The 461373-nt window shown below is 64.6% G+C and carries 429 protein-coding genes, 7 tRNA genes, 3 pseudogenes and 2 riboswitches (2 of these 441 cut by a window edge); of the genes and pseudogenes, 144 read left to right on the forward strand and 295 right to left on the reverse strand.

Going from position 1 to position 461373, the window contains the following annotated elements; all coding sequences use genetic code 11:
- Both AC56PL_RS16310 and AC56PL_RS16315 read left to right on the forward strand, forming a co-directional pair.
- On the forward strand, nt 1-595 hold the 3' portion of the coding sequence (locus AC56PL_RS16310; RefSeq protein WP_497154512.1) for a helix-turn-helix domain-containing protein. The gene continues 368 nt to the left of window position 1, outside the view; only the last 595 of its 963 coding nucleotides appear in the window; its start codon lies beyond the left edge, outside the window; it ends in the stop codon at nt 593-595.
- 14 nt (nt 596-609) lie between these two features.
- Nucleotides 610-1518: an AraC family transcriptional regulator gene (locus AC56PL_RS16315; RefSeq protein WP_497154513.1), complete on the forward strand. Its 909-nt coding sequence runs from the start codon at nt 610-612 to the stop codon at nt 1516-1518.
- Nucleotides 1519-1660: 142 nt separating this feature from the next.
- On the opposite strand, the gene AC56PL_RS16320 is transcribed toward AC56PL_RS16315, so the two are convergent.
- From AC56PL_RS16320 to AC56PL_RS16335, 4 genes and pseudogenes are all read right to left on the reverse strand, one after another.
- Nucleotides 1661-2533 carry an MFS transporter gene (locus AC56PL_RS16320; RefSeq protein ID WP_497154514.1) on the reverse strand — a complete coding sequence of 291 codons (873 nt, stop codon included), beginning with the start codon at nt 2531-2533 and terminating at the stop codon, nt 1661-1663.
- 54 nt (nt 2534-2587) lie between these two features.
- Nucleotides 2588-3121, reverse strand: coding sequence for an MFS transporter (locus tag AC56PL_RS16325; protein WP_497154515.1), 534 nt, complete (start codon nt 3119-3121; stop codon nt 2588-2590).
- Between the two features lie 58 nt (nt 3122-3179).
- Nucleotides 3180-3842: a class I SAM-dependent methyltransferase gene (locus tag AC56PL_RS16330; protein ID WP_497154516.1), complete on the reverse strand. Its 663-nt coding sequence runs from the start codon at nt 3840-3842 to the stop codon at nt 3180-3182.
- Nucleotides 3843-3938: 96 nt separating this feature from the next.
- Nucleotides 3939-4124: pseudogene (locus AC56PL_RS16335) on the reverse strand (FAD-dependent oxidoreductase); the annotation flags it as partial.
- 94 nt (nt 4125-4218) lie between these two features.
- On the opposite strand from AC56PL_RS16335, the gene AC56PL_RS16340 reads away from it, so the two are divergent.
- The gene (locus AC56PL_RS16340) at nt 4219-4812 is read left to right on the forward strand and encodes a helix-turn-helix domain-containing protein (RefSeq protein WP_495516408.1); all 594 of its coding nucleotides are present in this window, start codon (nt 4219-4221) and stop codon (nt 4810-4812) included.
- A gap of 61 nt (nt 4813-4873) precedes the next feature.
- Nucleotides 4874-5905 carry an oxygenase MpaB family protein gene (locus AC56PL_RS16345; protein ID WP_497154517.1) on the forward strand — a complete coding sequence of 344 codons (1032 nt, stop codon included), beginning with the start codon at nt 4874-4876 and terminating at the stop codon, nt 5903-5905.
- 27 nt (nt 5906-5932) lie between these two features.
- Here the strand turns inward: AC56PL_RS16345 and AC56PL_RS16350 are convergent, their stop codons facing one another.
- The 3 genes from AC56PL_RS16350 to AC56PL_RS16360 all read right to left on the reverse strand — a co-directional run bounded on the left by AC56PL_RS16350 (nt 5933) and on the right by AC56PL_RS16360 (nt 9647).
- Complete coding sequence (locus AC56PL_RS16350) at nt 5933-7144, reverse strand: alpha/beta hydrolase family protein (RefSeq protein ID WP_497154518.1); 1212 nt, start codon at nt 7142-7144, stop codon at nt 5933-5935.
- Entirely contained in the window at nt 7141-8232 is a 1092-nt protein-coding gene (locus AC56PL_RS16355) for a homogentisate 1,2-dioxygenase (RefSeq protein WP_495516411.1), read from the reverse strand. Before AC56PL_RS16355 ends, AC56PL_RS16350 begins: the two co-directional genes overlap by 4 nt.
- A 62-nt stretch (nt 8233-8294) precedes the next feature.
- On the reverse strand, nt 8295-9647 hold the full coding sequence (locus tag AC56PL_RS16360) for an FAD-dependent oxidoreductase (RefSeq protein ID WP_495516412.1): 1353 nt from the start codon (nt 9645-9647) through the stop codon (nt 8295-8297).
- A gap of 256 nt (nt 9648-9903) precedes the next feature.
- On the opposite strand from AC56PL_RS16360, the gene AC56PL_RS16365 reads away from it, so the two are divergent.
- The 4 genes from AC56PL_RS16365 to AC56PL_RS16380 all read left to right on the forward strand — a co-directional run bounded on the left by AC56PL_RS16365 (nt 9904) and on the right by AC56PL_RS16380 (nt 13272).
- Entirely contained in the window at nt 9904-10413 is a 510-nt protein-coding gene (locus tag AC56PL_RS16365; RefSeq protein ID WP_497154519.1) for a hypothetical protein, read from the forward strand.
- Between the two features lie 185 nt (nt 10414-10598).
- On the forward strand, nt 10599-11207 hold the full coding sequence (locus AC56PL_RS16370) for a DUF6611 family protein (RefSeq protein ID WP_497154520.1): 609 nt from the start codon (nt 10599-10601) through the stop codon (nt 11205-11207).
- Nucleotides 11208-11236: 29 nt separating this feature from the next.
- Nucleotides 11237-12265 (forward strand): magnesium/cobalt transporter CorA, encoded by a 1029-nt coding sequence (gene corA, locus AC56PL_RS16375; RefSeq protein ID WP_497154521.1) that lies wholly within the window; start codon nt 11237-11239, stop codon nt 12263-12265.
- Nucleotides 12266-12435: 170 nt separating this feature from the next.
- The gene (locus AC56PL_RS16380; RefSeq protein WP_495516416.1) at nt 12436-13272 is read left to right on the forward strand and encodes an alpha/beta fold hydrolase; all 837 of its coding nucleotides are present in this window, start codon (nt 12436-12438) and stop codon (nt 13270-13272) included.
- 13 nt (nt 13273-13285) lie between these two features.
- Here the strand turns inward: AC56PL_RS16380 and malQ are convergent, their stop codons facing one another.
- The 7 genes from malQ to AC56PL_RS16415 all read right to left on the reverse strand — a co-directional run bounded on the left by malQ (nt 13286) and on the right by AC56PL_RS16415 (nt 21880).
- Nucleotides 13286-15412, reverse strand: a complete 2127-nt coding sequence (gene malQ, locus AC56PL_RS16385; protein WP_497154833.1) for a 4-alpha-glucanotransferase — start codon at nt 15410-15412, stop codon at nt 13286-13288.
- 37 nt (nt 15413-15449) lie between these two features.
- Nucleotides 15450-15851, reverse strand: a complete 402-nt coding sequence (locus tag AC56PL_RS16390) for a VOC family protein (RefSeq protein WP_497154522.1) — start codon at nt 15849-15851, stop codon at nt 15450-15452.
- A gap of 438 nt (nt 15852-16289) precedes the next feature.
- Nucleotides 16290-18407 carry a molybdopterin cofactor-binding domain-containing protein gene (locus AC56PL_RS16395; protein WP_495516418.1) on the reverse strand — a complete coding sequence of 706 codons (2118 nt, stop codon included), beginning with the start codon at nt 18405-18407 and terminating at the stop codon, nt 16290-16292.
- Entirely contained in the window at nt 18404-19402 is a 999-nt protein-coding gene (locus AC56PL_RS16400; RefSeq protein WP_495516419.1) for an FAD binding domain-containing protein, read from the reverse strand. The genes AC56PL_RS16395 and AC56PL_RS16400 overlap by 4 nt, the downstream gene beginning before the upstream one ends.
- On the reverse strand, nt 19399-19974 hold the full coding sequence (locus AC56PL_RS16405) for a 2Fe-2S iron-sulfur cluster-binding protein (protein ID WP_495516420.1): 576 nt from the start codon (nt 19972-19974) through the stop codon (nt 19399-19401). The genes AC56PL_RS16400 and AC56PL_RS16405 overlap by 4 nt, the downstream gene beginning before the upstream one ends.
- A gap of 54 nt (nt 19975-20028) precedes the next feature.
- On the reverse strand, nt 20029-21411 hold the full coding sequence (locus tag AC56PL_RS16410) for a phosphatase PAP2 family protein (protein ID WP_495516421.1): 1383 nt from the start codon (nt 21409-21411) through the stop codon (nt 20029-20031).
- Nucleotides 21412-21460: 49 nt separating this feature from the next.
- Nucleotides 21461-21880 (reverse strand): hotdog fold thioesterase, encoded by a 420-nt coding sequence (locus AC56PL_RS16415; protein ID WP_495516899.1) that lies wholly within the window; start codon nt 21878-21880, stop codon nt 21461-21463.
- 189 nt (nt 21881-22069) lie between these two features.
- Between AC56PL_RS16415 and AC56PL_RS16420 the strand changes: the two genes are divergently transcribed.
- On the forward strand, nt 22070-22696 hold the full coding sequence (locus AC56PL_RS16420; protein WP_495516422.1) for an LmrA/YxaF family transcription factor: 627 nt from the start codon (nt 22070-22072) through the stop codon (nt 22694-22696).
- Here AC56PL_RS16420 and AC56PL_RS16425 read toward each other — a convergent pair.
- From AC56PL_RS16425 to AC56PL_RS16445, 5 genes are all read right to left on the reverse strand, one after another.
- The gene (locus tag AC56PL_RS16425; RefSeq protein WP_495516423.1) at nt 22669-23433 is read right to left on the reverse strand and encodes an adenylate/guanylate cyclase domain-containing protein; all 765 of its coding nucleotides are present in this window, start codon (nt 23431-23433) and stop codon (nt 22669-22671) included. The genes AC56PL_RS16420 and AC56PL_RS16425 overlap by 28 nt on opposite strands.
- 43 nt (nt 23434-23476) lie before the next feature.
- On the reverse strand, nt 23477-24715 hold the full coding sequence (locus AC56PL_RS16430) for a fatty acid desaturase (protein ID WP_495516424.1): 1239 nt from the start codon (nt 24713-24715) through the stop codon (nt 23477-23479).
- Between the two features lie 45 nt (nt 24716-24760).
- Entirely contained in the window at nt 24761-25870 is a 1110-nt protein-coding gene (locus AC56PL_RS16435; protein ID WP_497154523.1) for a ferredoxin reductase, read from the reverse strand.
- Nucleotides 25871-25996: 126 nt separating this feature from the next.
- Nucleotides 25997-27115 carry a DUF475 domain-containing protein gene (locus tag AC56PL_RS16440; RefSeq protein ID WP_495516426.1) on the reverse strand — a complete coding sequence of 373 codons (1119 nt, stop codon included), beginning with the start codon at nt 27113-27115 and terminating at the stop codon, nt 25997-25999.
- 113 nt (nt 27116-27228) lie between these two features.
- Complete coding sequence (locus tag AC56PL_RS16445; RefSeq protein ID WP_495516427.1) at nt 27229-27804, reverse strand: TerD family protein; 576 nt, start codon at nt 27802-27804, stop codon at nt 27229-27231.
- A gap of 239 nt (nt 27805-28043) precedes the next feature.
- Between AC56PL_RS16445 and AC56PL_RS16450 the strand changes: the two genes are divergently transcribed.
- From AC56PL_RS16450 to AC56PL_RS16480, 7 genes are read left to right on the forward strand one after another with little or no spacing between them, the layout of a single operon-like run.
- On the forward strand, nt 28044-29249 hold the full coding sequence (locus AC56PL_RS16450) for a hypothetical protein (RefSeq protein ID WP_497154524.1): 1206 nt from the start codon (nt 28044-28046) through the stop codon (nt 29247-29249).
- The gene (locus AC56PL_RS16455; protein WP_497154525.1) at nt 29249-30508 is read left to right on the forward strand and encodes an HpcH/HpaI aldolase/citrate lyase family protein; all 1260 of its coding nucleotides are present in this window, start codon (nt 29249-29251) and stop codon (nt 30506-30508) included. Before AC56PL_RS16450 ends, AC56PL_RS16455 begins: the two co-directional genes overlap by 1 nt.
- Nucleotides 30505-31800 (forward strand): phosphoribosyltransferase family protein, encoded by a 1296-nt coding sequence (locus AC56PL_RS16460; RefSeq protein WP_497154526.1) that lies wholly within the window; start codon nt 30505-30507, stop codon nt 31798-31800. Before AC56PL_RS16455 ends, AC56PL_RS16460 begins: the two co-directional genes overlap by 4 nt.
- A complete protein-coding gene (locus tag AC56PL_RS16465) occupies nt 31797-32930 on the forward strand; it encodes a cysteine protease StiP family protein (RefSeq protein WP_497154527.1) in 1134 nt (377 codons plus the stop codon). The genes AC56PL_RS16460 and AC56PL_RS16465 overlap by 4 nt, the downstream gene beginning before the upstream one ends.
- Nucleotides 32927-33877, forward strand: coding sequence for an HAD family hydrolase (locus AC56PL_RS16470; RefSeq protein WP_497154528.1), 951 nt, complete (start codon nt 32927-32929; stop codon nt 33875-33877). Before AC56PL_RS16465 ends, AC56PL_RS16470 begins: the two co-directional genes overlap by 4 nt.
- Nucleotides 33877-35193, forward strand: coding sequence for a TerD family protein (locus tag AC56PL_RS16475; protein WP_497154529.1), 1317 nt, complete (start codon nt 33877-33879; stop codon nt 35191-35193). The genes AC56PL_RS16470 and AC56PL_RS16475 overlap by 1 nt, the downstream gene beginning before the upstream one ends.
- A 38-nt stretch (nt 35194-35231) precedes the next feature.
- Complete coding sequence (locus tag AC56PL_RS16480) at nt 35232-36902, forward strand: TerD family protein (protein WP_497154530.1); 1671 nt, start codon at nt 35232-35234, stop codon at nt 36900-36902.
- 22 nt (nt 36903-36924) lie between these two features.
- On the opposite strand, the gene AC56PL_RS16485 is transcribed toward AC56PL_RS16480, so the two are convergent.
- A complete protein-coding gene (locus tag AC56PL_RS16485; RefSeq protein WP_497154531.1) occupies nt 36925-37275 on the reverse strand; it encodes a hypothetical protein in 351 nt (116 codons plus the stop codon).
- Nucleotides 37276-37421: 146 nt separating this feature from the next.
- Between AC56PL_RS16485 and AC56PL_RS16490 the strand changes: the two genes are divergently transcribed.
- Nucleotides 37422-37766, forward strand: a complete 345-nt coding sequence (locus tag AC56PL_RS16490) for an RNA polymerase-binding protein RbpA (protein ID WP_482139465.1) — start codon at nt 37422-37424, stop codon at nt 37764-37766.
- A gap of 100 nt (nt 37767-37866) precedes the next feature.
- On the opposite strand, the gene AC56PL_RS16495 is transcribed toward AC56PL_RS16490, so the two are convergent.
- The 5 genes from AC56PL_RS16495 to cobN all read right to left on the reverse strand — a co-directional run bounded on the left by AC56PL_RS16495 (nt 37867) and on the right by cobN (nt 46192).
- On the reverse strand, nt 37867-38658 hold the full coding sequence (locus tag AC56PL_RS16495; RefSeq protein WP_497154532.1) for a polyprenol monophosphomannose synthase: 792 nt from the start codon (nt 38656-38658) through the stop codon (nt 37867-37869).
- A complete protein-coding gene (gene lnt, locus AC56PL_RS16500; RefSeq protein WP_497154533.1) occupies nt 38642-40279 on the reverse strand; it encodes an apolipoprotein N-acyltransferase in 1638 nt (545 codons plus the stop codon). Before lnt ends, AC56PL_RS16495 begins: the two co-directional genes overlap by 17 nt.
- A complete protein-coding gene (locus AC56PL_RS16505) occupies nt 40276-41883 on the reverse strand; it encodes an amidohydrolase (RefSeq protein ID WP_497154534.1) in 1608 nt (535 codons plus the stop codon). Before AC56PL_RS16505 ends, lnt begins: the two co-directional genes overlap by 4 nt.
- A 66-nt stretch (nt 41884-41949) precedes the next feature.
- Nucleotides 41950-42492, reverse strand: a complete 543-nt coding sequence (locus tag AC56PL_RS16510) for an FxsA family protein (protein ID WP_497154535.1) — start codon at nt 42490-42492, stop codon at nt 41950-41952.
- Between the two features lie 100 nt (nt 42493-42592).
- Nucleotides 42593-46192 (reverse strand): cobaltochelatase subunit CobN, encoded by a 3600-nt coding sequence (cobN, locus tag AC56PL_RS16515; protein ID WP_497154536.1) that lies wholly within the window; start codon nt 46190-46192, stop codon nt 42593-42595.
- A gap of 52 nt (nt 46193-46244) precedes the next feature.
- A riboswitch (adenosylcobalamin (AdoCbl) riboswitch) is annotated at nt 46245-46320 on the reverse strand.
- A gap of 114 nt (nt 46321-46434) precedes the next feature.
- Between cobN and cobG the strand changes: the two genes are divergently transcribed.
- The 3 genes from cobG to AC56PL_RS16530 are packed head-to-tail and all read left to right on the forward strand — an operon-like array spanning nt 46435 to nt 49715.
- Nucleotides 46435-47562, forward strand: a complete 1128-nt coding sequence (gene cobG, locus AC56PL_RS16520; RefSeq protein ID WP_497154537.1) for a precorrin-3B synthase — start codon at nt 46435-46437, stop codon at nt 47560-47562.
- A 24-nt stretch (nt 47563-47586) separates the two neighbouring features.
- The gene (locus tag AC56PL_RS16525) at nt 47587-48210 is read left to right on the forward strand and encodes a precorrin-8X methylmutase (RefSeq protein WP_495516900.1); all 624 of its coding nucleotides are present in this window, start codon (nt 47587-47589) and stop codon (nt 48208-48210) included.
- Nucleotides 48207-49715, forward strand: coding sequence for a precorrin-2 C(20)-methyltransferase (locus tag AC56PL_RS16530; protein WP_495516442.1), 1509 nt, complete (start codon nt 48207-48209; stop codon nt 49713-49715). The genes AC56PL_RS16525 and AC56PL_RS16530 overlap by 4 nt, the downstream gene beginning before the upstream one ends.
- Here the strand turns inward: AC56PL_RS16530 and AC56PL_RS16535 are convergent.
- The 4 genes from AC56PL_RS16535 to dprE2 are packed head-to-tail and all read right to left on the reverse strand — an operon-like array spanning nt 49700 to nt 53185.
- Nucleotides 49700-50458 carry a cobalt-precorrin-6A reductase gene (locus AC56PL_RS16535; RefSeq protein WP_495516443.1) on the reverse strand — a complete coding sequence of 253 codons (759 nt, stop codon included), beginning with the start codon at nt 50456-50458 and terminating at the stop codon, nt 49700-49702. The two genes, AC56PL_RS16530 and AC56PL_RS16535, sit on opposite strands and share 16 nt — an antisense overlap.
- Nucleotides 50455-51222 (reverse strand): precorrin-4 C(11)-methyltransferase, encoded by a 768-nt coding sequence (gene cobM / locus AC56PL_RS16540; RefSeq protein ID WP_497154538.1) that lies wholly within the window; start codon nt 51220-51222, stop codon nt 50455-50457. The genes AC56PL_RS16535 and cobM overlap by 4 nt, the downstream gene beginning before the upstream one ends.
- Nucleotides 51219-52430 carry a precorrin-6y C5,15-methyltransferase (decarboxylating) subunit CbiE gene (gene cbiE, locus AC56PL_RS16545; RefSeq protein WP_497154539.1) on the reverse strand — a complete coding sequence of 404 codons (1212 nt, stop codon included), beginning with the start codon at nt 52428-52430 and terminating at the stop codon, nt 51219-51221. Before cbiE ends, cobM begins: the two co-directional genes overlap by 4 nt.
- The gene (gene dprE2, locus AC56PL_RS16550; RefSeq protein ID WP_495516446.1) at nt 52427-53185 is read right to left on the reverse strand and encodes a decaprenylphospho-beta-D-erythro-pentofuranosid-2-ulose 2-reductase; all 759 of its coding nucleotides are present in this window, start codon (nt 53183-53185) and stop codon (nt 52427-52429) included. The genes cbiE and dprE2 overlap by 4 nt, the downstream gene beginning before the upstream one ends.
- 60 nt (nt 53186-53245) lie before the next feature.
- On the opposite strand from dprE2, the gene AC56PL_RS16555 reads away from it, so the two are divergent.
- Nucleotides 53246-53653, forward strand: a complete 408-nt coding sequence (locus AC56PL_RS16555; protein WP_495516448.1) for a TIGR03618 family F420-dependent PPOX class oxidoreductase — start codon at nt 53246-53248, stop codon at nt 53651-53653.
- A gap of 8 nt (nt 53654-53661) precedes the next feature.
- Here AC56PL_RS16555 and AC56PL_RS16560 read toward each other — a convergent pair whose 3' ends face one another.
- A complete protein-coding gene (locus AC56PL_RS16560) occupies nt 53662-55221 on the reverse strand; it encodes an HNH endonuclease signature motif containing protein (protein ID WP_497154540.1) in 1560 nt (519 codons plus the stop codon).
- Nucleotides 55222-55323: 102 nt separating this feature from the next.
- Nucleotides 55324-56442, reverse strand: a complete 1119-nt coding sequence (locus tag AC56PL_RS16565) for a M24 family metallopeptidase (RefSeq protein ID WP_495516450.1) — start codon at nt 56440-56442, stop codon at nt 55324-55326.
- Between the two features lie 192 nt (nt 56443-56634).
- Here AC56PL_RS16565 and AC56PL_RS16570 point away from each other — a divergent pair, with 192 nt between their 5' ends.
- On the forward strand, nt 56635-57660 hold the full coding sequence (locus AC56PL_RS16570) for an alpha/beta fold hydrolase (protein ID WP_495516451.1): 1026 nt from the start codon (nt 56635-56637) through the stop codon (nt 57658-57660).
- A gap of 59 nt (nt 57661-57719) precedes the next feature.
- Nucleotides 57720-58652: a 5'-3' exonuclease H3TH domain-containing protein gene (locus AC56PL_RS16575; protein ID WP_495516901.1), complete on the forward strand. Its 933-nt coding sequence runs from the start codon at nt 57720-57722 to the stop codon at nt 58650-58652.
- Between the two features lie 24 nt (nt 58653-58676).
- Here the strand turns inward: AC56PL_RS16575 and AC56PL_RS16580 are convergent, their stop codons facing one another.
- The 11 genes from AC56PL_RS16580 to dop form a co-directional block, all read right to left on the reverse strand.
- Complete coding sequence (locus AC56PL_RS16580) at nt 58677-59447, reverse strand: DUF4333 domain-containing protein (RefSeq protein WP_495516452.1); 771 nt, start codon at nt 59445-59447, stop codon at nt 58677-58679.
- A gap of 117 nt (nt 59448-59564) precedes the next feature.
- The gene (locus tag AC56PL_RS16585) at nt 59565-62357 is read right to left on the reverse strand and encodes a DEAD/DEAH box helicase (protein WP_497154541.1); all 2793 of its coding nucleotides are present in this window, start codon (nt 62355-62357) and stop codon (nt 59565-59567) included.
- Nucleotides 62344-63315 (reverse strand): twin-arginine translocase subunit TatC, encoded by a 972-nt coding sequence (tatC, locus tag AC56PL_RS16590; RefSeq protein WP_497154542.1) that lies wholly within the window; start codon nt 63313-63315, stop codon nt 62344-62346. Before tatC ends, AC56PL_RS16585 begins: the two co-directional genes overlap by 14 nt.
- An 81-nt stretch (nt 63316-63396) precedes the next feature.
- Nucleotides 63397-63657: a Sec-independent protein translocase subunit TatA gene (tatA, locus tag AC56PL_RS16595; protein ID WP_482139445.1), complete on the reverse strand. Its 261-nt coding sequence runs from the start codon at nt 63655-63657 to the stop codon at nt 63397-63399.
- 112 nt (nt 63658-63769) lie between these two features.
- The gene (locus AC56PL_RS16600) at nt 63770-64741 is read right to left on the reverse strand and encodes a WYL domain-containing protein (RefSeq protein WP_495516455.1); all 972 of its coding nucleotides are present in this window, start codon (nt 64739-64741) and stop codon (nt 63770-63772) included.
- Nucleotides 64738-65733, reverse strand: a complete 996-nt coding sequence (locus tag AC56PL_RS16605; RefSeq protein WP_497154543.1) for a helix-turn-helix transcriptional regulator — start codon at nt 65731-65733, stop codon at nt 64738-64740. The genes AC56PL_RS16600 and AC56PL_RS16605 overlap by 4 nt, the downstream gene beginning before the upstream one ends.
- 24 nt (nt 65734-65757) lie before the next feature.
- The gene (gene pafA / locus AC56PL_RS16610) at nt 65758-67116 is read right to left on the reverse strand and encodes a Pup--protein ligase (RefSeq protein WP_495516457.1); all 1359 of its coding nucleotides are present in this window, start codon (nt 67114-67116) and stop codon (nt 65758-65760) included.
- A 39-nt stretch (nt 67117-67155) separates the two neighbouring features.
- The gene (prcA, locus tag AC56PL_RS16615) at nt 67156-67902 is read right to left on the reverse strand and encodes a proteasome subunit alpha (protein ID WP_497154544.1); all 747 of its coding nucleotides are present in this window, start codon (nt 67900-67902) and stop codon (nt 67156-67158) included.
- Nucleotides 67899-68759 (reverse strand): proteasome subunit beta, encoded by an 861-nt coding sequence (gene prcB, locus AC56PL_RS16620; protein ID WP_497154545.1) that lies wholly within the window; start codon nt 68757-68759, stop codon nt 67899-67901. The genes prcA and prcB overlap by 4 nt, the downstream gene beginning before the upstream one ends.
- On the reverse strand, nt 68756-68947 hold the full coding sequence (locus AC56PL_RS16625; protein ID WP_331885465.1) for a ubiquitin-like protein Pup: 192 nt from the start codon (nt 68945-68947) through the stop codon (nt 68756-68758). The genes prcB and AC56PL_RS16625 overlap by 4 nt, the downstream gene beginning before the upstream one ends.
- Before the next feature lie 124 nt (nt 68948-69071).
- On the reverse strand, nt 69072-70571 hold the full coding sequence (dop, locus tag AC56PL_RS16630; RefSeq protein ID WP_495516460.1) for a depupylase/deamidase Dop: 1500 nt from the start codon (nt 70569-70571) through the stop codon (nt 69072-69074).
- 68 nt (nt 70572-70639) lie between these two features.
- On the opposite strand from dop, the gene glgP reads away from it, so the two are divergent.
- Nucleotides 70640-73222, forward strand: coding sequence for an alpha-glucan family phosphorylase (gene glgP, locus AC56PL_RS16635; RefSeq protein WP_497154546.1), 2583 nt, complete (start codon nt 70640-70642; stop codon nt 73220-73222).
- Nucleotides 73223-73302: 80 nt separating this feature from the next.
- On the opposite strand, the gene arc is transcribed toward glgP, so the two are convergent.
- Nucleotides 73303-75087, reverse strand: a complete 1785-nt coding sequence (gene arc / locus AC56PL_RS16640; RefSeq protein ID WP_495516462.1) for a proteasome ATPase — start codon at nt 75085-75087, stop codon at nt 73303-73305.
- A gap of 166 nt (nt 75088-75253) precedes the next feature.
- Complete coding sequence (locus tag AC56PL_RS16645) at nt 75254-76108, reverse strand: methyltransferase domain-containing protein (RefSeq protein ID WP_495516463.1); 855 nt, start codon at nt 76106-76108, stop codon at nt 75254-75256.
- Between the two features lie 258 nt (nt 76109-76366).
- On the opposite strand from AC56PL_RS16645, the gene AC56PL_RS16650 reads away from it, so the two are divergent.
- Together AC56PL_RS16650 and AC56PL_RS16655 are read left to right on the forward strand one after the other, a co-directional pair.
- On the forward strand, nt 76367-77212 hold the full coding sequence (locus AC56PL_RS16650; RefSeq protein ID WP_495516902.1) for a PD-(D/E)XK nuclease family protein: 846 nt from the start codon (nt 76367-76369) through the stop codon (nt 77210-77212).
- Between the two features lie 14 nt (nt 77213-77226).
- Nucleotides 77227-78078 carry an acyl-CoA thioesterase domain-containing protein gene (locus tag AC56PL_RS16655; RefSeq protein WP_495516464.1) on the forward strand — a complete coding sequence of 284 codons (852 nt, stop codon included), beginning with the start codon at nt 77227-77229 and terminating at the stop codon, nt 78076-78078.
- A 21-nt stretch (nt 78079-78099) separates the two neighbouring features.
- On the opposite strand, the gene hisG is transcribed toward AC56PL_RS16655, so the two are convergent.
- The 3 genes from hisG to AC56PL_RS16670 all read right to left on the reverse strand — a co-directional run bounded on the left by hisG (nt 78100) and on the right by AC56PL_RS16670 (nt 80007).
- Nucleotides 78100-78945, reverse strand: coding sequence for an ATP phosphoribosyltransferase (hisG, locus tag AC56PL_RS16660; protein ID WP_495516465.1), 846 nt, complete (start codon nt 78943-78945; stop codon nt 78100-78102).
- 68 nt (nt 78946-79013) lie between these two features.
- Nucleotides 79014-79295, reverse strand: coding sequence for a phosphoribosyl-ATP diphosphatase (locus tag AC56PL_RS16665; RefSeq protein WP_495516466.1), 282 nt, complete (start codon nt 79293-79295; stop codon nt 79014-79016).
- Complete coding sequence (locus AC56PL_RS16670; protein WP_497154547.1) at nt 79261-80007, reverse strand: HAD family hydrolase; 747 nt, start codon at nt 80005-80007, stop codon at nt 79261-79263. Before AC56PL_RS16670 ends, AC56PL_RS16665 begins: the two co-directional genes overlap by 35 nt.
- Nucleotides 80008-80436: 429 nt before the next feature.
- Between AC56PL_RS16670 and helR the strand changes: the two genes are divergently transcribed.
- Nucleotides 80437-82602 (forward strand): RNA polymerase recycling motor ATPase HelR, encoded by a 2166-nt coding sequence (helR, locus tag AC56PL_RS16675; RefSeq protein ID WP_497154548.1) that lies wholly within the window; start codon nt 80437-80439, stop codon nt 82600-82602.
- 3 nt (nt 82603-82605) lie between these two features.
- Here the strand turns inward: helR and AC56PL_RS16680 are convergent, their stop codons facing one another.
- From AC56PL_RS16680 to metH, 4 genes are all read right to left on the reverse strand, one after another.
- A complete protein-coding gene (locus tag AC56PL_RS16680; protein ID WP_497154549.1) occupies nt 82606-84435 on the reverse strand; it encodes an HNH endonuclease signature motif containing protein in 1830 nt (609 codons plus the stop codon).
- A 58-nt stretch (nt 84436-84493) separates the two neighbouring features.
- Entirely contained in the window at nt 84494-85348 is an 855-nt protein-coding gene (locus AC56PL_RS16685; protein WP_497154550.1) for a hypothetical protein, read from the reverse strand.
- A gap of 59 nt (nt 85349-85407) precedes the next feature.
- On the reverse strand, nt 85408-86640 hold the full coding sequence (locus AC56PL_RS16690) for an acyl-CoA dehydrogenase family protein (RefSeq protein ID WP_497154551.1): 1233 nt from the start codon (nt 86638-86640) through the stop codon (nt 85408-85410).
- A gap of 67 nt (nt 86641-86707) precedes the next feature.
- Nucleotides 86708-90286: a methionine synthase gene (metH, locus tag AC56PL_RS16695; RefSeq protein WP_497154552.1), complete on the reverse strand. Its 3579-nt coding sequence runs from the start codon at nt 90284-90286 to the stop codon at nt 86708-86710.
- Between the two features lie 51 nt (nt 90287-90337).
- Between metH and AC56PL_RS16700 the strand changes: the two genes are divergently transcribed.
- The 4 genes from AC56PL_RS16700 (at nt 90338) to AC56PL_RS16715 (ending at nt 94572) form a co-directional block, all read left to right on the forward strand.
- Nucleotides 90338-91219, forward strand: coding sequence for a PAC2 family protein (locus tag AC56PL_RS16700; protein WP_495516473.1), 882 nt, complete (start codon nt 90338-90340; stop codon nt 91217-91219).
- A gap of 115 nt (nt 91220-91334) precedes the next feature.
- Nucleotides 91335-91682: a molybdopterin oxidoreductase gene (locus AC56PL_RS16705; RefSeq protein ID WP_495516474.1), complete on the forward strand. Its 348-nt coding sequence runs from the start codon at nt 91335-91337 to the stop codon at nt 91680-91682.
- Nucleotides 91682-94174, forward strand: coding sequence for a nitrite reductase large subunit NirB (gene nirB / locus AC56PL_RS16710; protein ID WP_497154553.1), 2493 nt, complete (start codon nt 91682-91684; stop codon nt 94172-94174). Before AC56PL_RS16705 ends, nirB begins: the two co-directional genes overlap by 1 nt.
- Nucleotides 94175-94248: 74 nt before the next feature.
- Nucleotides 94249-94572: a Rieske (2Fe-2S) protein gene (locus AC56PL_RS16715; RefSeq protein ID WP_497154834.1), complete on the forward strand. Its 324-nt coding sequence runs from the start codon at nt 94249-94251 to the stop codon at nt 94570-94572.
- A 16-nt stretch (nt 94573-94588) separates the two neighbouring features.
- Here AC56PL_RS16715 and AC56PL_RS16720 read toward each other — a convergent pair whose 3' ends face one another.
- From AC56PL_RS16720 to AC56PL_RS16745, 6 genes are all read right to left on the reverse strand, one after another.
- Complete coding sequence (locus AC56PL_RS16720; protein WP_482139422.1) at nt 94589-94897, reverse strand: hypothetical protein; 309 nt, start codon at nt 94895-94897, stop codon at nt 94589-94591.
- A gap of 11 nt (nt 94898-94908) precedes the next feature.
- Nucleotides 94909-96159 (reverse strand): cysteine--1-D-myo-inosityl 2-amino-2-deoxy-alpha-D-glucopyranoside ligase, encoded by a 1251-nt coding sequence (mshC, locus tag AC56PL_RS16725; RefSeq protein ID WP_497154554.1) that lies wholly within the window; start codon nt 96157-96159, stop codon nt 94909-94911.
- A gap of 57 nt (nt 96160-96216) precedes the next feature.
- Nucleotides 96217-97056 carry an SCO1664 family protein gene (locus AC56PL_RS16730; protein WP_495516477.1) on the reverse strand — a complete coding sequence of 280 codons (840 nt, stop codon included), beginning with the start codon at nt 97054-97056 and terminating at the stop codon, nt 96217-96219.
- Entirely contained in the window at nt 97053-97727 is a 675-nt protein-coding gene (locus AC56PL_RS16735; RefSeq protein WP_495516478.1) for a DUF3090 family protein, read from the reverse strand. The genes AC56PL_RS16730 and AC56PL_RS16735 overlap by 4 nt, the downstream gene beginning before the upstream one ends.
- 97 nt (nt 97728-97824) lie before the next feature.
- Nucleotides 97825-98532 (reverse strand): MSMEG_4193 family putative phosphomutase, encoded by a 708-nt coding sequence (locus AC56PL_RS16740; RefSeq protein WP_495516479.1) that lies wholly within the window; start codon nt 98530-98532, stop codon nt 97825-97827.
- Nucleotides 98533-98612: 80 nt separating this feature from the next.
- Nucleotides 98613-99455, reverse strand: coding sequence for an undecaprenyl-diphosphate phosphatase (locus AC56PL_RS16745; RefSeq protein WP_497154555.1), 843 nt, complete (start codon nt 99453-99455; stop codon nt 98613-98615).
- A gap of 98 nt (nt 99456-99553) precedes the next feature.
- Here AC56PL_RS16745 and AC56PL_RS16750 point away from each other — a divergent pair, with 98 nt between their 5' ends.
- From AC56PL_RS16750 to AC56PL_RS16760, 3 genes are read left to right on the forward strand one after another with little or no spacing between them, the layout of a single operon-like run.
- Nucleotides 99554-100576 (forward strand): YncE family protein, encoded by a 1023-nt coding sequence (locus tag AC56PL_RS16750; RefSeq protein WP_497154556.1) that lies wholly within the window; start codon nt 99554-99556, stop codon nt 100574-100576.
- Nucleotides 100577-100632: 56 nt separating this feature from the next.
- A complete protein-coding gene (locus AC56PL_RS16755) occupies nt 100633-100848 on the forward strand; it encodes a DUF5703 family protein (RefSeq protein WP_495516481.1) in 216 nt (71 codons plus the stop codon).
- 20 nt (nt 100849-100868) lie between these two features.
- Nucleotides 100869-101951, forward strand: coding sequence for a quinone-dependent dihydroorotate dehydrogenase (locus AC56PL_RS16760; RefSeq protein WP_497154835.1), 1083 nt, complete (start codon nt 100869-100871; stop codon nt 101949-101951).
- 91 nt (nt 101952-102042) lie between these two features.
- On the opposite strand, the gene AC56PL_RS16765 is transcribed toward AC56PL_RS16760, so the two are convergent.
- The 3 genes from AC56PL_RS16765 to AC56PL_RS16775 all read right to left on the reverse strand — a co-directional run bounded on the left by AC56PL_RS16765 (nt 102043) and on the right by AC56PL_RS16775 (nt 104935).
- A complete protein-coding gene (locus AC56PL_RS16765; protein ID WP_495516482.1) occupies nt 102043-102573 on the reverse strand; it encodes a YbhB/YbcL family Raf kinase inhibitor-like protein in 531 nt (176 codons plus the stop codon).
- A 109-nt stretch (nt 102574-102682) separates the two neighbouring features.
- Complete coding sequence (locus AC56PL_RS16770) at nt 102683-104020, reverse strand: M20/M25/M40 family metallo-hydrolase (RefSeq protein ID WP_495516483.1); 1338 nt, start codon at nt 104018-104020, stop codon at nt 102683-102685.
- 90 nt (nt 104021-104110) lie between these two features.
- Nucleotides 104111-104935, reverse strand: coding sequence for an MBL fold metallo-hydrolase (locus AC56PL_RS16775; protein WP_495516484.1), 825 nt, complete (start codon nt 104933-104935; stop codon nt 104111-104113).
- Nucleotides 104936-105055: 120 nt separating this feature from the next.
- On the opposite strand from AC56PL_RS16775, the gene AC56PL_RS16780 reads away from it, so the two are divergent.
- The 5 genes from AC56PL_RS16780 (at nt 105056) to AC56PL_RS16800 (ending at nt 109506) form a co-directional block, all read left to right on the forward strand.
- Nucleotides 105056-105141, forward strand: a tRNA-Leu gene (locus AC56PL_RS16780).
- Between the two features lie 171 nt (nt 105142-105312).
- Nucleotides 105313-106710 carry an SDR family NAD(P)-dependent oxidoreductase gene (locus AC56PL_RS16785; RefSeq protein ID WP_495516906.1) on the forward strand — a complete coding sequence of 466 codons (1398 nt, stop codon included), beginning with the start codon at nt 105313-105315 and terminating at the stop codon, nt 106708-106710.
- Nucleotides 106711-106720: 10 nt separating this feature from the next.
- Nucleotides 106721-107197, forward strand: a complete 477-nt coding sequence (locus AC56PL_RS16790) for a mycothiol transferase (protein ID WP_497154557.1) — start codon at nt 106721-106723, stop codon at nt 107195-107197.
- Nucleotides 107198-107288: 91 nt separating this feature from the next.
- On the forward strand, nt 107289-108926 hold the full coding sequence (locus AC56PL_RS16795) for a LuxR C-terminal-related transcriptional regulator (protein ID WP_497154558.1): 1638 nt from the start codon (nt 107289-107291) through the stop codon (nt 108924-108926).
- Nucleotides 108927-109137: 211 nt separating this feature from the next.
- Nucleotides 109138-109506: a hypothetical protein gene (locus tag AC56PL_RS16800; protein ID WP_495516487.1), complete on the forward strand. Its 369-nt coding sequence runs from the start codon at nt 109138-109140 to the stop codon at nt 109504-109506.
- A gap of 15 nt (nt 109507-109521) precedes the next feature.
- On the opposite strand, the gene AC56PL_RS16805 is transcribed toward AC56PL_RS16800, so the two are convergent.
- Nucleotides 109522-110508 (reverse strand): oxygenase MpaB family protein, encoded by a 987-nt coding sequence (locus tag AC56PL_RS16805; protein ID WP_497154559.1) that lies wholly within the window; start codon nt 110506-110508, stop codon nt 109522-109524.
- Nucleotides 110509-110663: 155 nt separating this feature from the next.
- Between AC56PL_RS16805 and AC56PL_RS16810 the strand changes: the two genes are divergently transcribed.
- The 3 genes from AC56PL_RS16810 to AC56PL_RS16820 all read left to right on the forward strand — a co-directional run bounded on the left by AC56PL_RS16810 (nt 110664) and on the right by AC56PL_RS16820 (nt 112529).
- Nucleotides 110664-110828, forward strand: a complete 165-nt coding sequence (locus AC56PL_RS16810; protein ID WP_482139407.1) for a hypothetical protein — start codon at nt 110664-110666, stop codon at nt 110826-110828.
- A gap of 223 nt (nt 110829-111051) precedes the next feature.
- Nucleotides 111052-112092, forward strand: a complete 1041-nt coding sequence (locus AC56PL_RS16815) for a nucleoside hydrolase (RefSeq protein WP_497154836.1) — start codon at nt 111052-111054, stop codon at nt 112090-112092.
- A gap of 8 nt (nt 112093-112100) precedes the next feature.
- Nucleotides 112101-112529 (forward strand): hypothetical protein, encoded by a 429-nt coding sequence (locus AC56PL_RS16820; protein ID WP_497154560.1) that lies wholly within the window; start codon nt 112101-112103, stop codon nt 112527-112529.
- Here the strand turns inward: AC56PL_RS16820 and meaB are convergent.
- The 3 genes from meaB to AC56PL_RS16835 are packed head-to-tail and all read right to left on the reverse strand — an operon-like array spanning nt 112526 to nt 117676.
- Nucleotides 112526-113512, reverse strand: coding sequence for a methylmalonyl Co-A mutase-associated GTPase MeaB (meaB, locus tag AC56PL_RS16825; RefSeq protein ID WP_495516491.1), 987 nt, complete (start codon nt 113510-113512; stop codon nt 112526-112528). The genes AC56PL_RS16820 and meaB overlap by 4 nt on opposite strands.
- A gap of 28 nt (nt 113513-113540) precedes the next feature.
- Complete coding sequence (gene scpA, locus AC56PL_RS16830) at nt 113541-115793, reverse strand: methylmalonyl-CoA mutase (protein WP_497154561.1); 2253 nt, start codon at nt 115791-115793, stop codon at nt 113541-113543.
- Nucleotides 115793-117676, reverse strand: coding sequence for a methylmalonyl-CoA mutase family protein (locus tag AC56PL_RS16835; protein ID WP_497154562.1), 1884 nt, complete (start codon nt 117674-117676; stop codon nt 115793-115795). The genes scpA and AC56PL_RS16835 overlap by 1 nt, the downstream gene beginning before the upstream one ends.
- A gap of 166 nt (nt 117677-117842) precedes the next feature.
- Here AC56PL_RS16835 and AC56PL_RS16840 point away from each other — a divergent pair, with 166 nt between their 5' ends.
- The 3 genes from AC56PL_RS16840 to AC56PL_RS16850 all read left to right on the forward strand — a co-directional run bounded on the left by AC56PL_RS16840 (nt 117843) and on the right by AC56PL_RS16850 (nt 119821).
- Nucleotides 117843-118583 carry a VTT domain-containing protein gene (locus AC56PL_RS16840; RefSeq protein ID WP_495516494.1) on the forward strand — a complete coding sequence of 247 codons (741 nt, stop codon included), beginning with the start codon at nt 117843-117845 and terminating at the stop codon, nt 118581-118583.
- A gap of 99 nt (nt 118584-118682) precedes the next feature.
- Nucleotides 118683-119264 carry a hypothetical protein gene (locus AC56PL_RS16845; protein WP_495516495.1) on the forward strand — a complete coding sequence of 194 codons (582 nt, stop codon included), beginning with the start codon at nt 118683-118685 and terminating at the stop codon, nt 119262-119264.
- The gene (locus AC56PL_RS16850; protein WP_497154563.1) at nt 119261-119821 is read left to right on the forward strand and encodes a hypothetical protein; all 561 of its coding nucleotides are present in this window, start codon (nt 119261-119263) and stop codon (nt 119819-119821) included. Before AC56PL_RS16845 ends, AC56PL_RS16850 begins: the two co-directional genes overlap by 4 nt.
- Before the next feature lie 32 nt (nt 119822-119853).
- Here AC56PL_RS16850 and AC56PL_RS16855 read toward each other — a convergent pair whose 3' ends face one another.
- From AC56PL_RS16855 to AC56PL_RS16865, 3 genes are read right to left on the reverse strand one after another with little or no spacing between them, the layout of a single operon-like run.
- Nucleotides 119854-121062, reverse strand: a complete 1209-nt coding sequence (locus AC56PL_RS16855) for an SPFH domain-containing protein (RefSeq protein ID WP_495516497.1) — start codon at nt 121060-121062, stop codon at nt 119854-119856.
- On the reverse strand, nt 121059-121487 hold the full coding sequence (locus AC56PL_RS16860) for an NfeD family protein (RefSeq protein WP_495516498.1): 429 nt from the start codon (nt 121485-121487) through the stop codon (nt 121059-121061). The genes AC56PL_RS16855 and AC56PL_RS16860 overlap by 4 nt, the downstream gene beginning before the upstream one ends.
- Before the next feature lie 40 nt (nt 121488-121527).
- Nucleotides 121528-122367 (reverse strand): DUF3097 domain-containing protein, encoded by an 840-nt coding sequence (locus AC56PL_RS16865; RefSeq protein ID WP_497154564.1) that lies wholly within the window; start codon nt 122365-122367, stop codon nt 121528-121530.
- A gap of 98 nt (nt 122368-122465) precedes the next feature.
- Between AC56PL_RS16865 and AC56PL_RS16870 the strand changes: the two genes are divergently transcribed.
- Nucleotides 122466-123293: an Rv1486c family protein gene (locus AC56PL_RS16870; RefSeq protein ID WP_495516500.1), complete on the forward strand. Its 828-nt coding sequence runs from the start codon at nt 122466-122468 to the stop codon at nt 123291-123293.
- Between the two features lie 22 nt (nt 123294-123315).
- Here the strand turns inward: AC56PL_RS16870 and AC56PL_RS16875 are convergent, their stop codons facing one another.
- From AC56PL_RS16875 to AC56PL_RS16910, 8 genes are all read right to left on the reverse strand, one after another.
- Nucleotides 123316-124362, reverse strand: coding sequence for a ferrochelatase (locus AC56PL_RS16875; RefSeq protein WP_497154565.1), 1047 nt, complete (start codon nt 124360-124362; stop codon nt 123316-123318).
- Entirely contained in the window at nt 124362-125192 is an 831-nt protein-coding gene (inhA, locus tag AC56PL_RS16880; RefSeq protein ID WP_495516502.1) for an NADH-dependent enoyl-ACP reductase InhA, read from the reverse strand. Before inhA ends, AC56PL_RS16875 begins: the two co-directional genes overlap by 1 nt.
- 75 nt (nt 125193-125267) lie before the next feature.
- A complete protein-coding gene (gene fabG1 / locus AC56PL_RS16885; protein WP_495516503.1) occupies nt 125268-125993 on the reverse strand; it encodes a 3-oxoacyl-ACP reductase FabG1 in 726 nt (241 codons plus the stop codon).
- Between the two features lie 48 nt (nt 125994-126041).
- On the reverse strand, nt 126042-127022 hold the full coding sequence (locus AC56PL_RS16890) for a VWA domain-containing protein (protein WP_495516504.1): 981 nt from the start codon (nt 127020-127022) through the stop codon (nt 126042-126044).
- Nucleotides 127019-127960, reverse strand: coding sequence for a DUF58 domain-containing protein (locus AC56PL_RS16895; RefSeq protein WP_497154566.1), 942 nt, complete (start codon nt 127958-127960; stop codon nt 127019-127021). Before AC56PL_RS16895 ends, AC56PL_RS16890 begins: the two co-directional genes overlap by 4 nt.
- Nucleotides 127950-129095, reverse strand: a complete 1146-nt coding sequence (locus AC56PL_RS16900) for an AAA family ATPase (protein ID WP_495516908.1) — start codon at nt 129093-129095, stop codon at nt 127950-127952. The genes AC56PL_RS16895 and AC56PL_RS16900 overlap by 11 nt, the downstream gene beginning before the upstream one ends.
- A 164-nt stretch (nt 129096-129259) precedes the next feature.
- Nucleotides 129260-130666, reverse strand: a complete 1407-nt coding sequence (locus tag AC56PL_RS16905) for an NlpC/P60 family protein (RefSeq protein WP_495516506.1) — start codon at nt 130664-130666, stop codon at nt 129260-129262.
- A gap of 358 nt (nt 130667-131024) precedes the next feature.
- Nucleotides 131025-131582, reverse strand: coding sequence for an Rv1476 family membrane protein (locus tag AC56PL_RS16910; RefSeq protein WP_495516507.1), 558 nt, complete (start codon nt 131580-131582; stop codon nt 131025-131027).
- A 307-nt stretch (nt 131583-131889) separates the two neighbouring features.
- On the opposite strand from AC56PL_RS16910, the gene AC56PL_RS16915 reads away from it, so the two are divergent.
- From AC56PL_RS16915 to AC56PL_RS16935, 5 genes are all read left to right on the forward strand, one after another.
- Nucleotides 131890-134688 (forward strand): aconitate hydratase AcnA, encoded by a 2799-nt coding sequence (locus AC56PL_RS16915; RefSeq protein WP_495516508.1) that lies wholly within the window; start codon nt 131890-131892, stop codon nt 134686-134688.
- A 14-nt stretch (nt 134689-134702) separates the two neighbouring features.
- Nucleotides 134703-135269: a TetR family transcriptional regulator gene (locus AC56PL_RS16920; protein WP_495516509.1), complete on the forward strand. Its 567-nt coding sequence runs from the start codon at nt 134703-134705 to the stop codon at nt 135267-135269.
- A gap of 118 nt (nt 135270-135387) precedes the next feature.
- Entirely contained in the window at nt 135388-136914 is a 1527-nt protein-coding gene (locus AC56PL_RS16925; RefSeq protein ID WP_495516510.1) for an AMP-binding protein, read from the forward strand.
- 123 nt (nt 136915-137037) lie between these two features.
- Nucleotides 137038-138654: a GMC oxidoreductase gene (locus tag AC56PL_RS16930; protein WP_497154567.1), complete on the forward strand. Its 1617-nt coding sequence runs from the start codon at nt 137038-137040 to the stop codon at nt 138652-138654.
- 106 nt (nt 138655-138760) lie between these two features.
- Complete coding sequence (locus AC56PL_RS16935) at nt 138761-140392, forward strand: GMC oxidoreductase (protein ID WP_497154568.1); 1632 nt, start codon at nt 138761-138763, stop codon at nt 140390-140392.
- A 70-nt stretch (nt 140393-140462) separates the two neighbouring features.
- Here the strand turns inward: AC56PL_RS16935 and AC56PL_RS16940 are convergent, their stop codons facing one another.
- On the reverse strand, nt 140463-142094 hold the full coding sequence (locus AC56PL_RS16940; RefSeq protein WP_495516513.1) for an ATP-binding cassette domain-containing protein: 1632 nt from the start codon (nt 142092-142094) through the stop codon (nt 140463-140465).
- A 37-nt stretch (nt 142095-142131) separates the two neighbouring features.
- On the opposite strand from AC56PL_RS16940, the gene AC56PL_RS16945 reads away from it, so the two are divergent.
- The gene (locus AC56PL_RS16945; protein WP_497154569.1) at nt 142132-143274 is read left to right on the forward strand and encodes a lycopene cyclase family protein; all 1143 of its coding nucleotides are present in this window, start codon (nt 142132-142134) and stop codon (nt 143272-143274) included.
- Here the strand turns inward: AC56PL_RS16945 and amaP are convergent.
- From amaP to AC56PL_RS16970, 5 genes are read right to left on the reverse strand one after another with little or no spacing between them, the layout of a single operon-like run.
- The gene (gene amaP, locus AC56PL_RS16950) at nt 143268-143828 is read right to left on the reverse strand and encodes an alkaline shock response membrane anchor protein AmaP (RefSeq protein WP_497154570.1); all 561 of its coding nucleotides are present in this window, start codon (nt 143826-143828) and stop codon (nt 143268-143270) included. The genes AC56PL_RS16945 and amaP overlap by 7 nt on opposite strands.
- Entirely contained in the window at nt 143825-144850 is a 1026-nt protein-coding gene (locus AC56PL_RS16955; RefSeq protein WP_497154571.1) for a hypothetical protein, read from the reverse strand. The genes amaP and AC56PL_RS16955 overlap by 4 nt, the downstream gene beginning before the upstream one ends.
- On the reverse strand, nt 144843-145022 hold the full coding sequence (locus AC56PL_RS16960) for a DUF2273 domain-containing protein (protein WP_482139378.1): 180 nt from the start codon (nt 145020-145022) through the stop codon (nt 144843-144845). Before AC56PL_RS16960 ends, AC56PL_RS16955 begins: the two co-directional genes overlap by 8 nt.
- Entirely contained in the window at nt 145019-145387 is a 369-nt protein-coding gene (locus AC56PL_RS16965) for an Asp23/Gls24 family envelope stress response protein (protein WP_497154572.1), read from the reverse strand. Before AC56PL_RS16965 ends, AC56PL_RS16960 begins: the two co-directional genes overlap by 4 nt.
- Nucleotides 145384-145845 (reverse strand): Asp23/Gls24 family envelope stress response protein, encoded by a 462-nt coding sequence (locus AC56PL_RS16970; RefSeq protein ID WP_497154573.1) that lies wholly within the window; start codon nt 145843-145845, stop codon nt 145384-145386. The genes AC56PL_RS16965 and AC56PL_RS16970 overlap by 4 nt, the downstream gene beginning before the upstream one ends.
- Before the next feature lie 144 nt (nt 145846-145989).
- Here AC56PL_RS16970 and AC56PL_RS16975 point away from each other — a divergent pair, with 144 nt between their 5' ends.
- Both AC56PL_RS16975 and AC56PL_RS16980 read left to right on the forward strand, forming a co-directional pair.
- Complete coding sequence (locus tag AC56PL_RS16975) at nt 145990-146601, forward strand: RNA polymerase sigma factor (protein ID WP_497154574.1); 612 nt, start codon at nt 145990-145992, stop codon at nt 146599-146601.
- The gene (locus AC56PL_RS16980; protein WP_497154575.1) at nt 146598-147050 is read left to right on the forward strand and encodes a hypothetical protein; all 453 of its coding nucleotides are present in this window, start codon (nt 146598-146600) and stop codon (nt 147048-147050) included. The genes AC56PL_RS16975 and AC56PL_RS16980 overlap by 4 nt, the downstream gene beginning before the upstream one ends.
- A 9-nt stretch (nt 147051-147059) precedes the next feature.
- On the opposite strand, the gene AC56PL_RS16985 is transcribed toward AC56PL_RS16980, so the two are convergent.
- Genes AC56PL_RS16985 through AC56PL_RS17015 form a run of 7 tightly spaced genes read right to left on the reverse strand, consistent with a single transcriptional unit; the run spans nt 147060 to nt 153526 of the window.
- Nucleotides 147060-147458 carry an iron-sulfur cluster assembly protein gene (locus AC56PL_RS16985; RefSeq protein WP_495516522.1) on the reverse strand — a complete coding sequence of 133 codons (399 nt, stop codon included), beginning with the start codon at nt 147456-147458 and terminating at the stop codon, nt 147060-147062.
- The gene (gene sufU / locus AC56PL_RS16990; RefSeq protein WP_495516523.1) at nt 147455-147925 is read right to left on the reverse strand and encodes a Fe-S cluster assembly sulfur transfer protein SufU; all 471 of its coding nucleotides are present in this window, start codon (nt 147923-147925) and stop codon (nt 147455-147457) included. Before sufU ends, AC56PL_RS16985 begins: the two co-directional genes overlap by 4 nt.
- The gene (locus AC56PL_RS16995) at nt 147925-149247 is read right to left on the reverse strand and encodes a SufS family cysteine desulfurase (RefSeq protein ID WP_497154576.1); all 1323 of its coding nucleotides are present in this window, start codon (nt 149245-149247) and stop codon (nt 147925-147927) included. Before AC56PL_RS16995 ends, sufU begins: the two co-directional genes overlap by 1 nt.
- 44 nt (nt 149248-149291) lie before the next feature.
- Nucleotides 149292-150062 carry a Fe-S cluster assembly ATPase SufC gene (sufC, locus tag AC56PL_RS17000; protein WP_495516525.1) on the reverse strand — a complete coding sequence of 257 codons (771 nt, stop codon included), beginning with the start codon at nt 150060-150062 and terminating at the stop codon, nt 149292-149294.
- 52 nt (nt 150063-150114) lie between these two features.
- Nucleotides 150115-151305 (reverse strand): Fe-S cluster assembly protein SufD, encoded by a 1191-nt coding sequence (gene sufD, locus AC56PL_RS17005; RefSeq protein WP_495516526.1) that lies wholly within the window; start codon nt 151303-151305, stop codon nt 150115-150117.
- The gene (gene sufB, locus AC56PL_RS17010; protein ID WP_495516527.1) at nt 151302-152753 is read right to left on the reverse strand and encodes a Fe-S cluster assembly protein SufB; all 1452 of its coding nucleotides are present in this window, start codon (nt 152751-152753) and stop codon (nt 151302-151304) included. Before sufB ends, sufD begins: the two co-directional genes overlap by 4 nt.
- On the reverse strand, nt 152750-153526 hold the full coding sequence (locus AC56PL_RS17015) for a helix-turn-helix transcriptional regulator (RefSeq protein ID WP_497154577.1): 777 nt from the start codon (nt 153524-153526) through the stop codon (nt 152750-152752). The genes sufB and AC56PL_RS17015 overlap by 4 nt, the downstream gene beginning before the upstream one ends.
- A gap of 280 nt (nt 153527-153806) precedes the next feature.
- Between AC56PL_RS17015 and mptB the strand changes: the two genes are divergently transcribed.
- The 4 genes from mptB (at nt 153807) to AC56PL_RS17035 (ending at nt 158445) form a co-directional block, all read left to right on the forward strand.
- Entirely contained in the window at nt 153807-155591 is a 1785-nt protein-coding gene (gene mptB, locus AC56PL_RS17020) for a polyprenol phosphomannose-dependent alpha 1,6 mannosyltransferase MptB (protein WP_495516909.1), read from the forward strand.
- Between the two features lie 69 nt (nt 155592-155660).
- A complete protein-coding gene (locus AC56PL_RS17025; RefSeq protein ID WP_495516529.1) occupies nt 155661-156626 on the forward strand; it encodes an ATP-binding cassette domain-containing protein in 966 nt (321 codons plus the stop codon).
- Complete coding sequence (locus AC56PL_RS17030) at nt 156623-157417, forward strand: ABC transporter permease (protein ID WP_495516530.1); 795 nt, start codon at nt 156623-156625, stop codon at nt 157415-157417. Before AC56PL_RS17025 ends, AC56PL_RS17030 begins: the two co-directional genes overlap by 4 nt.
- Nucleotides 157418-157449: 32 nt before the next feature.
- Nucleotides 157450-158445: a COX15/CtaA family protein gene (locus AC56PL_RS17035; RefSeq protein WP_497154837.1), complete on the forward strand. Its 996-nt coding sequence runs from the start codon at nt 157450-157452 to the stop codon at nt 158443-158445.
- A gap of 26 nt (nt 158446-158471) precedes the next feature.
- On the opposite strand, the gene AC56PL_RS17040 is transcribed toward AC56PL_RS17035, so the two are convergent.
- Nucleotides 158472-158765 carry a hypothetical protein gene (locus tag AC56PL_RS17040; RefSeq protein WP_495516531.1) on the reverse strand — a complete coding sequence of 98 codons (294 nt, stop codon included), beginning with the start codon at nt 158763-158765 and terminating at the stop codon, nt 158472-158474.
- A gap of 87 nt (nt 158766-158852) precedes the next feature.
- Between AC56PL_RS17040 and AC56PL_RS17045 the strand changes: the two genes are divergently transcribed.
- The gene (locus tag AC56PL_RS17045) at nt 158853-159830 is read left to right on the forward strand and encodes a quinone oxidoreductase family protein (protein WP_497154838.1); all 978 of its coding nucleotides are present in this window, start codon (nt 158853-158855) and stop codon (nt 159828-159830) included.
- Here the strand turns inward: AC56PL_RS17045 and AC56PL_RS17050 are convergent.
- The gene (locus AC56PL_RS17050) at nt 159817-161007 is read right to left on the reverse strand and encodes an Rv0361 family membrane protein (protein WP_497154578.1); all 1191 of its coding nucleotides are present in this window, start codon (nt 161005-161007) and stop codon (nt 159817-159819) included. The two genes, AC56PL_RS17045 and AC56PL_RS17050, sit on opposite strands and share 14 nt — an antisense overlap.
- A gap of 112 nt (nt 161008-161119) precedes the next feature.
- Entirely contained in the window at nt 161120-162097 is a 978-nt protein-coding gene (locus AC56PL_RS17055) for a heme o synthase (protein ID WP_497154579.1), read from the reverse strand.
- A gap of 272 nt (nt 162098-162369) precedes the next feature.
- Here AC56PL_RS17055 and tkt point away from each other — a divergent pair, with 272 nt between their 5' ends.
- Genes tkt through pgl form a run of 5 tightly spaced genes read left to right on the forward strand, consistent with a single transcriptional unit; the run spans nt 162370 to nt 168915 of the window.
- A complete protein-coding gene (gene tkt, locus AC56PL_RS17060) occupies nt 162370-164457 on the forward strand; it encodes a transketolase (protein WP_495516534.1) in 2088 nt (695 codons plus the stop codon).
- Nucleotides 164458-164510: 53 nt separating this feature from the next.
- Nucleotides 164511-165635: a transaldolase gene (gene tal, locus AC56PL_RS17065; RefSeq protein WP_495516535.1), complete on the forward strand. Its 1125-nt coding sequence runs from the start codon at nt 164511-164513 to the stop codon at nt 165633-165635.
- Nucleotides 165636-165641: 6 nt separating this feature from the next.
- Nucleotides 165642-167183: a glucose-6-phosphate dehydrogenase gene (zwf, locus tag AC56PL_RS17070; protein WP_497154580.1), complete on the forward strand. Its 1542-nt coding sequence runs from the start codon at nt 165642-165644 to the stop codon at nt 167181-167183.
- A 27-nt stretch (nt 167184-167210) separates the two neighbouring features.
- Nucleotides 167211-168134 (forward strand): glucose-6-phosphate dehydrogenase assembly protein OpcA, encoded by a 924-nt coding sequence (locus AC56PL_RS17075; protein ID WP_495516537.1) that lies wholly within the window; start codon nt 167211-167213, stop codon nt 168132-168134.
- Between the two features lie 34 nt (nt 168135-168168).
- Nucleotides 168169-168915 (forward strand): 6-phosphogluconolactonase, encoded by a 747-nt coding sequence (gene pgl, locus AC56PL_RS17080; protein ID WP_495516538.1) that lies wholly within the window; start codon nt 168169-168171, stop codon nt 168913-168915.
- 19 nt (nt 168916-168934) lie between these two features.
- Here the strand turns inward: pgl and AC56PL_RS17085 are convergent, their stop codons facing one another.
- Nucleotides 168935-171388 carry a LuxR C-terminal-related transcriptional regulator gene (locus AC56PL_RS17085; protein WP_497154581.1) on the reverse strand — a complete coding sequence of 818 codons (2454 nt, stop codon included), beginning with the start codon at nt 171386-171388 and terminating at the stop codon, nt 168935-168937.
- 371 nt (nt 171389-171759) lie between these two features.
- Between AC56PL_RS17085 and AC56PL_RS17090 the strand changes: the two genes are divergently transcribed.
- On the forward strand, nt 171760-172212 hold the full coding sequence (locus AC56PL_RS17090) for a DUF7144 family membrane protein (RefSeq protein ID WP_495516540.1): 453 nt from the start codon (nt 171760-171762) through the stop codon (nt 172210-172212).
- A gap of 27 nt (nt 172213-172239) precedes the next feature.
- Here the strand turns inward: AC56PL_RS17090 and ppc are convergent, their stop codons facing one another.
- From ppc to mihF, 23 genes are all read right to left on the reverse strand, one after another.
- Nucleotides 172240-175080 carry a phosphoenolpyruvate carboxylase gene (gene ppc, locus AC56PL_RS17095; RefSeq protein WP_495516541.1) on the reverse strand — a complete coding sequence of 947 codons (2841 nt, stop codon included), beginning with the start codon at nt 175078-175080 and terminating at the stop codon, nt 172240-172242.
- Between the two features lie 28 nt (nt 175081-175108).
- Complete coding sequence (gene secG / locus AC56PL_RS17100; RefSeq protein WP_482139353.1) at nt 175109-175342, reverse strand: preprotein translocase subunit SecG; 234 nt, start codon at nt 175340-175342, stop codon at nt 175109-175111.
- Between the two features lie 206 nt (nt 175343-175548).
- Complete coding sequence (tpiA, locus tag AC56PL_RS17105; RefSeq protein ID WP_495516542.1) at nt 175549-176337, reverse strand: triose-phosphate isomerase; 789 nt, start codon at nt 176335-176337, stop codon at nt 175549-175551.
- Between the two features lies 1 nt (nt 176338).
- Nucleotides 176339-177550, reverse strand: a complete 1212-nt coding sequence (locus AC56PL_RS17110; protein WP_497154839.1) for a phosphoglycerate kinase — start codon at nt 177548-177550, stop codon at nt 176339-176341.
- Nucleotides 177551-177649: 99 nt separating this feature from the next.
- Nucleotides 177650-178669, reverse strand: coding sequence for a type I glyceraldehyde-3-phosphate dehydrogenase (gene gap, locus AC56PL_RS17115; RefSeq protein ID WP_482139351.1), 1020 nt, complete (start codon nt 178667-178669; stop codon nt 177650-177652).
- A gap of 166 nt (nt 178670-178835) precedes the next feature.
- Nucleotides 178836-179813, reverse strand: a complete 978-nt coding sequence (gene whiA, locus AC56PL_RS17120) for a DNA-binding protein WhiA (RefSeq protein WP_495516913.1) — start codon at nt 179811-179813, stop codon at nt 178836-178838.
- On the reverse strand, nt 179810-180850 hold the full coding sequence (locus AC56PL_RS17125; protein WP_497154582.1) for a gluconeogenesis factor YvcK family protein: 1041 nt from the start codon (nt 180848-180850) through the stop codon (nt 179810-179812). Before AC56PL_RS17125 ends, whiA begins: the two co-directional genes overlap by 4 nt.
- Complete coding sequence (gene rapZ, locus AC56PL_RS17130) at nt 180847-181761, reverse strand: RNase adapter RapZ (RefSeq protein WP_495516544.1); 915 nt, start codon at nt 181759-181761, stop codon at nt 180847-180849. The genes AC56PL_RS17125 and rapZ overlap by 4 nt, the downstream gene beginning before the upstream one ends.
- Nucleotides 181758-183782 (reverse strand): excinuclease ABC subunit UvrC, encoded by a 2025-nt coding sequence (gene uvrC, locus AC56PL_RS17135; protein ID WP_497154583.1) that lies wholly within the window; start codon nt 183780-183782, stop codon nt 181758-181760. Before uvrC ends, rapZ begins: the two co-directional genes overlap by 4 nt.
- A gap of 46 nt (nt 183783-183828) precedes the next feature.
- Entirely contained in the window at nt 183829-184341 is a 513-nt protein-coding gene (locus tag AC56PL_RS17140) for a PH domain-containing protein (protein ID WP_495516546.1), read from the reverse strand.
- Nucleotides 184341-184835: a 6,7-dimethyl-8-ribityllumazine synthase gene (gene ribH / locus AC56PL_RS17145; protein WP_495516547.1), complete on the reverse strand. Its 495-nt coding sequence runs from the start codon at nt 184833-184835 to the stop codon at nt 184341-184343. Before ribH ends, AC56PL_RS17140 begins: the two co-directional genes overlap by 1 nt.
- Nucleotides 184832-186163 (reverse strand): bifunctional 3,4-dihydroxy-2-butanone-4-phosphate synthase/GTP cyclohydrolase II, encoded by a 1332-nt coding sequence (locus AC56PL_RS17150; RefSeq protein WP_495516548.1) that lies wholly within the window; start codon nt 186161-186163, stop codon nt 184832-184834. Before AC56PL_RS17150 ends, ribH begins: the two co-directional genes overlap by 4 nt.
- The gene (locus AC56PL_RS17155; RefSeq protein WP_495516549.1) at nt 186163-186762 is read right to left on the reverse strand and encodes a riboflavin synthase; all 600 of its coding nucleotides are present in this window, start codon (nt 186760-186762) and stop codon (nt 186163-186165) included. Before AC56PL_RS17155 ends, AC56PL_RS17150 begins: the two co-directional genes overlap by 1 nt.
- Nucleotides 186763-186830: 68 nt before the next feature.
- Nucleotides 186831-186990: riboswitch (FMN riboswitch) on the reverse strand.
- 75 nt (nt 186991-187065) lie between these two features.
- Nucleotides 187066-188073, reverse strand: a complete 1008-nt coding sequence (gene ribD / locus AC56PL_RS17160; RefSeq protein WP_497154584.1) for a bifunctional diaminohydroxyphosphoribosylaminopyrimidine deaminase/5-amino-6-(5-phosphoribosylamino)uracil reductase RibD — start codon at nt 188071-188073, stop codon at nt 187066-187068.
- Complete coding sequence (rpe, locus tag AC56PL_RS17165) at nt 188070-188729, reverse strand: ribulose-phosphate 3-epimerase (RefSeq protein ID WP_495516914.1); 660 nt, start codon at nt 188727-188729, stop codon at nt 188070-188072. Before rpe ends, ribD begins: the two co-directional genes overlap by 4 nt.
- A 116-nt stretch (nt 188730-188845) precedes the next feature.
- On the reverse strand, nt 188846-190243 hold the full coding sequence (locus tag AC56PL_RS17170) for an RsmB/NOP family class I SAM-dependent RNA methyltransferase (protein ID WP_497154585.1): 1398 nt from the start codon (nt 190241-190243) through the stop codon (nt 188846-188848).
- Complete coding sequence (fmt, locus tag AC56PL_RS17175) at nt 190240-191172, reverse strand: methionyl-tRNA formyltransferase (RefSeq protein WP_497154586.1); 933 nt, start codon at nt 191170-191172, stop codon at nt 190240-190242. Before fmt ends, AC56PL_RS17170 begins: the two co-directional genes overlap by 4 nt.
- A 76-nt stretch (nt 191173-191248) precedes the next feature.
- The gene (locus AC56PL_RS17180; protein ID WP_495516915.1) at nt 191249-193222 is read right to left on the reverse strand and encodes a primosomal protein N' family DNA-binding protein; all 1974 of its coding nucleotides are present in this window, start codon (nt 193220-193222) and stop codon (nt 191249-191251) included.
- Between the two features lie 77 nt (nt 193223-193299).
- Complete coding sequence (gene metK, locus AC56PL_RS17185; RefSeq protein ID WP_495516553.1) at nt 193300-194508, reverse strand: methionine adenosyltransferase; 1209 nt, start codon at nt 194506-194508, stop codon at nt 193300-193302.
- 69 nt (nt 194509-194577) lie between these two features.
- The gene (gene coaBC / locus AC56PL_RS17190; protein ID WP_495516554.1) at nt 194578-195870 is read right to left on the reverse strand and encodes a bifunctional phosphopantothenoylcysteine decarboxylase/phosphopantothenate--cysteine ligase CoaBC; all 1293 of its coding nucleotides are present in this window, start codon (nt 195868-195870) and stop codon (nt 194578-194580) included.
- A gap of 105 nt (nt 195871-195975) precedes the next feature.
- Nucleotides 195976-196278 (reverse strand): DNA-directed RNA polymerase subunit omega, encoded by a 303-nt coding sequence (gene rpoZ, locus AC56PL_RS17195; protein WP_020108885.1) that lies wholly within the window; start codon nt 196276-196278, stop codon nt 195976-195978.
- Nucleotides 196279-196285: 7 nt separating this feature from the next.
- Nucleotides 196286-196843: a guanylate kinase gene (gene gmk, locus AC56PL_RS17200; protein ID WP_495516916.1), complete on the reverse strand. Its 558-nt coding sequence runs from the start codon at nt 196841-196843 to the stop codon at nt 196286-196288.
- 45 nt (nt 196844-196888) lie between these two features.
- The gene (mihF, locus tag AC56PL_RS17205) at nt 196889-197206 is read right to left on the reverse strand and encodes an integration host factor, actinobacterial type (RefSeq protein ID WP_023959453.1); all 318 of its coding nucleotides are present in this window, start codon (nt 197204-197206) and stop codon (nt 196889-196891) included.
- 413 nt (nt 197207-197619) lie between these two features.
- Between mihF and AC56PL_RS17210 the strand changes: the two genes are divergently transcribed.
- Nucleotides 197620-198819 carry an alpha/beta hydrolase gene (locus AC56PL_RS17210; RefSeq protein ID WP_497154587.1) on the forward strand — a complete coding sequence of 400 codons (1200 nt, stop codon included), beginning with the start codon at nt 197620-197622 and terminating at the stop codon, nt 198817-198819.
- Here the strand turns inward: AC56PL_RS17210 and pyrF are convergent.
- The 10 genes from pyrF to AC56PL_RS17260 all read right to left on the reverse strand — a co-directional run bounded on the left by pyrF (nt 198744) and on the right by AC56PL_RS17260 (nt 209731).
- Entirely contained in the window at nt 198744-199565 is an 822-nt protein-coding gene (gene pyrF / locus AC56PL_RS17215; protein ID WP_497154588.1) for an orotidine-5'-phosphate decarboxylase, read from the reverse strand. The genes AC56PL_RS17210 and pyrF overlap by 76 nt on opposite strands.
- On the reverse strand, nt 199566-202901 hold the full coding sequence (gene carB, locus AC56PL_RS17220) for a carbamoyl-phosphate synthase large subunit (protein ID WP_497154589.1): 3336 nt from the start codon (nt 202899-202901) through the stop codon (nt 199566-199568). It lies immediately after the preceding gene.
- Complete coding sequence (gene carA / locus AC56PL_RS17225) at nt 202901-204061, reverse strand: glutamine-hydrolyzing carbamoyl-phosphate synthase small subunit (protein ID WP_497154590.1); 1161 nt, start codon at nt 204059-204061, stop codon at nt 202901-202903. Before carA ends, carB begins: the two co-directional genes overlap by 1 nt.
- Nucleotides 204058-204558, reverse strand: coding sequence for a PH-like domain-containing protein (locus AC56PL_RS17230; RefSeq protein WP_495516559.1), 501 nt, complete (start codon nt 204556-204558; stop codon nt 204058-204060). The genes carA and AC56PL_RS17230 overlap by 4 nt, the downstream gene beginning before the upstream one ends.
- Nucleotides 204555-205856, reverse strand: coding sequence for a dihydroorotase (locus tag AC56PL_RS17235; protein ID WP_497154591.1), 1302 nt, complete (start codon nt 205854-205856; stop codon nt 204555-204557). Before AC56PL_RS17235 ends, AC56PL_RS17230 begins: the two co-directional genes overlap by 4 nt.
- Nucleotides 205853-206797 (reverse strand): aspartate carbamoyltransferase catalytic subunit, encoded by a 945-nt coding sequence (locus tag AC56PL_RS17240; RefSeq protein ID WP_497154592.1) that lies wholly within the window; start codon nt 206795-206797, stop codon nt 205853-205855. The genes AC56PL_RS17235 and AC56PL_RS17240 overlap by 4 nt, the downstream gene beginning before the upstream one ends.
- Complete coding sequence (gene pyrR / locus AC56PL_RS17245) at nt 206794-207381, reverse strand: bifunctional pyr operon transcriptional regulator/uracil phosphoribosyltransferase PyrR (RefSeq protein ID WP_497154840.1); 588 nt, start codon at nt 207379-207381, stop codon at nt 206794-206796. The genes AC56PL_RS17240 and pyrR overlap by 4 nt, the downstream gene beginning before the upstream one ends.
- A 122-nt stretch (nt 207382-207503) precedes the next feature.
- Nucleotides 207504-207974, reverse strand: a complete 471-nt coding sequence (gene nusB, locus AC56PL_RS17250) for a transcription antitermination factor NusB (protein ID WP_497154593.1) — start codon at nt 207972-207974, stop codon at nt 207504-207506.
- 5 nt (nt 207975-207979) lie between these two features.
- Entirely contained in the window at nt 207980-208543 is a 564-nt protein-coding gene (gene efp / locus AC56PL_RS17255; RefSeq protein ID WP_495516563.1) for an elongation factor P, read from the reverse strand.
- Between the two features lie 72 nt (nt 208544-208615).
- Entirely contained in the window at nt 208616-209731 is a 1116-nt protein-coding gene (locus AC56PL_RS17260) for a M24 family metallopeptidase (RefSeq protein WP_495516564.1), read from the reverse strand.
- A 117-nt stretch (nt 209732-209848) separates the two neighbouring features.
- Here AC56PL_RS17260 and AC56PL_RS17265 point away from each other — a divergent pair, with 117 nt between their 5' ends.
- A complete protein-coding gene (locus tag AC56PL_RS17265) occupies nt 209849-210316 on the forward strand; it encodes a B-4DMT family transporter (RefSeq protein ID WP_495516565.1) in 468 nt (155 codons plus the stop codon).
- A gap of 82 nt (nt 210317-210398) precedes the next feature.
- Here AC56PL_RS17265 and aroB read toward each other — a convergent pair whose 3' ends face one another.
- From aroB to AC56PL_RS17335, 14 genes and pseudogenes are all read right to left on the reverse strand, one after another.
- Nucleotides 210399-211514 (reverse strand): 3-dehydroquinate synthase, encoded by a 1116-nt coding sequence (gene aroB / locus AC56PL_RS17270; RefSeq protein WP_495516566.1) that lies wholly within the window; start codon nt 211512-211514, stop codon nt 210399-210401.
- Nucleotides 211511-212035, reverse strand: coding sequence for a shikimate kinase (locus AC56PL_RS17275; RefSeq protein WP_497154594.1), 525 nt, complete (start codon nt 212033-212035; stop codon nt 211511-211513). The genes aroB and AC56PL_RS17275 overlap by 4 nt, the downstream gene beginning before the upstream one ends.
- The gene (gene aroC, locus AC56PL_RS17280; RefSeq protein WP_497154841.1) at nt 212032-213240 is read right to left on the reverse strand and encodes a chorismate synthase; all 1209 of its coding nucleotides are present in this window, start codon (nt 213238-213240) and stop codon (nt 212032-212034) included. The genes AC56PL_RS17275 and aroC overlap by 4 nt, the downstream gene beginning before the upstream one ends.
- Before the next feature lie 71 nt (nt 213241-213311).
- Complete coding sequence (locus tag AC56PL_RS17285) at nt 213312-213713, reverse strand: prepilin peptidase (RefSeq protein WP_497154595.1); 402 nt, start codon at nt 213711-213713, stop codon at nt 213312-213314.
- Nucleotides 213714-213812: 99 nt separating this feature from the next.
- Nucleotides 213813-214634: a shikimate dehydrogenase gene (locus tag AC56PL_RS17290; RefSeq protein ID WP_497154596.1), complete on the reverse strand. Its 822-nt coding sequence runs from the start codon at nt 214632-214634 to the stop codon at nt 213813-213815.
- Nucleotides 214634-216307 carry an endolytic transglycosylase MltG gene (mltG, locus tag AC56PL_RS17295; RefSeq protein ID WP_497154597.1) on the reverse strand — a complete coding sequence of 558 codons (1674 nt, stop codon included), beginning with the start codon at nt 216305-216307 and terminating at the stop codon, nt 214634-214636. The genes AC56PL_RS17290 and mltG overlap by 1 nt, the downstream gene beginning before the upstream one ends.
- Complete coding sequence (gene ruvX, locus AC56PL_RS17300) at nt 216304-216756, reverse strand: Holliday junction resolvase RuvX (RefSeq protein WP_495516571.1); 453 nt, start codon at nt 216754-216756, stop codon at nt 216304-216306. Before ruvX ends, mltG begins: the two co-directional genes overlap by 4 nt.
- Complete coding sequence (gene alaS / locus AC56PL_RS17305; protein ID WP_495516572.1) at nt 216753-219416, reverse strand: alanine--tRNA ligase; 2664 nt, start codon at nt 219414-219416, stop codon at nt 216753-216755. Before alaS ends, ruvX begins: the two co-directional genes overlap by 4 nt.
- Nucleotides 219417-219584: 168 nt before the next feature.
- The gene (locus AC56PL_RS17310) at nt 219585-220964 is read right to left on the reverse strand and encodes an AAA family ATPase (protein WP_495516573.1); all 1380 of its coding nucleotides are present in this window, start codon (nt 220962-220964) and stop codon (nt 219585-219587) included.
- Between the two features lie 13 nt (nt 220965-220977).
- Nucleotides 220978-222126, reverse strand: a complete 1149-nt coding sequence (locus AC56PL_RS17315; RefSeq protein ID WP_497154598.1) for a phosphotransferase family protein — start codon at nt 222124-222126, stop codon at nt 220978-220980.
- Nucleotides 222127-222181: 55 nt separating this feature from the next.
- On the reverse strand, nt 222182-223114 hold the full coding sequence (locus AC56PL_RS17320; RefSeq protein ID WP_497154599.1) for a transglutaminase family protein: 933 nt from the start codon (nt 223112-223114) through the stop codon (nt 222182-222184).
- Nucleotides 223111-225747, reverse strand: a complete 2637-nt coding sequence (locus AC56PL_RS17325; RefSeq protein ID WP_497154842.1) for a circularly permuted type 2 ATP-grasp protein — start codon at nt 225745-225747, stop codon at nt 223111-223113. Before AC56PL_RS17325 ends, AC56PL_RS17320 begins: the two co-directional genes overlap by 4 nt.
- Before the next feature lie 77 nt (nt 225748-225824).
- Complete coding sequence (locus AC56PL_RS17330; RefSeq protein ID WP_497154600.1) at nt 225825-229487, reverse strand: transglutaminase family protein; 3663 nt, start codon at nt 229485-229487, stop codon at nt 225825-225827.
- 79 nt (nt 229488-229566) lie between these two features.
- A pseudogene (locus AC56PL_RS17335) lies at nt 229567-230752 on the reverse strand (globin domain-containing protein).
- Between AC56PL_RS17335 and AC56PL_RS17340 the strand changes: the two are divergent.
- Nucleotides 230676-230921 (forward strand): hypothetical protein, encoded by a 246-nt coding sequence (locus AC56PL_RS17340; protein ID WP_497154853.1) that lies wholly within the window; start codon nt 230676-230678, stop codon nt 230919-230921. The pseudogene AC56PL_RS17335 and the gene AC56PL_RS17340 overlap by 77 nt on opposite strands.
- 126 nt (nt 230922-231047) lie before the next feature.
- Nucleotides 231048-232331: a saccharopine dehydrogenase family protein gene (locus tag AC56PL_RS17345; RefSeq protein WP_497154601.1), complete on the forward strand. Its 1284-nt coding sequence runs from the start codon at nt 231048-231050 to the stop codon at nt 232329-232331.
- A 165-nt stretch (nt 232332-232496) separates the two neighbouring features.
- On the opposite strand, the gene AC56PL_RS17350 is transcribed toward AC56PL_RS17345, so the two are convergent.
- Entirely contained in the window at nt 232497-232724 is a 228-nt protein-coding gene (locus AC56PL_RS17350; RefSeq protein WP_497154602.1) for a hypothetical protein, read from the reverse strand.
- 377 nt (nt 232725-233101) lie between these two features.
- Between AC56PL_RS17350 and AC56PL_RS17355 the strand changes: the two genes are divergently transcribed.
- Nucleotides 233102-234388 (forward strand): HNH endonuclease signature motif containing protein, encoded by a 1287-nt coding sequence (locus AC56PL_RS17355; protein WP_497154603.1) that lies wholly within the window; start codon nt 233102-233104, stop codon nt 234386-234388.
- Between the two features lie 154 nt (nt 234389-234542).
- Here the strand turns inward: AC56PL_RS17355 and aspS are convergent, their stop codons facing one another.
- Nucleotides 234543-236366: an aspartate--tRNA ligase gene (gene aspS / locus AC56PL_RS17360; protein WP_497154604.1), complete on the reverse strand. Its 1824-nt coding sequence runs from the start codon at nt 236364-236366 to the stop codon at nt 234543-234545.
- Between the two features lie 95 nt (nt 236367-236461).
- Here aspS and ypfJ point away from each other — a divergent pair, with 95 nt between their 5' ends.
- Nucleotides 236462-237325, forward strand: coding sequence for a KPN_02809 family neutral zinc metallopeptidase (gene ypfJ / locus AC56PL_RS17365; protein WP_495516580.1), 864 nt, complete (start codon nt 236462-236464; stop codon nt 237323-237325).
- On the forward strand, nt 237322-238953 hold the full coding sequence (locus AC56PL_RS17370; RefSeq protein WP_497154605.1) for a DUF885 domain-containing protein: 1632 nt from the start codon (nt 237322-237324) through the stop codon (nt 238951-238953). The genes ypfJ and AC56PL_RS17370 overlap by 4 nt, the downstream gene beginning before the upstream one ends.
- 92 nt (nt 238954-239045) lie before the next feature.
- Here AC56PL_RS17370 and AC56PL_RS17375 read toward each other — a convergent pair whose 3' ends face one another.
- Genes AC56PL_RS17375 through AC56PL_RS17385 form a run of 3 tightly spaced genes read right to left on the reverse strand, consistent with a single transcriptional unit; the run spans nt 239046 to nt 241212 of the window.
- Nucleotides 239046-239222 (reverse strand): hypothetical protein, encoded by a 177-nt coding sequence (locus AC56PL_RS17375; RefSeq protein WP_497154606.1) that lies wholly within the window; start codon nt 239220-239222, stop codon nt 239046-239048.
- A 5-nt stretch (nt 239223-239227) separates the two neighbouring features.
- Nucleotides 239228-240499 carry a histidine--tRNA ligase gene (gene hisS / locus AC56PL_RS17380; RefSeq protein ID WP_495516583.1) on the reverse strand — a complete coding sequence of 424 codons (1272 nt, stop codon included), beginning with the start codon at nt 240497-240499 and terminating at the stop codon, nt 239228-239230.
- Nucleotides 240496-241212: an MBL fold metallo-hydrolase gene (locus AC56PL_RS17385; protein ID WP_495516584.1), complete on the reverse strand. Its 717-nt coding sequence runs from the start codon at nt 241210-241212 to the stop codon at nt 240496-240498. Before AC56PL_RS17385 ends, hisS begins: the two co-directional genes overlap by 4 nt.
- A 342-nt stretch (nt 241213-241554) precedes the next feature.
- Here AC56PL_RS17385 and AC56PL_RS17390 point away from each other — a divergent pair, with 342 nt between their 5' ends.
- A complete protein-coding gene (locus tag AC56PL_RS17390; RefSeq protein WP_495516585.1) occupies nt 241555-242463 on the forward strand; it encodes a peptidylprolyl isomerase in 909 nt (302 codons plus the stop codon).
- Between the two features lie 107 nt (nt 242464-242570).
- On the opposite strand, the gene AC56PL_RS17395 is transcribed toward AC56PL_RS17390, so the two are convergent.
- From AC56PL_RS17395 to AC56PL_RS17515, 25 genes and pseudogenes are all read right to left on the reverse strand, one after another.
- Complete coding sequence (locus AC56PL_RS17395) at nt 242571-244901, reverse strand: RelA/SpoT family protein (RefSeq protein WP_495516586.1); 2331 nt, start codon at nt 244899-244901, stop codon at nt 242571-242573.
- A 56-nt stretch (nt 244902-244957) separates the two neighbouring features.
- The gene (locus AC56PL_RS17400; RefSeq protein WP_495516587.1) at nt 244958-245518 is read right to left on the reverse strand and encodes an adenine phosphoribosyltransferase; all 561 of its coding nucleotides are present in this window, start codon (nt 245516-245518) and stop codon (nt 244958-244960) included.
- A gap of 25 nt (nt 245519-245543) precedes the next feature.
- Nucleotides 245544-247247, reverse strand: a complete 1704-nt coding sequence (locus AC56PL_RS17405; RefSeq protein ID WP_497154607.1) for an ABC transporter substrate-binding protein — start codon at nt 247245-247247, stop codon at nt 245544-245546.
- A gap of 11 nt (nt 247248-247258) precedes the next feature.
- A complete protein-coding gene (gene secF, locus AC56PL_RS17410) occupies nt 247259-248461 on the reverse strand; it encodes a protein translocase subunit SecF (RefSeq protein ID WP_495516589.1) in 1203 nt (400 codons plus the stop codon).
- A complete protein-coding gene (secD, locus tag AC56PL_RS17415) occupies nt 248454-250016 on the reverse strand; it encodes a protein translocase subunit SecD (protein ID WP_495516590.1) in 1563 nt (520 codons plus the stop codon). Before secD ends, secF begins: the two co-directional genes overlap by 8 nt.
- A gap of 130 nt (nt 250017-250146) precedes the next feature.
- On the reverse strand, nt 250147-250563 hold the full coding sequence (gene yajC, locus AC56PL_RS17420) for a preprotein translocase subunit YajC (protein WP_495516591.1): 417 nt from the start codon (nt 250561-250563) through the stop codon (nt 250147-250149).
- Nucleotides 250564-250676: 113 nt separating this feature from the next.
- Nucleotides 250677-251870, reverse strand: a complete 1194-nt coding sequence (gene ruvB / locus AC56PL_RS17425; RefSeq protein WP_497154608.1) for a Holliday junction branch migration DNA helicase RuvB — start codon at nt 251868-251870, stop codon at nt 250677-250679.
- A gap of 13 nt (nt 251871-251883) precedes the next feature.
- On the reverse strand, nt 251884-252480 hold the full coding sequence (gene ruvA / locus AC56PL_RS17430) for a Holliday junction branch migration protein RuvA (protein WP_495516593.1): 597 nt from the start codon (nt 252478-252480) through the stop codon (nt 251884-251886).
- Nucleotides 252477-253046, reverse strand: coding sequence for a crossover junction endodeoxyribonuclease RuvC (gene ruvC, locus AC56PL_RS17435; RefSeq protein ID WP_482139297.1), 570 nt, complete (start codon nt 253044-253046; stop codon nt 252477-252479). The genes ruvA and ruvC overlap by 4 nt, the downstream gene beginning before the upstream one ends.
- A gap of 94 nt (nt 253047-253140) precedes the next feature.
- Nucleotides 253141-253899 (reverse strand): YebC/PmpR family DNA-binding transcriptional regulator, encoded by a 759-nt coding sequence (locus AC56PL_RS17440; RefSeq protein ID WP_495516594.1) that lies wholly within the window; start codon nt 253897-253899, stop codon nt 253141-253143.
- 69 nt (nt 253900-253968) lie between these two features.
- Nucleotides 253969-254577: a pyridoxal 5'-phosphate synthase glutaminase subunit PdxT gene (gene pdxT / locus AC56PL_RS17445; protein ID WP_495516595.1), complete on the reverse strand. Its 609-nt coding sequence runs from the start codon at nt 254575-254577 to the stop codon at nt 253969-253971.
- Nucleotides 254574-255425, reverse strand: a complete 852-nt coding sequence (locus AC56PL_RS17450) for an acyl-CoA thioesterase domain-containing protein (RefSeq protein ID WP_495516596.1) — start codon at nt 255423-255425, stop codon at nt 254574-254576. The genes pdxT and AC56PL_RS17450 overlap by 4 nt, the downstream gene beginning before the upstream one ends.
- A gap of 78 nt (nt 255426-255503) precedes the next feature.
- Nucleotides 255504-255959 carry a response regulator transcription factor gene (locus AC56PL_RS17455; RefSeq protein WP_497154609.1) on the reverse strand — a complete coding sequence of 152 codons (456 nt, stop codon included), beginning with the start codon at nt 255957-255959 and terminating at the stop codon, nt 255504-255506.
- Nucleotides 255960-256146: 187 nt separating this feature from the next.
- Nucleotides 256147-256875, reverse strand: a complete 729-nt coding sequence (locus AC56PL_RS17460) for an FHA domain-containing protein (protein WP_497154610.1) — start codon at nt 256873-256875, stop codon at nt 256147-256149.
- An 8-nt stretch (nt 256876-256883) separates the two neighbouring features.
- Nucleotides 256884-257690 (reverse strand): protein phosphatase 2C domain-containing protein, encoded by an 807-nt coding sequence (locus tag AC56PL_RS17465; protein ID WP_495516921.1) that lies wholly within the window; start codon nt 257688-257690, stop codon nt 256884-256886.
- Nucleotides 257691-257962: 272 nt separating this feature from the next.
- Nucleotides 257963-258889: a pyridoxal 5'-phosphate synthase lyase subunit PdxS gene (gene pdxS, locus AC56PL_RS17470; RefSeq protein WP_495516599.1), complete on the reverse strand. Its 927-nt coding sequence runs from the start codon at nt 258887-258889 to the stop codon at nt 257963-257965.
- A 147-nt stretch (nt 258890-259036) separates the two neighbouring features.
- A pseudogene (locus AC56PL_RS17475) lies at nt 259037-259531 on the reverse strand (LemA family protein); the annotation flags it as partial.
- Nucleotides 259528-260652, reverse strand: coding sequence for a glycosyltransferase (locus AC56PL_RS17480; RefSeq protein WP_495516600.1), 1125 nt, complete (start codon nt 260650-260652; stop codon nt 259528-259530). The gene AC56PL_RS17480 and the pseudogene AC56PL_RS17475, both read right to left, overlap by 4 nt.
- Nucleotides 260649-261569 carry a phosphatidylinositol mannoside acyltransferase gene (locus tag AC56PL_RS17485; protein WP_495516601.1) on the reverse strand — a complete coding sequence of 307 codons (921 nt, stop codon included), beginning with the start codon at nt 261567-261569 and terminating at the stop codon, nt 260649-260651. The genes AC56PL_RS17480 and AC56PL_RS17485 overlap by 4 nt, the downstream gene beginning before the upstream one ends.
- Nucleotides 261566-262228, reverse strand: coding sequence for a phosphatidylinositol phosphate synthase (gene pgsA / locus AC56PL_RS17490; RefSeq protein ID WP_495516602.1), 663 nt, complete (start codon nt 262226-262228; stop codon nt 261566-261568). Before pgsA (AC56PL_RS17490) ends, AC56PL_RS17485 begins: the two co-directional genes overlap by 4 nt.
- 50 nt (nt 262229-262278) lie before the next feature.
- Complete coding sequence (locus tag AC56PL_RS17495) at nt 262279-262842, reverse strand: ATP adenylyltransferase (RefSeq protein WP_495516603.1); 564 nt, start codon at nt 262840-262842, stop codon at nt 262279-262281.
- Entirely contained in the window at nt 262839-264908 is a 2070-nt protein-coding gene (gene thrS / locus AC56PL_RS17500; RefSeq protein WP_497154611.1) for a threonine--tRNA ligase, read from the reverse strand. The genes AC56PL_RS17495 and thrS overlap by 4 nt, the downstream gene beginning before the upstream one ends.
- Nucleotides 264909-265033: 125 nt before the next feature.
- Nucleotides 265034-265474 carry a TIGR02611 family protein gene (locus AC56PL_RS17505; protein ID WP_497154612.1) on the reverse strand — a complete coding sequence of 147 codons (441 nt, stop codon included), beginning with the start codon at nt 265472-265474 and terminating at the stop codon, nt 265034-265036.
- 33 nt (nt 265475-265507) lie between these two features.
- On the reverse strand, nt 265508-266785 hold the full coding sequence (locus AC56PL_RS17510) for an acyl-CoA dehydrogenase family protein (RefSeq protein ID WP_495516606.1): 1278 nt from the start codon (nt 266783-266785) through the stop codon (nt 265508-265510).
- A complete protein-coding gene (locus AC56PL_RS17515; RefSeq protein WP_497154613.1) occupies nt 266782-267921 on the reverse strand; it encodes an acyl-CoA dehydrogenase family protein in 1140 nt (379 codons plus the stop codon). The genes AC56PL_RS17510 and AC56PL_RS17515 overlap by 4 nt, the downstream gene beginning before the upstream one ends.
- A 154-nt stretch (nt 267922-268075) precedes the next feature.
- Here AC56PL_RS17515 and AC56PL_RS17520 point away from each other — a divergent pair, with 154 nt between their 5' ends.
- Both AC56PL_RS17520 and AC56PL_RS17525 read left to right on the forward strand, forming a co-directional pair.
- The gene (locus tag AC56PL_RS17520) at nt 268076-268702 is read left to right on the forward strand and encodes a DUF2461 domain-containing protein (protein ID WP_497154614.1); all 627 of its coding nucleotides are present in this window, start codon (nt 268076-268078) and stop codon (nt 268700-268702) included.
- Between the two features lie 76 nt (nt 268703-268778).
- Nucleotides 268779-270284, forward strand: coding sequence for a cellulase family glycosylhydrolase (locus AC56PL_RS17525; protein WP_497154615.1), 1506 nt, complete (start codon nt 268779-268781; stop codon nt 270282-270284).
- 5 nt (nt 270285-270289) lie between these two features.
- Here the strand turns inward: AC56PL_RS17525 and AC56PL_RS17530 are convergent.
- Nucleotides 270290-270361: transfer RNA gene (locus AC56PL_RS17530), tRNA-Val, on the reverse strand.
- 239 nt (nt 270362-270600) lie between these two features.
- On the opposite strand from AC56PL_RS17530, the gene AC56PL_RS17535 reads away from it, so the two are divergent.
- The 10 genes from AC56PL_RS17535 to AC56PL_RS17580 all read left to right on the forward strand — a co-directional run bounded on the left by AC56PL_RS17535 (nt 270601) and on the right by AC56PL_RS17580 (nt 274771).
- A tRNA-Gly gene (locus AC56PL_RS17535) sits at nt 270601-270673 on the forward strand.
- A gap of 20 nt (nt 270674-270693) precedes the next feature.
- A tRNA-Cys gene (locus tag AC56PL_RS17540) sits at nt 270694-270767 on the forward strand.
- A gap of 33 nt (nt 270768-270800) precedes the next feature.
- Nucleotides 270801-270875, forward strand: a tRNA-Val gene (locus AC56PL_RS17545).
- 43 nt (nt 270876-270918) lie between these two features.
- Nucleotides 270919-270993 (forward strand) — tRNA-Gly (locus AC56PL_RS17550).
- A gap of 25 nt (nt 270994-271018) precedes the next feature.
- Nucleotides 271019-271093, forward strand: a tRNA-Val gene (locus AC56PL_RS17555).
- 78 nt (nt 271094-271171) lie between these two features.
- Entirely contained in the window at nt 271172-271369 is a 198-nt protein-coding gene (locus AC56PL_RS17560) for a hypothetical protein (protein ID WP_495516610.1), read from the forward strand.
- A gap of 126 nt (nt 271370-271495) precedes the next feature.
- Nucleotides 271496-272089 carry a TetR family transcriptional regulator gene (locus AC56PL_RS17565; protein ID WP_495516611.1) on the forward strand — a complete coding sequence of 198 codons (594 nt, stop codon included), beginning with the start codon at nt 271496-271498 and terminating at the stop codon, nt 272087-272089.
- The gene (locus AC56PL_RS17570; protein WP_497154616.1) at nt 272086-273390 is read left to right on the forward strand and encodes a glycosyltransferase; all 1305 of its coding nucleotides are present in this window, start codon (nt 272086-272088) and stop codon (nt 273388-273390) included. Before AC56PL_RS17565 ends, AC56PL_RS17570 begins: the two co-directional genes overlap by 4 nt.
- A 74-nt stretch (nt 273391-273464) precedes the next feature.
- Nucleotides 273465-274199: an SDR family oxidoreductase gene (locus tag AC56PL_RS17575; protein WP_497154617.1), complete on the forward strand. Its 735-nt coding sequence runs from the start codon at nt 273465-273467 to the stop codon at nt 274197-274199.
- 8 nt (nt 274200-274207) lie between these two features.
- Nucleotides 274208-274771, forward strand: coding sequence for a GNAT family N-acetyltransferase (locus AC56PL_RS17580; protein ID WP_495516614.1), 564 nt, complete (start codon nt 274208-274210; stop codon nt 274769-274771).
- Nucleotides 274772-274783: 12 nt separating this feature from the next.
- Here AC56PL_RS17580 and AC56PL_RS17585 read toward each other — a convergent pair whose 3' ends face one another.
- Together AC56PL_RS17585 and zapE are read right to left on the reverse strand one after the other, a co-directional pair.
- Entirely contained in the window at nt 274784-275353 is a 570-nt protein-coding gene (locus AC56PL_RS17585) for a YdeI/OmpD-associated family protein (protein ID WP_495516615.1), read from the reverse strand.
- 50 nt (nt 275354-275403) lie between these two features.
- The gene (zapE, locus tag AC56PL_RS17590; RefSeq protein ID WP_497154618.1) at nt 275404-276417 is read right to left on the reverse strand and encodes a cell division protein ZapE; all 1014 of its coding nucleotides are present in this window, start codon (nt 276415-276417) and stop codon (nt 275404-275406) included.
- Nucleotides 276418-276451: 34 nt separating this feature from the next.
- Here zapE and AC56PL_RS17595 point away from each other — a divergent pair, with 34 nt between their 5' ends.
- Genes AC56PL_RS17595 through AC56PL_RS17605 form a run of 3 tightly spaced genes read left to right on the forward strand, consistent with a single transcriptional unit; the run spans nt 276452 to nt 280144 of the window.
- Nucleotides 276452-277237: a dihydrofolate reductase family protein gene (locus AC56PL_RS17595; protein ID WP_497154619.1), complete on the forward strand. Its 786-nt coding sequence runs from the start codon at nt 276452-276454 to the stop codon at nt 277235-277237.
- 26 nt (nt 277238-277263) lie between these two features.
- A complete protein-coding gene (locus AC56PL_RS17600; protein WP_497154620.1) occupies nt 277264-278841 on the forward strand; it encodes an alpha/beta hydrolase in 1578 nt (525 codons plus the stop codon).
- 55 nt (nt 278842-278896) lie between these two features.
- Nucleotides 278897-280144, forward strand: coding sequence for a glycosyltransferase 87 family protein (locus AC56PL_RS17605; RefSeq protein WP_495516922.1), 1248 nt, complete (start codon nt 278897-278899; stop codon nt 280142-280144).
- A 130-nt stretch (nt 280145-280274) separates the two neighbouring features.
- Here the strand turns inward: AC56PL_RS17605 and hemQ are convergent, their stop codons facing one another.
- The 3 genes from hemQ to hemE all read right to left on the reverse strand — a co-directional run bounded on the left by hemQ (nt 280275) and on the right by hemE (nt 283444).
- Nucleotides 280275-280970, reverse strand: coding sequence for a hydrogen peroxide-dependent heme synthase (hemQ, locus tag AC56PL_RS17610; RefSeq protein WP_482139272.1), 696 nt, complete (start codon nt 280968-280970; stop codon nt 280275-280277).
- Nucleotides 280971-281033: 63 nt separating this feature from the next.
- Nucleotides 281034-282398 carry a protoporphyrinogen oxidase gene (gene hemG / locus AC56PL_RS17615; RefSeq protein ID WP_497154621.1) on the reverse strand — a complete coding sequence of 455 codons (1365 nt, stop codon included), beginning with the start codon at nt 282396-282398 and terminating at the stop codon, nt 281034-281036.
- Nucleotides 282395-283444 carry a uroporphyrinogen decarboxylase gene (gene hemE / locus AC56PL_RS17620; protein WP_497154622.1) on the reverse strand — a complete coding sequence of 350 codons (1050 nt, stop codon included), beginning with the start codon at nt 283442-283444 and terminating at the stop codon, nt 282395-282397. The genes hemG and hemE overlap by 4 nt, the downstream gene beginning before the upstream one ends.
- Before the next feature lie 74 nt (nt 283445-283518).
- Here hemE and AC56PL_RS17625 point away from each other — a divergent pair, with 74 nt between their 5' ends.
- Together AC56PL_RS17625 and AC56PL_RS17630 are read left to right on the forward strand one after the other, a co-directional pair.
- Nucleotides 283519-284112 carry a DUF3000 family protein gene (locus AC56PL_RS17625; RefSeq protein WP_495516621.1) on the forward strand — a complete coding sequence of 198 codons (594 nt, stop codon included), beginning with the start codon at nt 283519-283521 and terminating at the stop codon, nt 284110-284112.
- Nucleotides 284109-285377, forward strand: a complete 1269-nt coding sequence (locus AC56PL_RS17630; RefSeq protein WP_497154623.1) for an HRDC domain-containing protein — start codon at nt 284109-284111, stop codon at nt 285375-285377. Before AC56PL_RS17625 ends, AC56PL_RS17630 begins: the two co-directional genes overlap by 4 nt.
- Nucleotides 285378-285449: 72 nt before the next feature.
- On the opposite strand, the gene dxs is transcribed toward AC56PL_RS17630, so the two are convergent.
- The 3 genes from dxs to AC56PL_RS17645 form a co-directional block, all read right to left on the reverse strand.
- Nucleotides 285450-287375 (reverse strand): 1-deoxy-D-xylulose-5-phosphate synthase, encoded by a 1926-nt coding sequence (dxs, locus tag AC56PL_RS17635; protein ID WP_495516623.1) that lies wholly within the window; start codon nt 287373-287375, stop codon nt 285450-285452.
- Nucleotides 287376-287500: 125 nt separating this feature from the next.
- Nucleotides 287501-288940: a class I SAM-dependent RNA methyltransferase gene (locus AC56PL_RS17640; protein WP_497154624.1), complete on the reverse strand. Its 1440-nt coding sequence runs from the start codon at nt 288938-288940 to the stop codon at nt 287501-287503.
- Nucleotides 288940-290973, reverse strand: a complete 2034-nt coding sequence (locus AC56PL_RS17645) for an APC family permease (protein ID WP_497154625.1) — start codon at nt 290971-290973, stop codon at nt 288940-288942. Before AC56PL_RS17645 ends, AC56PL_RS17640 begins: the two co-directional genes overlap by 1 nt.
- A 95-nt stretch (nt 290974-291068) precedes the next feature.
- On the opposite strand from AC56PL_RS17645, the gene AC56PL_RS17650 reads away from it, so the two are divergent.
- Entirely contained in the window at nt 291069-291737 is a 669-nt protein-coding gene (locus tag AC56PL_RS17650; protein ID WP_495516626.1) for an NAD-binding protein, read from the forward strand.
- Between the two features lie 34 nt (nt 291738-291771).
- Nucleotides 291772-292446, forward strand: a complete 675-nt coding sequence (locus AC56PL_RS17655) for an NAD-binding protein (protein WP_495516627.1) — start codon at nt 291772-291774, stop codon at nt 292444-292446.
- Here the strand turns inward: AC56PL_RS17655 and AC56PL_RS17660 are convergent.
- Both AC56PL_RS17660 and AC56PL_RS17665 read right to left on the reverse strand, forming a co-directional pair.
- Complete coding sequence (locus AC56PL_RS17660) at nt 292418-293137, reverse strand: DUF3159 domain-containing protein (protein WP_495516628.1); 720 nt, start codon at nt 293135-293137, stop codon at nt 292418-292420. The two genes, AC56PL_RS17655 and AC56PL_RS17660, sit on opposite strands and share 29 nt — an antisense overlap.
- Nucleotides 293127-293498, reverse strand: a complete 372-nt coding sequence (locus tag AC56PL_RS17665) for an OB-fold nucleic acid binding domain-containing protein (RefSeq protein WP_495516629.1) — start codon at nt 293496-293498, stop codon at nt 293127-293129. Before AC56PL_RS17665 ends, AC56PL_RS17660 begins: the two co-directional genes overlap by 11 nt.
- A gap of 131 nt (nt 293499-293629) precedes the next feature.
- Between AC56PL_RS17665 and AC56PL_RS17670 the strand changes: the two genes are divergently transcribed.
- Entirely contained in the window at nt 293630-294349 is a 720-nt protein-coding gene (locus AC56PL_RS17670) for an alpha/beta hydrolase (RefSeq protein ID WP_497154626.1), read from the forward strand.
- 13 nt (nt 294350-294362) lie between these two features.
- On the opposite strand, the gene AC56PL_RS17675 is transcribed toward AC56PL_RS17670, so the two are convergent.
- Nucleotides 294363-295205: a DUF3710 domain-containing protein gene (locus tag AC56PL_RS17675; protein WP_495516631.1), complete on the reverse strand. Its 843-nt coding sequence runs from the start codon at nt 295203-295205 to the stop codon at nt 294363-294365.
- Between the two features lie 3 nt (nt 295206-295208).
- Nucleotides 295209-295664, reverse strand: coding sequence for a dUTP diphosphatase (gene dut / locus AC56PL_RS17680; RefSeq protein WP_495516923.1), 456 nt, complete (start codon nt 295662-295664; stop codon nt 295209-295211).
- A gap of 49 nt (nt 295665-295713) precedes the next feature.
- Between dut and AC56PL_RS17685 the strand changes: the two genes are divergently transcribed.
- Nucleotides 295714-296298: a DUF3093 domain-containing protein gene (locus AC56PL_RS17685; RefSeq protein WP_497154627.1), complete on the forward strand. Its 585-nt coding sequence runs from the start codon at nt 295714-295716 to the stop codon at nt 296296-296298.
- A gap of 140 nt (nt 296299-296438) precedes the next feature.
- Here the strand turns inward: AC56PL_RS17685 and AC56PL_RS17690 are convergent, their stop codons facing one another.
- Entirely contained in the window at nt 296439-296738 is a 300-nt protein-coding gene (locus tag AC56PL_RS17690) for a DUF4193 domain-containing protein (protein ID WP_482139258.1), read from the reverse strand.
- Nucleotides 296739-297106: 368 nt separating this feature from the next.
- Between AC56PL_RS17690 and cei the strand changes: the two genes are divergently transcribed.
- Nucleotides 297107-297787 (forward strand): envelope integrity protein Cei, encoded by a 681-nt coding sequence (gene cei, locus AC56PL_RS17695; protein WP_495516633.1) that lies wholly within the window; start codon nt 297107-297109, stop codon nt 297785-297787.
- Here the strand turns inward: cei and AC56PL_RS17700 are convergent.
- Nucleotides 297769-298644, reverse strand: a complete 876-nt coding sequence (locus AC56PL_RS17700; protein ID WP_497154628.1) for an inositol monophosphatase family protein — start codon at nt 298642-298644, stop codon at nt 297769-297771. The two genes, cei and AC56PL_RS17700, sit on opposite strands and share 19 nt — an antisense overlap.
- A 170-nt stretch (nt 298645-298814) precedes the next feature.
- Here AC56PL_RS17700 and ppgK point away from each other — a divergent pair, with 170 nt between their 5' ends.
- Nucleotides 298815-299609 carry a polyphosphate--glucose phosphotransferase gene (gene ppgK, locus AC56PL_RS17705; protein ID WP_495516635.1) on the forward strand — a complete coding sequence of 265 codons (795 nt, stop codon included), beginning with the start codon at nt 298815-298817 and terminating at the stop codon, nt 299607-299609.
- A gap of 141 nt (nt 299610-299750) precedes the next feature.
- Nucleotides 299751-301133, forward strand: coding sequence for an RNA polymerase sigma factor (locus AC56PL_RS17710; RefSeq protein WP_495516636.1), 1383 nt, complete (start codon nt 299751-299753; stop codon nt 301131-301133).
- A 68-nt stretch (nt 301134-301201) separates the two neighbouring features.
- Here the strand turns inward: AC56PL_RS17710 and AC56PL_RS17715 are convergent, their stop codons facing one another.
- Nucleotides 301202-302077: an alpha/beta fold hydrolase gene (locus AC56PL_RS17715; RefSeq protein WP_497154629.1), complete on the reverse strand. Its 876-nt coding sequence runs from the start codon at nt 302075-302077 to the stop codon at nt 301202-301204.
- 406 nt (nt 302078-302483) lie between these two features.
- Entirely contained in the window at nt 302484-303020 is a 537-nt protein-coding gene (locus AC56PL_RS17720) for a hypothetical protein (RefSeq protein WP_495516638.1), read from the reverse strand.
- Nucleotides 303021-303144: 124 nt separating this feature from the next.
- Between AC56PL_RS17720 and AC56PL_RS17725 the strand changes: the two genes are divergently transcribed.
- On the forward strand, nt 303145-304332 hold the full coding sequence (locus AC56PL_RS17725) for a sensor histidine kinase (RefSeq protein WP_497154630.1): 1188 nt from the start codon (nt 303145-303147) through the stop codon (nt 304330-304332).
- Nucleotides 304329-304991, forward strand: a complete 663-nt coding sequence (locus tag AC56PL_RS17730) for a response regulator (RefSeq protein WP_497154631.1) — start codon at nt 304329-304331, stop codon at nt 304989-304991. Before AC56PL_RS17725 ends, AC56PL_RS17730 begins: the two co-directional genes overlap by 4 nt.
- Here AC56PL_RS17730 and AC56PL_RS17735 read toward each other — a convergent pair.
- Complete coding sequence (locus tag AC56PL_RS17735; RefSeq protein WP_495516641.1) at nt 304988-305341, reverse strand: DUF952 domain-containing protein; 354 nt, start codon at nt 305339-305341, stop codon at nt 304988-304990. The two genes, AC56PL_RS17730 and AC56PL_RS17735, sit on opposite strands and share 4 nt — an antisense overlap.
- 17 nt (nt 305342-305358) lie before the next feature.
- Nucleotides 305359-306396, reverse strand: a complete 1038-nt coding sequence (locus AC56PL_RS17740) for an EamA family transporter (RefSeq protein ID WP_497154632.1) — start codon at nt 306394-306396, stop codon at nt 305359-305361.
- A gap of 226 nt (nt 306397-306622) precedes the next feature.
- Between AC56PL_RS17740 and AC56PL_RS17745 the strand changes: the two genes are divergently transcribed.
- The gene (locus AC56PL_RS17745) at nt 306623-306826 is read left to right on the forward strand and encodes a DUF7455 domain-containing protein (protein ID WP_482139250.1); all 204 of its coding nucleotides are present in this window, start codon (nt 306623-306625) and stop codon (nt 306824-306826) included.
- A 109-nt stretch (nt 306827-306935) separates the two neighbouring features.
- On the opposite strand, the gene AC56PL_RS17750 is transcribed toward AC56PL_RS17745, so the two are convergent.
- Nucleotides 306936-308678 (reverse strand): DEAD/DEAH box helicase, encoded by a 1743-nt coding sequence (locus AC56PL_RS17750; RefSeq protein ID WP_497154633.1) that lies wholly within the window; start codon nt 308676-308678, stop codon nt 306936-306938.
- A 203-nt stretch (nt 308679-308881) separates the two neighbouring features.
- Here AC56PL_RS17750 and AC56PL_RS17755 point away from each other — a divergent pair, with 203 nt between their 5' ends.
- Nucleotides 308882-310009 carry a YihY/virulence factor BrkB family protein gene (locus tag AC56PL_RS17755; protein WP_497154634.1) on the forward strand — a complete coding sequence of 376 codons (1128 nt, stop codon included), beginning with the start codon at nt 308882-308884 and terminating at the stop codon, nt 310007-310009.
- A gap of 23 nt (nt 310010-310032) precedes the next feature.
- Here AC56PL_RS17755 and AC56PL_RS17760 read toward each other — a convergent pair whose 3' ends face one another.
- Nucleotides 310033-310269 carry a DUF3039 domain-containing protein gene (locus AC56PL_RS17760; protein WP_495516645.1) on the reverse strand — a complete coding sequence of 79 codons (237 nt, stop codon included), beginning with the start codon at nt 310267-310269 and terminating at the stop codon, nt 310033-310035.
- 56 nt (nt 310270-310325) lie between these two features.
- On the opposite strand from AC56PL_RS17760, the gene AC56PL_RS17765 reads away from it, so the two are divergent.
- The 3 genes from AC56PL_RS17765 (at nt 310326) to AC56PL_RS17775 (ending at nt 313330) form a co-directional block, all read left to right on the forward strand.
- Nucleotides 310326-310700 carry a DUF3099 domain-containing protein gene (locus tag AC56PL_RS17765; RefSeq protein WP_495516646.1) on the forward strand — a complete coding sequence of 125 codons (375 nt, stop codon included), beginning with the start codon at nt 310326-310328 and terminating at the stop codon, nt 310698-310700.
- Nucleotides 310697-312235: a DUF7782 domain-containing protein gene (locus tag AC56PL_RS17770; protein ID WP_497154635.1), complete on the forward strand. Its 1539-nt coding sequence runs from the start codon at nt 310697-310699 to the stop codon at nt 312233-312235. The genes AC56PL_RS17765 and AC56PL_RS17770 overlap by 4 nt, the downstream gene beginning before the upstream one ends.
- A gap of 123 nt (nt 312236-312358) precedes the next feature.
- A complete protein-coding gene (locus tag AC56PL_RS17775) occupies nt 312359-313330 on the forward strand; it encodes an RNA polymerase sigma factor SigB (RefSeq protein ID WP_495516648.1) in 972 nt (323 codons plus the stop codon).
- A gap of 96 nt (nt 313331-313426) precedes the next feature.
- Here the strand turns inward: AC56PL_RS17775 and AC56PL_RS17780 are convergent, their stop codons facing one another.
- Complete coding sequence (locus tag AC56PL_RS17780) at nt 313427-316135, reverse strand: bifunctional acetate--CoA ligase family protein/GNAT family N-acetyltransferase (protein ID WP_497154636.1); 2709 nt, start codon at nt 316133-316135, stop codon at nt 313427-313429.
- The gene (locus AC56PL_RS17785) at nt 316128-317408 is read right to left on the reverse strand and encodes an acetoin utilization protein AcuC (protein WP_495516650.1); all 1281 of its coding nucleotides are present in this window, start codon (nt 317406-317408) and stop codon (nt 316128-316130) included. Before AC56PL_RS17785 ends, AC56PL_RS17780 begins: the two co-directional genes overlap by 8 nt.
- A 120-nt stretch (nt 317409-317528) precedes the next feature.
- On the opposite strand from AC56PL_RS17785, the gene AC56PL_RS17790 reads away from it, so the two are divergent.
- Nucleotides 317529-318212, forward strand: a complete 684-nt coding sequence (locus AC56PL_RS17790) for an iron-dependent transcriptional repressor DtxR (RefSeq protein ID WP_495516651.1) — start codon at nt 317529-317531, stop codon at nt 318210-318212.
- Nucleotides 318213-318224: 12 nt separating this feature from the next.
- A complete protein-coding gene (gene galE, locus AC56PL_RS17795; RefSeq protein WP_497154637.1) occupies nt 318225-319205 on the forward strand; it encodes a UDP-glucose 4-epimerase GalE in 981 nt (326 codons plus the stop codon).
- Here galE and AC56PL_RS17800 read toward each other — a convergent pair whose 3' ends face one another.
- Nucleotides 319206-320477 carry a DUF4192 domain-containing protein gene (locus AC56PL_RS17800; protein ID WP_497154638.1) on the reverse strand — a complete coding sequence of 424 codons (1272 nt, stop codon included), beginning with the start codon at nt 320475-320477 and terminating at the stop codon, nt 319206-319208. It lies immediately after the preceding gene.
- A gap of 95 nt (nt 320478-320572) precedes the next feature.
- Nucleotides 320573-321295, reverse strand: coding sequence for a DUF5642 family protein (locus AC56PL_RS17805; RefSeq protein ID WP_497154639.1), 723 nt, complete (start codon nt 321293-321295; stop codon nt 320573-320575).
- A 92-nt stretch (nt 321296-321387) separates the two neighbouring features.
- On the opposite strand from AC56PL_RS17805, the gene AC56PL_RS17810 reads away from it, so the two are divergent.
- Genes AC56PL_RS17810 through AC56PL_RS17820 form a run of 3 tightly spaced genes read left to right on the forward strand, consistent with a single transcriptional unit; the run spans nt 321388 to nt 324231 of the window.
- A complete protein-coding gene (locus tag AC56PL_RS17810) occupies nt 321388-322527 on the forward strand; it encodes an SPFH domain-containing protein (protein ID WP_495516655.1) in 1140 nt (379 codons plus the stop codon).
- 4 nt (nt 322528-322531) lie between these two features.
- Complete coding sequence (locus tag AC56PL_RS17815) at nt 322532-323758, forward strand: TFIIB-type zinc ribbon-containing protein (RefSeq protein ID WP_497154640.1); 1227 nt, start codon at nt 322532-322534, stop codon at nt 323756-323758.
- On the forward strand, nt 323755-324231 hold the full coding sequence (locus AC56PL_RS17820) for a hypothetical protein (protein ID WP_497154641.1): 477 nt from the start codon (nt 323755-323757) through the stop codon (nt 324229-324231). The genes AC56PL_RS17815 and AC56PL_RS17820 overlap by 4 nt, the downstream gene beginning before the upstream one ends.
- Here the strand turns inward: AC56PL_RS17820 and AC56PL_RS17825 are convergent.
- Both AC56PL_RS17825 and AC56PL_RS17830 read right to left on the reverse strand, forming a co-directional pair.
- Complete coding sequence (locus AC56PL_RS17825) at nt 324228-324857, reverse strand: MBL fold metallo-hydrolase (protein ID WP_497154642.1); 630 nt, start codon at nt 324855-324857, stop codon at nt 324228-324230. The genes AC56PL_RS17820 and AC56PL_RS17825 overlap by 4 nt on opposite strands.
- Nucleotides 324854-325942 carry an S-(hydroxymethyl)mycothiol dehydrogenase gene (locus AC56PL_RS17830; RefSeq protein WP_495516659.1) on the reverse strand — a complete coding sequence of 363 codons (1089 nt, stop codon included), beginning with the start codon at nt 325940-325942 and terminating at the stop codon, nt 324854-324856. Before AC56PL_RS17830 ends, AC56PL_RS17825 begins: the two co-directional genes overlap by 4 nt.
- 298 nt (nt 325943-326240) lie before the next feature.
- Here AC56PL_RS17830 and AC56PL_RS17835 point away from each other — a divergent pair, with 298 nt between their 5' ends.
- The 4 genes from AC56PL_RS17835 to AC56PL_RS17850 are packed head-to-tail and all read left to right on the forward strand — an operon-like array spanning nt 326241 to nt 330880.
- Nucleotides 326241-327224, forward strand: a complete 984-nt coding sequence (locus AC56PL_RS17835; RefSeq protein ID WP_495516660.1) for a PAC2 family protein — start codon at nt 326241-326243, stop codon at nt 327222-327224.
- The gene (locus AC56PL_RS17840; protein ID WP_495516661.1) at nt 327221-329731 is read left to right on the forward strand and encodes a DUF3516 domain-containing protein; all 2511 of its coding nucleotides are present in this window, start codon (nt 327221-327223) and stop codon (nt 329729-329731) included. Before AC56PL_RS17835 ends, AC56PL_RS17840 begins: the two co-directional genes overlap by 4 nt.
- Before the next feature lie 58 nt (nt 329732-329789).
- Complete coding sequence (locus AC56PL_RS17845) at nt 329790-330434, forward strand: DJ-1/PfpI family protein (protein WP_497154643.1); 645 nt, start codon at nt 329790-329792, stop codon at nt 330432-330434.
- Nucleotides 330431-330880: a MarR family winged helix-turn-helix transcriptional regulator gene (locus AC56PL_RS17850; protein ID WP_497154644.1), complete on the forward strand. Its 450-nt coding sequence runs from the start codon at nt 330431-330433 to the stop codon at nt 330878-330880. Before AC56PL_RS17845 ends, AC56PL_RS17850 begins: the two co-directional genes overlap by 4 nt.
- Nucleotides 330881-330887: 7 nt before the next feature.
- On the opposite strand, the gene AC56PL_RS17855 is transcribed toward AC56PL_RS17850, so the two are convergent.
- Nucleotides 330888-331826, reverse strand: coding sequence for a LysR substrate-binding domain-containing protein (locus AC56PL_RS17855; protein WP_495516664.1), 939 nt, complete (start codon nt 331824-331826; stop codon nt 330888-330890).
- A gap of 96 nt (nt 331827-331922) precedes the next feature.
- On the opposite strand from AC56PL_RS17855, the gene AC56PL_RS17860 reads away from it, so the two are divergent.
- Nucleotides 331923-332510, forward strand: a complete 588-nt coding sequence (locus tag AC56PL_RS17860; RefSeq protein WP_482139226.1) for a peroxiredoxin — start codon at nt 331923-331925, stop codon at nt 332508-332510.
- A gap of 26 nt (nt 332511-332536) precedes the next feature.
- A complete protein-coding gene (locus tag AC56PL_RS17865) occupies nt 332537-333067 on the forward strand; it encodes an alkyl hydroperoxide reductase (RefSeq protein ID WP_482139225.1) in 531 nt (176 codons plus the stop codon).
- A gap of 87 nt (nt 333068-333154) precedes the next feature.
- Here AC56PL_RS17865 and AC56PL_RS17870 read toward each other — a convergent pair whose 3' ends face one another.
- On the reverse strand, nt 333155-334393 hold the full coding sequence (locus AC56PL_RS17870; protein ID WP_495516665.1) for an aminotransferase class III-fold pyridoxal phosphate-dependent enzyme: 1239 nt from the start codon (nt 334391-334393) through the stop codon (nt 333155-333157).
- 67 nt (nt 334394-334460) lie between these two features.
- On the opposite strand from AC56PL_RS17870, the gene hrpA reads away from it, so the two are divergent.
- The gene (gene hrpA / locus AC56PL_RS17875) at nt 334461-338348 is read left to right on the forward strand and encodes an ATP-dependent RNA helicase HrpA (protein WP_497154645.1); all 3888 of its coding nucleotides are present in this window, start codon (nt 334461-334463) and stop codon (nt 338346-338348) included.
- Between the two features lie 5 nt (nt 338349-338353).
- Here the strand turns inward: hrpA and nrdR are convergent, their stop codons facing one another.
- Nucleotides 338354-338803, reverse strand: coding sequence for a transcriptional regulator NrdR (gene nrdR, locus AC56PL_RS17880; protein WP_495516667.1), 450 nt, complete (start codon nt 338801-338803; stop codon nt 338354-338356).
- 90 nt (nt 338804-338893) lie between these two features.
- Entirely contained in the window at nt 338894-339400 is a 507-nt protein-coding gene (locus tag AC56PL_RS17885; RefSeq protein WP_495516668.1) for a LysM peptidoglycan-binding domain-containing protein, read from the reverse strand.
- Nucleotides 339401-339591: 191 nt separating this feature from the next.
- Here AC56PL_RS17885 and lexA point away from each other — a divergent pair, with 191 nt between their 5' ends.
- Nucleotides 339592-340311, forward strand: coding sequence for a transcriptional repressor LexA (lexA, locus tag AC56PL_RS17890; protein WP_495516669.1), 720 nt, complete (start codon nt 339592-339594; stop codon nt 340309-340311).
- A 102-nt stretch (nt 340312-340413) separates the two neighbouring features.
- On the opposite strand, the gene AC56PL_RS17895 is transcribed toward lexA, so the two are convergent.
- From AC56PL_RS17895 to AC56PL_RS17915, 5 genes are all read right to left on the reverse strand, one after another.
- Nucleotides 340414-341556 (reverse strand): acyl-CoA dehydrogenase family protein, encoded by a 1143-nt coding sequence (locus tag AC56PL_RS17895; RefSeq protein WP_495516670.1) that lies wholly within the window; start codon nt 341554-341556, stop codon nt 340414-340416.
- A gap of 92 nt (nt 341557-341648) precedes the next feature.
- On the reverse strand, nt 341649-343223 hold the full coding sequence (gene hflX / locus AC56PL_RS17900; RefSeq protein ID WP_497154646.1) for a GTPase HflX: 1575 nt from the start codon (nt 343221-343223) through the stop codon (nt 341649-341651).
- A 45-nt stretch (nt 343224-343268) separates the two neighbouring features.
- Nucleotides 343269-344159: a diaminopimelate epimerase gene (gene dapF / locus AC56PL_RS17905; RefSeq protein ID WP_495516672.1), complete on the reverse strand. Its 891-nt coding sequence runs from the start codon at nt 344157-344159 to the stop codon at nt 343269-343271.
- A 37-nt stretch (nt 344160-344196) separates the two neighbouring features.
- The gene (miaA, locus tag AC56PL_RS17910) at nt 344197-345099 is read right to left on the reverse strand and encodes a tRNA (adenosine(37)-N6)-dimethylallyltransferase MiaA (RefSeq protein ID WP_497154647.1); all 903 of its coding nucleotides are present in this window, start codon (nt 345097-345099) and stop codon (nt 344197-344199) included.
- Complete coding sequence (locus tag AC56PL_RS17915) at nt 345093-345839, reverse strand: class III extradiol ring-cleavage dioxygenase family protein (protein ID WP_497154648.1); 747 nt, start codon at nt 345837-345839, stop codon at nt 345093-345095. Before AC56PL_RS17915 ends, miaA begins: the two co-directional genes overlap by 7 nt.
- A 194-nt stretch (nt 345840-346033) precedes the next feature.
- Here AC56PL_RS17915 and AC56PL_RS17920 point away from each other — a divergent pair, with 194 nt between their 5' ends.
- Nucleotides 346034-347407: a DUF349 domain-containing protein gene (locus AC56PL_RS17920; protein ID WP_495516675.1), complete on the forward strand. Its 1374-nt coding sequence runs from the start codon at nt 346034-346036 to the stop codon at nt 347405-347407.
- 70 nt (nt 347408-347477) lie between these two features.
- Here AC56PL_RS17920 and AC56PL_RS17925 read toward each other — a convergent pair whose 3' ends face one another.
- Together AC56PL_RS17925 and miaB are read right to left on the reverse strand one after the other, a co-directional pair.
- The gene (locus tag AC56PL_RS17925; protein ID WP_495516676.1) at nt 347478-348086 is read right to left on the reverse strand and encodes an Rv2732c family membrane protein; all 609 of its coding nucleotides are present in this window, start codon (nt 348084-348086) and stop codon (nt 347478-347480) included.
- Nucleotides 348086-349657: a tRNA (N6-isopentenyl adenosine(37)-C2)-methylthiotransferase MiaB gene (miaB, locus tag AC56PL_RS17930; protein WP_497154649.1), complete on the reverse strand. Its 1572-nt coding sequence runs from the start codon at nt 349655-349657 to the stop codon at nt 348086-348088. The genes AC56PL_RS17925 and miaB overlap by 1 nt, the downstream gene beginning before the upstream one ends.
- A gap of 203 nt (nt 349658-349860) precedes the next feature.
- On the opposite strand from miaB, the gene AC56PL_RS17935 reads away from it, so the two are divergent.
- Genes AC56PL_RS17935 through AC56PL_RS17950 form a run of 4 tightly spaced genes read left to right on the forward strand, consistent with a single transcriptional unit; the run spans nt 349861 to nt 353181 of the window.
- Nucleotides 349861-350589 (forward strand): ATP-binding cassette domain-containing protein, encoded by a 729-nt coding sequence (locus tag AC56PL_RS17935; protein WP_495516924.1) that lies wholly within the window; start codon nt 349861-349863, stop codon nt 350587-350589.
- Nucleotides 350589-351632 carry a glutamate ABC transporter substrate-binding protein gene (locus tag AC56PL_RS17940; RefSeq protein ID WP_497154650.1) on the forward strand — a complete coding sequence of 348 codons (1044 nt, stop codon included), beginning with the start codon at nt 350589-350591 and terminating at the stop codon, nt 351630-351632. Before AC56PL_RS17935 ends, AC56PL_RS17940 begins: the two co-directional genes overlap by 1 nt.
- Nucleotides 351629-352312 (forward strand): amino acid ABC transporter permease, encoded by a 684-nt coding sequence (locus tag AC56PL_RS17945; RefSeq protein WP_482139206.1) that lies wholly within the window; start codon nt 351629-351631, stop codon nt 352310-352312. The genes AC56PL_RS17940 and AC56PL_RS17945 overlap by 4 nt, the downstream gene beginning before the upstream one ends.
- The gene (locus AC56PL_RS17950) at nt 352309-353181 is read left to right on the forward strand and encodes an ABC transporter permease subunit (protein WP_495516679.1); all 873 of its coding nucleotides are present in this window, start codon (nt 352309-352311) and stop codon (nt 353179-353181) included. Before AC56PL_RS17945 ends, AC56PL_RS17950 begins: the two co-directional genes overlap by 4 nt.
- On the opposite strand, the gene AC56PL_RS17955 is transcribed toward AC56PL_RS17950, so the two are convergent.
- The 9 genes from AC56PL_RS17955 to pgsA (AC56PL_RS17995) form a co-directional block, all read right to left on the reverse strand.
- Nucleotides 353165-353824, reverse strand: a complete 660-nt coding sequence (locus AC56PL_RS17955) for a regulatory protein RecX (RefSeq protein WP_497154651.1) — start codon at nt 353822-353824, stop codon at nt 353165-353167. The two genes, AC56PL_RS17950 and AC56PL_RS17955, sit on opposite strands and share 17 nt — an antisense overlap.
- Nucleotides 353825-353838: 14 nt before the next feature.
- Nucleotides 353839-354882: a recombinase RecA gene (gene recA, locus AC56PL_RS17960; protein WP_495516681.1), complete on the reverse strand. Its 1044-nt coding sequence runs from the start codon at nt 354880-354882 to the stop codon at nt 353839-353841.
- Between the two features lie 256 nt (nt 354883-355138).
- Nucleotides 355139-355333: a DUF3046 domain-containing protein gene (locus AC56PL_RS17965; RefSeq protein ID WP_495516682.1), complete on the reverse strand. Its 195-nt coding sequence runs from the start codon at nt 355331-355333 to the stop codon at nt 355139-355141.
- A 10-nt stretch (nt 355334-355343) separates the two neighbouring features.
- Nucleotides 355344-356519: a glycosyltransferase gene (locus AC56PL_RS17970; protein ID WP_497154652.1), complete on the reverse strand. Its 1176-nt coding sequence runs from the start codon at nt 356517-356519 to the stop codon at nt 355344-355346.
- A 29-nt stretch (nt 356520-356548) separates the two neighbouring features.
- Nucleotides 356549-356722 carry a hypothetical protein gene (locus tag AC56PL_RS17975; protein ID WP_495516684.1) on the reverse strand — a complete coding sequence of 58 codons (174 nt, stop codon included), beginning with the start codon at nt 356720-356722 and terminating at the stop codon, nt 356549-356551.
- Between the two features lie 115 nt (nt 356723-356837).
- Nucleotides 356838-357647: a phage shock protein PspA gene (gene pspA / locus AC56PL_RS17980; protein WP_495516685.1), complete on the reverse strand. Its 810-nt coding sequence runs from the start codon at nt 357645-357647 to the stop codon at nt 356838-356840.
- Between the two features lie 84 nt (nt 357648-357731).
- Nucleotides 357732-358061: a helix-turn-helix domain-containing protein gene (locus AC56PL_RS17985; RefSeq protein WP_495516686.1), complete on the reverse strand. Its 330-nt coding sequence runs from the start codon at nt 358059-358061 to the stop codon at nt 357732-357734.
- 138 nt (nt 358062-358199) lie between these two features.
- Complete coding sequence (locus AC56PL_RS17990) at nt 358200-358715, reverse strand: nicotinamide-nucleotide amidohydrolase family protein (RefSeq protein ID WP_495516687.1); 516 nt, start codon at nt 358713-358715, stop codon at nt 358200-358202.
- Entirely contained in the window at nt 358712-359395 is a 684-nt protein-coding gene (pgsA, locus tag AC56PL_RS17995; protein WP_495516688.1) for a CDP-diacylglycerol--glycerol-3-phosphate 3-phosphatidyltransferase, read from the reverse strand. The genes AC56PL_RS17990 and pgsA (AC56PL_RS17995) overlap by 4 nt, the downstream gene beginning before the upstream one ends.
- Before the next feature lie 110 nt (nt 359396-359505).
- On the opposite strand from pgsA (AC56PL_RS17995), the gene AC56PL_RS18000 reads away from it, so the two are divergent.
- Together AC56PL_RS18000 and AC56PL_RS18005 are read left to right on the forward strand one after the other, a co-directional pair.
- The gene (locus AC56PL_RS18000) at nt 359506-360054 is read left to right on the forward strand and encodes an amino-acid N-acetyltransferase (RefSeq protein ID WP_495516689.1); all 549 of its coding nucleotides are present in this window, start codon (nt 359506-359508) and stop codon (nt 360052-360054) included.
- Between the two features lie 48 nt (nt 360055-360102).
- A complete protein-coding gene (locus tag AC56PL_RS18005; RefSeq protein WP_495516690.1) occupies nt 360103-360387 on the forward strand; it encodes a YciI family protein in 285 nt (94 codons plus the stop codon).
- On the opposite strand, the gene AC56PL_RS18010 is transcribed toward AC56PL_RS18005, so the two are convergent.
- The 13 genes from AC56PL_RS18010 to AC56PL_RS18070 all read right to left on the reverse strand — a co-directional run bounded on the left by AC56PL_RS18010 (nt 360384) and on the right by AC56PL_RS18070 (nt 373821).
- Nucleotides 360384-361397 carry a TerC/Alx family metal homeostasis membrane protein gene (locus AC56PL_RS18010; protein WP_495516691.1) on the reverse strand — a complete coding sequence of 338 codons (1014 nt, stop codon included), beginning with the start codon at nt 361395-361397 and terminating at the stop codon, nt 360384-360386. The genes AC56PL_RS18005 and AC56PL_RS18010 overlap by 4 nt on opposite strands.
- A gap of 100 nt (nt 361398-361497) precedes the next feature.
- A complete protein-coding gene (locus tag AC56PL_RS18015; RefSeq protein WP_495516692.1) occupies nt 361498-364317 on the reverse strand; it encodes a DNA translocase FtsK 4TM domain-containing protein in 2820 nt (939 codons plus the stop codon).
- 84 nt (nt 364318-364401) lie between these two features.
- Nucleotides 364402-365022: a TIGR03085 family metal-binding protein gene (locus AC56PL_RS18020; protein WP_495516693.1), complete on the reverse strand. Its 621-nt coding sequence runs from the start codon at nt 365020-365022 to the stop codon at nt 364402-364404.
- A 44-nt stretch (nt 365023-365066) separates the two neighbouring features.
- Nucleotides 365067-367004 (reverse strand): RNase J family beta-CASP ribonuclease, encoded by a 1938-nt coding sequence (locus tag AC56PL_RS18025; RefSeq protein WP_495516694.1) that lies wholly within the window; start codon nt 367002-367004, stop codon nt 365067-365069.
- Entirely contained in the window at nt 367001-367906 is a 906-nt protein-coding gene (gene dapA / locus AC56PL_RS18030; protein ID WP_495516695.1) for a 4-hydroxy-tetrahydrodipicolinate synthase, read from the reverse strand. The genes AC56PL_RS18025 and dapA overlap by 4 nt, the downstream gene beginning before the upstream one ends.
- Nucleotides 367907-367974: 68 nt before the next feature.
- Complete coding sequence (thyX, locus tag AC56PL_RS18035; protein ID WP_495516696.1) at nt 367975-368727, reverse strand: FAD-dependent thymidylate synthase; 753 nt, start codon at nt 368725-368727, stop codon at nt 367975-367977.
- A 131-nt stretch (nt 368728-368858) separates the two neighbouring features.
- Nucleotides 368859-370094, reverse strand: a complete 1236-nt coding sequence (locus AC56PL_RS18040) for a winged helix-turn-helix domain-containing protein (protein ID WP_497154653.1) — start codon at nt 370092-370094, stop codon at nt 368859-368861.
- Between the two features lie 2 nt (nt 370095-370096).
- A complete protein-coding gene (locus AC56PL_RS18045; protein ID WP_497154654.1) occupies nt 370097-370597 on the reverse strand; it encodes a dihydrofolate reductase in 501 nt (166 codons plus the stop codon).
- 5 nt (nt 370598-370602) lie between these two features.
- Entirely contained in the window at nt 370603-371403 is an 801-nt protein-coding gene (locus AC56PL_RS18050) for a thymidylate synthase (protein ID WP_497154843.1), read from the reverse strand.
- Between the two features lie 162 nt (nt 371404-371565).
- On the reverse strand, nt 371566-372018 hold the full coding sequence (locus AC56PL_RS18055) for a flavodoxin family protein (protein ID WP_495516699.1): 453 nt from the start codon (nt 372016-372018) through the stop codon (nt 371566-371568).
- Nucleotides 372019-372033: 15 nt separating this feature from the next.
- Nucleotides 372034-372507 carry a hypothetical protein gene (locus AC56PL_RS18060; RefSeq protein WP_495516700.1) on the reverse strand — a complete coding sequence of 158 codons (474 nt, stop codon included), beginning with the start codon at nt 372505-372507 and terminating at the stop codon, nt 372034-372036.
- Nucleotides 372508-372521: 14 nt separating this feature from the next.
- A complete protein-coding gene (gene dapB / locus AC56PL_RS18065; RefSeq protein ID WP_497154655.1) occupies nt 372522-373274 on the reverse strand; it encodes a 4-hydroxy-tetrahydrodipicolinate reductase in 753 nt (250 codons plus the stop codon).
- 58 nt (nt 373275-373332) lie between these two features.
- On the reverse strand, nt 373333-373821 hold the full coding sequence (locus AC56PL_RS18070; RefSeq protein WP_495516702.1) for an AsnC family transcriptional regulator: 489 nt from the start codon (nt 373819-373821) through the stop codon (nt 373333-373335).
- 132 nt (nt 373822-373953) lie between these two features.
- Between AC56PL_RS18070 and ald the strand changes: the two genes are divergently transcribed.
- Nucleotides 373954-375066: an alanine dehydrogenase gene (gene ald, locus AC56PL_RS18075; RefSeq protein ID WP_495516703.1), complete on the forward strand. Its 1113-nt coding sequence runs from the start codon at nt 373954-373956 to the stop codon at nt 375064-375066.
- Here ald and AC56PL_RS18080 read toward each other — a convergent pair.
- From AC56PL_RS18080 to AC56PL_RS18100, 5 genes are all read right to left on the reverse strand, one after another.
- A complete protein-coding gene (locus AC56PL_RS18080; protein ID WP_495516704.1) occupies nt 375049-376917 on the reverse strand; it encodes a putative nucleotidyltransferase substrate binding domain-containing protein in 1869 nt (622 codons plus the stop codon). The two genes, ald and AC56PL_RS18080, sit on opposite strands and share 18 nt — an antisense overlap.
- Before the next feature lie 43 nt (nt 376918-376960).
- Entirely contained in the window at nt 376961-378259 is a 1299-nt protein-coding gene (locus AC56PL_RS18085; RefSeq protein ID WP_495516705.1) for an insulinase family protein, read from the reverse strand.
- Between the two features lie 35 nt (nt 378260-378294).
- Complete coding sequence (locus AC56PL_RS18090) at nt 378295-380568, reverse strand: polyribonucleotide nucleotidyltransferase (RefSeq protein WP_495516706.1); 2274 nt, start codon at nt 380566-380568, stop codon at nt 378295-378297.
- 353 nt (nt 380569-380921) lie between these two features.
- Nucleotides 380922-381191, reverse strand: a complete 270-nt coding sequence (gene rpsO / locus AC56PL_RS18095) for a 30S ribosomal protein S15 (RefSeq protein WP_482139146.1) — start codon at nt 381189-381191, stop codon at nt 380922-380924.
- A gap of 172 nt (nt 381192-381363) precedes the next feature.
- Nucleotides 381364-382320, reverse strand: coding sequence for a bifunctional riboflavin kinase/FAD synthetase (locus AC56PL_RS18100; RefSeq protein ID WP_495516707.1), 957 nt, complete (start codon nt 382318-382320; stop codon nt 381364-381366).
- 163 nt (nt 382321-382483) lie between these two features.
- Here AC56PL_RS18100 and AC56PL_RS18105 point away from each other — a divergent pair, with 163 nt between their 5' ends.
- Nucleotides 382484-383182: a metal-dependent transcriptional regulator gene (locus AC56PL_RS18105; protein ID WP_482139884.1), complete on the forward strand. Its 699-nt coding sequence runs from the start codon at nt 382484-382486 to the stop codon at nt 383180-383182.
- Here AC56PL_RS18105 and AC56PL_RS18110 read toward each other — a convergent pair.
- From AC56PL_RS18110 to rimP, 14 genes are all read right to left on the reverse strand, one after another.
- Nucleotides 383179-383700 carry a P-loop NTPase family protein gene (locus tag AC56PL_RS18110; protein ID WP_495516708.1) on the reverse strand — a complete coding sequence of 174 codons (522 nt, stop codon included), beginning with the start codon at nt 383698-383700 and terminating at the stop codon, nt 383179-383181. The genes AC56PL_RS18105 and AC56PL_RS18110 overlap by 4 nt on opposite strands.
- Before the next feature lie 29 nt (nt 383701-383729).
- Nucleotides 383730-384668 carry a tRNA pseudouridine(55) synthase TruB gene (truB, locus tag AC56PL_RS18115; protein WP_495516709.1) on the reverse strand — a complete coding sequence of 313 codons (939 nt, stop codon included), beginning with the start codon at nt 384666-384668 and terminating at the stop codon, nt 383730-383732.
- Nucleotides 384665-385321 carry a 4'-phosphopantetheinyl transferase superfamily protein gene (locus tag AC56PL_RS18120; protein ID WP_495516710.1) on the reverse strand — a complete coding sequence of 219 codons (657 nt, stop codon included), beginning with the start codon at nt 385319-385321 and terminating at the stop codon, nt 384665-384667. The genes truB and AC56PL_RS18120 overlap by 4 nt, the downstream gene beginning before the upstream one ends.
- Nucleotides 385318-386310: a metallophosphoesterase gene (locus AC56PL_RS18125; protein WP_495516711.1), complete on the reverse strand. Its 993-nt coding sequence runs from the start codon at nt 386308-386310 to the stop codon at nt 385318-385320. Before AC56PL_RS18125 ends, AC56PL_RS18120 begins: the two co-directional genes overlap by 4 nt.
- Before the next feature lie 58 nt (nt 386311-386368).
- Nucleotides 386369-387544 carry a phospholipase effector Tle1 domain-containing protein gene (locus AC56PL_RS18130; RefSeq protein ID WP_495516712.1) on the reverse strand — a complete coding sequence of 392 codons (1176 nt, stop codon included), beginning with the start codon at nt 387542-387544 and terminating at the stop codon, nt 386369-386371.
- 26 nt (nt 387545-387570) lie between these two features.
- Complete coding sequence (locus tag AC56PL_RS18135) at nt 387571-390168, reverse strand: LuxR C-terminal-related transcriptional regulator (protein WP_497154656.1); 2598 nt, start codon at nt 390166-390168, stop codon at nt 387571-387573.
- A 36-nt stretch (nt 390169-390204) separates the two neighbouring features.
- Entirely contained in the window at nt 390205-391587 is a 1383-nt protein-coding gene (locus AC56PL_RS18140; RefSeq protein WP_497154657.1) for an MATE family efflux transporter, read from the reverse strand.
- Complete coding sequence (locus AC56PL_RS18145) at nt 391584-392558, reverse strand: DHH family phosphoesterase (RefSeq protein WP_497154658.1); 975 nt, start codon at nt 392556-392558, stop codon at nt 391584-391586. Before AC56PL_RS18145 ends, AC56PL_RS18140 begins: the two co-directional genes overlap by 4 nt.
- Complete coding sequence (rbfA, locus tag AC56PL_RS18150; protein WP_495516716.1) at nt 392555-393040, reverse strand: 30S ribosome-binding factor RbfA; 486 nt, start codon at nt 393038-393040, stop codon at nt 392555-392557. The genes AC56PL_RS18145 and rbfA overlap by 4 nt, the downstream gene beginning before the upstream one ends.
- A 98-nt stretch (nt 393041-393138) precedes the next feature.
- On the reverse strand, nt 393139-393429 hold the full coding sequence (locus tag AC56PL_RS18155; protein ID WP_482139128.1) for a DUF503 domain-containing protein: 291 nt from the start codon (nt 393427-393429) through the stop codon (nt 393139-393141).
- 18 nt (nt 393430-393447) lie between these two features.
- The gene (gene infB, locus AC56PL_RS18160; RefSeq protein ID WP_497154659.1) at nt 393448-396429 is read right to left on the reverse strand and encodes a translation initiation factor IF-2; all 2982 of its coding nucleotides are present in this window, start codon (nt 396427-396429) and stop codon (nt 393448-393450) included.
- Nucleotides 396430-396509: 80 nt separating this feature from the next.
- Nucleotides 396510-397007, reverse strand: coding sequence for a YlxR family protein (locus AC56PL_RS18165; RefSeq protein ID WP_497154660.1), 498 nt, complete (start codon nt 397005-397007; stop codon nt 396510-396512).
- Nucleotides 396935-397960, reverse strand: a complete 1026-nt coding sequence (gene nusA, locus AC56PL_RS18170; protein WP_482139122.1) for a transcription termination factor NusA — start codon at nt 397958-397960, stop codon at nt 396935-396937. The genes AC56PL_RS18165 and nusA overlap by 73 nt, the downstream gene beginning before the upstream one ends.
- Complete coding sequence (gene rimP / locus AC56PL_RS18175; protein ID WP_497154661.1) at nt 397957-398541, reverse strand: ribosome maturation factor RimP; 585 nt, start codon at nt 398539-398541, stop codon at nt 397957-397959. Before rimP ends, nusA begins: the two co-directional genes overlap by 4 nt.
- A 179-nt stretch (nt 398542-398720) precedes the next feature.
- Between rimP and AC56PL_RS18180 the strand changes: the two genes are divergently transcribed.
- Nucleotides 398721-399251 carry a hypothetical protein gene (locus AC56PL_RS18180; protein WP_495516721.1) on the forward strand — a complete coding sequence of 177 codons (531 nt, stop codon included), beginning with the start codon at nt 398721-398723 and terminating at the stop codon, nt 399249-399251.
- Complete coding sequence (locus AC56PL_RS18185; protein WP_495516722.1) at nt 399248-399685, forward strand: DUF4439 domain-containing protein; 438 nt, start codon at nt 399248-399250, stop codon at nt 399683-399685. Before AC56PL_RS18180 ends, AC56PL_RS18185 begins: the two co-directional genes overlap by 4 nt.
- 51 nt (nt 399686-399736) lie before the next feature.
- Here AC56PL_RS18185 and AC56PL_RS18190 read toward each other — a convergent pair whose 3' ends face one another.
- Complete coding sequence (locus tag AC56PL_RS18190) at nt 399737-401476, reverse strand: proline--tRNA ligase (RefSeq protein ID WP_497154662.1); 1740 nt, start codon at nt 401474-401476, stop codon at nt 399737-399739.
- Between the two features lie 119 nt (nt 401477-401595).
- Between AC56PL_RS18190 and yaaA the strand changes: the two genes are divergently transcribed.
- Nucleotides 401596-402339, forward strand: a complete 744-nt coding sequence (yaaA, locus tag AC56PL_RS18195; protein ID WP_495516724.1) for a peroxide stress protein YaaA — start codon at nt 401596-401598, stop codon at nt 402337-402339.
- Between the two features lie 17 nt (nt 402340-402356).
- On the opposite strand, the gene AC56PL_RS18200 is transcribed toward yaaA, so the two are convergent.
- From AC56PL_RS18200 to AC56PL_RS18215, 4 genes are all read right to left on the reverse strand, one after another.
- Nucleotides 402357-403862 (reverse strand): MFS transporter, encoded by a 1506-nt coding sequence (locus AC56PL_RS18200; RefSeq protein ID WP_495516725.1) that lies wholly within the window; start codon nt 403860-403862, stop codon nt 402357-402359.
- A gap of 74 nt (nt 403863-403936) precedes the next feature.
- Nucleotides 403937-405175: a uroporphyrinogen-III C-methyltransferase gene (gene cobA, locus AC56PL_RS18205; protein WP_497154663.1), complete on the reverse strand. Its 1239-nt coding sequence runs from the start codon at nt 405173-405175 to the stop codon at nt 403937-403939.
- A gap of 57 nt (nt 405176-405232) precedes the next feature.
- A complete protein-coding gene (locus tag AC56PL_RS18210) occupies nt 405233-405481 on the reverse strand; it encodes a hypothetical protein (protein ID WP_495516727.1) in 249 nt (82 codons plus the stop codon).
- Nucleotides 405478-406437 (reverse strand): acyl-ACP desaturase, encoded by a 960-nt coding sequence (locus tag AC56PL_RS18215; RefSeq protein ID WP_497154664.1) that lies wholly within the window; start codon nt 406435-406437, stop codon nt 405478-405480. Before AC56PL_RS18215 ends, AC56PL_RS18210 begins: the two co-directional genes overlap by 4 nt.
- A gap of 100 nt (nt 406438-406537) precedes the next feature.
- On the opposite strand from AC56PL_RS18215, the gene AC56PL_RS18220 reads away from it, so the two are divergent.
- The gene (locus AC56PL_RS18220; RefSeq protein WP_495516729.1) at nt 406538-407200 is read left to right on the forward strand and encodes a response regulator; all 663 of its coding nucleotides are present in this window, start codon (nt 406538-406540) and stop codon (nt 407198-407200) included.
- 5 nt (nt 407201-407205) lie between these two features.
- Here the strand turns inward: AC56PL_RS18220 and AC56PL_RS18225 are convergent, their stop codons facing one another.
- Genes AC56PL_RS18225 through mqo form a run of 6 tightly spaced genes read right to left on the reverse strand, consistent with a single transcriptional unit; the run spans nt 407206 to nt 414765 of the window.
- Entirely contained in the window at nt 407206-408825 is a 1620-nt protein-coding gene (locus tag AC56PL_RS18225; protein ID WP_497154665.1) for a GAF domain-containing sensor histidine kinase, read from the reverse strand.
- Between the two features lie 13 nt (nt 408826-408838).
- Nucleotides 408839-410254, reverse strand: a complete 1416-nt coding sequence (locus AC56PL_RS18230; protein WP_497154666.1) for a cobyrinic acid a,c-diamide synthase CobB — start codon at nt 410252-410254, stop codon at nt 408839-408841.
- Nucleotides 410248-410862 carry a cob(I)yrinic acid a,c-diamide adenosyltransferase gene (gene cobO, locus AC56PL_RS18235; protein ID WP_497154667.1) on the reverse strand — a complete coding sequence of 205 codons (615 nt, stop codon included), beginning with the start codon at nt 410860-410862 and terminating at the stop codon, nt 410248-410250. The genes AC56PL_RS18230 and cobO overlap by 7 nt, the downstream gene beginning before the upstream one ends.
- 47 nt (nt 410863-410909) lie before the next feature.
- Nucleotides 410910-412799, reverse strand: coding sequence for a VWA domain-containing protein (locus AC56PL_RS18240; RefSeq protein ID WP_497154668.1), 1890 nt, complete (start codon nt 412797-412799; stop codon nt 410910-410912).
- 13 nt (nt 412800-412812) lie between these two features.
- Nucleotides 412813-413268 carry a GNAT family N-acetyltransferase gene (locus tag AC56PL_RS18245; protein WP_495516734.1) on the reverse strand — a complete coding sequence of 152 codons (456 nt, stop codon included), beginning with the start codon at nt 413266-413268 and terminating at the stop codon, nt 412813-412815.
- A 12-nt stretch (nt 413269-413280) separates the two neighbouring features.
- Complete coding sequence (gene mqo / locus AC56PL_RS18250) at nt 413281-414765, reverse strand: malate dehydrogenase (quinone) (RefSeq protein ID WP_497154844.1); 1485 nt, start codon at nt 414763-414765, stop codon at nt 413281-413283.
- Nucleotides 414766-414972: 207 nt separating this feature from the next.
- Here mqo and AC56PL_RS18255 point away from each other — a divergent pair, with 207 nt between their 5' ends.
- The 3 genes from AC56PL_RS18255 to AC56PL_RS18265 are packed head-to-tail and all read left to right on the forward strand — an operon-like array spanning nt 414973 to nt 419242.
- Nucleotides 414973-415989, forward strand: coding sequence for an alpha/beta hydrolase (locus tag AC56PL_RS18255; RefSeq protein ID WP_497154669.1), 1017 nt, complete (start codon nt 414973-414975; stop codon nt 415987-415989).
- Nucleotides 415982-417394, forward strand: a complete 1413-nt coding sequence (locus AC56PL_RS18260) for a mycothione reductase (protein WP_495516736.1) — start codon at nt 415982-415984, stop codon at nt 417392-417394. The genes AC56PL_RS18255 and AC56PL_RS18260 overlap by 8 nt, the downstream gene beginning before the upstream one ends.
- A gap of 54 nt (nt 417395-417448) precedes the next feature.
- Nucleotides 417449-419242: an HNH endonuclease signature motif containing protein gene (locus AC56PL_RS18265; protein WP_497154670.1), complete on the forward strand. Its 1794-nt coding sequence runs from the start codon at nt 417449-417451 to the stop codon at nt 419240-419242.
- Between the two features lie 4 nt (nt 419243-419246).
- Here the strand turns inward: AC56PL_RS18265 and AC56PL_RS18270 are convergent, their stop codons facing one another.
- The 3 genes from AC56PL_RS18270 to map all read right to left on the reverse strand — a co-directional run bounded on the left by AC56PL_RS18270 (nt 419247) and on the right by map (nt 422550).
- Complete coding sequence (locus AC56PL_RS18270) at nt 419247-420068, reverse strand: alpha/beta fold hydrolase (RefSeq protein WP_495516738.1); 822 nt, start codon at nt 420066-420068, stop codon at nt 419247-419249.
- A gap of 78 nt (nt 420069-420146) precedes the next feature.
- Nucleotides 420147-421664 carry a cobyric acid synthase gene (locus AC56PL_RS18275; RefSeq protein ID WP_497154845.1) on the reverse strand — a complete coding sequence of 506 codons (1518 nt, stop codon included), beginning with the start codon at nt 421662-421664 and terminating at the stop codon, nt 420147-420149.
- 22 nt (nt 421665-421686) lie between these two features.
- Complete coding sequence (gene map, locus AC56PL_RS18280; RefSeq protein ID WP_497154671.1) at nt 421687-422550, reverse strand: type I methionyl aminopeptidase; 864 nt, start codon at nt 422548-422550, stop codon at nt 421687-421689.
- 95 nt (nt 422551-422645) lie between these two features.
- On the opposite strand from map, the gene AC56PL_RS18285 reads away from it, so the two are divergent.
- From AC56PL_RS18285 to AC56PL_RS18295, 3 genes are all read left to right on the forward strand, one after another.
- Nucleotides 422646-423698, forward strand: coding sequence for an ABC transporter substrate-binding protein (locus AC56PL_RS18285; protein ID WP_495516740.1), 1053 nt, complete (start codon nt 422646-422648; stop codon nt 423696-423698).
- A gap of 80 nt (nt 423699-423778) precedes the next feature.
- Nucleotides 423779-424777 carry a FecCD family ABC transporter permease gene (locus AC56PL_RS18290; RefSeq protein ID WP_497154846.1) on the forward strand — a complete coding sequence of 333 codons (999 nt, stop codon included), beginning with the start codon at nt 423779-423781 and terminating at the stop codon, nt 424775-424777.
- A complete protein-coding gene (locus tag AC56PL_RS18295) occupies nt 424774-425595 on the forward strand; it encodes a heme ABC transporter ATP-binding protein (RefSeq protein WP_497154672.1) in 822 nt (273 codons plus the stop codon). The genes AC56PL_RS18290 and AC56PL_RS18295 overlap by 4 nt, the downstream gene beginning before the upstream one ends.
- A 139-nt stretch (nt 425596-425734) precedes the next feature.
- Here the strand turns inward: AC56PL_RS18295 and AC56PL_RS18300 are convergent, their stop codons facing one another.
- The 6 genes from AC56PL_RS18300 to AC56PL_RS18325 all read right to left on the reverse strand — a co-directional run bounded on the left by AC56PL_RS18300 (nt 425735) and on the right by AC56PL_RS18325 (nt 433112).
- Nucleotides 425735-427552, reverse strand: a complete 1818-nt coding sequence (locus AC56PL_RS18300; protein WP_497154847.1) for a penicillin-binding transpeptidase domain-containing protein — start codon at nt 427550-427552, stop codon at nt 425735-425737.
- Between the two features lie 61 nt (nt 427553-427613).
- Nucleotides 427614-428450, reverse strand: a complete 837-nt coding sequence (locus tag AC56PL_RS18305) for a GNAT family N-acetyltransferase (RefSeq protein ID WP_497154673.1) — start codon at nt 428448-428450, stop codon at nt 427614-427616.
- A gap of 156 nt (nt 428451-428606) precedes the next feature.
- Complete coding sequence (gene ispG / locus AC56PL_RS18310) at nt 428607-429770, reverse strand: flavodoxin-dependent (E)-4-hydroxy-3-methylbut-2-enyl-diphosphate synthase (protein WP_495516744.1); 1164 nt, start codon at nt 429768-429770, stop codon at nt 428607-428609.
- 40 nt (nt 429771-429810) lie between these two features.
- Nucleotides 429811-431016 carry a site-2 protease family protein gene (locus AC56PL_RS18315; protein ID WP_495516745.1) on the reverse strand — a complete coding sequence of 402 codons (1206 nt, stop codon included), beginning with the start codon at nt 431014-431016 and terminating at the stop codon, nt 429811-429813.
- A gap of 26 nt (nt 431017-431042) precedes the next feature.
- Nucleotides 431043-432209 (reverse strand): 1-deoxy-D-xylulose-5-phosphate reductoisomerase, encoded by a 1167-nt coding sequence (gene dxr / locus AC56PL_RS18320; RefSeq protein ID WP_497154674.1) that lies wholly within the window; start codon nt 432207-432209, stop codon nt 431043-431045.
- Between the two features lie 33 nt (nt 432210-432242).
- A complete protein-coding gene (locus AC56PL_RS18325) occupies nt 432243-433112 on the reverse strand; it encodes a sigma-70 family RNA polymerase sigma factor (protein WP_497154675.1) in 870 nt (289 codons plus the stop codon).
- A gap of 131 nt (nt 433113-433243) precedes the next feature.
- On the opposite strand from AC56PL_RS18325, the gene AC56PL_RS18330 reads away from it, so the two are divergent.
- On the forward strand, nt 433244-433603 hold the full coding sequence (locus AC56PL_RS18330) for a DoxX family protein (protein WP_495516748.1): 360 nt from the start codon (nt 433244-433246) through the stop codon (nt 433601-433603).
- A 31-nt stretch (nt 433604-433634) separates the two neighbouring features.
- Here the strand turns inward: AC56PL_RS18330 and puuE are convergent, their stop codons facing one another.
- On the reverse strand, nt 433635-434576 hold the full coding sequence (puuE, locus tag AC56PL_RS18335) for an allantoinase PuuE (protein ID WP_497154676.1): 942 nt from the start codon (nt 434574-434576) through the stop codon (nt 433635-433637).
- Nucleotides 434577-434728: 152 nt separating this feature from the next.
- Between puuE and AC56PL_RS18340 the strand changes: the two genes are divergently transcribed.
- Both AC56PL_RS18340 and AC56PL_RS18345 read left to right on the forward strand, forming a co-directional pair.
- Nucleotides 434729-434983 (forward strand): DUF2631 domain-containing protein, encoded by a 255-nt coding sequence (locus AC56PL_RS18340; protein ID WP_495516750.1) that lies wholly within the window; start codon nt 434729-434731, stop codon nt 434981-434983.
- Between the two features lie 46 nt (nt 434984-435029).
- Nucleotides 435030-437942, forward strand: a complete 2913-nt coding sequence (locus AC56PL_RS18345) for an AfsR/SARP family transcriptional regulator (RefSeq protein WP_497154677.1) — start codon at nt 435030-435032, stop codon at nt 437940-437942.
- Here AC56PL_RS18345 and AC56PL_RS18350 read toward each other — a convergent pair.
- A complete protein-coding gene (locus AC56PL_RS18350; RefSeq protein ID WP_497154678.1) occupies nt 437871-438956 on the reverse strand; it encodes a class I SAM-dependent methyltransferase in 1086 nt (361 codons plus the stop codon). The genes AC56PL_RS18345 and AC56PL_RS18350 overlap by 72 nt on opposite strands.
- Before the next feature lie 109 nt (nt 438957-439065).
- Nucleotides 439066-440175, reverse strand: coding sequence for a dual-specificity RNA methyltransferase RlmN (gene rlmN, locus AC56PL_RS18355; RefSeq protein WP_495516753.1), 1110 nt, complete (start codon nt 440173-440175; stop codon nt 439066-439068).
- 85 nt (nt 440176-440260) lie between these two features.
- Here rlmN and AC56PL_RS18360 point away from each other — a divergent pair, with 85 nt between their 5' ends.
- A complete protein-coding gene (locus tag AC56PL_RS18360; RefSeq protein ID WP_495516754.1) occupies nt 440261-440653 on the forward strand; it encodes a lipopolysaccharide assembly protein LapA domain-containing protein in 393 nt (130 codons plus the stop codon).
- 40 nt (nt 440654-440693) lie between these two features.
- Here AC56PL_RS18360 and AC56PL_RS18365 read toward each other — a convergent pair whose 3' ends face one another.
- The 5 genes from AC56PL_RS18365 to rpsB form a co-directional block, all read right to left on the reverse strand.
- Entirely contained in the window at nt 440694-441662 is a 969-nt protein-coding gene (locus tag AC56PL_RS18365; protein ID WP_495516755.1) for a phosphatidate cytidylyltransferase, read from the reverse strand.
- Nucleotides 441619-442176 (reverse strand): ribosome recycling factor, encoded by a 558-nt coding sequence (gene frr, locus AC56PL_RS18370; RefSeq protein ID WP_497154679.1) that lies wholly within the window; start codon nt 442174-442176, stop codon nt 441619-441621. Before frr ends, AC56PL_RS18365 begins: the two co-directional genes overlap by 44 nt.
- Before the next feature lie 48 nt (nt 442177-442224).
- Nucleotides 442225-442956: a UMP kinase gene (gene pyrH, locus AC56PL_RS18375; RefSeq protein ID WP_495516757.1), complete on the reverse strand. Its 732-nt coding sequence runs from the start codon at nt 442954-442956 to the stop codon at nt 442225-442227.
- A gap of 165 nt (nt 442957-443121) precedes the next feature.
- The gene (gene tsf, locus AC56PL_RS18380; RefSeq protein WP_495516758.1) at nt 443122-443946 is read right to left on the reverse strand and encodes a translation elongation factor Ts; all 825 of its coding nucleotides are present in this window, start codon (nt 443944-443946) and stop codon (nt 443122-443124) included.
- 57 nt (nt 443947-444003) lie between these two features.
- Entirely contained in the window at nt 444004-444861 is an 858-nt protein-coding gene (gene rpsB / locus AC56PL_RS18385; protein ID WP_495516759.1) for a 30S ribosomal protein S2, read from the reverse strand.
- Nucleotides 444862-445194: 333 nt separating this feature from the next.
- Here rpsB and AC56PL_RS18390 point away from each other — a divergent pair, with 333 nt between their 5' ends.
- On the forward strand, nt 445195-445749 hold the full coding sequence (locus AC56PL_RS18390) for a peptidoglycan DD-metalloendopeptidase family protein (protein WP_495516760.1): 555 nt from the start codon (nt 445195-445197) through the stop codon (nt 445747-445749).
- Nucleotides 445750-445755: 6 nt separating this feature from the next.
- Here AC56PL_RS18390 and AC56PL_RS18395 read toward each other — a convergent pair whose 3' ends face one another.
- Nucleotides 445756-446655: a tyrosine recombinase XerC gene (locus AC56PL_RS18395; RefSeq protein ID WP_497154680.1), complete on the reverse strand. Its 900-nt coding sequence runs from the start codon at nt 446653-446655 to the stop codon at nt 445756-445758.
- A 131-nt stretch (nt 446656-446786) separates the two neighbouring features.
- Nucleotides 446787-447623 carry a siderophore-interacting protein gene (locus AC56PL_RS18400; RefSeq protein WP_497154681.1) on the reverse strand — a complete coding sequence of 279 codons (837 nt, stop codon included), beginning with the start codon at nt 447621-447623 and terminating at the stop codon, nt 446787-446789.
- 135 nt (nt 447624-447758) lie between these two features.
- Here AC56PL_RS18400 and AC56PL_RS18405 point away from each other — a divergent pair, with 135 nt between their 5' ends.
- A complete protein-coding gene (locus AC56PL_RS18405; protein WP_497154682.1) occupies nt 447759-448598 on the forward strand; it encodes an SDR family oxidoreductase in 840 nt (279 codons plus the stop codon).
- A 10-nt stretch (nt 448599-448608) separates the two neighbouring features.
- Here the strand turns inward: AC56PL_RS18405 and dprA are convergent, their stop codons facing one another.
- From dprA to AC56PL_RS18420, 3 genes are read right to left on the reverse strand one after another with little or no spacing between them, the layout of a single operon-like run.
- Nucleotides 448609-449751 carry a DNA-processing protein DprA gene (gene dprA / locus AC56PL_RS18410; RefSeq protein WP_497154683.1) on the reverse strand — a complete coding sequence of 381 codons (1143 nt, stop codon included), beginning with the start codon at nt 449749-449751 and terminating at the stop codon, nt 448609-448611.
- A 9-nt stretch (nt 449752-449760) separates the two neighbouring features.
- Entirely contained in the window at nt 449761-451317 is a 1557-nt protein-coding gene (locus tag AC56PL_RS18415) for a YifB family Mg chelatase-like AAA ATPase (RefSeq protein WP_497154684.1), read from the reverse strand.
- Between the two features lies 1 nt (nt 451318).
- Nucleotides 451319-451714, reverse strand: coding sequence for a YraN family protein (locus tag AC56PL_RS18420; RefSeq protein WP_495516766.1), 396 nt, complete (start codon nt 451712-451714; stop codon nt 451319-451321).
- A gap of 292 nt (nt 451715-452006) precedes the next feature.
- On the opposite strand from AC56PL_RS18420, the gene AC56PL_RS18425 reads away from it, so the two are divergent.
- Nucleotides 452007-452621, forward strand: coding sequence for a Type 1 glutamine amidotransferase-like domain-containing protein (locus AC56PL_RS18425; protein WP_497154685.1), 615 nt, complete (start codon nt 452007-452009; stop codon nt 452619-452621).
- Nucleotides 452622-452676: 55 nt separating this feature from the next.
- Here the strand turns inward: AC56PL_RS18425 and AC56PL_RS18430 are convergent, their stop codons facing one another.
- The 14 genes from AC56PL_RS18430 to AC56PL_RS18495 form a co-directional block, all read right to left on the reverse strand.
- Nucleotides 452677-453000, reverse strand: coding sequence for a DUF2469 domain-containing protein (locus AC56PL_RS18430; RefSeq protein ID WP_020107290.1), 324 nt, complete (start codon nt 452998-453000; stop codon nt 452677-452679).
- A 72-nt stretch (nt 453001-453072) separates the two neighbouring features.
- On the reverse strand, nt 453073-453738 hold the full coding sequence (locus tag AC56PL_RS18435) for a ribonuclease HII (RefSeq protein ID WP_497154686.1): 666 nt from the start codon (nt 453736-453738) through the stop codon (nt 453073-453075).
- A gap of 2 nt (nt 453739-453740) precedes the next feature.
- Nucleotides 453741-454607: a signal peptidase I gene (gene lepB, locus AC56PL_RS18440; protein ID WP_495516769.1), complete on the reverse strand. Its 867-nt coding sequence runs from the start codon at nt 454605-454607 to the stop codon at nt 453741-453743.
- A gap of 17 nt (nt 454608-454624) precedes the next feature.
- Nucleotides 454625-454966 (reverse strand): 50S ribosomal protein L19, encoded by a 342-nt coding sequence (gene rplS, locus AC56PL_RS18445; protein WP_495516770.1) that lies wholly within the window; start codon nt 454964-454966, stop codon nt 454625-454627.
- Between the two features lie 95 nt (nt 454967-455061).
- Complete coding sequence (locus tag AC56PL_RS18450; protein ID WP_497154687.1) at nt 455062-455982, reverse strand: hypothetical protein; 921 nt, start codon at nt 455980-455982, stop codon at nt 455062-455064.
- Nucleotides 455983-455991: 9 nt separating this feature from the next.
- Complete coding sequence (locus AC56PL_RS18455; protein WP_497154688.1) at nt 455992-456426, reverse strand: hypothetical protein; 435 nt, start codon at nt 456424-456426, stop codon at nt 455992-455994.
- Complete coding sequence (locus tag AC56PL_RS18460; RefSeq protein WP_497154689.1) at nt 456423-457421, reverse strand: WXG100 family type VII secretion target; 999 nt, start codon at nt 457419-457421, stop codon at nt 456423-456425. Before AC56PL_RS18460 ends, AC56PL_RS18455 begins: the two co-directional genes overlap by 4 nt.
- Complete coding sequence (locus AC56PL_RS18465) at nt 457415-457744, reverse strand: hypothetical protein (protein ID WP_497154690.1); 330 nt, start codon at nt 457742-457744, stop codon at nt 457415-457417. The genes AC56PL_RS18460 and AC56PL_RS18465 overlap by 7 nt, the downstream gene beginning before the upstream one ends.
- A complete protein-coding gene (locus AC56PL_RS18470) occupies nt 457744-458091 on the reverse strand; it encodes a YbaB/EbfC family nucleoid-associated protein (protein ID WP_497154691.1) in 348 nt (115 codons plus the stop codon). Before AC56PL_RS18470 ends, AC56PL_RS18465 begins: the two co-directional genes overlap by 1 nt.
- Nucleotides 458092-458149: 58 nt before the next feature.
- On the reverse strand, nt 458150-458911 hold the full coding sequence (gene trmD / locus AC56PL_RS18475; protein ID WP_497154692.1) for a tRNA (guanosine(37)-N1)-methyltransferase TrmD: 762 nt from the start codon (nt 458909-458911) through the stop codon (nt 458150-458152).
- On the reverse strand, nt 458908-459432 hold the full coding sequence (rimM, locus tag AC56PL_RS18480; RefSeq protein WP_495516777.1) for a ribosome maturation factor RimM: 525 nt from the start codon (nt 459430-459432) through the stop codon (nt 458908-458910). Before rimM ends, trmD begins: the two co-directional genes overlap by 4 nt.
- Before the next feature lie 14 nt (nt 459433-459446).
- Nucleotides 459447-459689: an RNA-binding protein gene (locus tag AC56PL_RS18485; RefSeq protein ID WP_482139001.1), complete on the reverse strand. Its 243-nt coding sequence runs from the start codon at nt 459687-459689 to the stop codon at nt 459447-459449.
- Nucleotides 459686-460141, reverse strand: a complete 456-nt coding sequence (gene rpsP / locus AC56PL_RS18490) for a 30S ribosomal protein S16 (RefSeq protein ID WP_495516778.1) — start codon at nt 460139-460141, stop codon at nt 459686-459688. Before rpsP ends, AC56PL_RS18485 begins: the two co-directional genes overlap by 4 nt.
- Nucleotides 460142-460297: 156 nt before the next feature.
- A complete protein-coding gene (locus tag AC56PL_RS18495; RefSeq protein WP_495516929.1) occupies nt 460298-461257 on the reverse strand; it encodes an FAD-dependent oxidoreductase in 960 nt (319 codons plus the stop codon).
- A gap of 90 nt (nt 461258-461347) precedes the next feature.
- Here AC56PL_RS18495 and AC56PL_RS18500 point away from each other — a divergent pair, with 90 nt between their 5' ends.
- Nucleotides 461348-461373: the beginning of a helix-turn-helix domain-containing protein gene (locus tag AC56PL_RS18500; RefSeq protein ID WP_497154693.1), read on the forward strand. The gene runs 547 nt beyond the window's last position; only the first 26 of its 573 coding nucleotides appear in the window; the start codon lies at nt 461348-461350; the stop codon falls past the right edge of the window.

Consider the following 461373-nt stretch of genomic DNA (forward strand, 5'->3'; position numbering starts at 1 on the left):
ATCGCAGGCCCTGTACGTGCCCGTCGATCAACTCGGACTCCCGCGCGAGGTGACTGTGGCGGCTGCCTCCCGCCTACCCGCCAGCCCGCTGTACGCAATGGTCGGCTCGCATATCGCCGAACTGTCCGCGACTGGTGATGCGCTCACGGCCACCCCTGCAGCACCGGATATCGACGAGTCCATGATCGAACTGACCCGCGCAATGCTTGCCTCGGCCTACAACGCGGACTATGCACGCGGAATGATGGCCGAGGTGCTGTTGCCCCGCATTCGTGGGTATATTCGGCAGCACCTTTCGGAAGCATCGTTGTCGCCGGACCGGATCGCGCGGGCCCACGACATCTCCACCCGAAAACTGTTCCGGCTCTGCGAAGATGCCGACTTCAGCCTCGAGCAGTGGATCATCACCAGCCGCCTCGAAGGCAGCCACGGCGAACTCGCGCGCCCGGAAACCCAAGACGTCCCGATCGCCACCATTGCTCGGCGCTGGGGCTTCACCAACCCTTCCTACTTCACGCGACGCTTCCGGGAGATGTACGGGCTCACTCCACGCGCATGGCGGGACATCGCCACCTACGAGAACACCACCCGATGACACACTCGGGCGAGGTGGCGAATCCGGTTCGCATCGGTCTCGCTCCGCACCTGGTGGTGTCGGAAACTCATCACGGTCGTGGGAGCAGATCCGTCAACTGTTGGGGCCTGGGCGACGGGCTCTGGCTGATGAACCTCCGCTATCACGGATTGGCGGTGTCCTGCCCCCGCAGCAAACGCAGTGATCCAGATACGCGCGTACTCACCATCGCCGTTCTGGAGCCGGGTGACTGGACTCTGGTCAGAGACGGAATGCGCACCGGGCAGCAGCCCGGACATCCGACACTCGTGGCACTGGATCAGTCGAGCACCTTCGACTTCCGCGGCCACGGGCATGGGTCCGCGATCGCCGTCCACATCACCCACGCCCGTCTGACGCTTTCCATCGAGACCGTGCGCCGCGGTCTCGACAATCTTCATCCCGGCCTCCCCGTGTACTCCCTCGCACTGGACCATCTACAACGACTCGGAAATCTCGCGGACGTCAATTCGGACCTGCTTGCGACGTTGAACACGTCCACGGTCGGCGTTATCCGGTCACTGCTGATCAGCGCGGCCGACACCGCCCGACCCGTCAGCGCTGCCGACGACCTGATCACCAGAATCGAGCGGCATATCGAAACCCATCTCGGTCGCCCGGATCTCGGTGCCGACACCATCGCCACCGCCCACAACATTTCCGTGCGCCAGCTCTACAAGACCTGGCCACAGAAGCACGGCACCCTGGCCGGTTACATCGCCTCGCGGCGCCTCGTGCAAGCGCGGTCTTCACTGCTCACTCACCAGCACCTGAGCATCGCTGCAATCGCCCAGAAGCACGGATTCACCCACGCGACCCATTTCACCCAACTGTTCAGAACGACGTACGGCGTTACACCTTCCGGGTGGCGGCGGGGCAACCAGCCATTATCCAGACGACGCTGATCCGTCGTCGCACCTGCCGGGGGTTGCGGTAGTACTGCCGAGAATTGGCGGATGTGGCCCAGCACCAGGGTGTCGCCCGTTAGACGTGGTCGGGCAGATACAGCCGCTTGACGGCTGTCAGCTACCCGGTCGCGAAATATAGCTAGGATCGCTGCCTGTCTGTGCGGAGCATCGCAACAATGACCACCAGTGCTCCCGCGAACAGTGCCGTACCCACGGTGAAAGCGACCGTGTAGCCGGTGAAGGTGCCATCGAGTAGTGCCTGCTCGGGTGGCACGTCGGCACTGGCGTTCACGTGGCGGCTCAACGCTGCTGCGTAGAGGGTATTGAGCAGTGCAACACCTAGTGTGCCGCCGATCTGCTGGCTGGTATTGAGCATTGCGCTCGCCACACCTGCGTCGTGAGGTTCGATACCGGAGAGAGCCACTGTGGACATCGGCACGAACACGAGCCCGAGCCCTATGCCCATCATCAACTCTGATGGCAGCACCGAACCGAGATACGTCGACGAACTGTCGAGAGTGATCATCCAGGCCAACCCTACTGTCGCGGTGGCCATTCCGAAGGTCATAAGTGGTTTGGGGCCGAAGCGAGGCAAGAGCGAGGACGCGAGTGAGGCAGTGCTGATGATTCCCACGCTGAACGGCAGGAACGCAAGGCCGGCCATCAATGGCTCGTATCCGAGGTTCACCTGTAGGTAGTAAGTGATAAACAACAACATTCCGAACATACCGGCACCGAGAAGGAATGCGGCCAAGTACGCGGCGCCGCGGTTGCGGTCAGTCACTACTCTGAGTGGGAGTAGCGGATGTGTGGTGCGTGCTTCTACGAGTACGAAGGCGATCAACAGAACGATGCCGACAGCCAAGGGGATGAGTGTCTGAGTAGCGAGCCAGCCGACGCCGTCCTTACCTGCTTCGGTGAAGCCATAGACAAGTGCAACCAGTCCGACGGTGACCAGGATTGCGCCGGGAATGTCGAACCGTCGGGGTCCGTCAGCGCGGTCCTCGCGCACAGTGGGTACTGCGAACGCTGCTGCGACGATGGCGATCGGGATGTTGACGAACAGTCACCATCGCCAGTTGGCGTACTCGGTCAGAATGCCGCCGAGGAGGAGGCCTACGGCTCCGCCGCCTCCGGCAACGGCGCCGTAGACGGCGAAAGCTTTGGCGCGTTCACGTGTTTCGACGAATATCACCGAAATCAGGGCTAGCGCCGCGGGTGTGACGATGGCTGCAAAGACTCCTTGTAGCGCTCGTGCGCCGAAGAGCACAGGTGCGTTCATCGCCACGCCGCCGAGCGCTGAGGCTGCGGCGAATCCGAGGAGGCCGATGATGAACATGCGTTTGCGGCCGAGCAGGTCGGCCACTCGCCCTCCGAGCAGGAGGAGGCCGCCGAAGGCGAGGGTGTAGGCCGTGATGACCCAGTGCCGCTCGGCGTCGGCGATCGACAGTGCTGATTGCGCATGTGGGAGGGCGATATTCATGATCGATGCGTCGAGCACGACCATCAGTGTCGAGGTCGCAATGACGATCAACGCGATCCAGCGCCGCGGATCTACCGCAGCCGACGTGGTGTCCGGCGCGGCGATATTAGAGCTCATCGAGAATGTGTCCGTCCTGTGTTTGCGTGAACTGATTCCGGTACGTGAGTTGTGAGTTCTAGCGGTCGACGCGGCGGAGCGCGATGACGTTGTCAGTCACGGTGGCCGTCTGCCCGTTAGGTCCTGATGCGGTTCGCTGTGCTGCTTCGACGCGTATCGGCTGCCAGTGATCGTCGACGAGGTCAAGTTTGACCAGGGTGTCTTGTGCTGTCGGGAACCGAGTGTCAGCGTCTTGGTTCCAGGACCAGGGGGCGGTCGAGGCATGATCGACGATCAGAAGCACACCCTGCAGTGCGACGGTCGCTGCTGCTCTACGGAGGACTCGTTCTCTGGGGATGCCAATCGGAGTGTGGAAATACTGTGCGGACACCAGATCGAAGGATCCTTCCGGAAAAGACTGTGAAACATCGCATTTCTCGAAGGTCACGTTTGCCGTAAGGCCACGTTCGCCAGCTTGGGTGCGGGCGCGTTCGAGCACAGTGGCGGAGACGTCGATGGCCGTGACCGTCCATCCTCTGCCTGCGAGCCAGAGTGCGTCCCCTCCTTCGCCGCAGCCGATATCCAATACCGATGCCGGAGTCAGGTCGGCGGCGATATCGGAGAGGATGGCATTGGGTAGACCCGTCCAAGGTCGAATGTTCCTCTGGTAGTGCGGTTCCCAAAACGACTCGGACGCATTGGCGGGGTGTGGGACGTTAGAACTTTCTTTATGGTTGGTCACTGTCATCCTTCAGTTCGGTGAAAATCCGTGTCGCCGTTCGCCGAGTACTCGTTCGCACACTTCCGCTTCCGCTGCGGCGGAGAACGCATCAGGTGCTGCGGGGGCAGTCGCCCCGTCCCGAGTCGGCGAATTGTGCACTCCCTCGGCGGGCGCATTGCGGGGGCGTCCGGCATCGACAACGATCACCGAGCGGCGTGAACGCGCCAGTGTCACCGCTGCGCTCAGCCCGGCGGCACCGCCACCGATCACTGCAACATCCCAGGTACCGGATCGATTGTTCATGTCTTGTCCGTTCATTGTGAGTACCCCCACGATGAATATGAACTGCCCGAACATTCGGTGACAAGTTCCCTTGCTGATCTGTCAAGATGTAGCCATGAACTCCGATATGAGCACTTACCTGGAGCAGACCATCAGCGCAGTCGGGCCCCGGCTACGTGTCCTTCGCAAGCTGCGCGAGACCACTCTCTCCGACCTCTCCGCAGCCACCGGGATTTCCGAGAGCACGCTGTCTCGGCTGGAGTCGGGACAGCGTCACCCGACCCTCGAGCAACTACTCGCTCTGGCGAGGACGTACCGAATGCAGGTCGACGAAGTGATCGGTGGACCGTTGACGGGGGATCCGCGGGTTCATCTGCAGCCGGTGACCCGGTACGGGATGACATGGCTACCGCTCACCCGCCGCGCCGGAGGAGTGCAGGCACACAAGCTCATTATTCCGGCGGCACGGTTCGGTGACACGCCGACACCTTCCTCGCACGAAGGGTACGAATGGCTGTACATACTCAACGGGCGGGTCCGACTCGTTCTCGGAGACCAAGATCTAGTCCTCACCCCCGGCGAAGCAGCCGAATTCGATACCCATGTCCCGCACTGGTTTTCTACCGCAGATGACGCATCTGCTGAGCTGATCATTCTCTTCGGCCAGCAAGGTGAGCGCGCGCATCTTCGTGCCCGGTCAGAGCAATGACGACATGGCGGCGGGCAGTGCGCATTGACACGCCAGTGAGACAAATCTACACTTTCGTCTCATGACAGACTTGCCGACCGCTCCCGTGGACGAGGGCGGGAATGAGGCAACCAGCGCTGAGGCGCCAGTTGCGCGAGCTGACGACTACGCACCTCTCGGCCCCGACTCGTTGACCTGGCAGATCTGGGGCACCTGGACGGGCATGTTCACCGGACTGTGGGCCGGATCGATGCAGAACATGCATCCCAAGTTGGGCGCCGCGGTCTGGGAACACTCCGACTTCTTCGGTGAACGCTGGCAGCGGTTGATGCGATCTCTCTACCCGATCAGCGGAGTTGTGTTCGACGGCGGCACGCAGACCGGCCGTGAGGTTCGCGACTATCACCGAGACATCAAGGGCCACATGGAAGATGGCGGCCGCTACCACGCACTCGATCCCGATGTCTTCTATTGGGCCCACGCCACCTTCTGGTACGGCAACATCCGGTTGTGCGAGCGCTTCGGGCCGTGGCTGACGGAAGACCAGAAGCGGCAGCTCTTTGAGGAGTCGAAGGCGTGGTACGCAATGTACGGCGTCTCGATGCGCCCGGTTCCCGACACGTACGAAGATTTTCTGGCGTACTGGGACCACATGTGCCGCAACGAACTCCGTGATCATCCCGCGGTTCGCACGGTGCTCGACATCGGACAGTTGCCGCCTCCCCCGTTTCTCCGGTTCATTCCGACCGGGTTCTGGGAGCGATTCATCGCTCCGGGGAATCAGCGGTTCTTCATGTGGATGACCACCGGTTTCTATGACGAACCGATCCGCGAGATGTTGGGCCTCGAGTGGTCCGCCCGGGACGAGAAGCTGTTCACGCTCTACGGCAAGGGCGTGAATCTGGTGATGCACCGACTGCTTCCCCAGCGGATGCGGCGCCATCCGCGCCCACGTGATGCCTGGGATCGGGTCAATGGGCGGGTGGCGAAAGACGCCCCCCTGGTGGAGACACCGGAACGCAACCTGCCATCAGGTGCAGAACGCGACAACCCCATGCACTACTGCCCTGTCCACGCTGCCCGGCGCGCAACCTATCCACTGCGCATCGACTGATTGCCCGGACTGCGCCCAGGCCCGGCCTCACCCCGCATGTCCGGATTGTGTTGCGACGGTACGTGAGTCCGTCAGGTGGTCTGCCCACCCGTGCTCGCTCAGCCACGTCGTGATCCGTCCGACAGCGTCTGCCAGGTGGGCCTTCATGTTCGGGCCCGAGTAGTAGTGCGTCGCTCCCTGGACTTCATAGATTTGGGCGTCGGTGTTCACGAACGCTTCGTGGATGCGCCGGGTGTGGCTGGGCGTGCAGGCATCGTCTGCGGTGTTCCCGATGACCAGGACCGGCACTGTCACCGATGGTGCGCAGGCCACCGCATCGGCGTTGGCATCGTCCAGGCTCCACTGCGACAGCCAGCTCCGCAATGTGCAAAACCGCGCCAGTCCAACAGGACTCATGTTCACAACCTCGGGATCACCGAGGTAGCAGACCCCCGGTTCGCGATCATTCGGGTCGACGGTCGGATCAAGCCAGCGGGGATCGGCCATCGTGCCGTGGACAACAAACGAAAACTCGTCCACCTCACGCCCAGCCTCCCGCAGTTGAGCCAGCTTGGCCTTGACCCACTGGGTGATTCGACGATTCCGAGCCTCCTGCGCCGCTCGATAGCGGGTCAAGAATTCTGGACTGTACGGCGGCTGATTCGGATTCGACGGGTTGTAGAGGTCGAGTTCGGGATCTCGGACCGACGGATCATGCTCGTCCAGTATGGACGCGTCGATCCACTCGGTGAGGGTCTGGTGGCGGGAAACATGGGCGGCAAGCAACATCAGACCATCTGCCGGCGGCATCGCCAGCGTCGTGAGGTCCGGTCCGTCCCCCGACGGTGATGCGGTGACGGTGGGATGTTCGGCCTGGGCCTGATAGAACGTCGAGAGCGATCCGCCGCCACTCCACCCGGCGAGCACGATATTCCGATAGCCGAGGACGTCTTTGGCGTGCCGCACACATGCAGCCAGGTCTTCGGTGACCTTCTCCATCAACAAGGCCGTATCGTTCCCGCGGTACCGGCTGTTGCAATAGATCACATGATGACCCGCACGGGCGAGAGCATTGATCATGGGCAGGTAGGCCCCGCCGCCGATCGGGTGCATGAACACCAGAACGGTGTCGGCGTCGGAGTCGCCCCGGAGTAGATGTCCCTCCAAAGCGACGTTCTCGCCGGTTCCCCCGTAAATATCCCGCGCGAGCGAGGTTTCGGGAAAGACGACCAGGAACGGGGTGCGGCGGTAGGTGCTCATGGTTGTTCCTCGCTGGTTCGGCTGAGGTCGGCGTTGACGGTGAGCGGACGATGTACGTCGATGGACATGACAGACCAGTTGACCCGGTCGTATTCGTCGGACTTTCGGCGTGCCCGCGCCCGGGCCGCCTCGGGTGGTCCGTGGTGGATACCTTGGGGCGCATGCGAAATGAGCCCGGGAGGCATGGGGATCCCGAACAGATCACCGCTGTGGAACAGTGCCACCTCATCGTAATCGGCGTTGCGGTGATACCACGGAAGCCGTTCGGTACCAGGACGTGATTCAGCAGGACGCGGCAGGAAGTTCAGGACCGCAACGCCTTCCGACTGCAGAAATATCTGGGCGGTCGCCGGCAGATGCACGCTCTCCGACAGGATCGGGTTGTAGTGGCGAATGTTGAACTTGAAGGGGAAGTAGTCGCCCTTCCAGCCTTCGACGTCGCACGGGTTGTGGTCGTACTCGAGCTCTCCGGTGGCGTCTTGCCGCACCAAACGGACCCGCCAGGTGGGTCCACCATCGGTCAGCACCTCGGGATCGGGCACGAAGGCCATCGTCGGATCGAACGGATGGTGCCGCCCCAGGACGCCGGGGGCAGGAACCCGGAACTCTTCCACCGATTCCACGATGAGTATTGCGTGTTCGCCAGGGTCGGGGACTTGCCGGTAGGTCACTGCCTTGGGCAGCAGCACCCAGTCACCCGGTTCATAGGGAATCCGGCCGAACTCGGTCTGGAAGACGCCGGTGCCGCGGTGCACGAACATCAACTCGTCGCCGCCCACATTGCGTGTGAAGAAGGGCATGGTGGCGCTGCGCCGACTCAGCAGGAAGCGGACATCCGCATTGGAGAACAGCAGCAGCGGTGCACCTTCGGCGTCGACGAGGTCGGTGGGTTCGAGATCGTCGACCATGAGATCTGTTGGTGCGATCGTTCCCGTCGCCCGATATCGAGTGGGGTCATTGCGGCGATAGAGCTGAGCCTGCCGGCCTACGAAGCCGTATCGCCCGAGTTCGTCGTCTTTGAGACCGTCGAGGTCCCGGTGGACGTGATCGGGGGTTGTTCCCTTGCGGAACTGGACAAACGACTCCATCTGCCGAACTCCTTTGCAGTTGCGGTGAATCGCCCCATCGGACGAGGCCGCGATGAGATCGATCAGGCCGGCTGGTTCGCGTATTCCAAGATGACCTCGACCGCCCGCGCCGCACTCTGACAGGCGCCTTCCATGGTGGTCGTCCAGTCGGTACGGGTCCAGTCCCCTGCCAGTGCCAATCCGTGCACCGCGGTCCGCTGGTCGGGTCGGATACCGGAGGTGCCGGGGCGCTGCGCGAACGTGGATTTCGGCATGCGCACCACGTGGCTGTGGATCACCTCCGCATCGGCGGCTTCGGGGTAGTACCGACGCAGCGTCTCCATCTGGATATCGGTGATCTCGGCATTGGTCTTTTGAGTGAGGTCGTATGCTGCCGAGACCGTCGTGGAATAGAAATGGTTGCGTACCGGGTCGCGCCCGTGCATCTGCTGGCGATCCCAGACCTGCTCGAGAACGCCCTCTCCGCCGTACAGGATCTCACCCCAATCGGTCATCCCGATCGGACGGTCGAGGTACAGGTTGACACTCACGATCGGCACCGGTGTCAGGTGTTCGATGGCCGCGTAAATCTGCTCGTGACCTGGTACTTGATCGAGTAGGCCCTTCACGTTCCACACCGGAACTGCGCAGATGACGGCGTCGGCTGCGATCCGCTCGCCGTCATTGAGGAATACACCGGCAACCGTGTCGTCGACCACGTCAACCGACGCGACCACCGCCCGGTTCCGCACTTCGACACCGTGATTGGCGAAGGCCTTGTGAGCGCCGTCGATGAACAGGGTGTCGAGATCGACGGTCGGGTAGCCGATCGAGATCGGCGTTTTGGTCTGGCGGGCCTGCCGGATCCCGGTGACGAGCAGATCGGCCGGCACCTTCGCCGAAGAGATGTCGGGTTTGTCTCCGGTCAGCCCGATCACGATCCCGTCCCACAGGGCATCACGTGCCGACTGCGGCATCCCGATCCGCCGGAACCATTCGTCGGCCGTGATGTCGTCGAGCCACGCGGGCTGGCGTAGTGCCTGGCGGATCAGGGTGACCTGCGCGCGTGCAGTCCGCAGCCGGTCCAAACCGGTGACGCCCGGAAGATCACCGATCGCCGTCCGCAACCCGGCGACGCCACCGAATGCCGAACGCCGCGTCTCACCGCCGGGCATCCTGACCGTCATATGTCCGGGGAAGCAGACGTTCTCGCGCGTGCCCACGCTGTCGAGGTATCGCATGAGATGGACATACCCGCTTGCGAAGACATGCTGCCCGTTGTCAGGGACGTCGTCGACGACTTCCAAGGGCATGGCGATCGTCCGACCACCGAGCGACCCTCGCCGTTCCAGCAGCGTCACCCGATGGCCGGCCTCCGAAAGCCATACCGCCGACGCCAATCCGGCCAATCCCCCACCAATGACCACGCAATGCATGCACAGAGGGTAACCGTCAACATTGACCGAAAGGTGCGATTCAAACAGTCCGATGCTCGCGGCGTCGAAAACGCGAGTGCGGCAAGCGAGGTCGCGCGGAGTCTTCATGTGCGCGTTTAAATAGCGTCAAATTTCGGTGATGGCCCGTGACGGCCCTAAAGGTGCGGCGTAATCGTTGGGCATGACCGATTTTTCTCAGGTTCGCCGCCATGGTTGATTCAGCACTCCTCGCTCTCTCCGGAATACCCGCACTGCGATGATCATTCATCCCGACCGCAGCGCCATCAGCGCGTTGAGTTCTGGGCCGATCGCTTACTTCGGTCGTGACGACAGCCTCAAGCGTGCTTCGCAAGACTTCACACCGACCTGTCGGACGCACCCGGCCACGCGCCAAGACCACGGCATACCCGGTGTCGTTGTTGTCGATGTGGAACTCGTTGCAGCGTCAAGAGTTGTCTTCGGCATCGATTGGCCGCGCCGCGGCTCGGGGTCGATCGAGCGCGCGGTGGTCAACACCGTCATGCAATGGACACTTGACTTCGGTGTGGAACGTGTCCTCATCGCCAGTCTCAAACACGACACCATCAGTCCTGATCGCCCATTTCATCAGTGGGTCAGTTCCCTATCCAAGGGCATCTGGTATGACCATGCGCTCAATGGCATGCCGGCTCCCTCAATTGCGTCAATACTGCTGCCCGCCACCATCAAACCAAGCAGTGCTGCCGAATTGATCAATGACTGGAGGAGTGGCCCGCGTGCGGACTGAACGATTCGCCGGCGCGCCCCGGGCAGTCCGGCAATCGCTCGAATCTACTTGGCTAGAACCGAACTCACCGAAGACGGGCCCGATCAGGTGACTGCGTGTGAATCACGTCAAGATCAACAAGTTGAGCGTCAAAAGTACGTCAGGATCGCAGCTGAGCTGCCTCGAGCAGGAGTACAGATGTGACTATGAGTGAAGATTCACGGGGAACAAACGGGCACGACGGATCCTGCGTCGGCCATCCGTCGCCGCTGGACGTTCTGGGACGGGCGCAGCGTTCCGGTACCGACCGGTGGTCCCGGTTGTGGGAGGGTTCGCAACTGTGGGGGTCGTGCGAGCACAGTTATCTGCGTTACGGGATGTGGCGCGTGCGGATCACCATGTATCCCCCGGGCGCATCAACTGCTGATCGCCGTCGTATCCGGGTCTGGCGGGGGTGGTCGATGTGGAGCATCTCGGCGGGGTTGCTGGGAACTGTCGTGTTGCAGTCGTGCGGGGTTCCGGCTGTTATCGCACTCGTCATGTCCATTGTGGTCGCGATACTGCTCGGGCTCGCATGCATGCAATATGTGGGGTCGCTGCGACATCAGGTCAAGACAGTTGCGGTGTTGACGATGTCAGGGTGCACAGATCAAACGGTTCTCGGTCGGCGCGACAAATTGGTTGCCATGGCGGACATCATGCTCGTCGCAGATCGCGCGCTGAAGGGCGGCATCATCGATCCCGTTGAGCACGAACTTGTTTGGCAGCGCATATACGACGAGATCGGCTCGTTGCAGGGCGCTCCGGTGAAGTGACTGCCGGTGAGCCCGGCAGACGGACGAATATGGGTTTGGGTGTGGCGATCATCGACAACGCCGTCTACGTCGACGGCAAAAGAACTGCAAACCCCGAGAGCCTCGACATCACCTATGACGTGATGCAGGAACGTCACGGGATGTCCTGGATTGGCTTGTACAGACCGGACCGTTCCGAAATCGACTTGGTGGCAGAAGCATTCGATCTGCATCACCTGGCTGTCGACGATGCGGTCGCCGCGCATCAACGACCAAAACTCGAAGGGTATGGCGATCAGCTGTTCGTGGTGCTTCGGCCGGCGCGATACGTCGGTCGTGCGAAGCGGGTCGAGTTCGGTGAGGTCCACGTCTTCATCGGCCCGGACTTCGTGGTCACTGTCCGCCACGCCGAGTCGCCGGATCTCGCCAGGGTGCGGCTGCGACTCGAATCGACGCCGGAGTTGTTGTGCCTGGGCACCGAAGCTGTCCTCTACGCGATCATCGATCAGGTTGTCGATGAATACCAGCCGGTTGTCGCCGACCTACAGGCCGACATCGACGAGATCGAAGACCAACTGTTCACCGGCCAACCCGAGGTCGCCCGCCGGATTTATGACCTGTCACGAGAGGTGCTGGAATTCCAGCGGGCGACCGTTCCTTTGGTGACCATGATCGAAGCGCTCCGCGAAGGCTCGGAGAAATCCGACGTCGATATCGAACTGCGCCGCAGGCTTCGTGATGTTCTCGACCACACACTGCGCATCACGGACCGTGCCGAAGCCTTCCGCGCCACTCTGCAGAACGCCCTGTCGGTCCACGCCAGCCTCGTGACACAGCAACAGAACGAAGAGATTCGCGCGATGACGCAGGTCAGTATCGAGCAGAACGAGCAGGTGAAGCGCATCTCGTCATGGGGTGCGATCCTGTTCGCACCAACCCTCATCGCCGGGATCTACGGCATGAACTTCGAAGCCATGCCCGAGTTGGCCTGGGCCGGCGGCTATCCCATGGCCGTGGTGTTGATGGTGGCGGCGTCGGTGGCCTTGTACGTGGTCTTCCGCCGACAGAAGTGGCTGTGACGTGCAGGGGTGCTTTGTTGCCGAAACGATGAATCAGGCGCTCTCAGAACAGAACTGTGCACGGTTCGGTCGGTTGACAGCCGGGACTGGCCAGTACCTTCCTCACAGATCGGGCACATCGGCCGACTCGACGCCGCGCGCGGCGGTTGTTTCGAGAAAGGACCCTCTCCATGACCAGTTCTGCAGCAACCCCGGACACGATCGTGTTGATCCACGGACTCTGGATGACCCCACGTAGTTGGGAAGGCTGGGTGACGCATTACCAGGACCAGGGCTACAAAGTGCTGACGCCGGGATACCCCGGGTTCGAGATCGAGGTCGAGGCGCTTCGCGAAAACCCCGATGTCATCGCCAACCTCACCGTTCCCGAAACAGTGGATCACCTCGCCGCGGTGATCGAGTCGGTCGCCACACCACCGATACTCATCGGTCATTCGTTCGGTGGAACGCTCACCCAGCTACTGGTGGCCCGTGGTCTGGGATCCGCAGCGGTGGTGGTGGACTCCGCACCCACCGAAGGTGTCCGAGTCAATCCGCCATCGCAGATCAAGTCGCTGTTTCCCATCCTGAAGAACCCGGCCAACCGACACAAGGCGGTCGGTTTCACCCCGGAAGAGTTTCACTACGCTTTCACCAACACGCTGTCTGCCGAGGAGTCCGCGAAGGTGTACGACCGCTATCACATTGCCGCACCGGGTAATTGGGTGTGGGCGTACGGTTTGATCGCCAACTTCAAACCAGGACACCAGGAAACGTGGGTCGACTACAGCAACGACAACCGCGCGCCGCTGCTGTTCATCGCGGGCGGAGCCGACCACATCATGCCCGCGTCGGTGAACAAATCGAACGCAAAGCACTATCACAAGTCGTCGGCACTGACAGACTTCTACGAGTTCGAAGGTCGATCACATTGGACGTGTGCCGAGCCCGGATGGGAAGCGGTTGCCGACTATGCGCTCGAATGGGCCCTCAAGAATGCCGCTGCTCCCCCGGTGGCCACCACGTAGAGCCGCCGGCGGGCTAACGGTCGAGCGCACGTACCAACCGGACAAAGCGCTTGTTGTCGGCCAGATCTTCGACCAGGACCGGGTTTCCGTCACCATCGGCCAGCGGGATCGACCAGTTGGGATATTGGCTCTCGTCGGTACCCGGCTGATTCTGGATCCGGCGTTCGCCCACCGCGTCGACGAGTGCCACTCCGAGGAGTATGGACGGACTGCGCGCGATCAACGCGTGCAGTCCGTCCACCACGGCATCTGCGTCGGCGTCGTCGCTGATCAGTCCTCGATCACGGGCCATCTCGATGATGGCGTCCCGATCGCGGGCATCGAGCGCACGTTCGGTCGCCTCGTCCTGTTCGAGGAGTCCGAGTTCTGCGCGCAGGCGAATATGTTCTCCCGCCAGGTATCCCGCTGTCGGCGGCAGGTCATGGGTATTGACCGAGGTCAGACACAACCGGCGATATGACTCTGGCGGGATCGGCGCAAGGTCGCCGTGTTCGAACCACAGAATCGATGTCCCCAAAATGCCACGCGCGCTGAGGTAATCCTGCACAAACGGCTCGAACACCCCGAGGTCTTCACCGATGACCACCGCACCCGCGCGTTGCGCTTCGAGTACCAATATCCCGATCAGCGCCTCATGATCGAAACGCACATAGGTGCCTGCGGCCGGTGATGCACCTGCCGGGATCCACCAGAGCCGAAACAGCCCGAGGATGTGATCGATCCGTAAGCCTCCGGCGCGACGCAGCACAGTCCGGAGCATGTCCCGATACGGGAGGTAGCCTTGTTCGGCCAGACGCCAGGGATGCCAGGGAGGCTGATTCCACAGTTGCCCTTGCTGATTGAAGGCATCTGGTGGCGCGCCCACCGACACGCCGGTGGCCAGCGCATCGCCAAGGGTCCACGCGTCCGCACCGCCCTGCTGCACCCCGACCGCCAGATCGTGAATGATGCCGATCTCCATACCGGCATCGAGCGCAACCTGTTGTGCAGTTGCCAATTGCTCGTCGCAGATCCATTGCAACCAGCTGTAGAACGCAATTCGATCGGCGAACTTGAGCCGAAGATGCGCCACACCTTCGGGATCGCGCAGTGATTTTCGCCATTTCGGGCTGGCCGCACCGTATTTCTCGATCAGCGCACACCACGTCGCGAACTCGAGCAGACCCTGGCCTTCCTCGGCGAGATACTGCTCGAGTTGCCCACGGCGACGTGGGCTCAGAGGCACCCGGAAGACGGATTCGAGGACCCGTAATTTGGCCCGGTAGACGGAGTTGCGGCGGATCCGGTGGGGATCTGTGTTCAGCTTTGCGAATTTTGCGGCATAGGACCGCATCTCGTGGTGTGCGTCATCGGATAGTTGCGAGGCCTCCGGGATGTCCTCGACACGAATGTAGACGGGATTGACAAAGCGCCTGGTGGTCGGAAGATATGGAGACCTTTCCATCGGCGGCCTCGGCTCGGCGGCGTGCAATGGATTGACGAGGACGTAGTCGGCGCCGTGGACCGATCCGGCGATATGCGCGATGTCGGCGAGATCGGACAGGTCGCCGATCCCCCAGGATCGACGGGACCGCACCGAATACAGTTGCGCTGCAAGACCCCACCGTCGGTCATGTGAAAGCCTGTCTGCGGTTGTCAACCGCTGCGGAGTGACAGCGAGCGTGCACTGCGCGACCGGAAACTCGTCCGAGTCGTGTACGACGCCGACTGCAGCATGCAGCGTGTGCCAACCGGTGGGCAGCCCGGACGGGATGGCGAACGTGGCCTGGCCGACGAGCTGTCCGTCGATCTCTCTGGGGTCGACCCAGATGTTGAGTTGAGGGACGTCAACCCGGTCTCCGTCCTCGGTCTGTATCCACACCCGCACAGCCTCACCGTGTGGGACGTGGACCGCGATGGTGGCGTCGGAACCTGCGGTCACCACCATCGCCGGTGGCAATGTGCGTCGCCAGGGACCGAGCTCGAGATCGATCAGCGCCTGATCGATCTCGTCCACCGACCCTGCAGGGATGCCGAGCGCTCCGAGGATGTGTTGCAAGGTCTCGGTGGAGACGTCGCGGTGTGTCTTGTCCCAACCCTCATAGGACGTCGCGACGCCGCAGCGTTCGGCCAGATCTCTCAGTTGCTCGACGTAGCCCACGATCTTGATGCTGCCAGGTTCTGCCAGGCCGCGCTGATCAAGCAACCGGCGGTTGGTCGGGTGTTCGCAGATCTTTGCGCAACGGGTGGTCCGCAGGTACCTGCACCACGATGATGGTCGTGCCGTCGGGGTCGGCGATGTGCATCTCGATCAGGCCCCAGGGTTCGGACCGGGCTTCGCGCACGATCTGAACGCCGCGCCCCGCCAACTCGGCTTGGGTGGCGGCCAGATCACGCACCTGCAGCCACAGCACGGTCGTACTGGGTGCCGCGCCCTCCGAAAGATGGGCGGCGACCTCGATGAGGGTGCCGCCCGCGAAGAACACGGTGCCGCCCGGGTACTCCCGAGAGATCGCAAGTCCCAGCTGATCTCGATAAAACGCCAGCGTGGTGTCGGGGTCGGCCGGGCGCAGGATGATTCGGCCACTGAGAACGTCCATGTGTCTTGTCTACCGGACGAAACGAAACTCCCCGCGCAGGGACCACAATGGCGCGCGGAGCGAGATCCGGAACCGTCTTCGAATCCGCCTGACACGCGTCGGGACGGCATCGTCGGCGGGTGCGCGGGTAAGTGGTATTGATGGAGGTGGAGTGCATGCGATGCAGAGTCTCGTCCCTGCGCTCCGGTCGAAACCGGAAGGCACGAAAGTGCCGCTTGATGCATAGGAGTTCGACTGTGGGACAACCGATACCAGCCCCTGAACCGCCCCGGCCCGAGCCCGGACCCGGTACCGAACCTCCGACTCCGATCCCCGATCCGGAGCCACCGCTACCCACGCCCGATCCGGTCCCCAGTCCGCCCGGACCCGACCCCGCGACCCCGATGCCGGGACCGAAGGTCATCTAGAGCCGGGTCAACGTGTGAGACGGACCTGTGCTCACCCACGCAGTGACGGGTCGATGAGCGGTTGGAGTTTGTCGGCCCGCACTGGGAGGTCCCTGATGCGAACGCCCGTCGCATGGAAGACTGCGTTGACGATGGCAGCTGATGAACCCACATTTCCGATCTCGCCGATCCCCTTGCTGCCCATCGGATTGAGTTCGTCGTCCTCCTCGTCGATCCACACCGCCTCGATGTCGCGGACATCGGCGTGCGAAGGCACGTGATAATCGGCCATGTTCTCGTTCCCGAACCCGCCGTAAACGGTGTCGGGTATGCCCTCTTCCATCAATGCCATGCCCAGTCCGAAGGTCATCCCTCCGATCAGCTGGGAGCGGGCCAGTTGCGGGTTCAGGACCCGGCCGACAGCAAACACGCCGAGCATCTTCTCGACAGCGACCTCTCCGGTGTCGACGTCCACCGACACGCGCGCGAAGTGAGCGCCGAAAGCTTCCCTCGGCAGTGTCTTCCGAGCCTCGACGTCATCGCTGGTGTCCGCGACGACCTCCAGCGACTCACGCGGTACGCCAACCTGGTGCACGCGATATCGCAACTCACTACAGGCCTTGTGGACGGCAGAACCCCACGACGATGTTCCCGATGAACCCCCTGCGCCCGGTGCGGTCGGTAGTGCACTGTCGCCGAGGTGCAGACGAACCCGGGCATAGGGCACCTCGAGTGCGTCGGCCGCAATCTGCGTGAGCACGGTACGGGCACCGGTTCCGATATCCGAAGCGGCCACAGAAACGTCGAATGAGCCGTCCGGCCGAGCGCATGCGCGAGCGCTACTCGGCGAGGTGAGTGCGGGATAGGAAGCGAGGGCGACTCCGGTGCCGATGAGCTTTCGACCGATCTGAGTTGCCGCCGGTAGAGGGTTTCGTCCGGCCCACCCGAACCGCTCTGCCCCGACCCTCAGCGCACGTACGACATTGCGTGAGCTGAACGGAACCCCGGTTGCAGGGTCCGCCTCCGGTTCGTTCTCGATCCTCAACTCGATCGGGTCGACGCCGAGTTCGTAGGCGAGCTCGTCCATTGCGCATTCCAGCGCATGAATGCCGGGGCACTCCCCTGGTGCCCGCATCCATCGCGGGGTGGACACATCGAGCGCCGCCACCCGATGGCTCGTTCGACCGTGCTCGGACCCATAGATGTGCCGGGTTCCTTCGGCGGTCTGTTCGACGAACTCCATGATCCGGGAAGTCTGCTGAACGGTGTCGTGACACACCGCCGTGAGGCGACCGTCGGTATCAGAGGCCAACGCCACCCGGGAGAATGTCGGTGTCCGGTACCCAACGAACCTGAATGTTGCCGACCGCGGTAGCACAATACGAACGGGCCGCTGCACATGACGTGCGGACATCGCGGCCAGGACTGCGTTGGGCCTCGTGCTTCCCTTACCACCGAAGCCGCCGCCGACGTGCTCCGCGATCACCCGGACGTTCTCGGGGTCGATGTCGAACACCGTTGCCAGATCCGCCGCGACACCGGACGGCGCCTGCGTCGAATCCCAGACCGTCAGTCTCGTGGCATCGCCGGTCTGTTGCCACCACGCGATGCTGGCATGCGGTTCCATCGGGTTGTTGTGCATCGCAGGTGTTGAGTACCACCGGTCGACAACATGTTCCGCGGTGGTCAGCGCGGAATCCGGATCGCCGCGAACCGAATCGGCAGGAAAGCCGCCGTTGGCCCCGTCCGGCTCATAGAGATCCGGGTGGTCGGCGCGCAGGATGTTGTCGAACTCGGTGGCCTCCTCATAATCGATCGCCAACGCGTCGGCAGCAGCCTGCGCGGACTCGGCCGACGTAGCGATCACCGCGGCAACGATCTGACCGCGATAGTGGACGTCCGCGGACTGCAGGACGTGCAGTTCGGCATCGTCGATGCTGTGCAGTCGCGGTGCGTTCTGGTGCCACAGCACTGCGATGACTCCCGGGTGTCGCAGCGCCGTGTCCACATCGACGGAGAGCACCCGTCCGAGCCTGATCCGCGCACCGACGTGACAACAGTGTGCGACTGCGATGCCGTCCGGGCTCGGACGGTCAGCGGTGTACTGAGCGAGACCGCGCACCTTGTCGGCACCGTCGACCCGATCGTGTCCGACTCCCAGTGCCGTCATCGCGATACTTCCTCGGTAGGTGTCAGGTCGACAAGTACTTGCGCCGCCAGTGCTGTGAGCATCGGGACCTTGAACGCGTTGTCCGCCAAGGGTTCTGCTGCCCCGAGCTCGATCCCCATCGCGGTCACGTATTCAGAGCGGACTGCCGGCCTGCCGATCAGGGCGCGTTCGGCAGTGCGGGCACGCCATGGCTTGTGGGCGACGCCGCCGAAGGCGATCCGTGCCGTCACCACATGGCCGTCCGCCACCTCGAGGACGGCAGCCACGGAGACAAGCGCGAAGGCAAAGGAAGCACGGTCCCGAACCTTCCGGTACGTCGAATTGCGCGCCGCAGGCAACGGCGGTACCCGCACCGACACCACCAGCTCATCGCGACCCAGAGTGTTGTCCGATTCAGGATGTTCACCGGGTAACCGATAGAAGTCGTCGAAGGCGATCTCCCGCCGGCCTGCCGGACCGATCACGTCGAGCTGTGGGTCGAGTACCGCCATCGCGACCGCCATGTCGGATGGATGAGTTGCCACGCAATTCGGGGAGGCACCGAGTATGGCCATCTCGCGGTTGATACCCGAAAGGGCGGAACAGCCTGATCCCGGTTCGCGCTTGTTGCACGCTTTGCCCGTATCCATGAAGTAGGCACATCGTGTGCGCTGAAAGAGATTTCCCGCAGTGGTGGCCATGTTTCGGAGCTGTCCCGACGCGCCGTCGAGGAGGGCTCTGGACAGTACCGGATAGTGCTCGCGCACAATCGGATTCGCGGCCAGCTCACTGTTCCGCGACGTGGCGCCGATGTGGAGGTACCCCTCATCATCGAGTTCGATGGTGTCGAGGGGTAGCGCTGTCACGTCGATGAGAGTCGCGGGTGCGCTCACGCCCAACTTCATCAGATCGACCAGATTGGTACCACCGGCGATCAGTTGCGCATCAGGATCGGCGCCGAGTTGGTCCACGGCCGAATCCAAGCTCGAGGGAGCGACGTACTCGAAGGTCTTCACGACACTGCCCCCGGCTCGTGGACCTCACCGGCGACCCCGCGGACGGCGGCCAAAATATTTACATAAGCGCCGCAGCGACAGATGTTGCCACTCAATCGTTCTCGTATCTCGTCGTCCTCGAGCGCGAGGTCCTTGGCCGTGAGGTCTTCGGTGGCAGCACTCGGCCATCCGTTCTTGACCTCGTCCAGCATCCCCACAGCCGAACAGATCTGTCCCGGCGTGCAGTAACCGCATTGGAGCGCGTCACGATCGACGAAGGCCCGTTGCAGGTCTTCACCGGTGGACGTATGGGCGATGCCTTCGATCGTGGTGATCTGGCGGCCCTGTGCGGCGACGGCGAATACCAGGCAACTGACCACCCGCCGATCGTCGAGCAAGACGGTGCACGCACCGCACTGCCCGCGATCACAACCCTTTTTGGTGCCGGGTGCTCCGGCACGATCCCGCAAGGCATCGAGCAAGGTGGTCCGTGGGTCGCAATCGATGGGAACGTCGGTGCCGTTGATCGACAGGGTGATGCGAACGTCAGCCCCCTCGGCTCGAACGAAGTCTGGTGGGGGTTGATCATCCATGCGTTCGACGTACCCGCGGCGGACGCGGCGCAAACCAACACCGCATCGGCCCGATCAGCGATAGACGGTGAGGGCGCGAGGTTCGAGATTCATCACGATGTGGTCCACGGGATCCTCGACCTCACCGTCGTGTGCGACGAGGATAGGGCCCGACCGGGAACGGACTTCGATTCGATCAGACTGCACCGAACGCAGCACCCGGCTCCGCTCGACGGTGCCGAAGAGGGATGCGATTACGGCGATGGTGCGGCCGAAGCGCTTGTCGGCGCGGAGATACTGCAGGTCCAGAACCCCGTCGGCGAGATCGGAACGGGTCCCCGGGTTCAGGCCACGTGGCCAGTAGAGACCGTTGCCGACAAAGACGGCCCAGACCGGATGTTCTTCGCCGTTGATGTCGAGCCGGATCGGCTTTGTGCCCTTCAGGGCGCGGTACAGCGAGTAGGCCGCGGCCGGCCACTTGCCGATCTTGTGCTCCAGGCGTTCTCTGAGTCGAACCATGCCGGGGTAGCCGCCCAAACCGGCCGTGTTGAGGAAAAGCGTCCCGTTGACCCGCCCGACGTCGACTGTCCCGGCCGATCCGGTGGTCACGGCCGCGGCGGTTTCGGCGTAGGTTTCCAGGTCCAGTGTGCGAGCGAAGTGGTTGAGTGTCCCGGCCGGGAAGACTGCCAGGGGAAGATCGCGGTCGATCGCCAGCTGGGCAACCGTGGCAACGGTGCCATCTCCCCCGGCCACGGCCAGCGCCCGGGCATCGGACGGGACCTGTTCGGACAGTGGGGTCTCGGGATCCCACTGAACGATATGAGCCGATGGGAGAACCTCGAGGATGCGTTCCTTCGCGCCTTCGGAACTGCCGGCTTTGGAGTTGATCACAACGGTCAGACCTTCTCCGCCGGGTAGTGCCGGCGCCACACCCGGAGCGGTCCGGGCCGGGCCCGCCGGTGCCGCGGGCCACAGGTGGTGTCCGGCCAGAGCCACTCCGGCCCCGACTGCTGCGCCCGCGAGGACGTCGCTGCGGTAGTGGACACCGAGATGGACCCGCGAGTAGGCAACAGCCGTGGCCAGCGGCGCCAAGACGATCAGAGTGCGCGGGCGCTCCAGAGCCGCGCCCACGGCAAAGGCCGCCGCAGAAGCGCTGTGTCCACTCGGGAACGACGAGGTCCAGGGCATCTTGCGAAGTGCAGGCGGGAGCAGCGGATCAACCGGTGGGCGGCCGCGGCCGAACAGCGGCTTGAGCACCGCATTGGACAGCAGACTCGCTCCGGCTAGCGACCCGACCCCACGCAAACCCGCACGCCGATAACGTTTTCCGCTGCAGGCAAGGACGCCCGCAACGGCGAACCACAGTTTGCCGTGATTGGCCGACAACGTCAGATAACGCAAGGCCGGCTCGACCACGCCCGGTTCGTGCCCGACAGTAGATCTGCTGCTTTTTCTCACCTGTGCAGTCTAGGTAGAGCGGTCGGACCCGGGCGGCAACACTGCCCGATCAGCTGTGGATGATGCAGGTGGTAGTGCCGTGGGCAATCAGCTTCCCTGCTTCGTCGTAGATTTGGCCTTCTGCGGTGGCAGTGCGCCGCCCGGTGTGGATCACCTTGCCGTGCCCGATGATTCGGCGTCCATCGGTCGGCACCGAGCGAATGTAGTTGACCTTGAGTTCCAGGGTTCCGTAGCCGACACCAGGCGCCAGCGTGGTGTGCACGGCGCACGCCATCACCGAGTCGAGCAGGGTGGCACAAATGCCTCCGTGCAGTGACCCGATCGGATTGGTCATATCCGGCCGGGCCCGCAGACTGAACTGCACCACACCCTCTTCCAGGCTGTCGATCTCCATGCCCATCAGTTGCGAGATGTTCGGTGGTTGCTGCGGAAGCGAAGTCAGGAAGCGAAGGACCTCGAGGCCGTTCATCTCCTCGATGCGCGGCGCTGCTGCGTCGGGAGATACAGAACCTGAAGATGCAGTGTCTGACGGTGCGGCCTGGGCAGTCATGGGCGATCCCTCCTGGTAGATTATGGACCAGTCGATCCATACATTGCGATCCTAACACCGCAGTGGACCGATCGGTCTATCCACTATGGCGAGAGGGAACGAGGCGCCGTGACGGGCTATCCGATGCAGCAATTCGATGGCACGGCCGGGCCGCGAGAGCGCTTGGTCGGCACGGCGATAGATCTCGTTCGACGCCGAGGTGTTTTCGCAACGAGTGTCGCGGACCTACTCAAACGCAGCGGTTCTGCCCGAAACTCCATCTACCAGCACTTTCCCGACGGGAAATCGGAGCTCATCGCCGATGCCACCACTGCTGCCGGCGAGCAGATAACGGCGTTCATCGCCGACCTGACAGCCACCCGGACCCCGATCGATGCCATCGACGGTTTGATCAAGTGGTGGAAGAGGGAATTGGTCCGCTCGGAGTTCGCGCTGGGGTGTCCGGTGGTGGCTGCCGCCATGGCAGCGCCGGACGAACCCCTGGTTGCGGCCACTGCCAACGTCGCGTTCGACCGGTGGCGAGATCTCGTGGCGCAGGCAGCGGTGGCTGACGGTGTCATCGAGACCGCCGCCCAGGATTTCGGTCTCTTTGTGGTGAACGCGATCGAGGGTTCGATCGTGCAATGTCGCAGCCAAGGAGACGTCAGATCACTGGACGTGGCGGCCGAGCAGTTGAAGGCGCTCTACCTGTCGCTTCCAAAGGAAGATCAACCTTCGTCGGCCACATCGTCGTAACGCGGTACAACTGCGTACACGATGAGATCTTTGGGCGTGCCCTTGGCGCGAAAGCGTCTGCGCCGCTTGATGTATTTGCTGTCATCGGTGGCCGCCAACGTTGCTTCGGTCGCCAAGACCTCACCGGCTGAGGCGGCGTCGGCCACCCGGGCCGCGATATTGACGTCGACACCGAGGAAATCATCGCCGACGGCACGCGGCTCGCCCGTGTGTAGGCCCGCACGGAGCGCGGGCCGATAGCCGTCGAGCGTGATTGCGCTGACCGCGAGTCCGGCTTCGTGTGCGGCCTCGATGGCATCGGTTCCGTCACGGAACACCGCCATCAGGCCATCGCCCAGGTACTTCGTCACGGTCCCACCACGCCGGGTGATGATCTCCTCACTGGCGCGATTGACCTCGCCGAGTAGTGACAGGACGGCGTCGTCACCCGCGCCGAGAGCCCACGTGGAAAATCCCACCAGGTCGGTGAACAAGATCGTCACCGGGCCACCTGCGGGAGTGGAACTGCCGCGCCGTGCGACGAGTGCCTGCCACGATTCGACGGCAGCCAAACCGAGCTCGCGTAAGGCACTGGGTGCTTCACCCCTCGCCTGGGCGATCAGACCGGCGACCCGGTCAGAACTGCGCATCCGGTCCGATTTCACCTCGGCCCCGGCACCCGGGGTTCTGATCCGGACAGCACGCGCGACCCGCACCACGGTCGCGTTGCTGTCGGACCGGGCCAGGAACTCCCCCACCTGGCGGGCCCCGTCTCGCGTCTGCGCAAAACGACCGGCGATGTCAGGCCACCTTCACTTTCGAATCGCGTAGTTCACGCAGGGCGGTGCGTAGTCCTCGACGGCGTCCGGTTTCCGGATCTGGACCGAAGCTCGTGTGCATCCCCTCGCGGACGTTGAAGCGAAGTTCCGAAGCGGTCTCGGGGGCATCGTCGACGGTTGCCGAGAGCATCGCATTGGGAAGCGCCAACTTCGCGATGGTGCGGAAGGTCTGCAGATACTGATGTGCCAGTGATCCCGTGGTGTACGGCAGGTCGTATTTGTCGCACAGTTCGCGGACGCGGACACCGATTTCTTCGTAGCGGTTGCTGGGCAGATCCGGAAAGAGATGATGCTCGATCTGATGACTGAGATTGCCGGTCATGAACCGCATCAGCCGTCCGGCGCGAATATTGGCCGACCCCAACATCTGTCGCAGGTACCAGCGGGCCTGGTCTTCACTTTCGTATTCGGCTTTGGTGAACTTCTCGGCGCCGTCGGGAAAGTGCCCGCAGAAGATGACCGCGTACGTCCAGTAGTTCCGAATGAAGTTCGCCGTGAGATTCGCCGTGAGCGTGTGTTTCCAGTTGGGGCCGGACAACGCCGGGAAGATCACGTAATCCTTGGCGGCCTGCTTACCGACCTTGCGGCCGATGATCTTGAGGTCTTTGACGACGTCACGCATGCTTTTCTCACCCTTGCGGACCTTTTCGGCCTCGACATGGTGCAGCGCCACCCCGTACTCGAAGAAGGTTCCGAGAAGGAAGTTGTAGACCGGGTTCCCGAGATTCCACCACTCCCAACGTTGGTCACGGGTGACCCGCAGGATCCCGTAGCCCACGTCGTCGTCGAGGCCGACGATGTTGGTGTATTTGTGGTGGATGAAGTTGTGGGAGTGCTTCCACTGAACGCTCGGGCACGTGGTGTCCCATTCCCATGACGAGGAATGGATTTCGGGATCGTTCATCCAGTCCCATTGCCCGTGCATGACGTTGTGCCCGAGTTCCATGTTTTCGATGATCTTGGCAACGCCGAGCATCGCCGCACCGGCGATCCATGCCGGCCTCTTGTGGCTTGCGAACAGCACCGCACGACCACCGGCAGCCAGACCCCGTTGCAACGCAATGGTTCGGCGGATGTACCGGGCGTCCGACTCCCCACGGGATTCTTCGATGTCCCGGCGTATCGCGTCGAACTCCCTTCCGAGAGCCTCCACATCGGCCTCGGACAGGTGTGCGTATCGATCGATATCGGTGATCGCCATTGCAATTACCCCCTGTGTTACTTGTCGGTTCGCACGTGTGCCGGCTCAGAGATCCAGCGTGCATTCACCAGAGACGGTGCTGATACATGTCTGGATTCGGTCCCCTTCTCTACGTTCGTCCCCGGAACGCAGGTCGCGTACGTATCCGCCTTCCAGTGGGACCACGCACGATTGGCAGATCCCCATCCGGCAGCCGAACGGCATCTGGATACCGAGTTCTTCGCCGGCCTCCAGAAGCGTTGTCGCCCCATCGATCTGTGCTTCTTTGTTGGACTTCGTGAAGGTGACGGTGCCACCTTCACCACCCTTGTCGGTGCGTGCGATGGCGAAGCGCTCAATGTGTAACCGGTCTCGTAGCCCGCCACGTTCCCACACCTGTTCTGCGGCGTCGAGCATCTCCACCGGACCGCAGGCCCAACATTCACGTTCCTGCCAATCAGGGACGACGGACGACAGGTCGTTGAGATCGAGCTTGCCGTGTTCGCGGGTCAGACGCATTTCCAGCTCGTACCCCTCGGAGGTGTTCTCCAATCCGATGAGCTCGTCGTGGAAGATGACACTTTCGCGGTCCGGGGCGGAGTGGATGTGCACCACGTCGGGCATCTGCCCTCGGCCGTCGAGTGCCCGGAGCATTGCCATCACCGGTGTCACGCCGGACCCGGCAGTGAGGAAGAGAATTTTGTCGGGTACCGGATTCGGTAGCGAGAAGTCGCCTTTGGGTGCGGCGAGCCGGATGACGGTGCCCGGCACCGCGCCATCTACGAGGTGGCTGGAGAGAAAACCGTCCGGGTTGGCCTTCACCGTCACCGAGATGACTTTTCCATCGCCTGCAATGGATGTCAGCGAGTACGAGCGCCAGTGCCATCGGCCATCTATCTGAAGACCGATCCCCACATATTGTCCGGGACGGTAATTATGACGAAATCCCCAACCGGTCTTGATGTCGACGGTGGCGGTGTCGTCGGTTTCCTTGCGGACATCGACGATCTTTCCCCGCATTTCGCGTGCCGACCACAGCGGGTTGAGCAGATGCAGGTAGTCGTCCGGCAGTAGTGGCGTCGTTGCTCTGGCCACCAGACCACGGGCGACATTGACCTGCGGACGCGTGGTCTGAACCTGCGCGGCCGGACGCTTGCTCCATTTAACTATGCCCACTGCCCACACTCCCCTCGCTCAGGATGGAATCGATGGCGGTTTGTATCGCCGTCGCTGTGCGCGATTTCGAGTGTACATGTGTACACCGGGTGGGCGGAGCCGATCAGCGTCCGGCCGTGTCAGGAACTAGCTGGTCGTGGCGACATCCTTTTCGGACGAATCGGAGTCCGCCTTGTCGGCCTCGTCGCGGCGGTTGGCGTAGATACTCGACAACGCTGCTGCGCCGATGAACGCCACTCCGACCAGACCGGTGATGATCTCGTTGATGTGCCACTTGATCGAGAAGAACAGGATCGCAGCGAGTGCGCCGATTGCCCAATGGGCACCGTGCTCGAGGTACCGGTACTCGGACAAGGTGCCGGCACGGACCAGGTACACGGTGATGGAGCGGACGAACATTGCTCCGATGAACCCAAGGCCCAGAGCGATGATGATCGGGTCTGCGGTGATCGCGAACGCGCCGATGACGCCATCGAAGGAGAACGACGCGTCGAGGACCTCGAGGTAGAGGAAGAGGAAAAAGCCCGCTTTACCGGTCGCCTTCGCCAGGTCGGAGGGTCCACCCGACTTCTCGGCCTGTTCGTGTTCGGCTGTCAGTTCCTCGGTGTGGAACAACTGGCCGAGACCGTTGACGGCGATGTAGGTGATGATGCCGAGGACGCCCGCGACCATGACCGTCGAGCGCTGGTCGTCGGCGGCGAGGAACTCCGCGATCAGCACGAGGCTGCCGCCTGCGATGACAACGGCGAGCTGATCGAGCTTGCCGATGGTGGCCAGTGGCTTCTCGAGCCACGTCAGCCACTTGATCTCGTTGTCCTCGAGGATGAAATTGAGGAAGAGCATGAACAGGAACATGCCGCCGAACGCAGCGATCTGCGGATGTGCTGCGGTGAGAATCTCTTCATACGATTCCTGACCGGAGCCTTCTTCGGGCACATTCATGGCCAGGTCGAATGCTTCGACCGGATTCAGTCCGGCCGTGACCCACACGATGAGCAGCGGGAACAGCAGACGCATGCCGAAGACGGCGATGAGGATGCCGATGGTGAGGAAGATCTTCTGCCAGAACTCACTCATCTTCTCCAGCACGGTCGCATTGATGACCGCGTTGTCGAATGACAGTGATACCTCGAGGATGCCGAGGATCAAGCAGAGCGCGAGCGCGGTCCACCCCCCGTAGAGGAATGCAACGCCCAACGAGACGATCGTGATTAGGATCGAGATCCCGAATGTGCGGATGACCACCCGTGCTCCTTAATTGTTGCTCTTACGTATCAACAGCACTATCGCGGAGCCCCGGAAGGTTCCGCGATAGTGCTGAATCATACGACTTCAGTTATTCGACTTCGATGGTCGAACTAGACATTGACGCCGTAGTCGCGGGCGATGCCTGCGAGTCCGGAGGCGTAGCCCTGGCCGATGGCGCGGAACTTCCACTCTGCACCGTTGCGGTACAGCTCTCCGAACACCATGGCGGTTTCGGTGGACGCATCCTCGGACAGGTCGTAGCGGGCGAGTTCGGTGCCGTTGGAGCGGTCGGTCACGCGGATGTATGCGTTACGGATCTGTCCGAACGACTGCGCGCGCGAATCAGCGTCGTAGATCGAGACGGGGAAGACCACCGATTCGATGTTCGGCGGCACAGCCGCCAGATCGACGTTGATGACCTCATCGTCGCCTTCACCCTCACCGGTGGTGTTGTCGCCGGTGTGCTCGATCGAGCCGTCCGGCGACCGCAGGTTGTTGAAGAAGATGAAGTGCTGATCGGAGACGACCTTCTTGTCAGCTCCGGTAGCGATGGCGCTGGCATCAAGGTCGAAGTCTGTGCCGGTGGTGGAACGGATGTCCCAGCCGAGTCCGACCGCCACTGCGGTCAGGTTCGGAGCCTCTTTGGTCAAAGAGACGTTGCCACCCTTGCTCAAGCTGACGCCCATGTCAGTACCTTCCTGAGGTTGATTCATACGTTGAGTAGGCCGATTCCGCGCCAAACGCTGGCATGGAGCCGAGCCTTGTCGTCAACCGTACGTGAATATGGACATCGTTGGCGCCGTCCACTCCGATACCTCCACATTTTTGCGCGATCTATGCACGGTTCGAATGACAGGTGCCGCATTACCGGTGATCGCCGACCGCCACGGGCGGCGATTGTCGCCGCTCCCAGTAGGATGCGCGTGTGGCCGGGCGCTGGTTTCGACGAGATAGCCGTGACGTCGGTGGCGGGTCCACCGACGTCCTCACCCGTGCCCGCAATGACATGGTCACCGGCTTCCTGGAACTCGATCAGCGGCTGTCCATATTGGCCGATGGCGTCGACGCCGCTGCTGCGCTGGGTCTGTCGCCTGACCTGATTCGATCGTTCGCCCCGATCCGGGATCAGTGCTACGAGACCATCAATCAATATCTGGCGCTCAGTGATCCCGATGCGACGGCTTCACTTGCCGACTACCAGAAGACGTCGGAGCAGATCACGAAGTCCATACAGCGCCTGGACCGGTTCTATGAGCAGAACTCGACACAGATCGAACACGCCCGGACGGCATACGGCGCGATTCCCGACGAGGCCGCCCGGGTTCGCCAAGAATCCGACCGTATGGCGGAGAAGCTCAGCGATCTCACGGCCAATCAATTGGGTTACGCTTCTGTCAAAAGCGCTGTGGCCCAGTATGATCACGCTCTGCACCGGCTCGAGTCCGCGCAACTCCAGGTGTCCCAGGGTGGTGATCGTGCCGAATTGCAGGCCAGTACCGCCGCGATGAGCGCTGCGATCGAGAAGTTGCAGCAGGCGATTGCGGAAGCCCCGAGCAAGGACGGCCAGGCGCGTGCCGCGCTGGCATCGGTGCGGACGCGCCTGGCTGCAGTCCGCAATCGCAGCTCGCGCATGCCGGAGGCCTACTCGGCGCTTCTCCGCGAGTTCAGTGCGGCGTGTTCGGCAGACCTCATCGGGTACGACCAGCGGAGCGCCGTGGACCTGGAGCGCGCAGAGGCCGAAATCGACACCGCAGCAAGTGAAATAGCGTCCGATCCGGAGGCGTCGTTGGCCGCGATCACGCGTGCCCGAGCGGTACTCGCGGAGGCGGAGGAGCTGGTGGATGGGGTCACCGACCGATTGAATGAACTTCGGGTGGTCCGGGCGGACCCACCGGCGGCCGCAGGTAGAGTTCGGTTCCAGATACGTGATGCACAACTGCTTGCAGTGAACCTGGGATTGGTCAAGCAATGGGGTTCGGTACTCGACGCGCAAGTGCTGCGCGTGGATCGTGCGGTTGCCGCATTGACCGGGCGGCACCCCGACTACTGGGGATATCTGGTCGACCTGCGAGCCATCTCTGACTTCGTCACCGGAGTCGTGAACAAAATGAAGGATGAGGCACGGCGCTGATGATCGAAGAGTCCATTCCCGGCGGCGACGTGGGCCGCAGCGGGCAAGTGGATGAACAAAAACCGAACACTGGACAAACGGCGTATGGCGCCAACCGAATCCAACATTTCGCCGCCTTGGACGATGTCGAACGCGAACGTTTGTTCCACCGGTTCCCGGAGACGATCGAGGCCGACGCCGGGCCAGAGTTGCTCAGTGTCGCGATCGGCGCGACCCTCTACATTCCGGCGATTCGCGATCGCCTGGCCGAGTTGATTCTCCGGCAAGGTCGCAATGGGTCCACATCGATGGTCATCGACCTCGAGGATGCGGTCGCCGATCACAGGGTTCACGCCGCAATGACAAACCTGGTTGCTGCACTCGATGATCTGGCCGACCACTCGGCGACTGTGCCGTTGCTGTTTGTCCGGGTCCGCAATGCCGAACAGATCGACGAACTTCTCGGACGCCTGGGTCGTGGAATCGAGGCGCTCGCCGGATTTGTCCTACCGAAGTTCACTGCGGTGACCGGTGAGGACTACCTGAACCGGATCGACGGCGCTATCGCCGGTGCGGGCCGGATGCTCTATGCGATGCCGATTATCGAGTCGACGGCGGTGTTGCATCTGGAAACCAGGATGTCTGCGCTGAGCAATATTCGGGACCTGCTCGCCAAGCACCGGGACAAGGTCCTCGCCGTTCGGATCGGCGGAACCGATATGTGTGGCGCCCTCGGAATCCGACGCGATCCCGATCTCACCATTTACGACGTGCAACCGGTGGCCGAGGTCATCGGAGCAATCGTCAATGTTCTCGGACGAGCGGACGGCTCCGGGTACACCATCACCGGGCCGGTGTGGGAGTACTACAACACCCATGAGCGAATGTTCCGGCCCTTGTTGCGGCACACGCCCTTCGAACAGATCGATGCCGTGAGGTTCCGCACGCATCTGGTCAGCCGCGACCTCGACGGACTACTTCGGGAGTTGGTACTCGACCATGCGAACGGACTTCAGGGCAAGACCGTCATCCATCCCTCTCACGTCAACGTGGTGCATGCGATGAGTGCGGTGTCGCACGAGGAGTATGTCGATGCCGTGGCCGTCCTCGGTGTCGACGACTCCGGCGGCGTGGAACCCTCGATCTATCGGAACAAGATGAACGAACGTCGCCCTCACCGCGCCTGGGCAGAAAAGACACTCGTCCGCGCACAGGCGTTCGGGGTTCTGCAGCCGGAAATCGGTGTTGTGGACCTGCTCGCGTCGGTGGTGGAGCCGTGAGCGATACCGACAGCCGCCAGGTCACCACGCCGCCCGTGCCGTACGCGACATCGGAGTTCGGTCTGCGGGCCGAACACGTCAGCGGACATCGCGGCCGGCGGGTTGACGATCTGGTGCAACCCGGACTGCGCCGCAATCCCAAACGTGCCCACCTCTGGGTGTCGACGGTGTTGGGCAAACACATCCCGGTGGCTCCGGCGGTGATCTTTGCCGCCGCCGGAGAACTCGGCGACCTGGCCACCTCGGCGTTGCGCGAACGCGACATGAACGACGCGCTCGTCTTCGGATTTGCCGAAACGGCAACCGGTTTGGGACACGCGGTCGCTCAGCGGATGGGCGCGGGGCACTACCTCCAGTCGACGCGGCGTCACGAATCGCAGGTACCGGTGATCGCGCGATTCGAAGAAGGCCATTCACACGCGACCGACCACCTGGTGGTCCCGACCGATCCGCAGAGCCTGCACACCGACCTTCCGGTGGTACTCGTCGACGACGAGATATCCACCGGGGCCACGGCACTCGACGCCATCCGGTCGATGCAGGAGATCCATCATCGGGCGTTGTACATCGTGGCTTCGCTGGTCGACATGCGAACCGACCGCGATGTGGCCCGGTGTCGGGAACGGGCCGGTGAGATGGGCATCGACATCGACTTCATCAGCCTCGCGCAGGGTGTCACAGACATTCCCGAGGACCTACCCGCGCAGGTTGTCGCGCTCGCACCCGGACCGCTGCACCAATCCGGGAACCCGGGACGGTTCGAGCGGTTGGAAGTGTCCTGGCCGCCGCACATCCCCGATGGCGGCCGCTACGGATTCGACCACAGCGATTGGGCCGAATTCGATCAGGCGGTGACCGTGATCGTCGCCCAGGTGGCAGCCGTTTTGGATCCGGCGCGTCCGGTGATCGTGATCGGACATGAGGAGTTCATGTATCTGCCTCAGCGGATCGCCGGTGAGCTGTCGTCGGTTGTCGAGGCACCCGTCCTGAGTCAGACCACGACCCGGTCCCCCGCTCACGTCATCGATCACCGCGGGTACCCATTGCGTCGCGGCTATCGCTTTGACTCACCCGAGCCCGACGTGGCCGCGGATCGCTTCCTGTACAACGCAACCCGAGAACATCCGGGTTCCCAACTCGTCGTGGTGCTCGATGCCCCCGCGGACACCGCAGCACTGACCGCACCGAACGGCCTGGTCGAAACGCTGCGGGCCGGCGGCGACGATGTCCTCGCCGTGATCGTTCCCGGCACCGACCACCGGGCTCTGCGGGCGAAGCGGGGGCAACAGTGAGCGTGCAGCCAGAGGCCGGCTTCGGTGTCCCACTGGTCGGTCCGGACTTCGGTAGCTATGCCCCCGACGAGGTGCGGTGGCTCCTCAAGGATCTGTCGCAGGTGGCTCTCGAAGCCGACGTCGCCTCCCGCGAACAACGGATACAGGCCGGACTCGCCCACTACGCGGAGACGCTGCCGGTCGAGTTCCAGCCCGACGCCGCCTACCAGGAACTCTTTCACCGGGTCCTCGAAGAAAGTGCCCATCGCCTGGCGGTTGCGGTGGGAGCGGTGACCGATCTGGTGCTGGCCGAGCGCGGCACCGACGTGGTGCTGGCCTCGCTCGCCCGCGCAGGCACGCCCGTCGGTGTCCTGATGCGCCGATGGGCTCGCCATCACCACGGTGTGGACCTGCCGCACTATGCGGTATCGATAGTCCGGGATCGTGGGATCGACGCAAACGCGATGAGATACCTGGCAGCACACCATGATCCACAGAAAGTGGTGTTCGTCGATGGTTGGACCGGCAAAGGTGCGATCACCCGCGAACTCGCGGCCGCGCTGGACGAACTCGCGCAGGCAGGCGGTCCCCGATTCAATCCGGACCTGGCGGTCCTCGCCGATCCCGGCGCATGTGTTCGCACATACGGCACGCGCGACGACTTCCTCATCGCATCGGCCTGCCTCAATTCGACTGTGTCTGGTCTTGTTTCGCGGACTGTCCTGAACAGCGAGCTCATCGGCCCGCATGATTTCCACGGCGCGAAGTTCTACTCGGAACTGATCGATCAGGACGTCTCGGGCGTCTTGCTGGATGCTGTAAGTGCTCAATTCGATTCCGCCACAGCCGAGGCGGCCTCACGGTACGCGGAAATCGTGTCGTCGGATCGGTCCCCGACCTGGTCGGGCTGGCGCTCCGTCGAGGCCATTCGTGAGCAGTATGGGATCTCGTCGGTGAACTTCGTGAAACCCGGTGTCGGTGAAACCACTCGGGTTCTGCTCCGTCGGGTGCCGTGGCGTGTTCTGGTCCAAAACGCCGAAGATCCGGCGCACGAGCACATCCGGGCACTTGCCGACGCGCGATCGGTGCCCGTGGAGGTGGTCCCGGAGTTGGCATACAGCGCTGTGGGCCTGGTGAAAGAGGTCTTGTGAGCGGTCGTACCCGGGTATCACCCACCTCACCGGCGTTGGTGGCGTTGGACATGGACCGGACGCTGATCTATTCGGAGAATGCGATCACACAGGGCGCCCCGGATGCCTCGCGTGCGGCGGCGATGTTGGCTTCGGCGCGTTGTGTGGAGCTCTACCAGGGCAGACCGCAGTCGTACATGTCGCAGACCTCGATCGGGTTACTCCTCGAACTCGACCGGATCGCACAGGTGGTGCCGACGACAACCCGGACCATCGAACAATTCCGGCGGATTGAATTGCCCATGGGCACAACCGCGTTCGCGATCACGAGTAACGGTGGAAACATTCTGGTCAACGGCCGGCCGGATGAAGATTGGTCCGCGCACGTCGCCGGGTTGCTCGGCCGGCTCGGTGCCGGGGTCGACGACGTCTATCGGCGACTGAACGACGATGCCCAGGACACCCCGTGGCTACGCACGCTGCGAATTGCCGATGGGCTCTTCTGCTACGCGGTCGTCGAACTCGAGCTGCTGCCACCGGATGTGGTGCCGGCGTGGGCGAGTTGGGCCGCGGAGGTCGGCTGGAATGTCTCGCGGCAGGGCCGAAAGGTGTACGTCATGCCCAATCCGGTCACCAAACACATCGCCGTAGAAGAGGTTCGCAGACGGATGTCGGTGTGGCCTCATCTGAGCCTGGCGGCCGGTGACGGCGTGTTGGATCAACCGATACTGGTCGGGGCCGACGCCGCGATCCGGCCTCGGCACGGTGAGCTGGAAGAACTCGGGTGGCAACACCCGAACGTCGCGATCACCGCAGAACGAGGCCTGGCTGCTTCGGAGGAGATGCTGAACTGGCTGTTGGGACGGGCAGGCACAATGGTGGGAGCCGTTAAACCGGACATGCCGTCCAGCGCGCCGACAGGTGTGGACGGAGCCATCAATTCAATACCCAACGAAGGGCACAGGTGATGACAACAACACTGGTCAAGGGGCAGAACGGTCCGCTCAACGCGTCGACGGTGGAGATCACCGTCGATCTTGCGGCGGCAGGTGACCTCTCGGCGTTGCTCGTCACCGACAGCGGCAAGGTCCGCACGGACGCCGATTTTGTGTTCTTCAACCAGCCCTCGGGTCCAGGCGTCACGCTGCAGACCGGTTCCGGCATCGGCACCCTGTCGATCGCTCTGGGCGCGATCCCCGCCGATATCGCCCAGGTCCGCGCGGTGATCACGCTCGAGAACGGAACCTTTGGGGCGATCGCTCCCCCGGTCGCGCGTGTCCTGTCCGGCGGACAACCGCTGTACGAGTACCGCATCGAGGGTCTGGCCAGCGAGTCGATCGTGATCGCGCTCGAGGTTTACCGTCGCGGTGGTGACTGGAAGGTTCGCGCCGTCGGCCAGGGCTATGCCGGCGGTTTCGCGGCGCTGGTCACCGATCATGGGGTTTCGGTGGACGATGCACCCGCCCCGGCTCCTTCTGCCCCGACCCCTTCTGCCCCGACCCCTTCTGCGCCGCCACCTCCCGCCCCGACCCCTCCGGCAGCAGCCGCACCAGCGCCCAGCTATTCACGCCCACAGGCTGCGGCACCCAGCTACCCGTCGCAGCCCGCCGCACCGGCAGCGGCGGCATACACACCCCCTCAGCAGCAACCGCCGGCACCGGCCGGCCGACCCGAAGTCAGCCTGCGGAAGGGCCATCCGGTCAGTTTGACCAAGGGCCAACGGGTTTCGCTGAACAAAGACGGCGGAGTCGCGCTCACCAACATTCAGATGGGTCTCGGTTGGGATCCCGTTGTGGTGAAGAAACGGTTCGGTAACCGCAGCGCAGACATCGACCTGGACGCGTCGGTCGTCATGTTCGCCGACACGCAGGCTGCTGACGTTGTCTATTACGGCCAGCTGACGTCGAAAGATGGTTCGATCCGCCACCTCGGTGACAACCTCACCGGAGCAGGCGAAGGTGATGACGAAGTGGTCACCGTTGATTTGACCCGCGTCCCGATGCATGTCAACGCGCTCATCTTCATCGTCACGTCCTACCAGGGTCAGACCTTCGAACAGGTGGACAACGCCTTCTGCCGCCTGGTCGATCAGACCACCAACTCCGAGCTGGCCCGATACACCCTTGCCGGCGGAATGCCTTTCACCGGCGTGGTCATGGCCAAGGTGTTCCGCGAAGGCGGGGTCTGGAAGCTTCAGGCGATCGGCGAGGGAATCACCGCCCGGCATGCCGGCGAGGCCCTGCCGCAGCTGCAGCGATTCTTGTCGAACGATTTCATGAAATAGACCCCGATGTGTGCGGGTCCGAGAGGAACTTTCGTCAGATGAATGAGCTGGTCGCCGGTCAGAACGCTCCGGCCGGTGAACATGCGCTGAGGTTTTCGGTCGCGGCGACGGGGTTCGAGGTCGACGTCGTCGGCCTCGTCGTCGACGACCGTCTCCATGTGCTCGGCTCCGATGACGTCGTCTTCTACAACCAGCCGGCGACCGGCGGTGTCAGGCTGATCGACGGCCGGTTGTCGATTGATCTCGACGCCGTGCGTCCGGGTGCCCGAGTGCTGTGCGCGGTGGGCTTGGATGACATGCCTGCCGAGCTCGCGATGACCGGGCTACGCGCGGAACTGACCGGCCGTGCGCAGTCGCCGGGCTTTGCGCTCACGTTGCGCCCGACACTCGGCGAAACCGCGATGTTGTGTTTCGAGCTGTATCAGCGGGCCGGTCAGTGGAAAGTGCGTGCGCTCGGTCAGGGCTACGACGGTGGTCTGGCCCAACTGATGTCGAGCCACGGCGTCGACGTCGACGTCGACGTCGACGTCGACGATGCCGACTCCACGGCCGATGCCACTTCGGTGCCGGAAATCCCTGCCGCCCAGCCTGACTCGACAGCCGCGTCGGACGACCTTGCGCCGGACATGGTGCGGCTCGGGTCCGACCATGGCGCCGCCATCGCCCGCGCCAACGTCATCTTCGAAGACGCTGCTCGCTCGGCGGCGGGTTTTGTTCAGTCCGAAGGGTTTGCGATCGAACGTCTCGATCGGGAACTCGCCGATGCGTTGGCCGATTCGTCGCAGCGCAACTCCCCCGCGACTGCCCGTCTACGGGACGCCGCGCAGAAACGATGCGATGAGTTGGTTGCGGCCGCGCAGGAGCGGTTCGATTCCGATTCCCGGGTTCTGATGGCTGAACTCGCCGCCATCGACCCCCAGTTGCCGCCTGCGATGGCGTCGTGGCAGTCATCTGCGTGGTCACGGACGGACGGGCATACGGGCGGTGGGTTGCGGCTGGGCGAACTCACTGCGCCAGAGCGAGGTGAACTCCAACTCCCGTTCTGTATTCCGACACCGATCCCGCGGCCCCTCTGGGTGCTCGAGAACGGTCAATCTGTGGTGTCGGTGGTGACGTCACTGACTCTGCGGCTGGTGACCGCCGCAAGAATGCTCACCTCGGCGTCCCATGACGGCGTCACCATCGACGTTCTCGACCTCACCGGGAAGCTCGCGGCGCTGACCGAGTTGCTCGCACCGGTGATGTTGGCGCCGCCGATCACCACGCCGGACGCGGTGGCCCCGCGCCTGGACGTGCTCGAGTCGGCCATCGATCTGAACATGATGGCCCTGCAGGCCGGGACCGATGTGGGCAGCGGTCACAACGAGTTCGGCGTTCGGGTGGTGATCATCGCGGATCTGCCGTTCGGCTGGGAACCGGCGGATCTGGCCCGACTCCTGCGCATCGTCGATCGGGGAACCCGTCTGGGTTGGGCGTTCGTTTTCGCCGGGTCACTCGACGAACACGACGGCGATCCACTGGTGGCCGCGATTGCCGACACCACCCTGGTGCTCCCGGTGACCGACGACGCGCGTGCGCACGACCCGTGGGTCGGCCTGGAGTGGACGCTCGAGGCCGAAGCGCTCGATCCGCAATCGGAGGTCGCCCACCAGATCGTCGCGGGTCTTCGCAGCCGTCAGTCGCGGTCGAACACCGGACCCCCGGGCTGACCGGACGAACCCGGGCGCGCTGCTACCGCCAGCGTTCGGCTTCTTTGGCCAGTGCGACCAGTTCAGCACCGAGCTCCGTCAACTCGTCCCGGCCGGCATCCTCGGCGACGGCGGTCGCGATGTCTTCGGCGGCACACCGCAGTCGGAAGAGACGTTCGATCAGATCCTCGGCCTCTCCGGAGCTAAGAACCACCGAATCCGCAGGGATGGAACTTCCTGCGACCAAGTTTCGTTGCTCATATGCGCGTTGACGACAGGATTGCTTGCAGTACTTGCGTCGGCGGCCGACCTCGGACTCGACGATCTCGCGTCCGCACCACGCGCAATTGTTGCGTGCAGTGCCGCGTCGAGACGCTGTGGCCTGGGGTTCCATAACCAGTGAGGTTACTCCGCACGGACGTCGGCACCGGTGGCCGCCACCCACCAAAACTCCGTCCGCGACGCGATCGCGGAGGATTTAGCAGGACATCCGCACAAACGCGTAAGATGGATAGGTAATCCAACGAAGGGATAGTAGTTATGGCAGATCGAGTTCTACGCGGCAGCCGCCTCGGAGCGGTGAGCTACGAGACCGATCGCGATCATGACCTCGCGCCGCGGCGCATGGTGAAGTACCGCACCGACAACGGCGAGATCTTCGATATTCCGTTTTCCGACGAAGCCGAGGTCCCGTCGACTTGGCCGTGCAAGAACGGTATGGAAGGCACGATTCTCGAAGGTACGGTCACCGAAGAGAAGAAGGTCAAGCCGCCGCGCACCCACTGGGACATGCTTCTCGAGCGTCGTAGCGAAGAAGAGCTCGAGGTGCTCCTGACCGAGCGTCTCGACCTCCTCAAGGCACGCCGTCGGGGCACCAGCAGCTAGAGGTCTGACAGATCGGCTCCACGCAAACGAGCCACCTATACGAAGTCGATCCACATGTTTGTGGATCGTCTTCGTATAGGTGGCTCGTTTGTTGTTGGTGCTACTTCTTACGCAGCTTGTCGAGGCGATGGGTCAGGCCCCAACGCGGCACCTTGAATGCGGCTTCGCGGACGATGCTGCCGCTCATCTTCGACTCCCCCAGCTCACGTTCGGTGAACGTGATGGGCACCTCGGCCACATCGAAACCGGCTCGCACCGTGCGCCAGCCGAGGTCGACCTGGAAGCAGTAGCCGTGCGATTCGATGGCACCCAGATCCAGTGTCTCGAGTACGTGACGACGGTATGCGCGGTAGCCGCCGGTGATGTCTTTGATCGTCACACCGAGCGCGATCCGCGAATAGATGTTGCCGCCGCGGGACAGGATCTCCCGGCGTCGCGGCCAGTTCACGACGGTGCCGCCTGGGACATAGCGTGAGCCGATGACCAGATCGGCGCCCGCGTTGACCCGGTCGAGCAGACGATGCAGTTCCTCGGGAGCGTGACTGCCATCGGCGTCCATCTCGACCAGGACCGCGTAGTCGCGGGCCAGACCCCATTTGAAGCCGTCGATATAAGCGGCACCCAGACCGTTCTTCACGGTGCGGTGCATGACATGGATTCGTCCGTCACCGTCGGCTGCCACCAGTTCGTCGGCGAGATCGCCGGTACCGTCCGGGCTGCTGTCATCCACGATGAGAACGTGCACCGCCGGCTGGGCCGCCTGGACCCGCTTGACGATCAGCGGCAGATTCTCGATCTCGTTGAAGGTCGGAATGATCACCAGGGTTCCCGCCCCGTCCGCCCCTACGACCGGACCGGTTGTGCGTGAGTTGTCCTCAGGCCCCGTCACCATGCTCCTCCTTTGACCATCCCCGTAACCTAATGCCTTGTACCACCAGGACCAAAAAACCGCAGACCGTCAAGAGTACGGCCAGACGCTCGGGCCACGGTCCGATCTTGGTGGCCACCGTCTGATCGGTGTGCAGTGGAATCGACTCGACCAACGCCGCCGGCTCGAAGAATCCGCTGCGTGCGGTGGTGTGCCCGTCGGGCGCAATGATGGCGCTGACGCCGCTCGTGGCCGCGACAACCACCGCGCGTCCGTGTTCGACCGCCCGCAGCTGTGACATTGCCAGTTGTTGATAGGTCATCTGTGTGCGCCCGAAGGTGGCGTTGTTGGTCGGTACCGACAGGAACTCCGCACCCGACTGGACGGCTTTGCGTGCCGACCGGTCGAAGGCGATTTCCCAGCACGTCGATACACCCACCCGCACGGATTCACCGCTGTTGATCTCGACATCGACAACGCCAGGGCCGGTGCCCGGTTTGAAGTTGCCCGCAGACTCGGCGTACGACGAGAAATGCGTGAAAAAGCTTCGCCAGGGCAGATATTCGCCAAAGGGCTGGATGATCTGCTTGTCGTAACGGCCTTCGATCTCACGGCCGTCAGATGCCTGGCGCCCATCCCACACCAGCACGGTGTTCGTGGGCCTGCCATCGGGATTTCGGACCAGTGTTCCGACGAGGATCGGGGCATCGACCGCGATGGATGCCATCGTGATCAGTTCGGCGGCGTCCTCGTTGGTCGTGGGGTCGATGTCGGATGCGTTCTCCGGCCAGATCACGATGTCCGGCTGCGGTTGTTCACCGGCCCGCACCGCGGCGGCCAGGGCCATGGTTTCGCGCACGTGGTTGTCGAGCACGGCGCGGCGCTGCTCATTGAAATCAAGGCCAAGACGCGGCACATTGCCCTGAATGGCGGCGACGGTGATCTGGTTGTCGGAACTGTTGCGCGAATCAACGGAGGGCCACAGGAACGCCGCCACGATCGGCGTGACCAGAGTCATGATCAGCGCCGGAACCAGCCGATTCCACTGCCGCGGCGCGGTGGCGGCCCACGTCAACAAAGCCGCCAGGCCGGCACCACTCAGTGCCACGGAGAAGGACACCAGCGGCGCCCCGCCCAGCGAGGCCAGGGACACCATCGGACCGCCGAGCTGCCCGAATGCGGCACGGCCCCAAGGAAAACCGCCGAAAGGAAATGACGAGCGGGCCCACTCGACGGTGACCCATGCCAACGCGAACCACAGCGGCCAGGCCGGCAGCCGGAGCAGGCGGACGGCAAGGACCCCGAACAATCCGGTGTACAGCGACATCACCACTGCCAGCGCCACCCATGGCAACGGGCCGACGTAGACGCCGATCCACGGCAGCAGCGGGAGGAAGAAGCCCAGCCCGTACGCGAAGCCGTGCAAGAAGCCGTCGCGGAATCGGGTGACGTCCTTGAGCGACAAAGCCAACACCATCAGTGAGGCAATGCCCAGAAACCAGAGATTGCGAGGCGGGAAGGCCGCCCACATCAACAGACCGCCGATCGCGGCGGCAACCGTCCGTAGGACCAACGGCGTGCGGACAAAAGTGCCGATGCGGGCCGAGAGCGCCGACCCGCGGGATTCCACCGTGCCAGAGGTCACCGGGCGGCCCTGTCGTAGATCGCTCGTCCGGCGCGCACGGTGCGCACACAGTCCGGGAGTTTGCGCCCGGGCCGCAGGTCGGGCAGCGCCGGCACGCGTGATCGTGGATCGGTGGACCATCTCGCCACCTGGGGGTCGGCCGAACCCGCGACGACCAGATCCTCGACCTCCCACACCGCGTAGTCGGCAGGCGCGCCCGGAACCAGCGTCCCGGCAACACCGTCACGGTGACCGCCGGCCCGCCAGGCGCCGCGGGTCGAGGCGGCGAAGGCGGCACGGGCAGAGATCGCACTGGTGGGGTTGTTGTGATTGGAGGCGGCCGCGATGGCAGCCCACGGGCGCATCGATGTCACCGGTGCATCCGAGCTGAAGGACAGGCCCACACCCGCTTTGGCGAGTTGCGCGAAATTGTTGAGCGATCGGCCACGTTCGGCACCGAGACGCTGTTCGTAGAGCTGGCCGGAGCCACCCCACAGGGCATCGAACAGCGGTTGCATGCTGGCGATCATGCCGCCCGCAGCCAGGATGGTCGCTTGGTCCGAGGTGATCATCTCGGCGTGTTCGATGCGGTGGCCCAGCCGCGCCAGCGCCGGACCGCCGAACTCGGCGGCGACATCGGCAACGGCCTGTACGAGCACATCCATCGCCGCGTCCCCGATGACGTGGAATCCCGACTGGATGCCGGCCTCGGTGCAGGCACGCAGATGGGTGGTCACGGTCTGCGCGTCGAGATAGCCGACGCCACACGTGTCGGCGTCGACGTAGGGCTCGCGAAGGAGCGCGGTGTGTGAGCCGATCGCGCCGTCGATGAACAGGTCGCCGCCGAGCGCGTGGGCGCGGGTCGACTCGAGCAGAGCCCTTGCTTCTGCGGTATCGGATACCGCAGCGCCCCAGTAGCGGCGGATCTCGACATCATGTGTGAGTTCGGCCAGCGAGAGGAAGTCGTCGAGTCCGCTGATGTCGGGGCCACCGTTTTCGTGGACGGCGACGATCCCGTTCGCGGCGGCATCGTCGAGCGCCGCCTGCTGGGCGCGATTGCGTCCGGCGGTACTCAGCAGCGCGCGGGCCGCGCGGCGCACCCGATGGTGGGCGTCAGCGGTCAGCGGACCCTGCGGGTCGTACCCGAAGGCGCCGATCAGCCCGTCGGCGCGGATACGCAAAGCAGTTGATGCGACTGCGGAATGTTCGTCGATCCGGGCCAGATAGACCGGGCGATCTCCGACGACGGCATCGATGTCCGCTGTCGAGGGATGTCCGTCCGGCCAGGTCGACTCGTCCCAGCCCAACCCCCAGATGAGGTCGGTGTCGGTGTGTTCGGCGTTGTACCGGCGCAACCTCGCGAGGCAGTCTTCGCGGCTGACCGCATCGCTGAGGTCGAGTCCGCGCAGCGCCAGCCCCGTCGACGTGAGGTGAACATGAGAATCGACAAACGCGGGTGCCACAAGCGCCCCGCCGAGGTCGACGACTTCAGCCTTGGGATGCAGTACACGTCCGACCGGATCGGAACCGACCCAGACGACAACACCGTCTTCGATCGCAATAGCAGTTGCATCGGGGGCCACCGGCGAATAAATGTGCCCGCCGATCAGCAGTTGACTCTCCACGACCGTCCAGTCTGCCTGCCGGACGGTGGCGGGCTGTTGTCAGGGCTACCGACGGGGGTACACGGGTCAGAGGTCGGGGTGCGACTTGGGCAGTTGACGATGGCTCGGGTCATAGTCGGCAGGGCCATAGGTGGTGTCGACAACCTGTCCGTCGACAACGGTGACACCGGCCATCCCGCGGCCATATCGCGCATAGCCCTCCATCGCGCCGACGACCTTGCGGGTACCGACAGCGATGACCAGTGGGCGAAGGAGCATTCGAACAGGCTTGAGCAGCAAGAGGATACCGATGACGGTGGTGACCAGACCGGGCACGACCATCGCGATCGTCGCGCCGGCCAGCAGTGCGGTGTCAGCGACCGGCGCTGCCGATCCGGCGGGACCGGCAGGCGTCCCCGCAGCAGCGTTCTGTCCGGCGGCGCGGAGATTGGCCAGTACTTTGGCACCTTGGCGGCGGAGCAACCAGAAGCCCAGGACCATCGTGGCGATCACCAGCAACACCGCCCACGCGAAACCGATCGCAAAACAAAGCCCCACGAAGGCGGCTATTTCTATCGCCACGTAGGCGAGAAAGAGTGCGAGCTTCATCAGATCAACCATCCCGATCATCGGCAGTGCGTACACAGGGTCAACGATCAGGCCGCCCGATTTTCTCCCGATCCCCCGAATTCGATCGCACCAGGCGCGATGGCTTCGAGCTCGGGCCGTCTCAGGTTCCCTCGATGTCGCCTTCGGTCTCGAGGAACACCCGCCGGAGTTCATCGAGCATCTGCGGTGGAGGTGCCGACCACATTTCCCGCTGCGCCGCCTCCAGGAGACGTTCGGCGATGCCGTGCAGCGCCCAGGGGTTGGACTTGTTCATGAACTCCTGGTTGGCCGCGTCCAGGACGTACGCCTCGGTCAGTTGCTCGTACATCCAGTCGGCCATCACATTGGTGGTGGCGTCGTAGCCGAAGAGGTAGTCGACCGTGGCTGCCATCTCGAATGCGCCCTTGTAGCCATGGCGCTGCATCGCGGCGATCCAACGTGGGTTGACCACGCGGGCCCGGAAGACGCGGGTGGTCTCTTCCGACAGGGTGCGCGTGCGAACGTTGTCCGGGCTGGTGCTGTCGCCGATATAGGCCTCGGGATCTTTGCCGGTCAATGCCCGGACCGTGGCGACCATGCCACCGTGATATTGGAAGTAGTCGTCGGAATCGGCGATGTCGTGTTCGCGGGTGTCGGTGTTCTTGGCGGCGACGGCAATGCGCCGGTAGGCCGATCGCATGTCGTCGACCGCGGCGACGCCTTGACGTCCGCGGCCGTACGCGTAACCGCCCCATGCGGTGTACACCTCGGCCAGATCGGCATCGCTGCGCCAGTCCTTGGAATCGATCAGCTGGAGCAGGCCGGCTCCGTAGGTTCCGGGCTTCGACCCGAAAATACGACTGGTGGCGCGGTCGACGTCGCCGTGGTCGGCGATGTCGGAACGCGCATGGGCGGCAACGTAGTTCGACTCGTCGGGTTCGTCGAGGCCGGCGACCATGCGAACGGCATCGTCGAGGATCGTGATCACATGCGGGAAGGCGTCCCGGAAGAATCCGGAGATGCGCACCGTGACATCGATACGGGGACGGCCGAGTTCGGCGAGGCTGATCAGGTCGAGTTTTGTCACCCGGCGAGACGCCTCATCCCAGATCGGCATCACCCCGAGGAGTGCGAGAACCTCGGCGATGTCGTCGCCGGACGTGCGCATCGCGCTGGTCCCCCACACCGACAAGCCCACGGATTTCGGATACTCGCCGTGGTCCGAGAGATAGCGGGCCAGAAGGGAATCCGCCATGGCCCGGCCGGTCTCCCAGGCAAGTTTCGACGGTACGGCCTTCGGGTCGACCGAATAGAAATTGCGTCCGGTCGGCAATACGTTGATCAGTCCACGCAATGGTGATCCGCTCGGCCCGGCGGGGATGAACCCACCGCCCAGCGCGTGGAGGATCCGCGGGACCTCCTGATCGGTCTGGCGGAGCCGAGGGATGATCTCGGAGCCTGCGAACTCGAGGATCCTGCGAACATCTTCCGGATGACCTTCGGCGACCGTGGCGATGGTGGCGGCATCCCAGTCGCCCTTGGCGCAACCCACCACCAATTCCCGGGCAATGGATTCGATGCTGTCGGTAGCGGTACGCCCGGCGGTTCCGTCTTCGGTGAGCCCCAGCGCTTCTCGTAGGCCGGGCAGGCTCTGCGTACCACCCCAGAGTTGCCTGGCCCGCAGCATCGCCAGCACCAGATCGACCTCGACATCACCTGCAGGCGGTTGGCCGAGGATGTGGAGTCCGTCGCGGATCTGAACGTCTTTGATCTCGCAGAGCCAGCCGTCGACGTGCAGCAGCATGTCGTCGAAGACATCTTCTTCGGGTCGCTCGGACAACCCGAGGTCGTGGTCCATTTTCGCAGCCTGCAGAAGCGTCCAGATCTGCTGGCGGATCGCCGGAAGTTTGTTCGGGTCGAGCGCGGAGATGTTGGCGTGCTCGTCGAGCAGCTGCTCCAAACGCGAGATGTCGCCGTAACTCTCGGCCCTTGCCATCGGCGGGATCAGGTGATCGACCAGCGTGGCGTGCGCTCGCCGTTTCGCCTGGGTGCCTTCACCGGGATCGTTGACCAGGAACGGATAAATCATCGGCAGGTCGCCGATGGCGGCATCGGTGCCGCACGAGGCCGACATACCCAACGTCTTGCCCGGCAGCCACTCGAGGTTGCCGTGCTTGCCGACATGGACGACGGCATCGGCGGCAAAGTGATCTTGTGACGACAACCAGCGATAACAGGCCAGATAGTGATGACTCGGCGGCAGATCCGGGTCGTGATAGATCGCGACCGGGTTCTCACCGAAGCCTCGTGGCGGTTGGACCATCAGCACGATGTTCCCGAATTGCATTGCCGCGATCACGATATCGCCGTCCGGATTGACCGAGCGGTCGACGAACAATTCGCCGGGGGCCGGTCCCCAGTGTTGGATCATCGACGCCCGGAGATCGTCGGGCAGTGTGCCGAACCAGTCGCGGTAGTCCGCCGCTGACAGCCGGATCGGGTTGGCGGCCAGGGCTTCTTCGGTGAGCCAGTCGGGGTCTTGTCCACCGGCGGCGATCAGAGTGTGGATCAGCGTGTCCGAATCATTCTCGGCCAGACCGGGAACCGAGCCCTCACCGGATTCTGGTCCGATGTCGTATCCGGAGTCGCGCATGGCATCGAGCAATCGGAGCAGGCTCTGTGGGGTGTCGAGCCCCACTGCGTTCCCGATCCGAGCATGTTTGGTCGGGTACGCCGACAACATCACGGCAATCCGGCGATCAGCCGGTGCGATGTGCCGAAGTCGACCGTGGCGCACAGCGATTCCGGCGACTCGCGCACACCGTTCGGAATCCGGGCGGTACCAGGGCAGACCGTCGTCGCCGATCTCCTTGAACGAGAACGGAACCGTGATGATCCGTCCATCGAACTCGGGTACCGCGACCTGCGTGGCGACGTCCAACGGTGACATCCCGTCGTCGTTCGCCGCCCATCCGGCACGGGACGATGTCAGGCACAGACCCTGCAGGATCGGGATGTCCAGGCGGGCAAGTTGTTCGATGTTCCAGTTCTCGTCATCGCCACCGGCCGACGCGGTGGCAGGCGTCGTTCCCCCGGCGGCGAGCACCGTGACCACCAGCGCATCGGCAACCGAAAGCTGCTCGAGCAGGTCGTCGGGCGCGGTCCGCAGCGACGCACAGTAAATCGGCAGTGCCCGGCCGCCCTTGTCCTCGATCGCATCGCAGAGGGCGTTGATGTAGGCGGTGTTGCCTGCCAGATGTTGGGCTCGGTAGTACAGAACCGCGATGGTCGGTCCGGCCGTCTCGACCTGGGGTTTACGGTCCAGGATCCCCCACTGCGCGGTGGTCGCCGGAGCGCTGAAACCGTGGCCGGTGAGCAGCACGGTGTCGGACAAGAACGCGTGGAGGTTCGCGAGATTGTCAGGTCCGCCCTGGGCCAGGTAGTTGTGGGCGTCGGCGGCCACGCCTGGAGTAACCGTCGACATCGACATCAGGTCGGGGTCGGGAAGCTGTTCACCGGAGAGCACCACGGTCGGCAATCCCGCGGCGATCACCGCGTCCAGACCCTGTTCCCACATCCGGCGGCCACCGAGAATCCGCACAACCACCAGGTCAGCGCCGTCCAGGAGGGCGGGTAGGTCTTCGTCGACGAGAAGGCGTGACGGGTTCGCGAGGCGGTAGTCGGCACCGCTGGCCTTGGCCGCCAGCAGGTCCGTGTCCGAGGTGGACAGAAGCAAGATCACGAGGACCTCCTTGCCGGGAATGCGCGCCCGGCGGTTGGGGTGTAGCAGCGGAGCAACAAGGGTCTGACTTGGGGTTTCCCCCATACAGTGGCGCGACCGTGCCGGACTCTCACCGGCTTCCTCGTTGCGGAATTGCCTCAGCATATAAGACCGGCAATTCCAGGTGATCCGAAGGCGATGAGTCGGACAACCGGCCGCCACTGAGCGGCGAGAAGTTGATCGGCGCCAGTACCGTTGAACCCATGAGTCGACCGTCCGATCGTTGCCCAGGTGTGTTCTCGGCCCACCCGGCGGCAGATGGCCATCTGGCCCGGATCCGGTTACCAGGCGGTCTGATCACCCCGATCCAGATGCAATCCCTGGTCGGTGTGGCGGATGAATTCGGCGACGGTCATCTCGAAGTGACCTCGCGCGGCAACGTCCAGCTGCGTGGGATCACCGACGTGGACGGTGCAGGCGAACGCATACTCGACGCCGGACTGATCCCGTCTCCGAGTCACGAACGGGTGCGCAACCTGCAGCTTTCGGCATTGACGGGGCGGCGCGGAGGTCTGATCGACGCACGCCTGGTCCTGGACGATTTCGACATCCGACTGCAGTCCGACCCGGTGCTGGCGAATCTCCCGGCCAGGATCCTGTTCGGCGTCGACGATGGTCGTGGCGACATCCTTACCCAGCGTCCCGATATCGGTGTGCTGGCGTTCAGTGATCGAGCGTTTGACGTGGTCGTCGGCGGAAAGCCGACCGGACGTCAGGTCTCGGCGGGTGATGCCCCAGCCCTCATGATCGACCTGGCGCATGCGTTTCTGGCTGACCGGACCGACGAATGGCGCGTGCAAGATGTTGCCGATCTGACGACCATCGACAACATCTTGGCGACATTGCAGGCAACTGGTGAATATCCGAGGTCAGAGTCCATTTCGGAACCGCGGGTGGGTTGGTTGGCGCAGGATCACGACGACTTGGTGGCACTCGGTTCCGTGGTCGCGCACGGACGGATCCCAGCGCGGGTCGGAGAGTTCCTGGCTGCCATCGAACGTGACATCTACCTGACACCGCGAAAAGAGATCCTGATCGTCGACCTGTCAGAAGGCATGGCCGACACCGTACTTCGCGTGATGGCACCGATGGGCCTGATATTCGACGAGAGTTCGCCTTGGACCAAGGTCACCGACTGCACCGGATCACCCGGCTGCGACAAGTCGCATGCCGATGTCCGAGCGGATCTGGAACTGCACCTGACCTCAGACGACGCTGACATCGACGACCGTCAGCACTGGGTCGGCTGCGAACGTGGGTGCGGTTCGCCTCAGGAGAACCATCTTCGGGTCGAGGCCACGGCGACGGGGTACAAGCGTCGCCGAGTCTGATCGGCATCTATGGTGACGAGCACTATGTACACCTACATTCGAGACGGCGCCGAGATCTACCGGCAGTCATTCGCGACAATTCGTGCCGAATCCGACCTCACCATGTTCGATGACGACCTGTCACAGGTGGTTGTCCGGATGATCCATGCCTGCGGACAGGTCGACCTGACCGCCGATGTGCGAGCCAGTGCCGGTCTGGTGACCGCGGCCCGCACGGCGCTGGAAGCCGGTGCGCCGATCCTCTGCGATGCGAACATGGTCGCGTCCGGCGTGACCCGCAAGCGGTTGCCGGCAGACAACGATGTGCGCTGTCTGCTGGGCGACAGCCGACTCCCAGATCTGGCTGCGGAACTGGAGACCACAAGAACCGCTGCTGCGGTGGATCTTTGGCGTCCCATGCTCGAGGGTTCCGTGGTTGCAATCGGCAACGCACCGACCGCGCTCTTTGCGCTCCTCGAGTTGATCGATGCCGGCGGACCGCGGCCTGCTGCGGTGATCGGCGCACCGGTTGGATTCATCGGCGCTGCGGAATCCTGTGCAGCGCTTGCCGATCGAAGTGATCTCGAGTACTTGACGGTACTCGGCCGTCGCGGCGGGTCGGCGATCACCGCCGCCGCTCTCAACGCCCTTGCCTCGAAGGTGGAATGACAATGACCGGCAGTGGAAAATTATGGGGCGTGGGATTGGGCCCCGGAGACAGCGAACTGGTCACCGTGAAGGCCGCCCGCGTCATCGGTGAGGTAGATGTGATCGCGTATCACTGTGCCCGCCACGGTCGTTCGATCGCTCGGTCGGTGGCTGAGCCGTACCTTCGGGAAGGTCAGCTGGAGGAACGGCTGATGTATCCGGTCACCACCGAGACCACCGATCACCCCGGTGGCTATCGCGGCGCGCTCGACGACTTCTATGCCGATGCCGCGGAGGTCCTCGCAGTGCATCTGCGTGCGGGACGTTCGGTGGCGTTGTTGGCCGAGGGCGACCCGCTTTTCTACAGCTCGTACATGCATATGCACAAGCGGTTGACCGATCGCTTCGACACCGAGATCATCCCGGGTGTCACATCTGTGAGCGCGTCGGCAGCTGCCACCGGCATGCCTTTGGTCGAAGCCGAGGAGACCCTGACCGTCCTGCCGGGCACGCTCCCCAGGGCCGAGCTCGTCCGTCGACTGCGCGACAGCGATGCGGTGGCAATCATGAAACTCGGCCGAACCTTTCCAGAAGTCGTTGCAGCGCTGCGTGAATCCGGTGTCGTCGATAGGGCATGGTATGTCGAACGCGCCTCGACGGGTGCGCAGAAGGTCATGCCCGTCGGCGATGTGGATGCCGCGACTGTGCCCTATTTCTCGATGGTCGTCATCCCCGGCGCGCTCAACAACGCGCAACCGTCTGCACCTGTTGCCGGTGCGGTTGGCGAGGTTGTTGTCGTCGGGTTGGGACCCGGCGCCGATCGGTGGACCACCCCGGAAGTGCGTGCGGAGCTGGCGCAGGCCACCGATTTGGTGGGCTACAAGACCTATCTAGACCGGGTGACTCCCCGACCCGGACAACGTATGCATGCCAGCGACAACCGAGTGGAGTCCGAACGCGCGTGCATGGCACTGGATCTGGCAAAGAACGGTGCCCGGGTGGTCGTCGTGTCGTCGGGTGATCCCGGGGTTTTTGCGATGGCGGCAGCGGTTGTCGAAGAAGCGGCGGACCCGCAATGGCGCGAGGTTCCCGTGCGGGTGGTGCCCGGGGTGACCGCGGCCAACGCTGTTGCCAGTCTCGCCGGTGCACCACTCGGACATGACTATGCGGTGATCTCGTTGTCGGACCGCCTCAAAAGCTGGGATGTGATCACGGCTCGGGTCCGCGCTGCACTGGCTGCAGATCTGGTGCTCGCGATCTACAACCCCGGATCGGTCAGCAGGAATTGGCAGGTCGCGGAACTGAAGGACATCGTTCTGGAGTTCAAGGACCCGTCAACGCCGATCATCCTGGGACGTGACGTGGGTGGCCCTGAGCAGTCGGTGGTGATCACCACGGTCGGAGAGTTCGATCCGACCGTGGTCGACATGCGGACGCTGTTGATCATCGGCTCGTCGACCACAACAGTGGTGGACCGCGTCGGAGGCCCGGTGGCGTTCACCAATCGCCGCTACGAGAGCAACTGACGAACCCAGGCTGCGGCGGCGGACGTCGTTTCGACGGTTGCGCCGCCGGGTGGGGTCGGTCGTCGAACCATGACGACCGGCAGTGAGAGTTGCCGCGCAGCTTCGAGTTTCGCCTGAACGAGTGGTCCACCACTGTTCTTCGTGACGACCACGTCGATGCGATGTTCGCGCATCAGGGCAAGTTCGCCGTCGACGGTGTACGGACCGCGGCTACGGATGATCCGATGCTGCGCGGGTACCGCTCGCTCGGGTGGGTCGACGAGACGGATCAGAAACCAGGCCTCATCGATCTCGGCAAATGCGTCCATGTCTTGGCGGCCGGTGGTGAGGAAGACTCGGGGACTTCCCTTTTCGTCAGCCAGCTTCGCCACAGTCCTGGCGGCTCCGGCGATGTCAGGGACGTCGATCCAGCGATCCCCCGGTTGCGCCTGCCATTCTGGGCGTCGCAAGGTCAACATCGGTACGTCGAGTTCTGTTGTTGCGGCACCGGCGTTGGCCGATATCTGGCGGGCAAACGGATGGGTCGCATCGACCACTACCGCGCAGTTGTTGTCGCGCAACCACGTTGCCAGCCCGTCGACGCCGCCGAACCCGCCGATCCGGACGTCACCGACCGGTAGCGCCGGATTCTTGACCCTGCCGGCCAGCGAGGTGACAACCCGCACTCCCTCGCCGACGAGTTCCTTGGCCAGAGCGCGGGCTTCTGCGGTGCCGCCGAGGACGAGGACTGTGCCCTCGCTCATGACGAATGCGGGTCGGTACGCAGCTTGGTCATCCGGGCGGACGAGTAGAGATAGCTGTCCGGGAACTCTGCCGCGGCCAGGACGCGTCCGACAAAGATGACCGCGGTGCGCCGGATATCGTTCAGTTCCAGCTGGTTCGGGAGCTCTGCCAACGTGCACCGAACAATCTGCTGGTTGTCGCGGCTGGCAAAGGCGACCACTGCAGTGGGACAGTGACTTCCGTAGTGCGGAGTGAGCGCGTCGACTATCTGTTGAGCACGATGCGCGGCCAGGTGGATGGCCATCGTGACACCCGTGCGGGCGAGTTCTTCGAGTTGTTCGCCTGCGGGCATGTCGGTCGATAGGGTCGACACGCGGGTGATCAGCAGCGACTGGCCGACGCCGGGCACCGTGAGTTCTTGGCCCAATGCTGCGGCGGCTGCGGTAAAGGCCGGAACGCCCGGGACGATCTCGTAGGAGATTCCCTGCGGCCGAATCAGTCTGATCTGTTCCGCGACCGCCGAATACAAACCGGGATCACCGGAATGCAATCGGGCCACGTCATGTCCGGCGCGGGTCGCGGTCACGATGTGCTCGATGATCTCCGGCAGCGGCATCTTTGCTGTATTGATCAAAGTGGCCCCGGGTGGACAATGTTCTAACATCTCCGCGGGGACCAGCGAACCGGCGTAGAGACAGGTGCTGCACTGCGAGAGCAGCTTTGCGCCCCGAAGGGTGATCAGGTCGGCGGCGCCGGGTCCGGCCCCGATGAAGTACACCGTCATGAGTTGGTCCTCGGTTTGTCGGCGATCCACTGCGTCACTGGGAGCGTTGGACGCCAGGTTGTCATTGATCCGAGCGGTTCGGCGTGATCGATCTGGAATCGACGGAGGCTACCACCCACGGCGGCATGCCATTTGACCAAAACGGCCTCGGATTCGAGTGTGACGGCGTTGGCAACGATCCGACCGCCGTCCAGCAGTGCATCCCAGCACTCCTCCACCATCCCCGGGACCGTCACTCCTCCCCCGATGAAGATCGCATCGGGATCAGGTGCGTGGGTCAATTGCTCGGGCGCTGCGCCGAGGACCGTCAAGCCTGCGCTCACCCCGAGCTCGGCTGCGTTGTGCACGATGCGTCCGCGGCGTACCTCGTTGGATTCGAAAGCGATTGCGGTACAGGTTCGCTCGGTGCGCAGCCATTCGATGGCGATACTGCCTGCGCCCGCGCCGACGTCCCAGAGCAATTGGCGGGCGGCGGGCCGCAGGGCGGTGACGGTCAGCGCGCGCACTGCCTGTTTGGTGAGTTGCCCGTCGTTGCTGAAGTCGGTGTCAGGCAGACCTGCCTGGCTGCTGACGGCCGGACCGAGACAGTCGACGGCGATGATGTTGAGCTGATCGCCGGCAGGCTCGGCCCACGTTCGCGCAATACCGGTGACCTGACGTTCCTTGTCAGAGCCGAGCTGTTCGAGGACGGTGAGTTGCGACCATCCGAACCCGTGGGCTGTGAGCAATTCTGCGACGGCCGCCGGAGTGGTGTTGTCGCGGCTGAGGATCAGCAGCCGAACGCTGTCGGAGACTCCCGAGAGGATCGAATCGAGGGGGCGATCGACAACACTGCGGATGCGCGTCGTGGCAAGGTCCCAGCCGAGACGGGCGGAGGCCAGGCTGACGCTCGAGACCGCGGACAGGATGCGCACGTGTTGCACGCCCACCTGTTTCACGATCGATGCTCCGACGCCGTGGAACATCGGGTCACCCGAGGCGAGGATATGAATGGTGTGCGGGTGCGTGTCGGCCAGAAGTCGCTGGAGGTGCTTCGACATCGGGCTGTCCCACCGGTGGAGGGTCGCCTCGAGTGGCGCCAACAGATCCAGCTGGCGCGCAGAACCGTAGATCTCGGTGGCAGAGCGCAATTCGCGCTGCGAGTTTCCGGACAGGCCGTCCCAGCCGTCCGCGCCGATGCCGACGACCACAAACTTCAGATCACTCATCGCGGCATCCGTCGCCAGATCGCCTGGGGCAGGAGCTTCATCACAAAGAAGACAGGACGGAGCTTTCCGGGGACCCAGACCACATGCTTACCTCGGTGCAGCGCTTTGACCACTGCATCGGCAACCTGCGGCGCGGTGCTCGACATCGGAGCGGGTTTGGTCCCGGAGGCCATCAGATCTTTTGTCATGCTGCCGATGACAAATCCGGAGCGGACGAGTAATAGGTGTACGCCACTGCCGTGCAATGCATCTGACAATCCACTGGCAAAGCCGTCGAGCCCGGCTTTGGTTGAGCCGTAGACGTAGTTGGCACGCCGGACCCGAACGCCGGCCACAGATGAGAAGACGACGATGTTGCCGCGTTTCGCGGCCCGCATTGCGACGGCCAACGGGGTCAGCACGCTGATCTGGGCGAGGTAGTCGGTGTGCGCGATCTGTAGTGCGTGGGCGCTGTCGACCTCTGCTCTCGCCTGATCGCCGAGGATGCCAAAGGCAACGATCGCATCGTCGATGGGCCCGTGTTCAGCAACTATCTGGCGGATCAACCCTTCATGCGCTGAGGTGTCGTTTGCGTCGAACTCAACCGTATGAACTGCCGCCGCATTCTCGGATTCCAGTCGTTCGCGCTGATCATCGAGGTCAGTCGACCTCCGAGCCGCCAAGATCACGGTCGCCCCTGCTGCGATCCGGGCTGCCACCTCCAGCCCGATCTCACTGCGGCCACCGAACAGCACAACCACTCGCCCATTACTCACCGGGCCAGTATCCCAAACGACTTTGGGAGGAGCGACGGTCCCGTTGGCTAAGGTCGGCTTGTGCCCAAAACAGCAGACGACCTCACCCCCGCAGCACTGGACTTCCTCACCGAACGCCACCTCGGGAGCCTGACCACCGTCCGTGCATCGGGGACTCCTCATGTTGTTGCTGTGGGATTCACCTACGACGCCGAGACAAAAATCGCACGCGTGATCACCTTCGAAGGCAGCCAGAAGGTGAAAAATGTCGACCGGGCTGGATACGCCGCCGTGTTCCAGGTGAACGGTCCGCAGTGGTTGACGCTGGAAGGCAAGGCATCGGTCCATCGTGACCCAGACGCTGTCGCCGAAGGTGTCCGCCGCTATGCCGCGCGCTACAAAGAACCCAAAGTGAACCCACGCCGCGTGGTCATACAGATCAACGTCGAACGCGTACTTGGTTCGCAATCGCTGATGGTCACCGCCTAAAAAAGGCGCTACGCATCCTGGTCAGGACTATCCGGTTCGGGATCGGGTTGGACCTCGGGTTCGCCGCCGGTCGGTTCCGCCAGCTTTTCGGCCAACACCGCCTGGCGGTCGGCGAGGACTTTTTGCCAGGCCGCTGCGAAGGTTTCGTTGACGTGCTGGGCGCGATTGACCCGCGGTGTGCGTTCCGGATCAACAGACGCCGGCGGTATCCAGCCGACTCGACCCGTGTCGGGGCCTTCGGTGATCATGATTGTCTGCCACTGATGTGGACCATCACCGATGAGTTTGTGATGCGACGGACAGGCTGATCCCATCATGTTGATGTCGGTCAGACCACCGTTGATCCATGCAAGCAGGTGATGGGCCTCGACCCAGGTCGCCGGATTGGTGCAGCCTGGATGCGAACAACCCCGATCCCGGACGAACAACGCGAGCCGCTGGCCTTTCTGCGCGGTCCGTTTGGTCCGGGCCAGATACAACACCTCCGCGGAGTGGTCAGCGAACACGGCCAAATATTTGTCGGACCGCGCTGCCAGGTGCAGGGCCTCTTTGACCGGAATATCCACTCCCGACGCCGTTCTGGCGATCCCCGCACAGTCGTCGAGCTGCTCCTTGGTCATCGTGATGATCAACTGCGCCGGCAACCCCCGATGCGACTTGCCGAGCAGGTTGCATTCCAGAATCGTTGTCAGGATCGCCTTGAGCGCGTCGTGATGTTGTTGGCCCTTCGAGCGGGTATCACGTTCGGCGGCAGCCTTGACCAGTTCAGCATCCTGTTTCGGATCATCGGAGGCCCCGGTCGGCGAGTTGGGGTCGGCCGGGTTGTTCATCCCCGGCGCCGCCCACACATCCATCACCGTCTTGAACAACGCCAACGTTTCCGGATCCAGGGTGCCCGAGATCTTGGCCATCAGGTCTACCCCTTGATCACCCAGACTCACACTGCGTTTACGCGCCCGATCCGAATCATCGGTCAGCCGGCCATCGGGATCAACCCGGGCCAACACCGCACGACCCGATGCCGCCAACTGCGTCGGGTCTTGGCCGACAGCTTCTTCGGTCATCCAGTGATCGACCACGTCATACACCGCCGGATCAGCCGCGGACGGAATGTGTTTGCGCACGTCCAGCATCACATCCATATGCGCGGCCCCGATCAGCCCGTGAGCCCAGGCCTGTTCGGCGGCAGGGCATTTCGGCGCCAACTCCTCACCCTGCATCGTGTGGAATCGGCCGACCGCCTCCAACCCGCGGATCCGGGAGGAAGTTTGGCCTTTGGTCAGCCGCAACTCGCTGCGGGTGAACCCGAACAACGACGAATACCCGGCTTCGGTAAACGATGACCGATCCGAAACCCGCAACAGGAGACCCAACCCGATGAACTCAAGCTTACGAACTATCCGCTCATGCACCCGCACAAGCTCATTGACTTCCGCCCCAGACATATCGGAATCAGCGCAGTCCGCGATATCGGCAACCAGCAACTCCAACTCGAGGTACTTACGCACCAACACCGGAACCGAAGAAGAATCAACCCCAACTCCATCAGATGGATCGTCAGTCATCATGCCCCCCAGCACATCTGATCGAACGCTTTCAATCAGTCTACCTCGGAGGACACCAAAAGTCGAACGTTTATTCGAATCAATGTGATAGGTTGAGAACCTATTTCAGACCGACTTCAGTTCGTGCGGTTGGGAATTGAATGCTTCGCAGCCATCATCGGTGACGACAACGATATCTTCGATGCGCGCACCCCAACTGCCGGAGAAGTAGATGCCGGGTTCGATGCTGAATGCCATGCCCGGGCGCAGTGGAATACCATTGCCTGCAACGATATATGGCTCTTCGTGGACGGACAGCCCGATGCCGTGGCCGGTGCGGTGAACAAATTTGTCAGCCAGTCCGGCGGCTGCGAGCACGTCCCGGGCCGCGGCATCGACCTGCTCGGCGGTGACGCCGGGGCGGACGGCGGCCACAGCGGCTCGCTGAGCTTGTTGTAGCCACTCATACTGCCGTGCGATCGCATCGGAAGGCGTTCCGACACAGTAGGTTCGGGTGCAATCGGAGTTGTATCCCGGCGCGACGGGTCCGCCGATGTCGACGACCACCATGTCGCCGTCCTCGATCACCCGATCTGAGACCTCGTGATGGGGATCGGCGCCGTTGGGACCGGATCCGACGATGATGAACTCGGCCCGGGTGTGCCCTTCGGCAAGGATGGCGGCATCGATGTCGGCCGCGACTTCACGTTCGGTGCGGCCGGCTTTCAGCCATTCCCCCACTCGGGCGTGCACTCGGTCGATCGCGGCACCTGCGCGGCGCAGTGCTTCAATCTCGGCGTCATCCTTGATCATTCGCAGTTCACGCAGCACGGCAGTGGCAAGTTCCGGTGCGCCGCCCCAATGCCCTGCCAACGGGACGGTGTGCAGCGCAGGGGTTGCGTCGGAGACCGCGTAACGACCGCCGGCTCCCCCGGCGGCTCCAACCGCCAGTGCGTACGCATCCTGCCCGTCGACCCAATCGTGAACGCTCAGTCCGAGCTCACCGACGGCCGATTCCCGTAGCGCCGCCAACTCCAGTCGTGGCACAACCACTTCGGGAGCGCGCTCCGGACTGATCACCAGGGCGGTGAGCCGTTCGAATGTCGTCGCTCGTGAGCCCGTCAGATATCGCAGGTCGGGTCCGGGAGTGATGAAGAGCGCCGACAGACCGGCTTTCGCCGTCAACTCCTGCGCCCGATCCAGACGTGACTTGTACACCGCTGCCGAGAATCGCTGATCCGCCATGGATTCAAGGCTATCGGTCGCCGAGTTCTTGGTGTTGGCGGCGCCCTGACCTTCGTCACAAACCATCGGAAGTGTGTCCCACTCCGATCACAACATGCGATGAGTGATCTTTAACCGGGCGGAAACCCCGTCTTGCGCGGAGAATAGGGGCAACGAAAGATATTTAGTTCTGAGGAAAACCAGGAGGTCACCGTGGACCGTGAAGGCGTACGACGTCGATTACGGGCTGTTCCGACCGATGATTCTCAGGTCCAGTTCGCAAATCTGCACGGATACAAGCGTGCCTACCGGATGGCCGGATCGGGCCCGGCGCTGCTTTTGCTGCACGGAATCGGCGACAACTCCCTGGCCTGGGAACCGGTGTTCACCCAGCTCAGCGAAAAGTACACGGTCATCGCACCGGACTTTCTCGGACACGGATTTTCCGATCGTCCGCGCGCCGACTACTCCGTGCCCGCTTTTGCCAACGGAATGCGGGATCTGCTGGCCTACCTTGACGTCGAACGCGTGACGATCGTCGGCCATTCGCTCGGCGGTGGTGTGGCCGGGCAGTTCGCCTACCAGTTCCCCGAGATGGTCGAACGGTTGGTTCTGGTCGGTACCGGCGGCGTCACCAAAGACGTCAATCCGGTCCTGCGCGCGCTGTCACTACCGTTTTCCGAGTACGCGCTGGCCGCTGTCTCACTCCCAGGAGTGTTTTCTACGTTCGCAGCGGCTTCACGCACGTTGCGTGATCATCTGCCCGTTGCACTGTTCCGGGACAACAACGAGATCGTTCGGGTGCTCGAACGGATGCCGGAGAAGGGGTCGGCCGAGGTCTTCGCCCGAACTCTGCGATCAGCCGTCGATTGGCGTGGCCAAGTGGTGACCATGCTCGATCGCTGTTATCTGAGCGCAGGTATCCCGGCGCTGATCGTATGGGGTTCGGACGATCAGGTCATCCCGGTGCAGCACGCCCACATGCTCCACAGCGCAATGCCCGGCTCGCAGTTGGTCATCTTCGACAAGGCCGGTCACTTCCCGTTCCGGGACGATCCAGACCGATTCGTCGACTTGCTGCTGTCCTTCGTGGCGTCGACCGTACCTGCGAATATCAGCCGTGCAGACGTGAAAATCGCTTTGCGACAAGGCCCCTCGAGTCAACCACTCACCGGCGACGCCGAGTCCCAACTGGCCGTACTCGATGTCCTGGGTTCGGACGAACGCAGCGCCACCTGACCGCAGTGCTCTGATGGACTGCGCCGATCTGGCATGGTTTAGGCATGACTGCTCCAGTGATGTTGCTCGACGGTGCCAGCCTCTGGTTCCGGGCCTTTCATGCCCTGCCCGAGAAGATGACCGCACCCGACGGGCGTCCGGTCAACGCGGTCCGCGGATTCGTCGACATGATCGCGTCACTTGTCACCCGGGAGCACCCGCAGCGCCTGATCGTGTGTCTGGACCTCGACTGGCGTCCGGCTTTCCGCACCGACCTCATCCCGTCGTATAAAGCGCATCGCGTGGCCGAAGGCGCCACCGACGGCTCGGAAGAGGTTCCCGACACGCTGACACCCCAGGTCGACATGATCATGAAGATCCTGGCCGCCGCCGGAATTGCGACTGCGGGCGCGGAGGGCTGCGAGGCCGACGACGTCATCGGGACCCTCGCGGACTCCGAGGCGGTGGATCCGGTGGTGGTGGTCAGCGGCGATCGTGACCTACTGCAGGTTGTTTCCGACGATCCAGTTCCGGTGCGCGTGCTGTACGTGGGCCGCGGCCTGGCCAAGGCGGAGATGTTCGGGCCACAAGAACTGGCCGAGAAGTACGACGTACCAACATCGAATCCGGGTTCCGCCTACGCCGAGATGGCAATTCTGCGGGGCGATCCGTCCGATGGGCTGCCGGGCGTCACCGGTATCGGTGAGAAGACCGCGTCAAAACTGCTGCACGAGTTCGGAAACCTGGACGAACTCGAACGCGTGGCATCAACCACGACGGACAAGCGGATTTCACCGCGCCAACGTAAATCACTCGCGGAAGGCGCGGACTACCTGCGTGCGGCTCGCACCGTTGTATTCGTGAAGACCGACGCCGAGATCATCGGCGACAGTGACGGTCGTCTGCCCTCCGAGCCCGCTGACCCGGCAGCGCTGGCCGACCTGATCGAAGAACTCGGTGTGGGCTCGTCGATCGGCCGACTGGGCAAGGCGCTCGGTTGGCAGGTGGGCTGAACCGCCCACCCGCCGACCAACTGCCTACTGTGTGGTCGGCTGACCGACCTCGTACTTGCCTTCGTCGTCAAGGAAGGTGATCTTGACCTGCTGGTTCGCGCCGGCAACGGTCGCAGTGCAGGTGAAGCTGTTGCCCTTCTTGATTTCCTGATCTTCGGGACACTGGACGTTCTCGACGTCTTTGGCCTGGTAGTCGTTCTCCAGGACCGACGCCACGCCCTTCTGGGCGGCGTCTTGACTGAGCACCTTCGTCACTGCAAAGCCCGGAAGCCAGAATGCCGTGACCGCCAGGACGACGACGATGACCCCGACCACTGCGGCGCCGATGATCAGCGGCAGCTTCTTCGAGTTCTTCGGCGGCGTCATCCCCGCGAACTGGTCGCCACCGGACTGACCGTACTGTCCTGGCTGGCCATACTGACCTGGTTGACCGTATTGATCGGGCTGACCGGGTTGGCCGTACTGTCCCGGCTGACCGTACTGTCCCGGTTGGCCCTGCGGCGCACCATATTGCGGCTGCTGGCCGTACTGTCCTGGCTGGCCATATTGTCCCGGTTGGCCATACTGCTCCGGCTGCCCGTACTGACCGGGCTGCTGCGGAGGCTGCTGGCCCCAACCCTGTTGTGGCGGTTGGCCCTGCGGCGGCTGCCCGCCGGTCGGGTAACCATAGGTCTGTTGGTTCCACGGGTCAGGATTCTGACCCGGCTGCCCTTGTCCTGGCTGCCCTTGTCCTGGTTGCCACTGCCCGGGTGCCGAACCGCCACCCTGGTTGTTCGGGTCGTTGGGCCCGCTCATGTATTTCCCCTCCACATGTCCGCGTCGCGCGATCGCAAGTCCAGGACTTCCGAACCCCGAACATACCGCACAACCCATGGCCATTCAGGCAGGCGCTCGGCGAGAACTCGCGGGCGCTCAGCCGAGTTCGACAGCCACAACTCCGCGCCGGATCGCCGTGATCGCCGCTGCCGCCGACTGGGCCAGTTTCGAGCGATCTGTTCCGCCGAGGCCCGCTGCGACCCGCATCTGTTCGAGGAGGTCGATGACCTGCCGGCTCCAACGAACGAAGTCTCCGGCCGGCAGTGATGTGCCCTGCTCGCCTGCCGCCGCGAGCACCTCGGTCAGTCCGCGGCCCGTCGCCCACAGGTGAATGGCCGTGGCGAAACCGGCATCTGGTTCGCGTGTGGGTTCGACCATGTGGCTCATCTCGATACGTGCCAGGTCTTTCCATGCGGCATGCGTGCGGCTCAAGGCTTCTCGGACCGTGGAAACGCCGGTCACCAGATCCGCTCCGCCGTACGAATCGCGGCGGGACTGGTACACCACCGACGAGGCAACAGCCGCGAGTTCGGCTGCACCCAGGTGGTCCCACAGACCGGTGCGGATGCACTCACAGATGAGCAGGTCGCTCTCGCTGTAGACCCGGCTCAAGATCTCACCGGCAGGCGTGACGGTCATGTCGCCGTTCGACTTGTGTTCGACCTGTTCGAGGTAGCCGAGTTCGGTGAGCACTGCGACGACCCGATTGAAGTTGACGGCCAGCGTGGACGTGCGGGCCGATACCGATTCCTCGAGCGCCGCGATCTCCCGCGACACCCGGTTTCGGCGTTCTGCGAGGCGGAACAATTCGTCGTGCGCGGGGATCTGATGTGCCGGGTGCTCACGCAACTCGGTGCGCAGACGATTGAGGTCCGGGTCATCGGCAGCGCGGGTGCGCTTGGTCTGTTTGCCGCGGGGCATGTCGATGCCCGTGGAGCGCAGTGCCGAGGCGAGGTCGCGGCGCCCGCGGCCGGTACGACGATCGACCTGCTTGGCCAGACGCATATGACCGAGCACCTGTGGTGGATTGAGGAAATCACGCGGACCAACCCGGCCGGCCCAGGCATCCTCACAGAGCACCAACGGTTTTGGGTCACGCATGTCGGTCGCGGGTTCAAGAACCACGGCCAGACCACGATGGCGACCACCGGCAAGGCCGATGACCTGCCCGCGCTTGAGGGCGGCCAGATCTTCAACAGTGCTCTGCTGCACAGCCATTCGGTTCTCGAACTTCAGCGAGCGTTCTCGAGCCCGGATCTCTTCACGCAGGCGGGTGTATCCGAGGAAGCCGTCGATCCCGGCGTCGAGGCCGCGGCCCTCGGCCCGCGCTTCCAGTTCCACCTCGATCTTGCGAAGCTGGCGGCGTGCGGTATCGATCTGCCGGGCTTGTCCGACCACCGACCGGTCGGCTTGGAACTGCGCAAACGAGCGGTCCAGCAGATTGCGTGAACCGGCCAGTCCCAGACGACCGATGAGATTGACAGCCATGTTGTATTCCGGCGCAAAGGAACTGCGCAGCGGGAACGTGCGGGCACCGGCGAGGCCTGCCACCCGGGTGGGGTCGAGATCTTCGGTCCAGACAACGACGGCATGGCCTTCGACGTCGATCCCGCGACGACCGGCCCGGCCCGTCAACTGGGTGTACTCCCCTGGCGTCAGATCGTTGTGCGATTCACCGTTGTACTTGATCAACCGTTCCAGCACCACGGAACGGGCCGGCATGTTGATACCCAAAGCCAGTGTCTCGGTGGCGAATACGACCTTGACCAAACCGTTGACGAACAGCTCTTCCACCGCGTGCCGGAAAGCGGGTAGCAGTCCGGCGTGGTGCGCCGCGAATCCCCGGGTCAAGCCCTCGCGCCAGCTGTGGACACCGAGCACGTCCTGGTCCGAAGCGGTCAACTCGGCGACGTACTTGTCGACGATCAGATTCACCTGCTCGACCTGATCCTGCTCGAGCAGTCGCAGGCCAGAACGCAGACACTGGCTCAACGCGCCTTCACAGCCGGCTCGCGAGAAGATGAAGCTGATCGCGGGAAGCAGGCCATCGCGATCGAGTCGTGCGACGAGTTCTGGTCGTGGCACCGGACGTACACCGCTCCGACGATGATCACTGCGCTGGCCACGTCCCCGTGGACCGCGGGCGGAGAAATCGTCATCTCGCCGCGAGGCAAGTTCGCGTTGCCGGATGTAACGGGTCAGCTCCGGATTGACCGCGGGCTTCTTGTTCGGCGCCTTGGGGTCACGATGGTCGAACAGATCGAACAATCGATTGCCCACCAGCATGTGCTGATTGAGCGGGATCGGACGATGTTCGTCGACGATCACGGTGGTGTCGCCGCGCACCGTCTGAATCCAGGATCCGAACTCCTCGGCGTTGCTGACCGTCGCCGACAGGCTCACCACCCGCACCGAGGGTTCGAGATGCAGGATGACCTCTTCCCAGACCGCTCCGCGGAACCGGTCGGCAAGAAAGTGGACCTCGTCCATCACCACATGCGACAGGTTCTGCAGCGCAGGCGAGTTCGCGTAGATCATGTTGCGCAGCACTTCGGTGGTCATGACCACGACCGGTGCGTGGGAGTTGATCGACGAATCGCCGGTCAGCAAACCGATGGACTCGGCCCCGTGCGCGCGAACCAGATCGGCGAACTTCTGGTTGCTCAGTGCCTTGATGGGCGTGGTGTAGAAACACTTCGAGCCACCGGCGAGCGCCAGATGCACGGCGAACTCACCGACGATGGTCTTGCCGGCACCGGTCGGTGCGCAGACGAGAACGCCGTGGCCGTCTTCCAGGGCGACGCAGGCGTCACGTTGGAACGGATCGAGCGCAAATGCCTGGCGCCCGGCGAACTTCTCGAGTTCGGTCCGCGTATCAGAGAGTGTCATCGTAGAGATCGGCTCCACTGCCTCGGGACGTCGCCGACACCGGTTCTGGTGGTTGCACCGGATCAGGAACATGCCCGACCGGGCCTGCCGAACCGATCGGAGCGGCTTCGTCGTCGCTCACGTTGCCCCATTCGTGGGCCTCACGCTTCGCTTTGCGGTAATCGTGCAGATGAGCGACCTGGATCGCGATCTCCAGCAAGATAGTCAGCGCCCCGGCCAGTGCCAGCATGGTGAACGGATCCGAGCCGGGGGTGAACAGAGCAGCGAAAACGAACATGCCGAAGATCAGGCCCCGGCGCCACGACTTCAACCGCGCGTAGGTCAACACCCCGACCATGTTCAGCGCGACGATCAGCAGCGGCAGCTCGAAGCTCACCCCGAAGATGATCAGCAGATGGATGAGGAAGCTGAAGTACTGGTCACCGGCGAGTGCCGTGATCTGTACGTTGTCGCCGATGGTCAACAAGACCTCGAAGGCCTTGGCCATCACCAGGTAAGCGAGCACTGTTCCGGCCAGGAACAACGCGGCGGCGAAGGCGACGAAGGTGACCGCATACTTGCGTTCCTTCTCGACCATGCCGGGCGTGATGAACTGCCACAGTTGGTAGAACCAGATGGGACAAGCCATGACGATGCCGGCGGTCATGGCCACCTTGAGGCGGAGCATGAACTGGTCGAACGGGCCTGTTGCCAGGAGTCGACAGGTGTCGTCGCCGGTGAGATTGGCCCGTGAGGACGCAGGCAGGTCGCAGTAGGGCTGGCGCAGCAGGTCGCCGAGCGACGAGAGGCCCAGGAAGCCGTGCGAGTACCAGACAAATCCGAGGATTGTGGTGAGAGCGATCGCAAGGACGGAGATCAGCAGTCGGTTTCGCAGCTCACGGAGGTGGTCGACCAACGACATGGTGCCGTCGGGATTCACCTTGCGCTTACGGCGCCGAGGGTCAATAGGTATGCGCACGTGGTCGACTACTCAGGGGTCGGTTGTAGGCGGGTCACCGAGATATCAGTGACCCACCCACCAAAACGGCGAGGACGAAGATCAGGCAGAACGACGTTCGGATTCGGATGAATTCGTCGGTGTTCCGTCAAGACCCGAAGTGATCTGCGGCCGCGACTCGGGAGTCTGCGCCGATGCGGGCTTGTCGGAGTTGTTCTCGTTCTGCATCTCCTTGACCTCACTCTTGAAGATGCGCATCGAACGACCCAGACCGCGCGCGGCGTCCGGCAGCTTCTTCGATCCGAAAAGGATCAAGAACACGACCACCACAAGAATGATGTGCCATGGCTGTAATGCATTCATTGTGCAGTTACCTCTCCCATTGAGTTCCTCCGCAATGCTACCGGACTTGGACCAACCCTAACGGGTTGAACAGCGGGCTCACAGCTACCTCCCAGCTCGCCTGCGGTGAGCGTCAGCCGTACATGGCGAGCGTGGCGGCTGCTCTCGAGCGGACCTCGTCGGCCACCTCGGGGTTGCGGACCCTGATCTTGCCGCCGAAGCCGAGGATGAACCGGGTCAGCCAGTCGGCCGACCCGTACCTCATGGTGGCAACCACCGGCCCCTGCGAGCCGGCCAGACCTTCGGGGTCCAGGGGCTCGATCAGGTAATAGTCGAGAACCCAGACCACATCCTGATCGATCTCGATGACTGCCTCGGGTAGATCGGAGTCGCTGTCGAACAGGGCCAGCGCGCTGCCATTGATGGAGGGCGGCGGCGAACTCGGCTCATCGAGCACCGTGGCCGCTTCGATCCGGTCGAAGCGGAACAACCGAATGCCTTCGCTGCTGCGGCACCAGCCTTCGAGATACCCACGGCCTTGGATCGCCTGGATGCGGATCGGATCGACCACCCGGTCCCCGACGACGTCCCGCGTCGCCGAGTAATAGCGCAGCCGTACCGCGCGGTGGCCGCGAACGGCCTCCCGCACCGCGGTCACTGCGTCGGAGTCACCGGTGGTGGACAGGTCGGTCGGCGTCTCGGTGACCGCCTCACCGAGGCGCGATCCCATCGCGTTCTCGATCTTCGCGATGGCCCGTCGAGCTGCGGCGGGGTCCACGACCCCGGACGCATCGATCAACGAGCGCAGCGCCACCAGTAGTGGTGCGGCCTCCGAACCGGTCAGTTTCAACGGCCGATCGATGCCGGCGGAGAACGTCACCGCAACGCCGTCCTCGACGCTGCCCGGTGTGAACGACAAATCGATCAGGTCGCCCGGCGTGTATCCCGGTAGGCCACACATCCACAGCTGCTGGAGATCCTCGAGGACCTGCTTGGGGGTGGTTCCCAGGTCGACCGCGGCCTTTGCCGCGTTGACGCCGGGATGGGCCAGGAAGTACGGAACCATGGCCAGCATGCGGTTGAGTCGATCGGTACCAGCACTCATCGGGCCGCCTCGCTGAGGAACTTGAGTTCGTCGATCACGTTGTCACGCAATTCCGGCGGATCGAGCACAAACGCATCGGTCCCGGCGCCGAGCACCTGGCGGGTGAGTCCATCGGTCGACCTCATCGCGATACTCAGGATGCTGCCTGCGCGACCATCGTGTTCCCCCGGCTGAGCCGACGTCGCTATGCGGCGCAAACCGGCGGCCCGGTGCTCGGCGACCCACACCCGGGCGGTGACGGCAGGTCCGGATCGGTCGACGGCATCCGCGACGACCTGTCGAAGATCGATGTTGCTCGGACGGGTCAGTTCACCGGCCTTGCCGAAGGGGGTCACCGAAAGGATGCGGGTGAGCCGATAGGTACGGGTCTGTCCACGGTCGCGATCATGTCCGACGAGATACCACCGCCCGAGATGGGTGACCACGCCCCACGGTTCGACGGTCCGTGTCACATGCGGTGACGTCGGGCCGGGCCGGTGCTCGAAGCGGACCGGCCTGTTCTCGTCGAGCGCGGACAGCAATGCACCGAGGACCGCGGGCGATCCGATGCCTTGCGGGGCACTCGAATGAAGTGCCGTGGAGTTCTCGTCAAACGCTGACCCCGGATCCATCTCGACGCCTGCCGCCCGCAACTTCATCAGCGCGCTGTGACTTGACGCCGCAAGCTCCGGCGATTCCCACAGCGCTGCGGCAAGGGCCACCGCGGCGGCTTCGTCGGGATCGAGCGAGATGTCGGGAAGCTCGTACTCGGACCGGTTGATCCGGTACCCATCGACGGCCGAGAACCCCGAGGACCGACCTGTTTCCACCGGAATGCCGAGGTCGCGGAGCTCGTTCTTGTCGCGCTCGAACATCCGGTTGAAGGCCTCATCGGACTTCGAATCCTGATATCCGATCACGCTACTGCGGATTTGGTCGGCGGAAAGATACTGACTGGTGGACAGCAAGCAGATCACCAGGTTCATCAGCCGTTCAACCTTGTTGGTCGCCACCGGACCAGACTAGGACACTGGCTTTCACATAGAGGCGATCAGGCGTTCGACGCGCTCATCGACGTTGCGGAACGGATCCTTGCAGAGCACTGTGCGTTGGGCCTGGTCGTTCAGCTTGAGGTGCACCCAGTCGACGGTGAAGTCGCGGCCCGCCTTCTGCGCGGCGGCGATGAAGTCTCCGCGGAGCTTGGCCCGAGTCGTCTGGGGCGGCGTGTCCACCGCTGCCTGGATCGCTTCGTCCGTGGTGACCCGTGCGGCCAGCCCCTTACGCTGCAGCAGGTCGAACACACCACGACCACGCTTGATGTCGTGATACGCGAGATCGAGTTGCGAGATCTTGGGATCGGACAGGTCCATCGAGTACCGGTCCTGGTAGCGCTGGAACAACTTGCGCTTGATCACCCAGTCGACTTCCGTGTCGACCTTCGCGAAATCCTGCTGTTCGACGGCGTCGAGCATCCGACCCCAGAGATCGACCACCTGTGTCATCTGCTGATTCGGCTCACGGGTCTTCAGGTGCTCGACCGCGCGGGAGTGGTATTCGCGCTGGATGTCGAGCGCGCTGGCCGTGCGTCCACCGGCAAGCCGGACCGGACGACTGCCGGTCAGATCGTGCGAGACCTCGCGGATGGCCCGGATCGGGTTGTCGAGGGCCAGGTCACGGAACGCGACTCCGGCCTCGATCATCTCCAGCACCAGGGCAGCCGATCCGACCTTGAGCATCGTGCTGGTCTCGGCCATGTTCGAATCGCCAACGATCACATGCAGGCGCCGGTACTTCTCCGCGTCGGCGTGGGGTTCGTCGCGAGTGTTGATGATCGGGCGACTTCGAGTGGTCGCCGACGACACACCTTCCCAGATGTGCTCGGCCCGCTGGGACAGACAGAACGTGGCGGCCTTCGGTGTCTGCAGCACCTTGCCGGCACCACAGATCAATTGCCGGGTGACGAGGAACGGGAGCAGGACGTCGGAGATTCGTGAGAACTCCCCCGCCCGGACCACCAGATAGTTCTCGTGGCAGCCATACGAATTGCCTGCCGAGTCGGTGTTGTTCTTGAACAGATAGATGTCGCCGCCGATACCCTCGTCGGCCAGTCGCCGCTCGGCATCGATCAACAGATCTTCGAGGACCAGCTCACCGGCCCGGTCGTGCTCGATCAGCTGTTGCAGGTTGTCACATTCGGCAGTGGCGTACTCGGGGTGCGAACCCACGTCGAGGTACAGACGCGCCCCGTTCTGCAAGAACACATTGGACGACCGTCCCCACGACACCACCCGGCGGAACAAATACCGCGCAACCTCGTCGGGACTGAGCCGCCGATGTCCGTGAAAAGTACACGTGACACCGAACTCGGTTTCGATACCCATGATTCGTCGCTGCACGTTTACAACCCTACTGCCGTGGGACCAGAGAAAACTGTTTCAGTTGTCGGTTTCGCGGGCCGGAAGGAGGTCGACCAGGGTCGATCCCGTCAGACGCCGGAACGCGCGGCGCGGGCGACCGTGGTCGAGGATGGCCACTTCGAGGTCGCTCGGCTGCAGTGTGCGGGGTTCGGGCGTCGAGGTACTGCTCGACGACGATCCGTTGGTTGCCGGTGGTGTTTCCAGGGCCGTTATCGCCGACGCCAACGCCGACTTCAGATCTGCCTCGGAATCGTACGAATCCTTCATCGATGCCGTGATCGACTCGGTGGCACCGCCCATGACGAGAAAGCGGGTCTCATCGACGATCGACCCGTCGTAGGTGATCCGGTACAGCTGCGACGGCCCGGGCTTGCCCGGACGACTGACCTCGGCCACACACAACTCGACCTCATAGGGCTTCGGTTGTTCGGTGAACACCGCACCGAGCGTGCTGGCGTACGCGTTGGCCAGCGACAATCCGCTGACGTCGGCGCGGTCGTAGTTGTAGCCACGCATGTCGGCGTGCTGGATACCGGCCTTGCGGAGGCTTTCGAACTCGTTGTACTTGCCGACCGCCGCAAATCCGATGCGGTCATAAATTTCACTGACCTTGCGCAACGTGTTCGACGGGTTCTCCGCCACGAACAGAACGCCGTCGGCGTAGGTCAGTGCGACGACGCTGCGACCGCGGGCAATGCCCTTGCGGGCCAACTCCGAACGATCGCGCATGATCTGTTCGGCACTGGCGTAATACGGGAAGGTCATGCGTCACCGCCCTTCTTCATGTCGCGGTTGGTGGCCTCATCGTCGGTTCCGCGGTAATCCGCCGAACGCCGGCTGATCACGCCGCGGGCCGATTGCTCGATCGTGGGCGCGGAAACCTCCGCGGCACCATCGGCTGTGACGGTCACGGCAGTCGGATAGAGACCACGGACCATGTCGGGGCCACCGGTGGCAGAGTCGTCGTCGGCAGCGTCGTACAGGGACTCGATGGCGACCGACAATGCCTCGTCAGCGGTGAGATCGCTGCGGTAGAGCTTCTTGATGGCCGACTTGGCGAACACCGAACCCGAGCCGATGGCCTGGTAGCCACCATGCTCCTCGTGGCGGTCGCCAGCGACGTCGAACGAGAAGATCCGGCCAGGACGCTGCGGATCGATACCGTCGGGGTCGAAACCGACGAGCAGCGGAATCGCCGCCAGACCGGCCATCGCGGCCTGGAGATTCGACCGGACCATCGACGCGAGTCGATTCACCTTGCCGTCGAGGGTGAGGGAAACGCCCTCGATCTTCTCGTAGTGCTCGAGTTCGACGGCGAACAGGCGGATCATCTCGATGGCCACGCCCGCCGTACCGGCGATGCCGGCAGCCGAATACTCATCGGTGATGAACACCTTGCGCATGTCGCGGCTGGCGATCAGATTGCCGGATGTGGCACGGCGATCACCCGCCAGGACGACGCCGCCGGGATAGGCCACGGCGACGATGGTGGTGCCGTGTGGGATGTTTGCAGCCATATCCGGAGAAACCCTGTTCCTGGGCAACAGATCTGGTGCGTTGTTACGCAGATAGTCGGAAAAAGAGGAGATGTCCTGGCCGAGGGACCGGATCCGATCGGTCACTGGCCGCCCTTCTGTACATAGGCGCGGACGAAGTCCTCTGCGTTCTCTTCCAACACGTCATCGATCTCGTCGAGCAGATCATCGGTGTCGTCGGCCAGCTTCTCGCGGCGTTCCTGACCTGCACCCGAATCTGCACCGGCGCCGTCGTCGTCATTACCGCCCGTGCGCTTGGTTTGTTCCTGCGCCATCGCTGCCTCCTTCAGACCACGGCCCCGCGGGGACCGTACGTTCTATCACCCTACCGGGCGAAAGTGATCTGGCCACGGATATGCACGTGTGGAGGCGGCGATTTCGCTGCCGGCCGAGTCGTTCCTAGGTGGTGAGCTGGTTGACCAATTCGGCTGCGGAGTCGACCGAATCGAGCAGTTCACCAACGTGCGCCCGGCTACCACGTAGTGGTTCGAGCGTGGGAATCCGCACCAGCGACTCCCCACCGAGATCAAAGATGACCGAATCCCAACTCGCGGCTGCGATGTCGGCCCCGAAGCGACGCAGACACTCACCCCGGAAATAAGCACGCGTGTTCTCGGGCGGACTACCGATCGCGTCCATCACCTGTTGCTCGGTGGTCAGCCGCTTCATCGATCCCCGGGCGACCAGACGGTTGTAGAGACCCTTGTCCAGGCGCACATCCGAGTACTGCAGGTCGACGAGGTGTAACCGCGGCGCAGACCAGGACAGGTTCTCGCGCTGACGGAAGCCCTCGAGCAGTCGGAGTTTGGCGGGCCAATCGAGCAGGTCCGCACACTCCATCGGGTCACGCTCGAGTTTGTCCAGCACGTCGGCCCAGGTGTCGATGACGTCCTTGGCGCGGGCGTCGTCGCTGTGATGCGCGTCGTGGAACGCACTGACGCGCTCGTGGTAAATCCGTTGGAGCGCAAGGGCGGTCATCTCGCGGCCGTCGGAAAGGGCAACGGTCGCCTGCAGGGTCGGGTCGTGGCTGATGACGTGCACGGCGTGAACGGGCCTGGCCAGTTCGAGATCACGCAGTTCGATACCGGCCTCGATGAGGTCGAGCACGAGCGAGGTCGTGCCGACCTTCAGGTAGGTCGCGGTCTCGGCGAGGTTGGCGTCACCGATGATCACGTGCAACCGGCGGTACCGCTCAGGATCGGCATGCGGCTCGTCGCGGGTGTTGATGATGCCGCGCTTGAGGGTGGTTTCCAGGCCGACCTCGACCTCGATGTAGTCGGCACGCTGGCTCAGCTGGAAGCCCGATTCGTCGCCGGACTGCCCGATGCCGACTCGTCCTGAGCCGGTGAAGACCTGCCGGGAGGCGAAAAATGGGGTGAGTCCGGTGATCACCGCGTTGAACGGGGTCGACCGGGCCATCAGGTAGTTCTCGTGCGTCCCGTACGACGCGCCCTTGCCGTCGATGTTGTTCTTGTACAACTGCAGCTTCGGGGCACCGGGCACGCTGGCCACATGCCGGGCGGCGGCCTCCATGACCCGTTCGCCTGCCTTGTCCCAGATGACCGCGTCGAGCGGATCTGTCACCTCGGGCGCCGAATACTCGGGATGGGCGTGATCAACGTAGAGGCGGGCACCGTTGGTCAGGATCATGTTGGCGGCGCCGACCTCGTCGGCATCGATGATCGGGGCCGGTCCGGACCCGCGTCCGAGGTCGAATCCGCGGGCGTCGCGTAGTGGTGATTCGGGCTCGTAGTCCCATCGGGTGCGCTTTGCGCGTGGGACTCCGGCCGCGGCCGCGTACGCGAGCACGGCCTGCGTCGAGGTCATGATCGGGTTGGCACCTGGATCGTTCGGAGCCGAGATTCCATATTCGACTTCGGTTCCGATTATGCGCTGCATGAGGTTGAGCGTAGCGGTGCGTTATCTTCCGGTCGCGGACGAGCGTACGGATGGGTAGGGTTTGCGCAGTGAAAGCACTGCGCCGCTTCACCGTCCGCGCTCACCTGCCACCGTCCCTTCTGCCCCTGGCGAAACTGTCGACCAATCTCCGTTGGTCGTGGCATCCGGCCACCCAGGAACTCTTTTCCTCCATGGATCCTGACCTGTGGTCCGCAGTTCGAGATCCGCTGCGACTTCTCGGCGACATCGGGCCGGACCGGTTGACCGAACTGGCCGACGACAGCGACTTCCTCGCCCGACTGGGTGCGCTCTCGGCCGACCTCGACGAGTACCTGGCTGAGCCGCGATGGTTCCAGGAGCAGGTCGCCTCTGGAAACCGTTTCCCGACCGGTATCGCCTACTTCTCGATGGAGTTCGGCGTGTCGGAGGTCCTGCCGATCTACTCCGGCGGGTTGGGGATCCTGGCCGGCGACCACCTCAAGGCGGCGTCGGATCTCGGGCTGCCGTTGATCGGTGTCGGGTTGCTCTATCGATCCGGCTACTTCCGGCAGTCGCTGACCGCCGACGGCTGGCAGACCGAGCGGTACCCGAACCTCGATCCACAGGGTCTGCCGGTCCGCACCGTCAATGACCAGGACGGCAACCCGGTGACGATTCGTGTGCCGATGCCCGACAACCGTGTCTTACGGGCTCGTCTGTGGATTGCCGACGTCGGCCGAATCCCGTTGCTGTTGCTCGACTCCGACATACCCGACAACGACACGGACCTTCGTGCTGTGACCGACCGACTGTACGGCGGCGACCAGGAGCACCGGATCAAACAGGAGATCCTGGCCGGTGTGGGAGGCGTGCGCGCCGTTCGCGAATACACGCGGATCCAGGGACGGGCCGACCCCGACGTCTTCCACATGAACGAGGGTCACGCCGGATTCATGGGCGCCGAGCGCATTCGGGAACTGGTATCGCCCAGCGGAGCGGGCCTCGACTTCGATTCGGCGCTCTCCGCGGTGCGGGCATCGACTGTCTTCACCACCCACACCCCGGTGCCTGCCGGAATCGACCGTTTTCCCGTCGACATGGTTCGCCGGTATTTCGGGGACGATCACGGGCAGTCCACGCTCCTACCCGGTCTGGAGCTGTCGCGGATCCTGGAGCTGGGCAGTGAAAGTGACCCGGGTGTCTTCAACATGGCTCACATGGGCTTGCGCCTGGGGCAACGGACCAACGGTGTCTCGAAACTCCACGGCGCGGTCAGCCGGGAGATGTTCGGGGCCTTGTGGCCGGGGTTCGATGCCTCGCAGGTGCCGATCGGTTCGGTCACCAATGGTGTGCACGCCCCGACCTGGTGCTCACCTCGGTGGACCGAACTCGCCGCCGACGGTGGCGAAGGTGTGCCCGACGAGTCCGCGACACTCGCCGCGATGAAGAACGTGGCGTCGACCGAACTCTGGGCAACCCGCAACACCCTGCGGACCGAACTGGTCGCCGAAGTCCGGCGACGCCTGCGTCGTTCCGGACTCGAACGGGGCTATTCTGCCGCCGAATTGGGTTGGACTGCAGGTGTTTTCTCGTCGCGAGTGTTGACCATCGGGTTCGCCAGGCGGGCCGCGACCTACAAGCGGCTGACCCTGATGCTGCGTGACACCGACCGGCTCAAAGCACTCCTGCTCGACAAAGATCGTCCGGTACAGCTGGTCGTGGCAGGTAAGGCTCACCCCGCCGACGACGGCGGCAAGGCATTGATCCAGCAGATCGTCCGCTTCGCCGACGCCAACGACGTCCGGCACCGGATCGTGTTCCTGCCCGACTACGACATGGCGATGGCGCGGTATCTGTACGGCGGATGCGATGTGTGGCTGAACAATCCGCTGCGGCCGATGGAAGCATGCGGGACGTCGGGCATGAAATCCGCGCTCAACGGCGGCCTCAACCTGTCGATCATGGACGGCTGGTGGGACGAGATGTCCGACCACGCCAACGGCTGGGCGATACCCACTGCGGACGGGGTGACCGACGACGAACGCCGCGACGACCTCGAAGCCGCTGCGCTGTACGAGTTGCTGGAGAACGTGGTGGTTCCGAAGTTCTATGACGCCGGCACCGACGGTGTTCCGGCTCGCTGGGTCGAGATGGTGCGGCACACGCTGCACACACTCGGGCCGCAGGTGCTGGCGTCGCGAATGGTCCGCGACTACACCGAGAAGTTGTACGCGCCTGCAGCCCTTTCGGGACACGCCACCACGGCGAACAATTTCGAGGGCGCCAAGGATCTGGCCGCGTTCCGGGCCCAGGTCGATCGGTCCTGGCCGTCGGTGAAGATCCTCGACGTGGACAGCGCAGGTCTCGACGACACACCTCTGCTCGGTTCGACGATGACGTTGACCGCCCACGTGGATCTGGCCGGCCTGCGCGCCGACCAGGTGGTGGTCCAGGCCGTCATCGGGCGCGTCGACGAGGCCGAGAACCTGACACAGGTGGCCACGCCCACGATGTCCCTCGTCACCGAGCATGCCGAACCCGGTGGCGAAGCGATCTTCGAGGTGTCGGTTCAACTACCGATGACCGGTCCCGTCGGCTACACGGTTCGGGTGATGCCGTATCACCGACTGCTCACCGGCACCAACGAACTCGGGGTCGTCAAGGTCGCCTGACAATCAGCAGCCGAACAAAGAAACGCTCCGCGTCACCTGACGCGGAGCGTTTCCTTTGTTCGAGGTCCTGGTATCCCCTTTTACAGGTACTGGCCGGTGTTGGTCTCGGTGTCGATGGCCCGGCTGGCGCCGGAGCTCTTGCCGGTGACCAACGTGCGGATGTAGACGATCCGCTCACCCTTCTTGCCGGAGATACGAGCCCAGTCGTCCGGATTGGTGGTGTTCGGCAGATCTTCGTTCTCGGCGAATTCGTCGAGGATCGAATCGAAGAGATGCTGAATCCGCAGACCCGACTGACCGGTCTCCAACTGAGACTTGATCGCGTACTTCTTGGAGCGGTCCACCACGTTCTGGATCATGGCGCCGGAGTTGAAGTCCTTGAAGTACATGATCTCTTTGTCGCCATTGGCGTAGGTGACCTCGAGGAAACGGTTGTCGTCGCTCTCGTCGTACATCCGCTCGACCACGCGCTCGATCATCGCCTTGACGCAGGCATTGCGATCACCGCCGAACTCGTTGATGTCGTCCGGGTGCACCGGCAGCGTCGGGACGAGGTACTTGGAGAAGATGTCCATCGCAGACTCCGCGTCGGGACGCTCGATCTTGATCTTGACGTCGAGGCGGCCCGGTCGCAGGATCGCCGGATCGATCATGTCCTCGCGGTTGGAGGCACCGATCACGATCACGTTCTCGAGGCCTTCGACGCCGTCGATCTCACTGAGCAGCTGCGGCACCACGGTGGTCTCCACATCCGAGGACACACCCGACCCACGGGTCCGGAAGATCGAGTCCATCTCGTCGAAGAACACGATCACCGGGGTACCTTCCGACGCCTTCTCACGAGCACGTTGGAAGATCAGGCGGATATGGCGTTCGGTTTCGCCGACGAACTTGTTGAGGAGTTCGGGGCCCTTGATGTTGAGGAAGTACGATTTCGCCTCGCGAGAATCCTCACCGCGGACCTCCGCGATCTTCTTGGCCAGCGAGTTGGCGACCGCCTTCGCGATCAGCGTCTTACCGCAACCGGGAGGGCCGTACAGAAGAACGCCCTTCGGCGGCCGCAGATCGTACTCGCGGAAGAGATCTTTGTGCAGGAACGGCAACTCGACGGCGTCGCGGATCTGTTCGATCTGCCTGCCGAGTCCACCGATGTCCTCGTAACCGACGTCGGGTACTTCTTCGAGGACCAGATCCTCGACCTCGGCTTTGGGAACCCGCTCGAAGGCGAAGCCGGCCTTGGTGTCGATCAGGAGCGAATCACCGGGGCGCAGCTTGCGGTTGCCCTCTTCTTCGGCCAGCACACTCGCGCTGAGCGGCTCGGCCAGCCAGACGACCCGTTCTTCATCGGCATGACCGACCACGAGCGCGCGCTGTCCGTCCTCGAGAACCTCACGCAGGGTGCTGATCTCGCCGATGGAATCGAATGCACCGGCTTCGACGATGGTCAGAGCCTCGTTGAGGCGCACGCTCTGACCGCGTTTGAGCGTTTCGACATCGATGTTCGGCGAGCAGGTGAGGCGCATCTTGCGTCCGGAGGTGAAAACGTCGACCGTCGAGTCCTCGAAAATACCCAGCAGAACCCCGTAACCGCTCGGTGGCTGACCGAGACGGTCGACCTCTTCACGCAGCGCGATCAGCTGTTGACGCGCTTCTTTGAGCGTGTCGAGAAGCTTGGCGTTGCGCGTGGTCAGCGTTTCGACGCGGGCTTGCAGGTCGCTGTCGCTCGCTGCGCGTCCGAAAGGGCTCGGATCAGAACGTGGCACGCTCGGTGGCCGGGGTGAGGCCGAACCCCACTCTCCTTCGGGCGTGACGTCCGCGTTCAGACCGCCGCCCCCCAGGGGCTCGTTGCTGCCTGATTCCGTCATTTCTGACTCCTCTCCGGCGAGTCGACTCGGCGTCACCATCACTCGGCGAACGTACGGTCGATCCTGTTACCCGAGGCTACCGGCGAAACGTCCGGCGTGCCCCGTCCCTCGCGGACCGTGATGTTGTCGATGTGTTAATTGTGTGTCGCCGCAAGGTTTTCCGACTTTACTCGGATTGCTCCGGGATCGGTTGGTTCTTACTCGGACGCCGATGCGGGCGGGGCGCGACAGTCCCTTCGGCAAGACGGCGAGCAGTCACAAGAAATGCAGTGTGACCTTGCATTTTGTGACTCGGCCGGACGGCAAGACCGACTACGTGCCAATCACGGACCAGCGATTCCCAGGCCCGTGGTTCGGTCCAGCAGGTCTGTTCACGGAGGGCTTCGACGACACGCGAGAGCTGGGTGGTGGTTGCCACATAAACAGCCAGGACCCCGCCTGGTTTCAATGCCCGTTTGACGGTGTCGAGCGTTTCCCATGGCGCGAGCATGTCCAGAACCACCCGGTCGACGTCGGCGGTGCCCGGGTAATCCGACAGGTCGGCGATGGTCAGATCCCAGTTGGGTGGCGGTCCCCCGAAGAATTCTTCGACGTTCCGCACGGCGTGTTCGGCGTGGTCGTCGCGGACCTCATAGGAGCGCACGGTGCCGTGTTCGCCGACCGCGCGTAGCAGCGAGCAGGTCAGGGCGCCGGAGCCGGCACCGGCCTCGAGCACGGTGCACCCGGGATGGATATCCGCCTCCATGACGATCTGGGCGGCGTCCTTGGGGTAGATGACCTGAGCCCCGCGCGGCATCGACAGGACGTAGTCGACGAGCAGCGGACGCAGGGCCAGGTACGGGGTATTGGAGGTCGAGGTGACCACGATGCCCTCGTCGGCGCCGATGAGGTCGTCATGGGCGATGCCGCCCTTGTGTGTGTGGAAACTCTTGCCGGCCTCGAGGCGCACGGTGAACTTGCGGCCTTTGGCATCGGTCAACTGAACACGATCCCCGATGGCAAACGGACCTGTGGTGGACATTGCGGGAGCGTGCCTTCCTGGCGAACAGCGGAAACATCCCTCACACCCAGCGCCAACACCGGTGATGTCAGAGCGCGATGACATCGCCTACGGCAGGTTCGGCGCAATTGAGGAGGGTTGTCGTTGGTCAGGCATACCCTGCCAGGTGTGAGCGTGAGTACCGAATCCCACCCCGAGAGTCAGTCAGCGTCCGGCCCGGACAAGAGCACCGAGTCCGGCCCGAACAAGGGCACAGGGTCCGGCCCGGGCGGTCAGCCGATCCGGGTCCCGGCGTTGTCTCCCAGCCGGGCCGGAGACTTCAAACAGTGCCCGCTCCTCTATCGCTATCGCGCCATCGACAGGCTCCCCGAAGTCCCGACGCAGGCCCAGGTACGCGGCACGGTTGTGCATGCGGCGCTGGAGAACCTGTTCGACATGCCGGCCGGACTGCGGGTTCCGGAGTCAGCCGAACTGCTCGTCGACGGTGCATGGGGTGCTCTCTGTGAGCAGACACCCGAATTGCGAGATCTGGTCCCCGACGACCAGGTCGACAAGTTCCTGTCCGACGCGCACAAGCTCATCACCACCTACTACACGCTCGAGAACCCCACGGCGTTCACGCCCGAGTCCTGTGAATTGCGCGTCGAGGTCGATCTGGCCGGTGATGGTGACGACGACGGTGTGCTCCTACGCGGCTTCGTCGACCGGATCGACGTGGCGCCTGACGGCCGGGTCCGGGTGGTCGACTACAAGACGGGCCGCTCGCCGGGTGAGAGCTTCGAATCCCGCGCGCTGTTCCAGATGAAGTTCTATGCCCTGGCGATCTTCCGGCTCCGCGGCATCGTGCCTGCCCGGCTCCAGTTGCTCTATCTCGCCGACGGACAGTCGCTGGTCTACACGCCCGACGAAGCCGAACTAGAACGCTTCGCCAAGACCTTGAAGGCGATCTGGAAAGCGATTCTGACCGCCGGAGAGACCGGGGATTTCCAACCGAAGAAAAGCCGGATGTGCCAGTGGTGTGACCACAAGGCACATTGCCCCGAGTTCGGCGGCACCGTACTCCCCTATCCCGGATGGCCAACGGTCGGAGGCCAGGCCACCCCCGCTGAGCCAACCGACGACTAGTCAGCCAACAACGGATGGCAAGATCGACCCCTGTGTCCGAACATGCCGCTTACTATCTGCCACTGGGTCGCAACGTCGATCACGAACACTTCATGCCCACCGAACACACGGTCAGTGTGTGGGGCGACAAATTGCAGCACGGTGGTCCTCCCATCGGCCTGCTGGCCCGATCGCTGCTGCGGCATCAGCCCGATCCCGCGCAAGAGTTCACCCGCATCACGGTCGACATCCTCGGCGCAATCGGGATGGCGGAGAATCGGATTCACACGACGGTGCTGCGACCCGGCAAGCAGATCAGCCTGCTGCAGGCCGAACTGTCGGTTCTCCAAGCAGACGGCACGTACCGGACCGCCGCCCGGGCTCAGGGATGGCGGATGTCAACTGCCGAGACCTCGGAAATCGCGCGCATTCCGGAGCCGCCGATGACTCCCGCGCCCGAGGCGATCGAAGCTGCTCCCGGGATGACCGGTATCGGCCCCTTGATCGGCGAGTGGGCGACACGAGGGTTTGTCGGAACGCTCGATTGCCGCATCGCCTCATCGGATCCGGAGGTGGGACGCGAGGTGTGGGTGCGACCGAATTTCCCGCTGGTGGCCGGCGAACAGACCACGAACATCGAGAAGTTCTTCACCGTCCTCGACATCGCCAACGGCGTCGGCTCGCGGCTCGCGTTCGGTGAGTGGACGTTCATGAACACCGACACCACGGTGCACCTCTACCGCCAACCGGTCGGCGAATGGACCGGAATCAAAGCCCGGATGACCGTGGGGCCGCAGGGTTACGGACTGACCGGTGCGGAGTTGTACGACACCTCGGGTGCGGTCGGGCGCTCAGCCCAGACCCTGCTCATCCGACCGGCTGGATGAGCAGGACCGGCTGAGCAACGCTCAGAAGCGGCAGGACCGGATGTCGGAGGCCAAAATAGCCTTCGCACCGAGGTCGGACAGATCGTCCATCAGGTTCTGGTGCTGCTTGCGCGGAACCAATGAGCGCACAGCCACCCAGTTGTCGTCGGCCATCGGCGCGATGGTCGGCGACTCGAGGCCGGGCGTGATCTTCATGGCCTGGTCGAGCAGGTTCTTGGGGCAGTCGTAGTCGAGCATGACGTACCGCTGACCGAACACCACACCCTGGACACGGGCGATGAAACGTTCGGCCGCCTTGCTGCGTTCGACGCCTTTGCGCTGCAACAGGACACCTTCGGAATCGCACAGCGACTCACCGAACGCGGTCAACTGGTGTTGGCGCAGGGTTCGACCGGAACCGACCACGTCGGCGATCGCGTCGGCAACACCGAGCTGGATCGAGATCTCGACGGCACCATCGAGACGGATGATGGTCGCCTCGATACCGCGGGCAGCCAGATCGGAACGCACCAGATTCGGGTACGACGTGGCGATCCGCTTGCCTGCCAGATCGGCAATCGTCCAATTCGAGTCGCTCGGTGCGGCGTAGCGGAAGGTCGAAGCGCCGAATCCGAGTCCCAGGCACTCTTCGACGTCGGCGCCTGAGTCGACCGCGAGGTCGCGGCCTGTCAGTCCGAGGTCGAGTTCACCCGAACCCACATAGATCGCGATGTCCGTCGGGCGAAGGAAGTAGAACTCCACCTCATTCGCCGGGTCGAGCACTGTGAGGTCTTTGGAGTCGGAGCGACGACGGTAGCCCGCCTCGCTGAGGATTTCGGCGGCGGACTCAGACAGCGCCCCCTTGTTGGGAACGGCAACGCGCAGCATGTGAGTGGGGTCCTATCGGAAATGTGGTCGGTCAGGATTTCGGCTGGTGTTCACGGGATGGATCGACTTCACAGATGCTTGTAGACGTCGTCGAGCGTCAGTCCACGATTGATCATCATCACCTGCAGCCAGTAGAGCAACTGAGATATTTCCTCGGACAGCGCCTCAGGAGTCTCGTGCTCGGCCGCCAGCCACACTTCGCCGGCTTCTTCGATGATCTTTTTCCCGAGGGTATGGACACCCTTGTCGAGTGCTGCGACGGTGCCGCTGCCCTCCGGCCGGGTGGTGGCCTTGTCGGTCAGTTCGGCAAACAGCTCATCGAAGGTCTTCACGGTGCTTGATTGTCCCATTGAATGCCTCGGCCACATCGTCGAGGGTCAGTCCGATCAGGTTCTGCCGCGGCGTCCGCCCTTCGCCCGCGGGGACCGGAGCGGTCGAGGGCACCACGAGTACCGGACAACCGGCAGCACGGGCCGCCTGTGTTCCGGTAGGTGAATCCTCGACGGCCAGGCAGTCGGCGGGGTCGATTCCGAGCAGCTCAGCCGCCCGCAGATAGGGGTCGGGCGCGGGCTTGCCGAGCTCCACCTCATCGCCGCAGACGGTGACGGTGAACCGGTCCCGTCCGAGGGTGCCGAGGGCTTCATCGGCCAGTTCACGTTCGGTGTTGGTCACCAGGGCGATCGCAATGCCTTGCGCTGCAACCAGATCCAGGGTCTCGCGAGCGCCCGGCATCCACGGGATACCGTCCTTGAAGAGCGTGCTGACGCGGGCTCGCAGCCAGGCGGAGCGGCCGGGATAGTCGCGTTCGGCCTCCGGGAGGCCGGCGGCATCGAACACCTTGGTCAACGCGTTCGTCATCGAGTTACCCAGAGTCGACACGCGAACCTCGTGGGTCAACTCGAATCCCAGATCGGTGGCCAGATCGGCGATGGCGATATCCCACAGCTTCTCCGAGTCGAGAAGCGTGCCGTCCATGTCCCACAGAATTGCTTTCGGAAGATCACTCACCGGCCCATCATGGCCGACCCCAACAGATGAATCGAAATTGCCAGTCGCCCTCATGACGCGCATCACTCCTTGCTCTCTTCAAGAAACAGCGCACCCCGGGGCTTGCCGAAAGGCCCCGGTGATGCCCCCTCTCTCAACGACGAGAGGAGCCGGCACTATTTCCGCGGGAGCTGGGCGATGAGTCCGTGTGGCGGCCATCACCTACTGGAGCTTCCTGAGTATCCACGTGGTCTGCGGCGGCGGAACCGGTCGGCGAATGCGAGCCCGCGACCGCGCTGAACGGTCGCTTCCAGCCACGTCGTGGCGGATCAGAATCAGGTGAATCGAAATCGCCAGAGGTATACGTGACGCGAATACTTTCTTGCCCTCTTCAAGATATAGCGCACCGGGGGGCTTGCGGCAAGGCCCGGGTGATGCCGCAAAATCGCTGAATCCACCGCCACATCTACGACGGGAGCCGATACGTATACCGCGGCCGACAGCGTGTTCAACCTTCCCGAGCATCTCTCCCACAAAGCCGATCCGGCGCTGACCGCACGCGACGAACAACACTTCGCCGACATCGCCGACAACCTCTCTCAGACGATCGCCGACCTGTCCGCACGCCGCGACGCGGAACAACTGGCCTACAGCAGCACCGGCCGGGATGCGATGGACCGGGACATGGAGATTCACCGCCTTGGTGCACGTCTGCGGGCGCTGCGCAGGTTCGGGTTGGACCTGTGCCTGGGATACATGGATCCCGGCGATAGTGCCGAACCGGTTTACATCGGTCGGCTCGGCCTCACCGACAGTTCCGGTCAGACGCTGCTCATCGACTGGCGCTCCCCCGCCGCCGAACCGTTTTTCGGTGCCACACACGCCAATTCGATGGGTCTGGTGAGTCGGCGCAGATATCGCTGGTCCCGCGGGAAGATCACCGACTACTGGGACGAGGTGTTCAGCCCAGATGAGCTGTTCGGTCCGCAGGCGCCGGCATCAGCAGGCGCGCTCGATGATCAGTCGGCGTTCATCGCCAGTCTGGGAAGCAATCGATCAGCGAAGATGCGAGATGTACTCGGCACCATCGCATCCGACCAGGACGCGATCATCCGAGCCGGATCGCGCGGCGCATTGGTTGTCGACGGGGGTCCCGGTACCGGGAAAACCGTTGTGGCGCTGCACCGAGCGGCGTACCTTCTCTATTCCGATCCGCGGCTCGGTCACCATCGCGGCGGGGTGTTGTTCCTCGGTCCGCACGAGCCCTATCTGGCGTATGTCGCCGATGTCCTCCCCAGTCTGGGCGAAGAAGGGGTCGCGACGTGCACCCTGCGTGACCTGGTCACCGAAGGTGCCTCCGCAACGATCGAGCCGGATCCGGAAGTGGCCCATCTCAAATCGTCGGCGAACCTGGTGAAGGCGATCGAGGCAGCCGTGAAGTTCTACGAGATGCCACCGACGAAGGGTATGACTGTCGAGACACCGTGGTCTGATCTGTGGTTGAGCGCGAGCGACTGGGCGGCAGCTTTCGACGCACCCAAGGCCGGGACGCCGCACAACGAGGCACGCGAGGTGATCTGGGAGGAGTTGCTCGCCATCCTGACCGATGGTCACAACGGCGACGTCTCACCAGCCCAGCTCCGGATGGCGTTGTCCGACAACGATCAGCTGCGGACAACGCTCAACAGGGAATGGCCCATGATCGCCGCCACCGACCTGGTGGCCGACCTGTGGTCGGTCCCCGCGTACCTCCGCAAATGTGCGCCCTGGCTCAGCGCCGATGAGGTCGCGGCTCTGCAGCGCGAGGACGTGCAGGCCTGGACGGTGGCTGATCTCCCACTACTGGATGCCGCTCGGGCGCGACTCGGCGATCCGGGTGCGTCGCAGCGTCGCCGCCGCCATGTGGCCGCGGTGGCCGCCGAGCACGAACAGCGATCTGCAGTGGTCGACCATCTCATCGCCGCCGACGATTCCGACCTGATGGTGATGTCGATGCTGCGAGGTCAGGATCTGAGCAACGCGCTGATCGGAGACGAACCACGGGACGACCGGGAGCAACGCGCCCCCGATCTGCTGGCCGGCCCGTTTGCGCACATTGTCGTCGACGAAGCCCAGGAACTCACCGATGCGCAATGGCAGATGCTGCTCTCCCGTTGTCCGTCCCGCAGCTTCACCATCGTCGGTGACCGTGCGCAGGCCAGAGCCGGGTTCACCGAATCGTGGGAGCAGCGTCTGCGGCGGGTCGGGATGGCTCGGATCAGGCTGGCGTCGTTGAATATCAACTATCGGACGCCCGAGAAGATCATGTCCGAAGCCGAGCCGGTGATCCGCGCGGTGTTGCCGGACGCGAACGTGCCGACGTCAGTGCGCAGCAGCAACATTCCCGTCGAGTATCGTTTGACGTCTGAGTTGGATTCGATCCTTGATGACTGGCTTGCCGACAACCACGACGGAATCGCCTGTGTGATCGGCGATCCCGCGTTTGCCGCAACACGACGTGTGCGCTCGCTGACACCGGAGCTTTCCAAAGGACTCGAGTTCGACCTGGTGGTATTGGTCGATCCCGAGACCTTTGGTGATGGTGACCCGATCAGCGGAGCCGTTGACCGCTATGTTGCGATGACACGAGCAACTCAGCGGCTGGTGATCCTCACGAATCCAGGCGACTAGCTGTCAGTAAGTCGGCGGCGGGCTGTTCCTTCCCTGTTCTTCGCGGAGTTCGTGAGCGAGTTGCTCCCGCATTCCTCGCTGTCGGCGATTGGCCAGTCGTTCTTGTTGGCGGCGTGCGTGTTTGGCAGCGGTGCGCGTCTGCGTTCTCGGCGGTGCTGTCGGTCGCGGTGTAGTGGATGGCCGCCGATTTGGTGAGCCGCGTTGATTGTCGAAAACGATCAACCTCAACGTCGGGAACAGATCGTCGCCGGTCCATCCCGGGCCGTGGTAGTTGCGGCGTTCGGGTGTGGTGAAGATCAGCCGGGTCCGCCCGGTACGTGGGTCAGGGTATTGATCGTCAAGCCAGTCGGAGTACGTCTTCAACAGATGGTGAAAACGGCACAGCGTCTTCATTTCTGACGGATGGGTGCAACCACCGGCATCGGGATCGTTGTGGTTGTACTCGCAGGTGTGGTCGAGATCGGCGCCCCAGGCCTTGTGCTCGCAACCGGGCCACATGCAGTAGACATCCCGAATCCGAAGGTAGCTGTCGAGAACCACTGATGGCCGATAGCTGTTGCCAGGCTGAGTGGCCGGCAACGGAACCACCTGCGGGAAGGACGCTTCGAGCACATCCGCCGCGCCGGAGATCTCCCCTGGGTTTGGGTCCTGCGGTGCCCGTATGTACACCGACCGCCGGGGTGGCGTGGCTCCAGGATTGTCATCCTGTGGGGGTTCTGACGCAGGCAGTTCTTGCGCAGGCAGCGACTCCGGTTGCGCTCCTGGTACCGGCGCGGTCGAGCCTGCATCCGCCGGTTCTGGTTGTGCAGGTACGGGTTCGGTGCCTTCAGATTCTTCCCGTTTGACATTGTTGCCCAGCGGTCGCTGCACTACTTCCGGCCGGTTGGCGATATCCCGCACATGGTCTCCGGAAATTACCCCATGCCCGTTCAAGAATCCCGGATTGTCAGCAGTCCCGTCGATGGTGGCTTGATCGGTGATCACGTGCAGCACGATCTTCACGTCCACACCCGAAATGACCTGATCGGCCGGAACGGTGATGATTTCAGCGGTGCACGGATGTTTCGGATCATCGGGACATTGGCAGTAGAACTCGCGGGCCATCACCGTGGCGAACAGAGCATCGGCCATGCGATCGGCTTTGCGCCTCGGGTCAGCTTTGCACGTCGACATGGCCAACTTTTCGAGCCGGGCCATGATCATCGTCATCTCTTCAGCCGTGCCATGTGCATCCAGGACTGCCATCCCGTGGTCTGCATTCGAACCCCACACCCCGCGGTTCTTTTTCGCGTCCTCCCGGTTGTTGCGCACCAAGTCAGGGTCGCGGCGGAAGATGGTGGTATCGACCATGTCCCGCATCCGGGACTTCGACCACGAACCGCGACGACTCAAGTACTCAGCAATCTCACGATCGATATCGGCCATATGCTCGGAGCCGTCGATCAACTCAGTCCGCGAGACGATGTCCGGGATGTGGTGGGCTGCGACACGACCGGCCTTTAACAAGGCGTTGACGGCCGGCAGACGATCCCGCAACGCCAACCCCCGACTGATCTGTAACTCAGCCGTCCGCTGCGTCAACCCCTGGGCGAGACCCAGTCTCGCGGCGCATTGTGTGAACGGATCGAGGGCGCGCATCTCTGCTTCGGTCCCGGCGGTGGGTTCAACGAGCAGCCGATGGACCATTGCCGCGGCGGCATACCGCTCCCACTCCATCCGACTTTGCTGCGCCATCGCCAACTCGGTGTTACGCAGCAACTCACTAACACGCAGCAGATAGGCAGGACCGATTTCATCGTCCCCACCTGCATCTTCGATCTTCCCCTCGAACATACATACGAGTCTAAACGGGAGGTCTGACATTGATTCTGTTACGCAATTTCCAACAGTGTCAGTCGGCGGTCGAGCTGCGTATCTCGGCTAGCTCGCTGTCGATCTTGCGGATCTCGGTGCGGGTGAACCGCCTGATCTGCATCGCTAAAACGGCATCCGCTCCCGTCTCGGTGATACTCAGAAGGGTCATCAGCGCAGAACGAGCTTGGCCGGGGTCGTCGGTGTTGGCCACGGCTTCCAGCAAGTCATGAGGTCGTCGCAGAGCTGCAGACAGCGCAGCCATGATCTCTTGGCGCTCGGCATCGGCCTGTGCGCGGCGATCCGGCTTGTTGCTGTCGTCGTCGTTCGCCACGAAACCGTCCCAGGTGAAACGCTCAGCCTCGATCTGGTCGTGTTCCACGAGGTCGGTTACCTCCAGAACGCCCCCGCCGTCAGGACTGCGCAACCACACCAGCAAGCCGGTGGTGTCGTCGAAGGCCAGTTCGACGCGGCCCTCTCCTTTCGGGGTCACCAGGGTCGCCAACCAAGCGGGTCGGCTGTCGATATGGATGGACTGAACTTCATTCGTCGCTCGCATGCCGGTACTCATCCGTCTCAGCAGTGAGTTTTCGCCGAGTAGATCCAGAGGGCTGAACATCGATCCCAGCCACACCATGCTGATACGCCCGCGTTGTTGCCTGCGCATCTGCCCTTCTATGAAGGCGAGCGAACTCTGTTCGTCCTGGGCGATATAGACCACCTGGCCACCGCGTTCGATGCGCCACTGCCCGCCACCCCCAGACCAGAACTCGAACCGATCATCGAAACGCTCGCCGTGCCGATCGGAGCCGGTAACCCGCAACGAGCCCGATACCGGCATCGCATCGGCCGCGACGTTCCGACCGACCAACTCGACCCACGATGGTGTTCTCATGAACCCACCCTACGAACAACTCGACCGCTGACCCGTCATAGTTGCTCGTATATCCCGGTCTACCGTTTCGCGGTACGCCCGAATCCCCGGTTGCCGGCACTCCAGGCGTATGGGAGATCGGTGCCGTTGAGGACGTGGTCGCCGATGGCGCGGGTTTTGAAGATGGTCGGGTTGTGGACCGCGATGGTGCGGGCGTTGCGCCAATGTCGGTCGAGCCGAAGCTGTTCCGAGGTGATCGAAGCGCCGCCGACCTCGAAGAGTTCGTTGGTTGCCCGGAGCACGATGTCGACGGAAGTCACCTGCGCCTGCGACGCGGCGAGTTCGGCGCGATCGAGTTGCTCCGGGGTGACATCGCCACCGGCAGCCAGGACCTCATCGAGGAGGTCCGCGACAGCCAGAGCGGAGGTGCGTGCAGTGAACGCAGCGGCGGACAGCTTGCCGATCACCTGCTGAACCAGTGGATCCTCACGTGGAAGGTCCGCTGCCGCATGGGTATACGAACGGGTGCGGTTGCGAACCCACTCGGCAGTGTCCGAGGTGGCGCGCTGCGCGATCCCGGCAAGTCCGGCCAGATGCACCAATTGCAAGTAGGCAGTGCCGTAGGTTTTGCCTGCGCCGCCGTAGCCCGGGCCCAGGATTCGTTTTGGGGCGACAACGACGTTGTTGAATTCGGTTGTGCCGCTGGCGGTCAGTCGCTGTCCGAAACCGTCCCAGTCGTCATGCTGGGTGACACCCTCGGCGTCGGCGTCCACCAGGACCGAGACCCGCTCGCCGTCGTCGTCGGCTGCCACCAGAATGTAGTTCGAGTAGAGCGAACCGGTGCTGTAGTACTTGGTGCCGTTCAGAAACCACTCGCCGTCCCGCTGGGTCAATCGGGTCTGGTACCGGTCCACCGCGCCGACACCGGGTTCGGTGATGGCGTTGCCGACCAGGATGCCGCCGGCCACCGCACGCAGCCAGGTATCGCGTTCGGCGCTCGGTGGGGCCAACAGCTGATCCTCGACAAAACTGAAGTGCACCCGAAGCGCCTGCGGCAGATTCGATTCAGCAGCAGCCAGATCGATCAGCAGCCGGAACTGCTGGCGCACAGTCGCACCGAGACCGCCGAATTCGACCGGCACGCGCAACGCACCCAGTCCGGCCTCACGCAGCAGGTGGACTTCGTCGTGCGCGAGGCGCCGGTCGACCTCACGTGCCGTGGCGCCCGCGGCGATCGTCTCGAAAACCGGCCCGAAGCGCTCGTCGAGCTCGGCATCGGTGATGGCACTGGCGGCGGAAACTGTTGAAGTCATGCCACCGAGTGTCGAACACTTCGGACCCGAAAACACCGGTTGCACTCAGCCTGAGTGCAACCGGTACTCAGGTGTTGAAGTACTTCGCTTCCGGGTGATGCAGGACGAACGCGTCGGTCGACTGTTCCGGATGCAGCTGCAGCTCGTCGGAGAGCACCACGCCGATGCGCTCGGGTTCGAGCAGGTCCATCATCTTTGCGCGATCCTCCAAGGACGGGCAGGCTCCGTACCCGAACGAGAACCGGGCACCCCGGTATTTGAGGTCGAAGAAGTCCAGGGTGTCTTCCGGATCCTCCGACGCCACACTGGTGTCACCGAAGCGCAGCTCCTCACGGATCCGCCTGTGCCAGAACTCGGCCAATGCCTCGGTGAGCTGGACACCGATGCCGTGGACCTCGAGGTAGTCGCGATAGGCGTCCGCCGCGAACAGCTTGTTCGCGAAATCGGCGATCGGCTGACCCATCGTCACCAACTGGAACGGCAGCACATCGACCTGGCCGGTTTCGATGGCCTCTTCACGCGAACGGATGAAGTCGGCGATGCACAGGAACCGGCTGCGTTGCTGACGCGGGAACTCGAAGCTGTGCCGGATGGGCGCGTCGGGACGCGGCTCGGTGAGCACGTGCACCACGTCGCCCTCGCTGACCGCCGGGAAGTACCCGTAGACCACCGCAGCATGCTGCAGGATGTTCTCCGTCGCCAACCGATCGATCCAGTAACGCAGGCGCGGTTTGCCGTCGGATTCGACGAGGTCCTCGTAGCTCGGTCCTTCGCCTGCGCGGGCGCCGCGAAGACCCCACTGCCCGAGGAACAATGCGCGTTCGTCGAGCAACGAGAGGTACTCGGCAACCGGAATGCCCTTGACGATGCGAGAGCCCCAGAACGGCGGTGTCGGGACCGGAAGGCCGGCCGCCACATCGGAACGTTCCGGGACCACCACCGGTTCGGCTTCGGCCTTGCGCTTTTCGGCGATCCGCTTCGAGCGCTCGTGACGTGCCTTGCGCTCTGCCGTCTTCTCCGCCGCCGCAATGGCCTCAGGACTGTTGGGATCAAGTCCGCCACCACGCTTGACCAGCATGATGTCGTCCATCAACCGCAGGCCCTCGAAAGCGTCACGCGCATAGTGCACGTCGCCCTCGTAGGTCTCGCTCAGATCGTTCTCGACATAGGAGCGGGTCAACGCGGCACCACCGAGGAGCACCGGATACTTCTCCGCGAGACCGCGGCTGTTGAGTTCCTTGAGGTTGTCCTTCATGACCACGGTCGACTTCACCAGCAGTCCGGACATCCCGATGACATCGGCGTTCTTGTCCTGGGCAACTTCGACAATGGTCGAGATCGGTTGCTTGATACCGATATTGACCACTTCGTAGCCGTTGTTGGACAAGATGATGTCGACGAGGTTCTTACCGATGTCGTGGACATCGCCCTTGACGGTCGCGAGGACGATCCGGCCCTTGCCGTCTTCCCCGGTCGCCTCCATGTGCGGTTCCAGGTGTGCAACAGCGGTTTTCATGACCTCAGCGGACTGAAGGACGAACGGGAGCTGCATCTGGCCGGAACCGAACAGCTCACCGACGGTCTTCATACCGGCCAACAACGTCACGTTGATGATCTCGAGCGGTGGCTTCTCGGTCATCGCCTCGTCGAGATCGTTCTCGAGCCCGGCACGCTCACCGTCGACGATGCGACGCTCGAGCCGTTCGAAGAGCGGCAGCCTGCCGAGTTCTTGCGCACGACTCTCGCGGGCCGACGCCGCCGAGACCCCTTCGAACAAGGCCATCAGTTTCTGCAGCGGGTCGTAGCCCTCCCTGCGGCGGTCGTAGACCAGATCGAGCGCGACATCACGCTGCTCGTCGGGGATCTTCGACATCGGCAAGATCTTCGACGCGTGCACGATCGCGGTATCCAGGCCGGCCTGCACACACTCGTGCAGGAACACCGAGTTGAGGACCTGGCGGGCGGCCGGGTTCAGGCCGAACGAGATGTTGGAGATACCGAGGGTGAAGTGCACCTCCGGGTGGCTCTCCTTGAGGATGCGGATGGCCTCGATCGTCTCGATGCCGTCTTTGCGGACCTCTTCCTGACCCGTCGAGATCGGGAAGGTGAGGGCATCGATGATGATGTCCTCTTCCTTCAGGCCCCAGTTCTCGGTGATGTCGGTGATCAGCCGCTCGGCGATGCGGACCTTCCACTCGGCGGTGCGGGCCTGACCCTCTTCGTCGATGGTGAGGGCCACCACCGCAGCGCCGTGGGTCTTGACCAGCTTCATGATCTTGGTGAAACGGGAGTCGGGGCCGTCGCCGTCCTCGTAGTTGACCGAGTTGACCGCACACCGGCCACCGAGGTGCTCGAGGCCGGCTTCGATGACCTCGGGTTCGGTCGAGTCGAGCATGATCGGCAGCGTCGAAGACGTGGCGAGTCTGCTGGCGAGCGCCGACATGTCGGCGGCACCATCGCGGCCCACGTAGTCGATGTTGAGATCGAGCATGTGCGCGCCGTCGCGGGTCTGATCCTTCGCGATGTCGAGGCACTTCTGATAGTCCTCGGCCAGCATGGCGTCGCGGAAGGCTTTCGACCCGTTCGAGTTTGTGCGCTCACCGATCATCAGGATCGACGCGTCTTGCGTGAACGGGACCGCGCTGTAGAGCGACGAGACCTCGGCCTCGTGTTCGGGTGTGCGCTCGGCCTTCTGCACTCCGGCGACGGCCGCGGCCACCTGCCGGATGTGTTCGGGTGTGGTGCCGCAGCAACCGCCGACGAAGGACAGTCCGAACTCGCTGACGAAACCACTGAGGGCGTCGGCGAGCTCTTCGGGCGTCAGCGGGTACTCGGCGCCATTGGGGCCGAGTTGTGGCAGTCCGGCGTTGGGCATCACCGAGACGGGCACCTGTGCGTGCTTGCTCAGGTACCGCAGATGTTCACTCATCTCGGCGGGACCGGTCGCGCAGTTGAGTCCGATCATGTCGATACCCAGTGGCTCGAGGGCAGCCAGAGCCGCACCGATCTCCGAACCGAGGAGCATCGTGCCGGTCGTCTCCACGGTGACGTGGGCGATGATCGGAATCCGTCGTTCGAGATCGGCCATGGCCTGCTGAGATCCGAGGACGGCGGCCTTGACCTGGAGCAGGTCCTGCGACGTCTCGATCAGGATGGCGTCGGCGCCGCCGTCGAGCATGCCTGCGGCACATTCGTAATAGGCGTCGCGGATCGAGGCGAACGTGGTGTGACCAAGGGTGGGCAACTTGGTGCCGGGACCGATGGAGCCCAGGACGAACCGTGGGGTGCCGTCGGCGCTGGGCCCGACCTCGTCGGCGACCTCACGGGCCAACTTGGTTCCCTTGAACGCGAGTTCACGGATCCGGTCGCCGATGTCGTAGTCACCCAGGTTCGACATGTTGCAGCCAAAGGTGTTGGTCTCGACCGCATCCGCTCCGGCCTCGAAGTAGGCGCGGTGGATCTCGCGGAGTACGTCGGGCCGGGTGTCGTTGAGGATCTCGTTACAGCCCTCGAGACCGAGGAAATCGTCCAACGTCAGATCCGCGGCCTGCAACATGGTTCCCATGGCACCGTCACCGATCAAGACTCGTTTGCTCATCGCGGTGAGCAATTCTGTATCGAAGGACTGCGGTGTGGCACTGGACATGGTTATCAGGGTAGTTCGCTCTCAATTGGGGTTCGGTCGTAGGCTGGTTCAGTGAACGCCGAGCAGAGCGCAAGCCTCCCACAGTTGCGCCGCCCCACGCTGGTTGCTGCCTTCGAGGGTTGGAACGACGCCGGCGATGCGGCCAGTGGAGCCGTGGAGCACCTGGAACTGGTCTGGGACGCAGTACCGCTCGCCGAGATCGATTCAGACGACTACTACGACTTTCAGGTGAACCGGCCCTCGATCAAACAGATCGATGGGGTCACCCGAAGGATCGATTGGCCGACCACCTCGATCTCGTACTGTACGCCGCCCGGCTCCGACAGAGACATCGTCCTGTTGCGCGGAATCGAGCCGAACATGCGGTGGCGCGGATTCTGTGCCGAGATCGTGGACATCGCCCGCGAACTCGAGGTCGAGACGGTGGTGATCCTGGCCGCGCTGTTGGCCGACACCCCGCATACCCGACCGGTCCCGGTGACCGGTGCCGCGTACAGCGCCGAATCGGCCAAGCAGTTCAAGCTCGAGGAGAGCCGATACGAGGGTCCGACCGGGATCACCGGCATCCTGCAGGACGCCTGCGTGGCGGCCGGTATCCCGGCCATCTCGTTCTGGGCCGCGGTTCCGCACTACGTCTCGACGCCACCAAATCCGAAGGCTTCCGCGGCGCTGCTGAGCCAACTCGAAGAGGTTCTCGACGTCGAGGTTCCGCTCGGTGAGCTGCCGCAGCAGGCCGAGGAGTGGGAGCGCGCGGTCACCGAGATGACCGAAGACGACGACGAAATCTCGGATTACGTGCGTGGACTCGAAGAACGCGGCGATGCCGAGGTCAGTGTCGACGAAACACTCTCGAAGATCGACGGAGACGCGTTGGCCGCGGAATTCGAGCGCTACCTGCGCCGACGTGGGCCAGGCGGCAGTTTCGGTGCCTGAGGGTTCGCTTCGCGAGGCTTGATCACCGGCCTGCTGTGAACGCGGTGAGATCCTGACAATGGACTCGTAACCCCGCCGAAAGTGCTGGTTCATCGAGCTAACGTTTAGTGGCGGCATGTCCAGTACACCGAAGTTCCTGCAGGGTGTCTTCTCTTTCACCGGAAGCGGTCTGACCAAGGCAGCCCCCTTGGATCCGTCGCTGATCTATCAGGTCCCGGCCGGAATGACCGTCCAGCCGCTTTACTTCCGTGGCGGCAACAGCTCTGACGAACTCGTCTATGTGACCCTGCTCCGTGACCAGCAGCCCATGAGGTGGTTCCCGATGGGCGCCAAATCATCGGTGAACGTGCCACTTCGCGTGGTCGAGGACGTCGACCCCGACAGTCTTCTCGAGTTGGTGTTCGCCGCACCTGAAGGGTGCACCGGAGAAATCGTCGTCGACTTCGGGTTCGTGCAGTTCTGATGTCGGCAGCACAGCAGCGGAAACGTCTGGTGGTGATCGGCAACGGTATGGCCGGCGCCCGCACCGTCGAGGAGATCCTGCAGCGCGGCGGCGGGTCGCAATTCGAGATCACGATGATCGGCGACGAACCGTACGGCAACTACAACCGGATCATGCTCTCGCACGTCCTGGCCGGTGAGAGTTCGATCGACGACGACGACCTGATGCTCAACCCGATGGCCTGGTACCGCGAGAACGATGTCCGGCTCTACGCCGGGGACCGCGCCGTCGCCATCGATCGATTCGCCAAGATCGTCACCTGCGAGAGCGGACGCACCATCGGTTACGACGTGCTCGTGATCGCCACCGGCAGCAACACTTTCTTCCCGAACATGGACGGCCTGCGCGAGGCCGACGGCAGACTGGCACGTGGGGTGTTCGGTTTCCGCACCATCGAAGACACCAACGGGATGTTGCAGATGGCCCTGTCCCGTGACGGGATCCGCGCCGTGGTCATCGGCGGCGGCCTACTCGGACTCGAAGCCGCGTACGGCTTGCGGACCCAGGGCATCGACGTCGACGTGGTGCACTCCCCCGGCCATCTGATGAACCAGCAACTCGACGAGCGCGGCGGGCGGGTGCTCCGGAACAAGATCGAAGAGCTCGGAGTGGGCGTGTACACCTCCAAGCGGACCACCGCGGTGCTCCGCGCCGAGGACGGTGCCGTCGCCGGCGTCGGGTTCAACGACGGCACCAGCCTGCCCGCCGACATGATCGTCGTCACCGCCGGTATCCGGCCCAACGTCGAACTGGCCCGCGCCGCCGGGCTGGTCATCGAACGCGGAATCGTTGTCGACGATCAGATGCGATGCGAAGACGAGGGTGCCATCTATTCGGTTGGCGAATGTTGCCAGCACCGCGGAGAGGTCTATGGTCTGGTGGCCCCGCTCTGGGAGCAGGCCGGGGTTCTGGCCGACGTGCTGACGGGGTCGAACCCGGATGCGGCTTACCACGGGTCGCGGCTGACGACGAAGCTGAAGGTGGCAGGCGTCGATGTAGCGGCGATGGGTGTCAAGGGACCCGAGCGCGACACCGACGAGTTCGTCCAGTTCTACGAACCGCGCAGTGGCACATACAAGTCGGTGGTGGTCCGCGACAACAAGCTGATCGGTGCGATGCTGCTCGGCGACATCAGCAAGGTCAACTTCCTGACCCAGGCCTTCGACGACAAGGTCGCCCTGCCCGATGAGCGCATCAGCATGCTGTTCGACATGGGTACGCCGAGTGCGCAAACCGGTGCCGCCGAACTCGCCGATGACGTCCAGGTGTGCAACTGCAACGGAGTCACCAAAGGCGACATCGTCGCCTGTGTTCACGCCGGAGCCAAGACGGTCGGCGAAGTTGTGGCGAAGACCCGGGCCGGCAAGGGCTGCGGTTCCTGCAAGGGTCTGGTCGGCGACATCGTGGCCTGCGCTGCCGGCGGCGAATTGGCCGTCGATCCGTCGGCGGACTGGTACGTGCCGTCGATCCCGTTGGCCAAACCCGAACTGATGACCCGCATTCGAGAGATGAACCTGCGGTCGGTGTCGGCGGTGCTCGGCGCGCTGTCACCGGAGGGTGACGACGTGACCGCCAAGATGCCGGTGGCGTCGCTGCTCCGGATCATCTGGGGTGCCGATTGGGAGGACGAACGCGGCGCGCTGTTCATCAACGACCGCGTCCACGCCAACATCCAGCGCGATGGCACGTTCTCGGTGGTCCCGCAGATGAAGGGCGGTGTGACCAATCCCGCACAACTGCGCCGGATCGCCGATGTCGCAGACAAATACAACATCCCGATGGTGAAGGTCACCGGCGGTCAGCGCATCGATCTGCTCGGCATCCGCAAAGAAGATCTGCCCAAGGTCTGGGCCGATCTGGACATGCCGTCGGGATACGCCTACGGCAAGAGTTTCCGAACGGTCAAAACGTGTGTGGGCCTGGATTTCTGTCGCTTCGGGCTCGACGATTCAACCGCACTGGGTATCGCCATCGAGGAGAAGTATCAGGGTCTGGAAGCCCCGGCAAAACTGAAACTGGCGGTCACCGGATGTCCCCGGAATTGTGCTGAGGCCCTGTGCAAGGACTTCGGGGTTGTCGCGGTCGGCGACGGCCGCTGGGAGATCTACGTCGGCGGTGCCGCGGGTGCACACATCCGCAAGGGAGACCTGCTCACCACTGCGGTGGGGGTCGATGAGGTCCTGCGCATCTGCGGTGTGTTCATCCAGTACTACCGCGAACAGGCCAAGTGGCTCGAACGCACCTACGCGTGGGTGCCACGGGTGGGTATCGAGGAGCTGCGGGCAATTCTCATCGACGACCGGGATGGATTGGTGGACGGCCTGTTCGAACGGATCTCCGCATCGGCGGCGGCCTACACCGACCCGTGGAAGGAACGGCTCGAACCGAAGTCGCCCGCACAATTCGAACCGTCACTGCCGCTCATCAAGCTCCCCCTGGTGCCGGTCCGATGACGGAGACGAAGCCGGAGGCGGAGCTCGACCATACGATGACGGAGACGAAGCCGGAGGCAGAGCTCGACCATACGATGCCCACCGAAGCCGAGGTGTCGAATGTGGTTGGTCCGATCACCGATCTGACCGTGGGTGAAGGCCGCACCTATGTGGTTGACGGACAACAGGTTGCGGTGTTCTTGATGTCCGACGGGTCCCTGCGCGCCCTGGGGGCTCTCTGCCCACACAAGGGGGGTCCGATTGCCGACGGTCAGACCGACGCGACCAAAGTGATGTGCCCGCTGCACCAGTACACGTTTTCCTTCGACGACGGCAGCTGCACCAACGGCACCGACATCGAGGCGCTACCGGTCTTTCAGGCGAAGGTTCACGACGGTCAGATCCACATCTGGACCTGACCGCACGCTCGACGGGTCAGGAGATCCGTTCGATCGACACCACAGGTGTTGTGATGCGCCAGGTTCGGACGTCGGGGTCTTCGGCGGCCCGGACCCAGAACTGCGCCGACTCCCCCACCCGGCACGACTTCACCCCGAGCAACGGAATGTCCTCGGAATCCCGGCGGAGCTGGCTCACAGCCCAGGCCTCGTCACCGTTGTTGCCAACGCCCGGTGCACGCAGCAAGGTCATCTCACCGAAATCCAGCAGATAGGTTGACGTTCGCGTCGTCACCGCCCACACACCGACAGCTGTATCGGGATCGATCTCTTGAGCTTTGGCCACGATGTGGAACCTTACCCAAGCGGAGCGATCCGTACACCGAGGAGCGCGTCAACCGCATCCGCCACGTCTGCCGGTCCAGACGACACCGAGCCGAGTCCGCCCAACGTGTCGTGAGCCCAGGCGTCAATCGCGACAAGCGCTTTGGGGGTGTCGAGATCGTCGCTCAGATGCAGGCGCAGCCGCTCGATGATCGGTGCGGCGTCGGGTCCGGACTCGCAGGCGGCAGCACTGCGCCACAGTTCGAGGCGGGCCACGGCCTGCGCCAACACCTCATCGGTCCAGGGCCGGTCGGTGCGGTAATGACCGGAGAACAAGCCGAGCCGGATGGCACCGGGATCGACATCGGTGGCACGCAGCTTGGAGACGAAGACGAGGTTGCCCTTCGACTTCGACATCTTCTCGCCGTCGAGCCCGATCATGCCGGTGTGCACGTAGTGCTTTGCGAACCGGCGGGCCCCGGTCAGTGCCTCACCGTGGGCCGCCGAGAACTCGTGGTGCGGGAAGATCAGGTCGCTGCCGCCGCCCTGGACGTCGAATCCGGCTCCGATCCGGTTCAAAGCGATTGCCGTGCATTCGATGTGCCAGCCGGGCCGGCCGGGTCCGTGGGGTGACTCCCAGGACGGCTCGCCCTCGCGTGCGGCCCGCCACAGAAGTGCGTCGAGCGGGTTGCGCTTGCCGGGTCGGTCGGGATCGCCGCCGCGTTCGGCGAAGAAGCGCTGCATGGTCGGCAAGTCGTAGCCCGACTCGTATCCGAACTGTTCGGTGGCGTCGGCGCGGAAGTAGACGTCGGGGTATTGCTCGTCGTCGACGATGTAGGCGGCGCCCGAGGCCAGGAGCTTGCCGACGACCTCAACCACCTCGTCGATCGATTCCACTGCGCCGATGTAGTCGCGCGGCGGCAGCACCCGTAGTGCCGCCATGTCCTCGCGGAACAGCTCGATCTCACGCGATCCCAGATCAACCCAGTCGATGCCGTCCCGCTCCGCTCGTTCGAACAACGGGTCGTCGACGTCGGTGATGTTCTGGACGTAGTGGACATCGTGTCCGAGGTCGCGCCACATCCGATTGACGAGATCAAAGGTCAGGTAGGTGGCGGCATGCCCGAGATGCGTTGCGTCGTAGGGCGTGATCCCGCACACGTACATCGTTGCGGTCGTGCCGGGCACCACCGGACGGATCTGCCGATCCGAAGTGTCAAAGAGCCTCAATGCCGGACCCTGACCGGGTACAACGGGAACGACGGTTTCAGACCACGACTGCATGATGTCCACCTTATGGGCGGACCCCGGACCCGCGCTCTCGGGGCCGACTAGAACAGGTCAGAAAGCGGGCCACGGGATGGGCCGCGACCGATCGGCCTGCGGCATCACCGGCGTTTCGACCATCGTGGCCGTGCGGTTGATGAGTGCCGCCACCTCGGCCGGCGTGATCAATTCGGCGAGTTGGTCACGTAGCGGCGAGTCTTCGCTGCGCAACTTCTCGAGCAGGCCGACGACGTCCTCGAGCAGATGTGCCGGGATGGATTCAGCGGCCCAACCCCACAGGACGGTCCGAAGTTTGTCCTGGGTGTGCAGGCAGATGCCGTGATCGACGCCGTACACCTGGCCGTCCAGACCCTCCAGGACGTGTCCGCCCTTGCGGTCGGCGTTGTTGATGAGGATGTCGAGCACCGCCATCCGCTGCAGCCGTGGGTCGTCGGCGTGGACAAGCACCACGTCTTCCCCACGGGAGTCCACAGCGGACAGGATCAGTTTCCAGCCCTCGGGCACCAGGTCCGGTGAGCACAGGTCGACCAGATCGAGGCGGGTCGGCAACCCGTCGGCGGGTTCGGGTGTGTCGATCCACCGCTGCACCATGCCGGGACCGAACGGTCCGTCGCGCAGCAAAGTCGTCGGGACCACCGACCAGCCGAGGGCGTCGGAGACCAGATATGAGGCCACTTCGCGCCCGGCCAGGGTGCCGTCCGGGAAGTCCCAGAGCGGTTGCTCCCCGCGGACCGGCTTGTACACACAACGGACCTGCTGATCACCGACGACGGCGTCGCAGACAAGCGTGGCGTTGCTGGCGTTGCGGATCTGTCCGATCAGTTCGAGTTCGCCGGTGGCCAGGATGTGCGGCACATCAACAGGCCGGTCGCCGGTCGGCGTGGTCGCTGTCACCGGCCGGACTCGTCACCGGCATCCGGACCGGAGGGGTCGTCGGGATCGTCCTCGTCGAGCAGGGTCGGATCGTTGAACAGATCGGGGTCGATGAACTCGAGTGAAGGGCCGAACGTGGCCTCGCGGCGGTACCCGTTGGTCCGGACGCAGATGTGTCCGGCGGAGTCGAGTGGATCGCCGCACAGCGGGCACGGCTCGCGACCGGCGGAGATGACCCGACTCGATCGGGCCGCGAACTCGCGAGCGGCGCCTGTACTGAGGAACACCCGGACCGCGTCGGGGCCTTCTTCGGTGTCGTCGAGGACAACACTCTCATCGAATTCGCCCTCGGTGATGGCGAGCAACTCCACCACGACCGCCTCGGATTCGGAGTCCCACCCCAGGCCCATGGTGCCCACGCGGAACTCGGCATCGACGGGCATCAGCAGCGGACTGAGATCTTCAACGCGTGCCAGTTCTGCAGGCAACGGTGTCCCGAATCTGCGGTGTACCTCTTCGAGCAGCGCGCCGATGCGGTCGGCGAGTATCTGGACCTGCTGCTTTTCGAGCATGACGCTGATGACACGCGTCTCGTGGATGGCTTGTAGATAGAAGGTCCGGTCACCGGGCTGGCCGACCGTTCCGGCTATGAAACGGTCCGGGCTGCGGAAGACGTGTATCGCTCTGGCCATGGCACCTCCGTTCTCCTGAAGTTGATTATCCCCAATCGGGGCGGGTTCGCCCAAGGCGTTGTCGGTTGGTGTCGCGGCGACCGCGCCACCGGGGCCCTCAGGTCCCGGTGGAACCGCCGACAACGGCATCGTCGGGGTGGTTGTGCCCGGACTTCTCAGACTTTTCGGACTGTTTCGGCTGCGCCGGGATCGACGGGAGTGTCGAGGTGCAGTTCACCGCGTGTACGTACGGCCGGGCCAGGCTGTACCGGACCACGCTGGCGGACGCGGGTTCGACCACAATCCGCTGGAATGCGTCCAGATGCATGCCCATCGCATCGGCGAGGACCGACTTGATGACATCGCCGTGCGTGCACGCGATCCAGATTCCGGAACCGTCTTCCCCGGAGAACCGGGCGTCGAGTTCCCGGATTGCGGCCACGGCCCTGGCCTGGACCTGTGCCAGGCCCTCGCCGTCAGGGAAGATCGCCGCGGACGGCTGCTGTTGCACCACCCGCCAGAGCGGTTCCGAGAGGAGTTCCTTGATCGAGCGCCCGGTCCACTGGCCGTAATCGACCTCGATCAGTCGTTCATCCACGATTTCGGGACACTCGAAGTGGCCCACCAGCGGCGCCACCGTCTGCTCACAGCGCAGCAGCGGTGAGCGAACGACCGCCACCGGACTCTGCAGGCCGCCGAAGCGTTCGATCAGGCCGGCGGATTGGGACTGTCCGTGGTCGTCGAGGCCTACCGATGCCGAGCGGCCGGCCAGCACGCCCGAGGTGTTCGCCGTGGATCGTCCGTGTCGAAGCAAAATGACCGTCACGTGTCATACCTTATGCGTCAGGCTGGTTGCCCGACTCGGCACGAAGGCGTCGCCGCACGTCACAGCGCTGCAGCAGCAGATCATGTCGCGCTGATCACGCCGCCGGCGAGCAGCCCGAAGACCAGCAGACCCAGCAGCACCCGGTAGCCGACAAACCAGTACAGCGAGTGGTTTGCGACGAACTTCAGCAACCACGCGATGGCCGCGTAGCCGACCACAAACGCAACGAGGGTCGCGACCAGCAACTGCATGCCGGACGATTCCATGCCGTCGCCGGTGGGGTTGAACGCGTCGGGCAGGCTGAACAATCCCGACGCGGTCACCGCGGGAATCGCCAACAGGAATGAGAAGCGCACCGCAGCTTCACGTTTGAGGCCGAGGAACAGGCCCGCGCTTGCGGTCGCACCGGAACGCGACACACCGGGGATCAGTGCCAGGCACTGGGCCAGGCCCATGATGATTCCGTCGCGGGTGGTGAGCTTTTCGATCGGACGTTCTTTGCGGCCCATCTTCTCGGCGGCGGCGATCACCACGGAGAAGACGATCAGCATGCTCGCCACCAACCAGAGATTGCGGGCGCCGGTGCGGATCTCATCTTTGAAGAGCACACCGAGGACACCGATCGGAATGGTGGCGATGATCACATACCAGCCCATCCGGTAGTCGAGATCGCGGGCGTCTTTGTTGAACATGCCCCGGAACCACGCCGCGATGATGCGCACGATGTCCTTGGCGAAGAACACGAGCACGGCGGCCTCGGTGCCGAGCTGCGTCACCGCGGTGAACGATGCACCGGCATCTTCACCGAACCAGATCTCGGAAACGATGCGTAGATGACCGGAGGAAGAAATCGGCAGGAACTCGGTCAATCCCTGTACGGCCCCAAGGACTATCGATTGGGCCCACGTCATGGTGTCGCTCACGGGGGCCGATGCTACGGGAAACCTTTGTCGACTCCTCGAGTTGCGACACCGCCGCCCCCGTGGCATGGCGCGGTGAGTGAACAAGCAAGATGGGTGGCATGAATGTGCGCGGTAAATCTCTGTTCGTAGCGATGGCGGCCGCCGCGCTGGTGTTGTCGGGATGCTCAGATTCGGGTGATACCCCCGATGTTCCGACCATCGCTCCGCAGACCCCTATCGCCGCACCTGCGGCCGATCCGGCGGCCCCGCCTGCGGGCGTGGTGGTGCCGGTACCGAACGCAGGCACCGCGATGGCACTGTGCCCCGGGACCGACCAGTTGGCGCTGCTCTCCGACGACGGCCGATCGGTCCTGTTCTACCCCACCGGCGCCCTGGCGCCCGGAGACGCGCCTTCACGCACAGTTTCGTTGAGCGACAAGGCAATTGGCTTCGGAACCTTCAGTGACGGCAAGCTTCAGGTATTGATTCCCGGCGCGCTGGTGACGATCGATTCGGCCACCGGAGACACGGTCCGCACAGACATTCCGGGCACACCGTTGTCGGCCATCGTGACCTCTGATGGCGACACCCTCGTCGGCAACGACAAAGGCAGTCTGTTGGTGGTCGCTCCCGACGGCAAAGTACGCGACACGATCACCGGATTTGTCCGCGTCGACGCGATCGCCGAACACGACGGACAGGTTGTCGTGCTCGACCGCGCGCAGTCGTCGGTGACGGAGGTCGACGTCGACGACCGCGATCTCGGCGTGTCGCTGCGCTCCGGTGACGGTGCGACGAACCTCACTGTCGATCACTACGGCCGGTTCCTGACAACCGACACGAAGGGTGGCGAGTTCCTCGCGTTCTTCGGCGAACCGATCGTCAACAAGTTCCGGCATCCCGTGGCATTCGGGCCCTACGCCGTAGACTACGACGACACCCGCAACCTGGCGTGGGTGGCGACCACCGGAAACAACAAGGTCACGGCGTACGAATTGGCCAGCGGAACCCCGGTCGAGGTGAAGCAGTTCGAGACCGTTCCGCAGGCAGACTCGATGGTGGTCGATCCCGATACCGGGACGTTGTATCTGCTCTCTGCCGATGGTGGCGGATTGCAGATCATCAGCCCCGATCAGCAGTGAGGTGAGCTGAGACTTTGGCAGGCACGCGTAGCCGTGGGTTTCCACGGGAATGGGATATGTCGACCGACGACTACGAATACATCCCATTGCGCCTACCTCCGGACGTGACCAGGGTGACCGCCTCCATGCGCTTGTCGATCCAAGCCGAATTCGGGGGTTGGGAACTGTCCCGGGTCCGTCTGTACCCCGATGGCAGCCGCAAGGTCCTGCTGCGCCGTCGCCGTCCGCGACTGGCGTCCACCGATGAACCCGATACTGGAATGAGCGCGTGATCGCTACTGTCTACCGCCGGTTGTACCGGTGGCTTCTGACCCTGATGTTCCTGGTGCCACCCGAGCGAATCCATACGATTGCGGCGAAGGCCATCTCGTGGACCGGACGGTTCAAGCCGCTGCGCACCATCGCCAGGCGGATGCTCGTCACCGATGATCCGGTTCTCCGATCCCAGGTGTTCGGCCTCGACTTCCCCGCACCCCTCGGGCTTGCGGCCGGTTTCGACAAGAATGCCGAGGCGATCGACGCCTGGGGTGCGCTCGGTTTCGGTTTCGCCGAGATCGGCACCGTCACCGGCCAGGCCCAGCCCGGCAATCCGGCTCCGCGGTTGTTCCGCCTGCCTGCCGACCGGGCACTGATCAACCGGATGGGCTTCAACAACCATGGTGCCGGCGCCGCTGCCAACCAGTTGCGTCACCGCAAGGCGACATCGTCACTGGTTCCGATCGGCGCCAACATCGGCAAGACAAAGGTGGTCGAACCGGAGAATGCCGTCGAGGACTACCTGATCAGTGCCCGGCTCCTCGGTCCCCTTGCCGACTTCATCGTGGTGAACGTGAGTTCTCCGAACACCCCCGGACTCCGGGATCTGCAGGCGGTATCGGCGCTGCGTCCGTTGCTGTCCGCGGTGACCGAAGCGGTCGACATTCCGGTCCTGGTGAAGATCGCACCCGATCTGTTCGACGACGACATCGATCAGATCGCCGATCTCGCGGTCGAATTGGGTCTCGCGGGCATCGTCTGCACCAACACCACGATCAGTCGCGAAGGTCTGACCACGCCCGCATGCGAGGTCGAGGGCATCGGTGCAGGCGGTCTCTCCGGTGCACCGCTCGCTGATCGTTCACTCGAAGTGTTGCGGCGTCTCTACGGCCGGGTCGGCGGGCAGATCACCCTGATCAGCGTCGGCGGTATCGAAACCGTCGACCAGGCCTGGGAAAGGATCTGCGCCGGCGCCTCACTGATCCAGGCCTACACCGGCTTCATCTACGGTGGCCCGTTGTGGGTCAAGCTGATTCATCAGGGACTCGCGCAGCGGGTGCGGGCGGCCGGATACGACTCCATCGCCGACGCGGTCGGCAGCGCCGCACCCAAGCACTGACCCGAAAACCCATCAGTTCCAGCTATTTCCACCTGTTGCACGGGCGGAAAGGGCTGGAACTGATGGGTTTACGACGCGGTCGGTTCGCCGGTCAGCGCTCGTAGGTGTTGGTGATGATCGCGCGTGCGATCGCGTGGCTGAACAGGTTGAACCCCAGATAAGCCGGGGTTGCGCCGTCGGGTAGTCCCAGGCTCTCGACATCCACCGCATGGACGACGGTGTAGTAGTAGTGCGTGCCATGTCCGGGAGGCGGTGCGGCACCGATGAATCGCGGCACGGACGCATCGTTGTTCAGGGCAACGGCCCCGGACGGCAACGAACCCTCGGCGCCGTCGCCAACACCGGCGGCGAGAGAGGTCACCGAGACCGGGATGTCTGCGACCGCCCAGTGCCAGAAGCCTGACGCGGTAGGTGCCTCGGGGTCGTACACGGTGACGGCAAAGCTCTTGGTCTCCGGTGGGAAACCGGACCAGGTCAGCTGCGGCGAAATGTCTTCACCACCGGCTCCCATGATGCCCGACACCTGAGGATTCTCCAGTGCGGCTCCGTCGGTGATGCTCTCGGAGGTCAGGGTGAAGCCGGGGAGCTTCGGCAGTGCGTCGTACGGGTTGTACCTCGACATCGTTGTTCGCGTCCTTTCCGTAGGTGGCCCCACCATCATGCTTGAGGTGGGTCGGGGATGTGGCCGACATGTTCATTGTCGGCGAGCCGAACTGCGCGCAGCGGCAAGGTCAGCTGTGCAGCAAGAAGTGCTCGAGCACCTCGGTCCCGAACAGCAACGACTCCACCGGTACCCGTTCGTCGACACCGTGAAACAGTGCGGCGAAATCGAGTTCGGTGGGCAGCTTCAGTGGCGCGAAGCCGAAGCAGCGAATCCCCAAGCGGGCAAACGCTTTTGCGTCGGTACCGCCGGAAAGCATATAGGGAACGGTCCGGCCCTGCGGGTCGTGCGCAAGGATCGCGTCGTTCATCGCATCGACGAGATGACCGTCGAACGTCGTCTCGTACGAGTCGAGTTTGGTGATCCACTCCCGGGTCACGTTGGGACCGATCAATTCGTCGACCTCGGCCTCGAACGCAGCCTGACGTCCGGGCAGCACCCGGCAATCGACCACGGCGGTGGCGGTCTGCGGGATGACGTTCGCCTTGTAGCCGGCCTCGAGCATGGTGGGATTGGCGGTGTCGCGCAGAGTTGCGCCGATGATCCGGGCGATGGTGCCGATCTTGAACAGCGCGGTCTCCAGGTCCGGGGTGTTCGGGCTCAGCGACAGGCCACTTTCCTCGGAGACCGCTGCCAGGAACTGCGAGACCGACTCGGTCATCACCAATGGGAACTGATGCCTGCCGAGCTTGGCGACGGCCTCCGAGAGGATCGTGACCGCGTTGTCCTGATGAAGGAACGAGCCATGCCCTGCTGTGGCCGTTGCCGTCAGGCGCATCCAGGCCAGGCCTTTTTCCGCGGTTTCGACCAGGTAGAGACGCTTCTGGGTACCGTCCGGCCGGTCGACGGTCAGCGAGAATCCGCCCACTTCGCCCACGGCTTCGGTGACACCTTCGAACAGGTCGGGCCGGTGGTCGACCAGCCAATGCGAACCCCACTTGCCCCCGGCCTCCTCATCGGCGAGAAACGCGAACACGATGTCGCGGGGTGGTGTGGTGCCTGCCCGTTTGAACTGACGCGCCAGCGCCAGCGCCATGCCGACCATGTCTTTCATGTCGATCGCGCCGCGACCCCAGACGTAGCCGTCTTCGATCGCCCCCGAGAACGGATGCACGCTCCAGTCCTCCGGCTGCGCCGGAACCACATCGAGATGCGAATGCAGGAGCAGCTTTCCGCGGGCCCGATCGGCGCCCGGCAACGTCGCGAACACGTTGCCCCGGCCCGGCTGTCCCGACTCGACGTACTCGGTCTCGTACCCGGCCTCTTCGAGCATTGATTGCACCCACCGGGCACACTCGGCCTCACCCTTGGTGGTGGCCAGTTCGCCGGTGTTGCTGGTGTCGAACTGGATGAGTTTGCTGACGAGGTCGACCACTTCTTCCGTGGCGGCAGGCGTGTTGGGGTTCACCTGCTCATTCCTATCACCACGACTGCCTCCCGTGATGCCCGGGCGACAGTGCCCGGCAAGTGTGTTTCGCCCCTTTTTTCCGGACTTGATTCAGGTCAGATGGTCGAAATCGCCTCGGACCCAGCCGATGTGGCGATCAGCCGAAGATCTGACGATCGCTCGGGCGTCGGCGGCGATGTGGTCGGCGAAGTTTCCGTACAGCCGATCGAAATCGAATCGGCACAACGAGGTGGCGACGCGTTCGACCACCGCAGCGGACAGCGGAATGCGATTGGGGTAGCTGCGCATGAAGCTGACGCTGCTGCGATCGGGATTCGGCAGCACCGTGTCGCCGCTGAGCATCACCCCGCGTCCGTCGGCGCCGGCGTCCCAGTGGGCGACGGCACTGCCGGGAAAGTGCCCGCCGGGTTGACTCAACGTGACCCCGGGAAGGACCGCCAGGTCGCCGCTCCACGGTGTTATGGCCGGGTCGCGGCGTGCGACCCATCCCAGATCGGATTCGGCCACCAGGACCGGTACGTCGCCGAGTGCCCGCGACCATTCCACCTGCGCCCCGAACATGTGCGGGTGGCTGGCCGCGATCGCCATCAGTGGACCCGCGGCGCGCACCGCTTCAACAGCCTCGCCATCGATGAATCCGATCGGATCCCAGAGGAGATTGCCCGCATCGGTGCGCACGAGTTTGCTGCGTTGATTGATGCCGACTCCGGGCGCGGTGTACAGCTCGAGCAATCCGGGTTCGAGCTCGTCGACCACCACACGTTGCCCTTCGGCGGCCAGCTCGCCGATCGTGACCCACAGCTGCCCGTGGGGCGGGACGTACTGTCGCTCGTCCGCACAGATGCGGCAGATATCGGGTAGTTCGGCGGAATGCTCGACCGCACAGGTCCGGCATACGATGGTGGTGGCATCCATGGATCCATTCGTAGCAAATCTACGAACGAAACGGCTCTGTACAGGCGATTTGGGTTGCGGGCTCAGAGTCGGTTAATGTTGTCCAGCGCTGACAGAGAGGTTTCTGACAGAGCGAAACGAGTCCGAGTGGCGGAATGGCAGACGCGCTAGCTTGAGGTGCTAGTGTCCTATTAACGGACGTGGGGGTTCAAGTCCCCCCTCGGACACTCTTAGAAATCCCCGACCTTCTGGTCGGGGATTTTTTGTTGGTTTCGGCCGTCTTCCCCGAACGCTGTCGGGTGGCCCCACCTCGCGCAACGGTCCGAGGCACTACTGAGCAGCCATTACACTGGCTAACCGTGCACGACGTACCCACCGAATCCATTGATGCCGCCGACATGGCGGTCTTCCGCCGCGTCCTTGACCAGGTCACCGAGCTCGATGCTGCGCATCCGGACTCGGTGACGGTGCAGCGCGCGGTGGCGCAGATGTTCAAGCACGCCAAGCGCAACCGCCGGAAGGAACGGAATCAGATCCGTTCGGACGCCGACCGAAAGGTGTTGTCCGCCACGGCGACCGGATCGCCGGACCGGATCGACGACGAAACCGCGGGTCTGCCACTGACCGGTGCGCCCGGCACCAGTGCCGGAACCCTGATCCGGCCGCAGAGCTGCTACATCTGCAAAGTGGAATACACGCAGGTCGACGCCTTCCACCATCAGCTCTGCCCGAAATGTGCGACAGCCAATCGGCACAAGCGCGAGCAGCACGCCGATCTCACCGGTCGTCGGGCGCTGCTCACCGGTGGACGCGCCAAGATCGGCATGTACATCGCCCTGATGTTGCTCCGTGATGGCGCAGAACTGACCATCACCACCCGTTTCCCACGCGATGCCGCACGGCGGTTCGCCCGCCAACCGGATTCCGATCAGTGGCTGCACCGCCTGAACGTCGTCGGGATCGATCTCCGTGACCCGGCGCAGGTGGTGGCCCTGGCAGATTCGGTTGCCGCGCAGGGACCGCTCGACATCCTCGTCAACAACGCCGCGCAGACCGTCCGCCGCTCCCCCGGCGCGTACAGCTCACTGGCCGACGCAGAACTCGCCCCGCTGACCGGCTCGGCCGCGACGGTGCCGCTGCTGACGATGGGTGACAGCAGCGAACTGCACCCGCACGCGTTGGCCTCCGGCGGCAACAGTGACGCCGCAGCCCAGGCGCTCGCCGCACTGGCCATGACAGCCGGCTCTTCGGCTCCGGCCCGGATCGCCGACGGTACGGCGATCGACGCAGGCGGACTGCTCCCCGACCTTGTCGACAGCAACAGCTGGGTGGAGACCGTCGATCAGGTGGATCCGTTGGAATTGCTCGAAGTGCAACTCTGCAACAGCGTGGCGCCGTTCATCCTGCTGTCCCGGTTGACCCCGGCCATGAAGGCTTCGTCGTCCCGGCGCAAGTACGTGGTGAACGTTTCGGCGATGGAGGGCATCTTCTCCCGCGGATACAAGGGGCCGGGGCATCCGCACACCAACATGGCCAAGGCCGCGCTGAACATGCTGACCCGCACCAGTGCCGGCGAGCTCTATCAGGACGGAATCCTGGTGACCGCGGTCGACACCGGCTGGATCACCGACGAGCGGCCGCACACCAGCAAGATGCGCCTGGCCGACGAAGGTTTCCGTGCGCCACTCGACCTGGTGGACGGCGCCGCCCGCGTCTACGACCCCATCGTGCAGGGTGAAGCAGGCATCGACCTGTACGGCTGCTTCCTGAAGGACTTCGAGCCGTATCCGTGGTAATTGGTTGACGGTGAAGACACCGGAAACCAATCCCCTCGGCGCGGCGATGCTGTCGGTCTGCAGCGAAACGCTGGACGCAATGGTGGCGATCCTCGACGGGCTGGGCGACGACCGCGCCAACACCAGACCGTCTCTGCCGGGCGCAAACAGCCCGTACGCCATCGTCTTTCACTGCGTTGGCGTCATCGAATACTGGGCCGGTTCGGTCATCGCGGGTCTGAAGATCCCGCGAGACCGCGACGCCGAGTTCACTGCCACCGGACCGGTGGCGGAGTTGATCGAACGGGTCGACGCGGTTCGTACACGGCTACCGGAATGGGTCGCCATCGCCATCGACGAAGGCCTCCGCGATCGGGCCGCAACCGGGTCCACGCGCAATGAGGCCGCGACGGCATCTCCCGAGTGGGTCCTGACGCACCTACAGCGCGAGTTGGCCCAGCATCTAGGCCAACTCGAATTGACCAGAGATGTTCTGACTCAGACCTGACGTTCGCGCCTTGCACGGCGAGAGCGATTTCAACCGAGTTCGGCTGTGCGATCTCTTGCGCTCGCGCGTCAAGCGGTGAACTGTCGATGGCATGGTCTTGGTCCATGATCTCGGGCGCGGTCGTGCCGCCTACCGGAAACGGGTCTGGGACGAGGCATACTCGCTGCTCAACAGCGCGGACGAATCGACGACGTTGGGTCCGGACGATCTCGAGGCACTCGCCGAGTCTGCCCACTTCACCGGCCGGACCGAGAAAAGCGTGCAGGCGCGCAGCCGGATCTACAGCCAACTGGTGAGCACCGGCGACAATCGCGGCGCCGCGATGTGCGCGTTCCGGATTCACCTCGTGTTGCTGATGCGCGGTGACGTCCCGTCTGCCCTGGGGTGGCTCGGCCGCGCGCACCGCTTGCTACATGAGGAGCCGGAGTGTGCGGTGCATGGCTACCTGTGCATCGCCGAGGCCGAGGCAAACTTCCAACGACACAATCTCGACACCTCCCTCGACAAGGCCCGTCGGGCCACCACGATCGGCACGCGTTTTACCGATCCCGATCTGGTGAACATCAGCCTGCACCAGGCGGGCCGCGCCCTCGTCGCGCTCGGCGACGTAACCGGTGGAACCACATTGCTCGACGAGGCAATGGTCGCCGCTGTTGCCCACGAGCTCACCGCAACCAGCTCCTGGTGGATCTACTGCAGTTCGATCACCGTGTGCGACCACCTCTCGGACTTCGGCCGCGCCAGCGCGTGGACCTCCGCATTCGAGAACTGGTTGCGCACGCAGCACGGCGCCACCGCAATCTCCGGATCGTGCCGGATGCACCGATCCCGGCTCATGCGTATGCACGGAGAATGGACGAACGCCGAACGCGAAGCGCGCCGAGCCTGTGTGGAGCAGAACGGAACCGTTGCGATAGACACCGGCCAGGCCTGGTACCAGGTCGGTGAGATCCGGCGGCTGGTCGGTGACCTCCCCGCCGCGGAAGAAGCTTTCGGGCACGCAGGCGGTTGCGGTCTGGATGTGCAGCCCGGTCTGGCGCTGCTGCGCGCCGCGGAAGGCCAGATCGACGCAGCCGCGGCCGGTATCTCACGTGCGCTGGTCGAACATCCCTCGGACCGGCTCACGCGGGCGAAACTGCTTGCGGCCCAAGCCGAGATCGCGATGCTCTCAAACGACCTCGAACTTGCACGGACGGCCGCCGACGAACTTGCCACCACGTGCGACGGCGACCCACCGTCTGTCCGCGCCGCAGCCGCACATGCTGCGGGTGCAGTGCGACTCGCTGACGGTGACCCCGGACGCGCACTCACCGACCTGCGATCCGCCATGCGAATCTGGTCGGACCTCGACATGCCGTACGAGGCCGCCCGCAGCCATCAGCTGATCGGATTGGCATGTCGTGCAATCGGCGACGAGGACACCGCTCGTCTCGAATGGACAACCTGCCGTGCGGTGTTCAGCCGATTGGGCGCGGTCCCGGACGTGAAGCACACCGACGAATTGCTCGGGTGTACGCAACCACCGCCACCGCTCCCGGACGGTCTGTCCGCCCGAGAGACCGAGGTGCTCCGACTCGTCGCGGGCGGACTGACAAATCAAGAGGTGGCAGCGAACCTGTCGTTGAGCCGAAAAACGGTCGCACGCCACTTGAGCAATATTTTCGCCAAAATCGGGGTCTCCTCGCGCGCCGCCGCGACCGCCTATACCTATCAAAACGGACTGAACTGACACGGGCGATCCCGTGGATGCGCGTCCGAAACGGCTTTTTCACAGCATTCGGTCAGTGGGTCAAAACACCCACTACTGCTGGTGCGTGCATCTGGCGAATACAACTGTTGCCCGATGCGACGGCGACCGGCGCCGCCCTAGCCTCGAACCATGGCTCCACAAACACCCCTCGCGCCACAACCGGTGGCCACTACAGACGAAGGAAATCATCATGGGATGGGACGACTTTCACCGACGGACCCGCGCAATCGACGCAGTGTTGAACCATGCTCACCGCACCGGGCAATATTCACTGCCATTCGAGGAAGTTCCGGCAGTCACCACCATCTTTGAGCACAGAAACGATCTGTTACTCGCTCTGCAGGCCAAATGGTCGCGAACTCTGGCAGGTCATCTGGAATACGAATTGTTCGACGACGAAGAAAACTCGGGAATGAGTTCCAAGGACTTGGCTGAGTTGGCGTGGAAACACGCTGCTGACAAGCAGCCCACGCTACGCAGGCTTCTCGACAACAACGAGTTCCTTCCCATCAAGGGAAAGTGGGCTGTATCAGCCCGAGAGTTCGCGGACTCGTACTGACGATTCAATTTTTGATCAGGGTTGACGTTCGCGCACCTTGTAGGCCGCACCAGCGTTCTCACGCTTTTTCATGGCCTGGATCGCGGCATGGTGGCGGCGGGCGTGATACGCCAGCGGGAAATACGTCAACCGTTCCGGGAGCACCTTGTACGACCCACGGATCACCTTGTGCATCCGTTCCAGATCGCGCTGCTCCTTGTTGCTCCAGGTCAGGCCGAGGATCTCACGGACCCGGGGATCCATCACACCGACGGTGGTGAGGTAGTTCAGGTCTTGTACCGGCTTGCTGGCAAACTTCGCCACCGCACGTGTGGCCGGCCGCAGACTTTCCGGCACAGAAGGCGGAAGTGGCGGCGCTTCGCGCATCTGCTTGATGAGGGTCAGCGCGACCTCGTGGGCAACGAGCCTGTTGCTGACGAAGTCATCGAAGTACTCGTTGAACTCCCCGATCGTTTCTGGGTAGCCCTTCATCGGCACCTGCACGATCTTGGCGATCCGGCGGTTGTCACGCAGGATCTCCAACTTCTCTTCCTCATTGAAATCACGGCCGATCAGCAGCGGTCCGGCCGCCAGCGTCGTCGGGAACGCGGTGGCGATGACCCACTGGTATGCCTCGGGATTCAGTGCACTGATGTGCTTGCCCTCGGCGTTCTTCATCTGCAGCGGCTGATGCATCTTGCGAAGGCGATGGCCCTCGGCGATTGCCTCTTCACCGCCATAGACCCAGCGGAGCACCGAATCGATCGAGCGGATCGCGCGGCCGGCGGGATCAGTCCGGAACACCGAGTACTTCCCGACCACATCGCCGATCACCGGGTGCATCACCTGCATGACAAAGGCTGCACCGTTGATCGGGAGAAAGGTGAAATGGCCGGTCTGCTCAGCGGTGATGGAGTCCGGTGGGACCAGTTCGATGTCGTTGTCGGCGTTGTTGATCAGCGAGTCTTCGCCCTCGCCGAGAGGGACTGCGCGCAACTGGGAGCCGGATTCTGCGATGGTCATCGAACATCCTCTCGACAGGCAACTGAGCCACTGAAGTGGAAACGTCTGTGATCAGATTATCAGCATCGATGGGCCCTGAACAGCCCCGCGCAGGTGTGCGATCCCCGCAGGCGTCGATAGGCCTCGCGCTCCATCCATGTCGGTAACATCAGCGCATGTCGAAGATAGGAAACAAGGTCAAGTCCCTTTTCAGCAGGCGCCGGCCCGTCACCAGCGACGATGCCGCCGAGATCGCCGATTGGCTCAACGAGGGCGGCGCGCCGCACCCCGGCGGTCCGCCGACGGTTATCGACGACAAGGACAAGCCCACGACGCCCTGACGGCATCCGCACGAAAATACCGACCCGGGAATAGTTCTCGGGCAGTGAGGTGACCGCCTTTTCGGTCTCAGAAGCTGACATGCCTGCGTAGGTGGTCATGAAACCGGGTCGCGGCGGGTGTCATCCGCCCTGGGCGGCCTGGCATCAGACGCTCGTCGCGGCAGTTCCTGCGCTCGACTCAGGCAATGACACCAAGGTCGACTAGGGTCAAACGGTGATTTCAGTGCCCCTCATCTTCGACTGTGACACCGGAATCGACGATTCCCTGGCTCTGCTCTTCCTTCTCGCGCACCCGTCGGCAGATGTCCGGGCCGTGTTGTCCACCGGTGGGAACGTCCCGACCGACGTCGTCTGCGCCAACAACCTGGCCTGGCTGCAGCTCTGCGGCCGCGACGACATCGAGGTGTGCGTCGGCGCCGACGGACCGCTCGAGGCGCCGTTGATGACCACCGAAGAAACCCATGGCCCGATGGGCATCGGATACGCCGAACTACCGGTCGCGACGTCCATGCAGTCCCATCGGGATGCGGCTGACGCCTGGATCGAGCTGACTGCCGAAAGTCCCGGCGAGTACGTGGGTCTGGTGACCGGCCCGCTCACCAATCTGGCCCTGGCCATCCGACGGGATCCGTTGCTGCCGAGCAGACTTCGCCGCCTCGTCATCATGGGTGGAGTGTTCCATCAGAGTGGCAACACCACCCCGACCACGGAGTGGAACATCGCCGTGGATCCGGAGGCCGCCAAGGAGGTGTTCGCAGCCTTCGGGCAGGACGGCGCACCTCGTCCGATCATCTGCCCGCTCGACCTCACCGAGACCATCCGGATGACGCCCGACCATCTCGGGCGGCTGGCCGCACTGGCCGAATCGAGTCCGGTAGAGCAGCCCGGGCCCGATGACGAAACCGGAACCCGTTCCGTGGCCGACAATGTGATCGTCCGCCATCTCGTCGATGCGGTCCGGTTCTACTTCGAGTTCCACGAAGCGCAATCCGAGGGCTACATCGCGCATATGCATGATCCGTTCGCCGCGGCGGTTGCGCTCGATCCATCGGTCACCGGTACCCGGCTCGCGTGTGTCGATGTCGAGGTCGACGGGACACTGACCCGCGGTACGACTGTCGCCGACGAACGTGGTTTCTGGAACCGTCCGGTCAACGCCGAGATCGCGACAACCACTGATCCGGACCTGTTCTTCGACGATCTGATCGAACGGATTGCGGCGTTTGCGGTTGCCGTGCAGCATGGGACGGGTCCCCGACGTTAGGTGCGACCATGCGATCTGCGACCGATGTCTCGAAAGAACTGTTGGCCATCGGAGCAGGTGCGGCTCTAGCCGCCGGAGTGAACTTGGCCATCGGCGACCGCATCTCACCCCGAGCGCGCATCGTGGTCATCGGAGCAGGTGTACCGGTGGCCGCTGCCGTCTATCCGCTCACGCGTTCGTGGCGTGGGGCGGATCCGGGCGCCGTGCGGCGTGAGGTCATCGCCCTGGCGGCGGCCGGTGCTGTCGCCGTCGGCGCCGCATTGCTTCCGGCAGGCCCGGCCCGCACCATCGCCGCAGCCGGGTGGGTGGCCCACGCCGGGTTCGACTATCTGCACACGCAGGACCATTCGTCGAAGCTGCCCGGATGGTATCCGCCGGTCTGCGCAGGCTATGACGTCATGATCGCCGGCCAGTTGGCCCACGACGCAGGCCGTTAGCTGTCGAAGGCCTCGACGATCGCCGTGGCGGCCAGTGCCGGGGTGAGCGTGCCGGACCGTACGTCGTCTTCGACGCGATGGCGGATCGCCCGGACCTCGGGATCGGCGTCAAGCCGGCGCAGGAGCTGATCTGTCACCATCGCCCACATCCATTCGACCTGCTGACGGCTGCGCCGGGCCTCGAATTCGCCTGCCGCACTGAGGACTTCCTTGTGTTTGAGGACGGTCTCCCAGAACTCGGCGACTCCGGTCCCCTCCATGGCGCTCATCGTCAGCACCGGAGGACGCCAGATCGCCTCGTGCGGCGTCAGCAGACGCAATGCACCCTGCAACTCGCGGGCCGCATTCTTGGCGTCGGTCAGATATTTGCCGTCGGCTTTGTTCACGACCACGATGTCGGCGAGTTCCAGAACACCCTTTTTGATGCCCTGCAACGAATCCCCGGTGCGCGCGAGGGTCAGGAAACAGAACACGTCGACCATGCCCGCCACCGTGACCTCGGACTGCCCGACACCCACGGTCTCGACCAGCACCACGTCGAAACCGGCGGCCTCGAGCAGCACGATCGTCTCGCGGGTCGCCTTCGCGACACCGCCGAGGGTGCCCGACGTCGGCGACGGCCGGATGTAGGCGTTCGGGTGCACCGACAACTGACCCATCCGGGTCTTGTCACCGAGGATCGATCCGCCGGTCCGGGTCGACGACGGGTCCACCGCCAGCACGGCGACCTTGTGCCCCTGCTCGATCAGATACATACCGAGCGTTTCGATGGTTGTCGATTTGCCGACTCCGGGAACGCCGGTGATACCGACCCGGTAGGACTTACCCGAGTCGGCACCCAGTGACAGCAGCAATTCCTGTGCCTGGGCGCGGTGATCCGCCCGCGTCGATTCGACCAGCGTGATGGCTCGGGCCAGATCGGGTCGTTTGTCGGCGCGGACGGCATCGGCCAGTGCAGCCAGATCCAATGGGGGTCTAGGCATGTGCTCGTCTCAGACTCACGATGTCAGCTCAGGCCCCGGTTCCCAATTCATGCCCTAATTCAACAGCGAGCTTCTTGATCAGCTCCACGGCGGAGTCGGCGATGACCGTTCCCGGAGGGAAGATCGCGGCGGCGCCTGCCTCGTACAGCTCGTCGAAATCGCCGGGCGGGATCACACCGCCGACCACGATCATGATGTCGCTGCGCCCGACCTTCGCGAGTGCGTCGCGCAGTGCGGGCACCAAGGTGAGGTGACCTGCCGCCAAAGACGAGACACCGACAACATGCACGTCGTTGTCCGAGGCCTGCAGCGCCACCTCATCCGGGGTCTGGAACAGCGGGCCGACGTCGACATCGAAACCGAGGTCGGCAAAGGCCGTCGCGATCACTTTCTGTCCGCGGTCATGGCCGTCCTGGCCCATCTTCGCGACCAGCACACGCGGACGCCGACCTTCTGCTTCGGCGAACTTGTTGACCAGATCGATGGCGTCGTCGATGTTCTGCACAGTTCCGGCCTCGTGTCGGTACACACCGCTGATGGTGCGGATCTCTGCCTGATGACGGCCGTAGACCTTCTCCAGTGCCTCGGAGATCTCGCCGACGGTGGCCTGGTGACGGGCCGCCTCGATCGCCAGTGCCATCAGGTTGTTCTCCAGGCCACCCTCGGACGAGGCCGCGGCCTTTGTCAGGTTGGCCAGTGCGGTCTCCACGGCTGCCGAATCACGGCTGGCGCGAAGCCTTTCCAGCTTCTCGATCTGCTCGCCGCGGACCTTCGAGTTCTCGACCTTGAGGACCTCGATCTCCTGGTCCTCGTCGACCTGATACTTGTTGATGCCGATCACCGGCTGCTGGCCGGAGTCGATCCGGGCCTGCGTACGTGCGGCAGCCTCTTCGATCCGAAGCTTCGGGATGCCCTCGTTGATGGCCTGTGCCATACCGCCGGCCTCTTCGACCTCGGCGATGTGCGCACGCGCCTTGTTGGCGAGTTCGTGTGTGAGCCACTCGACGTAGTTCGATCCGGCCCACGGATCGATCGGACGCGTGGTGCCCGACTCCTGCTGCAGGAGCAGCTGGGTGTTGCGGGCGATACGTGCCGAGAAGTCGGTGGGCAGTGCCAGCGCCTCGTCGAGGGCGTTGGTGTGCAGCGACTGGGTGTGACCCTGGGTCGCGGCCATCGCCTCGATGCAGGTCCGCGCAACGTTGTTGAACGGATCCTGTGCGGTCAGCGACCAGCCCGAGGTCTGCGAATGTGTACGCAGCGACAGCGATTTCGGGTTCTTGGCGTCGAACTTGGCCACGAGCTCACTCCAGATGAGCCGCGCCGCACGAAGTTTCGCGACCTCCATGAAGAAGTTCATGCCGATGGCCCAGAAGAACGAGAGCCGTGGTGCGAACTTGTCGATGTCGAGCCCGACGTCGACGCCGGCCCGCAGGTACTCGATGCCGTCGGCGAGGGTGTACGCCAACTCCAGATCGGCTGTGGCACCGGCCTCTTGGATGTGGTATCCGGAGATCGAGATCGAGTTGAACTTCGGCATCTTGAGACTGGTGTACTCGAAGATGTTCGAGATGATCCGCATCGACGGCTTGGGCGGATAGATGTAGGTGTTGCGGACCATGAACTCTTTGAGGATGTCGTTCTGGATGGTCCCGGCGAGCTTCTCCGGCGGTACACCCTGCTCTTCGGCGGCCACGACATACAACGCGAGAATCGGCAGCACGGCGCCGTTCATCGTCATCGAGACCGATACCGAACCGAGGTCGATGCCGTCGAACAGCTGACGCATGTCGAGGATGGAATCGATTGCCACACCGGCCATACCGACGTCACCGGCCACCCGGGGATGGTCGGAGTCGTAGCCGCGGTGGGTGGCCAGGTCGAATGCCACCGACAGGCCCTTCTGACCGGCCGCGAGGTTGCGGCGGTAGAAGGCGTTGGACTCGGCCGCGGTGGAGAAGCCGGCGTACTGCCGAATCGTCCACGGCTGGTTCACGTACATCGTCGGATACGGACCGCGCAGGAACGGCACCGAACCCGGCACGGTGTCGAGCGGGTACGGATGCTCGCCGTCGGCGGTCACCGCGTCACGGTCGGCGCGGGTGAAGATCGGCTTCACGTCGATCTGTTCCGGCGTGCTCCAGGTGACCTGCTCGGTCGAATATCCGTGTGCCTGAGCCAGATCAGAGATCAGCTTGTCACTGTCACCGGTCGCAGGTGCTGCTGCCGCATCCGACAGCGGAACGTCGGCGAAACTCGCGATTTGTTTCTGGGTACTGGTCATCAGCTCTTCGCCTCGATCTTGTCGAACAGGTCGGTCAACGTGGTGATGGCGTCGATACCGACCTGCAGGAATCCATCCGGGGTATCTGCGGCGTCGGTCCAGGCCTTGGACGGACCGGCCAGCAGCACGGTCTCGACCCCGGCGGCGCGAGCTGCCTGAAGGGCGACGCCACCGTCGGTCCCGTAACGAGGATTGGCCGCACACAGGACCGCGACCGCAGGATTGCCTGCCGCCGAGATGGCGGCGGCCACCGAATCACCGTCCAGCGGACCGGGATTGACCGCTTCGATACCACCGGCAGCCAACAGGTTGGCGACGAACGTGGTGCGGCCGTTGTGTTCGGCCACCGAGCCCAACGGCAGCATGATCGCCGTGGGACGACGGCCATGAGCGGCGAGGTAGGCATCGGATCGATCGCGCAGACGCTCGAAAGGCCGCGCGATCCGTGCCAGGTTTGGCGCCGATGCGGGCTGGTCGGCGACATCTGCCGCGCCTGCGGTACCGAGGGGCTTCTCCCCCAGGTTCGGGAACTCGTTGATACCGGTGAGCGCGGTGGTCCGGTGCGCCACCGCGTTGTCGCGGGCCTCGACCGACGTGGCGATCTGCTCGCCGATCCAGCCGTCGGCCAGTGCCTGACGGTATCCGCCCTTGCCCTCGATCTCCTGGAACAATGCCCAGGCAGCGACGGCGAGTTCGTCGGTCAGCGACTCGACGAACCAGGATCCGCCCGCCGGGTCGATGACCTTGGCGACGTTGGACTCCTCCAGGAGCAGCAACTGCGTGTTGCGGGCCATGCGGCGCGAGAAGCTCGGGTTGGTGGTGCGATCGGCGGGTGCCAGCGCAGCATCGAACGGCAGCACCGTGATCTGGTCGGCGCCACCGACTCCGGCGCCGAACGTCGCGGTGGTGACACGCAGCATGTTCACCCAGGGATCGCGCTGACTCATCATGCTCAGCGCAGTGACACCGTGGGTCACCGCTGCGCCCGCCGACGGTGCACCGCTGACCTGTGCCACACGGCCCCACAGTCGCCGGATCGCCCGGAACTTGGCCATCGTGCCGAACTGATCGTCGGTGGCCGACAATGCAAAGGTCAACTGCCCCAGTGCTTTGTCGATGTCGAGGCCGGCGGCGGTGAGCTCACGCAGGTATTCGACACCCGCAGCCACCACAAAGGCCAGCTCCTGGACGTCGGTGGCCCCGCCGAGTGCGAAGTCGGTGCCGTCGACGCGGATGGCCCGGACACCGGCACCTGATTCCTGGGCGATCGCGATCGCAGCTGACAGCTCGACGGTGGGCCGCCCGGACAGGGCCGCGGTCAACGGCGCCAGGCCGTACGAGGCGACGGTGCTCAGCGACGCGGTGTCGGGCAGCAGTGCCTGCAGGGCGCGGGCCGCATCGATTCCGTGGGCGCCGGCGTCGACGGTGACCGGAACGAGGTCGAGGAACACCCCGGCCAGGACTGCGGCCAGCTGCTCGGGCGCGATCGAGTTCTCGCCGACCGCCAACCACAGACCGCTCACACCGTTGTCGAGTGCCTCCAGGATCGCGGCATTGAGCGCCTTCGGATCCTGGGGCTCGCCGGTGGGATCACCGAAGCGCTCGGTGACGCGCCAACCCATGTTCACATCGCGGGTGGCGTCGCTGCCGCGGACAAACGGGTACGAACCCGGAAGGCCTGGCTCGTCGAGCTCATCGCGTCGTGTGTACAGCGGCTTGATGACCAGTTCGTCCGGCGTGATGGTCGACAGCAGTGCTTCTGGGCTGTCGCTCAGGTCCGCGGCGTCAATGCGCTTGGACTTGGCCAGCACTTGCGCGGCAGAGTCGGACCATCGCTGGTAACTGGCCTCCAGGTCTTGGAGGTCGGAATGGGTATCCGGCATTCGGGGTGAGCCCTTCGATCGGCTGGTGACGTCGTGATCTCGGTCGCATCAGAACGTGGATTCGACACTATCCGATCGATCACTCGGGCCATAAGTCGAGGTGGGTGCTACCACAGTGGTGTCGCGCACACCGGCAGGCCTCGAGGTCGGCCGTATGGTTGAGCCCGTGAAAACCAACGGTCGAGTCACCCGGCAGACTGCGGTGACCCGAGCTGTGATCGGGCTCATAGCCGTGATCGCGGTGCTGCTCGCCGCCTATCTAGCGCCCATCCCATCGGTCTCCCGACTCCGGGAGTGGGCCGATTCGTTCGGCCCGGCGTTTGTCTGGTTCTTTTTCATCGGCTACGCGATCATCGTGATCTTCCCGATTCCGCGGTCCGCATTCACCGTTGCCTCGGGACTGCTCTTCGGTCCGGCTGTGGGTTTCTCCGGCGCCATGTTGGCGACCACTTTCGCGGCGGTGGCGGCCTTCTTCCTGGTTCGCAGATTCGGCCGGGCTCGCATCCAGCCCTATCTCCACCACCCGGTCACCCGCGCGGTCGAGGTCCGCATGGAGCGGCGCGGTTGGCTCGCAGTCGGGTCACTGCGTCTGATCGCCGCGTGCCCGTTCTCGGTGACCAACTACATCGCGGCACTCTCGTCGATCAAATTCGTGCCGTATCTGCTCGCGACCGTTGTCGGGGTGTTGCCCGGAACCGCAGCGGTGGTCCTACTCGGTGATGCTCTCACCGGCGAGGGTGACATCTGGTCGCTGGCACTGTCGGCGGGCCTGTTCAGCGTCGGAGTGATCGGACTGATCGTCGATGCCCGCCTGGGAGTCAACGCATCGGCGCAGGACGGACCGGAAGCTCACAACGATGCTGGTCATGCCAATCCCTCGGGCTCCAACACCATTGCATCAAGTTAAAAAGCTTGATTGTTTTCAATCAAGTCCATTTACCTGATAGTCTCCACTCAAGGTTCAATCCTTGATAGTTCCTTGTGTCTGAATCGGTGCGGAGAATGCATGTATGTACTGACGATTGATCAGCGACGTAGCCGGAGCGAACCGGATCGGGTTCCGGCAGCCCTCACCGCTCTTGCCTCCGTGCCGACCATCCGGCCCTTCGACCGGACCGCAGGCGACGAACTGCAGGCGGTCCTCGACGACCCCGCAGCCGTCACCGAGGCGGTGACGATCCTGGCCGCCGACGGTCATTGGAGCATCGGTGTCGGGATCGGTGACGTCGAACTCCCCCTGCCCGAGCAGACCCGGGCCGGTCGCGGGCAGGCGTTCGAGCGGGCCCGGGAGGCCGTCACATCTGCGAAGAACACCCGCTACCGCGTGAGCGTGGTCGGATTCGGTACTGCCGCGGACGGTCATGCACAGACCGCGCTGCGACTGCTCGTCCGCACTGCCGCCGGACGTAGCGCCGCCGGGCAGGAAGCGGTCCGGCAGATGCGCCTGGGCCACAGTCAGTCAGAGGCGGCTGCCACACTCGGGATCACACCGCAGGCGATGTCGCAACGACTCCAGGCCGCGGACTGGCATATCGAGGAGGACACACGCGTGCTCGCCACCCATCTACTCCAGGTCGCGCACCCGTGATCATCGCGGCCATCGTGCTGCTGGCAGTGACCGCATGCCTGCCCCTGCTCATCAGCCGACTGCCCCTCGGGCACGGACGCCCGATGAACATTGCCGCGGCGATGATCGCGCCGGCAGTGCTCGGGCTGGTGGCGATCCTGGGACTGGTCGCCGGTCCGGCCGATGGCGCCGGCGCGGTGATCATCCAATGCCTCACCGTTGCCGCTGCGATCACCGGCGGCACCCTGATGGTGCGAGCGGCGCTGCTGCTCGGTGGTATCGAACCGTGGCAACTGGACACCCCCACGCCGCCCCCGAACCCGGGGGCCGATCCGGCGCCGATACCGACCCCGCTACGTGGTGGCCGCGTCATCGGATATCTCGAACGCATCGTGGTGGTCGCAGCGCTCGGTCTGCAATGGCCCGAGGCCATCGCCATCGTGCTGGCAATCAAAGGGCTCGGCCGCTATCCCGAACTGCGCGAACCGGGTGCAGCCGAGCAGTTCATCATCGGAACGCTGGCCTCGGTCGTCTGGGCCGCGGCGACCGCCGGTGCGGCCTACCTGCTGGTGCACTGACAGCGCCTGCGTACGGCGCCACGGCGGAGGTCTCAGCCTGGTGCAGGTTTGTCCTGCGCGGATTCAATGCCGGACGGGGCCTCGTACTGACCGGGAGCCGGGAGTGTGGTGTCGATCGGACGGGCCGACAGCGGAGGCTGATCGGCTATCGGTGTCCGGGCTACTGCTTCGGCCGCGGCCACAGCCTGCGCGACGACGGGATCGGTGGCCTTCTCGAACCACTCGGCGATGTCGGACTCGTCGACCGGAGCCGGACTGTCGTCGGCCGGGGCCTCGTAGCGGAAGACACCATCATCTGACCGGATCCCGAACGATTTGGCGAAACCCTGTAATGCCGAACCGAAGTCGGTCGGGACCACCCACACCTTGCTGGCCTCGCCCTTGGCCATCTCCGGGAGTTGCTGCAGATACTGGTAAGCCAGCAGTTCGGGCGTGGGCTTGGCGGCCTTGATCGCGGCGAAGACCTTCTCGATCGACTTGGCCTCACCCTGGGCGCGCAGGTATTGCGCAGCCCGGTCACCCTGCGCCTGCAGGATGAGCGATTGCCGATCACCCTCGGCAGTGAGGATCGCCGCCTGCTTGGCACCCTCGGCATAGAGGATCTGACTCTGCTTGTTGCCCTCCGCGGTCTTGATCGCCGATTCGCGCTGACCCTCGGCGGCCAGGATCGTGGCGCGCTTCTCGCGATCGGCCTTCATCTGCTTTTCCATCGATTCCTGGATGGAAGGCGGCGGCAGGATCGATTTCAGCTCCACGCGGGCCACCCGCAGACCCCAGCGACCGGTGGCCTCGTCCAGCACACCGCGCAGCTGCGCGTTGATGTATTCACGCGAGGTCAGGGTTTCTTCGAGGGTCATCCCGCCGACCACGTTGCGCAGCGTGGTCGTGGCCAGCTGTTCCACACCAACGATGTAGTCGTTGATCTCATAGACCGCGGCCTGCGGGGTGGTGACCTGAAAATAGACGACGGTGTCGATGTTGACCGTGAGGTTGTCCTCGGTGATGACCGGCTGCGGCGCGAATGAGACCACCCGCTCTCGCAGATCGATGCGGGCCCGGATGCGGTCGACAAACGGAACCAGGAGTGTGAGCTGCCCGGACGTGGTTTTGATGTACCGGCCCAATCGCTCGATCACCGCCGCCTCGGCCTGCGGGATCAGCGCGACCGACTTCACCAGGATCACGGCCACAACCAGCACCAGAACCACGATCACCACCAGTCCGACCACCATGGTGCTCATCCTTTCCACACCACGGCGGTGGCGCCTTCGATCTCGAGAACCGTCACCGATTCGCCCTCGGCGAACCGGTCGGCTGGATGCGCGGCCCGGGCCGACCACACGCTTCCGTCGAATTTCACCTGCCCCGAATCGCCGTCGATGGCGGCAACGACCACGCCGTGACGGCCGATCAGACCGTCGGTGTTGGTGGCCAGTCGGGGTCGGTTGTACATGTGTCGCTTGGCAACCGGACGGACAGCAAACAGCAGGAGCAGCGACATCAGGGCGAAAACGGCTCCGTCGACCCACAGCGGTGTGCCGAAGACGGCGCTGACCCCGGCCGCGGTCAGGGCTCCGCCGGCGAGCATGAGCAGGATCAGATCGCCGCTGAGTACCTCAGCGCCGATCAGTATCAGTCCGGCCACGAGCCAGATGACTGCGCTCACACATCCACTGTGCCACGCAAAATGGGTCTGGGTTGTCTCGTTATTCGACTGCGGTCACAAAATCGATCAGTTCCTCGACGGCCCGGATCAGTGGAACCTCGATATCGCGGAAACTCGACACGGACGAGTTCACCTTCCGCCAGCCGTCTTGCGGTGTACCCCAGTTCAACTCCTGGCAGATACCGGTCTTCCAGTCGATGCCCCGCGGGATCTTCGGCCAGGCCTTGATCCCCACCGCCGCGGGTTTCACCGCTTCCCAGACGTCGATGTACGGATGCCCGGTGACGAGGACGTGTTCGCCGACCCGCTCGGTGAGCCGGGATTCCTTGGAACCGGCCACCAGGTGGTCCACGAGGACGCCGGCCCGGCGGGTGGGTCCGGGCTCGAACTCGGCAAGTGCTTCATCGAGATTGTCGAGGCCGTCGAGGCTCGAGACCACGATGCCTTCGACACGCAGATCGTCGCCCCAGATCCGTTCCATCAACGCCGCGTCGTGAACACCTTCGACGAACAGGCGGCTCGCCCGTGCGACCCGGGCCCGCTGCCGGGCCACCGTCCGTGAACCGGACGCCGTCCGCGCCGGTGCCGTCGGCGCTTTCACCACAGGTTTGATCAATGTCACAGGTTTGCCGTCGATCAGGAACGCAGCGGGCCGCATCGCGAAGATCCGGGTCAGTCCCCGACGGTCTTCCAGCCGCACGAACTCCCCGTCGTAGCTGCGTTCGAAGCCGACAACGGCGCCGCAGAATCCGCTGGCCGCATCCTCGACGACGAGGTCACGCTCGGCAGCGACCTCGGGGACGACGGGCCGGGTGCTCTTCCGCGGTCCGGACAGGACATCTCGACCATAACGATCAGAACCATTGCTGTTCACCGGCACCACGTTAGGGCCCGGCCAGGGGCCACGGTGCTTGCCACGCCGAGCCGTGGCACCGGCAGTAAGATCGGCCCAGACGCAACGAAGAAGTGAAGGCTGTGATGACCGACAACGTTTTTGAGTATCCGACCGATACCGCGGGCATCGGTGGTGCCCTCGGTGCTTGGGGTGCGGCGTGGCAGTCGGGTCGCTACTCCCCCGATGACCTGCTCGATGTGCTCGGTCGGTGGAGTTCTCGACACCGCGTCCTCGCGGCGGATGCTGCTGCTGCCCAGGAACTTTCGTTGAATCCCGACGGCGAGGAGAGTGACGCACTCCTGCGCCTGGTCCGCGAGGGCTCCACCCATGGCCTGGCGCTGCTCTTGGTCGCACCAGGCGACATGCTCGGGCTGCCGCCGCGGGGTCCGGTCACCACAGCCGCACTCGAAGCCGGTGAACTGCTGGTGGTACCCGGACGTTTCGCACTCATCCCCCGCAGGCTGGATCGCTACACCATCGGCTGGGGTGTGCACACGCTCACCGGCACACCCGCGATCCCCATCACACATTCCCTCAGTGAGGTCGAATACGAACTGCGGGAAGGCATTCGGTCGGCAACCCAGATACTCGCCGGTCTGCGGATGCCACGGACGTCGTCTGCCGAGGGCCGCCCCGATCCCCGAGAAGTGGTGGCGCAGATGACCCGACTCGCCGCCCAGCAACTACCGCCCGGGATCAACCCGCGGGCCGAACGCATCCTCGAACAGGCCGCTCACGTGGCCGCCATCCTGTCGGTGGCCCGCGCTGCGGCACCCGACTTCGGTATCGTCGCGGAACAGCAGCAGAGTGGCGATACGGCCTTGCGTGAGCTCGGTCGTACGGTCCGGATCGCCCGGATGAGCGCCACCAATGCCGTCATCGACGAATTGGTCTCCAGCAACCACGTCTGAGACCAGCGCAGTTCGGCGTGCCTTATGCAGGACGGCGGACAGGTTCGCAACAACCGCGTGCGCAGGGTGCCCCGTTGTCCGTCATGCCGAGTCTGAACTCGACGTCGCCTCTGCACTGTTCGGCGATCAGTTCGGTGATCATCGTGATGAACCGGGGGTCCGTCCCCACCGTTGCCGCCCGCGCGTAGCCCAGGCCCAGCTCCCGCGCCTTGTCCAGGCCCTCGTTGTCGAGATCCCACACCACCTCGAGGTGGTCGGAGACGAAACCGATCGGGCAGACGATCACTGCCCGGACGCCGCGGCCTGCGACGGACTCTAGGTGATCGCAGATATCCGGTTCGAGCCACGGGATCTGTGGCGGCCCCGAGCGCGATTGCCACACCTGATCGAACTCCGCGAAGCCCGCAGCGTCGGCGGCCAGTGCGGACGCCGCCGCGACCTGCCTGCTGTAGAGCTGACCGCCGTCAGCGGGTGGACCCGCCGCCCGGTCGGCCGAGAGCGGAATGGAATGAGCGGTGAACACCAGCCGCGCATCGTCGCGAAGTTCTTCTGGCAGTTCGGCTTTCGCGGTCGCGATCGAATCAGCCCACGACGCCGTCATCGCCGGGTGCTGCCAATACTGCGGCAGCTTGCGGATGAACATGTCGTCGGCATCGGCGCCGAGTGAGGCCAGCGCACGAGTGATGTCCTCGTCGTACTGGCGGCACCCCGAATAGCCACCCCACGCCGAGGTCGGAAAGACCAGAATCCGCCGATGTCCGTCGCCATGGATCTGCGCGAGGGTGTCCTCGATCATCGGATGCCAGTTGCGGTTTCCGAAATAGACCGGCAGGTTGATGCCGTCCCGATCGAGCTCGGCTTCGAGCGAGCTGATCATCGCCTTGTTCAGTGCGTTGATCGGCGACACCCCACCGAAGTGGAGGTAGTGCTGCGCCACCTCGTCAAGGCGCTCCGGTGGCACACCACGCCCCCGGGTGACGTTCTCGAGGAACGGCCGAACGTCGTCCGGCTTGTCCGGTCCACCGAAGGACAAGACCAGGACGGCGTCAAAACCGGTTGTCGCACTCACTACGTCGCGAAACCTTCGGGGAGCCAGGTGTTGTGGCTCGCGCCGCCGTCGACGTAGACGATCGACCCGGTGGTACCGGGCAGCCAGTCCGAGAGCAGTGCGCAGACCGATTTGGCGACCACCGAGGGATCATCGACGTTCCAGCCGATCGGCGAGGCGCCATCCCAGTATTCGTTGAGCTGGCTGAGCTTCTTGGCATCACCGGTCGCGGTTCCGGCGATCGCCTTGGCGGCAAGGGTCTTGATCGGGCCGGCGGCCACCAGGTTCGACCGGATCTTCTTGGCCTCGCCCACTTCCCGGGCCACATAACGGTTCACCGATTCCAGCGCGGCCTTGGCCACACCCATCCAGTTGTAGTACGGCATCGAGGTACGTGGATCGAAGTCCATGCCGACGATCGAGCCACCCTCGTTCATCGCGGGCAGCACGGCGCGGGCCAGCGCCGCGTAGCTCCATGCCGACACCTGGAACGACTGCGCCGCATCCGGACCCGGGCCCTCGAGGAACGGCTTGGCCTCCGGACCCATCAGGGTGCGGGGCGCGAACGCGATGGAATGCAGGACGCCGTCGATGCCCTCGGGTGCGATCTCCTTCAGGCGATCGGCGAGGGTTCCGAGGTGCTCCTCGTTGGTGATGTCCAATTCGAGTGCCGGCGGCACTTCCTTCGGCAGACGCTGAGCGATCCGGTCGATCAACCGCAGCCGGTCGAATCCGGTGATGATCACGCGTGCGCCCTGTTCCTGCGCCATGGCGGCGGCGTGGAACGCGATCGAGGAATCAGTGATGATTCCGGTGATCAGAACTGTCTTGCCGTCGAGTATCCCGCTCAATGTCTGCTCCCTCGAGGTGGTTTCGTGTGTCGGTGGTGCGTGAATGCTGATGAAACGCCGGGTGCGACCGGAGTCTCAGTGACCCATTCCGAGGCCACCGTCGACGGGGATGACCGCGCCGGAGACATAAGAGGAGTCGTCGGAGGCAAGCCAGCTGACAACAGCGGCGACCTCTTCGGGCTGCCCGATCCGGGCCGCCGGGATCAACTTGACGGCCTGCTCCTTGTACTCGGCGGGCAACTCGTCGGTCATGTCGGTCTCGATGAGTCCGGGTGCGACGACGTTGGCGGTGATCGAACGCGACCCGAGTTCACGGGTCAGCGATCGCGCCATGCCGATCACGCCTGCCTTGGACGAGGCGTAGTTGATCTGGCCGGGCGTTCCCATCATCGCGACGGCGGAACCGAGGAAGATGAACCGGCCCCAGCGCTTGCGCAGCATCGACCGGCAGGCTGCCTTGGAGACCCGGAACGAGCCGGTGAGGTTGGCGTCGATGACTTTTTCGAACTGTTCTTCCGTCATCCGCATGAGCAGCGTGTCATCGGTGATTCCGGCGTTGGACACCAGCACCTCGACCGGCCCCTGATGCTCTTCGACCGCCTTGAACGCCGCGGTGATGGAGTCGTTGTCGGTGACATCGCACTGGACCCCGAACAGTCCCTCGGGGGCTCCTGAGCCGCGATGCGTGACGGCCACCTTGTGGCCATCGGCGGCAAGCCGTTGTGCGATCGCCAAACCGATTCCACGGTTGCCGCCGGTGACGAGAACCGAGCGGGATACCTTCGTATTGCTGTCAGCCATGACGGTCAACCTATCGCTTTGTCCACTGCCGACGTTTAACAGGCCCCATCACGGGAGCCGCCTGTTGATTGCTACCGCACTCACCGCGGCCGCCAGCACCAGCAGCGTGCCGACGATCAGCCACGGCCGGGACGCATCGCCACGCTGGGTCTCGTATCCGATCTGGTTCTGCAGATTCTCGTACACCTGGTTGAGCTCGTCGAGGCTCGAGGCGGTGAAGAACTTGCCCCCGGACAATTGCGCGATCCGCTGGAGCGATTCATCGTCGACCGGCACCGGGATGCGATCACCTTCGAGATCGACGGTTCCGGTCGCGGTACCGAACGAGATGGTGTTGACCGGGATCCGTTCTTCTTTTGCCTTGCGGGCCGCGGTGAACGCGCCACGCGGGTCGTCCGGGTCGTCGGGAACGGTCTCTTTTCCGTCCGAGAGCAACACGACCTGGGCCGGCGGTGCGCCCTCCGCGCCACCGAGGACGGCGTTGAGGGTTTTGATCTGCGTCATCGCAGCCAGGATGCCCTCGCCGGTCGCGGTCTTGTCGTCGAGCGTCAACTTGTCGATCGCGTCCTTGGTGGCCTGCCGGTTCGGGGTCGGTGACACCAGCGTGGTCGCGGTTCCCGCATACGAGATCAGCCCGAGGTTGATGCCCTCGGTGAGTTCGTCGGCGAACTTCTTGCCTGCCTCTTGCGCAGCCTTGAGCCGCGACGGCGAGACATCGGTGGCGTCCATCGACCGCGAGACGTCGATGACCAGGATCACCGTTGCCTTGTTTCGTGGCACCTTGCGATCGGCCTGGGGGCCGGCCATTGCCACCACCAACACCGCCAATGCGAGGACCATCAGCACGATCGGTATGTGCTGGGCCCGGTTCTGGGTTTTGGGTGCAACGCGGTTGAGCAGATCCAGATTGGCGAACTTGAGGGCCCGACTCTGGCGCCTGCGCTGCATGTAGATGTAGCCGGCGATGAGGCCTACGACGGCAAGCAGGACCAGCAGCCACCAGGGTGACGCGAGATCGAACCAGCTCATCGGGTCGACCCCGCATTCATCCCGCGGCGACGCTGCGCGATGAACCGGACCACGTCGGCGATCCAGTCACGGTCGGTTCGCAGCGCGAGAGTCGGTGCGCCACAACGCCTCAGGGTCCACTCCACCTGCTGCCGATGATCCTCGGCGGCACGGGCGAAATCGGCGCGGACCTTGTCGGTGATGGTGAGCTCGCGGATCTGACCGGATTCGGCGTCGCGCAGGACGACCTCCCCGACATCGGGCAGTTCCAGATCGCGGGGATCGAGCACCTCCACGCCGAGCACGTCATGGTGGCCCGAGATCGCGCGCAACGGGCGATCCCAATCGATCGGTCCAAGGAAATCGCTGACCACAACGGCCAGCCCTCGGCGGCGTTCGGGCCTGCGCAGGGCATCGATCCCGGCATGCAGGTCGCCACGCACGCCTTCACTCGAACGAGTGGTGGTGGCGATGGTCTTGAGGGTGTCGAGTGCATGGGCGCGACCGCCACGGGCCGGGATGCGGACCACCTGGTCGCCGGTACAGACGACGGCACCCATCCGGTTGCCGCCACCGAGCGTCAGATGCGCGATGGCAGCGCAGGCGGCCACCGCGAGATCACGTTTGGTGGTGTTGACCGTGCCGAAGTCCAGACTCGCGGACATGTCGACGACCAGCCACGTCTCGAGTTCACGGTCGGCGACCATCTGTCGCACATGTGGCTGTGTGGTCCGCGCCGTGACCGACCAGTCCATCTGCCTGACGTCGTCGCCGGGCTGATACGGGCGGGCCTCCCCCGGCTCGGTGCCCGGTCCCGGGATCAGACCGAGGTGATCGCCCTGGAGTACGCCATCGAGCTTGCGACGAACAATGATCTCGAGCGTCTTCAGTGCTGCCGTCAGTTTGGGATCTTCCAGCGTGCCCGCGCCAAATGACGGAAGTGCGCTGTTATCCGCCATAGTGCGACTGGTTGCCCTGTCCCGGGCCACCCTGCGCTGCGGCCGGCTTGGTCAGCGGATTCGGCTGTTGCCGATAGCCACCCTGCTGCGGGTAGCCGGGCTGCTGATGGCCCACCGGTTGTTGTGGAGCCTGCTGGTGCGGCTGATTGTTCAGGTGTTGGGCGTTCGCCTGCGCGGCCGCGGCCGGTCCGGTGTTCAGCGGTTGGGCACTGACCTGTGGCAGCCCGATCGTCTGGAGGACGCGGGTGATGATCGTGTCGGCATCCACCTCGTCGGCGAGCGCGTCGTAGCTGAGCACCAATCGGTGTCGTAGGACATCCGGAATCACCTCGACGACATCCTGCGGTACGACATAGTCACGTCCACGCACCAGCGCCAGCGCCCGGGCGGCGGCGATGATGCCAAGGGTTGCACGCGGCGACGCACCGTACGAGAGCCATCCGGCCACGTCCTTCAGACCCAACTCGGCCGGAAAACGCGTCGCGTGGATGACCCGCACGACGTAGTCGACAAGTGCGTGGTGGACGAACACGTTGGCCGCGACGTTCTGCAGGCGCACCATCGTCTCCGGATCGAGCACCGGCTTGGCCGTTGGCGGCTTGTTGCCCATGCGGTAGACGATCTCGCGCTCTTCTTCGATCGCGGGATAGTCCACCAGCACCTTGAACAAGAAGCGATCTCGCTGGGCTTCCGGCAGCGGGTAGACGCCCTCGTTCTCGATCGGGTTCTGCGTCGCCATCACGAGGAACGGATCGGGCATCGGGTATGTCGTGCCACCGATCGACACGTGCCGCTCGGCCATGACCTCGAGCAGCGCCGACTGCACCTTGGCCGGCGCGCGGTTGATCTCATCGGCGAGCAGGAAGTTGGCCACAACCGGACCGAGTTCGGTGTCGAACTCTTCACGGCCCTGACGGTAGATCCGCGTACCGATGAGGTCGGTGGGCACGAGGTCGGGGGTGAACTGCACCCGCGAGAACGATCCGCCCACGACGGTTGCATACGTCTCGACAGCCAACGTCTTGGCCACGCCCGGAACACCTTCGAGCAGGATGTGTCCACGTGCGAGCAGGCCGACGAGTATCCGCTCGACCAGTCGGTCCTGTCCGACGATGACCCGCTTGACCTCGAACATGGCCTTTTCGAGCAAGGCGACGTCGGCCTGCGTGAGCTTGAATTCCTCCACTGAAGCCTTGCTCTCGTCCTGCGCTGAGGTCACCGAAAACCCTCCGGGGTCTGATCGATCGTTGTGCTGACTGAACCGAGGGTACTGGAGGCGCCCTGGCGAACCCGCCGGTGTCAGGTCAGACGCACGACATAGGGCATCGCGCCGCTGGTGCGCAGTGGCGAGATCTTGACGACGTCACCGGACTGCGGTGCCTCGACCATCTGGTTGCCACCCAGATACAGCGCCACGTGCTGGCTCGCGTTGGGACCGTAGAAGATCATGTCGCCGCGCTGCATCTGCGAGAGCGGGAACTGCGGTCCGGACGTGTACTGGTAGCCGGTGTAGTGCGGCAACGAGATTCCGATGCCTGCGAAGGCGTAGATCATCAGGCCGGAGCAGTCGAATCCGACCTTGTTGTAGTCGCCGTACGAGTCGGCCACGCCGCCGTCGCGGATACCGAGTGTCGGGCCGTTCGCGTTTCCGCCACCCCACGAGTAGGTGACACCGAGTTGCGAGAGTGCCCGGTTGACGACGATCTCGACTGCGGCCGAACCGGACGCTCCGGGGATGACCGGTGTGGTCGGGATCGTCGGTGTCGTTGGTGTGGGCGCTTCCGGCTCAGACGGATCGACGGGCTCGCTCGGGTCGACCGGCAGGCTCGGGTCGACGGGCGTCGGGGTCTCGATGTCGGTGTGCGGCGGGGTCATCGCACCGATGATGGCGGCGAGGACCTGCTGGGAGGTGTCCAGTGCCAGTCTGGCGCTGGCTTCACCGGCAGCCCGCAGAGCGGCTTCGTGTGCCTGTTGCTCGATGGCGGCCTGCTGGTCCGGGAGAACCGCGGTCGGAGCACCGGGGTACGAGGATGCGGGCTGGCCGCGGAGCTTGTCCAGTTCACGCTGTGCCGCGGCTCGGTCCTGTTCAAGGGTGGCGCGGCGCGCATATTCGGCCTTGACCGCTTCGGTTGCCGCGGCGATGGCGCTTTGCGCGTCGGCCTGACGTGTCTCGGCAGAAGCAGTTGCGAACTTGGCCTGCTGCGCGGTGGCCTTGGCCGTTGCTGCACGGTTCGCCTCTTCGTTGCGGGCCTGCTGCAACCGGGTGATGGTGGCCTGCTGATCGCGACTGATCTGGTCGACCACCGATGCCCGGTCGAGCAGGGCTCCGGGATCGCCCGACATGTAGCCGAGCAGCGAGCCCTGACTGTTGCCCATCGCGTACAGGCTACGAATGAACGCGTCGAAGTCGGTCTGCGCGAACGCGATGGCGCCGGAGGCCTCTTCCAAGGATTCCTGTGCACCGCGGACGGCAACGGCAGCGAGCCGCTCGGACTCCCTGGCATTCTGCAGATCGACCAGTGCCCGGTTCACGGCTTCACGTTTGACGGCAACCTCACCATCGAGGTTGACCATCGTCTGGTTCGTGTCTGCGATCTGATTGATCAGTGTGGCGATCTGCTCCGCGCTGCTCGGCGGGGCAGCGGCCGCGGTTCCCGTGGACAACTGTGCACAGGTGACCGTCACTACTGCCAGTAATGCGGTCACCGAGGACACTCGAATGCCACGTCTCCGCGGCTGTAACGCCTTCCCTCGACTCACTAATGACTCCCTCGCAGATCTGACAGTGCGCCGATGCCGCTGCGGAGCAGTGGCACACACTCGGCCATCGCCACGATGGTGATCAACTTCCCCATTAACCCCATCGGTGACATACGAACCGTACGTCACAAAAACAACCAAGGAAACATGAGTCACAAATTACATCGCAGTCATTACCTGCGGAAACGCTGTGATCACCACGAATGTGCAAGGTAACAAATTGGATATGCGTGAATTACATTAATGTAGTTCAGTCGCGTGAATCAGAAATCTGTCCCGCGAAACGTAGATCAGAGCCCGTGAATCACAGTCTGTCGTGTGTAACGGGGTCGGCAGCGGTCGAGGGCGACACATCCGCGGGGACGTCCGCCGCTTGCGCGCCACTTCCCTTGCGCAACTGCAGTTTGCGGGCGACAACGGCACCGACCGCGACGACGGCGATCAAGAGCATGGTCACGACGGTCCAGGGCACGTCGGTCTGACCGGTCATCCGGTCGACCATCTGCTGTGCGGCCTGCGGCGGATTCTGAATCGCCAGATTGTCAGTGGCATTCTCGAGTTCGACCCGACTGAACTCGTCGCTCGAACTACCCACGTAATTGCCACCGAGCACAATGACGGTTCCACCGGTCTCGGATTGCAACTCGGTGGCGATGTCGCGGTAATAGGTGATTCGCGGATAGATCTTGTCGGTGACAACAAAGTGCACGTCGTAGCCCTCGTCGCGGGCTTGCGCGACGGCCGCCAGGATCGCCGGGGTCATCTCGGGCGGAGCGACCACACCTACGTCGGCCAGTCCGGCCGAGAGCGCTGCGATGTCGACGTCGGACGGGACGATCGTCGAGAAGGGCGTCGGTGCCATCTACTTACTGTCTCCATTCGGGCCACGTGAATCTCCGCCGTTGCCGGAAAGTTCAGCCTGTGTCCAACCTACGGCAGCACAGTACGACACAATTGATGGCGTACGGCATCCCCCTGGCGTGTCGTCATCGCGAAGACACGCCAGATCCCCCCATCGTTTTACCAGTACGCTTGTACTGCTAGAATCAGAGGAAGCACGGATCGGCGCAGCCCGTCGGTTCGTACCTGCCGGTGATCACGCCGACAAGAGGATCAAGAACCGGCGTTGCCCAGCCGGTGAGACAACAAGACTGGAGCTGACGTAAGCGATGAGTATCGATACATTTGGCGCCCGCGGCACGTTGACCGTCGGTGAGAACTCGTACGAGATCTTCCGCCTCAACGCGGTCGAGGGAACAGAGAAACTCCCCTATTCCCTCAAGGTGCTCGCAGAGAACCTGCTCCGCACCGAAGACGGGGCCAACATCACCAAAGATCACATCAACGCGATCGCGAACTGGGATCCCAGCTCCGAACCGGATACCGAGATCCAGTTCACCCCGGCCCGCGTCATCATGCAGGACTTCACCGGCGTCCCCTGCATCGTCGACCTCGCGACCATGCGTGAAGCCGTCACCGCCCTCGGCGGCGACGCCACCAAGGTCAACCCGCTCTCCCCTGCCGACATGGTCATCGACCACTCGGTGATCCTGGACGTGTTCGGTCGCGCCGATGCCCTCGAGCGCAACGTCGACCTCGAATACGAGCGCAACGGCGAGCGTTACCAGTTCCTGCGCTGGGGCCAGGGCGCGTTCGACGACTTCAAGGTCGTCCCCCCGGGCATGGGCATCGTCCACCAGGTCAACATCGAATACCTCGCTCCGACCGTGATGACCCGCAACGGCCAGGCCTACCCCGACACCTGCGTCGGCACCGACTCGCACACCACCATGGTCAACGGCCTCGGCGTGCTCGGCTGGGGCGTCGGCGGCATCGAGGCAGAAGCCGCGATGCTCGGCCAGCCGGTGTCCATGCTCATCCCACGTGTTGTCGGCTTCAAGCTGTCCGGTGAGATCAAGCCCGGCGTCACCGCCACCGACGTGGTGCTCACCGCCACCGAGATGCTGCGCAAGCACGGCGTCGTCGGCAAGTTCGTCGAGTTCTACGGTGCAGGCGTTGCCGAGGTCCCCCTCGCAAACCGCGCCACCCTTGGCAACATGAGCCCCGAGTTCGGTTCCACCGCAGCGATCTTCCCGATCGACGAAGAGACCATCAACTACCTGCGGCTGACCGGTCGCAGCGACGAGCAGCTCGCGCTGGTCGAGGCATATGCCAAGGAACAGGGCATGTGGCACGATCCCGAGCGTGAGCCGGTGTTCTCCGAGTACATCGAGCTCGACCTGAGCACCGTGGTCCCCTCGATCGCCGGCCCGAAGCGTCCGCAGGACCGCATCCTGCTGTCCGAGTCGAAGGTGGCGTTCCGCAAGGACATCCACACCTACGTGGAGAACAACAACGAAGCCGAGCACACCCAGCTCGACGAGGCCGTCGAGGAGTCGTTCCCGGCGAGCGACCCGGCAACGCTGTGTTTTGCCGACGACGGCGCCAATGTGGGCCGGTCGGCCGCCAACGGCAGCAAGGGACGCCCCTCCAAGCCGATCAAGATCGTCGACCCCGAACTCGGCGAGTTCGTCCTCGACCACGGCGCCGTGGTGGTCGCGGGTATCACCTCGTGCACCAACACCTCCAACCCGTCGGTCATGCTCGGCGCTGCGCTTCTCGCCCGCAACGCGGTCGAGAAGGGGCTGACAACCAAGCCGTGGGTCAAGACCAACATGGCTCCCGGATCGCAGGTCGTCACCGACTACTACGAGAAGGCAGGCCTCTGGCCGTACCTCGAGAAGCTCGGTTACTACCTCGGCGGCTACGGATGCACCACCTGCATCGGTAACACCGGCCCGCTTCCCGAAGCAATCTCCAAGGCGATCAACGACAACGACCTGTCGGTCACCGCGGTGCTCTCGGGTAACCGCAACTTCGAGGGACGCATCTCCCCCGACGTCAAGATGAACTACTTGGCCTCGCCGCCCCTGGTGATCGCATACGGCCTCGCCGGAACCATGGACTTCGACTTCGAGACCGACGCACTGGGCAACGACACCGACGGCAATCCCGTTTTCCTGAAGGACATCTGGCCGTCGACCCAGGAGATCGAAGAGACCATCCAGTCGGCGATCAGCCAGGACATGTTCCGCAAGTCCTACGCGACGATCTTCGCGGGCGATCACCGCTGGCAGAACCTCTCGACCCCCGAGGGCGACACCTTCGCGTGGGACGAGAATTCCACCTACGTCCGCAAGGCCCCGTACTTCGAGGGCATGGCGGTCGAACCGTCGCCGGTCACCGAGATCAAGGGCGCTCGCGTCCTGGCACTGCTCGGCGACTCGGTCACCACCGACCACATCAGCCCGGCAGGCCCGATCAAGCCCGGCACACCGGCCGCGCAGTACCTGGACGCCAACGGTGTGGCGCGCAAGGACTACAACTCGCTCGGTTCGCGTCGTGGCAACCACGAGGTCATGATCCGCGGCACCTTCGCCAACATCCGTCTGCAGAACCAGCTCCTCGACGGCGTCTCGGGTGGATACACCCGCGACTTCACCCAGGACGGTGCCCCGCAGTCGTTCATCTACGACGCGTCGCAGAACTACCAGAAGGCCGGCATCCCGCTGGTCGTGCTGGGCGGCAAGGAATACGGTTCGGGCAGCTCGCGTGACTGGGCCGCCAAGGGAACCAGCCTGCTCGGCGTCCGCGCGGTCATCACCGAGTCGTTCGAGCGCATCCACCGCTCGAACCTGATCGGCATGGGCGTGATCCCGCTGCAGTTCCCCGAGGGCGAGTCGGCCAAGTCTCTGGGACTCGACGGCACCGAGGTCTTCGACTTCTCGGGTATCACCGAGCTGAACGAGGGCAAGACGCCGAAGACGATCAAGGTCACCGCTACCAAGGGCGACGGCCAGGTCGTCGAGTTCGACGCCAAGGTGCGCATCGATACGCCGGGTGAAGCCGATTACTACCGCAACGGCGGCATCCTGCAGTACGTGCTGCGCAACATGCTCAAGAGCTGAGCGGACGCAGTCGGTTGCCCAAGGTCAGTCAAGACCACCTGGAAGCCCGGCGACGACAGATCCTCGACGGTGCGCGCCGTTGTTTTGCCGAATTCGGCTACGACGGCGCCACCGTGCGTCGGCTCGAGGAGGCAACCGACCTGTCGCGGGGTGCGATTTTCCACCACTTCCGTGACAAGGAGGCACTGTTCCTTGCCCTGGCCCACGAAGACGCCGAACGGATGGCCGATGTCGCGGCCAACGAGGGTCTGGTCCAGGTCATGCGGGACATGCTCAACCGGCCTGAAGATTTCGACTGGCTCGGTACGCGGCTGGAGATAGCCCGAAAGCTGCGTACCGATCCCGGATTCCGTACCGAGTGGAAAGCACGTTCGGCGGAACTGGAGTCGGCCACGCTGGCGCGTCTGGAGCGCCAGCGTACGGCCGGCCGTCTTCGTGATGATCTGCCAACGCGTGTTCTGGTCGCCTATCTCGACCTCATCCTCGACGGACTCACGACCCGTCTGGCATCAGGCGCGGCCACCGATGATCTGCACGCGGTGCTCGACCTCGTCGAAGAATCGGTACGCCGGTCCCAATAACGGAACCGGTTTACCTCGGCTGACGCCGAAATGCCCGCGTACGTAGGCCTTCCTGTGATAGTCCTGGTTAACATATCGCGGTCAGTCGGACCGCGGTCGCCAGAGTCGGAGGTCGTCGATGTTCCCGGGTAATTTTGTCGACAGCACGCCGGACAAGGTTGCTGTCGTGCGCCCCGCGACCGGTGAGTCGATCACCTATGCCGAGCTCGATCAGCGCTCGACAAAGCTGGCCCATTACTTGAGGGACGTCGGGCTCGGCCGGGGCGACAATGTCGCGATGGTGTCGAACAATGACATTCGCATGCTCGTGATCTATTGGGCGGCACTGCGTTCCGGCATGTATGTCACAGCCATCAACAATCATCTGACCGCCGAGGAGACCAACTACATCCTCGGCGACTGTGGCGCTGTGGCGCTGTTCGCCTCCCCCGAGGTCGCCGACGTGGTCAGCCGTTCCGGCGAGGTCACCACGCTCGCCCATCGAATCGCCTGGGGCGGTGACCTTCCCGGATTCGAGTCGTATGACACGATCCTGGCGCAGGCCTCGGACGCACCGCTCGACGATCAGCCGCGGGGCCAGGACATGCTCTACTCCTCCGGTACCACCGGCCGCCCCAAGGGCATCAAGGTTCCATTGCAGGACGGTCAGGTCGACGAGATCCTCGATCCGTACACGCCGGTCTTCTCCGCCATCTACGGCTTCGACCAGGACTCGGTGTACCTGTGCCCGGCGCCGCTGTATCACGCTGCGCCGCTGCGGTATTGCGGCATGGTCACGTCACTCGGCGGGACCGTTGTACTGATGGATCGGTTCGACGCCGAGACCGCCCTTCAACTGATAGACGAGTACCGGGTGACCCACAGCCAGTGGGTTCCGACGATGTTCATCAGGATGCTGAAGCTGCCCGACGACGTGCGATCGAAATACGACGTCAGCAGCATGAAGGCCGCCATCCACGCCGCGGCGCCCTGTCCACCCGAGGTCAAGCGGGCGATGATCGAGTGGTGGGGCCCGGTCATCAACGAGTACTACGCGTCCACCGAGGGTTCCGGTGCCACGTTCATCGACAGCGCCGGTTCGCTGGCGCACCCGGGATCGGTGGGTAAGCCGTTGCTCGGCATCGTCCGTATCTGCGGCGACGACGGTGCCGAACTGCCCATCGGTGAGATCGGGACCGTCTACTTCGAACGCGACGAATTACCTTTCCAGTACCACAACGATCCCGAAAAGACCCGGGAGGCACAGCATCCCGACCATCCCGCCTGGACCACCAGCGGTGATGTCGGATATGTGGATGCCGACGGTTTCCTCTATCTCACCGACCGCAAATCCTTCATGATCATCTCCGGCGGGGTGAACATCTACCCGCAGGAAGCCGAGAACGTCCTCATCGGACACCCCGATGTCTATGACGTCGGCATCATCGGCATCCCGGACCCGGACCTCGGCGAGGTGGCGAAAGCGTGCGTCCAACTCGAACCTGGTGTCGTTGGAAATGAAGAACTCGCCGAGGAATTGATTGCGTTGGTCCGTTCGCGGCTTGCCCACTACAAGGCGCCCAAATCGGTCGACTTCGTCGACTCACTACCCCGCACTCCCACCGGGAAACTCGTCAAACGCGAGCTGCAGAAGCGCTATCTCTGACCGGATTCCGGTGGCCGACAGGACGACTGCTCGACTCGATATGACAACGCAAATAGGCCGTGTTGGTTAGGTAAACCTCGCCTAACAGATATAGGGTTCGCCTATTCTCAGGAAGGCGAAACAATGACCGGATCAGACACTGTCACCAGTCGGCGCACCGTACTGCGGGCGGCCACGGGGGGTGCGGCCTTTGCGGCAGCCGCTGCGATCGCACCCCGTGCTGCTGCCGGTACGGCACACACGGGCCCCACGGCGATCGTCATCGGAAGTGGGTTCGGCGGTGCCGTTGCCGCACTGCGCCTTGGTCGGGCCGGCGTCCAGACGACCGTGCTCGAGCGGGGCCGGCGGTGGCCGATTCGCCCGGACGGCAACACTTTCACCGATCTGAACAACCCGGACAGGCGGGCAGCCTGGTTCAGCACCAAGCCACCGATCAATCCGCTGACGAGTTTCACCTCGATCGAGCCCTACCCCGGCCTCATCGACCGTATCGAGGGCAACGGAATCGATTCGATGTACGGCGCCGGAGTCGGTGGCGGTTCACTGGCGTTCGGTGCTTTCACACCCACCCCGCGCAAAGTCGACTTCGAGATGGTGTTCCCCGATGTCGCCGATTACGACGAACTGATCCGGGACTACTACCCGACCGCTCGGACGATGCTCGGATCGAGTCCCATGCCCGCCGACATCCTGGCTCATCCGCAATATCGCGGCGCCCGGGTCTGGACGAAGACCCTTGCCGACTACGGAGTCGAGCCGGTCCCCCAGGACTTCGCGGTCGACTGGGACATCGTCCGCGACGAATTGGCAGGTAGGGCAAAGGCATCGCTGTCCGTGGGCGGCGGGCCGTACGGCGTGAACTCCGGCGCCAAGAACTCCGTCGATCACAACTATCTCCCGTCCGCCGAGGCCACCGGCAACGTCACCATCAAGCCGATGCACGAGGTCTTCGAGATCCGGCCGCGAGAGCGGGCCAAGGGTTTTGTGGTGAAGGCCCGGCTCATCGACGATCACCGCCGCACGGTCAGCATCGAGACGTTCGAGGCCGACTACCTGTTCATGGCCGCCGGGTCGTACTACACGACGTCCCTTTTGGTGACCGCCCGCGCGAACGGCACTCTGCCCAACCTGTCCACGCATGTCGGAAACGGGTTCGGTTCCAACGGCGACTTCTTGATCATCCGGACCCTTCTCCGCGACGACGTCGGATACGCCCAGGGCGGTCCGGGTCTGTCTCGCATGTACGAGGACCGGCTACCGGGCGGACCGGTGTCGATGATCTATCAGGCGACACCTTTCCCACAGATCGCCGGCGGGTTCACCACCACCCACATGGTGCAGACCCACACCCCGGACCGCGGGACCATCTCGTTCGACCGGGCCACCGGCGAGACGGTCCTCGACTACCCATTCCCGGGTGGACAGTCCATCGGAGACAAGCGGGCGATGGCGTTCGCCGGGCATTTCCACGAGCGCACCGAAACCCGCTTCGGGCATCCGGCCAACGGCATCCCGGTGTACCCACGCGAGGGGGACTTCGGTTCGGCGGCCACCTTCCACGGTCTCGGCGGAGTGGTCATCGGGAAGGCGGCCGACGAGAACGGCAAGGTCCACGGTTACGACAACCTCTACGTCACCGATGGTTCGTTCATGCCCGGCGCCGTCGGACTGGTCAACCCGTCGCTGACCATCACCGCGATCGCCGAACGCACGATGGACCGGTTCGTGGCGAATCTCTGAGCCGGACAGGCCGCCGACCAGCGCAGCTGTGTGGACGCTGAAAGGGATTAGGTAGAACACATCACCGCGGCTATAAGTTTTCCAACCCCCTTCGGGAAGGCGAACCATGAGCGCCGGCGACACGTTCACGTCCACACGGACCGTTCCCAGACGCACTGTTCTGCGAGCGGCGGCGGCCGGCGCGGCGGTGGCTGCCACCGCCGCGGTGTCGGGGCGCGCACGCGGAGCTCCCGCGGGCGGATCAGCTCCGACGGCGATCGTCATAGGCAGCGGCTTCGGGGGCGCGGTGGCAGCACTGCGGCTCGGTCAGGCAGGTGTGTCCACCACTGTTCTCGAGCGGGGCAGGCGATGGCCCATCAGACCCGACGGCAACACCTTCGCAACGGTGAACCAGCCAGACGGCCGGGCGGCCTGGTTCAGCACGAGGGCCCACATCAACGGTTTGCTGTCCCCGCCCATCAATGCGTATCCAGGCCTGATCGACCGCATCTTCGGGAATGGTGTCGATGCGATCTACGGGACCGGCGTCGGTGGTGGATCGCTGGCGTTCGGCATGTTCACCTCGGTGCCGCGCCGGGTCGATTTCGACATGATCTTCCCGGCATTCGCGAACTACGACGAACTCGTCAGCACCTACTATCCGCGGGCCAAACAGGTGTTGGGTACCTCACCATTGCCCGCCGACATCCTGGCGCATCCGCAGTACCGCGGTGCCCGCGCATTCCTGAACACCTTGCGCGACTACGGAACCGAACCGATCCCCACCGATTTCGCCGTCGACTGGGACATCGTCCGGGAAGAACTGCGAGGTAGGCGAAAGGCATCGGTGAGTGTCGGCGAGGGACCGTACGGCATCAACTCCGGGGCCAAGAATTCCGTCGACCACAACTACCTGCCCGCCGCCGAGGCCACCGGCAACGTCACCATTCGGCCGATGCACGAGGTCTTCGACATCCGACCGAGGGAGGGCGCCAAAGGTTTTGTCGTCACCGCCCGTGAGATCGATGAGAACCACAACACCGTCCGCGTCACGAGCTTCGAGGGCGACCACCTCTTCATGGCAGCCGGATCGTTTTACACCACATCACTTCTGGTGGCGGCGCGGGCACGGGGAACGCTTCCGGCGCTGTCGCCGACCATCGGCACCGGCTGGGGCACCAACGGCGACTTCCTCATCGTGCGGACCCCGTTGCGAGAGGACCACGGGGCCGCACAGGGAGGCCCCGGCAACGTCAAGATGTACGAGGACCGGTTGCCCGGAGGTCCGGTGGCGATGAATTATCAGGCAACACCGTTCCCGGAGTACGCCGGTGGGTTCTCCACCACGAACCTGATCCAGACCCACACCGATGAACGCGGCACCATCGACTACGACCGCGCCACCGGCAGGACGGTTCTGAACTTCCCGTACCCCCGCGAGAACACGCTCGTCGATCAACGTGCATCCCAATTCGCCTGGCACTTCCACGAACAGACCGAAACCCGATACGGTTTCCCGGCCAACGGGATTCCGATCTACCCGCAGGCCGCCGACTTCGGTGCCGCCTGCACGTATCACGGCCTCGGTGGTGTGGTGATGGGTCAGGGAGCAGACGAGAACGGTCGCGTCCGCGGCTACGACAATCTCTACGTCGTCGACGGCTCGTTCCTGCCCGGTGCCGCCGGACTGGTGAATCCGTCCCTGACCATCACCGCGATCACCGAACGCACAATGGACAGATTCGTCGCCACCCTCTGACCTTCGAAACTGTGCCCTTTTGGCGGACAAAACCCCTGGTCGCGCCCGCCAAAAGGGCACATCATCGGGTTCAGGCGAGTTCGATGATCTCCTGGTACTCGGCCGACCAATGGTCCTCGGTGCCGTCGGGCAACAGGATCACCCGTTGCGGATCGAGGGCCGCTGCGGCGCCCGGGTCGTGTGTCACCAGGACCACGGCACCCTTGTAGCTGCGCAGCGCGTCGAGCACCTGTTCGCGTGAGATCGGGTCGAGGTTGTTCGTGGGCTCGTCGAGCAACAGCACATTGGCCGCCGACGACACCAGTCCGGCCAAGGCCAGACGGGTCTTTTCACCACCGGAGAGCGTTCCGGCCGGCTGATCGAGCTGCGGGCCGGTGAACATGAACGCGCCGAGCAGACCACGCAGGTCCTGCTCACCCGCATCGGGCGCGGCGTGACGGATGTTGTCCCAGACGCTCGCGTTGTCGTCGAGCGTGTCGTGTTCCTGCGCGAAGTAGCCGATCTTCAGGCCATGACCGGGTTCCAGCGTGCCGCGTTCAGCCTTTTCGGTTCCGGCGAGCAGTCGCAGCAGCGTGGTCTTACCAGCGCCGTTGAGTCCGAGCACCACCACGCGACTGCCGCGGTCGATGGCCAGGTCGACGCCGGCGAAGATCTCCAGCGACCCGTACATCTTGGTCAGACCCGACGCCATCAGCGGGGTCTTGCCACAGGCAGCAGGTTCCGGGAACCGGATCTTCGCGGTCCGGTCGGACACCCGCTCTTCGTCGAGATTGTCGAGCATGCGGTCGGCACGCTTGAGCATGTTCTGTGCGGCAACGGCTTTGGTGGCCTTGGCACCCATCTTCGCGGCCTGGACGCGCAGCGCGCCCGCCTTCTTCTCGGCGTTGGCGCGTTCGCGCTTGCGGCGCTGCTCATCGGTGGCGCGGGCGTCGAGATACTTCTTCCAGCCCATGTTGTAGATGTCGGGCTCGCCGCGGACCGCGTCGAGGAACCACACGCGGTTGACGACGTCTTCGAGCAACTCGACGTCGTGACTGATCACGATCAGTCCGCCCTCGTGGTTCTGCAGAAATCCGCGGAGCCAGCCGATCGAGTCGGCGTCGAGGTGGTTGGTCGGCTCGTCAAGCAGGAGCGTGGTGCCGGACTTGCCGCCGCTGCCGTCGGATGCCGCAAACAGGATGCGGGCGAGTTCGATTCGGCGGCGCTGACCACCGGAGAGCGTATTGAGCGGCTGGGCCAGTACGCGGTCGGGCAGGCCGAGGCTGTTACAGATGCGGGCGGCCTCCGATTCGGCGACATACCCACCGAGGGTCGAGAAGCGATCTTCGAGCTGTCCGTACCGTTGGACGGCCTTGTCGAGGTCCTTCTCGTCGACGGCCTCTGCCATCAACGCCTGCTGCTTCTCCAGATCACGCAGCAAGGTATCCAGGCCGCGAGCCGAGAGCACCCGATCCTTCGCGATGACCGCCAGGTCGCCCTCACGCGGATCCTGGGGCAGGTAACCGAGCTCCCCGCTGTTGACGACCGAACCCGCGTAGGGCTCGCCTTCACCGGCGAGAATGCGCATCGTGGTGGTCTTGCCGGCACCGTTACGGCCCACCAACCCGATGCGATCGCCGGGTTGCACCCGTAGCGCCGGACCAGGGGCGCTCAATAGGGTGCGTACGCCCGCGCGTACCTCGAGGTCAGTTGCCGTAATCACGACTTACCAGTCTACGGCAAGGCGATACGGTGCTCGTATGACAACTCGTATCGCCGACCTGGCGGTGGTGGGAGCCGGGCCATCGGGTCGCGCACTTGCGCACCGAGCCGCGCGCGCAGGCCTGCACGTGGCCCTGATCGATCCCCAGGTCGAGAGTCTTTGGAAGCCAACATATGCGGCGTGGGGCGATGATCTGCCGAGCTGGCTCGACGGCTCCGTGATCGCGGCGAGTTGTGAGGCCGTAGCGGTATTCACACCATCGCACCGTCGCCTCGAGCGGCAATACGTGACTTTGGACACGGCCGCGCTGCAACAATCGCTGACCCTTGATGACCACGTCGTGGTCCATGCGCAGTCGGTGTCGGCAGTGCACCCCACCTCGGTGCATTTGGACGACGGAACGCAGCTCGATGCACGGGCGGTGGTCGATGCGCGCGGGCTCCGAGACCCCGCAGCGCCCGCGCAGACCGCCCATGGCGTCGTCGTGGATCGCGCCCTTGCGGCTCCGGTCCTGGGCAGCGACAGCGCCATCCTGATGGACTGGCGCGGCGCAACCGCGCATCGGACGCCGTCGTTTCTCTACGCAATCCCATTGGACGACAACCGGGTACTGCTCGAAGAGACGTGCCTGGCCGCGGCGCCCGCCATGCCCATCGCGGTGCTCCGCGAACGGCTCGGTAAGCGACTGGCACGGTTCGACATCGATCTGGGATCACTCGAGGTGTCCCAGACGGAGACAGTGAAGTTCGCACTGTCCGACAGTTCGAGGTTGCCATGGGACTCGCCGGATTCGCTGCGGTTCGGGGCTGCAGGCGGAATGGTCCATCCGGCAACCGGTTACAGCGTCGCTGAAACGCTGTCGTCGGTCGATCAGCTCGTACACGCCTATGCTCGTGGCCGCGATCCGGTCAAGGCTCTGTGGCCGCGTCAGGCCCGGGCGGTGTATCGACTCCGACTACGCGGACTTGCAGTGCTGCTCAACCTGTCCTCAGCCGACCTCACCGCCTTCTTCGATGCATTCTTTGCCGCGCCCGCCGCGATGCAGCGCGCCTATCTGAGCGATCGCCACCACCTCGGTGGGACTCTCGGAGCGATGGTGGGCACCATCTCCCATGCCGATATCCGCCTGTCCGGCACCATCGTCCGCTCGGCCTTGAAGACCGGCGGGCCGAATCATTGATTCGGTGTGCGGTGCAGCAGGATCCGAACCTCGACATCGGCCCCGGCGAACGACAGTTCGAGTTGATGCCGGATTGCGCGCAGCAACTCGATGAGGTCGCGGCCTTCGGCAGCAGGGTCTGCGGTCACCGTCAGCTCGAGCGTCGGGGTCCTGCCGTCGACGAAGGCCCGCGTTTGTGTCGAGTGGATCTGCGGGTGCCGTTCCAGTGATTTCGCGGCTGCTTTCCCGACATCGGACACCGATACCGTGCGTTCACCGCCGACCGCACCCGATGCAGTACCCACCACGACAGACCGAATCCTGTTGGGACGCAGGTTGGCCAGCACCAGCCACAGTCCCACGACAGCCAGGACAACGGTGGCCACGAGCATCGACCACGGCCACCACCCCTGCTCCGGCGCGGTGTAGATCTCGTAGTCGTTGATCTGCTCGATTTCGTCGACGACCACCGCAACCTGTTGCCACCAGAGCAATGCGACCGCACCCACCCCGAGAAGGATGAGCCCGATCAGACCGACCACGAGTCGGTCCACGAGGTTCAGGGTGCGTTTCACCTTTTCTCCCCCTCGTCTGTGGACCCCTCGTCTGTGGAGGCATGCGCTGGGTCGGCCGCAGGCGCCCGATAGTCGAGCGCCACCCGTGGGGCCGTTTCGAGCCGGGCCAACGCGGTGTCCAGACGCTCGCGGAGCGCGGCACTGTCGCTGCCTTCCCGGCCACGCACAGCGATCTTTGCGCGGCCCCTGGCAACCGTGGTGGTCGCCGAAACGGTGTCCTCTTCATCGAGGGCGATGGCGCTGATCCGCCGGGCGATGTCCACGTCGCGCGTCCACAGCCCGGATACCGCCAACGGCCGGTGGGTGCGCGGTCGGGGTCGAATCGCCAGGTACAGCAGCCATAGGCCCACCACGACGGCGGCGATGGCAACGGCAACCATCCACGTCTGCCAGCTGGTACTCGCGATCCACTGCGTCGCATCCGCTATCCAGGCGCCAGAATCGTAATAGCCCTGAGCCACCGCGAATTCGCGCCCGGCGAGCAGTGCTCCGACGATCAACAACACACCGATCAGTGGCGCGATCCGCCCGGCGCCGGGATAGGACCGTGGCGGTTTGCCGCCACGCTCGGAAACCGTGTCGGAGGAATTCTGTTGCGCCGTCACGATATTCGCGACCTCTTCGGACAGCAACAGTCCTTCCGATTGGCTCACCGCCACAACATCGACATCGACCCGCGACGGGCGCCGACCGGTGAGTCGGATCAGGACATCGGTGACGTGTGACTGCACCTGCGCCGCCACCTCCGCTGCCGACGCGGGCCAGCACACGGCGATCTCGATGGTGATCGCCGGATGCCGGGTGCTCGAATCCGACAGCGCGCGAGGCAGATTGCGACCGGTCAACGATCCGAGTTTCACCGACTGCGGCACCACTCCGCGAACCTCCACAGCAGCCTCGCGCGCGATCTTCACGTTGACCTTCGGCTCGATCTGCAACGCACCGCGGATCGCAGGCCGGGCCGGCCCGGTCAACTCCAGGTCGGCTGTCTCGGTCGATTGCGCGACTGCCGCCTCAGCCACGGCCTTTGCTCCGCAACAGGACACCGAGGTCGATACGTCCATCGCGATGTGCCCCGATGGCCAGGCCGACCACCGCAAACACCACAGCGATCATCAGGCCGGAAAAACCTCCGGTGGTGATGGCCAGGGCAAGCAACAGACCGACGAACAAGCCCACGATTGTATTGCTCATGATTCTCTCGTTTCTGGTGCGTTCACTCCGCTGCTCGGTGCCCCACTCACTGCCTCTTCAACCGCTGCCTCTTGGACCGCTGCGGTGACGACGTCTTCGACAACAACCATGCAGGGCAGTGGCCGGTCCAGCTGCGCAAGCGCCGCGATCCGCACCGCCTGGGCCACCTGCTGAATATCGGTGTCGAAGTAGACGATCACATGCACCTCCACACCGGCCTTGCCGATCCGGACGCCGGATACCCGGTGCCCCGGCAGATATGTCGCCACATCACCGAATGTCCCGGCATGCAGGTCGGCAACACCGTCGACCGCCATGACCGCATCCCGGACACGTTCGGCAACTGTGGTCGGTGGTCCGGTCACTGGACCCGCGACACTGTCTGCCCGTCGAGAGCGGTGGTCGTGTCATCGGTGTCCAGGTGGACGTCGTGGACCGTGATATTGACCTCCGTGACCTCGAGCCCGGTCATCTTCTCGATCGCGTCGATCACATTCGACCGAACCGACTCCGCGAGTTGGTGGATCGCAACGCCGTAATTCGCGACCAGGCCGACGTCCACGGCTGCCTGCTTCTCACCGACCTCGACCGAGACACCCTGTGTGACGTCGGTCGACGCGCCTGGAATGTTCTCGCGCAACTTGCCCACGGCACGGGCCGCGCCCCCGCCGAGGTCGAAAACCCCGTCGATCTCCCTGGTCGCGATCCCGGCGATCTTCGACACCACCACGTCGGCGATCGTTGTCGTTCCGCCCGAAGACTCGGAGTCGTCCGAGGTTTCCTTGGTCAACCCGACATGGTCGGGGTCTGCAGAAGTTGTCATCTCGAGTCCTCCACTCGTCATGCTTCCCAGGTGGGATGGACTAGGGCATATGAACCCGGTCCACTTCTTATGACGAGGTGGGGACGCGATGTTGCACGGGGCGATTGTGGGCCACGCCACATCCAGAACTGGCATGCTGAAGCCGTGGACACAGAAAGCGAAGGATCCTTGATTCGCTACGCCGCACTGGGTGATCGCACTGCGTTCGAGGATCTGGTGCGGCGTCACCTCAAGCCTGTGCTCCGCTATGCCAACCGGCTCACCGGCTCACCGGCCACCGCAGAGGACATCACCCAGGAGACATTCCTCGCCGCCTGGCGCGGTTTGCCCGGGTTCGCCTTCCAATCGTCGTTCCGAACGTGGCTGTTCACCATCGCCTCACGCAAGACCATCGATCTGAGGCGGCAACGGGCCGCGATCCCCGTGACCGATGCAACGCTTGAACGGTCCGATCGATACACGCCCGGACCTGAAGACGAGGCGGTGGGCCAGTCCCTGCTCGATGCATTGGAGTACGAGCTCGGACAGCTCAGCCACCACGCCAGGGCCTGCTGGTGGCTACGAGAGGTCGAAGGGATGTCGCATGAGGACATCGCCACCGCGTTGGCGATCACCCGGGGATCGGTACGCGGTCATCTGCAGCGGGCGCGTGCGCAGTTGGCGCTGCGGCTTGCACCATGGAAACCCGCCGGGGCAAGGCCCGACAGGGTGGGCACTTACAGAGAACATCGAGGCACAAGTGAGGATCTGCGATGACCGAACCGGTGACCGACCCCGATCTGTGGTGGATCAGCGACGCTGCTGCTGCGCTCGATGCCCAGATTCCCCAGGACACGGTCCTCGCGAAGATCCGGGCCCGCCTGCATCACTCGAACCGGCGGGGTGTCCCGGTGTCGACCGACAGTCCGGGAATTCTGATCAACACCCGCGCGCTTCGCCTACTGCTGGCGGGCACCATCTGGGAGATCGGCCGACGAGACATCACCGCAATCGAATTCGACACCGAATCGACAACTCTCACCGCTGTCGACATCGATCTGATCGGCCGATACAGCGATCATCTCGAGGCAATCGGTGACCGGATACATGACGCGGTCACCGAGCGCCTACGAGAAATACTCGGGCCGGCGACGGGCTCAGCTGTCGCACGGCGCGTGCACTGGTCCGATCTGGAAAATCCGAACGACCCGGAAGAGGTCGCGTGAAGCCAGAGGTCAGACGGTGAAACCGAGCGCACGCAACTGTTCGCGTCCGTCATCGGTGATCTTGTCCGGACCCCACGGCGGCAGCCAAACCCAGTTGAGTTCCATGTCCGTGCACAGGCCGGAGGTGACCAGCGCATTGCGCGCCTGATCCTCGATCACATCGGTGAGCGGGCAGGCAGCCGACGTCAGCGTCATGTCGATCTTCGCGACCGCGTCGTTGTCCACGTCGAGGCCGTACACCAGCCCGAGGTCGACGACATTGATACCGAGTTCGGGGTCGACCACGTCGCGCATGGCCTCTTCGATGTCGTCGATGGACGGCAACGAGGTCTGCACCTGCGCCGGCACTGCTGCCGCCGGGGGTGTTGCGACCTCGGTCGAGCCTTCAGGTTCTGATGTTGCTGTCATACCGACTCCCTAGCCGAATCCTGTGTGCCGGCAACGGTTTGTGCCAGCGCGTCCTTGAATGCCATCCAGCCCAGCAGCGCGCACTTCACGCGGGCCGGATACTTGCTCACCCCGACGAATGCGACGCCGTCGCCGATCACGTCTTCGTCGCCTTCGTCGGCGCCGCGCGAGGTCATCATGTTGTTGAACGAATCAACCGTTGCCAGAGCCTGCGTCACGCTCTGGCCGACGAGCTGCTCGAACATCACCGAGGTCGAGGCCTGCGAGATGGAGCAGCCCTGTCCGTCGTAGGACACGTCTGCGACGGTCTCGCCGTCGTCGGACAGCCGGACCCGCAAGGTGACCTCGTCGCCACACGTCGGGTTGACGTGATGGACTTCGGCACCGAACGGATCCCGCAGGCCGCGGCCCTGTGGATGTTTGTAGTGATCGAGGATCACTTCCTGGTACATCTGTTCCATACGCATCAGGCAGTCACCCCACTGGGCACGGTGTCGCCATGTGCTTCGCGCACACCGAAGAACTCCTGGGCCTTGACGATTGCCTTTGCAAGCGCCTCGACCTCATCGAGTGTGTTGTACGCGGCGAACGACGCACGTGCAGTGGCGGCCACACCTAACCGCTTGTGCAGCGGCCAGGCGCAGTGGTGTCCGACGCGGATGGCGACACCTTCGTCGTCCAGGACCTGGCCCAGGTCGTGGGCGTGAATGCCGTCGACCACAAACGAGACCGCTCCCCCACGCTGCTCCGAGGTGGCCGGACCGATGATCCGGACGCCCTCGATCGCGCCGAGGGCGGACAACGTGGCTTCGACGAGCGAATGCTCGTGTGCGGCAATCGCGTCCATACCGAGGTCCTGCAGGTAACGAACCGCCGCACCCAACCCGATCACCTGAGAGGTCATCGGCACGCCTGCCTCGAAACGCTGCGGCGCGGGTGCGTAGGTGGAGACCTCCATGGAGACCGTTTCGATCATCGAACCGCCCGTGATGAACGGTGGCAGGCCGGCAAGTAGTTCCCGCTTGCCGTACAGCACACCGACACCGGAGGGCCCGAACATCTTGTGGCCGGAGAACGCCGCGAAGTCGACATCGAGGTCGTGGAAGTTCACCGTCATGTGCGGGACCGACTGGCAGGCATCGAGTACCACCAGCGCTCCGACGGCGCGTGCGCGGCGGACCATCTCGGGCACGTCGGCGATCGCACCGGTCACGTTCGACTGGTGCGTGAACGCCACCACCTTGACGGTGTCGTCGAGTTCCAGTGAATCCAGATCGATCCGACCCTCGTCGGTCACCCCGTACCACTTGAGTGTTGCGCCCGTCCGGCGGCACAGTTCTTGCCACGGAACCAGATTCGCGTGATGCTCGAGCTCGGTGACGACGACCGTGTCACGGGGACCGAGTGGACTGCCACCGAGCACTCCGGCACTGCGATCGTCGCCGAGGGTGTAGGTCACCAGGTTCAGCGCCTCGGTGGCGTTCTTGGTGAACGCCAACTCGTCGAAATCGGCGCCGACGAATCCGGCAACCACCGCACGCGCATCCTCGTAGGCATCGGTGGCCTCTTCGGCCAGCTGATGCGCTCCGCGGTGAACAGCCGCATTGCAGGTGACCAAAAAGTCGCGTTCGGCATCGAGAACCTGCACCGGACGTTGGCTGGTGGCACCGGAATCGAGGTACACCAGCGGCTTGTTATCGCGCACCGTACGACCCAGGATCGGGAAGTCGGCACGGACAGCAGTCACGTCCAGCGCAGTCGAAGCGATCGTGTCATCGATGCTTGTCATGTCTGGCCTCCTGGAGGATGTGCGGGCGAAAGGTAGATCCGGCGTCAGGCGGTTGCAGTCTGGGTGAACCGGATGTAACCGTTCTCCTCGAGCTCGTCGGCCAATTCCGGGCCACCCGACTCGACGATGCGACCGTCGATGAAAACATGGACGAAATCAGGCTTGATGTAGCGCAGGATCCGGGTGTAGTGCGTGATCAGCAGAACCCCGCCGTTCTCGCGCTCCTTGTAGCGGTTGACACCCTCGGAGACGACGCGCAGAGCATCGACGTCCAGGCCCGAATCGGTCTCGTCGAGGATCGCGATCTTCGGCTTGAGCAGTCCGAGCTGCAGGATCTCGTGACGCTTCTTCTCGCCACCGGAGAATCCCTCGTTGACACTGCGCTCACCGAACGACGGATTGATCTCCAGCTCGTTCATCGCTTCTTTGGTCTCTTTGACCCACAGTCGCAGCTTCGGTGCCTCGCCGCGGACGGCGGTGGCAGCGGTGCGCAAGAAGTTCGACATCGAGACACCCGGCACCTCGACGGGGTACTGCATCGCCAGGAACAGTCCGGCGCGCGCCCGCTCGTCGACCGACATCTCGAGGACGTTTTCGCCGTCGAGGGTGATGGTGCCCTGCGTCACTTCGTATTTCGGGTGCCCGGCGATGGCGTACGACAGCGTCGACTTGCCGGAGCCGTTGGGGCCCATGATCGCGTGGGTCTTGCCCGACTCGATGGTCAGGTCGACACCCTTGAGGATGTTGATGGGTTCGGCATCGGCGTCGGTCTGCTTGACGTTGACATGCAGATCACGGATTTCCAAAGTAGCCACGGTATTTGAGTTCCTTGCTGATATCTGGGGAAGAGTTTGTGCTTGCCGGCGATCAGGCGCCGGCGGCCTCGAGCTCGGCTTCGATGGCGGCCGACAGACGGTCACGCAGGTCTGGCAGCGCGATCCGAGCGATCACCTCGCCGAAGAATCCGCGGACCACCAGTCGGCGGGCCTCCTCTTCGGAGATGCCACGCGACTGCAGGTAGAACAGATGCTCGTCATCGAAACGGCCGGTGGCACTGGCATGTCCGGCGCCGACGATCTCACCCGTCTCGATTTCCAGGTTCGGTACCGAGTCGGCGCGGGCACCATCGGTCAGGATCAGGTTGCGGTTCAGCTCGAAGGTATCGGTGCCCTCTGCTTCGGCGCGGATCAGCACGTCGCCGACCCATACCGTCCTGGCCTCACGGGCCCGGTCGCCTTCGACGCCCTGCAGCGCACCCTTGTAGACCACATTCGACCGGCAATGCGGCTGCGAATGATCCACCAGCAGATGCTGTTCGAGATGCTGGCCGGCGTCGGCGAAGTACAGACCCCACAGTTCCGCGTCGCCACCGGGTGCGTCGTAGTGCACCACCTGGCTGAGCCGAACCAGTTCGCCACCGAGGCTGATCGCGAAGTGACGCAACACCGCATCCCGGCCGAGCCGGTTGTGGTGGGCGGTCACGTGCACCATGTCGTCGGCCCAGTCGTGGACGTTGAGCACGGTCAGATGCGCACTGTCACCGACGATGAACTCGATGTTCTCGCCGTAGGTGCCACTGCCCTTCTGGTCGATGACAACGGTCGCCTTGGCGAAACGTTCGAGCCGGATCTGGAGATGACCGAATGCCGTCTCGCCGACACCCGGACCCTCGACGGTCACGGTGATCGGTTCGGCGAGTTCGACCTCTTTGCCGACGGTCACCACCGTTGCCGAGGTGAACGACGAATAGGACTGCGCTGCAACCCGATCGAACGGCACGCCGCCCTGACCGAGACGCTTGTCGTCGCGGCCGACCGTTTCAACGGTCACACCCTGCGTGACTCCGGTGACCTCGACGGTCGCCTCGGCGCTGCGCTGGGCTCCGCCGTCGTGCAGACCGCGGAGCTTACGGAACGGCGTGAACTTCCACGCTTCGTCCTTGAAGCGGGGTACTTCGAAGGCGTTCACGTCAAACGACGTGAACATCTCTCCTTTGTTGACCGCCGGTCGAGAGTTCTCACCCTGGACCGCACCGACAACACCTGTAGCAGAACTCATCCGACGGAGCCTTCCATCTGCAGTTCGATCAGCCGGTTGAGTTCCAGCGCGTATTCCATCGGCAGTTCCTTGGCGATCGGCTCGACGAATCCGCGCACAACCATGGCCATTGCCTCGTCCTCGGTCAGACCGCGGCTCATGAGGTAGAAGATCTGGTCGTCGCTCACCTTGGAGACCGTGGCCTCATGACCCATCGTGACGTCGTCCTCGCGGATGTCGACGTAGGGGTAGGTGTCGCTCCGGCTGATCTGATCGACCAGAAGCGCGTCACATTTCACCGTCGAACGGCTGCCGTGTGCACCCTTGTTGATCTGGACCAGGCCACGGTACGAGGCCCGCCCGCCGCCACGCGCCACCGACTTGCTGATGATGTTCGACGAGGTGTTCGGTGCCAGATGCACCATCTTCGATCCGGTGTCCTGGTGCTGTCCGGGTCCGGCGAACGCAACCGAGAGCACTTCACCCTTGGCGCCTTCACCGGTCATCCACACAGCCGGGTACTTCATGGTGACCTTGGAACCGATGTTGCCGTCGACCCACTCCATGGTGGCGCCGGCTTCGGCCTTGGCCCGCTTGGTGACCAGGTTGTAGACGTTGTTCGACCAGTTCTGAATCGTGGTGTACCGGCAGCGGCCACCCTTCTTCACGATGATCTCGACAACGGCCGAGTGCAACGAGTCGGTCTTGTAGATCGGCGCGGTGCAACCCTCGACGTAATGCACGTAGGCACCCTCGTCGACGATGATCAGCGTGCGCTCGAACTGACCCATGTTCTCGGTGTTGATCCGGAAGTAGGCCTGCAGCGGGATGTCGACATGGACGCCCGGCGGGACGTAGATGAACGAACCGCCCGACCAGACCGCGGTGTTCAGTGCGGAGAACTTGTTGTCGCCTGCCGGGATGACCGTGCCGAAGTACTCCCGGAACAGTTCCGGCTGTTCCTTCAACGCGGTGTCGGTGTCGAGGAACAGCACACCCTGCTGCTCGAGATCCTCACGAATCGAGTGGTAGACGACCTCGGACTCGTACTGTGCGGCGACACCGGAGACCAGCCGCTGCTTCTCGGCTTCCGGGATGCCCAGTCGGTCGTAGGTGTTCTTGATGTCTTCGGGCAGATCGTCCCAGGTGGCTGCCTGCTTCTCGCTGGAGCGCACGAAGTACTTGATGTTGTCGAAGTCGATGCCGTCGAGATCGCTGCCCCAGTTCGGCATGGGCTTGCGGTCGAAGATCGACAACGCCTTGAGGCGCGCCGCGAGCATCCACTCGGGCTCACTCTTCTTCGACGAGATGTCTGCGACAACCGCTTCGGACAGGCCGCGCTTGGCGCTGGCGCCCGCGACATCGGAATCGGACCAGCCGTATCCGTATGAACCGAAAGAGTCGATCGTCTCTTCCTGCGTCAGAACGCCCGCCGGTACTGCTGCGGGGGTGGGGTCTGTGACCGTCATATGTGACTCCTTCCGGAGGCTACCGATGCCGACGCGGACTGGGCGTCGACCTGATTTGCCCCCTGCATTTTTGCAAGTGGCACGTGGGTGGTGCATGCGCAGTCGCCGTTGGCGATCGTTGCCAGACGCTGCACGTGGGTACCGAGTTTCGCGGTGAACACCGCAGTTTCTGCTTCGCACAATTCCGGGAACTCGGCGGCCACGTGCGCCACCGGACAATGGTGCTGGCAGATCTGCACACCATTTCCAACGCGACGAGTGGTGGCAGAAAATCCCGCAATGGTCAATGCTTCGGCAATTTGTTCGGCGGTGTTCTCGAGTTCTTCTGCCGAACTACCCGATACGGGCACGTCAGAGACGATTTCCTGAGCGCGTTCCATGGCGAAGTCGGTAACCGCCTCCTCGCCACCAATCGTGCGCAGGCGGCGCATGACAGCGCCGGCGAGATCGTCATACGCGTGCTTGAGGCGTCCACGACCGCTCGATGTGAGCTGGAAATGCTTGGCCGGACGTCCGCGCCCACGGTGCGCGTAGCGCGGCGCTGCGGTCGCGATCACATCACCCGAGGCGATCATTGCGTCGAGATGACGACGTACCGCGGTAGGTGTGATGCCGAGCTCTTCGCTGATGTGTACCGCCGTGACCGGTCCCTGTTCGAGAATCAGGGTGACCACCGCGGCCCGGGTCTGGCCGTCATGACTGACCGGAACCGGCGAATCAACGCCGATATGTGTGCCCGGAGCAGCAGACTGTGACAGCGGAGCAGCAGACATCGATGCCCCTTCCGGGGCATGCGAGGTACCAACAACCGTTTTCACAACACAAGTGTTACCGAAATAGATTCCGATTGCTAGCAAGGGTCACCTTGCTTGATCAACGCCACACTTTCGGCCCGGTACCGGAGCATCGGCCGCGTAGGGCTGACCGGGCTGAAATCACCAGGCGATTACAGTCTCACCTGTGCCGGATACCGCAGCCCCCGAAGTCGACCCTCCCGTCGACCCCAAAAAGACTGCACCGGCGACCGACGCTGCACGGGGGTCCAGAGGTCCGATTCGCGGAGAATTCCGCAAGGCGCTCGAGTACCTGGGCCTGCGACGTGTCGGCGAACCCGTGCCGGACCCCGACGCCACCGGCGACTACGGCGTGGCGGTCGCGCGGCTACATGATGACGAGTCCGAGGTCGGGCCGCTCACCAGAGCCGAGAACAAGCGTCTGCTGAGTATCCGCGTGTTCGGGACCCTGGGTTCGGTCCTGGTGCTGGTCGGATCACTCGGTACCGGCGCGCTCCCGGTCCTGCAGAATCCGCTCGCCGGTATGCGCGTGTTGTCTCTGCCGTCCCGGATGTGGCCGGTCGCGCTGACGTTCTCGCTCACCGGAGTCGTGATCCTGGTCCTGGCGTGGTTGTTGCTCGGAAGGTTCGCGGTCGGGCGCCTCGGTGTCGACGTGTTGAAGGACCGATCGCCCCAGCGACGGATGACGCGTAGCCAGGCCGATCGCACACTGCTGGTCTGGATCCTCCCGTTCGTGCTGGCACCACCGATGCTCAGCAAGGACGTCTACTCCTACCTGGCGCAGAGCGAGATCGCCGCCCGCGGCCTCGACCCGTACAAGATCAGCCCGGCTGCGGGCCTGGGCATCGATCACGTGTTCACCAGGTCGGTGCCGAACATCTGGCGCGAGACCCCGGCGCCCTACGGCCCACTGTTCCTCTGGCTCGGAGACCAGATCACGCATCTGACCGGCGAGAACATCCCGGCGGCATTGGCCGCGCACCGGGTGCTCGCACTGCTCGGTGTGGCGATGATCGTCTGGGCGCTGCCCCGCCTGGCGGGCCGGTGCGGTGTCTCTCCGGTCGCGGCACTGTGGCTCGGAGCCATGAACCCCCTGCTCATCCTGCATCTGGTCGGCGGAATCCACAACGAAGCGCTGATGCTCGGCATGATGCTCGCCGGACTCGAGCTGTGTTTCCGGGGGATCGATTCACCCGACCGGCTCCGAAAACCCGGTTCGTGGTCACCGAGCCCACCGGGGTGGATTCTGGTCGCCGGCGTCGTGGTGATCGCCGGCTCCTGCATGATCAAGGTCTCCTCGATCCTCGCGCTCGGATTTGTCGGCGTGGCACTGGCCCGCCGCTGGGGCGCAACCCTCCCGGCGCTGCGTCACGCTCCGGTCCGCGAGTACTGGCAACGCTCCAAACGCAGCGTGCTGGCGCTGCTGGGTGCCGCGGGTCTGCTGGCGGTGATCCTGGCGGTGGTCATCGTCGTCCTCTGTGTCGGTACCGGACTGGGATTCGGCTGGACGAAGACTTTGTCGACCGGCGGGGTCGTGCGGTCATGGATGTCGATGCCGACCTTCATGTCGGTGACCACCGGCCGGGTCGGCGTACTACTCGGTCTCGGCGATCAGACCCAGGCGATGCTCGACGTCGCCCAACCGATCGGGCAGGTGATCGCCGGAATTCTGGTGATTCGCTGGCTGCTCGCCGCGCTGGCAGGCCGGATCCACCCCGTCGGGGCCCTCGGGTTGGCGATGGGCAGCTTCGTGCTGTTCTTCCCCTTCGTCCAGCCCTGGTATCTGCTGTGGTTCATCATCCCGCTGGCGGCCTGGGCCACCGGGCGATGGTTCCGCCTGATCGCGATCACGCTCTCGGCGATCATCTCCGTCGTCGTACTGCCGACCGGTGCCGGCACGCGTGGCTTCCAGTTGGCCGAGGCCATCGTCGCGGCGGTCCTTCTTGTGGCAATACTCACAGCGTTGTTCTTCGAAGAGATGCCGTGGCAGCGCCGACGACGCGTGAACGCCGAGGACACCGACAAGGCAACCGCGCAGAACTGACCGCAAACAAGGCACTCGAAGGTCACCCGTGTTCGGTTCCCCAGCGCAGGCCGCTTACTCTTGGACGTTGTGAACAGCCCGTCGTACGCTCCCGGGGTCACCGGTGCCGCGGCGACCGGCCCAGCCCTGTCGGTCAAAGGCCTGGTGAAGAGATTCGGCGAGACAACCGCGGTCGGCGGTCTCGACTTCGAACTCCAGACCGGCGAGATCCTGGCCATTCTGGGTCCCAACGGTGCAGGTAAGACCACCACCGTCGAAATCTGCGAAGGCTTCGCCTCGCCGGATTCCGGTGAGGTCACCCTCCTGGGCCTTGATCCCATCGCAGACAACGAGGCAGTCCGCAGCCGTATCGGCGTGATGCTCCAGGGCGGTGGCGCATATCCGGGCGCCCGCGCGGGCGAGATGTTGCGGCTGTGTGCCTCGTACTCCGCCGATCCCCTCGACCCGGACTGGCTCCTGCAGAACCTTGGACTCGTCGACGCCCAGCGCACGCCGTATCGGCGACTCTCGGGTGGACAACAACAACGCCTCGCGCTCGGCTGCGCACTGGTGGGCCGTCCCGAAGTGGTCTTTCTCGACGAACCCACCGCCGGCATGGATGCGCACGCCCGGATCATGGTGTGGGAGCTGATCGATCGCCTACGAGCCGACGGCGTCTCGGTGCTGCTGACCACCCATCTGATGGATGAGGCCGAAGCGCTCGCGGATCAGGTGCTGATCATCGATCACGGGGTCGAGGTCGCCAAGGGCTCCCCCGCCGAACTGACCAGCCGCGGAGCCGAGAACGAGCTACGATTCCACGCGCCCCGCGGACTCGACATGACCCACCTGGAGTCTGTTCTGCCAGAAGGCTATTCGTGCACCGAGTTCACGCCGGGCGGGTACCTGGTCACCGGCCATGTCACCCCGAAGGTGTTGGCCATGGTGACCGCATGGTGTGCGGAGATCGATGTACTGGCAACCGACCTGCAGGTCGAGACACGGAGCCTGGAAGACGTCTTCCTGGATCTGACCGGCCGAGGGATGCGCGAATGACCACTGCACGACCGAACAGCGACAACCGCTTCGCCGCGGGCACATTCACCCCGCGGCCGAGCCCGGCCCCGATCCGCAAAATGCTCACCGCCCAGTCCCGGATCGAATTGCTCCTGCTGCTGCGCAACGGCGAGCAACAACTGCTGACCATGTTCATCCCGATCACCATGCTGATCGGGCTGTGTCTGCTGCCCATCGGCGACTTCGACGAATCCCGGGCCGACATGTTCGTGCCCGCGATCATGACCGTTGCGGTGATGTCGACCGCATTCACCGGTCAGGCGATCGCCGTCGGATTCGATCGCCGGTACGGCGCGCTCAAGCGACTCGGGGCCACCCCCTTGCCGCGATGGGGTGTGATCGCAGGCAAATCCATCGCGGTTGCCATCGTGGTCAGCATGCAGGCGGTGATCCTCGGCGTCATCGGGCTGATCCTGGGCTGGGAGCCCTCAGCGGCCGGACTCCTGCTCGGCATCCTGGTGATCGCCATCGGCACGCTCATGTTCTCGGCGATGGGCTTGCTGCTCGGCGGCACCCTCAAGGCCGAGATCGTCCTGGCCCTGGCCAACCTGCTGTGGTTCGCATTCCTCGGGATCGCGTCGATCGTCGTGATCGGCGACAGTATTCCGACCGCGGTCGAGTGGTTCGCCCGGTGCACTCCGTCGGGCGCCCTGAGCGAGGCCCTGCATCAGGCAACGTCGGGTTCGCTGGACCTGGTCGGCATCGCAGTGCTCTGCGCCTGGGGTATCGCCGCCGGTACCGCCGCCGTTCGTTACTTCAAGTTCACCTGAACCGCGACCATCAAACCCGGCAACCTACGATCATTACCGTGTACCGCTTGTTTGTCCGGCTCGTCGACCGGCTCCCGCTCCCGTCCCTGCGTTTTCAGATCCTCTCCGCTTTGGCGGTGGTACTGACGCAGGCGGGCATCGCGGTCACCGGATCGATCGTCCGGGTGACGTCGTCCGGACTCGGGTGCCCGACGTGGCCCCAGTGTTTCCCCGGCAGCTTCACCCCGGTCCAGCACGACGAGATCGCCGCAATTCACACCGCGGTCGAGTTCGGCAACCGACTGCTGACCTTCCTGGTGACCCTCACCGCCGCGATCATCGTGATCGCCGTGACGCGGGCGCGGCGCAGGTACGAGGTTCGTCTCTACGCCTGGCTGATGCCGGCGTCGACGATCGTCCAGGCCGTCATGGGCGGCATCACCGTACTGACCGGTCTGCTGTGGTGGACGGTCGCGATCCACCTGATCTTGTCGATGGGCATGGTGTGGCTGGCGGTTCTGCTGCTGGAAAAGGTGCGCGAACCCGACGACGTCGAAGCCGTCGCTGTGGTGCCTGCGCCCATCCGGTGGCTGACGGTCTTGTCCGCAGTCCTGATGACCGGGGTTCTGATCGCCGGAACGATGGTGACCGGCGCCGGACCCCATGCCGGTGACAAGAGCATCGACAAACCCGTGCCTCGATTGAAGATCGAGATCACCACGCTGGTTCATCTGCACGCCGATCTGTTGATCGCCTACCTGTCGGTGCTGGTGGCAATCGGTTTTGCACTCTTCGCCGTCAAGGCTCCCGAACGACTGAAGCGGCGGCTCTACGTGGTCGTCGCCGTGGTCGTCGCGCAGGCGTTGGTGGGTGTGACCCAGTACGCGACCGACATCCCGGCACTACTGGTGGTCCTCCACGTCGCGGGCGCCGGAGCCAGCGTGGCTGCCACGGCCGCCCTGTGGGTCGCGATGCGGCCCCGGCAGGCACCGACCACGTCCGGGACGAAGTCGTCCACCCCACCGGTCGAGGCCGCAACCGCGTCCTAGCTGTTCGGGTCCTGGCTGTTCGGGTCCTACGTGTTGGCGACCCAGCCCGCCATCTTGCGGTAGTGCGACGGCTTCACGGTCGCGGTTGACGTCAGTTCGCGATCCCACTCGCCGATTTCGAGGCCCTCGACCTGTTCGACGATCGCCTTGGCGGTGTCGAGATCGGGCACCACCTGATCGCCCAGGATGCCGCCCTCGCCGCCGACCAGGGTGATCCGAACACCCGCTGCTCCGACGGGCTGCAAAACAGCTGTTGCCGACCCTCCCTCGCGCGCCACGTACTTGCTGATCGCTGCGATGACCGCCTTGTGTTCGCTCATGCGCCACAGCTTAGTTGGGGCTTCGGCCGCTCCGGGATCGGACACCCCCGCTGCGTACGGATCAGGCGGGTGGGTACAACTACAGTCATGCACGCAATCCAGGTGAGTCGACACGGTGGACCCGAAGTTCTCGAATACGTCGAACTGCCGGACCCCCAGCCGGCGCCGGGAGAGATTCTGGTGCGGGTTGCAGCCATCGGTGTGAACTTCATCGACACCTATCAGCGGGCAGGCATCTATGCGATGCAACTGCCGTACATCCCGGGCAGCGAAGGCGCCGGTGTCGTCGTCGCCGTCGGCGACGGCGTGGAATCGCCCTCTGTGGGTCAGCGGGTCGCCTGGTGCGACGCCCCGGGAAGTTACGCCGAACTCGTCACCATGCCCGCCCACGTTGCCGTCGCGGTCCCGGACGGTGTCAGCGACGAGGTTGCTGCCTCGGCGTTGCTGCAGGGCTGCACCGCCCACTATCTGCTGGACGGATCGTCGCACCCGAAGACCGGTGACACCGTGCTGCTCCACGCCGGTGCCGGCGGAGTCGGCCTCGTCCTCACGCAGATGGCCAAAGCCAAGGGCATTCGGATCATCACCACCGTGTCGAACGATGCCAAGGAGGCGTTGTCGCGGGGTGCGGGCGCCGACGAGGTGCTCCGATACGGCGACGACCTCGCCGATCGCGTCCGGGACCTCACCGACGGCAAAGGTGTGGCCGTTGTCTACGACGGCGTCGGAGCCGACACCATCGACCAGAGCATCGCGGCAACTGCGGTCCGGGGCATGGTGGTGCTGTTCGGTGCCGCCAGTGGTCCGGTCCCCCCATTCGACCTCCAGCGGCTCAACGCAGCCGGATCCCTGTCGATCACCCGTCCGAAACTGGGAGATTTCATCGCCGACCCCGCCGAACGTGCGTGGCGGGCCGGCGACGTCATGAGCGGAATCAACAACGGGACGGTCAATGTGCACGTCGGACACCGCTATGAATTGCCCGAAGCCGCCCGTGCCCACATCGACCTGCAGGCGCGGGCCACGAGCGGCTCGGTGGTCTTGCTGCCGGTCAGTTCGGAGTGAACACCGGGTTGTCGGCCGACAGATCGACGTCCCCGTAGAGGTACTGGGTGTCGGTCTCGGTTTTGGTCTCGGCCGGCCGCGATCCCGAAGCCTTGGTGCGGAACGTCACCGACCAGTTCAGCTGGCCATCGACCGACACCTCGTTCGGGTTGTCGTATCCGAGCCGGGTCTCCAGGCCATCGAGGCTGGGCGCGGTCCACACCGCCGAACCCGGTTCCGGGTCGTAGGCGTAGACGTCCTGTTCACAACCGGGCTTGTCGGTGCTCGCGTCGGGCTCTTTCGACAACGCACAGTTGTCGACGTAGGCCTGCACCGCCGTCTCGACAGCTGAGGATCCCGTCCCGCTCAGAGACACGGTCGGCGCGCTCGTCGATCCGTAGCTGCTCCCCGACATCGCGAATTCCGATTTCTCCTCGTCCAGGACGGTGAAGTTCCTGTTCGAGGTCCCCCACTCGATCGGGCCCGGAAAGACGTAGATCTTCGCCTCGTTCTCGACGGGCACCCCGAATACCGTCAGCCCGGGGATTCCGTTCTTGAAGTACGAGATGTCGATGTCGACGGCTCCGTCGTCGAGGCGCCAGTCATCACCGGCCTTGCTGAGCATGAATGTCTCGTCGGCCTTGCGATCACCGAACGTGTACGTGGCCTGCACCGTCGCCATGTCGCTGGACTCGGAGGTGTCGATGATCTTCACATCGGTGATCGGGGCGATCTCCTGCTGCTTGCTCAGGACGTCGTCGGTGAGCAGCAGTTCGGACGCCTGTGTCTTCATCAGACCGCGGGCCTTGGCGGAATCACCGTCGGCCAGTGCCTGTAGGTACGACTCGACCGTCGCGTCGGGTCCGCTCGACGAACTGCCGCCGGTGAAAACGACCAGTGAGACGACGAGGATCACGACAACAGCAGCGGCAGCGGCGGCCAGGGCGATGAACAACGGCTTCTTGGATTTGGGGGGCGGGACGGGCCCGCCTCCGCCATGCGGCCAGGGGGCCTGCCCCGGTTGCGCATACGGCGCATAGGCCCCGTAGTTGGGATCAACCCCGGGCGGCACCTGGCCTGCGGGATTCTGCGACGGCGGGTACTGACCGAATTGCGGCTGACCAGCGAGGGTCGGTTCCGAATACGGCTGCCAACCGGCCTCGTCAGGACCCGGGCCCGGACCATACGGATGTGACACATTCCCCCCGATCAGGTAACTCCGGCCATCACCCCAACGGCCGATCTGAAAACGTTAACTTGTTCGGCCGCAACTGCCATCACAGGCGTCCGGTATTCGGCCGACGCGACGATCAGAACAGGCTGGACAGAGTCGGCAAACCGATGACCGAATCGATTGCCAGGCCACAGAAAACCACGGCCAGATACTCGTTGGACTGCAGGAAGACCTTCAGCGGTACGACTTCTTCGCCACGCTGGGTTCCGCGGTAGAGCTTGTGCACCACGTAGATGAACCATCCGCCTGCGATGACGGCAACCGCGGTGTAGATCCAGCTGGTCGCCCAGCACAGGACGAGCGTGCTCAGAACGGTCGCCCAGGTGTAGGCCAGCATCTGACGGGTGACCTGCACCTCGGTGGCGATCACGGGCAGCATCGGGACACCCGCAGCGCGGTAGTCCTCCTTGTAGCGCATCGCCAGCGCCCAGGTGTGCGGCGGAGTCCAGAAGAAGATCACCGCGAACAACACCAACGGTTCCCAGCTCAGCGTCCCGGTGACCGCGGTCCAGCCGACCAGCGTCGGCATACAGCCGGCGGCCCCACCCCAGACGACGTTCTGCCAGGTGCGACGCTTCAAGATCATCGTGTAGACGAAGACGTAGAACGCGATGGTTGCCATCACCAGCAGCGCACTGAGCAGGTTGGTCGTCGTGAACAGCACCACAAAGGACGCCGCTCCGAGAGCCAGACCGAAGATCAGGGCACTACGTGTCGACACCGCGTGACGGGCCAGGGGCCGCCGTTCGGTGCGCTTCATCTTCTGATCGATGTCCGCGTCGACAACCATGTTCAGGGTGTTGGCGCTGGCCGCACCCAGCCAGCCACCGAGCAGGGTCCAGGCCATCAAGGCCGGATCCACATGCCCACGATCGGCCAACAGCATCACCGGAATCGTCGCCACGAGCAGCAATTCGATGACGCGAGGCTTGGTCAACGCGAGATACGCGAGCGCCAATCCCGAAATCCGCCCACGAACGCTGGTGGTGGGCTCCACGGGAGCAACCTCACCACCATCTGACGCTGGGGAGGAGGCGAAACCGTGTCCGCTCACACGTTCCCCAATCCGCACTAGATCTCCTGACTCATGCTCATCTACTACAGGGAATGGTAGACGGAGGTCGGTCCCAAACAGCAATCGAGGTCCGATCGCCCGCCTATCTGTGGCGTCGGTTACCACGGGCCCTCCCCCGCCGATTCGCGAGCCGTAGCCCGCGGCGACGGCTCCGGGCGACTACCCTAGATGGCGGACTGTGCATTGCCCAGGCCAGTGACAAATGTCGAGCCCCGGAATCAGAAGTTTGAGCTTGAGGAGTTCAGAAGATCGTGTCAGCAACAGATGAGATTCGCACACTAACTCAGGCTTCACACCCCGCAGACTGGACTGCAGTCGACACCAAAGCAGTTGACACGGTTCGTGTTCTGGCTGCCGACGCGGTCCAGAAGTGTGGAAGCGGACACCCGGGGACCGCCATGAGTCTGGCTCCCCTGGCCTACACCCTCTTCCAGCGGGTGATGCAGCACGACCCGAACGACACCGATTGGATGGGCCGCGACCGTTTCATCCTCTCCTGTGGCCACTCGAGCCTGACCCTCTACATCCAGCTGTACCTCGGCGGCTTCGGGCTCGAACTCGAGGACATCGAGGCGCTGCGCACGTGGGATTCGAAGACCCCCGGCCATCCGGAGTACCGGCACACCCGCGGTGTCGAGATGACCACCGGTCCGCTGGGTCAGGGTCTGGCCTCCGCGGTGGGCATGGCCATGGCCGCCCGCTACGAGCGCGGCCTGTTCGATCCCGACGCACCGGTCGGGCAGAGCGCTTTCGATCACTACATCTACGTGATCGCCTCCGACGGTGACATCGAAGAGGGCGTGACCTCCGAGGCGAGTTCACTGGCAGGCACCCAGCAGCTCGGCAACCTCATCGTCTTCTATGACAAGAACCACATCTCGATCGAGGACGACACCGACATCGCGCTGTCCGAGGACGTCGCCGCGCGGTACGAGGCCTACGGCTGGCACGTGCAGCACGTCGAAGGTGGAGAAAATGTCACCGCGATCGAGGAAGCCGTCGAGAAGGCCAAGGCCGTGATCGACAGGCCCTCGATCATCGTGCTTCGCACCATCATCGGCTACCCCGCCCCGAACAAGATGAACACCGGCGGTATCCACGGCTCGGCACTGGGCGCCGACGAGGTGGCCGCCACCAAGCAAGCATTGGGCTTCGACCCCGACAAGAGCTTCGACGTCTCCGACGAGGTCATCACCCACACCCGCGCGCTCGTCGACCGCGGCGCCGAGCTCCGCAAGGCCTGGGACAAGTCCTTCGACGAATGGGCGCAGGCCTACCCCGACCGCAAGGCACTGCTCGACCGCCTCGTGGTCAACGGCCTGCCCGAGGGCTGGACCGATGTGCTCCCGAAGTGGGAGGTCGGCGACAAGGACGTGGCAACCCGATCGGCGTCCGGCAAGGTGCTCTCGGCGCTCGGCCCGATTCTGCCCGAACTCTGGGGCGGTTCTGCCGACCTCGCAGGCAGCAACAACACCACGATGGACGGTGCAGCCTCGTTCGGACCGGAGGGCATCAGCACCAAGTCGTGGAGCGCGAACCCGTACGGCCGGACACTGCACTTCGGTATCCGCGAGCACGCGATGGGCGCGATCCTGTCGGGCATCGTCCGGCACGGCCCGACCCGCGCCTACGGCGGTACGTTCCTGCAGTTCGCCGACTACATGCGTCCCGCGGTGCGTCTGGCCGCGCTGATGAAGACCGATCCGATCTACGTCTGGACCCACGACTCGATCGGTCTCGGCGAGGACGGGCCGACGCATCAGCCGATCGAACACCTCGCATCCCTGCGCGCGATCCCCAACCTCGACGTGGTGCGTCCCGGCGACGCCAACGAGACGGCGTACGCCTGGCAGAACATCATGATCCGGCGACACAACCCGGTCGGGTTGGCGCTGACCCGCCAGAACCTGCCGATCCTCGAGGGCACATCGGCCGAGGGCGTGGCCATGGGTGGCTACATCCTGTCGGAGCCCGAGAGCGAGCCCCAGGTGATCCTGATCGGAACCGGATCCGAGGTGTACCTCGCCGTTGAAGCGCAAAAAGCATTGAAGGACAAGGGCATTGCCGCCCGCGTCGTCTCGATGCCGTGTGTCGAGTGGTTCGACGAGCAGGATGAGTCGTACCGCACCTCGGTGCTTCCGCCTGCTCTGAAGGCCCGCGTGGTCGTAGAGGCAGGCATCGCGATGCCGTGGTACCGACTGGTCGGCGACGGCGGCGAGATCGTCTCGATCGAGCACTACGGCGCATCGGCCGACTACAAGGTCCTCTACGAAAAGTTCGGGATCACCGCGGAGGCCGTGACCGCCGCAGCCGAGCGCGCAATCGCGAAGCAATCCTGAACGCCATCGCAAAACAGTCCTGAACTCCCCACCATCTGAAATTGGAGCACGACATGAGCGAACAGAACGCCAATCTTGCTGCACTGGCCGAGGCCGGCGTCTCGGTCTGGCTCGACGACCTCTCCCGGACCCGGATCGAATCCGGCAACCTGGCAGAGCTCATCGCGACGAAATCGGTCGTCGGTGTCACCACCAACCCGTCGATCTTCCAGGCTGCCCTGTCGAAGGGTGATGCCTACGACGCACAGGTCAACGAACTCGCCGCCCGCGGCGCCGACGTCGACGCGACCATCCGGACCGTCACCACCGACGATGTCCGCAACGCGTGTGACGTGCTCGCGCCGCAGTTCGAAGCGTCCAAGGGCGTCGACGGCCGGGTATCGATCGAGGTCGATCCCCGCCTCGCGCACGATTCCGACAAGACGGTCGCCCAGGCGGTCGAACTGTGGAAGATCGTCGACCGGCCCAACCTGCTGATCAAGATCCCCGCAACGATTGCGGGCACACCCGCAATCACCAAGGTGATCGCGGAGGGCATCAGCGTCAACGTGACCCTGATCTTCTCGGTCGAGCGGTACCGGGACGTCATGTCCGCCTACATCGAGGGCCTGCAGCAGGCCTCGACCGCGGGCCACGATCTGTCGAAGATCCATTCGGTCGCATCGTTCTTCGTCTCCCGCGTCGACAGCGAGATCGACAAGCGTCTCGACGCGATCGGCACCGACGAGGCCAAGGCACTCAAGGGCAAGGCGGCTCTGGCCAACGCCCGTCTCGCCTACGCCGCGTACCAGGAGGTGTTCGAGCAGGGTGACGGTTTCACCGCCCTCGCCGCAGCCGGTGCCAACGCCCAGCGCCCGCTCTGGGCCTCCACCGGTGTCAAGGATCCGGCCTACCCCGACACCCTCTACGTCGGTGAACTGGTCGCCCCGAACACCGTCAACACCATGCCCGAGAAGACGATGGACGCCTTTGCCGACCACGGCGAGATCAACGCCGAATCGGTTGTTGGTCAGGGCCCGGCGTCCCAGCAGGTCTTCGACTCGCTGGAAGCCGCCGGGATCGATGTGACCGACGTGTTCCTGGTGCTGGAGAAGGAAGGCGTGGAGAAGTTCGAGGGAGCGTGGCAGGAATTGCTCGACGCCACTGCCGAGCAACTCGCCGCCGGCTCGAAGGGCTGATCGACCTTGCCGAGCCGTCCCGCCGATCAGTGGGTCAATCCACTGCGCGATGAACGCGACAAGCGACTCCCCCGGATCGCAGGCCCGTGCAGCCTGGTCATCTTCGGTGTCACCGGCGACCTGGCACGCCGCAAGCTGATGCCTGCGGTGTACGACCTGGCGAACCGTGGGCTGTTGCCACCTGGTTTTGCACTGGTCGGCTTCGCTCGGCGGGACTGGGACCACGAGGATTTCGCGCAGGTGGTGCACGACGCCGTGCGCGCGAGTGCCCGTACCCCGTTCCGGGAAGATGTCTGGGAGCGACTGAGCGAGGGTTTCCGGTTCGTCCGGGGTGCCTTCGATGACGGCGATGCCTTCGACCGGTTGCGGGACACGCTGGCCGAACTCGACGAGAAGCGCGGTACCGGCGGAAATCATGCGTTCTACCTCTCGATTCCGCCGGCCGCCTTCCCCGTTGTGTGCGAACAACTCTCCCGCTCGGGGTTGGCGCAGCAGTCCGAGGAGACGTGGCGGCGGGTGGTCATCGAGAAGCCCTTCGGCCATGACCTAGAGAGCGCCAAAGAGCTCAATGCCGTGGTGAACAACGTCTTTCCGGAGCAATCGGTATTCCGGATCGATCACTACCTCGGCAAGGAGACGGTCCAGAACATCCTGGCGCTGCGGTTCGCCAATCAGCTGTTCGACCCGGTGTGGAGTTCGCATTACGTCGACCACGTCCAGATCACGATGGCCGAGGACATCGGTCTCGGCGGCCGGGCCGGGTACTACGACGGCATCGGCGCGGCGCGCGACGTCATCCAGAACCACCTGATCCAGTTGATGGCCCTGGTGGCGATGGAAGAGCCCATTTCCTTTGAGCCGCACGAACTCCAGAGCGAGAAGATCAAGGTCCTCTCGGCCACCAAGAACATCCTGCCCCTCGACGAGAACACCGCGCGGGGGCAGTACGAGGCGGGCTGGCAGGGCAGCGAGAAGGTGCCGGGACTGCTTGACGAAAGCGGCTTTGCCCACGATTCGACGACGGAGACCTTCGCGGCCATCGCCGTCGAGGTCGACAGTCGCCGGTGGGCCGGTGTGCCGTTCTATCTGCGCACCGGAAAGCGGTTGGGCCGCAGGGTCACCGAGATCGCGCTCGTGTTCAAACGGGCTCCGCACCTTCCGTTCGACCAGACGATGACCGAAGAGCTGAGCCAGAACGCTCTGGTGATCCGGGTGCAGCCCGATGAGGGCATCACGCTCCGGTTCGGCTCCAAGGTCCCGGGATCGTCGATGGAGGTGCGTGACGTCAACATGGACTTCTCGTACGGACAGGCCTTCACGGAGTCCTCCCCCGAGGCCTACGAACGTCTGATCCTCGACGTCCTGCTCGGTGTGCCGTCCCTGTTCCCGGTGAATGCCGAGGTCGAACTGTCCTGGCAGATCCTCGATCCGGTGCTCGAACACTGGGCGGCCAGCGGCAAGCCGGACGGTTACGAGGCGGGGACCTGGGGCCCGCAATCCGCAGAAGACATGATGGCGCGGCACGGAAGGGCCTGGCGTCGTCCCTGACCGCTCTCGCCTCGAAGGAGCGCACGAATGATTGTGGAACTTCCCGATACCAACACGACCGCCATCAGCAAGGAACTCATCAAGATCCGCGACATCGGCGGAGCATTCACCTCTGGTCGCGTGCTGACGTTGTTGGTCAGCACCAACGAGGGCGAGCCTGCCGAGCCGGCCATCGAGGCCGCCAACGAGGCCAGCCGGGAACACCCCTGCCGTGTCATCGTGGTCTCGCGCGCCGACCGCTGGGGGCCGTCGAGGCTTGATGCCCAGATCCGGGTCGGTGGAGACGCCGGTGCCTCCGAAGTTGTTGTCCTGCACCTCTTCGGCGACCTGGTCGATCACGCCAAGAGCGTGGTGATCCCGTTCATGCTGCCCGACACCCCGGTGGTGACGTGGTGGCCAGGGCAAGGTCCGGAGAATCCATCCGCTGATCCGATCGGTCAGCTCGGTAAGCGCCGGATCACCGACTCCACCAAGACAGTTGACGTCTCGGCGACCCTCGCGCAGCGGCTTGCCACGTATGCCCCCGGCGATTCGGACATCGCCTGGTCCCGGATCACGGTGTGGCGGGCACTGCTCACCTCAGCCCTCGATCAGCCACCGCACAGCCCGGTGACCGCGGTGGAAGTCCAGGGTCCGGCTGACAACGCTGCGGTCGAACTCCTTGCCGGATGGCTTCATTCAGCACTCGGCGTGCCGGTGACGCGCTCCGTTGGCAGTTTCCAGGTGACGGTGTCCAGGGAATCGGGACCACTTGTTCTCTACGTCGGAATGGGCAACCAGGCGATCATCTCCATGGCCGGTCAACCCGATGGCAAGGTGGCGTTACCCGACCGGGAGCTGCGCAGCTGCCTGTCCGAGGAACTCCGTCGACTTGATCCCGATGTGATCTATCACCGGGCTCTGCAAGGGGTTTCGGGTCTGATCCGAACCGAAGACAAGATTCACGCTTGACACACGCACGTCGATCAGGAGGTCTAGCTCAACGATGAGTATCCATCCAGATGTTGTCCGAGTCGACGACAAGGACGCCCTTGTCGCCGCCGTCACCGAGCGGTTCATCAAAACCGTCACCGCGGCGCAGACCGCTCGCGGCTTTGCCTCGGTGGTCCTGACCGGCGGCAGCAACGGCGTCGCGCTGCTCGAGGCGCTGGCGAAGGATTCCGGTGACATCGACTGGGCATCGGTGGACATCTACTTCGGCGACGATCGTTTCGTCCCGGCCGACGATCCGGAACGTAACTCCGGACAGGCTCGCATCGCCCTCCTCGATCATGTTCCGGTCGCGCCGGCGCGGGTGTTCGAGATGGCACCGTCCGACGGCGAGTTCGGTGACGACATCGACGCTGCAGCAGCCGATTACGCGCGCCGGCTCGCAGACCGGGCAGGCGACGGACAGAGCGTTCCGCAGTTCGATCTGCATCTGCTCGGCATGGGTGGTGAGGGCCACATCAATTCGCTGTTCCCCCACTCCGAGGCCACCAGCGAAAGTCAGGCATCGGTGGTCGCGGTGCGGAACTCGCCGAAGCCGCCTCCGGCCCGGATCACGTTGACCTTGCCCGCGATCGCGCGAGCACGGGAGGTGTGGTTCCTCGTCTCCGGTGCGGAGAAAGCCGAAGCGGTAGCGGCCGGTGTCGGCGGTGCGGACCCGATGGACTGGCCGTGCGCCGGCGCCCACGGCACCGAGGAAACGGTCTGGTTCGTGGACCGGTCCGCAGCGGGCAACCTCCCCTGAGTCGAGCTTCGGCGGTGGGTCAGAGCAAACCCAGGCGTTGGCCCACCGCCACCGCATCTCGTCGATGTCGGACGTCGAACTTGCGATAGATACCGCGCAGATGGGTCTTGACGGTGTTCACCGACAGGTGCATCAAACCCGCGATCTCGTCGGTCGTGCGATCGGTCGCCAGGAACCTCAGGACATGGATTTCTGCACGGGTCAGCGGCGGATAGTCGGGCACGCCATGGCTGGACATGACACTCAGAACGGCATCGGCGTAGGCATTGATCGAACCGAAACTGCCCCGGTAGGTCGTGATGATTCCCGCGACGACAGGCCCGCATTCCACAATGGGACGCATCACGCCGTGCTCGGCCGCAGTTTCCAGTGCCCGGGTGATCGCCGCGTAGGACTGCGCGGACAGACCTGCCTGCTCACAGGCATACGATTCGAGCGCCCAGCCCGCAACCGTCGCCTGCGGCCCAGAGGCGCCGGCTTCGAGCAACGGGCTCAACAGCTTTCGTGCCGCCTGCGGTCGGGCCTCGCCGACGTCGACGGCCGCGTCGACGAGTCGTACCTCGTCGGAGTATCCGAACGCGCGCTCGGCTTTACGTGACAGATCGCGGGCCCAGTCGAATCGTTTGACCGCGAAGCACATGTACGCCACGCGCGGAAGCAGGAAGAGTATCGGGAACGGTGAGGTGGCGCTGAGAAGCAATGCGGAGGTGGCGCTGTACGCGGTGGCGGTCAGGACCAGACGATTCGGTGAGGTGTCGAACATCAGGACGCTGCGGGCAATGGGTACGTGCCGGCCCAACACACTGAACACCTCACCCCCTTCCGAGACATCCTCTGCTGGTTGGGGTTTGAGATCATCGATCGGTTTGCCCTGCATGAATCGGGCGTACGCCAACGCTGTCTCCAGGCGCGGCACGTACGGTGACCCGGCGACCACGGAATCTTCATCGGAGACTTCCCGTACACATGCCAGCGCGTAGCGGGCACGATCTTCCATGAGTACCGGCAGACCCCGCACACCCGCCACCGACGCCCGGTTGGCCATCGCGCGCACCACCAACCGATTCAGTCCGGCTGCTGTGGCCAGCGCGATGGCCCGCACCGACGACTGCTCACCGTCGACGGGCCGGTTCAAACGGGTGTAGGCCGATCCGAGAACGGTGTGCGCGTACGCATCAACGGCCCACCCGCGATCGCCAACGGCAGATGCAACCGCCTTCGCCAGATCGACCAGATCAAGATCGTCCCGAGCGAGCGCGACGTCCAGGAGTAGAACCCGGTAGAGCAGACCGCCACCATCGACGGCAAGGTCCTCCTCGGCCTGTGCCACGCACTCCAGGTAGGACGCCGCGTACCGGTCGTCGCCATGCTCCATCGCCGCCAGGGCCCGAAGTAACACCGCAACCGGATCTTCGCCGAGCGTGGTGTCACACCCATCGAGCACCGACAGCAACACCTCGCGCCTGCCCTGCAGCGCCAATTCGACACCGCTGTGAAAGATGGTCTCTCGCAGCAACTCCGCGTCGCCGAGATGTGCCGCGTGGTCGATCGCCTCTGCAGGCCGTCGACGCGCCGACGCCCACCGCACCGCCCTGATCTGCAGCGTCCGTCCGAGTTCGGGCGCGGTCCGCTGCAGCTCGCCACGCAGATAGGTGGCTATCAACGGGAGAAATCGATACCGGATCGCTTCGCGCTCACCCGACGGGACTGCCGCCGCGATCCCCAGACCGATGATCTCGGGGATATAGGCCTCCGCGTCCGCACCGTCGATCGCCCGGGCCAGGTCGCCATCGAAGTCGGCCACGCTCGACAGACGCGTGACCAATCTGCGCACCCGGGGCGTCATCGGATCCACCAACTCGCGGCGCAAGAAGTCGGATATGAGTCGCGGACATGCGGCGAACTCCAGCAGCGCGAGTTCGAGATCAGGACGCGCGGCCAGGAACACCCCGGCCATCCGCACGAGTATCGCCCAGCCACCGGTGAGTTCGGCGACCCTGCAGACCTGCGCGGCAGTGGGTACGAGGCCGTGCTGACGCAGCATCCGATCGACCTCGACCTCGGTCAGTATCAGATCCTCACGCCCGATCCGGGCCCCGACACCATCCCCGATCAGATGCTGCCAGATCAGCGGAGGATCGTGCCGAGCGGAGACAACAACATTGACGTGTGGCGGCCGATGGCGCAAGAACCGGTGAAAGCAGTCGAGCACCAACGGATCGGTCACGGTCTCGGCGTCGTCCACGACCACCGTGACCGGACCGTTTTCGGCGTCGACCCCGAACAACTGACCCCCAGCGGTCTCCCCGAGCACGAGATCATCGGCGCCGAATGCATCCACGCCCAGCCACACGACCCGGCCGACGACGTCCGACTCCGTGCGTCGAATCAACCATTGCTCGAGAAACGTGGTCTTGCCATACCCGCCTGGTGCGCTGACGAGTACCAGGACGCCGGATTGATCATCAAACAATTCATCGAGGGTGCGCTCGGGGCGCATTCGTGCGAAAGCGCGGATCGTATCGGGCCCAGCTCTCGATACGGCGGTCGAGCGCGTCAGAGCTTTCGACATGGCCACCCTTTTCTAGCCTCTGGTTGCTCAGAGGCTAACAATAATCACGACAGACAACATCTGATTACGCGTCATTAAAGAATGCCAGAGGTATTTGCGTTATTGCTCTAACCCGACGTTCGCCCGGAGCCCGGTGAAGACATCACCCAAAACAGGTGATGTCCCAATCCTCACAACACCTCGATCATGGCAAGACCACGTTGGCAATACGTGCTGCCTGATCCGATCGTCGGTGCAGGGGTTCTTGATCATCCGAGCCAAGGAGCAACGTCATGAGCAGCCCAACAAACCGTCCTCCCGTCCAGCCAGACCGTTCGCCCGTCCAGCCGGACCGTCACCCCGTTCAGCAAGGCATTGCCGGCGGAACCGTGTTCGCTGCGGCCATACTCCTGTTCGTCGTCGGCGCCCTCGGCATTCTCCAGGGTATTTCGGCCCTGGTCGAAGACGACGTTTTTGTCGTCGGGCCGCAATACACCTACGAGTTCGATCTCACCGCATGGGGATGGATCCACCTCATCGTCGGAATCATCGGGGTCCTGATCGCCATCGGGTTGTTCACCGGAGCCACATGGGCCCGAGTCGCGGCGGTCATCATCGCGGCGCTGTCGATCATCGCGAACTTCCTGTGGCTCCCGTACTTCCCGCTGTGGGCGATCCTGATCATCGCGATCGACCTAGTTGTGATCTGGGCCGTCACCACCTGGAATACCGACGACAGGATCTAGCGCCGCACAAGTGGCCCCTAGTCGGGACTAACCGCTGTTCCGCAACGCGGTGGCGAGGCCGTTCATGGTGAGCTGAATGCCGCGGCGCACCAGATCGGAATCATCGCCACCGCGATAGCGGCGCAACAACTCGACCTGCAGATGATTCAGCGGTTCGAGATACGGGAATCGATTGAAGACCGAACGCTTGAGGGCGGCGTTGTCGGCCAACAGATCGTCCGTTTTGGTGATCTTGAAATACATCGCCGTTGTCCGATCGTGTTCGGCGGTGATCATCCCGAACACCTTCTCGCGCAACGCCTCATCGGGTACCAACCGTGAATAGTGTTCGGCCAGTCCCATATCCGACTTCGCCATCACCTGAGCCATATTCGACATCACGGTCCGGAAGAACGGCCACCGCTGGTAGTAATCCGCCAGCGTCTCCAGCCGGCTTTCGTCGTCGCCGATCCACTGCTCGAAGGCGGAGCCGGTGCCATACCAACCGGGCAACATCACGCGCGACTGCGACCACGACAACACCCACGGGATGGCGCGCAGGTCGGAGATCTTCTCGGTCTGCTTGCGGGAGGCCGGGCGACTGCCGATGTTGAGGGAGCCGATCTCCGACAGCGGGGTCGAGTTCACGAAATACTCGACGAATCCGGGTGTTTCATGAACCAGCTCGCTGTACGCCTTACGGGCCAACGACGCCAATTCGTCGAGAACCGCGTACGCGACCTCTGCTTCTGCTCCCAGGCCCTCGGTGTCGAGCAGCGACGATTCGATGGTGGCGGCCAGCAGGGTCTCCAGGTTCCGGCGTGCGATGACCGGCTCTGCGTACTTGGCTGCGATCACCTCGCCCTGCTCCGTGATCCGGAGCGATCCCTGCACCGCACCCGGCGGCTGCGCCAGAATGGCCTCATAGCTCGGACCGCCACCGCGACCGACGGTTCCACCGCGACCGTGGAAGAGCCGCAACCGGATACCCGCCTTCGCGGCCGCTTCCACGAGGTCGAGTTCTGCCCGATAGAGCGCCCAGTTGGCGGCCAGGTACCCGCCGTCCTTGTTGGAGTCGGAGTAGCCGAGCATGATCTCGGCCATGCCGTCCTGTTGATCGACCAGCGTCCGGAACAGCGGCACCTCGAGGGCCGCAAGCAATGTTGCCGCGCCCTGCTGCAGGTCCTCGATCGTTTCGAACAGCGGAACCACCCGGACCGACGACCGCGGCGGGGTCTCCGGGGAACCGGGATCGAACAGTCCGGCCTCCTTCAGCATCACGAGCGCCTCGAACAGGTCGCTGACCGAGTTGCACATGCTGATGATGTAGTTGGGCACCGCTTGCGGGCCATACGCGGCCACCGCTGCCGCGGCCGCACGGACGATGTCGAGTTCTTTGTTCGCCAGGTCCGACAGTTGGGCGCCCGGACCGGTCAGCGGTCTGCGGTTGCTCAGTTCCGCGGTGAGGATCTTCACCCGTTCGGGCTCGGCGAGCGACAAGTAGTCGTGATGCACACCGGCCCACGCCAACAGTTCGGCAACCACTTCCTCGTGGGTGTCGGAGTTCTGCCGCATATCGAGCCCGGACAGGTGAAAACCGAAGGCCCGCACCGATTCGCGGAGTGTCAGCAGACGATCGTCTGCCAACTCGTCGTCGCTGTTGGCGCGGAGCGACGCATCGATCAGGTCGAGATCGGCGAGCAACTGCGGGGCGTCGGCATAGCCGTCCGCGCCGTCGGCCGGGAATCCACCGTCGTTGACAGCGACAAATCGCGCGCCGAACAGTCGGGACGCGGTCGACGACAACCTGGCCCGGATGGCCCGCAAGGCCGTCCGGTACGGCTCATCGGCGGCAATGGTTCCGCGCTCCACACCCCCGAGTTCGAGCACCGCATCACTGACAGCGGTCAGGCGCGATGACAGGCTCAGTTCCTGGGCCAGCAGTGTCAGTTCCGAAAGATGATGGGACACAGCAGTTTCTGCGGCGCGACGAGTGGCCATCGAGACGATCTCACCGGTCACGAAGGGATTGCCGTCACGGTCGCCGCCAATCCATGAACCCGTCCGCAGCATCGGATCATCGGTGATGCCTGCGGTCGGATAGTGCTGCTGCAGCCAGGCCCGCAACTCGGCATTGATACGTGGGATGACCTCGAAGAAGCCGGCGTCGTAGTAGCGCAGCCCCACCTCGATCTCGTCCTGGATCTGCAAACGTTCCAGGCGGATCAGCGCGGTTTCCCACAGGGTCAGGATCTGCCGGTTCAGCGCGACATTGACCTCGTCCCGCTCGGCAGGCGTCAGCTCGGTCCGCCCGGCAAACCGCATCAACTCGGTGATCCGGTGTTGCACCTCGAAAACCGTGCGCCGTCGGGTCTCGGTGGGATGTGCGGTGATGACCGGGACGACAGTGGCATCGGCAAGCGCTTTGCCGACCTGCTCATCGGTCAGATCGGCGGAATCGAGCTTGAGGTAGGTGGCCGCCAGGGACGAATCCTGAGGGGCATCACCGGCCCGGATGTGAATCGCCCGCCTGCGTTCGCGATGGATGTCTTCGGCGAGGTTGGCCAACAGGGCGAAGTGGCTGAAAGCGCGGATGACCGAAATGGCATCGGCGATGTCGATGTCGCGGAACAGTTCTTCGAGCTCGGTGCGGTCGATCTCGGAACGTCGCACCCGGAAGGACTCGACCCGGGCTTTCTCGACGAGGTCGAAGGTTTCCTCGCCTGCGTGTTTACGCACGATCTGTCCGAGGATTCCGCCCAGTAGGCGGATGTCCTCGCGCAACGGTTCGGTGAGTTCGCGATCGGTACTACCGGGATCCGGACGGGGCACAGAGGGGCGCTTATCAGTCACCCGTCCAGTATCTCTGGCCGAGGACGGGTTGCGCATGCCAACCACCCGTAACGACGCAGAGGGTTTACGAGAGCTTGATGTCCAGGCCGATGCCGAGGATGAAGATCGTCCAGATGATTCCGACGAATACGGTCAATCGGTCGAGGTTGCGCTCCACGACGGACGACCCCGACAGACTCGACTGAACGCCGCCACCGAACAGTGACGACAGGCCGCCACCTTTACCACGGTGGAGCAAGACCAGAACGATCAGCAAAACGCTGGTGATCACAAGTCCAATGTCCAGGGCAAGCTTCACGTGTTGATTCCCATCAGATCTGAAGTTCGAGCGGCCGATCTACGACTGTACCCGGCCATACCGCATAACCCGGAAATGGGGCGTTCGGGCGAGCTCGACCTGCGGCGGAGACGAAGCCGAAGGCGGAGCTCGACCAGCGACGGAGACGAAGCCGAAGGCGGAGCTCGACGGAATGCCTGTTCGCCCGAACACCCCAACTCACGAGATCAGGGCAGTGGACCACCGGCGGCGATGGCCGAGAGGGTGGCAAACTCGTCCGACTTGAGCGACGCGCCGCCGACCAGTGCACCGTCGACGTCGGTCTGGCCGACGATCTCCCCCACGTTCTTCGCGTTCACCGATCCGCCGTACAGGATGCGGACCGAGTCGGCGACCTTCGCATCGGCCAATTCGGCCAGTGTGGCCCGCAGTGCGGCACACACTTCCTGCGCGTCGGCAGCGCTGGCAACCCGTCCGGTACCGATGGCCCAGACCGGTTCGTAGGCGATGACGACCTTCGCGATCTCCGCGGCGCTCAGACCGGCGAGGGAGCCCTTGAGCTGCTCGATGTTGTAGTCGACGTGCTCACCGGCCTCGCGGATCTCCAGGCCCTCACCCAGGCACACGATCGGGGTCAGCTTGTACTTCAGCGCAGCCTTGGTCTTGGCCAGCACCACCGAATCCGTCTCGCCGTGCAGGGTGCGGCGCTCGGAGTGCCCGACGACCACAAAGGTGCAACCGAGCTTGGCCAGGAACGACCCGCTGATCTCACCGGTATAGGCACCGGAATCGTGCGCCGACAGGTCCTGTGCGCCATAGGTGAGCAGCAGCTTGTCGCCGTCGACGACGGTCTGCACGCTACGGATGTCGGTGAACGGCGGGATCACCGTCACGTCGACCTTGTCGAAGTACTTCGACGGCAGCGCGAAGGCGATCTTCTGAACCAGCGCGATGGCCTCGAGGTGGTTCAGATTCATCTTCCAGTTGCCCGCGATGAGCGGTTTACGCGATGCCATGTCAGTTCTCCAATACGGTCAGGCCGGGCAGTTCTTTGCCCTCGAGGAATTCGAGCGACGCCCCGCCACCGGTCGAGATGTGGGAGAAGCCGTCCTCGGGCAGGCCGAGCAGCCGAACCGCGGCCGCGCTGTCGCCACCGCCGACAACGGAGAACGCGCCACCACTGGTGGCACCGATGATCGCCTCGGCCAGACCCTTGGTCCCGGCCGCGAACTTCTCGAACTCGAACACGCCGGCCGGGCCGTTCCAGAACACGGTCTTGGCCTCGGCCAGAACCGCGGCGAACCGCTTGACCGACTCGGGTCCGATGTCCAGACCCATCCAGCCGTCCGGGATCTCCTCCGCCGAGACGACCTTCGCCTGCGCATCGGCGGCGAACTTGTCTGCCACGACCACATCGACCGGCAGGTGGATGACGTCACCGAAGCGCTCGAGGAGCGAGCGGCAGACGTCGATCTGATCTTCCTGCAGCAGCGAATTGCCCACCGGCAACCCACGGGCCGCCAGGAACGTGAACGCCATACCGCCACCGATCACCAGGGTGTCGACCTTGGGGGCCAACGCCTCGATGACACCGAGCTTGTCGGACACCTTCGAACCACCGAGCACCACCGCGTACGGACGGGCGGTGTCGGTGGTCAGCTTCACCAGAACCTCGACCTCGGCCGCGACCAGGCCGCCGGCGTAGTGCGGCAACAGCTTTGCCACGTCGTACACCGACGCCTGCTCGCGGTGCACAACACCGAAACCATCAGAGACGAACGCACCGTTGTCCCCGGTCAGTTCCACCAACGCCTTGGCGAGCTTCGCGCGCTCGGCAGCATCCTTGGAGGTCTCGCGCGGATCGAACCGCACGTTCTCCACCATCATCACGTCACCGTCGGTCAGACCCTCCGACCGTGCGAGGGCATCACCACCGACGACATCGGTGGCGAGCTGGACATTGCGTCCGAGCTCGGCACTGAGCCGCTCGGCGACCGGGGCCAGCGAAAACGCCGGATCCGGTACACCTTTCGGGCGACCGAGATGCGCGGTCACGATGACCTTTGCACCCGCTTCGGACAGGGACTTGATGGTGGGCACCGACGCCAGGATGCGACCTGGATCGGTGATTTTGCCATTGTCGAGCGGAACGTTGAGGTCGGAGCGGACCAAGACGGTCCGGCCTTCCACACCGGTCTCGAGCAGGTCTGCGAGGGTGGGTACCGAGATGGTCATCAGATGCGTTGTCTCTTTGCGATCGGTGATACGGGGTACAGGCGTTGTGCGAGGCAGGCGCAAACCTGCCGAAAACCAAAGGGCAAGAACCCTTTAGAGGGACTTGGCAACCAGTCCGATGAGATCCACGAGACGGTTGGAGTAGCCCCACTCGTTGTCGTACCAGGACACGATCTTGACCTGCTCGTCGATGACCTTGGTCAGCGGCGCGTCGAAGATCGAGGAATGCGCGTCGGTGACGATATCCGACGACACGATCGGGGCCGTGCTGTACTTCAGGATGCCCTTGAGCGGTCCCTCGGCAGCGGCCTGCATCGCAGCATTGATCTCGTCGACGGTGGCCTTCTTCTTGAGGATGGCCGTCAGGTCGGTGACCGAACCGGTCGGGATCGGCACCCGCAGGGCGTAGCCGTCGAGCTTGCCGAGCAGCTGCGGGAGAACCAGACCGATTGCCTTGGCGGCACCGGTGCCCGTGGGAACCACGTTGAGTGCTGCGGCGCGGGCGCGACGCAGGTCGCTGTGCGGGCCGTCCTGCAGGTTCTGATCCTGGGTGTAGGCGTGGATCGTGGTCATCAGACCCGAGACGATGCCGAACTCGTCATCGAGGACCTTGGCGATCGGTCCGAGGCAGTTGGTGGTGCACGAAGCGTTCGAGATGATGTTCTGGCTGCCGTCGTACTTGTCGTCGTTGACGCCCATCACGATGGTGATGTCTTCGCCCTTGGCGGGTGCGGAGATGATGACCTTCTTGGCGCCGGCCTCGAGGTGACCCTTGGCCTTGGCTGCGTCGGTGAAGATGCCGGTCGATTCGACGACAACGTCGACACCGAGGTCGCCCCACGGCAATTCGCTGAGCGGTCCGCGGTGAGCGAGTGCCTTGATCTTCTTGTCGCCAACAACGATGGTGTCGTCGCCTTCGAGCGAAACATCCTGCGGCAGACGGCCGAGGATGGAGTCGTACTTGAGGAGATGTGCCAGGCTCGCATTGTCGGTGAGATCGTTGACTGCAACGATCTCGACATCCGTGGTGCCCAGCGCCTTCTGCGCCTCTATCGCGCGGAAAAAGTTGCGGCCGATCCGGCCGAATCCGTTGACGCCTACCCGAACGGTCACTATGAGCTCCTTAGCTTTGCGGTGTGCTGGGCCATCGTGTGGCCCCGCCTCTGCGGCAATGCTCAGCCTAGTCGTCGCCCGCGCGCCAAGCACCCCCGGTCCGCCTGCGGCAATGCGCGCAACATGCACGTGACGTGCATTTCGCAGGAGAACCGGGCGTGGCTTGCTATTCGTCGTCGAGGAGGTCGGCGGTGACGGCCGACTCGGTGTCCGGAATTCCGTCTGTCCTGGCCTTCTTGTCAGCCATCGACAGCAGCCGCCGAATACGCCCTGCCACAGCATCTTTCGTCATCGGCGGATCGGCCAGCTGGCCGAGTTCCTCGAGCGAGGCCTGCCGGTGGGTGATGCGCAGCTGACCGGCCGAGATCAGGTGGTCGGGAACCTGATCGCCGAGGATCTCCAGCGCGCGCTCGACCCTGGCGGCCGCGGCCACCGCGGCGCGGGCAGATCGGCGCAAGTTGGCATCGTCGAAGTTGGCCAGGCGGTTGGCCGTCGCCCGGACCTCGCGCCGCATCCGACGCTCTTCCCAGGTCAGCCTGGTGTCCTGCGCGCCCATGCGGGTCAGGAGTGCACCGATGGCCTCTCCGTCGCGGATGACCACGCGGTCGGCGCCGCGGACCTCACGGGCCTTCGCGGTGACACCGAGGCGACGGGCGGCGCCGACAAGCGCCAGTGCCGCTTCCGGACCGGGGCAGCTGACCTCCAGAGCCGACGAACGGCCCGGTTCCGTCAGTGAGCCATGAGCCAGGAAAGCTCCCCGCCAGGCGGCTTCGGCGTCGCCGACACTGCCGCCGACAACCTGTGCGGGCAGACCACGCACCGGGCGTCCGCGCATGTCGAGCAGGCCGGTCTGACGGGCCAGGGCCTCGCCGTCTTTGGTGACCCGGACGATGTAGCGGGCGCTCTTACGGATGCCTCCGGCGCTCAGGACGTGCGCTTCGGAGTTGTATCCGTAGAGCTCGAAGATCTCACGCTTGAGTCGTCGTGCGACGTTGCCGAGATCGACCTCGGCTTCGACCACCACCCGGCCGGCCACAATGTGGAGTCCGCCCGCGAATCGCAACAGCGCTGAAACCTCTGCCTTTCGGCAACTCACCTGCGTCACCGCCAGCCGACTCAGTTCGTCTTTGACCGCGGATGTCATCGCCACCGGACGCGTTCTCCCTCTGTGGATGTCGTTTCAACTTTCGATCGGTAGCCTGCCGATTCACTATCGCACAAGCCACCTATGAGAGCGGCAACCCTGTCTGGGTCATGGGTGTGGGTTCCCGCAACCGCGAGTTCACCATCGTGCAGCGTAGCCCCAAATTTCGCCGCCGCTCGCTCAACGTGTTCACGCTCTGATCCCACCGGCACAGAACCCGAGTCCACGAGCACATGATCGACCCGGAAATCGTCGGCGTGAGCGAGCAGGACGTGCAGATGCCGCTCCACCGAAAAGCCGGTTGTCTCACCGGGTTCGGGAGCCAGGTTGACGATCAACACCTTCTTCGCGGACGTCCGTTTGAGGGCGGCGAGCTGATCGGGTACCAGCACATGCGGGATGACACTGGAGAACCAGGAGCCCGGACCCAGCACCACCAGATCGGCGGACTCGATCGCCTCGATCGCCTCCGGGCAGGCCGGCGGCGGGTTCGGCGAGAGGCGTACGCGGCGCACGATGCCCGGCGTCGTTGCAACCGCGACCTGACCGCGGATCGCCCGGCTGATCCGCGGATCGTCCTCGAGACCCGAGACATCGGCCTCGATCTCGAGACCGGTGGTCGACATCGGCAAGACCCGGCCGCGGACCCCGAACAATGCGGTCATCATCTCGAGTGCCTGCACCGCATCGCCTGTGGCCTCCGTCAGTCCGGCCAGCAGCAGGTTGCCGACCGGGTGTCCGGCCAGCGCGCCGCGTCCACCGAAACGGTGCTGTAGCAACGACGCCCACTCCTGCGGCGGCCTTACACCCGGACCGACGTCGGCGCCGTCACTCGGCGGCTCGGTGGCTGCGAGCAGAGCTGCGATGGCCATGCGGAGGTCACCGGGCGGCAGGACGCCGAGTTCGGACCGGAGCCGGCCCGAGGAACCGCCGTCGTCGGCAACCGTCACGACCGCGGTCACATCGTCGCTCAGCAACCGCATCGCCGTCAGGGTTGCGTACAGTCCATGCCCTCCCCCGAGAGCCACGATCTTCACTCGCGCCCCAGATCTCGGTGGGCCACTCGGACCGAGAAGGAGCCGTCGGCGTCCGTCGCCTTGGACAGTGCCGCGGCCAGGGCTTCGGTGATCGCCACACTCCGGTGTTTGCCACCGGTGCAGCCGATCGCAACGGTCATGTAGCGCTTGCCCTCACGTCGGTATCCGTCGCCGACCAATCTCAGGATCTGCTCGTATTTCTCGAGGAATTCCGGCGCGCCCTCCTGGCCGAGGACGTAGTCACGGACCGGTTGTTCCAGTCCGTTGTGGTCTTTGAGTTCGGGTACCCAGTAGGGATTGGGAAGGAATCGGACGTCGGCGACCATGTCGGCGTCGATCGGCAGACCGTATTTGAAACCGAACGATTCGACCACCACACTCACATCGGCGACCGAGGCCTCGGCGTATGCGCCCTCGATGATCACGCGGAGCCGCTGTACCGACAGACCCGATGTGTCGACCACGAGATCGGCCCGTTCCTTGACCCCCGCCAGCATCGCGCGTTCGGTCACGATCGCAGAGATCAGGGTGCCGTTGCCCTGCAGCGGGTGTCGGCGGCGGACCTGCTCGAACCGTTGGACCAGGACCTGGTCGGATGCCTCGATGAAGATGACGCGCGGCTCGATACCGACCCGATCGAGGTCGGCGCGCAGGGTCTCCAGCGCCGAGGCGTAGGAGTCGTCCTGGATCCGCATCACGATCGCCAGCCGCGAGATCGCCGAATCGGCGCCCCTGGCCAGTTCGACCATCGAACCGATCAACGTGTGGGGCACGTTGTCGGCGACGTACCAGCCGGCATCCTCGAGGAGATTGCCAACGGTACTGCTGCCTGCGCCGGACAAACCGGTGACCAGTAGTACGTCGGGGGTCTGTGCGGGCGGCGGCGTGACCGCGTTCTCGACTTCACTCACGTTGTGGGTCCTGTCTGCTCACTCGACTGATTATGTTCGACAAGTGCCGCTTGCACCGCACGTGCGGTCATCTGCCCGATACCCGGTACCTCGGCGATCTCCTCGACCGTGGCCTGTCGCAGGTTCGCGACCGATCCGAAATGGGAGACCAGAGCCGCGCGCCGGGTGCTGCCGAGCCCGGGCACACCGTCGAGCGCCGAGGCCGTCATCCGCTTGCTGCGCTTGCTGCGATGGAAGCTGATGGCGAAACGATGCGCCTCGTCGCGGACGCGCTGTAGCAGGAACAGCGCCTCACTGGTGCGGGGGAAGATCACCGGATCGTCGTCACCGGGCACCCACACCTCCTCGAGGCGCTTGGCCAGACCCACCACGGCCACATCGGTGATGTTCAACTCGTCGAGCACGGCCGCGGCCGCGTGCACCTGCGGCGCACCGCCGTCGACGACGAACAGGTTCGGGGGGTAGGCAAATCGTCGGGGCCGCCCGGTTTTCGGGTCGATTGCCGCCTCCGGGGCAACATCTCCCCCGTCTGCGCCCTCTGCGACATCGATCGGGGCCGGCTTGCCGTCTGCAACATCGACCCGATGCCGCAGGAACCGGCGTCGGGTGACCTCGGCGATCGACGCCACGTCGTCGGAATGCCCGTCCCCGGCAGCCTCTTTGATCGAATAGTGGCGATAGTCGGACTTCCGCGGCAGACCGTCCTCGAACACCACGAGCGACGCCACGACATCGGTGCCCTGCACATGTGAGATGTCGATACATTCGATGCGCAACGGCGCAGAGTCGAGTCCGAGCGTCTCCTGGATCTCGGTGAGGGCCGCCGACCGGGTGGTCAGATCGCCTGCCCGCTTGAGTTTGTGATGTGCCAACGCGTCCGCGGCATTGCGGTGCACGGTTTCCATCAGCGCCTTCTTGTCGCCGCGCTGCGGGATCCGCAGGTCGACGTTGCTGCCACGCAGCCGCGTCAGCCAGTCACGGACCTCATCGACATCGGGCGGAAGGGCCGGGACGAGAACCTCCCTTGGCACCGGATCGGCCTTCGTATGGCCGTCGTCCACCGACACCGACTCGGCCTGATCGGCCTGTTCGCCGTAGAACTGGGTGAGGAACTGGCCCACCTGATCTGCCAGGTCGTCGTCACCGGACTTCTCGACGATCCAGCCGCGCTGGCCTCGGACCCGTCCACCACGAACATGGAAGACCTGGACCGAGACCTCGAGCTGATCGCCTTCCATCGCAACGAGATCGGCATCGGTTCCGTCTCCGAGGACCACCGACTGGCGTTCGAGTGCACGGCGCAGCGCGGCGATGTCGTCGCGTAGCCGCGCGGCACGCTCGAAATCCAGCTCGGCGGAGGCCTTCTCCATCTGGGCTTGCAGGTTGTTGATCATCCGGTCGGTGCGGCCGGCCAGGAAGTCGCAGAAGTCCTCGACGATGGCGCGGTGCTCGGCGGCACTGACCCGGCCGACACACGGTGCGGCGCATTTGTCGATGTAACCGAGCAAGCAGGGCCGGTCGATCTGATGATGCCGCTTGAAAACCCCCGAGGAACAGGTGCGTGCCGGAAAGACCCGGGTCAGCAGATCGAGCGTTTCCCGGATGGCCCAGGCATGCGAATACGGGCCGAAGTAGCGCACGCCCTTGCGCCGCGGTCCGCGGTAGACGAACAGCCGCGGGTACTCCTCGTTCATCGTCACGGCCAGCATCGGATAACTCTTGTCATCGCGATAGCGGACGTTGAACCGCGGATCGAACTCTTTGATCCAGTTGTATTCGAGCTGGAGTGCCTCGACCTCGGTGGCGACCACCGTCCATTCCACGGAGGCGGCGGTTGTCACCATTTGGCGGGTGCGCGGATGCAGCGTCGTCAGGTCGGCAAAGTAAGACGTCAGGCGAGAGCGGAGGTTTTTCGCCTTGCCCACATAGATCACTCGCTGATGCGCGTCCCGGAACTTGTAGACGCCGGGGTCGGTGGGGATGCTCCCCGGGACCGGTCGGTACGTCGTCGGGTCAGCCACAAATCCAGGCTAGTACCCCGCAGTGACAGATCGTGAATCCCCTGGGTCAGGCCTGCCGAGAATCGCCGTGTCGGTCCTGTCGACCGAACCGTTCGTGCAGGGCCCGGACCTCGGCCATCGCATTGACCGCCCGGTCACCGTCGTTGGCCTGAATGGCCAGGATCGGCACGTGCTCGTCCTCGGGCAGTTCCAGGCGCGCCCAGCTCCCACTGTGCGGGTACCGGATGCCCTCGATGATCGACCAGTCAAAAATCCGCTCGTTGAACAGATTTCGGACCGCGATCCCTTCGGCACCGACCCGGATCCGCGCCCGGGCGATCAGCATGAACGAACCACCGATGATGATGCCGAGCCCGACCATGGCGATTTGATCGGCGAGCTTGAAGACGACGCCGGAGTCACCCACCTGGAGCAGCAACGCGACGATCACATGCACGATCACAACCGCCGCAGCGGCGATCATCGAGTAGCGCGGTGACTTTCGCGGCCGGTAGACCATGAGCCACCTGGGTTCGTCGGTCACCGCAGCACCGGTTCCGGTCTTCGCCCGAGAACGCATCAGACTTCTGCGTTGTATTCGCCGCGGGACAGCGCGCGCAGGGTCAACGCCGAGGCGATCGCCGCCGTCGCAGCCTGCGCGCCCTTGTCTTCCTTCGAATCAGGCAGACCTGCGCGGTCCAAGGCCTGCTGCTCGTTGTTGGTGGTGAGCACGCCGTTGCCGACCGGGGTCGCCTCGTCGAGCGAGACCCGGGTCAGGCCGCTGGTGACCGCATCACAGACGTAGTCGAAATGGGGGGTATCGCCGCGGATCACGACACCGAGGGCGACCACCGCGTCGTGATTACGGGCCAGCGCCTGCACGATGACGGGGAGCTCGATGGCACCGGCCACCCGCACGATCGTCGGATCGGTGATCCCGACCTGCGCCGCCGCGGTGGTGGCGCCGGCGAGCAACGACTCACAGATCGTCGAATGCCATTGCGAGGCAACAATTGCCAGCCGCAGACGGCTCGCGTCACCCAGGTCCAGTGTTGGTTCTCCGGCACCGCTCATGCTGGATTGCCTCCGCTCAGCTCAGTGTCTTGGTGATCCAACTCATTGCCTTGATGGAGATCGTCGAGACCGACGAGGTCATGACCCATCCGGTCCCGTTTGGTACGCAGGTACCGCAAGTTCTCCGCATTGGGCCGAACCGGCATCGCAACCCGTTCGGTGATGTGCAGGCCATAGCCGTCCAGGCCAACACGTTTGGCCGGATTGTTGGTCAGCAGGCGCATCGACGAGACACCGAGATCGACGAGGATCTGGGCGCCGAGACCGTAGTCGCGGGAATCGGCGGGCAGGCCGAGCTCCAGGTTCGCATCGACGGTGTCGGAACCGGCGTCCTGCAGCTGGTAGGCCTGCAGCTTGTGCAGCAGACCGATGCCACGTCCTTCATGGCCGCGCATGTAGAGCACGATGCCGCGGCCTTCGGCGGCGACCATCTCCATCGCCGCGTCGAGCTGCGGACCGCAATCGCAGCGCAGCGATCCGAAGACATCTCCGGTCAGGCATTCCGAGTGCACGCGGACCAGGACGTCGTTGCCCTCACCGTCGGGTCCGGCCACGTCACCCAGGACCAGGGCGACGTGCTCGACCTCGTCGTAGATGCTGGTGTAACCGACGGCCCGGAAAGCGCCGTGGCGCGTGGGGATCCGGGCATCGGCGACTCTTACGACATGCTTCTCGTGTCGACGGCGCCAGGCGATCAGGTCGGCGATCGAGATCAGCGCCAGGTCGTGCTCGTCGGCGAAGACCCGGAGTTCCGGGGTCTGCGCCATCGCGCCCTCGTCCTTCTGGCTGACGATCTCGCAGATCACGCCTGCGGGAGCCAGGTTGGCCATCCGGGCCAGATCCACTGCGGCCTCGGTATGCCCGGGACGGCGCAGGACGCCGCCCTCTTTGGCACGCAGCGGAACCACATGTCCGGGGCGGGTGAAGTCGCCTGCCGTAGTGGTCGGGTCGGCGAGCAGACGCATGGTCGCGGCGCGGTCCGAAGCACTGATACCGGTGCCGATTCCCTCGCGGGCATCGACGGTCACGGTGTAGGCGGTGCCGTGCTTGTCCTGGTTCACCGAGTACATCGGCGGCAGACCGAGGCGGTCGCAATCGTCGCCGTCGAGAGGGACACACAGGTAGCCGGAGGTGTACCGGACCATGAACGCCACCAATTCGGGCGTGGCCTTCTCGGCCGCGAAGATCAGGTCGCCTTCGTTCTCGCGATCCTCGTCATCGACGACGACAACCGCTTTACCTGCGGCGATATCGGCGATCGCACGTTCAATCGTGTCGAACTTGGTGCCCTGATGTAGGCCTGCAGTGGTGCCCACCTGGTTGCTCATTACTCCACTCCGATCGCGGATAGCCGTTCGACGTATTTGGCTATCACGTCGACCTCTAGGTTAACGACCGCACCCGCAGTCGCTTCCCCCAAGGTGGTCAACGCGAGAGTCGTTGGGATGAGCGATATCTCAAACCAGTCCGGGCCGATCGACGAAACGGTCAACGAAACACCATCGACGGTGATAGATCCCTTTTCGACGATGTAGCGGGCGATGGAACCGGTGGTCCCGATCCGCACGACGGTCCAGTTCTCGCCGGGTGTGACCGATTCCACGGTCCCGATGCCATCGACGTGACCCTGGACGATGTGGCCACCGAAGCGGCCGCCCGCGAGCATCGCGCGTTCCAGATTGACCGGGCTGCCGGGCCCGAGGTCGGCCAGCGAACTGCGCCGCAGCGTCTCACCCATCACGTCAACGGTGAATGCGCCGTCGTCCGTGAGGTCGACCACGGTCAGACAGACCCCATTGACGGCAATCGAATCCCCGTGTCCGGCATCGCTGGTGACCAGCGGACCCCGGACGGTGAATCGTGCCGCATCGGTCAAGTCTTCACGCGCAACAATGCTGCCGCGTTCCTCGACGATTCCCGTGAACATCGCCTACTCCTTCAATCGCTTTGCGATCTCAGGGCGGCACATGGCCGGGTCGGAGAAGACCCACCAGGTGGAGTTCTCTCACGTCCGGACTATGACCGTCGGCTCCGGGATCTCACCGGAATCTGCTCGACCCCTCACCGGGTGAGGGCGCTCGCGGGCTCAGTGACCAACTGTCGTCGATTCACTTTTACCGCCGGTGGGGAATTACACCCCGCCCCGAGAACTTCCACCTTAGAAACTATCACATCGGACATATATCGTGACCAGGGCTAACGACATGAATCGGCCGGTCAGGGCGCTGAATCAGATTGCATTCAGTGTGAGCAGAATGTCGTCGCCCAGTGTTTCGACGCTCTCGGTGGTGAACCGGCGCGCCTGAGACAACGTCAGGACCGAATCGTCGACCACTGCGGCCGCTCCCCCGCCGATCACCAGCGGCGCCAGGTACGCCTGGACGCGATCGACGAGCCCGGCTGCGAAGAACGCACCCAGCAACCGCGCCCCACCCTCGATCTGGACGTTGGTCAACTCCCCCAACTCCTCGATCACCCGCGCCGGGTCGTGCGCGGCGATCTGTACCGTCCGGGCGCTCGAATCGAAGATGTTCGCCTCGGCCGGGATCTCCCGTCGACCGACGATCACCCGTAGCGGCTGATGTTCGCGCAACGAACCGTCCGGATATCGAGCCGTCAACGACGGATTGTCGGCGAGCACGGTTCCGGTGCCGACCACGATGGCGTCGATCTGCCCACGTTCGTGGTGCACCCGCTCGCGTGCAGCACTGCCGGTGATCCATTGACTGGTTCCGTCCGGAGCGGCGATCCGGCCGTCGATGGACGCTGCGAACTTGGCGGTGACCATCGGCCGTCCGCGCTCATGCCGGAACAGCCATTCCCGCAACGGACCGTCCCGCACCTCGTCGATGCCGACACCCGCCTGCACCGAGATGCCGGCCTGTTCGAGTCGGGCGTGACCTCCGCTGGCCAACGGGTTCGGGTCCGAGACCGCATAGACCACCGCGTGCACACCCGCCGCGATCAAGGCCTCGGTGCACGGACCGGTACGGCCCGTGTGATTACAGGGTTCGAGAGTGACCACCGCGGTACCGCCTGCGGCCCGCAGCCCGGCCTGCTCGAGGGCGACGACCTCGGCATGAGCGCCACCGGGCGGCTGGGTGTGTCCGACCCCGACCACCGAACCGTCGATGTCCAGGATCACCGCCCCCACCGGCGGGTTGGGGGTGCTCTGGCCGCGGGCGCCGTACGACTCGGTGATCGCCCGGTGCATCGCCTCGCCGATCAGCCCCGTCATGGCAGCGCGCGGCCCGCTGCTGCCTGCGCGCGCAGCGATTTCACGGCCTCGGCAGGATCGCTTGCGCCGTAGACCGCGGAACCTGCGACGAAGCAGTCCACACCGGCCTCGGCGGCCTGTTCGATGGTGTCGGCGTTGATACCGCCGTCGATCTCCACCAGGATCCGCAGCTCACCGGAGTCGACCAGCGAGCGCACCCGGCGCACCTTGTCGAGCACCCCGGCGATGAACGATTGACCGCCGAAGCCCGGCTCGACACTCATCACCAGGAGGGTGTCGAAGCTCTTGAGGATCTCGAGATACGGATCGAGTTCGGTGCCGGGCTTGATGCTCAGGCCCGCCTTGGCGCCGGCCGCGCGAATGTCCTTGGCGACCGCGATCGGGTCGTCGGTGGCCTCGGCGTGGAAGGTGACGTTGTGCGACCCGGCCTCGGCGTATCCGGGCGCCCAACGGGCCGGATCCTCGATCATCAGGTGGCAGTCGATCGGGATGTCGGTGGCCTTGAGCAAACTCTCGACGACCGGCAGTCCCAGCGTGAGGTTGGGCACGAAATGTCCGTCCATGACGTCGACGTGTAGCCAGTCGGCACCCTTGACCGCATCGGCCTCGGCGCCGAGCTTTGCGAAATCGGCGGACAAGATGGACGGCGCGATCATGGGTGGCGTTTGCATGACAGCAATCTTATGTGCCCCTCCACCTCACAAACGCTCCGGTTATACGAAGACGCTCCGCATACATGCGGAGCGTCTTCGTATAACCGGAGCGTCTGCGGTCAGTCCTTGCGGAGCGCCGCGAAGAACATCGCGTCGGTGCCGTAGAGATGTGGCCACAGCTGGACGTACGGGCCGGGACCGACACCCTCGATCGGCACCAGGTCGCGGGTTTCGATGGCGGTGATGGGGAGTTCGGCGACCGCGCGGTCGACCACCTGCGTCGTCTCCGCCGGGTGCGGTGAACAGGTGGCGTAGACGACCACGCCGCCCGGGCGTAGTAACTTCACCGCGGATTCGAGCAGTTCTTGTTGCAGCACAACGAGTTCGGCAACGTCGGCGGGGGTCCGTCGCCAGCGGGCCTCGGGACGACGCCGCAGCGCACCCAGACCGGAACACGGCGCGTCGACGAGGATCCGGTCGTATCCGGGCTCCAAGCCCGGGTCGCGGCCGTCGGCAACCTTCACATCGACCGGCAGATCGCGCGTGGCCTTTCGGATCAATTCGGCTCGGTGCGGGGCCTTTTCGATGGCGTCCACGCGGGCACCCTCGATCTCGGCCAGTGCACCGAGCAGTGCCGCCTTGCCGCCCGGCCCGGCGCAGAGGTCGAGCCAACGGCCGTTGTCTTCGCCGACGAGGGGCGCCTGCGCCAGTGACCGGGCGACGAGCTGACTGCCCTCGTCCTGGACGCCGGCCATGCCTTCACGAATCGGGTCGAGGTCACCGGGATCGCCACCGTCGAGATAGACGCAGTACGGCGAATAGCGCCCGACCTCGCCACCGGTGATCAACGCGAGTTCTTCCGCGGTGAGCAGTCCGGGGCGGGCCACCAGATGTGTCAGTGGCCGTTCGTCGTCGGCCGCCAAGGCCGCCTGCAGCGCCCCGGCCGAACCGCCCAGTGCGTCATTGAAGACCTCGGCGATCCATTTGGGGTGGGCGTACTGGAATGCCAGGTGCCCGATCAGGTCCTCGGTGATGGGCGGCGCGAGTTCCTGCACCCACAGATCTTCGTCGCGCTGAGAAACCTTGCGCAGGATCGCGTTGACGAAGCCGACCGGTCCGTGTCCGACGCGCGAACGCACCAGATCCACCGATGTCGACACCGCTGCGTGCGCACCGATCCGGGTCCGCAGGAGTTGGTAGGTACCCAGGCGCAGGACGTCGAGTACGGGACCGTCGATGTCCGCGACCGGCCGCTTGGCGACGTACGTGATGATCGCGTCCAACATGCCCGTAGCGCGGCACGTGCCATATGTGAGCTCGGTGGCCAGCGCCGCATCGCGACCGGTGATCTTCCGGTCGCGCAACATCTTCGGCAGGATCAGGTTGGCGTACGCGTCCCGTTCGCGGACGGCTTTCAGGACATCGGCGGCGGCGATGCGGGCCGGGTCGATCGGTGTGGATTCACGTTGGGTGCCTGCCTGGTTGTCGGTGCCGGGCTTCCCACTGGGCTGGTTCATGACAATGCCTGTCCGTCGGTGAGCCTGGCTCCGCGTGCCCAATCGGCACCGGCCATGGCTTTTTTGCCTTGTGGTTGAACCACATCGAGGCGGATGGGATCGGTTTGGGTGCCGACCATGAGTGCTTTTTTGGTGACGCGCAATTCACCGGGTGCCGGTCGCTCGTCGACGTCGGACACGATCGAGCACTTCGCGATCTTGACGCGCAGATCTCCGAGATTCGTCCACGGACCCGGCGCCGGCGTCATCGCGCGGATGTGACGGTCGACGAGATGGGCCGGGAGATCCCAGCGGATCCGGGCGTCGTCGATGGTGATCTTGGGCGCCGTACTGATGCCGTCGGCGGGCTGCGGCACGGCGATCAGGGTGCCGTCCTCGAGCCCGTCGATGGTCGACACCAGCAATCCGGCGCCGGCTTCCGCCAACCGACCGAGCAGGTCACCCGCGGTGTCGGTGGGCCGGATACGTTCGGTGACGACGCCGAATACCGGGCCGGTGTCCAGGCCCGCCTCGATCCGGAATGTCGTGGCACCGGTCATCTCGTCCCCGGCGGCGATCGCGGCTTGGACCGGTGCGGCGCCGCGCCAGGCCGGCAGGAGCGAGAAGTGCAGGTTGACCCACCCGTACTCGGGCAGGTCGAGCAGTTCGGCCGGAACCAGTCCCCCGTAGGCGACCACCGGGATGCACTCCGGCGCCCAGGCGCGCAATTGCTCAACCGCCTCGGGGTCGGCGAGCCGTCGGGGTGTGATGACGGGGACGTTGTTGTCGTCGGCGAGTTGCGCGACGGGTGAACGCGACACCTTACGTCCACGCCCGGCCGCGGCATCGGGACGACTGATGACACCGACCACCTCATGGCGATCGGAGTCGAGCAGTGCCTGCAACGATCCGACGGCGGGCTCAGGTGTGCCCGCAAACACCACCCGCATGTACAACCTCCATTGTCGAGAAGCGCCGCCAAAGATCGAGACGGCCATCCGAACAAGCTTAGAGGGCGGCTTGTACTCAGCCGATGGTCGGTGGATCCATCTGCACGCGGATCGGGGATGTTTCGTGCTGGGCGATCCGTCCGATCAACGCCACGCGTAATGCGGCGGCCAGGGCACGTCCGTCCGACCGTTTGCAGCGCAACAGTATTCGTTGCGGATCGGGTACCTCTGCCCGATCCAGACCCGACGGCAACCGAACCCCCGCAGGCAGTTCGACGGGTCCGAGCACTTCCCCACCCTCGGGCAGTGTCACCTTCTCGGCGAAGGCGATGACGGCAGGCCCGGCTCCGTCGATCGATGCCATGGTCACCGCAGGCGGAAACGCGAGTTCGGTGCGTTGATCGAGTTCGGTTTGCGCGTAGCCGACGGGATCCCACCGGATCACCGCCTGCACCGGGGCGAGACCGGCATCGGCGACCACCACGACCGTGCCGCCCTGACCATGCGGTCGCACCAGCATCGCCGCCGACAGCCACCGCCGGACGGCTTCCTCCCCGGCACGCAGTTCGGTGCGATCGAGCTGAGCCCAGGTGTCGAGCAGGATCACCGCGCCGTAGCCGCCCGCGGCGACCGGTTCGGCACCCGGCGTCGAGACCACCACGCGGGCACCGTCCTCGACGTGTTCGACGAGTTTGTCACCGCCGGAGGTGAGGATCGGCACTCCGGGAAACGCGCGGCCCAGCTCTTCGGCGGTCCGGCCGGCCCCCGTGGTCAAGGCCCGGACCTTGGTGAAACCGCATTCGGCGCAACGGAAGTCGGCTTCGGGATGTCCACACCACCGACAGCTGAGCATGCCGAGACGCGAACTGCTCGCATCGGAGGGACCGTCGGCCTGCATCGGTCCGTGACAGCGACGGCAGCGCACGTGTGATCGGCAGCGTTCGCACGCCAGCGACGGCAGGTAGCCGCGGCGGGGCACGCTGAACAGCACCGGGGTGTCGGCCGCAACAGCGGCTCGGGCGGCGTCGAAGGCAAGCGCCGGAATGCGGGCCGAGCGGGCCAGCGGGTCGCGGGCCACCCGGTTGTCCTCGTCGGAGAGTGCTTTGATCCGCGGAGTCCGTTCGCGGATGACGGCCCGGGGCGCGGTGAGGTCGTGGGCCCAGCCGGCGGCGACGAGCGCCTGGGTTTCGGTTGTTCGGGCCGAACCGGCCAGGATCAGCGCACAGGTCTCCGAATGCGAGCGCAGGACCGCGACCTCACGGGTGTGCGGATAAGGCGCCCGGGGTTCGCAGAGGCTGTCGTCGCCGTCGTCCCAGACCACGATCAATCCCAGATTCGGGATCGGTGCAAACGCCGCACTGCGGGTACCGATCACCACCGATGCCTGACCCCGCAGCGCGCGCAACCAGCGTCGATACCGCGCTGACGGACCGAGGCCTGCTGACAACGAGACCACGCGATCACCGATCAGGGCGGCGCAGGCCGTCTCGAGTCGATTCAGGTCACGCTGGTCGGGCACCACGATGATGGTGCTGCGCCCGCTGATCATGGTGTGGCAGGCGACTTCGGCCAGCCGGGCAGGCCAGTCCTCGCCGGGCAGTGCCTGCCACGCCGCCCGTGCGGCCTTGCCGTCGGCGACCGCACCCAGGAACGAGTCCGCGTGCCGATACGGGTCCCAGCCCGCCAGATCCACCGTCGGAGGTACCGGCGTACCGGCCGGGGCCGCGGTGGCCTGTTCGGTCCGGGCATGCCGGGGTGGGATGGCCAGGCGCAAGACGTCGGTCATCGTCCCGGCGTACCGGTCGGCGACCGCCCGTGCCAGCGCTGCCAGCTCAGGAGTGAGGACCTGCTCGGGCGAGGTCACACGTTCGAGCCAGCCGAGCCGACCGGGATGGTCACTCGACTCGATGCGCTCGAGCAGATACCCGTCGACCAGGCGCCCGGAAAAGCGGACCCGCACCCGGACACCGGGCTGGGCCTGCTCGTCCTGGGCAGCGGTGACCTGATAGTCGAACGGTCGGTCCAGATGTGCCAGACCCAGCAACGGCAGAACACGCGCGATCGGGAGCCGCGGGGCTGGCTCACGATCGTTCTTGGGGGCGATGGGCCTGGCTCAGACTAGATGCGTCAGATACCCGCCGCCGCGCGCAGCTTGTCGGCGCGGTCGGTGTGTTCCCACGGCAGGTCGATGTCGGTGCGGCCGAAGTGGCCGTAGGCGGCGGTCGGCGCGTAGATCGGTCGCAAGAGGTCGAGGTCACGGATGATCGCGCCCGGACGCAGGTCGAACACCTCGGTGATCGCCGACTGGATCTTGGCCGGATCGACGTTCTCGGTGCCGAAGGTCTCGACGAACAGACCAACGGGGGCAGCCTTGCCGATGGCGTAGGCGACCTGTACCTCGATGCGTCCGGCCAGGCCGGCTGCGATCGCGTTCTTGGCCACCCAGCGCATCGCGTACGCGGCGCTACGGTCGACCTTCGACGGATCCTTGCCCGAGAAGGCGCCGCCACCGTGACGGGCCATGCCGCCGTAGGTGTCGACGATGATCTTGCGACCGGTCAGGCCGGCGTCGCCCATCGGTCCGCCGAGGACGAACTTGCCGGTCGGGTTGACCAGCAGGCGCACGTCACTGGTGTCGAGGAACCCGAGGTTCAGCTCTTCGAAGACCGAACCGAGGACCTGGTTGCGGATGTCCGGGGTCAGCAGGTTCTCGAGGTCGATGTCGGCGGCATGCTGGGTCGAGATGACCACGGTGTCGAGGCGGACCGGCTTGTCACCGACGTATTCGATGGTGACCTGGGTCTTGCCGTCGGGACGCAGGTACGGCAGCACGCCGGTCTTGCGGACCTCGGTCAGGCGGCGCGCGAGGCGATGGGCCAACGCGATCGGGACCGGCATGTATTCGGGGGTCTCGTCGGTGGCGTACCCGAACATCAGGCCCTGATCACCGGCGCCCTGGCGGGCGATCTCGTCTTCGGTGATGCCCTCGACGCGCGACTCATAGGCGTTGTCGACACCCTGGGCGATCTCGGGTGACTGCGCACCGATCGCGACGTTGACGCCACAGGAGTTGCCGTCGAAGCCCTTGGCCGAGGAGTCGTAACCGATCTCCAGGACCTTCTCGCGGACGATCTTCGGGATGTCGGCGTAGGCGGTGGTGTTGACCTCACCCGCGACGTGGACCTGTCCGGTGGTCACCAGGGTCTCGACCGCGACCCGCGCACGCGGGTCCTCGGTGAGCAGGGCATCCAGGATCGAGTCGCTGATCGCGTCACAAATCTTGTCGGGGTGACCTTCGGTGACGGACTCGCTTGTGAACAAACGGGAATCGGTCATGGATTTCCTCTCGGCAGCGGTGGTCCTGGAGCGGACGGGTCGTGGGCGCGAAAACCCGCGGACCTCAAATTACACAGGCTTGGTCTTGTTGGTTGCATCGCCCATCGATGCCCCATCATCAGGGCGCATGGCGACAACCGCGTCAAGTATTCGGCTCGCCATGAGTGTTTTGGTTCCCAGCGGTAGCGCGGTCTCGTGGCCGTCGGCGGCAAGCACCCAACCGGTGTTGTGGTCCATGCCGAAAGCCTTACCGTCACCGACCGCGTTCACGACGAGCAGATCGCAACCCTTGCGGGCCAGCTTGGCGCGTCCGTGGTCCAGGACTCCATGATGCTCGTCGCCGGTCTCGGCGGCAAAGCCGACGATCGACACGTCCGCCGGAATCTCTCCGGCGCGACGCGCTTCGACCAGCCCGGCCAGGATGTCGGGGTTGGTGGTCAGCTCGATCGGTGCCGGGCCGTCACCGGTCTTCTTGATCTTCGACTGCGCCACCGACACGGGCCGGAAATCGGCGACCGCGGCGGCCATGATCACCACATCGGTTTCGGGCGCCCGCTTGGCCATCTGTTCGGACAGGTGCTCGGCGGACTTGATCCGCACGAGTTCGACTCCGGCGGGGGTTGCGAGGTCGTCGGTGGCACCGGCCACCAGCGTGACCTGCGCACCGCGTTGCGCGGCAGCCCGGGCCAGGGCGTAACCCTGCTTGCCCGAACTGCGATTGCCGAGGTAGCGGACCGGGTCGAGTGGTTCGCGGGTACCGCCGGCACTGATCAGGAACCGCACGCCGCTCAGGTCGTACGGCAGGGCGTCGGAGCGTTCAAGAAGGAGTTCACCGAGTAGGGCGATCTCCTGCGGGTCGGGCAGACGTCCGGCACCGGAGTCGACGCCGGTCAGTCGTCCCGATGCGGGGGTGATCACGGTGGCGCCGTGCGCTCGCAGGGTGCGGACGTTGGTCTGGGTGGCCGGGTGCTCCCACATCTCTGTGTGCATCGCCGGGACGAACATCACCGGGCAACGCGCGGTGAGCAGCGTCGAGGTCAACAGGTCATCGGCTCGGCCGGATGCGGCCCGTGCCATCAGGTCGGCGGTGGCCGGAGCGATGATGACCAGGTCGGCTTCTTGCCCCAGACGCACGTGTGCGACCTGGGGTACGTCGTCGAACACCTCGGTGCTCACCGGATTACCGCTGAGTGCCTCGAAGGTGGCCGCGCCGACGAATTTGAGGGCCGATTCGGTGGGGATGACCCGCACACCGTGACCGGCCTCGGTGAAGTGGCGGATGACGGAGCCGACCTTGTAGGCCGCGATCCCTCCGCCTACGCCCACAACGATGTTCTTGCGTGCACTAACCGCTTCGGTCACGAAACCTCATCCTCGCTGTTGGCGCCGCGAGTGATCTCCCGCCACCACATCCCCGACATACACGTGGTCCCACGATTCCGGAGACCGGAATCGTGGGATTCGCGCTCACTCGCCTTCGGTGTGCTCGAGCAGGTCTGCGTGGATCTCGCGCATCGCGATCGACAGCGGCTTCTCCTGAAGACCCGGCTCGACCAGGGGGCCGACGTATTCGAGGATTCCGTCGCCGAGCTGGTTGTAGTAATCGTTGATCTGACGCGCACGCTTGGCCGCGTAGATCACCAATGCGTACTTCGAAGAAGCCCGTTCGAGCAGCTCATCGATCGGCGGGTTCGTGATACCAAGCGGGGTGTCGTACGCCGTCGCGTCGACCTCGCCGATGAACTCGTCCTGGGTGGTCAAGCTGCTCACAGTTCTCCTACGAATTATTCAAATGGGTTTCAACCAGCAAGGATAGCAACTGTTTGGCCGCGGCGTCGACTTCGTCGTTCACGATGACGTGATCGAACTCGTCGGCGCTGTCCAATTCGGCCCGCGCCGTCTGTAGACGACGCTCGATCACCTCATCGGATTCGGTGCCCCGGCCACGCAATCGCGCGACAAGAACATCCCAGCTGGGTGGGGCCAAAAACACGGTGACGGCCTCAGGCACGGCGGCGCGAATACTCCGCGCTCCGGCCAGGTCGACCTCCACCAGAGTGGGTTTCCCCTGCTCCATGGCCTCGTACACGGGTTTGGCGGGTGTTCCGGAGCGTTGCAGCCCGCCATGGATCTCAGCCCATTCGAGGAGTTGATTCTCCTCGATCAGCCGATCGAACTCGTCGCGACTGACGAAGTGATAGTCGCGACCGTCCACCTCACCGGCCCGCGGTTCGCGGGTGGTGGCCGAGACGCTGAACATCAGCTCCGGAAGCAACTCCCGGAGCCGACGGACAACGCTCGACTTGCCGACAGCAGAAGGGCCGGCCAAAACCAGCAGCCGGCCCTTCTGTTGTAGATCTTTGCTCACGCGCAGAAACGATCAGGCAAAGTCGAACTTGGCGAGCAGAGCCTTCTTCTGCCGATCGCCCAAGCCGCGCAGGCGGCGGGTGGGGGCGATCTCGAGCTCGGTCATGATCTCCTGAGCCTTGACCTTGCCAACCTTCGGCAGAGCCTCGAGGAGCGCCGACACCTTCATCTTGCCGAGGATCTCGTCGTTCTCAGCATCCTTGAGTACCTGCTGCAGATCGGTGCCGCCACGCTTGAGGCGTTCCTTCAGCTCGGCTCGGGCCCGGCGAGCGGCAGCTGCCTTCTCCAAGGCAGCCGCGCGCTGCTCATCTGTCAACTGGGGAAGGGCCACGGTTCCTCCGATTTCGTCTGTGTGTTCTCTGCCCCGGCACCGGTGATGTCGGGGCGGCTGCCTTGTGAGGGCAGCGAAAGCGACCGTACCCACGTGAGCTGCGATTTGCGACCCCGACCCCCGCATTCCCCCACGAAAACGGGTGTTGTAAGCCTTTCAAAGTAGACCGACCGACGAACCCCCCACTGATCGCCAAACTCAGGGTTCCGATTCTTCGATCACAGGAATCGTGTTGCGCTACAGCGTATTTCAACGACAGTTTGGTGAATTTTCGGGAACATGACGTACGTCACACTTGTGATACCCCTGTGACAGGAGTTCCTCCCCGGAAAATTTCTGAGTTTCTTGCGTCTTGCGCGTGTCGGAGATGGGTTTGACCTGCGATGAGTACCACTCGATCGGGCTCGTGTTAGATGACGTCCGTGATCGATCGACTACCGACTCCGGTACGCAACCTCCTGCAATTGACGGTCGGCGGTGGCATCCGCGCGCAGGTGCAGACCCCGCACACGACCCTGCATACCGAGCGCCACCGGACACTGCGCCGCTACGGCGACCTCGATGACCTCGACCGGGCCCGCGACGGAGGCGGCGTCCCCGTGCTCCTGCTCCCTCCCCTGGCCGCACCCGCGTCCTGCTACGACCTCGAGCCCGACCACTCGTACGTCGGCCACCTGCTGAGTCAGGGACGTATCCCCTACGTCGTCGACTACGGCGAGATGGATCGGTCCGACCGGGGACTGGGCTTCGAAGGGTTCACCGACGACATCATCCCGCAGGCCATCGCCCGGGTACTGGCAGACTTCGACGGCCACCGAGGACAGGACGGCCACCGAGGACAGATCGACCTCGTCGCATGGAGCCTGGGCGGCACCGTCGCACTGCTGACACTCGCCGCCGACGCCGCTCTGCCCGTCCGGTCGATCACCGCGATCGGGACGCCACTGAACTACGGGCTCGTGCCTCCTTATCCGCTGGTCCGGCAGCTCACCGGCAGGACCGGTCCGCGGCCTGTCACAGCGACGCTGAGCGCCTTGCGAGGGATTCCTGCACCTCTGGTGCAGATCGCCTATCGCGGCACAGCATGGCAACGTGAGCTCAAGAAGCCCTGGTTCATCATGAACAACCTCTCGGACACCGAGACGCTCGCCCGGATGGAGGTGGTGAACCGGTTCCAGCGCCAGTTCCCGGGATACCCGGGACGCTTGTCCGAGCAGATGTGGGAGCAGTTCATCTACCACGACGAGCTGGCAGGCGGCGTGGTCAACTTCGGTGACCGCCAGATCGACCTGACCACCATCAAGGTGCCGGTACAACTGTTCGGCAGCCACCGGGACGTCATCGTTCCGTGGGCGGCGGCCCGACACGGCGTCGAACTGCTCGCCGAGTCACCCGAGGTGCACTTCACCACGGTCGAGTCGAGCCACCTCGGTCTGATCGCGGGTCCGGATGCCAAGGCGCAGACCTGGCCACGCATCGATGCGTTCCATACCGCGCTGAGTGATCGGGCCGCGCTGGATCCGGCGGCCGTGAGCGATCAGGACAGCGCGGACTCGATCTCCGAGGCGGTACGCAGCGCCGCGTCCCGCAGTGCGGGCACGTCCGGGCCGTAACGCAGCACCGCGCGAGAACTCGACGGAAGAATCCAGCCGAGGTCGCTGCCCGCGAAGACGCCACGCAGATCCTCGGCGGTGGCGCCCTGGGCGCCGAGTCCGGGAGCGAGCACGGGTGCACGCAGGTCCGCGAGGTCCAGGCCGTGTTCGCGGGTGGCACCGACCACCACACCGACCGTCCCCGAGCCATCGCTGTTGGCCGCGCCTGCCGCATCGACGATCTGCTGGGCCACGGTCAGGCCCTCACGCTCGGCCAGCTGCAGCGCGGCGCCTTCCGGGTTGGATGTCCGGGCCAGCACGAACACACCGCGCCCCTGTGAGCGGGCGAGGTCGATCGCGGGCGCCAGCGAACCGAACCCGAGATAGGGCGACACGGTCACCGCGTCGGCACACAACGGCGACGACGGGTCGAGCCAGGCCCGCGCATAGGCGTCCATCGTCGATCCGATGTCGCCGCGTTTGGCATCGGCGATCACCAGGGCTCCCCCGGCCCGGCAGCCGGCGATCACCGTTTCGAGTGCGGCGAACCCCTCCGAACCGAAAGCCTCGAAGAAGGCGACCTGCGGTTTGATCACGGCCACCGCGGGGGCCAGGGCCTCGACGCAGATGTCGCCGAAAGCCCTGACCCCGGCGCCGCTGACCGGCAGCCCCCACTGCTGCAGGAGCTCGGGATGCGGGTCGATGCCCGCACACAGGCGGCCGCGCTCGGCGACCACCTCCCGATACCGTTCGCCGAAGGTGCTCACTCAGCCACCCAGCATCGAGCGGTGCCGCGCCTGCAGCGACAACACACCCATCGCGCCGCCGCGTGCGGCCTCGATGCCCTGGATCGCGGCGCTGGCGCCCTGGACCGTGGTGATGCAGGGGATGTTCACCGACACCGCGGCACTGCGGATCTCGTAGCCGTCGACCCGCGGTCCCGAATTGCCGTACGGGGTGTTGATGACCATGCCGATCTCACCCGCACGGATGAGGTCGACCACGGTCACCTCGCCATCGGGGCGGTCGGCGTCGGAATGCTTGTACACCTGCGTGCAGGTGATCCCGTTGCGCCGCAGGACATGTGCGGTCCCCTCGGTGGCCAGGATCTCGAACCCGAGATCAGCCAGCCGCTTCACCGGGAAGACCAGGGCACGCTTGTCCTTGTTGGCAACGGAGACGAAGATCTTTCCTTCGAGCGGCAGCGAACCGTACGCGGCGGTCTGCGACTTGGCGAAGGCCCGGCCGAAATCGGCGTCGATGCCCATCACCTCACCGGTCGACTTCATCTCCGGGCTCAACAGCGAATCGACGCCGCTGCCATCACTGCGGCGGAACCTGTTGAACGGCAGCACCGCCTCTTTGACCGCGATCGGTGCCGTGTCGGGCAGCTCGGATCCGTCACCGGTGGCAGGCAACATGCCGTCGGCGCGCATCTCGGCGATGGTGGCGCCCAGCATGAGCCTGGCGCAGGCCTTGGCCAGTGGTACCGCGGTGGCCTTGGACACGAATGGCACCGTCCGGCTCGCCCGCGGGTTCGCCTCGAGGACGTACAGGATGTCGTCTTTCAAGGCGTACTGGACGTTGAGCAGTCCGCGTACCCCGATGCCCTTGGCCAGTGCCTCGGTGGACCGGCGGACGTTCTCGAGATCAGACTTGCCGAGCGTGATCGGCGGGAGCGCACACGCCGAGTCGCCGGAGTGGATACCGGCCTCCTCGATGTGCTCCATCACGCCGCCGATGTAGCAGTCGGTGCCGTCATAGAGGGCATCGACATCGATCTCGATGGCGTCCTCGAGGAAACGGTCGACGAGAACCGGATGATCGGGGTTGATCTCCGTGGCGCGGGAGATGTATCCGTCGAGGGATTCCTCGTCGTAGACGATCTCCATGCCGCGGCCACCGAGCACGTACGACGGGCGCACGAGTACCGGGTAACCGATGTCGCCCGCGATCTCCTTGGCCTCGTCGAAGGTGGTGGCCATGCCGTACTTGGCAGCGGGCAGTCCGGCTGCTTCGAGCACCTTGCCGAACTCGCCGCGATCCTCCGCGAGGTCGATGGCCTCGGGGCTGGTGCCCACGATCGGCACACCCGCGGCCTGCAGGCGATGGGCCAACCCGAGCGGTGTCTGACCACCGAGCTGGACGATGACACCGGCGACGGTGCCCGACTCCGATTCGGCGCCGAACACCTCGAGCACGTCCTCGAAGGTCAGCGGCTCGAAGTAGAGGCGATCGGCGGTGTCGTAGTCGGTCGACACGGTCTCCGGGTTGCAGTTGACCATCACGGTCTCGTAGCCGACCTCGCTCAGCGTCAACGCGGCGTGAACACACGAGTAGTCGAACTCGATGCCCTGTCCGATGCGGTTGGGACCCGATCCCAGGATCAGGACCTTGGGTCGCTCGGTCTGCGGCGCGACCTCCGACTTCGCTGCGGGATCGAGTTCGTACGTCGAGTAGTGGTACGGCGTTGCGGCCTCGAACTCGGCGGCGCAGGTGTCGACGGTCTTGTACACCGGGCGCACGTTCAGGGAATGCCGCAGTTCGCGGACTGCGCCCTCATCGGCGAGGTCGTCGCGCAGAGCCGCCAGCTGACGGTCCGACAGACCGTTGCTCTTCGCCAGGCGCAGCAGCGGCTCGTCGAGAACCTCCGCCGACCGGATGTCTTGTCCCAGTTGGTAAATGGCCTCGATCTCGGCCAGGAACCAGGGATCGATCTTTGTGGAATCGAAGAGCTGCTCGACGGTGGCACCCAACATGAATGCCTGCATGATCCCGTAGAGACGGCCGTCCTTGGGCACGCTCAGACGCTCGAGCAACTCCGGCAGGGTCTCGGCAGGCCCGTCGGTCGCCGGTTCGGTCCAGAAGCCGGCGGCCTTGGTCTCCAGCGAGCGCATGACCTTGCCGAGCGCCTCGGCGAACGAACGGCCAAGCGACATCGCCTCACCCACCGACTTCATGGTGGTGGTCAGCGTGTCGTCGGCACCGGGGAACTTCTCGAATGCGAACCGCGGGGCCTTGACCACGACGTAGTCGAGCGTCGGCTCGAAGCAGGCCGGGGTCTTCTTGGTGATGTCGTTGACGATCTCGTCGAGGCGGTAACCCACCGCCAGCTTCGCCGCGATCTTCGCGATCGGGAAACCGGTGGCCTTCGACGCCAGCGCCGACGACCGGGACACCCGCGGGTTCATCTCGATGACGACCAGACGACCGTCCGCGGGATCCATCGCGAACTGGATGTTGCAGCCACCGGTATCGACGCCGACCTCGCGGATGATGGCGATCGACAGGTCACGCATGTCCTGGTATTCACGGTCGGTCAGCGTCATCGCGGGAGCGACGGTCACCGAGTCGCCGGTGTGCACACCCACCGGATCGACGTTCTCGATCGAGCAGACGACCACGACGTTGTCGGCGCCGTCGCGCATCAATTCGAGTTCGTACTCTTTCCAGCCGAGGATCGATTCCTCGATGAGGACGTTGGCGGTCGGCGATGCGGACAGGCCGCCACCGGCGATCCGGTTGAGGTCGGCCTCGTTGTAGGCCATACCCGAACCAAGACCGCCCATCGTGAAGGACGGGCGGACGACCACCGGATAACCGAGATCGGCGACGGTCTCGTGGACCTGCTCCATCGTGTAACAAACCGCGGAACGGGCGCTCTCGCCACCGACCTTGGCGACGATGTCCTTGAACTTCTGACGATCCTCACCGCGCTGGATGGCGTCGAAATCGGCACCGATCAGCTCGATGTCGTATTTCTCCAGGATGCCCTGGTCATGCAGTGCGACAGCGGCATTGAGCGCGGTTTGGCCACCCAGGGTCGCCAGAACCGCATCGATCGGGTGTCCGGCGTCGCGCTCGGCCACGATCACCTTCTCGATGTAGTCGGCGGTGATCGGCTCCACGTAGGTCGCATCGGCGAACTCCGGGTCGGTCATGATCGTCGCCGGATTCGAGTTGACGAGACTCACGCGCAGGCCCTCGGCCCGCAGCACGCGGCAGGCCTGGGTGCCGGAGTAGTCGAACTCACAGGCCTGACCGATGACGATCGGACCGGAACCGATGACCAGGACGTGCGATAGGTCGGAACGGCGGGGCATCAGGCACTAGCTCCTTGCAGAAGGGAAATGAACTTGTCGAACAGGTAGGCGGCATCGTGCGGGCCTGCCGCCGCTTCTGGGTGGTACTGCACCGAGAACGCCTTGCCGCTGACCAGCTCCACACCCTCGACGGCCCCGTCGTTGGCGCACGTGTGGCTGATCCGGGCCCGGCCGAAGTCGGAGTCGAACTCCTCGCCCGCCTCACCCTCGAGCGCGAACCCGTGGTTCTGTGCGGTGATCGACACCGCGCCGGTGGCATGGTCGATGACCGGGATGTTGATGCCGCGGTGACCGAACTTCATCTTGTAGGTGTCTCGGCCAAGGGCTCGACCGAGGATCTGGTTGCCGAAGCAGATCCCGAACAGCGGGATGCCTTCTCCGAGGACGTGGCGGGTCAGATCGACAGCGTGATTCGCGGTGGCCGGGTCGCCCGGGCCATTCGACAGGAACACACCGTCGGGCTTGATCGCGGCGATGGCGTCGGGACTCGAACCGGCGGGCAGCACATGGACCCGGACCCCGCGCTTGGCGAACATCCGTGGGGTGTTGGTCTTGATACCGAGGTCGATGGCCGCGACGGTGAAGCGGTGCTCACCCTCGGGCTCGACGACGTAGCCGTCTGGTGTCGAGACCTCTCCAGCGAGGTTCGCGCCCTTCATCTGCGGCGCGTCGACAACTCGCTTGAGCAGTTCGTCGGCACCGGCGAGTGCGTCACCGGAGAAGATCCCGGCGCGCATGGAGCCGTGATCGCGCAGGGTGCGCACGACGGTGCGGGTGTCGATGCCCGCGATGCCGACGATCCCCTGCTCGACCAGTTCGTCTTCGAGCGAAGACGTGGCCCGCCAGCTCGATACCCGGCGGGTGGGGTTACGCACCGCGTACCCGCTCACCCAGATCTTGCCGGAATCGTCACCGACCTGGCCGGCGCGGCTCTCCCCGTCTTCTTTGTTCCAGCCGGTGTTGCCGATCTGCGGCGCAGTCGCCACGACGATCTGCCGGTGGTAACTGGGATCGGTGAGCGTCTCCTGGTACCCGGTCATCGCGGTGCAGAAGACGGCTTCACCAAGGGTTTGTCCCAGTGCGCCGTATCCGGTTCCGGTGTAACGCTCGCCGTTTTCAAGAACCAGCACTGCTGGCGTTGCCCGGTTTGGCTGTGTCACTGCTTTTTTCCGTCCTGCTCGAAAGGTTTGACCCACTGGGGGTAGATGGATTTGTCGTCCGCGCGGATGCCGGAGTCGATCTCGGTTCCCGACGGCAGTAGCCATCGGATCACCAGTACCCCGTCCGCGGTCATCACTTTTCCGGCCAAACCGCGTTCTGTTCTGATCGCGGTGATCTGGTCGGCGGGGATCCAGATCGGATTGGCGCCGCGTCGTTCGATCAGGATCCCGCCGTCATAGCGGCTGATCTCGGCGGTGGCGCGGTCGCCGTAGTCGCCGACGGCGACGCGGTCCTGCCAACTCGGTGCGATGGTCGATCCGACATAGAGCCCTGTGTGCGGCCCGAGCCGACGGGGACCGAGGTCGGCGGGCACCTCGGGGAACGCCCCGAGCATCTGCTCTTGGCGGCGCCCACGACCGCGCCAGCCCAGGATCATCAGACCGACGATCCCGCACCAGGCCAGGACCACGATCAGGACAACCACGACGCCGGTCATCTCGGTGACCTGACCTTGCCGCCGTTGTTGGTTATCTCGCCCCGCAGCACCGTGGCGATCACGGTGCCGGGCAGGGTGAGTCCGTCGAACGGTGAGTTCGCCGACAGACTGGCCAGTGCGTCGGACTGCACGGTCCACTCGGTATCGGGGTCGACCAGCGCCAGGTTGGCGGGTTCGCCTGCGGCGATCGGACGGCCCTGATCCGGCAGACCGGTGATCTGCGCCGGACGTTCACTCATCACCGCGGCCACTCCGCGCCAGTCCAGCAGACCCGGGTTGACCATCGTCTCGATCACGATCGAGAGCGCGGTCTGCAGTCCGAGCATGCCGGGGCGGGCGTTGGCGAACTCACAGCACTTCTCTTGCGCCGCATGGGGTGCATGGTCGGTGGCGACGCAGTCGATGATCCCGTCGGCCAGGGCCGCTCGGAGCGCGACCTTGTCCCGGCCTTCCCGCAGTGGCGGATTCACCTTGTTGACGGCGTCGTAGGTCTCCAGCCGGCTGTCGTCGAGGAGCAGGTGATGCGGAGTGACCTCGGCGGTGATCGAGATGCCCTGTCCACGCGCCCATTTCAACAATTCGACGGTGCCCTCGGTGGACGCGTGGCAGATGTGGACCCGGGTTCCGGCGTCTCGGGCCAGCAGCGCATCGCGCGCGACGATCGATTCTTCGGCTGCGCGTGGCCAGCCGCTCAGTCCCAGACGGGCGGCGGTGGCGCCCTCGTGCGCAATCGCGCCCTTGGTCAGGCGGGGCTCTTCTGCATGCTGGGCGATGAGGACATCGAGGCCCTTGGCGTACTCGAGTGCCCGGCGCATCAGCAGCGGGTCGTCGACGCATTTGCCGTCGTCGCTGAACATCCGCACGCCGGCCGCACCGGCGGCCATCGCGCCCATCTCGGCGAGCTGTTTGCCCTCCAGACCCACCGTGATCGCGCCGACGGGGTGCACATCGACGAGTCCGACTTCCTGACCACGCCGCCAGACGTAGTCGGTGATGACCGGGCTGTCCGCGACCGGGTCGGTGTTCGCCATCGCGAAGACCGCGGTGTAGCCGCCGAGTGCGGCTGCCGCCGAACCCGTTTCGATCGTCTCGGTGTCTTCGCGGCCGGGTTCGCGCAGGTGCGTGTGCATGTCGACGAATCCGGGCAGGATGACCGCGCCGGCACCATCGAGCACGTCAACGTCGGCGTCGGCCGTCAGGTCGGCCCCGATCTCGGCGATGTCACCGGCCCGGACCAGAATGTCGACGAGCTCACCCCCGTATGGCCGTACGTTGCGGATCAGCAGGTCGCCGCTCACGCCACACCCTCACTCTCGGTTCCGACCAGCAGCGTGAAAAGCACTGCCATTCGCATATGAACTCCATTGGAAACCTGTTGAAGCACAGTTGACTTCGATGAGTCCGCGACGGAAAAGCCGATCTCCATGCCGCGCAACATCGGACCGGGATGCAGCACAACGGCGTGATCGGCCAACAGCGCCGCCCGCCGATCGGACAGTCCGTATCGGATCGAATACTCGCGCGACGACGGGAAGAACCCGCCGTTCATCCGCTCGGCCTGCACGCGCAGCAACATCACCGCGTCCACCGCTGCGAGTTCGGCGTCGAGGCTGTGCGAGATCTCCACCGGCCAGGACTCGACACCGACCGGGAGCAGCGTCGGCGGCGCCACCAGCACCACCTGGGCACCGAGGGTGGCCAGCAGATGGGCATTGGACCGTGCCACCCGCGAGTGCAGGATGTCGCCAACGATCGCGATCCGCCTGCCTTCCAGCGAACCGAGTCGCTGCCGCAGGGTCAGGGCGTCGAGCAGTGCCTGTGTCGGGTGCTCATGCGTGCCGTCGCCGGCGTTGATCACCGACGGACCCGGGCCATCCTCGGAGGTCCACTGGGCGATCTGGTGCGCCGCACCGGACGCCGGATGGCGGACGATGAGCGCGTCGGCACCGGCGGCGCGCAAGGTCTTGGCCGTGTCGCGCAACGACTCGCCCTTGTTCACCGACGAGCTGGACGCACTGACGTTGATCACGTCGGCGCTCATCCACTTGCCGGCCACCTCGAACGAAACCCTTGTGCGCGTGGAGTTCTCATAGAACACCGTCATGATGGTGCGGCCCCGCAACGTCGGCAGCTTGCGGATCTCCCGACCCACAAGCGCCTGCTCGAAGCGCTCGGCCTCATCGAGCATCTCGGTGGCCACGTCTGCGCTCAGGTCATTGACGGACAGCAGATGCTTCATGCATTCTCCCCTGCCCGCAGGACGACCCGGTCGACACCGTCGTGTTCGCGCATGTGGACCTGGACGTCTTCGCTCCGTGAGGTCGGGATGTTCTTGCCGACGTAGTCCGCACGCAGCGGCAGCTCGCGGTGACCGCGATCGACCAGTACCGCGAGTTGGACGGCCGCGGGGCGACCCAGATCACGGAGGGCGTCGAGTGCAGCCCGCACGGTTCGCCCGGAGTACAGGACGTCGTCGACGAGCACCACGAGTGCGCCATCGACACCGCCTGCCGGAACCGCGGTGGGTTCGAGGGCACGATGCGGCTTGGCGCGCAGGTCGTCGCGGTACAGGGTGATGTCGAGATAGCCGACGGGAACCTGAACACCCGCGAACTCGGCGATGTTCGCCGCCAGGCGCCGCGCGAGGAAGATGCCCCGAGTCGGGATTCCGATGATGACAACCCGCGGTGAATCGGGGCTGCCGAGAGCTGTCTTTTCGATGATCTGATGCGCTATCCGCGCAATGGTCCTACCGACATCGGCGTCGTCGAGTAATTCACGACCCGCGTCGGTACCGTCGCTTTGTTGAGCTGGCACGGTTATCGGGACCTCCTTCTCCGCCTCTCCGGACGGATCGTTAAAGGATGTCGGCCACTGCAATGGTGGCCGACATCATTAGCACCGGCCACCATCGCAATTTCACCGCAAACACTATCAGGTGAGGCTCAGGCCTCCGGCGCGCGCGGTTCCGGCGTCTCGAGTGACGCCCGCACCTGCGGCGCCAGCAACACGATCCGGCCCAGCACGCCGTTCACGAACGCCGGCGAATCATCCGTGGACAATTCTTTGGCGAGTTCGACGGCCTCGTCGACGACGACCATCGTGGGGACGTCGTTGGTGTTGAACAGCTCCCAGGTGGCCAGTCGCAGGATGGCACGGTCGACCGCGGGCAGCCGCGGAAGTGTCCACTCGTTCAGGTGCGAGGCGATCACCGCGTCGATCTGTGAGGTGTCACCGGCGATACCTTCGATGATCTGGGCGGTGTAGTCGTTGATCTTGCCGACGCTGTCGTCGGTGGCCGCCAGCTCACGACGCTGGGCGATCAGATCGACGGGTGAGCAGTTCTTGACCTCTGCCTCGAACAGCAGATCGACGGCACGCTTGCGTGCCTTGTGTCGGGTACCGGGCTTTTTCACCAGCGTCAGGAGTTGACGCGGCCGAGGTAGCTGCCGTCGCGCGAGTCGACCTTCAGCTTGTCCCCGGTGTTGATGAACAGCGGAACCTGGATCTCGGCGCCGGTTTCGAGCGTTGCCGGCTTGGTGCCACCGGTCGATCGGTCGCCCTGGACGCCGGGGTCGGTCTGCGCGACCACGATCTCCACCGTGACCGGGAGCTCGACGTACAGCGGGACACCCTCGTGGGTGGCGACCTGGACCCGCATGTTCTCCAACATGAACTTCGCGCCGTCGCCGACGACCTCCGGGCTGACGTTGAGCTGCTCGAAGGTGTCTCCGTCCATGAAGACGAAGTCTTGGCCGTCGTTGTAGAGGTAGGTCATGTCGCGGCGGTCGACCGTTGCGGTCTCGACCTTCACACCGGCGTTGAACGTCTTGTCGACGGTCTTACCCGACAGCACGTTCTTGATCTTGGTTCGGACAAACGCCGGGCCCTTGCCGGGCTTGACGTGCTGGAACTCGAGGATCTGCCACAGCTGACCCTCCATGTTCAGCACGAGGCCGTTTTTGAAATCCGAGGTGTTTGCCACGTTCTTGTTCTTCCTCTCGAGCTGCGGGCGGATTGTCCCACTCGCAACTGCTGTGCTGGGCGCCGGAGCGCGTCAGATGACGGTGAATGTCTTGTCGGTGGTGGTGAGCAGTTCGGGATCGCCGTCGCGGACCACAAGGGTGTCTTCGATCCTGACGCCACCTCGGCCCGGCAGGTAGATCCCGGGCTCCACGGTCACCGCTGCACCGCATGGCAGTGTACCCGTGCTCAACGCGCCGATAGACGGCGCTTCATGTATCTGCAGTCCGACGCCATGGCCGAGGCCGTGCACGTAATAGTCACCGAAGCCCGCCTCGTCGATGATCGACCGTGCGGAAGCGTCGACGCCCACCGCCTCGACGCCTGGCTCCAGGGCTTCGCGGCCGGCTTTCTGCGCCGCCGCGACGATGTCGTAGATGTCACGCTGCCATGGCTCCGTCGATTCGAGCACATAGGTCCGCGTCATATCCGAGTGGTAGCCGCCGACAACGGCACCGAAGTCGATCTTCAGCAGGTCACCGGAGCTCAGTTCGGCGTCGGTCGGCCGGTGATGCGGTACCGCCGAGTTGGCGCCGGTGGCCACGATCGTCTCGAACGACACCGCCTCCGCACCCCGCTCGAACATCGCCCATTCCAGTGCGCGCGCGACCTTGCGCTCGGTGTTGCCCGGCACCAGCACCCCTGCTGTGATGATGTCCGCGAGAGCCAGGTCGGCCGCCTGGCAGGCGGTGCGGATCTGCTCGATCTCGAACTCGTCTTTCACGATGCGCAGCTCTTCGACGAGTGGTGCCACCGGGACCAGCGTCTCGGAACCACCGAGCAGCGGCAACAGGCGCTGATGGGTCGCCACCGTCACCACATGCTTCTCGAAGCCGATCCGGGCGCCCGAGCCGACCAGGTATTCGATCAAGGCGCGCGGGCAGTCCCGGTTGATGATCGCGGTCAGGTCGGGGGCCTGTTCGGCCACCTGGGTGATGTAGCGGCCGTCGGTGGCGATCCGGTCGTCGCCTGCGGCGGTGATCACCACGCCACCGTTCGATCCGGTGAACCCGGTGAGATACCGCACATTGACCAGGTCGGTGATCAGGAGGGCGTCGACGCCTGCTCCACTGAGCAGCGAGCGCAGCCGGTCACGACGCGCCGATTCCGCAGTTGGGCCGAGGTCGGTGACCACACGTTCAACAGTCATGTTTTCAAGGCTAGTGGAGTCGGCGGTACGCGCGCGGTTCGGACGATCAACTCGGACACCGCGTTTGTTTTGTGGCCCCTGCCACATGAACACGTTCCACATCGGTACTCTGCTCACATGGTTGCGTGGCTTTTGCGTGGTTTGGTGATGTCGGCGGTGCACATTGGTGCCCGGGTCCTGCTTGGGCTGGCCATTGTGGCCTGGCCGTTGGACTCGAACTATTGGAAGACGATCGCCATCGCCGGCGTGGTGTTGGTGGCGCTGCTCTGGGGTGGCATCGACGGTCTGATCGACGGGCGCGCCCACGCCGATCCCGACGACTACAACGACCTCACGATGCGCTGGCTGAAGGCCGGACTCCTCACCGGACTCATCAGTGCCGTTGTCTGTTGGATACTCGGCAACTGGGTGATGTCCGGGATCGGCGAGAATTCGCTGGCCATCGAGGTCTTTGCAGGCGGCTCGTTCACGACCCTGCTGGTGTTTGTCCCCGCTCTCGTCGGCGCTGCGGTCGGCCGGTTCCTCACCCGCCGCCAGCACCGCAAGAACGAGGCCAAGGCGCACGACCAGAACGCATACGCCTGACCCTCAAACGCTCCGGATATACGACGACGCTCCACACATTTGTGGAGCGTCGTCGTATATCCGGAGCGTTTGTGGGTTGGGGCTAGAGCAGTACCGAACCGTTGGTCGGCTCGTCCTTGGCGACTGCGGAGTATGCCGCCGCGAGCAGAGCCGGATCGGGGGCTTCCAGACGTCCCGGCTTGGCCAGGCCGTCGAGGACCACGAATCGCAACATGCCCGAACGGTTCTTCTTGTCCCCCGCCATGCCCTTGAGCAGATCGGGCAAGGCATCGGCGTCGTATCCGACCGGAAGTCCGACACTCTCGAGCACGCTGCGGTGCCGGTCGGCGGTGGCGTCGTCGAGACGTCCGGCCAGCCTGCCGAGTTCGGCGGCATAGATCAGTCCCACCGACACGGCGGCACCGTGACGCCAGCGGTACTTCTCACGGCGCTCGATGGCGTGGCCGAGGGTGTGACCGTAGTTGAGGATCTCGCGCAGCGACGATTCCCGTAGATCTGCCGCAACCACCTCGGCCTTGACGCGCACGGACCGTTCGATCAGTTCGGGCAGCACCGGGCCGGTCGGGTCGAGGGCGGCCTGCGGATCCGCTTCGATCAGGTCCAGGATCGCCGGGTCGGCGATGAAACCGGTCTTGATGACCTCGGCCATGCCGGCGATGATCTCGTTGCGCGGCACGGTTTCCAGTGTCGCGATGTCGATGAGTACGGCCCGCGGTTCGTGGAACGACCCGACGAGGTTCTTGCCTGCCTCGGTGTTGATGCCGGTCTTGCCGCCCACCGCGGCGTCGACCATCGCCAGCAGTGTGGTCGGGACGTGGACGACCGGGATCCCGCGCATCCAGGTGGCGGCGACGAACCCGGACAGATCGGTTGCCGCGCCCCCGCCGAGGGACACCACGACGTCGTTGCGCTTCATCCCGATCCGGCCGAAGACCTCCCAGCAGAACGAGGCAACCGACAGTTCTTTGCCTGCCTCGGCATCGGGGATCTCGATGCGGTGCGCGTTGAAGTTGTTCTCGTCCAGCGTCTTCCGGATGACCTCTGCGGTCTCGGCGAGGGACGGCTGGTACAGGATCGCCACCGAATCGGCGCCGGCGGCAGCTTCGACCAGCTCGGTCAGCAGTCCGCGGCCGATGATGACCTCGTAGGGGCTCTCACTGTTCACCGGTACGCGGATGGGTGCGGCTTGCTCGGTCACTTGGTGGCCTCCTGCTCGGTCAGTTGGGTGATGATCTCGTCGGCGACCACACGCTGGTGCGGGTGCGCATCCACCACGATTGTGGCGGCGTCCTGATAGATCGAATCTCGTTGTGCCAGCAGGTCTCGATACCCCTGCTTCGGGTTGTCCACTTTCAGCAGCGGCCGGCTGGAGTTCGCGACCCGCGAAAAACCTTGTTCGGCATCGACTCTGAGGTAGACGACCGAATGTCCGACGAGCAGCTCGCGGGTGGCCGCCGTCAGGACGGCGCCGCCGCCCAGCGACAGCACACCGGTGTGGGTGCGCAGCAGATCGGCGACGACCTCGCGTTCGTACTCACGGAATGCCTCTTCACCGTCGGTGAAGATTTCCGGGATGGTCCGGCCGCTCCGTCGCTCGATCTCGGCGTCGCTGTCTTTCCACTCGCAACCCAGGACGCGCGCGAGTTGTTGTCCGACCGTGGTCTTGCCCGAGCCCATGAAGCCGATGAGCACCACCCGCGGGCCGGTCGACCCCGTCACGACGAAGGCAGATGTGCGGCCACACGCTTGAGGTAGCCGGCAAGGTTGTCCCCGGTCTCGACGGCCGAATCGCCGCCGAACTTCTCAAGGGCTGCCTGCGCGAGCACCAGTGCCACCATCGACTCGGCGACAACGCCCGCCGCCGGAACTGCACAGACGTCCGAACGCTGGTGGATGGCCGTGGCCTGTTCACCGGTGGTCATGTCCATGGTCGAAAGCGCCTTCGGCACTGTAGAAATGGGCTTCATCGCGGCCCGGACCCGGAGGGATTCACCGTTGGTCATGCCGCCTTCGAGCCCACCGGCACGGTTGGTCGAACGCACCGCGCCACCGGGACCGGGAATCATCTCGTCGTGTGCGGCGCTGCCGCGACGACGGGCGGTCTCGAATCCGTCGCCGACCTCGACACCCTTGATGGCCTGGATACCCATCAGCGCACCGGCCAACCGCGAATCGAGACGACGATCGCCACTGACGTGCGAGCCCAGCCCCACGGGCACACCCGTGGCGACCACCTCGACAACACCGCCGAGGGTGTCACCATCGCGTTTTGCCGCTTCGATCTCGGCGATCATCGACGCCTCGGCCGCGGTCGAGTAGGCCCGAACCGGGCTGGCGTCGATCTGCTCGAGGTCGGAGTACACCGGGGCGGCACCGAGATAGGGGTCCGAGGCACCGATGGAGATCACGTGCGAGAGCACCTCGATACCGAGGACCTGACGCAGGAAGTTGCGGGCGACCGTCCCGATCGCCACGCGGGCAGCGGTCTCACGGGCGCTGGCCCGTTCCAGGACCGGACGGGCATCGTCGAAGCCGTACTTCAACATGCCGGAGTAATCGGCGTGGCCGGGCCGCGGCCGGGTCAGCGGCGCGTTTCGCGCAACGCCTTCGAGTTCTTCGGCGGGGACCGGATCGGCGGACATCACGGTCTCCCACTTGGGCCATTCGGTGTTGCCGATCTCGATGGCGACCGGGCCGCCCATCGTCAAACCGTGGCGGACACCACCGACCAGGGTGACCTGGTCGGCCTCGAACTTCATCCGCGCACCCCGTCCATAACCCAGACGGCGGCGGGCCAATTGGTCAGCAACCTGCGACGAGGTCACCTCGACACCGGCCACCATCCCTTCCAGGACGGCTACCAGTGCGGGACCATGGGATTCTCCGGCAGTACTCCAGCGCAACACAGTTCCCAATTGTTCCACGCCCATCAACACGTGGTGTCACCAGATCCCCGGCCGTCACCAAATGCCTGCCGCTACCAGATGCCCTGCCGTTACCAGATGCCACAGCAGAGCGCCGCAGACGCACACAGCGCCGGTCCGTGTGCCGTATCGCGCGAACGACTGTCACCGGCATGGCAGATCAGAACCTGTCCGAGCGTCAGCACCTGAGCGAGCAACACCAAGACCGTTGCTGTGGCGACAGAACCGGCCATCGCGCCGACCACCACGGCCAGCTTCACATCACCCCCGCCGCAGCCTCCGAACCAGAACGCGATCAGGTAGATGCCACCGGCCGTCAGCAGGCCGGCGACAGCGTCCGGGGTGATGATCGTGCCGGCGACGGCCCCGAGCACACCGGGCAGGACGGCACTGTTCGGCAGCCGGCGGGTCCGCACGTCGGCCCCGGCCAGCGCCACGAACCAGAACCCCATGATCCCGACAACAAGCTGCATTCACCCACCCTCGCGCAGCCGCACCCGCTGTCGGGGCCACCGGTAGCCCGATTGTGGATGGGCACCGCCTCTGTGGACGAATCTGTTGTGTGGGCCGATTCAGTCGAGCGCGGCGGCCATCACGTCCAGTGGCGCCTTCATGCCGGTAAACTGTTCGACCTGTCCCAGCGCCTGATTCAGGAGCATCACCAGTCCCCCGACCACGGCGCCACCGGATTCGCTCACCGCGGCGGCCAGCGGGGTCGGCCAGGGGCTGTAGATCACGTCGAACAATCGCGCTGCCGGTGCCAGCGCCCGGGTCAGCGGCTCGGCGGCAGCGGCCGGAACCGTGTTGACCACCACTGCGGCGGTGGCGGCACGATCTGCGAGTTCCGGAGTCGGTTCGAACGGCAGGATGTCGGTGGCCAGGCCCAGCGCGTCGGCCACGGCCAGCACCTCCGCGGCCCGGGCGCGGCTACGGGCGACGATGCTCACCTCGCCGACACCGGCACCGGCAAGCGCCGCCAGGACCGGTGCGGCAGTTCCACCCGCTCCGACGACCACGGCGTGTCTCGTCGGCGCCTGGTCGATCTCGAGTTCGGCCAGGGCTGCCGCCGCACCGTCGATGTCGGTGCAGTCCGCGCGCCAGCCACCTGCGACCCGGACCAGCGTGTTGGCCGAGCCCACGGCAATCGCACGGTCGGTGCGGTGGTCGGCGAACTCCAGCGCGGCCCGTTTGCCGGGCATCGTCACCGAGAACCCGATGTACTTCTCATCCATCCCGGAGACCAGCGATGGGAGTTGCTCCGCGGTGCACTCGATGCGCTCGTAGGTCCAGTCGACAAGACCCAACGCCCGATACGCCGCCAGATGCAACGCGGGCGACTTCGAGTGCGCTACCGGCGATCCCAGGATCGCGGCAGCTCTGCCAGGTTCTGCCATCAGCAGTTGGTCTGGAGAATCGAGTTGTCGCAAGCCTGTTGGCGGTTGCGCTTGTGCTGCTCGTAGTCCTCGGTGAACAGAGTGGTCCCCTGCTGATCGACTGTGACGAAGTACAACCAGTTCCCGACCGGCGGTTCTATCGCGGCCAGCAATGCGGGCTGGCCGACCGCACCGATCGGGGTGACCGGTAAACCCTTCTGCTGATAGGTGTTCCACTTCGTGGGCGCCACGAAATCGTCACCGGCAACATCGATGTTCTGGATGGCGGAGGTGTAGTTGACCGTCGAATCCATCTGCAGGGCCTGGTCGACGCCGAGCCGATTGGCGATGACCCTGGCCACCTTCGGGTAGTCCTCGGCGGTGTTGACCTCACGTTCGACGATCGAGGCCGAGACCAACGTCTGGTACGGGTTCAGGCCCGTCGACGAGATGCCCGATGCGGGCAGCCCCCACTGCGCGAACAGATCTGCGCTGCGCGAGATCAGATAGTTCAGCATCTGCACCGGGGTGAGGCCGGGATCGATCATCTCCCACGACGTCGGCGCGATCAGACCCTCGATGCGGCGATGATCGCCATCAAGCGCCGACACCGCGTCCACAGCCCACTCGGGTACACCGAGTTCTTGTGGAGTGGCGGTCGCCGCGGCCTGGGCCAGATCCTCGACCGTGGAGCCCTCCGTCACGCCATTGAGGTCGACGGTGGTGGCCTCGGCAACCCGGGCGAAGATGCCCGCGGTGGTCTTGCCGTCGATGCCGTCCTTGGAGTCGAGCTGCAGACCCTCCGGGATGACCACCCGGCCGACCCGGTTGTCCATGTTCGTCAGCATCGTCACCGCGGTACTGGCCGGGATCTCGGTGCGCAGTTTGTAGTAACCGGCCGATATCGGCTGGTCGTCGGCCGCGAGCGTGAAGGCGTTGACGCTGCCGACCACGTCGTTTTCTTCGAGGATCTCTCCGAACTGGGTCAGCGTCGCATCCTGCGGGATCGACACGAGGACGTCCGAGGTACCTGCCACGTTCGTGAAGTCTTTGTCCTCGGTACCGAAGAATCCGACAACGCGTAGTCCGGCATAACCGATGCCACCGACCAGGGCCAGCATGAAGACGACCGCGGCCGAGATCACGATCAGTCTGCGCTTCTTGCGACGCGCTGCCGCCGCGGCGGTGCGCTTGGGTGAGCGGACACGGGCCGTCTCTTCGCGGCGGATGTGCTCGGTACGACCCGGGTCGACGTAGGGCGCCCGCACGTCATGCCTGGGATCGGGGTCGTAGGCGGGTGGATGTGTGGCCTCGGCAGGCCGCTGTCGCGGTATCGGCTGCGACGGGGGTTGCTGTCGCGGTATCGGCTGCGATGGCGATTGCTGTCGCGGGAACGGTTGCGACGGGGGTTGCTGGGGTCCGGGGTGGGGCTCCCACAGGGCTTCTGGTGGTGGCGCGCTCGCCCGCCGCGGCGGCGCCGCCCGCGGAGGTGGCGGCGGTGGCGGTGGTGTGCGACGACCTGCTGCCGGATCGCGCGGCGGGATCACCTCGGGCCCGCGTCTGCGGCCCGGTGTCGCGCCGTTTCCCTGGGTGAAGTACTTCAGGCGATCGGGGTCGTAGGGGGTGTCCGCGCGCCGGCGACGGCGCCCCGGTTCTGCTTGCGCCCGATGGTTGTCGGATCCGTCGTCACTCACCCGCGGCCTTCCTGACTTGCCTGCAGATCCAGCCAGTTCTGGAGGATCGCGGTGGCAGCTGCCTGATCGATCACAGATTTCTGGGACTTCGCCCGAACACCGGACGAACGTAGTGCTTGTTGCGCGGTCACCGTGGTCAAACGCTCATCGGAGTACATCACCGGCACCGGCGAAATGCGCCTGGCCAGCGCGTCGCCGAAGTCGGTGGCGAGGGCGGCCGCATGACCGTGCTCATCGCGCAACGTTTTCGGCAGTCCGACGATAACGCCCACAGCCTCGTATTCGGCGACTATTTCGGCGAGTCGCCGCAAATCGCCGTCACCTTTGGGCGTGCGGGCGACTGTCTCGACCGGCGTGGCCAGGATCCCGTCGGGATCGCACGAGGCCACTCCGATCCGAACGCTGCCGACGTCGATGGCGATCCGGCGCCCTCGCGGCGTCAGCGTCATCGAGCCGAGCCGACCAGTTCACGCAGCCGAACAAGAGCCGAATCGATACCTGCGGCGTCGGTACCTGAACCCTGCGCCAGGTCCGGCTTTCCGCCTCCCCGACCCGAGACCAGCGGCGCGAGTTCGCGAACCAGGTCGCCGGCCTTGATCCCGGCGTCGCGGGCTGCAGCGGTGGTCGCCACGGCGAACGGCACCTTGTCGCCCGATGCGGAGAACAGCACCACCACGGCGTTGTCCGAGCCCACGCGTCCACGCAGATCTGCGGCCAGTGTCCGCAGGTCACCGGCGTCCATGCCGTCGAGCTTTCCGGCAACCACCAACACGTCACCGACACGCGTCGCATCGTCGATCAGCGAACCGACTGATGCCTTCGCCGCGTCGGCGCGCATCTTCTCGATCTGCTTTTCGGCTTCTTTTAGTTTGGTGACGAGCGACTCGACCCGTCCGGGTACCTGGTCACTCGGCACCTTCAGTGACGTGGCCAGTCCGGCGAGCAGTGCGCGTTCCTTGGCCAGGTAGCGGTAGGAGTCGAGCCCGACGTAGGCCTCGACCCGTCGCACACCCGAACCGACCGACGACTCACCGAGCAGTGTGACCGGGCCGACCTGCGCCGACGAACCTACGTGGGTTCCGCCGCACAGTTCCATCGAGAACGGTCCACCCATCTCGACCACTCGGACGACGTCACCGTAGTTCTCACCGAAGAGCGCCAGCGCGCCCATCGCCTTGGCATCGTCGATACCGGTTTCAAAGGTGTTGACCGGGTAATTCGCCTCGACCGCAGCGTTGGTGATCTCTTCGATCTCGCCTCGCTGCGCCTCGGTCAGCGCGCCCTGCGATGCGAAGTCGAATCGCAGGTAGCCCGGCCGGTTGAGTGAACCCGCCTGTGTTGCGGTCGGTCCGAGCACCTGGCGCAACGCGGCTCCCACGAGGTGGGTACCGGAGTGGCCCTGGGTGGCGCCATGACGCCAGGCGGCATCGACCTGGGTGAGGACTTCGTCACCCTCGGCAATTTCGCCCTCTTCGATGACGGCGCGATGCAGCCAGACCGACTTACCGACCTTCTGAACGTCTTTGACCGTCAGGCGCAGGCCCGACGACGTGGTGATGGTTCCGATGTCGGCGATCTGGCCACCGGCCTCGGCGTAGAGCGGGCTGCGGTCCAGGATCACCTCGATCTCCTGACCGGCGAACGCGCTGCGCACGCGCTGCCCGTCGGCGACCAGACCCAAAACCTTTGACTCCGAATTGAGTTCGTCGAATCCGGTGAACACGGTCGGTCCACGATCGAGGAACTCGCGGTACACACTGAGATCCGCGTGACCCGCCTTACGAGCGGTCGCGTCGGCTTTCGCGCGCTGTCGCTGCTCGGTCATCAGTTCTTTGAACCCGGCCTCGTCCACCGAGAGTCCGGCCTCGGCGGCCATCTCCAGCGTGAGGTCGATCGGGAAACCATAGGTGTCGTGCAGCGCGAATGCGTCGCTGCCGCTGATCCGGGTGGCGCCGGAGGACTTCGTGGTCGCGGCGGCCTCGTCGAACAGTCGTGATCCGGCGGTCAGGGTCTTGAGGAAGGCGTCTTCCTCACCGACCGAGGTGCTCACGATGCGGGCACGCTGATCGGCGAGTTCGGGATACGACGCTGTCATCGTGTCGATGACGGCATCGACAAACTGTTTCATCGTGGCGTCGGTGGCACCGAGGAGCCGGGCCGAACGGACGATTCGCCGCAGCAGTCGACGCAACACGTAGCCGCGCCCGTCGTTGCCTGGTGTGATCCCGTCGGCGATCAACATCACCGCGGTGCGGGCGTGGTCGGCGATGACGCGGAACCGGACCGAGTCGGCGGGATCGGCTCCGTAGGTGCGGCCGGTCAGACGCTCGGCGACCCCGATGACCGGTGCCAGCAGATCGGTTTCGTAGACGTTCTCGACGCCCTGCAGGATGCAGGCGACGCGCTCGATGCCCATACCCGTGTCGATGTTCTTCTTCGGCAGCGGTCCGAGGATCTCGTAGCCGTCCTTGCCACCACCGGGACCCCGCTGGTTCTGCATGAAGACCAGGTTCCAGATCTCGATGTAGCGATCCTCGTCGGCCTCGGGTCCACCCTCGACGCCGTAATCGGGGCCACGGTCGTAGAAGATCTCCGAGCTCGGACCACAGGGTCCGGGGACACCCATCGACCAGTAGTTGTCTTTCATGCCGCGGCGCTGGATCCGCTCGGCGGGCACACCGATCTCCTCATGCCAGATCGCGGCGGCCTCGTCGTCGTCGAGATAGACGGTTGGCCACAGGCGAGTCGGGTCGATGCCGTAACCACCGTCGTCGACAGAGTTGGTCAGCAGCGTCCAGGCGAAATGAATCGCTTCGCGCTTGAAGTAGTCGCCGAACGAGAAGTTGCCCGCCATCTGGAAGAACGTGTTGTGCCGGGTGGTGATGCCCACTTCCTCGATGTCGAGGGTACGAACACACTTCTGGATGCTGGTGGCCCGCACATACGGCGGGGTCTGCTCGCCGAGGAAGTACGGCTTGAACGGCACCATGCCGGCATTGACGAAGAGCAGATTCGGATCCTCGAGGATCAGGGACGCACTCGGCACCTCGACGTGTCCGGCCTTGATGAAGTGATCCAGGAACCGCTTCCTGATCTCATGCGTCTGCACTGACTGTCCTCACTCTGTGACTCCACCTGGTTGTCCAGGCCCATACTCCGTGACTGCACCTGGTTCCAGGCGAATCGACATCCGTTTATTAGAACGTGACTAACCCACACTACTGGCAAGGCCACGCCGGAGTCGCACCCTCCAGACCAGACAAACCCGGCTCCGGCGTCAGCGACGCCCGCGGATGATGTTGCGCAGGCGCCCGAGGCGCACCCCGATATCGCGTTCCCGACCACGGTCGGTTGGCTCGTAGTAGTCGACGCCGACCAGCTCGTCCGGCGGATACTGCTGCCGCAACACACCGTCCGGGGCGTCGTGTGGATACCGGTAGCCGACCGCGTTGCCGAGCTTCGCGGCACCGGCATAGTGGCCATCGCGCAGATGCGGTGGAACAGTGCCTGCCTTCCCACCTTCGACGTCGGCGATGGCCGCGCCGATGGCGGTGATCACCGCCGCCGACTTGGGTGCGGTCGCGAGGTGAATTGTCGCCTGCGCCAATGCAAGCCGGGCCTCGGGCATGCCGATCAGCTGCACGGCCTGCGCGGCGGCCGTTGCCGTCTGCAACGCCGTCGGGTCGGCCATCCCGATGTCTTCAGAGGCGTGTACGACCAGTCGGCGGGCGATGAATCGGGGGTCCTCCCCCGCGCTGATCATCCGGGCCAGATAGTGCAGCGCCGCATCCACATCCGAACCCCGGATCGACTTGATGAAGGCGCTGGTGACGTCGTAATGCTGATCACCCCCGCGGTCGTACCGCACCGCGGCGCGATCAACCGCGGATTCGACGTAGGCCAGCGTGAGCACGGCAGGCCGGTCGGGGTCGGCACCGGTATCGGACAGGACCGCGTCGGCGGCCGCCTCGAGAGCGGTCAGGCCGCGCCGCGCATCACCGCCGGAGATCTTCTCCAGGTGGTCGAGTGCGTCGTCGTCGATCGTGACCGCACCGCCGAGTCCACGGGGATCGGCGGCGGCCCGCACCAACAGCTTCCGGATGTCGGCATTGCCCAGCGAACGCAGTTGCAGGACCAGCGATCGCGACAGCAACGGCGCCACCACCGAGAACGACGGATTCTCGGTCGTCGCGGCGACCAACAGCACAATCCTGTTCTCCACGGCGTCGAGCAGCGCGTCCTGCTGAGTCTTGGAGAACCGGTGGACCTCGTCGATGAACAGCACGGTCTGGGTACCGCCGATGAGCCGTCGACGCGCGGAATCGATCACCGCGCGGACTTCTTTCACACCGGACGACAACGCCGAGAGCGCTTCGAAGCGGCCACCGGCGGCGGTCGAGATCAGTGCTGCCATGGTCGTCTTGCCGGTGCCCGGCGGACCGAACAGCAGCACCGAGGCCGCACCGGAACCGTCGATCAGTCGTCGTAGCGGAGATCCCGCTTCGAGTAGATGCTCTTGTCCGACGATCTCTTCGAGCGTTTGTGGTCGCATCCGGACGGCAAGCGGCGCACTGGTGGCCGGCCGCGCCAGGCCGCTGGTGATCAGCTCCGGCGGAGCGGCGGGGGCATCGAAAAGGCCGCCCTGTTCATTGGTCATAACTGCTGCGACGTCAGTGCAGCCAGGACGAATCCAGCGCCTGACCGACAGAGTCTGCGAACTCGGCCAGCACAGGCTCGGCGGCACGACGGGCGGCAGCGGCCAGCCCGGACCACCGGTCCACGATCACGCGGGGATCCGAAGTGCTCAGTGCCAGTCCGTGGGCCTCGTCGGCGCGACCCACGTCGGCGTCGTCGACCGGCAGCATCCACATCGTGGACAGCCACACCCACGCCAATCGGGCGAGGACGGTCTTGCGCGCGAGCTCCCGGTCGGAACCCAGGCTGGGCCAGATCGCCTGTACCTCGGAGCGCCAGGCATCGAGCATCAGGGTTTCGAGTTCAACCCGGCCGGCCGCCGAACTCGGCGACAGCCACGGGCTGAACGTCACCAACGCGTAGGCGATGTCGAGCGTGGCGTCGCGGAACCCGCCCCACTCGTAGTCGAGGAACCGCACTCCGTCGCCGTTGATCAGGATGTTTTCGGGACCGACATCCGAGGGGCTGAAGGCCCGGTGTTCACCTTCGCCGAACAGGGAGTGCGCGGCTTCGAGCGATGCGAGGACGACCGGGTCCAGATCCAACCCCAGCATCTCGGTGACGACCCGGGGCGCCGAGGCCACCGCGGCCGCGAACTGAGTGTGCAGCGCATCTGTGGCGATACCGTCGCCACCCTGCCGGAGCAGTGCTGCGAAGTCGTTCTCACCGCCGACCGTGGCCGCGTGCATCCGGCCAAGTGCCTGGCCCCAGGCACTCAGGGAGCCACTGACGGCTGCGGTGTCGTTGGTGGTCAGCAATTCGGTCATCGAACGGCCGTCACCGAGGTCGGAGAGCACCAGGACCCGCGATGCCAGATCGAAGGCGATCAGCGCCGGACCCGGCCGCGATTCCGTCGGCAGCGTGTTGGCGTACTTGTACGAGGCGACCTCGCGGTAGAACGAGGCTCCAGATCCGGTCTCCCCGTCGCCGAGAACCTTGATCACCAGCGTGCGATCTGCCGAAAATGGGTTCTGGGCGACTCGGACACGCAAGACTTGGGTACGACCGCTGCCACCGAGGTCATAGGGTTCGGCTAAGGACACCGGGGCGCCGGCGCGAGCGGCAAGTAGCCGCTCGGCTGCCTGCACCGCGCCGGTTTTCTGGCTATCGGCAAGAACAGTCATCCCCTACAACCTACCCAAAAGGTAGGACGTGAATCACTGCCACGGGAAATGAGCATCAATTTTCCGGGGACACATCCACCGAAACGTCGATCTGACTCTTCCGGGATTCGGTGTAGATGACGCCCCTCAACGGCGGTACATCGTCGTAATCGCGGCCCCAGGCGACCGTGATATGGCGTTCGTCGACGAGTTTGTCATTGGTCGGGTCGAACGCGATCCAGCGGTCGCCGGGAAGCCACACCGCCGCCCACGCGTGCGAGGCATCGGCCCCGAAGATCCGTTCCCGTCCCGGCGGCGGGTCGGTGGCCAGGTAGCCCGAAACATAACGGGCGGCGAGCCCCTGCGACCGCAAACATGCGATGGCCACCCGCGCGAAGTCCTGGCAGACACCCTCGCGACGCTCCATGACCGTATCGACCTTGGTGCTGATCGCCGTCGACCCCGAACGGTAGGCGAAATCACGGAAGATACGGCTGGTGAGTTCCACCACGACATCGAGCAACGGCGCACCGGGCGTGAAGATCGTCGAGGCGTAGTCGATGACCGCGGCGCTGATCTCCGGTGGGTACAGGTCGAGGCGGAACTCGACCGCGCGAGCGCCGGTGGGCCCGGATGGTCGCGCCGACTCCCAGGGAGCCCGGGCGGCCGCGGAGTTGAGCAGTTCCTGATCCAGCGGGTCGACCTCCACCGTCGACACACCGGTCACCTCGAGACGCCGATGCGGCGTCCGCACATGGAAGTAACTGTCGTAGTTGCCGTAGATGTCGACACCGGTCGAACGGTCCGAGGGCTCGGGGTCGATGGTGATCGCACTGTCGATCACCCGCTGCCCCGGCAGGTCGCGGGGTTGCAGATGGCAGCGGCCGTAGCTGCTGCTGACCACGTCGTCGTAGTCGTAGCGGGTCCGGTGCGTGATCTTGTACCGCCGCGGCGCTCCCTCGACCAGATCTGTGATGGTGGGCAGTGATCGTTTGTCGGCAATATTCACAGCGTCCCCTCCGATCCGGCACCCCAGAGTGGCTGCATATCGACAGGGTAGGCAAATCTGGTACGCCCGAGCACATCCGAGAGCTCTCGCAGTCCCTTGTCGAGCGTGCGCATCAATTCGGCCAACTCCACCCGCTTGCCCCCGGCACCGATCGCGGCCAGGTCCGCCGGGTCGACGCGGCGCAGTTCTGCCACCAGATCCTCGACGATGCGCTCCGCCGCTGCGGAGCGGACAATCGACGGCAGTGAGCTCAGGTCGACGCGCAGCGACTGGAGCTGGTAGATCATCGCCCGCGGGTTGCCCTCGTCGAACAGCATCAGGTCGGCCACCGCGCTGAGCCGGACGATACCGCGGTTGCGACGGCGGTAGATGATCACCGACTCGCTGGCCGACAGGTACGCCTCCAGCAAACCCTGTTCGGTATCGGAGTCGTACTGCGGCACCAGGATGGCCGAGGTCAGGCCGGCCAGCATCTGCGCGCGTTCCACCCGGCGACCGATGTCCATGAACAACCAACCCGGGTCGTGCACCATCGATTCGGCCTGCAATCCGGCCAGGGCCAGTAGGCCGTGCAGGATGTCGTCGTGTGCGCGGCCGAGTTCGGAACCGTCGCGTTCGGTGTCGTCGCCGGCACCGGTCGCCGGTCCGCTACCCAATTCATTCAGTGCGCGGTCGATGGAGCCGAGCACCATCCACGTGCTCGTCGACAACTGGTCGCGGATCGCGCGGGCCAGCTGTTGCAGACGGTCGACCGCAAAGGCAACCGAACCCGGCGTCCGGCGGGCTCCGGTCATCATGTGCAACCGGGTGGTCGCGGCCTCGACCTCGTCAGGGTCCGGCGGTTTGCTGCTGTCGAAGTCGAGTAAACCCTTGGTGTCCTGCAGAACCGCCCGATTTCCGGACGCAGACGCAATTGCGCTCAGGAACAACGGGATTGACGCCGTACCCGTCATCCACGGTCGGTAGCGGTAGTCCTCGTAACGCTCGCGGCCGACCTTGACCATCCTCGTGGTCAGCTCGGCCCGCTCGCCGTAGCGACCGAACCAGAACAGGTCGGACAACACGCGAGGTGAGCTGACGACCGGATCGGAACTCGCGCGGACCGCGCTGGGACTCGCACCGGTGACGATGATCGGCCGGCTGCGTTCCGGCGCACCGCCCGATTCCTCCACCCGGATCTGACCGGCAGCCGGCTCGACGGTGGTCACCCAGACATCTTTTCCGGCAACGGCATTCATCGCCGACCCGGCGGCACCCTCCGCGAGCACCTGACCGAGGCCGCCCGGCAGGACCGCGTAGCCCGATCCCTGCGCGACGCTGAACGAACGAATGCCGACGGGCGCAGCACGCAGCGGCGAACCCGTACCGCGCGCTCGGTGGGGGCCCGGTGTGGACGACGGCGCAACCGAAAAACGTTCGAGGACACGGCCAACCCACTGCCACGGCTCGGCGTCGATCCGGGCGCGCAACGTGTCGATCTCGGCCGAACTGAGCATCGGTCCGGAGAACTCTTCGCCGGTCCGGAAGTTCGTGATGGCCAGCAACGGCAGGTCGGCCGACAACTTTCCGAGTTCGAGATCGTTTCCGGCCCAATAGGTCTGCACCGAATCGAGCAGCAGGTCCTCACCGAGGAAATGCTTGCTGATGGCGGGCAGGACGGTGTGCAACGCCGGGTTCTCCAGCACCCCGCTGCCGAGGGTGTTGAGGACGGTGACCGAACCGCGCGACGCCGCCTCCACCAGGCCGGTGACGCCGAGGCGGGAATCGGCACGCAGATCGAGCGGATCTGAATAGTCGGAGTCGACCCGCCTGATGATCACATCGAGTCGTTTGAAGGTTCCCAGCGACCGCATGTAGACCGCGCCGTCACGGACCACCAAGTCGGCGGCCTCGACCAGCGGAAAACCGAGGATCGAGGCCAGGTAGGCCTGATCGAACGCGGTCTCCGACAGCGAACCCGGCGTCAGCACGGCAACCGTGGGTTCCTCGATACCCTGCGGGGCGTATTCGAACGCCGCGATCCGGACCGTGGCCGCAAACGCCGACATCGGTCTCGGAACACACCGCTGCAGGAGCCGTGGGAATGCCCGCGACATCAGGTGCCGGTCGGCCAATGCGTACCCGACACCGGACGGCGCCTGGGTCCGGTCGGAGTAGACCAGGTACTCACCGCTCGGCGCCCGGCCGATATCGCAGGCGTGCATGAACAGCGTGTGTGACCACACCTGCGGAAAACGGGCGGCCTTGCGGACGAACCCGGGATGGCCGTAGATCATCTCCGGTGGCACCAGGCCAGAGGTGATCGCGCTCTGGTCGGCGTACACATCCGACAGGAGCGCGTCGAGCGCTCGTGCCCGCTGCTCGATGCCCTTTTCGAGACTCTGCCACTGCGCGCCGTCGAACAGCAGCGGCACAGAGTCGAGTTCCCAGCGTCGCTGCTGCGTGGAGGTACCGGTCGGGGCGTTGTAGGTGATGCCGTCGTCGTCGATCAGGGTGCGCACCCGCTGATCGGCCTGGCGCAGCCCGGCATCGGCCATCCGCTCCAGATTCTCGATCAGGCCGGACCACTGGGCGCGGATGGCACCGGTGCTGTCGAACAGCTCATCGAAGGGCCCGGACGGGGTTCCTGGCATGGCCGACAGATCAAACAATCCGTACCAGTCAGACCGGTATCGGTCCAAAACTCCGGCGGGTTCGATCCTTGGCGTTGTCACCGAAGGACTGTACGTGCTCGCCGTAGATCCAAGATCATTGGTACACCGGAATCGGTCGCCAGCCTGGCCTGATACTCACGGAGCTTGGCCGTGTCGATGGTGCCGACCTGATGGCCGGAGGCCTCGAAACGACCATTGCGACGCGACTCGGCCTCCACCGCGTTCACCGGTGGACGTTCGTACGCCAGACCACCGGGATGGATCACGTGATAGGTCGCGCCGCCCACCGACCGCCCGTTGTGGGTGTCGATGAGATCGAAGACCAGTGGGCTGTCGATGGTGATCGTCGGGTGGAGGGCACTCGGCGGCTGCCACGCCCGGAAGCGGATACCGGAGACGGTCTCCCCCGCCCGGCCGGTCGGCGTCAACGGGACCGGGACACCGTTACAGGTCAGGATGAAACGGTTCATGTCTCCGCCGAGAACCCGGAGCTGTACCCGCTCGATCGACGAGTCGACGTATCGGGCGGTGCCGCCGAACGCGGACTCCTCGCCGAGGACGTTCCATGGTTCGATCGCGCCGCGTAGTTCGATCTCGACATCGCGGATGTGCACCGTACCCAGACGCGGGAAGCGGAACTCGGTGAACGGGGCCAGCCAGGCGGTGTCGAAATCGTAGCCGGCATCGCGCAGATCTTCGGCGACGTTGGAGATGTCATCGATCACGTAGTGCGGCAACAGATGTCGGCCATGCAGATCAGCGCCGTGGCGTTGCAGCCGCGCCCGGTAGGGCTTGTCCCAGAACCACGAGACCAGGCTGCGGACGAGAAGCGACTGCACCATCGCCATCTGATGGTGCGGCGGCATCTCGAAGCCGCGGAGTTCGAGCAGACCGAGCCTGCCGCGGGTCGAGTCGGGGCTGTAGAGCTTGTCGATGCAGAACTCGGCCCGGTGGGTGTTGCCGGTGATGTCGGTCAGCAGGTGGCGCAGCGCCCGGTCGGCAACCCATGGCAGGTGATGGGACGTGTTACCTGCCGCAGTTTCGTCGCTGATGCGGTCGATTTCGGCAAAGGCGACCTCGAGTTCGTAGAGCGAACTCTCCCGCCCCTCGTCGACCCGGGGTGCCTGCGAGGTGGTGCCGATGAATCGTCCCGAGAACAGATACGACAGTGACGGATGCAGCTGCCAGTAGGTCAACATCGAGACCAGCAGATCTGGGCGGCGCAACATCGGTGAATCGGCCGGGCGAATGCCACCGAGTGTGATGTGGTTGCCGCCCCCGGTGCCGCCGTGGCTGCCGTCGAGGTCGAACGACTCGGTCCCCAGACGGACCCGGCGAGCCTGGTCGTAGAGGGTTTCGAGGAGTTCTGACTGTTCGACGAACGACGCGGTCGGCTGGATGTTGACCTCGATGACACCGGGGTCGGGCGTGATCGTCAAGGACGTCAGGCGCGGATCCGACGGTGGGCCGTACCCCTCGATGACCACCGGCTTGCCCACTTCGGCGGCACTGTCTTCGATCAGGCCGACCAGCTCGGCGAAGTCGTCGCCGGTCTGGGTGGGGGGAAGGAAGACATACAGGACACCGCCTCGCTCCTCGGCCACCAGCGCGGTGACCGACCGGCCGGAGGGTTCGATGAGATCGGGCTGTTCCGAGGACGTTTGCGCCGCAGCGTTTGCTTCCGATTGCGCCGCCGCTGCTGCTTCTGCGGCCTTCTTCGCTTCGGCAGCAACGCGGGCCTTCTGCATCTCCGGGGTGATCCACAGCGGTTCACCGTCTCCGGGAACACCTGCCTCGGCCACGGACGTGCCCGGCCGGGCTCCGGGCAGCGGCTCCCCCGCCATTCCGGTCCGAGGCATCTGCGGTGCGGATGCGGCAGGTGGTACCGCGGAGGCAGGCGGTAGCGGCAGCTCATCCGACGCGGCGAGATCGGCAAGCGGGTCGATGTCGAATGCGGTGGGATCGGCCGGGAAGAACTGCATGTTCGGCTCCCAGAAGAGAGCGTCCAGCGGCAGTCGGAGACCGGCAGGCGAATTGCCAGGACTCAGGACCAGTCGGCCACGCCGGGTCCGCCACAATGCGCTCTGCCATCCGACACCGTCCGGGGCGCGGTTGATCGGCATCACATAGGCGGTCGGACTGCTGACCGACGAGTCCAGCTCGGCCAGAAGGCGTTTACGAATCTCTGCCGAATCCTTGTCCGGCGTCAGGTCGTCCTCGGTCGCCTCGGCGGCCTGTGCTTCGGGGTCCGGCGGTGCACCGGCCGGCAGCCGCACCAACTCGGCGAGACGCAGCAGCGGATCTTCGTAGGCGGGCATCACCTGCGAGTCCGGGAGGCGCAGACGTCGTGCCAGAGCCGAGATGAATGCCTTGGGCGCCTTGGCCGTTGCCGGATCGGTCGGCCCGAGTCCACCCGGTGCCTGCCAATCCATGGTGGCCTGCGCGGCGTCCTTCGTGGGCCACGGGTCGTCCAGCAGATCGGGATTGTTCCAGAGCGCTTTTCCGTCGGCGCGCCAGATCAGGTCGATCTGCCACCGCGGCAAGGGTTCACCGGGATACCACTTGCCCTGTCCGCGCTGCACCAAACCGCTCGGCGCATATATCTTCTTGACGCGATCGGCCAAATCGGATGCGAGTGAACGCTTGTGGGGTCCATCGGCGTCGGTCAGCCACTCCGGATCGACCTGATTGTCCAGGGAGACGAACGTCGGTTCACCGCCCATCGTGAGCCGGACGTCGGCCTCGCGCATCCGCTCGTCGAGATCGGTACCGAGGTTGACGATCCGCTTCCACTGATCACCCGAATACGGCAGCGTGACCCGCGGATCTTCGTGGAAGCGGGAGACCTCGTTCGAGAAGTCCATCACCGCATGGCATTTGCCGGTGGCTCCGGTGATCGGTGCGGCCGCTCCCGGATGTGGGGTCGCGGCGAGCGGGATGTGGCCTTCACCTGCGAACAGGCCCGAGGTGGGATCCATGCCCACCCAGCCCGCGCCGGGCAGGTAGACCTCCGTCCAGGCGTGCAGGTCGGTGAAGTCGGCGTCGGGGCCGGAGGGGCCGTCGATCGATTTGATGTCGGACGTCAACTGGACCAGGTAGCCGGAGACGAAACGGGCCGCCAGACCGAGACGGCGCAGAATCGCAACGAGCAACCACGCGGAGTCGCGACACGACCCGACCCCGCTGTCGAGGGTGAACTCCGGTGCCTGCACACCGGCCTCGAGCCGCACCGTGTACCGGACGTCGTCGCGGACTGCGGAATTCAGTTGGACGAGGTAGTCGATGACGCGCATCTTCCCCGACGCACGGTGGTCGTCAACCCACTTGGCCACCAACGGGTCCGTGCCCGTCTCGTCCACCGGTCGCAGATAGACCTCGAGATCGCGGCGGAGTTCTTCCGGGTACTCGAAGCCGACGTTCTCGGCCCATTCCTCGATGAAGAAGTCGAACGGGTTGATCGCGGTGAGGTCGGCGACCAGACCCACCGTGAAGCTCAGGACCGTTGTCGGTTCCGGAAACACCAAGCGCGCCAAGTAGTTGCTGAAGGCATCCTGTTGCCAGTTGATGAAGTGGTCGCCGGGCTCGACCTTCAGCGAGTACGCCTCGATCGGGGTCCGCGAATGTGGCGCCGGCCGAAGCCGCAGGACATGTGGATAGACCTTCGTCAACCTGTCGAAGTTGTACGTGGTCCGGTGCTCGAGTGCCACCTTGATGGTCAACTGGCGTTACCTCCATGCGTGCCAAAACGTCAGAACTGCAAGTTCATCACAATCTGCGCCCCACCGCCGGGCACAAGATCTACGCCACCTGCAGCCAGAGATCAGGCCCGAATACCTCGTATGCGATGTCGGCAGACGGCACACCCGCCTCGAGCAACTGCCCACGCATGCTCTGCATGAACGGCAGTGGGCCGCAGAGGTAGGCCTTGACGCCGTCCGGGAGCGCGATCGCCGACAGGTCGGTGTACCCGGCCCGACTGGTCTGGCTCTCAGGGCGGACGCCGAGGTCTTCGTACCAGTTGTGCATGATGGCGGCAGGCAGTTCGGCGACCAACTCCTCCAACTCGGTCCGATGTGCATGCACCGACAACGACCGGTCGGCATGTACCACCCAAACCTGCCTCGGGTCACCGGTATCGACCATGTGTCGCAACATCCCGATCATCGGCGTACAGCCGATACCCGCCGAGACCAGCAGCACCGGGGTTGCCTCCGGATGCAATGTCAGATTGCCGAACGGCAGCGATACCACCAATGAATCGCCCTCGAAAAGGTTGGCATGCAGGTGGTTCGACACCTGACCGTCCTTTTTCACAGTGATGCGCCACTGCCCTCCCGATTTCGGGGTCGTGAGGCTGTATTGGCGGATCTGCCGCGCGCCGTCCGGGAGGTTCACCGCCACCGAGGTGTACTGGCCGGGGGCAAACCCGGGCAGCGTCGACCCGCCGTCGGACCTCAGCGTGATAGCAATGCAATCCGGCGATTCCTGCGTGCGCCGCACCACCGTTGCCGTCTGCCAGACCTGGCCGGGTTCCACGCCCGCTTGGTCGTACAACTGCCGTTCGATCGCTATCAGGCCGTGTGCCATCAGCCAGTAGACCTCGTCCCACGCCTTTGCCACCTCCGGTGTGACGGCTTCCCCGAGCACCTCGACGATCGCGGCGAACAGATAGTCGTGCACCACCTGATAGAGCTCTTCGGTGATCCCCAGGGACGCATGCTTGTTGGCGATCCTCGAGAGCACCGCCTCCGGACTGGGCGCATTCTCTGCCACCAGCAAGGTGGCGAAGGAGGCGATTGCACCGGCCAGCGCTCGTTGCTGATCCCCCTGGGCCTGATTGCCACGATTGAACAGGTCTCGCTCGAGTTCGGGGGTGATCGGTGAACAGTGTCGAGTAGAACAGGGTCGTGATCTCTTCGATCGCACCGCCGACCGCGGGCAGCGTGGCGCGGATGATGGTTGCGGATTCAGGGCTCAGGGCCATCTCAGACATGGGTCCTCCAGGACGCGAAGTGGTGATCAGGGTTCTGGTGGGGCATCTACTCGACGGCGAGCAGCGAGATTTCATTGTGAGCCACATCGCAAGCCCGTCGGTCACGCCACGGTTACGTCTGGCGAACCATCGGATCACCGACTCGCCGTGCCCACTGTGAGAAGCACCGATGGCCGACCGACAGTCATCTGATCTACGAATGCGAGATCAATTGTGCGCGGACAACTTAGGCTGACGTGCAGGCCCGCGGCACACCCTGCTGCAACGGGTCGGAGAGGCGAGAGACATGCGGATTCTGTTGGTCGGCGCGGGCGGAGTGGGCGACGCGATCGCCAGGATTGCCGCTCGGCGCGACTTCTATGAGTTGATCGTCGTCTCCGACTACGACGTGAGTCGAGCCGAGCGAACGGTGGCCTGGATCGCGGACAGACACGGCAGCAATGTTGCGGCCCGATTCACCGCCGCACAGATCGACGCCGGTGATGCCGCGGCGGTGGCCGAACTTGCTCGGGCGCATCGGGTCACACATGTGATGAATGCGGTCGAACCCAAGTTCGTGCCGACCATCTTCGACGGCGCCTTTGCAGCTTCGGCACATTACCTCGACATGGCGATGAGCTTGAGCGCCCCGCATCCCGACGAGCCCTACGCGAAGACCGGCATCAAGTTGGGCGACTACCAGTTCGGGAAAGCAGACGAGTGGGAAGCGGCCGGACTCCTGGCCCTCGTCGGGATGGGGGTGGAACCCGGCCTGTCCGACGTCTTCGCCAAATACGCCTGCGACCACCTCTTCGACACCGTCGATGAACTCGGTACCCGCGACGGCGCCAACCTCGTGGTCCGCGACGCCGACGGCAACGAGATCTTCGCACCCAGCTTCTCGATCTGGACCACCATCGAAGAGTGTCTGAACCCGCCGGTGATCTACGAAAAGGATCACCCCGAAGGCTGGTTCACGACACCCCCGTTCAGCGAGCCCGAGATCTTCGACTTCCCCGACGGCATCGGCCCGGTGGAGTGTGTTCACGTCGAGCACGAAGAAGTGTTGCTGATGCCACGATGGCTCGACGCCAAGCGGGTCACGTTCAAATACGGCCTGGGAGCCGCGTTCATCGGCATCCTGCAAACCCTGCACCTGTTGAAACTCGATGCCGTACAGCCGATTCGGGTTCGTTCGGCGAACGGTCCGGTGGAGGTCGCCCCTCGCGACGTCGTGGCCGCGGCACTCCCCGACCCGGCAACCCTCGGGCCACAGATGACCGGAAAGACCTGCGCCGGAATGTGGGTCACCGGAACCAAAGACGGCAAACCCAGGCAGGTGTACCTCTACCACGTGTCCGACAACGAGTGGACGATGGCGGAATACGGCTGCCAGTGCGTGGTCTGGCAGACCGCGCTGAACCCGGTGATCGCCCTGGAGTTGCTGGCAACTGGAACATGGTCGGGTGCCGGGGTTCTGGGACCCGACGCCTTGGACGCGGTCCCTTTCCTCGATCTGATGAAGGCCGACGATTCTGCGGGCGGTTACAACCAGCCATGGGGCCTGCGCGAGGAGACTCCGGCTTACTGACGCGAAAGTGCCACCAGAGTTCGTCCGAGGAGTCCGTCAATAGACGTTGATAGCCACCGGCGGCTCCGCGATGCGCGGTCGATCGGCGCTGACAGAACTCCACCCGGTCCGGTCCGGACGTTCTCACCGATCGTGGCGTACGACGCGACGGCAGCAGCAGATCGCTCACCAGGCCGCCGACCGATCCGGCAGCACATGTGGCCGCGTTGCGCAGTGGATCGCCAGCTTCGCCGCGCAGGCCTGGCCGGTGCCCGACAGACCGAGCAACACCCCACCGCCGGAAAAGTCGAGGACTCCCCGATTGTCACCGGCGCCGACAGAGACCCCCGTGGCATCGGGTTCGTCGTAGACACGTTGAACCGACGTCGCCGGGCATGCACCTGTCCCGCACACGCAGGCCCGTGCGCACGGACAGCATTGCCCGGTCTCTGCGTGCCGAACTGGCGGTGGCGCAGTCGAAGCCAACGCCGGGACCAACGCGAGCCCCGTCGTGATCGCGGGGCAATGCTCACGCGATTCCGTTCCGTAGCCTTGTTCTCGTCCTTCTTTGATCCCCCATACCCGTGGACGCTACGGCCCACACCCGCCGCGCCGGCTGGTTTCATGAGTCCTGCCTGGCGCTGACGATTCGCCGGGCTCCCGCGATTGTCAGACCTCTTCAGTAGGCTGAGTGGTTGCCACTGTTCCGTGGACCCAATAGTCTTGCAGCACAACAGAAATACTTCGCTAGAACACTTGTGCGAACAGCTCGACGGGCGTAGTCTCGAATCATGAACTTCGGGGGGATGTTCGCCAGACTTTCAGATCTGGCAGGGGATGCGGCTTTGGTCACCGGTGATGATGCTGAAGTTTCATCGCGCACGGTGGCGGTACTTCGACTCAATCATGTTGTGGAACAGATACTTTTCCGGCTTGTCGGTGAACTCGACAAGCGTGGGGTCGCGCAGAAGTCCGGCGAACGATCCACCGCGAGACTGCTGCAAGAGGCGGGGATGGCTCCGGCGGTGGCCCATCGATATGTGCGGGTGGGTAAGGCGCTCGGCGACATTCCGTCGGTGGCGGCCTACGGGGTGGACGGAACGTTGTCCGGTGAGCATGTCGATGCGATCGTCAAGGGTCTCAACCACATTGATCGGCGCAACCCGGATCTCTCCGGTGGTGATCGCGATGATTGTGTCCGCGGGTTGATGACCGAAGCGTTGGTGGCCACACCGGGGGCGGTGTCGGTGCGGGCACGACATATGGCTGTGGTGTTGTCGCCGCCGGACAAAGAAATCCCGGACGCGGAAAACCATGAGTTGAATGAGGTCTCATTCGGGACCGGCGATGACGGCCGCACCCACGGGGTGTTTGATCTGGACAACCTCGTCGGCGAGAAACTCACCGCGGCGTTGGCGCCACTATCCAGGCCGGTACCCAAGCCTGATGGATCACCCGATTCGCGCAGCAAACCCCAGATCCGCGCCGACGCCCTGGAGCGACTGCTGGATTCCTACCTCGGTCAGGAAGACCGACCCACCAGTGGCGGCGCCAAACCGCATGTGGTGATGACAGTTTCACCGGAGTATCTACAGCCGCTGCAGATGCGCGGGCTCGCCGGCGTCAAGCCGCCGACGTTGGCACCGGCATTCGAGTGGACCGGCCCGGCATCAGCATCGACGGCGCAGATGGTGGCGTGTGATTCAGTGATCACCAAAATCTTGGTCGACAGTAACTCGGTGCCCTTGGATGTCGGCCGGGACCAGCGCACTGTCACCCCGGCAATCCGCAAAGCCCTGATCGCCCGGGACCGCGGCTGCGCGTTCCCTGGCTGCCAGTGCCCGGCCGGATACACCGACGCCCACCACATCGACTTCTGGCGCAACGGTGGCGTGACCAGTCTGACCAACATGGTGCTGCTCTGCCGACGACATCACCGCTACATCCACCACCGGGGCTGGGAAGTGTTCATTGGTCGCGATGGTCATCCCTGGTTTGTATCGCCGGATGATGCCGGCAAGACGCCGATGCGGTCCCAAGCCCGCCGCACCCTGACTTCGGACCTCGCCGCCGCGTAGAGAAGGCGAGCCCGGAAACCGCAAGACCCTCAGCTGACAGAGAACCTCTGCGCAGTACGACCATTGACAACTACACAGTGTGAACCGCACAAAAGACAGATCGCCGGCGGCTCGAGGCCGCCGGCGATCTGTCAGTCCAGGTTTCTTGCGGGAGCTATTGCTTCTCGGCAGCCACTTGCTTGTCGGCAGCCGCACCCGGAGCCTGTTGCTGCTTCGGAGCCGCGGGCTTGGCGTCGATGCCTGACTCCTTGCGCTGCTGCGGGGTGATCGGCGCAGGCGCGTCGGTCAGCGGGTCGATGCCGCCGCCCGACTTCGGGAACGCGATCACGTCGCGGATCGACGGCTGCCCGGCCAGCAGTGCCGTGATGCGATCCCAGCCGAAGGCGATTCCGCCGTGCGGCGGCGCGCCGTAAGCAAACGCGTCGAGCAGGAAGCCGAACTTCTCCTGCGCTTCGTCGTGCGAGATACCCATGATCTTGAAGACGAGTTCCTGGATCTCACGCTTGTGGATACGGATCGAACCGCCGCCGATTTCATTGCCGTTGCAGACGATGTCGTAGGCGTACGCCAACGCGGCGCCCGGATCGGACTCGAGCACATCCAGCGATTCCGGCTTGGGTGAGGTGAAGGCGTGGTGCACAGCGGTCCACGCACCCGAACCCACGGCCACGTCACCGCTCGCGGTGGCTTCATCGGCAGGCTCGAACAGCGGCGCGTCGACAACCCAGGTGAAGGCCCAGTCGCCGTCCTTGATCAGTCCGAGCTTCTGGGCGATCTCGCCGCGGGCCGAACCGAGCAACGCACGCTGAGCCTTGGCCGGACCCGCCGCGAAGAAGACACAGTCGCCGGGGTTGGCACCGACATGGGCGACGAGGCCGTCACGCTCGGCCTCCGACAGGTTCTTGGCAACCGGCCCACCGAGCGTGCCGTCTTCCTGCACCAGCACGTAGGCCAGTCCCTTGGCGCCGCGCTGCTTCGCCCATTCCTGCCACGCATCGAGCTGACGCCGGGGCTGGCTTGCACCCCCGGGCATGACGACCGCACCCACGTACGGCGCCTGGAACACCCGGAACGGGGTGTCCTTGAAATAGTCGGTGCACTCGACGAGCTCGATGTCGAAGCGCAGATCGGGCTTGTCACTGCCGAACCGGCGCATCGCATCGGCGTAGGTGATCCGCGGGATCGGGGTCTGCACGTCGTAGCCGATCAGCTTCCACAGCGCGACCAGGATCTGCTCGCCGAGGGCGATGATGTCGTCCTGCTCGACGAAGCTCATCTCGATGTCGAGCTGGGTGAACTCGGGCTGGCGGTCGGCGCGGAAGTCCTCGTCGCGGTAGCAGCGGGCGATCTGGAAGTAACGCTCCATACCGGCCACCATCAGCAGCTGCTTGAACAGCTGCGGGCTCTGCGGCAGTGCGTAGAAAGTACCCGGCTGCAAGCGTGCGGGGACCAGGAAGTCGCGCGCACCCTCCGGGGTCGAACGGGTCAGCGTCGGGGTCTCGATCTCGACGAAGTCCTGCTCCAGCAGCACATTACGGGCGGCCTGGTTGACCTTCGACCGCAACCGCAGTGCCGAACCGGGACCTTCGCGACGGAGGTCGAGGTAGCGGTACTTCAGCCGCGCCTCTTCGCCTGGGTTCTCGTCCAGCTGGAACGGCAACGGTGCCGACTCGTTGAGAACAACCAGCTCGGTGGCGTTGATCTCGATCTCGCCGGATTTCAGGTTGGGGTTCTCGCTACCGGCAGGCCGCTGTTCGACGACGCCGGTCACCTGGACGCAGTACTCGGCGCGCAGCCGGTGAGCGGGCGTGGCCACAGCCTCGTCCCGGAACACAACCTGCGCGAGGCCGGAGCTGTCCCGCAGGTCGATGAAGATCACGCCGCCGTGGTCGCGTCGGCGCGCCACCCAGCCGGTCAACGTCACGGTCTGCCCGGCGTTCGCGGCTCGCAGTGATCCGGCAAATTGGGTGCGCAGCACAATAGTCCTCTCGAAGCTGACGATTTTGTATCGTGCAACATCCTACGGCTGTCTCGATCGGCCGAGGACGGCACTGCTCATGCAATGCTGACCGCATGACATTTCGAGGCAATGGCCCCTTGGATACCGGCAACGTTTCGGGCGGCGGCGGAGGCCGCGGCAAGTTCGCCATCGGCGGCGGAGCGGGCCTGATCATCGTGATCGCGGCCGCGCTGTTCGGATTCGATCCGGGCATTCTGGGCCTGGGCAGTGACGGATCGACCTCGACGTACTCGTCGCAGGACCAGTCCGCCATCAACGAGGAGATCAAGAGCTGCACCATCGAAAAGGCGAACACCGACACGGTATGCCGGATCGTGGCCACCACCAACAGCCTCGATGCGGTGTGGTCGGAGCTCATGCCCGGTTATGAACCACCGCAGACGGTGATCTTCGAGGGCAGCGTCGACACCGCCTGCGGACCGGCGACCTCGGATGTCGGCCCGTTCTATTGCCCCGGCGACCAGACCGCGTACTTCGATCCGTCGTTCTTCGATGTCCTGAGCGATCAGCTCGGTGGCGGAGACGGGCCACTGGCCCAGGAATACGTCGTCGCCCACGAGTACGGCCACCACGTCGAATACCTGACCGGTGCCCTGCAGGAAGGTCAGCGGATGGGTGCGGCCGGACCGAATTCGGGTTCGGTACGGATCGAACTTCAGGCCGACTGCCTGGCCGGCGTGTGGGCGTATCACGCCGACAAGGGCTCCGATGCGATGCTCGAACCGCTGACGCAGCAACAGATCAACGACGTCATCAAGACCGCCAAGGCGATCGGCGACGACGCGATCCAAGGTGACGCCTCCAACCCGGAAGGCTGGACCCACGGCTCATCAGACCAGCGGGTCCGCTGGTTCAACGTGGGCTACAGTGCGGGTGACCCGAACTCCTGCAACACTTTCGATGCGGCAAGCCTGTGACCCGCTCCAGCGCGATCGATCGGGTCGCCGACAACCACCTCGAACGCTCCTGTGCGCTCAACCCCATCGAGGCGACCCACCTCGGGGTGGCCGGCTTCGACGATCAACTACCCGACTTCTCTCCGGAAGGTGAGGCCGATCGGGTCTCCGAACGCCGCGCCGCGCTGAATTCGCTCGCGGCCGCGAACATTACCGACGACGTCGACCGCGTCACGGTTGCCACGATGTCCGACCAGTTACGCCGTGCACTCGCGGTCGACGATGCGGGCCTGCGGATCGGCGAGGTCAATGTCATCGAATCCCCGCTGCAGGGTGTCCGCGACGTCTTCGATCTGATGTCGACGACGACCGCAGCCGAGCAGGACCTGTTCCTCGCGAGGTTGTCGCAGATACCGTCCTGCGTCGAATCGATCATCGCCGGGATGCGCCATCGCGTGCAGACCGGTCCCCCGTTGGTGAGCAGGCAGGTGAGTCTGTGCGCCACGCAGGCCGACGCCGCAACCGGGTCGATCTTCAGCAACGCCACCGCCATCGAAACCACCGACCAGGTCGATCTGCTCGACGATCTGCGCGGCCAGGTGGGAGCTGCGATGACCGAGCTCGCAGCGGTCCTGCGCGACGAGGTCCTGCCCCGGACCATCGACACCGATGCCGTCGGCCGCGACCGCTACCGGCTCCACTCGGCCGAGTTCGTCGGCGCGGACATCGACGTCGACGACGCCTACGCCTGGGGCCTGGATTTGCTCGAATCGATTGTGGCCGAACAGGAGACGTTGGCCCAGCAGATCGCGCCCGGCGCCGGAGTGACCGGTGCGCTGGCGGCACTGAACGACGATCCCCGCTACCAGATGACCGATCGCGATGCGTTTGTCGCCTGGATGCAGGATCTGTCCGACCGTGCGACCGACGAGGTCGGCCGCCTGCACTTCGACATCCCGCCCCAACTGACCGCACTGGAATGCCGGCTGGCCCCGTCGGCGACCGGGATCATCTACTACACGATGCCCAGCGAAGACCTGAGCCGTCCGGGACGCATGTGGTGGTCGGTGCCGCCGGAACAGCAGGTCTTCCACACGTGGCAGGAAACGACCACCGTCTTCCACGAAGGTGTCCCCGGCCACCACCTGCAACTGGGATCGGCCATGGTGAGCCCGGAGCTGAACCGCTGGCGCAAGCTGGCGTCGTTCACCTCCGGCCATGGCGAGGGGTGGGCGCTGTACGCCGAGCGGCTGATGGGCGAACTGGGCTGGCTCGATGATCCGGGCGATCGGATGGGCATGCTCGACTCGCAGCGACTACGCGCGGCCCGTGTGGTCGTCGACATCGGCGTGCACTGCGGCCTGACCGCACCCGCCTCGGTGGGCGGTGGCACCTGGGATGCTGACAAGGCCTGGCAGTTCCTGAGCTCCGCGGTTGCGATGGACAAGACAGTGCTGCGGTTCGAGCTCAACCGTTACCTCGGCTGGCCCGGCCAGGCCCCGTCATACGCGCTGGGACAACGGGTCTGGCAACAGGCCCGCGACAACTACATCCGAACCAACCCGGCGGCATCCCTCAAGGACTTCCATCGCAAGGCGCTGGCGCTGGGCGGTGTCAGTCTCGATGTGCTGCAGGCAGAACTGAGCTGACCCCTCCCCCTGCAAATGATCCGGATATACGAAGACGAGCCACATATTTGTGGCTCGTCTTCGTATAAGTGGCTCGGCTGTCGAATCGCCGGCTAGCCGGGCGGGTTCTCGGCTGTGGGGAACTCCGGCGTATGAGCCGAACTCCCCCACGTCCGGCCCGTATGCGGAGCAGGTGCCGGGTCACCGTCGACGGTGAAGGTGCAGGCGGCGACAGTGGTCGCCATCAGTACCCCGACCACCACTGCTGTCCACCGACGCCGCGCCCCCACGGCCCCTACCCCGCAGCCAGTGCCGAATTGATGTGCGCCACCACGGCATCGAGCGCGACACGCTGTTGCTCACCGTTGGACAGGTCTTTGAGTTCGATCTGGCCGTCGGCGAGTTCGTTGTCGCCGAGCACCAGCGCAAAACGTGCGCCCGAGCGGTCGGCCGCCTTCATCGCACCCTTGAGACCACGGCCACCGTAGGCGATGTCGGCGCGGATGCCCGCGGCCCGCAGTCGCCCGGTGATCGCGACCAGCTCGTCTTTGGCGGCTTCACCCATCGGGACGCCGAACACCTCGCAGCGCGCATCACTGACAGCGGCAATACCCTCGGCCTCCAGCGCGAGCACGGTGCGGTCGACACCCAGTCCGTAACCGATACCCGAGAGCTCCTGCTTGCCACCGAGCTGCTTCATCAGACCGTCGTAACGGCCACCGCCACCGATGCCGGACTGCGCACCGAGTCCGTCGTGCACGAACTCGAAGGTGGTCTTGGTGTAGTAGTCGAGGCCACGCACCAGTCGCGGGTTCTTCTCGTACGGAACTCCCAGTCGGTCGAGGTGACCGATCACCGCGTCGTAGTGCTCACGCGCCGAGTCCGACAGGTAGTCGATCATCAGCGGTGCCGACGCCGTGGCCTCACGAATGTGCGGACGCTTGTCGTCGAGTACGCGCAGCGGGTTGATCTCCGCGCGACGACGGGTCTCTTCGTCCAGGTCGAGGCCGAAGAGGAACTGCTGCAGCACTTCCCGGTACTGCGGCCGACAGGTGTCGTCGCCGAGCGAGGTGATCTCGAGGCGAAAACCGGTCAGGCCCAGACGGCGGAAACCCTCATCGGCGATGGCGATGACCTCGGCGTCGAGTGCCGGATCATCGATACCGATCGCCTCGACACCCACCTGCTGCAACTGGCGGTAACGACCGGTCTGCGGCTTCTCATACCGGAAGAACGGTCCGGCATACGACAGTTTGACCGGCAGTTGCCCGCGATCGAGGCCGTGCTGGATCACCGCACGCATCACACCGGCTGTGCCCTCGGGGCGCAGTGTCACCGAGCGGTCGCCGCGGTCGGCAAACGTGTACATCTCCTTGGAGACGACGTCGGTCGACTCTCCGACACCACGAGCGAACAGCGCGGTGTCCTCGAAGATCGGGAGTTCGATGTGTGAATACCCGGCAAGTCGCGCTGCACGCGTCAGGGTGTCGCGTACCGCCACGAACTGCGCCGACTGCGGTGGCACATAGTCCGGTACACCTCGTGGAGCCTGAAATCCGGCATTCACAGCCCGTGACGTCCCTTCTTGGGTTGATCGGCCGAGCCCGAGGCGGTCAGGTCGGCGAGAAATGGATTGGTGGCGCGTTCGCGGCCGATGTTGGTCTGCTCGCCGTGGCCCGGCAGGACCACGGTGTTGTCGTCCAGTGGCAGCAGGCGGTCGGCGATCGAATCGAGGAGCTGCTGATGATTGCCGCCGGGCAGGTCGGTCCGCCCGATCGAACCGGCGAACAGCACATCACCGGAAAAGCACACCGGCACAGTGCCTTCGGGCACCACGACGTCGATACCAAACAGCACCGAACCCTGGGTGTGGCCGGGCGCGAGGTCAACGCTGAAGGTGAGTCCACCGACGTCGATCGGTTCGCGGTCGGTCAGTTCGATGACTTTCTCCGGCTCACGGAACACCGTGTCGCCGATGATCTGCGACATCGCGCGCCCTATCCCGACACCCGGATCGGCCAGCATCGGCCGGTCGGCGGGATGGATGTAGGCCGGGATCGTGAACTCGTCGCAGAGCTCTGCGGCATTCCAGGTGTGATCGAGGTGACCGTGGGTCAGCAGGACCGCCACCGGGTTCAGCCGATGCTCGGAAAGTATCTCCCGGACACCGGGGGCCGCGTCCTGACCTGGGTCGATGATGATCGCATCGCTGTCGGGTCCGCTCGCCACCACGTAGCAATTGGTGGCGAACATACCGGCGGGGAAACCCGTGATCAGCATGGTCTGTTCTCCTGGGTCGTAAGGACGTGTTCCACCATCATCCCAGCACCACTGAATCCTGTGTGCCACGGCCATCCATTCTGGTCGAGCTCCGCTACGCTGCGTCTCCGAATTCTGGTCGAGCTCCGCTACGCTGCGTCTCCGAATTCTGGTCGAGCTCCGCTACGCTGCGTCTCCGAATTCTGGTCGAGCTCCGCTACGCTGCGTCTCCCGGTCACATCTCGCCCGGCGCGCCGGGGCAGTGCCCATATAACGTGCTCTCAGCAAGTGCTGGCAGACTCGCATCGGTGTCCCGCACCCGGGGCGCGGTCAGACGTACGACTTTGACGGAGGTTCTCTGCAGTGTCGAGCAGCAACAACGAGCAACGCCGGCAAGCGGCTAAACGCAAGCTGGAGAAGCGGTTGGAGCGGCAGCAGCAGGCCGCCCGTAAACGGAAGATGATCATCATCGGCAGCTCGGTTGCCCTGGTTGTGATCGTCGCCGCAGTGTCGACGACCCTCATCGTCAAAAAGGTGTCCGACGACAACGAGAAGGCACGGTGGACGGCCTGCGCGTTCACCCCGAATGATGCCGACCCGTTGGCGTCGCTACCGCCGATCGAGGAAGTCCCGGCCGAGCAGCAGGCGGAATACCTGAAGTACAAGGACGAGCTCACCGCGGGGATGGCCAACAAGCGGACCACCCCGATTCCCGGTGACAAGCAACTCAAGAGCGGCGTCGTCGACGCGTTGTTCACCACCAACCAGGGTGAACTGCCCATGACGCTCGATCGTGAAGACGCGCCCTGCAACGTCGGAGCCTTCGAGACGATGATCGAGGCCGGCTACTACAACGACACCAGTTGCCACCGACTGACCACCGAAGGCATCAAGGTGCTGCAGTGCGGCGATCCGACGGCCACCGGAGCCGGCGGCCCCGGTTGGCAGAGCCCGGACGAACCGCCCACAGACCTCACCCCTGTCGGCGAGATGAACGCCCAGACCGGCACGCAGGCGGTCATTTATCCGCGCGGCACCATCGCGGTCGCCAACAGTGGTCAGGAGAACACCGGCGCCAGCCAGTTCTTCATGGTGATCGAGGACAGCGAACTCGCGCCGAGCTATTCGGTCATCGGCACCGTCGACCCGGCCGGACTCGAAGTACTCGACAAGGTCATCGCGGCCGGTGTCGAACCCACTCCGGAAGGTCCTGCCACCGACGGTAAGCCGGTGCTGCCGGTGGAGATCCTCACCGCAACGATCACGAACTGAGCCGCCGTCACCAACTGAGCCACAAAAAACCCGGCCGCCCCGTTTGGGGGCGGCCGGGTTTTTGTTCGGCTGATTCTGTACGGCAGAAGCCTGGGCGACTCCAGGATCTAGGCGGCTGAGGTCACCCGATAGACGTCGTAGACGCCTTCGACGTTCCGTACGACATTGAGTACGTGCCCAAGATGTTTGGGGTCACCCATCTCGAACGTGAACTTGCTGATGGCCACCCGATCGCGGCTGGTGGTCACCGAGGCGGACAGGATGTTCACCCGTTCGTCCGCGAGGACCCGCGTCACGTCCGACAGCAGCCGTGACCGGTCGAGCGCCTCGACCTGGATCGCGACCAGGAACACCGACGACGGTGACGGCGCCCATTTGACGTCGATGATCCGTTCGGCCTGTTCGCGCAGCGACCCCGCGTTGGTGCAATCGGTGCGGTGCACGCTGACACCGCCACCGCGGGTGACGAAGCCCATGATCTCGTCACCCGGGACCGGGGTGCAGCATTTGGCCAACTTGGCCAGAACACCATCGGCGCCGGGAACCACCACACCGGCGTCACCGGTCTGACGGACCGGCGACGGCATGGTCGAGGGCGTCGACCGCTCGGCCAGTGCCTCTTGCGCGTCTTCGAGTCCACCGAGCTGGGCAACCAGGCGGCTGACCACATGTCGTGCCGACACATGGCCCTCACCGACGGCCGCGTACAGCGCCGAGACATCGGCAAAGCGCAATTCGCTTGCGATCGCACTCATCGAGTCACTGTTGAGGAGGCGCTGGATCGGAAGCCCGCCGCGCCGAACCTCTTTGACGATCGCGTCCTTGCCGGACTCGAGTGCCTCTTCGCGCCGCTCCTTGGCAAACCACTGCCGGATCTTGGCGGTGGCCCGTGGGCTGACCACAAAAGTCTGCCAGTCCCGCGACGGACCGGCCGTTGCGGCCTTGGAGGTGAAAACCTCTACCACTTCACCGTTTTCGAGCTTGCGTTCGAGCGCGACAAGCCGTCCGTTGACCCGTGCGCCGATGCAGCGGTGGCCGACCTCGGTGTGCACCGCATACGCGAAGTCGACCGGCGTCGAGCCCATCGGAAGGGTGATCACGTCACCCTTGGGGGTGAAGACGAAGATCTCCTTGACCGCCAGGTCGTACCGCAGCGATTCGAGGAACTCGCCGGGATCGGCCGCCTCCCTTTGCCAATCGAGCAGCTGGCGCATCCAGGCCATGTCGTCGATCTCGGCGGAGTCGGAGCCGTGCTTGCCTTTGGTCTCCTTGTACCGCCAGTGCGCCGCGATGCCGAACTCTGCGGTCCGGTGCATGTCACGGGTCCGGATCTGGACTTCCAGCGGCTTGCCCTCGGGACCGATCACCGTGGTGTGCAGCGACTGGTAGACGCCGTACCGGGGCTGGGCGATGTAGTCCTTGAAACGGCCCGCCATCGGCTGCCAGAGCGAATGCACAACGCCCACAGCGGCATAACAGTCACGGAGGTCGTCACAGAGGATGCGCATGCCGACCAGGTCGTGGATGTCGTCGAACTCGCGCCCCTTGACGATCATCTTCTGATAGATCGACCAGTAGTGCTTGGGCCTGCCCTCGACCGTTGCCGTGATACGCGAACCCTCGAGCGACTTGATGATGTCGGCTCGCACGCGCGCCAGATACGTGTCGCGGGACGGCGCCCGGTCGGCGACGAGCCGGACGATCTCCTCGTATCGCTTGGGGTGCAGGATCGCAAAGGCCAGGTCCTCGAGCTCCCACTTGACCGTTGCCATACCCAGGCGATGTGCCAGCGGGGCGATGACTTCGAGGGTCTCGCGCGCTTTCCGGGCCTGCTTCTCGGGCGGCAGGAAGCGCATCGTCCGCATGTTGTGCAGCCGGTCGGCCACCTTGATCACCAGTACCCGCGGATCACGGGCCATCGCGATGATCATCTTGCGGATGGTCTCGGCCTCCGCGGCATTGCCCAGTGCGACCTTGTCGAGTTTGGTCACACCATCGACGAGATGCGCGACCTCTTGGCCGAAGTCGTCGGAGAGCTCCTCGAGGGAATAGCCGGTGTCCTCGACGGTGTCGTGCAGCAACGCCGCGACCAAGGTGGTGGTGTCCATCCCGAGGTCGGCGAGAATCGTCGCCACCGCGAGCGGGTGGGTGATGTACGGATCACCGGATTTACGGAACTGACCGCTGTGACGCGCCTCTGCGGTGTCGTAGGCCCGCTGCAGCACATGAACGTCGGCTTTGGGGTATACATCGCGATGGAGGGCGACCAGGGGCTCCAGAACGGGCCTGATGGAACTCTTTGTCGCGGTCATCCGTCGGGCCAGGCGGGCGCGCACCCGCCGTGAGGCAGACGTCGATACCGCGGCACCGCCGCTCTTCGTTTCGGACTCTTGCTCACCGGTGGTCACCGATGTAGCCCTGGGAGCCTCGTCAGCCATCTGTCACCTCCGTTTGTCGAATCCAGCCTAGTCGCCTCGGCGCGAACCCAGTCGCCTCAGCCCGGTGCCAGCGCCGAGAGCGCGACCCCGGTGCAGGCCAGGTTGACGGCCTCACGGCCGCCGAGTCCTTCGAGTTCCATCACCACTGCGATCGACACCGGGATCGCACCGGCCTGCTGCAGCAGTTTCACCGCTGCGATGACCGTTCCACCGGTGGCCAATACGTCGTCGATCACGAGTACGCGGCGCCCGGTCAGATCCAGCCCATCGGCCGGGATCTCCAGGCTCGCCGAGCCGTATTCGAGTGAATAGCTCTCGGTGAGCACGGGCGGCGGCAGTTTGCCTGCCTTGCGCATCGCCAGCACGCCGGTACCGAGGTGAAGTGCAACACCTGATCCCAACAAAAATCCGCGGGCATCGATTCCCGCCACCAGGTCGACGCCGTCGGCGGCGCCTGCGGCCAGCCCGGCGATCACCGCACGCAATCCATCCCGATCAGCCAGGACCGGAGACAGATCCTTGAACTGGATTCCCGGAGACGGGAAGTCGGCCACCCTGCGGGTCAGTCGCTCGATCGCCGCGAGAGCGTCGTGGCCGATCGGGGTCTTGCTGTCCATCTGGTATTTCCTCAATCTTGTTCGCTCAGCTGTCGGTCAACAGCCAACGGTCGATGTTCCAGCCGGAACCCGGTCTGGCCATACCCATCACCACATTGTTCACCTTGTCCCCCGCGAGCCGAGTACGCGCCTCCGCAAACAGAGGCAGAACCGGCATGTCGCGCCAGAGCAATGTCTCGATCTCCCGCAGCAGCGGAAGCCGCCCGGCAGGTGGAACGGTCACCGCGAGCTGATCGATCAGGGCGGAGACCCGACTGTTGTCGTAACCCCCGACGTTGATCGGTTCGCCGCGCACGAACGCGTAGCTGTCGCGGGTCGGGTCGGCGGCCCCGGTGGCCGCGAATCCGTTGCCAGATGCGGTGATCAGCACATCGACGTCGCGCCCGAGGCTTCCCGGACCGATGTCCGGACCCGCCGTATCGATGACGGACACATCGGCACGACCACAGCTCGCGGCGATGGCGGCGACCATCTGTGCCCGCCGGCTGTCGGGTGCGACATAACCGATCCGGACGACCAGCGGCGGCATCCCGGCGCGCGCGGCAGCCAATTGTGCGCGGGCCCGTTCGGGATCTGCCTGTAGGTATTGGCCGCCGAACTGTGCGTTCACCGAGTCGGACAACAGATCGTCCGGACCGAGTAAGTGGTTGTTCACCACCGATGTTCCGCGGCCGAACTCGCGGGCCATGCTGTCTCGTGGGATGCAGGCGGCAAATGCGCGGCGGACGGCGGCATCGGCGAAGACGCCTTCACCGGAGAAAACAAGACGTTCGACACCCAGCGACGAGACGGGCGCCCGCACGCCCTGCGGGATCGGTTCGGCTTCGCGGTGTTCGCGCGGCGTGGGATCGACTCCGTATGTCCCCGCCGCGATGTCGAGAACGTCGATGGAACCGGCATCCCCGGTGGCGATCTTCTCGGTCATCTCCGTCTGCCGTGGCCAGACGGTCAGCCGTGGTGCCGCAGGCGGATCACCCCACCATCGGGTGTTCGCCACCAGGACCAACCCGTCCTCGCGCGTGTACTCCTCGACACGTAGAGGTCCCAGCGCCGGATACCTATCGGTCGAGCGCTCGCCGGGCACCAACTCCCACGCCGTGTTCCACACCCGCGCGAGCTCGGCCCTGGCCTGTGGGTCGGAACCGGTGATGACGTCGACGACGGACGATATGCCCATCTGCTGGGTGATCACCTGCGGCGGCAGCAGCGTGCCTGCGCCGAAGAGCGCCTTCCAATCCTTGTATGCGCGACCGTGTTTGAACGTGACCATCGCGGTCCGCGCCCCGGGTCGGCAATCGATGCCCTCGATGTCGCGGTACCCGGCAGTGCTGGCCACGTCGAAACCGCCGACCGTACCGCTGTGCGCCGCCCAGGCCAACATCAACGCGTCACACGTGAGCGGCACCCCGTCGCTGTACACGGCCTTGGGGTTGATCTGGTACCGGACGACCAGCCCCCCGCGATTGCTGTCGGTGACAACGGAGGTGCCGATGTCGGTGTCCGCGAGGGCGCCACCGTCAGGCCCCAGGTAGCTGAAACCAGGAAGGACCCGCGACAGCGCCATCAAAGAGCCCTCGGTGGACCCAACCAGCGAACTCGGGTTATAGGTGGTCACCGCGCCGTCGATGACGTAGTTGACGGTCTCCGCGGGCGCATCGGAGCAGGCGCTGACCGACCCCATTACACACATCCCGGCGATTGCCATCGCCAGGAGCCCGCGGATTCTCATCAACCGTGAGGTTAGTGCTTGCGCCTGCGCTTACCCGACGGACGCGCCCCGGGTTCCGGAGTACTTCCCGGACGGGCCGCACGCTTGGTTGTCTGCGCGGTCTTGGTCAGCGTCGTCTTGGACCCTGTGGTCGAGGATTCAGTGGCGGCGGACCCGGCATCGCCGGAGACGCTCACGCGTTCTTCACGCTCGGCACGGCGCGCGAGCACCTTGCGGGTGTGTGCCCCGATGTCTTTGCGGCGCTCCTTCAGCGTGACCAGCAGCGGTGTGGCGAAGAAGAGCGACGAGTACGTCCCGGTGATCACACCGACCATCTGGACCAGGGCCAGATCCTTCAGGGTTCCGACCCCGAGGAGCCAGACCGCGATGATCATCAGCGCCAGCACCGGCAACACCGAGATGACCGTGGTGTTGATGGACCGCATAAATGTCTGGTTCACCGCGAGGTTGGCCTGCTCGGCGTACGTGCGGCGCGCCGTGTGCGTCACCCCTCGGACGTTCTCCTCGACCTTGTCGAAGACCACCACCGTGTCGTACAGCGAGAAACCCAGAATCGCGAGGAAGCCGATCACGGTCGCCGGGGTCACCTCGAATCCGACCAGTGAATAGATCCCGGCGGTGGTGATGATGTCGAAGATCAGGGCGGCCATCGCCGCCAATGCCATCTCCCGGTCGAACCGGATGGCGATGTACACCGTCACGATGACCAGGAACACGATCAGGGCGATGATCGCCTTCTCGGTGATCTCACCACCCCAGGTGGAGCTGACCTCGGACGAGCTCACGTCGTTCGGCGCCAGTCCGAAAGCGTCTGCCAGCGCCGTGTTGACCTTGACCACTTCTTGCGCGTTCAAGGTCTCGGTGCGGATTTGCACCGTCTTGCTCGAACCCGAACCGGCGGTCTGCACCGACTCCGGGGCACTGCCCATGGCCTGGGTGTAGACGTCCTCGACGTCTCCGGTGCTGATCTCACTCGACATCGGGAGCGAGATCTGGGTGCCACCCTCGAAGTCGATACCGAGCGTGAAACCCCGGATACCGATACTGGCCAGTGAGATGACCACCAGCGCCAGCGTGATGAGATACCACATCTTGCGCCTACCGACGATCTGGAAAGCGCCGGTACCGGTGTAGAGCCGTGAAAACGCCGAACGATTGGTGGCCGCGACAAAGTTCGCGTCACTCGTGGGTGCCAGGCGATCGACCTCAGCCATTGCGCACTCCTCCTGAGGTCGATGTCGGACGATCCGCCGCGGCAGCGTTGCGGCGCTCGCGCGCCACATCGGTGACGGCGCCCAGTCCGTTGACAGAGGGCTTGGACAGGAACTTCGAACGTGATGCGTAGACCACCAGCGGGTACGTCACCATGAACACCACCGCGACATCGAGGATGGTCGTGAGGCCGAGCGTGAACGCGAATCCTCGGACGTCACCGATCGCCAGGAAGTACAGCACCGCGGCCGAGATCAGGGAGACCGCGTTACCGGACCAGATGGTCCGCTTCGCGCGCGCCCAGCCGCGAGGCACGGCGGACCGGAAACTTCGGCCCTCGCGCATCTCGTCCTTTATTCGCTCGAAGTAGACGACAAACGAGTCGGCGGTCATACCGATACCGATGACCAGACCGGCAATACCTGCGAGGTCGAGCGAGAAGCCGATGTATCGGCCGAGCAGGACCATGATCCCGTAGACCATGATCCCCGACATCACGAGCGAGACAACGGTCAGGATTCCGAGCATGCGGTAGTACAGCAATGCGTAGATGAAGACGGCGAGGAGTCCGACCAGACCCGCGATCAGACCTGCCTTGAGCGAGGACCAGCCCAGTGTTGCCGACACCGTCTCCGCATCAGAGGCCTCGAACGACAACGGCAACGATCCGTATTTGAGGACGTTGGCGAGGTCTTTTGCCTCGGTCTGGGTGAAGTCACCACTGACCTCGGTGGTGCCACTGATGGCACCGTTGATCTGGGGAGCGCTCACGACCTTGGAGTCGAGCGTGAACGCCGTCGCCTTGCCGATGTTCTGGGCGGTGTAGCTCGCCCATCGATCGCTGGCGCCACCTTTGTAGTCCAGGCGCACGATCCAGGCACCGGCCCCCTGGGTGGTGCCTGCCTCGGCCTTGTCGATGTCGCTGCCCTTGAGGATCTGCGGTTCCAGCAGATAGACCTGCGAACCGTCCTCTGAACAGGTCACCAGGTACTGATCGGGATCGTCGTTGCCCTGCAACGGATCCGGCACCGAAGGATCACAGTTCATCTTCGACATGTACTCGGTCAAGGCGGTGGTGTCGGCATCGGCCGGAGCCTGCCGCAACCGCTTCGCCTCGGCGATCGCCTCTTCCGGCGTCTGGTCCTCGGGGGTGGTTGCCGCCGGCTGAGGTGTCGCCGCCTGAACGGTGGCGACGGGCCGGACGTACAGCAGGGCGGTCTGCCCGAGGGTGCGCGCCTGCTGACCGTCGTCGCCGGGCACCGTGATGACCAGGTTGTCACCGGTGATGACCACCTCGGACCCGGAGACACCGAGCCCGTTGACGCGCTGCTCGATGATCTGCTTTGCCTTGTCGAGCTGATCTTTGCTCGGCGCGGCGCCATCAGGGGTACGAGCGGTCAGTGTGACCCGGGTACCGCCCTGTAGGTCGATACCCAGCTTGGGTGTCGGATCTTGGTTGCCGGTGAAGAACACCAACCCGTACACCACGATCATCAATAAGAAAAAGACGATCAAAGACCGTATAGGCGGTGCCTCACGGTTCGACGACGATGCCACGCTGCCTACGTCTCCTCGGTTGTTCTAGATACCCCATGCACACCGCAGGGGCGCCCGCCACGGTACGTGCCGCGACCACAGTTGTGTCGCGGCACCTCCTTGGAGGCGCCCCGGTATGGGCTTCGCGTACTTACGCTTTGTCTTGGTCTTCGTGCGGCTTCTCCAGGCTGACATTCTTGTCGCCGTTGTCGGAGCTGCCCAGGTCTTCGTCGTCATCGTGGATGCCGTTGTATTCGATCTCGGCATCGTTGCTGCCGACCAATCCGACACCCGGGTAGCTGTCGGCGAGGTCATCGGAGTGGACGACCTCGCGAATGGCGAGGCGGTTCCACCGAGAGACGAAGCCGTCGGCGATCTCGAGATCAACAGCTCCCTCGGCCAGTCCGGTCACGGTGCCGTAGACACCGGACGTGGTCTGGACGCGGACGCCGACCTGCAGGGATTCCTGCATGGTCTTGGCTTCTGCCACTGCCTTCTTCTGGCGGCGGACAGACAGGAACATCATGCCGACCAAGAAGACCAGCAGTAGGGGGAATAGCAATTCCATGAGGTGTGTTCAGTCCTTGGTTGTAATTCGCGGTCGCGAGAAGTGCTCGCAATCACTGACCAGTGTGCCATCTTCGCCGCACCATGCCAGATCCGGCTTGGAACAGCCCCTTGTCAGATCCCCTTCTCGTCGGATGGATCGAACAGCGAAACCACCTCGGGACCGTCGTCCCGCGCCCGCACCCCGAAGCCCGCACTGAGTGCACCCGCCGGCGGATTCAGCCCGAGGTGATGCCACGCGGCTGCGGTCGCGACCCGGCCGCGAGGGGTCCGGGCGATCATCCCGGCGCGCACCAGGAACGGTTCACACACCTCTTCGACGGTGGCGGGTTCTTCTCCAACTGCCACCGCGAGGGTTGACACACCCACCGGTCCGCCGCCAAAACCCCTGATCAGGGCTGCGAGCACGGCACGGTCGAGACGATCGAATCCGAGTTCGTCGACGTCGTAGACGGCCAGTGCAGCACGTGCCACGGCCAGATCGACCACGCCATCGGCCCGCACCTCCGCGTAGTCCCGGACGCGCCGCAGCAGGCGGTTGGCGATCCGGGGCGTGCCCCGGGACCGGGAAGCGATCTCGGCACCGGCGTCGGGCCGCATGGTGATCCCGAGAATTCCCGCCGCCCGGTTCAGAACCCGCTCGAGTTCACCGGTGTCGTAGAACTCCATGTGCGCGGTGAAGCCGAACCGGTCACGCAACGGTCCGGTGAGGGCACCTGACCGCGTGGTTGCGCCGACCAACGTGAACGGTGCGACATCGAGCGGGATCGATGTGGCACCGGGTCCCTTGCCGACGATCACGTCGACACGGAAGTCCTCCATCGCGAGGTACAGCATCTCCTCTGCGGGCCGGGCGATCCGGTGGATCTCGTCGATGAAGAGCACATCACCCTCGACGAGGTTGGAGAGCATCGCGGCGAGATCGCCTGCCCGTTCGAGCGCCGGACCCGATGTCACGCGCAGCGCCGCACCCATCTCGGAGGCGATGATCATCGCGAGCGAGGTCTTGCCGAGTCCGGGTGGACCGGAGAGGAGAATGTGATCCGGTGTCCCGCCGCGTCCGCGGGCGGCTTGCAGCACGAGTTCGAGCTGTTCACAGACCCGTGGCTGCCCGATGAAATCGCCAAGGCTCCGTGGCCGCAGGCTGTTGTCGAGATCGCCGTCACCCGTGATGCGACCGGCATTGACGGTACGACTGGACGAGTCATCTGACCCGGCCCCGAAATCGTCGCCACCGAAATCGCCGTCTCCGAAATCGCCGTCTCCGAAGTTGTCGTCCCCGAAGTTGTCGTCCCCGGCGCCGATCATGACGACCCACCCATCACTTGGTCTTACCCAGTGACGCCAGCGCGGCTCGCAGCACGGTTGCCGAATCGGCATCCGGCCGGTCGGCGAGGACCGCGATGACGGCCTTCTCTGCCTGCGGGGCGGCGAATCCGAGTCCGACGAGGGCTTCGGACACCTGGTCGCGAATGGTGAAACTCGACATCGAGGAATCACCTGTGGAGGCGGCATGTGGCCGCTCGACCTTGTCGCGCAGTTCGACGACGAGACGCTCGGCGACCCGCTTGCCGATGCCGGGCACGGTGATCAATGCCTTGGTGTCGCCGCCCGCCAATGCTTGTCGCAAGGCATCGGGCTCGAGGACCGCGAGGGTGGCCATCGCCAACCGCGGACCGACCCCGGTCACCGTCTGCAACAAGGTGAACAGCGATCTGGCGTCGGGTTCGGTGAAGCCGTACAAGGTCATCGAGTCTTCGCGGACGATCATCGTCGTCAACAGAAGGGCCTCGACGCCACGGCGTACCGATCCGGCGGTACTGGGGGTGACCAGGACCTGATACCCGACGCCGCCGCAATCGATGACCACATGGTCGAGTGCCACGTCCACCACCGGACCACGAACCGAAGCGATCATCGCGCCGCCGCCTTCTTCGCCTGGGCGACTCGCTCGCGATACGCCTTTTGTTGGGCCAATGCCTTTGCCTGGGCCGCCTCCATGCGCTCGGCGATCGGTCCGCGCCAGCAATGACAGATCGCCAACGCCAGCGCGTCGGCGGCATCGGCCGGTTTGGGAGCCTGCTGCATGCCCAGGATGCGGGTGACCATGGCGGTCACCTGCGCCTTGTCGGCACGGCCGCTGCCGGTGACAGCGGCCTTCACCTCACTCGGCGTGTGAAATCGCACCGGGACACCCCGTTTGGCCGCGGCAAGCGCGATCACTCCCCCGGCCTGGGCGGTACCCATGGCGGTGCTGACCTGATGCTGCGCGAAGACCCGCTCGATCGCCACCACGTCCGGGCTGTGCACATCGAGCCAGTGCTCGGCGGCCGTGTGGATGGCGAGCAACCGGTTCTCCAGCGGCATGTCCGGGGGCGTGCGGATCACGTCGACGTCAAGTGCCGTCACAGCGCGACCGGAGCCGGATTGAACCAGCGCGATCCCGCACCGGGTCAACCCTGGGTCCACACCCATCACACGCATGCATCTCCACCTTCGACAACAACCAGCCAGAAACGAACAACTGTTCGATATCCTAGCGGCCGCGTCGAACAAGCCGAGGCAACAACACGCCGGGTCAGGCGTCCTGTTCGAGTTCGGCGAGCACGTCGTCGCTGATGTCGATGTTGGTGTAGACGTCTTGCACGTCGTCCGAATCCTCGAGCGCGTCGATCAACCGGAAGACCTTGCGTGCACCCTCGGCGTCGACCGGCACCTCGACCGAGGCGCGGAAGCTGGCCTCGGCGGATTCGTAGTCGATTCCCGCGTCCTGCAACGCGGTGCGAACGGCAACGAGATCCGTTGGTTCACTGACGATCTCGAACTGCGTCCCCAGATCGGTGACTTCTTCGGCGCCGGCCTCGAGAACAGCCATCAACACGTCGTCCTCCGACAGACCGTTCTTCTCGAGGGTCACCACACCCTTGCGGGCGAACAGGTACGACACCGAACCCGGATCGGCCATGTTGCCGCCGTTGCGGCTCATCGCGGTGCGCACCTCGGTGGCAGCCCGGTTGCGATTGTCGGTGAGGCACTCGATCAGGATTGCAACACCGTTGGGTCCGTAACCCTCGTACGTGATGTTCTGCCAGTCGGCGCCACCGGCCTCTTCGCCGCCGCCACGTTTGCGGGCGCGTTCGATGTTGTCGTTGGGCACCGACGACTTCTTAGCCTTCTGAATCGCGTCGTACAGCGTGGGGTTACCAACCGGGTCGCCGCCACCGGTCCGCGCTGCGACCTCGATGTTCTTGACGAGCTTGGCAAACATCTTGCCGCGCTTGGCATCGACCACCGCCTTCTTGTGCTTGGTGGTGGCCCATTTGGAGTGGCCGCTCATTGGCGCAAGCCCCTTTCGTACAGCTCTGGTCTTCTGGCGTGGAGGTGCGGATCGATCCTACTCGCAGTATCAGCGGGTATTTCTGACCATCTCGGCAAAGTACTCGTGGACCCGTAGATCGCCCGTCACCTCGGGATGAAATGAGGTCGCCAGGACATTGCCCTGACGTACCGCCACCACCCGACCGGCGGCCGGACCGTCGGGGACCGTGCCGAGTACCTCGACGCCCTCCCCCGTCGACTCCACCCACGGCGCCCGGATGAAGACCGCACGCATCGGGCCGCCAGGGATGCCGACGAGTTCGAGGTCGGTCTCGAACGAGGCGACCTGACGTCCGAATGCGTTGCGGCGCACGGTGATGTCGAGGGCATCGAGGTGCTGGGCATCGGGACGCGTATCGAGGATGTTGCTGGCGAGCATGATCATCCCGGCACAGGAACCGTAGGCGGGCAGGCCACCGGCAAGAGCCTTGCGCAACGGTTCGAGCAGGTCGAGGATCACCAGCAACTTGCTCATCGTGGTCGATTCGCCACCGGGGATGACGATTCCGTCGATCTGGTCGAGTTCACTCGGCCGGCGGATCGCGCAGGCCTGCGCCCCCGCCTTGGTCAGCGCGTCGTGATGTTCGCGGACATCACCCTGCAGAGCGAGGATGCCGATCCGGGGTGCGCTGCTCAACTCGGCCGCTTCGCGTGCTGGTCGGCCGGAACGGGACGTCCGGTCCTGGTCAGCCCCTCCTGCGTCACCGCGGCCACCATCACGCCCCGGTGATCGTAGATCCGGCCCTGGGTCAACGAGCGACCCCCACTGGCCGACGGTGACGTCTGGTCGTAGAGCAGCCATTCGTCGGCGCGGAACGGGCGGAGGAACCACATCGCGTGGTCGAGGGAGGCGAACTGCGCGTCTTCGTCGGGGTGCGGGACCTTCGCCGAACCCAGCAATGTCATGTCGCTCATGTACGCGAGTGTGCAGACGTGGAACACCTGGTCGTCGGGCAGCGGCGTGCGGTAGCGGAACCACACCTGCTGCTGCGCCGCGAGGTCCCGGCTGCCGATCAGATCGTCACGCGGAACGATCCGGACGTCGAAGTTCTGCCATTCACGGTAGGGCGCCTTGAGTTCCGGGTCGTCAACCGTCAGCAGGTCGACGAGCTCTTCGGGCCGCTTGACCCGGGGCATCGTGTCCTGGTGTTCATAACCCTGGTCATCGACGTGGAACGAGGCCGACATCGTGAAGATCGCCAGGCCGTCCTGGATGGCGGTGACCCGGCGCGTGCAAAACGACCGGCCGTCGCGGATCCGATCGACGAGGTACACCGTAGGTTCGAGCGGGTTGCCCCCGCGAAGGAAGTAGCCGTGCAGCGAGTGCACGTTGAAACGGTCCTCGACACTCCGGGTGGCCGACACCAGTGCCTGTCCGGCGACCTGCCCGCCGAAGGTGCGTTCGAGGAAACTCTCGTGAACCCGCCCCCGGTAGATGTCCTTCTCGATTTCCTCGAGTTGGAGGATCTCTTCGATCATCGCCATGTGGTTGACCCCTTTCTGACCACGATTATTGCCCACGTGGCGTCAGAGGCCGATCACCCGCACCCGCGGGCGACTACTTCACAAGTCGTCGATGGAGACGATCCCGTCCTGGATGGCCCGCGCCACCAGAGCCGCTTTGGTCGATGCTCCGCGCCCGACCTCGTTGTACTTCACGCGGATTCGCGCGAGGTGCGTGTTGACGGTGCCGAGCGAGATGAAGAGCGATTCGGCGACAGCCGATTTCGAGTCGAGGTTCAGCCAGGCCCGGAGCACCTCGATCTCCCGTTGCGACAGCTTGGGCTTCGGGTATGTCCGGGTGGCCACCGAATCGACCTGGCCCTGGCCCGCCTGCCGGGTCGGTGACGTCGGAGCACCCGGCGTGGTGCAGGTGGTCGTCTGCCGACCCGGAAGTGGCATCGTGCGCTGTGCCAGCCGGGCCAACGCCTCTTCACGGGTCAGCCGGGCCGGGGTCACCGGCCGGTAGCCGACGCGGGGACGGGTCGGCGCGTGAAAAGTGTTGTGCAATACGGTCATCACGGTCTCCTACTAGGTGTTGGGCCAACTCGCTGCGCTGCGGCGCGGCTGTGGAATGTCACAACACTAAAACCGCTACGAGCGACGTGTCGATGGGGAGAACTACCCACCCCATCGATGCAGGTAAGACCACCTTTTCACGACGAGTACCCGGAGATCGTGCCCCATCGGGCACACTTGCGGGCGATCAGCCGCCCGTCACACCGCTGCGCCGCGCCTCGGCCTCGATCATCGGGAGGTCGGCGCGGGTGACCACCCGGGAGGCGACGGCGTACTCGACGAGCTTGACCCGGCGATTGCTGGCGAGCCGACCGGAGCCACCCCGCATCCCGGACACGCCGATCTGATCGAATTTGTCGCAGACGTTGTCGAGTTTGCGATTGAACTTGGTCAGCGACCAGCCGAGCCGATGCGCGGCCCGCGCGGATGACGGGATCGAACTCGCTCCGGTGCCGTTGCGGCGCAACACCTCTTCGGCGAGTACCACGATGAGCAGCTTCTGGCTCTCCGTCAGGGATACGACACCGATGGTCGCCTCCCCACTGCCCGTCGGTTCGCCCGGCCGGTCCAGACTCACCAAAGGAATTGTGCCCGAATGGATGTCGAGTTCATACGTGGTGGGTCCGGCGGTGAACACGACCGCGGTCACCCCGGATGTCAACGGCACCCTGGCGCCAGGTGCCAGGGTGGCCTGGAAGCCCGCTTCACCGGCGACAACACCCGCCGACAGATGCGAGCCGACATTGGACAGCCACCACAGACCCTGTTCGAAATGGATCATCAGAAACTTGCGGTGCAGATACGGGTTGTCGTCGATGTCCAGATCGGCGTCACGGCCGATGTGGAAGGGTTCGTCCGGGTCCAGCGGGTGACGCTCGCCGCAATAGTCGACGAACGACTCAGGCGGCGCGCTCATCGGCACGCTCACCGAATGGGGGGTTCGACAAGTTCCGGAACCGCGGTGACATCGGCAATCGCCACGGTCACGTTGTCACGGCCGCCCGATTCCAGTGCGGCCGCGACCAGCGTTGTCGCGGCCAGCGTCGGATCGGGCTGGTCTGCGAGGATCTGCGCGATCACGCTGTCGGCGAGCTCTCCGGTCAGACCGTCCGAGCACACCAGGATGCGATCGCCGATCGCGACCGGGAACGTGAAGAAGTCGGCCTCCTGTTCCATGCCGGCACCCAGGGCCCGCGTGATCACGTTGCGCCGCGGGTCAACTCGGGCCTGTTCGGCGGTCAGATATCCGGCGTCGACAAGTTCTTGCACCTGCGAGTGGTCGACGGTGACCTGTTCGAGCCTGCCCGCGGAGAACCGGTACGTCCGGGAATCGCCGATGTTCAATACCAGCCAGTGCGGCACACCATCGTGGTCGGCCAACAGCGCACCGGTGATGGTTGTGCCCGCATGGCGGTTGGACTCGGTGTCGATCCGTTCGATCTGCCGCTGCGCCTCGGTGAGGAGTTCGACGACCGAATCGCGGGTGCGGTTGATCCCGCTGATGGCGGTGGTCGACAACGCGGTCAGCGCCGCCTCACTGGCGAGCTCGCCACGGTCGTGTCCGCCCATGCCGTCGGCGACAAGGACCATCCCGGGGGCCACCAGTACCGCGTCCTCGTTGGTCTCGCGCAACAGGCCGACGTCGCTGACCACCGCCCAGGAGATCGAGACCTGGCCGAACTCACCTGTACCGCTGCGGGTTACATCCCGAACCGCCCCGGTTGTCTCCATGCTCATCGAGCTCCGCCTTCAGGTCTTTTGGTCGAACGCGCCAACACGTATCAATCTGCCACGTCAAAGCTTCCTTCGCCCAGCGCAGCAACCTTGCCCGGTCTGATCATCCACAATCGACCCGCCGGGCGCAGTGAATTGGATATGCGTGTCGGCAGAAACAAAGGAGCCACCGGCCCGCGGGTGCGGCCCAGTGGCTCCTGCGGGTGCCGACAACACCCGGACGATCTCCGGCGCTGCCGTGGCAGCGCTCGATCAGTCAGCGGACGTGGTCACCAGCCGCGCTCTGCGAGGCGGTGCGGCTCCGGGATCTCGTCGACGTTGATACCGACCATTGCTTCGCCCAGCCCGCGGGAGACCTTGGCCAACACATCGGGATCGTCGAAGAAGGTGGTGGCCTGCACGATGGCGGAGGCACGCTGCGCCGGGTTACCGGACTTGAAGATGCCCGACCCGACGAACACACCCTCGGCGCCGAGCTGCATCATCATCGCGGCGTCGGCCGGGGTGGCGATACCACCGGCGGTGAACAGGGTGACCGGCAACTTACCTGCCTCGGCGATCTCGACAACCAGGTCGTACGGCGCCTGCAGCTCCTTGGCCGCCACGAACAGCTCGTCCTTGGGCAGCGAGGTCAGCCACCGGATCTGATCACGCATCTTGCGCATGTGGGTGGTGGCGTTGGAGACGTCGCCGGTTCCGGCCTCACCCTTGGACCGGATCATCCCGGCACCTTCGGTGATACGGCGAAGCGCCTCACCGAGATTGGTGGCACCACAGACGAACGGAACGGTGAACTGCCACTTGTCGATGTGGTTGGCGTAGTCGGCCGGCGTCAGGACCTCGGACTCGTCGATGTAGTCGACACCGAGGCTCTGCAGGATCTGCGCTTCGACAAAATGGCCGATACGGGCCTTGGCCATCACCGGGATCGACACCGTGGAGATGATCGAATCGATCATGTCCGGATCGCTCATCCGGGAGACGCCGCCCTGGGCTCGGATGTCGGCGGGAACTCGCTCGAGTGCCATGACCGCAACAGCACCGGCATCCTCGGCGATCTTGGCCTGCTCCGCGTTGACCACATCCATGATCACGCCGCCCTTGAGCATCTCGGCCATACCGCGCTTCACCCGCGCAGTACCGGTGCCGGAAGCGTCCGGAGTCACCGAAGAACCAAGGTCTGAAGCACTGCTCACGTCAATTACTCCTACACAACTAGTGGATACACAGTTCAGTAAAGTCCTGGACTTTCAGTCTATGCCCTGGGCTTTTGGCGTGCATACACGCCTCGGCGAGAGGTGAACGTCCAGTCCGTCGAGCAGGGGGTCGATCGCCGATCAGGCCGCTGCCCGCTCGACGATCTCGAAGTACGTCGGGAGTGGCGCGGTACCACCGAGGTGAAGCCACCGCACCGGGCGCCGCTGTCGCAGCGCCAAGGTATCGCGGACGGCATCGTTGTAGAACCGCCGCGCGATCATCACCCTGGTCTCGGCGTCGGCGAGCTCGGTGACCAGTTGTGAGCGCAGTGAACCACTGTCCACCTGGGCCAATGCGGCGGACACCACGTTCTCGGCATCTTCGCGTTCGCCGGGCGATGCACCTTCGGCCCGGTCGGCTGCCGCGATCAGCGCTTTGCCGTCACCACCGAGGCCTGCCCCGATCGACCGGGCCACCACGGCCCGGCGGGCCAGCGCCGCGTCGAGTGCCTGCCAGGACAGATCAACCCGCACGTGCAGGCGATCGAGCCGGTTGGCCGTCTTGTACGACCAGCCGAGCCCGGCCAGCACCACCACTGCGACGATTCCCAGGATCAGGATTGTCAGAGCTGAAATCGTCATTCTTCGACTACCACCTTGCCGGCCCCGATAGTGACCGTGTCATAAACCCGCAGGATCTGATCAGCGACCTGCGACCAGTCGTATCGCGCCGCGCGCTGCTCTGCGCGCTCCACCATCGCCGAGCGGCTCGCGTCGTCACCGAGGGCCGCGATGATCCCGAAGGCGAGTTCCTCCGAATCACCGACCTCCACCAGGACTCCGGAACGTCCGTCGTCGAGGACCCGGCGGAATGCGTCGAGCTTGCTCGCCACCACCGCAGCGCCTGCGGCCATCGCCTCGACAAGCACGATGCCGAAACTCTCGCCACCCAGGTTCGGCGCGCAGTACACATCGGCCGACCGCAGGGCCCGGGCCTTGGTCTCGTCGTCGACCTGTCCGAGCAACACCAGGCGATCGGCGAACTCCCCGGCCTTACCGCGCAGCGTCCGTTCGTGACCGCCCCCGACCACCAGGACGCGGACGTCGGGATACCGGGCGACCACCGCGGGCAGCGCACCGATCAGGACGTCCATCCCCTTGCGGGGTTCGTCATAGCGGCCCAGGAACAGGATCGTCTTGCCCCGTCGTGGATAGCCTTCGAACGGCTCCGCATCGGAAAACGACCGCACATGCACGCCGTTCGGGATCTCCACCGCGTCGGAACCGAGGGATTCCATCTGCCAGCGGCGTGCCAGTTCGGATACGGCGATCTTGCCGGCGATCCGTTCGTGATAGGGACGCAGAATCCCCTGAAAGAGACTGAGCCACAACGACTTCGTGGTCGCGGCATGGAATGTGGTGACGATCGGACCCTGCGCCACCATCAGGGAGAGCATCGAGATACTGGGCGAATTGGGTTCATGGACGTGGAGGACGTCGAACTCTTCTTCCCGCAACCAGTTCCGCAGGCGCCCATACGCTTTCGGACTGAAGTTCAGGCGGGCCACCGAGCCGTTGTACGGAATCGCAAGTGCCTCACCGACCGACACCACATAGGAGGGCAATTCGGTGTCCCGGCCTGCGGGCGCGAGCACACTGACGGTGTGTCCGCGGTTGATGAACACCTGCGCGAGTTCCATCACATGGGCCTGGACGCCGCCGGGGATGTCGAACGAGTACGGGCAGATCATGCCGATCTTCACTCGCTTTTCCCCTCCTCGATCATGCGACGCCGGTTGTGCGACCAGTCAGCCTCCCACAGCGGTTGCAGCATGTGCCAATCTTCGGGATGGGCAGCGATATTGGCCTCGAAGACCGTCGCCATCGCCTGCGTGGTCGCCTCGACCCCGCCCGTGGTGTCGATCACCTCGCTGCAGGAGAGCTCGGAGGTGTCGGGTCCGGTGAACCAATGGTGGACCGCGATCAGCGCGGCACCGGTGTCGATCGCCAATTTGGCAGGCCCGGCAGGCATTCGGGTCTGTTCCCCGAAGAACGTCACCGGGACGCCGCGTTTGGCGAGATCGCGCTCACCGAGCAAGCAGACCACACCTCCGGACCGAAGGCGCGCCGCCAGCTGTTGAAAGGGCGGTGCCTCTCCTCCGCTGAGCGGGAAGATCTCGAAGCCCAGGCTCTCCCGGTACCGGACGAACCTCTCGAACAGCGATTCGGGCTTCAACCGCTCGGCGACGGTGGAGAACTCCCCCAACAAGTCGACAAGCCAGACACCGGCCATGTCCCAATTGCCGGAGTGGGGCAAGGCGAGGATCACTCCGTTGCCCTTGTCGAGGGCGGTCTCAATGCGACCACGGTCGATGTCGGGCATATGTACCCGCGAGGCCGCGGCGGCCATATCCATGGACGGAAGCCGGAACGACTCACGCCAATAACGTGCATACGACCGCATCGCGGCCTTCATCACGTCGTCCGGGACCTGCTCTGGTTCGCAGCGCAGGACCCGGGCGAGGTTCTTGCGCAACTGATCGGGACCGCCTTTGCGACCGCCCACGACCGTGCCGACGCCGTCGAAGACGCTGCGGGCGACACCTTCCGGCAGATGCCGGACCAGCGACCAACCGGCCGCGTAACCGAGGTCCGCGAGCCGTTCTGCGGCCCCGCTCACTCCGTCGGCCCGCCGGGGTCCGGTGTCGACGACGGAGCTGTGATCGGGAGCAGATCCGTGGCGCCCGGCGACTTGTACACCGACCACATCCGCTGGAAGACGGTGATCACGCTGCCCGCGGCCAGTGCCCACATCGCGATGTGAATTGCCCACGGCAATCCGAGTCCGGTCAAACCGGTGCCCACCAACACGATGACCAGGCGATCCGGACGTTCGATCAACCCGCCGTCACCGTTGAGGCCGCTGGCCTCCGCACGGGCCTTGGCGTAAGAGATCACCTGCGAGGTGACCAGGCAGATCATCGTCGCGATGAACAGGGGTTTGCTCGGTTCCTCCACCAGGGTCCACCAGCCGAGCCCGGCGAAGATGGCACCGTCGGCGAGCCGGTCGCAGGTGGAGTCGAGCACGGCACCGAACTTGGTGCCGCCACCGCGGGCCCGGGCCATCGCACCGTCGAGCATGTCGAACATCACGAAGAGCCAGATCGCCAGTGTCCCGACGAACAGATAGCCCATCGGGAACAGCGTCACCGCCGCCGCGATCGTCGCAACGGTGCCGATGATCGTCATCGCATCAGGGGTCAGACCGGTCTTGATCAGCACTTTTCCCAGCGGCAGGGTGATCTTGGATACCGAAGCCCGCCCCAGCACACTCAACATAGATTCAGCACGCTCTCCATCGGAAACATCTTCATCGGGTACTCCAGCCGTCAATCCTGCAGCTTCAGCCAGGCTTCTGCCAGCAGAGCTCTGGTGTCGCGGAGCAACTGCGGCATCACCTTGGTCTCGCCGATCACCGTGATGAAGTTGGCGTCGCCACCCCACCGGGGCACAACGTGCTGGTGCAGGTGTTCGGCGAGCGAACCACCCGCGGCGGTCCCGAGATTGAGACCGACGTTGAACGCATCGGGATTGGAGACCGACTTGATCGCGCGGATCATCTTCTGCGTGAACACCATCAGCTCACGGCTTTCGGCCTCGGTGAGATCTTCGAGATCGGCGACCTGACGGTAGGGCACGATCATCGCATGCCCGGGGTTGTACGGATACAGGTTCAGGACCGCGTAGACCGTCTCACCACGGGCGACCATCAGGCCGGCCTCGTCGGACATCCTGGGGATGTCGATGAAGGGATGCACCGACGCCGCCGACGACTCGGAGTCGTCGCCGTTGCCGGTCGCGGTGCGCGGGGCCGCGGTGATGTACGACATGCGGTGTGGGCTCCACAACCGCTGCAGGCGATCGGGTTGCCCCGGCCCGACGTCGCGGATCACGCCGGCGCCTCGGTCAACCCTGAATCCTCGATCAACCCTGCAGTCGGCGACTCGTTGCGGCGACCTCGGACCCACTCGGTGATGATGCCGACCGCATCGGCGACCGGCACACCGTTGACCTGGGTGCCGTCCCGGAACCGGAAGCTCACCGCGCCCGCCTCGACGTCGCGCTCGCCTGCCAGCAACATGAACGGCACCTTGCCCGTCGTGTGGTTGCGGATCTTCTTCTGCATCCGGTCGTCGCTCTGATCGACCTCGGCGCGAACACCGTTCGACTTGAGCTGCGCCACAACATCGTCCAGATGCGGAACGAACGCATCGGCGACCGGGATACCCACCACCTGCACCGGCGACAGCCAGGCCGGGAACGCGCCCGCGTAATGCTCGGTCAGCACGCCGAAGAACCGCTCGATGGATCCGAACAATGCCCGGTGGATCATCACCGGACGATGCTTGGAACCGTCGGGACCGGTGTACTCCATCTCGAACCGCTCGGGCAGGTTGAAGTCGAGCTGGATGGTCGACATCTGCCAGTTGCGGCCCAGGGCGTCCTTGACCTGGACGGAGATCTTCGGGCCGTAGAACGCGGCGCCGCCCGGATCGGGCACCAGGCGTAGGCCCGACGCCTCACCGACCTCGGCGAGGGTGGCCGTCGCCTCTTCCCAGATCTCATCGGACCCGACGGACTTGTCCGGGTTGCGGGTCGACAGTTCGAGGTAGAAGTCATCGAGGCCGTAGTCATGGAGAAGACCGAGCACGAACTTCAGCGTGCTGGTCAGCTCTGCGCGCATCTGCTCTTTGGTGCAGTAGATGTGGGCGTCGTCCTGCGTCATACCCCGCACGCGGGTCAAGCCGTGGACGACACCGGACTTCTCATAGCGGTAGACCGCACCGAACTCGAACAGCCGCAGCGGCAGTTCGCGATACGAGCGACCCCGGGCGTTGAAGATCAGATTGTGCATCGGGCAGTTCATCGGCTTGAGGTAGTAGTCCTGGCCAGGCTTGCGCACCTGCCCGTTCTCGTCGAGTTCGGCGTCGAGGTGCATCGCCGGGAACATCCCGTCCTTGTACCAATCGAGGTGGCCGGAGATCTCGTAGAGATTGCTCTTGGTCACGTGAGGGGTGTTGACGAAGTCGTAGCCCTCTTCGATGTGACGTGAACGCGAGTAGTCCTCGAGTTCCTTGCGGATGATGCCGCCTTTGGGGTGGAACACCGGCAGGCCGGAACCGAGCGCGTCCGGGAAGCTGAACAGGTCGAGTTCGGCACCGAGCTTGCGGTGGTCGCGGCGTTCGGCCTCGGCCAGCAGTTCGAGATAGCCGTCCATCGCCTCGGCCGACTCCCAGGCGGTGCCGTAGACCCGCTGCAGATCGGCGTTGTCCTGGTTGCCCCGCCAGTAGGCCGCCGAGCTACGGGTCAGCTTGAAGGCAGTGATGTATTTGGTGGTCGGCACGTGCGGGCCGCGGCACAGATCGCCCCAGATCTTCTCGCCCGTACGCGGGTTGAGGTTGTCGTAGGCGGTGAGCTCTGCGCCACCGACCTCCATGACCTCGGGGTCGTCGGCCGAACCCTTGTCTTCGACGAGTTCGAGCTTGTACGGCTCGTCGGCCAGTTCGGCCTTGGCCTGATCGACCGATTCGTAGACGCGACGCGAGAAGCGCTGACCCGACTTGATGATCTGCTTCATCTTCTTCTCGAGCGCGGTCAGGTCTTCCGGCGTGAACGGTTCTTCGACATCGAAGTCGTAGTAGAAGCCGTTCTCGATGGGCGGACCGATGCCCAGCTTGGCCTTCGGGTTCAGGTCCTGGACGGCCTGGGCCAGCACGTGGGCCGCCGAGTGCCGGATGACGCTACGGCCGTCTTCGGTGTTGGCGGCGACGGGCTCGACCACGGTGTCGGAGTCAGGGGCCCAGGACAGATCACGCAGAGTGCCGTCGGCGTCGCGAACGACAACAATCGCCTCGGGCCCCTTGTTGGGGTGCCCACTCTCGCGTAGCGCCGCACCCGCGGTGGTCCCGGCCGCCACCGTGATCGTGGCTGATGGACCGGGAACGGGATTTTCTGGCACCTGGGTACTCCTTGTCGAATGAAACCACCCGACCGAGGCCGGCCGGGTTCCATGTCAATCCATGATCGTAATGCCGACCACCCGGCCGACCCACGTCCGGTTGCCTCCGGCGGGAGCAGACGCGGTCAGAAAACGGGACTCGCCAGCCACGTCCATTCGATGCCGACCCAGCCTGCGCCTATCTCCAGGGCCCCGAGCACCCACAGGGTTGCCACGACGATCGCACAGGTCAACAACCAGAATATGGCTTGAACAGACCAATGCTGCGCCGAGATCCAGTCCATCCATTTGTCGTACTTGCCCTTGGCAAACGTCAACACGCGATGCGCCCACACGAACTCCGTCGCCAAGATGCCCAAGCCGGCGAACACGATCAGCCAGCCCGGACCCGGATACGGGATGGCCACGATCCCCACTGCCAGTACTGCGGCGCCGATGATCCCGACGGCACAGCGATAGATCAGGTTGAGGGTGCGTCGATCCCGAATGTCATTGCGCTTGTTCGATATCGCCTGCAGGAAGCCCTTGGCGTCATGTTGCTCCACAGTGCCCCCACTTCGATCCATGGTGACAGCTTACGTAAGCAGGTCTGCGCCGGCTCAGCTGCCGGAACGACCCCTCGGCACATCGCGGAATGCCAGGTTGACGTCGTGAGTCTGCTCACGCGGCATCCCGAGCAGTCGCTCGCTGATCGCGTTGCGGGCCATCTCGGTGGTGCCGCCCGCGATCGTGGAGACCTGCCGCATGAGGTTGTCCACGCCGCGTTCGGCGACCGCGCCGTCGTCGCTGTCCCACGCGGCACCGGAGGCATCGGTGAGCTCGTATCCGATAGACGTGGAGCGCACGGCGGCCACACCGGTCATCAACCGGGCGATGCTGGCCGCCTGATCCGACACGGTCTTCTTGGCGATACCACGCGAAATACGCTGCTGCAACGCATCTTTGACCACATCGAACATTCGCGCCTCGCCGATCAGATCGCGACTGATCGGATCGTCGGCCCGGCCGGAATCCTGCAGCACCTCGACCAGCTCGGGCACGCGCGAACCACCGCGGGCCGACCCCGCGGGCATCGTCGTATACGGCGAGTGATGAGCCATCCGCTCATGGAACATCCAGCCGGTGCCGACCTTCCAGCCGTTGTCGATCTCACCGACCCGATCGCTGTCCGGGACCCTGACATCGGTCAGGTACTCCTGACAGAACTCCCGCGACCCGTTGAGGAGTTCGATGCGATGCACCTCGATGCCGGGCTGGCGCAGCGGCAGCATGAAGACGGTCAGACCCCGATGCTTGGGGACGTCCCAGTTGGTGCGGGCCAGGCACAACGCCCAGTCCGACCACCAGGCGCCGGTGGTCCAGATCTTCGAACCGTTGAGCACCCACTCGTCTCCGTCACGCACCGCGGTGGTCAGCGCGCCTGCCACATCCGACCCACCGCTGGGTTCGGAGAGGAACTGCATCCAGATCTCCTCGCCCTTCAAGATGGCGGGGATGTGCTGCTTCTTCTGCTCTTCGGTGCCGTAGTCGAGGATGACACCCACACAGGGCGCAAACGTGGGCGACTGCAGGCGGGCCGGGTACTCGTATCCGCCGAGCGCGTCGTCGAGCGCTTTCAGGTGCGCCCGGGTCAAACCGCGCCCGCCGTATTCGCGCGGGATGCAGATGCCTGCGAATCCGGCGTCGTAGAACATGCGCTGGATCTCACGCTCGCGCGCGACGAGAGCGACTTCTTCCTCGTCGCTGCCCTCGTTGCGCATGACCCCGATGTGGGCGGCGGGGTCGGATCGCTTGAGATTGTCCTGAACCCAGGCCCGCGCGCGGGCGCCGAAGTCCTCGACGGATTCGATGTCGGTGTCTGTATTGGGGGCGGTCATACCGTGGCCTCCTGGCGCAGGACGATGTCGGCGATGCGTTGACGATGATCGGCAGGAACTCCGAAGGTGGATCGATTGGCACTCGCGCGCCGGCTGTACAGGTGCAGGTCGTGTTCGAACGTGACACCGATCCCGCCATGGATCTGCACGCAGTCCTGCATGAGTTCTTCGCCGTATTGACCGATGTAGGCCTTGGCGGCACTGACGACCTCTGCCGCATTCGGGGCCTGCGCGGCAACCGCCGCGGCGGCGGCGTCGGCGACCGCGTGGCTCGCCTCGAGCCACATTTTCATGTCGGCAAAACGGTGCTTGATCTCCTGGTAGGAGGCCAGGGACCGGCCGAAGGAATAGCGGTCGAAAGCCCACTCGAGTGTCATGTCGAACACCGACTGCATCGCGCCAACCGACTCGGCGCAGCCGATCACGATCGCCACCTGACAACCGCGGGTGACGGCCTCACGAGCCTGCCCCGGCTCACCGACCAGCGCCGAACGCGGCACGCGAACATTGTCGAAGTCGACGGCGGCGTAGCGCCGGGTCAGGTCGATCGATTGCAGGGGCTTGACCGTGACGCCTGCGGCGGTCCGCGGGACGAGCACCTGCGACAGACCTTCTCCGGTCCGCCCGACCACGAGCAGGTGGTCGGCGGCGGCAGCACCTTCGACGGGCCGCTTGGTCCCGTGGACCACCACCTCGTCGCCGTCGATGGTGATCGAGGTCGCGGGGACGGCCACCAATGATTTCGGGTTCGGCCGGGCCAGCGCCCAGGCCGCGGTCGCCGTGCCCGCCAGAAGGGCTTCGAGCACCGCAACGTGCTCATCGGAGCCCTCTGTGTTCAGCAGTGAGGCGACGACGTTCGTGGGCAGCAGCGGACCTGGCGCAGCGTGGCGGCCGAACTCGTGGGCGACCAGTGTGAGGTCGGCGAGCCCCGACCCACTGATGGATCCACCACCGTGCCGCTCGTCGACCAGCAGGCTGGTCCAACCGAGCTCGGCGCCTTTGCGCCAGTAGTCCGACGGATACCCGACCGGGTCGTCCCGAAGACGACGGAGCTCTGCAACCGGCACCTTGGCCGACAGGAACCGGTCCGTGGTGTCCCGGAAGAACTCTTGATCGTCAGACAGCTCCAACAACATGGGCGTGCACGTCCTCACCTCGGTCGCACCTGTGAATACATAGATCTCTCTGAGCGAGAACGCAATTCTCATCCAGAATTCAATTAGTAGCCGCTCAAGGCCTACCGGGGCAAGTGGAGGTCAGCGGCAAACCACGCCCACGTAGAATCCGACGATGAGCTTTCAGGGATTCCCCGAGGCCGCACTCGACTTCTACGACGACTTGGAGCAGGACAACTCCAGAGCGTTCTGGGATGCGCACAAGCAGACATACCAACTCGCTGTCGCAGGCCCGATGAGCGAACTCACCGAGGCCCTGAGCGAGGAATTCGGTGCACCCAAGGTGTTCCGCCCCTACCGTGACGTGCGATTCGCGAAGGACAAGACCCCGTACAAGACGCACCAGGGCGCGTTTGTGGCCGTCGGACCGGCGACCGGCTACTACGTACAGATCGGTGCACCCGGGGTGAAGGTCGCCGTCGGCTACTACGACACCTCTGCCGAACGACTCGCGAATCTGCGGGCCGCGATCGACAACGATCTCCACGGCCCCGAGCTGGAACATCTCGTCGAGACCATGCGGGCGGACGGCTGGGACATCGGCGGGAGCCAACTCAAGACCGCGCCTCGTGGGTGGGACGTGAACCATCCCCGGATCGCGTTGCTGCGCCACAAGACCCTCACCGCCACCCGCGACTTCGGGTTCGAGGACTTCATCCACACCCCGGCACTCGTCGACCGTGTGCGTGCGGAGTGGCGAGCGGGAACCCCGCTGGTCGACTGGGCGATGCGCCACGGATAACGGCGCGACGACGAATCCCGGATGGTTGACTGATCGGAACCTGAACCCCGTCCATGGGCGACCACCAAGGATTCTGATGACAACCGGATCGTTGCGGCCACGTGCCGGCACCATCGTGTCCCTCGTCGTGATGCTGACCATCGCGACACTGCTACTCCCCGCGGCCGGATCCAGCGCCGATCCGCGTATGTCCTCGGCCGGGACGGATGGGGTCAGCACGGATGGACGGTGGCTGATCGACGCCCATGGACGCACGATCTACCTCCACGGACTGCAGATCGCCCACAAGAAGCCTCCCTATCACCCGCCTGCAGAAGCGGTCACCGATCGAGATGCCGAGCTGCTGACGTCGTTGGGCGTCAACTCCGTTCGGCTCGCCTGGTTCTGGAAGGGTTTGGAACCCACCCGCGGCGTGATCGATCGGGCCTATCTGAACGAGATCCTCCGCGAGGTCGACGTGCTGACCCGGAACGGGATCTGGGTGCTGCTGGAGTTCCATCAGGACAACTACAACGAAAAGGTGAACGGCGCCGGATTCCCGGACTGGGCCACCTTCACCGACGACTGGCCGAATCCACCGGAAATCACCCAAGGTGCCTCGGCTTTCACCAACCCCGCACTGCAGCGGGCGTTCGACAATCTCTACGCCAATCGGGACGGCATCGCTGATGCGATGGCGGGCGCGTGGCGCACCGTCGCGCAAGCGGTGCAGTCCAAGGGCATCGGCAACGATCATCTCCTCGGCTACGACCTGTTCAACGAGCCATGGCCGGGGACGGCGTTCCCGAGCTGTCTGCCGCCGGGTGGGTGTGCGGACTTCGACAAGAACCAGCTACAACCGCTGCAGGACAAACTCGCCCTCGCGGTGCGTTCGGTCGACCGCGCCACCCCGGTGTTCTATGAGCCGCATCTGATCGCCGACATCGGATCGCCGACGTTCCTACAGCCGCCACCGGCGGAAGTCGAGCCGGTGGTGTTCGGATTCCACGATTACTGCGGTACCTCGCTGGCGACCAAGAGTGCCGACCAGGAGTCCACAGCGCTCGGGTATCCGGCCTGCCCCGAGCTGGACAACACCGTCTACCGCAATGCGATCGATGCGGCCGACCGGATGGGTGCGGCGGTGGTGCAGACCGAGTTCGGCGACACGCAGGACGTGGTCGAGATCGAACGCATCATGCAACTGAGCGACAAATACCTGACCGGCTGGATGCTCTGGGGCTACAAGGACTGGATCGACTATCCGGGCGGCATCGGCGACGGCGACCTGTTCGACGATCCCGATGACATGAGCACCATTCGGCAACCGATGGCGGATGTGATCGCACGTCCGTCTCCGCAGGCGATCTCTGGGGTGCCCACCCGCTATTCCTACGATCCAGAAACGGGACGCATGGTGCTGGAATGGACGCCACGTGCGGGCGTGCGCGCACCGACCGAGATCTTCGTCCCCGTCGACCGCCACTATCCGGGGGGCTACACGGTCCGGGTGAACGGCGGACAGGTGACCTCAGCGCCGAACGCGCAGCTGCTGGAAATCGAGAACACCGGAGGCCCGGTCATCGTGGAACTCACTCGCTGAACTTGTGGTCCCGGCTGGGATCGAACCAGCGACCTTCCCGGTGTGAACGGGACGCTCTTCCACTGAGCCACGGGACCAGATTGTCGTGACCGAAATCCTTCGGTTGCGACCGGAAGACATTAACACGATCACCCCGGGCTGATCCAAATCGCAAGGTCGATCCCACCAACCCCACCGACACCACCCGAAACTCGATCAACACCCGCGGCGTTTTGCCGAAAAATGGGCTGATCAGGCGATTTGTGACTTTGCGGGTCGGTCCGATAATGTTTGTCCTCGTTGCCAGGACAGCACGACCAAGACCCTGGCTACGAATGCGGATGTAGCGCAGCTGGTAGCGCATCACCTTGCCAAGGTGAGGGTCGCGGGTTCGAATCCCGTCATCCGCTCGAAGAACGAGATTCACCGTGGCGGTGTGGCCGAGTGGTGAGGCAACGGCCTGCAAAGCCGTGCACACGGGTTCGATTCCCGTCGCCGCCTCCACAAGTTGGATAGGCTAAAACTAAACAAGATCTCGCGCGATTAGCTCAGCGGGAGAGCGCTTCCCTGACACGGAAGAGGTCACAGGTTCAATCCCTGTATCGCGCACCATCGTTGAAGAAGCCCCGGCTCGTCCGGGGCTTCTTCAACGAATGCGGATGTAGCGCAGTGGTAGCGCATCACCTTGCCAAGGTGAGGGTCGCGGGTTCGAATCCCGTCATCCGCTCCAAACAGAACGAAGTCCCCTTGAACAGGCGCGATTAGCTCAGCGGGAGAGCGCTTCCCTGACACGGAAGAGGTCACAGGTTCAATCCCTGTATCGCGCACCATGGTTCGAAAAGAAGAACCCGGCCCAGCGGCTGGGTTTTTCTTGTGTCCAGATAGATCCACACGTTTGAGGAACCACTATGAACGACACCGGTGATCGCGATGCCCTGCGCTACACGCTCGATTGGGTCAGCAACAACAACTACCCGATGAGCGGCAGCCAGGTGCTGACCAATCTTCTTCCCATCACGCGCGAACATCGCGATCTCGCGCAACGCGACCGGGCCCTGCACGCCGCGGCGCAGCGCATCTGCGCCACGTCCGCAGTCCTGATCTGACTCCACAGCGCTTACAGCCACAGCCACCTCAACCACAGCCGGGCCGCTCATGCGGCTCGGCTTTTTTGTGTTCTTCGAATGAATTCGCTTGACCGTCACTCAAGTCAGTGCTTGAGTGGCAGTCAAATGAAAACAACACGTGCTTACACCCAGACCGGCCGCGCCGAGAGCAAAGTTGCGACGCGGGAGCGAATCCTCGCCGCCGCGAAGGACCTCTTCATGGAGAAGGCGTTCGAGGACGTGACGCTCGCATCGATCGCCAAAGCGTCCGGGGTGTCTCACCAGACCGTGCTCAATCATTTCGAATCCAAGGCCGGGGTCGTTCTCGGATTGGCCGAGTCGTTGGCGGAGCAGACCAACACCGCCCGTCACGCCGCGCGGCCCGGCGACATCAGCGGCGCCATCAGCGCACTGGTCGGCGAATACGAACTGATGGGCGACGCGAACGTCCGGTGGGCGATGTCCGCGGATCGCTTCCCCGACCTGGCCGCCGCATTGGACAAAGCCCGGACCCATCACCAGCAGTGGTTGGCCGCGATGTTCGGCGACCACCTCCCCACCGATCCGACTGCACGCGCACACGCACTGCACACCTTGCATGCGGCCACCGATGTCTACGTCTGGAAACTGCTGCGCCGCGATCTTCGTCTGAGCCGGTCGGCAACCGAACAATCGATGGCCGATCTGGTCGTCGGCGTCCTGAAAGGAACCAGAACATGAACACTCGCACGTACCTCTTCGCCCTCGTCGACGGCGGCGGCACGGTACCCCCAGAACTCGGGGCCGCCCGCAGACTCGTCGAACGTGGCCACCGTGTCACCGTCCTCGCCGAGGACTCGATGATCTCCGACGTCGAAGCCGTCGGCGCAACTTTTATGCCGTGGACATCCGCACCGAATCGTCCGTCCCGCAGCGCACAGGACGATCCGCTGCAGGATTGGGAATGCTCGAACCCGATCACCTTGTTCTCCAGGCTCCGCGATCGCCAGTTCATCGGCCCGGCCCCCGCCTACGCCCGCGACATGGTCGCGGCCATCGACGACGTACATCCCGATCTGGCGATCTGTTCGTTTTTCGCGGTCGGCGCGATGGTTGCAGCGCAGGCCCGTGGAGTTCCGTTCGATGTGCCGTTCGCCAACGCATATCTCCTGCCGGCAAAAGACATGCCGCCGGTCGGGCTCGGCCTACCGCCCGCCCGCGGCCGGTTGACCCGACTCCGTGATCGCATCGTTCGAACAGTGACGCTCGGGCAGTGGAACAAGGGCACCGAGGCGCTGAACGCACTGCGGGTGTCCTACGGACTGGCTCCGGTGCCGGAGTTCTTCGATCAGGTCCACGCGGCGCGCAAACACCTCGTGCTCACCTCCGCCGAATTCGACTTCCCCGCGCAGATGCCAGATCACGTCCGGTACGTCGGAGCCGTCCTCGACGATCCGGCATGGACCGGCTCGACACCGTGGACACCTCCCCCAGGCGATGCCCCACTGGTCCTGGTGGCCCTCTCATCGACATTTCAGGACCAGGTGGACTGTCTGCAACGCATCATCGACGCGCTCGCTCAGATGCCGGTTCGCGGCTATGTGACCACCGGTCCGGCGATCGATCCCACCTCGCTGAACGCCCCCGACAACGTCACCGTCGTCACCGCTGCACCCCACTCGGCGGTCCTGGAACATACCCGCGCGGTCATCACCCACGCCGGCCACGGCACGGTTGTCCGGGCTCTGGCCGCGGGTGTACCGATCGTGGCGCTGCCCCATGGCCGGGACCAGGCCGACAATGCCATCCGGGTCAGTGTCCGGGGCGCCGGGATCACGCTGCCGCGCAAGGCAACACCCCGCAAGATCGCCCGGGCCACGCAGCGCATCCTGGAGGTTCCGTCGTATACCGAGGCCGCAACCGGACTCGGTGCGATCATCAGGCGCGACGCGGCAGCGGGCACCCTGGTCGCCGAACTCGAGGACATCGAGCTCACTGGAACCGTCGACTCCGAATCGTCGACGTCGCGGCACGAAGGGTGATGAACTAAAAGGGTGTGCCCGAGGGCCGACGCGGCCCGAAGTCCATCTTCTGACGCCCGCACAGGAGGAACACCATGAACGACAGCCCCACCCGCACCCCGGTGGCAGTCATCACCGGCGCTTCGTCGGGCATCGGTGCCGCCACCGCCCGATCACTGCACGCGTCCGGGTACCGCGTTGCGCTGCTGGCTCGCCGGATCGACCGCATCACCGCGTTGGCAGGCGAACTCGGCGAGGGCGCGGTCGCCATCGCCGCCGACGTCACCCACCGCGACGCACTCGTCGCTGCTGCAGAGCAGGTCAGGTCCGAACTGGGCGGAGCCGATGTACTGGTCAACAACGCAGGCGTCATGCTGCTCGGCCCCTTCTCGTCCGAACAGCGCGCGGATTACCGCAACATGATCGAGGTCAACCTGCTCGGTGCGATCACCACCACCGAGGTGTTCCTCGACCAGATCAAAGACGGTGGAGGCGACATCGTCAACATCTCCTCGGTCGCCGGACGGACCGCTCGGGCAGGCAACGGCGTCTATGCGGCCACCAAGTGGGGCCTCAACGGATGGTCGGAATCGCTCCGTCAGGAACTGTTACCCGAGGTCCGCGTCACTCTGATCGAACCCGGCATCGTCGCGACCGAACTACCCACGCACATCACCCACGAGGCGACCCGCGAGACCATCCAGCAGGCCTACGACGTCGCCACCGTCACCCCGGAAGAGGTTGCCGAGATCGTCGCCTTCGTCCTCACCCGGCCACGGCACCTGGCCATCAACGAAATCCTCCTCCGCCCCGCCGACCAACAAGGATGACCGGCCACATGCCCGAGTACGCCACCTCGCAGATCCTCATCGCCACGCCTGAAGACGCCGCGGAAATCGCGGCCGTTGCAGCTGTGACCTTCCCTCTCGCGTGTCCACCAGAGCTCACGATCGCCGACATCGACCAGTTCGTGGCCCACAACCTGACTGCGGAGCATTTCCTGGCCTTCATGGCCGACCCCACACATCACGTCTTCAAGGCCGTCGACCCCGCCACCTCGGCGATCACCGGGTACGCACTTGTCATCGACGAAGAGCCCACCGACCGCGATGTGCTGGCGACCATCACCGTGCGCCCGGTGACCATGCTGTCGAAAATGTATGTGCTGCCCGGCCACCACGGCCGCGATGCCTCAGCCGGGCTGATGGCCGCGACGCTGAATCACGCAGCCGAGGCCGGCAGTGCGCTGGTCTGGCTCGGCGTCAACCAGAAAAACCTGCGGGCACAACGCTTCTACCAAAAGATGGGGTTTGACATCGTGGGCCACAAGACCTTTCAGGTCAGCGGCACCAGGTGCAACGACTTCATCTTCGCCCGCAGGCCCGACGAAAGCTCCGCCTGAGCCGACTCCCGGTCAGGGCCGTTCGCCCCTGGCAGCTTTCTCCACGATCGAGGTGATGCGCTTACGCTTCGTCTCCGACCTCTTGGCCATGGCGATCTGCGTCAGCGCGAACTTCCGCACGCTGGGCGGGAATCCGTCCCAGTGACCGCGGGCCGCCGGATCGGCGTCGAGCGCAGATGCCAACTCCGCCGGTTCGATGAGCGCCTCGGCATCCTCGAGGAGGTTCCACAAGCCGGTGGCCTTGGCTTCGTCGATGACTGCCTGTCCGGGCGGCCGCATTCGGCCTTCCGCGATCAGATCGGCGACCCGCGCCCTGTTCGATGCCGCCCACGCGCTGCTGCGCCCTCTGCGGGTGAACCACAACCCGCGACGGTCGTCGTCGATGGATCGGGTGTGGCCGTCGATCCATCCCCAGCACAGTGCCTCTCGGACAGCCCCGTCGTAGTCGAGGGGCACGTTGCCGGATTCCTTGCGCCAGAACACAAGCCACACACCAGGTGACGTGTCGTGGTTGGCCGCGAGCCACCGGCTCCACTCCGCCAGATCGGTGGGGTGCACGTGTGGTGCCTGGGGATCAGCCATCTGACCAGCCTAATGCCGGGACGATCCGGCCGGGATCGGCTCGCTGCCTGCTATCTGGATTCGGCGAACCGCGAGAGCGCCAGCAGACGAGAGGTCGCCCGCAGGTACTTCTTGCGGTAACCACCGTTCAACATCTCTTCGGTGAAGATCTCATCGAGCTTCGACCCCGAGACCATCAACGGGATGCCTGCGTCGTACAGCCGGTCGGCGAGGACGACGATCCGCAATGCCACCGTTTGATCGGCGGCCGGGTGCACCCCGGAGACGCAGGCGACGCTGACGCCCTCGACCAATGCCTTGTACTTCGACGGATGCAGTTTGGCCAGGTGCGCGCACAGTTCGTCGAAGTCGTCGAGGGTGGCGTTCGGGGTGTTCTCCGCCAGTTCCCGCAGCTCGGCATCCGTGGCCGGATCGGGCGCGGGCGGCAGATCACGATGGCGATAGTCGGGACCGTCGACGCGAATCGCCTCGAAGACCGCCGAGAGCTTCTTGATCTCCCGCAGGAAGTCCTGGGCTGCGAAGCGGCCCTCACCGAGCTGCCCCGGCAGGGTGTTCGACGTGGCGACGATCGAGACGCCCTTCGCCGAGAGTTCGGTCAGCAACCGCGACACCAACATCGTGTCGCCGGGATCGTCGAGTTCGAACTCGTCGATACACAGCACCGTGTGGTCCGAGAGCCGCTCGAGGGCGTTGACGAATCCGAGCGCACCCACCACGTGCGTCACCTCGACGAACGTCGCGAACGCCTTGGGCTCTGGCATCGCGTGATAGATCGAGGCCAGCAGGTGGGTCTTACCGACACCGAACCCACCGTCCAGGTAGAGCCCGAGTCCGGCCTGCGGCGCGGACTTGCGTCCGAACAGGCCTTTTTTGCCGCTCTTGACCTTCTTGGCACGTTCGACGAATGCGCGGGCAGCAGCAACCGCCTGAGCCTGGCTCGGCTCGTTGGGATCGGGTATGTAGGAGTCGAAACTGACCTCGTCGAACATCGACGGCGGAACCATCTCACCGATGAGGGCCTCGGGTGCGACCTGCGGCGTGCGGTCGCTCAGACGTGCTGGCATGTCGAGAGCCTAGTCAAGTGGTCAGAATGGTTCCGTGCACCCATTGACGAAAGCGACCCAGCTCACAGGAATCCGCGGCGCTGACCGCGCGGGTACCACGGGGGCGGACCTCGGGCCCGATGCTCTCGCGGACCTCTACGCCTATCCCCCGGTCCCGGCAGGCGGCGTGGTGCTGCGCGCGAACATGATCGGTTCGATCGACGGTGCAGCGGTGGTCGACGGCCTCTCCGGTGGCCTCGGCGGCGACGGCGACCACCAGTTGTTCACGGTGCTGCGCGCACTGGCCGACGTGGTGCTCGTCGGGGCGCGGACCGCAGTCGCGGAAGGTTATGGACCGGTGCAGGCCAACCCCGACCTGGCTGATCGTCGCGCCGGGTTGGGTCAATCCCCGACGGCGACACTGGCATTGGTGAGCAGCTCACTCAACATTCCCTCCGACAACCCACTCATCACCGACGCCGGCACCGAAATCCTCACCTGCCGCAACGCCCCCGACGACGCACGCGTACGCCTTCTCCAGGCCGGTGCCACGCTCGTCGATTGCGGCTCCGACAGTGTCGACATGGCCGCGGTCGCCGCACATCTGGCCGGAAGTGGCAGGCCGCGGGTTCTCTGCGAAGGGGGTCCATCGCTGCTCGGCACACTGCTCGACCAGGATCTGCTCGACGAGCTGTGCGTCACGGTCGCACCGCTGCTCACCGCCGGAGCCGCCAAGCACCTCACCGCAGGTGGCACCGCCGACCGCCGGATGCGACGGGCTCACGTCATCGCCGACGACCAGGACTACCTGTACGTGCGCTGGGTGCGCGATCCGCGATGAGACAACAGGCCAGTACCCTCGCCATCATGCGACGCCCCACCGTGATCCGCCGCCGGCTACGACTGTGCGCGCTGGCCACGGCAGTGACGATCGGCACGCTCGCCGGTTGTTCCGCCGGTCCCGACCCCGGCCCCGATCTCGTGATCGAGCAGGACGGCAATGGCGGGCAGGCGCCGGAGACCACCCCGCCCCCACCTCCCCTGGCTGTGCCCGCATCGGATCTCAACTGGAGTGAATGCACCGATCAAACAGTCGACCGGTTCGGTGTCGCCTCGCTGCCCGCCGGCATCACCCTCGACTGCGCGAACTACACGAACACGGTCACACCCGGTGTCCAGAGCATGGATTCCGTCCTGGTGTCCGCGGTGCGGGCCCGATCATCGGCGACCCCGGCCGACGCGCCACCGCTGGTCCTGACCTCTGGCACCGATCTCGCCTCGGCCCGGGCCCTGGTGTCGCTGGCCTCCGGAGATGGCGCCGCCCTCCTGGCAGGCAACCCGGTGGTCGCCGTCGACCGTAGGGGCACCGGCGAGTCGCTCCCCCTCGACTGCATGACCAACCTCGAACGCAACACCCTGCTGAGCAACGGCTTCAGCGTGCCCGCCGACGACACCGCGGACCGCGAACGCCGTCTCGCCGCCGCCGCGACGTCCGCATCCGACGGCTGCACGGAGACGTTGAGCCCCCACCAGGTGCAATTCACCACGAACAACGCAGCTGCAGACCTCGAAGAGTTGCGCGTCCTGTGGGACGTCGAGCGCATCGGGATCATCGGGGTCGGTGACGGCGCCCGGGTGGCACTGGCGTACGCCGGTCTGTACACCGACCACGTCGCACGGTTGGTCCTCGACACCCCGGCCCCATATGGCACGAACGCCCAGAGCTCTGCCCAGCAGATCGCAGAAGGCACCACTGCCGCCCTGCGCACCTTCGCCGAACAGTGCCGGGCGGTGAGCTGTTCACTCGGCGCCGATCCCGCGGCCACGATCGCCGGACTTCTCGATCGGGCCCGTGCCGGTGAGGTCGGTGGGCTCTCCGACACCGACATCCTGCTCGCCCTGACCACCACCATCGCGCTGGCACCCGGTGACCGGCCCGACGTCATCGCGGCCACCTCCGACATGCTGAGCAAGGCCGACGACGGCACCCTCGGTCCATTGCGCGCGGCGATCGAGCAGGCCAGGGAACTGCGCGGCAGCGACGGTCAACTGCTCTCGCGCTGCAACGACACCACCGAACCCGTCGGCCAGAACCAGATCGCCGACCTCATCACCGAGTGGACTGAGCAGTACCCCCTGACCGGCGGCAATGCCGCGCTCGGTCTCCTGCGATGCAACGGATTCCCCTCCGGCGACGGCACGCCGTCCCTGAGCGAGCTGCCGGTGCCCGTCCTGGTGCTCCGGGGCGCAGGCGACCCGATCAACGGTCCCGTGGCAACGGACGGTGTCAACGGCGGTTTGGTGGGTGCCGGCGCCGACTTCTCCATGCTGACGTGGGAAGGGCTCGGTTACTCGGTGATCGCCCACTCCGACTGTGCAGGCGAGGCGGTCATGTCTTACGCCCGCTCCGGGGAGCCCCCGACGACGGGCGCATGTCCGGCCTGAGTCCCGTGTCGGCCACCGCGACCACCGGCGGCCGTAGTACGGTGCGGCAGTGCCGATGAATGACACCCGCGACGACGAACATGTGACGACCAGCCCTGCGACGATCCGTGATCGGCTGCTGTTTCCGCAGGTCGACATCGGCCGCATCGTGACGATGGTGCTGTGGCCCGTAGCCATCCTGATGGTGATCCAGCGGTCCTTGATCCTGGGTGTCAACGGCGACCGAACCGACGATTTCGCACCGGTGTACCGGGCCGCGCTGGCGTTCCTGCGCAACGAACCCGTCTACAACGGCAACTACAACACCGTCGATCCCCACTACCTGTATCCCCCGTCCGGCACCATGCTGATGGCGCCGCTGGGTTATCTCGACCCGGAAAAGGCCCGCTGGCTCTTCATCTTCGCCTCGGTGGTGGTCCTGGTCTTCTGCGCCTTCCTGATCACCCGGATGTTCGGGTATTCATGGCGCTCACCGGTCATGCCGGTGGTGCTGTTCGTGTTCTTCCTGTCCGAGAGCGTCGCGCACACGCTGATCTTCGTGAACTTCAATTCCTTTGTGCTGCTGGGTGAATTGTTGTTCATGACCTGGGCACTCAAACACAAAGACCTGTGGGCCGGTATCCCGCTGGGTATCACGATCGCGGTCAAACCGGTTCTGGCCGTGCTGCTCCTGTTGCCTCTGCTCAACCGACAGTGGAAGGTGTTCGTCGGCGCGATCGGAATGCCGATCCTGCTGACCGCGATGGCCTGGCCGCTGTCGGCCGATCCGATGGATTTCTTCACCCGCACGGCGCCGTATCTGTTCGAAGCCCGCGACTACTACAACAGTTCGATCGTCGGCAGCGGCGCCTACTTCGGTGTCGACACCTGGCTGGTCTGGCTGTTGCGTCTGGCCTTTGTGGCGATGGCGGCGTTCAGTCTCTGGTTCCTGTACCGCTACTACCGCAAAACCGACGAATTGCTGTGGATGGCAACCTCGTCCGGCGTTCTGCTGTGCACCTCGTGGCTGGTCGGTTCACTCGGCCAGGGCTACTACTCGATGCTCCTGTTCCCGCTGCTGATGACCGTGCTGCTGCGCGGCTCGGCCATCCGGAACTGGCCGGCCTGGCTGGGTATCTACGGCTGCTTCACCTTCGACGCCTACTACTCGATTCGGTGGGAAGCCTTCGGTCGGGCCATCGAATACAACAAGGTCACCTGGGGCTGGTCCCTGCTGATGATCGCGGTGTTCTGTTCGCTGCTCTTCCGGTACCTCGATCTTCGCAAGAGAGATCAACCGATCCAGGCAGAACAACTGGCCTGACGCCACTGGCACAAACCCGACACCACTGCAACAAACGATCCGGAAATACGAGGACGAGCCACAAATATGTGGCTCGTCCTCGTGCTTCTGGATCGTTTGCGTGTGCCGCTCGTTTACCTATGCCATCAGATCAGGGCAGGGAGGCGATCAGCTTGTCGACCTCGACCCGCGGCCCGGTGTAGAACGGTGTCTCCTCGCGAACGTGCATGCGGGCCTCGGTGGCCCGCAGATCGCGCATGAGGTCGACGATCCGGTGCAGTTCGGGTGCCTCGAAGGCCAGCAACCACTCGTAGTCGCCCAGAGCGAACGACGAGACCGTGTTGGCGCGCACGTCCTTGTAGCCGCGGGCTTCCTTGCCGTGGTCGGCGAGCATCTTGCGGCGCTCCTCGTCGGGCAGCAGGTACCACTCGTACGACCGCACAAACGGGTACACACAGATGTACTTGCCCGCTTCCTCACCGGCGAGGAAGGCCGGGATGTGACTCTTGTTGAACTCGGCCGGACGATGCAGCGCCACGTTGCTCCAGACCGAGTTGCTGGCCTTGCCCAGGATCGTGGTGCGGCGGAAATCCGCGTAGGCGGCCTGGATCTGTTCGACCTCTTCCGAATGCCACCAGATCATGAAGTCGGCATCAGCCCGCAGGCCGGCGACGTCGTAGAGACCGCGGACCACGACGCCACGCTCTTCCAGCGAATCGAAGAACTTGGTGGCATCGGCAATCGCCTCGGTCCGGTCGTCACCCAGCTCTCCGGGGCGAACCGAAAAAACTGAGAACATCAGATAGCGGACAGTGGCATTGATTTCGGCATAATCCAGGCGGGTCATGGATTTCATACTGCCACCCACCGACAACGTCTCGGCAGCCCAGGGGCACCGATGCGCCGAAGGTCAGGCGGTCAGGTCGGCGACCAGTTGGCGCGCTGCGCGGTCTGCCCGGCCGACACAGGCCGGGACCCCCACCCCGTTGTAGCTGGCACCGGCCAGGGCCAGGCCACGCGGACGTCTGCGATCGAGCTCGGCGATCAGTTCGGCATGCCCGGTCCCGTAGCGCGGCAGCCCCGAAGGCCATCGCTGCACCACCGCATCGACCGGTTGCACAGGCCCGCTGCGACTACCCGAGATACCGATGACGGTGGACAGGTCGCGCCTGGCCCAGGCGATCAGCTGATCGTCATCAACGTCGGCGACGGACGCACCGAACCGGCCATAGGACGCGCGGACGAGGGCGCCGTTGCCCGCCAGATGCGGCCACTTCTGACTGCTGAAGGTGAACGCCTTGGCCCGCACCACGGTTTCATCGCTGGCCACCAGCACTCCGGACAACTCCGGCAGGATCACCTCCGGCCCCAACGCCAGTGCCACGACGGCGGATCCGGAGATGTCGATTCCCGACAGCGGCTTCGCGAGTTCGGGCTCGGAGTTAATCACCCGGGCTGCGGCGGGCGCGGTGAGCGCACAGACGACCCCGTCGTAGGTGACGCCGTCGACAAGCCAGCCGTCGTCGCCGCGCCGGATGTCGGTGACGATGGTCCCGGTGCGCAGCGTGGCCGCGGACCGCTCGATGAGAACGTCGATGAGTTCGGAATATCCACCCGCCAGCGCACCGAAGATGGGTCCCTGCCCCGATGCGGCGCCGAGCAGGTCGGTGACCGCTGCGGTGAGACTGGAAACCCCGGCATCCAGCTTTGCGGCCAGCGCCGGCAGCACTGCACGCAGACCCAGATCGTCGGCCCGCGCCGAATAGACACCGGAGAGCATCGGATCGACACTGCGGTCGACCACCGAGCGGCCGAAACGCTGCGCGACCAATCCCCCGATGGAGACGTCCTGACCGGATGTCCACTCGAGCGGTCGGGTGGGTTCGTCGGTCATCAACGCCAGATCGGCGCGTTCGGCGAGATGCGCGACCACGGCCGGATCGGCGGGGATCCCCATCAGTGTTGGCCGCGCCATCGGCTCCAGGACCGAGCGGGCCAGGATCCGGGGACCGAGCGTGCCCGGATGCACCATTCGCGACGAGATACCGAGTTCGGCCAGCAGCGCCGGGACTTCCGGGCGACGAACCAGGAATGCTTCGGCGCCGACATCAAGCCGCACGCCGGCCAGGTCGACACCCTTGAGGGTGCCGCCGAGCCGGTCGGTGGCCTCGAAAAGGTCGATGGTGGCAGTCGGCCCGAGTAGCGCCCGCAGCCGATACGCAGCCGTCAAACCCGAGATACCGCCACCGATCACTGCCAGCCGCGATGGGGTCACAGCGAATGCACCAGCTCCACCACCCGCGTCAGCATGGTCGGGTCGGTGGTCGGCAGTACGCCGTGACCGAGGTTGAAGATGTGGCCCGCAGCACCGGCGGACATCGCGGCGTCGGCTTCGGCGGCGATGCGACGGACGTGGGTTTCCACGACCTCCCACGGAGCGAACAGCAAGGCCGGATCGAGGTTGCCCTGCAGTGACTTGCCGGGTCCGACGCGACGCGCGGCCTCGTCGAGCGGGATCCGCCAGTCGACACCGACCACGTCGGCGCCCGCGGTACCCATGTCGTGCAGCAATTCACCGGTGCCGACACCGAAGTGGATGCGCGGTACGTCGTAGGACGCGAGTTCGGCGAACACCCGAGCCGAATGCGGCCTGGCGTAGGTGCGGTAATCGGCGACCGACAGGGCCCCGGCCCAGGAGTCGAACAGCTGGATGGCATCGACGCCCGCTTCGAGCTGCACCCGCAGGAACGCGATCGTGATGTCGGCGAGCTTGCCGACCAGTTCGTGCCACACCGCGGGCTCGGAGTACATGAGCGCTTTGGTGTTCTCGTAGTTGCGGCTCGGACCACCCTCGATCAGATACGACGCCAGGGTGAACGGTGCACCTGCGAAACCGATCAGCGCGGTGTCCCCGAGTTCTGCCTTGAGGAGCTTGACCGCTGACGAGACCGCACCAACGGCCTCCGGCCTCAGGATCGGCAGGGCCTGGACATCGGCGTGGGTGCGCACCGGATTGGCGATCACCGGACCGACACCGGAGACGATGTCGAGGTCGATGCCTGCGGCCTTGAGCGGAACAACGATGTCGGAGAACAGGATTGCGCCGTCGACGCCATGGCGGCGGACCGGCTGCATCGTGATCTCACAGACCAGCTCCGGATCGAAGCAGGCCTCGAGCATCCCGCGACCAGCGCGGATCTCCCGGTACTCTGGTAGCGAGCGCCCAGCTTGGCGCATGAACCAGACCGGACGGTGGCTGGGAACCTGTCCGCGGGCAGCCGCGACCAGCGGAGAGACAGTGCGAGCATCATGTTCAGACATCACCTCCACATGCTGCCATGTGCCTCTCGGCGCGCCTCCGCTGCGTCCGACCTGATCGGCCCTACGGTCGAGCAGTGACCACATCCGGAGCCTCGACCGAGCCTGCGGTCTTTCGCAGCGCAATCGAATCGATGCATGCGGCCAAGGTCCGGTCGGAGATCGAACTCGGCAGCATACGTCCACCACAACGACTTGCGCCTTACAGTTACGCCGTCGGCGCAGAGGTGACCCAGCCTGACGACGGCGACATCGCAACAGACTCCGACGGGACCGCATTCGGCCGGTTGATCCTTCTCTACGACCCCGACGGCCACGAGGCCTGGAACGGCACGATGCGCCTGGTGGCGTTCATCCAGGCCGAGATGGAGGCGGACCTTGCGACCGATCCACTCCTGCCAGAGGTTGCCTGGAGCTGGCTGACCGAAGCGCTCGAGAACTCGGACCGCGTGGACGTGACCGCCCTTGGCGGCACCGTGACGTCTACGACCTCGGTTCGCTATGGCGACATCGCTGGACCCCCACGCGCGCATCAGCTGGAACTGCGGGCATCGTGGACGGCCACCAACGACGACCTCAGCGGTCATGTCGAAGCCTTCTGCAACGTCCTCTCACTTGCCGCCGGACTCCCGCCGACCGGCGTGACACGTCTCGGGTTCGCTGAAGCGTGACCGATTCCGACACACCGGAGCCTGGGGCAGAACCCGCCCGGCCGCCGGCCATCCCGCTGACTGCACCGGCCGACGGTGTTCCACCGGTTCTGACCACACCGCAGGAGTTCACCGACGCCGCACGGCGGCTTGCCGACGGAACCGGCCCGATCGCCCTCGACACAGAACGCGCATCGGGTTTTCGCTACTCCGGACGCGCCTACCTGATCCAGATCCGGCGCAACGGCAGCGGGACGATGCTGATCGACCCGATCGAGCACCCCGAGGCACTCGGTCCGGTGGCCGACGTCCTCGACGGTCCGGAGTGGATCCTGCACGCCGCCGACCAGGACCTCCCGTGCCTACGCGAGTTGAACTTCCGGTGCGCGGCGCTCTACGACACCGAACTGGCCGGGCGGCTCGCCGGAATCCCCAGGGTCAACCTGGCCGCCATGGTCGAGCACTTCCTCGGTCTCGGGCTGGTCAAGGGCCACGGCGCCGCCGATTGGTCCCGCCGCCCGTTGCCGGACGAGTGGCTGAACTATGCGGCGCTCGATGTCGAGGTTCTGATCGAGTTGCGAGACGCAGTGCAGGAAGCCCTGGTCGAAGCAGGTAAAGACACTTGGGCCGCACAGGAATTCGAGGCGATCCTGGCTCGGCCCGATCCCGTACCCCGTCCTGATCGTTGGCGCCGGGTCTCGAAGATCCACACCATCAAGTCACCGCGGACCCTGGCCGCGGTGCAGCAGTTGTGGAACACGCGGGAAGATCTGGCCCGTCGACGCGATATCGCGCCGGGTCGTATCCTTCCGGATTCCGCGATCGTGGCCGCCGCGGTCGCAGACCCGAAAACCCTGGACGAACTGTACAAACTGCCGGTATTCGGTGGTCCTCGCCAACGCCGACTTGCCGGTCGCTGGATGGACGCGCTCGAAACTGCGCGCACCCTTCCCGACAGCGAACTCCCCTCACGTCGGCCGCCGACCACCGGTTTGCCGCCGGTCAATCGGTGGGAAGGTAAAGAACCAGCGGCCGCGGCGCGCTATACCGCCGTCCGGGCCGGGTTGACCGAGCTCGCCGAACGCGTCGATGTTCCGGTGGAGAACCTGTTGCTCCCCGAACTCGTCCGCCAATTGTGCTGGGAGGGTATCGCTTCGCCGTCGACGGACACAGTGGCAGAGCGACTGACCGCGGGCGGCGCCCGCCCCTGGCAGGTCGAACTGACCGCACCCGTGATCGCCGAAGCGCTGACCGCTCCTCCCGCGACTGCCCCACCCGCCGAATAGATTCGCTCCACTTACGCACAAACGCCCCGGTTGCAACCGGGGCGTATGCGAGGAAGTGGAGCGAATCTCCGCTCAGCTGATGTCGTTGAGATCTTGCTCGTCGGCACTCGACAGCGGCGCCTGCATACTCGAAACCATGGCGGTGATCGCGCGGGCCACATCCTGCGCGGTCAGGCCGAGTTCGTCGAGCAACTCACCCCGGGAAGCCTGGGTGAGGAACCTCTGCGCGATACCCACGTCCCGCACCGGCGTCGAAATGTTCTCGGCCCGAAGCTTTTCCGACACCGACGAACCGACACCGCCGTGGACGCCACCGTCCTCGACCGTCACCACCAGTCGATGTGCCTGTGCCAGTTCGACAATCGACTCGGGCACCGGGAGCACCCAGCGAGGATCGACCACGGTGGTACCGATCCCCTGCTGCGATAGCCGGGCCGCGGTGTCCAGTGCCAGTGACGCGAACGGGCCGACCGCGACGATCAACACGTCAGCGCTTTCACCGCGCGCGGGCCGGTACAACACATCTGTGCCGTCAGCCAGGCGTTCCACGGCGCGGATATCCTCCGGGACTGCACCTTTCGGGAATCGCAGCGCGGTGGGTCCGTCGTTGGTCTCCAGCGCTTCGGCCAACTCTTCACGCAGCCGCGCAGAGTCGCGGGGCGCAGCCACACGCATACCCGGCACGATCGACATCAGCGACAGATCCCACATGCCGTTGTGGCTCGGACCGTCGGGGCCGGTGACCCCGGCCCGGTCGAGCACCAGCGTCACCGGCTGCTTCAACAGGGCGACGTCCATGAGCAATTGATCGAAGGCCCGGTTCAGGAATGTCGAATAGATCGCCACCACGGGATGCAGACCACCGAGGGCGAGGCCGGCGGCCGAGGTCAGCGCATGCTGCTCGGCGATACCGACGTCGAACATCCGATCCGGGAAACGGTCACCGAAGGCCGAGAGTCCGGTCGGTCCGGGCATCGCCGCAGTGATCGCCACGACGTCCTCGCGATTGCTGCCCGCCTCGATCAGCGCCGCGGAGAAGACCGAGGTCCAGTCCGGCGCGGAGACACTGGTGGACTTGCCGGTTTCGGGATTGATGATGCCGGTCGCGTGCATCCGGTCGGCGACATGGTTCTCGGCGTGGTGATAGCCCATGCCCTTACTGGTGACGGTGTGCACGATCACCGACCCGCCGAACGACTTGGCTTGTCGGAGCGCGTTTTCCAGCGCTTCCTGATCGTGTCCGTCGACCGGTCCGACGTATTTGATGCCCAGATCGGTGAACATCGCCTGCGGTGCCAGTGCATCTTTGATGCCGGTTTTGAGGCCGTGGAGCGCGGCGTAGGCGATCTGACCGAGCAACGGCAATTTCAGCACTGCCCGCCGGCTCTCGTCGAGGACACGCTCGTAACCGGGCTGCAGGCGCAGACCGGACAGGTGCCGCGCGAAACCACCGATGGTCGGCGCGTAGGAGCGGCCGTTGTCGTTGACCACGATGACAACCGGGCGATCGCCTGCCGCGATGTTGTTGAGGGCCTCCCAGCACATACCGCCGGTGAGTGCGCCGTCGCCGACGACGGCCACCACGTGCCGTTCCTGCTTCGTGAGTGTGAAGGCTTTGGCGAGTCCGTCCGCATAGGACAGCGCCGCGGACGCGTGCGACGACTCGATCCAGTCGTGTTCACTCTCAGCACGTTCCTGGTAACCGGTCAGCCCACCGCGCTGGCGAAGGCTGTCGAAGCGGTCTTTGCGGCCGGTGACGATCTTGTGGACATAGCTCTGGTGTCCGGTGTCGAAGAGCACAGCATCGTTCGGTGAGTCGAAGACCCGGTGAATTGCCAGTGTCGTCTCCACCACACCGAGGTTCGGTCCGAGGTGACCGCCCGTGGCAGAGACCTTCGCGATCAGGAACTCACGGATCTCGCCGGCCAGATCCTGCATCTGCGCAACGGTCAGTTCGCGCAGGTCGGCGGGCGAATCAACCGAATCCAGCACGCTCATTCAACATCCTCTCAACGATCTATCTCGCGGCGAAAGACGTGCTTCGCCACCGGTGCCATCGGGCTGCGACGACGTGTGGTCTCCCACTCTACGGATTCTTCGAGACCGTGAGCGGTAGGGATTGGTTACGCGCTCGCCCGGATTGCGGGGCGCAGCAACGCCACCGCTTCCATGTGGTGGGTCAGCGGAAACGCGTCGAAACCGAGCAGCGTATCGACCTCGTAACCACCGCGGCGGTAGTCGCTGAGGTCACGGGCGAATGTCGCCGGATCGCAGCCGACCGCAATGACCGCTGCGGGCCCGGCCGCAGTGATCCGTTCGACGACCTCGCGGCCGGCACCAGAGCGTGGCGGGTCGACGATGACCACGTCGGGCGAGGGCAGGTCGGTGACCGTTGTCAGGACACTGCCCCGATGAACCTTGACGCGATGGTCGTCGGCGAAGGTGAGGTCGGCGGCGGCGGTCGCGCCGCGGTCAGCCTCGACGATGTGGACGCGGGCCGTACCCCAGGACTCGTCGTTCTCGTCCAGGACAGCCCCGGCCAGCACTCCGGCCCCGCCGTACAGATCCCATGCCACCACCGAGCGCGGCAACCCGGCCGACTTCAGCAGGCTTCGCACGGTGGCGCTGTAGCCGGACGCCGCAAACCGATGGGCCTGCCAGAATCCGGTCACGGGCAGCTCCCAGGTGCGTCCACCGACGGTGCGACGCACGGTCGGCTCGCCCGCGAGCAGCACCTCACGGCGCGCGGTCGATCGTTGCGCCCGCTGCTGCTGTGTCCGTCGTCGGCCCGACTGCGGCCGTTTGCCGCGTCCACCGCGGTGCGGTTCGTTCGCTGCCGCGATGTGGACCACGTGGCGGCCACCGTCGTCGCCGACGGTCAGCATCAGTTCGGAACCGGGCTCGAGTTCGCCGAACTCGTCGAGGCCCTCGACCATCCCGACAACCGGCTGCGCGCAATCCAGACGCGGGATCACCGAATGGGATTGGTATCCGCGCACTCCGGGACGTCCCTGGGCATCGATGAAGAGGCGTTCACGCACGCGCCAATGAGTTTCGGGTGCCACGGTCGCGGCGGGGTCGAGCGAGACCACCTCGCCGTTCCACTCGATGCCTGCCATCCGGCCAAGCAGTTCGGACAAAACCTGTGATTTCAGTTCGCGGGCGTACGCACCCGTGGTGTGCGAGAGGTCACAGCAGCCCGCACCGGCACCACCGGCAGATACCGGGGCACCGACCTGGCAGACCGCGTCGATGCGGTGCGGTGAGGCCTGCAGGATCTCGCGGATCTCTGCACGGCAGAAACCCTTGCCGCGATCCTCGGTGACCACCACCCGCAGTGTTTCGCCCGGCAATGCGTGGCGGATGAACACCACTCGGCCATCGCGGCGGCCGACCCCGATACCGCCGTGACCGAAGCGGTCGACGGTGATCTCGAATTCGGTTCCCAGCCAACCGTTGCCGGTTCCCTTGGATTCGTGTTTTGGCCCGTCGAGGTCCTTGTCGGGCCCATCAATTTTTCTGTCGGGCCCATCGAGTTCTTTGTCGGGCACTGAGCCGGTCACTACAAACCTGTTTTCTCTGTTGGTGTCGGACCGGCAGGGGGCGAGCCGACACCGCGACGGGTGTCGCCTGGTGCGATGTACGTGCGGTCACGCTTTCGCCGATCCGAGGAGCTGAGCTGCCATGGTACCGACGTCACCATCACACCCGGTTCGAAGAGCAGGCGGCCCTTGAGCCGTAGCGCGGACTGGTTGTGCAGGATTTGCTCCCACCAGTGACCAACCACATACTCGGGGATGAAGACGGTCACCACGTCCCGCGGCGACTCGCGCCGTAGCCGCCGGACGTACTCGATGACCGGACGGGTCACCTCGCGATACGGCGAGGCGATCACCTTGAGCGGAACGGTGATGTCACTGTCTTCCCACTGCGCCACCAGCTTTCGGGTGTCCCGTTCGTCCACGTTCACGGTGATGGCCTCGAGGGTGTCCGGACGCGTGGCGCGGGCGAATGCCAGCGCCCGCCGGGTCGGCAGGTGCAGCGTCGAGACCAGCACGATCGAGTGGGTCCGGCTCGGCAGCACGGCCTCGTAGTCGGAATTGTCCAGCTCGGCCTGCACCGATGCGTAATGCCGGTGGATGAGTTTCATCAGGCCGAAGATCGCGACCATCGCCAGGATCGCAATCCAGGCTCCGGCAAGGAACTTGGTGACGAGCACGATGATCAGAACCGACCCGGTCATCACCAGTCCGATGCCGTTGATGATTCGCGAACGCATCATCCGGGCCCGGGCCCGGGGATCACCTTCGGTTTTGAGGTGCCGGGTCCAGTGCCGCACCATTCCGATCTGACTGAGGGTGAACGACACGAATACACCGACGATGTAAAGCTGGATGAGCGCCGTCACCTCGGCACCGAAAGCGACGATGAACGCGATGGCGGCGACGGCCAGGAACAGGATGCCGTTGGAGAAGGCCAGCCGATCGCCGCGGGTGTGAAGCTGCCGCGGCAGGTAACGATCCTGCGCGAGCACCGATCCCAGGACCGGGAACCCGTTGAAGGCGGTGTTCGCGGCCAGCACCAGGATCAGTGCGGTGACCACGGTCACGAAGTAGAACCCCGGGTTGAATCCGCCGAACACCGCATGTGCGAGTTGCGCGATGAGTGATTTCTGTTCGTAGTCCGCCGGTGCGCCGATCAGATCCTTGGCCGGATCGGAGACATACTTCACACCGATTTCCTTGGCCAGCAGGATGATCCCCATCAGCAGGACGATCGAGATGGTTCCCAACAGCAGCAGCGTCGTTGCCGCGTTGCGCGACTTGGGCTTCTGGAAGGCCGGCACGCCGTTGGAGATGGCCTCGACCCCGGTCAACGCGGCACAACCGGACGAAAAGGCGCGTGCGACAAGGAAGACAAAGGCGATTCCGACGAGGTGGTTCTCTTCGGCGACGATCTCGTAGCCCGCAGTTTCGGACTGGATGTTGTCACCGAACACGAAAACGCGCAGGAAACCCCAGATCAGCATCACCACCATGCCGACGATGAAGGCATAGGTGGGTATCGAGAACGCGGTACCCGATTCTCGTAGCCCGCGCAGGTTGATCGACGTCAACAGGATGATCGCGACCACGCAGAACCAGACCTTGTGTTCCTGCACGAAAGGTACCGCCGAGCCCACGTTCTCCGCGGCCGAGGCGATCGAGACCGCAACTGTGAGCACATAATCGACCAGCAATGCGCTACCGACGGTCAGGCCTGCGGTGGGTCCGAGATTGGTGGTGGCCACCTCGTAATCGCCACCGCCCGACGGATAGGCGTGCACGTTCTGCCGATAACTCGCGACGACCACCGCCATCACCAGCGCGACCGCCAGCCCGATCCACGGGGTGTAGGTATAGGCCGACAGCCCGGCAACCGAGAGCACAAGGAAGATCTCTTGCGGCGCATAGGCAACCGACGACATCGCGTCTGAGGCAAACACCGGCAACGCGATCCGCTTGGGCAGCAGCGTATGACCGAGCTTGTCGCTGCGGAATGGACGCCCGAGCAACAACCGCTTCGCCGCCGTTGAGGCCTTGGACACCGTGGACACCAGGCAACAATAGGGCCTGCGGTCGCGTAAGGCCACGCCGGTCGCGGTACCGTTCCGGAGAGCATCTGCTCGGGTGAGATCAACGAGGAGTCGGCATGCGTGTTGTGGTGATGGGATGCGGTCGCGTCGGGGCATCCCTTGCCGGCCAGTTACAGGATGCCGGGCACGAGGTCGCGATCATCGACCGAGATCAAACGGCATTTCGGCGCCTGCCCGAGGGGTTTGCGGGCACCACCGTCAAAGGTGTCGGTTTTGATCAGGAAGTCCTTCGGCGAGCCGGTATCGAAGGTGCGGACGCCTTCGCCGCGGTGTCGTCGGGAGACAATTCCAACATCATCGCCGCGCGCGTCGCGCGCGAAACATTCAGCGTTCCCAAGGTGGTCGCCCGGATATACGACGCCAAACGAGCGGCCGTCTACGAACGTCTCGGTATCCCGACCGTCGCCACCGTTCCCTGGACAACGGATCGCTTCATGTCGGCTCTCGGCAGCGCCGACAACGGCGACGTCGCCTGGACCGAACCTTCCGGCCAGGTCGCGCTCGTCCAGCTGAACATCCACGAGTCATGGGTGGGTACCTCGTTCACGCTGTTCCAGGAACAGACCGGTTCGCGGATCAGCTTCGTCAACCGACTCGGCAAGCCGCTGTTGCCCGGTCCCAAATCCGTTCTGCAACAAAATGATCAGGTGTTCGTTGCAGCGTTGATCGACAATCTCGACAAAGTCCGCGCAGTGGCGGGCACCCTCGCCCCAGAAACCGACTGACCCGAAGCCCCTCCCGCAGATCGAAGGAAGAAACATGAAGGTCGCGATAGCCGGCGCAGGCGCTGTCGGGCGATCGATCGCCCGTGAGCTGCTCGCCAACTCGCACGAGGTGCTGCTCCTCGAACGCAACCCCGATCACATCGACGAAGAAGCCGTGCGCGGTGCCCGCTGGGTCGGCGGTGATGCCTGCGAACTCGACAACCTCGAACGGGTCGAGCTCCACAAGTTCGACGTCGTCATCGCCGCGACCGGTGACGACAAGGCGAATCTGGTGGTGAGCCTGCTCGCCAAAACCGAGTTCGCGGTCCAACGGGTTGTGGCCAGGGTGAACGATCCCCGCAACGAGTGGCTGTTCGACGAGGACTGGGGTGTCGACGTGGCGGTGTCCACCCCGCGGATGCTCGCCTCGCTCGTCGAAGAGGCGGTCTCGGTTGGCGACCTCGTACGGCTGATGACCTTCCGGCAGGGTCAGGCCAATCTGGTGGAGATGACCCTGCCCGACAACACGTCGTTGGCGGGCAAGGCGGTCCGCAAACTCAACCTGCCGCGCGATGCCGCACTCGTCACCATCCTGCGCGGCGGCCGGGTGATCGTTCCGCAACCCGACGACGCCGTCGAAGGCGGCGACGAACTGGTCTTCATCGTGCCGGCAGAAGCAGAAGGTGAGCTCCGAGCCGCCATCATCGAGCCGGCGGCGCCTGCTCGCTAGTCTCGCCGGGGCCGTCGGCTTCCGGCGGTGCCGCTGCCTCTTCTTCTTTGTCGTCGTTCTTCTGGGCCCAGCGAACCAGGAGCACCGTGGCAAGGGCGGCGGCAGCGGTCAACGGCCAGCCCATCGCGATGCGCGCCACGGCCAGGCCGCCGGTCTGATCATTGTCGTAAAGGAATGACTGCACCAGGTAGCGGACACCGAACAGTGCCGCCCACACCGCCGTGGCGATGTCGTAGGCCAGCAGGGTCCGGCGATGGCTGCGCCAGTGAGTCCCGTTGCCGTTCACCCCGTTCCAGATGACCCCGACCAGGGGCCACCGGACCAGGATCGACACTGCGAACACCCCGGCGTACAGCAGTGTGGTCCAGATTCCGAAGAGGAAGAAGCCCTTGGCGTCGCCGGTTCGGTGGGCGATGAACGCGCACACCGCAACTCCGATGACACCGGAGATTGCCGGTTGGATGGGCTCGCGCCGGACCAACCGGAGAACGAAGATCACCAAGGCGACGGCAAGTGCCGCATAGATTGCGACTGTCAGATTCCACAGTGAGTTGGCCGGGACGAACGCCACGATCGGCAACGACGAGTAGATGAGTCCGGAGACCCCACCCATCTGTTCGAGAACGGTCTGGGCAGGCGGTTCGTCGACCTCTGCCGATCCTTCCCGATGCCGGCCGGGCTCAGCTGTCACCGAGCAACTCGTAATCGGGGTTGAACATGACCTTGCGGCCGTCGTGCTCGCCCATCCGGCCCCGGACGATCATCTTGCGTCCCGGCTCGATACCCGGGATGCGATTGCGGCCGATGAACTTGAGGGTGACCACGTCAGTACCGTCGAAGAACTCTGCGGCGACACCTGATTTCACCGTCTTCGCGCAGGTCTGCACGGATCGTAATTCGCCCTGCATGGTGACTTCGTCACCGGCTGAACAATCACAGGCGCGCTGGGCACCGTTCTGCTGGGACTGCTCGGAGATCGTCTCGGCGTCGAGCTGCTCGAGGTCTTCGGTAAGTCTGCGCGTGAGGCGTTTGAGATATCCGCCTGCGGTCATGGCGCTACGCACCCTTTCACCAGTTCAATTGTGCCGCCACATCACAGATGTACGTGGTCGGCGGGGCTATTGCTCTCGCCAGGGTAGACCCCGGAAGTGCCGACTTCCACTCGCCGCGGCAAGATCATCACATGCCGCTCACACCTGTGTCGCAGACCACTGCCGCAAACCGAGATCTGGTGATCGTGGCGCTGCCCGGAACAGGTTCTGACGGCGATTTCGCCGGTCGCGCGTTTGCCGACGAGACCATCCCCGTGATCGCCGTCGACCCCACGGACAACGGTCTGATCAATAGTTATGTGCAGGTTCTCGATCGGGCCGCAGCCGCAGGTCACCAGGTCCTCGCCGCCGGTGTATCCATCGGCGCCTGCGTGGCAGTGCAATGGGCGCTGCACAATCCGACCCACTGCGCGGGCGTGCTGGCGGCGCTGCCACCGTGGCTCGGAGATCCGGCGACCGCACCGGCCGCACACAGTGCACTGCTGACGCTTGATCAGCTCGCCCGAACCGGTCTCGACGCCACCATCGATCAGATGACGGCGACCACCCCGGGCTGGCTGGCCACCGAACTCGCGCGGTCGTGGCGGGCCACCGCGCCGGTCCTGGATGAGATGCTCGGTGAGGCGGCCGGCTACCACGCACCGACCGCCGCAGACATCGCCGGGCTGGCGGTGCCGCTGTCGATCACCGCGACCATCGATGACCCGGTCCACCCGTTTGAGGTGGCACAGGTGTGGCGCGATGCGGCTCCGCGAGCGGTTCTGCAGACGATCACCCTCAACGATCTGGGCGCAGATCCCGCCGTGCTGGGCAGGCGATGCCTGGCCGGCTGGCGCCAACTGAACGTTTGACGTTTGGTGAGCGTCAGCGTTTCGGACGATTGCCCAACTGCTGCATCGCCGATCCTCGCGAACCGGTTCCCGGAGGCGGGGTCGGCGTCTCTTTCTCTGCAGGCTCAGCCGCAGCCGGCTGCGGCTGACCCTGTATCCGAACCGTCGCCTGCGCGGACTGGGCCTGCGCATTGTCTCCCGCAGGCGCGGACGCAGCGTTGGCGTCCATCGTCCCGGAGGCCACCATCTCCTGCTGCGCGGCGGCCACCTGCTCGGCGAGTACCGGCGGCAGCACGATCGGCAACGGGGTACGGGGCGGGTGCGGATCGTCGCCGCGACGGACCACGGTCTCGCTGACCACCGCCCGAGCCACCTTCGCCAGGCTCTCGGCACCCGCGGTCGGCGCGCTCGCCACACAACGGATCATCCAGCGCGGCCCGTCGACCCCGATGAAGCGGTGCACGCCACCGGGAACGGTCGCCACCACCTCGCGGCCCCAGAAGCCGGTTTCGATGGCCGTCTCGGCACCCTCCGCCTTGAGTGATTCGGTGAGTTCGCTCACCACATCACGCCACTGTCCACTCGACTTGGGTGCGGCGAACGCGGCAACGGTGATCCGCCCGTGAGGTGTCACCAGGAACACCGACTGTGGCTGATGGTCGACCGACATCTCGACGGTCACCTGTCCGCCTTCCACCACCGGGACCAGAACCGAACCGAGATCGAGGTGTGAGTTGTCGAATGTCGAGCCGGAGGCCAGCTCGTCGATGTCATACGGACCCTGGCCACTGCCGATCTGCTTGGGTCCGGTGCTCGTGTCGGTTTCCTCGGCGGGTTGATCCCGCCGGAAACCCCGAGTTCGTTTTTCGCGTGCCATTTCTCAGCTGCTTTCCGACGCGTTCGCGTCCAACCTCGCGTGACCGCCACTCGAACCGTAACCGCCTGCGCCGCGGCTTGTTTCGTCCAATTCATCGACTTCGACGAAGTCGACGAGTTCGACCCGCTGAACCAGCAACTGCGCGATGCGGTCACCTCGCGCGATGACAATCGGTTCGTGTGGGTCCAGATTGATGAGGCAGACCTTGATCTCGCCGCGGTATCCCGCATCGACGGTGCCCGGCGTGTTGACGATCGACAGACCGGCGCGCGCGGCGAGGCCCGATCGCGGATGGATCAGGCCCACCGTCCCGATGGGCAGGGCGATGGAGATCCCGGTCGGAACGAGTGCCCGCTGTCCCGGCGCGAGCTCGACATCGATCGCGCTCGACAGGTCGACGCCGGCATCCCCGGGGTGCGCCCGCCGGGGTAGCTCGATGCCCGGATCAAGCCGCCTGATGGCGACCTGCCCGGATGGCTGGACGGCGAGGAATGGTGCGTCGGCAGGGGTGCTGCCAGGATCGGTTGCCACACGGGAAGACTACGCTGGCGCCGTGCCTCCATTCCCATCACCCGACACAGCCGGAGACCCTTTCCACACCGATGACAACGGCGATGACAGCCGGGGGATCCTTCACGACGAACGCCTGTACGTACCGCTGTGGTGGTGGCTGGTCGCGGCAATCGTCATCGGCCTACTCGGTTACGAGATCCAGCTCGCTCTGCATGACAGCGCCTTCAGCCCGATCGCCTACGTAGTACTCGTACCGCTGGCCGCGTGGCTGCTCTGGTCCATGGGCCGCACCCGGGTCCGGGTCACCGGCGGTGAATTGTGGGCAGGCAATGCCCACCTCCCGATCAACCTGATCGACCGGGCCGCAGTCATCCCGGCCAGCGCGAAGAGCGCGGCGCTCGGGCGCCAGCTCGACCCGGCCGCATTCCTTGCCCACAAGTTCTGGGTCAAGACCATGGTCTTGTTGGTTCTCGACGATCCCGACGACCCGACGCCCTATTGGCTTGTCAGCACCCGCCACCCGGCCGAGCTGGTCGCCGCACTGGGGATGACCGACGCGGCGTCCGAATCATCCGACTGACCCGGGTCTGCGTGGTCGCCGGAGTCGGGCCCGATCTCGTCGCTACCCCGAAACACAACCGCGCCGATGGTGTCCCCAGGCCACTTGCCTGAGTGACACCATCGACGCGGTGTTGTTGTCTATCAGTCTGCTGCAGGTGATTACGCGCAGTCGACGCAAATGCGCGAGTTGCCGTTCTCCGTTGCCAGCCGACTGCGGTGATACACAAGGAAGCAGCTGGTGCAGGTGAACTCGTCAGCCTGCTTCGGGATCACCCGAACAGAGAGTTCCTCGCCGGACAGGTCCGCGCCCGGGAGCTCAAAGGACTCGGCGATATCGCCTTCGTCCACATCGACCGAGGCCGCCTGCGCTTCACTCCGACGTGCCTTCAGTTCCTCGAGTGAGTCCTCGGAGACCTCGTCGGATTCAGTGCGCCGGGGCGCATCGTAATCAGTTGCCATATTTCCGCCTTAGGTAGAAGCACCTGCGACTCGAGGTACCCGATGTGAGCAGGTCCCGCGTGTCCCAACAAGCCGCGCACGTCCTGGTCTGCAAAGTCCGCGACAGTGCCCTTTGATCAACAACTCCTACGAGGGGATTCGTTGCTCATCCGGGCAAGTATATTGTGATGTTCGCCACAGTTTATTGAATGCCCGAGTTTCGGGTTATCCAATCTGAGGCGGCTGAATCCTAGCCCAGCCGCTTCACAGAGTCAACAACACTCCCCAAGGAAAAACATTCCCGGTCGGTCGCTGCCGAACGCGAGGGTCGCGACCGTTTAGAGTTTGACTCGCTCGTCCACATCTGAAGCGGAAGGCACCAGCAGCCCATGGTTTCGCAGATCACCTATGGCTATCCCACCGACGACCACGGTCGCCCGTTCCGTCGGCGGCGCTACCTGCCAGCGATCGTCGTGGCCGTGGTGTTGGCCCTGATCACAGTGGTCGTCTGGATCGGAGCGCTGTCATCGGGCGGTACGGAGGCCGCGCCGGTCGACTGCCCGCAGCCTCCCGCGCCGTCCGCGACAGCCGACTCACCGGCGCCGGTGGTCGGCACACCCGCCGATCGTGAAGAGATGCTGCGCATCTCCCCCGCGGCACTGTCCGGCTTCCAGATCAGAGTGCTCAACGCGACCGACGAACAGGGCTTGGCGCAGACCGTCCTCGACGATCTGACCTCTCTGGGCTTCCAGGGAACCCCCGAAGGCGCCTATGGCGACGACCCGCTCTATCCGGACCGCGATCTGGACTGCTTCGGGCAGATCCGCTTCGGCGACGCGGGCAAGGCCGCTGCTGCTGCCCTGTGGATCGCCGCACCCTGCACCCAGTTGATCAACGACGGTCGCCCCGACACGGTCGTCGACCTGGCCATCGGTGAATCCTTCAGCGACAGCGGGCAGAGCCAGGATGCACTGGCCGTTCTGGACACCCTGCGCAGCGCGAACCCACAAGACCCCAACACCGGATCTGACCCGGCCCTGGTCTCAGCGATTCACGAAGCGTCCTGCTGAACCGGGATCGGCGCCAACGCGCCGATCTCGGCAAGCAACGCGCGCAGGTCATCGGCGATGCCGGGTGCCATCGCCAGCGTCACGTCGCCGTCGCTGCCGCGTGATGTCGCGGCGGGTATCTGGACGATCGCACCCGCCTCTTCGGCGATCAGGGATCCGGCCGCCCAGTCCCAAGGGCTGAGCCCGTGTTCGTAGTGCGCGTCGACGGCCCCACTGGCCACCATGCACAGGTCCAGAGCCGCCGAACCGATCCGCCGCAGATCCCGGATCTGGGGCAGCAGTCGTGCGATCAGGGCGCCCTGCACTTCGCGGCGCGAGGCGGCGTAACCGAATCCGGTCGCCACCAGCGCCAGGCCCACCTCGTCGACAGCGTTGCAACGCAACCGCACCGGTCCCGATCCGTCGTCGGAAAAGGCACCGCCGCCGCGAGCCGCCGAATACGTCACACCGCGGGCGACATCGACAACCGCGCCTGCAACGGTCTGACCGCCGACCTGCGCGCCGATCGACACCGAGTAGGCCGGGATGCCGTAGAGAAAGTTCACGGTCCCATCGATCGGATCGACCACCCAGCGCACCCCGGCCGGAACCGCGACCGATCCGCCTTCCTCCTCACCGAGAATCGGATCGCCGGGACGCCGGGCGGCCAGCAGATCCCGAATCAGCGACTCCGATTCCGTGTCGACGATCGTCACCGGGTCCGTGTCGGTGCTCTTCGTCGACACCGACTGCGGCGCAGATGCATTCGAGACGCCGGGCCCGAAGACCTCCGGTCGCCTGGCTCGGACGTGTCGGGCGGCCTCTTCGGCCACCGCAACGGCAACAGCGGTCAGTTCATGTGGATCGAGTTGGGGCACACCTACATGTGAGCACACCGGGCCGCATCACCGACGCCCCGGCCCGACCGCATCAGGTGCGCAGAGTTCGCGGAGACAACACGCACAACCCGGCCCGGCTGACTAGCCTGAACAACGGCGGGTCGGGGCGTACCCCCGTCCCGCATCAGTCGAGTGAAGGAGCCACATCCGTGTCCAGTGAATCCGCAGACGGCAGTCCCGCCCTTTCACCCAGCCCGAAACAAGCCGTCGGGGTCGACGTCGGCGGCTCGGGTATCAAAGGTGGCATCGTCGACCTCGAGTCCGGTGAGCTCATCGGCGAACGGTTCAAGGTCCTCACTCCCCAGCCGGCCACACCGCAGGCCGTCGCTGTCGGGATCCGGGAGGTTGTCGACCATTTCGAATGGACCGGTCCGGTCGGGGTGACCATCCCCGCTGTGGTGACGGGCGGGATCGCGCGGACCGCCGCCAACATCGACAAGTCCTGGATCGGTACGGACGTCTATGAAATCCTCGCCGCCGAGCTCGGCGACCGCTCGCTGTCCGTCCTCAACGACGCCGACGCCGCCGGGATGGCCGAGGAACACTACGGCGCAGGCAAGGACTACAACGGCGTCGTGATGTTGCTGACATTCGGTACCGGAATCGGTTCGGCGATCATGTACAACGGTGTCCTCATACCCAACACCGAGCTCGGTCACATGCATGTCGGTAAGAAGGAAGCCGAACACCAGGCGTCCTCCAAGGTCAAAGAAGACAACGACCTCTCATACCACCAGTGGGCCAAGGAAGTCTCCAAGGTGCTGACTGCCTACGAGGTGCTGTTTTGGCCCGAGGTGTTCATCGCGGGCGGTGGGATCAGCCGCAAAGCGCATAAATGGATTCCACTTCTGACCAACCAAACACCGGTTGTACCGGCGACTTTGCAGAATACGGCCGGGATTGTCGGCGCCGCGATGGCGGTGGTGGCAGGGTTGCGGCCCTGAGTGCCGTTACAATGGCACACAGGCTGGCTTCGAGCCGGTTCCCCCAAGCCCCAGCTTCGCCGAGTTCACTCGGCCTGACACTGCCGCCGCGACGCATTTCCCCGCGGCACAGTGTCGTGTAGATAGCCCGAAAGGTAGTACGTGGCAGCCACGAAGACCCGCCAAACTGAACCAGATGCCGAGCAGTCGGAATCGGAGTCGGTGACCGCACCGCGGGCACGCAAGGCGCCCGCGAAGAAAGCAGCCGCCAAAAAGGCCCCGGCCAAGAAAGCTGCAGCCAAGAAAGCGCCTGCGAAGAAGGCAGGCGCTAAGCGGGGTGCCAAGGACGGCGATGTCGACGGCATCGACGGAGTCGGCATCGAAAACGAAGCATCGATCGACGACATCGACGTCAACGAGGACGAACTCGAAGACGTGACCGTCGATGACGACGACGATGACGACACCACCACGGTGGTTGTCGCAGCTCCCGGCAAGGCTGCCGCCAAGACCAAGAAGGCCGACGAAGAACCGTCGGAGTCCGACCGGGCGTCCGGCGACTTCGTCTGGGACGAAGACGAGTCGGAGGCACTGCGCCAGGCCCGCAAGGATGCCGAGCTCACCGCCTCTGCCGACTCGGTCCGCGCGTACCTGAAGCAGATCGGCAAGGTCGCACTGCTCAACGCCGAAGAAGAGGTCGAGCTCGCCAAGCGCATCGAGGCCGGACTCTTCGCCACCGAGCGGATGCGCCGACTCGCCGAGGCAGGCGAGAAGCTCACCGTTGCGCAGCGTCGCGACCTGTCGTGGGTCTCCCGCGACGGCGGCCGGGCCAAGAACCATCTGCTCGAGGCCAACCTGCGACTCGTCGTCTCGCTGGCCAAGCGCTACACCGGCCGCGGCATGGCCTTCCTCGACCTCATCCAGGAAGGCAACCTGGGTCTGATCCGTGCGGTCGAGAAGTTCGACTACACAAAGGGCTACAAGTTCTCGACCTACGCCACCTGGTGGATCCGTCAGGCGATCACCCGGGCGATGGCCGACCAGGCGCGCACCATCCGTATCCCGGTGCACATGGTCGAGGTCATCAACAAGCTCGGTCGTATCCAGCGTGAGCTCCTCCAGGATCTGGGCCGTGAGCCCACTCCGGAAGAGCTGGCGAAGGAAATGGACATCACGCCGGAGAAGGTGCTGGAAATCCAGCAGTACGCGCGTGAACCGATCTCACTCGACCAGACCATCGGTGACGAAGGCGACAGCCAGCTCGGTGACTTCATCGAGGATTCCGAAGCAGTGGTGGCCGTCGACGCCGTCTCGTTCACACTTCTTCAGGATCAACTGCAGTCAGTCCTCGAGACGCTGTCCGAACGTGAGGCCGGCGTTGTCCGGTTGCGCTTCGGACTCACCGACGGACAGCCGCGCACCCTCGACGAGATCGGTCAGGTCTACGGCGTGACCCGCGAGCGGATCCGGCAGATCGAATCGAAGACGATGTCGAAGCTTCGGCACCCGTCGCGCTCGCAGGTCCTGCGCGACTACCTCGACTAGTCACAGTCACAGCAAGCGAACAAATGGCCGGACCCCAAGCGGGTCCGGCCATTTGTCGTTTCCATCTGTCACTCGCCCTGATCGACGACCTCGGCAAGCCAATCGAGGATCTCGCCGCGCACCTGCGCCCGATTGGTCTCGTTGAGAACCTCGTGACGAGCGCCGGAGAAGACCCGAACGCTGACGTCCTCCAGACCGCCGTTGCGGTAGTGCGCCGCAAGTAGATCCACCAGCGCTCCCCCGCCGTTCACCGGATCTTTGTCGCCAACCGCGATGAGGATCGGCAGATCCGGCCGGATCGCAGCCACCGCGGGGCGTTCCGCAATCCGCCTGGCCCCGGCGAACATCGCCCGGGCGGAAGCGACGTCGATGCCGAACCCGCACAGGGGGTCGGCGATGTAGTCATCGACAACGGTGTTGTCGCGCGACAGCCAGTCGTAGTCCGTCCTGGCGGGGGCGAACGGCGCGTTGAACAGTGTCAGGTCGAGTCCGGCGTCGAGGTCGAGTGCGGGTTCGAGACCATCGAGCGCCGCGGTCCCGGTCAATACCACCGCGTCGACCTGGTTGCTGTCGTCGAGTAGATATTGCTGCAGCGCAAATGAACCCATGCTGTGCGCGATCACGACCAATGGCAGGTCGGGCTGCTCGGCGTGCACCTTCGAGACCACCCGTCCGATGTCCGCGACCAGTTGTGGCCAACCGTCCGGACCGAGGTCGCCGAGGTCGCGGTCGGCCAGTTTGGAACGTCCGTGGCCGCGATGGTCGTAGCCGTAAACGACATACCCATCGTCCGTCAACGCCTCGGCGGTCTCGATGTATCGCCGGATGTGTTCGCCCATGCCGTGGATCAGGAGCACCGCCGCAACCGGTTCATCGGTGGGGTCCCACCGAATACCCGAAATCGTTGCGCCGCGACTCGAATCGACCGTGAACTCGGATGGCATGTATTCCTTTCAGCTGCGATATTCCGGCGGTCATATCTACCGGGATATCCGATGATTGCATCTGGATTCGTATTCTGAGCTATCAATCGGAGTACATCGACGCTTTCCACCCGGCCAGATTGCGCGTGTCGTGTTTCGGTCACTGGATGGTCGGCATCTTTCGCCATGCCTGAGCCACCACGTTTCGAAGCCGGCAGACCGGTGACGGGTCTCGATTCTTGTTGATGCGCAACGCGAGTATGCCTCCGCCGGTCCCTGGCCTCGACGGAAGCCCTCGCCGGGACCGGCGATGGTCGCGGCGGCAACCGCAAGCCCTGCAACGGCAAGCGTCCCCGGTCAGGGACGAAAGGCCGCGGCAACAACCGCGATTGTTGCGAGTGCTGTGGTTGCTGCGACTTCTAAGCGCTCATCGAAGGTCGAACAACGCCCAGACCGGACCGGCCAGAAGCCAGATGACGGTGACGACACCGAGCGTCGGAAAGATGCCCAGAAGCGCCGCATCCTGATCGGCATCGGCAACTGTCGCCGACAGGAGTAGCACTGCCAGCGCTGCGACACCTGCCGCCGCAAGCCACTGGCCGAACGCGATCAGTTCCCGACGCAGCGCGGCGGGCCCCCGTTTCGGTGGACGAGGCGGAGGCGGGCCGCCTGCGAACCAGTGCGCGAAGCGGTTGTCTGCCCAGGCGATCATCGAATGTCCGAAGGCGACGGTCACACCGAGGTATATCCCGGCCAGCCGATGAACCAGTTCCACGTCGCTGCCGCGGTGCACGTCGTACGCGACCGCGGCGAGCAGGATCAGGTCGAGCAGCGGCACCGATGCGAGTATCACCACTGAGATACGTTGCGAGCTCGTGAGGTACCGCACCGCAAGTCCTCCGAAGACGAGCACCCAGAAGCCGATCTCACATCCGATGATGACAGCGACAATCGGTGAGTCCATGTCTACGAGTCTGCGACCGATCACCCCCTCGTCGCATCGGCCACCAGATCGATCTTCCTGTCATCATTTCCGACGACGTTCGGGGGCTCCGACTGTGCTGTCATGGACGCAAGGGAGGTGCGTCATGGAACGGACCCACAGTCGATCGAATGTCCGGCGCGATGTCGCGGTGGCAGTCGGTTTCTTCGTCGTCGGCACGGTCATGTACATCGCCGATCTGCGTTACTTCTTCGGGACCACCGCGCTGATCGACTCACTCCCCCATTGGCTCCCACTGTTCTCGCTGGCCATCGCCTGTGGTTTCCAGACGTTCCGCTCCAGCCGGCCCGCGCTCGCGTTGGCAGGCGGTCTGGCGGCTCTGGCCCTCGACGCCCTGTGGGGTCCGACCATCGCGGTCTGGATCGTCTACTCCGACATCATCTATGCCGTCGCGATCTACGCAACGGCCCGGGTCAACCGGGCGATGCTGTTGTCCAACTGGTTGATTGCGGCGATCACGTTCACCGTCACCCTGAGTGCTTCCGGGGATTGGCGGGTAACCCTCTTCGCGATGATCCTCCTCGTCGCCCTCATCGCCTCGCCCGCTTCGTACGGCCAGGCCATCCGCCAGCACCAGATCGCCGCCGACAGTGAACGCGACCGCGCGCAGGCCCTGGCCGCACTGGCCACCCGCGAGCAGGAGGCTGCCGTGGCGTTCGAGCGCAGGCAGTTCGCCCGTGATCTCCATGACGTCGTCGCCGGCCAGTTGTCCGGTATCGCCATGCAATCGGCGGCAGCGCTGGACACCACCGACCCCACGATTCGAGAGACGGTCCTGCGGTCGGTCCGTTCTGCCAGCGTCGACGCACTCGGCGAGATGCGGACGATGATCGAAGTGCTCACCGGCACCGACGATCTGGATCCACCCACCACGGCAAACCTCAGTGGTCTCGACCGGCTGATCGACTCCGCCCGCGCATCCGGATCAGCGGTCACCGCCACCCTGGACGAGGTCGCGGTGGCGAGGATGACCGACATCGCCGGCTATCGGATCGTCGCGCAAGCGATCACAAACGCGGTCACGCACAGCCCCGGTGCACCGATCGACATCGCTGTCCGACAGCACGATTCGTCGGTCACGATCACCGTGTCCAACCAGGTGCGTTCCGGCGTCCGGGTACCCGTGCAGCCGGGCGGACACGGCTTGGCCAACATGGAGATGCGGGCGCGTTCGGTTGGCGGCGCATGCACCGTCACCGTCGCCGACGACCGATGGGTCGTCCGGTGCGAACTTCCCGTGGCCACATTCCTGTCCGCACAGGGTTCGCGATGATCCGGGTGATCGTCGCCGACGATCATGCGGCGATCCGGGCCGGGGTGCGGATGATGCTTGCAGGCACCGACTCCATCGACGTGGTCGGTGAGGCATCCGACGGTTCCGAGGCGGTCAGGATGGTTGCCGACCTGCAACCGGACGTGGCACTGCTCGACATCCGGATGCCGGGCACCGACGGCATCGCCGCCACCGCCCAGATCTGCGCTTCCGGGACCACCCGCGTCCTGGTACTGACAGCGTTCGACATCGACGAGTACATCTTCTCCGCACTGACCGCCGGCGCCGCGGGGTTCCTGCTCAAGTCCGCAACTCCTGCCGAACTGGGCGCGGCAATCGTGGCCGTCGCCAGAGGTGACGCCGTTCTGGCACCAGAGGTGACCCGCCGCGTCATCGACAGGTTCACCGGCGCTGCCAATCCACCACGGGCGTCCGGCCCGACATCGGCCCAGGAACAACAACTTGCCGAGCTGACCGACCGTGAACGAGAAATTCTGGCCACCCTCGGCGCAGGATTGTCGAACGCTCAAATCGCGCAAGAGCTCTTCATCGGCGAAACCACGGTCAAAACACACGTGTCCCGAATTCTGGCCAAACTTCAGCTGCGGTCACGCGTGCAGGCGGCCATCATCGCTCGCGAGAACGGGATCACTTATTAGTGCAGTTGCGGATAGCGCCCGGACTCGTCGATGTCATAGCGCTCCACCGCAGTCACCGCGCCGGCCGGCAGAGCGCCGTACAGGTGAGGGAACTGCAACCCCGACGGATCGGGTGGATCGCCATCCTCCCACACGATTTCGGCACCGACGCGCAGCGGATCGATGGTCAGCAACACCAGGTCGGAGTGATCCAGATACAGCAGATTCGCGGGTATGTGAACCTTCCGGCGTTCAGACAGGTGCACAAAACCCTGTTCGGCCAGGGACGCGGGCTCGATCGATCCCGTCGTCCTGGCTTCGAGCCAGTCCGAGATCGAACAGAGATGGACCAGGTTCGTTCCTGCGCTCACCCCACCAGCCTGCCGCATCAGCCCGGCAGTGCGCCAGGGGCAATTTCATCGCCGGCGCCAGGGGCAATTTCATCGCCGACGCCAGGGGCAATTTCATCACCGGCGCCGACACCAACGTCACGACCCGCGGCCGGGCCCCGCTCGTCGCGCGCCGTGAAGACGATGGCGGCGATCACCAGTGCAATGCCACACAGTTCGGCGGGCGACGGTATCTGGGACAACATCACCGCGCCGACCACCGTCGCAGTCACCGGGAGCAACGCCAGTAGCAGTGCGAATCGAGCTCGGGCCAGGCGTGCCAACACGATCTGGTCGAGCAGGTACGGAATCGCACTCGAGAGCACACCGACTCCGATGCCGAGCGCCAAGATCCGCCAATCCCACAGTGCCCCGGGGTCGGCGGCAGTGCTCACCCCGATCACCAGCGGGGCACAGATCACGCCGGCCATGGACAATCCGATCGCCAGATCGTCGATGCCGTCCCGCCAGGGCTGCTCAGAGGTTGCGTTGCCCGAAACCAACTTCCCGATCAAGATGTAGCCGGCCCACAATGCAGCGGCCATCAGGGCGAACACCACGCCGATGGGTGATCCGGAGAAGCTGGCACCGCTCAGGAGCACCACCCCGACCAGGACCACGAGTACCGCAACGCCGTCCGCCATCCGCCGCGAGCCTGCCGCTGCGACCACGATCGGCCCGAGGAACTCGATCGCAACGGCCACCCCGAGATCGATGTGATCGATGGCCAGATAAAACGCCACGTTCATGCCGAGGGTCACCAGCCCGAAGGCCGAGGCGATCAGCAGCCGTCTGCGGCCGTACGACACACCCACGCGCGGCCAGCGCCATCCGGCCAGCGGCCACCAGATCGCCAACAGTGTCGCGCCGGCCCCCAACGTCCGCAACCAGGCCACCACTGCGGGGTTCAGGTCGTCGAACAACGGGACGGCGATCGAGGCGCCGACGTACTGACAGATAGCCCCGATGACAAACAACAGGGGCAGCAGCCCGACGTGTCCAGCTGAGCGCGAGATGGTGTTGGCGGACCGGGGCATCGATTCACTGTAAGTGCAAGGTGCCGTGGGATTTGCGTCACACCGCCCCGGTTACATATGTTGCAGATCGCAGGTCTGCTGTTACGGGTGAGTGACGACACACCCGGAGGACCTCGGGAACAAAGACGATTCGCAAATCGTCTGAGAGAGTGAGACCTGGATGCACCGCCCCGGTGTGTTAGCTCGCGAAGGGAACCGCGCCACGCAGGCCCGGGACGGAGGAAAAATGTCAGACACCATCACCACGCCCCCGATCGCCATGCAACTGACCACTGCTGACCGCTGTGATCGTTGCGGTGCCGCAGCACGAGTGCGCGCCACGCTCTCCACCGGTGGAGAGCTTCTGTTCTGCCGTCACCACTTCAACGAGCACGAGGCACGGCTTGTTGACATGGGCGCGACAGTGACATCCGAGGACGAGCTCGTCTAAGACAACTCAACAAGCACACTGCCGCGGTTCACTCAGGTGAACCGCGGCAGTGTTGTATCTGCGGTGTCTGTCGCCGCGCAGCGGGCGGTGACGAGAGCCGAACCCGGCCTCAGCGCCACTTCCGCAGTGCGTCGATCCGCTCCTGCAACTGCTCGGCCGTGGCCATCGCGGTGGGTGGACCCCCGAGGCGTTCGCGCAGCTCGTTGTGCACCTGACCGTGCGGCCGCCCGGTGCGATGGTGATGCATGGCCACCAGGCTGTTCAGCTCCTTGCGCATGGCGGTGAGCTGCTTACCCACCGATGGGGCCCGTTCGACGGGCGGCGTCGGCGCCGCGTCGGCGCTTCGGTTCTCCACCTGATCGGACTGCCGCTTGCGCAGCAGGTCACGCACCTGGTCTGCGTCGAGGAGACCCGGCAGGCCGAGGTAGTCGGCTTCTTCGTCGCTACCGGAGAACGTCGCGGTACCGAAGGACGACCCGTCGAAGATCACCTGATCGAGTTCGGCATCGGCATGCAGGGACTCGAATCCCTTCTCGTCCTCACCCGCTTCGTCTTTTTGTTTGTTGGCGTCGTTGAGCAGTGCATCCTCGAGGCCGTCGGATTCCCGATGCGGCTTGCCGAGCACGTGATCGCGCTGTGCCTCGAGCTGGCTGGCCAATTGCAGCAACACCGGCACCGACGGCAGGAACACGCTGGCGTTCTCTCCCGGTCGCCGCGATCGCACGAAGCGGCCGATGGCCTGGGCGAAGTACAGCGGGGTCGATGCGCTGGTCGCGTAGACACCGACCGCCAGACGAGGAACGTCGACACCTTCGGACACCATCCGGACAGCGACCATCCACTCGTCCTTGGATTCGCTGAACGCGGCGATCCGCCCCGACGCCTTCGGATCATCCGAGAGCACCACCGTTGGCATCTTTCCGGTGATCGCCTCCAGCAGTTCGGCATAGTCGCGCGCCACGGTCTGATCGGTCGCGATCACCAGACCGCCGGCGTCGGGCATACCGGTGCTGCGTAGTTGCCTCAGGCGTGTGTGAGCCGCCTGTAGGACGGCCGGGATCCAGTCGCCGTGCGGGTCGAGTGCGGTGCGCCAGGCGCGTGCGGTGTGTTCGGCAGACAGTGGTTCACCGAGCCGGGCGGTGAACTCCTCGCCCGCGTTGTTGCGCCAACTCGCCTCACCCGAATAGGCCAAGAACACCACCGGGCGCACAACGCCGTCGGCGAGCGCGTCCGAGTAGCCGTAGGTGTAATCGGCGACCGATCGGGCACCGCCGCCCGGCTCGGGCTCGTACGTGATGAACGGGATGGGGCTGTCGTCGGATCGGAAGGGTGTTCCGGTCAGTGACAACCGCCGGGTGGCGTCGGAGAATGCCTCACGGATCGCATCACCCCAGCTCTTCGCGTCACCGCCGTGGTGGATCTCGTCCAGGATCACCAGGGTCCGGCGATTCTCCGTGCGTACGCGGTGTCGCGACGGGTGCGCCGCGACCTGGGCGTAGGTCAGGACCACGCCGTTGAAGTCGGAGCTGGTCTGGCCCGCGGAGTTGCTGAAGTTCGGATCCAGGGCGATACCAGCTCGTGCAGCGGCACCTGCCCACTGATGCTTGAGGTGTTCGGTGGGTGCGACCACCGTGATCTGGTCCACGGTGCGGTCGGCCAACAGTTCGGCAGCGATACGCAGACCAAATGTGGTCTTGCCGGCACCCGGGGTGGCCACCGCCAAGAAATCCTTCGGTGCGGCCGACAGGTACTTGGTCAGCGCCCGTCGCTGCCAGGTCCGTAGCGACGACGCTGCCGGCGCCGGGGCCGGGGTGGTTGTCGATGGCTCGGAAACGGCTGTGGGTCGGGTCACGGCAGAGCACAACTCCTTGACGCAGTTGAGGTTTGAACAGTGGTGCACCATTCGACGGAGTCGGACGAGTGCGCCTGGCGGTCGGTGTCGGCGACGAAGCGCTCGGCGAGCCCAGGCATCGGGGAATGCTACCGCGAATCGGTGGGCGATCGGGTGCAGGGCGGTGGCGGCGCGGCAACACGCATCGAATCCGAACTTCGGCAATGCTTGACACCATCAGCGCATCAACCGGGCCCGCCCCCGATCCCGTTCCCGACCCCACGCCGTCGACACCGACCCGTGGTGATGACGCAGATAAACCCACGATTTCGGGGGTCACGAAGCGCCTGCCCTGGATGCTCTGGCGAACCATCACGAAGTCGTGGGACGACTCGATCTTCGCGATGGCGGCGCAGGCGGCGTTCTGGCAGACGCTCTCCCTACCGCCGCTGCTCCTGGGATTACTGGGCACTGTGGGGTATATCGCAAATTGGTTCGGGCCGAACACCGAAGAGATCATCTCCGACCGGATCATCAGTTTTTCGGATCGGACCTTCAGCGCCAACGTCGTCGACGAGATCATCCGCCCCACCGTCGACAACGTGTTGGTCAGCGGCCGCGCCGAGGTGATCTCGCTGGGCTTCCTGTTGTCGCTGTGGGCGGGATCGTCGGCGATGGCCAGTTTTGTCGACTCGATCGTGATCGCACACGGCCAGCACAACGTGCGGCACCCGGTCACCCAGCGGCTGTTCGCGCTGTGGCTGTACGTGTGTTTCCTGGTGCTCGCGGTGCTCACCCTGCCTCTGGTCGCACTCGGACCCACCTACGTACGCGACGTCATCCCCGATTCGTGGCACCCGGCGAGCACCGTGGCGATCGAGTACGGCTACTTCCCGGCCGTGGCGCTGCTGTTGATCGCGGGCCTGACCACGCTCTACCGGGTCGCACTTGCCAAACCGCTGCCCTGGCACCGGCTGGTCTGCGGGGCGCTGCTGGCCGGGTTGGTGTTCTGGTGCGCCAGCGCGGTGCTGCGCTGGTATCTGGCGGTCATCACCCAGACCGGATACAGCTACGGCGCGCTGGCCACACCGATCGCGTTCCTGCTGTTCACGTTCTTCCTCGGTTTTGCCATTGTGGTCGGCGCCGAGTTCAACTCGATCGTGCAGCAGCTGTGGCCGGCCAATCCCACCAAGATGGACCAGATGCGTGACTGGGTGTCACAGCAGACCAGCGACATCACCGATCAGTTCCGCAGTACGCCACAATGGCTGCCGACTGGTCCGATCCAAAAGAAGCCCGATCCGATCAGGAAGAACCCGGCCGACGATCAAGGTCCCTCACCGCAGGCCTGAAAACCGACCACCGGTCTCGGCGACTACTCGCCTTTTTTCATCTTCGAATAGATCTTCTTGCATTTCGGGCAGACCGGCGAACCCGGCTTGGCCGAACGCGTGACGGGGAACGTCTCGCCGCACAGCGCCACGACGATGTTGCCCATGACCGCACTTTCGACGATCTTGTCCTTTTTCACGTAGTGGAAGAACTTCGGGGTGTCGTCTTCGGTCGTTTCGTCGGTGGTGACGTCCGGCTTGTCGAGTGTCTGGGTATCCATGAGGTCAATTCTGCATCGACCTGGCCCGGTGGGCCAATATCGACCCGATGTGGCCGATGCCGGGGAGAAAGAGGATAGTAGAAATCGTGGGTTCGAAAGATCACGCGCCCGAAACGTTTCTCATCACCGAGGCACAGACCTCCCTGGAAGAACAACATCGCGCTCGCGTACGCAGGTACCTGACGTTGATGGCTTTTCGCATTCCGGCGTTGGTCATCGCGGGAATCGTCTACGCGACGACGCAGAACGGACTCCTGGCACTCGGCGTGATCGTGCTGTCCATCCCGATCCCCTGGATCGCGGTACTGATGGCCAACGACCGGCCCCCACGCCCCAAAGACGAAGTGCTCCATTACAAGTACAGCGGTCCGTATTCACGGAAACTGACCGACGGCAACGATTTCCACGAAATCGATCGACGCAAAGAGTGACCATCACAGAACAAACGGCCGACCTGTACACCCAGGCTGACGGCCTACGCGAGGCATTTCTGCGCGCCGACTACACCACCGATGGTGTGCTGCGCCTGCTCGGCGAAGAAGCGCATGAGGCCCTCGGTCGCGGCGAACCCGTACCGGCGCGCCGGATCTGCGCCGATGGCGGCGAACTCGGCATCCTGGTCCGATTGCTCCTGCTCGGCGACACCTGTTCCGAATCCCAGGTCGGCGCCGCATTGCGGCCGGTGTCGGTCGACGACGCGATCCGACACGGCATCGTCCGCCGCGACGACCGCGGCCTCCACGCCGCCATCGATCTGCGGCCTTTCGACTTCGGTACGGGCAACCGGTGGCTGTTCTCCGATCTCGACGGCACGCTCCGGCGCCACAGCATCACCGAAGACCACGTGCTCGGTGTCGGCCACGCCTCACTGTCACTGCTCCGGGCCACCCCCACCGAGCCGGTCGGCCGACTGCTCGACGTCGGCACGGGCTGCGGTGTGCAGGCCGTGCACGCCGCGGAGTTCGCCGGACATCTCACAGCCACCGACATCACAGACCGATCCCTGGCGTTGACCCGTGCGGGCATGGCCATCAACGACATCGCCCCCTCGCGGTACTCGCTGCTCAAAGGCCCCTGGTTCGGTCCGGTCGGCGGACAGAAGTTCGATCAGATCGTCGCGAACCCACCCTTTGTCGTGGGCCCGCCGAAGGTCACCCACACCTACCGCGACTCCGGGCTCGATCTCGACGGTGCCAGCGAGCTGATGTGCCGGACCGCACCGAACTTCCTGAACGAGGGCGGAACCGCCTCGATGCTCGCCTCCTGGGTGATCACCGGCGACGACTGGCGTGAGCGGATCGCACAGTGGATCCCCGACGAGGGCGTCGATGCCTGGGTGGTGCAACGTGACGTCGCCGATCCAGCGCTGTATGTCGGCACGTGGCTCCGCGACGCCGGACACGATCCGCGCGATCCGGCATCGGCCGAGATGGCCGACCGCTGGCTGACCCACCTTCACAAGGCAGGCGTCCGCGGCATCGGCTTCGGCTTCGTGTTCATGCGCCGCACCGATGAGCCCACCGACCTGCTGGCAGAAGAACTCAGCCACACCTTCGAGGACCCGCTCGGCCCCGAGGCCACCGACTACCTGCGCCGCGTCGCCTGGCTGCGCAGCCACGACGTGGGCGACGAGCAGTTCTCGGTCGCCGACGGTGTTGCTCTCGAACAGGTGTCGACGTTGGCTCAAGAAGGTGGCTGGGAGCGCATCATCACCCGCATCCACCGCCCCGACGGGCCGCGCTGGAGTCACGAGATCGACCAGTTGGGGCAATCGCTGCTCGCCGGTCTCAACCCCGACGGATTGTGTCTGGACGAGATCACCGAACTGCTCGCGGTGGCGACCGGCGAGAAGCACATCGACACCGCGGCTGTGCACGAATTGGTCGAGGGTCTGGTGCGCCACGGCATCGTCCTGCCGGCCCGCTGGGACGCCCTCAGCCAGAAAACTTCAGTACACTCTCAGTAACTTCTCAGCCCGGTTCTCGATAATTGCAGGTCACAGGGTCCCCATAGGGATCCTGGTTCGGAACTATCTGCACCGCTCCCTCCGTTGAACAGTGTGAAAGCAACCGCACTTGAGGAGGCCGACATGTCCAGCCCCACCACCACCATCCGTCCGGCGATGACCGAACAGGACCTGGATGCGCAGAGCCCGGCCTCGGATTTGGTCCGTGTCTATCTGAACGGGATCGGCCGTACCGCGCTGCTCACCGCCGAACAAGAAGTCGAGCTCGCCAAGCAGATCGAGGTCGGTCTCTACGCCAAGCACGTACTGGCGACGCGCAAGCGTCTGTCCGCGGTGAAGAAGAAGGACCTGGCGCAGCTAGTCCGCGAGGGTGAGTCGGCACGCGCCCACCTCCTCGAAGCCAACCTGCGTCTGGTTGTCTCGCTGGCCAAGCGTTACACCGGTCGCGGCATGCCGCTGCTCGACCTGATCCAGGAAGGCAACCTCGGACTGATCCGTGCGATGGAGAAGTTCGACTACGCCAAGGGCTTCAAGTTCTCGACCTACGCCACCTGGTGGATCCGTCAGGCGATCACCCGCGGTATGGCAGATCAGAGCCGCACGATCCGGCTCCCCGTCCACCTCGTCGAGCAGGTGAACAAGCTGGCCCGCATCAAGCGCGAACTGCATCAGCAGCTCGGACGCGAGGCCACCGACGACGAGTTGTCGTCGGAGTCGGGCATCCCCGCGGAGAAGATCGCCGACCTCCTCGATCACAGCCGCGACCCGGTGAGCCTGGATATGCCCGTCGGCAGCGACGAAGAGGCGCCACTGGGCGACTTCATCGAGGACGCCGAGGCAACCTCCGCCGAGAACGCCGTGATCGCCGGACTCCTGCACAGCGACGTGCGGTCCGTGCTGTCCACGCTCGACGAGCGCGAACAGCAGGTCATCCGCCTGCGCTTCGGACTCGACGATGGTCAGCCGCGCACCCTCGACCAGATCGGCCGCATGTTCGGTCTGTCCCGTGAGCGGGTTCGCCAGATCGAGCGTGAGGTCATGTCGAAGCTCCGCCAGGGTGAGCGGGCCGATCGCCTGCGTGCCTACGCCAGCTGACACACAACGTTCATCGCGTAGATCAGCCGCCACCAGACATCGTCGGTGGCGGCTGATCGCTGTGGTGGACCCGATCTGAAGACCGCGTCCGGCTCCTCAGAGCCGGCGAGGTCCGGAATCGTGTTTGGCCGGCACCGGCCCCACGGTCATCCGGGCGGACAGCACGGCAACGCCGCCGGGGGTGGCGTGTATCGGGTCGCACACCACGTCCCGCGTTTCGGGTATGTCGTCGACCAGTGCCGAGATCCTGATCACCAGATCGATCAGGGCCTCCTTGTCGACCGGTTCGGACCCGCCATACCCGGACAACAGCGGCGCCGACCGCGGCGCCTCGATGAGATCGGCAGCGTCGGACTCGGTCAACGGCAGCGCCCGGTAGGCGCGATCCCCCAGCAGGTCACTGGTCACGCCCGCGAGCCCGAACGACATCAGTGAACCGAAAGACGGGTCGTCCCGAACCCGGATGACGGTGCTGATGCCCTTCGGTGCCATCTTCTGTACGTGCAACCGGGACTCTCCGGTGACCTCCGCGAGTTCGACCGTCGCGAGTTCCACAGCGTGCTGATCCGGCAGATCCAGCCGGGCACCCTCGCGGTCGGCCCGCCCGCGCCACACCGACGAGAACGCCTTGACCACGACCGGATAGCCGAGTTCGTCGGCCGCTGCGACACTTTCCTCGACGGTGCTGACCTCGCGGAACGGGACGATCTCGATTCCGTAGCAGCGCAGGACCTGTGCGGTGAGCTGATCATCGAGATCGATGACCGCGCCGCCTGCTCTCTCCACTGCTTCGCGGACGAGTCGCCTGGCCAGATCGGGATCGACGTCGACCGGACGCCTGACCTGCGATGCCGGACGCGAACGCCACTGCGCGTACCGCCAGGCATGTCCGAGTGCTTCGGCGGCCCGCTCCGGACTCGGGTAGGACGGGATGGAGCCACGCGCCGGGGTGCCGTACTGTCCCAGGACCGTCAGATGATGCGGAATACCCTCCACCGCAAGGAATGTGGTGACCACCGGCTTGTCGGCCCCGGACGTCCCGGTCATCAGTGCTTGCGCGTAGCGATCGACACTGACCGCGACCGGCGGCACGAACACCGCGATGAGTGCATCGACGTCGTCATCGGCGGCTGCGGTGCGGACCGCTTCCTCGAAGGTCTCCGGCGATGCTGCCGGCCCCAGATCGACGCGCTGGACGACCTGCAGTCCGAAGTGACTGCCCGCCTCCTGCGCCAGCACACCGAGCGCCGTCGAGTTCCCGACGATGCTCACCCGCGGCCCACGAGGCAACGGCTGATAGGCGAAAACCGTTGCACAGTCGAATAGTTGGCCGATGGTACTGACCTGGATGACCCCGGCCTGGGCCAGCAGCGCCCGGGTACTGGCGTCGTCGAGCGAATGGTCGGCAGCTGCCATCGCAGGCGGTACCGCGCCGCGGCCCGACTTCACCGCCACCACCGGCTTACCACTGGCGACCCGTCGCGCGAGTCTGGTGAACTTTCGCGGGTTACCGAAACTCTCGAGGTACAGCAACACCACTTCGGTGTCGGGATCGGTGTCCCAGTACTGCAGCAGGTCGTTGCCCGACACGTCGGCGCGGTTGCCTGCGGAGACGAATGTCGACAGTCCGAGCTGCCTGCGGGCGGCGGTGTCGAGGATCGCGATGCCCAAAGCGCCGGATTGGCAGAAGAATCCGACCGCACCACGACCGGGCACGTGCGGGGCGAGCGTGGCGTTGAGGGAGATCTCCGGATCGGTGTTGACCACGCCCAGCGCGTTGGGACCCACCAGGCGCATGCCGTGTTCCCGAACCGATTCGACCAGACGCCGTTCCGAGGCGAGCCCCGAATCGCTGGTGTCACCGAATCCGGCCGAGAGCACCAGCATCGTCTTGACGCCCTTGTGCAGACAGTCGTCGAGCACCTCTTCGACGGCGTCGGCCGGAACCGCGACGATCGCCAGATCGACCGGGTCGGGGATGTCCCGCACCGTGGAGTAGGCCCGGATACCGCGGACCGCACGGTGTTCGGAGTTGACCGGGAAGACCGGGCCGGTGAATCCGCCTGCGATCACGTTGGCCAGCACGGCATTTCCCACTTTGAGCCGGTCCACCGACGCGCCGATCACCGCAACGGACCCCGGACGCAGCAGATTGGCGACACTGCGCGCCTCGGATGCACGTTCGCGGGCATTACGCACCGACAACAACGCTTCGGTGGGATCGATGGTGAACTCGACGTGGATGGTGCTGCCGTCGAAACTGCGGCGCAGTTGATAGCCGGCGTCGCGGAACACCGCGACCATGTTCGGGTTCTCCGCCAGGACCTCTGCCTCGAACTTCTCGAACCCGCATTCGGCGGCCGCGCCTGCAAGATGTTCGAGCAGCACCGGACCGAGCCCGCGACCCTGATGCTCGTCGGCGACGACGAAGGCGACCTCGGCCGTCGTGGGTTTGCCGCTCGCGGCCAGACCCTCGTAGATCCCGATGGCGATGATCTCGCCGCCCAGGACACCCACAAACGCCACCCGCGAGTAGTGGTCGACGGTTGTCATCCGGGCGAGTTCGCGTGCCGGGATGTGCGGGAAGGGCCCGAAATACCGTAGGTAACGCGTGCGCTCGGAGAGGCCCGAATGGAACCGGACCAGGGCGTCGGCATCCTCCGGCACGATGGGCCGCAGGTGCACCACCCCACCGTCGCTGGCCAGCACATCGGCGATCCAGTGGCGCGGATAGTCGTGCGGCCCACGCTGATCGGGCCGAATGTTCTCGGTCACCGGATCGCTGATCTCAGAATTGTCAGTCACGGGGATCCTCCGGGTCGAGACCGCACATCGGGTACACAGCTCGGCGCGTTGCCATGATGGTGGCGTCGAGGCGGCTCTGGGCCGCCTCGCTGACACCCTCCATGAGCGGGCCGCCACCGTCGCCGTTCCAGGGTAGGTAGTCCAGGTCGCCACCGTCGGTCATGGTGGCTGCCGGATCACCGCGGAGTGACACGTCGAGCAACTCCGTTTCGACTTTGGCTGCCTCGCGCCAACTTTCATCGATGATCGTATCGGGTGCGATGTCGTTGTCGGTGACCGCGGCGATGAGATGGGTCCAACTGCGGGGCACCACATCGACGATGCCGTAGCCGCCGCCACCGACGGCGAGCCACCGGCCCTCGCAGTACTTGTCGGCAAGATCACGCATCGCCAGGATCGCCGCACGCTGGCCGTCGACCGTGAGCGACAGGTCGGTCAGCGGATCGCGGACGTGACTGTCGGCACCACATTGGCTGACGATGAGCTGCGGACGGAACTGCTCGATCATGGCCGGAACGATCGCGTTGAACGACCGCAGCCAGAGTTTGTCGTTGGTTTCCGGCATCAGGGCGATGTTGACCGCCGTCCCCCGCGCGTCTTGTTCACCAACCTCTTCCGGCCAGCCGGTGGCCGGCCAGAGCGTTGCCGGATGTTGGTGCAGTGACACCGTCAACACGCGGGGGTCGGCGGCGAACACCTTCTGGACGCCGTCGCCGTGATGGGCGTCGATGTCGATGTACGCGATCCGGTCGTAGCCCTGATCGAGGAGCCAGCGGATCGCGACGGCACAGTCGTTGTAGATGCAAAAACCTGCCGCGTGCCCGGGCATCGCGTGGTGCATGCCACCGCCGATGTTGACGGCCCGCTTCACCGACCCGGAAGCGATCGCCGCGGCCGCGGCCATGGTTCCGCCGACCAACACACTCGCCGCGCCATGCATGCCCTCGAAGGCCGGGTTGTCGGCGCTGCCGAGCCCGAACAAGCGCTCCAGCAGGTGTGCGGCGCCCTTGGTGTGGTCATCGATGTTCGATGCGGCCCGGACCGCGTCGAGGTAGGACGAGGTGTGGACGGTCTGCAGCAACCGGTCGTCGACCGGCATCGGCGCAGTGGTCTCGATACCGTCGAGCACCCCGAGGGAGCGCGACAGAGACATGGTCAGCGCCAGCCTGACCGGGTTCATCGGGTGTGCGGGCGTCCAGCGGTAGCGCAGGAATTCGTCGCTCCAGATCACTGCCGCGGACCGGGAATTCGACGTATGTGACCGAGTACTCATGAATTGAGCCTAGTGTCCTGCTCGACACCACACGTTGATGTGACCCACGACCTCCCGCGGCGCTACCAACAACACCCTTCCGGGCGGGTAACCTGGGTCAAGACGAAAGGGATGGAGATCGTGAACGAACTGATCGATACGACTGAGATGTATCTCCGGACGATCTACGACCTCGAAGAAGAAGGCATTGTTCCCCTTCGGGCACGGATCGCCGAACGTCTCGAGCAGAGCGGGCCGACCGTGTCACAAACCGTAGCGCGGATGGAGCGCGACGGCCTGGTACTCGTCGCCGGAGACCGGCACCTCGAACTGACCGACAAAGGTCGCAACCTGGCCACGTCCGTGATGCGCAAGCACCGCCTGGCCGAACGGCTCCTGGTCGACGTCATCGGGATGCCCTGGGAAGACGTACATGCCGAGGCATGCCGCTGGGAGCACGTGATGAGTGAGAACGTCGAGCGCAGGCTGCTCGAGGTCCTCGACCATCCGACGACGTCGCCGTACGGCAATCCGATTCCGGGACTGGAATTGCTGGGTTACTCCCCCACCAACGCACCTACGGCGATGACACGGATCTCCGAACTACCGCAGGGTGAGCCGGTTGCGGTGATCGTGCGCAGGTTGTCCGAGCACGCACAGGCCGACCCCGAGTTGATCAGCGCCCTTCAGGAAGCGGGCGTCGTTCCGAGCGCACGCGTCAATGTCACGGTGTTGCCGGACTCGATCGTGATCAGCACTCCGGGTCATTCCGGGTTGCAGCTCTCGGAAGAGATGGCACATTCCGTCCAGGTCGAGAAAGTCTGATACCAGACCTCAATGAAACTCCTTGTCACCGGCGGAGCCGGGTATGTGGGTAGCGTCTGCGCTCGAGTCCTGATCGAACACGGTCACGACGTCACCATCATCGACAATCTGTCGACCGGCAATGCCGATGCGCTCCCCGAAGGGGCGGCGTTCGTCGAGGGTAACGTCCGCGACGTCGCCGCCGGTGTCCTGACGGGACAGTCCTTCGACGGTGTCCTGCACTTCGCCGCCCAGTCGCTGGTCGGTGAATCCGTCGTAGAGCCCGAGAAGTACTGGTACGGCAACGTTGTCGAGTCGCTCGCACTGCTCGAGGCGATCCGGATCTCGGGTACCCCGCGGCTGGTTTTCTCGTCGACCGCGGCCACCTACGGCGAGCCGGAATCGGTCCCGATCCTGGAGTCGGCTCCCACCCGGCCGACCAACCCGTACGGCGCCACCAAGCTGGCCATCGATCACGCCATCACGTCGTACGCACACGCGCACGGCCTGGCGGCAACGAGCCTGCGGTACTTCAACGTCGCCGGAGCCTACGGTGGTGCCGGCGAGAACCGGGTCATCGAGACGCACCTGATCCCGCTGATCCTGCAGGTGGCGCTCGGTCACCGCGAGCACATCAAGATGTTCGGCACGGACTACCCCACCGACGACGGCACGGCGATCCGCGACTACATCCACGTGCACGACCTCGCAGCCGCGCATGTGCTTGCCCTCGAAGCCGCCGTTGCCGGCCGCCACGAGATCTTCAACCTCGGCAGCGGCACCGGTTTCTCTGTGCGGCAAGTCATTTCGGCTGTGGAAGAGGTCACCGGACTGAATATCGACGTGGTCGATGCGCCGCGACGTGCCGGAGATCCGGCGGTGCTGATCGCCTCGAGCGACAAGGCCATCGCCGAACTCGGCTGGTATCCGGCGAAGACAGACCTGTCGGTGATCGTGGCCGACGCCTGGGACTACACCCGCTCGCTCGGCGTCCGCGCCCATTCGACGGTCTGATCAGGCCGCCGGGTGCATCACAGCCTCGGGTAGTTCCACTCCGAGCGAGCGAGCGACGAGATAGCCGGTCTGGGCACACTCGCCGATCACGTTCGGCGGTATCCCCCTGGTCAGCGCATCGCTGTACAGCGTCGCCATCGAATAGCCCGGACTCGCCTCGAGTGCACGGTCGAAGGCGATGCCGGCCATCGTCCCGTTGCCGTGCACATAGTGCACAAACCCGAGGAGTGTCGCCGCCGCCGCCTGCCCGCGGCCGCGGAGCCGACGGCAGAGCGTCGCCCACACCTGCTCGGCCTCGATCCACAGTGCGGTGACGGCCAACGCCATCAGCGCGTCGCGGACACAGAGTTCCCGCAGCGCCTTGTCGAAGATCCGTAGTTCGTCGCAGGTCAATGCACCGGTGTCGCCGCGGTGGATCACGGACAGTGCGAACTCCAGATCGGTTCGCTCCTGCAAGCGCCGCATGTGCTCGGCCACGACGTCCAGTGGTGTCCGATGCGCCCCGACCGCACCCATCCCGAACGCATCGACGCAATCTTCCAAGACCCATCGGTCGATGAATGTCTGGTCCACCGAACCCGTTTCGCCGTCGAACGTGCTGCCGCTCCGACCGGCCCGGTCGGCCGCGAGATCGCGGTAGGCCAGGTCGTCGGCCGCCGAGAGCATGTGCGCGTCACAAGCCTCGTCACCACAGTGCGGCATCGGCGCCAGGTGTTCGACCATCTCGCTGCGGGTGTTCAACACCCGTCTGCCCTTGCTGACCGCCCGCGCCACGGCGACGGGGCTGATCTTCGGATCGCCGACCAACCCCGTCTGAGGTCCCGAATACACCGGCGCCCCAGACCATTCGCCGGGCGACCGGTTGTCCCACACGGTGTGCCATCGACTGCCCTGTGTGATGGCGGCAGTGGCGAAGGCTCCGTGCAGGCCGCCGGTCGCCGAAAGATTCCGGTGGATGATGGAGGCCAGTCGCCGGTACTCACCGGTGTCGATCGGATAGGTGTCGTCGACGATGACGGCGACCACCCGGACCACGTCGTAGGATTCGCAGACCGCAGCCAGATGCTCGATCACGCCCAGCGTCGGCGGTGTGGGCAGACCGTCGTCGCCGAACGCCAGATCGTGGCGCATCGTCGTGCCGATCTCGGTCCCGTCACCATCGAAGGTCACCAGGATCAGTGACCGGTCCGGGATGAAGCCGAGTAGGGCCGGGACCGCCGTGATCAGTGCGCCCGGACCCGATACCGAAGTTGTGTATTCGTCAGATGTCATGTGGCGATGGTCGGTCCCATCGCAGACCGGATACCAAGGCCGACTGCCCCATCGAACGGGTTATCCACCCCACGCGGGACCATCCACAGGCGGGCTCAGCCGCGCGAGCGCTCCAGCGCGGTGGTGTACAGCTCGTCGAGTGCCATACCGTCGGGTACCGGCCCCGACCCCGGCGCCATGACGGTGACGTAGACCCGCACCCCGTCGTTCTGGCCGACGAGTGCGGTCATCGTCTGGGTCAGCGACCCCGACACCGTGACACGCCGGAAAGCCAGCGATTCCTGCGAGTCGGCGGGTGACGACGGCAGCACCGTGGTGGTCACCGTTGAGGTCACACCCTGATTGGTGGTCGTGTACGTCGGACACGCCTCGAGCTGCGCCTCCAACTCCGACAACGGCGAATCGGTCAGCACTGTGATGGCACTGATGATGCCGGCATTGGCGGCCGCGCCGGTGGCGGTCAAGGCGACAGCCTCCTCGGACGTCGCAGGCAACGGGGTTGGCGCACAACTCGCCGGAGACACCAGCCCGCCGACAGGGAACCCTGCGGTATCTGCCAGCACCGCGGCCAATTTGTCCGCCGACACCTCGGTCGCCTTGTACGCGGCCGGGAAGTCCTCGGCGGTCACCGATCGCTCGCGCACATCGATCTCCTCCGACGGGAAGGCCCCCGGTTCAGACGAGAGTTCCGCGCTCTGCGGAGCCGCGACCGGGTCACCGTCCACCGCACTTGTGCATGCGCCGAGGAACAGGGCAGCAACCAACGCTGCCGGCAGTACCCAGCGCGACTTGGTCCGCTTCGAAGACACCTGACTCACCCGCCCACTGTGCCATCGCGACCGCCCCATTGGTGTGCGCGACACGACTAGACTCGCCGGGAGCAACCGAATCGCTAGGGAGAACACCGAATATGGGGATCATCGGCAAGATCAAGGGTGAGCTCGTCGACATCATCGAATGGATCGACGATTCACGCTCCACGTTGGCGTGGCGTTTTCCCCGCTACAACAACGAGATCAAAAACGGGGCCGAACTCATCGTTCGCGAAGGTCAGCAAGCGGTTTTCGTCTACCGCGGCAAGCTCGCCGACCGGTTCGGGCCAGGGCACTACACGCTCACCTCCGAAAACCTGCCGCTGCTGAGCACGTTGCAGGGGTGGAAGCACGGATTCAACAGCCCGTTCCGTTCCGAGGTGTATTTCATCAACACCCGTCCGGTCACCGATCTTCGATGGGGTACCCCCAATCCGGTGACCGTCCGCGATCCCGATTTCACGATGGTGCAGGTCCGCGCCAACGGTTTGTGTGTCGTTCGGGTGGCCGAACCCGAGGTCTTCTTGCGCGAGGTCATCGGGACGGACAGTTCGGTGGGAGTCGACGAGATCACCGAGTTGATCCGCCGGGTCATCACCCTCGCGTTCTCGGACATGATCATGGAGACCCGCCTCGGGGTCATCGACCTGCAAGGCCGCCAGGTCGAGTTGTCGGAGAAGCTCCAGGCTTTCGTCAACGACCGTGTCGATGACGAGTTCGGCCTGTCGATCGACTCGATCACCATGAACATCTCGCTGCCCGACGAGATCACCACCGCGATGACACGCGGTGTGGCCCGTGGTGTCGAGGAGAGCGGATTCCTCAACAACGTCGGCGATCTCGGCCGGTACCAGCAGGGCAAGGCAGCCGACGCGATGGTCGCCGCTGCCCAGAACCCGGGTGGCGGCGCGATGGGCGACATGATGTCGGCGGGCATGGGCGTTGCGCTCGGCAGCCAGATGGCCGGGCAGTTCGGTGGCCAGGCCGCGCAACCCGCGCAGGCGCCGGTGCCCCCGCCGCTGCCGGGCGCCGCGACATTCCACATCGACAACGGCGGACAGCCGGCCGGCCCCTTCACGATCGCTCAACTCCAGGCCGCGGCCGCTTCCGGCCAGTTGACCGCGTCGACGCTCGTCTGGAACCAGGGCATGCCGGGCTGGGCGCCGGCCGGCACCGTGCCCGCGCTGTCCGGTCTCTTCAGCACCCCTCCCCCGCTCCCGAACAACCCCACGGCATAGGAACATGGCTGACTTTCACCTCCCACCGCCCTTGCCCGACAACAACCACGGCGGGGATACGGCGCCACCGCCGCTGCCTCCGATGCCGCCGGTACCGGAGTCGGGCCCGTCCGATCCGGAGCGCGCGATATTCCAGGTCACCGAACAAACCCGCACGTACCCCTGTGACAGTTGCGGTGCACCACTGGTTTTCGATCCGGCAACCGGAGCCCTGTTGTGCCTCAGTTGCGGTCGCTCGCATGCGATCGTCCTCGATCCGAAACGCCGTGTCGTCGAACACGACCTGCAATCCACGATGAATTCGCTGCGCAGCCTGATGGCCGAGCAGCCGGCATCCTCGGCGGCGGTGACCGAACGCGAGATCATCTGCCAGAGCTGTGGCGGTCGAACCACATTCAGCGGCACCCTCACCGCCACCCGATGCCCTTACTGCGCCACGCCGATCCAGCGCGACGACATCCACGACGCCCCGCTCCGGCTACCGGTCGACGGGATCCTGCCGTTTCAGGTGGACGACAAGCAGGGCCGCGAGGTGATCGAAAAATGGATCAACAGTCGCTGGTTCGCGCCGTCGGAGTTCAAGAAGTACCGCGAAGTCGGTTCGTTCACGAGCATCTACGCCGCGTACTTCACCTACGACGCCGACACGACCACGTCGTACACCGGCATGCGTGGTGACACCTACACCGTCACCACCGGCAGCGGCGAGAACCGGCGCACCGAGACCAGAACGCGCTGGAGCCATCGATCGGGCGTGCTACACAACAACTTCGACGACGTTGCGGTGTTGGCCAACACCGGATTCGACACCGACCGGGTCCATGAACTCGAACCCTGGCCGACCGGGCAGGCAACCCCGTACAGTCCCGAGTTCGTTGCCGGGCATCTGTGCCGCACCTATGACCTCGATGCCGAGCAGTGTTTCCCGGTGGCGCAGTCACGGATCAACGCCGGCATCGACGCCGCGATCCGGCGGGACATCGGAGGCGATCATCAGCGCATCAACAACAAGGACACCAGGTACAACGCGTTGAAGTTCAAGCATGTGCTGCTGCCGATCTGGCTGCTCACGGTCGTCTACGCCGGCAACCCTTTTCAGGTTTTCATCAACGGTGTGACCGGTGAGGTCCAGGGGCAACGCCCGTGGAGCACGGTCAAGATCGTCTTTGCCGTGCTGGCGGCGCTCATACTCATCGTCGGCGTCGTCGCGGCCTGGCAGGGCTTGAAATGATCACGGCGATCGTGCTGGTGGTCCTCGTTGCCTGCGTGGCAGCGGCGGCCGGGGTCTTCGTGATGACCCGGCGTATCCGGGCAAGTGCCCTGGCGGCCAACGAGATCATTCCCGGTCAGACCACCAACGCTCCGAAATCGTGGGCTGGTTCGCACGATCCCGAGGCCCGGCTTCACCGCCGGATCCGCGATGCTCTCGCGCTGCTGCGGTCCGATCCGAAACTCGACTACGACGGCGCTCGCATCGACGCGCGGGTTCGAATCGAGATTGCGGCAACGGATCTGGACAATCGACTGATCGCCGCCGCCGCATCGCCGAGCAGATTGCGCGAATCGCTGGTTGCCCAGGCGGATTCCGCGGTCACCGAACTGGAGAACGTGGCGGCGGCGCTGTCGGCCGGTGGCGAGATCAACCTCGAACAGATCGAGACCCTGGTCACCCAGATGAGTTCGCCACCGGCAATCGAGAGCTAGCTGCCGCGCTTGATCCATTCCTCCAGGTGCGGGGCTTCTTCCCCGACCGCGGTGGAATCACCGTGTCCGGTGTGGACTTTGGTCTGTGCGGGCAGGGTGAGGATCTTGGTCCGGATCGACTCGATGATCGTCGGGAAATCCGAGAACGAGCGGCCGGTGGCGCCGGGTCCCCCCGAGAACAGGGTGTCCCCGGAGAAAAGGACATCGAGTTCGGGAACGTAGATCGCACACGAGCCCGGCGAATGTCCGGGGGTGTTCAGGACCACGAGATCGGTTCCGGCCACGCTGATCTTCTGTCCATCGGCCAGGTCGCCGTCGGGAGTGGCGTCGGGGTAGGTCTGATCCCAGAGCATGGTGTCGCCCGGGTGCAGCAACATCGGCGCATCCACAGCCTTCGACAATTCCGGAGCGGCGGTGATGTGGTCGTTGTGACCGTGCGTCAACACGATCGCTTTGACCTTCCGGCCGCCGACCGCATCGATGATCGGTGCCGCGGTGTGCGCCGCGTCGATGATCACCACCTCGGAGTCATCGCCGATGATCCAGATGTTGTTGTCGACATCCCAGGTTCCGCCGTCGAGGCTGAACTGCCCCGAGGTGACGACGTGTTCGACTTTGATGCTCACAGGACCACCACCGAACGCAGCACCTCGCCGGCCTCCATCTTGTGGAAGGCCGATTCGACATCGGTCAGACCGATCCGCTCGGACACGAACTTCTCCAACGGCAACCGACCCTGCTGATACAGATCGACCAGCATCGGGAAGTCACGCTCGGGCAGGCAATCGCCGTACCACGACGACTTCAACGCGCCGCCGCGGGAGAAGAAATCGACCAACGGCAATTCCAGCGTCATCTCCGGGGTCGGCACACCGACCAGAACCACCACACCGGCAAGATCGCGGGCGTAGAACGCGGTCTTGTAGGTCTCCGGGCGGCCCACCGCATCGATCACCACATCGGCGCCGTTGCCGTCGGTCAACTCCTGGATCGCCGCGACGACATCCTCGACAACCGAACCATCGATCGTGTGGGTGGCACCGAGATCTTTGGCCCATTCGAGTTTGCGGGCGTCCCGGTCGACCGCGATGATCTTGGTCGCACCGGCCAATCGGGCACCGGCGATCGCGGCATCTCCGACACCGCCACAGCCGATGACCGCAACGCTGTCACCACGACCGACGTTGCCGGTGTTGATGGCCGCACCGATACCGGCCATCACACCGCAGCCGAGCAGTCCGACAACCGCCGGATCGGCATCGGCGGAGACCTTGGTGCACTGACCCTCATGGACCAGGGTCTTGTCGGCGAATGCGCCGATACCCAGGGCCGGGGTCAATGCGGTGCCGTCGGCCAGCGTCATCGGCTTGCTCGCATTGTGGGTGTTGAAGCAATACTGCGGGCGGCCTCGCTTGCACGCCCGGCACTCACCACAGACCGCACGCCAGTTCAGGACCACGAAATCACCGGGCGCCACCAGCGAGACCTCATCACCGATGGTCTCGACGATGCCGGACGCCTCATGACCCAGCAGGAACGGGTATTCGTCGTTGATGCCACCCTCGCGATAAGCCAAATCGGTATGGCACACACCACACGCGAGGATCCGCACCACCACATCCCGGGGCCCTGGATCCGGGATGGTGATGGTCTCGATCGTGGTCGGGGCACCCTTGCCCGCCGACACCACACCACGTACCTGCTCTGCCATGACAACCTTTCGCCGCACTTGGTATTTGTTGGTTCGAGTTCGTTTTCGCACCGCTTTTATCGGTCCCGATCAGGTATCACCCTATTCGATGCCCAGATCGACATGTGTGCATCAGTTGTCCGTTCGCCGACGGTGAACGGGCAACGGGAATCGCGGCCCGAGTGGTTCTGTTGTCCCAATTGAACTGTCTACACAGTGCGAACCAATGGTCTGCCCGGCACAGGGATTGGGACCAAAGGTGATGATGGGGGACAATAGTTGAATACAACCGCACGACCAGGCAGCAAGGAGGTTCGCCATGGACGACAAGTCCACGCTCTATGAACTCGAGTTCCCGGCACCACAGCTGGCTGGTGACGAGGGTGAAGGTCCGGTGCTGATCCACGCACTCGAAGGCTTCGCCGACGCCGGTCACGCCATCAAGCTGGCCGCCGATCATCTGCGCCAAAGTCTTGATTCAGAATTGGTCGCCACGTTCTCGACCGACGAGTTGATCGACTACCGCTCGCGGCGGCCGCTCATGACGTTCTCCGGCGAGCAGTTCACCGGTGTGGCGATGCACGAGCTGACCCTGCACGCCATCCGCGACAACGAGGGCAAGCCGTTCCTGCTGCTGGCCGGTTCCGAGCCCGACATGCGTTGGGAACGTTTCGTGGCGGCGGTGACCGGTTTGGCCGATCAGTTCGGGGTGTCGACGGTGATCGGGCTCAACGCAATCCCGATGGGTATCCCGCACACCCGCCCGTCGACGATCACCGCGCACGGCAACAACAAGGACCTGATCGAGTCATTCCCCCGGTGGGGATCGGAGCTCAAGATCCCGGCCAGTGCGTCGATGCTGCTCGAGCTGCGACTCGGTGAGCATGGATTGTCGACCGCGGGTCTCTCGGTCCACGTGCCGCACTATCTGGCCCAGGCCGAGTACCCGGCCGCCTCACACAAGCTGATCGAAGGCCTCGGTGAGGTCGCCGGACTCAATCTGCCGTTGGCGGCGTTGGCCAACGCGGCGGAGAAGGTTCGCCACCAGGTCGACAACGAGATCTCGGGCAACCACGAAGTCGAGTCTGTGGTGACCGCACTGGAAACCCAGTACGACACCTTCACGCAGGCCCAGCAGGAGAAGGCATCGTTGCTCGCTGCCGAAGGCGATCTGCCCACCGGCGACGAACTCGGCGCCGAACTCGAACGCTTCCTGGCCGATCATCTCAGCAGCGGCGGCAACCCGACCGATGCAGGCACCGAGACGGATGGCGATGAGCCCGGGGACGACGCCGGTCAGTGACCACCCCACTCGCCTTTCCGGACCACACGGTCTTTCCGGACAACACAGGACCTGATCTCGACGAGTTGTATGCAGACTTCACTGCGTGGTGGTCCGCACGGGGTATCGAGCTGTACCCGCACCAAGATGAAGCGCTGATCGAGCTGGCCGGTGGGTCGAACGTCATCCTGTCGACACCCACCGGCTCCGGTAAATCCCTCGTCGCCAGCGGTGCGCTGTATTTCGCTGCGGCACAGGGAAAGCGAGCGTTCTACACCGCGCCGATCAAGGCCCTGGTCAGCGAGAAGTTCTTCGATCTGTGTTCACAGTTCGGGGCCGAGAACGTCGGCATGCTCACCGGCGATGCCTCGGTCAACCCGACCGCTCCCATCATCTGCGCCACTGCCGAAGTCGTTGCCAACATCGCGCTCCGCGAAGGTCCCGACTCCCCGATCGGTGTCGTGGTCATGGACGAGTTCCACTATTACGCGGAACCCGATCGTGGATGGGCCTGGCAGGTACCACTGATCGAGTTGACCGGTAGTCAGTTCGTGTTGATGTCGGCAACCCTCGGCGACGTCAGTTTCTTCGTCGACGACCTGAGTCGACGTACCGGCCGCCAGACCGCCGCGATCACGGGCACCACTCGCCCTGTCCCACTTGAATACTCATATTCCACCCGCCCGGTACACGAAACGATCGAGCACCTGATCGCCAAGGACCGGGCGCCGGTGTACGTCGTCCACTTCACCCAGCTCTCGGCGATGGAACGTGCCCAGGCGCTGCTCAGTGCCAACATCTGCAGCCGCGCCGAACGCGATGCCATCGCCGCGGAGATCGGCGATTTCCGGTTCAGCACCGGCTTTGGCAAGACCCTGTCGAAGACCGTGCGGGCCGGAATCGGAATCCACCACGCGGGTATGTTGCCGCGCTACCGACGTCTCGTCGAACGCCTTGCGCAACAGGGACTGCTGCGCGTGGTGTGCGGAACCGACACCCTCGGGGTCGGGATCAACGTCCCCATCAGAACGGTGCTGTTCACCGGCCTCACCAAGTTCGACGGAATCCGGCAACGACACCTGCGAGCCCGCGAGTTCCATCAGATCGCCGGGCGCGCAGGCCGGGCCGGTTTCGACACCCGCGGATTCGTGGTGGCGCAGGCACCGGACCATGACGTCGAGAACGCCCGACTGGTGGCGAAAGCCGGCGACGACCCGAAGAAGCTCAAGAAGATCCAGCGCAAGAAGGCCCCCGAAGGTTTCGTGTCGTGGAGTGAGGCGACCTTCGAGAAGCTGATCGTCGCACCACCGGAACCGTTGCGTTCCCGGTTCACGGTCACGACCTCGATGTTGCTCGAAGTCATCGCCCGGCCGGGCAATTGCTTCACCTCGATGCGCCATCTGCTCGAGGACAACCACGAAACCCGGGCCCGTCAGCGCGGTCACATCCTGCGGGCGCTGAAGCTGTATCGATCACTGGTCAACAGTGGTGTGGTGCAACGTCTCGACGAACCCGACGAGTACGGCCGCATGGCGGTCCTGTCCGTCGACCTGCCGAACAACTTCGCGCTCAACAATCCCCTGTCCCCCTTCGCTCTTGCCGCCTTCGAGTTGCTCGATCCCGATTCGCCGACCTATGCGATGGATCTGATCTCGATTGTCGAATCGACCCTCGACGATCCGAGACCGGTCCTCATGGGCCAGCAGAAAGCTGCCCGCGACACTGCCATCGCGCAGATGAAGGCAGATGGCATCGAATACGAAGAGCGCATGGAGTTGCTCTCCGAGGTCACCTGGCCGCGACCGGAGCGCGAGTTCATCTTCGCGGCGTTCGACATGTACCGGCAGGGACACCCGTGGGTCATCGACACACCGCCACGCCCGAAATCGGTGCTGCGTCAGATGATCGAAGAGGGCATGGACTGGGGAGACCTGATCTCCCGTTACTCCCTGGCGCGCAGCGAAGGTGTGGTCCTGCGGTATCTCACCGACTGTTACCGGACGCTGCGCCAGAGTATTCCGAATGCCGCGCGCACGGACGAGATCGACGACGTGGTCGAGTGGATCGGCGATCTGGTTCGCCGTGTCGACTCGAGCCTGCTCGACGAATGGGAACAACTCACCCACCCCGATGCCGACATCACCGGACCCACCGATCTCGCACCACCGCCGGTCGGTCGGCCCGTCAACCTACGTGCCACCCGGGTGCATCTGCGCAACACCATGTTCCGCTTCGTGAATATGCTGTCGCGCCGCGACTGGTCCGGACTGCAGGCGAGCTATCCCGATCTCGACTGGGCCGATGAGATGGCCGACTTCATCGACGAATACGGTCCGGTGCAGGCCGGTCCGGAAGCGCGTGGACCGGCACTGTTCAGTTTGACCGAGGACGACGGCGAGTGGCTCGCCCGACAGGTTCTCGACGATCCGGACGGCGACCACGGATGGTCACTGCTGGCACGTTTCTCGATGCCTGAAACCGCAGATGACGAACCCGAACTCCTGGACATGGAGATCGTCCCCGGCTGAGCACACCTGGTGCAGACCGGCCATTGACAGCACTCTGTCATAGTGACAGCATGTTGTCATGACCACATCATCAGTTGAGCCTCGCACCGTCCACCTCGCCGTCTACGACACCCTCGCCGACTGGGAAGCCGGTCACGCCGTTGCGCACATCAACAACCCCGAGTATCAGATCCGCCCCGGCTCCTACCAGGTCCGCACGGTCGGGCCGACCACCGAGCCGATCGTCACCGCCGGTGGACTACGCATCGTTCCCGACCTGACACTCGCCGACCTCGACCCGGCGGCCAGCGCAATGCTGATCCTGCCTGGCGCCTCGGCGTACCTGAGCGGTGAACTGACCGAGTTCATCGACACCGCCCGTCAGTTCCTCGGCGCGGGTGTGCCCGTGGCCGGTATCTGCGGAGCGACGGTCGCGATGGCCCAGGCCGGACTCCTCGACGACCGGCAACATACGAGCAACGCCGCAGAAGCGCTGGCCTGGACCGGCTACGCGGGCGCTCACCGCTATGTCGATGCACCGGCCGTCACGGACCGCAGCGGCCCGGGGCACCTGATCACCGCGGCCGCAATGCATCCGGTGCCCTTCGCCCGTGAGATCTTCGCCGAACTCGACCTCTACTCCCCGCAGACCCTCGCCGCCTGGGTCAAGTTGTACAGCGGCGACCCGGCCGGTTATCACGACCTGATGGCCGCAACCGCATGAGCGACCCGCAGTCATTGCTCAGCGACTCCGCCCTCACCGCGTTCCGGCTCAACGGTCAATTCCTGGCGGTTGCCGAAGCGATGGCCACGCCGGCCGGACTCACGGCCACCCGATGGCAGGTACTGGGAGCCGTTCTGCCCGAACCACTGTCGGTCTCGGACATCGCCCGCGTCATGGGAATCACCCGGCAAAGTGTGCAGCGGACCGCGGACCTGCTCGCCGAAGCCGGCCTTGTCGCCTATCGCAGCAACCCCGCACATCGGCGAGCCAAGCTCGTCGAGGTGACCGCCGAAGGCCGCGAGGCCGTCCGGGGCATCGATCCGCAGCATGCCGAACTCGCGTTTCGACTCAACGGAATTCTGGGCACGCAGCGCTGGAGCGAGATCGTGGCCGGTCTCCACGAATTGTCGACGGCGCTCGAATCCCTGGACGCGCCGCCGGATTGACGAGACCTCAGACCGGCCGCGCGGCACCATTACCCGATCCGACGATGGCGGCCGTGATCACCTGGGCCAGTTGGCGGTACTCGACCTCGCGTCCGCTGGTGGCCCGCATGACCAGTCCGATCCGACGACCGGGTCGCGGCCGGGTGAAGCTGGCGATGGCCAGAGCCCCACGCGCAGTTTCGGTCTGAACCGCGGTCTGCGGGATGAGCGTCACGCCCAGACCTCCCTCGACACATTGCACCGCGGTGGCCAGGGACGCCGCCCGGGTGGGTCCGACGTCGGGACGGACACCCGCGAGCCGGCAGACCTCCAGTGCCTGATCGCGAAGACAGTGCCCCTCATCGAGCAGCAGCAGCGGCAAATCGGCCAGCGCGGCCGGATCCACTCGGCTACGTCCGGCCAGCGCGTGACCGGGCGGCAGCGCCAGAACAAAGTCTTCGTCGTACATCGGCACCTCGATCATGCCGGTGGCGTCTGCGGGCAATGCCAGGATCGCCGCGTCGATCGAATTGCGGCGCAACGCATCCAGCAAACGACTGGTCTGATCCTCGACCACCCGCAGCGTCAGGTCCGGGAGCTCACTCGCCAGATTGCGCAGGATGCCCGGCAACACATACGGTGCCACCGTCGGAATCAGGCCCAAACGCAAGGTGCCCGACAACGGTCGCGCGACGCCACCGGCGGCAGCGGTGAACATATCCACCGCTTCGATTGCCGCAGCGGCCCGCGCCAACAATGCATCGCCCTCACTAGTCAAGAAGACACGCCGGGTCGATCGTTCGACCAGCCTCAATCCCAACCCCGATTCCAACGCCGCCAGGGCCTGCGAGAGCGAGGGTTGACTCACTCCTAAACTCTCTGCGGCAGAACCAAAATGGCGTTTATCAGCGATGGCCGCGAACGCCTTCAGCCCGGCGATCGTCGGTTGATAAGTTTGATCGGTCATGCCTATCACTATAGTGCTACTCATCACGTATCATTCTCAGTGGATTCAGGGCAGTATTAGTCACGCTGCTTTAACAGACCCCTAAGGAGAGCATTCATGCCATTGCTGACAATTGGTGATCAATTCCCCGCTTACAACCTGACGGCCGTCATCGGCGGTGACCTCTCCAAGGTCGACGCCAAGCAGCCCGACGACTACTTCACCACCGTCACCAGCGACGACTACGCGGGCAAGTGGCGGATTGTTTTCTTCTGGCCCAAGGACTTCACCTTCGTGTGCCCCACCGAGATCGCCGCTTTCGGCAAGCTCAGCGAAGAATTCGCCGATCGCGACGCCCAGGTTCTCGGCGCGTCCGTCGACAACGAGTTCGTGCACTTCCAGTGGCGCGCACAGCACGACGACCTGAAGACCCTTCCGTTCCCGATGCTTTCGGACCTCAAGCGTGAACTCGCCGAGGCCACCGGCGTTTTGAACGCCGACGGCGTCGCGGACCGCGCAACCTTCATCGTCGACCCGAACAATGAGGTCCAGTTCGTCTCGGTCACCGCAGGTTCGGTCGGCCGCAACGTCGACGAGGTCCTCCGTGTTCTCGACGCACTGCAGTCCGATGAGCTGTGCGCCTGCAACTGGAAGAAGGGCGATCCCACCATCGACGCCGGCGAACTGCTGACCGCCAGCGTCTGATCGCCTGCTCGTAGAAGGAAATACAGATGAGCATTGATAATCTGAAAGAAGCACTGCCGGAGTACGCGAAGGATCTCAAGCTCAACCTGGGTTCCATCGCGCGCACCACCGTCCTCAAGGACGAGCAGCTGTGGGGCACTTTGCTGTCCACCGCGGCAGCGAGCAAGAACGCGACCGTCCTCAAGGAGATCGCCGACGAAGCAGCCGACAATCTGTCGGCGGAGGCGTACAACGCCGCCCTGGGCGCCGCATCGATCATGGGTATGAACAATGTGTTCTACCGTGGCCGTGGGTTCCTGGATGGCAAGTACGACGACCTTCGTCCGGGACTGCGGATGAACATCATCGGCAACCCCGGCGTCGAGAAGGCCAACTTCGAGTTGTGGTCCTTCGCGGTGTCGTCGATCAATGGCTGCGGCCACTGCGTCGCCGCCCACGAGAACACCCTGCGCGAAGACGGCGTCGAGCGTGAGGCGATTCTCGAATCGCTGAAGGTCGCGTCGATCATCGCCGGTGTTGCAGCAGCACTGAGTACTGCCGAGGTACTTGTCGGATAGCGAAAACCTCGCTGCCGCAGGCACTGACGTAACAAAAAGAGCAGGGACCCTTAACCGGGTCCCTGCTCTTTTGATGTTCTGCTCTCGCTACGTCAGCGCATCGGCCATCCGCTGGACCATCTCACTGACCTGAGCACTGGTCATCACGAAGGCAGGCGAGATCTGCAGGGCGCCTTGCCCGGCCGCCCGCCCACTGACGCCATGGCGGCGTAGCGCACCGATGACTGCGGGTGCCGTCGACGGATCGGTGAGTTGCACTGCGGCAACCGCGCCGAGGCCACTGCGGATCTCGCTGACTGCAGGCAGATCCGCCAACGGCGCCAGCGCGACGTGCAGATCCGATTCGAGCCGTGCGGCCTCTTCGATCAGACCCTCGGATTCGATGATGTCGAGGTTGGCCATCGCCGCCGCCGCCGCGCCCGCGTGTCCGCCATAGGTGTACCCGTGACGCCACCACACGCCGCCGCCGTAAAATGGTTCGGCGATCTTCGGGGCTATGAACAGCGCGCCCATCGGAACATAACCCGAGGTCAAACCCTTTGCGGTGGTGATCATGTCGGGCTCGAGCCCGAACCGGCTCGAAGCGAACCAGGATCCACCGATCCGGCCGAATCCGGTGACGACCTCGTCGACCACGAACAGCACGTCGTGGTCGCGGCAGATCTGCCGGACTTCGGCCAGATAACCCTCGGGCGGCAGGTAGATGCCGCCGGCGCCGATGATCGGCTCGACGAAGAACGCGGCGATGTTGTCGGCGCCGATCCGTTCGATCAGGCCCAGCAGGCTCTTGGCGTCATCCCAGTCGACGGTTGCCGCGTCGGACATCAGCTCGCCGTAGTTCTCGCGGTTCGGCGGCAGGCCCGAGAGCGCGGTGCCCCCGACATGCATGCCGTGGTAGGCCTTGGTCCGGCCGACAACGATCTTCTTGTCCGGCTTGCCCATCTCGTGCCAGTACCGGCGAGCGAGTTTCACCGCCGAATCGACCGAGTCGCTGCCACCCGAGGTGAAGAACACCTTGCTCCCCGGGATCGGGGCGATCGCCGAGAGCCGATCGGCCAGTGCGACGGTCACATCGGAGGTGATGTCGCCGAACCCGGAGTAGTGCGCCAACGTACTGAGCTGACGGGCGACGGCGTCCGCAATCGCGGTCCGCCCGTGTCCGACGTTGGTGAACCACAGGCCGGCCGTGGAATCGATGTACTTGTTTCCCGCGGCGTCCCAGATGTAGGCGCCCTCACCCTTGGCAACAACAAATGGTCCCGAGGCACTCACGGCGCCCATGTCGGCAAACCCGTGCCAGAGACCGGTAGAAGAAGAAGCAGTCATGGGGTACATCATGCCTGTCCAGGTGGCGAGACGATGCCGGGACTCCGGCGACTACCATTGAAGCGATATGTCGACCGCGCCCGATCAGCCCAGCAGGCCCGCCGCGTCCGGGCAGCCCACCACATCGGGGCAGCGCCGACGCCGCGGACGTCCATCGTCCACCAAATCCGGCTCGACCAGAACTGGTTCGCGCACACCCGCAGGCCCCGGCCCCGAGGAACTCGAGCGGCGTCGCGCGCTGGTCCCGGTGCTCAAATATCCACCGGAACTCCCGGTGTCGGCGGCGCGTGCCGAGATCGCCGCGGCGATCGAAGCGCATCAGGTTGTGGTTGTCGCCGGTGAGACCGGATCGGGCAAGACCACGCAGCTCCCGAAGATCTGCCTGGAGCTCGGCCGCGGAGTCGCGGGAAAGATCGGCCACACGCAGCCACGACGGCTCGCTGCCCGATCTGTCGCCGAACGCATCGCCGAAGAAACCGATACCGAACTCGGCGGCGTGGTCGGCTATTCCGTCCGGTTCACCGACAAGGCATCACGCGACACCCTGGTGAAGGTGATGACCGACGGCATCCTTCTGCGCGAACTCTCCCAGGACCGCATGCTGCGTGACTACGACACGCTGATCATCGACGAGGCCCACGAACGCAGCCTCAACATCGACTTCATCCTGGGATATCTCAAACAGCTGCTCCCCAGGCGTCCCGACCTGAAAGTCATCATCACCTCGGCGACCATCGAGCCCGGTCGCTTTGCCGATCACTTCGCCACCGAAGATCGTCCCGTCCCCGTCATCGAGGTGTCCGGGCGCACCTATCCGGTGGAGATCCGTTACCGGCCACTTGTTGTCGAAGACGAGGACGAAGCCGATCTCGATCAACTGCAGGCGATCGGCGCCGCGGTGGACGAACTGTTCGCCGAGGGTCCCGGAGACATCCTGGTGTTCCTGCCCACCGAACGCGAGATCACCGATACCGCGGCATCCCTGAAACACCTCGAAGTGCGGGGCGTAGAGGTGATCCCGCTGTTCGCACGTCTGTCGGCCGCTGATCAGCACCGCGTGTTCGCCTCTCACAAGGGCAGACGAATCGTGTTGTCCACCAACGTTGCCGAGACTTCGCTGACCGTGCCGGGCATCCACTACGTGATCGACGCCGGAACCGCTCGCATGTCACGGTATTCGACCCGCACCAAGGTTCAGCGCCTGCCGATCGAGCCGATCTCGCAGGCCAGTGCCCGCCAGCGCGCCGGTCGTTGTGGTCGTGTGGCCGCCGGTGTCTGCATCCGGCTCTACAGCGAAGACGACTTCCTCAGCAGACCCGAATACACCGAGCCCGAGATCCTGCGGACCAATCTGGCCGCGGTGATCCTGAACATGACCTCGCTCGGCCTCGGCGATGTGGGCAAATTCCCGTTTGTCCAGCCGCCCGATCCCAAGGCGATCCGCGACGGACAACAACTTCTCGACGAACTCGGCGCGCTCGTCCCGGCCACCCCCGACAACCCGGTACGCCGGCTGACCCCGATCGGCCGATCGCTGGCGCGGATCCCGGTGGACCCGAGATTGGCCCGCATGCTGGTCGAGGCCGACAAGCAGGGTGTCCTGGGGCCGATGCTGGTACTCACTGCCGCCCTGTCGCTGCCCGACGTCCGGGAACGGCCCGCCGAACACCGGCAGGCTGCAGACGAGTCGCACCGCAGGTTCGCCGCCGACGGTTCCGAATTCCTCACCCTCCTCAATTTGTGGACGTATCTCGAGGACACGCGAAAAGAGCTGTCCTCGAGCCAGTTCCGCAAACGCATGCGCCGCGAGTTCCTGCACGGACTACGCATCCGCGAGTGGCGTGATCTGCACTCGCAACTCGTCCGGATCGCCCGGGATCTGGGCTGGACCGTCCCTGCGGACTTCGAGACGCCCGAATCCGATTCCGCCGCAGCGGTCGCTGTCCACCAATCGATCCTGTCGGGTCTGCTGAGTCAGATCGGCGTCCGCGAAGGGGAATCCAAAGAGTTCCTCGGGGCGCGCGGGACGAAGTTCATGATCTTCCCCGGCTCACATCTGTCGAACAAACCGCCTCGGTTCGTGATGGCGGCCGAGATCGTCGAGACGTCCCGCCTGTGGGCCAGGACCGTCGCCCGCATCGAACCCGAATGGGCCGAGCGACTGGCCGGCGATCTGGTCAAACGCCAGTACAGCGAACCACATTGGTCGAGCAAACACTCTGCGGCGATGGCCTACGAAAGGGTCACGCTCTACGGCGTTCCCCTGGTCACCAAACGCCGGGTGAACTTTGGATCCATCGATCCCGAGGCGGCCCGCGAGCTGTTCATCCGCAGTGCCCTCGTCGAAGGAGACTGGCGCACCCAGCATCCTTTCTTCCATCGCAACCGGGCGTTGCTCGACGATGCCGAGGAGTCGGTCCACCGCGTCCGGCGGACCGATGTCGTGGTCGACGACGACACCCTGTTCGCGCACTACGACCGCCACGTGGGTCAAGAGGTGGTCTCGGGCAGGCACTTCGACACCTGGTGGAAAACCGCACGCAAGAAAGACCCGAACCTCCTCGATCTCGATCCCGCAGACGTCGTTGCCGGCGATCCGGCCGGTTTCCCGGATACCTGGCGTCAGGCTGATGCCACCTACGATCTGCGATACCGCTTCGAGCCCGGCACCGAGGACGACGGCGTCAGTGTGCTGATTCCGCTGCCCCTGCTGACGCGGGCCCGACCTTCGGGCTTCGACTGGCTGGTCCCCGGAATGCGCACCGAACTCGTCACCGAATTGATCCGCACACTGCCGAAAACCCTTCGGCGCGAGATCGGTCCGGCACCGGATCTGGCCTCACAGATCCTTGATGCGGTGACACCGCGTGCCAAGCCCCTGACGTCCGCCGTCGCCGCCGAACTCACCCGCCTCACCGGCGTGCGGATCGCAGCCGCCGACCTGAGGCCGACCGCGCTGCCCGACCACCTGCGGATGACCTTCGTGGCCCTGGCCCCGGACGGTCAGGAGTTGGGCCACTCCAAATCGTTGACAGAGCTCCAGGAACGACTCGGCGGCAAGGCTCGCGCGGCTCTAGAGAAGGAGGCCGCGACCGAGTCGACGCCGGTGGCAACCACCTGGACAGACAAGACGTTCGGAACCATCGCGCGCTCGGTCCGCAACACCGTTGCCGGACAGGAGATCACGAGCTACCCGGCTTTGGTGCCCCGCAAAGGCGGCTTCACCGTTGCCCCGATGTCGACCGAGTCCGAGCAGCGCAGCGCGATGTACAACGCCCTGATCGGACTGCTTATCAATGATGTGCCGGGCCTACGTCAGAACGCGACTTCTGCACTCGGGACCGCGGAGCGGCTGGCACTGAGCCAAAGCCCTTACCCCAGCGGTGAGGCATTGCTCACCGATTGCGTGCGGGCGGCGGTGATCGACCTGGTTCCCCCGCAGCCGGAGGTCTGGACCGCTGCCGACTACGCCGCGCTGAAAGGCCATGTCGCCGGGCAGGTCACGAGTCGGGCCACCACCAAATTGCGCCAAGCCGCGGCGATCTTGACCCGGGTGGCTCCGCTGCGTACCGCCATCGCGGCCAGCACGGTGACTGACGCTGCCGACGACGTGCGCGATCAACTCGCGGATCTTGTCTTCGACGGGTTCATCTCGGCCACCGGTGGCGAACACCTCCCCGAGATCCCGCGGTATCTGGATGCTGCCCTGGCCCGGCTGGAACAGCTGCCGGCCTCCGCTTCTCGGGACGCCGCGTCGATGGCAGCCATCGATCGCGTGGTGGCCGCATGGACAGACCATCTGCGGATGATCCCGCCGCAGCGGCGCGATGCGGTCAGCGAGGCCGCGGGCTGGATTGTCGAGGAATTGCGAGTCGGGCTGTTTGCTCAACAGCTCCGAACCGCTTACCCGATCTCAGAAAAACGTGCCATCAAGGCGATCCGCGACTTGCGGTAGTGGCGCTAAGGCTTGCTCGACCGGAGGTCGTCGATTTCTTTCTGGAAATCATCCACCGAGTCGAATGACCGGTAGACGGAGGCGAATCGCAGGTATGCGACCTCATCGAGATCGCGAAGCGGGCCGAGGATAGCCAGACCGACCTCATTGGCCGGCACTTCCGCCGAGCCTGATGCCCGGACTGCTTCTTCCACCTGCTGCGCGAGATGCTGCAATTTGTCGTCGTCGACCGAACGGCCCTGGCAGGCCCGGCGGACGCCGCGCATGACCTTCTCACGACTGAACGGTTCAGTGACGCCCGTTCGCTTGACCACCGAGAGCACCGCGGTCTCCACGGTGGTGAAACGGCGTGCACACTGCGAACAGGCGCGGCGGCGACGGATGGCCTGACCCTCGTCCGCCACCCGCGAATCGATTACGCGGGTGTCCTCGTTCTTGCAAAACGGGCAATGCATGCACGATTCCTCGACGGTCGACGGCCTGGGCGGAGTGACCAGACACTGTGACTCCGAGGATACCGTCCGCGATCGCGGCCCCTCCACGGTCTACCTCGCGTAGACGGGGGTGACCAATGCCTGACCCACCGACAGTGCCGAGTTGTTCATGGCGTTGAGTTCCATGATCTTCGCAACCACGGCTTCGGTCGGCATCTCGGGTGCGATGCGGGAGGCGATGGCGCCCAACGACTCCCCCGATTGGACCCGGACGACCTCGGTTCCGACGCGGGCCGGATCGGCGGACTGTTGCATGACGCCGCCGAAGAAGGTCATGAACGCCACCACGAGCATCAGACCGACGCCGGTGACCGACGCAGCCGCCCAGGCGCGTCTGCGGGCGAAGACCATCTCGCGAGCGGTCGGTATCCGCCGCTCGGAATTACGCGAATCGGCACACGAGACGGCGACCCGGCGCTGCGCAGGCAGACGGCGACCGGCCGGGCGTGATGTGTCCGCGGGCCGTACCGGGCGCGTGGTGCGCGGGGCGGTACCGCTCTCGGAGTGGTGAACAGGCCGAGCTGTGGCCGGCCGGATGATGGTGGTGGCTGCAGTCATGGGGTTCAGTCCTCGATCATCGGTTTCGATCTCTATTCGATCACTCGTTCGATTGAAAGAGTGTTCGATTTGTACCACGGGCCTCCGACAAAGCGCCACGCCTGATCGAACAAATGTTTGAGACTTGTGACCATTTGCACTATCTTTGTCGACATGGACCCCGCCCGATACCGCATGAACTGGAGGACCTGATGGCCGATACAACCCAGCCCCCGACACCGGCGGACGGGGCCGCGACCACTGTTGTCGCCACCGAACCACTCGCCGAGGGCTCACTGACCCCCCGTCAGAAAGCAGTTCTCGAGGTCATCCGTACCTCGGTTCGCGAGCGCGGCTACCCGCCGAGCATCCGGGAGATCGGTGACGCCGTCGGTCTGACCTCGACGTCGTCGGTCGCCCACCAGCTCCGCACGCTCGAACGCAAGGGTTTCCTGCAGCGCGAGAACAACCGGCCTCGAGCGGTGAACATCCAGGACACCGACCTGAACCCGGCCACAGCGGCCGGGCAGGTTCAGACACCGGACGAATCCCTGCCGACACCGACGTTCGTCCCGGTCCTCGGCCGGATCGCGGCCGGCGGTCCGATCCTCGCCGAAGAAGCCGTCGAAGACGTCTTCCCGCTCCCCAAAGAGCTGGTCGGTGAAGGTTCACTGTTCCTGCTCAGGGTCGTCGGTGAATCGATGATCGACGCCGCGATCTGCGACGGTGACTGGGTGGTCGTACGCCAGCAGAATGTTGCCGACAACGGCGACATCGTTGCGGCGATGATCGACGGCGACGCCACGATCAAGACATTCAAGCGCACCAAGGACGCCGTGTGGCTGATGCCGCACAACCCGGTGTTCGATCCCATCCCGGGCAACGATGCCGTCATCCTGGGCAAGGTCGTCACAGTGATGCGCCGACTCTGAGCTCCGAGTCGTAGGCAGATCACTCTCAGAGCGATCAAAGGCGGGGTGTACCGGGATATCCCGGTACACCCCGCCTTTCGAGTTCAGGGGATCACGAAGTGATCAGACCCCGAGACTGCGTCCGATCACTTCCTTCATGATCTCGGTCGTGCCGCCGTAGATGGTCTGCACGCGAGAGTCGAGGAACGCCTTGGCGACCGAGTATTCACGCATGTAGCCGTATCCGCCGTGCAGCTGCAGACACCGGTCGACCAGGTGCACCTGGTTCTCGGTGGCGTAATACTTGGCCATTGCGGCGTCCGGGACGGTCAGCTTCTTCTCGTTCAGCAGACCGATGCAGTGATCGACGAAGACGCGCGTCGTCGTGGTCGAGGTGGCCAGTTCGGCCAGCAGGAACCGGGTGTTCTGGAAGTTTCCGATCGAGCGACCGAAGGCCTTGCGGTCCTTGGCGTACTGAACGGTGGTCTCCAGCACCTGCTCCATCGCCGCCGCGGCGACCACTGCGATCGACAGGCGTTCGCGGGGCAGGTTCTGCATCAGGTAAATGAAGCCGAGGCCTTCTTCACCGAGCAGGTTCTCGGCGGGCACGCGGACGTTGTCGAAGCTCAGTTCGGCTGTGTCCTGCGCCTTCATGCCGACCTTGTCGAGGTTGCGGCCGCGCTCGAAACCCTTCATGCCACGCTCGACGACCAGCAGGCTGAATCCCTTCGCGCCTGCCTCGGGGTCGGTGCGCGCGACCACGATCACCAGGTCGGCGTTGATGCCGTTGGTGATGAACGTCTTCGATCCGTTGAGCACCCAGTGGTCGCCGTCTTTCTTGGCGTTGGTCTTGATGCCCTGCAGATCCGAACCGGTTCCGGGCTCGGTCATGGCGATGGCGGTGATGAGCTCACCGGAGGTGAATCCCGGAAGCCAACGCGCCTTCTGCTCATCGTTGGTCAGCTCCAGCAGGTACGGCGCGATGACGTCGTTGTGCAGGGTGAATCCCAGGCCGCTGAACCCGCCCCGTGCGGACTCCTCGGAGACGATGGCCTGGTAGCGGAAGTCGTCGACTCCGCCGCCGCCGAACTCTTCGGGTGCGTCCACGGCCAGGAAGCCGTTCTTACCTGCTTCGATCCACACATCGCGATCGACGATGTTCTGCTCTTCCCAGCGGGCGTGGTGCGGCGCCACATGCTGTTCGAGGAAGCTTCGGTACGAATCGCGGTAGAGGAGGTGTTCAGGCTCGAAAATCGTACGTTCCATCAAGGTCTCCATAACGAGGTGTCAAAACGCGGATGTGCCAGTAACTGTAACTGGATTCTACATTTAGCCCAAGGGCCTGGAGGCCTGGATTTTCAGAACAAGTCAGATGCGGCGAACTCGGCCAGCTGGCTGGCAAGCGCAGAAGGCACGCTGGCGACGATCTCCGTGCCATCGGCGCCGTGCTCTTCGCGCGTCACATCTCCCTCGGCGTGGATGCGCGAGACCAGGTCACCCCGGGAGTACGGCACCCGGACGGTGACATGGACGTCATGTCGCGACACCGACTCCCGGACCCGCTCGAGCAGTTCCGGGATACCTTCGCCCGTGGCCGCCGAGATGAAGACCGCGTCGGGAAACAGACTCCGAAGCTGCGTCAGCACCGTCGGATCGGCGACGTCGATCTTGTTCACCACGAGAAGCTCCGGTGGTGCGGTCGCCTTCTCGTCCTGGATCACCTGATCGACGACCTTGCGCACCGCGCTGATCTGGTCCGTCGGAATCGGGTCCGACCCATCGACGATGTGCAACAGCAGGTCAGCGTCCGCGACCTCTTCCAAGGTCGAACGGAACGCCTCGACCAGCTGGGTGGGCAGGTGCCGGACAAATCCGACGGTGTCTGTGACCACGATTTCCCGACCGTCGTCGAGGGACATCTTCCGGGTTGTCGGGTCGAGGGTGGCGAACAGCGCATTTTGCACCAGCACACCCGATCCGGTCATCGCATTGATCAGACTGGACTTGCCCGCGTTCGTGTAACCGACGATCGTGACCGATGCGACAGCGGACTCTTTCCGCTTGGTGCGCTTGGTGTTTCGCGACGTCTTCATCTCACGGATCTCGCGGCGCAACTTCGCCATCCGCTCACGGATGCGGCGACGGTCCGTCTCGATCTTCGTCTCACCGGGGCCACGCAGACCCACGCCACCGTTGCTGCCCGCCCGGCCACCGGCCTGGCGGGACATCGATTCACCCCAGCCGCGAAGACGCGGCAGCATGTATTCCATCTGAGCCAGCGCGACCTGGGCTTTGCCCTCGCGCGACGTGGCGTGCTGGGCGAAGATGTCGAGGATCAGGGCGGTGCGGTCGATGACCTTGACCTTCACCACCTTCTCCAACGCGGTGAGCTGTGCGGGTGTCAGTTCACCGTCACAGATGACGGTGTCGGCGCCGGTGGCCTCGACGATGTCGCGAAGTTCATGAGCTTTGCCCGATCCGATGTAGGTGGCCGGATCCGGCTTGTCCCGACGTTGGATGAGACCTTCGAGCACCTCGGAGCCGGCGGTCTCGGCCAAGGCCTTCAGCTCGGCAAGACTCGATTCCGCCTGCGCGGTGGTGCTGCCCTGCAACCAGACACCGACCAGAACGACCCGCTCCAGTCGAAGCTGCCGGTATTCGACCTCGGTGACATCGGTGAGTTCGGTGGACAGGCCCGCAACGCGCCGCAACGAGGCCCGATCGTCGAGTTGCAGGTCGCCGAGCGTGGGCCCCTTGTGGAAGTTCGGCAGGTGGATCTCTGGGGCGCGGGGCTCACGAACCTTCGAGTCCGGACCAACCGAGTCTGGGCTGTTCGAGTCCGGGCCGTCAGAAGCGGGATCGTCAGAGCGGAAAGTATTCGGATCGGCTTCGTTCAAGTCGCCTTCGTTCGATTCAGGTTCGTGTTCAGTCATGAGGTCACCATGGTTACATTCGGACATGCGCACTGCATAACGGATTTAGCGCCACCCTGCGTTGAGCATCCCGGCTCCGACCAAGACCGAGGGCCCACGGAGTTCGTTGTCGGTCTCACCGACAGTGACGGTCACCGCGCCACCGGGAACGTTGACGACCACCGCACCGGTGCTCCGGCCGACCGACCGCAGAGCTGCGTTCGCAGCCGCAACGGTGCCGGTGCCACAGCTACGGGTCTCCCCCACGCCGCGTTCGTGCACCCGCATCGACACCTCGCCGACCATGGCATCGTCGTCCGACTCGACCAGCGGTGTCATCAGTTCGATGTTGACACCTTCCGGAAAGTCATTGTGGTCAAAGGTGATCGGCGCCGTGAGATCGATGCTCCTCAGACGTTCGAGAGTGAGGCCCTCGACAACACAGGCCAGATGAGGGTTGCCGACATTGACCGACAACCCCGAATACGTCTGGTCTCCGATGGTGGCCTTGCTTTCGACGCCGCTACGGGCCCGGCCCATCAGGACACTGACGTCGGCCGTGGATTCAGACAGACGGTGGACGGTCACTTCGCGGCCACCTGCGCGCGAGCCGACCGTGAAGGTCCGCCCGGTCACCAGATCGTGTGCGGCGAGGTAATGCGCAAAAACCCGCACCCCGTTGCCACACATCTCCGCAACCGAGCCGTCACCGTTGCGGTAATCCATGAACCAGTCATCCGCGGCGACGCCGGTTGGCAGCGCCTCGAGGACACCTGCGCCGAGAAGCGCGCCTGCGGTGGCGACACGGAGCACACCATCAGCACCGATACCGCGGTGGCGATCACAGAGTGCCGACACGAAATCGGGTGTCAGATCCAGTTGCACGCCGGCATCGGGCAACAGCACGAAGTCGTTCTCCGTACCGTGCCCCTTCACAAAATCAACACGCCCGAACATTTCGTCAAGACTACCCGTCCCGGGGTCTGTCCGGTTCTCACCTACCTGCGGCGCGTAACGCCTGACCGAGCAGATCTGGGGTCGCCGCATCGAGCCAGTGCACCCGCGGGTCGCGACGAAACCATGACCGCTGCCTGCGCACGTACCGGCGGGTCCCGATGAACGTCAGTTCCTGCGCGTGCGCGAGATCGTGATCGCCGTCCAGGGCGGCGATGACCTGTGAATATCCGATGGCCCGCGACGCGGTGACACCCTCACGCAGGCCCTGCGACAACAACGCCTGCACCTCGTCGACAAACCCCTGCGAAAACATCTGTTCGGTCCGCAGCGCGATGCGGGCGTCGAGCTCTTCGGTGTCTCGATCAAGCGCGATGATGGTTGTGCCCCAACGTGGTTCACCGATTGTCGGCGCCGACGCGGCAAACGGCTGCCCGGTCAGCTCCACCACCTCCAACGCGCGCACGATGCGCCTGCCATCGGTGTCGAGGATGTTGTGGGCGGCTTCGGGATCGACCGTACGGAGCCGATCGTGCAGCGCAAGCGAACCCACCCGTTCCAGTTCGGCCTCATAGCGCCCACGGATCTCCGGATCGGTGGCCGGGAATTTCCAGTCGTCGAGCAATGCCTGGATGTACATCATCGACCCACCGACCACGACCGGTGTGCGACCTTGCGCCAGGAGCGATTCGACGTCGGCCCGCGCCGCCTGCTGATAACGCGCCACGGTCGCGGTCTCGGTGACATCGAGGACGTCGATCTGATGGTGAACGATGCTGCGGCGCTCGCCTGCAGGCACCTTTGCGGTGCCGATGTCCATCCCCTTGTACTGCTGCATCGCGTCGATGTTCACGATGTCGCCACCAAGCGCTTCCGCGACGTCGAGGGCCAGATCAGATTTGCCGCTTGCCGTGGGTCCGATCACGGCAATCGGAGTCACCATGCGTGGCCCCCTGGCGTCAGATCCCCCGGTGTCAGATCCCACAGCGCAACGCTGTAGCCGACCCCGAACGGCGCTCCGGCATAACGCAATTCGGGGGTGACCTCGAAACCCTGCGTCGCTGCGGCGGCGACCTGCCACGGGCCCCGACCATCCGCTCCGAAGAGCTCGCACTGCGGCTGCGCCAAGGCGGCAAGTGCGGCACGGTCCCCCGAACCGAGGGCACTGTCGATGGTGTCCTGGAACTCGGCGGATCCATCGGCGGCGCCACCGGGAGCCTTGGGGCCGAGCGTATTGGCGCCATCGGCCACCACCAGCAGCCCCACCGGGTACGGTCGCGTCGCCAGATGACGGGCGAGCGCCTGCCCCTGCTGCGCGCAGGCCGACGCACCACTCGAGCTGAACACCAATTCGGTGGTCAGCCGGACCTCCGGATCGACCTGATTGCGAAGCCATCCGCCGATCAACAACGAAAGATCCATCTCGGGGTCTGCCGGGCCGGTTGCCTCGGGATCCAGATCAACTTGAACGTCCACCCCGAAGCCGACAAAGCTGCCTCTCGGCGCGATCGGCTTCGCCGGATCCCCTGCTCCGACGATCACCCAATCGCGGCACCGAACGGCCAGATCTGCACATACCTGCAGCGTCGCGGCCCGAACAGGCACCAACTCCGGCACCTGCGACCCGGACAGTTCGGGCACCAGAGCGGGCGCGGAGGGCACAAAGGCAGCAGCGATCAACACCTTCGCAACGCTAGTCGACCGGCCGCAGGGCACACTGCCGAGCCATCGCAACCCGGGATCCGCCGGTCATTTGTCGGCGAGTGTCCCCACCCGTGCCGGTGACCTGCTTCAATGGGTGTGGGCGGTGGAGGTGAATCACCGTCGGCATCAGATGTGACTGGCAGCCGTGTCGCGCGGCAGGGATAAGGAATGACATGACCGACCACACGCCGCAGCCGGCAGCCACCGACAACCCCACCCCGTCTCCGGGCCCGAAACCGGGCCCCAAGCCAGGCCCCCGGCCCGGTCCGCGGCCCGGCCATCATCCGCCGGCCCACCCTCATCCCGCACCCGTCGAGCCCGGCAGGCAGGCTTCCGACCCGTCCGAGTTCGGACGGATCGACGAAGACGGTGCGGTGTGGCTGAAGAACTCCGCCGGAGAGCACCAGATCGCCTCCTGGCAGGCCGGCACCGCTGCCGAAGGTCTGGCCCACTTCGGACGCCGCTTCGACGACCTGGTCGTCGAGGTCGAACTGCTCGAGGAGCGACTCGACGCAGGCACCGGCGATCCGCGTAAGACCAAGATCGGCGCCGCGGCACTGCTCGAATCACTTCCGACCGCAGCGGTCATCGGTGATGTCGACGCCGTCGCGGTTCGCCTGCAGGCCATCATCGATTGGGCCGAAGGCGCTGCCGAAAAGGTCAAGCACGAACGTGACGAATCCCGGGCCAAGGCCGTCGCCCGCAAAAACGAACTGGCCGAAGAGGCCGAGACCATCGGCGCCGAATCCACGCAGTGGAAGGTCGCAGGCGACCGGATGCGCCAGATCCTCGACGAGTGGAAGACCATCAAGGGCGTCGATCGCAAGACCGATGACCTGTTGTGGAAGCGCTACTCAAAGGCTCGCGACACCTTCAACAGGCGACGCGGTGCCCACTTCGCCGAGATGGACCGCGAGCGAGCAGGCGCACGGTCCCGCAAAGAGGAGTTGATCGCAGAGGCCGAGGGGCTCTCGTCCTCCACCGAGTGGGCCGACACCGCAGCAAAGTTCCGCGACCTACTCACCCAGTGGAAGGCCGCAGGCCGCGCACCCCGCGATCAGGACGACGCACTGTGGGCCCGGTTCAAAGCTGCCCAGGACGTGTTCTTCGGCGCCCGCAACGCGGCGTCGTCGGAACGCGATGCAGAGTTCGAGGAGAACGCAGCAGCAAAGATCGAACTCCTCACCCGCGCCGAGAAAACAATCGATCCCGATGGCGATCTCGAGGCCGCACGTCGTGACTTCCGTTCGATCCGGGATCAGTGGGACGAGATCGGCAAGGTCCCCCGCGACCAGATGCACAGCCTTGAAGCCCGGATCAAAGCCGTGGAGAAGCGTATCCGCGATGCCGAGTCCGCTCAGTGGGAGCGCACCGATCCGGCTGTGAAGGCCAGGGCCCAGCAGTTCGCAGACCGCGTTGCCCAGCTCGAGGATCAGGCGGCCAAGGCAGAGGCGAACGGCAAGGCCAAGGACGCCCGCAAGCTCCGCGAGCAGGCCGAGCAGTGGCGTGAATGGGCCCGCGCGGCCGAAGGTGCGATCAACGACTGACCTGCACCAGATACAAAATGACCGGGCCGATGGCCCGGTCATTTTTTTGGTCAGTGCTGCTTGGTGTCGATCAGTTGTCTTTCTTGGGATGCTTGGTCGCCGACTTGCGCTGCAGCGCAACAGCCTTCAGCTCCTGCGCGGCGGCATCGTCGCGTCGCTGCGCTTCCAAGGACAGCTGCACCGAGGTGCGTACCCACACCACGCGCGCCCAATGGAATGTCAGGACGAACATCGCCAGCCAACCGACAATGAGTCCGGCGCCGACACCGCTCGGCGGGTCGAAGCCCGATACGCCGGGGGTGTTGCGTGACCACCAGGCCAGCATCCCCGCGACACAGCCGACCGCGCAGCCACACAAGGCGATCCACGCAAAGAACCAACGCCGGGTGAGCAGGGCGAGCGTCGAGAAGCCGATGCCGAAGATCAGCTGGAGCCAGACCGAGATACGTGAGGTGACGGTGACGTTTTCCGCCACGGCCTCGGGGTTGAATGTCAGGACGTCGATACCGCTGACCGAACCGGTATGTGGCAACACCATCGACAACATCACCACCAGCACCGCGCCCGCGACCACCAGCGCGCGGGCGCCGGGATCGATCTCCCCCGCGACCTTGCGCTCGGCTTTGCGCAGGTCGCCTTCGAACTGTTCGAAATCGTCGCTTTGGTTCTTGCCTGCCATCAGATCTCACATCCCGAACCGCAGCCGGATTCGACCGGCGCTTCCATTGGTTTACCGATTGTCGGCAGCCCCAGGCCCACCCCGATCGGTGGGGTCTGGGGTGTGGTGCCCGCGGCATGCGCATCGCCCGCGCGGGTGCGGCGGTGGTTCCGCACACCCGAATCGGCCAGCAGGTAATGCGGTGCGGCCCCGGTCACGTCGGTGTCGATCAGATCACCGGGTCGGATCGCGGTGTCGCTGGTCTCGAAGTGCACCAGTCGCCCATCACGAGCACGTCCGGTCATCCGACCGGAATCCTTGCGTCCGTCGGCGGTCACCAGGACCTCGACCGGACTTCCGATCAACTTCTGGTTCTCTTCCAGGCAGATCCGGTCCTGCAGATCGGTCAGGCGCATATAACGCTCCGAGACAACCTCTTTCGGAACCTGGTCAACCATGTCGGCCGCGGGCGTGCCCGGCCGTGGTGAGTACTGGAACGTGAAGGCACTGGTGAACCGCGCCTTGGCCACCACGTCGAGGGTTGCCTGGAAATCCTCTTCGGTCTCACCGGGGAATCCGACGATGATGTCGGTGGTGATCGCCGCGTGCGGCATCGCCTCCCGCACGCGCTCGATGATTCCGAGGAACTTGGTGCTCCGGTAGCTGCGCCGCATCGCCTTGAGGATTCGATCCGAACCCGATTGCAGTGGCATGTGCAACTGGGGGCACACGTTGGCGGTCTGCGTCATCGCCTCGATCACGTCGTCGGTGAACTCGGCCGGATGCGGAGAGGTGAAGCGGACCCGCTCGAGCCCTTCGATCTCACCGCAGGCGCGCAACAATGCCGCGAATGCTCCGCGGTCACGACCGAGTTCAGGGTCGGCAAACGACATTCCATAGGCATTGACGTTCTGGCCGAGCAACGTCACCTCGAGAACACCTTCGTTCACGAGTGCCTGCACCTCGGCCAGCACGTCTCCGGGGCGGCGGTCGACCTCTTTGCCCCGCAACGCCGGCACGATGCAGAACGTGCAGGTGTTGTTGCACCCCACCGAGATCGACACCCAGCCCGAATACGCGGACTCACGCTTGGCGGGCAGGGTCGATGGAAAGGCCTCGAGCGAGTCGATGATCTCGACCTGCGCGACCTCGTTGTGGCGCGCCCGTTCCAGGAGGACGGGCAACGAACCGAGGTTGTGGGTACCGAAGACCACGTCGACCCATGGCGCCTTCTGGACCACGGTGCTGCGATCCTTCTGCGCCAGACAACCACCGACAGCGATCTGCATCCCCGGGCGCTGAGCCTTCACCGGGGCCAGGTGCGAAAGGTTGCCGTACAGCTTGTTGTCGGCGTTCTCGCGGACCGCGCACGTGTTGAAAACAACCAGATCGGGCTCGGTGTCGGCGTCGGCCCGGACGTAGCCGGCTTCCTCGAGCAACCCGGAGATCCGCTCGGAGTCATGGACGTTCATCTGACAGCCGTAGGTGCGGACCTCATAGGAACGGCCTTCGGCGATCTGGCCGACGGTACGGTCCGTGGCCTGCGGATCTGTCAACGAGATTGTCACCTGACCCAGGGTACTTGCCATCATCGACCTGGCGAAATGACGCCCGTCAGTTGCTTAGTCCGCTGCTAGACATCAGCAACCACCCAGGACCGGCCCAGGAGTGTTGCCGGGGTTGCGCTGCCGCGTGCCAGGTCATACCAATAAGGTCGGTATTCATGACAGCATTTTCGGACGGTTCGGACGCCGCGAAGTCGGTCCCGACTTCTCAGACCGGCACCGCGAACACCATGATCAGCATGAAGAACGTGCAAAAGCACTTCGGCGATCTGCATGTGCTCAAGGACGTCCAACTCGACGTGCCCGCCGGCCAGGTGGTCGTGGTCCTGGGCCCCTCGGGTTCAGGCAAGTCCACCCTGTGTCGCACGATCAACCGCCTCGAGCCGATCGACAGCGGAGAGATCTGGATCGACGGGAACGTCCTACCGAGTGAAGGCAAGGCGCTGGCGGCGCTGCGTGCCGACGTCGGTATGGTGTTCCAGTCGTTCAACCTCTTCGCCCACAAGACAATCCTGCAGAATGTCACGCTCGCACCGATCAAGGTGCGCGGCAAGAGCAAGGCCGAGGCCGAGAAACGCGGACTCGAACTCTTGGAGCGGGTGGGGATCGCCAGCCAGAAAGACAAGTACCCCGCACAGCTCTCCGGTGGTCAGCAGCAGCGTGTGGCCATCGCCCGATCGCTGGCGATGGCACCGAAGGTGATGTTGTTCGACGAGCCCACCTCTGCGCTCGATCCCGAGATGGTCAACGAGGTGCTCGACGTGATGGTCTCCCTCGCCAAGGAGGGCATGACCATGGTCGTGGTCACCCATGAGATGGGCTTTGCCCGCAAAGCCGCCGACCGGGTGATCTTCATGGCCGATGGGGCCATCGTCGAGGACGACGATCCGGAGACGTTCTTCACAGCGCCCAAGTCCGACCGGGCCCGTGACTTCCTCGGCAAGATCCTGGGCCACTGATGAGTGAGACGAACACCATGCGCCTCACGAACAGAGCACGACCAAGACGACTGACCACCCTGACCGGCCTGGCGCTCGCCGCGGTGCTGGTCACGGCCGGGCTCGCCGCCTGCGGCAACACCAGCCCGCGCAACCTGCTCGAGTCGATCGAGAGCGGGTCGGTGATCGCGGGCACGAAGTTCGATCAGCCCGGACTCGGTCTGCGCCACCCCGACCAGTCGTTCACCGGATTCGATGTCTCGGTGTCGGAATATGTGGTCAACAACATCGCCGAGACCAACGGCTGGGACAAGCCGAAGATCAAGTGGCGAGAAACACCGTCGGCACAACGCGAGACGCTCATCGCCAACGGTGAGGTCGACATGATCGCGGCCACCTACTCGATCAATGCGGCGCGTTCCAAGAAGGTCGCCTTTGCCGGTCCCTACCTGATCAACTACCAGGGTCTGCTGGTCCGCGAAGACGATGATGAGATCCAAACCCTCACCGATCTCAACAAGGGCAAGAAACTGTGCTCGGTGACCGGCTCGACCTCGGCCCAGAACGTCAAGAACCAGTTGCCGAATGTCCAGCTGCAAGAGTTCGATTCGTACTCGTCCTGTGTCGAGGCCCTGCGCCGCGGCAAGGTCGACGCGCTGACCACCGACGAGGCGATCCTCGCCGGATTCTCGAACTTCTATCCCGGCGAATTCAAGCTGGTCGACATGACGTACCCGAAGGACGCCTGCGCGGGCAGTCCGAAATCGCTCAAGAAGGCCGGGACCCCGTTCTCGACCGAGCGTTACGGCATCGGTTTGGCCAAGGAGTACCCGGAAGCAGTGGCGGCGGTCAACCAAGCGCTCGTCAACATGATGACGCCGCCTCCCGGCGGTGGGCCGTCCGCATGGGAGCTCGCGCTGCGCGAGGCCATTGGTGATTCGGAGGTCGACGCGATGATCGCCCGTACCGAAACAACCGACTCCAAGTACACGTTCACCCCGACGCCGGGTGATCTGGCCTTCCTCGACTCCACACCGACGCCGTGCCCGGAAGGACTCTCATGAGCGAGCTGTGGTCCGACATCGGACCTGCACTGTGGCCTGCCTTCTGGGTGACCATCCAGCTGACGTTCTACTCCGCCATCGGCGCATTGATCTGGGGAACGATTCTCGCGGGCATGCGGGTGTCGCCGGTTCCGGTGATGCGCGTGTTCGGCACCTGGTACGTCAACATCGTGCGCAACACCCCGTTGACGTTGATCGTGATCTTCTGTTCGGTGGGGCTGTATCAGAACCTCGGTCTGGCGTTGGCACCTGAGAACGAGAACTTCGTCAAGAACAACAACTTCTGGTTGGCCGTTCTCGGGTTTGTGCTCTACACCTCGACGTTCGTCTGCGAAACTCTGCGATCTGGTTTCAACACCGTGCCGATCGGCCAGGCCGAAGCCGCACGATCGCTGGGATTGCCGTTCTCCAAGGTGTTTTCCATCATCGTGTTGCCTCAGGCCCTGCGATCGGTGATCGGACCGATGGGCAGCGTCCTGATCGCCCTGACCAAGAACACCACCATCGCTTCGGCGATCGGTGTGGCCGAGGCCTCGCTGCTGATGAAGGAAGAGATCGAGAACCACGCCGATCAGGTGGTCTGGATCTTCGTCATCATCGCCGCCGGCTTCATGGTGATCACACTCACCGAAGGCTTTGTCTTCGGCTACCTGGCAAAGCGATTGGCGGTCAAGCGATGAGCGGCGCAACTGTTCTGTACGACGCACCCGGACCGAAGGCCCGCAGACGTAATCTCTTGATCGCGATCGCGTTCGGCGTGGTCCTGCTCGCGGTGTTCGTCTACGTGATGGTGGCTCTCGAGGACAACGGTCAGCTCACTGCCGAAAAGTGGGATCCGTTCATCGAGGCCGACACCTGGACCACCTACCTGTTGCCGGGTCTGTGGGGAACGATCAAGGCGGCGGTGCTCTCCATCGTGTTCGCTCTGATCCTCGGCGCGCTGCTGGGCATCGGCCGACTGTCTGAGCACCGGTGGATCCGGATCCTCAGCGGAGGGACGGTCGAGATCTTCCGCGCCATCCCGGTGCTGATCCTGATGATCTTCGCCTACTACCTGTTTGCCGAGTACGCGGTGTTCCCCGCCGAACAGTTGGCTTTTGCAGCCGTGGTCACGGGCCTGACGCTGTACAACGGCTCCGTGATCGCGGAGATCCTGCGTTCCGGCATCAATTCGCTGCCCATGGGACAGTCCGAGGCCGCCCATTCATTGGGTCTGCGCAAATCGCAGACCATGCGAATGGTGTTGCTGCCGCAGTCGATCACCGCGATGCTCCCGGCGTTGATCTCGCAGATGGTCATTGCATTGAAGGACAGCGCTCTGGGATACGCGATCGGTTACATCGAAGTGGTCCGTTCCGGAATCCAATCGGCATCGTTCTACGGCAACTACCTGCCGGCCCTGGTGGTTGTCGCGATTGTGATGATCATCCTGAACTTCGGATTGTCGAATCTGGCCACGCTGGTCGAGCGTCGTGTTCGAGAGGGCAAACGCAAGGGCACCGTCGGCAATGTGACCATCGAAGACGACGCGATCACCGCAGATCGCTGAGTTCGGTCTTCACCAGATCAAACGCCAGCGACGGCGCATAGCCGCGACGAGCAAGCATCGCCACCAGGCGGCGTGTGTGCTTGTCGCGGCTTTCGCGTTCTGACACGTCGTCGGCACTGAGCCGTGCTGTTTTGCGTCGGAGTAATTCTGCGGCCCGCTCACGCTCGGCATCGTCGTCGACCTGACTGATCGCCTGCTCGATCACCGTGTCCACCACGCCTTTCTGGCGTAGCTCATGGCGCAACGCGGTGCGTCCCTTGCCGCTGTGCAAGTGGCGTGAACGTACCCATTGCTCGGCAAAATCCACATCGTCGAGCAGACCGGCGCGTTCGAGCCGTTGCATCACCGAATCGATTTCGGCCGCCGGAAAATCCTTGTCCTGCAGCCGCCCTCGCAGTTCGGCACGACTGCGCGCCCGGACACCGAGCAAACGGAGCGCGGCGTCGTATACCGATGCACCGGTGCTCGACGCAGACGATCTCGACTCGAATACGGACGCCGCCGGCGGCGGTGGCTCGGGGACCGGACCCCGACTCTCAGGTGCCGGGACGTCGATGGATACAGGTCGGGAGAGGATCTCCGCGGTCGCCGATCGCAGATCGGCAATGTCGGCGCGGATATCCTCTCCCCCAGGTTCATTCACCTGTTGCTGTCCCTTTAGAACTCGACCGGTGCCGGTGCCACGGCCTCGTCCTCGGTCAACACTGCACCGATTCCGAGCTTCTCTTTGATCTTCTTCTCGATCTCATCGCAGGTCTCGGTGTTCTCGAGCAGGAACTTACGTGCGTTCTCCTTGCCCTGACCCAGCTGTTCACCCTCGTAGGTGAACCACGAGCCGGCCTTACGGATGAATCCGTGCAGCACACCCATGTCGATGATCGAGCCTTCTTTGCTGATGCCGTGTCCGTACAGGATGTCGAACTCGGCCTGCTTGAACGGCGGTGCCACCTTGTTCTTGACCACCTTGACGCGGGTCCGGTTACCGACCGCGTCGGTTCCGTCCTTGAGGGTCTCGATCCGGCGGACGTCGAGCCGTATCGATGCGTAGAACTTCAGCGCCTTGCCACCGGTGGTGGTCTCCGGCGAGCCGAACATGACGCCGATCTTCTCGCGCAGCTGGTTGATGAAGATCGCGGTGGTACCCGAGTTACTCATGGCACCGGTCATCTTGCGCAGCGCCTGGCTCATCAGACGGGCTTGCAGACCGACGTGGCTGTCTCCCATCTCACCTTCGATTTCCGCACGCGGAACCAGCGCGGCCACCGAGTCGATGACCAGGATGTCGAGCGCACCGGACCGGATCAGCATGTCTGCGATCTCGAGGGCCTGCTCACCGGTGTCAGGCTGCGACACCAGCAGTGCGTCGGTGTCGACACCGAGCCGCTGTGCGTAGTCGGGGTCGAGTGCGTGCTCGGCGTCGATGAAGGCCGCGATACCGCCGGCTGCCTGCGCATTGGCAACCGCGTGCAGGGCCACGGTGGTCTTACCCGAGGATTCCGGGCCGTAGATCTCGACCACGCGGCCACGCGGCAGTCCGCCGATACCCAGCGCGACGTCCAACGCGATCGAGCCGGTGGGGATGGTGGCGATCGGCTGGCGGGCGTTCTCGCCGAGTCGCATCACCGAGCCCTTGCCATAGTTTTTGTCGATCTGGGCCAAGGCCAGGTCGAGTGCCTTTTCGCGGTCTGGTTGGGCTGCCATTTTTTCCCCTAGTGGTCTGGCCGAGTTCTCGGCGGTGGTACCGCCGGTCTGGCGGGAGCGAGCTTTCTTTCGCGTGTTCGGCATCTCTTTGCGCACTGACGTCACGCTAGATCAGCCCTCTGACAATTCGGCGAACTCGCAAGCCGGAGTGCCGACGTTTCCCATCGTTGCTTGCCCACCACTGTAGGCGAACATCTGTTCGAGTCAACTACCATCGCACGTGACACGCCGTAAGAGAATCTGACAAAGAGGGGTTCTACCAGCGATTCCGAGGGACATCGAAGTCCCGACACAGGGCCACCCACACGTCACGGGGGTCAACTCCGGATTCGATCGCCTGCGCTGCCGTCTTGCCGCCGAACTCGATGAGCGCATGGTCGACAAGCATCGAATCGGCCGTGGCGGCGCCGAACTCGGTGGTCAGAAGTTCGGTGAATTCGGTGAGTCGCACGTCGTCAAGGCTAGCGAAACGGTTGTAGGCCCGCCGCACGGGCACACACCGCCACCGGATCGAGGACGTCGGCATTGCTCTCACCCGCCCGGCGGGCAGCGATCGCAAATGAATTGTTCTGCAATATTTTTCGGATCGACGATGCCATCGCGGTCACGGTCGGCGGCCGGACGACCTCCGCGCAGCCCCATCGCCGGGCCCGCTGCGCGAGTTCCCACTGATCTCCGCCACCGGGAACCAGCACCTGCGGAACGCCGGCGAGCATTGATTTCGCGAGCATCCCGTGGCCTCCACCACAGATCACCAGTGACGCCTCGGCGAGCAACTCGTCCTGCCTACCGTGCCCGGCGACGGCCCAGGCGGGCAGCTCATCCACCTGAGGTGCCAGACCCGAGACAATGGCGCGGACCGGTATGTCGAGGACGTCCGGGTCCAGCGCCATCAACGCAACCTCGACCAAACCCACCGAACCCGTGGTTGCCGTGGACGGTGCGATGACGACCAGGGGCGCATCGCCTGGCGGACGGTCGAAGATCTTGTCGGTGGGTTCCCACAGCAGGGGGCCGATCAGCTCTGCGCCTTCTGGCCAATCCGGGCGCGGAACCTCCAACGCCGGCAGGGTGGCGATCATCCGGGCGGCGGGTTCGGGCGCCCGGGGCGGCAATCCCATCCCGGCGCGTGCGGCTTCTCGTTGCCGATCGCCCTGCCTGATCGAACGTGCGGTGGCCGCTCGCATCAATCCGTCCCGGAGCCGCCCCGACAGACCGGTCCCCGGTTCCAGCCCGCTACCGATCGGCGGGAGGCCCACCGAGGCCCGGTAGAGCGGATGCGGGGAGAGTTCGATCCACGGGACTCGCAGCGACTCGGCCGCCCATCCCCCGCAGACGGTGATGACATCGCAGATGACGAGATCGGGCTCGAAGTCGGCGAGTTCAGGTACCAGCAACTGGCACATCCGCGCGGCCCGGGCACTGAGCTTGGCACCGGCGTCGCCGTCGTCATCGTCATCCTCTGCCGCCAGACCCGGTAGCTGCCGAACCTGCAGCCCCCGTGCCGCGGCTGCCTGCGCCCAACCTGAACCCGTGTAGACAACTGGCGAAAAACCGTTGCGCTGCAACAGATTCGCGAGGGACAGCATGGGAAACGCGTGACCGGCATCAGAGCCGGCCACCAGCGCTACCCGCACCTATGACTCCTCGCCGCTCGGCCCCGCCGTCACAGTCCGGTGTTCGTCGGACTCTTGTCAGAACTCGCCCACTTGATCACCGCGATCACGCCGATCACCACGAGGCCGATCACCAGAATTGTCAGCAGGCCCTTCACCAGCGCCATGATCAGGCCGAAAGCCAACCACACCACCAGAACTGCCAGCAGCACCTTCCACCACATGTCATCCTCCTCGTTCAACCATCCGTTGACATCAACGGTGCCAGCACAGCACCCTGTTTGTCACCGGTGAACAGGCAAGATGGGGGAAAGTTCAGGGACTACCCCTACTACATGCTCAGTTCGCCTGAGGCTTCTCGACGTTGACCGGCGGTGCCGCCGGCTCCGCGGCCGGTGCGGTGGTGTTCTCACCGGCAGCCAGCGACTCACCGGCCATGGAGGCCCGGATCTGTTCGAGTCGGGAATGCCCGGCCATCTGCACGCTGGCCTGCTGAACCTCCATCATGCGGCCCTGCACCGAATTACGGGAGAGCTCGGCCGACCCGAGCGCGTTGGCGTAACGGCGCTCGATCTTGTCACGCACCTGCTCGAGATTGGGGGTGTTGCCGGGCGCGGCCAGTTCACTCATCTGGTTCAGCGACGCAGAGACCTGCTCCTGCATCTTCGCCTGCTCCAACTGGCTCAGGAGCTTGGTCCGCTCAGCAAGCTTGTGCTGCAACGTCATCGAGTTCTGCTCAACTGCATGCTTGGCCTGTTCGGCGGCTTGCAGCGACTGATCGTGGAGCGCCTTGAGGTCTTCAACACTCTGCTCCCCGGTCACCAATTGCGCGGCGAAGGCCTCGGCAGCATTGGTGTATTCGGTGGCCTTGGCGGTGTCACCCGCCGCGGTTGCCTTGTCGGCCAGAGTCAACGCCTGCCGCGTGTTGGCCTGCAGCCGTTCGATGTCCTCGAGCTGCCGATTGAGTTTCATCTCGAGCTGGCGCTGATTGCCGATCACGGCCGCAGCCTGCTGCGAAAGAGCCTGATGCTGACGCTGTGCATCTTCGATCGCCTGCTGGATCTGAATCTTCGGGTCGGCATTCTCATCGATCTTGGCGTTTCCGAACGCCATCAAGTAACGCCATGCCTTCACAAACGGGTTAGCCATTGCCCCTGCCTTGTCTTCAGTACGATTCCGAGCAGTCCTCGACCCAATCTATCGTCTGAGCCCGCGCAGTGACACCGGCGAGTGTCAGGCGGCAGCCAGCGCCGAGGCCGGCTGCGGTATGACAACCTTCGTGTCGGTCGCGATCGATGCGCGCCCGGAAGGCTGCGAAGCGTGGTCCAGATCGGTGCGAAGTGTGTCGCGGACATCCAGTAGAACGTCGGCGATCTCTACCTCGAGGGCGTCGCAGATCGCAGCGAGCAGTTCACTGGATGCCTCTTTTTGGCCGCGTTCGACCTCAGAGAGGTAGCCCAGGCTGACCCGGGCGCTCGTCGATACCTCACGCAAGGTGCGACCTTGATCCATCCGAACCCGCCGCAGGCTGCCACCGAGTGCTTCCCGCAGGAGCAATGCCATATGAGTCCTCCTCAACACGTCAGTCTGTCCAACGCAGTACGGTCCGATTCCGTTCCCGGTCCGCAGACCCACGTTCATTCTTCTGTCCGTGGGTTCGCATTCTTTCGTCACTGCCGCGGATGCAGCACTCACCCGAACTCAGTCGAGCCAATCGAGTAATTCACCGATCGACCGTGTGCACGACATTAGACGAATATCCCAGCGGTCGCCCTGCAGCGACATGCCGACAACCTTGGTGTCGAAACCGATGTTCCCGGCCGCCTTGCCGGAGCGCGCCCGAGCCAAGCCGCAGAACACCGTGCCCGGAGCTTTCCCATCCTGCGGATCAGGACCCGCCACTCCGGTCAGGGATATCCCGTACGTCGCGCCGCACCGGGCGGCCGCACCGATCGCCAACTCCTCGGCAGTTCGCTCCGCCACCGGTCCGAACTCCTCGAGCGTGTCGGCGCGAACCCCCGCCAGAGCCGCCTTGAGATCGGTTGCGTAGACGATCAGACCTCCGCGCAAGACCGCACTGGCACCGGGGATTCCCGCGATCATCGCGGACAGCAGGCCGGCCGACAGGGACTCGGCGGTGGCCACGGTTTCTTTGCGACGGCCCAATTCGGCCACCAACCGCCGCGCCGGCTCCCCGGCCAGCGGATCGGGGCTCAACGTCCCGAGCTGTCGCCGGGGTGCCCGGACCGCTCGTCCCGACGCAGCGTTGCCGCGTCCCGGCGCCGCTGGGCCCTCTTGGCGAAGGCCTGCCATACGTAGTCGATGCCCGTCACCACGGTCGCCACCAGCGCCGCGCCCATCAACACGATCGCGATCCAGTGCAACGGTCCGGACAACGGCAATATGTAGAGACCGATAGCAAAGACCTGTAGGAGCGTCTTGATCTTGCCGCCGCGACTGGCCGGGATCACTCCGTGCCGAAGCACCCAGAACCGCAGGACCGTGATCCCGAGTTCCCTGGCCAGGATCACGCCGGTCACCCACCAGGGCAGCTCACCGAGGATCGACAGACCGATCAGCGCAGAGCCGATCAACGCCTTGTCTGCGATGGGATCGGCGAGCTTTCCGAAATCGGTGATCAAGCCGCGTTCTCGTGCGATCCGGCCGTCGTAGTGGTCGGTGATCGCGGCCAGCGCGAAAACACCCCAGGCCAGGGTCCGCCACCACGGGTTGTCGCCACCGTCGATGAACAGGACCGAAACAAACACCGGCACCAGCGCGATCCGGAAGATCGTCAAGATGTTGGCCAGGTTGAGAATCGGTACCTCTTCGCTGACCAGATCCACAATCGGGTCCGGCTCGGCGCCGCTCACCTCGCGACGCAAACGATCAGCCACGCGATGCACCCTGCAGCGCCGAATCGAGATGCCCAATACCCACGTGCACAAGGATAGGTTGCCCCGACTGCAGCGAAGGCCCGGGGTACACAGGTATTAATGTTTCACGCATGGCATCTGACAACAGCTCGGCGAACGAGCCTGCTGCTGCAACCGATTCGAAGGTTGACGCGATCGTGCGCCGGGCACGAACCTCGGACGTGCCGCGCATCAAAGAACTGATCGACCAGTACGCGGGCAAGATCCTCCTCGAAAAGAATCTGGTGACGCTCTACGAGGCCGTCCAAGAGTTCTGGGTCGCCGAGGTCGACGGGCGCGTGGTCGGTTGCGGTGCACTCCACGTCCTGTGGGCCGACCTCGGCGAGATCCGTACCGTCGCCGTCGACCAGTCGATGGCCGGGCACGGGATCGGCCACCGATTGGTGAGCCGATTGCTCGACATGGCGCGGCAACTCCAACTGAGCCGACTGTTCGTGCTCACCTTCGAAACCCACTTCTTCGGCAAGCACGGATTCGTCGAAATCGCCGGCACCCCGGTGACCGCCGAGGTGTACGAGGAGATGTGCCGGTCGTACGACGCCGGTGTCGCCGAGTTCCTCGACCTGAGTTTCGTCAAACCCAACACCCTTGGCAACACCCGGATGTTGGCCACCCTCTAAGACCTGATCGCTCTTCCAAACCGTCTTCCTCCAGCCGAAAGAAGCACCGTGGCAACGTTTCTCGTCGAGTACACCTTCTCCCCCGGCACCGCGGCGATCCGCGACGAGACCCGGCCCGCGCACCGCGCCTGGTTGTCGGGCCTGTGCGACGACGGCATCTTGAAGGCGTCCGGACCGTTCTCGGACGGCCTCGGCGCTCTGCTGATATTCCGGGCAGAGGACGAGGCCGCCGTGAAGGACCTGATCCAGGATGATCCGTACGTTCCGGTCTCGGCCATCGACGCCACGTCGATTCGCGGGTGGAACCCGGTCATCGGACCGATCAGCGACTAGTCGGGCGCGTCCCCGGATTTCTCAGACGCCGCTTTCCGTTCGTCTGACCTCGTCTTCAGCAAGCTGGCCACCGTGGTGATCACCAAGGTCCCGATGATCACGGACAGCGACACCGGCGTCGAGATGACCGGCACCGAGATGTGTTCGCCACCGTTGATGAATCCCAGGGTGTTCTCGTGCAACGCGTGCAGCACGAGCTTCACACCGATGAAGCCGAGGATGAACGACAGTCCGAAGGACAGGTAGACCAGCTTGTCGAGGAGTCCGCCGAGCAAGAAGTACAGCTGGCGCAGACCCATCAACGCGAACGCATTGGCGGTGAAGACGATGTAGGGCTCTTCGGTGAGGCCATAGATCGCCGGGATCGAGTCCAGCGCAAAGAGCACGTCGGTGAACCCGATGACGATCAGCACCATCAGCATCGGCGTCGCCAGCCGCTTACCGTTTTCGATGGTGAACAGCTTGTCGCCGTCGTAATTGTCCGAGGTGCGCAGAACCTTCTTCACCAAAATCGTGATGCGACTCTCACGCTCTTCCTCGGCTTCGACCACGTGATCGGATTCGCGCAGGAGTTTGATGGCGGTGAAGATCAAGAACGCGCCGAACAGGTAGAACACCCATGAGTAGGCCTCGATGGCAGCGGCACCGACCGCGATGAACGCACCGCGCATCACCAGAGCCATCACGATGCCGAGGAGCAGCACTTTCTGCTGGTACTCACGCGGCACCGCGAACTTCGCCATGATGATGACAAAGACGAACAGGTTGTCGACCGAGAGTGCTTTTTCGGTGACGAATCCGGCGTAGTACTCGGTACCCGAGGTCGACCCCCATTTCCACCACACGAATCCGCCGAAGATCAGCGCGATCGTGATGTAGAAGGCCGACCAGAAACCTGATTCCTTGATCGACGGTGCGTGGGGCACCCGCACGTGGGCAAAGAAGTCGAAAACGAACAACCCCAGGATCACCAAACAGGTGACGATCCAGACGGTGGGCGAAACGTGCACGAGGGCAGCCTCCAAGCTGTCGAAGAAAGGTAAAGACCACTTTACCTAACAATTTCGAGAAACTCCGCCTGTCGGCTGCCGTCCCGCGACTCACAGACCCCTAGAAATCGTCCGTTTCGTCACTGGAGTCACTATCGCCACCACCGGTGATCGAGAAGATGACACCGGCGAGATCCTCGGGTTTGACGAGCACATCGCGGGCCTTCGATCCCTCTGACGGGCCGACGACCCCACGGCTCTCCATCAGATCCATCAGGCGCCCGGCCTTGGCAAAACCGACCCGGAGCTTGCGCTGCAGCATCGACGTCGACCCGAACTGACTCGACACCACCAGTTCCACCGCCTGCAGCAGGTCGTCGAGGTCGTTGCCGATGTCGGCGTCGATGTCCTTCTTGTCCGGGACCTTCTGAGCGGTGACACCTTCAGTGTAATCAGGCTCACTCTGGTCCTTCGCAAAATCCACGACGGCCTGGATCTCTTCGTCCGTGATGAAGGCGCCCTGCATTCGGACGGGCTTGTTGGCGCCCATCGGCAAGAACAACCCGTCGCCCATACCGATCAGCTTCTCGGCACCGGGCTGATCCAGGATGACTCGCGAGTCGGTCAGCGAGGATGTCGCGAATGCCAAACGTGAGGGCACGTTGGTCTTGATCAGACCGGTCACCACGTCCACCGAAGGACGCTGTGTCGCCAGGACCAGGTGGATACCCGCGGCGCGCGCCTTCTGCGTGATCCGGACGATCGATTCCTCGACTTCGCGCGGAGCCGTCATCATCAGGTCGGCGAGCTCGTCGACGATCGCCAGGATGTACGGATACGGCTTGTAGACGCGCTCGGAACCGAGCGGGGTCGTGATCTCCCCGGAGCGGACCTTGGTATTGAAGTCGTCGATATGTCGCACCCGCGACGCCTTCATGTCCTGGTAGCGCTGTTCCATCTCCTCCACCAGCCAGGCCAGCGCAGCGGCAGCCTTCTTCGGCTGGGTGATGATGGGCGTGATCAGATGCGGAATGCCCTCGTAGGGCGTGAGTTCCACCATCTTCGGGTCGATCAGGATCATCCTGACCTCTTCCGGTGTCGCGCGGGTCAGGAGCGAGACCAGCATCGAGTTCACAAAGCTCGACTTACCGGAACCGGTGGAACCGGCCACCAGGAGGTGGGGCATCTTCGCGAGGTTGGCGGCCACGAAGTTGCCTTCGATGTCCTTACCCAGGCCGACCACGAGCGGGTGCTTGTCTTTGCGGGTCGAGGATGCGGTGAGCACGTCTGCCAGCCGGACCATTTCACGGTCGCTGTTGGGTACTTCGATACCCACCGCGGACTTGCCGGGGATCGGTGCCAGCAGGCGGACGTTGTCGGTGGCCGCGGCGTAGGAGATGTTGCGCTGCAGTGCGGTGATCTTCTCGACCTTCACGCCCGGTCCGAGTTCGACCTCGTACCGGGTGACCGTGGGTCCACGGGTGAAGCCGGTGACGGCGGCGTCGATCTTGAACTGCTCGAGAACCGCGGAGATCCGGTCGATCATCTCGTCGTTGGCGGCGCTGCCCAGCTTGGGCGGGTCACCTTCGATCAGCAGGCTGGCAGGCGGCAGCTTGTAGTCGCCCTCCACGGCCCGGTCGACCAACATCCCGTTCTGCGGCATGTCGTCGTCTTCGTCATCGGCCGGAGCCGGGGGCGGGGTGGGCTTGGCGACGGGTCGCTTGCGGACCGGTTTCGCTCCGGCCGGAGGCGTCTGCAGGGCTTCGGTGACTGCTGCGGGTGCACCGTTGTCGTCGATGATCTCTTCGGTCAATGCCTCCGCGGCGGTCACCGGCGGCGGGGTACGCCGCCGGGGCCGGCTCAGCGGTTCGCTGCGGGCAGGCAACGCGGGAAGATCAGGTGGGTAGTTGTTGTACGGGTCGCCGTAAGCCGCGTCGCCATATGAGCTCTCGGCGCCGAAGTCGTCGTCTTCATAGTCGTCGTCCTCATCCCATTCCTGGGCGACGCCGAGACCGAGGTACGAGCCGACCACAGCGAACAATTCGCGCACCGTCAGGCCGGACAGCAACAACAGACCAAACGCCATGCACAGCAACAGAATCGGCACTGAGATCCACGCGGTCAAGCCGTTGGTGAGAGGTCCGCCGACGGCAAACCCGATGAATCCACCGGAGTCCTGACGCTCCGACAGTTCAGCCGGACTGCCGGCGAAGATGTGCCACAGACCGGGCAGTGGAAGTCCGATCAACAATGCAGAACCGATGTAGCGACCACGGCTGCGCGGATTCGGGGCATGTCGCATGAGCACAAAAGCGGCAGCGATGAACACCAGCGGCAGCAGCATCGCCACGGTGCCGATGACAGCCCGGGCTGCGGAATCGACAAACGCACCGACCGGGCCGCCTGCGTCGAACCAGATCGCAGCGACGACCACGATCGACAGCGCGATCAGTACGAGCGCTAGTCCGTCGCGGCCCTGGGTGTGGACGTTCTGGTCCGCTCCCCCGCCCGACGAATCGTCGAAGGTGTCGTTCGGTTGGTCGTCCCAGCCGTCGTCGCCGCTGTACTGACGCTCGTCGTAGTGGGGGTCACCGCCACGCGAGCCGGACCGGGCGACCGCACCGACACCCTTGGCCAGCAGGCCCCATCCCGCGCCGACACCACCGCCCACGGCCTTGAGGGCCGAGCGTCGCGGTGGCGCCGATGCCTTGGTCCGGGCCGAGGTCGCTGCCGACCTGCTCGATGCCCGGGCACCGGCGGTCGACTTCTTGGCTGTTGTCGCCTTCTTTGCAGCGGGCCTCTTGGCCGCAGTCGAGTTGGCCGCAGCCGAGGCCTTCTTCGCCGGAGCCTTACGCGGGGCAGCCTTCTTGGCGGCAGGTTTCTTCCCGGCCGCAGAACTGCGAGCGGGCGCGCCAGAACGAGCGGTGGACTTGGTTGCCATGGGTGCCACCTTAGTCGGCAACAGTCACACAAACCTCATCTACAACACGTGTATCGGGCTTGCGTGTCGAATTCGTGATTGTTACTAAAAGCCACGCTTGGCCGACTTCACCGCCGCAACAGCGTCGGCGTCACCGTCGAAATCCAAACGGGTCTGGGCTCGTCCGAACGTGAACAACATCAGTTCCAGCGGTTCACCGGTGATCCGAACCGCCGGTCCCCTGCCCCCTGTTGCGATCTGCTCACCGTCCGGGGTGACCAATTCAACAGTGGCGGGAGACTTTGCGATCGCCCTTTTCGCCATCGCCTTCAGCGGCGTGAGAATCGCCTTGGTCGCATCGGCACCGAGGGTCCGAGGCTCCCATGCCGGCGCCGCGCGGCGGACATCCTCGTGGTGCACGAACATTTCCGTGACGTTCGCAAAACGGTCGAGCGGCTTCATCGGCGAATACAGCGGGGGCCCGGCGGCGAACTTTGCGACCATCGAATCCCAGTCGGCCTTCGCCGCCTTGTCCTGAACCGACTTAGTGTGCCCGGCGAAGGCCGGGATGAGAATCCCGGGCGCCGCATCGAGGCGGTACTCACGCACGATCATGTGCGCAGTCAGATCCCGGGTCGTCCATCCCTCACAGAGGGTTGGCGCGTCGGGTCCGACCGCACGAAGAGTGGTCACAAGCGCTGCACGTTCATCTCGGGCAATCGTCATGGCACCACCCTATGTGGCGCCGACCACCCTTGCGCCACATAGCACTAGCTGTTGCCGGAGTCGCTCACCGTCAGAACCGTTGGCACGATCATCGGCCGGCGGCGGTACTTGTCGGCGACCCAACGGCCGACCACACGACGGATGGTCTGCGCGATGCGATGCGCATCGGTGACACCTTCGTTGGCCAGTTGTTCGAGAGAGCTGTCGACCAGGTTGGCCGCTTCTTTGAGCGCCGCCGGATCGTCGGAGAATCCACGACCGGAGACCTCGGGCGGGCTGACCGCACGACCGGTGTCGGCGTCGATCACCACCGCGATGGCGATGAAGCCACCTTCACCGAGGACAAGCCGTTCGGACAAGGTCGACTCGCCGACATCACCGACAGAGAGTCCATCGACGTAGACGAAGCCCACCGGAACCCGGCCGGTGATCGACGCGCGCCCATCGACGAGGTCGACGATCACGCCGTCTTCGGCGAGGACCACGGCGTCCGACGGGACACCGGTGGCCTCGGCCAGCGCCGCATTGGCACGCAGGTGGCGCCATTCGCCGTGGACCGGCATCACGTTCGACGGCCGTACTGCGTTGTACAGGTACAGCAGCTCTCCTGCCGATGCGTGTCCGGAGACGTGCACCTTGGCGCTCTGCTGCGTGACCACGGTGGCACCGCGCCGCGCGAGGCCGTTGACAACGGCGAACACCGAGTTCTCGTTGCCCGGGATGAGCGACGATGCCAATACGACCAGGTCGTCGGCATGGATGTTGATCTGCCGATGTTCGCCCTTGGCCATCCGGGAGAGCGCGGAGAGCGGCTCACCCTGCGAGCCGGTCGACACCAGCACGAGCTTGTTGTCGGGCAGTGCGGCGGCGGTGTCCATGTCGACCACCACGCCGTCGGGCACCCGCAGGTAACCGAGTTCCTGGGCGATCTGCATGTTGCGGACCATCGAGCGTCCGACAAACGTCACCCGGCGCCCGTGGGCGTGGGCCACGTCGACGACCTGCTGGATCCGGTGGACGTGGCTGGCAAAGGACGCCACGATCACACGGTGCTTGGCCTTGCCGATCACCTGGTCGAGGACACCACCGATCTCACGTTCGGGGGTGACGAATCCGGGAACCTCGGCGTTGGTCGAGTCGACAAGGAAGAGGTCGACGCCCTCATCGCCGAGACGGCTGAAGCCGGCCAGGTCGGTGAGACGACCGTCGAGTGGCAACTGGTCGAGCTTGATGTCGCCGGTGTGGAGGACCACGCCGGCACCGGTGCGGATGGCCACGGCGAGCGCATCCGGGATCGAATGGTTGACCGCGAAATACTCGACCTCGAACGGACCGTGTTTGGTGAACTCGCCCTCGAACACCTCGATCAGCTTGGGACGCAGGCGATGCTCTTTGCACTTGGCAGCCAGCAGGGCAAGCGTGAACTTCGCGCCGATCACCGGGATGTCGGACCGCAACCGGAGCAAGAACGGCACGGCACCGATGTGGTCTTCGTGTCCGTGCGTCAGGATGATCGCCTCGACGTCGTCCATCCGGTCTTCGATGTACCGGAAGTCCGGCAGGATCAGGTCGACACCGGGCTGGGCATCTTCGGGGAACAACACACCACAGTCGACGATCAGCAGCTTGCCGTCGTATTCGAAAACGGTCATGTTGCGGCCGATTTCACCGATTCCGCCGAGGGCGACGATGCGCATACCGTTGGCCGGGAGTTTCGGTGGGGTGCCGAGCCTGTTGCTGTTCTCGACAACCCGGGCGTCGGTCCGTTTCGCTGCCGACTGTCCCTGACCGCCACGACGATTCCGCGGAGACCGCTTCTGGGCGACCGATTTTGATGACTTGGGTGCGTTCGATTCGGGGATGTTGTCCGCCTTCGGTTCCGCCGCAGCGGGGCTCGTCTGTGGTTTCGGCTCTGCCGGTGGTCCGGCCTTGCGGCGGATCACTCTGCCGCGCTTACGCCCGGGCGAATCTGGAGTTGTCATGAAAGCACCTTCGCTGCACGCAGATCCGCGATCAGCGCTTCGATTTGTGGACCGTTCGCCGGCACCTGCGGTAACCGGGGTTCGCCGACATCCATACCCAGGATGCGCAACGCTGCCTTGACCATCGTGACGCCTCCCAGACGGCCCATCGCGTTGACGAGCGGGATCATCGACACATTGAGCTCGCGGGCCCGGACGAGATCACCCTTGTTGACCGCGTCGAGCATGTCACGCAGGCGATCGGGAACCAGGTGGCCGATGACGCTGACAAAACCCGCCGCGCCGATCGACAGCCACGGCAGATTCAGTGCGTCTTCGCCGGAGAAGTACTGAAGGCCGGTATCGGCCATCAGCGACGCCGCCGAGTTCAGATCGCCCTTGGCGTCTTTGACGCCACGAATATTCGGGTGTCGCGAGAGCTCCAACAGAGTTCGGTGCTCGATCGGGATGACCGACCGGGGTGGAATGTCGTACAGCAACACCGGCACATCGGTGGCGTCGGCGATGGCGGTGAAGTGCGCAAGCAGACCTGCCTGCGGCGGCCGGGAGTAGTACGGGGTCACCACCAACAGGCCATGCGCACCGATCGCTGCCGATTCCTTGGCGAACCAGACACTTTCTCGGGTGTCGTAACTGCCTGCACCCTGCACGATCCGGGCGCGGTCGCCGACCGCGTCCAGGACCACCCGGAGCAGGTCCAGCTTCTCGGCCGGAGTCGTGGTGGGCGATTCGCCTGTGGTGCCGGAGACAACCAGACCGTCGCAGCCGCCGGAAACGAGCCGGTCGGCAAGTTCAGCGGCTCGTTCGAGGTCCAGCGATCCGTCAGCGGTGAACGGGGTAACCATCGCAACACTGACAGTCCCGAAGGGGAAGCTCTGTGGTTGCGTCGCACCGGTGATCATGGTGGTTAAGGTTACCGGAGCACAGGCCAGTCGCTTAATCCGTGGCACCTGTGGGGTGCCGCGGGGTTTCAGCCTTCGAGAACAAACGGCGACGTGGCCACTTCTGTGCCGTCCGAGAGCGTCCCGATCTCGAAGTCCCCGAAAACCGTTGGCGCGACATCGGTGAGCTGGCGCAAGCATTCGATCGCCAGTTGCCGGATCTCGACATCGGCGTGTTCGGTGGCCCGCATACCGATGAAATGACGCCACGCGCGGTAGTTGCCGGTCACGACGATCTTGGTTTCGGTGGCGTTCGGAAGGACGGCTCGGGCGGCCTGCCGTGCCTGCTTACGTCGCAGGATGTTGTTGGGTACGTCCGAGAACTTCTCTTCCAACGCGGTCAAAAGTTCCGAGTACGCCTTACGGCTGGCGTCGGTGGCCTCGATGAACAGCGCCTCGAGTTCCGCGTCGCCGCGGATGGCCGGTGGCGGTACGACGTTCGAATCATGCTCCGGCACAAAGCGTTGCGAGAGCTGCGAATACGAGAAATGACGATGCCGGATCAATTCGTGGGTGCACGAACGCGAGATCCCGGCGATGTAGAACGTCACGGTCGCGTGTTCGAGCAGCGACAGATGTCCGACTTCCAAAATGTGGCGCAGGTAGCCGGCGTTGGTTGCTGTCCGGGGGTTCGGTTTGTCCCAGCTCTGATAGCAGGCCCGGCCCGCGAACTCGACCAACGCTTCCCCGCCGTCGACGTCAGTGCTCCACGGCACATCGGCGGGAGCGTCGAACGACGTCTTCGCCACCAGTTGCACCTTCAACGGCACCAATTCCGACACTGCACTTCCTCTTTCCTGTGGGTTCGAGCCCCACCGATTGTCCACCACCTCGAAGTCGGACATGCTATCGACCTCGCCTACCCGGACGACGCCCAGACGGCCACCTCACCGGATCCGTTCGAGATCAAGGCTCAGGTGAACGCAGCTGAGCCGATGGCCCTTGCCAGCACCGGAGCCAGATCGCCTCGCTCGCCGACCTCCACGCGACCGACACCGAGCCAGAGCGCCATCGCGTGGAGGTCAGCGGCCAGGGACTGCGCCACCACCGTGGGGTTGGCCCCGGATTCGCAGAAGGCTCCGAGAACCAGCAGCCGATCACCGACCCTGTCCGTCTTGAGGTCGACGCGGGCGACGATCTGGTCTCCCATCAGGTACGGGAGCACGTAGTAGCCGTGGACCCGCTTGGGCTCGGGTACGTAGATCTCGATGCGGTAGTGGAAGTCGAATACCCGCTCGGTACGGGGCCGGAAGAAGATCAGCGGGTCGAAGGGGCTGAGCAGCGCGCTTCGGGTCACCGTGCGTGGGATCCGCGCGGCCGGGTCGAGGTAACCCGGTTTGGACCAACCCTCCACCGTCACCTGCTGAATCTCCCCCGCCGACAGCAGGTCGGCGATCGCGTCCCGCGCGGGTTGGGGTTTGAGTCGGTAGTAGTCGCGGATGTCGGCCTCGGTGCCGACACCGAGCGCGGTCACCGAACCCCGCACCAGCTCACGAATCGCGTCGTCGCGTGCGATCTCGACGTTCGAGTGCTCCCCCACCACGTTCTCGGTGAGGTCGTAGTAGCGAGTGAATCCGTTGCGCCGCATCGCCGAGAGTTCTCCGGCGGCGAACATCACTTCGCACAGATGTTTGACCTGGCTGCGGTCCCACCAGGTGCCCTTCTTCGGACGCTTCTCGTGTCCGAGATGGTCTTCGATCAACCCACTGGTACTGGGCCCGATCTCTGCGATGGTGTCGCGGATGACCGCGCGCATCGCCATTGAATTCCGATCTCCCACCGCTTCGCGATAGCGGCCGTGCCGGAAGTCTTCCATCCGCCACCGGAACAGCGGCCAGTGTTCGATCGGGATCAGCGCCGCCTCGTGTGCCCAGTACTCGGCGAGCAGAGTTGGCCGGCGCGGGCCCGGCTCCCAGGCGGCTTGTTCGAGTACCGCGCGATCGTAGTTTCCGAGGCGACTGAAGATCGGCATGTAGTGGGCACGGACCGCAACAGTGACCGAGTCCATCTGCAGCAGTCGCGTGCGGTCGAGTACTCGTTGCAGGTGTTTGCGGGTCACCGCCCCGGCCGGCATCCGATCCGTGAATCCTTGTGCCGCCAACGCAATTCGGCGCGCCTGCGCACCTGACAACTGATCGCGACCGGCCACTGTTACGCCCTGGCCGTGTACTTGAGGAAACGGTAGCGAAGTCCGTTACCGGCTTCCTGCCACGGTTCGTCGGCGCAGAGTTGCCAGCGCCGCGGATCCAGATCCGGTGCCCGCGTATCTCCATCGGGAACCTCGACATCGATCTCGGTGACGTAGGCGGTGTCAGCCAGATCCAGTGCGGCCCGATAGATCTCACCGCCACCCATCACAAAGACCGTTGGGTCGAGTTCGCGCCCGGCAGCGATCGCCGAATCGACATCCGGAAAACTGCGAGCACCTTCGCCGAGCCAGTCCCGCTTCCGGGTGACCACCAGGTTTTCGCGCCCCGGTAGCGGACGAAACCTTGCGGGCAACGAGTCCCAGGTGCGACGACCCATCACCACCGGATGTTTGCCGGTGACCTGCCGGAAGTACTTCTGATCCTCGGACAGCTGCCACGGCATGTCTCCGCCGCGGCCGATCACGCCGTCGACAGACTGCGCCCAGATGAGTGCGATGGTCACAGTGTCTAAACCGCCACCGGCGCTTTGATCCCCGGGTGGTACTTGTAGTCGAGCACCTCGATGTCCTCGTAGCGGTAGTCGAAGATCGAATCACGTTGCGCCAGAGCCAACGTCGGGTACGGGTACGGGTCACGCGAGAGTTGCTTGGTGACCTGTTCGACGTGGTTGTCGTAGATGTGGCAGTCACCACCGGTCCAGACGAACTCCCCGACCTCGAGGCCGGCCTGCGCCGCCATCATGTGGGTGAGCAGTGCGTAGGACGCGATGTTGAACGGCACCCCGAGGAACAGGTCGGCGCTGCGCTGGTACAGCTGGCAGGACAGTTTTCCGTCGGCGACATAGAACTGGAAGAACGCATGGCACGGCGGGAGCGCCATCTGCGGGATCTCTCCGACGTTCCACGCCGAGACGATGTTGCGTCGCGAGTCGGGGTTGGTGCGCAACATCTCGAGTGCAGCACTGATCTGGTCGATGTGCTCGCCCGAGGGCGTCGGCCAACTGCGCCACTGCACGCCGTAGACGGGTCCGAGTTCGCCGTTGGCGTCGGCCCACTCGTCCCAGATGGTGACGCCGTGTTCTTGCAGCCATCGCACGTTCGAATCGCCGCGCAAGAACCACAGCAACTCGTAGACGATCGACTTCAGGTGCACCCGCTTGGTCGTGATCAGCGGAAACCCTTCAGATAGGTCGTAGCGCAACTGGTGACCGAACAGGCTCCGGGTGCCGGTGCCCGTGCGGTCGGCCTTGGGAGTCCCCGTTTCGAGGACCAGCCGCAGCAGGTCTTCATAGGGGGTCGGAATCTTCACCGCGTCGCTCACGTGGCCAAGTCTAAAGGTCGACGCCGACAACCCTGGACATGACGGCCCCAGCCGCGCTAGCCAGCGTCACTGGATCCGAGACAAATGCACCTGTTCCAGTCATTTACACACGTTGCAACGTGTGTAAATGACTGGAACGGGTGCATTTGTCTACCCCATCAACTGCGCAGCAACCGTCGCGCCGAGTTCCCAGCACGCCCCGAGATCGTCCTTGCTCGGTTTACCCGACACCACAACGTATTCGGCGGCCTTGGACCAGCCGAGGCCCGTGGTGATGGAATCGACAGCACGTTCGGCCCCTTCGGAGCCCTCGTTGCCGTGGAGGTAGAGCCCGAACGGACGTCCGCGGGTCGAGTCGAGAATCTGGTAGTACGCACCGTCGAACGCATGCTTGAGCGCGCCGCTGATGTAGCCGAGGTTGGCGGGAGTCCCCAGTAGGTAGCCGTCGGCTTCGAGCATCTCGGCGGGTGACACCGTGAGCGCGGCCCGGCGCACCACCTCGACGCCATCGATCTCGGGATCGCTCGCGCCGGACACCACGGCCTCGAACATCGCCTGGCAATGCGGCGACGGTGTGTGGTGGATGATCAACAAACGCGACATCAGCGATCCTTCTGTCTACGACCCGGATTCTTTCTCCTGCGCCACAGCACGTTTCATCATCTCGCGAGCACGGCTGCGGTCGCCTGCATAGTCGTAGGCGCGTGCGATGCGGTACGTCGACCGCCAGTTACTCGGGTCGGCTTCCCATTCCGCCTTGACCTGCTCGAAAAGCTCATCGGCAGCCTCACGTTCGATGCGACCCGAAGGACGCTTGGGCAGGGCTGAGACGTCAAGTTCCCTACCCTCCTCACGCATCCGGCGAGCCAGTCGCTGATGAGCGATACCGGACCGCAGCGCACCGACCACCATCCAGACACCGAGCAACGGCAGGATGATCACCCCGATACCCAGACCGATTCCGACCACCTCACCGGTGGCCATCAGGTCGATGGCACGGGCACCCAACAGGAAGAAGTAGAAGAAGAGCACCAGGACGAGTACGCCGATCCCGATGACGATGGGCCGTGCGTCTTTCTGCTTCTCGCTCACTACCTCGGACCCGCTCACAGGTCCATCAGGTCGTCGAGACCCACGGTGAGACCCGGACGGCCACTGATCTCACGGACACCGAGCAACACCCCCGGGACAAACGACGTGCGGTCGATCGAGTCGTGTCGGATCGTCAGGGTCTCACCCTGCGTCCCGAAGAGGACCTCCTGATGGGCAACCAGTCCGGCAAGCCGAACCGAGTGCACACGTACACCGTCGACATCGGCGCCGCGGGCGCCCTCGAGTTCGGAGGTGGTCGCATCAGGGCTGACCGGCACACCCGCCTCGGCCCGAGCCTGGGCGATCAGGCCCGCGGTCCGGTACGCAGTACCCGACGGTGCATCAGCCTTATGTGGATGGTGGAGTTCGATCACCTCGACCGAATCGAAGAAGCGTGCCGCCTGCTGGGCGAATCGCATACTGAGCACCGCGCCGATGGCAAAGTTCGGTGCGATCAGGACACTGACGCCAGGATTGTCTGCAAGCCAACCGCGAACCGTGTCCAGTCGCGCGTCGTCAAAGCCCGTCGTACCGACAACCGCGTGAATCCCGTTCTCTATCAAGAACTTCAGGTTGTCCATCACCACGTCCGGGTGGGTGAAGTCCACCACCACAGAGGTCGAGGTCTCGACGAACCGCGACAACGGGTCGCCCTTGTCGACGCCTGCGCTGAAGTCGAGGTCGGCTGCGGCCTCGATACCCGACACGATTGCCTGGCCCACTTTGCCGCCGGAACCGAGGACACCTACTTTGATCTGGTCAGTCACCTCGCCGAGTCTAGTCAGCTCGACGCGGCCACTCCGACCAGGGAGACCTGACACTCGATCAGAAGATCGGCGCCGAACCGCGAAGATGCTCGAACACCAACGACGTGGTCGTACCTGCCACCTCGGGCCGCGAATTGAGCATCTCGATGAACCTTCGTAGCGCCTCGGTGTCCGCCGTGGCCACATGCAGCAGATAATCGTCCGCCCCGGCCAGGAAAAAGACGTCGATGACCTCGTCTTTACGGCCGAGTTCAGCGACAAATCGCCGGATCTGTCCACGCGCATCCGACTGGAGACTCACCGCGACCATGGCGCGCAACGGCCGACCGACCGCAGCCGGATCGATGTCGGCGAAGAAGCCGCGCACCACCCCCATGTCGATCAGACGCCGGATTCGCCCATGGCATGTCGATGCCGCAATGCCCACCTCCGCCGCCAACGCACTGTTCGGCATGCGGGCATCGACCTGCAGCAGAGCGAGCAGTCGCCGATCGATGTCGTCGAGCCCGGCGTAACGAGCCCGAATATTGTTCGACTCAAGCGCCATCACAACCTCCATTCCCGCAATATCTTCACCAAAGGCTAGCTGTTTGAGAATCTTTATCACTGATCTTGCAGACTTTCCGCTGTTTCTTCACGCTGGTGTGAGGCCGATCCCACCACCATCGAGGAGCTATTCATGCGCGTCGGCATCCCACGCGAGATCAAGAACAACGAGTTCCGAGTCGCCATCACACCGGCAGGAGTTGCCGAACTCACCCGGCGCGGCCACGAAGTGATCATCGAGCACGAAGCCGGCACCGGATCGGCCATCGCCGACACAGATTTCAAGGAGGCAGGCGCGCAGATCCTCGGCACCGCCCGCGAGGTGTGGGAACAGGCAGAGTTGCTGCTCAAGGTCAAAGAGCCGATCGCCTCCGAATACGAACTCATGCGCGAGGGCCAGACGCTCTTCACCTACCTGCACCTCGCCGCCGGGCGCGACTGCACCGAAGCCCTCTTGAAGTCCGGCACCACCTCTATCGCCTATGAGACCGTGCAGGCGGCCGACGGATCACTGCCGTTGCTCGCCCCGATGAGCGAGGTCGCCGGACGACTCGCCCCGCAGGTCGGCGCTTACCATCTGATGCGCTCGGCCGGCGGTCGCGGCGTGCTGATGGGCGGCGTCCCCGGGACCGTTCCGGCGGAGGTTGTTGTCATCGGCGGCGGCGTCAGCGGCGTCAATGCGGCCACGATCGCGGTTGGGATGGGCGCCGAGGTCACCGTCTTCGACCTCGACATCACCAAACTCCGTGCCATCGACGCGCGTTGGGGCGGTCGGGTCCACACCCGTTACAGCACCACGTTCGACCTCGACGAGGCGGTCAAGCAGGCCGACCTCGTCATCGGAGCCGTATTGGTGCCCGGCGCGAAGGCGCCGGTCCTGGTCTCCAATTCCCTGGTGGCACAGTGCAAGCCCGGATCGGTGTTTGTCGACATCGCCATCGACCAGGGCGGCTGCTTCGAGGATTCCCGGCCGACCACACACGACGACCCGACGTTCATGGTTCACGATTCGGTCTTCTATTGCGTGGCCAACATGCCCGGGTCGGTGGCCCGCACCTCGACGATGGCACTGACCGGCGCGACCCTCCCCTATGTCCTGCGCCTCGCGGATCTCGGCTGGACCGAAGCCTTGCGCCGAGATCCGGCACTGGCCAAGGGTTTGTCCACCCATCAGGGTGAATTGCTCTGCCCGCACGTCTGCGAAGCTCTCGACATCCCGCTGGGCGTCTCACCCCTGCGGATCTGACCCGTCCGGCCCGGCCCATTGCCGGACCGACATGTAGTGAGACATATTGTCCATTCGCCGCTGGACTGCCGACACCTCCCGGACCGCTTGTCCGACAAGGCTGCGGTCCAGCGGCGAAAGGCGTTGCATGGTCAGTACGTCCGATGCCGCCTCACCATGATCGAGCTGCGCGACCTGGTAGGTCAGACGAATCTTCTGCAGCACCTCGAACACCTCGATGAGCGTGTTCGCGTTGTCCTCGCTGAGCATTGCGCTCCCGGCGGCCGCCGAGAGCCGCGCGCGGGTTCCGAGTTCGGGGCTCTGAACGCTCAGCGCTGCCCACCGGGCGATGTTGATCACCGGAACCAGGGCATGACCCTTGATATCGAACGTTCCGCCCCGCCGCGCCAGCACGTCGCGCATCGACCGCAATTTCGCCTTGTAGGACAGTGATTCGGCAAGCAACAGCCGCATCGTGCCCGGATGTCGGCGCAGATCACGGAACACCTCGGAGACCGCGGTCGCACCCGGGTCGCCCCAGATCGGACGGCCGTCGAGCAGCAACGACGCCAGGATCATCCCCTTGTTGTCGAGCGGGGACTCGAGCCACTGTTCGGCAACCTCGCGCCATTGCCCGTGGGTTCTGGAGAACAGCGGCATGTCCGCAGTGGCACCGTTGGTGTCGACGCCGAGTCCACTGCCGCGCAGCACGTCGCCGACATCGGCGAACGCGCTCCGGTAGGCGGCGATCTGTTCGGGGTCGGACACCGACTCGTCGAACGAGACCGCCGAATCTACGTCGGAACTGAGCACCGACTCCCGACGTGCGTTGCTACCCAACGACAGCCAGGTCAGCGCGGCCGGGTCGAGGTCGGGACGCGAGTTCAGCACGATCTCCAACGCCCGCCGGACCACCGCGTCAGTCAGCACGGACAGGACTGCGGTCACCTCATACGACGGCCGTCCCCGGCGCAGGAGATCGGCCGCCACATAACGCATCCGCCGCCCCCGCTCGGCCAGCGTGTCGAAAGAGTCGGCGCGCGCGATCTGTTCGCGGAGGGAGACACCGGCGCCGGCCGGTGCATTGACGAAGTCCTCCGGAACGACCACACCGCGCAACGTCCCGTGTGGATCGATCACCGGTACGCACGTGACCCCACGGTCCAAGATGTCCACCAGGACATCGGATGCCGAGGCCGTCGTCAGTGCCGTGACCGCCGGATAGGACATCACCTGATGGACCGGCTGAGACAGGTCCGCCCCTGTCGCCACCACGCGGGCACGGATGTCACGGTCGGTCAGTACCCCGAACCGGCCGTCCGGACACGGGATCACGATATAGCCGCTGTGGTGTTCGGTGATCTTCTGCGCGGCCTGCTGGACGGTCATATCGGCGGTCCCCACCACCGGCGGCGTCCGGATGAGTTCGTCCACAGTCCCGAAGTTGCTGACCAACGGTGAGTCTGCGCGTTGCGCGACCGTGAGCTTGCGTGCCAAGAACTCCGCACCGGCCAGTGACGAGAAGACCGGCCGCACCGTGTGGCCCGGAATCCGGCAGACCCGCACCGGGCCGGCCGCAAGCGCCAGCGGTCCGATGGACGATCCGGTGAGCATTCCCGAGTAGCCGAAAACCCCGCCCGGACCCAGGATCTCGTCGGGTCCGTCGGGTTTGTGATCGGGAGAGTTCCACAGCTCGACCTGCCCGGAAACCACCACCGCAAGCTCTTCGATCGGCTCGGTGAAGCCGTTCATGATCGTGCTGCCGGACCCGTGGTCTTCCATCCGCGACGCGGCAGCGATCGCCGCCAACTCGTCGCCGGAGAGCGCATCAAAGGGCGGGTACCCGGAGAGGAACTCGGCGATCGACGTCATGGCGTAATCGTGCCAGGTCGCCGACCACAGCGCGCAACGCCCGTCAGTGCACCAGCGAGGTCAATGACTTCGGTAGCTGACGGTGGTTGCGGTACGGACCGATCACAGCCGCACCGAAGGGTTGTCCGAGCAGTTCCCTGGCGACCCTGGTGGTGTCGGCAGCGCTGACGCGATCGATCTTGCGCAACGCCTCGTCGACGGTCATCCGCTTGCCGTAATTGATCTCACCGCGACCATTGCGGTGCATCCGGGACTGCGAGTCCTCCAGGCCCAGGACCATCGCCCCGCGGAGCGACCCCTTGGCACGGGCGAGCTCTTCTGCGGTGATCCCGTGTTCTGCCACCTCGGTCAGGATCGTGGTCATGACCGACGTGACCTCGGCGAGATGGTCCGGCGAGCAGCCCGCATACACCGAGAACGCACCGACGTCGGCGAACGAATCGACCGACGAATACACCGAATAGGCCAGGCCCCGGGCTTCCCGAATCTCTTGGAAGAGCCGGGAACTCAGTCCCCCACCGACTGCGGTGTTGAGGACCGACAGTGCCCATCGGTCGCCACTGCCACGACCCGGCGCGCGCACACCGAGCAACAGGTGCGCCTGCTCGGAGTCGCGATAGGACACCTCGAGCGTGGGTCGGCCGCCGATCGCCTTGGCACCCAATCGAATCGGTGCCGGTTTTGCTTCCTTGTCGAGATGTCCGGCGAACGTCGCGCGGGCGGCGGCAAGAACCTCGGCGTGGTCGACGTTGCCCGCGACCGACAAAACCATCTTGTCGGGGGTGTAGCGGCGCTGATGGAAGGAACGCACCTGCGTGCGCGTCATCGACGTGATCGACTCGGCCGAACCGATGACCGGCCGTCCGAGCGGATGATTGCCGTACATCGCCGTCATGAACAGGTCGGCGAGCAGATCCTCGGGATCGTCGTCGCGCATGGCGATCTCTTCGAGGACCACCGCCCGCTCGATCCCGACATCCTCGGTTCGGCATTCGCCCCGCAGGACGACGTCGGCGACGATGTCGATGGCTGTTGCCATGTGCTCGTCGAGGACGTGGGCGTAGTAGCAGGTCTGCTCTTTGCCGGTGAAGGCATTGAGTTCTCCGCCGATTGCATCGATCTGCTGCGCGGTGTTCGCCGCAGACCGGGTCGGCGTCGACTTGAACAACAGGTGTTCAAGGAAATGTGCGGCCCCGGCGACCGAGGGCTTCTCGTCTCTAGATCCAACCGCGACCCACAGTCCCACCGACGCCGAACGCACGCCAGGAAGATACTCGGTGACCACCCGGAGCCCACCGGGCAGTACGGATCTCCGTACTGCCCGGTGGGTAACTGAGGACACAGACTTATGCGTCCCGGTTAAATCTGCTGTGCGGCTCAGGCTTTCGCCTCTGCAGCAGCGTCGGCGGGAGCAGCGGCCTCGTCTTCGACGGGGACCAGGCTGATCTTGCCGCGATCGTCGATGTCGGCGATCTCGACGCGGATCTTCTCGCCGACGTTGACAACGTCTTCGACCTTGCTGATCCGCTTGCCCTTGCCCAGCTTCGAGATGTGGACGAGGCCGTCGCGGCCCGGAAGCAGCGAGACGAACGCACCGAAGGTGGTCGTCTTGACGACGGTTCCGAGGAACCGCTCGCCCACCTTGGGCAGCTGCGGGTTGGCGATGGCGTTGATCATGTCGATCGCGGCCTGGGCAGACGGTCCATCGGTGGCGCCGACGAACACGGTGCCGTCGTCTTCGATGGAGATGTTCGCACCGGTCTGCTCGGTGATCGAGTTGATCATCTTGCCCTTGGGCCCGATGACCTCGCCGATCTTGTCGACAGGGACCTTGACCGTGGTGACGCGCGGAGCGTACGGGCTCATCTCGTCGGGTGCGTCGATGGCCTCGGCCATGACCTCGAGGATGGTGCTCCGTGCGTCCTTCGCCTGTGCCAGCGCCGAAGCCAAGACACTCGAAGGGATGCCGTCGAGCTTGGTGTCGAGCTGCAGGGCCGTCACGAAGTCCTTGGTGCCTGCGACCTTGAAGTCCATGTCACCGAAGGCATCTTCGGCGCCGAGGATGTCGGTCAGTGCCACGTAACGGGTCTGTCCGTCGACCTCGTCGGTGACCAGGCCCATGGCGATACCGGCAACCGGCGCCCGCAGGGGAACACCGGCGTTCAGCAGCGACATCGTCGATGCGCAGACCGAACCCATCGAGGTTGATCCGTTGGAGCTGAGCGCCTCGGACACCTGGCGGATGGCGTACGGGAATTCCGCGACGGTCGGCAGCACCGGCATCAAAGCGCGCTCGGCAAGTGCGCCGTGCCCGATCTCGCGACGCTTCGGCGAACCGACGCGACCGGTTTCACCGGTCGAGTACGGCGGGAAGTTGTAGTGGTGCATGTAGCGCTTGCTGGTCTCGGGTCCGAGCGAATCGACCTGCTGGGCCATCTTGACCATGTCGAGGGTGGTGATGCCCAGGATCTGGGTCTCGCCGCGCTCGAACAGGGCACTGCCGTGTGCACGCGGGATGATCGCGACCTCGGCGGACAGCGAACGGATGTCGGTGACACCGCGTCCGTCGATCCGGAAGTGGTCGGTCAGGATGCGCTTGCGCACGAGCTTCTTGGTCAGCGAGCGGAATGCAGCGCCGATCTCCTTCTCGCGGCCTTCGAACTTGCCTGCGAGGTCGGTCAAGATGTCCGACTTGAGCTCATCGGTCTTGTCGTCGCGCTCGGACTTGCCCGCAATGCTCAGGATCTCTCCGAGACGCGCGGCTCCGGCAGCTTCGACAGCGGCGAAGACGTCGTCGCCGTACGGCGGGAACAGCGGGAAGTCGCCGGTGGGCTTGGAAGCCTCGGCGGCCAGCTTCTGCTGTGCTTCACAGAGGCGGGCGATGAACGGCTTGGCTGCCTCGAGGCCCTCGGCGACAATCGCCTCGGTCGGCGCCTGGGCGCCACCTTCGATGAGCTCGATCACGTTGTCGGTGGCCTCGGCCTCGACCATCATGATCGCGACGTCGGCGCTGTCACCTTCACCGGAGACGATGCGGCCGGCGACAACCATGTCGAAGACTGCGCCTTCGAGCTGCTCGACGGTGGGGAATGCAACCCACTGGCCGGCCTTGTTCTCGTCGGTCGGGATGAGGGCGACGCGGACGCCACCGACAGGTCCGGAGAACGGCAGTCCGGCGATCTGGGTGGACGCAGAAGCCGCGTTGATCGCGACGACGTCGTACAGGTCTTTGGGATCGAGGCTCAGGATGGTGACGACAACCTGGATCTCGTTACGCAGGCCGTCGACGAACGACGGGCGCAGCGGCCGGTCGATCAGGCGGCAGGTCAGGATCGCGTCGGTGGACGGACGGCCTTCGCGGCGGAAGAACGATCCGGGGATGCGGCCTGCGGCGTACATCCGCTCTTCGACGTCAACCGTCAGCGGGAAGAAGTCGAACTGTTCTTTCGGGTGCTTGCCGGCGCTGGTGGCCGAGAGCAGCATGGTCTCTTCGTCGAGGTAGGCGACAACTGCGCCGGCTGCCTGCTGCGCGAGACGTCCGGTCTCGAAACGGATGGTGCGGGTGCCGAAGGTGCCATTGTCGATGATGGCGGTCGCTTCGGTGATCTCGTCGTCGTACTCCACAGCGTCTGTGCTGGTGACGTCGGTCATGTGTGGGAATCTCCTACTGTTGGCTTTCAGGTTCGCGACCGACCTGCAAACAGTCGGCCGGCTCGCGGGCAAACACACGCGAGTAGGCCCTGCGCCAGGAGAATGTGCGGCTGTCGCCGTGTGACGGCCGTCGATCGAAGCCGCCGGACGAACGTACCTACGTTCCGGGAGCCACTACCGAAGACCGCTCACCAGTGCGGACGCACAGACGAACATTTTCCTGACACAAAAGCCAAGCCGAGGATATCACTTGACATCCTCGGCTTTGACGATCTTGGGGTTTACATCTGTCCGGCCTGGCCGGTCAGAGGCGCTTTACCTGGCGAATCGCCGGGGCGAGTCGCCGTCGGCAACTAGCGGCGCAGACCCAGGCGCTCGATCAGCGTGCGGTAACGCTGCACATCGACCTTGGCGACGTACTTGAGCAACCGGCGGCGCTTACCGACGAGCAGCAGCAGGCCACGACGGCTGTGGTGGTCATGCTTGTGCTCTTTGAGGTGCTCGGTGAGATCGACGATCCGCTTGGTCAGCATTGCGACCTGAGCCTCGGGGGATCCGGTGTCGGTCTCATGCAAGCCGTACTCGGCGAGAATGGTCTTCTTTTCTTCAACGGTCAGTGCCACAAAAACTCCTGGTTATGACGATCGCGCGTGAGTGTGAGAACACCCGGCGGTCTTTCGAACGCCGCATGAACCGGTGCGGCCACCGCGAACCGCAGCGCACACCAACGGACAACTCTACCGGCGGCGGGACCGCCCGGCCAAATCGTCGCGAAGGGACCGGCTGTCGGCAGGGCTACGGGAGCAGCAGTCGGGTCTGGTCCACATCTGCGGAGATCTGGTCGGTCAGGTTCGAGACCTCGTCGTACTTCGCCTGACCTCGGATGCGGGCGACGAAGTCGACCGCCACGTGCTGGCCGTACAGATCGGCCGAGGTGTCGAGGACATACGCCTCGATGGTCCGGGTACGGCCGGAGAACGACGGGTTGGTACCCACCGACACCGCTGCTCGGTAGCTCTCCCCCGGTTCGACCTGGCCAACCACCGGACCGGCGCCGAGGACCGTGAACCAGGCGGCGTACACACCGTCGGCCGGGATGGCCGAATACATCGGCGGGGCGATGTTGGCCGTCGGGAATCCGAGGTCGCGGCCACGGCCGTCGCCGCGCACGACAACACCTTCGACGCGATGTGGCCGTCCGAGCGCTTCGGTGGCCGTCGCGACGTCACCGGCATCGACACAGGACCGGATGTACGTGGACGACAACGTGACCGCGTGTTCTCCGAGGAGCGAGACCGCCTCGACCTCGAAGCCGAATCGCTCGCCGAACTTGCGCAGTGTCTCGACGTTGCCTGCCGCCTTCTTACCGAACGTGAAATTGTCACCGACGACCACAACTTGGGCATGCAACCGCTCCACGAGCACCTCGTGCGCGAAATCCTTGGGTGTCTGTGCGGCCAGGACAGGCGTGAACGGCATGACGCAAAAGACGTCGATACCGAGCTCTTCGGCCAGTTCGGCGCGCCGCGTCAGGGTCGAGAGCTGCGGCGGATGGGTTCCCGGACGCACGACTTCGGCCGGATGGGGATCAAATGTCATCAGGACAGCGGGCACGCCACGTTCTTTGGCCGCCCGGATGGCCCTGGTGATCAATTGCGCATGTCCACGATGGACGCCGTCGAAAACGCCGATCGTGACCACACATCTGCCCCAGTCCGCGGGGATATCGTCGAGCCCTCGCCAACGCAACACCGCACAAGCCTACGACCCCGCACCGACCGGTGCGACAGCGCACACTCTCTGCCCCTTCGTGAGCACAGAAACGATGCGTTGTTGGTGCGGCAATGACACAGATCCCAGTCGGTCGTCATAAACTCGGTCGGTGCCCTCTTCAGAGACCCCCTCCGAATCCACGGTGGACGCCGCCACCCTGGCCGGACTGAAGGCGGTTTCCGAGCTGTCGACGGTCACCCAGGACTATCTGAAGGTCATCTGGACCGGGCAGGAATGGAAGCCCGAGAAGATAACCACCAAGATGCTGGCCGAAAAGCTCGGTGTGTCCCCCTCCACGGCCTCTGAAGCGATCCGCAAACTCGCCGACCAGGGCCTGGTGGTGCATGAGCGCTACGGGTCGATCACCTTGACCGACACCGGCCGTACCGCCGCGATCCTGATGGTCCGCCGCCACCGTCTGCTCGAGACCTTCCTCGTCCGAGAACTCGGTTACAGCTGGGACGAGGTCCACGACGAGGCCGAGGTTCTCGAACACGCGGTCTCCGACCGGTTCATGGCACGCCTGGACATCAAACTCGATCACCCGACCCGCGACCCGCACGGCGATCCCATTCCGTCCATAGACGGTTCGGTCCCCACCCCGGATGCCTCACTGTTGGCCGATCTAGAAGTCGGGGCCGGGGGACGCATCGCGCGGATCGCCGATACCGATCCAGAGATGCTGCGCTACTTCGATTCCGTCGGTATCGCTCTCGACCGCAAGGTCACCATCCGCGAACTGCGGCCCTTCGCCGGCACCATCGAGATCAGCATCGACGAAGGCACACCCATCGACCTGGGAGACATTGCCGCCCGGGCGATCTGGCTCGTCACCGCCTAGCGGGTCTGCCGGCGCAGTAGCGGCCCCGCAAGCCACCGGTCGACCTCACGTTGCGAACGCAACCGGACGACGACAAGGTGCGGAAACTCCGAAGCGAGAACCGGCACGAGATCCGTGTACTTCTTTCGTGTTGCCACGGCCCAGCGAAGCACGTGCACCCGCTCGGTGAAGATCGTGTACAGCGGCGGTTCGATATTCCCGTTCCAGAGCAGTTCGCGTCGCACCCTCCGCCGCACCGTACGCCGCAGCAGTCGCGGAAATGTGGTGCGCCAGAACGGGAGATCGAGCCAGACCAGAAGATCCGCATGCTCCACGAGCATCCGGCGAGCAACCTCGTACTGCCACTCCGTGACCCACGCGTCGGTGTCCACCAGGGCTCGGACATCGCTCAGGAACTCCGGCCGCGGTGTCCAATCCGGGCCATGGAACAGCGCGTCGATCTCCGTGTGGGGCGCACCTATGAGAGCCGAGATCTGACCGGCGAGTGTCGTCTTGCCGCTCCCCGATACCCCCGCCACCAGAACGCGTTTCGGGCGTCGCCCGGCGCTCAATGCCCGCGCAGGGTCGCGGGCCGCACCACCATGACCGAACTGGCGCGACGGCCCTTCTCCTGTAGCAATGCGATCGTGTGACCGTCCGGGTCGATGGCGGCGTAGGTGCCCTCCAGACCGAGGGGCTCCAACCAACGGCCCTGGCTGATCGATTCGGCCTCTTCGGCGGTGATGTTCCTATGCGGGAAGGCGAACTGTGCGGCCGCGTCGATGTCGAGCGAGACACCCGGGTCATCGGCGAGTTCTTCGAGCGTGCGGGCGACATCCAGCCCGAACGGCCCAACCCTGGTGCGGCGCAGGGCCGTCAGGTGTCCCCCGACGCCCAGTGCGCTTCCGAGATCGCGGGCCAGTGACCGGATGTACGTGCCGGCCGAGCATTCGACCTCGACATCGACATCGGTGTAGGTGACCCCATCGGGATCGTTGTCGCCGGGCGGCACCGGGCGGACCTGACCGACCTCGAAACGGGACACGGTGACCGGCCTGGCCTTCAATTCGAACTCGGCACCGTCGCGGGCCAGTGCATGCGCCCGACGGCCGTCGACCTTGATGGCGCTGACCCGCGCCGGGATCTGGCTGATGTCCCCGGTCAGGGCCTCGACCTGTTCGACGATCTGGCCGACGTCGATGTGCCCGGCGTCGGTCGACGAAATGACCTGCCCCTCGGCATCATCGGTGTCCGTTGCCGCCCCGAGGCGGATGGTCGCCGTGTACGCCTTGGTGGTCAGGGACAGCAGACCCAGCATCTTGGTGGCCCGCTCGACCCCGATCACCAGCACGCCGGTGGCCATCGGATCAAGTGTGCCTGCGTGGCCGACCTTCCTGGTCTTGAGCAATTTTCGGCACTTGGAGACCACGTCGTGGCTGGTCAGCCCCTGGGCTTTGTCGACGATCAGCAGTCCGGCACCGTCGAGACCCGAACTCAAGGTGCTCACAGCGAGATCACCGCGATGATCAGTCCGCCCTCGACAAGCCACCGGCCGTCGAACCCGAGAAGCGGCTCACCTCCGTCGATCGTGGCACCGTCGACGAGCAGATCGCTGCGAAACGTGCCCATGGTCCCCGTTTCTGTCTGTTGAAAAGTGATGTGTGCGTCCTCGAAACCGAGCCATCGTTTGGTCAGCGGAAACCAGGCCTTGTACGTTGCCTCCTTGGCGCAGAACAGGAGTCGATCCCAGTGGACTGAATCATCCCGTGCCGCCAAGACCTCCCGTTCGGGTTCCAGACTCACCGCGTCGAGCACCCCTTCGGGCAGCGGTGCGTGCGGTTCGGCATCCATACCCAGCGACCGCACCTGCATCGCATATCCCGCGATGGCGGCGCGATAGCCGTCACAGTGGGTCAGGCTGCCGACGACCTGACGCGGCCACAGTGGCTCACCCTTCTCACCGCGCATGATCGGCACCGGCTCGATACCCAACTGGCCCAGAGCTTCTCGTGCACAGTTTCTCGTGGTGACGAATTCCTTGCGACGCTTTTCGACAGCCCGCGCAATCAACCCGGCCTCGGCGGCCAAGGGTGCAAGATCGGGCATCTCACCAAACGATTCGGCCACCGCAACCCCGGAGGGCAACAGCTTTTCGATCATGGTGTCCCGCCTCGATTCTCGTCACGCTGCGCTCTGCGCGCCTTGATGTCCTCACGCTTGCGCGTCAATTGTTCGGCGAACTCCGCAGCCCGCTCCCGATAGTCGGGTGGCAATTCGAACCGGGCACCGTGTTCGGGCAGGTGCTCGGGCCGCAGACCCTCGTCGGGTGCAATCTTGCGGAGCAAGGGTTCGGGCAGACCACGACGGTTCCATTCGCGGGGGTAGCCGACCGAGACCTCTTCGAAGCGGACGTCGTCGTACCAGGTGGTCCGTGGGATGTGCAGGTGTCCGTACACGCAGCACGACGCGTTGTACCGCGTGTGCCAGTCGTCGGTCAGCTCACTGCCACACCACAACGCGAACTCGGGGTACATGAGCGCGTCGGTCGGTTCGCGCCGCAACGGCCAGTGGTTGATGAGTACCTTGGGCTCGGTCCGATCGAGTTGATCCAACCGCTTTCGGGTCTGCTCGATCCGGGCGCGTCCCCATGCGTCACGGGTCGGGTAGGGCTCGGGCGAGAGCAGGAACTCATCGGTGGCCACCACGTTGTTCTCGCGGGCCACAGCCAGCGCCTGGAGCTTGTTCGTGGTTCCTGCCGGCCGAAAGGTGTAGTCGTACAACAGGAACATCGGGACCACGCGGACCGGGGTCGACCCGTCACCGGCATCGAACAGCGGGTAGATGTCTTCGGGCGTCACGACGCCGAGGTCGCGGCACATCTGGACGAGGTAGTCGTATCGCGCCACCCCGAAGATCTGCATCGGGTCTTTGGCTGTGGTGTACAGCTCATGGTTGCCCGGAACCCAGATCACGGTCTCGAACCTCGCCTTCAGGCGACGCAGCGTGTCAGAGAGGTCATCGGTGCGCTCACTCACGTCACCGGCGACGATGAGCCAGTCACCTTCACCTTGCGGCTGGATCCTGTCGATCACCGATTCGTTGCCGCGATGTGCGACATGTAGGTCACTGATCGCCCACAATGTCGCCATGAATATCCCTTCGCGCGCCTGCCGGGGGCGGTTTGCCCCAACACGCGAGGGTAGCCGACTACACCACGGTGGTGTGTCCGGGCTCTTCGGCGGCCCGCGTCGTCAGCTGTGCTGCGACGGTTTGATACCGGTCGTCACCGACGCCGTCGATCCACCACTTGACACCGGCGACCGGCAGCGAGCCACCGTTCTCGACAACCCACCGCCGATACACATCGTCAGCCAGATCGACGGCGACGTCGGCGTCCTGATACGTCCCGGCGCTGCGTTCGAGTATCCGCCATCCGCGCTGGAATCGTGATCCGAACCGTTTCGCAGGCGTCAGCGAATCGACCATCGCACCCAGTGCGTTCAGTACCCGGTAGGGAACTTTCAGAGTCTTGTGCAGCATCACATCCTGCGGCTCGGTGACGAGCCGATTGTCCGCGAACACCAGCCCCGCTGCGCGTGCCTCGGCGACCATCCACTTGAGCGATCTGTTCGCCAGCTCGCACTGCTCGTAGCCCCCGCCGACATCGCTGTGCACACCGTCGAACCAGATCTGTTTGACGTCGGGGGTCGCCTTCTTTTTCTTGTTCTCCGTCCACAGGGCCGGCGCGAAAGCCCGCCGGCGCTCGTGAATTGCCAAGGCGTGCCTGGCGGTCGCGACCTGGGGTGTCAGCGACACGTTGTGAAAGCGGTAGTTCCGGCGTGTCACACCCGGAACACCCAGGGTTCCGACGGTGTCGAACACGCCGAGGAATCGAACGATGACGTCATTCTGGTCGTAGCAGTCGGTCTGGAAATCGGCTACATCCTCAGACCATTCGGGGGTGGGCTTCTCACCCTCGGCCGGTCGTCCCCGATAGAGCGGCATCACTTTCGACAGTTTGTTCTCCGCCAGTCCATCGGGTTTGAGCAGGCCGATCGCATCGATCATCCCCACCAGACTCCGCGCCGTGTATGCGCCGCGACTGAATCCGAACACATAGATCTGGTCTTCTTTTTCGTAATTCAATGACAGGAACCGGTAGGCCCCGACGATCGCCGCGTCGAGTCCCAGCCCGAATGCACCACCGACGAGCTTCTCGAATCGCGTGGCACCGGTACCGACTCCGGCGGCGTAGTAGACGATCTGGACGGGATGGTCTTTCGGTGTGGTTTCTATCGCCCTGGCGATCTTCTCGATGTTCGAGACGTCCTTGTCATCGGCGTTCTTCCATGTGCCGTCACAGCACACGACCAGGTTCTTCACGTCTATGCCCTCCCCCGAAGCAGTTGTCAGTTCTCGTTTTTCAGCAACGTCGCCAAGTCCGCGCGGTCAGAGAGATCGAGTTTGGTGCATGCCCGGTAGATGTGTCCTTCGACGGTGCGCACAGACACCGTCAACCGCTCGGCGATCGCCTTGTTCGACAAACCTGCCGCGACCAGCGTGGCGATCTCGCGTTCGCGGGCGGTCAGCGGCAACGGATGGGCGGCCGCAATCATCGCCGGTGTGCGCAGCCCACCACATTCTGCGGAGAGCCGGGCCGCAGTGGACGCCGACGCCGCCATCGCTGCCCGTTCGCCTGCGGTGTCGTGGACGGTGGCGGCCTGCGCAGCTGCGTCTGCGGCGGATACGAGCGCACCGATCTGCGCGAACTCGTCGACGCTGGCGTCCAGTGCCGCACCATCGCCTGCGGCTACCGCAGCAGCATGACGTGCGTACGCACCGACGAGTACACCGTCGATCTGACCTGCCAGTTCGGTCAGCCGCGGTGCCGCGGTCTCGTCGCCGAACCGGGCCGCGGCATGCAGGGCCTCGGCCTCGATGCTGAACTGCCCGGCATCGGCTGCCTGCTCGGCCGCCGCGCGGGCCTCCGAAATCGCTTCGCCGGTCACCCCCTGTGCCGCGGCGAGCCACGCCGCGGTGAGCTGGACCTGCGGGCCGAACACGCTCACGTAGCGACCACTGCGCTGCTGGGCGTCGGTCAGGACGCGAAGCGCATCGGCATCACGACCCAGCGCCGAATAGCATTGGGACACCATAATTCTGGCTGGAAAGGTCCAGGCCGCAGCCGAGGTGGTCTCAAGGGCGGCCAGAGACTGTTCGAAGCGGCCGGCGGCCGACTCCAGGCGACCTCGGGCCAGATCCACCAGACCCATCACGATGTTGGCTATCGCCCAGCCCAGGAACTGCCCCGCCGCAGTGAACTGCAGATTGCGACCTGCCTCTTTCTCGGCCTCGTCAAATCGCCCGGTGTAGACCAAGCCCATGACGCCGCCGTATCCGGCCATGAACTTCAGCAGGCCATCGATCTTCAGTTCCACCTCCCGGCCGCGGGCGGAGATTTCGGCGACCTCGGAGCCATGTCCACTCAGTGCCCGCGCCCATCCACCACCAAAGCAGGCCCATTCGAGCGCCCAGGGAGATGTCTGCGGCGCCCCGAGTACGCGCTGCGACCGCTCGATGGCCTCGTCCAGGCGCCCTTCGAACAGTGCGCAGGCCGACGCGATGCCGTCGACCACCTGCTCCAGCGCAGGATCGTCGATCCGATCGGACACCAGCGCGAGCACCTCATCAGCTCGACGGCTCTCGCCCATCGACCACAGCAGATTGCTGATTCGGGTCAACCCCCACTGCACCAGCTGCACCGGATCCATCTCGTCCGGGTCGAACGCGGTGAGAGTCTTCTCCGCGGCTTCGGTCCGCCCCTGCCAAAGCAGCGCCCGGGCAAGCAGATTCGCTGCGGTGAGCCCGCCACCGGCATCGAGCGCCGCGTTCGCAAAACGTTCACCCAACGGCACATTCGCCAACATGATCGCATCGTTGGCCGCTCGGCAGAGCAACTCGGCGTCCACCGTCTCGTCACTGTCGAGCGAGAGCTCCGCCAACCGGATCCGCTCCGCCGGGCCGCCGACCTCCCGGCCGGCCAGTGCTTTCACCAATTGACCACGCAGCCGGCGTGACGACGCGATACCGAGCCGGCGACGGATCACATCGCCGAACAGCGGATGTGTGTAGTGGACGTTGAACCGCGAACCCTCGCGCGCGACCCGGATCAGTCCTCGGGCCTCGGCGTCGTCGACCGCGGCGTCGCCGACCAGTTCACTCAGGACGTCCATGTCCAACGGCTCGCAGAACGTCAGAAGCTTGAGCACCTGCAGCGACGAGTCGTCGAGCTGATCGATCCGGCTCTCGAGCAACGATGCCAGCTCGGATGTGACCGCGGCCCGCCCCCGCAACTGCCACACACCCCGAACCTGGCGCAACGCACCGGAGTCCAACGCGCCTTCCACCAGGTGGTGCAAAAACAGGGCGTTACCGCCGGAGGCGTCCCAGATCACGTCCGCGCTCAGACCCTCGAGGTGGCCGCCGAGGACCGATTCGATCAGCTCGACACTCTGCTCCTTGGAAAACGGTGAGAGCACCAGACGCACCAGGTGCCGGTCTTTCCAGAGTGAGGTCACCGCATCGGGAACCACTTCACCGCTGCGCACGGTCGCGATGATCCGGACCGCCCGGTCGATGGCGAGCTGATGCAGCAACGTCGCGGACAGCTCGTCGAGCAGGTGCGCGTCGTCGACACCGATCACCGTGTCGCCCCCCGCCAGCAGGGCTGCACGCGCCGCGGACATGAATGTGACCGGATCGGTCGACGTCGCAGGCCCGACGAGATGGGCAAACGCACCCAACGGGATGCTCCGAGCCGATTCGGTTCCGGCCACCCAGCGCACCTGCCCCGACATCGTGCCGGTGGCGTAGCGCGCCAGAGTGGTCTTGCCCACGCCGGGTTCACCCGTGAGGACAACACCGAGGTCTGGTGCCTCGGACGCGAGAGCCGATTGGATCGTCTTGAACTCCCGCTCGCGTTCTATCAACGGCCATGTGCGAGCCACGGATAAATACTAGGCCGCAAATACCCAGGTTGGAGGTTAACTTTGCGGTGAATGCCCGTTCGCCACCGCAGTCCACCGGCCACCACGGACCCGCCACACGCCCGTGATCAGTCGAAGTGCCATGAACACAACCAATCCCGACCAGATTCCGGCCAGACCCCAGTCGAAGATCAGCGACAACCAGATCAACGGAAAGAACCCGAACAGTGCACAGGCCAATGTCGCATTTCGCAGGAATGCCGCATCCGCGCTGCCAAGGAGTACGCCGTCAAGAGCGAACACCACGCCGGCAACCGGCAACATCGCGACGAAGAACCACCAGGGTGTGCTGACCGCATCGAGCACATCGGGATCGGAGGTGAAGATCTTCGGCACCAGCGAACTCCCCAGCGCAAACAGCGCGGCCAGCACGATCGACACCCCGACCGACCACTGGGTCACGCGGCGGGTGACCCGCCAGGCGGCCGGAATCGCACCGGCACCAAGCGCCGCACCGACCAGCGCCTGGGCAGCGATCGCAAACGAATCGAGCAACAGCGCGACAAAGTTCCACAGCTGCAGCACCAACTGATGCGAGGCCACCGCCGCAACCCCGAAGCGACTGGCCACCGCGGCAGCCGACAGAAAGCAGATCTGGAATGACAGACTCCGCAGAATCAGGTCACGCCCCAATGCCAATTGCGAAATAATGACCGACCACCGGGGCCGACGACTCGGCACGTGTTCTCGCGTACATTCGGCGAGCACACGTACCGCGAACAACACCCCGGCCACGCCCTGCCCGATCACGTTCGCGACCGCGCTGCCCTCCAGGCCCATCTCGGGTGCACCCAGCAGTCCGTGTACCAGCAGTGGACACAGAACAGCTGAAATACCGAGCCCGACAACCACATACACAATCGGACGGCGGGTCTCCTGCACACCTCGCATCCACCCGTTGCCTGCCATCGACAACAAGATCAGTGGCACCCCGCACACCGCGATCCGAAGCCACGCGGTCGCCTCCTGCGCCACCGACCCGCCACCGGTCAACGCGTCCAGAATCCATGGCGCACCGAGCTGGACCACCGCAACAATGGCGGTTCCCACCCCGAGCGCGATCCAGGACGCCTGCATACCTTCGAACACGGCGCCGGCTCGATCACCCGCACCGAACTTCTGTGCGGCGCGCGCAGTTGTCCCATACGACAAGAACGTCAGCTGGGTACTGACCACCCCCAGCACCAGAACCCCTACACCCAGTGCGGCCAGATCGGTCCCACCGAGCCGGCCGACCACAGCCAGGTCGAGCATCAGATACAGCGGTTCGGCGATCAAGACCACCAGGGCCGACATCGACAGTCGCAGGATCCGCCTATTGGTCGGATTGACTTCTGGTGCGAATTCAGCGACCCCGGACGCTCCGGATTCCGTACTCACACGGAGGCGAGGAACTGCTCGACCACCTCGGCAGCGGTCCCGGAGGCTCCGAAACCGGCCGCGAGCTGATGACCACCGCCACCATGCGTCAGTGCGATCGGCACCAGATCAACCTTCGACTTCGCCCTCATCGACACAGTCCACTGACCGGGGGAAGATTCTTTGAACACCACTGCGACTTCCGCTTCAGCGGTGGTCCGGACGATGTCGACCACGCTTTCGCTTTCTTCCCAGCCCAATTCGGCAGCGGAAGCATGGTCGACCACGGCGTACACCAGTCCGAGTCCGTCAAAGGCCGACTTCACCAGAACCGCGGATTCGAGTGCGGCGGCGACCATGGCGAGCCAGCCAAATCTGTGGGTGTCGAGCAGAGTCCTGGTCCATCGCCGACCGTCGACACCGACCTCGAGCATTCGCGCAGCGATCAGGTGCGACTTCGGCCGGCCCCACTTGAAGGAACCGGTGTCCGTGACAACGCCGGCGTAGATGCAGGTCGCCATGTCGAGCCCCACACCGACACCGAGCGCATCGATGATCGACAAGACGAGCTCTGCGGTGCAATCAGCTTGAGGATCAATGTAATTGATCGTTCCGAAGCCGGCATTGGACACGTGGTGATCGACGACGATCGAATGCGTCGCCGCCTCGACCACCGTCGAAAGCGCGTCGAGGCGGTAGATGCTCGCACAGTCGACTGCGACCACCACGGGATAGCCGACAATATCCGCGGGGTCGATGATCAGATCTGCGCCGGGTAGTTGGGCCAGTGCTGTCGGCAGCTCCGTCGGTCCGGCAAAACTGACCTCGACGACAGCACCCAACTGCCGCAACGCATCCGCCATTGCCAGACCACTGCCGATCGTGTCGGCGTCGGGCCGGGTATGGCAGAGAACCGTGACCTCCGGAGCCGCGGACAACACTGCTGCGACAGAGCGCAACACCGGGTCGGTCGGAACCGGTGCGCTACTCACCGCTCGCCTGAGCCCGTGGCTTCGTCCCCGGAATCCTCATCGTCATCATCGGCGCGTGGTTCACGGTATGGATCGGCGTCACCGGCCGGAGCGGCATCCCGCGCAAGTCGGGCCACCTCTTCGTCCTGAAGACGGGCACGCTCGAGGAGCTCTTCCATCTCCCGTGCGGTGTCCGGGATCCGGTCGAGCACAAAGGTCAGCGTCGGGGTGAACCGCACACCGGTTCCCGCCCCGACTTTGGACCGCAGGACACCGGTGGCCTTGGCCAATCCGGCCGCCGCGGACGAATAGTCGGGCGGTGTATCAAGCGAGGGGCCCATCACCGTGTAAAAAATCGTTGCCTCGTGGAGGTCGCCGGTGACCTTGGCGTCGGTCACCGTCACATAGGCGAGCCGGGGATCCTTGATCTCACCCGCGATCGCCGACGCGACGATCGTCGAGATCCGCTTGGCCAGCCGCTGTGCCCGTGCTGGGTCTGCCATGGCAGCTCACTCTCCTGGTTTCCGGTGTATCCGGCCGCCGGCCGGACCACCCATTGTCTCTCATCCGCAACTCGTCGTTGTCGCAGCCGCGAACAGTCTCAATCGTCGCTGCCGCGAACAGTGCGTCGAACCGACAGTACTTCGATCTCGGGGCGACCCGAGACCAAGGCCTCGCAGGCGTCGAGCACCTCGCCGACGTGCCGGGTGTCGCCGGCAACTGCGGCGACACCGATACGGGCACGGCGGTGAAGGTCATGATCGTCGACCTCGGCGACCGACACCCGCAGACGCGCCAGTGATGCGACGATGGGTCGCACCACTGAGCGCTTCTGCTTGAGTGAGTGGATGTCGCCGAGCAGTAGGTCGATTTCCAGTGAACCGACGAACATCTCAGCCTGCCGGGACTATCAGTCCCGTGCCTTCTCCCGCAACTCGTAGGTCTCGATGACGTCGTCGACCTTGATGTCGTTGTACGTAATCGTCAGACCACATTCGTAACCGTCGCGAACCTCGGTGACATCTTCCTTCTCACGCTTGAGCGAGGAGATGGTGAGGTTCTCGGCGACGACCTTGTTGTCACGCAGCAGACGCGCCTTGGCGTTACGCCGCATGATGCCCGAGGTGACCAGACAGCCGGCGATGTTGCCGACCTTGGACGACCGGAAGATCGCACGGATATCCGCCCGGCCCAGCTCGACCTCTTCGTAGACCGGCTTGAGCAGACCCTTCAGCGCGCTCTGGATCTCGTCGATGGCCTGGTAGATCACCGAGTAGTACCGGATGTCCACGCCTTCGCGGTTCGCCAGCTCCGTCGCCTTGCCCTCGGCCCGGACATTGAACCCGATGATGATCGCGTTCGACGCCGACGCCAGGTTGACGTTGGTCTCGGTGACGCCACCGACACCGCGGTCGATGACGCGCAACTGCACCTCGTCGTCGATCTCGATACCCATGAGTGCCTCTTCGAGGGCTTCCACGGTTCCCGAGTTGTCGCCCTTGAGGATCAGGTTCAGCTGCGAGTGCTCCTTCAGTGCCGAATCCAGATCTTCCAGGCTGATCCGCTTGCGGCTACGTGCGGCCAGCGCGTTGCGCTTACGCGCATTGCGGCGGTCGGCGATCTGCCGGGCGATCCGGTCCTCGTCGACCACGAGCAGGTTGTCGCCTGCACCGGGGACCGACGTGAAGCCGATGACCTGGACGGGACGCGACGGCAATGCCGCGGTGACGTCTTCGCCGTGCTCGTCGACCATTCGACGAACGCGTCCGTAAGCGTCACCGGCAACGATCGAGTCGCCGACGTGGAGCGTTCCGCGCTGGATGAGCACGGTGGCCACCGGGCCACGACCGCGGTCGAGGTGCGCCTCGATGGCAACACCCTGCGCGTCCATGTCCGGGTTGGCCCGCAGGTCGAGCGAGGCATCCGCGGTCAGCAGCACTGCTTCGAGCAGTGCGTCGATGTTGGTGCCCTGCTTGGCCGAGATGTCGACGAACATCGTCTCGCCGCCGAAGTCTTCTGCGACCAGCCCGTATTCGGTGAGCTGGGCACGGATCTTCTGCGGATCGGCGCCTTCCTTGTCGATCTTGTTGACCGCCACGACGATCGGCACGTCGGCCGCCTGTGCGTGGTTGATCGCCTCGACCGTCTGCGGCATGACACCGTCGTCGGCCGCGACCACGAGGATCGCGATGTCGGTGGCCTTCGCACCACGGGCACGCATGGCGGTGAACGCCTCGTGACCGGGGGTGTCGATGAAGGTGACCAGGCGCTCGTTGCCGTCCAGTTCGGTGAGGACCTGGTAGGCACCGATGTGCTGCGTGATGCCGCCGGCCTCGCCCTCACGGACGTTGGCCTTACGGATCGTGTCGAGCAGTCGGGTCTTACCGTGATCGACGTGACCCATGACGGTCACCACCGGCGGACGCTGCTCGAGATCTTCCTCGCCACCTGCGTCCTCGCCATAGGTGAGGTCGAAGGAGTCGAGCAGTTCGCGATCTTCGTCTTCCGGGCTGACGACCTGGACGGTGTAGTTCATCTCGCCGCCGAGCAGCTCCAGCGTCTCGTCGTTGACCGACTCGGTCGCCGTGACCATCTCGCCGAGGTTGAACAAGGCCTGCACAAGTGCTGCCGGGTTCGCATTGATCTTGTCTGCGAAGTCGGACAGCGAAGCTCCACGAGCAAGGCGAATGGTTTCACCGTTGCCACGTGGCAACCGGACGCCGCCGACTGCGGGAGCCTGCATGCTCTCGTACTCGGCGCGTTTTGCCCGCTTCGACTTGCGGCCACGACGAACGGCACCACCGGGGCGACCGAACGCGCCGGCTGCACCGCCGCGACCACGGCCACCGCCACCGGGACGACCCCGGAATCCACCGGGAGGGCCTCCGGTCGGAGCACCGGTCGGAGCTCCACCGCCGCCACCACCGGGTCCACCACGGTAGCCACCGCCACCGCCTGCGCCGCCGGGACGACCGCCGCCGCCACCGGGTCCACCGCGGCCTGCGCCGGGTCCACCACGAGCGCCGCCGGGTCCACCGGGACCGCTGGGACGTGCCGAACGTGCCGGCATCGCACCCGGGTTGGGGCGAGGAGGCATGCTGCCGGGGCTAGGACGAGGTCCGCCCTGTCCCGGTGCGGGACGAGGACCACCCTGACCTGGGGCCGGACGGCCACCACCGGCGGCTGCACCACCGGCGCCGGGACGCTGTCCCCCACCTGGGCGGGGTCCACCGGCACCCGGTGCCGGACGTGCAGCGGGGCGCTCTACCGGTGCTGCACTCGAATAAGGGTTGTTGCCGACACGCGGTGCACGCGGGCCGGGCTTGGGGCCACCGGGGCGCGGTGCCTGAGCCGGACGCGAAGGAGCTGCGGCAGCCGGGGCTGCTGCGGCCGGGGCTTCGGGCGCGGCCGGAGCGGGAGTGCTCTTGGCCGGTGTTGCCGGTGTTGCCGGTGCGGGTGCACTCGGCGCCGGTGCGCTCGAGACGGGCTTCGACGGGGCCGGAGTCTGCGCAGCGGGGCGCGGGGCCGGGGTCGGAGCTGCCTTCGGCGCAGGGGTCGGCCGCTGTGCACCGGGCTTGGCACCGGTGGACGGTGCTGCCGGAGCACCTGCATTGCTTGTGGATACCGGTCCCGGACGCGCTGCGCCCGGTTTTGCCGGTGATGGTTTTCCGGCCGGGGCGTTGCCTCCGGCGGATCCTGATTGTCCCCCGGCGTTACCGGCGGGGGTGTCCTGTCCTGGGAAGGACTGGCGAAGTCGCCGGGCCACGGGGGCCTCAACGGTCGACGACGCAGATTTTACGAACTCGCCCTGCTCGCTGAGACGTGCAAGCACTTCCTTGCTTGTCACTCCCAGTTCCTTGGCCAATTCATGCACGCGGGCCTTGCCTGCCACTGCTCTCCTCACTTGGAGGTCGAGCGGCATTGCCCGCTACGACCTCGGTTTACGTCCGAAACGTGCTCATCGCAAGAACTTCACGGTGTGCTCATGTCTTCTGCTACCTGTTCCTTAGTGGCCGACTGATGCCGGCCTCTCTGTTTGGCTACCGATTCGATTTCTCGGCTCAGTAGATCGGTGTCGACGGTCAACCCGCCGATCCGAAATGCCCTTGCGAAGGCCTTGCGCTGAATCGCGGTTCCCAGACAATCGGGATCCGGATGCAGCCAGGCGCCACGCCCTGGCATGGTCTTGCGATGGTCCAACACAACCACCTTTGCGCTGTCGTCGCGCCGCACGACCAGCCGAACGAGTTCGGCGGCCGGGTGACACTGTCGACATCCGACGCACGTACGCATCGGCAGATTTTCGCGGTGGCGCGAAGGATCACTGTGGACCATCGACGAGTCTACCGTCCACTGCGAGTTAGATGCTAATGACACCCGTCTCGGCGCGTTTCCGCTCAGCTCGCACCTGCCGCAGACGGCTCGGAATCCGAGTCGGTCTGGGCGTCGCTGCGGATGTCGATGCGCCATCCGGTGAGCCGGGCAGCCAGGCGGGCGTTCTGCCCTTCCTTGCCGATGGCCAGCGACAACTGGTAGTCGGGCACCACGACTCTGGCGGCTTTGGCCACCGGATCGACGACTGTGACCGATACAACCTTCGACGGTGACAGTGCATTCCCGACAAACACGGCCGGGTCTGTGTCGTAATCGATGATGTCGATCTTCTCACCGGCGAGCTCGCTCATGACGTTGCGGACGCGTTGCCCCATCGGTCCGATGCAGGCACCTTTGGCGTTGAGTCCGGCAACCCCGGTGTGGACGGCGATCTTCGACCGATGACCCGCCTCCCGGGCAACCGCCACGATCTCGACCGACCCGTCCTCGATCTCGGGGACCTCGAGGGCGAAGAGTTTGCGCACCAGATTGGGGTGCGTGCGCGAGAGTGTGATCTGCAGGCCGCGGGATCCGCGTGCGACGCCGACGACGTAGCACTTGATCCGCTCGCCGTGCACATAGGTTTCACCGGGTACCTGCTCGGCGGGCGGCAGTACACCTTCTTGGCCCGTGGCCTCGCTGCCGATGCGCACGACCACCATGCCGCGGGCGTTGGCGCGCGCGTCCTGCTGCACCACGCCACCGACGATCTCACCCTCATGGGTGGAGAACTCGCCAAAGTTCTTGTCGTGCTCGGCATCTCGCAGACGTTGCAGGATCACCTGGCGGGCCGTGGTGGCCGCGATGCGTCCGAAACCTTCAGGGGTGTCGTCCCATTCGGAGATGACGTTGCCATCGGCGTCACGCTCTTGCGCCATCACCCGGACCTTGCCGGACTTGCGGTCGACGTCGATGTACGCGTGTGGTGCAAACCCGTCGGTGTGCCGGTAGGCCGTCAGCAATGCCGACTGGATGGTCTCGATGACGGCATCGATCGTGATGCCCTTTTCGGCCTCGATCATGCGAAGCGCTGCAATGTCGATATTCATTTGTTCCCTTTCCTTCTTGCCTCGATCTGCTCGGGATCAAGGCCGCACACCTCGAGTTCGGCAGCACTGGGCTCACCGAAGTCGACCTGTACAAACGCTTTGCGTACTGATGCCAATGCCACGGTCGTGGTGGCGAAACCCTTGCTTGTCTTCGTGACCAGTTGCACGCTGGTCTGATCCTCGTCGAGAGCCCCGATCCGGCCGGCGAGTCGCTCTGGCGGATCGGCGATGAGGTCGACAACCACTTTGCGTCCGGCTGCGCGGCGCCAGTGCCGCGGCTGTGTCAGCGGGCGGTCGACACCCGGTGAGGTGACCTCGAGGGTGTAGGTCGGCAATGCGGCCAACGCGTCGTCACCCTCGGCGCCGGTCTCGTCTTCCGTACCGTCGAGGATCGTCGAGACCGAGCGGCTCAGCTCGGCCAGCTCGTCGAGCGACGCACCGCCGTCGCGATCGACGACCAACTTGACCAGATTCTCCGGGCCCGTCGCCACCACCGACAGTTCCTCGACGTCGTATCCCTTGTCGGTGACTGCCGGTTCGATCAGTCCACTGATCCGTTCGTGGTCGATTGCCCCGGACATCGGTGTCTCCTCCATGTGCAGTTGTCAGGTCTTTACTCCGAACAGCTTAACGCCCCGGAGCGCCTGTCCTTGACCATCGACTGCGCCATCCGGTGACGAATGGGCCACAGTCGAACGGCGAACCGCCGAGCGGTGCGCGGGATCTGCCCTCGCCGACCCGGGCTGGCACTATTGACCGTGTGACGGTCAGTGAAGTTTCACCATCAGATGGCATTCGGGGAATCACGTCCTCCCGCCGCACTTTCCTGCAATCGGCAGTGGCGCTCGCCGCGGGCGCGACGGCGATCTCCGCGGTCGCGGCCTGCGGATCGGACGGCACGACGAGCGCGCAGCAACGACTGGCCGATCAGCTCCTACCTCAGGTCACCGCGGCCAACACCGACGCCGCCGCCGCGACGGCGGCGATTGCGGGCAACCCGGACCGGGCGGCGGCACTCACCGTCATCGCCGAACAACGGACAGCGCATTCGGTCGCCCTGACCGACGAGATCACCCGGCTCGACTCCGGCCGGGCTGCGACCGCGTCGAGTTCTGCCACACCGAGCCCCGCGGTGACCGCACCACCGACAATCGATGAACTCCGAACGCAGCTCACGGCGTCTGCGAACTCCGCCGGAAACCTGGCCATCGAACTCTACGGTTACGTTGCCGGCCTCCTCGGGTCGATCAGCGCCGGGACCACAACTCTTGCGGCGGTGCAGCTCTCATGACCCCAACCACCGATGCACTCGCCGTTGCCGTGACCGCGGAGAACGCCGCAATTTTCACGTACGGCGTAGTTGCGGCACACGCGGCGCCCTCGCGCCAGCAGGCGATCAGCGAATACACCGCCGAACACCGCGCACTGCGAACGGAATTGGAAACGGCTCTGACCGCGGTCGGCGCCCCGGTACCACCGGCGGCGGCCGGCTACAACCTGCCGATCACCGTCACCGATCCCGCGTCGGCGCTGACAGTCGCGCTGGCCGCCGAAGAGGACTGTGCAGTGGCCTATCGCAGCCTGCTCGAGCGGGCGTCCGATCTGGGCAGTCGCCGGCTCGGCCTTCAAGGACTGACCGGCAGTGCCCTCCGGGCAGCGAATTGGCGGGTGGTCCTGAGGATCTCACCGGCGACCGTCGCGTTGCCCGGCGGAGATCCAACTTAGCCCGAGTTGCGGATCGGCCCGGTCGATGACCGGGCCGATCGCGCGAACCGACTAGCGATTGGCGAGCAGTGCCTCGACCGCGGAATCGGAGGCGACCTCGGTCGCCTCTCCGGTGAAACGGTCGCGGATCTCGACGGTGCCGTTGGCCCAGCCGCGTCCGACGACCACGACCACCGGCATGCCCAGCAGCTCGGCGTCCTTGAACTTCACACCGGGGCTGGCCTTGCGGTCGTCGAGGAGCACGGACATACCGGCGGCGTCGAGGTCGGCGGCAAGACTCTGCGCACCGGCCCAGGCCTGCTCGTCCTTGTTCGCGATGACCAGGTGGATGTCGTACGGCGCCACAGACTTCGGCCAGCGCAGGCCTTTCTCGTCGTGTTGCTGTTCGGCGATGACGGCAACCATCCGCGAGACGCCCACACCGTACGAGCCCTGGATCAATCGGACCGGCTTGCCGTTCTCACCGAGGACGTCGACCTCGAAGGCATCGGTGTACTTGGTGCCGAGCTGGAAGATGTGACCGATCTCGATGCCGCGGGCCGCGACAAGGGTGCCCAGACCGTCCGGCGACGGATCACCGTCGCGAACCTCGGCGGCCTCGATGGTGCCGTCCGGCACGAAGTCCCGGCCGACGACCAGGTCGACAACGTGCTTGCCCTTTTCATCTGCACCGGTGATCCAGGCCGTACCCTCGACGATCCGCGGGTCCACCACGTACCGCACACCGTTGTCCTGCAATGCTTTCGGACCGATGTAACCGCGAACCAGGAACGCGTTGGCGGCGAAGTCGGCGTCGCCGATCATTTCGACGGAGGCCGGTTCGACGGCAGCTTCGAGTCGCTTCATGTCGACCTCGCGGTCACCTGGGATACCGATCGCCAGCAGTTCGGTCTCGCCGTCGGGCCTGCGCAGCTTGACAACGACATTCTTGAGTGTGTCCGCCGCGGTGAAGCCCCGGTCCGGGAACCTCTCCTGCGCCCAGGCGACAAGCGTGTCGATGGTCGGGGTGTTGCCGGTGTCGTACACGGTGGCCGCGGGCAGACCCTCGATCGGCAGCGCGGGCGGCGCCGGGGTGACGACGGCCTCCACGTTGGCCGCATAACCCGACTCCGGGCTGCGGACGTAGGTGTCCTCGCCGACTTCACTCTCGGCCAGGAACTCCTCTGATGCCGAACCGCCCATGGCACCGGAGGTGGCGGCAACGATCACGTACTTGACCTGAAGACGGCGGAAGATCTCCTGGTAGGCCTCGCGGTGGGCGTCGTAGGACGCCTTGGCACCGTCCAGACTCAGATCGAACGAGTAGGAGTCCTTCATGATGAACTCGCGTCCACGCAAGATGCCGGCCCGGGGACGCTCTTCGTCGCGGTACTTGGTCTGGATCTGATAGATCGTCAGTGGCAGATCTTTGTAGGACGAGTACTCCCCCTTGACCAACTGGGCGAACAACTCTTCGTGGGTGGGTCCGAGCAACATGTCGGCACCCTTGCGGTCCTTGAGCCGGAACAGCGCGTCGCCGTATTCGGTCCACCGTCCGGTGGTCTCGTAGGGCTCGCGCGGCAGCAGCGCAGGCAGCGAGATCTCCTGCCCGCCGATGTTGTCCATCTCCTCACGGACGACGGCCTCGACCCGGCGCAGCACCTTCAGTCCCAGTGGCAGCCAGCTGTAAACGCCGGGGGCGACACGGCGGACATATCCGGCGCGGACCAGCAGCCGATGGCTGGGCACCTCGGCGTCGGCAGGATCGTCGCGCAGAGTGCGCAGGAAAAGGTTCGACATGCGTGTGATCACGTCAGACACCATATCGCTGCGCCCACATCGGGCTGCATCCTGTGACCGGACCATGCCCCAGTCCGCCGAGTCGACCGGGCCGGGGCGGTGGCCGGGGTGGACCGATACGGTCTATCACTGTGTTGATCGTGCTGCCCCCCTCCGAGACCAAGGCCACCGGTGGCCGTGGCGCTCCCCTCGACCTCGACCTCCTCTCGCTGCCCACCCTGACGCCGCTGCGCCGCAAGATCGCCGACGCGCTGGTCACCACGGCCGGTGACCCGGTGGCCAGTCAGAAGGCGCTGGGGCTGGGCGTATCCCAGCTCGACGAGATCGAGCGCAACGCCCAGTTGTGGTCGAGTCCGACCTGTCCGGCGATCGAGCGGTACACGGGCGTGCTGTTCGACGCCCTCGATTACAAGTCGCTGACGCGGTCCGCGAAAGCCAAGGCCGCAGATCGGCTGGCGATCGGTTCGGCGTTGTTCGGCGTGGTACGCGCCACCGATCCGATTCCCGCATATCGGTTGTCGGCCGGATCGAAGCTGCCCGGATTCGGAACCCTCGCGGCCAACTGGAAGCCGGCGCTCACCGATGCACTCGTCGGGCTGGACGAGGATCTGATCATCGACCTACGGTCAGGTGGCTATCAGCAACTGGGTCCGGTCCCCGACGCCATCACCGTCACCGTGCTGACCGAGTCGTCCAACGGCACCAGGACGGTGGTCAGCCACTTCAACAAGCATCACAAGGGTGTGCTGACGCGATCGTTGCTCGGCTCACGCAAGCAGGTACGCGACGTCGACTCGCTGGCTGCGGTTGCCGTCGCGGGCGGTCAGCGTGCCGAGATCGGCTCGGACCGTGAACTGATCATCCTCACGGACTGAGCGCGTTCGACCTGCGCTCAGGCCGACCACTCGTCGGGATCGACCGAGGTGTTGGCGACCTCTTGGGCCGCCTGCCCCTCGGCCACGTCCTCCGGTGTGAAGCGCATGAACAGGACGACGATTCCGGCGGCCACCGCGATCAGCGCGCAGCAGACGAACGCAAGTCCGTAGCCGCTTGCCAACGCATCGAGTTGGCTCGCATCCATCTCGTCGACCGGCCCTGTGGTCCCACCTTCGGAGAGGGTGCGGCTGGTCACCATCGCGCCGACCGCAACCAACGCGACCGCGCCACCGAGGTTCTGTGCCACCTGCGCCAGAGCGGTCAACGGGCCGATCTCGTTGGGGCCGACTCCGGCCACCACCGACAGGGTGAGCGGGATGACCGCCATGCCGACGCCTGCACCGATCACCACGACCGGCACAAAGATGTGAGGGAAGTACGCCGGGGCCTCGCGCGCGATGCTCGCGGCGTACGCGCAGCCGGCAACCACCACCAGACCACCGAAGAGAACCAGCCAGCGTGGCTGGTATCGGAGCGCGAGTTTGGAGGCGATGGCCGCCGCGGTACCGAGCCCGAAGGCAAACGGCACCACTGCCATACCGCTCTGGATCGGCGAATACTTCAGGATTCCCTGCAGGTACAGCGAGATGAACACCGCCATGCACATGATGATGGCGCCGGCCAGCAGGATCGCCACCAGCGCCGCCACCCGGCTGCTGTTGGCGAACAATGAGAACGGCAGGATCGGATTCTCGGCACGGCGCTCGACGAATACGAACGCGACGAGTGAGGCCAGTCCGACGATCAGAGGGATCACCACGACCGGACGCAGCCAGCCGCCCGGCCCTTCGTTCACCGCCAGCACGACCAGCGTGCAGCCCAGCGTCGCCAGGACCGCACCCTTCACATCGAGGGACATCCGCTCGCCCTGCGATTCGCGCAGACACACAACGGCTCCGAGTACGACCAGCAGGCCGATGGGCACATTGATCAGGAACACCAGGCGCCATGAGAGCTCGGTGAGCACTCCGCCTGCGATCAACCCGGCAACCGATCCGATGCCGGTCATCGCCGCATACACGGCAAATGCCTGGTTACGTGGCTTGCCGGGCGCAAACGTGGTCGCCACCAGCGCCATCGCGGTCGGTGCGGCCACCGCCGCCGACGCACCTTGCAGGGCGCGTCCGATGATCAGGCTGATCGGATCCCAGGCCAGACCACACAGCAATGAGGTGACCGTGAACGCGGCAACACCGGCGACGAACATACGTTTGCGGCCGAAGGTGTCGCCGAGGCGTCCACCGAGCAACATGAGCCCACCGAAGGCCAGCACGTACGCGGTGATGATCCACGCACCGCCGCTGTCGGACAGACCGAGCGCGTTCTGGATCCTGGGGAGCGCCAGCGCCGCGACCGTGCCATCGAGCACGACCAGCAGCTGCATTCCGCCCAGCACGGCGATCTGCGGGCCCCACACACGGGTCTGGCCGACGTCAGAGGCCACAGCTGGTGATGAGGTCATGGGGATCGAGGCTACCGGTGCCGGACTCCCGCTTCACAATCATGGTTGTAACGATCGCACGGTGGATCTACGTGTCACAGCGCCACATCAAAACCGGCAACCGGGCCGATCACCACGATGGCGGGTGGCCGGACCTGTGCGTTCTTGGCGTCCACCGCGGCCTCGCCGAGCGTCGTCCGGACTACCCGCTGGCTGCTCAGGGTGGCGTTTTCGATGATGGCCACCGGGATTGTCGCCTCCCGGCCGCCGTTCATCAGTGCGTCGGCGAAGATGTCGAGACGTTCGACCGCCATCATCAGGACGATGGTGCCCCGCATCTGTGCCAGTGCCGGCCAGTTGACCAGGGAATCGGGGTGATCGGGCGGGATGTGCCCGGAAACGATCACGACCTCGTGGGTCACGCCCCGGTGGGTCACCGGGATGCCTGCCGCCGATGGTCCGGCGATGGCACTGGTGATCCCGGGGACCACGGTGACCGGGACGCCCGCGCCAACGCACGCCTCGAGTTCTTCGAAGCCGCGCCCGTAGACATACGGATCGCCACCCTTGAAACGGACCACGAACTTTCCGGCCTTGGCGCGCTCGATGAGGACGTCGTTGATGGCCTCCTGCTTCATCGCCCGGCCGTAGGGCACCTTCGCGGCATCGATGATCTCGACGTGCGGTCCCAGTTCGGCCAGCAGGGCCGGTGGCGCGAGCCGGTCGGCGACAACAACGTCGGCGGCGGCAAGCAGACGTCGTCCCCGCACGGTGATCAGATCCGGGTCGCCGGGTCCTCCACCGACCAGCGCCACACCGGCCGGCTGACGTTCCTGAGCGGCTGCTTCGAGCCCGGCCGCGCCGAGCTCTCCGCCACCGAGCGCCTGACCGATGGCAGTCCGCACGGCAGCGGAGCGACGGTGATCACCAGCTGCCAGGACGCCGACCGTCAGATTGTCGTGACGCAGCGAGGCGGGCGTGACGGCGGTGCCGTGGCGGGCGTCGTCGGCGCGGACGCAGAAGATCCGGCGCTGCTCGGCCTCGGCGACCACGGCGGCATTGACGTCCGGGTCGTCGGTACAGGCCAGGGCGTACCACGCGCCGTCGAGGTCACCGGATTCATAAGGACGGGCGTGCAGGGTGATGCCGGGAAACGACTCCACCGTTGGCGTCGCCTCCGGCGTGATCACGTGGATGTCGGCGCCGCTGTCGGCAAGTGTGCCGAGCCTGCGCTGCACCACCGAGCCGCCGCCGATGATCACCACCCGCCTGCCAACAAGATTCAGCCCGACGAGGTAGTGGTCGTGGCCCATCTCGGGTGTCGATTCGGTCATGCGTAGACCGTACTGTGGGCCCCCGGCGGGAATTGAGTGGACACCGACCATGCAGTGTCAGAGAGGCAGTTCCCCGGTCTCCCGGATCCGGGCCCATACGTCGGCGGAGGGTATCCCCTGCCGATGTGCGGCCGATGCGATCATCCGGGCCAGCATGCGCGAGGCAAGGTATTCGGTTTCGGTACTGTCCGCGGAATCTGCACGGATCTGGTTCCACCAGCTGATGTTCCCGCACTGCGCGGCCTCTGCCATCGCGATCACCGCGTCGAACGGCACCTTCCGTTGTCCGACGTCCTCGATCGTCACGACGCTGCCAGTTCATCGCGAGCGAGCATGCGCGCACGCGATCGTTCGAATCGATCGACTTTGCCCTGCAGGTCTTCGAGGAATACGGCCAACTCGTCGCGGGTGCGTTCACCTTCGGGACCGAAATCGGTGCGCTCGAAGATGTTCCATTTGCGCAGGACCGGTTCGACAACCTCGTGCAGATGCTGCGGGAGATCGTATATCCCGGCCTTGGCGATCAGCACGGCGTTACGCCGGAACCCCGGCATCGAGGCGCCCGGCATCTGGAACATGGACAGGACCAGGGCAATCGCCTTGATGGTCTGGTCGGGAGTCAGGTCGAGCGCACCGGCAACGATGTTGCGATAGAACAGCATGTGCAGGTTCTCGTCCGCGGCAACCCGCGCGAGCATCCGGTCGGCGATCGGGTCGCCACACGCCTTACCGGTGTTGCGGTGCGACACGCGCGTCGCGAGTTCCTGGAAGGTGACGTAAGCCACCGCAAACAGCATGTCCGAGGACCGGTCTCGATTCCCGTCATCGGCGGGCATCGGGTAGAAACCCTGGGTCATGTGGATCATCCGGGCCTCTTCCAGCGCCACCGGGTCGACACCACGGGTGACGACCAGGTAGTCACGCATGACCACGCTGTGCTTGTTCTCTTCCGCGGTCCACCGGCCCACCCAATAACCCCAGGCGTCGTCAAGGGTGAAGTTCTGCGCGATCACCCGGTGATAGGACGGCAGGTTGTCCTCGGTCAGCAGGTTGGTGAACATCGCGGCCTTGGCTGTCTCATCCAACTGGGACTGACTCGGATCCCAGTCGATTCCACCGAGTGCGGCAAAGTTCCGCCCCAGATCCCATGGCACGAAGTCGTGCGGGTGCCACTCCTTCGACATCGCCAGATGCCGGTTGACCTCTCCTTCGCAGACGGGCAACAGCTCGCGCAGCAGATCCGACCCGGACATCGTTTTCATGCGTCCGAGTCTGCCTCCGGACAACCTGTCCGCGCGTGGGTCGAAAGTCCCTGTTCGCCGGGGCGATCGCCTCGTTTTGTGGTGCGGTACTTTGAAATCCATGACGGCGAAAATCAGGGCATTTCTGGTCGATGATCACGAACTGGTACGCCGCGGACTCCGGGACCTCCTCGGCACGGCAGAGGACATCGAAGTGGTCGGTGAGGCCTCAAGTGTCAGTGAGGCATTGGTTGCGATCACCGCCGCGGTACCCGACGTGGCCATCCTCGATGTCCGGCTACCCGACGGCAACGGCGTCGAGTTGTGTCGCGAGATCCGCAGTGCCACACCGTCGGTGCAATGCTTGATGCTCACCTCGTACGCCGACGATGAGGCGTTGCTCGCGGCCGTGATGGCCGGCGCCGCCGGGTTCGTTCTCAAGCAGATCCTGGGGCACAACCTGGTGGCCGCGGTGCGCACGGTCGGCACCGGCGGATCACTGCTCGATGCCGGGAGTACCGCGGCGTTGATGGCCAAGCTGCGGGCCGACGGCAACGGCGTCGATCCACTTGCCGAGTTGACCGGTCAGGAACGTGAGGTCTTTGCGCTCGTCGGAGAAGGGATGACCAACCGTCAGATCGCTGCGAAGATGTTTCTCGCCGAAAAGACCATCAAGAACTACGTGTCCCGGATCCTTGCCAAACTCGATCTGCAGCGGCGCACGCAGGTTGCTGTGATGGCCACCAAACTGAAAGAAAAGAACGAGCGCGGCCGTCAGCCCTAGCGGACCTACAGCGGCACGGTCCAGGTGATGGTGGTCCCGCCGCCTGCAGTGTCGGAGATGGCGAACGTGCCATCGTTCTGCTCGGCCCGTCGCGCGAGATTGTTCAATCCGCTGTGCGCCGCGGTCGCACCGATTCCTGTTCCGTTGTCTGTGATCGAAATACTCAACACTTCGTCCGCGGAGACGAGGACGTCGATTCGATCTGCCTTCGAATGCCGAAGCGCATTGGAAATACCTTCGCGTAGAACAGCTTCGATATGCCCGTCGAGCCGCGACGGGACAAGTGTGTCGACGGGTCCGGCAAAGCGCACCGACGGTGAGATCGGCGCATGGGCCGACAACTCGGTGACGATGTCCAGTGCCCGACGTCGCAGGGTGGCCGAATCCTGGGCGCTCTCCCCCGAGGTGTTGAGGTCGAAGATCGACGTACGAATCTGCTCGACGGTCCGGTCCAGATCGACGATCGCCTGACTGAGCTGACCGTCATCACCGATCCGAGACGAGAACGACTGCAACGACATCCCGATCGCAAACAACCGCTGGATCACGTGATCGTGGAGGTCCCGGGCGATCCGGTGACGATCGGTGAGCATGTGCATCTCACGTGTCACCGCCTGCTGCAGCTCGTAAGCCAGCGCCATCGACGCGATGTCGGCGGTGGCGATCAGACCCGACTCTTCCTCCTCTGCCCAGACGGGACGCTCGGTGTGCGTCAGCATCATCACGCCGAATCGCCCGCCGGCGCGCAACAGCGGCACCATGCTCACCCACGCCGCCCCGCCGCGCACCAACGGTGCCGGGACATCGCTTGCCGAGGCGACCTCGATACCCGAGAACTGACCCAGCTCGAAAGCGCCCACTCGCGGTAATTCACCGGTGTGCGCCAGCACATTGGCCCGATTGTCATCGGTTCCGAGGATGAAAACATCTGTGGCCCCGGCCAAGTCCGCGAGGTCCACGGCCAGCGCGGTGAGCGTGTCCTCCAGCGCGGCCCCCACCAGCGGTCCGGATCCCCGGCGCGCGAGCATCCGCATCCAGCGCTCCCGCGTGCGTGCACTCTCGAACAGCCGGGCGTTGTCGATCGCGACACCGGCCGCCGCCGACAGCACGCGTACCGCCACCTCGTCGGCTTCGTTGAAACCCCCGCCGGTTACTTTCTCGGTGAGGTAAATGCTGCCGAACACCGCGCCGCGGACGATGATCGGCGCCCCGAGGAATGTGGCCATCGGCGGATGGTTGGCCGGGAATCCCACCGCGCTCGGGTGCGCACCCAGCTCGTCGATACGCAGCACCTGCGGATGGTTGATCAGCAGGCCCAGCACACCACGGCCCACCGGTAGATGGCCCATCGTCGCCCGCACCTGAGGTTCGATACCCGTGTGAACAAAAGCCGAGAGCTGTCCGTCATCACCGCGCACACCGAGCGCGCCGTACCGGGCATCGAGTGCATCCACGGCAACGTTGATGATCCGCTGCAGGGTGGCGTCGAGATCCAGGCCGCTGCCGACCGCCAGCACCGCTTCGAGCAGCTCCCGCATGACCACCGGACTGTCGCTGAGCTCGGACATGTCGATCCCGGCCAACAGGCCCGCCGTCAGATCCAGCTCCGCTGATCCACCACTCATCGTCGCTCCCCGGTCATCGTCGCTCAGCAGGGGCTCGGCGCGCGGCAGCCACCAGACGCGACACCGCCTCTGGATTTCCCGCCGGATGTGTGTGCAGGTAGGACGCGTGAACCTGGGCACCCGGCCGCGCCGACGTCCAGCCTTCCCTCTCGGCCACCCCGTCCCGGCGCCAGCCCCAGGCCGTGGGCACCGAATCATCCACTGCTGTAACCGTTGTGCGATGGAACTCGTGTCCCCGAACCCTCGTGCCCGCGGAGAACAACATGGAATCGGTGATGGCCACCGCATCGCGATAGCCCAAGGTAAGTCTCTTGCCGAACGTGCCCCGTAGCGGCAGCACTCCGGCCATCGCGTGGTTGTCCAGACTCTGCGACAGATACAGCAGGCCTGCGCACTCGGCATGGATCGGGACCCCCGAACCGGCCGCCGCACGCAGCGCGGTGAGCAGCGGTCTGTTCGACGCCAACGCGGCGGCATGTTCTTCGGGGAATCCGCCTCCGACCACCACTGCCGTACAGCCGTCCGGGAGGAGGTCGACCACCGGATCGAAGGTGACCACATCGGCACCAGCGGCCCGGAGCAGTTCGCTGTGTTCGGCGTAGCCGAATGTGAAAGCCGCACCGGCGGCAACCGCGATCACCGGCCGCGGGCCCTGCTGTTCCGGTGTTCTGACCTCGTCATCGGCAGACCAGATCGGACCGGAGCGACCTGCCGGTCCGATGTCGGCCGCCGCCACCAGCGCCGGCACATCCACTGCGCCGCCGACCAATTCGGTCATCGCATCGATGGCGGCAATTGCTTCGGGACCGCGTTCGGCGGCCGGGATGAGTCCGAGGTGACGCGAGGGCACCGCCATTTCCGGGTTGCGCGGCACCGCGCCGAAAACCTGAAGTCCGGCGCGGTCGCAAGCCTGCCGCAGTACGTATTCGTGTCGCGGTGATCCCACCCGGTTGAGGATCACGCCGCGGATGTCTATGCCCGGGTCGAAGCTGACGAACCCGTGCAGGATCGCCGCCAGGGACTGGCTGTGCCCGGATGCGTCCACGACCAGGACCACCGGTGCCCCAAGGAGGTTGGCCACCTGCGCAGTCGATCCGGGAGCGATCGCGGGCATGTGATCTTCGGTGATCCGACCGTCGAACAGGCCCATCACGCCTTCGATCACCGCGATGTCACATCCGGCCGAACCGGATCGGTACAGCGGACCGATCCGTTCCTCCCCGACCAGAACCGGATCGAGGTTGCGCCCCGGCCGACCGGCGGCGATGCCGTGGTAACCGGGATCGATGTAGTCCGGCCCCACCTTGAACGGTGCGACCTGATGGCCTGCCCGCGCCAGAGCACCGATCAACCCCGTTGTGATCGTGGTCTTTCCACTCCCCGATGACGGGGCCGCGATGACGATCGCCGGTGGGGACGAGGTCACCATTCGATGCCCTTTTGACCTTTACGGCCGGCGTCCATCGGATGGCGCACCTTCACCATCTCCGTCACCAGATCGGCGGCCTCGATCAGCGCGGCAGGCGCCCGCCGACCGGTGATCACCACATGTTGTTTACCCTCACGGCTGCCGAGCACGTCGAGGACATCGTCGAGGTCGATCCACCCCCAGTTGATGGGATACGTGAACTCGTCGAGGACATAGAACTGATGCTCCCCTGCGATGATCCGGCGGCGTATCTCGGCCCATCCCTGCGCAGCTTGCTCGGCATGGTCGGCATCCCCGCTTGCATGGCGTATCCACGACCAGCCCTCGCCCATCTTGTGCCACTGCACCGGACCGCCCTGCCCGGTGGTGCTGTGCAGTTCTCCGAGCGCGGTGAGCGCGCTCTCCTCGCCGACCTTCCACTTCGCGCTCTTCACGAATTGAAAGACGCCGATGTCCAGACCGGCGTTCCAGGCACGCATGGCCATTCCGAAGGCCGCGGTCGACTTACCCTTGCCATCGCCGGTGTGCACAGCGAGCACCGGCTGATTGCGCCGCGCACGTGTGGTCAGTCCGTCGTCCGGAATAACAGATGGAACACCCTGGGGCACAACATTTCCCTTCTACACCGAACTCGCCGACGACTCATCCGAGTCGCTCATGCCGCCGATCTGACAACCGCGGCGACGCCACCGGCGGTCAGGTCGGCAAGCTGCACACAATCGCCACCCAACTGCCCGGCCAGCGCTCGGGCCAGGCCGAGGCGGACCAGACCCTGTTCACAGTCCACCACGATCGCCGACGTGCCGTCACGACGCAGTCGGTCTGCGGCGGCACCGGCGCGAGCCAGGGCGCCGCTCCCCGAGGTGGCCCGGCCGTCGGTCAGCACAACCATCAGTGGTCGCCGGTTCGGTTCTTTATAAGCATTGCGGCGCACCACGTCTCGAGCTACCAACAGCCCTTCGGCCAGCGGCGTCCGGCCACCGGTCGACACGCCGGTCAGCCTGCGCACCGCGGCGTCCACCGACCGCGTGGGCGGCACGGTGACCTCGGCGCCTGCGCCTCGAAGGGTGACCACCGCGACGCGGTCGCGGCGCTGGTAGGAATCGGTGAGCATCGACACGACCGCACCCGACACGGCATCGAGTCGTTTGCGCGCGGTCATCGAACCCGACAGATCGAGAACGAACACCACGAGATTGCCTTCTTTGCCCCGCCGCTCGGCGTACCGGATATCCTGCGGCAGCACCTGCAGTGCGCCCTGGCCGCGTTCGATGTGCTCGTCGGCGGCCGCGAGGATCGTGCCCATCAGGTGCACTCCATGGCCGCCATCGCGCACCCCACGGACCGCCTGTCCCCGACTGCTCAGTGAGGGTGACCGTCGCCCTGGTTCGCCGTTGCCGACGCCGGTTGCGCGTAGGGCCTTCACCGCGCCACCACGGCGGTCCGGCGAGAAACCCGGACCCGGTGGTGGTGCGCCACCGCCTCCGGGGTTGTCCGGATCGGGATCGGTTTCACCGGATTCGGGTGTCCCGGTATCGGGTGGTGCCGAATCCTGGGGCGCCGAATCATCCGGGGCACTGTTGTTCTCGGTATCGGGGTCCTGTGGTGACTGCTGATCGGCCTTCTCGAGGGCGTCGTCGATCTGCTGCTCGGTGAGGCCGGGTTCATCGAACGGATCTCGCCGACGTCGGTGCGGCAACGCCAATTCGACGGCGCGGCGAACATCGATGTCCTCGACCTCCACGGCTCCGCGCCACGCCGCATGGGCCCGCGCAGTGCGGGTGACCACGAGATCGCCGCGCAGACCGTCGACCTCGAGCTCCACGCAGGTGGCCGCGATCCGGCGCAGCTGCGCAGCCGGTAGAACAACCGATTCAAGTGCAGCCCTGGCCTTTTCGATCGCAGCGGCGATCTCGGCGTCGGCGTCGGCATACTCCGCCGCAAATCCCGCGGGATCGGACTCGAACGCCATCCGGCGTTCGATCACCGCAACGCGCAGCGACACCTCACGCGGTGCGGTCACGTCGACGGCCAGCCCGAATCGATCCAGCAGTTGCGGTCGCAGCTCACCCTCTTCAGGGTTCATCGTGCCGACCAGAACGAATCGCGCAGATTGGGTGTGCGACACACCATCTCGTTCGATGACTACCCGGCCGGTCGCGGCCGCGTCGAGCAGCACGTCGACAAGATGGTCGGCGAGGAGATTGACCTCGTCGATGTAGAGGACTCCGCCGTCCGCATGGGCCAGCAGTCCGGGGGTGAAAGCCTTTGCCCCTTCGGCGAGGATCTTCTGCAGATCCAGCGAACCGATCACACGGTCCTCGGTGGCGCCGATCGGTAGTTCGACAACCGTGGCCGCAGAATCCCCGCGTCGGGGCAGCAATGGTCCCAGCGCACGAACCACCGTCGTCTTGGCTGTTCCCTTCTCGCCGCGGATCAGCACCCCACCGATCGACGGTGCGATCGCGGACAGGATCAGAGCAAGCTTGAGCTGCTCTGATCCGACCACCGCGCTGAACGGGAACCGGAGATCCGGTTCCGCCATGGTTGTCACACCGTCAGCGATATCCGCCACGCTTCATCGGTGTATGCGGAACACCGTCGAGCAGGTATTCCTCACCATCGACGACAAAACCGTGCTTGGCATACATGTCGACCAGGTAGGACTGTGCGTGAATATTGCACAGGTCCGATCCGACGTCGGCCAACGCAGTCTGCAGCAGACGACTGGTGTGACCTTGGCCACGACGCGAACGCTCGGTGCAGAGTCGACCGATCCGGAACGACTTGCCACCGTCGTGCTCTTCGATCAGGCGCAGGGTGCTGATGATCTCGCCGTCTTCTTCCAGCCACAGGTGCCGAGTGTCGGGATCGAGGTCGCGACCGTCGAGTTCGGCGTACGGACAGGCTTGTTCGACGACGAACACCTCCAGCCGCAACTGGAAAATCTTGTACAGCGTCGGCATGTCGATGTCCTGGGCCCAGCTGCGGTGCAGGCTAGCGGTGGCTGTCATATGGGATACCTATCACACGCCGGCAGGTGCTGCCAGGTGAGCAGATGCCTCACCGGTGCCCTGACCGTTGTTGTCGACCAAGTTCAATACTTTCGATGACCAATCCCACACCTGACCGAACAGATGCGGGTTGTCGTTCAGCTTGGTGCCGTATGACGGGATCATCTCGGTGAGCAGTGGCTCCCAGGACTGGAAGTGCTTCGGGAAGCAGCGCTGCAGGACGTCGAGCATGGCCGGGACCGCTGTCGAAGCGCCCGGTGAGGCACCCAGCAGACCCGCGATGCTGCCGTCCTCGGCTGCGATCACCGCAGTACCGAACTCGAGCGCACCGCCGCGACCCTTCTTCCGGATGACCTGCACCCGCTGACCGGCGACGATCATCTCCCAGTCCTCGGCGGCAGCACGCGGCACGAACTCGGACAGCGTCTCGACGCGGTCCGCGGGCCCGGCGGCAAGTTCACTGATCAGGTACTTCAGCAGACCGAATTCCTTGGGAGCGATCGACAGCATCGGGATCGCGTTGCCCGGCTTGATCGACGCGAGCAGGTCGGTGTTCTTGCCCTCTTTGAGGAACTTCGGCGACCAGCCTGCGTAGGGGCCGAACAGCAGGCCTGCGGTGCCGTTGATCACGCGGGTGTCGAGGTGCGGGACCGACATCGGAGGTGCGCCCACCGCTGCCTTGCCGTACACCTTGGCGCTGTGCTCGGCGATCAACTCTTTGTTGGTGCAGCGGAAGAACGCGCCACTGACCGGGAAGCCACCAAATCCCTTGGCCTCCTTGATGCCTGACTTCTGCAGGAGCTGCAATGCGCCACCACCGGCACCGACGAACACAAAGCCCGCCTTGACGGTGGACTTCTCCTTGGTGCGCAGGTTCTTGACCTTCAGCCGCCAGCTGCCGTCCGATTCCTTGTTCAGGTTCGTGACGGAATGACCGAAGTTGACCGTGGCACCGGAGCGACCGACAAAGCCGAGCAGTTGCTGGGTCAGCGCGCCGAAGTCGACATCCGTGCCGCCGGTGAACCAGTTGAGCGCCACCGGATCCGAGAAGTCGCGACCGGCCGACATCAGCGGCAGGCGCTTGGTGAACTCGGTGGGGTCGGTGATGTATTCCATCCCCTTGAAGAGGGTCTCCCCGGCAAGATTGTCGTAACGCTTGCGGAGGTAGTCGACGTTCGACTCGCCGTGAACGAAGCTCACATGCGGGATCGGGTTGATGAACTCCTCGGGAGAAGAGAGCACACCCGTCTCGACCGAATTGGCCCAGAACTGCCGAGACACCTGGAATTGTTCGTTGATCGTCAGCGCCTTGGTGATGTCGACATCGCCGTCAGCGGTCTGCGGGGTGTAGTTCAACTCACACAACGCGGAGTGACCTGTGCCCGCGTTATTCCACGGATCACTGCTCTCGGCGGCGGCCGCATCGAGTCGCTCGAAAATGCTGATCGACCATTCCGGCTGCAGACGATGCAACAGCGTCGCCAGCGTGGCACTCATGATTCCGGCGCCTACCAGCGCAATGTCGGTTGTGATCACTCCACCGTCGCGCGGGGTTGCAGACTCAGACACTCCAGCTCAACTTCCTGTTCCAGCCTATCTACGTGTGGCGACCATTGTCTCTCATCAGTCGTGGTGCACTGCAACTGGTCCGCCCTTGCCGCACCACGAAGCCACTGCCCGCGGCGCTGGCTACAGTGGACAACCGTGGCACCTTCCTCCTGGCAGCCCGACGCCCTCGGCCCGGACTTCTCGACATTGACCTTCGATCTGGGAACCGATCCCGACGGTGAAGGCGAGATCGTCGCAACCCTGATCCGGCATCGGACGCCAGAGGCGACCACGGCCGCGGTCCTCTATGTCCACGGCTTCACCGACTACTTCTTCCAGCGCGAACTGGCAGAGTTCTTCACCTCGCGCGGATATGCATTCTATGCGTTGGACCTGCGTAAATGTGGCCGTTCCCAGCGCCAGAGACAAACTCCACACCAGATCACCGACCTGGCGGCCTACGACACCGAACTCGACCTGGCCATGGCCCAGATCAACTCCGATACCGACGCTGCGCCCGTGATCGTGGTCGCCCACTCCACCGGAGGCCTCGTCACTCCGCTCTGGCTCGACCGGCGCCGCGCGCGTCCCGACACCGCGGTCGGTAGGCCGGCCGGGCTGATCCTCAACTCCCCCTGGTTCGATCTGCAGGGTGCGCCGATCCTGCGCACCGTCGGAACCACGGTGATCAATTCGGTCGCCCGCGTACGGCCGACGACAGCCATCCCGCGCAAGCTCGAGGGCGCCTATGGCCGAAGCCTGCACAACTCGATGCACGGCGAATGGGACTACGACCTGAACTACAAACCGCTGGACGGATATCCGGTGACCTTCGGATTCCTCAGCGCGGTCCGCCACGGCCAGGCCCGCTTACACCAAGGCCTCGACGTCGGCGTCCCGTCATTGGTGTTGCGCTCCGACGCCACCACTCTGGCCGGGCCCGGTCCGGACGGCGTGGTTCCGCACATCGATTCGGCCGACGGCGTCCTCGACACCAGACAGATCACACGCTGGGCCGGATGCCTCGGTGACCGCATCTGCGTGGTCCCGGTGCCCGGCGCCCGACATGACGTCTTCTTGTCGAAAACGGGCGTACGCGAACTCGCGTATGCCGAGATGGACAACTGGTTGCACAGCAACCAAAAACGAATACGAGGTGGACAGAATGCCTGAACCCACAGTGATCCAGGAACCGACCAGGGTCGACCTGGCGATCATCGGATCGGGTACCGGTAATTCGATTCCCGACGAACGGTTCGAAGATCAGCAGATAGCGATCTTCGAGGAAAGCATCTACGGCGGGACCTGCCTGAACGTCGGCTGCATCCCCACCAAGATGTTCGTCTACGCCGCCGAGGTCGCCGAGACCATCCGCGAGGGTGCACGTGTGGGTGTCACCGGTTCGGTCGACAAGGTCGATTGGCCGGGCATCGTGCACCGCGTCTTCGGGCGCATCGACCCGATCTCCGCAGGTGGCAAGCGCTACCGCGTGGAGGACTGCGACAACATCACGGTCTACTCCAGCCATGTGGAGTTCGACGGTGTCGATACCGACGGACGGTACCGTTTGCGCACTGCCGCAGGCGATCTCGTTCTGGCCACCAAGGTCGTCATCGCTTCGGGTTCGCGGCCGGTGATACCCGATGCCATCACGGACAGCGGCGTGAAGATACACACCAACGACGACATCATGCGACTGCCGGAGGTGCCCGAACATCTCATCATCGTGGGCAGTGGTTACATCGCGGCCGAGTTCGCCCACGTCTTCGGGGCACTGGGTTCGAAGGTGTCGATCATCGCCCGCAGCGGTGCACTGCTGCGGGCCCAGGACCACGACATCTCCGCACGGTTCACCGAGATCGCCACCGAGGCTTGGGATGTGCATCTCAACTCCAAGCTGACCACCCTCGAGCCCACGGAGCGTGGTCTTCGGATGGAACTCGCCGACGGCACCGTCCTGGACGCCGATGCATTGCTCGTCGCTGTCGGCCGCACACCGAACTCGGACAAACTCGGGCTCGAGACCATCGGGGTCGGAGTCGACGACGAAGGCCGGATCCGGCGTGACGCGTTCGGCCGCACCGCAGCTCGAAACGTATGGACACTCGGTGACGTGAGTTCCCCGTACCAGCTCAAGCACGTCGCCAATCACGAAGGCCGTGTAGTGCAGGCAAACCTGTTGCGGGACTGGGATGGAACCGATCTCGATTCCTTCGACAACAGGTTTGTCCCGGGTGCGGTCTTCACCCACCCTCAGATCGCATCGGTTGGAATGACCGAACACGAAGCCGCCGCTGCCGGTCTCGACATCACCGTCAAGGTCCAGGCCTATGGCGACGTAGCATACGGCTGGGCGATGGAAGACACCACCGGGCTGTGCAAAGTGGTCGCGGAGAAGGGCACCGGCCGCATCCTCGGCGGTCACATCATCGGCCCGCAGGCGCCGACGGTGATCCAGCCGCTGATCCAGGCGATGTCCTTCGGCACCGACGCGCACACCCTGGCACGCGGCCAGTACTGGATCCACCCGGCGATGCCCGAGGTTCTCGAGAACGCACTGCTCGGCCTGGAGATCTAGCCGGGTCCTCGTAACAGAAATCAAATGTCAGACCCCTCAGATATCCTCGCATGTATGTTCGAGGGGGAGATCGAAGATGCAGGTGGGGACGATGAAATCGGTCCTGCCCATCTGCTGCGTCCAAACGAACTGTTACGCAACACCGACCTGGCGATGAAGCGGCAGAGCCGGATGGAGTGGGAACGCTATACCGCCGCTGCGGAGTTGCACCGTCAGTTGGTGCAACCGTCCGCAGGCACCGAGGTCGACATGCGGGCGCTCGATCCGTTTGCGCAATGTGCTGCGAGATTGTCGGCAGCCCAGGGGGTCACGCAGCAAGCTGCCGAACGTCAGATCAGCTGCGGGCTCGCATTGCGGGACCGACTCCCCCGGGTCAACACTCTGCTCAAGGCAGGTCGGATCCGTGTTCACCACATCGCAGACATCATTTCCCGGACTGATCTGATCGACGGTTCGGAGCACATGGCCGACATCGATCGTGAGATCGCCGAATTCCTGCGTCGGCGCGGTTCCTGGTCGAAGTCCCGGATGCGGGACATGGTTGATGCCACCATCTTCCGCCGTGACCCTGATCTGGTGCGCAACAACAGGCAGGACGCGAAGAAGAATCGTGGGGTGTGGGGTTCGAACGCCGACCACGGCATGGCCGTGATGGACGCCCACGGTACGGCGGAAGAAATGACGATGATCATGGCCCGCCTGGAGAAGCTCGCCATGTCGACCTGCAAAGCTGATCCGCGCCGCAAATCCGACCGGATGGCCGATGCACTGTTCGCCACAGTGATGGGCCGCGAGTTCTACTGCCAGTGCGCCAACGACCCGAAACATCCGTGCACCGCCGAGATCACCACGGTGCCAGCCGATCAGGTGGTCTCGGGTGTTGATGTGAAGATCGTGCTGCACGTCATCACCGATCAGGCCGCGCTCGAGGGCCGCGCCGAGAATCCAGGATTCCTGGACGGGCATGGTGTCATCTCTGCCGATCACGCCCGCGACATCGCAGGCCGTGCCGAAACGGTGCAGCGGCCGATGGGCAACAAACCTGCACCCGCACAGCCGGAACGGCCACAGCCGGCACCCGCACCGGCACAATCCGAACTTACGCAGCCGGAACCCTTGATGCCGGCCGCGGAGGCCGGGACAGAAACGGACACTCCGCGGCGCACCATATACGTGAGGGCGCCGCAGGATCCGGACGTCGACGAGTTCCCGGATCTGAACGCCGAAAACAAGCCGACCAAAGCGCCGTTCCCGCAGGTGATTCCGCTCCCGGCCACCCAACCAGGAGACCGGTACCGACCGTCGGTGGTCCTCGATAGCTACATCCGAATCCGGGACTGTTACTGCATGTGGCCCGGCTGCAACAAGAAGGCCTGGGCCGCTGATCTCGACCACACCTGCGAGTACAACCACGATGATCCTGATGCCGGTGGCTGTACCCATCCCTCAGAGATGAAGACGCTGTGCCGTTTTCACCACCTGCTCAAGACCTATTTGGATTGGCTCGATGACCAGCACCCCGATTCCCACACGGGGCGACCACGACTGGTTTTCACCACACCCCAAGGCCGCCACTATGACGGGCCCGCCTGGACCGGCGACGACCTGTTCCCCGCATTGAGGCTCATCGTCTTCGACAACCAACGCGGCTCACCCGGCCGGACACCACCAACGTCGTCACCGTCGTCAAAGCCGCCGGAATCCCGGCAGAAGTCACGTACCGCTGCCAAACACGCACGCCGCCAACAGGAACGAATCGCAAACCGCCGACAGCGCGAATTACAAGAACAACGCAACCAGGCACTCCGCGAAGAGCGAGGAAGGAACAGCCCGCCTCCGACTTACTAGATGCTCACCAGACCGATGAACGCAGTGCGACCTCGCTCGCAACGGCGGCAGGGGCGTTCTGCGGGATCCAGTGGTCCATACCCTCGAGCGCGGAGAAGCGGAAGTCGGAGTAGACGAATCGACCGCTGGCCTCGGCCTGCTCACGTCCGAGGGCGGCGTCGCCGTCGCCCCAGAGCACTGTGGTGGGCGCCTCGATCGGCCCGCAGGCGAGATTGGTCTTGATGTCGCCGGTGAAGTTGGCGCGGTACCAGTTCAACGCCGCGGTCAGTGCGGGGCGTTCGGTCAGGGGCAGAACGCTGTCGTCGGGCACGAGATCGCGGAGGACTTTGGCGTTGTCGGCGAGCATCGCGTCCTCGGCTCCGGTCTTCACGAAGTCGAGGATGTACGCCGAGCGGTCGCGCTGGTCACTCGATGCCAGTGACGCCGCGATGGCCGACGGATGGCCGACGCTGATTGCGACGAGTCCGGTCACCCGGTGCGGATGCTTCGATGCCAGATGCCAGGCGACCAGCGACCCGAGGTCATGGCCGACCACCATGGTGTAACCGACACCCAGCGCGTCGAGGATGCCGACCGCGTCGTCGACCAAGTGCGACAACTGGTAATTCTCGGCGCCCTCGGGCCTGGCGCCGGCGCTGTAACCACGCTGGTCAGGGACGATCGTCCGGAGGCCGGAATCGTGCAATCGGCCGACCACATGGTCGAAACAGGCTCCGGTGGTCGGGAATCCGTGCAAGAGGAGTACGGACGGGCCGTTTTCCGGGCCACCGATCCTGACGTCGAATTCCAGGTCGCCCACAGTGATGCTGCGGTGTTCGATGCTCACCTGCGTCAGCCTACGTGCCGAGACCCTCGCCGCGGGTGAACTCCACACCACATCCGCGATGGATCGGAGTCCTCCCGATCAGGTCAACGCGGTCGTGATCACGGGCAATCCGCTCGGCGCCCCATTGGTGATGATTTCGCTCACGCGACCGAAATCGAGATGTGTCTCCACCAGATCGGCGATCAGATCGAGCTGAGCCATACGCTCGGCCTCGAAGGAGACCCGGCCTGCCACGAACCCGGGCAGCCCCGCCTGCTCCGCCACCCGCATCAGGTACTCCCGGCGGAACTCGTCGCAGGCGAGAAGTCCGTGCCAGTGCGTGCCGACAACCACCCCGGCGATGCTGCCCTCCGGGCCGAAATCGATGTCGGTCAGCAATGCTGCGTCGCCGTTGCCGACGACCCGTCCGTGATGGATCTCGTAGCCGTGCAACGGCTTTCCGAATGCGGAACCGCGGACCTGTCGAAGAATCTTGTCGGTGTCGAATCGCACCCGCAGATCGAGAAGGCCGAGCCCCGGTACCGATCCCGCTCTGCCTTCGACGTTGTCGATGATCTCCCGTCCGAGCATCTGATAGCCGCCACAGATGCCGAGCACCGGCTTGCCACGACCAACTCGGTTGATCAATGCGGTATCGAGGCCTCGGGATCGCAACCAGGCCAGGTCTGAGACCGTGGCCTTACTGCCGGGCAGCACCGCAAGATCTGCCGCGGCCACCGCGGCGGCGTCGTCGACCCACCGGACATCGACACCCGGCTCGCACGCCAACGCCTCGACGTCGGTCGAGTTCGAGATCCGCGGCAACCTGATCGCGGCCACCGACAGGCGATCGGCGCCCACCGCCGGGGCGGCCCGGCCGACCGTATGACCGACCACCGAGGCCAGGGAATCCTCTGCGTCGAGCCAGAGGCCGTCGGCGAATGGCACCACGCCCAGCGTCGGGCGGCCGGTGAGTTGTTCGAGCTGCACCAGCCCTGGCTGCAGCAGCGAAACAGATCCGCGGAACTTGTTGATCACGAACCCGGCGATGCGGGCCTGATCCGCGGGACTCAGGCACGCCAGTGTGCCGAACAGATGGGCCAGCACTCCCCCGCGATCGATGTCTCCGACCACCAGCACCGGCAAGTCCGCGGCCTGCGCCAGACCCATGTTCGCGATGTCGGAACGCCGCAGGTTGATCTCGGCGGGAGACCCCGCGCCTTCACAGATCACCACGTCGAAATCGCTGCGCAGAGAAGCCAACTCCTCGGTGACGATCTGAGCCAATGCCGTCCGCCGCGTGTGATAGTCGGACGCGCCGACCGTTCCGTCCACACGGCCGCGCACCACCACCTGCGACTGACTGTCACTGCCGGGCTTGAGGAGCACCGGGTTGAACCGGACCGACGGCGCCAGACCACAGGCAGCGGCTTGCATGGCCTGCGCCCGGCCGATCTCACCGCCGTCAAGTGTGACCGCCGAGTTGTTCGACATGTTCTGCGCCTTGAACGGCGCGACCGAGACACCGCGTCGATGCAGCGCCCGGCACAGACCGGCGACGATCAGACTCTTACCGGCGTCGGAACTCGTTCCCGCGACCAGCAATGCGCCTCGGATCGGCTGCAGAGCCGACACGCGATCAGGCGTCCGGCAGGGTCAAGATCTCGGTGCCGGAGTCCGTGACAACCAATGTGTGCTCGAACTGAGCGGTCCACTTCTTGTCAGCGGTCACCACGGTCCAGCCGTCGTCCCAGATGTTGTATTCGAGCCCGCCCAGGTTGATCATCGGCTCGATGGTGAACACCATGCCCGGCTCGATCACCGTGTCGATGTTGGGCTGGTCGTAGTGCAGGATCACCAGGCCGTTGTGGAACGTCTCCCCGATGCCGTGACCGGTGAAATCGCGGACCACGTTGTAGCCGAACCGATTTGCATAGGATTCGATGACCCGGCCGATCACGTTCAGTTCCCGGCCCGGACGCACGGCCTTGATTGCGCGGGCGGTGGCCTCACGCGTGCGATCGACCAGCTCGACCACCTCCTGCGCCACGTCACCGGCGAGGAACGTCGCGTTGGTGTCTCCGTGCACGCCGTTGATGTAGGCGGTCACGTCGATATTGACGATGTCGCCGTCCTCGATCACCGTCGAGTCCGGGATGCCGTGGCAGATCACCTCGTTGAGCGAGGTGCAACACGATTTGGGAAAGCCCTTGTAGCCCAAGGTCGACGGGTACGCGCCGTGGTCGATCATGTACTCGTGCGCGATCCGGTCGAGCGCATCGGTGGTGACACCCGGCTCAACTGCCTTGCCGGCCTCGGCGAGCGCATTGGCAGCGATCTTGGATGCCAGGCGCATCTTTTCGATGGTCTCCGGGGTCTGCACCCACGGTTCATCGCCTTCTTTGGCAGTGGATTTCCACACATACTCTGGTCGAGCGATGTTGCTGGGGACCGGCAGCGTGGGTGAGATCTTTCCGGGGGCGAGGGCGGCACGAACTGGCATGCGCTCCAGCCTAGCCCGCGAAGGCGACCGCAATGCCCGAGGCCACGAAACCACAAGTAAGGTTATGCTTACATACCTTTGAGATGGAGTGGCGAATGACACACAACCGGAGGCCGGTGCTGCGCGGCCGTAACGCCATCACCGCACTACTGGTCGTCCTGACATGTGGCATGGCGGGCTGTTCCACGGCTCCGATCACCGATCCGGCCACGAGTTCGGCAGCGCCCGATGAGTTCCTGCGATCGGGAACGCAAACCGCGGTCATCGACGGACCTGTCGTCGAACCGGTCGCCGTCAACCCGAGGCCGGTCCTCCCGGTGACCGTCCCCTCCCTCGGCCATGGCGACGTCACCGTTACCGACGTCAGCCGGATCATCCCGATAGACCGAGGCGGAACAATCGCCAACATCGTCTACTCGCTGGGTCTGGGCCCCAATGTGGTCGCCAAGTCCCGCGCCGCCGGAATACCCGAAGCAGCCAACCTGCCGACGATCACCGACACCGGCCATTCGGTCAACATCGAAGCCGTTCTCCAGCAGAATCCAACCGTGGTGCTCATCGACGAATCGACAACACCGCCGGGGACAATCGATCAGTTGATCGCGGCGGGCCAGACCGTCGTCGTCCTGACCAGTGACCGCAACATCGCCACCACCGGAACCATGATCCGGGATGTCGCCGCTGCGCTCGGGGTGCCCGAAGAAGGCGAACAACTCGCAACCCGCACCGACGACCAGATCAAGGCCGCGCAAGAACAGGTCCCCGGCGATGCCCGCGGCGCCAAGATGGCATTTCTGTACCTCCGCGGACCGCGCCTGCAACTGCTCGCCGGCCCCAATTCCGGCGCCGATGACCTGATCACCGCGCTCGGGGGTGTCGACGCGGGTACCGCTGCGGGACTCAAAGCGGCATTCACCACGGTCAATACCGAAGCCATGATCAACGCGGACCCGGACGTGATCATCGTGATGACACAGGGCGCCGATTCGGTCGGCGGCATCGACAAGGTCGTCACGTTGCCGGGACTGGCCCAAACCGACGCCGGACGCAACAATCGCGTGGTCCAGATGGACGAAGCCGAGGTCCTCACTTTCGGACCCAACACCGGCCGGGTGCTCGCAGCCCTTTCCGAGGCGATCTACCTGTGACATCGCTCAAGGAGCGCGTCGCCGCACCATCCGGTGTGCGGACGACTCTCTTTGCCCGCAACACCGCGATCATCGTCGGAATGCTGGTGCTACTGGTTGTGTTGGTGGGCTGGTCCGCGTCCGTCGGTCAGGTACGGATCCCACCCGCAGAGGTCTTCGGCTCGGTCATGCATCACCTGGGACTCGACATCGGCCCGATGCCCAGCTCACCCAACGGCGAGGAAACCCTGTGGGCAGTCCGCTTTCCGCGGATCGTGATGGGCCTGCTCGTCGGTGCGACTTTGGCCTGCGGAGGCTGCCTGCTGCAGGGCGTACTTGCGAACCCGCTGGCCGAACCCGGTGTCATCGGGGTGTCCGCCGGTGCCGCCGTCGGAGCTTGCCTGGTCATCGTGTCCGGCGGCGTCTGGGCGAGCGTCTGGGGACTGGCCGGGGCTGCATTCGTCACCGCGTTGATCACCGCAGCGCTGGTCTACACGCTGTCGATGCGTGATGGCGCCACCTCGCCGGTGATGTTGATTCTCATCGGCATCGCAGTCAATGCCTTCGCCGCCGGCATCATCGCGTTCCTGACCTTTGTCGCCGATACCAATGACCGCGAGCAGATCGTCTTCTGGCAGTTGGGTTCGTTGCAGGGCGTCGGGTGGAAGCCGGTCTGGATCGTCCTGCCGATCGCGATCGTGGGCATCTCGATCAGCATGCTGCTGGTGCGACGCCTCGACCTGCTCTCACTCGGCGAGATCCAGGCCGCGGCGCTGGGTGTTCGGGTGGAACCCGTGCGGCGCATCGCGATCTTCCTCGTCGCACTCTTGACCGCGGCGGCAGTCGCGTTCACCGGCATCGTGATGTTTGTCGGACTGGTGGTGCCACACGTCATGCGGCTCATCGTCGGTCCACGTCATCTCATCCTGCTGCCCACCAGCGTCATCGGTGGTGCCATCGTGGTCTGTGCCGCCGACCTGGGTTCGCGGACCCTGATCGACGGCGCCGATCTTCCCCTCGGTGTCCTCACCTCGCTCGTGGGTGGGCCGGTGTTCTTCCTGCTGCTCCGCCGAAGCCGGCACGCGGGGGTCGGCTGGTGACCGTACCCGCGCTCAATGCATCCGGTGTCGAGGTGTCGATCCGTGGCCGACGCATCGTCACCGATATCAACCTCGAGTTGAACCACGGTGAGATCGTGGCGCTCGTCGGACCCAACGGGTGCGGCAAATCGACGCTGCTGTCCGGACTGACCGGTTTGCGACCACTGTCGGCAGGCACCGTGACACTCGACGGCACCGATCTCACCAAGATCGGTGCGCTCGAGCTGGCACGCCGACGTGCGCTTGTCACCCAGTCGGGACGGACCGATATCCCGTTCCTCGTCCACGAAGTGGTCGAGATGGGCCGCTTCCCGTGGAGCCGGACGCCGGAGGCCGCCGAGTCCGCGGCCATCATCGCCGAATCGATGGTCGAGTGCGACCTGCTCGAGATCCGGGACCGGCCGTTCAGCCAACTGTCCGGTGGGCAGCAGGCCCGGGTCTCACTGGCACGCGCCCTGGCGCAGCACGCGAACATCCTGATGCTGGACGAACCGACCGCGGCGCTGGACATCCATCATCAAGAACGTGTGCTGGCCCTGTTGTCCACACGCAGGGCCGCGGGTGCGGCGATTCTCATGGTCGTCCACGATCTGTCGCTTGCGGCGGCGTATGCCGATCGGGTGCTGCTGATGAAGGCCGGGCAGATGGTGGCGGCCGGACCGACCGCATCGGTGATGACCGCCGAACTCTTGTCGAGGATCTACGACCATCCGGTATTGACGTGGACACATCCCGAAACCGGTCAATTGGTGGTGCTGCCGGACCGGGCGTCGCACACCTCTCGGAGCCACTCGGGCCGGCGAGGCACTCCCCTCTAGTGCCCCGCCGACCCGAGTCATGATCTGACGCCGGTGATCCATCCGCGGTTCCGCTGACAGCGGAATCCGCAAATAGCGACGATCGGGGAAATTATAGGCAGGGCGTCTTTTAGAAAGCCAGTTACCTGACGACCTGCGCTCACTCCGGCAGCGCGGCAAGCATCTCGTGGGTGACGGCCACGGCGTTGTCGGAGCTTCCTCCGAGGACAACCAGCGTCGCAAATGCCAGGTCACCGCGGTATCCGGCGAACCACGCATGCGATCCACCTGCCACCTCGGCCTCTCCGGTCTTGCCGTAGACAACCCCGAGGTCGGCCATCCGCAGCGCAGTTCCGGAGGCGATCACCTCGCGCATCATCGGACGGATCCCGTCGATCGCATCGGCATCGGCCTTCGGATGGGGTCCGGCGATCGTAGTGTCTCGCCCGAGGATGAGCTGCGGAACCGGTGTCGAACCGTGGGCAACCGTCGCCGCGACCATCGCCAATCCGAATGGACTGGTGAGCACCTTGCCCTGACCGAAACCGTCCTCGGTCCGTTGCACGAGCTCCGGCGCAATGGGCACCGACCCCGAATCGAGAGGCAATCCGACCACCGAATACTCCGGCCCGATCCCCATCGACGCCGCGGCCCTGGTCAGATCGGACGGACCCATCTGACTGGCGAGTTCGGCAAATGTGGTGTTGCACGACCGGGCGAAGGCCGTCTGCATCGGCACCACACCCAGTGCGAATCCGTTGTAGTTGGGCACGCTCCGTTCACCGATGGTGATCTCCCCCGGGCACCCGACCATGGTCGATGGCGTGGCCAGGCCGGTCTCCATCGCCGCGACCGATGTCACCACCTTGAAGGTCGACCCCGGCGGGTAGAGGCCGATCGTCGCGATCTGCCCGTCCTTGTCGGCGAGCTCGTTCTGCGCCACCGCCAGAATGCGCCCGGTGGACGGCTGGATGACGACCATCGCCACCTGAAAGTCGTTGCGGGTGTTGACCGCTCGCTGCGCCGCCTCCTGCACCTGACGCGACAGACTGATCTCCACGGAGGGTGCCGGATCAGGTGGGGTCTGGGCCAGGACACCGGCGTCGGCACCGTTGGGGTTCACCGCAACCACCTGCCAACCGGTATCCCCGTCAAGATCCTTGGACACTTCCTTTTTGACCTGCGCGAGCAACGCCGGAGCGAAATCGGGGTTGGGAGCCACCAGATCCGCCTGCTCGATGGCGTCGACCCCGGGTAGCCCGGCCAGCCGGTCACGCACCAGATCGAAGTCACGTTCGGTCAGGGTGATCACGGAATACGCGCCACTGCGCCCGGTCGCTTGTTCGGCGATCACCTGCGCAGACATACCCGGTTCGAATCTGCCCAACGCGTCGGCGAGCACGCTTGCCGTGGACGCCACCGCATCCGATTCTGCGGCCACGGCTGCGTCGAATTGGATGTTGAGGACCGTTCCGGGCACCAAGACATTGGTTCCATCACTCTCGCGTACCGGGGCGCGGTCCGGCGTGAGCGTCCGCAGCGACATCGTCTGTGTCCCACCGAGCTGAGGATGGATCGCGGAGGGGACCCAACGCACCATCCACCCGGTATCGGTCCGGGACATCTGCAGCGTCGCCGAATACTCCCAGCTCTCCTCGCCGGGAAGCTCCCATGTGTAGTCGGCGTTGACCGTCGCGGTGTCACCGGTGATCTTCACCTGACCCGCGTCGGCTGACATGTCACTTGCCCGAAGACCGTCCCAAGTGGCACTCACCGCGGTCGCCGCCGGGTCAGGATGGTCGGTCGACTGACCTGCGCGCTCGGGATCATTGTCGGCGAAGGCATCCAAGAAACGCTGCGCGGCAGCGCCGGGCCCGGTGTCGTCTGCGGAACAGGCCAGAGCAGTGCCCGACAAGGCGATTGTGGTGACAACAACCACAAGCATCTTGACCGGCCTGCGGCGCGCGATACCTATCATCACCGGTCATGCTATTTGCGCGACGCACCCGAACCCGTTTGCCACGCAGGGAAATCCGTGGTCAGTCGACCAGAACCGTCGCGAACGTCCCGACCTCGTGCATCCCCACGCGCCGATACGCCTCACGCGCGGCGATATTGAAGGAATTGACGTACAGGCTCGCCGTCCTGCCGCCACAGACGATCGCTTCGACAACCGCTGCCGTACCGGCGGTGCCGAGCCCGAGCCCACGTTTGTCCGGAGAAACCCAGACACCCTGGATCTGACCGACTCTGCGGGAGAGCGCGCCGACCTCGGCCTTGAACACCACTTCGCCGTTCTCGAACCGCGCATACGCCCGGCCGGCGTTGATCAGTCCGGCGATCCGGCGACGGTACGAACGCCCACCGTCGCCGGCGCAGGGGTCGACACCGACCTCCCCGATGAACATCTCCACCGCAGCAGGCAGGTAGGCGTCGATCTCGTCGAGACGGACGCGTCGCACCAACGGGTCACCGGCGATCGACGGTTCAGTCGCCATGGCCAAAAGCGGTTGGCTGCAACGGATTTCACGGGCCGGACCCCAGTACTCGCTGGTGTACTCCCACAGCGGCATCACCAGTTCCGACGGACCCACGATCGACGAGCACGCACGCGGATTGCGAACCGCCCGTTCTGCGAAGATCTGCACGTCGTCCGCGGTGCCGAACAACGGCACCAGGTTGGCACCCGAGAAACACAGCGACGACATCGGCTGGTCGTTGCTCCACAACTCACCGCCGAGGGATCTGGGGTGGATGCCGTGGTCTTCGACCCGGGCGGCCACCATGCAGGAGGCCACCGGATCCTGGGCCAGGGCATGGGTCACCGCGTAGAAATCCCGCTCGCCGAGCGGACGGTCACCCAACAGCTTCAGCACCGCGGCTCCAAGGTCTCTAGCAGACGATTTTGCGTACTCACGCCATTCTGCCAGTCCACCAGGTGCCCGGTCAGCTCACCGTGACAATTCGTTCAGCTCGCTCAGGACAATCCGTTCAACTCGCCCAAAAGTCGGTCAGCTCGCCCAGACAGTCGGTCAGCTCACCGTGACAGTCGGTGCACCCGATTCGGATTCACCGGCGGCTTCGGCGATCCGCATCGCCTCTTCGATGAGCGTCTCGACGATCTGCGCTTCGGGAACGGTCTTGATGACCTCGCCCTTGACGAAGATCTGACCCCGGCCGTTACCCGAGGCAACACCGAGATCGGCCTCGCGGGCCTCCCCTGGTCCGTTGACCACACAACCCATCACGGCCACACGCAGCGGGATCTCCATCCCCTCGAGTCCGGCGCTGACCTCTTCGGCGAGTTTGTAGACATCGACCTGCGCACGACCACACGACGGGCACGACACGATCTCGAGTTTGCGCGGACGCAGGTTCAGGGACTGCAGGATCTGGTTGCCGACCTTGATCTCCTCGATCGGCGGGGCCGACAGGGACACGCGAATGGTGTCGCCGATACCTTCGGCCAGCAACGCACCAAATGCCACGGCCGATTTGATCGTGCCCTGGAACGCCGGTCCGGCCTCGGTGACGCCGAGGTGCAGTGGGTAGTCGCAGGCGGCCGCGAGCTGCCGGTATGCCTCGACCATGATCACCGGGTCGTTGTGTTTGACCGAGATCTTGATGTCGCCGAAACCGTGTTCCTCGAACAGGCTCGCCTCCCACAGCGCCGATTCGACCAACGCCTCCGGTGTGGCCTTGCCGTACTTCTTGAGCAGTCGCGGATCCAGCGAACCGGCATTGACGCCGATCCGGATGGGGATCCCGGCGGCACCGGCGGCCTTGGCGACCTCTTTGACCCGTCCGTCGAATTCCTTGATGTTGCCTGGGTTGACCCGCACGGCAGCGCAACCGGCGTCAATGGCCGCGAAGATGTACTTCGGCTGGAAATGAATGTCGGCGATGACCGGGATCTGCGACTTCTTGGCGATCGCCGGAAGCGCCTCCGCGTCCTCAGGGCGGGGGCACGCCACGCGGACGATGTCACAGCCCGATGCGGTCAGTTCCGCGATCTGCTGCAGCGTCGCGTTGATGTCGTGAGTCTTTGTGGTGGTCATCGACTGGACCGATACCGGGTGGTCGCTGCCCACCGGGACCGAACCGACCTGGAGCTGGCGGGTCTTCCGGCGCGGCGCAAGTACCGGCGGAGGAACCGGTGGCATCCCCAGCCCGATAGCAATTGCGTCTGCACTCATCGTGTGTCACTTCCTGATCTTTGAAAAAACTTCGCTGTTGCTAGAACGCCTTGATGGGATTCACGATGTCCGCGGTGAGCGTCAGGGCCATGTATCCACCCATGATCACCAGTACGACATACGTGATCGGCATCAACTTCATGTAGTCGACGGGCGCTCCGGCGGCCAGGCCACGGGAACTGCGCAACGCGTTGCGCACCTTCTCGTAGCCGACGATCGCCATGTGCCCACCATCCAAGGGTAGTAGCGGTACCAAATTGAAGAGTGCCAGGAAGAAGTTGATGCTGGCCAACAGGAAGATGAAGAACCACCACACACCGTGATCGGCCGCATCACCACCGATGACAGAGGCACCGACAACGCTGACCGGGGTGTCGGCGGCGCGTTCTCCACCGGTGACGGACGTCCACAGGTCGCCGATCTTCGAGGGCAGCGAGATCAATGATTCCCAGGTCCGCACCATCAGGTCGCCGGTGAATCCAGCTGCTGCCGGGACCGCACCGAGTACCGAGGGGTTCTGCCAGCCACTGTCGTAGCCGATCCCGACCATCCCGATTTCCTTGGTCGTCTGTACGCCTTTTTCATCGGTCACGGTCGAGGTCACCGGTTGCGGGGTGACGATGACCTCACGCTCGGAACCGTCACGCTCGACGGTCAGGGTCACCGGGTCCGTGCCGGCGCGCAGTATCTCGCTCAGCTCGGTGGTGCTGCCGATCTTCTCGCCATTGGCGGCCACCACGGTGTCGCCGACCTGCAGACCGGCCTGCTGGGCCGGACCCTCGCCTGTACACGGCGCCAGTTCGTTGTTCTCGATGGTGGTTCCGACACACGAGAGCGATCCGACCTTCGCAGGCAGCGTTTCGTTGAGGTTGGGCAGCCCCCACGCGAGCGCCATGATGACGATCAGCGCGAACCCGAGGATCAGGTTCATCGCCGGCCCGGCGACGAGAACAACGAGCCGCTTCCACGGCTTCTGCTTGTACATCGCCCGGGACTCGTCTTCCGGCGCGACCTCGTCGTGCGTGGTCATGCCTGCGATATCGCAGAATCCGCCGAGCGGCACCGCCTTGACGCCGTACTCGGTCTCGCCCCTACGGGTCGACCACATCGTCGGACCGAAGCCCACGAAGTAGCGGCGCACCTTCATGCCCGTGCGCTGCGCGGCCCACATGTGGCCGCACTCGTGCCACGCGATCGAGGCCAGCAAGCCGAAAGCAAAGAGCACCACGCCCAAGACGAACATCATCGGTCGTACTTACCCTTCTGGATCATTTAGCGGCGCGCACCGGCAACAAGCGCTGAAGCGCGTTTCCGTGCCCAGGCATCGGCCGCAAGAACGTCATCCACCGTACCTGGGTCCGCGGACCACTGATCCGCATCGCCGAGCACCTCACCCACGATCCCGACGATCCGCAGGAACGTGATCTCACCGGCGAAGAAGCCGTCGGCGGCGGCCTCATTGGCTGCGTTGAACACTGCGGTCAGGCAGCCACCCCGGGTTCCCGCCTCCCGGGCCAGGTCGATCGCCGGGAACACGGCGTTGTCGACGGGGGCAAAAGTCCAGGTACTCGCCTGACTGAAGTCGCAGGCCGCGGAGGCACCGGCGATCCGGTCGGGCCAGCCGAGCGCCAACGCGATCGGCAGCTTCATCGAGGGTGGTGAGGCCTTGGCGATGGTGGCCCCGTCGATGAACGTGACCATGGAATGCACGATCGACTGCCGATGGACGGTGACATCGATGTGGTCGTAAGGAACACCGAACAACAGGTGCGCCTCGATCACCTCGAGCGCCTTGTTCACCAGCGTCGCCGAGTTGAGCGTGATCATCGGGCCCATCGACCAGGTCGGATGCTTGCCTGCCTGCTCCGGGGTGACATCGACCAGTTGTGCTGCGTCCCAGCCATAGAACGGTCCACCGGAGGCAGTGAGCACGAGCCGGTCGACCTCGTCGGCGGTGCCACCGCGCAGGCATTGCGCGATCGCCGAGTGTTCGGAATCGACCGCGACGATCTGACCCGGCGCCGCCGCGGCCAACACCAGGGCGCCGCCGGCAACCAGTGATTCCTTGTTGGCCAGAGCCAGCCGCGCGCCGGAGGCCAGCGCGGCCAGTGTCGGTCGCAGGCCGAGTGAACCGACCACCGCGTTGAGGACAACATCGGCCTCGACGTTCTCGATCAGCTCACACATGGCATCCGGTCCGCTGCGAATGCCCTCGACCCCGGCCATCGCGGCGACCTTGTCCACCTTGTTCGGGTCGGCCACGGCAACGGCCGAGCCGGACAATCCGAGGTCCACGATCTGTTTGGCGAGTAGATCCACGTTTCCCCCGCCTGCGCCGAGGCCCACCACCGTGAAGCGGTCACGGTTGGCGGCGATCACTTCCAGCGCCTGGGTGCCGATCGATCCGGTGCTGCCGAGGATGAGAACACGTGTGGTCACCTCTCCAGTGTCCTCGATCGCCGCAACTCCCGGCTATGCACCCGCCGAAGCGGCCATGGCGATCCTGGCCGTACTCAGGTCGGCCGCTGTGACAACACGGATTTCGTGGATGACGGCGGCATCGATGTTGAACAGCATCGCCGCGACGAAGCGTCCGGATGGCGCGATGATCACAGCCGGATGACCGTCGACCAGCGCAACCTCCGCGATCAGTGCCCGGTCCTGGAAATACCGCGTCTGATCTGCGACGGCATGGCGGCCGCGGACAACCGCTGCCACGTGTGCCGGTAGCAACGTGCTGTCGGCGATTCTGATCACATCGGGAGCCAGCAACGTCAGCAATGAGGCGATGTCGCCACTGCGGGAGGCTTCGAGATACGCCTTCACCAGGGCGGTGTCGGCCACCGGCGCGATGCCCTCGTGCGGCGGACGCACGCGGGAACGCGCCCGGCTGGCGAGCTTTTTGGCCGCCGCCGGTGATCGTTGCAAAACCAGGGCGATGTCGTCGAACGGCACGGCGAACAGGTCGTGCAGCACAAAGGCAACGCGTTGCGCAGGCGAGAGTCGATCCAAAACGACGAGGAGCGCACGCCCGACGGAATCGACCCAGAGTGCCTCCTCCTCCGGCCCCAGCCCAGCGGTCCGGTGGTCGTCGAGTCGATCGATGTCGACTTCGGCCCGTCGTTGCCTGCGTCGGAGGACATCGAGTGCTTCCCGCGAGGTGATCGTGGTCAGCCAGGCAGCAGGTCGATCGATCGTCTCCGGGGCGGTGGAGCGGGCCGTGATCCATGCCGACTGCAGCGCGTCGTCGGCGTCATGCAGATTGCCGGTGATCCGGTAGGCAACCGCCCGCAGGTGGGCGCGATTCACTTCGAACTGTGTGATCAGCAGGTCCGGGTCCATGGGGTCACCTTTCGGGTGTCGCCTGCGTCGAAGAAGTGCCACCAATCATCGAGCGACGACATCTGAGGAAGTACCCGACGTGACCCTACAAGCGTTTCCGACCGCAACATCGAAGTGGATGTGAAAAGGCCATGCACACAATCTATCTCGCCGTTGCCGGCGCCACCGTCGCCTTGAATACGGCCATCGCCGTCGCCGACTGGTTCCGGGCCCCCTTTGTCCTTGCCAATTCCGCGGAGGTGAACGTGCCCATCGCGTGGCTTCCGTGGCTGGCGACGTGCAAGGCAGCCGGAGCCCTCGGTGTCCTGATCGGAGTTGTCATGGACGCACCGTTACTGGTCGTTGCGGCTTCCGCCGGGCTGGTGATGTTCTTCGTCGGCGCGATGATCTTCCACGGCCGGGCACGCGTGTTCTACAACATTGCGTTTCCCGGCTTTTACCTGCTGACCGCGGTCGCGACATTCTGCCTGGCGCTGACAGAGATCGCGTAGCTGCCTTCGCCCGAGGACTGTCCGGTCGGCACTATCCGGTCGGCGGGTGCGTCGCGATCCAGTGCCGCGCGATGTCGATCCGACGGGTGATCCAGATCTTGTCGTGGGACTGCACATGATCGAGGAAGCGTTCAAGTGCGGCGGTCCGCGCGGGCCGTCCGGCCAACCGGCAATGCAGACCGATCGAGAGCATCTTGGGCGCCCCGGCCTCGCCTTCGGCGTAGAGAACGTCGAACGCGTCTCTGAGATGGGCATAGAACTGATCCCCCGAGGGAAACCCGGCCGGGGACGCGAACTTCATGTCGTTGGTGTCGAGTGTGTACGGCACCACGAGGTGGTCGACCTGCGCTTCGCCCGAGGGAACCTTCACCCAGTAGGGCAGGTCGTCGGCGTAGCTGTCGGAGTCGTAGAGCAACCCACCGTGTTCGACGACCAGGCGCCGGGTGTTCGGGGAGTCGCGGCCGGTGTACCAGCCCAGCGGTGCGCTGCCGGTGAGTTCGGTGAGGATTTCCATGGCTTCGGCCATGTGCTCACGCTCCACGTCGGGCTCGGTGAGCTGATAATTCAGCCATCGCAGTCCGTGTGAGGCGATCTCGTCGCCGCGTTCGAGAAAAGCCGCCACCGCCTCGGGGTTGCGCGCCATCGCCTGGGCGACGGCGAAGATCGTCAGCGGGAGCCCACGACGTTCGAATACTCGCAACACCCGCCACAGACCGGCCCGCGACCCGTACTCGTACAGCGACTCCATGCTCATGTGCCGGTTCGGAAAGGCCGTGACGCCTGCCATCTCCGAAAGGAACGTCTCGCTCCCCTGATCACCGTCGAGGACGTTGTTCTCCGAGCCCTCTTCGTAATTCAGGACAAATTGAACGGCGATGTTCGCCTGTCCTGGCCATTGCGGGTTCGGGGGCGTGGGGCCGTATCCGATCAGATCTCTCGGATAGTCGGCACGGGTGTGGTTCTCGAGCGGCACCGGATCATTCTGGCACCGGCCCGGCAACGCCGCCGGTCGAGCGCGGCGCCGCGCCGTCTCGTCAGGCCTCACGGGACCGCGACTGCCGGTGCGCATCGGGTCGCGATATGCTCATCGCAGCAAAAGTCGGATCGAAACCAGCAGGAGTAATCGTGGCCAGCACTGAGGTCGAGTACAAGCCCGAACCCGCGGAAGCGCCTTCAGCTCGGTTCGGCTGGCACGGCGAAGGCATCAAGACCTTCAAGATCGCCGCCTGGGTTTCGGTCATCGCGTTGCTAGCCATGCTGATCGGCAATCACGAGGGTCATGTCGAAGACTTCTACCTGCTCGGATTCGTCGCCTTGCTGATCTTCCTCCTCGTTCGCGGCGAGATCGTCAGCCGCGGAAAGTGGAAGAAGCGCAAGTAGCGCTTTCGATCCACCCGACGGGGCCCGCGCGCCTATCCTCGTCGGCATGGACATACGCGTCCTGGGGCCGATACAGGTATTGAGCCCCACCGGTGTGGACGTCACTCCCACCAGCCCGAGCCAGCGAACGGTGATTACCGTCCTGGCCGCCGAATTCGGGCGATATGTCGACGCTGATTCATTGATCGAATCCCTGTGGGGTTCGACTCCCCCGGAGTCGGCCCACCGGACTCTGCGCAGCTATATGTCGCGGTTGCGCGCAGCGCTCGGTCCGGTGATCAACTCCACCGCCGCGGGCTATTCCCTCGATCGCACCCGCATCCGTCTCGACGCCGACGAGTTCCGGATGGCGACCGAGGTGGCCAGAGATCTGCCGGCCACCACCGCCGCCGAGCATCTGCGCGGCGCGCTCGCACTGTGGCGCGGCAAGGCATTCGGAGAACTCGCCGGGCTACCCCAAATCGCTGCCACCGCACATGGACTCGAATTGATCCGAATCAGTGCGCGCGAACACTTCGCCGATGCACTGCTGCGATCGGGCGATCACGACAACGCGATCGTCGAGGCCGACGCACTTGTCACCGAGCATCCACTCCACGACTCTGCCTGGGCGTTGCTGGTGCGTTCCTACACCGCTGCCCGTCGACAAGCCGAGGCGATCAACACTTTTCGTCGTGCCCACCGGGCATTGACCGAGGCGGGACTGGAACCCTCCGAGGATCTGCGTCGGGCGCAACAGGCGGCGTACGACCTCCCGGCGCCAACGCGCCCCACGCCTGATCCGCGCGATGACGCCGGTCTGGTCGGCCGAAGCCACGACCTCGATGCGATCTCTTCCCTACTGGAACGGACGAATCTGGTCACCATCGTGGGTCCGGGTGGCGTGGGGAAAACCGCGGTGGCCCGGGCCGTCGTCGATCGCTACCGCGGTCACGGCAGCACCGGCGTCCGCGTTGTCGAACTCGCTGCGCTCACGGATCCGAGCGCTGTCTCCGAAGCGGTGATCACCGGCATCGGACTGACCAGCGACGCCGGCGACCCCCTCGACGCCTTGCGTCCCGCCCGCGATCTCGATCTCCTTGTGCTCCTCGACAATTGCGAACATGTCTTGGACGCGGTCTGCGCGGTGACGGCCGCATTGCTCGGCGATGGTGACGGTGCGCTTCGCATCATCGCCACCAGTCGCGAACTGCTGGGGATGCCCCGCGAATACGGATGGCCACTGCGGCCACTCGGTACAGGTGGACCCGATCCGGCTGCGCAACAGTACTTTTCCATACGTGCTGCGGCAGCCCGTCCCGATGCGCTCGGCCACGGCGACACCGCCGTCGTCAACCGGATCGTCCGGAGTCTCGACGGTCTACCGCTTGCCATCGAATTGGCCGCCGCGAGACTGGCAACACTCGGCGTAGCCGATCTGGCCGATCAGATCGAGGCGAACATCGCCGGGTCCACCGACACCACCCCGCTGACCCGGCGCGGCGGCGAACCTCGGCATCGAACGCTGAGGGCTGCCATCGACTGGTCGCGCGACCTGCTCCCCGCCGAGGCCCGAGACACCTTGGACCAGTGGACGGTGTTCGCCGGAGCGGTCCGCGCCGACGATGCCGCCGCCATCTTGCGGGTCGACCCGGCGATGATCGACCTGCTGGCAAGGCAGTCGTTGCTGTCCACTGAGATCAGTTCCGGCCGAACCTATTACCGCATGCTCCAGACCGTGCGTTCGGTGGTCGGTCCGCCCGCCGATGAGACATCGCACGCGCATTTGCGCTACTACGGTGCCGTCGCGGCCGAGTGCGCCCGGATCCTGCAGACCTCCGAGGAGCACCGAGCGCATGTTCGCCTGACCGAGTTGATCGACGAACTTCGCGTCGCCCACAGCCGGGCCCGGGTCCTCGACATCGATGCGGCAGTGGCACTGTCGGTGGATCTGCACTGGTTCGGCGTGTCTCGTCTGCACACCGAACTGCTCGGCTGGGCAGGCAAGCTGACTCCGCTGGTCCAGGATCGGCCCGAGCTCGCCGCAGCCGTCGATGCGACCACGGCCTACCGTCTGGTGATCGCCGAGCAGCTCGATTCGGCCCGGGTACGAGCCGAGAGCGCCTTGCGTGCGAACCCTGACCCCCGGGACCGCATGCACGCGCTCGAAGCACTCGGCGATTGCACCCTGTTCGAGGGCGACCTCGTCGCAGCGCACCGCCATTACGGCGAACTGGTCGACGTCGGCACCGCGATGGGCCACAGGTACTACGAGCTGATCGGCCGGATAGGACAGATCATGACTCTCGCGTACGGAGGCAGACGTGCCGATGCCGCGGCCGGCCTGCAGAGACTCGATGACGACTTCGCAGGCGCAGACCTGAGTCCCACCCAATCGAGCTGGCTGCAGTACATCCACGGGGAAGCCGTCCTCGACGACGAACCCAGAGCTGCCGGCGACGCTTTCGATCGGTCGATCGAGCTCGCGGACTCCGTCGAAAGTCGTTACGTCGCCGGGGTCGCGAGAGTTTCGGCGGTCAGCCTGCAAGCCCGCACCGGTGACCCGGGTGCGGCGTTGAAGCGTTACGCCGAGGTCATCGAACACTGGCTCGGCACCGGATCGTGGTCGCACCTGCTGACCACCATGCGCAATCTGGCATCCACGCTGGAAACCGTGGGTGCCGACCGCGCCGCCACCCAACTCATCGGCGCGGTCTGCCGCCCCGACCAGACCCCGTCGTACGGAACGGAGGCCGCCCGGCTCGCGGATGCCTCCGACGCCCTGCGCGTCGGACTCGGAACCGAAGTGTTCAACGCCGAGTATGCGGCAGGCGCAGCCCGCGATCTGTCGACCGCGGGCCGGATCGCCGTCGCCGAGATCCGGAGCCTGCTCGGGCGCCGGACACCGTCATTGGAGGCGGTAGAACCGGAACAGGTCGTGATCGATGTCGACGACCGTCGCACCATCGAATCCAGCTGAGCGAGCGTAGCTTTCGAGCGTCGAATAGCGCATCACCGTCCCGGTTGCGGCACTGTCCGGGTCGGACATCCCATCGGGTAGACAGCACAGGATAGAGAATCCGTAGAGAAGCTGTTCGACGGGTCCGGCGTCGGCGGAGAAGGTTTCCGCGGTGCGCTCATCCATGATCACCACCGGGGCGGCGGCTGCTGCGATCCGTCGCGCGGTCGCAAGGAATGCCACCGGATCGGACAGGTCGTGGACGCATTCGAATGCGAACACCGCGTCGTACCGACCAGATAGGTCGGATTCCCGCAGGTCGGCGATCTTGAATTGCACCCGGTCCCCCACACCGTGGGCCGCGGCGTTTCGGGTGGCCGCCGCGATGGACGCTGCGTCGACGTCGAAGCCGTCGACCGTGATCTCGGGATAACCCAGGGCCAGGGCGATCGCCGACCAGCCTTCGCCACAACCGATGTCGGCAACCCGGCCGGGCGACTGCAACCGGCTGTGCAGGTCGGGCACCTTCGGAATGAACTCTTGGGCGAGCTGGCCGAGGAACATGGGCCGGTTGGCGTAGGCCTGCGCCTCGCGGGCGTCGGTGCCGAGCTGCTGCCACGACACGCCACCACCGTTGCGGTACGCCTCGATCAGAGCGGGCAAGGCCGCGCCCGTGGCCGCGAAGAAACGCGATATCGACGCCATGTAACTCAGGCTGTCCTGGTTCACCAGAACCTCCGCGTGCGCCGGTGGCAATGCGAACCGGACGGGCTCGTGCTCCGTCAACGCCGTGATGTATCCGGCAACGCTTTGGTGTTCGAGCCACTCGCGGGCGTACCGGGCGACGGTGCCCGTTCGGTGCGCCAGCTCGTCGGCGGTCATCGGCCCCTCGGCCGCAAGCGTCCGGTACCAGCCGAGTCGATCGCCGAGATAGAGCGCAGAAACGTTCTGCGCTCCCAGCAGGTCTGCGAACACGGCGTCGGCGAACTGATCGACCGACGATTCGGATGCGGTAGGTGATGTGGTGCTGGTCATGGCACGATTCCTGTCCTCGTATCGAATGATTCGAGTTCAACGATCGCGCCCGGACATTGCAGCCCGGATGCAGCTCGGTTGCATCCGGGCTAGCCGGATGCCCCAGCGACTACTTCTCTTCGGCCGCCAGCTGCCCACAGGCCGCGGCGATCTCCTGGCCCCGGGTGTCGCGAACCGTGCACGACACACCCTGGGCGAGGACACGTCTGACGAACTCGCGCTCGGCGGGCTTGGGGCTGGCATCCCACTGCGAACCCGGTGTCGGGTTGAGCGGGATCAGGTTCACGTGCACCAGCGGGCCGAGGGCCTTGCGCAGCTTGTCGCCGAGCATGTCGGCACGCCAGGGCTGGTCGTTGATGTCGCGGATGAGGGCGTATTCGATCGAGACCCGGCGACCGGTGCTGTCCGCGTAGTAGCGCGCGGCGTCGAGCACCTCTTTCACCGACCACCGGTTGTTCACCGGGACCAGGGTGTCGCGCAGTTCGTCGTCCGGGGTGTGCAGGGACACCGCGAGGGTGACGGTGAGGCCTTCATCGGCCATCCGGCGGATCGCCGGGGCCAGGCCCACCGTGGACACCGTCACCGACCGCTGGGAGATACCCAGACCGTCGGGTGCAGGCGAGGTGATCTTCCGAACGGCGTCGATCACACGCTTGTAGTTGGCCAGCGGCTCACCCATGCCCATGAACACCACATTGGACAGGCGGCCGGGCTCGCCCAGCTCCCCATCACGCATCGCACGGGCCGCAGACCGGACCTGATCGACGATCTCGGCGGTCGACAGGTTGCGGTCCAGGCCGCCTTGCCCGGTGGCACAGAACGGGCAGGCCATGCCGCAGCCGGCCTGACTCGAGATGCAGAGCGTGGTGCGGTCGGTGTAACGCATCAGTACCGATTCGAGCAGGGTTCCGTCGTGCAGCCGCCACAGTGTCTTGCGGGTGGTGTTGTCGTCGCAGGCGATGTGCCGGACCACGGTCATCAGCTTCGGAAACAGCGCCTGTCCCACCGGTTCGCGCATCGCCGCAGGTAGATCGGTCATCTCGGCGGGATCGGCGTTGAGCCGCGAGTAGTACTGACGGGCCAGCTGGTCCGCGCGGAACTTCGGGAGGCCGAGTTTGGCGACCGCCGCAACACGTCCTGCGGCGTCCAGATCTGCAAGGTGTTGTGGAGGCATGCCGCGTTTGGGCGCGTCAAACACCAGCGGAATCGGAACTGTCATGGTTAAAGCGTGACGTAGATCCGTCGCAGATGCCAATTTCACGACTGTGATTGTCGTCGGGCGACAGTCAGAGGACTATGGACATATGACGCAGCCGACAGATGGATATCCGCAGGAACCCGCGGGTTATGAGAACCCGGACCAGACTCCACCGGAAACCAACCCGGTCGGTGGCGACGTGCCCGTCGCCGATCACCGGGACGAACTTCGGCGCCAGGCCCTCGACGATGTGAAGCACACCCGTACCCGCGCCGCCTGGGTCGGCCTGATCGTCGGCGCGGTCATCACCCTGATGTTGCTGGTGTTCATCGTGCAGAATCTCGACAAGCAGAGCATCGACTTGTTCTTCTGGACGGTCAACCTGCCCCTCGGGGTCAGCTTGCTGATCGCGGCCATCCTGGGCGCGGTCATCACCGCAATTGTCGGCAGCCTGCGGATGTTGCAGGTCCGCCGGGCCGTCAAGAGGGCGCAACCCTGAGTTCCCGACAGTTCTGAATCCCGGGCGTCCCTGGCTACGACTAGAGCAGGGCGCCCAGGATTGCCCAGACCACGAAAGCGGAAGGCAACAGCGAATCGAGGCGGTCCATGATGCCGCCGTGACCGGGCAACAGTGTTCCCATGTCCTTGATCCCGAGATCGCGCTTGACCTGTGATTCGACAAGGTCGCCGAGCGTGGCGCAGACCACCAGTACCGGTCCGAGGATCAAACCGATCCACCATTGCGCGTCTACGACGAACACGATGGTCAAGATCGACCCGACGATGCCGAAGACCAGGGAACCGACCAAACCCTCCCACGACTTCTTGGGACTGATGGCCGGTGCCATCGGATGCTTGCCCAGCAGCACACCGAACACGTAGCCGCCGACGTCCGAGCAGACCACCACGATCATCAGGGTGAACACCCGGGCGGCGCCGTTGTCCTCGAGGACCATCGACGCACCGAACGAGCCCATCAGCGGGAGCCAACACAGCACCAGCGTGGTGCCGGCAAGATCTTGCAGGTAGTTCTCGGGCGCGGAGTTCAGTCCCTGCGCCAACAACTTCCAGATCATCGACACCAGCACCGTCGCGGCCAACGCGACGATCGACGCCGTGACACCCCATGGCCAGCTCACCCACATCATGGCCTGACCGCCGACCAGGATCGGGATCAACGCGACGTTGATGCCGTTCTCACGCAGCCGCTTGGTGACTTCCCAGCTCGCGACGCCGATGGCCACGGCGACCACGGGGAACCACACCTCGGGTATGAAGATGAGGATCAGGATCAGCGACACACCGAGTGTGCCGCCCACACCGATGGCAGCCGGTAGGTCACGTCCCGCGCGGGAAGTGGAGCCCTTGGGCTGCGGACCTGGTGTGCCCTGCGGCCGATTCGTATCGGTCACCTGATGCCCTGCTCCTTCAGTCACCGCCAGAGGTACGTCACCAAACGGTGACTCAGACCTCAAGCAGTTCCGCTTCCTTGTGCTTGACCAGCTCATCGATCTGGGTGACGTATGACGAGGTGGTCTTGTCGAGATCTTTCTCGGCCCGCGTCACATCGTCTTCACCGGCTTCGCCGTCTTTTTGGATGCGCTTGAGCTCATCGACGGCCTTGCGGCGCACGTTGCGGATGGAGACCTTGGCGTCCTCACCCTTCGACTTGACCTGTTTGACGAGCTCGCGGCGGCGCTCTTCGGTCAGCTGTGGAATCGAGATCCGAATGATGTTGCCATCATTGGTCGGGTTCACACCCAGGTCGGAATTGCGGATGGAGGTCTCGATGGGCCCCAACGTGCTGGCCTCATACGGCTTGATGACCACCATGCGCGCTTCGGTGGTGTTGATGGAAGCAACCTGCGTGATCGGGGTCGGCGAACCGTAGTAGTCGATGGTGACCCGGTTGAACATCGCCGGATTGGCGCGTCCGGTCCGGACCGAGCCCATGTCGTCGCGCGCGACACCGACAGCTTTTTCCATTTTTTCCTCGGCGTCCAGGAGCGCGTCGTCGATCATGGTGTCCTCCGTTGTCGTGTGCTCGTGCTTTGTGGGTATGGCGACCGGTCAGGTGCTGACCAGTGTTCCGATCTTCTCACCTGCGACCGCTCGGGCAATGTTCCCCTGCTCCAGCAAATTGAACACCAGCATCGGCATCTGGTTGTCCATACACAGGCTGAAGGCTGTCGCGTCTGCAACCTTGAGGCCCTTTTCGATGACCTCGCGGTGCGTGATCTCGCGGTAGAGCGTGGCGTCGGGGTCGACCCGCGGATCGGCGGAGTAGACACCGTCGACGCCCTTGGCCATCAGCACGACCTCGGCCTTGATCTCGAGGGCGCGCTGCGCGGCGGTGGTATCGGTGGAGAAGTAGGGCATGCCCATGCCGGCGCCGAAGATGACGACGCGGCCCTTCTCGAGGTGTCGCTCGGCGCGCAACGGAATGTATGGCTCGGCGACCTGACCCATGGTGATGGCGGTCTGCACGCGCGTGACGATGCCGCGCTTCTCCAGGAAGTCTTGCAGCGCAAGGCAATTCATGACCGTACCGAGCATGCCCATGTAATCGGAACGTGAGCGCTCGAGGCCCCGCTGTTGCAGCTCGGCGCCGCGGAAGAAGTTGCCACCACCGATGACAACTGCCACCTGGACACCCGAATTGACCACTTCGGCGATCTGGTCGGCAACGGTCGAGACAACATCGGGATCGAGCCCGACCTTGCCGCCGCCGAACATCTCGCCACCGAGCTTGAGAAGCACGCGCTTGAATCCGGTGCGCTCGGGCGTGATGTCCTCGGTCATGTGGGGTGTCCCTTCGTTGTGCCGGTGTGCGTCAGACTAATTCTGACGCCCGTCACTTTGTGATCTACATCTGGGTGATCTGCGTCGGGCTCGATCGTATCGGGACCATTGCACAAAAGAACCCCGGCGAATCAAAGGATTCGCACGGGGTTCCTTGCACAAAAATCAGGCCTGTCCGACCTCGAAACGGGTGAACGACACTACTTGAGCGCCCGCCTCTTCGAGAACAGCCTTGACGGTCTTCTTCGAATCCGTGACCGAAGCCTGATCGACGAGGACGACGTCCTTGTAGAAACCGTTGACGCGACCTTCGACGATCTTGGAGAGCGCAGCCTCGGGCTTGCCCTCCTCGCGAGCGGTCTGCTCGGCGATGCGACGCTCGGAAGCGACCACATCCTCGGGGACCTCGTCACGGGTTGCGTACTTGGCCTTGAGTGCGGCGACCTGCATCGCAGCGCCGCGAGCGGCCTCTGCAGCAGCATCGGAGTCACCGGTGTACTCGACCAGGACACCAACGGACGGCGGCAGATCCGACGCGCGCTTGTGCAGGTACGAGGCAACCTTGCCACCGTGGTAGGCGACACGGCGCAGGACCAGCTTCTCGCCGATCTTGGCAGCAAGCGCCTGAACGAGCTCGTCGACCGTGCCGTCGCCGACCTTGGCGGCCTTGAGGACCTCCACGTCGGACGTCTTCGCGGCAACCGCAGCGTCGAGAACCTGGGCCGCGAGGGCCTGGAACTCATCGTTCTTCGCAACGAAGTCGGTCTCAGAGTTGATCTCGATCATCGCGCCGTCTTTCGCGGCGATCAGACCTTCGGCCGTGGACCGCTCGGCGCGCTTGCCGACGTCCTTGGCACCCTTGATCCGCAGCTCTTCGACGGCCTTGTCGAGATCGCCATCATTGGCGGCCAGAGCGTTTTTGCAATCGAGCATTCCCGAACCGGTCAGTTCGCGGAGCCGCTTGACGTCAGCGGCGGTGTAGTTCGCCATGGGTGGGCGAGCCTCCTGTTGTCGAATGATTCTGGAAGTTGTTGGACCAGAAGTGGATCAGGCCTGAGCAGGGGTTTCCGCGTCAGCGGCGGGAGCCTCGGCTGCCGGAGCTTCTGCTGCCGGAGCTTCTGCGGCGGGGGCGGTGGCCTCCGTCAGCAGTTCCTGCTCCCACTCGGCGAGGGGCTCGCCGGCTGCGTTCTCAGGCTTGGTGTCGGACGAACCCTGTCCGGCGCGTGACTGCACACCTTCGGCAACCGCAGCAGCGATCACGTGGGTCAGCAGCGCCGCCGAGCGGATTGCGTCGTCGTTACCCGGGATCGGGTAGTCGACCAGGTCGGGGTCGCAGTTGGTGTCCAGGATCGCGATGACCGGGATGTTCAGCTTGCGAGCCTCGGAGACAGCCAGGTGCTCCTTGTTGGTGTCGACGACCCAGATGGCCGACGGAACCTTGGCCATGTCCCGGATACCACCGAGGGTGCGATCCAATTTGGTCATCTCACGCGTGAGCATGAGGATTTCCTTCTTGGTGCGGCCTTCGAAGCCACCGGTCTGCTCCATTGCCTCGAGGTCCTTCAGGCGCAGAAGGCGCTTGTGGACGGTCGAGAAGTTGGTGAGCATGCCGCCGAGCCAGCGCTGGTTCACGTACGGCATGCCGACGCGGGTGGCCTCTGCGGCGATGGATTCCTGAGCCTGCTTCTTGGTACCGACGAAGAGGATGGTGCCACCGTGGGCAACCGTCTCCTTGACGAACTCGTACGCCTTGTCGATGTAGGTCAGCGTCTGCTGCAAGTCGATGATGTAGATGCCGTTGCGATCGGTGAAGATGAATCGCTTCATCTTGGGATTCCAACGACGGGTCTGATGCCCGAAATGAGCGCCGCTGTCCAGCAGCTGCTTCATGGTTACGACAGCCATGTGTTCACTTTCATGTGCAGTTTGACGTCGGCATCCGGTTGGTCGCCGACCCTGGCACCTGTCAGGTGTGGAACCCTCTGTCAAAGAAGGACTGCCCACACCCCGTGTCGGACGGACTGACGTCAGCCGACCGCAGGCGCGCGAAGTCACTCCCACCGAGGCGAGAGCGCCATATGAGTCTACGCGCGCCGGGCCTCTAGGAGAAATCGCCTCTCCACGTCACGTGCCGCTGATTGTCAAGTCCCCCTGCGCAACTGTGGATGATCAACCGCGTACTCCCCAGACACTTCCCTGACCTGGCCCGATCCCCCATCACCGGTCAGCATCTTCAGTATGGCCTTCCGGCGGCGACTGCGTCGAGCATCAACGTCGATGATCGCCGCGCTGGTCATTTTCTCGCTGCTGAACGCGCCCTCGGCGCCGCTTGCGGGCGCAGCTCCGGCCGTCGGCAGCGATCAGGCCTACAGCTGGCCGCTGTCCCCGGTGCCATCGGTACTGCGCCGATTCGAACCACCGCCGCAGCGCTGGCTCCCCGGACATCGGGGTGTGGACCTGGCGGCCTCGCCCGGTGCGGTTGTCAGATCGGCAGGCGCTGGGGTGGTGCACTTCTCGGGTCAGGTCGCGGGCAAACCGGTGGTGTCGATCCGGCATTCCGACGGGTTGTTGACCACCTACGAACCGGTGACCGGCTCGGTGCGGGCCGGGACCGTTGTCGGCCGCGGGTCGCCGATCGGGGTCCTCGAGTCCGGACATGCCGAATGCCTGCGGGGTTGTCTGCACTGGGGCGCACGCCGTGGGGCCGGGGCGTCGGCGGTGTACCTCGATCCCCTGGCCCTGCTCGGACTGGTCCGGGTACGACTCAAGCCGCTGCAGCCGGGTGACGGTTGACCGGTCTCACGCTCTCGGATGTGCCTGGTCGTGCACTTTTCGCAGGCGTTCGACGCTGACGTGCGTATAGAGCTGTGTGGTCGCCAGGCTGGCGTGACCGAGGAGTTCTTGCACGACCCGCAGGTCGGCGCCGCCTTCCAACAGGTGCGTGGCGGCACTGTGCCGCAAGCCGTGCGGACCGAGATCCGGCGCATCGGGCAGAGCCCCCAGCACTTTGTGGACGACGGTCCGGGCCATCCGCTGATCGAGCCGTCCCCCTTTCGACCCGACCAGCAGCGCATGACCGGCTTTGGGTTGGGCCAGCGCCGGGCGGCCCACTCGCAGCCACCGATCGATGGCAGCGGCGGCCGGGGTGCCGAACGGCACCGTTCGTTCTTTGTTGCCCTTACCGATGACACGCAGCACGTTCCGGGAACGATCGACGTCGTCGATGTCGAGGCCACAGAGTTCCCCGACTCGAATTCCGGTGGCGTACAACAATTCCACGATGAGCTGATCGCGTTGCGCGATCGGATCGTCGGGATCGTGGTCGGGCGCCGCCGGGGTGAGTGCGGCCGTCGCCTGATCGGCGCTGAGGACACCGGGCAATGTGCGGTGCGCCTTGGGTGCCTGCAGACGGGTGCCGGGGTCGACTGCCAGGATGCCTTCGCGGGTGGCCCACGCGGTGAATCGCTTGGCCGATGAGGCCTGTCGCGCGATGGTCGTCCGGGCGGCGCCACCTTTGCTGTGGGCCGCGAGCCACGCTCGCAGGGTTGCCAGGTCGATCGCCGAGGGCGCCAGGCCGCGAACACCGGCAAAGCTGATCAGCGAACGGATGTCACCGAGGTAGGCACGCACGGTGTGCTCGCTGTGCCCGCATTCGAGCTGCAGATAGCTCTTGTAGTCCTCGATGATCGATGCGCTCACCCGCTCAGCCAATCGATCTGCGCCGACGGTCGCAAGCCGCCACACCCCCAACCCCGATATTGTGCCCTTTTGGTTATGCCGACCTGGGCAAATGCTCGCCAAGAGCGCACATCATCGGGATCGGGACGGCGCTAGCTTGCGCCTTCGAGCGTTCGCTGGCCCGCTTTCCACTGACGGAAGCCCTCTTCGGTGTGCCCGCGTCGCCAATAGCCACTGATCGAGGCGTTGCCGGCGGGCACTCCGCGTTCTTTGCGGATGTATCCGCGCAGATTCTGCATCACGACTTCGGCTTCGCCGTGGATGAACACCTGCACCGAACCGGGCAGCCACTCGGCGTTCCGGACCGCAGCGACGATCGGGGCGTTGGCCCCGCCCAGCTCATCGGTGATCGCATCAGAACCGACGCCGCGGTGCAGCCAGACGATCTCGGCGGTGTCCGGGGCGATCAGGTCGACTTCGTCTTCGGGTCCGGCAACTTCGATGAATGCCTTCACGACGGTTCCGTCGGGCATGACCTCGAGGGCTGCTGCCAGCGCCGGGAGTCCCGCTTCGTCACCAGCGAGCAAATGCCAGTCGACGTCCGTCTTCGGGCGGTAACCGCTGCCCGGCCCGAAAAACCGGATCTCCTCGCCGGGCTGGGCCGCAGCGGCCCAGGGACCGGCGATGCCCGCCTCGCCGTGGACAACGAAGTCCACCGCGATCTCACGTGCGGCATGGTCGACCCGCCGGACTGTGTAGGTACGCAGGATCGTCGGCTCATCACCGTGAAGCTTGGCTCGAATCCGTTGCAGTCCGCGTGGTTTGGTGGCCTCCGCTTCCTCTGCCGGAAACATGAACTTGATGTACATGTCGGTGTCGTCGTTCGCCTGGAAGTCGTCGAATCCGGCGCCCCCGAGGTACACCCGCACCAGATGGGGTGTGAGTTGCTCGGTTCGCTGAACCGTCATCGTGTTTTCGCGCTTCGCCACGCATACGTCCTCTCGTCAAAGGCGGGTGGGCCGACGGTCTTCGTCAGGCCGGCTCCAGCCACCCGCTCCACCGTACCCGAAAATAGGTAACCCTAAGTAGTGTGGATCACACATGTCCGCCGCTACGGTCTTCCCATGCCAACGATTCTGATCACCGGAGCATCCCGCGGAATCGGACGCGCAACGTCCCTACGGCTCGCGTCATCGGGGTGGGATGTGCTTGCCGGAGTACGCGACGAAGCGGCGGGTCGTGATCTGAAGAGCGCATCGCCGGATCGGATCACGCCGGTCACACTCGACGTCACCGATGGTGAACAGATCCACGCGTTGAACGACGTGTTGCCCGACCGTCTCGATGCCGTGGTCAACAACGCCGGAATCGTCGTGGGTGGTCCGGTCGAGACCATTTCACCGGAGCAACTGCGTCATCAGTTGGAGGTGAACGTAGTCGGTCAGCATGCCGTGACGCAGGCCGTTCTACCGCGACTGCGGGCAGCGCGGGGCCGGGTGATTTTCGTGTCGTCGGTCAGCGGACGGATCGCGACGCCGATGACCGGGGCATACAACGCATCCAAGTTCGCTCTCGAAGGGCTGGCAGACGCGCTGCGAATCGAGTTGCGGCCCTGGCATGTTCGGGTTGTCTTGATCGAACCCGGGCAGACCGATACCGATATCTGGCGTGACGCCGAGTCCACGCTGGACAACAGCCTCACCGAACTCTCGGATGCGGACCGAAAGCTGTACACCAAACACATCAACGGATATCGCAAGGCGATCTCGTCGGCGCAGAAGGCTGCAGTACCGGCCGAGATGGTGGCGGCATCGATCGAGTCGGCGCTGACGGCCACCCGTCCCCGCGCCCGCTACGTGGTGGGTGCAGCGAACAAGATCTCGGCCCCGTTGGTCGGGTTGCTACCAACAGCGCTGTCCGACTTGATCATCGGCAAGGTCACCGGCGTCCCGAAGACACCGTGAGATCTGCACGTCACCCATCCCGAGCCAACCTCCAGCCCGAACCGTTGGTGTTGAGCATCCCTCGGGCCTCGAGGACCGCCAGCGCCGATCGGACCTGCCGCACATCGAGTCCGCACGCAAACGAGATCTCACCGATCGTCAGGGATCCAGAAGCCGGAACGGCGTCGTAGACCCGCAACTGGTCGGCATCGAGGCTGTCGGTGCGACGGCCGAGCGGACCGGCCTCCGGCCCCACGGCATGTGCACCTTCCGGCTGCGCGAGGCGTAGGACGTCACGCGAGTCGGTCACCAGCTGCGCAACACCGTCGGCAATCATCCGGTGGCAACCCACCGACGTCGCCGAGGTGACCGGCCCGGGTACAGCGCCAAGTGGTGTCCCGAGCTTGCGGGCCCAGGCCGCGGTGTTCGCCGCACCGCTGCGGTGACCGGCCTCGACAACTACGACTGCCGACGACAGGGCGGCCACCAGTCGGTTCCGGGTGAGGAACCGGTGTTTGGCTGCGGTGGTACCGGGCGCGTACTCACTGATCACCATTCCGGTGCGGGCGATCTCGGACAACAACCGCGCGTGACCCGCCGGATAATCGCGATCGATGCCGCAGGCCAGTACCGCGATGGTGAGACCTCCGGAGGCAAGCACGTTGCGGTGCGCAACGCCGTCGATCCCGTACGCGCCGCCCGACACCACGGTCCAGCTCTCGGCGGCCAGCCCATTCGACATCAACCCGGTGACATGCTCGCCGTATCCCGACGCCGCGCGGGACCCCACGATTGCGATCGATCGGTCGACGGCCTCGTCGAGTTCGACTGGTCCTCGCACCCACAAGGCCAGCGGTTCGCCGCCTTTCGCGGCGGTGTCGGCCTTGCTCAGGGTCAGCAGTTGCCAACCCGGCCATTCGGTGTCGTCCGGTGTCACCAACCGGCCACCGAGTCGCGCCGCCGTCTCGAGGTCTGCAGCGGCGGTGTTGACGCCGAACCGCGCTTCGGTCAGCCGAAGCACCTCAGCGTGTTTCGGCGGGATCACCCTGGTGGCAACGGCCTTTGCCGCCTCGCTCACCCCGACGTCGGCAATCAACGTACGCAGCGCCGCGCTGGGCGGTTCGGCAACGGCGGCCAGATATGCCCAGTCCCGCCGCTGGTGTTCGTCGAGCACTACTCCCCCTCAGTTGTATCCGCGGTCACGGAACATCAGTGCCTGTGCCACATGGTCTTCCGACGGCTCGCCCGCGCCGGCCAGATCGGCGAGCGTCCAAGCAAGTCTCAACGCGCGATCGGCCCCTCGGGCGGTGATGCGACCGTCTCGCAGGAAAAGTTCGATCGGACGGGTCACGTCTGGCGGCAGCCGGAACTCCCCTCGCCGCAGCACCGAACCGGGTACTTCCGAGTTCGTCTGCCAGCCTTGTCCACGCCATCGTTCCCGGGCCGCGCCGCGGGCCGCGATCACCCGCTCACGGACCTCGGCACTCGTTTCAGCGGCACCAGCGGTCAGCGCGGCGTTGCCGGGCGGATCCATCCGGACCCTGATGTCCACCCGGTCCATCAGCGGACCGGACAACTTCCCCAGATAACGGCGGCGGGCTGTTGGTGAGCACACGCAGTCCACATCGTTGGCGGGCGCGCAGGGACAGGGGTTTGCGGCCAGGACGAGCTGGAACCGAGCCGGGAATCGCGCCACCCCGTCACGGCGGGCGACCCGAACCTCACCGTCTTCCAACGGTGTTCGCAGGGTTTCGAGCACCTTCACCCCGAGTTCGGCACATTCATCCAGAAAGAGAACTCCCCGATGTGCCCGAGACACCGCACCCGGTTTGGCCATCCCCGTCCCGCCACCGATCATCGCCGTCACCGTCGTCGAATGATGTGGCGCAATGAACGGCGCCTCGGTCACCAACGGATGATGCTCCGGCAGACCACCGGCAATCGAATGGATCGCGGTGACCTCCAACGCCTCCGACTCCCCCAACGGCGGCAGAATCCCCGGCAACCGACGCGCCAACATCGTCTTCCCGATCCCCGGCGGACCCGTCAGCAACAGATGATGGGCACCGGCGGCCGCGATCTCCATCGCATACCGCGCCTCATCCTGACCCACCACATCGCACAGATCCGGAGACACCGACGCCGGCGCGCGCTGTACCGTTTCACACACCGTGTCCAGCACATTCGCACCCCGCAGCCACCCCAACACCTCCCGCAGGTGTGCCGCCCCACCAACCTCGATCCCCGAGACCAGCGTCGCCTCTGCGACATTCGCCAGCGGCACAACCACATACGCGAAACCCGCCTTACGCGCCGCGACCACCGCAGGCAATACACCCCGCACCGGCCGCACCCGCCCATCAAGGGCCAACTCTCCGATGAACACCGACTTCTCCAACAACGCCGACGGCTTGTCGGAATTCGCGGCCAACACCGCAAGCGCCAGTCCGAGATCAAAGATCGAGCCCGCTTTCGGCAGCGTCGCAGGCGACAACGCCAACGTGATCCGCCCCTCCGGCCATTTCTGCGCCGCACCACCGGACTCATCGGCAGAACCCTTGTTTGCTGCCGCGGTATTGGTGATCGCCGCCCGTACCCGATCCTTGGCCTCCTTCAAGGCCGCATCCCCCAAACCCACCAGATGCACCCCCGGCAACCCCTGCCCGATCGACGCCTCGATCTCGACCACGACCCCCTCGACACCGCTCAGGGCCACCGACCTCACCCGACCGAGCTTCACCTCAGAACACCCCACGCAGATGCGAAAACGTCGGCTGGTCCGCCGAATTCAACTGCACGGCGATCACGTCGAAACGCACCACCGGCCATCCCCGGTCCTGCTCGCGCAACCACAGCGCCGCCAGCCGCCGCATCCGCTTGTACTTCTCGAACGACACCGCTTCGGCGGCATCAGCGAACAACGACCCCGTCCGCGCCTTGACCTCCACCACCACCAACGCGATGCCGTCAACAGCGATCACATCCAACTCGCCGTAGCGACAACGCCAATTGCGAGCCACCACCACCCAGCCCGCGTCCTCCAAAAACCGGACGGCCAGATCCTCACCCAACTGCCCGACCTCACGACGCGACAGCCTCGCGCCATCGCGACCCGAATGATCTCCCGACTGATTCATGAACCAACCATGACGACCACCACCGGCACACCACCGAAAAACCGGCCACAGAATCCTCTCCTGTGGACACAGAACCGAACTGTGGAAAGTCGGGACTACTTGAGCTACCCCTCCGCGATGAGTTCACCCATCACAAAGTCGCGCGATACCAACTGCGATACCCAACCCACCTCCGGCAATCCGGCAGCACTGAACAGCGATGCTGCCGGCCTTCCGATCAACCCAGTTCACCCGTTGTGCCACAGGAGATCTCAGGGCGGACTGTCCGACGCAGTTGTGGCAGGCTGGTGACATGGCCGAACTATTGCTGGTCAGTCGATGGCTGGACGCCGTCCCCGGATTCCTGACGCCCCGGACCAAACCAGGCGCACGCATCGGCTTCGTCCCGACGGCGTCATCGATCTACACCGACCGCAGCTGGGTGGATTTCGACCGCGCAACATTGAGCGGTCAGGGCTGGGAAACGACCGAACTCGACATCGAGACAATGCCGGCGACCGACATCAAGGATGCGCTGACCTCCGTCGACGCCGTTTTCGTCTCCGGCGGCAACGTCTTCCACCTACTCGCGGCGATGCGGCGCACCGGCTTCGCAGACGTGCTCACCGAACACGTCCGTGCAGGTCTTCCGTATATCGGTGCGAGCGCGGGCGCCTGCGTCGTCGGCGCCGACATCGAACCGCTCGGCCTGCTCGACGACCCGACCGAAGCGAGCGGATTGCGCTCGACCGTGGGGCTCGGCTGGATCGATGAGGTCATCGTGCCGCACGCCGAAGGAATCGTGTCGGGTCGCGCGGTCATCGAGGAGGTCGCCCGCCGCTACGGCAAGCAATTCACGCTCCGTCTGCTCGCCGACGATCAGGCGCTGCTCGTCTCAGACGGCTCCCGGTCGGTGATCTCATCCTGAGTTCATCCTTTGTGCGACAGCATATCCCGCAGACGCCGTGCGAGAAATCCCCCGACTAGTCGCCCAGAACCCCATCCTCGGGCAGACGCAGATCCTGCTTCTCGAGTTCTTCGATGTTGACGTCCTTGAACGTGATCACCCGCACCTGCTTCACGAAGCGGGCCGGACGGTACATGTCCCACACCCAGGCGTCGCTCATGCGGACTTCGAAGTAGACCTCTCCGTCGGCGTTGCGGGGCACCATATCCACCGCATTGGCGAGATAGAACCGTCGTTCGGTCTCAACCACGTAGGTGAATTGACCGACGATGTCCTTGTATTCGCGGTACAGGGACAGTTCCATCTCGGTTTCATACTTCTCGAGATCCTCGGCGCTCATCCTGTAAGGGTAACGCGCCCGCACCACCTCACTGTGCACCGAGGACAACTATCAGGGCACCGAGGACAACTATCAGGGCACGCGGACGCGCATCCGCACATTGCGATACGACATCCGATGCTGGTCCGACGGCCCCAGGTCATCAAGACAGCTCATGTGCATCTGCGTGCTGTATCCCTTGTGGACCGCAAATCCATACCCGGGAAGCTCACGATCCATGGCGACCATGATCCGGTCCCTGGTGACCTTTGCGATGATGCTGGCGGCGGCAATACAGGCCGCTGCCCCGTCGCCGCCGATCACCGGAAGTGAGGGAGCGGTCAGACCGGGCACCAGAAAGCCATCGGATAGCACGTATCCGGGGCTGACCGGCAGACCTGCCACAGCCCGTCGCATGCCCTCGATATTGGCCACGTGGATCCCGATCCGGTCAATCTCATCGGCATCGACGATCACGGCCGACCACGCCAACGCATGACGGGTCACCGACTTGTACAGCTTTTCCCTGGTCGACTCACTCAATTTCTTCGAATCATCAAGTCCCGCGAGCGAAACCAGCTGAGTCGGCTTGAGAACACAGGCCGCCACGACCAGCGGGCCCGCACAGGCTCCGCGACCGGCCTCATCGACCCCGGCGACCGGCCCGAGTCCACTGCGATTGAGGGCGGCCTCGAAAGTCCGAAGGCCGGCCGCTCGTCGCATCGCCACCCGGGGTGGCCACTTCGTTGCCGCGGACATCGTTACTTCTGCGGGTTGATGGACTCTACGCTGCCGAAGCGGGAGAACGGGTAGATGATCAAGCGGACTTTGCCGCGAATGTCATCAACCGGAACCATGCCGTGCAACTGGTCATCCATGTGGTAACGAGAGTCGGCGGAATTGCCCCGATTGTCGCCCATGACCCAGACCTGTCCCTCAGGTACATCGAGCGGACCGAAATCGGGACCGAAGCACGAGTTGAGTTCGCCATTGGCGTCCAGGAGTTCCGCAGGCCGGAGCTCTGCGTTCTTGCGCTGCAGCTCCAGGTCGATGTACGGCTCGACCAAGGGCTTGCCGTCGACCTTGGCGCCGGTGCCATCGGCATTGTGGCACTCGATGCGCTGGCCGCCGACCGCGATCACACGCTTGACCAGATTGTTCTCGTCGGGCGGCGCGAAGCCGAACCACGACAATGCGTTCTGAGAGCCGCGGACCAAGGTGTTCGATGACCGAGGGGATTTCCATCCCAGATCCCACGACGATGTCGGCGCCTTGAAGACGACAACATCCCCTGGCTCGGGATCACCGAAGCGATAGGACAGCTTGTCGATCACGATGCGATCGTTGGTGCAACCGTCGCATCCGGTGAGAGTTGGCTGCATAGATTCCGAAGGAATCACATACTGCCGCCCGATGAATGTCTGCAGCACCCAGGTGAGCAGCAGCACACAGACGATGATGATGACGGTTTCGCGAAGCAGAGAGCCCTTTTTCTTGGGCTTACGGCCATCACCATCGTCCAGGCTGCGCCAGGGGCGCGGGGAGTCATCCGATTCGGACGGAATGTCGCTGGCGGGTTCGTTTCCGTAAGGATGCGAACCGTCAGGAGTGCGGGGGGTGTCGACCACGCCGCAAGCCTAGTGTGTCAGCGCTTTTCTTTGATCTTCGCGGCCTTGCCACGCAGGTCGCGGAGGTAGTAGAGCTTCGCACGACGAACGTCACCGCGGGTCAGGATCTCGAGCTTGGCCAGGTTCGGGCTGTGAACCGGGAAGGTGCGCTCGACGCCGACACCGAACGACACCTTGCGAACCGTGAAGGTTTCGCGGACGCCACCACCCTGACGACGGATGACAACACCCTTGAAGACCTGAACGCGTTCTTTCGAGCCCTCGATCACCTTCACGTGAACATTGAGGGTGTCACCCGGACGGAAGTCGGGGATGTCGTCGCGCAGGGACTTGTTGTCCAAGAAATCCAGAGTGTTCATATTGTCGGTCCAATCCTGTCGGCGTGAGCAGAGGAACCTAGCGGCCTTGCGGCTCGACTGGTTCGTGCTCTGATTCGTTTGGTCTCCGCGACAGATCAGCGAACAGGAGAACCTGGTGGCTGACCGTCGATCGGCAACTGGTCAATTGTGCCAGAAGGACCCCGCCCGTGAGAAATCGCATTGGTCAGCACCAACTCGCCGGACTCCCCTGGTGCCGGCGCGGCATGGACCACCACATCGAGTTCGGCCTCAGCTCCGGCCTTGGCGTGTGCGACGTCCGGTTTTCCGGCCATCAGGTCCTGCATGAAGATCTTGGCCCGGATCAGCGGGCGCCGAATGCGGCGTTCCCGGCGTACCGCCGCAGCCATCTTCTTCTCGCGCTTGGTGTAACGCCACCGCGCCCACGGAGAAGTCGGACGAGCCAACCGGATCGATCCGATGATCAGCAACGGGAAGATGAACAGCCCGATCAACCCGGTCCAGATCTTGCCCTTGAGCAGAACGATGCCGGTCAGTACCGCAACAACAACCAGGGAGACGCCCAATGCGACCAACGACACGACATCGCCGGTGTCGGCGTCGTCGATCTCGAAGGGGCGAAAACCCATCAGCAACAGGCCCATGACCGCGAGGGCAACAAATACCGCATCGATCGATGCCCGTCCCTCTTCGGCCCAGTACACATCTCTCAGATAGAAGATGAGCGCGAACTCGTCGAGTACCAGCGCCGCCCCGATTCCGAACAGCCCGGCGAAGATCGAAAGCACCACCTGCGAACCGTTGATCGACATCGCGATCAGGCCCAGGCCCGAGATCATCGTGAGCACGGTCCCGAACACGACGTGGTGAATGTGCATCCCGCCCGGTGTCACGTTGTTGAACCACCAGCTGACCTCGGCGCGGATCAGCCGGACACTGATCCGGATCCCGAGAAAGCCGAGGATGAATCCGACATACGCCACGAACAGCGGTAGTCGCCCGTTGTCGACGATGTTCTCCTGGAACCAGTGGGCCATTCGAAGAGATTATCCCCCGATGTGATCGCGAAGGACATTTGCGACCAAAACGGTCGAACCGGTCGCGGCACACGCCTCGCAGACGAGTTCCCGCAGGCCATCGCGCCCTTTGCCGGCGATTCCGAACTCGAGGGCCGCGACGGCACGTGCCCGGCTGAACTCCGTCCGGTATTCCGACATCCGCCCCGCATGCCCGGCCGACAACGCGGCCCCATCCAGTCGGGCTCGCATCGATCCGACCGACAGTCGGTGGGCCGGACCGACCGGCCGATTCGCTCGCCAATCGGTCAATACAGCGGTGATCACGCCATCGGTCGGAACCGCCGCGGCATCGAGCGCGGTCACCGTCAGGATCAGGCCGGCACGACTCACCTGCCGCGGTTCGACACGATCGACCAGAGCCGCGACGCCTGATCCGAGCACGTCGATGCGATGCGCGGTCACTGTCCGGAGTCCTCGTCGCTGCCGTCGCCGACGCCGACATTCTGGGCTCCGCTCTCGGCGATCTCGGCGGCAACCTCAGGAGGCGGTGGCGTGGCGGCACAGATCGCCAACGGTTCGATGTCGCGGTCGGTGAAGTAGCTCATGATCGCGAGTTCGGGTGCGCGCCCATCGCCCACCACGACCTCGTGTGATTCCAGCGACGTACCCGGACGCAGGTATCCACCCAGTTCACTGGTCCCGACCACCACGACGTGGCGGCCGTCGCCTGCCGCACCCAGGCCGACCGCAAGCCGGATCCATGGCGCCACCTCCGGTGGCTGGACAGCGGCCAGGTGAGCTGCCCGGGAGCGCAGCATCGCCAGATCGATGTCGGCGACATCGTGGTCCGATCGATGGCCTGCGCCCGCATGCGCCATCCCGCCGGCCAACGCGCCGGCCATGGCCCCACCCATCGGGGCCATCATGGGGGCTCCCCCGGCGCCGGACTGGTTTTCGCCGCGTTCGGAATCACTCTTCGATGCCAGGTCGTCGGTGATCTCTCGGGTTCGCCAGTCGAGTTGTCCGGCGGCCGCAGTCATCACCCGGGCCGCCGCGTCATGTGCACCCGACAGCCTGGTGGTGTCGCCGGACGCGGTCGCCACAACCTGACCTGCCAGCACGTCTCGATCGGCGATCGCCGCAACGACGGTGAGCCGTTCCTGCGTCTCGGCGACCGCATCACCGTAGGTGCGCGTGGTGGTGGCATGGTGGGCCAGACGGTCGATCACGGTGGTCAGATCGACGTCGACGATGCGGCGGGCCTGCTCCGTCATCGCGATCACGGCATGTCCGTCACCGGTCGCCGCGATCTCACGGACCGCATCATCGAGGATGGCCTGCACTTCTGAGAGGCGCTGCGCCAACGCCGAAAACCGCTCCGCGGCGAGATCTACTCGATCCGGATCTGTTGTCGGCCACAGCTTTTCCAGCAGATCAGCAACGGGATCACTCAGCATTGCCGGGTTCCGAGCGCGCCGGCAGCCGCGGTGTCCACGTCGCCGAACTCGGCGGAGGCCCGGGTGAGGTTGGCACTGAAGGCAAGGACGGATGACCGGACAGCCCGTAGTTCCGCCTCGGTCACACGGGCCAACGCGGACTGGGCCGAGTCGAACGCGGCACCGGTGTGGTGGCCGGAGCAGTCGCGCCGTAGATCACCGACGATCGCATCGACCTCTGCCAGAATCGCCTCGACCTCCCCGACCAGCGGGGCGAGCCGGTGTACCGCGGCGGCCAGTGCCGCGTCGTCGACAAGCAGGTCACTGCCGGGTCTCTCGTCCATCACGTCCCCTCCCGCGCGGCGACCTCATCGAGATCCCGATAGTGCGGCCCCGGGTTTTCGACGATCTGCTCGGTCAGCTGGTTCCGTTGGACGGCGAGTTCGCCATCTGCTCTTGCGGCGAGTTCACAGATCAGGGACGACAACTGGTCGGCGCGATAGCGGCGCAGCGCAAGGGGTTCCAGACGCAGGTCGATCAGGGCGCCGCGGGCATTGGTGACCACTGTGACCAGTCGATCCGTCGAGGTCACCTCGACGGTCATCGTGCGCAGTTGTTCTTCGACATCGCGCAGTTGGGCCCGCTGCCGGTCGACTTCATCGAGCAGGGAATCCCATGCCCGTTTGCTCACCGCCACTGTCCTTGCGGATTCCGTACTCATCGCCACCCCCCAATGGTGTGCGGAGATCCTAACCCGCGCCGGACTCCGTCGGGTCGGGTGGCAGCAGATCGGGCGGCAGGAGATCGGGACGACGGGCACGGGTCCGTTCGATGGACTGCTCACGGCGCCAGCGTTCCTGTTTGGCGTGATCGCCACTGAGCAACACCGGCGGTACGTCCAGACCCCGCCACGACGGTGGCCGGGTGTAACTCGGCCCTTCGAGCAAACCGTCAGAGAATGAATCCTGCTGATGCGAGTTCGCATTGCCCAGAACCCCGTCGATGAGACGGACGGTGGCCTCCACCATGGCCATCACGGCCACCTCGCCACCGATGAGTACGAAGTCTCCGATCGAAACTTCTTGGACCCGAACACGTTTGGCTGCATCATCGATGACCCGTTGGTCGATACCCTCGTAGCGACCGCAGGCAAAGACGATATGCCGTTCTTTGCTCCAGGCGTGGGCTGTCGCCTGGGTGAACGGAACACCGGCCGGCGTCGGTACCACCAACAGGGCGTCATCCGGACAGACCTCGTCGAGGCAGGGACCCCACACCGTGGGTTTCATGACCATCCCGGGACCGCCACCATAGGGCGAATCATCGACGGCCCGATGCACGTCGTGGGTCCAGTCGCGGAGGTTGTATGTGTCGAGCGCGAGGATACCCCGGTCAATTGCCTTGCCGAGCAATGCCATTCGCATCGGCTCGAGGTACTCGGGGAAAATCGAGACGACGCCGATCCGAAGGGCCGGCTGTGACGTCTCCGCCGGTGAAGACCCCTCGGTCACTCTGGATCCAGCAGGCCGTCAGGGGGGTCGATCTCGATGAGATCGGGACTCACCGTTGGGACGATCGCCGTCACGAACGGAATGAGGATTTCACGGCCGTCGGTCGTTGTGACCGACAGCAGATCGCCACCGGGCATGTGAAGAACGTCGGTGACAACACCGACATCGTCGCCGGACACGGTCCGGACCGGGGCTCCTTGGAGCTCATGATCATAGAACTCGTCGGGGTCGTCACCAGAGGAGACATCGTCGGTGTCGATGAGGAAGAGCGTCCCGCGCATGTCGGAGGCCGTGTCGCGGTCGGTGACCTCCGCCAGGGTCAGCAACAGCCGCCCGGAATGATTCCGGGCGGCCGTCACCGTGTAGTTGTTCTCGACAAACGTGTTCTTGCCGGTCGACTTGCGTCCACGAAGGACGCTGCCGACGGCAAAGCGTTCGCCGGGTTCATCGGTCCGGACGTCGACCACCAATTCACCGCGCACGCCGTGCGTTTTGGCTACGCGGCCGACAACCAGATCCATGTGTCTACTACCGATCAGCGATCGGTGTCGACGATGTCGACCCGCACACCCCGGCCACCGATACCGGTGACAAGCGTGCGCAACGCGGTGGCCGTACGACCGTTACGGCCGATGACCTTACCCAGATCCTCCGGGTTCACGTGAACCTCGACAAAACGTCCGCGCCGACCGGTGACGAGCTCAACGCGCACGTCATCCGGGAAGGCAACGATGCCGCGAACGAGATGTTCGACTGCGTCAGCGACAACGACACTCACTTGTCGGTTGCCTCAGAAGCGGGGGCCTCGGCTGCAGCCTCGTCGGCGCTGCTGTCGGCCTTCTTGGCGGCCTTCTTCTTCGGGGTGGTGGCCTCTGCAGCGGGTGCGTTGTCGGCAGCGGCGAGCGCGGCGTTGAACAGATCCACCTTCGACGGCTTCGGCTCGGCAACGCGCAGGGTGCCCTCGGCGCCCGGCAGGCCCTTGTGCTTCTGCCAGTCACCGGTGATCTTCAGGAGTGCGGCGACGGGCTCGGTCGGCTGTGCGCCGACTCCCAGCCAGTACTGCGCGCGCTCGGTGTCGATCTCGATGAGCGAAGGCTCTTCCTTGGGGTGGTACCGACCGATGGTCTCGATGGCCCGGCCGTTGCGGCGGGTACGCGAGTCGGCGACGACGATGCGGTACTGGGGATTGCGGATCTTGCCGAGGCGGGTGAGCTTGATCTTGACAGCCACGAGTTACTTCCTTCTATGGTCACAGTGCAATTCAGCGACGTTTCGGAATTGAAACGCCCGGTTTTGCTGTTCGTGTGGTGTGACCGCCGGTCGGTGTTGAGCCGGGTCCGGCGAACCAGCTAGCCATTCTGCCAGAGTCGGGCCCCTGAACTGAAATCAAGCCGTCACCGACCGGCCCTCCCCGTCGCCGACAGCCAACCGGACTTCCTCCGCGATGAGGTCGGCGTTGATCTGGGCGCCGGCCATCGCTCCGGCGGCGGCCGCGGCGGACACCTGCGCCATCAGATTGGTGATGTTGCCTGCGGCCCAGACGCCCGGCACGGACGTCACACCGTTCTCGTCTGCCGGGATGTGCTCGCCGACACCCATCGGATGCTCCTGCGATTCGAGACCGAGGTCGTCGAGGAATCCTGCGCGGGCGACAAATCTCGGCGTCACCGTCAGTGCTTCCCGCTCGACGAACGTCCCGCCCGCGAGCCGGACGCCGGTGAGTTTGTCATCGCGTGACTCCACCGCGACCACCGCGCCTTCCACAACCTTGATCCCACGGGCCGACAGCGCGGCTGCATCCTCTCCGGACAAGCTCAGCGCGTCGTTGAGGAAAAGCGTCACGTCCCGACTCAACTGACGGAACATCTGCGCCTGATGGATCGCCCACGCGTTGACCGCGAGGACGCCGATCGCCTGGTCGCGCACCTCCCAGCCGTGGCAATACGGGCAGTGCAGCAGATCTTTGCCCCACCGCTCCCGCAACCCGGGGATGTCGGGCAATTCGTCGATCAATCCGGTGGTCAACAGCAGCCGGCGCGCGCGGACGGTCTGGCCGTCGGCAACGGTGACCGCAAATCCGGCATCGACGGTGCCGTCGACCTTGACGACCTCGCCGTCGGCCAGGTGGACGCCGTACCGGAGGACTTCCTCGCGGCCGATCCCGAGGAGCTCGGCCGGTGCAATTCCTTCCCTGGTGAGAAAACCGTGCACCCCCGCGGCCGGCGCGTTGCGCGGAGCGCCGGAATCGATGACCAGGACCGATCGCCGGGACCTTCCCAGCATCAAAGCCCCGCTCAAGCCCGCGGCACCACCACCGACGACCACTACGTCGTATTCACTCTGCATCTGTTCAGTCATGTCCCCACCCTGCGCTCCCCTCACGAATTCCGGCAAGTTTGTTTGCCATATCAGCAATTTTTGGCAGACTCTCCAGACATGGACGACGACTTGAACCAGGCCCT

The sequence above is a fragment of the Williamsia sp. Y721 genome (assembly GCF_059683565.1).

What these genes read in the sequence shown, in the direction of transcription:
- AC56PL_RS16325 (WP_497154515.1), bottom strand. Translation starts at nt 3,121, where the DNA reads ATGAGCTCTAATATCGCCGCGCCGGACACCACGTCGGCTGCGGTAGAT.
- AC56PL_RS16340 (WP_495516408.1), top strand. Translation starts at nt 4,219, where the DNA reads ATGAACTCCGATATGAGCACTTACCTGGAGCAGACCATCAGCGCAGTC.
- AC56PL_RS16345 (WP_497154517.1), top strand. Translation starts at nt 4,874, where the DNA reads ATGACAGACTTGCCGACCGCTCCCGTGGACGAGGGCGGGAATGAGGCA.
- AC56PL_RS16350 (WP_497154518.1), bottom strand. Translation starts at nt 7,144, where the DNA reads ATGAGCACCTACCGCCGCACCCCGTTCCTGGTCGTCTTTCCCGAAACC.
- AC56PL_RS16355 (WP_495516411.1), bottom strand. Translation starts at nt 8,232, where the DNA reads ATGGAGTCGTTTGTCCAGTTCCGCAAGGGAACAACCCCCGATCACGTC.
- AC56PL_RS16360 (WP_495516412.1), bottom strand. Translation starts at nt 9,647, where the DNA reads ATGCATTGCGTGGTCATTGGTGGGGGATTGGCCGGATTGGCGTCGGCG.
- AC56PL_RS16365 (WP_497154519.1), top strand. Translation starts at nt 9,904, where the DNA reads ATGATCATTCATCCCGACCGCAGCGCCATCAGCGCGTTGAGTTCTGGG.
- AC56PL_RS16370 (WP_497154520.1), top strand. Translation starts at nt 10,599, where the DNA reads ATGAGTGAAGATTCACGGGGAACAAACGGGCACGACGGATCCTGCGTC.
- corA (WP_497154521.1), top strand. Translation starts at nt 11,237, where the DNA reads ATGGGTTTGGGTGTGGCGATCATCGACAACGCCGTCTACGTCGACGGC.
- AC56PL_RS16380 (WP_495516416.1), top strand. Translation starts at nt 12,436, where the DNA reads ATGACCAGTTCTGCAGCAACCCCGGACACGATCGTGTTGATCCACGGA.
- AC56PL_RS16390 (WP_497154522.1), bottom strand. Translation starts at nt 15,851, where the DNA reads ATGGACGTTCTCAGTGGCCGAATCATCCTGCGCCCGGCCGACCCCGAC.
- AC56PL_RS16395 (WP_495516418.1), bottom strand. Translation starts at nt 18,407, where the DNA reads ATGACGGCACTGGGAGTCGGACACGATCGGGTCGACGGTGCCGACAAG.
- AC56PL_RS16405 (WP_495516420.1), bottom strand. Translation starts at nt 19,974, where the DNA reads ATGGATGATCAACCCCCACCAGACTTCGTTCGAGCCGAGGGGGCTGAC.
- AC56PL_RS16415 (WP_495516899.1), bottom strand. Translation starts at nt 21,880, where the DNA reads ATGAACGGCCTCGAGGTCCTTCGCTTCCTGACTTCGCTTCCGCAGCAA.
- AC56PL_RS16430 (WP_495516424.1), bottom strand. Translation starts at nt 24,715, where the DNA reads ATGGCGATCACCGATATCGATCGATACGCACACCTGTCCGAGGCCGAT.
- AC56PL_RS16445 (WP_495516427.1), bottom strand. Translation starts at nt 27,804, where the DNA reads ATGGGCGTCAGCTTGAGCAAGGGTGGCAACGTCTCTTTGACCAAAGAG.
- AC56PL_RS16455 (WP_497154525.1), top strand. Translation starts at nt 29,249, where the DNA reads ATGATCGAAGAGTCCATTCCCGGCGGCGACGTGGGCCGCAGCGGGCAA.
- AC56PL_RS16475 (WP_497154529.1), top strand. Translation starts at nt 33,877, where the DNA reads ATGACAACAACACTGGTCAAGGGGCAGAACGGTCCGCTCAACGCGTCG.
- AC56PL_RS16480 (WP_497154530.1), top strand. Translation starts at nt 35,232, where the DNA reads ATGAATGAGCTGGTCGCCGGTCAGAACGCTCCGGCCGGTGAACATGCG.
- AC56PL_RS16485 (WP_497154531.1), bottom strand. Translation starts at nt 37,275, where the DNA reads ATGGAACCCCAGGCCACAGCGTCTCGACGCGGCACTGCACGCAACAAT.
- AC56PL_RS16490 (WP_482139465.1), top strand. Translation starts at nt 37,422, where the DNA reads ATGGCAGATCGAGTTCTACGCGGCAGCCGCCTCGGAGCGGTGAGCTAC.
- AC56PL_RS16495 (WP_497154532.1), bottom strand. Translation starts at nt 38,658, where the DNA reads ATGGTGACGGGGCCTGAGGACAACTCACGCACAACCGGTCCGGTCGTA.
- AC56PL_RS16510 (WP_497154535.1), bottom strand. Translation starts at nt 42,492, where the DNA reads ATGATCGGGATGGTTGATCTGATGAAGCTCGCACTCTTTCTCGCCTAC.
- cobG (WP_497154537.1), top strand. Translation starts at nt 46,435, where the DNA reads ATGAGTCGACCGTCCGATCGTTGCCCAGGTGTGTTCTCGGCCCACCCG.
- AC56PL_RS16525 (WP_495516900.1), top strand. Translation starts at nt 47,587, where the DNA reads ATGTACACCTACATTCGAGACGGCGCCGAGATCTACCGGCAGTCATTC.
- AC56PL_RS16530 (WP_495516442.1), top strand. Translation starts at nt 48,207, where the DNA reads ATGACAATGACCGGCAGTGGAAAATTATGGGGCGTGGGATTGGGCCCC.
- AC56PL_RS16535 (WP_495516443.1), bottom strand. Translation starts at nt 50,458, where the DNA reads ATGAGCGAGGGCACAGTCCTCGTCCTCGGCGGCACCGCAGAAGCCCGC.
- cobM (WP_497154538.1), bottom strand. Translation starts at nt 51,222, where the DNA reads ATGACGGTGTACTTCATCGGGGCCGGACCCGGCGCCGCCGACCTGATC.
- cbiE (WP_497154539.1), bottom strand. Translation starts at nt 52,430, where the DNA reads ATGAGTGATCTGAAGTTTGTGGTCGTCGGCATCGGCGCGGACGGCTGG.
- AC56PL_RS16560 (WP_497154540.1), bottom strand. Translation starts at nt 55,221, where the DNA reads ATGATGACTGACGATCCATCTGATGGAGTTGGGGTTGATTCTTCTTCG.
- AC56PL_RS16565 (WP_495516450.1), bottom strand. Translation starts at nt 56,442, where the DNA reads ATGGCGGATCAGCGATTCTCGGCAGCGGTGTACAAGTCACGTCTGGAT.
- AC56PL_RS16575 (WP_495516901.1), top strand. Translation starts at nt 57,720, where the DNA reads ATGTTGCTCGACGGTGCCAGCCTCTGGTTCCGGGCCTTTCATGCCCTG.
- AC56PL_RS16580 (WP_495516452.1), bottom strand. Translation starts at nt 59,447, where the DNA reads ATGAGCGGGCCCAACGACCCGAACAACCAGGGTGGCGGTTCGGCACCC.
- AC56PL_RS16585 (WP_497154541.1), bottom strand. Translation starts at nt 62,357, where the DNA reads ATGACACTCTCTGATACGCGGACCGAACTCGAGAAGTTCGCCGGGCGC.
- tatA (WP_482139445.1), bottom strand. Translation starts at nt 63,657, where the DNA reads ATGAATGCATTACAGCCATGGCACATCATTCTTGTGGTGGTCGTGTTC.
- AC56PL_RS16600 (WP_495516455.1), bottom strand. Translation starts at nt 64,741, where the DNA reads ATGAGTGCTGGTACCGATCGACTCAACCGCATGCTGGCCATGGTTCCG.
- prcA (WP_497154544.1), bottom strand. Translation starts at nt 67,902, where the DNA reads ATGACCTTCCCGTATTACGCCAGTGCCGAACAGATCATGCGCGATCGT.
- AC56PL_RS16625 (WP_331885465.1), bottom strand. Translation starts at nt 68,947, where the DNA reads ATGGCGCAGGAACAAACCAAGCGCACGGGCGGTAATGACGACGACGGC.
- dop (WP_495516460.1), bottom strand. Translation starts at nt 70,571, where the DNA reads ATGCAGCGCATAATCGGAACCGAAGTCGAATATGGAATCTCGGCTCCG.
- arc (WP_495516462.1), bottom strand. Translation starts at nt 75,087, where the DNA reads ATGACGGAATCAGGCAGCAACGAGCCCCTGGGGGGCGGCGGTCTGAAC.
- AC56PL_RS16645 (WP_495516463.1), bottom strand. Translation starts at nt 76,108, where the DNA reads ATGTCCACCACAGGTCCGTTTGCCATCGGGGATCGTGTTCAGTTGACC.
- AC56PL_RS16655 (WP_495516464.1), top strand. Translation starts at nt 77,227, where the DNA reads ATGGCAAGATCGACCCCTGTGTCCGAACATGCCGCTTACTATCTGCCA.
- hisG (WP_495516465.1), bottom strand. Translation starts at nt 78,945, where the DNA reads ATGCTGCGCGTTGCCGTTCCCAACAAGGGGGCGCTGTCTGAGTCCGCC.
- AC56PL_RS16665 (WP_495516466.1), bottom strand. Translation starts at nt 79,295, where the DNA reads ATGGGACAATCAAGCACCGTGAAGACCTTCGATGAGCTGTTTGCCGAA.
- AC56PL_RS16670 (WP_497154547.1), bottom strand. Translation starts at nt 80,007, where the DNA reads ATGAGGGCGACTGGCAATTTCGATTCATCTGTTGGGGTCGGCCATGAT.
- AC56PL_RS16680 (WP_497154549.1), bottom strand. Translation starts at nt 84,435, where the DNA reads ATGTTCGAGGGGAAGATCGAAGATGCAGGTGGGGACGATGAAATCGGT.
- AC56PL_RS16685 (WP_497154550.1), bottom strand. Translation starts at nt 85,348, where the DNA reads ATGAGAACACCATCGTGGGTCGAGTTGGTCGGTCGGAACGTCGCGGCC.
- AC56PL_RS16690 (WP_497154551.1), bottom strand. Translation starts at nt 86,640, where the DNA reads ATGACTTCAACAGTTTCCGCCGCCAGTGCCATCACCGATGCCGAGCTC.
- metH (WP_497154552.1), bottom strand. Translation starts at nt 90,286, where the DNA reads ATGTCCAGTGCCACACCGCAGTCCTTCGATACAGAATTGCTCACCGCG.
- AC56PL_RS16705 (WP_495516474.1), top strand. Translation starts at nt 91,335, where the DNA reads ATGTCCAGTACACCGAAGTTCCTGCAGGGTGTCTTCTCTTTCACCGGA.
- nirB (WP_497154553.1), top strand. Translation starts at nt 91,682, where the DNA reads ATGTCGGCAGCACAGCAGCGGAAACGTCTGGTGGTGATCGGCAACGGT.
- AC56PL_RS16715 (WP_497154834.1), top strand. Translation starts at nt 94,249, where the DNA reads ATGCCCACCGAAGCCGAGGTGTCGAATGTGGTTGGTCCGATCACCGAT.
- mshC (WP_497154554.1), bottom strand. Translation starts at nt 96,159, where the DNA reads ATGCAGTCGTGGTCTGAAACCGTCGTTCCCGTTGTACCCGGTCAGGGT.
- AC56PL_RS16735 (WP_495516478.1), bottom strand. Translation starts at nt 97,727, where the DNA reads ATGGCCAGAGCGATACACGTCTTCCGCAGCCCGGACCGTTTCATAGCC.
- AC56PL_RS16750 (WP_497154556.1), top strand. Translation starts at nt 99,554, where the DNA reads ATGAATGTGCGCGGTAAATCTCTGTTCGTAGCGATGGCGGCCGCCGCG.
- AC56PL_RS16755 (WP_495516481.1), top strand. Translation starts at nt 100,633, where the DNA reads ATGTCGACCGACGACTACGAATACATCCCATTGCGCCTACCTCCGGAC.
- AC56PL_RS16765 (WP_495516482.1), bottom strand. Translation starts at nt 102,573, where the DNA reads ATGTCGAGGTACAACCCGTACGACGCACTGCCGAAGCTCCCCGGCTTC.
- AC56PL_RS16775 (WP_495516484.1), bottom strand. Translation starts at nt 104,935, where the DNA reads ATGGATGCCACCACCATCGTATGCCGGACCTGTGCGGTCGAGCATTCC.
- AC56PL_RS16785 (WP_495516906.1), top strand. Translation starts at nt 105,313, where the DNA reads ATGGCGGTCTTCCGCCGCGTCCTTGACCAGGTCACCGAGCTCGATGCT.
- AC56PL_RS16795 (WP_497154558.1), top strand. Translation starts at nt 107,289, where the DNA reads ATGGTCTTGGTCCATGATCTCGGGCGCGGTCGTGCCGCCTACCGGAAA.
- AC56PL_RS16800 (WP_495516487.1), top strand. Translation starts at nt 109,138, where the DNA reads ATGGGATGGGACGACTTTCACCGACGGACCCGCGCAATCGACGCAGTG.
- AC56PL_RS16805 (WP_497154559.1), bottom strand. Translation starts at nt 110,508, where the DNA reads ATGACCATCGCAGAATCCGGCTCCCAGTTGCGCGCAGTCCCTCTCGGC.
- AC56PL_RS16810 (WP_482139407.1), top strand. Translation starts at nt 110,664, where the DNA reads ATGTCGAAGATAGGAAACAAGGTCAAGTCCCTTTTCAGCAGGCGCCGG.
- AC56PL_RS16820 (WP_497154560.1), top strand. Translation starts at nt 112,101, where the DNA reads ATGCGATCTGCGACCGATGTCTCGAAAGAACTGTTGGCCATCGGAGCA.
- meaB (WP_495516491.1), bottom strand. Translation starts at nt 113,512, where the DNA reads ATGCCTAGACCCCCATTGGATCTGGCTGCACTGGCCGATGCCGTCCGC.
- scpA (WP_497154561.1), bottom strand. Translation starts at nt 115,793, where the DNA reads ATGACCAGTACCCAGAAACAAATCGCGAGTTTCGCCGACGTTCCGCTG.
- AC56PL_RS16835 (WP_497154562.1), bottom strand. Translation starts at nt 117,676, where the DNA reads ATGCCGGATACCCATTCCGACCTCCAAGACCTGGAGGCCAGTTACCAG.
- AC56PL_RS16845 (WP_495516495.1), top strand. Translation starts at nt 118,683, where the DNA reads ATGTATGTACTGACGATTGATCAGCGACGTAGCCGGAGCGAACCGGAT.
- AC56PL_RS16855 (WP_495516497.1), bottom strand. Translation starts at nt 121,062, where the DNA reads ATGAGCACCATGGTGGTCGGACTGGTGGTGATCGTGGTTCTGGTGCTG.
- AC56PL_RS16870 (WP_495516500.1), top strand. Translation starts at nt 122,466, where the DNA reads ATGACCGACAACGTTTTTGAGTATCCGACCGATACCGCGGGCATCGGT.
- fabG1 (WP_495516503.1), bottom strand. Translation starts at nt 125,993, where the DNA reads ATGGCTGACAGCAATACGAAGGTATCCCGCTCGGTTCTCGTCACCGGC.
- AC56PL_RS16890 (WP_495516504.1), bottom strand. Translation starts at nt 127,022, where the DNA reads ATGAGCTGGTTCGATCTCGCGTCACCCTGGTGGCTGCTGGTCCTGCTT.
- AC56PL_RS16895 (WP_497154566.1), bottom strand. Translation starts at nt 127,960, where the DNA reads ATGGCGGATAACAGCGCACTTCCGTCATTTGGCGCGGGCACGCTGGAA.
- AC56PL_RS16900 (WP_495516908.1), bottom strand. Translation starts at nt 129,095, where the DNA reads ATGTTCGAGGTCAAGCGGGTCATCGTCGGACAGGACCGACTGGTCGAG.
- AC56PL_RS16910 (WP_495516507.1), bottom strand. Translation starts at nt 131,582, where the DNA reads ATGGCACCGACGCCCTTCTCGACGATCGTCCCGTCCGACGTCGACATC.
- AC56PL_RS16915 (WP_495516508.1), top strand. Translation starts at nt 131,890, where the DNA reads ATGAGTATCGATACATTTGGCGCCCGCGGCACGTTGACCGTCGGTGAG.
- AC56PL_RS16925 (WP_495516510.1), top strand. Translation starts at nt 135,388, where the DNA reads ATGTTCCCGGGTAATTTTGTCGACAGCACGCCGGACAAGGTTGCTGTC.
- AC56PL_RS16930 (WP_497154567.1), top strand. Translation starts at nt 137,038, where the DNA reads ATGACCGGATCAGACACTGTCACCAGTCGGCGCACCGTACTGCGGGCG.
- AC56PL_RS16935 (WP_497154568.1), top strand. Translation starts at nt 138,761, where the DNA reads ATGAGCGCCGGCGACACGTTCACGTCCACACGGACCGTTCCCAGACGC.
- AC56PL_RS16945 (WP_497154569.1), top strand. Translation starts at nt 142,132, where the DNA reads ATGACAACTCGTATCGCCGACCTGGCGGTGGTGGGAGCCGGGCCATCG.
- AC56PL_RS16960 (WP_482139378.1), bottom strand. Translation starts at nt 145,022, where the DNA reads ATGAGCAATACAATCGTGGGCTTGTTCGTCGGTCTGTTGCTTGCCCTG.
- AC56PL_RS16970 (WP_497154573.1), bottom strand. Translation starts at nt 145,845, where the DNA reads ATGACAACTTCTGCAGACCCCGACCATGTCGGGTTGACCAAGGAAACC.
- AC56PL_RS16980 (WP_497154575.1), top strand. Translation starts at nt 146,598, where the DNA reads ATGACCGAACCGGTGACCGACCCCGATCTGTGGTGGATCAGCGACGCT.
- AC56PL_RS16985 (WP_495516522.1), bottom strand. Translation starts at nt 147,458, where the DNA reads ATGACAGCAACATCAGAACCTGAAGGCTCGACCGAGGTCGCAACACCC.
- sufU (WP_495516523.1), bottom strand. Translation starts at nt 147,925, where the DNA reads ATGCGTATGGAACAGATGTACCAGGAAGTGATCCTCGATCACTACAAA.
- AC56PL_RS16995 (WP_497154576.1), bottom strand. Translation starts at nt 149,247, where the DNA reads ATGACAAGCATCGATGACACGATCGCTTCGACTGCGCTGGACGTGACT.
- sufD (WP_495516526.1), bottom strand. Translation starts at nt 151,305, where the DNA reads ATGAGTTCTGCTACAGGTGTTGTCGGTGCGGTCCAGGGTGAGAACTCT.
- sufB (WP_495516527.1), bottom strand. Translation starts at nt 152,753, where the DNA reads ATGACGGTCACAGACCCCACCCCCGCAGCAGTACCGGCGGGCGTTCTG.
- AC56PL_RS17015 (WP_497154577.1), bottom strand. Translation starts at nt 153,526, where the DNA reads ATGTCTGCTGCTCCGCTGTCACAGTCTGCTGCTCCGGGCACACATATC.
- AC56PL_RS17030 (WP_495516530.1), top strand. Translation starts at nt 156,623, where the DNA reads ATGACCACTGCACGACCGAACAGCGACAACCGCTTCGCCGCGGGCACA.
- AC56PL_RS17040 (WP_495516531.1), bottom strand. Translation starts at nt 158,765, where the DNA reads ATGAGCGAACACAAGGCGGTCATCGCAGCGATCAGCAAGTACGTGGCG.
- AC56PL_RS17045 (WP_497154838.1), top strand. Translation starts at nt 158,853, where the DNA reads ATGCACGCAATCCAGGTGAGTCGACACGGTGGACCCGAAGTTCTCGAA.
- tal (WP_495516535.1), top strand. Translation starts at nt 164,511, where the DNA reads ATGAGCGAACAGAACGCCAATCTTGCTGCACTGGCCGAGGCCGGCGTC.
- AC56PL_RS17075 (WP_495516537.1), top strand. Translation starts at nt 167,211, where the DNA reads ATGATTGTGGAACTTCCCGATACCAACACGACCGCCATCAGCAAGGAA.
- pgl (WP_495516538.1), top strand. Translation starts at nt 168,169, where the DNA reads ATGAGTATCCATCCAGATGTTGTCCGAGTCGACGACAAGGACGCCCTT.
- AC56PL_RS17090 (WP_495516540.1), top strand. Translation starts at nt 171,760, where the DNA reads ATGAGCAGCCCAACAAACCGTCCTCCCGTCCAGCCAGACCGTTCGCCC.
- ppc (WP_495516541.1), bottom strand. Translation starts at nt 175,080, where the DNA reads ATGCGCAACCCGTCCTCGGCCAGAGATACTGGACGGGTGACTGATAAG.
- tpiA (WP_495516542.1), bottom strand. Translation starts at nt 176,337, where the DNA reads ATGGCATCGCGTAAACCGCTCATCGCGGGCAACTGGAAGATGAATCTG.
- whiA (WP_495516913.1), bottom strand. Translation starts at nt 179,813, where the DNA reads ATGACATCCGCGGTCAAAGACGAACTGAGTCGGCTGGCGGTGACGCAG.
- AC56PL_RS17140 (WP_495516546.1), bottom strand. Translation starts at nt 184,341, where the DNA reads ATGCGTTCTCGGGCGAAGACCGGAACCGGTGCTGCGGTGACCGACGAA.
- ribH (WP_495516547.1), bottom strand. Translation starts at nt 184,835, where the DNA reads ATGAGCGGTGCCGGAGAACCAACACTGGACCTGGGTGACGCGAGCCGT.
- AC56PL_RS17150 (WP_495516548.1), bottom strand. Translation starts at nt 186,163, where the DNA reads ATGAGCAACCAGGTGGGCACCACTGCAGGCCTACATCAGGGCACCAAG.
- AC56PL_RS17155 (WP_495516549.1), bottom strand. Translation starts at nt 186,762, where the DNA reads ATGTTCACGGGAATCGTCGAGGAACGCGGCAGCATTGTTGCGCGTGAA.
- ribD (WP_497154584.1), bottom strand. Translation starts at nt 188,073, where the DNA reads ATGACGGGGCTGATCGGCGAGGCGATGCACCGGGCGATCACCGAGTCG.
- rpe (WP_495516914.1), bottom strand. Translation starts at nt 188,729, where the DNA reads ATGATCGCGCCGTCCATCTTGTCCGCCGATTTCGCAAAGCTCGGCGCC.
- AC56PL_RS17170 (WP_497154585.1), bottom strand. Translation starts at nt 190,243, where the DNA reads ATGAACCAGCCCAGTGGGAAGCCCGGCACCGACAACCAGGCAGGCACC.
- fmt (WP_497154586.1), bottom strand. Translation starts at nt 191,172, where the DNA reads ATGCGGGTGGTGTTTGCGGGCACACCTGAGCCCGCCGTCGGATCGTTG.
- metK (WP_495516553.1), bottom strand. Translation starts at nt 194,508, where the DNA reads ATGACCGATTCCCGTTTGTTCACAAGCGAGTCCGTCACCGAAGGTCAC.
- AC56PL_RS17210 (WP_497154587.1), top strand. Translation starts at nt 197,620, where the DNA reads ATGACGTCCGTGATCGATCGACTACCGACTCCGGTACGCAACCTCCTG.
- carB (WP_497154589.1), bottom strand. Translation starts at nt 202,901, where the DNA reads ATGCCCCGCCGTTCCGACCTATCGCACGTCCTGGTCATCGGTTCCGGT.
- AC56PL_RS17230 (WP_495516559.1), bottom strand. Translation starts at nt 204,558, where the DNA reads ATGACCGGCGTCGTGGTTGTCCTGATCGTGGTCCTGGCCTGGTGCGGG.
- AC56PL_RS17240 (WP_497154592.1), bottom strand. Translation starts at nt 206,797, where the DNA reads ATGAAGCATCTGCTGTCCGTCAATGACCTGAGCGCAGACGTGGCCACC.
- AC56PL_RS17260 (WP_495516564.1), bottom strand. Translation starts at nt 209,731, where the DNA reads ATGACTGTTGAACGTGTGGTCACCGACCTCGGCCCAACTGCGGAATCG.
- AC56PL_RS17265 (WP_495516565.1), top strand. Translation starts at nt 209,849, where the DNA reads ATGGTTGCGTGGCTTTTGCGTGGTTTGGTGATGTCGGCGGTGCACATT.
- AC56PL_RS17285 (WP_497154595.1), bottom strand. Translation starts at nt 213,713, where the DNA reads ATGCAGCTTGTTGTCGGGATCATGGGGTTCTGGTTCGTGGCGCTGGCC.
- AC56PL_RS17290 (WP_497154596.1), bottom strand. Translation starts at nt 214,634, where the DNA reads ATGGCAGAACCTGGCAGAGCTGCCGCGATCCTGGGATCGCCGGTAGCG.
- ruvX (WP_495516571.1), bottom strand. Translation starts at nt 216,756, where the DNA reads ATGACGCTGACGCCGCGAGGGCGCCGGATCGCCATCGACGTCGGCAGC.
- AC56PL_RS17310 (WP_495516573.1), bottom strand. Translation starts at nt 220,964, where the DNA reads ATGACCAATGAACAGGGCGGCCTTTTCGATGCCCCCGCCGCTCCGCCG.
- AC56PL_RS17315 (WP_497154598.1), bottom strand. Translation starts at nt 222,126, where the DNA reads ATGACTGTTCTTGCCGATAGCCAGAAAACCGGCGCGGTGCAGGCAGCC.
- AC56PL_RS17325 (WP_497154842.1), bottom strand. Translation starts at nt 225,747, where the DNA reads ATGCCAGGAACCCCGTCCGGGCCCTTCGATGAGCTGTTCGACAGCACC.
- AC56PL_RS17345 (WP_497154601.1), top strand. Translation starts at nt 231,048, where the DNA reads ATGCGGATTCTGTTGGTCGGCGCGGGCGGAGTGGGCGACGCGATCGCC.
- AC56PL_RS17355 (WP_497154603.1), top strand. Translation starts at nt 233,102, where the DNA reads ATGAACTTCGGGGGGATGTTCGCCAGACTTTCAGATCTGGCAGGGGAT.
- ypfJ (WP_495516580.1), top strand. Translation starts at nt 236,462, where the DNA reads ATGACATTTCGAGGCAATGGCCCCTTGGATACCGGCAACGTTTCGGGC.
- AC56PL_RS17385 (WP_495516584.1), bottom strand. Translation starts at nt 241,212, where the DNA reads ATGCTGATCACGGGTTTCCCCGCCGGTATGTTCGCCACCAATTGCTAC.
- AC56PL_RS17395 (WP_495516586.1), bottom strand. Translation starts at nt 244,901, where the DNA reads ATGGCTGACGAGGCTCCCAGGGCTACATCGGTGACCACCGGTGAGCAA.
- AC56PL_RS17400 (WP_495516587.1), bottom strand. Translation starts at nt 245,518, where the DNA reads ATGGACAGCAAGACCCCGATCGGCCACGACGCTCTCGCGGCGATCGAG.
- AC56PL_RS17405 (WP_497154607.1), bottom strand. Translation starts at nt 247,247, where the DNA reads ATGAGAATCCGCGGGCTCCTGGCGATGGCAATCGCCGGGATGTGTGTA.
- secF (WP_495516589.1), bottom strand. Translation starts at nt 248,461, where the DNA reads ATGGCTGAGGTCGATCGCCTGGCACCCACGAGTGACGCGAACTTTGTC.
- yajC (WP_495516591.1), bottom strand. Translation starts at nt 250,563, where the DNA reads ATGGAATTGCTATTCCCCCTACTGCTGGTCTTCTTGGTCGGCATGATG.
- ruvB (WP_497154608.1), bottom strand. Translation starts at nt 251,870, where the DNA reads ATGATCGGCGCCGGGGACGACAACTTCGGGGACGACAACTTCGGAGAC.
- ruvA (WP_495516593.1), bottom strand. Translation starts at nt 252,480, where the DNA reads ATGATCGCTTCGGTTCGTGGTCCGGTGGTGGACGTGGCACTCGACCAT.
- ruvC (WP_482139297.1), bottom strand. Translation starts at nt 253,046, where the DNA reads ATGCGTGTGATGGGTGTGGACCCAGGGTTGACCCGGTGCGGGATCGCG.
- AC56PL_RS17440 (WP_495516594.1), bottom strand. Translation starts at nt 253,899, where the DNA reads ATGAGCGGCCACTCCAAATGGGCCACCACCAAGCACAAGAAGGCGGTG.
- AC56PL_RS17450 (WP_495516596.1), bottom strand. Translation starts at nt 255,425, where the DNA reads ATGGCGATGATCGAAGAGATCCTCCAACTCGAGGAAATCGAGAAGGAC.
- AC56PL_RS17455 (WP_497154609.1), bottom strand. Translation starts at nt 255,959, where the DNA reads ATGACCGTATTGCACAACACTTTTCACGCGCCGACCCGTCCCCGCGTC.
- AC56PL_RS17460 (WP_497154610.1), bottom strand. Translation starts at nt 256,875, where the DNA reads ATGAGCGCGCCGCCTGAGTCGTTCGTCGACTATTGCGGCGAGCGTCAC.
- AC56PL_RS17465 (WP_495516921.1), bottom strand. Translation starts at nt 257,690, where the DNA reads ATGGAGACAACCGGGGCGGTTCGGGATGTAACCCGCAGCGGTACAGGT.
- pgsA (WP_495516602.1), bottom strand. Translation starts at nt 262,228, where the DNA reads ATGTTGAGTGTGCTGGGGCGGGCTTCGGTATCCAAGATCACCCTGCCG.
- AC56PL_RS17505 (WP_497154612.1), bottom strand. Translation starts at nt 265,474, where the DNA reads ATGGATCGAAGTGGGGGCACTGTGGAGCAACATGACGCCAAGGGCTTC.
- AC56PL_RS17510 (WP_495516606.1), bottom strand. Translation starts at nt 266,785, where the DNA reads ATGACCGCCCCCAATACAGACACCGACATCGAATCCGTCGAGGACTTC.
- AC56PL_RS17515 (WP_497154613.1), bottom strand. Translation starts at nt 267,921, where the DNA reads ATGTTGTTGGAGCTGTCTGACGATCAAGAGTTCTTCCGGGACACCACG.
- AC56PL_RS17520 (WP_497154614.1), top strand. Translation starts at nt 268,076, where the DNA reads ATGAGCTTTCAGGGATTCCCCGAGGCCGCACTCGACTTCTACGACGAC.
- AC56PL_RS17525 (WP_497154615.1), top strand. Translation starts at nt 268,779, where the DNA reads ATGACAACCGGATCGTTGCGGCCACGTGCCGGCACCATCGTGTCCCTC.
- AC56PL_RS17560 (WP_495516610.1), top strand. Translation starts at nt 271,172, where the DNA reads ATGAACGACACCGGTGATCGCGATGCCCTGCGCTACACGCTCGATTGG.
- AC56PL_RS17565 (WP_495516611.1), top strand. Translation starts at nt 271,496, where the DNA reads ATGAAAACAACACGTGCTTACACCCAGACCGGCCGCGCCGAGAGCAAA.
- AC56PL_RS17570 (WP_497154616.1), top strand. Translation starts at nt 272,086, where the DNA reads ATGAACACTCGCACGTACCTCTTCGCCCTCGTCGACGGCGGCGGCACG.
- AC56PL_RS17575 (WP_497154617.1), top strand. Translation starts at nt 273,465, where the DNA reads ATGAACGACAGCCCCACCCGCACCCCGGTGGCAGTCATCACCGGCGCT.
- AC56PL_RS17580 (WP_495516614.1), top strand. Translation starts at nt 274,208, where the DNA reads ATGCCCGAGTACGCCACCTCGCAGATCCTCATCGCCACGCCTGAAGAC.
- AC56PL_RS17585 (WP_495516615.1), bottom strand. Translation starts at nt 275,353, where the DNA reads ATGGCTGATCCCCAGGCACCACACGTGCACCCCACCGATCTGGCGGAG.
- zapE (WP_497154618.1), bottom strand. Translation starts at nt 276,417, where the DNA reads ATGCCAGCACGTCTGAGCGACCGCACGCCGCAGGTCGCACCCGAGGCC.
- AC56PL_RS17600 (WP_497154620.1), top strand. Translation starts at nt 277,264, where the DNA reads ATGCGACGCCCCACCGTGATCCGCCGCCGGCTACGACTGTGCGCGCTG.
- AC56PL_RS17605 (WP_495516922.1), top strand. Translation starts at nt 278,897, where the DNA reads ATGAATGACACCCGCGACGACGAACATGTGACGACCAGCCCTGCGACG.
- hemQ (WP_482139272.1), bottom strand. Translation starts at nt 280,970, where the DNA reads ATGACCCGCCTGGATTATGCCGAAATCAATGCCACTGTCCGCTATCTG.
- hemE (WP_497154622.1), bottom strand. Translation starts at nt 283,444, where the DNA reads ATGTCTGAACATGATGCTCGCACTGTCTCTCCGCTGGTCGCGGCTGCC.
- dxs (WP_495516623.1), bottom strand. Translation starts at nt 287,375, where the DNA reads ATGAGCGTGCTGGATTCGGTTGATTCGCCCGCCGACCTGCGCGAACTG.
- AC56PL_RS17650 (WP_495516626.1), top strand. Translation starts at nt 291,069, where the DNA reads ATGCGTGTTGTGGTGATGGGATGCGGTCGCGTCGGGGCATCCCTTGCC.
- AC56PL_RS17655 (WP_495516627.1), top strand. Translation starts at nt 291,772, where the DNA reads ATGAAGGTCGCGATAGCCGGCGCAGGCGCTGTCGGGCGATCGATCGCC.
- AC56PL_RS17665 (WP_495516629.1), bottom strand. Translation starts at nt 293,498, where the DNA reads ATGACCGCAGGCGGATATCTCAAACGCCTCACGCGCAGACTTACCGAA.
- AC56PL_RS17670 (WP_497154626.1), top strand. Translation starts at nt 293,630, where the DNA reads ATGCCGCTCACACCTGTGTCGCAGACCACTGCCGCAAACCGAGATCTG.
- AC56PL_RS17675 (WP_495516631.1), bottom strand. Translation starts at nt 295,205, where the DNA reads ATGGCACGCGAAAAACGAACTCGGGGTTTCCGGCGGGATCAACCCGCC.
- AC56PL_RS17690 (WP_482139258.1), bottom strand. Translation starts at nt 296,738, where the DNA reads ATGGCAACTGATTACGATGCGCCCCGGCGCACTGAATCCGACGAGGTC.
- cei (WP_495516633.1), top strand. Translation starts at nt 297,107, where the DNA reads ATGGTTTCGCAGATCACCTATGGCTATCCCACCGACGACCACGGTCGC.
- AC56PL_RS17715 (WP_497154629.1), bottom strand. Translation starts at nt 302,077, where the DNA reads ATGCCATCCGAGTTCACGGTCGATTCGAGTCGCGGCGCAACGATTTCG.
- AC56PL_RS17720 (WP_495516638.1), bottom strand. Translation starts at nt 303,020, where the DNA reads ATGGACTCACCGATTGTCGCTGTCATCATCGGATGTGAGATCGGCTTC.
- AC56PL_RS17725 (WP_497154630.1), top strand. Translation starts at nt 303,145, where the DNA reads ATGGAACGGACCCACAGTCGATCGAATGTCCGGCGCGATGTCGCGGTG.
- AC56PL_RS17730 (WP_497154631.1), top strand. Translation starts at nt 304,329, where the DNA reads ATGATCCGGGTGATCGTCGCCGACGATCATGCGGCGATCCGGGCCGGG.
- AC56PL_RS17740 (WP_497154632.1), bottom strand. Translation starts at nt 306,396, where the DNA reads ATGCCCCGGTCCGCCAACACCATCTCGCGCTCAGCTGGACACGTCGGG.
- AC56PL_RS17745 (WP_482139250.1), top strand. Translation starts at nt 306,623, where the DNA reads ATGTCAGACACCATCACCACGCCCCCGATCGCCATGCAACTGACCACT.
- AC56PL_RS17755 (WP_497154634.1), top strand. Translation starts at nt 308,882, where the DNA reads ATGCTTGACACCATCAGCGCATCAACCGGGCCCGCCCCCGATCCCGTT.
- AC56PL_RS17760 (WP_495516645.1), bottom strand. Translation starts at nt 310,269, where the DNA reads ATGGATACCCAGACACTCGACAAGCCGGACGTCACCACCGACGAAACG.
- AC56PL_RS17765 (WP_495516646.1), top strand. Translation starts at nt 310,326, where the DNA reads ATGCCGGGGAGAAAGAGGATAGTAGAAATCGTGGGTTCGAAAGATCAC.
- AC56PL_RS17775 (WP_495516648.1), top strand. Translation starts at nt 312,359, where the DNA reads ATGTCCAGCCCCACCACCACCATCCGTCCGGCGATGACCGAACAGGAC.
- AC56PL_RS17785 (WP_495516650.1), bottom strand. Translation starts at nt 317,408, where the DNA reads ATGAGTACTCGGTCACATACGTCGAATTCCCGGTCCGCGGCAGTGATC.
- galE (WP_497154637.1), top strand. Translation starts at nt 318,225, where the DNA reads ATGAAACTCCTTGTCACCGGCGGAGCCGGGTATGTGGGTAGCGTCTGC.
- AC56PL_RS17800 (WP_497154638.1), bottom strand. Translation starts at nt 320,477, where the DNA reads ATGACATCTGACGAATACACAACTTCGGTATCGGGTCCGGGCGCACTG.
- AC56PL_RS17810 (WP_495516655.1), top strand. Translation starts at nt 321,388, where the DNA reads ATGGGGATCATCGGCAAGATCAAGGGTGAGCTCGTCGACATCATCGAA.
- AC56PL_RS17815 (WP_497154640.1), top strand. Translation starts at nt 322,532, where the DNA reads ATGGCTGACTTTCACCTCCCACCGCCCTTGCCCGACAACAACCACGGC.
- AC56PL_RS17820 (WP_497154641.1), top strand. Translation starts at nt 323,755, where the DNA reads ATGATCACGGCGATCGTGCTGGTGGTCCTCGTTGCCTGCGTGGCAGCG.
- AC56PL_RS17830 (WP_495516659.1), bottom strand. Translation starts at nt 325,942, where the DNA reads ATGGCAGAGCAGGTACGTGGTGTGGTGTCGGCGGGCAAGGGTGCCCCG.
- AC56PL_RS17835 (WP_495516660.1), top strand. Translation starts at nt 326,241, where the DNA reads ATGGACGACAAGTCCACGCTCTATGAACTCGAGTTCCCGGCACCACAG.
- AC56PL_RS17845 (WP_497154643.1), top strand. Translation starts at nt 329,790, where the DNA reads ATGACCACATCATCAGTTGAGCCTCGCACCGTCCACCTCGCCGTCTAC.
- AC56PL_RS17850 (WP_497154644.1), top strand. Translation starts at nt 330,431, where the DNA reads ATGAGCGACCCGCAGTCATTGCTCAGCGACTCCGCCCTCACCGCGTTC.
- AC56PL_RS17855 (WP_495516664.1), bottom strand. Translation starts at nt 331,826, where the DNA reads ATGACCGATCAAACTTATCAACCGACGATCGCCGGGCTGAAGGCGTTC.
- AC56PL_RS17860 (WP_482139226.1), top strand. Translation starts at nt 331,923, where the DNA reads ATGCCATTGCTGACAATTGGTGATCAATTCCCCGCTTACAACCTGACG.
- AC56PL_RS17865 (WP_482139225.1), top strand. Translation starts at nt 332,537, where the DNA reads ATGAGCATTGATAATCTGAAAGAAGCACTGCCGGAGTACGCGAAGGAT.
- AC56PL_RS17870 (WP_495516665.1), bottom strand. Translation starts at nt 334,393, where the DNA reads ATGACTGCTTCTTCTTCTACCGGTCTCTGGCACGGGTTTGCCGACATG.
- hrpA (WP_497154645.1), top strand. Translation starts at nt 334,461, where the DNA reads ATGTCGACCGCGCCCGATCAGCCCAGCAGGCCCGCCGCGTCCGGGCAG.
- nrdR (WP_495516667.1), bottom strand. Translation starts at nt 338,803, where the DNA reads ATGCATTGCCCGTTTTGCAAGAACGAGGACACCCGCGTAATCGATTCG.
- AC56PL_RS17885 (WP_495516668.1), bottom strand. Translation starts at nt 339,400, where the DNA reads ATGACTGCAGCCACCACCATCATCCGGCCGGCCACAGCTCGGCCTGTT.
- lexA (WP_495516669.1), top strand. Translation starts at nt 339,592, where the DNA reads ATGGCCGATACAACCCAGCCCCCGACACCGGCGGACGGGGCCGCGACC.
- AC56PL_RS17895 (WP_495516670.1), bottom strand. Translation starts at nt 341,556, where the DNA reads ATGGAACGTACGATTTTCGAGCCTGAACACCTCCTCTACCGCGATTCG.
- hflX (WP_497154646.1), bottom strand. Translation starts at nt 343,223, where the DNA reads ATGACTGAACACGAACCTGAATCGAACGAAGGCGACTTGAACGAAGCC.
- dapF (WP_495516672.1), bottom strand. Translation starts at nt 344,159, where the DNA reads ATGTTCGGGCGTGTTGATTTTGTGAAGGGGCACGGTACGGAGAACGAC.
- miaA (WP_497154647.1), bottom strand. Translation starts at nt 345,099, where the DNA reads ATGGTGACTCCGATTGCCGTGATCGGACCCACGGCAAGCGGCAAATCT.
- AC56PL_RS17920 (WP_495516675.1), top strand. Translation starts at nt 346,034, where the DNA reads ATGACCGACCACACGCCGCAGCCGGCAGCCACCGACAACCCCACCCCG.
- AC56PL_RS17925 (WP_495516676.1), bottom strand. Translation starts at nt 348,086, where the DNA reads ATGGCAGGCAAGAACCAAAGCGACGATTTCGAACAGTTCGAAGGCGAC.
- miaB (WP_497154649.1), bottom strand. Translation starts at nt 349,657, where the DNA reads ATGATGGCAAGTACCCTGGGTCAGGTGACAATCTCGTTGACAGATCCG.
- AC56PL_RS17935 (WP_495516924.1), top strand. Translation starts at nt 349,861, where the DNA reads ATGATCAGCATGAAGAACGTGCAAAAGCACTTCGGCGATCTGCATGTG.
- AC56PL_RS17940 (WP_497154650.1), top strand. Translation starts at nt 350,589, where the DNA reads ATGAGTGAGACGAACACCATGCGCCTCACGAACAGAGCACGACCAAGA.
- AC56PL_RS17945 (WP_482139206.1), top strand. Translation starts at nt 351,629, where the DNA reads ATGAGCGAGCTGTGGTCCGACATCGGACCTGCACTGTGGCCTGCCTTC.
- AC56PL_RS17950 (WP_495516679.1), top strand. Translation starts at nt 352,309, where the DNA reads ATGAGCGGCGCAACTGTTCTGTACGACGCACCCGGACCGAAGGCCCGC.
- recA (WP_495516681.1), bottom strand. Translation starts at nt 354,882, where the DNA reads ATGGCAGCCCAACCAGACCGCGAAAAGGCACTCGACCTGGCCTTGGCC.
- AC56PL_RS17975 (WP_495516684.1), bottom strand. Translation starts at nt 356,722, where the DNA reads ATGTGGTGGAAGGTGCTGCTGGCAGTTCTGGTGGTGTGGTTGGCTTTC.
- pspA (WP_495516685.1), bottom strand. Translation starts at nt 357,647, where the DNA reads ATGGCTAACCCGTTTGTGAAGGCATGGCGTTACTTGATGGCGTTCGGA.
- AC56PL_RS17985 (WP_495516686.1), bottom strand. Translation starts at nt 358,061, where the DNA reads ATGGCATTGCTCCTGCGGGAAGCACTCGGTGGCAGCCTGCGGCGGGTT.
- AC56PL_RS18000 (WP_495516689.1), top strand. Translation starts at nt 359,506, where the DNA reads ATGGCATCTGACAACAGCTCGGCGAACGAGCCTGCTGCTGCAACCGAT.
- AC56PL_RS18015 (WP_495516692.1), bottom strand. Translation starts at nt 364,317, where the DNA reads ATGGCAACCAAGTCCACCGCTCGTTCTGGCGCGCCCGCTCGCAGTTCT.
- AC56PL_RS18020 (WP_495516693.1), bottom strand. Translation starts at nt 365,022, where the DNA reads ATGACGATTGCCCGAGATGAACGTGCAGCGCTTGTGACCACTCTTCGT.
- AC56PL_RS18025 (WP_495516694.1), bottom strand. Translation starts at nt 367,004, where the DNA reads ATGACAACTCCAGATTCGCCCGGGCGTAAGCGCGGCAGAGTGATCCGC.
- dapA (WP_495516695.1), bottom strand. Translation starts at nt 367,906, where the DNA reads ATGATCACCGGTGCGACGCAACCACAGAGCTTCCCCTTCGGGACTGTC.
- AC56PL_RS18055 (WP_495516699.1), bottom strand. Translation starts at nt 372,018, where the DNA reads ATGTCGCGTTTGTTGATCATCCACCACACACCGTCGCCGCATTGCCAG.
- AC56PL_RS18070 (WP_495516702.1), bottom strand. Translation starts at nt 373,821, where the DNA reads ATGGCGCTTGAGTCGAACAATATTCGGGCTCGTTACGCCGGGCTCGAC.
- ald (WP_495516703.1), top strand. Translation starts at nt 373,954, where the DNA reads ATGCGCGTCGGCATCCCACGCGAGATCAAGAACAACGAGTTCCGAGTC.
- AC56PL_RS18080 (WP_495516704.1), bottom strand. Translation starts at nt 376,917, where the DNA reads ATGACGTCGATCGCCGAGTTCCTCTCCGGGTACCCGCCCTTTGATGCG.
- AC56PL_RS18090 (WP_495516706.1), bottom strand. Translation starts at nt 380,568, where the DNA reads ATGACCGACGTCACCAGCACAGACGCTGTGGAGTACGACGACGAGATC.
- AC56PL_RS18120 (WP_495516710.1), bottom strand. Translation starts at nt 385,321, where the DNA reads ATGATCGAAAAGCTGTTGCCCTCCGGGGTTGCGGTGGCCGAATCGTTT.
- AC56PL_RS18125 (WP_495516711.1), bottom strand. Translation starts at nt 386,310, where the DNA reads ATGGCGACATTGTGGGCGATCAGTGACCTACATGTCGCACATCGCGGC.
- rbfA (WP_495516716.1), bottom strand. Translation starts at nt 393,040, where the DNA reads ATGGCAGACCCAGCACGGGCACAGCGGCTGGCCAAGCGGATCTCGACG.
- AC56PL_RS18155 (WP_482139128.1), bottom strand. Translation starts at nt 393,429, where the DNA reads ATGTTCGTCGGTTCACTGGAAATCGACCTACTGCTCGGCGACATCCAC.
- AC56PL_RS18165 (WP_497154660.1), bottom strand. Translation starts at nt 397,007, where the DNA reads ATGGCGCATCGACATCCGCAGCGACGCCCAGACCGACTCGGATTCCGA.
- nusA (WP_482139122.1), bottom strand. Translation starts at nt 397,960, where the DNA reads ATGAATATCGACATTGCAGCGCTTCGCATGATCGAGGCCGAAAAGGGC.
- rimP (WP_497154661.1), bottom strand. Translation starts at nt 398,541, where the DNA reads ATGTCCGGGGCAATCGACCACGAACGGATCAGTGGACTGATCGAACCG.
- AC56PL_RS18185 (WP_495516722.1), top strand. Translation starts at nt 399,248, where the DNA reads ATGACCCCAACCACCGATGCACTCGCCGTTGCCGTGACCGCGGAGAAC.
- AC56PL_RS18200 (WP_495516725.1), bottom strand. Translation starts at nt 403,862, where the DNA reads ATGACCTCATCACCAGCTGTGGCCTCTGACGTCGGCCAGACCCGTGTG.
- cobA (WP_497154663.1), bottom strand. Translation starts at nt 405,175, where the DNA reads ATGACCGAATCGACACCCGAGATGGGCCACGACCACTACCTCGTCGGG.
- AC56PL_RS18215 (WP_497154664.1), bottom strand. Translation starts at nt 406,437, where the DNA reads ATGAAAACGATGTCCGGGTCGGATCTGCTGCGCGAGCTGTTGCCCGTC.
- AC56PL_RS18220 (WP_495516729.1), top strand. Translation starts at nt 406,538, where the DNA reads ATGACGGCGAAAATCAGGGCATTTCTGGTCGATGATCACGAACTGGTA.
- AC56PL_RS18225 (WP_497154665.1), bottom strand. Translation starts at nt 408,825, where the DNA reads ATGAGTGGTGGATCAGCGGAGCTGGATCTGACGGCGGGCCTGTTGGCC.
- AC56PL_RS18230 (WP_497154666.1), bottom strand. Translation starts at nt 410,254, where the DNA reads ATGGTGACCTCGTCCCCACCGGCGATCGTCATCGCGGCCCCGTCATCG.
- AC56PL_RS18240 (WP_497154668.1), bottom strand. Translation starts at nt 412,799, where the DNA reads ATGGCGGAACCGGATCTCCGGTTCCCGTTCAGCGCGGTGGTCGGATCA.
- AC56PL_RS18245 (WP_495516734.1), bottom strand. Translation starts at nt 413,268, where the DNA reads ATGACAGCCACCGCTAGCCTGCACCGCAGCTGGGCCCAGGACATCGAC.
- mqo (WP_497154844.1), bottom strand. Translation starts at nt 414,765, where the DNA reads ATGAGTGCCACGCTGGCGACGCTGTTGCATCGTCTGCAGCCGGAATGG.
- AC56PL_RS18260 (WP_495516736.1), top strand. Translation starts at nt 415,982, where the DNA reads ATGCCTGAACCCACAGTGATCCAGGAACCGACCAGGGTCGACCTGGCG.
- AC56PL_RS18265 (WP_497154670.1), top strand. Translation starts at nt 417,449, where the DNA reads ATGTTCGAGGGGGAGATCGAAGATGCAGGTGGGGACGATGAAATCGGT.
- map (WP_497154671.1), bottom strand. Translation starts at nt 422,550, where the DNA reads ATGCCAGTTCGTGCCGCCCTCGCCCCCGGAAAGATCTCACCCACGCTG.
- AC56PL_RS18285 (WP_495516740.1), top strand. Translation starts at nt 422,646, where the DNA reads ATGACACACAACCGGAGGCCGGTGCTGCGCGGCCGTAACGCCATCACC.
- AC56PL_RS18290 (WP_497154846.1), top strand. Translation starts at nt 423,779, where the DNA reads ATGCTGGTGCTACTGGTTGTGTTGGTGGGCTGGTCCGCGTCCGTCGGT.
- AC56PL_RS18300 (WP_497154847.1), bottom strand. Translation starts at nt 427,552, where the DNA reads ATGATAGGTATCGCGCGCCGCAGGCCGGTCAAGATGCTTGTGGTTGTT.
- ispG (WP_495516744.1), bottom strand. Translation starts at nt 429,770, where the DNA reads ATGAGTGCAGACGCAATTGCTATCGGGCTGGGGATGCCACCGGTTCCT.
- AC56PL_RS18315 (WP_495516745.1), bottom strand. Translation starts at nt 431,016, where the DNA reads ATGATGTTCGTCTTGGGCGTGGTGCTCTTTGCTTTCGGCTTGCTGGCC.
- AC56PL_RS18325 (WP_497154675.1), bottom strand. Translation starts at nt 433,112, where the DNA reads ATGGACCCGGACCTGCTGATCACACAGTTCGAAGTGAATCGCGCCCAC.
- AC56PL_RS18330 (WP_495516748.1), top strand. Translation starts at nt 433,244, where the DNA reads ATGCACACAATCTATCTCGCCGTTGCCGGCGCCACCGTCGCCTTGAAT.
- AC56PL_RS18345 (WP_497154677.1), top strand. Translation starts at nt 435,030, where the DNA reads ATGGACATACGCGTCCTGGGGCCGATACAGGTATTGAGCCCCACCGGT.
- AC56PL_RS18350 (WP_497154678.1), bottom strand. Translation starts at nt 438,956, where the DNA reads ATGACCAGCACCACATCACCTACCGCATCCGAATCGTCGGTCGATCAG.
- rlmN (WP_495516753.1), bottom strand. Translation starts at nt 440,175, where the DNA reads ATGACAGTTCCGATTCCGCTGGTGTTTGACGCGCCCAAACGCGGCATG.
- AC56PL_RS18360 (WP_495516754.1), top strand. Translation starts at nt 440,261, where the DNA reads ATGACGCAGCCGACAGATGGATATCCGCAGGAACCCGCGGGTTATGAG.
- AC56PL_RS18365 (WP_495516755.1), bottom strand. Translation starts at nt 441,662, where the DNA reads ATGAGCTGGTCAAGCACAAGGAAGCGGAACTGCTTGAGGTCTGAGTCA.
- frr (WP_497154679.1), bottom strand. Translation starts at nt 442,176, where the DNA reads ATGATCGACGACGCGCTCCTGGACGCCGAGGAAAAAATGGAAAAAGCT.
- pyrH (WP_495516757.1), bottom strand. Translation starts at nt 442,956, where the DNA reads ATGACCGAGGACATCACGCCCGAGCGCACCGGATTCAAGCGCGTGCTT.
- tsf (WP_495516758.1), bottom strand. Translation starts at nt 443,946, where the DNA reads ATGGCGAACTACACCGCCGCTGACGTCAAGCGGCTCCGCGAACTGACC.
- rpsB (WP_495516759.1), bottom strand. Translation starts at nt 444,861, where the DNA reads ATGGCTGTCGTAACCATGAAGCAGCTGCTGGACAGCGGCGCTCATTTC.
- AC56PL_RS18390 (WP_495516760.1), top strand. Translation starts at nt 445,195, where the DNA reads ATGGCCTTCCGGCGGCGACTGCGTCGAGCATCAACGTCGATGATCGCC.
- AC56PL_RS18405 (WP_497154682.1), top strand. Translation starts at nt 447,759, where the DNA reads ATGCCAACGATTCTGATCACCGGAGCATCCCGCGGAATCGGACGCGCA.
- AC56PL_RS18420 (WP_495516766.1), bottom strand. Translation starts at nt 451,714, where the DNA reads ATGAATCAGTCGGGAGATCATTCGGGTCGCGATGGCGCGAGGCTGTCG.
- AC56PL_RS18425 (WP_497154685.1), top strand. Translation starts at nt 452,007, where the DNA reads ATGGCCGAACTATTGCTGGTCAGTCGATGGCTGGACGCCGTCCCCGGA.
- AC56PL_RS18430 (WP_020107290.1), bottom strand. Translation starts at nt 453,000, where the DNA reads ATGAGCGCCGAGGATCTCGAGAAGTATGAAACCGAGATGGAACTGTCC.
- AC56PL_RS18435 (WP_497154686.1), bottom strand. Translation starts at nt 453,738, where the DNA reads ATGTCCGCGGCAACGAAGTGGCCACCCCGGGTGGCGATGCGACGAGCG.
- rplS (WP_495516770.1), bottom strand. Translation starts at nt 454,966, where the DNA reads ATGAACACTCTGGATTTCTTGGACAACAAGTCCCTGCGCGACGACATC.
- AC56PL_RS18450 (WP_497154687.1), bottom strand. Translation starts at nt 455,982, where the DNA reads ATGGCCCACTGGTTCCAGGAGAACATCGTCGACAACGGGCGACTACCG.
- AC56PL_RS18460 (WP_497154689.1), bottom strand. Translation starts at nt 457,421, where the DNA reads ATGCTGAGTGATCCCGTTGCTGATCTGCTGGAAAAGCTGTGGCCGACA.
- AC56PL_RS18465 (WP_497154690.1), bottom strand. Translation starts at nt 457,744, where the DNA reads ATGGACGAGAGACCCGGCAGTGACCTGCTTGTCGACGACGCGGCACTG.
- rimM (WP_495516777.1), bottom strand. Translation starts at nt 459,432, where the DNA reads ATGGATCTGGTTGTCGGCCGCGTAGCCAAAACGCACGGCGTGCGCGGT.
- AC56PL_RS18495 (WP_495516929.1), bottom strand. Translation starts at nt 461,257, where the DNA reads ATGCAGAGTGAATACGACGTAGTGGTCGTCGGTGGTGGTGCCGCGGGC.